Genomic DNA, 456,837 nt, shown 5'->3' with positions numbered 1-456,837 from the left:
TGATCCGGATCAGGGACAGTGTCTGATGGGTAGTTTAACTGGGGCGGTTGCCTCCTAAAGAGTAACGGAGGCGCCCAAAGGTTCCCTCAGCCTGGTTGGCAATCAGGTGTTGAGTGTAAGTGCACAAGGGAGCTTGACTGTGAGACCGACGGGTCGAGCAGGGACGAAAGTCGGGACTAGTGATCCGGCAGTGGCTTGTGGAAGCGCTGTCGCTCAACGGATAAAAGGTACCCCGGGGATAACAGGCTGATCTTCCCCAAGAGTCCATATCGACGGGATGGTTTGGCACCTCGATGTCGGCTCGTCGCATCCTGGGGCTGGAGTCGGTCCCAAGGGTTGGGCTGTTCGCCCATTAAAGCGGTACGCGAGCTGGGTTTAGAACGTCGTGAGACAGTTCGGTCCCTATCCTCTGCGCGCGTAGGAATATTGAGAAGGGCTGTCCCTAGTACGAGAGGACCGGGACGGACGAACCTCTGGTGTGCCAGTTGTCCTGCCAAGGGCATGGCTGGTTGGCTACGTTCGGAAAGGATAACCGCTGAAAGCATCTAAGCGGGAAGCCTGCTTCGAGATGAGTGTTCCCTCCCCCTTTGAGGGGTTAAGGCTCCCAGTAGACGACTGGGTTGATAGGCCAGATGTGGAAGCCCGGTAACGGGTGGAGCTGACTGGTACTAATAGGCCGAGGGCTTGTCCTCAGTTGCTCGCGTCCACTGTGTTAGTTCTGAAATAACGAACGACCGTGTTGTATCCGGTGTTGGTTAATTTCATAGTGTTTCGGTGGTCATTGCGTTAGGGAAACGCCCGGTTACATTCCGAACCCGGAAGCTAAGCCTTTCAGCGCCGATGGTACTGCAGGGGGGACCCTGTGGGAGAGTAGGACGCCGCCGAACAATTTTTAGCCTCAGCCCCGGACCGTTATGGTCCGGGGCTGAGGCATTTTTGCGTTTATGGTCAGGGTATGCGCTACGACCTGGTCATCTTCGACAACGACGGCGTCCTTGTGGACAGTGAGCCGATCTCCAACACCATCCTCGCGGGGTACCTGACCGAGCTGGGGCACCCCACCTCGTACGACGAGTCCCTCCGTGACTACATGGGTGCCGCCGTGCACCGGGTGCACGACACCATCCGGGAGCGGAGCGGACAGCAGCTCCCCGACGACTTCGACGAGACCCTGCACAGCCGGATCTTCGCCGCCTACGAGACCGAGCTCCAGCCGGTCGCCGGTGTCGGCGACGTCCTCGGGGAACTGGTCGCCCAGGGTGTCCCGTACTGCGTCGCCTCCTCCGGTACCCACGAACGGATCCGGGTGAGCCAGCGGGTCACCGGTCTCGACGAGTGGTTCGAGGACGAGTGGATCTTCAGCTCGCAGGACGTCGGCCGGGGCAAGCCGGCGCCGGACCTCTTCCTCCACGCCGCCCAGCAGATGGGCGTGGCCGCCGAGCGGTGCGTCGTCATCGAGGACAGCCCCCTCGGGGTGGCGGCCGCCCATGCGGCCGGGATGGATGTGTACGGGTTTACGGCGATGACTCCCGCCGAGCGGCTCGCCGGGGCGAACGGTTTCTTCTCGAATATGTCGCAGCTGCCCCAACTCCTTGCCTGATCCATCTACCCACCGGTAGGCGAGGGGCCTACTGTGCCGCCATGACGACAGATGTTCGCCTGCGGCACGGCCGGGCCTCTCTGGGGCTCAGCTTCTTCGCGCAGGGCGCCGCGTTCGCTCTCCTGGTGACGCGGATCCCCGCCGTCCAGGACCGTTACGGGATATCCGACGGCCTGCTTCCCGTCTTCCTCGCCGCGGTTCCGGTGCTCGCCGGCCTCAGCAGCGTCGGCACCGAGCAGCTGGTGAAGCGGGTGCGGCCCTCGGCCGTGCTGCGCTGGGCGCAGCCCGTGGTGCTGCTGGCGCTCCTCGGTGCCGCCGCCGGTACCGAGCTCTGGCAGGCGGCTGTCTCACTCGGGGTGTTCGGGCTCGGGGTGGGGGCGCTGGACGCCTCGATGAACATGCTGGGGGTGAGCCTCCAGCGGGCCTATGGGCGCAGCATCATGCTCGGGTTCCACGCCGCGTACAGCCTCGGCGGGATCGCCGGTGCCTCACTGGCGTGGGCCGGGGCGCACTGGCATCTGTCGCTGCTGACGTTGTACTGGCCGGTGGCCGTGGTGCTGCTGCCCGTCTGTCTGGTGGCGAGCCGCTGGTACGCGGATGCCCGGGATGGGGATGTTCCGGCGGCCGGGGCAGGAGCAGGAGCCGGGGCCGGAGGGGGTGCTGAGGCGGCCGGTGGTGGGGCCGGCGGTGCGGCCGGTGGTGCCGGGGGCTCGGTCGTCTTCAGGATGCTGCTGCCGCTCTGCCTTGTGATGGCCTTCGCCTACATCGGTGACTCGACCGTCTCCAACTGGAGCGCCAAATACCTTCAGGACGTACTGGGCAGCTCCGAGCAGCTCTCCACGGTCCCGTACAACGTCTATATGGTCACCACGCTGCTGGGCCGCGCGGTCGGGGACTTCGGGGTGCGGCGCTTCGGGGCGGTGGCCGTGGTGCGGTTCGGGTCGGTCGTCGCGGCTGTCGGGTTCGGGGTGGTGGCCGGTGCGACCGGGCCCTGGGTGGGGATGCTCGGGTTCACGCTGCTGGGCTTCGGGCTCTGTGTGATCGTGCCGCAGACCTTCGCCGCCGCCGGGCGGCTGTTCCCGCACGCGTCCGACGCGGCCATCGCCCGGCTCAACATCTTCAACTACGTGGGGTTCCTGGTCGGCTCGCCGCTGGTGGGCGCCATCGGCGACGCGTGGAACTACCGGGGCGCGATGCTCGTACCGATGGTGCTTGTGCTGGCGACCCTCGTGTACGCCCGCTCGTTCGGCCAGGGGGATGCCCGATACGGTGTCGGGCATGAGCGGCCGCGGACTGTTGATGTGGGACGAAGCAGTAACGAAGTATGACTTCGGGCCCGGCCATCCGATGGATCCGGTGCGGCTCGCACTGACCATGGGGCTGGTCCGGGCGTACGGGCTGGACGGCGCGGTCGATGTCGTCGCCGCCAGACCGGCCGGGGAGTCGACCCTGCGCCTGGTGCACCGGGCGGACTATCTGGACGCGGTGCGGGCGGCGTCGGTGGATCCGGCGGCGGCGGACCTCTCGTACGGGCTGGGGACCCCCGACGATCCGGCCTTCGCCGGGATGCACGAGGTCTCCGCGCTGATCGCCGGCCAGTCCGTCGGTGCGGCTGAGGCGGTGTGGCGCGGCGACACGGACCACGCGGTGAACTTCACGGGCGGGCTGCACCACGCGATGCCGGGTGCGGCCTCCGGGTTCTGCATCTACAACGACGCCGCGCTGGCCATCGCCCGGCTGCTCGAACTGGGGGCGGAGCGGGTCGCGTACGTCGATGTGGACGTGCACCACGGGGACGGGGTGCAGGAGGCGTTCCGGGACGATCCGCGGGTGCTGACCGTCTCGCTGCACGAGCATCCCCGCACGCTCTTTCCCGGTACGGGGTTTCCGACCGAGACGGGCGAGGGCGCGGGGGAGGGGACGGCGGTGAATCTGCCGCTGCCGGCCGGGACCGGTGACGCGGGGTGGCTGCGGGCGTTCCACGCGGTGGTGCCCGAGCTGCTGGCCGACTTCCGGCCGCAGGTGCTGGTGTCGCAGCACGGCGCCGATACGCACTTCGAGGACCCGCTGGCCCATCTGGCGGTCTCGCTGGACGCGCAGCGTGCGGTGCAGGTCGCCTGCCATGAGCTGGCGCACGAGTACGCGGACGGCGGGCGGTGGGTGGCGCTCGGCGGGGGCGGGTACGCGGTGGCCGACGTCGTACCGCGGTCGTGGACGCATCTGGTGGGGATCGCCGGGCATGCCGAGATCGATCCGGAGTCGGTGATCCCGCCGTCCTGGCGGGACGACGTGTATGCGCGGACCCGGGGGGTGGGGCCCGCGCGGATGACCGATGGGCGGTGGCCTGTGGGGTGGCGGTCCTGGGACGAGGGGTACGACCCTGCTGATCGGCTTGATCAGGCTGTGCTTGCTACTCGGCGGGCTGTGTTTCCTCTGCGGGGGTTGTTGGCTTAGGGGGTGGGGTGCGGGGGGTTGTGCGGGTGGGGTTGTGCTGTCGGTCGCCTGGTGCGGGTGGGGCGCCTGCGGCGGGCTTGTCCCCTCCCCGCCCCTTCCCGAAACCGGGGGGCCAGCCCCCGGGCCCCCTTGTGTCCTCAATCGTCGGACGGGCTTGGGTTGCCGGCTGGGCCTGGGGTGCCGGGTGCGCTTGGAGTTGTCGTGCTGGGGCTGGCGTTGCCTGTTGGGTGGTCGCGTTACGCCAACTGTGCCGGATATCCCCGGTTTCGGCCCGGGGGCCGCGTCATTGCGGCACGATCGGCAGGGTGTTGACCACCGGCGCCCTCCGTGCGCATCTGTTGGCGGCCCGGCTGGCCGGGCCCGTGGCCACCCCGCGGGAAGTGAGTCTGCGCAGTTACCGGCTCTTCGCCGCGCGCGATCCGCGGGTGACCCTCGGCATTCATCCCGAACAGGTGTGGGGCGAGCCGGAGTTGCTGCGTCTGATGGCCGAGCGGTGCGGGGTTTCCGGTGATCCGGGGCAGGTGTCGGGGCCCGATGTCATCGACCCGGAGCGGACGCTGGCCGGGCTCGACGCGTTCGCCGTGCGGCTCGGGGAGGCCGCGGCGCGTGGTGCCAGTGTGCTGTTCGGGACCGGGCACCCGCATCGGCTGCTCGGTTTCTACGCCGCGCTGGCAGACGCCCTGTCGGCGGCCGGATGTACTGTCCTCACCCCCGCGCAGGGCCGAAGTGTCGACATAACGACCCGGTTCGGCGTACGCACCCACCTCCTGGAGTACGTACGGGGAGTCGCGCTGATGCGCGAACCCGGCGTGCGGCAGCCGGGAAGTGAGCCCGGCGCACACACCCATTCCCCGCTGCCCGTCCGGGTCGCGCTGGAAGCCGCCGCGGGGGATGCGTACGGCCTGCCGGGGCTGGTCGTCGGCGACCACGGATGGGTCTGCGGGGCAGGTCAGCTGGGGGTCGAGGCGATCGGCCTCGCGGACACCGACGACCCCGCGCTGTTCGTCGGCGAGGCCGAGGGGCGGGTCTCCGTGGCCGTTCCGCTCGACGACGCGGTGCGCCCCCACTACTACCGGCCGCTCATTCGCTATGTACTCAATCGGGCGCTTCTGCCCCAGTAGGGAAGGGGCTGTTGCTCCTCTTCCCCACTCGCACCACCCGCACCTAGTCTGGTGAGTGAGCGCGCCACGACGAAGAGTCACCGGAAGGGGAAGCCGGTGCCCCGTCGGGTGCGGAAGGTTCAGGTGGGTCATGGCTGCTGGGAGTGAGCGACCTCTCAATGAGGTCAGGTTCCTGACCGTGGCGGAAGTCGCCTCGGTGATGCGAGTGTCCAAGATGACCGTGTACCGGCTGGTGCACAGCGGTCATCTGCCGGCGATCCGGGTGGGCAGGTCCTTCCGGGTCCCGGAGCAAGCAGTGCACGCATACCTCCGCGAGTCCTTCGTGGGGGTCCAGACCGCCTAGATGAGCCCGGGGGTTTCCCTCGGATTACGTCCCTCACTCGGCGGCAGGTAGGCTAGGCCGACGTAGGTCGTGTGGGCCCAGACGCCCCGCACCGAGTGAAGAGAAGTGAGCGAGGGTAGTCGTGGGCTCTGTTATCAAGAAGCGGCGCAAGCGGATGGCTAAGAAGAAGCACCGCAAGCTGCTCAAGCGCACCCGCGTTCAGCGTCGCAACAAGAAGTAAGCGGCAGCTGTACGTGGTTCTGAGGCCCTCCCACCAGCATGGTGGGAGGGCCTCTGCGCGTTCCTGCGGGTAGATTTCCGATGACTTCACGCAGCGCATCACCAGTACAGCGCGACAACGAGCCGCTACCGTGGCCCGTACGGGAGTCCGAATGGGAAGGCGCTGATCTTGGGCAAGGTCGTGCTCGTCACCGGAGTGGCCCGGCAGCTCGGAGGCCGGCTCGTGCGCCGCATACTGCGGGACGCCGAGGTGGACCGGGTGATCGCGGTGGACATCGTGGAGCCCGCACACGGGCTGGGTGACGCCGTCTTCGTACGGGCGGACATCCGCCAGCCCGCCATCGCCCGGGTGCTCGCCGAGCACGACGTCGACACGGTCGTGCACATGGACGTGACCGGCACCCCGCTGGGCAGCGGCGGCCGGACGGCGGTCAAGGAGACCAACGTCATCGGCACCATGCAGCTGCTCGGTGCCTGCCAGAAGTCGCCGACCGTCCAGCGCCTGGTGGTCAAGTCCAGCACCAATGTGTACGGGTCGGCGCCCCGCGACCCGGCCGTCTTCACCGAGACGACGCCCCCCAAGTCCCTGCCCAGCGGCGGCTTCGCGAAGGACGCGGTCGAGGTCGAGGGCTATGTACGGGGCTTCGCCCGGCGCAGGCCCGATGTGGCGGTCTGTGTGCTGCGCTTCGCGAACATCCTGGGGCCGAGCACGGACTATCCGCTCGCCGAGTATCTGTCGCTGCCGGTGCTGCCGACCGTGTTCGGCTACGACCCGCGGCTCCAGTTCGTCCATGAGGACGACGTCATCGACGTACTCCGGCTGGCGCTGGGCGAACCGCCGCGCGGGACGCTCAACAGCGGCACCTTCAACATCGCGGGCGACGGGGTGCTGCTGCTCTCGCAGTGCTCGCGGCGGCTGGGCCGGCCGACGGTCCCGGTGCTGCTGCCGGCCGTGAACTGGGTCGGCTCCGCGCTGCGGACCGTGGGCGTCACCGACTTCTCGCCGGAGCAGATCCGGCTGCTCACCCATGGCCGGGTCGTCAGTACGGTGCAGATGCGCGAGACACTGGGGTTCGTGCCGAGGTATTCCACGGCCGGGGCCTTCGAGGACTTCGCGCTCAGCCGCGGCGACGGGCTGCTGCCGCCGCGGGCGCTGGCGCGGGCCGTCGACCGGGTCGCCGCCTTCGCCGAGTCCGTAGGTCCGGCAGGACCCTCCGCTGCCGCCGGTGCCGCCCGACCCGTGATTCCCGCCCACTCCGTCAGCAAGGAGCGCATCTGACATGGCCGATGCCAAGGTCATCCCCTTCGGCGACGAGCCGCGAGCGAGGCGGAACAGGAGCGGCGGCAAGGCCGCCAAGCGGTCCGGGACGCGCGGCAGGGCCGCCACGGGACCGCTCGCGCCCGTGCCGGAGCAGCAGTCGGGGCCCGAACCGTCCGAGGGGACCGAGCCGGCCGAGGCGTCCGGGCGTACGGAGCCCCCGGCGCAGGGCGCCGCCGTGAGGGACCGGGCGGACCGCGCGGAGACCGGCGGCGACTGGGACCGGCGGATCGCCGGCGGGCTGGCCTTTCTGCGGCGCCGGATCACTGGTGAGTACGACGTCGACGAGTTCGGGTACGACAAGGAGCTCACCGACCAGGTGCTGATGTCGGCGGTGCGGCCGCTGTACGAGAAGTACTTCCGTGTCGAGGTGAAGGGCATCGAGAACATCCCGTCGGACGGCGGGGCGCTCGTCGTCGCCAACCACTCGGGGACGCTGCCGCTCGACGGGCTGATGCTCCAGGTCGCCGTCCACGACCAGCACCCGGCGGAGCGCCATCTGCGGCTGCTCGCCGCGGATCTGGTCTTCATGCTGCCGGTCGTCAACGAGCTGGCCAGGAAGGCCGGGCACACGCTGGCGTGTGCGGAGGACGCGGAGCGGCTGCTGCAGCGCGGTGAGGTCGTCGGGGTGATGCCCGAGGGGTTCAAGGGCATCGGGAAGCCGTTCTCCGACCGGTACAAGCTCCAGCGGTTCGGGCGGGGCGGCTTCGTGTCGACCGCGCTGCGGGCCGGGGTGCCGATCGTGCCGTGCTCGATCGTCGGCGCCGAGGAGATCTACCCGATGATCGGGAACGCGAAGACGGTGGCGCGGCTGCTGGGCTTCCCGTATTTCCCGGTCACGCCGACGTTTCCGTGGCTGGGGCCGCTGGGCCTGGTGCCGCTGCCGACGAAGTGGACCATCCAGTTCGGTGAGCCGATTCCGACGGACGGGTTCCCCGAGGAGGCCGCGGAGGATCCGATGCTGATGTTCAACCTGACGGACCAGGTGCGGGAGCAGATCCAGCACACGCTGTACAAGCTGCTCGTACAGCGCCGGTCGGTCTTCTTCTGACCGGCTCTCTCCGGACGAACGGAAAGGTGCGGGGCCCGTGATCTTCCGGGCCCCGCACCTTCCTTTTGGTACGGGTACTGCTGGTCGCTCCGTGCTACGGGGCGTCCTCGCCGCTGATGCCCAGGCCCGGGAGCAGGCCGGGGAGCAGCGGGGGGAGGGTGACGTCCGGTGCGGGCTTGCTGCCTTCGCCGGACTTGCCGGTGCCTTCGGACGAGGACGAGCCGCTGCTCTTCGGCGGGTCGAGCAGACCGCCCGTGTTGCCGCCGATCAGGCCCTGGTCGGCCTTGCCGCTCTCGGAGCCGGACGGCTGCGGCCTGGTGTCGTCCTTGCCGCTGTGGTGCGGGGCGGCCGATGTGGGGCCGGGGCGGCCGGTGCCGGGGGTGGCCGGCTTCGTCGTGCCCGGGTGCCCTGGGGTGCGGGCGGTGGTGCCTGGGGTCTGCGGCAGCTGGGACTGGAGCGGACCGACCTCCTGGTCTATGGCGTCGAAGACCGAGTTGACCTGGTTTCCGACGTCGTGGAGCTGGACGGGCAGCCGGCCCCGGAGCTTGCTCCAGGTCTCCCGGTGCGAGCGGGAGAACGAGGAGAGGGTCTGGATCGGGCCGAGTGTCCCGTTCCTCGCGTACGCCTCGTGCAGCAGCCGGTGACCTTCTCCGGCGTCGTGGTTCATTCCGTTCAACGCGCGTCTGACTTCGCCCAGTTGCTCGTGGTCGAGCCGGCCCGCCCGGTCGCGCTCCAGGAGGCGGCGTGCCTCCTGGAGACGGGTGGAAGCCTGGTCGAGGTAGATCTCACCGCGGGCGGCGTCGTCGTTCGCCATTCCCAGCTTGAGATCTTCCATGCCGCGCTTCAGCCCGTACAGCGAATCACCGGGGAGGGCGTCGGAGCTGGCAGCCGCGACGCCGCTGAAGGCTCCGGCCGCGACGCCGACGGTGAGTCCGCCCGCAGCGAGGCCCTTCGACCAGCGGGAGCGGGGGCGCAATTTCCGGAGCGGGGACGCCCGGTGGGCGCCTCGGCCGGTCCGCTGTTCGGGCACCTGAGGGCCCTCGGACACACCTCCCCCCGCGAGCATCGTCTCCATGGCCGCGACGAGCTGGGCTCGTTGCACCACTTTGACCTCAGGATCCAGCTGTGGTTTCGGTAGCTCTTCGAGCCCGGTCACCAGGGCCAGCAACTGCCCCTGTGTACTCGGTTCGGTGGGAGCTTCGGGCTGGTCGGCCGCCGAGCCCTGGAGTGTCTGCTCCTCCAGGGCCTGGGCGAAGGCGTTCGCCCGCCGGTGTGCCGAAACTTGTCCGATCACTGGCGGCACCTCCTCTCGTCATGACGATCGACTCCCCTCGGGGTCCGGAAGGTTGCCCACCTTGAGTGCTTCCACTCGATCGGGTGAGTACCTGCGGGCGTGGCTTGACCACAGGGAGCCTGCATCCGACACAACGAGCCGCACAGCACTTGGGTTACGGACGAAAGATGATCGGACCGCAGTGTCATGAGGCCATGACTGACGGTGAGTTGTGATCAGCGTGCGTCATCGGGGAGGAGTCGCGCCAGGGTGCGCACGGCCCGGTACTGGAGCGTCTTGATGGCGCCCTCGTTCTTGCCCATGGCCCGGGCGGTCTCGGCCACGGAGAGCCCTTGCAGGAAGCGCAGGGTCACGCACTCCTGTTGCTGGGGATTGAGCTTCCGTACGGCCTCGAGCAGGGCGGCGTTGGAGAGGGACTCCAGGACGGAGTCCTCGGGACTGCGCTCGACCTCGTTGGCGTCGAGCATTTCGCCCGTGGTCACTTCGAGCCGGAATCGGCTCGACTTGAAGTGGTCGGCGACCAGGTTCCGGGCGATCGTGACCAGCCAGGCGCCGAAGTCGCGCCCTTGCCAGGTGAAGGTGGAGATACGGCGCAGAGCGCGCAGGAAGGTCTCGCTGGTGAGATCCTCCGCCGTCGCCTTCCCGCCGACGCGGTAGTAGATGTAGCGGTAGACCGTGTCGCTGTACTGGTCGTAGAGCCGCCCGAAGGCGTCGGCCTCGCCGGCCTGAGCGCGTTCGACGAGGTCCATCATGCGTGCGCTGTCGCTGTCGGCCGCAGGCCGACGGGCGGTGGACGTGCCGGTGCCGCCGCGGCTGCGTCTGCCGACCGCCGCACCGCCATCGGCGAGGGCATAGCAGGGGCCGGCAGGCGCGGCTGTGGCAAATGCGGGGACGGCGTACGCGGTGGGGACAAAGCCGCGCAGCTGGTCAAGGACCGTTGTGCGCAGCGTAGCCAGGCCCGAGGCGTCAACCCCGACGTGTGGGTACACGGGACTCCCAGAGGCAGAGCTTCCATCACGTGCAGTGCTGGATGATTCACTCGACGTGATGGCGAGTGAGGTCCGGTATGCGTCTGAGGAGAATAACGCTTCGTACAGGCAGTGCTACACCCAGTTGCTCAAATCATCGATTACGTCGCTTCTGTTACGTCTACACGTCGGATCAAGTAGCACTTCGTGACCGTTTATTGATCGGATAGCCTCACGATCCGTTTGATTGCGGGGTCACTTGTGCGCGAGCGGCCGCAACGGGACTGGCGGCGGGTGCAGGGGGGTAAGAAGTTCGATTCGCCCGCGCTCTCGGGAGTGGCGCGGGCGCGGAGAGCTGTTGACGTTCCGGTCAGCGACGGCTGACGCACGGACGGCCGGGCCGCCCGGGGGCGGTGGCTCGGTGGCGGCTCAGGTGAGCGGACCGGCGGGGGCGCTCGGTGGCTGCGGTGGCTCGCCGGGACGGCTCAGTGGCGGCGGCGGTGCAGGGCGACCGCGGCGGCGGTGCCGCCCGCGAGCGCGCCGACCCCGGCCGCGGCCGGGATGCCGACCTTGGCCGCCTTGCGTCCGGTGCGGTAGTCGCGCAGCCGCCACTCGCGCTCGCGGGCGTAACGGGCCAGCTTCGCGTCGGGGTTGATCGCGTACGGGTGGCCGACGAGCGAGAGCATCGGGATGTCGTTGTGCGAGTCGCTGTACGCGGCGCAGCGCGTCAGGTCGAGGCCCTCGGCGGCGGCGAGCGCCCGTACCGCCTCGGCCTTCGCCGGGCCGTGCAGCGGTTCGCCCACGAGGCGCCCGGTGTAGACGCCGTCCATCGACTCCGCGACCGTGCCGAGCGCCCCGGTCAGGCCGAGGCGGCGGGCGATGATCGTCGCGGTCTCCACGGGTGCGGCCGTGACCAGCCAGACCTTCTGGCCCGCGTCCAGGTGGGCCTGGGCGAGGGCGCGGGTGCCCGGCCAGATGCGGTCGGCCATGTACTCGTCGTAGATCTCCTCGCCGATGGACATCAGCTCGGAGACGCGGTGGCCCTTGACGATGGACAGGGCGCTCTCGCGGGCGTCCTGCATATGGTCGGGGTCCTCGACGCCCGCCAGCCGGAACCACGCCTGCTGCCAGGCGAACCTGGCCAGCTCGCGGCGCTGGAAGAACTTCCGCTTGTACAGGCCGCGGCCGAAGTGGAAGATCGCGGCGCCCTGCATCACGGTGTTGTCGAGGTCGAAGAAGGCCGCGGCCAGACTGTCGCCCGCGACGGGGAACTCGGGCTCCGGGGTTGCCTCTTCGGCGGATTCCCCGGGTGCGCCGGACGTGTCGGTCCCGGTCGCCGCCGGTTCCTGCGAGGACTTCCGGGCTGCTTCGGCTGCGGCCTCGCCTGCCAGCACACTGCGTGCTGTCGCCGAGCGCCTGCGGGGGGTGAGCCATCCCAGTGCGGCCATGGTGCGAGCATAGCCAGTTCGGTGGAGCGTTCCTCACCTGACGGAATGCGGGGGAGTGAACTCTGGGCCGCGAATGTACGCGGATGTACTCCGTTACCGGTCCGTGGACCCGACGGTGGTGGGGCGTGTCCGTGCGGGCGGCGGAGAATGGGGGGTATGAGTCCTCTGTTCCGCCGCAGCGCCGGTCAAGGAAATCCCGCCGAGCGGGTCGTCACTCTGGTCGGGAAGCCCGGGTGCCATCTCTGTGACGACGCACGTGCCGTGGTGTCCGCGGTGTGCGCGGAGACCGGTGCGGGGTGGGAGGAGAAGGACATCACCCAGGACGCGGCGCTCAACGACGCGTACTGGGAACAGATTCCGGTCGTACTCGTCGACGGGGAGCAGCACACCTTCTGGCGGGTCGACCCCGACCGGCTGCGCCGCGCGCTGCGTTCCTGACCGCGGCGGAGGGGCGGGGGGCCGGCCGGCGCGGAGCTTCGTACGCGAAATACAGCTACCATCGTGGGCGATTTGAGCGGTCTCGGGGGCGTAGGCGTGAGGAGTGTGTGCGGTTTTGTCCCCTTTGGGATCTCAACGCATTGGATCAGCCCGCGGTTCCGTCAATGCGCCGCCGAAGTGCGTGACCCCGGTCACTTTGCACGGACAAAACGGACACTATCTTTGTGCACGCGTTCACAAAGACATAGCCTGCATTCGACGGGGCGGTCCTGCTGGATGTGGCCGCCTGCAGCCTCGCTCATCCCGCAGGAGCACCGTGGCAACTGGCCGAACTCACCGACCGGCGACCCGTAGCCGAGGAATCCCCGAGGCCACCGTCGCCCGACTCCCGCTGTACCTCCGCGCCCTCACCGGTCTGTCGGAGCGCTCCGTGCCCACGGTCTCGTCCGAGGAGCTCGCCGCGGCGGCCGGGGTCAACTCGGCGAAGCTGCGCAAGGACTTCTCCTACCTGGGTTCGTACGGGACCAGGGGCGTCGGTTACGACGTCGAATATCTCGTATACCAGATCTCGCGTGAGCTGGGTCTCACCCAGGACTGGCCGGTCGTCATCGTCGGAATCGGTAACCTCGGCGCCGCGCTCGCCAACTACGGCGGGTTCGCCTCGCGTGGATTCCGGGTCGCCGCGCTGATCGACGCCGATCCGGCCATGGCCGGGAAGCCGGTGGCCGGGATCCCGGTCCAGCACAGCGACGACCTCGAGAAGATCATCTCGGACAACGGCGTCTCCATCGGCGTCATCGCCACCCCCGCGGGTGCGGCGCAGCCGGTGTGTGAGCGGCTCGTCGCCGCGGGTGTCACCTCGATCCTGAACTTCGCGCCCACCGTGCTCTCGGTGCCCGAAGGTGTCGACGTACGCAAGGTCGACCTCTCCATCGAGCTGCAGATCCTGGCCTTCCACGAGCAGCGGAAGGCCGGTGAGGGCGCGCCCGCGGGCCCGGACGCCGACGCACCTCCGGTCCGGGGCGCCGCACACGCGGCGGCCGCCGCCGCGCACACCGTGAACGCACGTACCGCCCACACCGACCGGAAGGGACCCGACGGGGATATGCCCGCCGTGATGCCGGCATGAGTCTTCTGGTCGTCGGAGTCAGCCACCGCAGCGCGCCCGTCAGCGTGCTGGAGCGGGCGGCGCTCTCCGCTGATGCGCAGGCCAAGCTGTTGCAGGACACGCTGGCCGCCGAGCCCGCCGCCGAGGCGGCGACGCTCGCCACCTGCAACCGCATCGAGCTGTACGCCGACGTGGACAAGTTCCACGCGGGCGTCGCCGAGCTGTCCACGCTGCTCGCACAGCACTGCGGTGTCGGGCTCGAAGAGCTCACTCCTTATCTCTATGTGCACTACGAGGACCGGGCCGTCCACCACCTCTTCTCGGTGGCGTGCGGGCTGGACTCCATGGTCGTGGGCGAGGGCCAGATCCTCGGCCAGATCAAGGACGCGCTCGCGCTCGGCCAGGAACTGCACACCGCGGGGCGGCTGTTGAACGATCTGTTCCAGCAGGCTCTGCGGGTCGGCAAGCGCGCGCACAGCGAGACCGGCATCGACCGGGCCGGGCAGTCGGTGGTCACCTTCGGCCTCGAACAGCTCGCCGGCGGCGCGGATGTGGCCGGCTGGGCCCGGGGCAAGCGCGCCCTGGTGATCGGCGCGGGCTCGATGTCCTCGCTGGCCGCCGCGACGCTGGCCCGCGCGGGCGCCGGGGAGATCGTCGTCGCCAACCGGACGCAGGCGCGTGCGGAGCGGCTCGCGGAGATCCTCGGCGGCGCCGGGGTGACCGCTTCGGCCGTCCCCATGGACGCCGTCGACGGGGAGCTGGCCCGTGCCGACCTCGTCGTCTCCTGTACGGGGGCGACCGGTCTCGTACTGACGGCGGAGTCCGTGGCCCGCGCGCTCGGCGAGGAGTTCACCCCCGCGGAGCCCGCCGCCGAACCCGTCCCCGATGTGCCCGCCGACGCCACGGCCGCCACCGCAGCCGCGCGCGCGGTCGACGCGCTCGAACAGCACGGCGCCTGGGCCGGCACCGCCGGATCCGCCGCCCCGCGCCCCGTGCGCAGGCTCGCGGCCGGCCCCGCCGACGGTGGGGTTCCGCCGCGCCTGGCCCTGCTCGACCTGGCCATGCCGCGTGACATCGACGCGGCGGTCCACCGCATCAGCGGTGCCCGCCTGGTCGACATCGAGTCGCTGGCCGACGCGTCGGCCGACGCCCCGATGGCCGCCGATGTCGACGCCGTACGCACCATCGTCTCGGACGAGGTCGCCGCGTTCGGCGCGGCCCAGCGGGCCGCCCACATCACTCCGACCGTCGTGGCCCTGCGCACCATGGCCGCCGGCGTCGTCGCCGGTGAGATCGCGCGGCTCGACGGACGCCTCCCCGACCTGGACGACAAGGAGCGCGCCGAGATCTCGCAGACCGTGCGCCGTGTCGTCGACAAGCTCCTGCACGCGCCCACCGTGCGGGTCAAGCAGCTCGCGAGCGAGCCCGGCGGCGCCGGGTACGCGGACGCGCTGCGGGAACTCTTCGACCTCGACCCACTGACGGTCGCGGCCGTCAGCAGGGCCGATCTGACCGACCTGAGCAACACAGACGTCAAGAACCGAGGGCGGGCATGACCGATGCCTTGAGGCTGGGGACCAGGCGCAGCAAGCTCGCCATGGCGCAGTCAGGACAAATCGCCGAGGCGGTGCGGCAGATCACGGGTCGCCCCGTGGAACTCGTCGAGATCACCACGTACGGGGACACCTCCCGTGAGCATCTGTCGCAGATCGGGGGGACCGGTGTGTTCGTCACCGCCCTGCGTGACGCGCTGGTGAGCGGCGAGGTCGACTTCGCCGTGCACTCGCTGAAGGATCTGCCGACGGCGGAGCCGGACGGCCTGGTGCTGGCCGCGATCCCGGTCCGTGAGGACCCCAGGGATGTGCTGATCTCGCGGGACGGGCTGACGTTCGAGCAGCTGCCGGACGGCGCCCGGATCGGGACCGGTGCGGCGCGCAGGACGGCGCAGCTCAACGCGTACGCCCGTAACCACGGGATGCGCATCGAGACCGTGCCGATCCGCGGCAACATCGACACCCGGATCGACTTCGTCCGCAAGGGGGAGCTGGACGCGGTGGTTCTCGCCGCGGCCGGGCTGCACCGTGCCGGGCGGGCCGCCGAAGTGACCGAGTACCTCCCGGTCGACATCATCTTGCCTTCCCCCGGCCAGGGGGCCCTGGCGGTCGAGTGCGTGGCATCCCGCGCTGATCTCGTCGCCCAGCTCGCCGAGCTCGACGACCCGTACACCCGGGCCGCCGTGACCGCCGAGCGATCCCTGCTCGCCGCCCTGGAGGCCGGTTGCAGTGCGCCTGTTGGCGCACTGGCCGACGTCCTGGCCGACGGGCAGGTTGTCACCGAGATGCGCCTGCGCGGTGTCGTCGGTTCGCCCGACGGTTCCTCGCTGGTGCAGTTGTCCACCACCGGTCCCGTACCCACGTCGCACGAAGGCACCGAGGCGCTCGGACGCGAACTCGCGTCCGAGATGCTGGCCAAGGGTGCGGCCGGTCTTATGGGGGAGCGAGCACGATGAACCCCACCTCGAACCTGCCAGCCGCCCTTCCCGCACACGGGCACGTCACCTTCCTCGGTGCCGGACCCGGGGATCCGGGACTTCTCACACTGCGCGCCGTCGAAGCGCTCGCGAGTGCGGATGTACTGATCGCCGAGCCACAGGTGCTCGATGTCGTACGCAGCCATGCGCGGGCGACCGTAAGCACGCCTCAGCTGACGGTTGTTGACGAAGCGTCAACAGCCGCCGGGATCCCGGCCATCCGAGATGCGGGCAATCTTGTCATGGAGGCCGCACGGGGTGGCAGGCGGGTCGTCCGTGCTGTCACCGGGGATCCCGGACTCGACGGCAACTCCAGTGAGGAGATGCTGGCCTGCGCCTCCGCGGGCATCCCGTTCGAGGTCGTCCCCGGTGTCTCGACCGCGGTGGGTGTCTCCGCGTACGCCGGGGTGCCGCTGCGTGACGCGCAGGGCACCGACGTCCGTTTCGTCGACGCCCGTACGGCGTCCGACCGCTGCTGGAGCGAGGTCGGCGCGAGCGATGCGACCGCCGTCGTCTCCACGACGCTCGACACGGTCGGCGCCGCCGCCGGTGAACTGGTCGCGGCGGGCCGTAAGCCCGACACCCCGATGTCCGTCACCGTCGCCGGTACGACCACCCGCCAGCGCACCTGGTCCGCGACGCTGGGCACGGTCGCCCAGGTGCTCAAGCAGGCCAAGGTGCTGCCGTCGCCCGATGGGCACCAGCCGGTCATAGCCGTGGTCGGCGAGCACAGCTCGGCCGCCAGGCGCGACCAGTTGTCGTGGTTCGAGTCGAAGCCGCTCTTCGGGTGGCGGGTGCTCGTTCCGCGTACGAAGGAGCAGGCGGCCTCGCTCTCCGACCAGCTGCGTTCCTACGGCGCTGTGCCGCACGAGGTCCCCACCATCGCCGTCGAACCGCCGCGCACCCCGCAGCAGATGGAGCGCGCGGTCAAGGGCCTCGTCACGGGGCGCTACGAGTGGATCGCCTTCACCAGCGTGAACGCCGTCAAGGCGGTCCGGGAGAAGTTCGAGGAGTACGGGCTCGACGCCCGTGCCTTCGCGGGGATCAAGGTCGCCGCCGTCGGCGAGCAGACCGCGGCCTCGCTGGTCGAGTTCGGCGTCAAGCCCGATCTCGTACCGAGCGGCGAGCAGTCGGCTGCCGGTCTGCTGGAGGACTGGCCGCCGTACGACCCGGTCTTCGACCCGATCGACCGGGTGTTCCTGCCGCGCGCCGACATCGCCACCGAGACCCTGGTGGCCGGGCTGATCGAGCTGGGCTGGGAGGTCGACGACGTCACCGCCTACCGCACGGTGCGTGCGTCGCCGCCGCCGGCCGACACCCGTGAGGCGATCAAGGGCGGCGGTTTCGACGCGGTCCTCTTCACCTCTTCGAGCACGGTCCGCAACCTGGTGGGGATCGCGGGCAAGCCGCACAACGTCACGGTCATCGCCTGCATCGGTCCCGCCACGGCCAAGACGGCCGAGGAGCACGGGCTGCGGGTGGACGTGCTCTCGCCCGAGCCCTCGGTGCACAGACTCGCGGAGGCGCTCGCCGAGTTCGGCGCGCAGCGCCGTGAGGCGGCCCGGGAGGCGGGCGAGGCGGTCACCCGCCCCAGCGAGCGCCGTCCGGGCGGCCGCAGGCGTCGCACCACCTGAGGCGGGGCAGCCGGCCCGGAGAGTTCGAGGAGCCGGGACGGTTCGAAGAGTTCGCTGAGTTCGCAGAGTTCGAAGAGGTAACTGAGGATGACTGTGTACGGATCTTTCCCGGGCGCCCGTCCGCGCCGGCTGCGCACCACCCCGGCGATGCGCCGCATGGTGGCCGAGACGCGGCTGCACCCGGCCGATCTGATCCTGCCCGCCTTCGTGCGGGAGGGGATCGGGGAGCCGGTGCCGATCACGGCGATGCCGGGCGTGGTCCAGCACACCCGCGACACCTTGCGGAAGGCGGCCGTCGACGCCGTGTCCGCCGGGGTCGCCGGGATCATGCTCTTCGGTGTTCCCGTGGACGCGAAGAAGGACGCCATCGGCACGGCGGGCACCGACCCGGAGGGCATTCTCCAGGTGGCCCTGCGCGATGTGCGCGCCGAGGTCGGCGACGACCTGGTGATCATGTCGGACCTCTGTCTCGACGAGACCACCGACCACGGCCACTGCGGGGTCCTGGACGAGTCGGGCCGGGTCGACAACGACGCGACCCTTGAGCGGTACGCGGAGATGGCGCAGGTCCAGGCCGACGCGGGCGCCCATGTGGTGGCCCCCAGCGGCATGATGGACGGCCAGGTCGGCGTGATCCGCGACGCGCTGGACACCATCGACAAGGAGGACGTGTCGATCCTCGCCTACACGGTGAAGTACTCGTCCGCCTTCTACGGTCCGTTCCGCGAGGCCGTCGGCTCCTCGCTGCAGGGCGACCGCAAGACGTACCAGCAGGACCCGGCGAACGCCCGGGAGTCGCTGCGTGAGCTGGAGCTGGACCTCGCCGAGGGCGCCGACATGGTGATGGTCAAGCCGGCCGGGCCGTACCTGGACATCCTCGCGAAGGTCGCGGAGTCGGTGTCCGTGCCGGTGGCCGCGTACCAGATCAGCGGTGAGTACGCGATGATCGAGGCGGCCGCGGAGAAGGGCTGGATCGACCGGGACAAGGCGATCATGGAGTCCCTGACCGGCATCAAGCGGGCGGGCGCGAACATGATCCTCACGTACTGGGCGACGGAGGTCGCGCGGCAGCTCTGAGCCGACGCCCCGGCCCCCGTGCCCGCCCCGGCCTTGTGCGGGGGTCCGGTCAGCCGCCGTGTGCGGTGAGGGTGTAGCCCTCCGGGCCCTCGAAGGAGAACATCGGCCCGAAGGGGCTGTCCGCCATCGGCGTGAGGATCTTGACGCCGGCGGCGTCGAGCTGCTCGTGAAGCGCGTGGGCGTCCGGGGTACGGAACCAGATCACCACGCCGAGGCCAGGCCGCGCGGTGTCGGTGAGGCTGACTCCCGGCAGCAGCGCGCGGACGGCGAACGGGGTCGGCCGGGTGTCGAACACGACCGCGTGCGGGGGCGAGACCGCGGCCCGGCGCAGCCCCAGATGCTTCTCGCAGAAGACCGCGGCGGCCTCCACGTCGTGGACCTGGAGGGCGACGAAGTCGGGACCATCGATGGCAACAGGCATGGGTTTCCCTCGCTCTTCTATGTCAGGACTTTGACATAGAAGAGGCTAGGTTCCGGGGATTGCTATGTCAAAATATTGACATGTATGAGCCCGGCAAGGAGGAGACTGTGCCGACGGACCCGTTCCGCCCCGAGGGTGACGACGTCACCCGCCACCTGGGGTATCTGCTCAAACGCGCCCAGGCCGCCCTGCGCGGAGCCATGGACAAGGTCCTGCGTGAGCAGGGGCTGACCGTGCCGCAGTACTCCACGCTCGAACTGCTCGCCCTGCACCCCGGCATGTCGAACGCCGACCTCGCCCGTGCGACCTTCGTGACCCGGCAGTCGGGCAACGTCGTCCTGCGCGGCCTCCAGGAAGCGGGGCTCATCACCCGCCCCGACGCCGCCGATCACGGCCGGGCCCGCCCCGCCCGGCTCACCGAAGCGGGCCGGGCGCGCCTCGCCGCGGTCCAGGCCGCCGTGTACGCCGTCGAGCAGCGCATGGCCCGGACGATCCCGCCGCGTCGCGTCGCGGCGCTCGTCGCCGACCTCGACCGCATCGCGACAGAGCTGGAGGACTGAGGGGGCCCGGCCGGACGGGCCGGCGGCGCACTCCCGGTGTCAGAGCGCGTCCGAGAGCCGGATGAACCGGTGCCCCGACGCGAGGAGTTGGGGCACCGCCGTGGCGATGCCCTCGGCCGTGCCGCCCTCCGGCTGGTTCAGGTGGCCGATCACGATCGACCCGGGCCGGGCGGCCACGACAGCGGTGTGGACCTGCTCGGGTGTGAAGGTCGCGCCGCCGTCGCCGTTGACGGTGAAACTCACCGGGCGCTCGCCCAGCGCGTCCACGATGCGCGACGCGACATCGTCGTAGTACGCCGTCCCCGACCGGAAGAAGCGGGGCGGCCGGCCCAGCAGCCGGGTGAGTCTGCCGTGGTTGCCCGCGACCTCGTCGTAGACCTCACCCGCGTCGCGCGTCCCGGGGATGCCGTACGCGGAGCGGCCCGAGACCGACAGGGGGCGGTGCCGGGTCCCGTGGTTGGCGATCTCGAAGAGCGGGTCGGCGGCCAGGGTGCGGAAGACCGCCGGATGGGCGTCGATCCAGCGGGAGTTGATGAAGAGCGTCGCCGGTACCTTCCTCGACCGGAGGAAGCCGATCAGGTCCTTGTCGTACGCGCTGCCCCCGGGGCCACCGCACGCGTCGAAGGTCAGCGCGACGGCCCGCTGCGCCGCGGGCAGGGCGGTCAGGACGCCCGGTGCGTCGAAGCCCCAGTCCGACGGCCGCGCCGAGCCGTACCTGGCAACCGCCGCGGCGCGCGTCACCTCGGGTGCGGCCGCGCGGGCCGTGGCGGCCGCACGGCCGGCACGCGGTGTACGGCTCGGCGGTTCGATGTCGGACTGAGTGCTCCGCGTCGCCAGGGACGCCCCCGGGGAACCGGACCGGCCGGCGCATCCCGCAAGCCCGGTGGCCGCCACGGCGGCGAGTACAGCCCGACGAGTCAATGACATGTGCCTGCCCTGCCCCTCCAGTTCACACCACGACACGGAGCTCAGAATGAGAGTCGGATCATGCTATGAATCCTGGACGTATCGGACGCCGACACTCCGGGGTTGGGTGGAGTCCACCCGTACTGGCGCCCCGGTGAGGGGGGCGAGCACGATCCCGGCCCGGAACCCCCTCCCTGCCGCCGGGTCTTCACCCACGGCGCCGCGCCGAGCCCTTCAGGAACTCATCCGGACCGTCTGCGCGCTGTCGGCGGTGTTGGCGCATGCCATGAAGGGGTCGATGCCGCCTTGCTGCTCCTGGCACAGCCACGCCACGCCGGCGACGGTGACAGTGACCGGGGACTTGCCGCCCGCGCCGCTGTCCTTCGCATAGGCGTTGGCGACCGCGCGGGCCGTGGCACAGCTGGTGGCGGTGGTCGAACTCGGGACGATCACCTCCAGACCCGTCTGGTCGGGCCCGCAGTCCTGCTGGGCGTGCCGGGTGCCCTTCGACGGTTCCGGCGCCGCGCCCTGCGTCGTGGACGGGTCGGCGGAGGCCGGCGGCGGTGCGTCGGTGGAGCCCTGGCCGCCCTTGTCGGTCGGTGCGGCGCTGGACTGTGCGGAACTCGCGGGGGCGGACGAACCGGCGGACGAACCGGCGGAGGATCCGGAGGCGGACGTCGCGTCGCCGGATCCGCACGCGGTCAGCGCCAGCCCTGCGGCGACGAGCGCAGCGGTCGACAGGCCGTAACGCGCACTCCTGATAGGCATGGGTGTCCCTCTCTCGCTTTCGGCAAAGTCCCCCGGCGCCGATGGCGATGAGTTCCGTCCCGCCCCGGGTCCGGCACAAACACCGGTCGATTGAAGCAAGTTCGGCCTGCGCATCGGCGAAGTCGGAGGATCTTACAACGCGATGATTCTCCCTCAAGTGGGTTTCGAGACCGCCCGGGTCCCTGGGGGCTCGACGCGCCGCCGCACTGACACAGATCGTCAACTGATTGATTCTCACAGGTCTGGTCGCTGTCCCGGTCCTGCGAAAGGGTTCTCGCGAAAGGGTTCCAAGAAGGCGGCAGTGCGGCATGTGCGCACTCGATCTGTTGCCGCGCCGAGTGTTCAGGCACCTTTACGAGAGAAGGAAACACACCCCTATGCGCGCCCTTGTGGTCGATCACAGTGACGCCGGACCCATCCGGTTCGCCGATGTCGATGAGCCCGTACCGTCCGCTGGTGAGGCGCTGGTGGAGATACGGCACATCGGTCTCAACTTCGGAGAGCTGAATTACGTGCACCAGTGGCCGGCCGGCGCTGTGCACGGTCACGACGCGGCCGGCATCGTGGTGCGCGCCGCATCCGACGGCTCGGGGCCGCCCGAAGGCACGCGCGTCGCAGTGGGAATGGCTCCCCACGCGTGGGCGGAGCGGGTGGCAGTCAGCCCCGCCTCGCTCGGCACCGTCCCCGAGGGCGTGGACCTGGCCGACGCCGCCGCGCTGGGGATCGCCGGTGTCACCCCGTTCCGGGTGCTGCGTACACGGTCCCTGCTGGCGCGCGACGTTCTGATCACCGGCGCCAGCGGAGGCGTGGGGCACTTCGCCGTCCAGCTGGCGGCGCTGGCGGGCGCCCGGGTGACGGCACTCGTCGGTTCGCCGGAGCGGGCCGCCGGACTCCGTGAACTCGGCGCCGACAAGGTCCTGACCGACCTGGCCGGGACCGGGGGCCGGTTCGACCTCGTCCTGGACACGGTCGGCGGGCCACTGGTGGCCCAGGCGTGGAGTTCCCTCGCCGAGGGCGGCACCCTCCACCTGGTCGGCTACTCCTCCGGGCAGGAAACCACGTTCCCGTCAGGGGCCTTGTTCGGCTTCGGCGAGCCCCGCAGCATCGCCACCTACGGCGACATGACGCCCACCGGCGGGGAGTTGACGGACCTGCTGGGCCTCATGGCCGCCGGGAGGCTCTCGGCACCGGTCGGACTGCGAGGCGACTGGCGGGGCGTGGACGACGCCGTCCAGGCGCTGTTCGCGCGGAAGGTGCACGGAAAGGTCGTTCTTGACGTGGCCTGACGCTGTGGACGAGGACACCTGCTCCTCGCCCGCCGGTGTGCGGTTCGCCGTGGTGGACGAGAATGGACCCGTGGATGTGCTGGCGGAGGTCTTGCGTGTTTCGGGTGCGCGTGGGGCGCTCGGGGTCGTGCTGAAGGCCGGAGGAACCTGGGGCCTGTGGCTGGACTCCTCTCCGGGAGCGGCACTGCACGTGGTGTCCCGCGGCACCATGTGGCTCCACGTCACAGGCGGGAAACCTCTTCAGGTGCAGGCCGGAGACGCCGTCCTGGTGCCGCCGGGCACCGCACACGGGATAGCCGGCGCCGCCGGCGTGACGATGGGTTCCTGCGACCGCGAGGCGGCGGCCCGGTCTTTTCGCGATGGCCGGGCCCTGCGTCTGGGCTCGGCGCCGGTACAGACGGAAGTGATCGTGCTGCACTACGAGCAGGACCCGGAGGTGCGCACACCGGTGCTTACCTCGCTCGCTCGGCCGATGCACGTCACGGCCCGGGAGAACGCGCAGCTCGGAAGGACCGTCGAACTTCTCGCCGCGGAGCTCGCACAGCCGCAGATCGGCACCACCGCCGCCGTCAACAGCATCGTCGACCTTCTGCTCGTCCAGTTCGTGCGCGCCTTGCTGGCCCGCCACCCGCAGGAACAGTCCGGCTCATGGCTGGGAGCGATGCGCGATCCGGTCGTGCGCGACGCTCTGGCATGCGTCCACGCCCAACCGGAACACCCCTGGACCACGGAGACCCTGGCCGCTGCGACGGGCGTCTCCCGGGCGACGCTGTCCAGGCGCTTCCGGTCCGCCCTCGGACAGACGCCGGGCGCGTACGTGACGCAGTGGCGCATCGACCTGGCGTCTGTCCGGCTCCGCGATACCGACGAGCCGGTCGAGTCGATCTCCGGCGCGGTCGGATACGGCTCTCCGCACGCTTTCAGCCGTGCCTTCAGACGCGCCCGAGGCACGGCCCCTGGCGAGTACCGTTCTCGCCTTCGCAAGTGATCCGGCCTCGGAACATGCCCGGCCCCGGTCTGAGCCGGAACTCTGACGACAGGCCCTGGCTAGGCGGCCGGGCCCGAGCCGGTCTCGCGTACGACCGCGAACACGGCGCGTACCTTCGTGCCGTCCGGGAGCGGCAGGTTCCCCGTGACGCGGCCCAGGTCCTGGGGGGTGGCGGACTGGCCGGGGCGGACCACGCGGTTGATGTGGAGCGTCAGCCCGGGGCCCGTGGTGTTGGCCGTCTGCACGCGTACGTCGGTGCCGTCCTCGTCGTCGGCCACCGATGCGACTCCGGTAGCCACCGGGTGTTCCGTACCGGTGAAGTGGCCCTCGACGGTCGGGTCGGGGGTGTTGCTGATGCTCTGCTCCTGCGGCAGGGCCGCACCGGCCATCGCGGCGACCAGCTGGGCGACGAGCACCGGGTCGTGGGCGCCGTCGTACACCCAGCGCTCACCGAGCACCCCGTGCTGGGTGGTGCCGATGAGCGCCTCGTCACCGGCGCCTTCGAGCGGCGCTCCCCGGTAGGTGAGCGGCACCTGGTACGTGACGGGCTCGGCCCCGGACACGTCGGTGGCCAGCATGAACTCGATCCCGACCGCACCGGTCGGGTCGTCGAGCCGGAAGCCGCCCGCCTTGGCCAGGTCGGGCTTGGCGTCCGCGCCGCCGAGGTACCAGGGCTGGGCGGGCAGCCAGGCGGTCAGCAGTTCCAGCTTGGTGGGGGTCAGCGTGGTGCGGTGGATGACAGACATGTCTTCGGTCCCTCTCCCGTCGGCGTGCTGTCATCCTGCCACTGGTGTGGGGCGGATCAGGCGGTTCCGGTGGCGGTGGCGAACCTGGCGAAGGCGGACCAGGCGGCGGGGGTGAGGGTGAGGGCGGGGCCGGTGGGGTTCTTGGAGTCCCGGATGTGGATGGCGGCGGGGTGCGCGGCGACTTCCAGGCAGTCGCCGCCCTGCTCACTGCTGTAGCTCGACTTGCGCCAGGTGTACGCGGCTTCGAGGCACTGGCCGCCTTCGCTTCCGCTGTAGCTGGACTTGAACCAGTGCAGTGTTGTGCCGCTCATTGCTCTCCCAGGAGACGGTCCAGTAGGCCCACGGTGTCCTCTGGACTGAGGGCTTGAGCTCGCAGCATTGCATATTTCTGGGCCAGGATGCTGACCTCATTTGGGTCGGAGACGAGCTGACTCCCGCGCTGCGTCTCGGAGTAGGCGACGTGTTGATGGTCTGCCGTCTCCAACAGTGTGAAAGGGCCATCCAGTCCAGCGTGGTTCCTGCAACGAACCGGCAGGATCTGCAGGCAGATGCCTGGGAGGTTTGCACAAACACGCAAGTGCCGCAGCTGCTCCAAGTGTTCTGTCACCTGCAGGAGTTGGAGATTCAACACTGGCTCCCAGACGACGAAACTGATGGTCGGCGGAGTTTCGCGTTGCAGGATGGCCTGTCGGTCCAGACGGCCGGCCGTTTGGACCATGACCTCTTGTTCGTTGAAGGCCGGTACCCGATTCCGGAAGACCGCCTGGGCGTACTTTTCGGTCTGTAGAAGCCCCGGCACGACTTGGTTGTCGTACCAGGACAGCGCAAGCGCATCCTGCTCCAGGTCGATGTACTGCTCCGCCCACGCCGGGATCAGGTCGATCTCCGGCATGTTCTCCACCGCGACCGACAACGCCCCCTTCGTGTCCAGTACGCGGTCGAGGATCTCCGCGTAGTCCGGTTTCAGGGGACGCCGCCCCTGCTCGATCGAGGCGATGGTCTCGCAGTCCAGACCCACGCGTTGGGCCAGCGCGTTCTGGGTCAGGTGGGCGCTGGTGCGGAACTGGGCCAGCACGGCGCCCACCAGTCGCATGGCCGACGCGTTCTTCCTCGGGCGTTTCCTGGGGTGCATGATGACGAACTCCCCCCGTCGCTCAGCTCGTTATGCGCGCGCGACCCGTACGGGAAATCTGTACGGGTCGCGCGCGAAGCTGATCCAGGGCGTGCCGACCTCAGACGCCGACCGGGCTGACGAAGGTGCCGGGGTGGGTGGCGCCGGACTGGTCCAGGATGGCGCCGCCGTACGGCCAGTCGAGGGTGACGTGGGTGGTCTCGTTGGGCGGGGTGATCAGGACCTTGCTCGGGACGAACGGCTTGGTGTCCTTGGAGTCGGCGGGGATGGCCAGCAGCATGATGTTGATCGAGGCCGTGCTCTCGCCCGGGTGCAGGGTCATGGTGCTCGGGGTGTCCGACGAGCGGCGCAGGTCCCATGTCTCACCGGTCTTGCTGACGAGCTGGACGCCCGGGAAGCCGTGCAGGGTGCAGGTGCTGTCGCCGCGGTTCGTGAGCTTGATCGAGGCGACCTGCTGGTCGGTCGCGTCCTTCATGTCCGGGGCGCCACCGTGCGGGCCGCCCCAGTCGTAGCCCAGGTCGATGGTGTGGCAGCGGCTGCTCTCGCTGGAGGAGGCGGCGGCGGGAGGGACGGGGTTCACGGCGTCGGTCCGCGAGCCCTTCGCGGCCATCGCCTTCACCTTGTGCTGGGCGGCGCCGTCGGCGGAGCTTCCGGAGCCGCTGGTGTCGCTGGCGCCGCTCTGGGCCTTGTCCTGCGATCCGCCCTGCGCCGTCGTGGAGGACGAGTCCTGGCCGGTGCTGGACTGGGCGCTGGTCTTGGAGGGGGCCGATCCGGAGGACGAGTCGCACGCGGCGGCGCCGGCGCCGACAGCGATGACGGCCATCACGGCGGCGGCACAGCGGGCGACTCGGTTCAGCTTGGCGGTCATGGTTCCCCTTTTCCAGCGCCGGTGTCGGTCCCGGCGTCCTCCGTGGCGAGTGCGTCTTACGGAAAGTGAGATGTGCCGGGCGGCGAGGGAAGTTCTCGCGAGACTGTCCGGAAGCTGTAACGCCGTGTAACAGCCGACGGGCCCCTCGCCGCCCCTCTTCTCCCTCTCCCTGTCCTCCCCTCTCCTCCTACTGCGGGGCGAACGCCATGAGCTGTTCGTCGACCGGTGCGCCGGTCAGCCGGTTGGCGAAGGTCGAGAGGGTGTACGTACCGATGCCCAGGACCACCTCCAGGGCGTTCCGGCCGGTGTACCCCTGGGCCAGGAACGCCTGGAGCCCCGGCTCCGTGACCGCGCCGGCGGTGGCCAGTACCTCCAGCGTGAAGGCCCGCAGCGCCTCCAACCTGCTGTCCGTGAGCGGCTGTTGGGCGCGCAGGGCCTCGATGAGGCCGGGGTCCGCGCCCATCGCGGTGAGCTTCGCCGTGTGCATGGCCACGCAGACGTGGCAGTCGTTGCGGGTGGCGATCGTGAGGATGAGGACCTCGCGGTCCAGCTGCGGGAGGGTCGTCGACTCGAAGATCCCGCTGAGCTTCAGGAAACCGTCGAGGGTCTGCGGGGAGGTCGCCATGCGGGCCACGGCGGACGGGAGGTAGCCCAGGCGGTCGCCGGTGGCCCGCAGGGCGGGGCGGGCCGCGGCGGGGGCGGAGTCGACGGTGTGGGCGGGGAAGGCGGTGGGGTCGGGGGAGGTGCTGTGGCTGGGGGAGGCGGTGATGGTCATGGCGGGGCCTTCGCTCTAAACTCGACAATGTGATTGACGAAAACGTAAACCAGGTTGTCGAGTTTTGCAACGGTGGGCCGCGCCATGACTGATGGGTGTGAGCGTGGGCGTGAGCGCGGGCAGGGGTACGAGCTGCCGATGCTGCTCTTCGCCGGGTTCCGTGCGGCCATCGACGAACTGCACGCGCGCCTCGCCGATGAGGGGCACCCGGACGTGCGCCCGGCGTACGGCTTCGCGCTCCAGGCGATCGGCGAGCGGGGCGCGACCGCGAGCGAGGTGGGGCGGCGGCTCGGGGTCTCCAAACAGGCGGCGGGCAAGACCGTGGAGCGCCTGGAGGAGCTGGGGTACGCCGAGCGCGCCGCCGACCCCGCCGACGGGCGCCGCAAGCTGGTGCTGCTCACCCCACGCGGGGTGGAGGTGCTGGTGCGGTCGGGCGAGATCTTCGACGAGCTGTACGCGCAGTGGGAGCGGGTGCTGGGCGCGGAGCGGCTCGCCGGGCTCGAATCCGACCTCCGGGCCATCGTGCCGGGGGCGGCGCCGGGCGCCGGCTTCCGGGTGGACGTGGCGGGGTGGTTCGGCGGGTGAGCCGTCGCGCCGGGTGGCCTCCCGGGCCCCAGCCGGCAGGCCCGTGCGTCCGGCACACGTGGGTGCGTAGGGCAGAACGCCCCGGTCTCCGGGGGAGGAGAGCCAGGGCGTTCCGGTCGTGACGGGGTGGCGGGCCGGGGGCCCGCCGGGCAACTCCTAGTAGCCCAGGGCGAGTGCCGAGGTGGACTGCCAGTACGTGACCTGGGCCGAGTCGTCGATGCGGGTGCCCTTCGGGAGGGTCGACGTGCTGAGCGAGCCGATGCCTTCACCCGCGCGGTTGGCGAAGCCGACGCCCAGCTTCTTCGCCGTACGCAGGTGGCCGCCGCCACCCGACGTACGGACGCTCGCATAGGCGGTCTGGCCCGGGTCGAGGGTCACGACGGCCTGCGGGGTGCTGTCCCAGTTGATCTGCGTGGCGGCCTGGTCCTGGTCGAAGCGGAGGGTCGGCGCCATGTAGGCGTAGCAGGGCGTCTTGCCCTTGTTGGTGGCCTTGATCAGCAGGTGGTTCACCGGGCGGCTCACCTTGGAGACGGCGACCTTGGTGTTGGAGTCGGTGCAGGTGACGATCTTCGTTGCCTTCGCCTTGGCCGGGGCCGCGGTGGCGGCGCCGGTCGCGATGCCGGTGAGGGCGAGGGCGGCCACGAGGGTGGAGGCTGCGGCGGTGGCGATGCGGGTGCGGCGGATGTTCACGGCGGTACTCCCCGTAGGTCTGTGAAGGTTCTGTGTGAGCTGTGCGTGGGCCGAGTCGGCTGTGGCGGCCCGAAAGTTCAGAGGCGGTTGATGAGCAAGGTGACCGTGGCGGTCGACGTGGCCAGTACGACCAGCGCAACCACGTCCACAACGCTCGGACGGAAGCCGCGCCGGAGTCGGTTGAACACGAACTCAGCTTGTTCGGTGGCCGGTTCCTGCTGCAATCGTTCCCGGACCATTGGGGACGCTGGAACGGCTGCGCGTACTCTGACCTGGGGAGACGGGACCTCCCTGGAACGCCTTCCTGGAACGCGTATCGGGTGCCCGGGACATGGAACAAGGGGATGGTGGCCGTGGGCTCCGAGACCGAGGAATTCGCCGCGCTGCTCAGAGAGCTGAAAGCCCGTTCGGGGCGCAGCTACGGAGTGCTCGCGGGGAAGCTCCATATGAGTACGTCGACGGTGCACCGGTACTGCAACGGCGACGCCGTGCCGACCGATTACGCGCCCGTCGAGCGGTTCGCGCGGCTGTGCGGGGCGACCCCGGAGGAACTGATCGCGCTGCACCGGCGGTGGCTGCTGGCCGACGCGGTACGGCGACGGCCGAAGGACGCGGTGCCGGAAGCCGGTGCCGCTGGTCCTCCTTCTCTTTCGCCTTCTCCCGAAGCCGAAGCCGAAGCCGAAGCCGAAGCCGAAGCCGAAGACCAAGCCGAAGGCGCTCCCGAGCCGGTGCCCTCGCCGGTCCCTTCGCCGACGCCCGCTTCCGCGCCCGCGCCCGGTCCCCTCGCGCCCGATTCCCCCACGCCCGACTCCGTCTCCGCGCCCGTCTCCGCGCCCGGACCCGCCCCCCGTAACAAGGCCAGGCGGCTCTGGATGGCCGGGGCCGCCGTGGTGGCCGTCGCGGTCGCCGTGCCGGTGGCGGTGGCCGTCGGGAACGCGGGATCCGCGTCCCCCGAGCACCGTTCCGCAGCCGCCGCCGACGTGTCAGCCGGCGCGGATGCCGCGCCGTCCGCGGGCGCAGGTACCGCGGGGGCCAAGGCGAAGGACCACAAGAAGCCGTCCGCGAGCCCCTCCGCCTCGCCTTCCGTCACACCGTCCCCGTCCGGCAGCCACCAGGCGCGGGGCGGGGGCGATCTGGGCCCGGACGGCCGCAGCGTCCCCGCCGTACCACTGACCGTGAACGTCCGGCCGTACGTCTGGGACGACCAGTGCAGTCAGTCGTATCTGGTCGACCGGCCCGCCGACCGGGTGCCGCCGCCCCCGCCCGAGCCGGACGCCGCGAGCTGGGCCGCCGCGCTGGGCGGGGTCTCCAGCGACCATGCGCGGATCGAGCTGTCCGTGCAGGGCAAGACGTCGGACACGGTGGTGCTCCAGGCCCTGCATGTGCGGATCGTGGGCCGTCGGGCGCCGCTCGCCTGGTCCTCGTACGCGATGGGCGACGGCTGCGGTGGCGGGCTCACCCCGGCCGGCTTCGATGTGAACCTGGACACCGGGAACCCGCTGGCGAAGCCGGCCGCCGGGGTGCAGGGCGACCGCAAGGTCCCGGCCACCGACTTCCCGTACCGGGTGTCCACCACCGACCCACAGGTGCTGGAGATCAACGCCCACACCGACGCGCACGACGTCAGCTGGTACCTGGAGCTCCAGTGGAGCAGCGGCTCCCGGCACGGGACGGTCCGTATCGACGACCACGGCAAGCCGTTCCGCGCCAGCAGCACGAAGGGGCGGCCCCGGTATGTGCATCCGAACGGCTCGGATGCCTGGGAACCGCCCCTCCAGTAGCTCTGCCTACAGCCGCTCGGGCGTCCGGATGCCCAGCAGCTGGAGCCCCTGGTGCAGGGTGCGGGCGGTCAGCTCGCACAGGAACAGCCGGTTCTCCACCTGCTCCGGGGTCGCGGCCTTGAGGACCGGGCACTCGGCGTAGAACGTCGTGTAGTGCGAGGCCAGCTGGTAGAGGTACGCGGCCAGCTTGTGCGGCTCGTACGCGGACGCGACCTCGGCGAGGACCTCGGCGAACTGGTCCAGGTGCAGCCCCAGCGCACGCTCGGCCGGTGCCAGCTCCAGCTCCGGGTGCGCGGCCGGCTTCGCCTCGCCCGACAGCCGCAGGATCGACTGGATACGGGCGTACGCGTACTGGATGTACACGCTGGTGTCGCCGTTCAGGGACACCATCTGGTCCAGGTCGAACTTGTAGTCGCGGGCCGCCGACGTGGACAGGTCCGCGTACTTGACCGCGCCGATGCCGATCTGCGCGCCGTTCTCGACGATCTCGGCCTCGGTGAGCCCGACCTTGTCGTTGTTCTTCTCCCGCACCACGGCCGTCGCGCGCTCGACCGCCTCGTCCAGGAGGTCCACCAGCCGCACCGACTCGCCCGCCCGGGTCTTGAACGGCTTGCCGTCCTTGCCGAGCACCGTGCCGAACGCCAGCTGTACGGGCTTCGCCTCACCGGCGCCCGTGTCCAGCCAGCCCGCCCGGCGGGCCGTCTCGAAGACCATCTTGAAGTGCAGCGACTGGCGGACGTCCACCACGTACAGCAGGGCGTTCGCCTTGAGGTCCTGCACCCGGTTACGGATCGCCGAGAGGTCGGTGGCCGCGTAGCCGTAGCCGCCGTTCGTCTTCTTCACGATGAGCGGGACCTGGTTGCCGTCCGGGCCCTTCACATCGTCGAAGAACACACAGAGCGCGCCCTCGGACCTGACCGCGACACCCGACTCCTCCAGGAGCCGGCAGGTCTCCTCCAGCATGTCGTTGTAACCGGACTCGCCGACGATGTCCGCGTCCTCGATCTCCATGTCCAGCTTGTTGAAGACCGAGTAGAAGTAGATCTTCGACTCGTCCACGAACCGCTGCCAGTGCGCCAGCGTCTCCGGGTCCCCGGCCTGCAGAGCGACCACCCGGTCCCGGGCGCGCGCCTTGAACTCCTCGTCGGAGTCGAAGACCGCGCGCGACGCCTTGTACAGCCGGTCGAGCGAGGACATGGCGGCCTCGCCGTCCTCCTCGCCGCCCTCGTGGTCCAGCTCGTGCGGGTGCTCGATCAGATACTGGATGAGCATCCCGTACTGGGTGCCCCAGTCCCCGATGTGGTGGCGCCGGACCACCGTCTCGCCGCCGAACTCCATGATCTTCGCCATCGCGTCGCCGATCACGGCCGACCGCAGATGCCCGACGTGCATCTCCTTCGCCACATTCGGCTGGGCGTAGTCGATGACCGTCGTGCCCGCCTGCGCGGCGTACGGCACACCGAGCCGCGCGTCGGCGGCGCGCGCCGCGAGGGTCTCGGTGATCGCCCGGTCGGTCAGCGTGATGTTCAGGAAGCCGGGGCCCGAGACCTCGATCTCCTTGATCAGGTCATTGGCCGGGAGCGCCGCCGTGACCGTGGCCGCAAGGTCGCGCGGATTGCCCTTCAGCTTCTTCGCCAGGGCCAGGATCCCGTTGGCCTGGAAGTCGGCCCGGTCGCTTCGGCGCAGCAGCGGGTCCGCGGCACCGGCATCGGGCAGAGCTGCCGTCAGGGCGTCCGAGAGGTGCTGCTGAAGCGTCGAAGCGAGGGAATTGACCGAGACTGGCTCAGGCATGGGGCCGCTGCCGTTTCCATAGAGGTACAAGGGATCGGATCAAGTATCCCATGGCCGTCACGCCGTACGGAAAGCCGTTTTCGCTCTCCCGGAGGGACCTGGGAGAATGACAGTCGCCCTTGTTCGAAGGCGTACGAGAAAGAAGGACGTGCCGATCGTGGCTCAGAGCACCGAGACCGACTGGGTCTCCCGTTTCGCGGACGATGTCATCGCCGAATCGGAGCGCCGTGCCGCGGGCGCGAAACACTCTGGCGCGGACGCACCGGTGGTCGTCGTCGCCTCCGGTCTCTCCCCGTCGGGCCCGATCCACCTGGGCAACCTGCGCGAGGTGATGACCCCGCACCTGGTCGCCGACGAGATCAGGCGCCGCGGGTACACGGTGCGCCACCTCATCTCCTGGGACGACTACGACCGGTACCGCAAGGTGCCGAACGGCGTCCCCGGCATCGACGCGTCCTGGGCCGAGCACATCGGCAAGCCCCTCACATCGGTGCCGGCCCCGGCCGGGTCCGCGTACCCGAACTGGGCCGAGCACTTCAAGGCCGCCATGGTCGAGGCGCTGGCCGAGCTGGGCGTGGAGTACGACCCGATCAGCCAGACCGAGCAGTATCTGGCGGGCACCTACCGCGAGCAGATCCTGCACGCCATGAAGCACCGCGCCGACATCGACGCGATCCTCGACCGGTACCGCACCAAGAAGGACCCGGCGAAGCAGGGCCCCGCGGGCGGCAAGCAGAAGCAGGGCCAGAAGCAGGGCCAGAAGCCGCTCGACGAGGCCGAGATCGAGGCCGCCGAGGGATCCGGCGCCGCCGACGAGGACGACGGCAGCAGCAGCGCCACCGGTTACTACCCCTACAAGCCCTACTGCGGCGCGTGCGAGAAGGACCTCACCACGGCCACCTCCTACGACGACGAGACGACCGAGCTGGCCTACACCTGCACCGCGTGCGGACACGCCGAGACCGTCCGGCTCAGCGAGTTCAACCGCGGAAAGCTGGTCTGGAAGGTCGACTGGCCGATGCGCTGGGCCTACGAGGGCGTCGTCTTCGAGCCCAGCGGCGTCGACCACTCCTCGCCCGGCTCCTCGTTCGTCGTCGGCGGACAGATCGTCCGCGAGATCTTCGACGGCGTGCAGCCGATCGGCCCGATGTACGCCTTCGTCGGCATCAGCGGCATGGCCAAGATGTCGTCGTCCAAGGGCGGCGTGCCCACCCCGGCCGACGCGCTGAAGATCATGGAGGCCCCGCTGCTGCGCTGGCTGTACGCACGGCGCAGGCCCAACCAGTCGTTCAAGATCGCCTTCGACCAGGAGATCCAGCGGCTCTACGACGAGTGGGACAAGCTGGAGTCCAAGGTCGCCGACGGCTCGGCGCTGCCCGCCGACGCCGCCGCGCACACCCGCGCCGCCCGCACGGCGGAGCGTGAACTCCCGCGCACCCCGCGCCCGTTGCCGTACCGCACGCTGGCATCCGTCGCGGACATCACGGCCGGGGCCGAGGACCAGACACTGCGCATCCTCAGCGAACTGGACCCGGAGAACCCGATCACCTCGCTCGACGAGGTGCGCCCCCGGCTCGACCGCGCCGAGAACTGGATCACCACCCAGGTCCCGGCCGAACAGCGCACCCTGGTGCGGGCCGAGCCGGACACCGAGACCCTGGCCGCCCTCGGCGACCAGGACCGCGAGTCACTGCGGCTGCTCATCGAAGGGCTCGACACGCACTGGTCGCTCGACGGCCTGACGACGCTCGTCTATGGCGTACCGAAGGTCCAGGCCGGCTTCGCGCCGGACGCCAAGCCCACCCCGGAGCTGAAGGTCGCCCAGCGCACCTTCTTCGCCCTGCTCTACCAGCTGCTGGTCGGCCGCGACACCGGGCCGCGGCTGCCCACGCTGCTGCTCGCCGTCGGCGCCGACCGGGTACGGAAGCTGCTCGCGGCCTGACCGGCCGCGGCCGGTACGGGTCAGGGCCGCTGCCCCGGGATTTCCCGGGGCAGCGGCCCTTCCGCTGTGTCGGCTGTCTTCTGTGTCCTCTGTGCTCTCTGGTCTCCCGGCCGGTTACGCGATGTGCTCCGCGTCCAGTTCCTCGGCGTACCGCTGCTGGAAGCGGGCCAGGTACGGGCGGAGCGAACTGTCGCTCAGGGTCTCGCTGTTGCGGCCCGTGACGCCGTACAGATCCTTCAGATAACGGCCGAACTGGCGCACCGTCGGGACCTCGTTGTTCTCGCTGATGAACTTCCGGTAGGCCCCGAAGTACGCGTCCTCACGGGGCACGTCGTCCGGCAGGCCCTGCACCTCCGGGCTGTCCGCACCGGCGGCGTCGGCGCTCTCGGCGTTCTCGGCGTCCGCGTTGCTCTCGCCGGTCCGGTCGAAGGGCTGCTCAGCGGTGCGCGGCGCGGGGATCACACCGCCGAGGGGGCGCGAGCCGCCCGCTCCGGTGGGGACCATGACCTGCGGGGCGTGCGGTTCGTCGTACCGCGAGTCCTCATAACCCTGCTGGTACTCCTGCTGGTACTCCGGCTCGTATCCCTGCTCGTACTCCTGCTCCGGCGGGTACGGGCCGGCGTACTGCTGCTCGTACTGCTGCTGTTCGTACTGCTGTTGCTCGTACGTGGGCTCGTACGCCGGGTCGTAAGTGCCCGTGTACGCCTCCTGCGAGACCTGCGGCGCGGCGAACCAGGGGGACTCGTGCGTGGGCGGGGGCTCCTGCGGCTGTTCCTGGCGCTGCTCCTGGGCCCGGGCCTGCTCGTTCACCCGCGTCTGCTCCTGGCCGGCGGGCCCCACGGCCCCGGTCCCCGCTTCCAGGGCCGGCACCGGAGGCAGCAGGACCGGCTCGATACCGGCCGCCGCCAGCCCGGACGGGGCCGTCTCCGCGAGCGGCACCCCGTACCGCGCGAGCCGCAGCGGCATCAGCGACTCGATGGGCGCCTTGCGCCGCCACGCGCGGCCGAACCTGGCCTGGAGCCGCGCCTGGTAGATCAGCCGGTCCTGTTCGAGCTTGATGACCTCGTCGTATCTGCGCAGCTCCCACAGCTTCATCCGGCGCCACAGCAGAAAGGTCGGCACCGGCGAGAGCAGCCAGCGGGTGAGGCGCACGCCCTCCATGTGCTTGTCGGCCGTGATGTCGGCGATCCGGCCCACCGCGTGGCGCGCCGCCTCGACGCAGACCACGAACAGCACCGGGATCACCGCGTGCATCCCGGTGCCCAGCGGGTCGGGCCAGGCGGCGGCGCCGTTGAAGGCGATCGTCGCGGCCGTCAGCAGCCACGCCGTCTGGCGCAGCAGCGGGAACGGGATACGGATCCACGTCAGCAGCAGATCCAGTGCCAGCAGCACACAGATCCCCGCGTCGATACCGATCGGGAAGACCGTCGAGAAGGAGCCGAAGCCCTTCTCCAGGGCGAGTTCGCGCACGGCCGCGTAGGAACCCACGAAACCGATCCCGGCGATGATCACCGCGCCCGCCACCACGAGCGCGATGAGTATCCGGTGCGTGCGTGTCAGCTGCATCGCGGCCACCCGCGGACCCTCCTGAATTCGACATCCGGCGGGCACAGCCTGGCACATGTGTACGGACGGCGTTGCGCGGGTACGCCCGGAGCCCGGCCCCGAGGGGGGACCGGGCTCCGGAGGCGGGCGCGCGAAGGGGCCTGCGGGGGCGGCCCGTTGAAGCCGCCGGCCGTGCTCGTTACTTGTGGTTGGCGGTGGCCACCGAGGCCACGGCCGCCTTGGCCGCGGTCTGCGCGCCCTTCGTCATGTCGGCGGCCGACGGGGACTTGAGGCCCTCGTAGCCCGCGCCGTTGTGGTTGACGGTGGTGATGACGTTCTCCGAACGCGTGATGACCACGGCGTAGACGAAGTCCGCGTCGGTCTTGCGCTGTTCGTAGGTGACCGTCGTCGCCTCGTTGCCGATGCCCGGTGTGGTCACCGTCTTGACGCTCTTCGCGCCGTCCGTCGCCTTCGCGTCGGCCACGGCCTTGGTGTACTGGTCCTGGGCGCGCTTCTGGCCGCTGCCGAGGACGCTGTCGGAGCCGAACCGCAGATACGACACGGAGAGCCAGCGGTACTGGGAGCCCTTGGTGCCCTTGCTCTCCAGACCGTTCCAGGAACAGCCGGCGCGGGCCGACAGGTCGGTCGACTTCACCTCGGTGCCCGACTTGTCCTTCGCCTTGGGGACCAGGTCCGAGACGGTCTTCGCCGGGACCGACTTGCAGGCGTCGGGCAGCTTGGCGTACACCGCCTTCGCGACGGTCGGGGACGCCGACGCGCTGGGCGCGGAGGAGCTCGAACTCTTCTTGCCGCCGGAGCCGGAGTCGGACGAGCAGCCGGCGACGACGAGCATCACGGGGACGGCTGCACAGGCGAGAAGGCGGGTGAGTCGCGGGGCTGATCGGTGCATGGTTCCTTCGCTCATCTGTCGTACGGGTCGTACGGTCCGGGCCGCCACGGTACGCCGGGGGCGCCGGACGGTGGACTATTCACCGATCTGGTCGGCGAGTTTGTGGGCCATGGCCTGCGTCCTGTCCTGCAGGCTCTTGGTGTCGGGGGGAGTGCCCGCCTCGGCGGGCTCCTCGCTGTACTCCACGGTCACGAGCACGTTCGATGCGCGGAAGACTACCCGGACGGTGTGCTGCGACGACGCGGAGCCTGCCTTGGCCGGGACGTCGGCGAGGAAGGCGGCGCTGCCGAGGCCGCTGAGGGTCCGCGACTGGAGGTCGGCCGAGGGCTGCCCGGCGCCGGAGTCGCTCTTCCCGCCGTCCTGCGCGCCGCTGTCATTGCCGCCGTCCTGTCCCTCGTCCTGTCCGCCGTTCTGCCCTTCGTCCTGTCCGCCGGCCGGTGTGTCGCCCGGCCCGGGGGACCGGGTGGTGCCGTCGTCCGCGCTGGAGCTCGGGGTCGTGGAGGGTGAGTCGTCGGCGGGCAGACCGGCGGCGGTCAGCTTCTGGGCGTACAGGGTCTTGGCCTGGTCGTCGTCGCTGACAGTGGTGTCGTAACTCACGACGCGTTCCATCCGGATACGCAGCCGGTGCGCGTCCGCGGGCGAGTCGGCCTTCCACAGGCAGCCCACCTGGCGGTCGGTGTCGAAGGTGGCCTCGGGCGTGCCCGCGTACGCCTGCTCCTGCTGGTCCTTCGGCAGGTCGGCGATCTCCGGGAACATGTCCTTCAGTACGCCCTGATCGGCGGCGCGGCAGGGCTCCGGCAGGGTGGAGTACTTGCCGGGCGCCGCGGCGGGAGTGGTCTCGCCGGGCTTCGCGTCGGCGGTGGAACCATCGGTCCCGGAGCCGGTCGTGCAGCCGGTGACGAGCGCTGCGAGCAGCACCAAGCCGGGAACGTAAGCCCTTCGCTGCACTGTCCGAGGCTCCCTTCGGAACGGAAAACGGATACCGCCTGCTGACGGTGACCGGACACAATGTCTATCGCACGCACTGGTGTACATGCCGGTCCGCTGTCGTTTTTGCGGATCCTGATGCGTGTTTTTCTTATTCAGGCTGTTCGGGGGAATAGAGGAGCTATGTCGTATGTAGAGGTGCCGGGTGCGAAGGTCCCCATCCGGATGTGGGCCGACCCGGCGTCGGTCGAGGACGGCGCGATGCAGCAGCTGCGGAATGTCGCCACGCTGCCCTGGATCAAGGGCCTCGCCGTCATGCCGGACGTGCACTACGGCAAGGGCGCGACGGTCGGCTCGGTGATCGCGATGCACGGGGCGGTCTGCCCGGCGGCGGTCGGCGTGGACATCGGCTGCGGAATGTCGGCGGTGAGGACGTCACTGACGGCGAACGACCTGCCGGGTGATCTGTCGCGGCTGCGCTCCAGGATCGAAGCGGCGATTCCGGTGGGCCGGGGGATGCACGACGACCCGGTGGAGCCTGGCCGTATGCACGGCTTCCCGACGGCGGGGTGGGACGACTTCTGGGCACGGTTCGACGGGGTCGCCGAAGCGGTCAAATTCCGTCAGGGCCGGGCTGCAAAGCAGATGGGTTCGCTCGGATCCGGGAATCACTTCATCGAGTTCTGTCTCGATGAGTCGGATTCGGTCTGGCTGATGCTGCACTCGGGCTCCAGGAACATCGGCAAGGAGCTGGCGGACCACCACATCGGCGTCGCGCAGAAGCTCCCGCACAATCAGGGCCTGGTGGACCGGGACCTGGCGGTGTTCATCGCCGACACCCCGCAGATGGGGGCGTACCGGAACGACCTGTTCTGGGCGCAGGAGTACGCGAAGTACAACCGGGCCATCATGATGAGCCTCTTCCAGGACGTGGTCCGGAAGGAGTTCAAGAAGGCCCGGGTGACCTTCGACCCGGTCATCAGCTGCCATCACAACTACGTGTCCGAGGAGCGGTACGAGGGCATGGACCTGCTGGTCACCAGGAAGGGCGCCATCCGCGCCGGATCCGGTGACTACGGGATCATCCCCGGCTCGATGGGCACGGGTTCGTACATCGTGAAGGGCCTCGGCAACGAGAAGGCGTTCAACTCCGCCTCGCACGGTGCAGGGCGGAAGATGAGCCGGAGCGCGGCGAAGCGCCGCTTCAGCACCCGGGACCTCGAGGAGCAGACGCAGGGGGTGGAGTGCCGGAAGGACTCCGGTGTCGTGGACGAGATCCCCGGCGCGTACAAGCCGATCGAGCAGGTCATCGACCGGCAGCGCGATCTGGTCGAGGTCGTGGCCAAGCTCAAGCAGGTCGTGTGTGTGAAGGGCTGACCCGCGAACGGGCCGGCCCGGGTCACAGCTCCCGGTGGACCTTGGTGTTGGACGCCTGGGCTCGGGGGCGGACCACCAGGAGGTCGATGTTGACGTGGCTGGGGCGGGTCACCGTCCAGGTGATCGCCTCCGCCACGTCGTCCGCGACCAGAGGGTCGGCCACGCCCGCGTAGACCTTGGCGGCCTTCTCCTCGTCGCCGCCGAAGCGGGTCGTGGCGAACTCCTCGGTCTTGACCATGCCGGGGGCGATCTCGATCACCCGCACCGGCCGGCCGACGATCTCCAGACGGAGCGTCTCGGCCAGGACGCGGGCGCCGTTCTTCGCGGCCACATAGCCACCGCCGCCCTCGTACGCCCCGTGGCCCGCCGTGGACGAGACGATCACGACCGTGCCGTCGCCGCTCGCGATCAGGGCGGGGAGCAGGGTCTGGGTGAGGTTGAGCGTGCCGATGACGTTGGTCTCGTACATCTGGCGCCAGTCCGCCGGGTCGCCGGTGGCGACCGGGTCCGCGCCGAGTGCGCCGCCCGCGTTGTTGACCAGGACGCCGATGGTGGGGAACGCGGTGGCGAACTCCTCGACGGCCGCGCGGTCGGTGACGTCCAGGGCGTACGCCGTGGCCTGGTGGCCCGCCGCGTTGATCTCCGCCGCCACCGCCTCAATGCGGTCCTTGCGACGTGCGGTGAGCACGACCCGGTAGCCGGCCGCCGCGAGCTGCCGTGCGGTGGCTGCGCCGATGCCGCTGCTCGCTCCGGTGACGACGGCGATGCGGTTGGTGGCGGCGGGCGCGGCGGTCATGACGGGCTCCTCGGGGGGCGGCCGGGTGGCCGTGGTGGCGGCTCGGCCGGCTTGGCCAGTTCGGTCGGGTCGGTCTGCGCGGTCGGGTCGGTCCCGTGCGGTCTGTGCGTTCAGTACGTTCGGTACGGGGTGCTGCCAGGATATGCCCGGGCTCAGTGCCCCCGTGGTGCGTACATGATCACGGCCATCCCGGCCAGACAGATCAGTGCGCCGGTCACATCCCAGCGGTCCGGCCGGTAGCCGTCGGCGACCATGCCCCAGATGATCGATCCGGCGACGAAGACCCCGCCGTACGCGGCGAGGATCCTGCCGAACTGGCCGTCGGGCTGCAGCGTCGCGACGAAGCCGTAGATGCCGAGCGCGATGACGCCGCCGCCGATCCAGATCCAGCCCTTGTTCTCCCGTACGCCCTGCCAGACGAGCCACGCGCCGCCGATCTCGAAGAGCGCGGCGAGGACGAAGAGGGCGGCGGAGCGGACGATCAGCATGGGGACAGCCTGGCACGGCCGGGCCCGCCGCCTCTCGGTGCGGCGGCGGGTCAGCCGTCCGTGGGCCGGGGTGCCGGGCTGAACTCGCGCAGCGCGTCCGCGACGATCGCCTCGAGCCGGTGGTGGTGCGCGCCGCGCCAGTACACCCGCTCGCACGCCACGCACTGGGCGAAGACGTCGTGGGTGCGCTCGGTGCCGTCCTCGATCCGGCCGCGCACGCTCTCCTTGGTGGCGGGGACCAGCTCACCGTTGCACGCGCTGCACCGGGTCCACGGCGCGAGGTCGGGGGCGAACCTGCCCAGTACGTCGCGGAGTTGCTCGTCGGGCCGGTCGCTGTAGACGTACGCCCCGGCCCAGAGCTCGCGCCGCCGTAGCAGCCCCCGGTCCCTGGACAGCAGGACACGCCGGTGTTCCGCCGAGTACGTGGCGAGCGCGGGATCCCCGATGTCCTCGCTGAAGTACGCGGTGTCCACGCCGAGCAGCCGCAACCGCCGTGCCAGCGTGCCGAGATGGACGTCGAGCAGGAAACGGAGCGGGGCGCCCGGCACCCGTTGGGGGCGGTCCACCGCGTACACCTCGACGGTCTCGCCCGCGCGCGGGATGTGCGAGGGCGCCGCGGGCCTGCCGTCCACGACCAGCCGGCCGGCCTCGGTGAGCGGGACACCGGCCGACTCGACGACATGGCCGAGCGTCGACGAGCCGTCGGTGGCCAGGGCGGTGCGCCCCTGGCGGCGCTCGGGCGGGAGGAAGAGGCGCAGCTCGGGGGCGACTTCGAGGTGGATCTCCGGTCCGTTCACGGTGTCAGGATGCCATCGGGCCCGGGGCCAGTCGGGGCGATCCGCCGCCGGGGGCGTGCCTTCAGGCGGTTCCGCGCGTTACTCCGATCATGAACGTACGTCGAATTCTCACCACCGCAGCCGCCGGATCCGCCCTGCTCGCCGCTTTCGCTCCGGCCGCCCAGGCCAGCGACCTCGGGGGCACGCTCAGCAACGCGGCCCAGACCACGGCCGCCGTCGGCGAGCAGGCCAAGCCCATCGCCCAGGGTGTCGTCGGGAACAGCGTCGGCAAGAAGGTGCACGCCGTGAAGGGAGCGGCCAAGGCAGGCGGTGACGCGCTGAAGGCGGGCAACGAGCTCCTCAGCAGCTGAACGGCCGGGCTCCCGGGGGCGTCTGCTTCCGGGAGCCACCCGACCCGCCCGAGTTATTTCCCGGCACCTCAGAAGATGAGCTCCACCCGCCAGTTGTTGCAGCGCATGGCCCGGCCCGGCGGGTACTCGAAGTCGCAGGCGCCCAGGAGCGAGAAGCCCGCCTTTCTGCACACCGCGTTCGACGGAGGGTTGTCGACGGACGGGAAGGCGTGCACGAACCGATGCCTCCGTTCCCGCCCGGCCCGTTCCAGCACCGCGCGTACGGCGGCGGTGGCCAGCCCCCGCCCCTGGTGTTCCGCCAGCACACCCCACCCGGCCTCGTAGATCATTTCCCCGTCCCGGCTGTGCTCCCAGTACCCGACGGTCCCGACGGCCTCACCCGTGGCGGCGGCCACCACCCGGAACATCGTGCCCGTGCCGTCCGTCCCCGCGCTCATGGCGACGTACCGCTCATGCCGGACGAGCAGTTGGTCCTCCGTCTCGGGGCCGCCCAGGTGGTTCATCAGCTCCGGCGCGTTCATCCGGCGCAGCAGCGGCAGGTCGCTCTCCGACCACGGCTCGATCCGTACTGCGTCTCGCATGGATCCGACTGTAGGCCGCGACACCGACAACCGGGTCGAGGCGCCGTAAGCCGCCGGGACGACGCCGATCGTCGCGGTGAAGTCGCGTGTGAGATGGGCCTGGTCGCTGTAGCCCAGTTCGGCGGCGAGGGCGGCCCAGTCGACCGCCGCGTCCGTCTCGGCACGCTCCAGGGCCTCATGGATCCGGTAGCGCAGGATCACCCACTTGGGGCTCACACCGACGTACGAGGCGAAGAGCCGTTGCAGGGACCGCGCCGATACGCCTTCGCCGGCGGCCAGTTCCTCGACCCGGCGCACCGTGCGGTCGGTCCGTACCCGGTCGGCCAGGGCCATCGCCCGGGCGGCCTGCGGGTCGGGCTCGGGAGCCAGTGACAGCAGGAAGCGGTCCAGGGCGGCCACCCGTACGTCCTCGTCGGACGGCGTGAGGATGTCCGCCGGCCGGGCGGCGGAATCCGGGAGTACAGCGGGCAGCCGGACCCGGCGTCCGGTCCAGTCCGACACCGGGTGATCCGGTACGAACGGACGGAATCCGCCGGGCCGGAACTGGATACCGCACACCACCCCCGCCCCGGCCAGCTTCTGGGTGAACAGGCCCAGGCCGACCCCCGCGACCTCGCCGAAGGCGGGCGAGCCGCCGAAGCGCTGGAAGACGATGTTCACCGACGGGTGCGGCACGACATGGGAGACATGCGGCTCGTCCAGATCCCAGTCGATGAGCCAGTAGTGCTCCAGATACGGACGGAGCGCGGGCGCGGGCCTGCGGCGACGGAAGCGGACGCGGGCGAAGAGCTCGGGGGCGTCGACGATGCCTCGGGTGTCGCGCCGTGGTCCGGACGAAGGACCGGGCAGCCGGCCGGGCAGCGGATCTGACATGCCGGCGATCGTATGTCGCGTTTCTTCAAGAAGCCGCCGACCGGCCGTGCCTAACGTCGGAACCATGAACGAGAACGAGAACGAGAACGAGAACGAGAACGAGAACGGAAACGAGAACGGGAACAACAACGGGAACTCCGGCGGAGCCCCGGTTACGGCCCCGGTCAGTGAGCTGCTCGAAGCCGCCGGCAGACAGGCGCTCCCCGTGGTCCGGGGGATCGGGGACGCCCAGCTGGCGGACCGTACGCCGTGCGCCGAGTACGACGTACGCGCACTGGTCAACCACCTCATCCACGTCCTGGTCAACTTCCAGGCGCTGGCCGTGCGCAAGGACGCGGACTTCAGTACCGCGCCGGAGTACGTGGTGGGCGACTGGCGGCGCAGGTTCGGTGAGGAGACCGCGGCTCTGGTCGCCGCGTGGGCCGCGCCCGGTGCGGAGGAGGGCACGGCGGGCCGGCTGAATCTGCCCGCCAGGACGGTCGGCCACATGGTGCTCGGTGACCTGACCGTGCACGCCTGGGACCTGGCCCGTGCGACCGGTCAGGATTTCGCGCCGGAGCCGGCCGTGGTCGATGAGGTCTTGCCCGCGTTCGCGGACATGGCGCCCATGGCCCGTGCGGGGGGAGTCTTCGGTGAGCCGGTGCCTGTGGCGGCCGGGGCGTCCGCGTTGGACCAGCTGCTGGCCGTCACCGGTCGTGATCCGTTCTGGAGCCGGTAGCCCGCGTAGCCCCCGTCGCCCCAGTGGCCCCCGTGGCCGACGGCCGCGCCCGGCGCCGGCGGGCCGTGTTGAGCAGGGCCGTGAGCGCGGAGGCGGCGAACAGCCCCGCGGTGATCAGCAGCCAGCGGTCGAGGTAGACGCTGTCCGAGAGCCCGGTGTCCTGGTGGTACGGGGCCGACCTGCGCAGGATCAGCGGGAACCAGACCAGCAGCAGGAGCAGGGACAGGACCACCGGGGCGCGCAGATGGTTGAGCAGGCGGCGGCCGGCCGAAGGGGGCGTGCGCGGGGGGAGTGCGGCGGCCTGCGCGGTGCGGTCCGCGGCGCTGTAGAGCGGCACCAGGACCAGATCGTGCAGGAGCGCCGCACCGATGAACCAGACGGCGACGGCGACGGGGCGGCCCACGAGGAGCCGTACCGCGGCGTACCCGGCGACCGTGAAGCAGCAGGCCATGACGAGCAGATGGAAGGGCCTGCCGCCGTAGCGGCGGGAGAAGAGGCTCATGGTCACGTCCGGAAGGTGAGGCGGCGGACCCATTTGGTGTTGTTCACGCCGGGGTTGGCGGGCACGATGACGCGGGCGGGGTAGCCGTGATCGGCGGAGAGCGGTGCTCCGTTGACGTGCAGGGCGAGCAGCGAGAGCGGGTCGTGGATCTGGTTCCCGGCCAGGAGCACGCTGCGGAAGGCGCCCCGGCGCTGTACGGACTCGACCAGCACGCTGCGGGCGTGCGGGGTCCCGGCGAGTGCGGCCAGGTCGGAGAGGCGTAGCCCCGACCAGCTCTGGTCGTCGGTGGACCAGCCCTCCACGCAGGCGATCGGCAGCGCCGCCGGGTACTGCCGCAGGGCGAGCAACTGGGCGCGGGTGAAGGTGAGCCGCCGCTGCTCGCCGTGGATCTCCAGGCGCCAGCGGGGGCCGATGTCGGATGCCCTGATGCCGACGGCGGCCGCGCTCTTGTTGATCTGGAAGCCGTTGGGGCCGGGACGGGGGTCGCGGTTGTGCGGGGCGAGCAGCGCGGTGCGGCGCAGGGAGCCGCCGATGCTCTGGCCCGCGGTGACGACGAGCAGGGCCAGCGATCCGGCGCCGACGAGCCCGAGCGCGCCGCGTCTGCTGACGGTCGGGCGGGCCGGTGCGGGCGCCACGAGGCCGTAGGGATCGGGTGGTTCCGGTGTGGTGTGTGCGGTGTCGGTGGCCAGGACGGAGCGCAGGGTGCGGGAGCGTACCGCCCGCCACATCCGTCCCAGCCGCAGCACCACATGGGCGGCGAAGGCGGCCATGAACACCCAGGCGCCGTAGAAGTGCAGGGTGTAGAAGGAGCCGGGGAAGACGTAGTCGAGCTGGATGTTGAGCACACCGGTGGCGAACTCGAAGAGGACGCCGCCGACCAGCAGGATCAGCGAGAGCCGTTCCAGGGCGTGGGCGGGGCTGACCGCGGGCGGCCAGGTGAAGAGCTTCGGGACGACCGACCACAGCTTGGCGAGCAGCACCGGGATGAGCACGATCCCGAGGGTGACGTGGACGCCCTGGGTGAGGCGGTAGAGCCAGGCGGGGCGGGTGGGCCAGGTGAAGAGATAGAAGCCCAGCAGCCCTTTGTCCGGTGTCTTGTCGTTGAGCGCTCCCAGGCCGGGGTTGTAGGCGGCGTACGACAGCAGTCCGGTGACGAAGATGAGGGTGACGCCGAACAGCAGGACCAGGCCGAGGACCGCCGTCAGCCAGGGGCCGCGGATCGGGCTGCGCCAGAACGCGGGCCGGAAGGGACCGGGCGGCGGCGCACCGGCCAGGACCCGCACCCGGCCGGGCAGCCGACCACCGGGCGCGGGCCGGCGAGGCGCGGGGTGGGAGCCGGTCGCCGCGGGGGCGGGCCGGCGTCGCACGGGGTGGGAGCCGGTCGCCGCCGGGGCGGGCCGTGGGGTGCGCCGGCTGTGGCCCTGGCCCTGGCCGTCGCCGGTCTCCGCCGGTGCGGATCGCGGGCTGCGCTCGTCGCCGGGGTCGCCGCCGTTGCCATTGCCGTGGCCGCCACCGCCACCGCCGCCGCCACCGCCGCCGCCACGGTCACTGTCGCGGGCCACGGCGCCCACCCGCCCGTACGGTCGCCGGGCCGGTGGCCGCTGAAGCTGTCACTGCCGGCCGGTTCGCCGGTTCCGCTGTCCTGAGATGCCTGGCCATCCGCCGATCCTCCGGCGGGACGCGGCACGGACGCGGTGTACGCGGTCGACCCGGGGCCGTACATCAGCCGCTCGGCGCAGTGGCGGGCCGGGAGCGATCCGGACAGAAGGCCCCGAGAGACCTGACGCGGGAGAAGAGGAGGTGCGGCCGGTCAGGGCCACACCAGGCAGTAAGCCTGATGCCCCGCGTCGTGCAGCCGGTGGGAGAAGTCCTGCCATTCGTGCAGCAGTTGGTAGGCGTTGTACGCGTCCCGGGGGCCGCCGCGGTCCGGGACCGTCGACCAGATGAAGGCGGCGGCGCCGACCGATTCCTCGCCGACTCCGCGCAGTGGGTCGATGACCGTCATGGGGAGCTTCACCACCGCGTAGTCGGGGTGCAGCACGACCAGTTCCAGCGGGGGCACCTTGCCCAGAGGTATGCCCTGGATGCCGGTGAGGACCATGGCGGCCATCGTCTCCGGCTTTATCTTCGTGAACATGCCGCCCATGCCGAGCTCATCGCCGCCCAGCTCCTCCGGCCGCATGGTCACCGGCACCCGGGCCGCCGTCGCCCCGTCGGGCGCGCCGAAGTACTTGTAGGTCACGCCCACAAGCCCACCGCTCCTGCTTCCCGTACTCCGTGCCTTTGCCCGTGCCTCTGCCTCTCGTCGGTGCTTTCCCCTCCGGGCAGGCTCGGGACCCAGGTCATCGGTCCCCTCGCCCAGTCCGCCACCGCGATGCATATCTCCACCCGACCACTCGCGGCCGCCGCCGCGCAACCCGATCATCGTGTCAGAGACCTCCCCCACGGATGTGCGGTGAAACACCTCTCCGCAATACCGTCTGCGCCTCTGACACCATGGCTTGTGTGAGCTATCCGTACGAATACGATGCCCCAGTTTCGCAGACGCTCTTCGACCGTGCGTCCCTTGTGACACCCGGCGGGGTGAACTCTCCGGTTCGCGCCTTCCGTGCCGTGGGCGGTTCGCCCCGGTTCATGGTGTCCGGTACCGGTCCCTATCTGACCGACGCCGACGGACGTGAGTACGTCGACCTTGTGTGCTCGTGGGGTCCGATGATCCTCGGGCACTCGCACCCCGAGGTCGTCGCCGCCGTGCAGGCCGCCGTCGCGCGCGGCACCTCCTTCGGTACGCCGGGGGAGGGTGAGGTCGCACTCGCCGAGGAGATCGTCGCCCGTGTCGGGCCCGTCGAGCAGGTGCGCCTGGTGTCGTCGGGCACCGAGGCGACCATGTCGGCCATCCGGCTCGCCCGCGGTTTCACCGGCCGCGCCAAGGTGGTGAAGTTCGCCGGCTGCTACCACGGACATGTGGACGCGCTGCTGGCCGCCGCCGGGTCGGGGGTCGCCACCCTCGGCCTCCCCGACACCCCGGGGGTGACCGGCGCGCAGACCGGCGACACCATCGTCCTGCCGTACAACGACCTCGAAGCCGTACGCCGGGCCTTCGCCGCGCACCCCGGTGAGATCGCCTGCGTCATCACCGAGGCTTCCGCGGGGAACATGGGCGTGGTGCCGCCCGTCGAGGGGTTCAACGCCGGGCTCAAGGAGCTCTGCGCCGCCGACGGCGCGCTGTACATCTCGGACGAGGTGATGACCGGCTTCCGTACCTCGAAGGCCGGCTGGTACGGCGTCGACGGGGTCCGCCCCGACCTGATGACCTTCGGCAAGGTCATGGGTGGCGGCTTCCCGGCCGCCGCGTTCGGCGGGCGGGCGGACGTCATGGCGTATCTGGCGCCCGTCGGCCCCGTCTACCAGGCGGGCACGCTGTCCGGGAACCCGGTCGCCACCGCCGCCGGGCTCGCCCAGCTGCGGCTGCTCGACGACGCGGCGTACGAGAAGGTCGACGCGGTCTCCCTGGAGATCCAGGGCCTGGTCGCCGCTGCGCTCAGCAAGGAGGGCGTCGCGCACACCATCCAGGCGGCGAGCAACATGTTCTCCGTCTTCTTCAGCGACAGCCCGGTCCGTGACTACGAGGACGCCAAGGCGCAGGAAGCTTTCCGCTTCACTCCCTTCTTCCACTCGATGCTGGCGCAGGGTGTCTATCTCCCGCCGTCGGCCTTCGAGTCCTGGTTCGTTTCGACCACGCACGACGAGCGGGCGGTCGAGCGCATCGCGGCCGCGCTGCCCGCCGCCGCCCGAGCCGCCGCCGAGGTGTCCGCATGAGCAGCGACAGCAGCGACAGAAGCAACGAGATCACCGTCGTGCACCTGATGCGCCACGGTGAGGTGCACAACCCGGACGGCGTGCTGTACGGGCGCAGGCCCGGCTACCACCTCTCCGGGCTCGGCCGCGAGATGGCCGACCGGGTCGCCGAGCACCTCGCGGGCCGGGACATCACGCATGTCGTGGCGTCCCCGCTGGAGCGTGCGCAGGAGACCGCGACCCCGGTCGCCGCGTCGCACGGCCTCGATCTGGCCACCGACGGGCGGCTCATCGAGGCCGAGAACATCTTCGAGGGCAAGACGTTCGGCGTCGGTGACGGCGCCCTGTCCAGGCCCGCGAACTGGAAGTACCTCACCAACCCGTTCCGCCCGTCCTGGGGCGAGCCGTACGTGGACCAGGTCGTCCGGATGATGGGCGCGTTGAACGCCGCACGGGACGCCGCGCGCGGGCACGAGGCGGTCTGTGTCAGCCATCAGCTGCCGATCTGGACCGTGCGCAGCTTCGTCGAGCGGCGGCGGCTGTGGCACGACCCGCGCAAGCGGCAGTGCACGCTCGCCTCGCTGACGACCTTCACGTACCAGGGGGACCGGATCGTCTCCGTCGGTTACACGGAACCGGCGAGGGATCTGGTGCCGTCCCATCTCCTGTCCGGTGCAAAGCCTGTCAAAGGAAAAGCAAAGGCGTTCGGCGCCTAGAGTGAAAAATCGTACCGGTTCGTCGGAACCGTCACGTTAATCCCATCATCTGACCGGTTGCCCGCTTGTATGGGCCGCCGGACGACGAACAGATGGGTGACGCGATGCGAAACATGAGCAGGAGGGGCCTGCTGGGACTGGGGGCCGGGGCTGCGGCCGCGGCCGGACTGGCGGGCTGCGGTGCCGGCGGACAGGCCACAGTGGGCAGCAAGGAAAAGGGCAGCCAGGGTTCAGGGGCGGCCGAGGCGAAAAAGGGTCCTGTCCGGCTGATCGGGGACGGGTCGACCGCCGACACCGGTCCCCAGCCGAATCAGCCGGACAAGCCGGTCAGGATGGAGCCCGGAGAGACTCCGCCGCAGTTCGTGATTTTCTCCTGGGACGGCGCGGGCGAGGTCGGCAACGGCCTTTTCCCGCGATTCCTGAAACTCGCCCAGGAGCACGAGGCGAAGATGACGTTCTTCCTCTCCGGGCTCTATCTGCTGCCCGAGTCGAAGAAATCGCTCTACCGCCCGCCGAACAACCCGGTCGGTGCGTCCGCCATCGGTTATCTCAACGATGACCACATCAAGGCCACCATGAAGTACACCCGGCAGGCATGGCTCGACGGCCACGAGATCGGGACACACTTCAACGGGCATTTCTGCGGCACCACTTCGGGCTCGGTCGCGCACTGGACCCCCGAACAGTGGCAGAGCGAGATCGACCAGGCCGTTTCCTTCGTCACCGAATGGCGGACGAACACCGGCTGGACCGACGAGCCCCCGCTGCCTTTCGACTACCGCAAGGAACTCGTCGGCAGCCGCACCCCCTGCCTGCTCGGCCAGGACAATCTGCTGCCGACGGCGAAGAAGCTCGGCTGGCGCTACGACGCCAGTTCGCCCGGCGGCATGCAGACCTGGCCGGTCAAGCGCGGCGGACTCTGGGACCTCCCGCTGCAGCAGATCCCGTTCCCCGGGCACACCTTCGAGGTGCTCTCGATGGACTACAACATGCTCGCCAACCAGTCGAAGAATTCGACAAAGGGCATGACGTCGCAGTATCCGTACTGGCGCAAGCAGGCGGCGGCCTCGTATTTGGCCGGATTCAAGCGGACGTACGAATCGAACCGCGCGCCGATGTACATCGGCAACCACTTCGAGGAGTGGAACGGCGGCCTCTACATGGACGCCGTCGAGGAAGCAATGAAGAACATCGCGGGCCGTCCCGACGTACGGCTCGTCTCCTTCCGGCAGTTCTGCGACTGGCTCGATGTGCAGGACCCCGCGGTGCTCGACAAGCTGCGTACTCTCGAAGTCGGACAGCGGCCGACCGGCGGCTGGAACAGTTTCCTTAAGGCCGCTTGACATCGGGCTTTCCGGGCAGTGAGGGGGGTGCGCAAGATCCGGGAAACGGCCATGCGAAACTTTTCACATGGCTCTTACGCGCCCTCTCCGCCGCCGCACCGACGTCCGCCGCGCCGCCCAGCTGGGCGCAGTGGTCGCGGTCTCCGCGCTCGCTCTGTCGGCGTGCGGATCCGGTGCCAAGGTCAGCAGTTCGCAGGGCTCCCGCTATGTGACCAGCAGCAGCGGCATCGTCACCGCCGCGAAGAGCGGGCGCCAGACCGCGCCCGAACTGTCCGGCAAGACCATCGAGGGCAAGACGCTCGATGTGAACAGCGCCTACAAGGGCAAGATCGTGGTGCTGAACGTCTGGGGTTCCTGGTGTCCGCCGTGCCGTGCCGAGGCCGGGAACCTGGCGAAGGTCTCCAGGGACCTGAAGTCCAAGGGCGTGGAGTTCGTCGGGATCAACACCCGTGACACCTCCACCGGTCCGGCCAAGGCGTTCGAGAAGAGCTACGACGTCCCGTACCCGAGCCTCTACGACCCGACCGGCAAGCTGCTGCTCCGCTTCCCGTCGGGCAGCCTGAACCCGCAGGCCATCCCCTCCACGGTCGTCATCGACCGCGACGGCAGGATCGCGGCCCGAAAGGCGGGCGGGGTCGAAGAGGACACGCTGCGCAAGATGATCGACCCACTGATCACGGAGAAGTGATCCGGTGAGCACGCTCGTCACCGCGGCCGCCGAATCCGGGATCGGCGGCACCGTTCAGAACGGTGCCCTGCTGGTCGCCCTGCCCATCGCCGTACTCGGCGGCCTGGTCTCCTTCTTCTCGCCCTGCGTCCTGCCGCTGGTCCCCGGCTATCTGAGTTACGTCACCGGAGTCAGCGGTTCGGACCTCGCGCAGGCCAGACGCGGCCGGATGGCGGCCGGCGCCGCGCTGTTCGTCGTCGGCTTCACCGCCGTCTTCGTCTCCGGCGGCGCGCTCTTCGGCTATTTCGGGCACCGGCTCCAGGAGCACCAGAGCCTGATCAGCAGGATCCTCGGGGTGCTGATGATCCTGCTCGGGATCTTCTTCATGGGCATGATGCCCTGGCTCACCCAGCGCGAATTCCGCTTCCACAAGCGGCCGGTGACCGGCCTGGTCGGAGCCCCGCTGCTGGGGGCGTTCTTCGGTATCGGCTGGACCCCGTGTCTGGGACCGACACTCGCGTCGGTGCAGGGCCTCGCCTTCGAGCAGGCGACCGCCGGACGCGGCGCCATACTGACCGTCGCGTACTGCCTCGGTCTCGGAGTGCCGTTCGTGCTCGCGGCCGTGGCCTTCCGCAAGGCGCTCGGCGCCTTCGGCTGGGTCAAGAAGCACTACGCCTGGGTGATGCGCATCGGCGGGATCATGATGATCGTGACCGGACTGCTGCTCGTGACCGGCGCCTGGGACCGCATCATCCAGGAGATGCAGGTCTGGTCATCCGGCTACACGGTGGGGATCTGAGTTCCACATGAGCAAGACGACTGACACGACGGACACCACGCGGCCGGGCCCGGCCGCCGATGGGGCCGCGAACGAGACCGAACTCGGCGCCGCCGGGGCACAGCTCTCCACGGCACCCAAGGAGGAGTCGGTCTCCACCCTCCCCGCCATGGGGGTCATCGGCTGGATCCGCTGGTTCTGGCGGCAGCTGACCTCGATGCGGGTCGCGCTGCTCCTGCTGCTCCTGCTGTCGCTGGGCGCCATCCCCGGCTCGCTGATCCCGCAGACGAGCATCGACGAGCTGAAGGTCACCGACTTCAAGGCCAAGCACGACGTGCTCGCGCCCGTCTACGACAAGCTGGGACTGTTCCACGTCTACAGCTCGGTCTGGTTCTCGGCGATCTACATCCTGCTGTTCATCTCGCTCATCGGCTGCATCGTGCCCCGCACCTGGCAGTTCGTCGGACAGCTGCGCGGCCGCCCGCCGGGCGCGCCCAAGCGGCTGACCCGGCTGCCCGCGTACACGACCTGGCGTACGGAGTCCGAGCCCGAGGCCGTCCGGGACGCCGCGCTCGCGATGCTGAAGAAGCGCCGCTTCCGCGCGCACTCCCCGCGCGACGGCGAGGTGGCCTCCGAGAAGGGCTTCCTCCGCGAGACCGGGAACCTGCTCTTCCACATCGCCCTGATCGTGCTGCTGGTCTCCTTCGCCAGCGGCCAGCTGTGGAAGTCCGAGGGCGGCAAGCTGGTCGTCGACGGCGACGGCTTCTCCAACACCCTCACGCAGTACGACGACTTCAAGGCCGGCACGCTCTTCGACGCCAACAAGCTGGCACCGTTCAGCTTCACGCTGGACAAGTTCATCGGGACGTACGAGAAGAACGGGCCCAACCGCGGCACGCCCCGCAAGTACGAAGCGCATGTGACGTACTCCGAGGGCGCGAACGGCAAGGACAAGAAGGGCGTCATCAAGGTCAACACGCCTCTTGAGGTCGACGGCTCGAAGGTCTATCTGGTCTCGCACGGCTACGCCCCGGTCGTCTCGGTCAAGGACCCCAAGGGCAAGGAGATCTACCGCGACGCGGTGCCGCTCCTGCCGCTCGACTCCAACGCCACGTCGACCGGCGCCATCAAGGTGATGGACGGCTACCGCAACGCCGCGGGCAAGAAGGAACAGCTCGGCTTCCAGACCATGTTCGTGCCCACCTACGCGGGCAAGGGCAAGGGCTCGATGTTCTCCACCTACCCGGGGCTCGACTTCCCGGTGATGGCGATCTCCGGCTTCCACGGCGACCTCGGGGTGAACTCGGGGCTGCCGCAGAGCGTGTACCAGCTCGATTCCAAGCACATGACGCAGTACAAGGACAGCAAGGGCAACAAGCTCGCCAAGCTGCTGCTGCCCGGCGAGACCATGAAGCTGCCGCACGGCGAGGGCTCGATCCAGTTCGTCGGCATCAAGCAGTGGGCCAGCTTCAAGATCTCGCACCAGCCCGGCACCCCCTTCGCGCTGGCCGGAGCACTGGCGGCCATCGCGGGCCTCGCCGGCTCGCTGTTCATCCAGCGCCGCCGCGTCTGGGTCCGTGCCGTACGGGGAGAGGACGGCGTGACCGTCGTGGAGATGGCCGGCCTCGGCCGGAGCGAATCCGCGAAGCTCCCCGAGGAGCTGGCCGACCTGGCCGCAACGCTCCATTCAGTGGCGCCGTCGGCGCCTGACTCCGCTGCATCCGCAGAGACTCCCGAAGGGGCCGAGAAGTGAATCTCGCCGCCGCAACCAATGAGAACCTGGCGCACATCAGCAATGTGCTCATCTATTCGTCGATGGCCGTGTACACCCTGGCCTTCTTCGCGCACATCGCGGAGTGGACGTTCGGCGCCCGCAGCAAGGTGGGCCGTACGGCCGCCGCGCTGACCGAGACGGCCACCGCCGCCGCCCCCGCGGTGCAGGTCAAGAAGCAGGGCGGCGGCACCGCTGTACTGGACCGGCCGAAGATCGTCACCCGGTCCGCGGCCGGCTCCCGTGATGTCCCGGACGGCCTCGGCGCCGCCGGCGGCACCGTGAAGGGCGACCTGTACGGGCGGATGGCGATCTCGCTGACCGTCCTCGGGTTCCTCGTGGAGGCGGGCGGTGTGGTGGCCCGCGCCATGTCGGTGCAGCGGGCCCCGTGGGGCAACATGTACGAGTTCTCGATCACCTTCTCCTCGGTGGCCGTCGCCGCGTACCTGATCCTGCTCGTCGTCAAGAAGAACATCCGCTGGCTGGGGCTCGCCCTGGTCACCACGGTCCTGCTCGACCTCGGTGTGGCCACCACGGTGCTCTACACCAAGAGCGACCAGCTCGTCCCGGCGCTGCACTCGTACTGGCTGTGGATCCACGTCTCGACCGCGATCATCTGCGGCGCGATGTTCTACATGGGCTTCGTCGGCACCGCGCTCTACCTCTTCCGGGACCGCTACGAGGCGAAGGTGGCGCGGGGCGAGCAGCCGGGCGCCTTCGCCGAGTCGGTGCTCTCGCGGCTGCCGTCGGCCGCATCCCTGGACAAGTTCGCGTACCGCATCAACGCCGCGGTCTTCCCGCTCTGGACGTTCACGATCATCGCGGGCGCCATCTGGGCCGGTGACGCCTGGGGCACCTACTGGGGCTGGGACCCCAAGGAGACCTGGTCGTTCATCACCTGGGTCGTCTACGCCTGCTATCTGCACGCCCGCGCCACCGCGGGGTGGAAGGGCCGCAAGGCCGCCTATCTGGCGCTCTTCGCCTTCGCCTGCTGGATCTGGAACTACTACGGCGTGAACATTTTCATCAACGGCATGCACTCCTACGCCGGAGTCTGAGCAGCCGAAAGACATCAGGAGGGAGGGCCGGTTCCCGACACGCGTCGGTGAACCGGCCCTCTTCCGGTGTGGAACCCGCCTCCCGGGGCGAGGCTTGCACCATGACGGAGGCGATCGCACACGGCACCAGCAGCAGCCACGGGGACACCCACACCCTGCGGTTCGCCCTCTTCCTGCCGTACGCGGCGGCCAGGGTGTGGGGCGAGGTGGCCACCCCGGTGGGGCTGGGACAGTGGCTCGCCACCGCCGACGTCTTCGAGTCACGGCTCGGCGGCCGGGTCACCCTGCGCGGCTCCGGCGGGCCGGTGGCCGCCGGGACCGTCACCGCCTGGGACGGCGAGCGGGTCGCCGAGTACACCTTCGGCGGGCGCGGCCGCATCAGGTTCCATCTGGAATCCGTGGGCGCCGAGGCGACCGTGGTGCGCTTCACCCATGAGTTCACCGGCGCCGCCGACCGCCGGCCGGAGGCACTGGCTTGCTGGCACGAGCACTTCGAGCTGCTCCACGAAGTCCTCGAAGGCCGCCCCGGGCTCCGGCCGGGCGAACCGGCCGGGAACCGCGAGCGGCGCCGGCAGCTGCGCTCCGCCTACTCGCCGCGCGGCGGCAGACACTCCTGAGCCGGCGGCTTCTTCGTCTTCGCCGGCCAGGCCAGCTTCACGAACTCCTGAGTCCCGGTCTGCGTCAACTGCACGATGGCCACGGCCTTGTCGTACGGGTTCCCGAAGTTGTCCAGGCAGATCCAGCCGCTCGCGCCGTTCACCCGCAGCGGTCCCTGCAGCTTCGACCAGACCGCCGCGACGTCCTCGATGTCCGGCAGGGCGCTGCTGCTCGCCCTGGCCCTGCGGATCCCGGTCACCGCGGTCGCCATTCCGTCGTACGCGATGATCGCCTGCCCGTCCGCGAGCGAGGTGGCGTCCATCGGCCCGATCGGCCCGACACCCTTGCCCGAAGCCACGGCCACCGCGTTCGTGAAGGCCGAGTAGGCGGCCGGGCTGCCGCCGGTCGACGGCATCTGCGGGTCGGTCGCCTTCGACCACGAGCCGGGGTGCGCGAGCGCCGCGTACTGCACGACGACCGGCTCCGCGCCCTTCTTGGGCTTCAGCGCCTGCTTGTTCAGCTTGGTGTCGTAGCCGAGGTAGGAACCCTCGTCACCGGTGAGGATGGTGAACTTCGTGCGGACGCAGATCCGGTTGCCCAGCGCGTTCACGAACTGCCGCAGCTGGGTGTGGCGGCCGGCGAAGAGGATCGTGTTCACCTGGTGGGCCGAGCAGATCGCGTCGGTGATCTGCGCGAAGGTGTTGGCGGTCGAGCCGTCCTCGGACTGGTCGGGCGGCGATGTGTACACCCGGTCCTCGTACGGCGCGCCCGCCAGCATCCCGTTGAAGGCGGCCCGCAAGGTCTCCGTGTAGTGGTCGCCGGGGTGCGTGTCGCGCACCAGGAGCGTCTTCTTCGGGTCGATGTCGGCGAAGTTCTTCAGCGCGTCGGCCTCGTCCTTGTTCGTCGGCGAGACCCGGGCGAGCCCAGGGAAGGGGATGTTCTTGGGGCCGTTGGAGATGTCGTCGGCGGTGATGGTGGTGCCGATCACCGGAATGTGACTGCCGGTCAGCTCGGTCACCGCGTCACGGGTGGCGTCGCTGCTGGTCGCCACGCCGGAGACGGCGCGCAGATGGTCCGGGGCGCCGGTCATGGTCTTGAGCCTCTGGACCGTCTTCTTCCACTGGCCGCTGCCGGTACCGGTGTTGGCGAGGACCAGCCGGATCTTCGGCACCTGGTCGTTGTCGTCGTGGTTGGCGCGGTACTGCTCGACGAACGCGCCCTGCGCCTCGTGCAGCACCTTGTTCGCCATGTCGCCGTCCGTCGAGGTCAGCGGCAGCAGCAGGGCCACCGTCGCGTACTGGTCCTTCTTCAGCGTCCTGTTCTCACGGGCGATGGCCTGCGCCACCTCGCGCAGCGCCGGGCGCCCGAAGTCGTAACCGTCGCCGTTGACCCCTATGCACTCCGCCCCCTTCTCGGGCCGGTCGACGCCCTTCGCGCAGTGCAGATCCGGGGTGTAGACGGCGTACGCGGCGATGCCCGCACCGGCGAGCAGGACCAGGACCACCACCGAGGTGAGGATGCGCCGCAGACCCGTGTACCAGAAGAACTCGCGGAACCTGTTGCTCACGGCGTATTGCCCCCTGGGTCGATGGCGGTACGGTCCGGGCTGCGCCACTCACGGACCGCCGAAGGCCAGGTCCTGGAGGCGTGCCAGAGCACTTCGTTGCCGGTCGGATGCAGCGCCGAGAGCTGGGCCAGCTCGTCGCCCATCTTCTCCGTGAGACCTTCGTCGGGCAGCGCCAGCAGATCGGTCAGCTGCCAGACGCAGTAGAGCAGCCGGCGCACGCGCAGATGGAACACCCGGTCGGTGCCGGCCGGCGGCTGCTGCTCGGCGTCGGTCCGCCCCAGGGCCACCGCCCGCCGTACGTCGTGCTCCGCGAAGTGCGGGGCCGACGCGATGAAGCGCAGCTCGTCGAGCCAGACGGCGGCGTCGGCCTCACGGAAGGTGTCCCGCAGATGCGCGACGGCGTTCCCGGTGCTGCCCAGCGCCAGTTCGTGGTGGAGGCGGCGCGGGGCCAGCTCCGCGCAGTGGTCGCGCATCGTCTCCTGGACCTCGCGCCACAGCTCCGACGAGGACGAGGGCTCCCCGGTGGGATGGCGCAGCCGGTGCAGCAGCAGGGTGCGCAGGAACGGGTCGCCGACGAAGTGGTCGGGCGCGGCCGGCCAGCACTCGTCGGCCAGCAGATCGCGCATCGGCAGCACACCGGCCCGGCCGCCGTCGTGGTCGAGCCGGGCGGCGGCGAGCACTTCGGCGTCGGCCGTGCTGTGGGCAGCGGCCAGCACGGCGAGCCGGTCGAGCCTGGCCGGGGGCACCAGCTGCTGGAGCAGCTCGGTCGCGGTCGGGCGGCCCGGTTCGTCCTCGCGCAGCGCGACGGGCAGCGAGAGCAGCACACCTGGGGTGAGGCCGTCGGCGCCGTCGTCGGGCGGCGCCGCGGCCCCGGCCGGCCGGACGGCCTGCCCGGCGGCCTTCGTCAGCAGCGCCACCCCGAGCGGGCGCCCGCCGGTCAGCCGGTGGATGGAGCGGGCCAGCAGCGGCGGGGTGCGCATCGCCGGGTCCTCGCGGTCGAGGAGCTGGCTCACATGCTCGGGGGCCAGCTCCGTCAGCTCCACGGTGAGCGCACCCGAAGCGACCTCGGTGCCCCGGGTCCAGGGCGTGGAGTGGGTGACCTCGGGCAGCACACACCGCGGGGCCGAGTGCAGCGCCGGATGGTCGTCGCCGCGCAGCGCGGCGACGAAGACGACCTGGTCGAGCCGGCCCGCCGCGCGGTCGCGCAGCACCGGTTCCAGCAGCCTGCGGCCCAGCGGAGCCTGGACGTTGTCGAGCAGCACCAGGGGCCTGCCGACCCGGCGCAGCCGCCCGAGCCCCTGGTAGGCGGCGCGCAGATCGGCGCGGAGCGCGCCCACGAGATGCCGCTCGGCGAGGGCGCGGGCATCGCTGTCGCGGTCGCGGTGGAACTGCAGCGCCAGCAGATTCAGCCCCCGCTTCGCCTGGCCGCCCGCGCCCGGGTAGTCCCCGTACCAGTTGGCAGCGGCGCGCTGGCCCCGGTCGAAGAGGTCTTCGAGCAGCGACTCGACGGTGGTCTCCACGATGACGTCGAGGCCGGGCGGCGCACCCGTCCACAGCGCGGCGAACTTCGCCGTGATCTTGACGAGCCAGCCCTTGCCCAGACCCTTGAGGCGCGCCCCGGACTCGACGAGCATGCCGAGCCGCAGCGCCTCGTCGTGCACCTGCTGGCTGTTGTTCGGGTCCCACCCGGTGGAGGCGATGGCCACCAGACCGGCGGCCAGCCGCGGGAACTCGATCGCCCCGGCGCCCCGCACGGCCGGGCCGAGCTGCTCCCCGAGCACGGAGAGCGCCTCGGTGACCGGCGACCAGTAGGGGGCGCGCCGGTGGCCTGCCGGGAGCGCGGCGAAGTCCTGGTGCTCGCAGTCGATGAGGGCGACGGGGGTGCGGCCTCGGTAGTTGGTGCGGAGCTGTTTGAGTACGACGGTCTTGCCCATGCCGCGCCCGCCCGTCAGGACGGTGACCGGCAGATCGTCGCGGCTGCCCGCGAACGCCTCGACGGGGGCCTGCTGGAACCCCTGCGGTGGCAGGCCGACCAGCCGTGGTGCGAGACCGTGGAGGAGACCGCCCCGTGCGTACAACTCCCTTTCCACAGCACCTCCCGCGCCGGCGTGCGCAGATGTCACTGCGTCAACATCAGCTTACCGAGGGAGGGTTGGGAGGGGCATAGGCTTTCGGGCGTCCGGAAGCGGAGGCCGGGCCTCACTCCTCGCCGGGGCCGGGCTCACTCCTCGCCGATGTCTTCGTTCCAGAGCGCCGGGTTCTCCGCGATGAAGTCCCGCATCAGCGCGGTGCATTCGGCGTCGTCGAGGACGGTGACCCGCACCCCGTGCGCGGCGAGCCAGTCGTGGCCGCCGTGGAAGGTGGCGGCCTCGCCGACCACCAGCCGGGAGATCCCGAACTGCCTGACCAGGCCGCTGCAGTACCAGCAGGGGGAGAGCGTGGTGACCATGGTCGTGCCCCGGTACGACCGCTGGCGTCCCGCGGCGCGGAAGGCGGAGGTCTCGGCGTGCGTCGACGGATCGCCGTCCTGGACACGCCTGTTGTGCCCGCGGCCCAGCAGCGCGCCGTCCGCCCCGTACAGCGCGGCCCCGATCGGGATGCCGCCCTCGGCGAGGCCGGCCCGTGCCTCGGCGACCGCGGTGGCCAGCCACCGCTGCGCCAGTGCGCGGTCCACAGCCGTTCCGTCCCCGTCGATGTCCCTGCCGATGTCCCTGCCGATGTCCCTGTCCATGTCGATGCTCCGCTCCGGCCCGTCCGTCCGCTCCACGCTGTCCGTCCCCGCTCCGCCCGTCCCTCAGACCGCGTCCCCGCCGCTCTCGCGGCGGCGCAGTTCGTCCTCGCGGCGGCGCAGGTCGGCCTCCCAGTCCTTGAGCAGTTCCTCGTCCTTCCTGTTCTCCGCGCGCAGGCTGTCGAGGAACTCCGGGTTGTCGTCGGGCGCCGTCCAGGCGGCCCGTCCGCCGCGCCGCGGGCCGGCGGGGGAGGCTCCGGCGCCGCCGGGCCCGCGCCGGTTCCGGCCCGCCACGACCCAGGCGACCGGGCCGACGAGCACCTCGCCGAAGAGCAGGATGATGAGGACCCACACGACCTTGGGCAGGCCGCGTACCTCCTCCTCCGGGGTGTTCAGGCAGTCGATGAACGCGTAGATCCACACCGCGAGGACCAGCAGAAGGGGCAGATACCTGAGCATGGCCGAGCGTTCCCCCCGGGAATGGCTGAGAGACGTCCGCAACGTCCCGATGACGGCCACAGGGTAGCGGCCGGGCACCGTCCCGCGCTGAGCCGAGACCGTCCGGCACATGGCGGACACCGGGTTCACCGCCGGGGATGACAGACTGGACCGCATGGCTTACGACGATCTTCGCTCGCTGCTCAGGGCGCTGGAGCGCGACGGCGACCTCAAGCGCATCAAGGTCGAGGTCGACCCCCATCTGGAGGTCGGGGAGATCGTCGACCGCGTCAACAAGGCGGGCGGCCCGGCCCTGCTCTTCGAGAACGTCAAGGGCGCGTCGATGCCCCTGGCGATGAACGTCTTCGGCACCGACCGGCGGCTGCTCAAGGCGCTCGGCCTCAGCTCGTACGACGAGATCAGTGACCGGATCGGCGGGCTGCTCAGGCCGGAGCTGCCGCAGGGCTTCGTCGGCGTACGGGAAGCCTTCGGCAAGCTGGGCACGATGGTCCACGTACCGCCGAAGAAGGTGAAGCCGGAGGCCGCGCCCGTCCAGGAAGTGGTGCTCACCGGGGACGATGTGGACCTCGACCGGCTCCCGGCGCTCTTCACCTGGCCCGAGGACGGCGGCTCCTTCTTCAACCTGGGGCTCACCCACACCAAGCACCCCGAGACCGGCATCCGCAACCTCGGGCTCTACCGTCTCCAGCGCCACGACAAGCGCACCATCGGGATGCACTGGCAGATCCACAAGGACAGCCGCAACCACTACGCGGTGGCGGCCAGGAAGGGCGAGCGGCTGCCCGTCGCCATCGCGTTCGGCGCGCCGCCCGCGGTGACGTACGCCTCCACGGCCCCGCTCCCCGAGGACATCGACGAGTACCTCTTCGCCGGCTTCGTGCAGGGCAAGCGGATCGAGATGGTCGACTGCAGGACGGTCCCGCTCCAGGTCCCCGCCCAGGCCGAAGTCGTCCTGGAGGGCTGGCTGGAGCCCGGCGAGACGCTGCCCGAGGGGCCGTTCGGCGACCACACCGGCTTCTACACCCCGCAGGAACCGTTCCCCGCACTGACGATCGACTGCGTCACGATGCGCCGCCGTCCGCTGCTCCAGTCGATCGTCGTCGGCCGCCCGCCGACCGAGGACGGCCCGCTGGGCCGCGCGACGGAACGCTTCTTCCTGCCGCTGCTCAAGATCATCATCCCGGACATCGTGGACTACCACCTGCCCGAGTCGGGCGGCTTCCACAACTGCGCGATCGTCTCGATCGACAAGAAGTACCCGAAGCACGCCCAGAAGGTGATGCACGCCGTCTGGGGCGCACACATGATGTCGCTCACCAAACTCATCGTCGTGGTGGACGCCGACTGCGATGTGCACGATCTGCACGAGGTGTCCTGGCGGGCCCTCGGCAACACGGACTACGCACGTGACCTGACCGTGGCAGAAGGCCCGGTCGACCATCTCGACCACGCCTCCTACCAGCAGTTCTGGGGTGGCAAGGCGGGTATCGACGCCACCCGGAAGTGGCCCGAGGAGGGCTACACGCGCGACGGCGGCTGGCCCGAGATGGTGCGGTCCGACCCTGCTGTCGCCGACCGGGTGACCAAGCGCTGGAAGGAGTACGGACTGTGAGCGCATCCGCCGCCGCGCTGCCGCAACCGGGCAGGACCAAGGCGTTCCTGCGTCTGGTGATGATCGAGCACTCGGTCTTCGCGCTGCCCTTCGCGTACATCGCCGCGCTGACCGCGATGTACCGTCTCGACGGCAACATCCACTGGGGGCGGCTGCTCCTGGTGACCGTCGCGATGGTCGGTCTGCGTACCTTCGCGATGGCCTGCAACCGCATCATCGACCGGGAGATCGACGCCAGGAACCCGCGCACCGCGTCCCGTGAACTCGTCACCGGCGCGGTCTCGGTGCGGTCGGCCTGGACGGGCGCGCTGGTCGCGGTCGTCGTCTTCCTCGGCGCCGCCGCCGCGCTGAACCCGCTCTGTCTGGCGCTGGCGCCCATCGCGGTCATCCCGATGGTGGTCTATCCGTACGGGAAGCGCTTCACCAACTTCCCGCACGCCATCCTCGGTCTGGCCCAGGCCATCGGCCCGGTCGGCGCCTGGCTGGCGGTCACCGGGCAGTGGTCCTGGGACGCGGTCGTCCTGGGCCTCGCGGTCGGTATCTGGATCGGCGGCTTCGACCTGATCTTCGGCTGCCAGGACGTCCAGGCGGACCGCGCCCACGGTGTGAAGTCGGTGCCCGCCCGCTTCGGCATCCCGGCCGCGCTGTACGGCGCCCGCGCCTGCCACGCGGTGACGACGGCCCTGCTGGTCTGGTACGCGGTGGCGACGGACGCCGGGGCGTTCTTCTGGGCCGGTCTGGTGATCGTCGCGGTGGCCTTCGTCTACGAGCACAACGTGGTGAAGCCGCACGACCTGTCCCGGCTGAACCGGGCCTTCTTCTCGGTCAACGGCTTCATCGGGATCGCCCTGTTCGTGTGCGCCCTGATAGATCTGCTGGTGCGGGGCCTGACCGTCTGACCGCGGTCCTGGCCGCCCGCCCGTCCCCCGACCCGCCTCCCCTTTCCGGCGGGCCGGACGGGCCCGGATAGGCTCGGATACGTGGAGCACGTGAATGTACACAGTCAGCAGCCGCGGCGGCCGTGGATCGTCGGAGTCTCCGGGGCGTCGGGTACGCCCTACGCGGCGGCCGTGCTCCGCGGGCTGCTCGACGCGGGCGAGGCCGTGGATCTGGTGGTCAGCCGCTCGTCGCGGCTGACGCTGCTCGACGAGACCGGGATCGCCTTCCGCGACGCCCACTGGCAGGAGGACCTGCGGACCTGGCTGGCCAGGGGCGCGGACGGGAAGCCGGACACGTTCGCGGTGGACCCGGGCCTCTTTGCGGACGGAACCGGAGCCGCCGGGACCGGAGTTGGTGACGGGACCCGAGCCGCTGGGGCCGAGGCTACCGCCGCCGTACGGCACTGGGCCGCCGGGGATCTGGCCGCCGGGCCGTCCTCCGGCTCGTACCCCGTCAAGGGAATGATCGTCGTCCCGGCGTCCACCGCCTGTGTGGCCGGGATCGCGCTCGGGCTTTCGAAGGATCTGCTCCAGCGGGCGGCGAGCGTGACGCTCAAGGAGCGGCGCCCGCTGGTGGTCGCCGTACGGGAGACCCCGCTGAGCGGCCAGACGCTGCGCCACCTGGTGACCCTGGACGAGGCGGGCGCCGTGGTGCTGCCCGCCTCTCCGGCGTTCTACGCGGGGGCGACGCACATCCAGGATCTGGTCGACTTCGTCGCGGGGCGCGCGCTCGACGCGGCAGGGGTGCCGCACCGGCTCTACCGCCGCTGGGAGGGAGAGCTCGGTGGCTCCCGCAAGGACTAGCTGCGTCGCGCCGGGGCCGGCCCGGCGCGCGGTCAGCGCTTCTTGGTGTGCCGCTTCGTACGGCGGGCCGGGGCCGCGGCGGCGATCCGGTGGTCACGCGAACGGTTGGCCTGGTCCTGCAGCTCGCGCATGCGGGCGTAGGCCATCTCGATCGTGTACACGGTGAACATCACTCCTGATGGAAGATTCGCAGGGCGTTTTCCCTGCACGCCTTAGATTCTAGACGTAAACTCGCGATATTGCTGAACAATGGAAGGCTTCAACAGTATGGACGCGGTGGACAGGCAGCTCATTCAGGCGCTGCGGGAGAACGGCAGGGCCTCCTACGCCGAGCTCGGGCGGCTCGTCGGGCTCTCCGGGCCCAGCGTCACCGACCGCATCAACCGTCTTGAGGCGGCCGGCGTGATCACCGGTTACCGTGCCACCGTCGACGCCAAGTCCCTCGGGCTCGGGGTGACCGCCCTCATCGGCATCTCGCTCTCGGACGCCGCCGACCACGAGGACGTCGCCCACCGGCTCAAGGACCTGGCCGAGATCGAGGACGCCTGGTTCATCGCGGGCGACGACTCGTACATGCTCAAGGTCAGGGTCGACGACGTGGACGGTCTCGAGCGCACGATCCGCCGGCTCAGCGGCACCCGCGGCGTCTCCCGCACCCGCACCACGATCGTGCTCTCCACCAAGTGGGAGAACCGCGTCGGAGAGCTGCCCGAGCCGAGCTGACCCGGCCCCCGAGCCCGCCGGGCCCGGCCTCCGGCGGCGAGTGCCAGCCGGGTCCCGGCGCCGTGCGGGCGGGGGAGTACGGTTGGCTGGTTGTTTACGTACGCATATGGGAGGCGGCCGCACGTGACTGCGTCGATCAATGATGTTGGCCTCAAGCGCGAGATCGAGGCGAAGGTCCGGGCGGGAGAGCGGCTGACCCGTGAGGACGGCGTCGCGCTCTACGAGACGGACGACCTGGCCTGGCTCGGCGGCCTCGCCCACGAGGTGCGTACCCGCAAGAACGGCGACGTTGTCCACTTCAACGTCAACCGGCACCTCAACATGACCAATGTCTGCACCGCCTCGTGCGCCTACTGCTCGTTCCAGCGCAAGCCGGGCGAGAAGGACGCGTACACGATGCGTATCGAGGAGGCCGTCCGCCTCGCCAAGGCGATGGAGGGCGACAACCTCACCGAGCTGCACATCGTCAACGGCCTGCACCCGACGCTGCCCTGGCGGTACTACCCGCGCTCGCTCAGCGCGCTCAAGGAAGCCCTTCCGCAGGTCGCGCTCAAGGCGTTCACCGCCACCGAGATCCACCACTTCGAGACGATCTCCGGGCTCTCCGCATCGGAGATCCTGGACGAGCTGATCGAGGCCGGCCTCGAATCGCTGACCGGTGGCGGCGCCGAGATCTTCGACTGGGAGGTCCGGCAGCACATCGTCGACCACGCCACCCACTGGGAGGACTGGTCGCGCATCCACCGCCTCGCCCACGAGAAGGGGCTCAAGACCCCGGCGACGATGCTGTACGGCCACATCGAGGAGCCGCGCCACCGCGTGGACCACGTCCTGCGGCTGCGTGAACTCCAGGACGAGACCGGCGGTTTCCAGGTCTTCATCCCGCTGCGCTACCAGCACGACTTCGTGGACATGAAGGACGGCAAGGTCCGTAACAAGCTCCAGGTGCGGACCACGATGGCGACCGGCGCCGAGGCGCTCAAGACCTTCGCGGTCTCCCGGCTGCTCTTCGACAACGTCCCGCACGTGAAGGTCTTCTGGCCCATGCACGGCGTCCAGACCTCGCAGCTCGCGCTGCAGCACGGCGCCGACGACATGGACGGCTCGGTGGTCGAGTACAAGATCACCCACGACGCCGACAACTACGGCACGCCGAACAAGCTCGGCCGTGAGGACCTGCTCGAACTGATCAGGGACGCGGGCTTCCGTCCGGTCGAGCGCAACACGCAGTACGAGATCGTCCGCGAGTTCGACGGCCCGGACCCGGCCCGCCGGGACGCCCCGCAGCCGATGCGCTTCTGAACCGGGCGCGCGTTCGCATCGGAACCCCGGCCGCGGCCGGGGTTCCGTGCTTTCCTACGCTGGACGTATGAGCCTCACGTTTGAACTGGACCCGCGGATGGACGCCACACTGCGGGACGAAGTGGTCGCGCTCTGGACGGATGTGTCGAACGCCGGCGGCGCCGTCGGTTTCGTCCCCCCGGTCACGTCCGACGACGTCCGCCCGGAACTGATCAAGCACCTGACCGCGATGACCGAGGGCCGCGTCCGGCTGCTGGTCGGCCGTGAGGAGAGCGGGCGGGTCGCCGCCACCGCGTTCCTCACGCTCAACACGCACCGTCTGATGCGCCACTGGGTCTGGCTCTACACCGTGATGCTCCACCCCTCGCTCCAGGGCAAGGGGTACGGACGCGACCTGATGGCCGCGGCCGCCGACGCCGCCCGCGACATCGGCGGCATCGAGGGGATCAGGCTCACCTGCCGGGGCGGCGCCGGAGTGGACCGGTTCTACGCGTCCTGCGGCTACAAGGAAGTGGGCCGGGCGCCCGGCGCGATCCGGGTCGCGCCCGGCGACGACCGCGACGACATCATGATGTACCTGCCGCTGCTCTGACCCGGCGCGTGCCGCCGCTTCGCCCGGCACGCCGGACCCGTACCCCGGCCGGGGTGATCGCAAGTGGGACGTGCTTCACTTGTCGGGCAGGATCGGCAGGACCAGCTGCCACCGGAAGCATTGCAACGGTACGAAGAGAGAGGCCCCAGCCGTGTCTGTAGCCAACCCGGGCGCCACGATCCGCTACACCGCGATGCGGATCGTCATCTTCATGGCATCCCTGGTCTTCTGCGCGATCCTCGTCCACTTCGGCATCGTTCCCAAGGGGCTCGGCGGCTCCAACTTCATCTGGACGATCCTGCTGGCGCTGGTCATCTCCGCGCCGCTCAGCTTCGTCCTGCTGCGCAGGCAGCGCGACAAGATGTCCGAGCAGCTGATCAACAGGGTCGAGCGGACCAAGGCCAAGCTGGAGGCCAACCGTACGCAGGAGGACGGCCTCACCCAGTAGGCACCGTCCGCCGAGTGCGCCGGGCAGGCCGCGCGGCTGTCCCAAGGCGCGGGCAAGCGCCGTAAGTTACGTCACACACGCCGGGAACCCCGGGCCGGAGCGAGCTGCTCCGGCCCGGGGTTCCCGGCGTTTTCGCGTACTACCGCACCCCTGCCCCAAAGAACGGCTTTGAGGCACTCAAAGTTCAAGTGTTAACGTGTTCGACATGAAGACAGCCGTGCGCCCGCATCCCAAGAGCACTGCGCTCGTGGAGCGCCTGCATGTCGATCTCTGCCGCTGCATGTCCGCGGCCTGTCGCCGCGTCTGATCGGCCTCATGCGGCGGCGCCCCTAGTGATGGGCGCCGTGTCCCCGTCCCCCCGTGCTCCGTACCGAGCACACAGCCGCGTCCTCACCGGAGTGTCCTCATGTCCGCAGGTCCCGCGAGCTCAGCGAATTCCGCGAGTTCCCCCGCGAATGCCACCGGCAGTGCCGGTACCGGCCCCGCGAAGAAGTCCCGAATATCCGACAAGTTCCCGTTCTGGGCGCAGATCATCGCCGGTCTGCTCCTGGGTGTCCTGCTCGGCTGGCTGGCCCGCAGCCAGGACATCAGCTGGCTCAAGTCCACGCTGGAGCACGTCGGCGGGATCTTCATCCAGCTGCTGAAGCTGGCGGTCGCCCCGCTCGTCTTCTTCGCGATCCTGGTGTCGATCACCAACCTGCGCAAGGTCAACAACGCCGCCAGGCTGGCCACCCGTACCGTGATGTGGTTCATGATCACCTCGCTGATCGCGGTCGTCATCGGCCTCGCGATCGGCCTGATCACCAACCCCGGCGCGGGCACCGGCCTCACGCCCAAGGACGGCAAGGCGCCCGACGGCTCCGGCTCCTGGATCGACTTCCTGACCGGCATCGTGCCGACGGACGTCGTCACCCCCTTCACCCAGCTGAACGTCCTCCAGATCGTCTTCATGGCCGCCGTCGCCGGTATCGCCGCGCTCCAGCTCGGTGAGAAGGCGGAGCCGATCCTCAAGATCAGCGAGTCCGTCCTCGAACTGCTCCAGAAGGCCCTGTGGTGGGTCATCCGCCTCGCGCCGCTGGGCACCATCGGCCTGATCGGCTTCGCCATCGCCGACTACGGCTGGGACCTGATCGGCAAGTACGCGACCTTCACCGCCGACATCTACGTCGGCTGCGCCCTGGTGCTGTTCGTCGTCTACCCGGTGCTGCTCGCGACGGTCGCCAAGGTCAACCCGCTGCAGTTCTTCAAGGGCGCCTGGCCCGCCATCCAGCTGGGCTTCGTCTCCCGCTCGTCGGTCGGCACCATGCCGGTCACCCAGCGGGTCACCGAGCGCCTCGGTGTGCCCAAGGAGTACGCCTCGTTCGCGGTGCCGTTCGGCTCGACCACCAAGATGGACGGCTGCGCCTCGATCTACCCGGCGATCGCCGCGATCTTCATCGCGCAGATCTTCGACGTGCACCTCGGCGTCCAGGACTACCTGCTGATCGCCTTCGTCTCGGTCATCGGCTCGGCGGCCACCGCCGGACTGACCGGTGCGACCGTGATGCTGACGCTGACCCTCTCCACGCTGGGGCTCCCGCTGGAGGGTGTGGGTCTGCTGATGGCGATCGACCCGATCCTGGACATGATGCGCACCGCGACCAACGTCGCCGGCCAGGCGCTGATCCCGGTCATCGTCTCGGCCCGGGAGAAGATCCTCGACCTCGACGCGTTCAACTCCGCTTCGTCGTCCCCGGTCGACGAGCCCGAGGTGCACGCTGCGGACGCCGAGCAGAAGCCGTCGGTTCCGGTCGCTGCCTGACCGTTTTCCGACCGGATTGCGCCTGCCCGGTCGTTGCTTGATCGTTTACTTCACGCCACCCGGCCCCTCCTCCGTACGACGGGGAGGGGCCGGAGCCGTACCCTTGCCAGGTGCGGACCAACTGGCTGGAGGGGCTCTGAGGTGAGTGCGGTCAAGGCGGCCAAGGCCAAGCGGATGCCGAGGGCGGTGCGCGAGCAGCAGATGATGGACGCTGCCGTGCGGACGTTCGGGCAGCGCGGGTACCGGGCCGCCTCGATGGACGAGATCGCCGAGCTTGCGGGAGTGTCCAAGCCGCTGGTCTATCTCTATCTGAACTCCAAGGAAGAGCTCTTCACCGCGTGCATCCGCCGGGAGGCCCAGGCCCTGGTCGCCGCGGTACGGGCCGCTGTGGACCCGGCCGACCCCGCGGACCGGCAGCTGTGGCACGGCGTCGGCGCCTTCTTCGAGCACACCGCCGGCCACCCGGACGGCTGGAACGTCCTGCACCACCAGGCCCGTACGCACGGGGAGCCGTTCGCCGCCGAAGTCACCGCGATGCGTGACGAGATCGCCAGCTTCGTGACGGGCCTGATCGGCGCGGCGGCGCGTGAGGCGCACCGCGACCCGGCGCTGCCCGACCGCGATGTGGCGGGCCTCGCCCAGGCGTTGGTGGGCGCGGCGGAATCCCTGGCCGGCTGGGCGAACGCGACACCCGGAGTCTCCGCCAAGGAGGCCGCGTCGACGCTGATGAACTTCGCCTGGGCGGGCCTGGAGAACCTTATGAACGGGGAGCGCTGGGCGCCGTCACCACGCCCGTGAGGTGGACCCGTTCCACCGCGTCCGGGCCCCGGCCCCGGCTCCGTACCGCGAAGTGACCGTCCCCGGCCGCGAACGTGACGGTCCCGGGCAGCAGCACCGGCGCCCTGAACTCGATCCGTACGTGGACGGCGTCCGGGGTCCCGGCCTCCGCCAGACAGCGGGCGGCCGTCCACATGCCGTGGGCGATGGCGCGCGGAAAGCCGAAGAGCTTCGCGGTCAGCGGGGACAGATGGATCGGGTTGCGGTCCCCCGAAGCGGCACCGTAACGACGCCCGAGCCCGGCGGGAAGCTCCCAGGTGGCGGTGGCGGTGGCGGCGGCGGTGGCGGTGGCGGTCGCCGCGTCGACGCTGTTGGCGGTGCGGTCGTGATCGTCCGTACGGGCCACCGATCCGTCCGGCGCCGTCGGATGCCGGGCCAGATACGTACTCCGCGACTCCCAGACCAGCTCACCCGCGAGCCGCGCCTCGGTCACCATGACGACCTCGGTCCCGCGCCGGTGCGGCCTGAGCTCCTGTGCGTACACGGTCAGTTCAGGGCGGCAGTCCAGGGGCAGGGCGCGCCACTGGGTGATCTCGATGCCGGTGTGGACGAGCCCGAGAACCGGCAGGGGGAAGGCCCGTGCGGTCATCAGCCGCATGGCCAGCGGAAAGCCGAGGACGTGCGGATAGGTGAGGGGAAGCGATCCGGCCTGCCCGAACCCGCAGACCCGGGCGTACGAACGCAGCCGCCCCGGCTCGATCCGGGCCCCTGGCCGCACCAGCCGGTCAGCGGGCAGTGGCGCACCGGCGGACACGGCCCGTTTGAAGGGCGACCCCAGCGCACCGCGCACCATGGAGGGCAGCAGGCCGGGGGAGTGCGGGCGACGGTCACTCATGGTCCGGGCTCCCTGATGCGTCTGGTGGGTCTGATCCGTACGGTATTTACTCCTCAGTAAGGTTACCTGTGGGTCAGGTCTTGGTCGAGGCGGTGGACCCCGTGGATCTCTCGATTCTTCCAAGTCCGCCTGGAGTGCGGGATGTTAGCCTGACCAGCCGCTCTGGGAGGTCTGCGGCAAGGGGGATGCACTGTGGCACGACCGGACGATCCGGCTGAGGAAACGCCGGCGCAGCTGAAGAAACGCGCGGGCGATCTGCGGGCCTGCGCCCGCAAGGCCCGCGCGCTCGCCAAGAGGCTCGGGCCCCATCTCGACGGTGCGGCGAAGAAGGCCCGGCAGACCGATCCGCCGGTCTGGCACGGACCGTTCGCCGCCCGGTCGACGCGGCAGATCACGGACCGCAAGGGCACCCTGGGGGAGATGGCGTCCGCGCTCATGCACGACGCAGGCCGCTGGGACACCGAGGCCGACCGGCTCGACGACCAGGCGAAGACCGCATCGGCCAAGCAGAAGACGGGGCCGGGGCATTGACCGAATTCCGCGGCTTCGACAGCACCGAGATACGCGCCCTCGCCTCCAGCCTGCGCAAGCTGGGCGGCGACGCACGCGGTCTGCACCGGGACGTGGCCTCCGTCCTCACCGAGGCGGCCCAGCTCCTGAAGGGCAAGCCGGCCACCACCGATCCGCTGCTGCGGCCCCTGGTCGGCCAGGTCTTTCTCCTGCCGTCGTTCTTCGGCGGGCCCACACAGATGCCCGGGGTGCTCGACGGCGAACTCGGCGACATGGCCGACTCGATGGACCGCCGCAGCAAACAGCTCGACGAGTGCAAGGTCCTCATCGGCCACGGCTACGCGGTCGACCCGGCGCTCCTCTTCGCGGACGAGGCCCCGGCCGACGAGCAGCACATCAAGGACGCGCTGAAACAGCTGAAGGACCTCGACGGCAAGGACTTCGGCACCAACGGCAACCGCGACGACCTGAAGAAGGTCGAGAGCATGCTGGACGGGATGACCTCCGCCGAACTGGACGCCTTCTTCGACCGCGTTCCCGAGGCCGACCTGAAGCGCTACAACGACCTGATCAACAACACGGACGACAGCGGCTGGAAGTGGTGGGACGAGAACGGCCTGCCCGAGGGCGAGCGCCGTGACCACCTCAGCGGGATCCTGGCGAAGCTCGGCCCCGAGCACTGGGCCAAGGCGCAGGCGGCCTTCCCCGGTATGCAGCCGGGTTTCGACACGACGGACGCCTATCTCGACGGCAAGAACTCCCAGTCCGGCATGGACGCCAAGGGAATGCACTGGGGCACCCCGGCCGACCCGCTCTTCGCCCCCGGCTCCAACGGCCAGGACATCAATGCCGCCGACATCAATCAGGGCCGGTTCGGCGACTGCTGGTACATCGCGTCGCTCACCTCGACCGCCCAGGTGAACCCGCAGTTCATCCGTGACGGGATCAAGCAGAACGCCAACGGCACCATCAACGTCCGCATCTGGGACAAGGACGGCAACCAGCGCTGGGTGACCGTCACCCCGGACCTGCCGCTGGACAAGGACGGCACGCCCATGACCGCCCACGCCCAGGGAGCCATGTGGCCCGCCTACTACGAGAAGGCTTTCGCGCTCGTCTACGGTGGCGACGACGGCGGCGCGCCCGACGACCACCAGGGCGACAAGCGCTACGACCGTACGGAACACGGCACGTACGGGGCGATCGAGTGGGACTACAACGAGAAGGCCCCGCCCTATGTCACCGGCCACGACTCCAAGGGCATCGACAACAACGTCGACGCGGTGCGGACGAGCTTCGACTCCGGGCACCCGGTGATCGTCAGTACCGGCAGCGGGGACGACCTGAACAAGAAGGGCCAGGACAAATGGGGAACGACGTTCTCCACCCGGCACGTTTACTACGTCAAGGGATTCAAGGACGGCAAGATCGTGCTCGGTAACCCGTGGGGCCCGCCCTACCAGGACATCGAGGCCACCCCCGACGAGTACAAGCAGTTCTTCGGGGATCCGCAGGCTCTGGAGGTACCCACGTCATGAAGGCAGTCCGATCCGCCGCGGCCTGCGGCTGTGTACTGCTCGCCGTGGGCTGCGGCTCCTCCGGGGAACACGACGTGTCCTCGCCGTCCCCCGGCGCATCGGCTACGAGCCCCGCGCCGCCCGCCGACAAGGGCCCGGTGTGCGACGGGGATCCGGCCGCGAAGGGGTTCCATGTGCTGCGCGGCGGGTCCGTCCGGCTGCCCGGTGGGGCCGGGTCCGTCTCGTACCAGGAGGCGCGGGCGGACGGCTCGGGCCGTACGGCGGTGCTGGGCACCGGGACGGGCGCCGGCACCGGCACGGCGGGCACCGGCACGGCGGGCGCCGGTCCCCGGGGCCGGACCGTGAAGCCGGGGCAGGCCGTCACCCTGGGCGGTGCCCCGTACACGGTCGCGCAGATCTGCACCTACCGAGTCGTCCTCACACCGAAGGGCCAGAAGAACGTGACCGAGTCACCGCAGCCCAGCTCCGCGGCCGGCTGGCCGTCCCTGACCGACGGGCGTTTCCGCCTCAGGTGGCATGTGCCGAACAACGAGTACAGCGGGCAGTACAGCGCCGTCGTGACGGAGATCAACCCGGGCCCGCGCGCCGACATCGGCATCACCGGCCGGGACGGCGGGAGCGCCGCCTACCGGGACGCCCGCGTGGGCGACACCCTGGAGTTCGCCGGCCGGCTGTGGAAGGTGGCGGCCATCGGGACCGGTGACGGCAGCCCCGCCGAGAGCAACCCGCACTCCGGGTATGTGGACCTGGAGCTGGTCGGACCGGCGGGCGGCTGACGCTCTCCTCCCGGTCCCGTCAGGCTCCCAGCAGGCTCTGGCCGCAGACCCGTACGACCTGGCCGGTCACCCCGTCCGACGCGGGGTGGGCGAACCACGCCGTCGTCTCGGCCACGTCGACCGGGAGGCCGCCCTGGCCCAGGGAGTTCATCCGGCGGCCCGCCTCGCGGATGAAGAGCGGGACCGCCGCGGTCATCTTCGTCTCGATGAAGCCGGGCGCCACCGCGTTCAGCGTGATGCCCTGTCCGGCGAGGCGGGGAGCCAGCGTCCGGACCAGGCCGATGATGCCCGCCTTGCTCGCCGCGTAGTTGGTCTGGCCGGTGTTGCCCGCGATCCCGGCGATCGACGCCGTCGCCACGATCCGGCCGCCCGCCCGCAGCGTGCCCGATGTGAGCAGGGCGTCCGTCGTCCGGAGCACGCTGTCCAGGTTCACGTCGAGCACGCTCGCCCAGCGGTCGGGCGCCATGTTGGCGAGCCGGCGGTCGCGGGTGATGCCCGCGTTGTGGACCAGGATGTCCAGGCCGTCGGGGAGCGCGGCGGCGATCCGGTCGGCCGCGTCGGAGGCGGTGATGTCCAGGGGCAGGGCGGTGCCGCCCAGCGAGTTCGCCGTACGCTCCAAGTCGGCCTGTGCCTGCGGGACATCGAGGCAGACGACTTTCGCCCCGTCGCGGGCGAGCGTCGCGGCGACCGAAGCGCCGATGCCGCGCGCGGAGCCGGTGACCAGCGCGGTGCGCCCGGCGAGCGGCAGGTCCCAGCTCTCCGGAGCGTTGCTGCCGGTGTCAGGGCCGACGGCACCGCCGGTCTCGATGACCTGCCCGCTCACATACGCGGACTTCGGCGACAGCAGGAACCGCAGCGTCGATTCGGCCGCGGGCGCCGACACCGTCCTGACCAGCTGGACCGTGCGGCCCCTGCCGATCTCCTTGCCCAGCGACCGTACGAAACCCTCCAGCGCCTGCTGCGCCGCCGCCTGGTGGTGGTCGTCGGCGGACAGCGGGGAGCCGGCCACCACGACCCGGCCGCCCGGGGCCAGCGAGCGTACGACGGGGTGCAGCGCGCCGTGCACCTCCGCGAGACCCGCCACCGTGGTGACACCGGTCGCGTCCAGCACCACGCCCGCGAGCCGGCCGCCCTCCGCCGGGGCGCCGACGACCGTGAGGCCGGTGCGTGCGAGGACTCCGGCCAGGCCGGGCAGGGGCGTCCCGCCGGCCGTCAGATGCAGCAAGGAGCCTTCGAGGCACGGGTGTTCGGCCGACCAGCGGCGCAGCTGCGCCGGCTGCGGCAGCCCGAGCCTGCCTGTCAGGAATCGGCCGGGTGCTGTGCCGGTGAAGTGCAGATAGCGATCGGCCATTGTCCGGACTCCTTGTGGCGTCGTAGATTTACTCTTGAGTAAGGTTACTCATGAGTCAGGAGCTGGTCGAGATGGTGTGGGTCGGAACAGGGACCTTCGGGACAGAGACCTTCGGTACAGGGGCCTTCGGCGCAGGTCCCCTCGGAACGGGGCCCCGATGATGCCCCTCAAGGTCGCCGTACTCGGCGGCAGCCGCATCCCGTTCGCCCGCTCGGACGGCCCGTACGCCACCGTGTCCAACCAGACCATGCTGACGGCGGCCCTGGACGGACTGGTCGAGCGGTTCGGCCTGGAGGGCGAGCGGATCGGCGAGTTCGTCGGGGGCGCGGTCCTCAAGCACAGCCGCGACTTCAACCTCGCCCGCGAGACCGTGCTCGGCTCGCGTCTCGACCCGCGCACACCGGCGTACGACATCCAGCAGGCGTGCGGTACGGGCCTCCAGGCCGTCATCGCCACCGCCAACAAGATCGCGCTCGGTGCGATCGACTCGGCCGTCGCGGGCGGCTCCGACACCGCGAGCGACGCCCCGCTCGGCGTCAACGACCAGCTGCGGAAGATCCTCCTCGAAGCGCGCCGGGCCACATCGGTGAGCGGCCGGCTCAGGGCGCTCGCCCGCGTACGCCCCGGGCACCTCGTCCCCGACATCCCGCGCAACGCCGAGCCCCGCACCGGGCTTTCGATGGGCGAGCACGCGGCGCGCACCGCCCGCGAGTGGGACATCGGCCGCGCCGAGCAGGACGCGCTGGCCGCCACCAGCCACCAGCGGCTGGCCGCCGCCTACGAACGCGGCTTCTTCCAGGACCTGGTGACGCCCTTCCACGGGCTGGCCCGGGACCAGAACCTGCGGCCCGGCTCCACCGTGGAGAAACTCGCCACGCTGAAACCGGTGTTCGGCGCCGGAGAGCCCGGCGCGACCATGACGGCGGGCAACTCGACGCCGCTCACCGACGGCGCCGCGACCGTCCTGCTGGCGAGCGAGGAGTGGGCGCGCGAGCGTGGACTCGAACCGCTGGCGTATCTGACGCTGTACGAGACGGCGGCCGTCGACTACGTCAACGGCCCCGACGGGCTGCTGATGGCGCCCGCGTACGCCGTCCCGCGGATGCTGGAGCGCGCCGGTCTCACCCTGGAGGACTTCGACCTCTTCGAGGTGCACGAGGCGTTCGCTTCCCAGGTGCTGGCCACGCTCGCCGCCTGGGAGAAGCAGGGACTCGCCCCGGTCGACCGGGCGAAGCTCAACGTCGCCGGCTCCTCGCTCGCGACCGGCCACCCCTTCGCGGCGACCGGCGCCCGCATCGTCGCCACCCTGGCCAAGCTGCTCGCGGAGCGGGAGGCTCCTGGGCGGGGGCTGATCTCGATCTGCGCGGCGGGCGGCCAGGGCGTGACGGCGGTGCTCGAACGCCCCTGACCGTACCGGCGTGGGGCGTGGCCGGGACCGGCGGGACCGTACCGGGGCGGCCGTACCGGCGGGACCGGACCTGCGGGACCGGACCTGCGCGGCCGGACCTGTGCGGCCGTACCGGCGGGACCGGACCTGCGCGGCCGGACCTGCGTGGCCGGACCCGCCCCGACCGGGCCTGTCCTGCCTCTCCGGTCTGTCCGATCCGATCCGGCCCGCCTGATCCCACCCGCCTGATCCCGCCCGCCCGAACCGGCCTGCCCGATCCGGCCCGACCGACCTGATGTACCACGACATGAGGAGCCGCAAGTGTCCGTGTCCGTGTCAGTGCAGCCGATGGAACCGCACAAACGGCGCGTGGACGGGGTGGTGCGGGAGGTCTCCGTACCACCGCTGGTCCGGCCCGTCGAGCGCGGTTCGCTCGCCGACATCCCCTTCGACAACGCCCACCAGGCACCCGACGATCCGGTCCTCAGCAGAAAGCGGCCCGACGGCCACTGGGCCGACGTCTCCTCCATGGAGTTCGCCGTCGAGGTGCAGGCCGTCGCCAAGGGGCTGATCGCGGCGGGCCTGGCGGCCGGCGACCGTATCGCGATCATGGCCAGGACCACCTACGAGTGGACCCTCCTGGACTTCGCCGCCTGGGCGGCCGGACTGGTCACCGTCCCCGTCTACCCGACGTCGTCCGCCTTCCAGGCCCGCTGGATCCTCCAGGACTCCGGCGCCGTCGCCTGCGCCGTCGAGAACAAGGAGCAGGCCAGGCTGATCAGCGTGGAGCGCCGGCAGCTGCCCGCCCTGGCGCACCTCTGGGAGTTCGACACCGGCGCGATCGGCGTCCTGAAGGACCTGGGCCGGGACGTACCCGACGCCGCGGTGGCCGAACGCCGGGCCGGGCGCTCGCCGTCGTCCGTCGCCACCCTGATCTACACATCGGGCACCACGGGCCGCCCCAAGGGCTGCGTCCTCACCCACGCCAACTTCTTCGCCGAGGTGGACAACGCGGTCGAGCTGCTCCACCCCGTCTTCAAGTCGGTGAGCAAGGATCCGGCGTCGACGCTGCTCTTCCTGCCGCTCTCCCACGTCTTCGGCCGGATGGTGGCGATCGGCTGTCTGCGCGCCCGCGTACGCCTCGGGCACGCGCCCAGCATCAGTACGGAGGACCTGCTGGCGGACCTCGCCGGGTTCCGCCCGACGTTCCTGCTGGCGATCCCGTACGTCCTGGAGAAGGTCTACAACACCGGCCGCGCCACCGCCGAGAAGATGGGCCGGGCCGCGTCCTTCGACCGTGCGGCGCGGATCGCGCAGCGGTACGGGGAGGCGCTGGAGGCCGTCGAGCACGGCACGGGCCCCGGGCCGGGGCTCGGACTGCGGCTGGCGCACGCCGTGTACGACCCGCTGGTCTACCGGCGGATACGGGCGGCGCTCGGCGGCCAAGTGAAGTACGCGATCTGCGGCGGCTCACCGCTCGGCCACCGGCTCGCGGCGTTCTACGCGGGCGCCGGGATCCAGATCTTCGAGGGGTACGGCCTGACGGAGACGACCGCGGCGGCGACGGTCACCCCGCCGCTGCGACCCCGCCTCGGCACGGTCGGCTGGCCGCTGCCCGGCACGGCGGTCAGGATCGCGGACGACGGCGAGGTACTGCTCAGCGGCGGCCAGGTCTTCGGCGGCTACTGGGACGGGGAGCGAGGTGAGCCGGCCGGCGCGGGCTCCGGCTCCGGCTCCGCTCCTGGCTCTTCCCCCGGCTCCGGCCAGTGGTTCGCGACGGGCGACGTGGGCGCGCTGGACGAGGACGGCTACCTCACGATCACCGGCCGCAAGAAGGACCTCATCATCACCTCGGGCGGCAAGAACGTGGCGCCCGCGCCCCTGGAGGACTGGCTCCGGGCGCACCCGCTGGTCGGCCAGTGCATGGTCGTCGGCGACAACCGCAGCTATGTCACAGCGCTGATCACGCTGGAGCCGGACGGCCTCGCGCACTGGCGCCGGATGCGGAAGAAGACGGGCGTCCCGATGCGGGAGCTGGTCCAGGACGAGGAGCTGCGGGGAGCCCTGCAGCGGGCGGTCGACGAGGCGAACCGGCTGGTGTCGCGCGCCGAGTCGATCCGGAAGTTCGCGGTCCTCCCGGTGGACTTCACGGAGGAGAACGGGCATCTCACGCCGTCGCTGAAGCTGAAGCGGGCGGCGATAGCCGAGGACTTCGCCGACGAGATCGAGAAGCTGTACCGGCGGTGACACAGGCAGGAGCCCCCTCCCGTACGCGAACGTACGGGAGGGGGCTCCTTGGGTGGTGCTATCCCGACCGCGATCCGATCGGCCCGGGCAACTAGGCCGGGGTGACGTTCTCCGCCTGCGGACCCTTCGGGCCCTGCGTGACGTCGAAGTTCACGAGCTGGTTCTCCTCAAGCGAGCGGAAACCAGACGCGTTGATCGCGGAATAGTGGACGAAGACATCCGGGCCGCCGCCGTCCTGGGCGATGAAGCCGAAGCCCTTTTCAGCGTTGAACCACTTGACGGTTCCGGTAGCCATAAGCCCTCCTTGGGCCAAAGGGTTGCCCTGCTCCAGAACCTGCTAAGAAGTCTGAAAACTACAAAAGCCTGCGGGTCACATGCTCCGCAGGCTCTGTACTGCAAGGGAAACCAAACTGCAACTTGCGGCGAGCCTAGCACGCGCCCGCGCGCCCGCGGTAGAGGTGAAGATCACTTCACCCGGAGGTTTGACCGCGGTGCGTCAGGCTGACGGACTACCCTGCCTTCTCCAGCGTACAACGCGGGTCTAGCCTCACGATGTGGACAATTCATACGCCGAACAGGCCACCGCACCCGTCACAGGAAACACCCCAGGACACGCCCCCGGGGACGCCTCCGAAGCCGACCACCGTCGCAGCAGGCCCCGCGTCGGGCACATCCAGTTCCTGAACTGCCTCCCGCTCTACTGGGGGCTGGCACGCACCGGCACCCTGCTCGACCTGGAGCTGACCAAGGACACCCCCGAGAAGCTCAGCGAGCAGCTGGTCAGGGGGGACCTCGACATCGCGCCCGTCACCCTCGTCGAGTTCCTGAAGAACGCCGACGAGCTCGTGGCCTTCCCCGACCTGGCCGTCGGCTGCGACGGCCCCGTGATGTCCTGCGTGATCGTCTCCAAGAAGCCGCTGGAGCAGCTCGACGGGGCACGGGTGGCGCTCGGCTCCACCTCGCGCACCTCCGTACGGCTGGCGCAGCTGCTGCTGGCCGAGCGGTACGAGGTCACGCCCGACTACTACCGCTGCCCGCCCGACCTCGGCGTGATGATGCAGGAGGCCGACGCGGCCGTCCTCATCGGTGACGCCGCGCTGCGTGCCGCACTGCACGACGCACCCAAGCTCGGTCTGCAGGTCCACGACCTCGGCCAGATGTGGAAGGAGTGGACGGGCCTGCCGTTCGTCTTCGCGGTCTGGGCCGCCCGCAAGGACTACGCGGCGCGTGAGCCCGAGGTCGTGAAGGCGGTCCACGAGGCGTTCCTGTCCTCGCGTGACGTCTCGCTGGAAGAGGTCACCAAGGTCGCCGAGCAGGCGGCGCACTGGGAAGTCTTCGACGCGGAGCTGCTGGAGCGCTACTTCACGACGCTGGACTTCCGCTTCGGGCCCGACCAGCTGGAAGGCGTCACGGAGTTCGCACGACGGGTCGGCGCCACGACGGGCTTCCCGTCGGACGTACACGTCGAACTGCTCGGTTCCTGACGGCGGTTCCCCGGACCGTGGGCGCCGCCTCCGGGCGCCCACGACCGCCCCTGACCGCTTCCGGCCGCGCCTGACCGCTTCACGCTGCGGTCTGCGGTCTGCGGTCTGGGTTCTGCTGCCTTCGGCCTTCGACCGCACCCGCTCATCCGCCGCCGAGTGTTCCCGGTCCGTGCCGCGGCCCCTGGCGAACGTTCCAGGCGACCATTCCAGCCACGGGGCGTTCCCGCAGCTCAGAGGCGGTTTCAGCGTTCCGGTGTCCCTCCTTTCCGGTAGATCGTTGCGGGTACGCCCGGCTCCCACGAAGCTCGTTGATGTCGGCAGGGCGCGAGCCTGGCGCCGCGTCCGGCTGAAGCAGTCAGATCCCTGCTGAAGCAGTCCGATCACCTACGGGGGAGTCCACCCATGCGTAAGAACCTCATCCGCACATCCACCCTGGCCGCCGTGGCGGCGGCCGCCGTTCTGTCGCTGACCGCCTGCGGGGGCGGGTCCGACTCGGCCGGCGCCGCGTCGTCGTCCGGCGCGGCACAGTCCGCGGACCAGGGCCAGGACACCGCGGGCAAGGCCGGGGCCCCGGGCACCAAGGACGTCACGGCGGAGGCGGAGAAGGGCAAGTCCACGGACGGATCCACGTCCGGCAGCGGCAGCAGCGCATCGGGCAGGAGCGGCACCTCGTCGAACGGCGCCGCAGCCAAGAGCAAGAGCGGTGGCAGCGGAGGCAAGGGCGGCTACGGGCAGACCTGCGGCGCCAACGACCTGAAGTGGAGCGCCAAGTCCGAGACGCAGGCCGGCGGCTACATCCTCATCTCGGTGCGGGCGAACCCCGGTATCACCTGCGTACTCCCGTCCGCGCTCCCGATGGTGGCGTTCGGCTCCGACGGTACGGAAGCGGGACCGGCCGAGCAGTCCGTCGGCGACCAGGTGAAGCTGAGCGGCGCCACCACCGCCTACGCCGGGGTCAACCCCAAGACCACCAACACCGACGACGGCAAGGAACTGACCGAGATCATCACCGCGGTGAGCCAGGACGACCACACCGACCCCGTCAGCCTGCCCACCGGCAAGATCACCGTCGACAAGCCGATCGTCACCAACTGGCACCTGTCGCCCCGGAGCGCGGTCCCCGGCAGCGGCCTGGACAGCAACTGACGACCGGACGACGCCGCTGAGCGGAGTAAGGCGGCCGCGCCCGCAGTGGTCCACCCACCGAGGCCGACGACGTGACGATGTCCCGTAATTCCTGAGCCCTCAGGGATTACGGGACAATTGCGTTGTGCGCCTACGGCCGACCCTGGCGGGATTCCCGCCCGTTCACCGATTCACCGACCCTTCGGCGTACGACGTCGCGCGGCACTCTCTAAGGTGTCGGAGGCATCGCGCTTGACGAGCAGACACCCTAAGGATCGCTGACATGGACCCGTTGCAGCCGGATGACCCCCGAATACTGGGCACCTACCGGCTGTTGGGCCGACTCGGTGCGGGCGGTATGGGCCGGGTGTATCTGGCCCGCTCACCCGGTGGGCGCACCGTCGCGGTGAAGGTGGTGCGTCAGGACCTCGCCGCGGACCCGGCGTTCAGACAGCGCTTCCGCCACGAAGTGGACGTGGCCCAGCGGGTCTCGGGCCGGTACACGGCCCCCGTGGTGGACGCCGCCCCCGACGAGCCACTGCCCTGGCTGGCGACGGCGTACGTACTCGGCCCGGACCTCACGGACGTCGTCGAGGCCCACGGGGCCCTGCCGGAGCACACCGTACGGGCCCTGGGCACCGGCCTCGCCGCAGCGCTCCAGGAGATCCACGCGGCCGGCCTGATACACCGTGACCTCAAGCCGTCCAACGTGCTGCTCGCCGCCGACGGCCCGCGTGTCATCGACTTCGGCATCGCGCGCGCGGTGGACGGAAACCGTATGACCCAGACCGGAGTTGTGGTCGGCTCGCCCGGCTTCATGCCACCGGAGCAGGCGCTGGGGCAGGACGTGGGCACGGCCGGGGACGTGTTCTCGCTGGGCGTGGTCCTCGCCTTCGCGGCGACCGGCCGCAATGTGTTCGGCGACGCGATCGCCCCGGCCGCGATGCTCTACCAGGTGGTGCACGCCCAGCCGGATCTGACGGGCGTCCCCCGGATGCTGACCGGCCTGATCCGCGCCTGCCTGTCCAAGGAACCGGCGCAGCGCCCCACCCCGGCGGAAATCCTCCACTCGCTCGACCCGGGAAACACGGGCGAGGTCTTCACGGACTGGCTCCCCTCGGCGGTCTCGTCGACGATCGCCACCCACGCCTCACACATCCTGGACCTCGAAACCCCGGCGGGGGGAAACACGCCGCTGCCGGAGAGCGCGGGGGCCGCGGCGGCCCCTGGCGCCGCCGCGGGCTTCCCGACCGCTACGGCTGTCCCGGCCCCGGCCCCGCAGGGCTTCGGACCGGTGCCGACCCTGGCGAACAGCCCGGCCGGCACCACCGCGACCGCAGCCCCGAGCCGCCGCCGGTTCTTCCGTATAGCGGCGGGCGGTGTGGCCGGCGTCGCGGTGGTGGGCGCCGGCGGAGCCTGGCTGGCCACCCGCGGGGGCGGTACGACTCCCGATGTGAAGCCGACGGACAAGCCCGAGGCCTTCACGACCCCGCCGAACGGGGTCGCCCCACAGCCCCTCTGGCACAAGACTCCGGGCAACGACAACCTCAATTACGACATCCCGCCGCACGCCATCGGAGACGTCGTGGTCATCAGTGGCGACGCGATGCAGGGGTTCGACGTGAAGTCCGGTGCCCGCCGTTGGAAGACCGGGGAGCTGGAGACCACAGCCAGCGCCGGGAAGATCGTCGCCTCGGGCGGGATGTTCTTCTGCGGCAGCGGAGATTACGACGGCACACTCGTCGGTATCGACGCGAAGACCGGCAAGGAGGCGTGGCGGACCCGCCTCGGAGGGAATCTGAGCGCGAAAGCCCCCATCGGCGCTGATGACAAGCGGATCTACGGCATCGCGGAGATCCAGAACAACGACATCAAGAAGAGCCTCACCGCGATCGTCGCCATCGACATCAAGACCCGCAAACTGGCCTGGCAGAAGCCGCGGGACGAGGGCACGGAAGACTTCGGATTTGCGCTGACAGTGGCCCAGGGCTGTCTCGTCTATACGGACGGAAAGAAAAACCTGACCGTACGCGACAGTGCCAGCGGCAGGCAGTTGTGGAGCAAGAAGGTCGGCGACGGTTCCACCGCGAACGCGGTCGCGGTGCACGGGAATACCGTGATGGTCAGCGGAAAGACAATGCGCGCTTTCGGCCTCAGGTCGGGAGATCCTCTCTGGACGCTTCCTCCTAATGGGCGCCGCGGCTTCGAGCCTCCGTTCGTCTTCGGCAACGTGGCGTATGCCTTCGACTACGACAGTGGAATCTGGGCCATCGACCCGAAGGCGGGCAAGAAGATATGGATGAGCCCCGACCTCGCCCGTAAGCCCTTCTCGGACAATCTGGTGAAGGTCGGCGACACCCTGTACGCGGGCTCGTTCTTCGAGAGCGGCGGCATCTATGCCATCGACGCGAAGACGGGGCGTCTGCGCTGGACGTACAACGACGGCCGCAGCCTTGACGACCGCTATCGTGTCGCGGCGGCGGGGCCTCGGCTGATGGCCGCACACGGCGACGAGTTGTACGCACTTCCAGCGGTGTAGCCGCTGTGGCCCGGCACACGGCGCGGTGGCCACGCCTTCCGCACGAGTGCCACACCGGCATGCGTCCTGCTTCTCGATGTCCCGGCCGGTGCCACCGATGGCCAGGGCCCCGCTCCCGCGCCCGGCGCCGTACGGGACGTGTGTTCCTGCCCGCGTTCGTAAGCATTAGCCTCAGTGAACCTATATGACAAGCGCGCCACCCACGGCCGGCAGGCCACCGAGGGCCGGCAGGGAGGAAGACGACCATGCGAGTGCTGGTGACAGTCGTACGGGAGGGGGAGGAGCCGCAGGATGTCCTGGTCAACACGGACGACGGGGCCACCGCCGGCGACATGGCGGACGTACTCGCGGCGTCACGGGGAGCGCAGCAGCGGACCGCACACGAAGGGGTCCCCTCCGTCGTCGTCCCCATGCCGGGAACGACCCTCGACCCCCGCTTCGGCTACGCGGGCCAGACGCCGGCCGCCCCCACCCTCTGGGCCGACGGCCACCGCTGTGATCCGCGTACCCCGGTGGGATCCGTGCTGCGCGACGGCATGCGGATCTCCGTCGACGACTCGATCGGGCCGCTGCTGCGCAGGGGCGAGCCCGTGGGGCGTTACGAAGTGCGGGTCGCGGCCGGCGCCGCCTCCGGCCGGGTGGTCCGGCTGGCCGCCGGGTCCGCCACCATAGGCTCGGCCCCCACCTGCACTCTGGCCGTCGCCGACGCGCAACTCCCGCCCTTCGCGGCCCGGTTGGCCATCGACGTACAGGGCAGAGCGACCCTCACGCCCCAGCCCGGTGTGCCGGTCCAGCTGGACGACGCACCCGTCACGGGTGAACAGCTCTGGCCGCTGGGCGGAGTCGTCCGCATGGGGGACTCGCTCCTCGTACTCGACGAGGTCGGCGAACCCGACGCACATCTCTCCGACACCGGCGAAGGCGGCCTCGCCTACAACCGGCCCCCGCGCCTCTCGCCCCTCAGGCCCCGCGCCCGGATCGTCGTCCCCACACCGCCGACCAAGGGCGAACGCGCGCGCTTCCAGCTGATCGCGGCGATCATGCCGCTGTTCTTCGGCCTCGGCATGTACTTCGTCACCAAGCAGATCTACATGCTGATGTTCTGCCTGATGAGCCCGGTGATGATGCTCGGGCAGTGGATCAGCGAGAACCGCGAGGGCAAGAAGAAGAACAAGACATCGGCCAAGCAGTACAAGAAGGACGTCGCCGCCTACGAGGCCGAACTGGTCAGGGCGGGCAAGGACGAACAGAGCAGACTGCGCGCGCAGAACCCCGACCCGGCCGAGATCCTGCTCTTCGCCACCGGCCCGCGCCGGCGGCTCTGGGAGCGCAGGCTCACCGACCCCGACGTCCTCAAGCTGCGGATCGGCGTCGGCACCGCGGTGGCCGACATCGAACTCGTCACGGGGAGCACCGACCCCCAGGACGAGGGCCCCGAACTGCCCCGCATCCCCGACGTACCGATCACCCTGCCCTTCCCCGAGCTGAGTGTCGTCGGCATCGCGGGCGACCGCGGGCGTGCCCTGTCATCGGCGCGCTGGCTCGCCGTCCAGGCGGCGGTGCTGCACAGCCCGCGTGAACTCTCCCTGGTCGTCCTGTCATCGGCGCCCGACGCGGCCACCGAGTGGAACTGGGCACACTGGATCCCGCACACCGCACCCCAGCAGGGCCAGGACTGTGTGGCCCTCATCGGATCGGACTCCGAGGCCGTCGCCCGGCGGGTCAACGAACTGCTCAACGAACTCGGCCGCCGCAAGGCCGTACGCGAGAACGCCGGCGGCATGGCAGGAGCCCTCGGGAGCGACCCGCACATCCTGCTCGTACTCGACGGCGCCCGGCTGCTGCGCCGGATGGCCGGGGTGCCCCAGCTCCTCCAGGAGGGCCCCGGCCTCGGGATCTTCGCGCTCTGCGTCGACGAGGACGAGCGGCTGCTCCCCGAGGAGTGCCGGGCCGTGGTGTCCTGGACCCCTGACTCCGCGGCGCACGTCAGGCTGCGCGGCTCGGGACTCGAACTGGCCGGTGAGGTACTGGCCGACCAGGTGGCACCCGACTGGTGCGAGCTGCTGGCCCGTTCCCTCGCACCGGTACGCGACGTCAGCCGTGACGACGCCGACAGCGCCCTGCCCACCGCGGCCAGGCTGCTCCACCTCATCGGCATGCCCGACCCGACCGGCGACGACATCGAACGGGTCTGGCAGGCCGGCGGTTCGACGACAGCGGCCCCGATCGGAGTGGCGGCGGACGGCCCCTTCGTCCTGGACATCCGGCGCGACGGACCGCACGCGCTCGTGGCGGGGACGACCGGTGCAGGTAAGTCCGAACTGCTCCAGACCATCATCGCCTCGCTCGCGGTGGCCAACCGGCCGGACGCCCTCAACTACGTCCTCATCGACTACAAGGGCGGCAGCGCCTTCATGGACTGCGCCCGCCTGCCGCACACCGTCGGCATGGTCAGCGACCTCGACGCGCATCTGACCGAGCGGGCCCTGGCCTCGCTCGCCGCCGAACTGCACCGCCGCGAGACGATCCTCTTCGACACCGGCACCAAGGACATCGAGGACTACAACGACACCCGCAAGCTCCGCCCGGAGCTCGAACCGATGCCCCGACTCGTGCTGGTCATCGACGAGTTCGCCTCCCTGGTCGCCGAGCTTCCCGACTTCATCGCGGGACTGGTCGACATCGCCAGGCGAGGCCGTTCGCTCGGTGTGCACCTGATCCTCGCGACCCAGCGCCCGGCCGGTGTGGTCAGTGCCGACATCCGGGCCAACACCAACCTCAGGATCGCCCTGCGGGTGACGGACGGCTCCGAGTCGCAGGACGTCATCGACGCCGCGGACGCCGGCGCCATCGCCAAGTCCACACCGGGCCGTGCCTATGTGCGCTCCGGCGCACAGTCCCTCGTCGGCGTGCAGTCGGCCCGTATCGGTGGCCGCCGTCCCGCCACCGGAGGCAGCGGCCCCAAGGCCACCCTCGCCCCCCTCACCTGGCCGATGTACAGCCGCCCCGCACCCAGGGGGGCGGCCGGCGCCGAGGACGACGGCACGATGGTCACGGACCTCGCCGTACTGGTCGACGCGGTCCGGTCCGGCTCGGAGAAAATGGGCTTCCCCGCCCCGCGCAGCCCGTGGCTGCCGCCGCTCGCCGAACACGTCACGGTTGACGAACTGGCCGAGTTCCGGAGCCCGTCGGCGGCACACGATCCATCGGTGACACCGGATCCGTCAGCGGTGTACGAGGACGTTCCTCCGATCGGCTACGGCCTCACCGACCTGCCCGCCCAGCAGGCCCGCAAGCCGGTCGCCGTCGACCTCGTCCACGGGGAGCACACGCTGCTCGTCGGCGGCGCCAGGTCGGGCCGGTCCACGGCGCTGCGGACCCTGGGCGGAGTCATCGGCCGGCAGACATCCCCGTACGACGTCCATGTGTACGCCATCGACTGCGGCTCCAACGCGCTGCTGCCCCTGGTGCGGATGCCGCATGTCGGGGCCGTCGTCAACCGCGACGAACCCGAACGCGTACGGCGGCTGATCGACCGGCTGCTCGGCGAGATCGCCCGGCGCCAGCAGATGCTCGCGATGGAGGGTGCGTCCAGCGCCGCCGAACAGCGGGCCGGTGCGGCGCCCGATGACCGGCTGCCGTGGATGGTGCTGCTGCTCGACAGCTGGGAAGGCTTCGTCTCCACCTTCGAGAACTACAACTACGGCCAGCTGATCGAGCAGGTCCAGCGCATCTTCCGCGAAGGCTCGGCGGCGGGAATCAAGGTGGTCATGACCGCCGACCGCACGGGCCTCAGCGGCAACGTCGCATCAGCCTTCGTGGACCGTCTCGTCATGCGCTTCGCCGACCCGAACGACTACGGCATGGCGGGCCTCCACGCGCGCGAGGTCCCGAAGAACATGCCGCCCGGGCGCGCTCTGCGCATCACGGACACCGGCGTCGAAGAGACCCAGATCGGTCTGCTCGACGCCGACCCCGCGGGCCAGGCGCAGGTCCGCAAGCTGCGGGAGATCGCCGAGGCCGTACAGGGGCAGTACGGCAGGCTCCCGGCCGGCCGCGGTCCGATGCGGGTGGACGCCCTGCCCGCGCGGATCACCGCGGAGCAGGCGCTGGCCCTCAGCCCGGAAGCGGTCCCGCAGTCGCCCCTGTGGGCGCTGCTCTGTGTGGGCGGGGACGAGCTGCGGCCCATGGGCGTCGACCTGGTGGAGTCGGGTCCCGGCTTCATCATCGCGGGCCCGCCGAAGTCGGGTCGCTCCAACATCCTCATGTGTGCCGCGGAGTCCCTGCTGGCCAAGGGCACTCCGCTCGTCCTCATCACCCCGCGGCGCTCACCGCTGCGGGAGCTGGAGGGGCGGCCGGGTGTGCTGGGGCTCCTCAACGGGGAGCACCGTGAGGACGATCTGGAGGAGCTGTTGGAGCAAGCCGAGGGACGGCCGTACGTGGTGGTCGTCGACGACGCGGAACTGCTCTACGACGCCAGCCTGGACGAGGCTCTGGAGACGGTCGTCAAGAAGGGGGCGGACGGTGACCACGGGCTGATCGCCGCGGGTGCCACGGACTCGCTGTCCTCGCAGTACCGGGGCTTCGCCACGGAGGCCCGCAAGAACCGCAACGGGCTGCTGCTGACACCGCAGAACCCGCAGGAGGGCGAGCTCTTCAGCGTCCGTCTGCCGTCGAACGCGGGCGCAGGGCCGGTGGGCAGCGGCCTGCTGGTGACCGGCGGGACCGTGACGCCGGTCCAGGGTGTGATGCGGGGCTGAGCCCGGGGTCCGGACAACAACACGACGCTGGGGCGGCCACCTGATCAGGTGGCCGCCCCAGCGTCGTGCGTACAGCCAACCGTGATCAGGTGGCGCGCTCGATGTTGTTGGCGCTGGTGTTGGCCGAGTTGTGGGCCTCGGTCAGCGTGTGGACCCACTTCTCGAAGGTGGGACGAACGCTCTCCCAGTCACTGCGGAAGTTGTCGGCCTTGGGACCCTTCCAGTAGCCCGAGCTACCGGACGTCGCCGTGTTCAGGTGCTTGATGAGGGTGTGGAGATCCCCCGAGCTGTGCTGGAACTTCTTGGCCAAGTCCCGGAGTTGGCTGAGATCTGCACCGCGGTCCATCGCGATCCTCCCCGTTGTCACTGAGGTAAACGGACTATCCGTTTGCAACAGTGGACGCTACCGCACGGCAGGCAGTTCCCGTAAAGACCCTTCGGGCCTCGGATTGGGCGCAGTTGGGGGAGTGCCGCATGGCGCACGGGATGAGTTGTTTGTCCTGATTGGCTTGCATTGGGGTGGGTGTTGGGGTGGGTGTTGGGGTCGGTGTTGGCGCGGGCGAACACCGGGCAGTCCGGACCCGTCCGGCCTGCCCCCTAGGTACCTCCGGCCCCGGCCTTGCCGGTGTTCCCCACCCAATGGATTCCAAAGGAGCCATGAATAGAGGGATTCGAGAGAACGGCACAGGCAGACGGGCGGCACCGTATCGGGAGATCGTCGCAAGGGATACGGGGGCGGCCCGTCCGGCGCAAATCGAAGCAGGGGCGCGCGATGCGCTTCCGTACGCCCGGTTGTGCGCGGCCTTGAACTGCGCTTTGCCGACTGTTGAAGTCCGTCTATGCTTGACGGACGTCTGTATGACAGCGGGGGAGGCTGCTATGGGTAATCCGGACATCCAGGAACTAAATTCGCGCGCCGCGTCTCTGAGGTCGCTGGCCGACCACATCGATTCGCTGGTCGACTCGCCGCACACCCAGAGCACCACCGCGATGAAGACATGGTCGGGTCCGAACGCCGATCATGTACGGGGAAAGCTGAAGAGCTGGCGGACCACGTGCACCACGGTCGCCAAGTCGTTGCGCGAAGAGGCTCACAAGGCATCCGAGTCCGCCAAGGACCTGCAGCATCCCAAGAAGTGAGCCGTGCGGCCGTCAGGCCCTGGGGAGGAACGAGTAAAGATGCCTTCGTACGACAGTTCCCGAGGCCGCCTGCGCCTGGCCGACCGCCACATCGGCGTTTTCGCGCACCTGCTGGACGGCGAGACCCCGCCGGACGAGCTGTGGCCGTCGCTGGTGGAGCTCCAGCAGATCGGCCTGGTCGGCGAAGAGGGTGAACTCGCGCCGCTGATGCGGGACTTGCTGGGTGCGCTGGCCGACCCGATGGTGATGATCACGGTCGAGGTCACGGGCGAACACGGCCCGGTCAACCACGGAGTCATCGTGGGCCAGGACGCCGTCATCTCCCATGACGGCTGGCCGGGCGACGAGGAGTCCGAGTACGTACCGCTGGAGCCGAGCACCCTGGTCTGGGAGCTGGCCAGAAAGGTCAATCTCCGCAGCGGCGACAGCGAGACGCCGGCCGTCGACCGGATAGAGACGTCGATGGGCGCCCTGGACGCGGCATTCGTGGCCCTGGGAGAGGGCGACGGAGTCGACGAGGACGCGACACGCGACCTGGTACGCAAGGCGGTGGTGGAGGCCGACAGCGACCTCAAGGACCCGGACCTGGCGCAGTTCGTGAACCTGGTTCTGGCGATGAACGCCACGTGGCGCGTCACCACGGCCTGGGACGGCAAGCACGAGGGCGAACGCTCCGCGATGCTCCGCGCCTTGGCGGTCTGGGACTGCGGCCCCCGGGGCTACTGGATCCGTGAAAAGCCGGAAGAGCCGATCCTGCCGGGCCAGGTGACCCCGGAGAGCACGCTGGTACTGGCCCGCTCGAGCGCGGGAGAGATCTGGGAGAAGCTCGCGGACCTGCTTCCGGACAAGGCGGATCTGATCGACGAGGCGTGAAGAGCGTGTAGGAGGGGTGGGCACGGGCGGCCGCAGGAAGCCGCCCACCCGAAAAGACCGATTCAGCATGCCCATCGCCGGACCAATGAGGTTGAGACCTGAAAGCCGGCGGGTAGGCGGGGAATCCCCTGGGCTCCCAGTGGCTGCCGGCCCGGCAGATCAAGACCCTGAACTGGTCAGGGCATTGCAGCGTAAACGTGCGGCGATGCTACGCATGACGCCAATAGCTCAGAACGGTTCGTGCCTGTGTGGATGCGAAAGCCTCTTCAGGCCAATTTCGCCCGGAACTCGGACATCATTGCAGAATGCGATCCCACTCACCTCTGCTGGTGCAGCATGATGGCGCCATATCATGCCTGCCGAATACGACAGCGGGCCAGGATTCTGGGTATAGAGAGCTGAGCGCATGAGGACTGTCAATCCGGACGACTTGGAGCATCTCGCTCGGCTGCTGGACGGTCGCGGTGGAGTCAAGGACAGAGTTGACGAGGCTTTCGCCCGCGCGGCCAGGCTTGGAGTATCCAGCCATCTGAGCGCTCTCAAGCCGATGCGGCCGTGGGTGAACGAAACTGGCCCCGATCTGCGCAGGCGTGCTGCTGTGGCACGTCTCGAAAGTGGTGACCCCGACGCCGGGATCAAATGGGCTGGATTCAATTCCGGGGAGATCGTCAAGGCAGGGCTGATTTTCAAGGCTCCTGATGTCCTGCTGCTTGCCGAGGCTATGGCGTTGAGTGGCACCAACAAAGCGGACGTATTTCGGCGGAAGTCGAACGAATCCCTGGATCACTGGGTGGACCGGATCCGGGCTCACGCCTTGGCCTCGATCCCAGGTTTCGGGCCGCACGAGGGAGAGATTGCCGAGATTCTCGGTGATGTCGGCGACGTTATGGGGGTGCTCTCCCATACTGGAGTCGCACTTTATCGAAGCCATGTGGTCACAAAAACTCTGGTGGGGAATTCAGTTGCCCGCGGATGGATTAAGTCGGCAAGTCTCCGGGTGTCCAGAGGGCTTGTGAACCTGCCGCAGCGCTTCACGTGGGTTCCATCCCAGGTGGGAGGCTGGGGTCGGCGACTGCGGCTCTGGGAGCCAACCGTTCGTTCATTGGCTTACCCGGGAAGCTGGCTCCCCAGTCAACTCAGTGCGTTGGGTTCGGGCAGTAGGGCGTACACCGATGCCAACAGGATTCCATTCGTCAGCAGTTTCATTGGAGACCAGATCGGAACGGGAGTGAACCGTTTCAGGCGAAGCCAGGCAATGGTTTCGCCTATTGTTTTTGGTGTAACGGGAAATAAGGTGATTGACTTCCTGGTGGGGTCGGATCGGCTTGCGGCCATGTATGGCGGGGTAACCCATTCTGGAGTAATTCCGGGAAGGGCTGCTCAGGCGAGCCTCTTGAAAATTACCGGGAATGTCTACGGAGAAGCCCGCACCCTCTCGCGTGGTCGTTTGGCATCACTGGGAGAGGGGCTCAAAGTAGCAGGTAAGGCTGGAGGCTTCTTGCGTGCAACTGGAGTGTTGGGCGGTGTATATTCCACGGCTTACAGTGCCGTCAATGTGTATAAGCAGGGGGACCCGCGTGCGCACTTCGACAGTAGGGAGCGTGGAGCCTCCTACGTCGCAGATTGCGCAGAGTTTGGCTTCAATGCGTCCTCGACCTGGGCCATGGTCACGCCGAATCAGTACACGATCGGTGCTACTGCGGTAACGGGTGCTGTCTGGTCAGGAGCCAAGGTGGTTGAGCATTGGGGCGATATCAAAAGAAGTGCTCACGTTACCCGTGACTGGGTTAAGGAAAAGACCCCTGGAATGGTGTCAAAAATTGCCCATGGGGCAAAGATCTTGTCGGGCAAAGAGAACGTATTCAATCTGCTTTAGGGGTGTGGCGTGAGTGGCTTCGTGTTCGAGCTTGAACCCGTAGATAATGACCGTGGTTATGGGTACCGTGGCCGGGTGGGAGGGTTTGGAGAGGTGGACGTTTTTCATGATGTCACGCCACTTCGCCATGAATCGAGCAGACAGGTCGAACTCTATGGCCCGCAGTTCCCGGACGCATTGTTCAGCGGAGGAGCTGGAGGTGTCCCGTCATTGGACGGTGGGTGGCTACGCGTAGACGGCACCCTTGTTGACTTGAACTTGAAGATCAACGGTGTGGGTAAAGGTTCCAGATGGTTGGAGATGAAGCACGGTGAGCGTGGCTACACGTACAGGATCGCCAAGAAGGCGGTAGAGCTTCGTAGAGGCGACCGTTCAATTTCCATTGGGCACGGCAAATTTGTGTCCGGGGTCGGGCGTATGAGGGTCGGACGTGTACAAGGCGAAGTCGATGCGACGGACCTCGCGATCGCCATCATCATGGAAACAGTCGACACATCAGCTCTCTCGACACTCGGCGCGTTGTTCGCAGCCCCCGCAGCCTTTCTCTTCAGGCCCCGACGGGACGGCGGGACACCGTGCTAGGCGCGACAGGACCCATTGGTACCGGACCCCTTGGTGCAGATCACGCTGATGTTGCAACGCAGCCGTCTGCCCGCTCAAGGCGCCGGCCCGGGACCGTCGGTGCCATGGTGCTCGGGCCGCTCGTCATTGCCGGCTGCGGCTGGCTGGCCCAGCGGCAAGGCACATGGACGATGCTGCTCTCGGCGCTTCTCGTGATGATCGCCCTCTGTACCGCCTGGGCCATGTGCGGCGCCGGACCCGGTGCGTGCGTTGCCGCACTCGGCTTCGCCCTGATGCTCTTCCTCGGCCCCGCCCTGAACGACTACGTCATGGAACATCGCGGAGTCCGCCATGAAGCGGTTCTCTCGGATGTCGACAGCTACTACCGCAAGCATGGTGGCGACGGCCATACGTGCGAAGTGAAGAGCACCGACGTGGCGCGGTCCGCGGTCTATTCCGTGGGCGACGACAGCGGCTGCTCCAGGAAAAGCCGCCCCGGGCAGCGCGTCACCCTGGTCGAGGACCCGGCCGGGTGGCTGAACCCCCGCCTGGCCAGTTCGGTCGACGGGCCCTCCACCGGGTCGGTGTGGACCTGCGCGGGCCTTCTCGTCGCCATGGAGGCGTTCATGCTGTACGGGAGAGTGCGCCGCCGGGACTGAGGAGGCGGACGGACAGCGGAGGCAAGCGGAGCTTCACCGCCTTGCTGAGCCAGGCCGCGCCACGCCAGTCACGCGCCGTCTGCCAGTGCCGAGCCGCGCCTCGCCAGGCACGCGCCATCTGCCAGTGCTGCGCCGCGCCATGTCTCAGGCACACGCCGTCTGCCAGTGCCGCGCCGCGGCAAGCCACGCGCCGTCCGTCGTGCCACGCAGGCCCACGCGCCGGCCGTGCACGATCAAGCCGAGTCGCCCGTCAGAACCAGCTCATCGGATTCGCATGTTTGGCGAGGCTCTTCGCACCGTTCGCGATGCCGGATCCGACCTTCTTCGCCTTGTCCCCGACCCAGCCCGCAGCCTTTCCTGCGCCCTTCTTGATGTCGTCCCAGTGCTCGACGACCTTGGCGCCGCCGTAGATCAGTCCGGTTCCGACGGCGAGGCCGATGGTGATCGGGTTCGGGGCGATCATGGCCGCCGTCATGGAGGCGTTGAAGCCCACCTCGGCGACATCCGCGACGTAACCCGCGCCCTTCTTCTTGAAGGCCGTGACCGGATTTCCCTGCGCAATCACATTCGCCGCACTGAACACGGTCGAAGCCGCGCTCCCCGCGATGCCCAGGCCGCGCATGGCACCGGTGACCTTGCTGGCGGCCCCGAGGCCCTTGGTCAGTGACGCGGTGCGGCCGAGGTTGGCGAGCCGGCCGTCCTTGAAGGCGTTGGCCCCGACCCGGAGCAGGTTGGCGTTGCCGGCCCGCGTGACCGCCTGACCGGCGTGGGTGAGACCGCCATACTTGGCGGCCAACTCATCCGAACCCACCAGGAAGTTGATGGCCTTGTTGACCGTCACGCCCTTCCAGATGGGCGAGTTCATGAAGTTCAGCCCACGCGCGGCGTCGTAGCCCGCGCCGGTCCAGTCGCCCACCATGCCCCTCGTACCGGGGATCTTCTGGGCGAACTGGCTGAGCTTGCTGGGGAACCAGCTGCCGGGAGCGCCGAGTGACCTGATTTTCGGCGCGTAGTTGATGATCTTGTTGCCGGACCACTTCAGCAGACTGTTGTTGCGGCCCGCGAGAACCGTGCCGATACGGTTCTTCCAGGGCACGAGGACCCCGGATTTCAGCGAGTTGCCGACCAGCACCTTGGTGAGGGCCGCGCCCTGCATCGTGACCGTGGCCGTGGTGCCGCCGACCGACTTCCAGTCGCCGTACAGATCGAGAATGCTGACGATGGTCGCCGCATGAGGCGACAGCCCGGGTATCTGCTCCAGGGCGTGCGTCTTTATGCGGCTGATCCAGTCGTTCAGGGATTCGTCGTGCTGCCTCTTGAACGCGTCGGCTTTTGGATCGTCGCTCGCCGCTACGGAGTTGGCCAGCAGGATCTCGTCGGGGCTGAGCCCTTTCCCGTTGTGTTCTTTGAGGTACTTGGCCAGTTCCTTGGGGGAAAAGCCGGCCCACCGCGCCCCGGCCTCGGGATCACCGCTTTCGAGGCGGGCGATGGAAGCGCGCTTACGGAGATCGGGGCCGGTGTCCTTGGCCCAGGAGCGCAAGGGCTTGAGGGTCGTCAGATGACTGGATACACCGAGCTTCGAGGCTCTGGTGAACGCCTCGTCAAGCTTGTCCTGTACGCCGCCTTTGCCGTCAATGAGCTTGGCAAGATGGTCAAGGTCATCCGGATTGGCCATCCTCATGGCTTCTGTCCCCCTCAGAACACTCAGCTGTACGCCCCGGAACTGCCCATGTCCGGGCAGCCAGGATATCCGCGCGGCCGCTCACCGCATCCGACGCCGACGGAACGTCCACGGTTCCTGACCGAATGCTTATTGCCCTGTTCCGGGCCTACTTGTCGCCCACGAGGGCAAATGCGAAGGCCAGTCGCCGGTCGATCCAGTCCGCCTCCACCGTCACCTCGTTGCTCCCCTGGGAGACCATCACCACGTCGTCGCCGGCCCGCCACTCCAGGGTGCGGGGCCTCATGGGCTGATCGCTGCCGTCGCCACCACCGTCGAGGACGGAGGTCACCAGTCCCAGTGTCGCCTTGATGGCCACACGTGCCACGCGCTCCGTCGCGGAATCGCCGCCGGCCAGCTCGTTGCGGCCGATGATCTCCGGATGCCCGGGCTGGTCGAGACGCCAGGTGTGCCGGAACGGCTTCTTCGGAGGGATACGCCGCAGGGTGCCGATCACCTGGCCCCGGCTGTCCCGCACCACGTGGTGTCGCTCTTCGCCCACCTGCTGGGGGGCGTCGACCGAGCAGAGCAGCCGCTGGTTCTCCGGGTCCTCGTACAGGGTGTGATCGCCCGCCGCGGACTCCGTACCGAACTGGGCGGAGCGTGCCAGGTACGCGCAGGGGGCGTTGACCGGGAAGTCGGCTCCGCCCTGGGGCACACGGAGTGCGCGCGGGCCGCTGACGGCCTTCTTCCGTTTGTGTGTCACGGGACGCTCGACGACCCCGACGACGAACTTCCCGACGGTCGCCCACTCGACGGGCTCCACCGCAGGCTCCTCGGCCTTTCTGCCCTTGCCGAACGCCACCACTACCTCCTGGACCGAACTGACGGGCGAGACGGTCCGACCCTAGCGGCTGGGAGCGGGCGACGAGGTGGCGGTCAGGAGCACCGTCGCGGGAGGCCCGAGCGGCATACCACTCGGGTCGCGACGGCTCCGCAGTCGGTAGGGCCCGGTCCGCAATCCCGGTCCATCAGGAGCGGGCGGCCCCGGCTGTCCCGCCGGCCAGCGCGGTGAGGAATGCGGTCCGGTCCCGGGTGGCGATCAGCAGCGATTCGCCCCGGCGGGTGGAGATCGTCACGCTGTCCATGCCCATCGGAACGGCCCAGCCGCCGCCGACAAGGCGGGGCCCACCGCGATCGGCGGCCCGCAGTCCCGGTGCCGGGGCATCGATCGCGGCCGCCGAAGCCGCGTAACGCTCCACGGGCGTCGGAGTGGTGCCCTGCAGTGCGGCCTGGACCGATGCCGGGTCCACTTCGGAGAGGGGGAGGCGCTCGCGGCCCACCCGGAGGATTTCCCCGTCGATCCGGATGCGCTGGTAGACGGCCTTGGAGATGGGGACGGCCAGGCAGGGCAGCAGGACGACGAGAAACAGCGCCGAAAGCCCCAGCCACAGGCCGATTTCGTCTGGAATGGTGTCGACGCCCAGATAGGCGATCCCGGCCAGATAGAGGGCGATACAGATCGCCGACCAGGTCTTGGGGGACTTTTCCAGGTACATGATTCTCGGGTCTGCCTCAGCGGTTGACGACATCGGAATGTGCCGGGGCGGACACCCGGGCCGGGCGCGTGGTGCCCTGTCGCACCGGCTCCAGCCGTACGACGCTACCCACTGGGGCTCCTGATCCGCCAGCGTGGGCGGGGCGGCCGGAAGCAGAGCTTGGTGGAGGGGTGTTGGCGCGTCCGCCCGCCGCGATCTCGGCGTAGCCGGTTCGGGCGGGCTGACGGGCGGTGCTGTCGGCGGTCAGCGGTTGATGGCCTGGATCTCGTCGACTGTGACGTCCTGGGTGGTGCCGAAACTGCCGTCAGGAAGTGTGCCGCCAGGAACGCCCGTGCCCGTCCATGTGATCTTCCAGGTAATGGTGGCTTTCAGCTGGAACGGTCCGTTGCTGCCTGAAGCGCGAAGGTAGGTGACTCCGCAGGGTGGGGTCTTGTTGGCGTCGCCCTTGGCGTAGGGCGTGCCGATGGAGTCGTTCACGAGTGGGCACACGCCAGACGAAGGAAACATCTCGGCGTCGGATGTTCCTGGTTCGAGCTTGAGGGACTGAGGGGTGGCCGTCACGGTCGACGAAATGTGGTAATTCGCCAAAGTCGCCGTCACGGATACGGGTTTGAAGTCTGCCTTGTTGAGCCACGCCCAGGTTGGGAGGTTGACCTTCGTCGCACCGCTCGGTGCCAGGGTGACCTTGGTGTCCGGGACATGGACGAACCCGTAGGCAATATGGGCGAGGTCCTCAGGCGTTGCTGCTGCCTGACCCGCCGCTACGGGAGGCGTCTTGCCGGTGTCCACCCAGAAGGTCTCCTTGTTGCAGGAGTCCCATCCTGGAGGGAAGCTGCGGTTGACGTCGGAAGTCCACCAGAAGCCTTTGCCCGCTTTGGCCTTGTTGAAGTCCTTATATGGCTTCCCGTCGGCGTACTTGCTCCGTTGTTCGGCGTCCCACTGATATCCAGTGGACTCGAGTGACCAGGTATGTTCCTCGATTTTCTTGAACTGGGCAGGTGAGTACGTAGGTGCGTACCAGCAGGCCGGCGGCTTCCAATTACTGACTGGTGCCAATGGTCCAGCGGATGGCCCCTTGGCGTTGTTGTCAGTGTTGATCTTGACTGCTACGCCGAGATTCTGCCCATCGGAGTTGGCGGAGGAGTCCTTGTCTGGCGAGCTGTCCTGGGCACCACCTCCGCCGTATCCGTTATTGGCGGATGCGGGGCTGCTCGTCCACAACACCGCTCCGGCGACGAGCGCAGTGAGGACGGCCGTGTGTCTCCGGCTCAGGGCTGGCACTTGGAGCTACCCCTCTGGGAGTAGAGCTTGGTGGTAACCCAGATACCCTTGGCATTCTTGTGGAGTGCTGCGTTGTAGAGCACGTAACTGTCGCTACTTACGGGCGTCTTGTTGACTTTCCCGGTTTTGATGTCCATGTCGAACCCCTTGCCTTGATCCTGGCAATAGGAAAGAGTGGCAGATCCTCGGCCGCCGATTACTACATTGTCCTCGTAGTAGCGGTACGAACCAGTGGTTCTGGCCTTGTGCTTGACGTAATCCTGTACGTACTCCTGGGTCGACGCGGACATTTCCCCCTCCGTGTAGAAGCGGTATGCCTCATTGAGGGGATCCTGCTTCGCAATGGCCATGTCTCTGGACCTGATGAACTCTTTGCTGTCGGACAGGACGGCATCCTTGTCCTTGTCGCCAGTCTTTGGCCAGTCGAAGGTGTTCTTGATGTCTGCCGGAAGTTCGATCTCCGGCCGTCCGGGAGACGCAGAAGCCGATGCCGACGCGCTGGGCGAAGCCGACTTGGATGTTCCGTCGTCGGCCCCGGCGATCTTGTCCGGCTTCTTCGACTTGTTGTCGTCACCTCCGCCGCACGCGGTCAGCAGAAGGGCCGCCGCCGTCATTAGGGCGGCGGCAGCGGGCAGAGTGCGGCGGTTCACGGGCGACTCCCGGTCGGGTGGGTGTGGGCTTGCGGTCGTCGACGCTAGCCGGGCGGCCCTTGGTTTCACCAGAGCGAATTCGCCACATCGCCGGGATAGTTGGGGTGTTCCGGTGTTAATCGTCCAACCGTGCGGGGATTCGTGAGATCTCGGTGGCATGGGAGGTTTCCGGGGCTGCGAGGGCCGTGGAGGGCTGTGGGCGTGTGCGGGGGCTCTGAGGTCTGCGGGCATCGGGCTTCGGCCCCGGTCGCCACCCCCTGGATCCCCGGTCGCCACCCTGCTGGGCCCCCGGCCGAACCGCCGCCCCCAGCGGAAGATGTCGGCCCGGCTTCATCGCCCTCCCCGGCCCCGAATGTGATGGCCGTGCACACATCCGTAACCACCCCCGGTTTGCTGTCGCACCCATCACGTGGGGCCTCTTCGCGGTCTGGAGGGGCTCGATCCGGCGTGTCCCTCGAAAGCTTGGCGGATGCAACCGCCACCCCCCGGCCCCCCAGCCCCGAAGGGGAAATCTCGTGAAACTTTGGCCCGCCCGAGAGGCGAGCCGTTTCTGACCGGTTTGGACCGATCCTGGCGAAGCGCGTGAAGTTCGCGATCCTTATCTCGTCTTGAGGCGCTTATGTGCTGCTGCTACGGTGCGATGACTTGACAGCCTCCGGTGGCCTGGGGATCGGAACCGGATAAATGGCGGCGAAGCCGACTCGCTTAAGTCGTCCATGTCGTCGTAGAGATCCAGACGCAACAGTCGCAGAGAAACATTCGGGGAGAAGCGGCGTGAAGGTCCAGGAGCGCACGGGTGCAGGCAACCACAGGGTTCCCTCACCCGCCCAGTCGGCCGGAGAGCGGCTTCCCACGGTCGCCCGTGAACGCAAACCCGCTCTTGCCGCGCTCGCCGTTCTGCTGATCCTCGTCGGTGCGCTGGGAGCCACCGTGCTGGTGCTGCGCGCGGGCGACCGGGTCGAGGTCGCCAAGCTGACGCACGACGTCGAGGCCGGTGCGCCGATCACGACCAGCGACGTCACGTCCGTGATGGTCGCCGACGACGACTCGATCCACTACATCAAGTGGGACCAGCTCGGCACGGTCGAGAAGACCCTCACCGCCAAGAGCGCCCTCTACTCCGGGTCTCTCCTCGTGGGCGAGATGTTCACCGGTGAGAAGGGCACCCCCGCGGGCAAGGCCGTCGTCGGACTCTCCCTCAAGGACGGTCAGTACCCCGTCGGTATCAAGGACGGCGACACCGTCGCCATCTACCGGGTGGGCGACCGCAGCGGCTCCAGCGGCTCGAGCTCCAGCAGCGGCAGTCAGTCCGGCACTTCGGGCTCGTCCGGTTCGTCCGGCGGCAGCGTCATCGTCGCGCGGGCCACCGTCAGCCACGCCGCCACGCCCAACGCCTCCACCATCAGCAGCGGCAATCTCGCCGTCACCGTCCTGGTCGACGCCGACGAGGCCGCAGCCCTCTCGCAGGCCGCATCCGCGGGGGAAGCCGCCATCGTCGCGGTGCCCTCCCACAACGGCTGACCGACGGACCCCAGAGGAACGCAGAGGAACGCAGAAAACATGGCGCTCATCGCCCTCGCCGCAGACAAGGGTTCGCCCGGAGTCACCACGGCCGCCCTCGCTCTCGCCGCCGTCTGGCCCCGGCGGGCGCTGCTCGCCGAAGCCGACCCGGCCGGCGGGGACCTCGTCTACCGCACCACCGCGTCCAACGGCGGGCCGCTCAACCCGAACACCGGTCTGCTCTCCATCGCCGCGGCCGCCCGCCGCGGGCTCGCCGCCGATCAGCTCTGGGACCACGCCCAGCCCATGGCCGGCGGCCTCGAACTCCTCGTCGGGATCGGCTCGGCCGAGCAGGCCGCCGGGCTCGCCGGTGTCTGGCCCACCCTCGGACACGCCTTCTCCACCCTCGGCGACTCACCGCACGCGCCCGCCGACGTGATAGCCGACTGCGGCCGGATCGCCGGGGGTTCGCCCGCGATCGACCTGCTGCCGCACGCCAGTCTCGTCCTGCTCGTCGCCCGTACGGAACCGGAGCACATCGCCCGCGTACGGGACCGGGCCGCCGCACTCGCCGCCCAGCTCCACGGCGGCGGGCAGCGCGGGATGTCGCAGCTCGCGACCCCGCTCATCGGGGTCCTCCTTGTCGTCGAGTCGAGCGCGTCCGGCAAGATCGCCCACCAGGTCAACGACATGCTCGTCGCCGCGCAGACCGGTGCCCGCGTCATCGGCACCCTCGCGCACGACACATCGGGCGCGGCGCTGCTCTCCGGGCGCGGCCGCGGCCGGCTCGACAAGTCGCTGCTGATCCGCAGCGCCCGCAAGGTCGCCGCCGACGTCCACCAGCAGTTCGGCGCGGCCTGGTCGCAGCCGGGCGCCGGGGCCGGTCGATGAGCGACGTCGTCGACCACAGCCTGGTCAAGCGGTACCGGCAGGAGGCCGGCGACCGGATCGCTGAGCAGCGCCGTATCGATCAGGTCAGCAACACACCGCCGATGTCGGGGGAGGACGAGCGGCAGTACGCGCGCGCCGTCATCGCCCAGATACTCGAGGAGTACGCGCGCGCGGAGATCAACGCCGGGCGTACCCCCTTCGACGCGGAGACCGAGGAGCAGTACGCGGCGGCCGTGCACGCGGCGCTCTTCGGAGTCGGGCGCCTCCAGCCGCTGCTCGACGACCCCGAGGTTGAGAACATCGACATCAACGGCTGCGACCAGGTCTTCGTCGGATACGCCGACGGGCGCGAGGCCCGCGTCGACCCGGTGGCCGACACCGACGAGGAACTCGTCGAACTCATCCAGGTGCTCGGCGCCTACTCGGGGCTCTCCTCCCGCCCCTTCGACTCCGCCAATCCCCAGCTCGACCTGCGGCTCCCCGACGGCTCACGACTCTCCGCCGTGATGGAGGTCGCCCGCAGGCCCGCCCTCTCCATCCGTCGCGCCCGGATGGGCAAGGTCTTCATGGCGGACCTCGTCGGCAACGGCACGCTCACCCCCGAACTGGCCCACTTCCTCGCCTGCGCGGTCCGCGCCCGTAAGAACATCATGATCGCGGGCGCCACCAACGCCGGCAAGACCACGCTCCTGCGGGCCCTCGCCAACGAGATCCCGCCGGTCGAGCGGCTCGTCACGGTGGAGCGCGCGCTGGAGCTCGGGCTCGACCAGTTCCCCGAACTGCACCCCAACGTCGTGGCGTTCGAGGAGCGGCTGCCCAACTCCGAGGGCCTCGGCCAGATCTCGATGGGCGAGCTGGTGCGCAGGTCGCTCCGTATGAACCCCTCGCGCGTCATCGTCGGTGAGGTGCTCGGCGACGAGATCGTCACCATGCTCAACGCGATGTCGCAGGGCAACGACGGCTCGCTCTCCACGATCCACGCCAACAGCTCCAGCGAAGTCTTCAACCGTATTTCCACCTACGCGCTCCAGGCCAACGAGCGACTGCCCATCGAGGCCAGCCAGATGCTCATCGCGGGAGCCGTCAACTTCGTCGTCTTCGTACAGCGCCGCAACAACTTCGAGAGCGGCGGTCGCCTGCAGCGTGCCGTCACCTCGGTCCGCGAGGTCAACGGCGTCGACGGCCGCGTCCTCTCCAGTGAGGTCTTCGCCGAGACGCCCGACGGGCGGGTTCTGCCGCACGCCCCCGTGGCGTGCCTCGACGACCTCGCCGTACACGGCTACCGCCCCTCAGGGGCCTGGGGGTGAAGGAGACCGTATGAATGGCATCTCCTCGTTGGGCGGGTTCTTCGATCCGCAGCTGCTGTACGCACTGGGGTGCGGGATCGCGGCGGGCGGCGGTCTCGCGCTGCTGATCCTCGCGATCCGCGGCTTCGAGCCCAAGCCCGGCCATGTACAGGCCGAGCGCGGCGAACGCGCCCGCGAACTCGTCCAGTTCATCGGCCGGCGGGGCTCCATCGCCGTCGGCGTCGGACTCGTCGTGCTGCTGCTGACCCGCTGGACCGTGGCCGGTGTCGCCGCCGGGCTGCTCGTCTTCTTCTGGGACCGTCTCTTCGGCGGCGCCGCCCAGGAGAAGGCCGCCATGCGCCGGGTGGAGGCGCTCGCCGGCTGGACCGAGTCGCTCCGTGACACCATCGCGGGCGCGGTCGGCCTCGAACAGGCCATCCCGGCCTCCGCACGTGCCGCGGCCCCCGCCCTGCGCCCGCACCTCGACTCGCTGGTCGACCGGCTCCGCGCCCGGATGCCGCTGCCGGAGGCCCTCCAGTACCTCGCCGACGAGATCAACGACGCGTCCGCCGACATCATCGTGGCCGCGCTCATCCTCAACGCCAAGCTGCGCGGCCCCGGCCTGCGCCAGGTGCTCGGCGCGCTGTCGAAGTCGGCGCGCGAGGAGATCGACATGCGGCACCGGGTGATGGCGCAGCGCTCGTCGACCCGGCGCAGTGTGCAGATCGTGGTCGTGGTCTCGGTGGCGTTCGTGCTCGGACTCGCCGTGTTCAACCGGGACTTCGTCTCGCCGTACGGTTCGCCGATGGGCCAGCTGGTGCTGGCCGGGGTGTGCGGTCTGTTCGCGCTCGGCTTCTGGTGGCTGCGGAAGCTGTCGGTGATCGAGACGCCCGAGCGGTTCCTGGTACGTGCCGAGCCCGAGGTCCGGTTCGTACGCCCGGACGCGGGCAAGCAGCAGGGCGGGCAGGGCGGGCAGCAGGCGCCGGTCGGCCACCAGCAGGCATCGGTCGGCCACCAGCAGACGCCCGTCGGCCAGCAGCAGGCGCCGGCCGGCCAGCAGGGCGGTGGTCCGTACGCGGGAGGCCAGCACTCCGGTGGCCAGCAGCCCGGTGGGCAGTATTCCGGCGGTCAGCAGCCCGGTGGCCAGTACTCCGGTGGCCAGCAGCCCGGTGGCCAGCAGCAGCCTCCGCAGGGCTCGCCGTTCAACCATGGCCAGGGGGCGCCGCGATGATCGACATTCTCACCGCACCGGTACTGATCGGTGCCGTACTCGGCCTCGGCGTCTTCGTCCTCGTACGGGCCCTGTCGCGCACGAAGCGCTCCGCGGTCTCGCAGGTGCAGCGCATCGACGCGCTGCGGGCGGCCGGTTCCGGGTACGAGCGGCCGGGCGAGCACGAGTCCCACGACGGCCGGCTCGGCTCGCTGCGGGCCCGGGTGGGGGTGCGGATCGCCGATCTCTACCTCCAGCAGGGCTGGGAGCAGCGCTCGCTCCGCTCCGACCTGGCGGTGCTCGACCGCGGCTGGGAAGGGTTCCTGGCGACCAAGGTGCTGCTCGGTGTGGTCGGCCTGATCTTCGGGCCGATGCTCTTCGCCATCGTCGTGGTGATCGGCTTCAGCAAGAGCCCGATCATCCCGGTCTGGCTCGCGCTGGTCTGCGGTCTGCTCTTCTTCTTCCTGCCGGATCTGGAAGTGCGCCGCGACGCGGCGGACAAGCGCAAGGACCTGCGCCGCGTCATCGGGGCGTATCTGGACCTCGTCTCGATGAACCTGGCGGGCGGGCGCGGTCTGCCCGAGGCGCTGATGGCCGCCGCCGAGGTGAGCGACGGCTGGGCGCTGCGCCGGATCCGTAACGCACTCGCCGACGCCCGGATCACCGGCACCAGCCAGTGGCTCGCGCTCGGCAGGCTCGGCGAGGATCTGGGTATTGAGGAACTGAAGGACTTGTCGTCGTCGCTGGCGCTCGTCGCCGATGACGGGGCGAAGGTACGAGAGTCGCTGGCCTCGAGGGCCGAGACGATGCGCCACCGCGAAATGGCCGAGATCGAGGGGGCGGCGGGTGAGAAGTCGCAGTCGATGCTTGTCGCCCAGCTGCTCCTCTGTGCCGGGTTCCTGGTCTTCCTCATCTACCCGGCCGCGATGCGCGTCTTCCAGGTCTGATCCCGCTTCCCCTTCTCTTGAGAGGATTTCATCCCATGTTCGGACGCCGCTTCAGTCACCCGACTGTCGACTTCCTGATCACGTTTCTGCAGGCACGCGTCGAGCGCGCCCGCTCCGAGGACACCGACCGCGGCGCGTCCGCCGTGGAGTGGGTCATCATCTCGGCGGTCGTCGTGGCGATCGTCGGTGTGGTCGCCGCGATCATCAACTCCGCGCTGAGTGACGGCGCCAACAAGGTCGGCAACTGCATCAAGGGAGCCAGCGCGAGCGGCACCTGCTGAGGGGTGTGCCTGGCCCACGGGGACCTTCCGTCGGGCTGACTGTCCCCTTCCGGTCAATTCCGAGCCATTCCGGGCTATTTCGAGTCCGATCGATCGAGTCGAGTCACTGAGTCGGTGCTGGTGCGTCAGAGGATCAGAGCGTTCGTACGCCGCAGGGTGGAGGCAGCCTCCGCCCGCGGTGACTCCGGCATGACCGCGATCGAGTTCGTCTTCCTGACCCCGGTCCTGTTCTTCATGATCTTCGCGACGGTGCAGTTCGCGCTGTACTTCTTCGCCGACCATGTGGCGCAGGCGGCCGCGCAGGCGGGTGCGCGGAAGGCGCGTGCCGAGGCGGACGAGAACCCCGGGGGCTGGCGGGGCGACGCGGGTGACGTCGTACAGAGCTATATCCAGCAGCTCGGCTCGAAGCTGGTGCTGGGCCCGAACGTGACGATGCTCCAGCCGGACCAGGACACGGTCGGCGTGGAGATCACCGCCAAGGTCCCGAATGTCTTCCCCGGCCTGGGCCTCACGGTGCACGCGCAGTCGCGGGGGCCGGTCGAGCGGTTCGTGCGGGACTGATGAGAGGCCAACGGGTGGCGGGGTGCAGGGTGTTCGCGGGTGCGTTTACCCGTGTGGGTGCGGGTGCGGGTGCGGGTGTGAGGCGTGGGACGGGGGCTGTACGAACGCGGCTCGGCCGCGCGGGCGCGAGGGCCGACCGTGGCCTGTCCACCATCGAAGTGGTCATCCTCGCCCCCATCATGATCCTCTTCATTCTCGTCCTGGTCGGCTTCGGACAACTGGTCGAGGGACGCGGGGCGGTGGACAGCGCCGCGCGTGACGCCGCCCGCGCGGGCTCGATCCAGAAGGACGGCGGTGTCGCGATGGCCGAGGCCCGGAGGGCCGCCGAGGCGGATCTGACCGACGTCTGTTCCGGCCCGGTGTCCGTCACGGCCAAGGGGTTCGTCAGGGGCGGCTTCTTCACCGTCGACGTGAGCTGCCAGATCCGGGGTCTCGCCATGCTCGGCCTGGACATCCCCACCACTCTGAGCGGGCACTCGACCTCGCCGATCGACCCGTACCGGAGGACGCAGTGAACGCGCTCACCGGATGGATCGAATCCCGCAGGTCCCGGCTGGACGACCGGGGATCGGGCGCCGCTGCGGTCATCATCTTCGCGTTCCTGTTCCTGGCGCTGGCCGCGTTCGTGGTGGACGGCGGTCTGTCCATCTCACAGCGGGAACGGGCCGCGGACATCGCCGAGCAGGCCGCACGGTACGCGGCGCAGGACATAGACCGGGAGTCCCTGTACGGCAACCAGGGCGGGCCCGCGCCCATCAACTACCAGAACTGCAACGCCCGGGTGCACGCCTTCGCGGTCGAGATGGGGATGTCCGGCCAGGACATCGGAGCGTCGCACTGCACGGCGGCCAACACGCGGCGGGTCGAGGTGACGGTGCAGCTGACGTACCAGCCGGTGCTGACGGGCCTGTTCTACAGCCACTCGATCACCGTCCACGGCTCCTCGGTCGCCGAGTCGGTCACGGGCTGACGGCGATCCGCTCCGCAAGGCCCGCTTCAAGCCGGTCTCGGTGACCGCCTCGCTGCCTGGCACAGGGCTCTCCGCGACAGGGTGCCGATCGGCTGGTCCGCGTCGAGCGGGCAGTCGCTGCTCGCCGGATGGGCCTCCGCACGGGCGAGGGCGACAGACTGCCCGATGGAACCTGATGGAACCTACGGGGACACGAAAGACGTCATTGTGCAGGAGATCCAGTCGGTCAACCGCTGAACCCGCTGTGCTGACTGAGGAGAGAAGCCATGGATGTCGGGTACCCGGTTCCCGGCCCTGTTAGCTTGACGTGACGGGTACATGGCTTGAAAGCCACACGAACGGACACCATCGGGCACGGGGGATTCATCGATGAACGACTATGTGGGCGTCGATCCGGCGCGGATACGCAAACTCGCCGACCGCCTCAAGGACCTGGAGTCGGCGCTCTCCAAGCACGGCGCGACCATCCGGAAGAACTTCAAGGAATGGGACGGCAGCCTTGACCTGTCGCTCATCGCCCAGCAGCTCCACGCCGTCGGTGACGACGGCCGCGACATGTCCAAGCGGGCAGACCTGGCCCGCAATCTGGAGGAGCACGGCGGCATCGGGATGTGCACTCCGGACGGGAACGTTCTCGACATCCCGTGGGACATGGCGGGCGTGCGGAAGGAGAGCGCCAAGGAGGCCAAGGAGGAGGCCCAGACCCTCAAGAAGGCACTCGACGACCCCAAGGCCGACGGTTCCCGTGACGACATCAAGGCCATCGCTCAGTCCCTTGCCGACCACCAGGACGACCCCGCCTACCTCACCGCCTTCGCAGCGGCGGGCGGCATCGCGGATGCGGCCCGCGTCGGCAGCGCGTTTCACCAGGAGGACGGCACCCACGGCGGGAAGGTGCTCAGCGACGACTCGACCAAGGTGATCGGGCAGTACGCCACGGGCATCAACCGGATCTTCGCCCTCCAGAAGAGCGGAAAGATCCCGCCGAACCCTGACTACGCGAAGGCGCTCAGCGACCCGCCCGGCGGAGACATGTGGTCCGTCGGGATGCTGTTCAAGTACGGCCCCAAGGGCGATCAATGGGACCCGAAGGTGCTGTCCCAGGTCGGTGGCGCCATGCTGGACTGGCGTGACAAACAGAAGGCCATGCGGCCCGGCTACGCCTCGGCCAGCCCTCCGTACTCCGCCGGAGGCTACGTCGGCAAGGACGACGGCGGCTGGTACCACTCCATCGGTCTTGACCCCGACTACCTCTCCAAGGGCGCCGACGACAACAATCAGATCGTGGACGGGATCCGGGCCAATGACCCGGTGCTCGCGGTCATCTCCCGTATCGGTGAGAGCCCGGACGCATCGCGTGACCTGCTGGGCCACGACAACGACGCCAGCAAGCGGTACGCGAAGGACCTGGTCGATTTCAAGTGGCAGACGCCGGGTGACCCTCCGCGGGACGACTCCGACGGCCCGCGCCGCGTTCTCACGCTCGCTTCCACCGATCGCAGCCCCGCTCACATGGACCAGTCCGGATGGGCGGCGGCCAACGTCTTCGCGGCGGCCAAGGACCAGAAGGACATCTTCGACGGCCGGAACGGCTTCGAGAAGGACGAGTACGCGGCGTATCCCAAGGGCACCGCAGTGGCGCTGGCCGGGATCACAGCCACCTGGGCCGATCAGATCGGCGGGTCCGGCCTGCAGAACGACCAAGCGCTCGGCTACGACGCCGTCCATCACGTTCAGGTGGCGAACAAGAAGGACATGGTCAAGGTCATGCAGCTCTTCGCCAAGGGCAACCCGGGCGCGGCCGCCATGTTCGACGTCACGCTGCATCAGCAGGTGGCGGCAGCCATCAGCGGCGAACACCCCGACGACACGCTCACGGCGCTCGGAAATACGGCGGGGATGTTCACCAACGCCAAGGTCGGAATCAAGTACACCGAGGCGCAGCAAGTCGATGAGAAGCACAAGTTCAATCTCGCCGTCCTGAACACCGCAGGTACCTTGTTCGGCTTCATCCCCGGCCCGAAGGAAGCTGTAGGCGTCGCGAAGGTGGCGGAAAAGGGTCTCAAGTACTCACAGAACCTGGCACTTGTGGGGAGGACCATCGTCGCGCCGCAGACCGACCCCTTCTCCTTGGACAACGCTGACAAGCAAGAGGCCCTGGGTAAGGAGGAGGCGGAACAGCAGTACGACTCGTTCGCCCCGTCGATCGCCGAAGGACTGATTCGCGCGGGGAAGCTGCCCGTCCCGACAGAGGGTGATTCTTCCTGGTACGACGCACAGACAGGGACCGTCTCACCAGCTGCCATGAATCAGAAGGAGTTCCAGGGCTGGTGGACCAGGCAGGTCCGCGGACACCCTTACCTGCACAGCTTTGAAGTTGGATTCGACCACTCGGAGAAGTCACCCGATGGCAAGTAACGCGCGCTCGCGGGCCGTCCCCGCTCTCGTCCTGTCCGCCGCGCTCGCGCTGTCCGTCGCCGGGTGCTCGGGCGGCGGAGGGCACCACAATCCCGGTATCCCCGAGCCGAAGCCCGGCAAGGTGGCTCCTTTCTCCCTGGCCAAGCTCAATACGAAATACGACGTCGGCCACGCAGCCAGTGGCGCCAGCAGCAGCTTCGTGGCCGGCGACCGCTCCGGGGACGTCTACGCGATGAACACTGTCGGGGGTTCGCCGGTCGACGTACTGCGTATGACACCGGGCGGGACGGTCAGTCGTTTCGCGCGGGTCGACCTCGAGGACAAGGAGGTCACCGGGATGAACACCGCGCCGGACGGCGGCCTCCTGATCGGCCGGGCCGGGGGCCTCATCCAGGTCGACCAGCACGGCGGGGCCGAAGCCCTGCCAACGGCGCACCGTTTTCGCCGACCGGTTCCGGTCGGGGCCCGTCCGGACGGGTCTGCCGTCATCGTGGACCAGGACGCCGTCTGGTCTCTGAAGGACGGTCGCGCGACGAAGCTCCATTCCCTTCCCAAGGCCAAGGACCCGGTTGCTTACACCGGCTCGGTCGACGCCCATGGAACCGTCTATGTGCAGACAGGCGCGATCACGAACCTGCTTGTACTCGAACCAGGACAGAAGCCACGGACCTTGGCCCTGCACGGCCGAGTCCCCGGATCCGGGCCGCTCTCGTCGCTCACGGCGTTCAGTATGAATCCGGCACGCGGTGGTGGGTTCTATGCGCAACTGGGCCCGAACCCGGGCTCCGCGGTGGGGAACACCGAGGCCGGTGCCCTGGTGCATGTGGCACCTTCCGGCTCCCTCACCGTCCTGGCCGGCGGGACCGCGCAGAAGGCGGGCCCCGCATCTTGTGCGCCCGGAAAGCAGTACCCCGCCGTCAACACCCCCTGTGTCCTTCCCTGGTTCGTCGTACAGAGCGGCAACCGGGTATTGGCCATCGGCTCGGCGGTTCCCTCACCTGACTCCCCGCTGCTCGCGCTCGCGCTCCGGGCCGATTCCGAGTAACGGACGGGGAGCGCCGCCGGGCAGCCGGGTTCACGTAGCTGTCACCAACTGCAGGAGAGTTCCATGGGCATTCCCAATGAGGACCGGCTCGAGTATCTGTGCCGCCAGGACATGAACGCTGTCGAGACAGCGGTGAAGGCCATCAAGGACGCCATGGGGAAGGTGGACGACATGATGCCCCACACCTGGATCGGCAAGAAGGCCGACACCTGGCGGACCGATCACGACGGGCGTATGAAGCGGCTGAAGACTCTGTTCGAGTCGTTCCCGGCGGAGGAGAACCGGCTGGTGGAGAAGGCCAGGAAGAAGCAGTCGGAGCAGGACAAGAAGATGCACGGGGCGCATTAGCCCGGCGTCTCAGCCAGGGGGAGCGGTGACCGGCTGCCGTGCCGTCAGCGCCCCGTCCGGGCCCCCGCCTGTTCCAGCGCCGCCCGGAGCTTCTCGGGGTGGCGGGTGGGGGCCGACCAGACGGGATGGAACGTGAACTGCTGTGGGGCCGATGTTTTGAACCAGTACCGCTTCGTGTCGGGGGGCTGGAACTCGGGAACAGCAGCCGCGGACAGATCGACGGCGAAGACGAGAGCGGCGCGCATGTACGGGGCCGTCAGCGGGCCCACCAGGACCCTTCCGATAGCGGCCGAGGACCGGTTCGCCCCCACGCTTCTGCCCAGCTTGGCGAGCTTCCGGATTTCCTGCCGCTCCGTGACCACTTCGACCTGCTTGATCGCGTGCCAGGGACAGAAGTACACCTGTCGCCGCCGCGCTCTGACGCGAGGCAACTTGCCTTCCTGCTCGCGGCCTTCCGCGTGTTCCGGCGTCCGCCGACGCGCGGCCTGACTGAGGCCGCCGATCCAGATGCCTGCCTCATCGACGCGGATGCCGATCGGCCAGACCTGGCCCAGGTACAGTCCGCCGAGAGCCACGGATCCGAACCACCCCAGGATCACTCCGGGGATGTACACCGAGGGATTGTCAGTCAGTAGCAAGGCAACGAACGAGCCGATCAGCAGCAGGGGCCAGAAGAAGCCGTGGAACACCAGCAGTGGGCGGACCGCGGAGCGCTGCTCGGTGTAGAAGGCAGGCTCATGCATCACAGGCAGGTTCATGCGGTGCGTCCAGCGAACAGATCGGCCAAGAGGCGGCCGAGGGCCTTTTCGTCGCAGTCGGTCGTTGTTGGCGCTGTGCCGACCCCTTCGTGCTCCACGTGCAGCCCGGATGAGTCAACCCGTACTTCGATACGGTCGCGTGCGGGACCCGAGCCCTTGTCCGGCTGGTACACATCGATCACCTTGGGCAGGCGACGCCCGAGTTTGCGAGCCGGGGCTCTGTCGACCCAGCGCAGCAGGGAACTTACGGCTTCCTCGGGGCTGACCAGGGCGTACTCGTAAGCCGGGCCGAATCGCGACACGTGATTTCCGGTGGCCACCTCGGCCAGCAGGGCCCGCAGCCCACGGCCCTCCTCGGCAATGCCGTACAGGCGCATACGTTCGGGTTCGCCCTTCGGGCCCTCGCGGCGGAGGACGACGAACGAGGGCCGGCCCCGGCCGGCCAAAATCATTGCGAGCAGCGGACGTACCGGAAGATCCACGTTCTCGCCGAGGGGACTGTCAGCAGTGCCGGGCGCCGGCTCATCGAGCAGACCGCGGTGGATCAGGAACTTCAGCGCCATGGCCGAGAGCCCGCTCCGTTCCGCTTCCAGCATTCCGGACCACCAGGAGAGGGCGTCGGCATCGACGAGCGTGGCCTGCATCGCCCCCAGTACGCAGAGCTCGGCCGTCGACAGCGCGGGCAGTTGCACCGCGCCGTCCCGCTCGACCTGGTCCAGCAACGCCTGCGACGCTTCGACATCTGCTTGTCGGGGGTCACCCGTCATGTTGTGCTGCCTCCATCGGCTGCTCAGAGAAAACTGGTGACCGCGTGCCAGGTGCTCTTGGCTGCCGATGCCACGGCGTGGCCGGTGGCGTTGCACACGTTCTTGAACGGTTTCCAGTGGTGGTAGAGGTACGTGCCGCCCAGATACAGGCCGGTGCCGACCATGACGGCTTCGCCCACGACGGGTACGCCGTCCACCAGCTGGAGAGCGGCGAGCGTGTCCCAGGTGGCGAGTCCGGCGTTGACACCGGCCGCGCCACGGTCCACCCAGCCCATCGCTCCCTTGTCCTCGGGCTTCCACATGGTGTAGAGGTCGCCCACGATGGCCAGCCCGTTCAGCCCCACGGTCGCCCCGCGCAACCACGGAAGCCTCGCCGCCTCCCCTAGGTTGGCGAGCTTCGTGCCCTCGTTCCACTTGCCGATCGCGTCCCAGTCCTTGGCGAAGTCCTCGATCGCCTGGGCGAGATCCGCTTCACTGGCCGCGCCGCTGCTCATGGCGTTCATGATCGGGCGGGCCATCTTCGGGAAGTCGGCCTCCATCAGTTCGGGAATGCGTGCTGCGAACTCCTCCGCGGTCTTGACGCTCTCCTCCGCGCCCTCCGCGCCGCTCATCAGGTTCAGCAACACCATGTCGGCGTACGGGGCCGGCACGGCGTGCAGGCGCTCGTCCCACTTCCGGAGCTCGCCCTCGGGGCCGAAGAGTTTCTCCCACAGCCCCGGGTTCTCTTCCTTGAGCTCTTCGCCCGCCTTGGCCACCTGCGCTTTCAGCTGCTTGGCCGACAGGGTGTCCAGGCACGTCTTGCCGAGCGTCGTCTGCGCGTTGCTGAGCGCGGTGGCGCACGTGTGCGCTGCGCGGTTCAGATCGGAATTCGCGTCGCTGACCTTCTGACCGAGTGCCTTGGGGGACTGGCCGGGCGGGGTGGACGGCTGGTGCGAGCCAGAGGGGTGCGAGCCAGAGGAGTGCGAGCCCTGGGCGTGCTTGTCGGCGGTGGTGTTGGCGCCCTTCACGGCCTTCTGGGCGGTCTCCAGCGCACCGGCGTAGGTGTGCAGCGCCGAGTAGGCGGCGCCCGCCGCCACATGGACCGCCTTGAAGCGCGGGTACACACCTTCGGCTGCTGTCCTGTACTGCTTGGCCACCGGCCCCGACCAGCCCTTGAGTACGGTTTCGACATGCCGCTGGAAGGTTGTCAGCAGCGTGGAGTGGTCATGGGCCAGTGACTTGAACCGGCCGGCGGCGGTCCGCAGCGTTTCGGGGTTCCCGGCCGGGACGGTGTAGCTGGGAGGCGTCATTTGCCGCCTCCGCCTGCCTTCTTGAGGTTGGCGGCGGTCGTCCGGGCGACGTCACCGAGATCACTGACGGAGGTGCCGGTGTCCCCGGCCGCCTTCGCGATCGCACCGGCCAGCGCGGTGATGGCCGACGCCACCCGGTGGTCCCCGGCGGCGCCCGATGCCTGTTTGCCGGCCGCCGTTCCGGTCTTGGAATGACCGTTGGCCGAGGTAACAACTGATTTCATGGCTGAAGCCGACGCATGTATGTGCTCGGCGTCACCGCCCCGGTAACCCACTGCTCCTGCACCCCGTTTTCAGTACCCGGGCCCGGCTGATCCCTCGCAGCCCCGGCCTCCGCCTCAGACGGTGCTCGGCCGGGCCGGGCGCAGTCAACGCCGGAAGGGGTGCATCAACCACTCTTGGCCGGGCAGTGAGCGGAACTTTGCAATCGTGTGGCCTGGCGAAAAGACTGCGGCCGGGGCTTCGCGCCCGGCGCCCGCCCTCCGTGGCGAGGGCCGGGCCCTTCGAGGTTGCCCAGTGCCGGACAGCGGGTGCCGGTACTCGGAAGCCGTCGTGCGCTTCACTGGCGGGACCGCTTGCCGGCGTGGAGGATTCCGTAGGAACCCCACTCGTCACTGCGGCCGAAGAACCCGGTGATGCCGGTGGGGGACGGCCATCAGAGGCCCTGTCCGGTTGTTCGTCGGCTCGGTGGTGGCTGCGCGACGGGCTTGCCCGGGTGTCACGTTCACCAGTCGGCCTGGGCGGCCAGTGTCTCGGTGAGAGCCTTCATCTTGTCCGCACCGATGTGTGTGTGGGCGTCCTTCCCCTCGCCGACCACCAGGGCGATGTCACCGGCGCCGTCCACCGAAAGCCGGACGGCGCCGACGCTTCCGCTCGGGGTGACTGTGGCCGTGCCCCGCTTGGCCTTCTGAGCCGTGGGCAGCCATTTCTGCAGCGCGCTGGACGTCATTTGCGCATCAGAGGCGATCTGGGGGGCCATCAACCCCAATGCGTAATCCGGGCGGCGGGTGCCGACCGTGTACACGGTGATCTTGTCTGCGGCGATCCCGAAGGCGCAGCTCACCACTGCGCCACCGGCGTCGGCGAGCGGTGAGCCGGGTCCCGCGGTCTTGTCGGTTTCGGCGCTCACCGTCCCCTTGCCGTGCTCCGGCCCGGCCTGGCCGCTCACGCCAATCCGCTTCGCTGCTTTGCCGATGTCGTAGCTGATCGGGCAGGGTCCGGCATCGCCGTGAGTGGCACGTGCCTTTTTCACGAACGGGGACACGTTCAACGGCCCGCCGGCGGCCGTCCGATGGGACTGGCCCGTGCACCCGGACACCGCCCCTGCCAGTAGCAGTGCGACTGTCGCCGATGCCGCGGCATGCTCCCACCGTGACCGTGGATGCCTTCCCATCTGTCTTCCCCCTGAAGTTGGTTGGGGCGCCCACGGCCCCGGCCTGATCGTATGGTGCGAGTACTCCCGGGCGACGGCGGTGACCCAGGGGCTCCCTCCGGAACGGCTGCTGCCCTCGGCAGCGACCGCGTGGCGGCGTGTGTCAGGGCGCGATGTGACAGCTGGGGCACCGAACTGTGCCCGTTCGCGGCCCGGCCCTTTACCAGCCTTTGTCAGCGGTTGATCGTCTGGATCTCCTGGACGTTCATGTCCTGGGTGGTCTGGAAGGTTCCGTCGGGCAGGTCGCCGCCTGCGCCGTCCGTGCCCTTCCAGCTGATTTTCCAGGTGATCGACGCCTTGAGCTGGTACGGATTTCCGTCGGTGGCGTGGAGATAGTTGATGCCGCAGGGCGGGTTCTGGCTGGCGTCACCCGACTTGTACGGGGTGCCGATGGAGCCGTCCTTGTTGAAGGTGCAGGTGCCGGAGGCGGGGAAGGTGTCCGCGTCATCCGTGCCCGGGTCCAGGTGCAGGCTCACGGGCTTCGCGGTGGTCTCGGCCCAGAGCCCGGTGTTGGGGAGTTCGGCGCGGACGGCGACGTCCTTGAACGTGCCCTTGTCCAGCCAGACCCAGGTGGGCAGGTTCACGGTGGACTTGGTCTGCGGCTTCAGTTCGATCTTGGTCTCGGGGACCTTGACCTTGTTGTACGCGTACTCGGCGAGCATCTTCGGCGTGGGCGCGTGCGGAATCTTCGGGACCTGACCGGCCGGCTGCCAGAACATGATGCGGCCGCACTGCCAGGAGTCGGGGTCCGATTCGTCCGGCGCTACGCTCCGCCAGAAGTATCCGCCCTTGCCGATGTTGTAGTTCTTGTAGCCATCGGCCTTGGAGTTCGAGTCGTCGAAGTTGTCCTCGGGCTTGCCGTCCTTGTAGTGGTCGGTCCAAAGGCCCTTGCCGTACCACGACTCGTGGATGCCGACATCGCCCTCGCCATCCGTTTCGTCGACGAATGACTTGAGCCCCTCCGGCGTGAACACGGGCTCGTACCAGCACGCCGGCGGCTTCCAGTTGGGGTCGACCGCTCCCAGGTTGCCCCTTTTGCCGCTTCCGCCGCCTCCCTTGGGGTAGCTGAGCCGGATCTGGGAGTGGGTGGCGGATGCGTTGAGGTTCCGGCCGTTCGAGCCGCCGTTCGAGCCGCCCTTCGTGCCGCCGTCTCCGACGGCGTGGGCCGGGCCCGAAGCGAGGGCGACCGTTATGAGTGAGGCCACGGTGAGAGCTGTCATCCTGCGCCGAGGGTTCACGACGGGCACCCACCCCTCTTGGAGTTGGTGGACACGGTCTGCCAAACGCCTTGTGAGCTCTTCTGCAGCGTGGCCGTGTAATACACCTTGGGATCCGTGCCTGCCGGGTTTCCCTTGACTTCGCCCGTCTTACGGCCCTTTGTGTACGCCTTGCTCTCGTCCATGCAGTAGTTGAGGACCGCTCGTGTCTTATTGCTGCCGAGCATGCTCGCCTTGGCGTCATAGACCGGCGCCTTGCCGATGAGTGTCAGATCCTTGCCCGTGTAGGTCTTGATCCACTCCTGGTCCTGGGAGAGGCCGGCCGCCGTGTCGTAGAACTTCAGGTACGCGGCATCAGGAGCCTTGGCCATGATGGCCGCGTACCCGGCGCGAACCTGCTCCTTGCCGTCGTTGAGAACGGCCTGCTCGTCGGGGTCGCTGCTGTTCCAGCCCTGGAAATTCAACTGGAAGGAGTGGGGGATCGTAATCTCCGGCCGTGCTGCGCCCGGGTCCGCGGAGGTGGATGTCGAAGCAGACGGGCTCTTCGTCCCCTCGTCGGCGCCCTGGATCTTGTCCTTGGAGGCGTCGTTGCTACTGCCTCCGCATGCGGTCAGTAGCAGGGCCGCACTGACAGCTAGTGCGGCGGCGATGGCTGGAGTGCGGCGGGCCACGAGTGTTCTCCCCCGGTTGGCGGCAGCGGTCCGGCAGAACCGGACTGCAAACGTTCAGGGCATTCGAAGCTACCAGCCGCATGTAAAGGGCAGCAGAGGGCCGTCGGGGGATTCCGTGCCATGTGCGGGAGGTGTGACCTGGTCGTGACGAATCCGTCGCGGGCGAGGTGTTTTGTGCGCCGCCCGGTGGCCGTGTGCACGTGCGATGGAGTGGCGGCGGCGCACTTTGATGCCCCGGACGAGCGGCTTCGTCGGGGCCCGTGAACGGCGTCCCGGCCCCGCGGGCCCGGGGCCGGGTTGGGGCTGGGGGAGACTTCTGGGTATGACCAAGGTTCTGATCACCGGCGGTGCCGGGTTCATCGGCAGTACCGTCGCTTCCGCCCTCATCGATCAGGGGATCACCCCGGTCATCCTCGATGATCTCTCCAAGGGGCGGCGCGAATTCGTCCGCGACCGGATCTTCTACCAGGGCGATATCGCCGACCAGGCGCTGCTGGACCGGGTGTTCGCCGAGCATCCCGATATCTACGCGGTCCTGCACTGCGCTGCCAAGATTGTCGTGCCCGAGTCGGTCGGTCGGCCGTTGCACTACTACCGGGAGAACGTCGCCAAGACCGTCGACCTCCTCGAAGCACTCCAGCGCAATGGGTGCGAGCGCGTCGTCTTCAGCAGCTCCGCCTCCATCTACGCGCCGACCGCCGACGCCCGTGCCGACGAGACCTCCCCGGTGGCCGCCGAAAGTCCGTACGCGCGTACCAAGCAGATGATGGAGCAGGTCCTCCAGGACTGGACCGTCGCGGCGCCCGTCCGTGTCATCGCCCTGCGTTACTTCAACCCGATCGGGGCCGATCCCCAGCTGCGTACGGGGCTGCAGGACCCGACCCCGACCCATGCGCTGGGCAAGCTCATCGAAGCGCACACCGAGGGCACGCCGTTCACCGTCACCGGGATGGACTGGGCGACCCGCGACGGCAGCGGTATCCGGGACTACATCCATGTCTGGGACCTCGCCCGCGCGCATGTCGCGGCCCTCACACGCTTCGACGCGGTCGTCGAACCCTCGGCCGGCGACCGGTACCGCGTCATCAACGTCGGCACCGGACAGGGCACCACTGTGCGTGAACTCGTCACGGCCTTCGAGGCTGCCGTGGGCGAGAGCCTCGATGTCCGCGAGGCCGGACGGCGCCCGGGGGATGTGATCGGGTGTTACGCCTCCGGTGACCTGGCGGGCGAACTCCTCGGCTGGAGCGCACAGAAGAGCCTGGTGGACGGCGTACGCGACGCACTGGCCTGGCGTGAGAAATGGACCGCGCAGTTGGCCGGTTGAGGGAGGCTGCGCAGCGCAGTGCTGCGGGGTGCATTGCCGCGCAGGCGTGTTGTGCAGCGCAGGGGCGGATCGACGTGCGACTCGGGGGAGCAGTGACGTGAAGGACACCGACACCGTGGCGAAAGCCGGCGCATCGGACGCAGGTACCTGGACACTCGGCGACCGGAGCGTGAACCGGATCGGCTTCGGAGCGATGCGTCTGACCGGCAGCGCCGCGTTCGACCTTGGCGAGCCGGGTGACCGGGACACACCGGTCAGGGTTCTCCGCCGCGCCGTCGAGCTCGGCGTCCATCACATCGACACCGCTTCCTTCTACTTCTCCCGGCTCCGCTCGGCCAACGAGCTGATCAACACGGCGCTCGCCCCGTACCCGGAAGACCTCGTCATCGTCACCAAGGTCGGTCCCGGCCGGGACCCTTCGGGCGACTGGTACACGGCCACGCCCGAACAGCTGCGTGGCCAGGTGGAGGAGAACCTGCGCCAGCTGGGCCGTGACCACCTCGACGTGGTGAACCTCCGCCGGATGTCCCAGGACTCGATCTCCGAGCACTTCGGCGCTCTCGCCGACCTCCGCGACGCCGGGCTGATCCGGCACCTGGGCGTGTCCGACGTCAGGGCGGAGCATGTGGCGGAGGCGCGGGCCATCGCGCCGGTGGTCTGTGTGCAGAACCAGTACAGCCTCGACGTCCGGGGGAGCGGCGAACTGCTGACGTACTGCGGGGAGCAGGGCATCGCCTTCGTGCCGTTCTTCGCGATCGCCGGTGAGGGCCGGGACGAGGGCGCCGGGGCCGGTGGAGGGGGGAGCGCGCGGGTACGGGCCGTCGCCGAGGCCCACGGGGTGTCCCCGGCCCAGGTCCGCCTGGCCTGGACGCTGCACCAGGGCCGGCACGTCCTGGCGATCCCGGGGACCGGCAACCCCGCCCACCTGGAGGAGAACGTGGCGGCCGGGGCGCTTCGTCTCACCGGAGAGGACATGGAGCTGCTGGGCGTCACCGAGCGCGTCACCGGACGCGTCCCACGGGCCCCTCGATCAGCTCGATGAACGGCGGACCGCCTGTGGTGAACGCGATTCGGTAGTCCCACTCGCCCAGTTGTTCCGAAGCGGGCTCACTCCACTCGACCCCGGCCGAGCGCCGGAAGTCCGCCATGGCGTGCTCGATGTCCTGGACGGCGAAGCACACGTGAGAGGAGGCAGTCATCCATCCATGATCGAACGAGCCGTCACGGCTGACCAGTGACGGCTGACCAGTGACGGGTGACCGGTGACCAGTGGCCAACGGACACAGGACGCCGCCCTCCGGCCGTTCACGCGCGGATCGTGTGACCCGGTCGTGACGAATCCGTCGTGGGTGCGCGGGATTCCCGCGTGCCGGGGGCCGTTCCGTCACCGTGGCACCGTCCGGCCTCCGGTGCGTAATCCGGGCAAGCGTCAACAGCCCCGTCATATCGGACGCGTTGTGTCCGTCCGCCCCTGTCTGTCTTTCGAAACCGTCCGTACCATCTCGGTAGGCTCAGTCCACCCCCGATGTCCGACCGGCCCCGACGGCCAACAGCCGACGACCGACACCCGGCTGCCGACACCCGCCGACCGGTGGCCGGCAGGCCGACGGCCCCACCACTCCACACTCCACCGCCCCCGACGATCCCGAACCCGCTCCCTCTCCCTCCACAGGACACCCGCCATGGCGCGCAATACTCCCGGTTCGACGGGCCCGACCAACCGGACGCCTCAGCCCCTGCCCCGGCAACGGACCGCGGGGGACTTCGCCAAGGCGTTCTTCGCGTTTCTCGCGCTCGCGGGGCTGCTGCTCGCCGTGCCGCTCGCCCTCTCCACGCAGGGCTGGCCGCTGCCGCACGGTATGCCGTCCTTCGACATGGTGCAGCAGCAGATCACCGTCGACACGTTCGTGAACATCCTGATCTGCGTCGTCTGGCTGGCCTGGGCGCAGTTCGCCGCCTGCGTCATCGTGGAGATCAAGGCCGCCGTCTCCGGTGTCGGGATGCCCTCGCACATTCCCGGTGCGGGGCCGAGCCAGATGCTGGCCCGGCAGCTCATCGCCGCACTGCTCCTGGTCAGCGCCACCGCGGCGAGCTTCGCGCCCGGGATCGCGCAGTTCGGGCAGTCCCTGGAGTCGACGCACAAGCCGACGGTCGCCGCCGCGCAGCAGGCCCCCGGGATCGGGGTCGCGCAGCAGGCCCAGGCGGCCGTCGCCTCGCAGGCCGACGCACAGGCGCACGCCGAGCAGGCCAACGCGAAGACCGGGGCCGAGGGTGCGACGAAGTTCTACCGGATCAGCCCGCCCGAGGGCCGCCACCACGACTCGCTGTGGGAGATAGCCCAGCGCCACCTCGGCGACGGCCGCAGGTACAAGGAGATCTACCAGCTCAACAAGGACCGGATGCAGCCGGACGGTACGAAGCTGTCCGAGGCGAGTCTGATCAGGCCCGGCTGGATCATGGAGATGCCGGCCGACGCCCACGGCGGCGAGCTGGTCGAGATGCCCGACCAGGCGCCCAGCGTCTCCGAGCAGGTGCGCCACCAGATCGACGAGTACGCCAAGTCCGGGAACCACCAGGAGCAGCCGGCGCAGCACCAGGGCGGCGGCCGCGTCGACAGCCCGACGGCGCAGATCTCCGTACCCGAGCAGCGCCTCCCGAACGCGCCGAGCACCGGAGCAGGAGCCGGGTCGGGCGCGGGATCGGGTGCTGTCGCCGAGGCCCCGTCGCAGAGCTCGGGATCCGGGCTCGGCCTCTCCACCGCCCTCATCGGCGCCCCGCTGCTCGCCGCCGGGGTGCTCGGCGCGCTGGGCCGCCGCCGCCGGATGGCGCTGTGGCAGTCGGCGATGACCGCGGTGGCCGGCCGGCGCGGGATGGAACCGCCGGTTCCCACCGGCGACGAGGCCGACGCGCACGACGCGCTGCTGGTCGGCGCCGACCCCGACGCCGTCCGCTTCCTCGACCTGGCGCTGCGCGGGCTCTCCTCCTCGCTCGGCCAGGACGGCCGCCCGCTGCCCGTCGTGTACGCGGCGTGGCTCACCGACGAGGACCTGCACCTCCAGCTCGCCCAGCCGTCGGGTACGCCGCCGGCGCCGTGGCAGCAGGGGCAGGACCAGACGTTCTGGCGCCTTGAGCGGTCGGCCGTCGCGGCGTACGAGGGGATCGCACCGGACACCGCGGCCGCCCCCTACCCGGGGCTCGTCAGCCTCGGCACCCGTGACGACGCGCGGCTGCTGCTGAACCTGGAGGCCGTGCCCGGTCTCGTCGCGCTCACCGGGGCCGAGCCCGACCGCGCCGCCGTCCTCTCGTCCGTCGCCGCCGAACTGGCCACCAACGGCTGGTCGGACCGGATGACCGTCACGGTCGTGGGATTCGGCGCGGAGCTCAGCCCGCTGGCGCCGACGCGGCTGCGCCACCTCAGCTCCGTCGACGAGCTGATCGAGATGCTCGGCGCGGAGATCGGCCAGCGCCGCAGCGCACTCGGCGCCGCCGGCCACGACTCGGTCCTCACCGGAAGGACCGGCCCGGCGCAGCAGACCCGCTGGGCGCCGCATCTGGTGCTCGTCGCCGACGAACCCACCGCCGAGGAGGCCGCCGCGCTCGCCGAACTGACCACCGACTCCGGGCGGCTGGGCATCGGCTGCCTGATCGGCGCCGGTACGGCCGGTCAACTCCAGGGCGCCACCTGGGACTTGGAGATCACCGGCGAGGGCAGGCTGCTCGCGCCGCTGCTGGGCCTCGAACTGGAGGCGCAGCTGCTGCCGCAGGCGCAGCACGAAGCGGTCGTACGGCTCTTCGCGGACGCCGACCCGGAGGGCGAAGGCCCCGAACCGGCCCGCCCGTTCCTGGTCGACATCACCGAGCAGGGCCGCCCCGCGGTGTACGCACGGCTGGTCGGCCCGTACGAGATCATCGGCCTCGACACCCCGGACAGCGAACGCAGCGCCCTGCTGCACGAAGCGCTGGCGCTGCTCCTGCTGCACCGTGAGGGCGTCCACCCGCGGGTGCTCGCCTCGGCCATGTGGCCGCGCGGCGTCACCCCCGAGGTGTGCGACGCGCTCATCGAGCGGCTGCGGCTGTGGCTGGGCACCGACGAGGACGGCTCGGCCCGGCTCCGTACGGACAGCACCGGGCGGCTCACGCTCGCCCCGTCCGTGGTCTCCGACCTGGACGTGCTCCGCTCGCTCCACCACGAGGCCACCGAGGGCCGGGGGGCGCGCCGCGCTTCGGTGCGCGAGCGGCTGCTCACGGACGCGCTCGGGCTGGTACGGGGGCCGCTGCTCGCCGACCGTACGGAGGGCCGCTACACCTGGCTGACCCACGAGATCATCGACACGCAGCTGCCGCTCCTGGTGGCCGATGTGGCGCTGGCCCTGTCGGCGCACCACCTGGAGCAGGGGCAGCCGGAGAAGGCGATCGCCGCGCTCCGGGCGGCGGTCTCCGGGTCGTCGGCGGACGAACGGCTCTGGAACGAGCTGCTGCGGGCGACCCATGCGACGGGCGACGAGGCGCGGCTGCGTGAGCTGGCGGCGGATCTGACCGTACAGAGCGGGGAGCGGGGGCTGCCGTCGCGCACGGAGGCGCTGCTGGACGAGCTGCTTCCGGGGTGGCGCGGGGGTGTTGCTGCGGCGGGGTGACGGTACGCGTGGCGGGGGTGCGGGGTGCTGTGGCGCGGGGCCCTTCGGGGCTCTGCCCCGGACCCCGGTCCTCAATCGCCGGACGGGCTGGGAAATTCCTCCCGGGAAAACCCGACAAAGGGGGCGCAATCTTTCGTCGTGGGGGCTGGCGTAGGCTGGATCGGTCGTCAGTAGCCCCTTGGGAAGGACCCGCCCGGTGACCGAGAACGCCGACCTTACGTCTGTAAATGTCGCAGCCGTCCTCGACCGTGCCGCCGCAGGCGGGCGCATCACTCCCGAGGAAGCGGTCGTCCTGTACCGCGACGCCCCGCTGCACGCGCTGGGCGCGGCCGCCGATGCCGTGCGCCGGCGGCGGTACGCCGGGACCGAGCACATCGCCACGTACATCATCGAGCGCAACATCAACTACACGAACCTGTGCGTCACGGCGTGCAAGTTCTGTGCCTTCTACGCGGCCCCGAAGGACACCGAGAAGGGCTGGACCCGCGACCTCGACGACATCCTGCGCCGCTGTGCCGAGACCATCGAGCTCGGCGGTACGCAGATCATGTTCCAGGGCGGGCACCACCCGGACTTCGGTGTGGAGTACTACGAGGAGCACTTCTCGGCCATCAAGAAGGCGTACCCGGAGCTGGTCATCCACTCCCTCGGCGCCTCCGAGGTCGAGCACATGGCGCGGATCTCCAAGGTGTCGGTCGAAGAGGCCGTCTCGCGGATCCACGCGGCCGGGCTCGACTCCTTCGCGGGTGCGGGCGCCGAGCTGCTGCCCGCGCGGCCGCGTACGGCCATCGCGCCGCTCAAGGAGTCCGGCGAGCGGTGGCTGGAAATCATGGAGACGGCGCACGGCCTGGGCGTCGAGTCCACGTCGACCATGCTGATGGGCACCGGCGAGACCAACGCCGAGCGCATCGAGCACCTGCGGATGATCCGCGACGTGCAGGACCGGACGGGCGGCTTCCGCGCCTTCATCCCGTACACGTACCAGCCCGAGAACAACCACCTGAAGGGCCGCACGCAGGCGACCCTCTTCGAGTACCTGCGGATCATCGCCATCGCCCGGCTGTTCCTCGACAACGTCGCCCACATCCAGGGCTCCTGGCTGACGACCGGCAAGGAGGTCGGCCAGCTGTCCCTGCACTACGGCGCCGACGACCTCGGCTCGATCATGCTGGAGGAGAACGTGGTCTCGTCGGCCGGTGCCAAGCACCGGTCGAACCGGATGGAGATCATCGACCTCATCCGCAAGGCCGGCCGTGTCCCCGCGCAGCGCGCGACGACGTACGAGCACCTCGTCGTGCACGACGACCCGGCGAACGACCCGGTCGACGACCGCGTCGTCTCGCACATCTCGTCCACGGCGATCGAGGGCGGCACGGCCCACCCCGAGCTGAAGCTCCTCGACGCCAACTGAGGCTCCGTTGCTGACGCTTCACCGGGCGCGCGCGGACGCGGTCGTCGTCGACGGCGACCGCGTCGCGGCGCTCGGCCCGTACGAGGACCTGCACACGGCGTACGGGGACCGGGCCCGGCTGCGCGACTGGGACGGGACGCTCACGCCCGGCCGCCACGAGCCGGACGCACCCGCGCTCCTCGAAGCGGCCTACTGGCCCGACCCCCGCGAGGACTTGGGCTCCGCCTCGCTGACCGGCGAGGCGTTGGCCGCGCTCGGTATGACGGAGGTCCGCTGGGGCGCGAGCGCCAGGCGCGGCCTGCAACGACTGCTCGCGGCGGGCACGACGTCGCTCGCCGGACCGTTCACCCGCCCACCCGTCCGCACGGCGGTCGACCGCTCGGGCATCAGGGTGTCCGCCGGGGGCGGCCCCCCGGAGCCCCGCCCCCTCACGGTGTCCGGCCGGGCCGACTTCGCGGTGTACGACGACGAGGGCACCTGCCTGGTGACCTGCATCGCGGGCCGCATGGTGCACCGGGCGCGGTGACCGTCGGTGGACCGGATCAGCAGGCAGCCAGGCGTCGGTCACTCGACACGAGCGGCGACGGTCCGCGCGCATTCCATTGACTCGCGGTGCGTCGTGTCCACCTCCAGGTCATAGCTCACGCCTCGGTGAACCACCTCTGCCTGTGTGGTGGCCATACCGGTGACCCGGTTGCCTCGTGCGACCTCGCGGCCCGCGGCGACTGAGCTCTCGCACCGGACCCCCACCCAGAGCACCCGCAGTCCGCCAAGAGCCTGCTGCCACCGCCGCTGGGATGCCGCTCCACCGAGGAACACTTCATCAACGATGACTCGGGCGCCCGCGTGCGCCATCGCGGCAATGCCCTGGATATACGCCGCCTCCAGCGTCCGGAACTCCGGCCCTACGACCACCTCGCCGTTCGCGCCGAACTCGATCCCTGCATCCGATGCCCGCATTGACGGGGGCATCGCCTGGACCAGTGTGTCGACGCCGAAGGCCAGCCAGGGATCCCGGAGAACGGACTGCAGGCACCGGACGATCCCGGACTTCCCCGAACTGGACCCACCGTTGAGAACGATCATCTGAGTCATCACGGCGCCACCGTAGAGGCACCGAGGCGATGAGCGAGACGCTTTTCGGTCGGCGCGGGGCATTTCTCCAAACTGCCGCAGCCCGCCTAAATTCCAAGCGGGCAAAGGCAGTTCGCGTTACGGTCCGGCGATGGACAGTACGGGTGACACGGGCGACACGGGCGACACGGGTGACACGGGCGAGGACGGGTACTTCGGGGAGAGTGTCGCTGCCGGGTACGACGACTCTTCGGGCAGTGAGGAATTCCGGCCCGACGTCGTGGACGCCACCGCCCGTGTGCTGGCCGAGCTTGCCGGTGGTGGGCGCGCCCTTGAGCTGGGCATCGGTACGGGGCGTATCGCACTGCCGCTGGCGGCGCGTGGGGTTCCGGTCCATGGCATCGATATGTCACGGGCGATGGTCGCCCGGCTGCGCGCCAAGCCGGGCGGTGACGCGATCGGCGTGACCATCGGGGACTTCGCGCAGACCCGGGTGGAGGGGGCCTTCTCCCTCGCGTACCTCGTCTTCAACACCATCATGAATCTGACGACGCAGGAAGCCCAGGTGGCCTGCTTCCGCAACGCCGCCGCTCATCTGGAGCCCGGTGGCTGTTTCGTCATCGAGGTCGCTGTCCCGGAGCTGCGGAAGCTCCCGGCCGGGCAGTCAGCCGTGCCGTTCCGGGCGGGGCCGACGCGCTGGGCGTTCGACCTGTACGACGTCGCCACCCAGGGGATGAGTTCGAACTACGTCGAGGTCGTCGACGGCCGTGGTGAGTACCGGTCGATCCCGTTCCGGTACGTGTGGCCGGCGGAACTCGATCTGATGGCCCAGCTCGCCGGGCTGCGGCTGCGTGAGCGGTGGGACGGGTGGGGCCGGGCGCCCTTCACCAGTGAGAGCGGGCGGCACGTCTCCGTCTGGGAGAAGCCTGTGGCCTGACCGTGCGGGGCGGGGCAGCGGACGGGCACGGAACGGCCGGGCGGGGTGTGGGAGAGGGGCTCGGGCCGCTCGTGGGTCTGATGCCCGCGTCCAGGGTCTGGGTGAGCGTCCAGCCGCCCACCACCAGAACTCGCCACACCCGTTTGATCGGCCTGATCGTAAGGGAGGGCGCGGTGCGGCGCCCGGCCCGTCCCGTCCCGTGCCACGCGGGCCGCCCCCCTGTGGCCCGGCTCCGGTGGGGTGCACGACACAATGGGCGGGTGACCCGAGCATCCCTGGACAAGCAGCCGCACGAAGTCGCCTCGATGTTCGACGACGTGGCGGCGAACTACGACCTGACCAATGACGTGCTCTCCCTCGGGCAGGCGCGGCTGTGGCGCAAGGAGGTGGCCAAGGCCGTCGGTGCGCGCCCCGCGCAGAAGATCCTCGACCTGGCCGCCGGGACCGCGACGTCCTCGCTGCCGTTCGCGCAGACCGGCGCGTACGTCGTGCCCTGCGACTTCTCGATCGGCATGCTCCAGGTCGGCAAGCAGCGCCATCCGTACCTCCCGCTGACCGCGGGCGACGCGACGAAACTGCCCTTCCGCGACAGTGTCTTCGACGCCGTGACGATCTCCTTCGGGCTGCGCAACGTCCAGGAGACGGACGCCGCGCTGCGGGAGCTGTACCGGGTCACCAAGCCCGGCGGCCGGGTCGTCATCTGCGAGTTCTCGCAGCCGACCTGGGCCCCCTTCCGTACCGTCTACACCGAGTACCTGATGCGCGCGCTGCCCCCGGTCGCCACCGCCGTCTCGTCCAACCCGGACGCGTACGTCTACCTCGCCGAGTCGATCCGCGCCTGGCCCGACCAGCCCGCGCTCGCCGCCCGCCTCCAGCAGGCCGGATGGGCCGACGTCGCCTGGCGGAATCTGACCGGTGGCATCGTGGCCCTGCACCGCGGGTTCAAGCCGACGGACTGAGCCGACGGACTGAGCCGACGGACTGAGCCGGGAGCCGGGAGCCGGGAGCCGGGAGCGGAGGGCATCTCTCTGACCTGCCCTCCCCTCCTTGCTGCTCCTTCTGCTCAGGCCGTCGTCCCCTCCTCCAGGTCCAGGCGGAAGCAGTGGCCCCTGCGCTTCGACACCGGGGTCATGAAGGTCTCGTGCAGCTCCATCCCGAGCCGCCGCGTCACCGCGATCGACCGGGCGTTCCCCGCGTCGACCATCGCGTACACCTCGCCGACGCCGGCCGCCCGTACCCGCTCCAGCGCCATGCGGGCGGCCGTCGTGACATAGCCGTGGCCCCAGTACTTCCGCCCGAGCCGCCAGCCGATCTCGATCTTGCCGACCGGCCCGAAGTTCTCCTGCGGCCAGGGCTGCGCGCCGGTGAATCCCATCACCTCGCCGTCCTCGTCGAGCATGGTCCAGAAGCAGAAACCGTGCTCGGCGTCATGTCTGCGCTGCCGGGCGGTCAACTCCTCGTACGCCGACAACTCCTTCGACGCACCACCATGGAATTCCATGACGTCCGGGTCGTCGAACACCCGGTGCCAGGCGAGGGCGTCCTCCTCGGTGGGGACGCGCAGCCGGACGACCGGCGCAGGCTCGTTCACTTCGGCCAACCCTTCAGCTGATCGATCAGGAGGTCCCCATAGACTGCACCTGTCCAGTGCCCCGTGGCACGCGAAATCGAGTCTTCCGGAGTTCCCGCCGTGACCGAGCCCCTCTCCGAGCACACCGCAGATGTGATCGTCGTCGGGGCAGGCCCTGCCGGCTCCACGACCGCGTACTACCTGGCCAAGGCCGGACTCGACGTCCTGCTCCTGGAGAAGACGGCCTTCCCGCGCGAGAAGGTCTGTGGTGACGGGCTGACCCCGCGCGCCACCAAGCAGCTGGTCTCCATGGGCATCGACATCTCCGAGGAAGCGGGCTGGCTCCGCAACAAGGGCCTGCGGATCATCGGCGGCGGCGTGCGCCTCCAGCTGGACTGGCCGGACCTCGCCTCGTACCCGGACTACGGCCTGGTCCGCAAGCGCGACGACTTCGACGAGCAGCTGGCCCGTCAGGCGCAGAAGGCGGGCGCCCGGCTGCACGAGCGCTGCAACGTCGGCGCCCCGATCACCGACCCGCGCACCGGCCGGATCACCGGCGTCAACGCCAAGATGGGCGAGGAGAAGACCCCGGTCACCTTCCACGCCCCGCTGGTCGTCGCCGCCGACGGCAACTCCACCCGGCTCTCCATCGGCATGGGTCTGCACCGCCGCGACGACCGGCCGATGGGCATCGCGGTCCGTACGTACTTCACCTCGCCGCGCCACGACGACGACTACCTGGAGTCCTGGCTCGAACTGTGGGACCGCCGCGGTCCGCAGGACCGGCTGCTCCCGGGGTACGGCTGGATCTTCGGCATGGGCGACGGCACCTCCAACGTCGGCCTCGGCATCCTCGACTCGTCGGCCGCCTACAAGGAGCTGGACTGGCGTGAGGTCCTGAAGTCGTGGTGCGCGTCGATGCCGGAGGACTGGGGTTACGTCCCCGACAACATGACGATGCCGATCCGCGGCGCCGCCCTGCCGATGGCGTTCAACCGCCAGCCGCACTACACCAAGGGCCTGCTGCTCGTGGGTGACGCGGGCGGCATGGTCAACCCGTTCAACGGTGAGGGCATCGCGTACGCCATGGAGTCCGGCCAGATCGCGGCCGACGTGATCGTCCAGGCGGCGGCCCGTGCGACGCCCGCGCAGCGCGAGATGGCGCTGCACAACTACCCGAAGATCCTCAAGGACACCTACGGGGGCTACTACACGCTGGGCCGCGCGTTCGTGAAGCTGATCGGCAACCCGAAGGTGATGAAGCTCATCACCGAGCGCGGTCTGACGCACCCGGTGCTGATGAAGTTCACGCTCAAGATGCTGGCGAACCTGACCGACCCGACGGGCGGGGACGCGATGGACCGGATCATCAACGGGCTGTCGAAGGTGGCACCGAACTCCTGAAGTGGAGGCCGTCCCGGCGCCGGAGCGGCCGGGACGGCTTACGCACGGGGGTCCGTCAGCCCACGGCCTTCCAGTGGTCGTACGCGCTGACCATCTGATAGGTGCGGTCGGGGCAGTAGAAGGAACCGGCCGGTGAGTCATAGGTGGTGTCGGAGTTGTCCGGCGATGCCGGGGTCCAACTGCCGTTGATCCGGACGGTTATGTTGCTGGACTCGAAGGTCTGGCCCGCCATGGCGTCGCAGGCGGCGGACCGGCCCGAGGTGCCGACCTGGGAGTACAGCTCGTTGATGTCCCAGCCGGTGTTGCGGCCCGACTGGTTCTGGCCCGACTGGGTGAAGAGGGTGTCCCAGGAGCCGGTCCGGTAGTTGTAGAGCCCCGCGGTCCAGGAGTTGGTGGCGGCGTCGGTCTTGACGACCCGGCCCGTGTACGCGCTGGACGTGCCGTCCGTGTAGGTGCTCAGGAAGGCGCTGTCGATGGGCACCGACGCCTCGAAGGCGACGCTGTCGCACCAGTCCCAGGCGGAGACCGAGCGGCCGGACTGCGTGTAGACGGTGACCAGCTCGATGCATGAGCCGCCCGCCGGGTACATCGTGGGGGTGTAGATCGTGGTGGAGCTGTCCTGGACGGTCAGCTGTGCGGACACCGACTGGGTGGCGCAGGAGCCGTCGCTGCCGCTGATCTCCTTGAAGGACGTGCCCTGCGCCGGGTGGATGTCCGTCAGCAGCCCGCGGCCGGGGGCGCCGTCCCGCAGCGGACCCTTGTCGGGCAGGCCGGACGCGGAGTAGCCGCGGGCCTCGCGGTGCGGCGCGGTCAGGGCCGAGAGCTGGTGGTGGACCTGGTCGCGGGAGAGTGCCCCGTGGACCGTACGGCCGGAGTCGGCGCCGGCGGACGCACAGACGTCGGCGGCCTGTTGGCGTGCGGTGGCGGCGGTGGTGGGGGTGGCGGCTGTGGAGCTGGAGGTGGCGGCTGTGGCCGTGTGGCCGTGGGCGGGTGCCGCGGATGCGGTGGCGGCGGTGCCGAGACCGCAGGCCAGGAGCAGAGCGGCGGTGGAGCCGAGCGCGGCTGCCGTGGATTTCATACGTCCCATACGTCTCACGGGATGCGTTCCTCTCAGAGGTGGGGGCTGAGGAGTACGCAGAAACCATGCTCATGTCAGATCAGGGAGTCAATCAAAACGAACATCCTTGTACAGCTCTTGTCCGATTCGCTTCAGCCCGCAGCGCTCCGGGCCGGTTCCGGTGACGGTTCCGGTTCCGACTGGGCTGACGGGCTGCGGCGCGGCAGCAGGAGCGGGGTGGCCAGGAGCAGCAGTCCGGCGATCCCGATCGCCGTACGGGGGCCGGTGGCCGTGGCCAGCAGGCCCCACAGGGCGGTGAAGGCCGCGATGCCGGCCTTGCTGGTGACCGACCACGCGGAGAGGGTGCGGGCGATCCGGTCCGGCGCGGTCTGCTCCAGCCGGCAGGTGGCGAGCACCGGGTTGTACACGCCCGAGCAGGTGGTCAGCCCCAGCTCGACGGCCATGACGAGCGCCAGCCCGGCGATCCCGGGACCGACGAAGGCCAGCCCGATCGACCAGCACGCCCGCAGCGTCCCGGCGGCGAGCAGCACCTTGTGCTGCCCGTATCGCGTGACGAGGGGGCGTGCCACCCGTGAGCCGATCAGACCGCCGACGCAGGGCACCGCGAAGGCGATGCAGTACTGCCAGGGGGCGAAGCCGAGGTGGCTGAGCATGAGCACGGCCAGCAGCGGTGATACCGCCATGATCAGGCCGTTGTTCAGGACCGAGTTGAAGAACAGCCGGCGCAGCGTCGGGTGTGTGAGGATGTACCGCCACCCGTCGAGGAGATCACCGGCGCGCGGACGACCAGTGTGTGGACGACCGGTGCGTGGATCACCGGTGCGTGGCTCACCGGCGGGCGGCTGTGGCCGGGCCGGCCGTTCGGGGTGCGGCTCCTCGCCGCCGATCGCCCGGATGCCCGCGGCGGACAGCAGATAGCTGACCGCGTTGGCGAGCACGGTCAGCACCGGACCGAACATCCCGATCGCCGCCCCGCCGAGCGGCGGCCCGAGCATGGTGGCGGTCCAGGTCGTGGACTCGAACCGGCCGTTCGCGACGAGCAGGTCCTCCTGCCGTACGAGCGATTTCATACAGGCACCGCTCGCGGCCGTGAAGGCGATGTCCGCCGCGCCGACCACCACGGACACGACCAGCAGCTGGGCGAAGCTGAGCAGGCCGAACGCGTAGGCGGCGGGGATGGTCATCAGCGCGGCGAACCGGATCAGGTCCATCGCGACCATCACCGGCCGCTTGCGGCGGAACTCCACCCAGGGCCCGAGTGGCACCGCCACCACGGCGCCGACCGCCAGCCCGGCGGCGGCCAGCAGCGACACCTGGGTCGTCCCGGCGTGCAGGGCGAGGATCGCGATCAGGGAGAACGAGTCGAAGGCGAGCCAGGTGCCGAGCGTGCTCACCGCGTACGCCGCCCAGAGCCACCCGAACTGCCGCCCCAGCGACCGCCTGGACACCATGCTCGGCGCACCTCCCGCTCTCTCCGCCCGCCCGCCGGAACAGGCTGACGCTGACCCCGAGATCAAAGCGAGCAGCACACCCGCAGGTCAAACAACCGACCCGGCCGCAGCGACAACCGCACGTTGTGTGCCGGGCAGGAGAGGCCGAGTGCCGGGCCGGACGGCCGAGAACGGCACGGAGGCCAGATCGGAACCGCAGGCGTCGGAGACCGCAGGTGTCGGAACCGCAGGTGTCGGAAGCGCAGGCGTGGGAGACCGCAGGTGTCGGAGACCAGGCGTGGGAGACCGCAGGCGTCAGAGACCAGGCGTGGGAGACCGCAGGCTCTAGAGTCGGGCGGCGTGGATCTCGATGCCGTACGTACCTTCGTCGCCGTGGTGGACACGGGCCAGTTCCAGCAGGCTGCCGCAGCCCTGTCGGTCACCCAGCAGGCGGTTTCCAGACGCGTCGCCACGCTGGAGAAGGAGCTCGGTGTGCGGCTCCTCACCCGCACGGCGCGCGGGGCCCGGCTCACCGTCGACGGGCAGGCGTTCCTGCCCCACGCCCGCGATCTTCTGCAGGCCGAGGAACGGGCGGCCGCCTCCGTGCGGCCCGGTCGGCGCGCGCTGCGCGTCGATGTGGTCGGCCGGCGGTTCGGGCCGGCCGGTCTGCTGCGTGACTTCCACCGCGCACACCCCGGCGCGGAACTCGACATCGTCACGCACTACGACGCGGACTCGGCGATCGCGGCCGTCCGGTCCGGCACCATCGACGCGACGATCCGGGCGCTCACCCTGCCCGTACGGCAGCTGCCCGACGGCATCGAAGCGGTCAGGGTCCTCGACGAGCCCGTCCAGCTCCTGGTCGGCCCGGCCCACGAGTTCGCCGACGCCGGCACGGTCGCCCCGGGCCGGCTCGCCGGGCGGCGGATCTGGATGCCCGACATGGCCCCGGGGACCGAATGGGCCGTGTACTACAGCGATCTCGCCGCCGCTTTCGGCTTCACCATCGACTCCGGCGGCCCCAGCTTCGGCACCGAACCGCTGCTGGACGCGATGGCCGAATCCCCGGCCCTGACCACCTTCATCGGCGAGCGGACCCGGTTCGTCTGGCCCGCCGACCGCGGGCTGCGGCGCATCGCCCTGCACGACCCGGTGCCGGTCTACCCGCACTCCCTGATCTGGCGCAGCGACAGCCCGCACCCCACCCTCGCGGCGTTCCGCGCCCACCTCGACCTGTCGCGGGCCGCCCACCACCCCGGTACGGGAGTCTGGCTGCCGGACTGGGCGCGGTGACCCGAGCCCGCGGGGATGGGGGGCAGCCCTGCGGTGCCGGCTGTACAGGTTGGCGGTTGCGGAGTGAGTGCCGTGCTGTCGGGCTCACTTGGCTGTCGGGCTCACTTGCCGGAGCCGGTGTGGTAGCCGACCGGGTCGACGTAGACGTCGGGGGCGTTGCCGCTGGAGGGGGAGACGGTGATGGCCAGCTTGTTCAGGTTCACGATCTCCGAGACGCGCTCGTTGGGCGGGGTGACGGAGAGCCTGGTGTAGGTCTTGCCGGAGCCGCTGGTGTCCGGGATGTAGTGGAGCAGGAAGCGGGTCTCCTCGCCGTGCGCGATGGTCATCGTGGAGCCCGAGGTGTCGGTGCGGGCGGCGTCGGGGCCGGTGTCGCCGAGGCCGTCGGGGCCGATCAGCTGGACGCCCGGGAAGCCGTGCATGCTGCAGGAGCTGGGGCCGGTGTTCTTCATGTTGATGACGATCTGGTTCTTGACCCCGGCGGAGGTGGCGCTGAGGGCGAGATTGTCGGCCTCGCACGTGGAACTCGACGCGCCTGACTGGGTCTTGGCGGTGACCTTGCCGTTCGCGGCTGAGCCCTTGCCGTCGGCGGACGAGCCGGACGCGGAGGAGCCGGACGCGGTGGAGGAGCTGGACGCCGAGGAGTCCGACGCCGAGGAGGAGTTGGACGCCGACGAGTCGGATGCCGAGCCCTTGTCGCCGGTGGAGCTGTTCGCGCCGGTGGAGCTGCCCGCGGCGGTGGACGTGCCGGTGTTGGCGGACGCGCTCGATCCGTCGCTGCTGCCGCACGCGGTCAGCGAGAGGCCGGCAGCGGCGACGACGAGGGCGAGTGCGGAGATCTTCTTGGCGCGCATCGGTACTCCTGAGGACGGTGTTGTCTCGTGCGCTTGCTCCGGCTGAGCAGGCGTTGTTGTTCTGTGGGATTCCGGCCCCCGGGTGAGTTGTTCTGGCCGGAGTCCGATCAAGACGCCCCTGTGACACACGGGTCGATACGCCGTTACGGGAAGGCGGATGAACCGGGACAGTCCGGGTGCTGATCTCGGCCTGCCCGGAGCTGAGCCCTGCCTCAGGGAAGCCGATCCCCGCCTCCCGGGAGCCGATCCCCGCCTCAGGGAAGCCGATCTCGCCCCCGGCCCCGCCCCGGCGCCGGTTGTCGTCCCGCACGCCGTCCCGTAGCCCCGTCCCGCACGCCGCCCCGTCCCGCACGCCGTCCCGTAATCACTCGCACCGCGGCCACCCGTCCGGATACCGTCACTTCCATGTCCTGCCCCGAGTCCGACAGACCGAGGCCACCGGCGATCCGCCGGTGGCCGAGTTCCTGCTGACCGAGGCCGCCTGACCCGCAGAGCAGGGTCAAGGGCACCCCTTCGCATGGCTCCGTCGCCGCCGCATCCCCGTACACGGCCTGTCTGTCCACGACGGTTCTCGTACCGAGGGGTCTGTCTCCCATGCCATTCGCTGTCTACGTCCTCGGGCTCGCGGTCTTCGCCCAGGGCACATCCGAGTTCATGCTGTCCGGGCTCATCTCGGACATCGCCACCGACCTGAATGTCTCGCTGGCCGCCGCCGGTCTGCTGACCTCGGCCTTCGCCGTCGGGATGGTGATCGGCGCGCCCCTCATGGCGCTCTTCGGCCGCACCTGGCCCCGGCGGCGTGCGCTGCTGCTGTTCCTCTCCGTGTTCGTCGCCGTGCATGTACTGGGGGCGCTCACCCCCAGTTACGGGGTGCTCCTCGCGACCCGTTTCGCCGGCGCGGTCGCCAATGCGGGCTTCTGGGCCGTGGCCCTGACGACCGCGTCCGCCCTGGTGCCGGAGCAGTTGAGGGCGCGGGCCACGGCCGTCGTGGTCGGCGGGGTCACCGTCGCCTGCGTGGTCGGGGTGCCGGCCGGGGCGGTGCTGGGGGAGCGGTGGGGGTGGCGGTCGGCGTTCTGGGCCGTCGCCCTCGTCTCCGTACCGGCGGTCCTGGCCGTCGTCCGGAGCATCCCGGCCGGCCGGCCCGGCGCCGAACCGGTCCCCGTACGCACCGAACTGCGCGCCCTGACCCGCCCCCGCCTCCGGCGGACCCTGCTCACCATGGCCCTGGTCCAGGGCGCGACCTTCTGCACGTTCTCGTATCTGGAGCCGCTCCTCACGCGGGAGACCGGGCTGAGCGCCGGCTGGGTGCCGGCCGCCCTCGCTCTCTTCGGCGTGGGCTCGTTCCTCGGTGTCACCGTCGCGGGCCGGTTCGCGGGTCTCCGCCCCACGGCCCTCATCGCGTCCGGCATGGCCGCTCTCACCCTGGGCTGGAGCGCCCTCGCGCTGACGGCGGGCAGCGCCCCGGTGGCCCTCGCGCTGATCCTGGTCCAGGGGGCGTTCGCATTCGGAACGGGTACGGCGCTGATCGCCCGCGTCCTGGGCCTGGCCCCCGGGGCCCCGACGCTCGCGGGAGCCTTCTGCACGGCCGCCTTCAACCTGGGCGCCACGCTCGGCCCTTGGGCGGGCGGCCTGGCCCTGGACGCCGGATGCGGCTACCGGGCGCCGGCCTGGGTGAGCGGTGCGCTGATGGCCTGTGCGCTGATCGCGGCCGGGGCTGCGCGGCGGGTGCGAGTGCGAGCCCGGATGCGGATGCGGATGCGGGGCAAGAAGTCCATGTATTAACCACTGACAATTTCTGACTTTTCGCCTGAAGTCGTGGAGGACTGCCAAGTCCTGTTTCGCGAGCATCTGCCCGTCCTTCCTTGTCAGGGGCTTGTAACAAGGGCCTTGGGGGCTTTGGGGTGCGTGGTGCCTGTGTGTTGCACTGGCGAATGTCCGAGGGTTCTTCGGGCGCGACATCGACCTGGCTCGGGTGAACGGGCCAGGTCCTGCCCCTTGCTTGAGGAGAGATGTATGAAGTCGTGGCGTAAGCGAATGACCTACGGTGCCGCTGTTGCCGCCGCCCTGGTCGCGATTCCGCTGGCCGCTGGTTCCGCCTCGGCCGCGAGCTGGCACGACCTCGCCGGTGGTCCCGAGATGTACCCCAACATGGCGGCGTGCAAGGCGGACATCCCCCGTGCGAAGAAGCAGTACCAGGACGCCACCTGTGTCGACGTCAAGGGGCGTATCTCCCTCTGGGTGCTGTACTGACGGCACAGCACAGCCGCCGGACGCGCGCACGGCCCCGCCGCCCACCGTCAACCGGTGGCGGTGGGGCCGCCGTTCGTGAGCGGGCGCCGCGCTGCCACCCTGAACCGCAGACCGGCGCGCAGCAGCCGCGCCCGCAGGACCGGCCCCATGGCGACGGCGGGCGTGAGCTGGCCCGCCAGGGCGGGGAGTTCGTCGAAGGCGAGGCAGAGAGCGGACTCGCCGAGGATCTTGGCGGTCTCGTCGTAGCCCGGGTCCCCGCCCGACACCTCGGTGCAGACGCGCTGCCCTCCGCCCTCGCCGACGAACCTGACGCTGAACCAGCTGCGGTCCCTGCGTTCCCTGGACGGGCCGTCGCCCGGCGCGAGCCGGCCGGAGATCCAGCGCCGGGCCGCGGGCAGCTGGGCGACGGCCGCCATCCCGGCCACCCCCGCCACCGCGCCGAGGGCGACCGGCAGCCGGCGGACCGCAGCGTAGTGGCGGTAGCGGAAGTCCGGGCCGTAGGAGTCGAGCGCGGCGGCCGAACGCGCCACCACCTGGGGGTCGATGGTGGGCAGCGGAAGCGCCCAGGCGCCGACCTCGGCAGCGAACCTCGCCCCGACCGGGGTGGAGATACGACGGTCCGAAGGCCAGGGCTCGACCGTACGGCGGTCGCGCGCCGCACGGATCGTCTGCCGCCCCCGGGACAGCGCGGTGAGGGTGGAGGCGAGCGTGCCGCCGGACGGAGCGGCGTTGGTGCGTACGAAACCGTCGATGCGCAGCGGTACGCCCTCCGGCAGTTGCTCGACGGTGAACTGGACGCCGAGGTCATGCGGTACGGAGTCGAACCCGCAGGCGTGCACCAGCCGCGCCCCGGTCTCCAGCGCGCGGGTCTGGTGCCGGACGTACGCGGTGTCGACGAACTCCGGCTCGCCCGTGAGGTCCACGTAGTCGGTTCCGGCGTCGGCGCAGGCGGCGACGACACCGAGGCCGTGCCGGACGTAGGGGCCGACCGTCGTGGCGAGGACCCGGGTGGAGCGGGCGGCTTCCCGCACGGTGGCGGGGTCGTGCACGTCGACGTGGAGCAGGGGGACGTCGGCGGCCGACGGTACGCTCTCCGCGAGCTGGCTCCGCAGCGCGCGCAGGCCCTCGTCGTTCCGTCCGGCCAGCGCCCAGCGGCACCCGTCGGGGACGTGGCGGGCCAGGTAGTCGGCGGTCAGGGCCCCGACGAAGCCGGTCGCACCGACGAGGACGATGTCGTACGTACGGTCCATGGTCTCGCACTCTCCTCAGCTGGCGGTTACCCAACGGTAAGTACGGTGCGCCGACGCGACAAGCGAGTGCCGTCGGGGAGAGGGCTCCGTCAGCCGTGCACCTGGCGCACGGCTCCGGACGCGCGTACTTCGGCGAGCGCTTGCCGTGCCAGCGGGCCGAAGTCCTCGCTGTTGTCGGTGTCGATCCACCGGTCGAAGGCGATCCCCCAGACGAGCATGCCCAGTTTCGCGGCCACGTGCGCGGTCAGGCTCGGGACTCCGCGGCGGCTGAGAGCCTCGGTCGCCGAGGCGGTGAGGTCGATCCTTTTCAGGGCTTCGCGTTCACGCAGTTCCGTATGGGCGTTCAGCACGGCCTGGCGGCGGCCGCTGAACTCGCGGTGGTCGACGGTGAAGAACGCTTGGCCGAGCGCGTCGAGGGCGTTCGCCACCGCGTCGAGCGGGCCTGCCGCCGGCGGCGCCGAGGCGATCCCTTCGACGAGCAGACCGGTCACCGTGCCGCTGCCGAAGAGCACCTCGCGCTTGTCAGGGAAGTGCCGGAAGAACGTGCTCCTGGTGAGCCCCGCGCGCTCCGCGATCTCGATCACGGTCGTGTTCTCGTAGCCGTTCTCCTCGAAGAGGTCGAGGGCGGCGGCGCCGAGTCGTCCTGGTGCGTCGGGTTGCCAGCGAGCCATGGGAGCAGTGTACGGGACTTCGTCCCATCGCTGGTGTACGGTCCATGAGACTGAGTCCCATCACTGGCCAGGAGAGGTCACCGATGAGTAGAGCTGTCCGTTACGGGCGATTTGGCGGTCCCGAAGTGCTCGAACTGCAGGAGATACCCGAGCCGCACGCCGCACCGGACGAGGTGCGCGTCCGGGTCACGGCCGCCGGGCTGAATCCGATGGATTGGCAGATCGCCGCACAGCCCGACATGGCGGCGCGGTTCGGCATCACCTTGCCGGCCGGGTTCGGCAGCGACTTCGCCGGTGTGGTGGACGAGGTGGGTGCCGAAGCCACGGGATTCGCGACCGGCGACCGGGTGTACGGGGCTGCGATTGGCCGGTCCGTCGCCGATTTCGTACGGGTCAAGACACCCGCGGCGCACCTGTGGGTCACCCCGGACGGCATCGCGGACGAGGTGGCGGGCACGCTTCCGGTGTCCGGTCTGACGGCCTCCGCCGCGCTCGCCGCGATCGGGCTCCGCACCGGGGACACCGTCCTGATCGGTGGGGCGGCCGGGGGTGTGGGCATCTTCGCCGTGCAACTGGCGAGGCTTGCGGGTGCCCGGGTGCTCGGCACCGCCTCCGAGGGCACGTTCGGATTCCTGCGTGGCCTCGGCGCCGAACCCGTGGCGTACGGCCCCGGCCTCGCGGACCGGGTGCGGGCCCTGGCGCCCGAGGGGATCACCGCTGCGACCGACCTGTTCGGAAGGGAGGCGGCCGAGACCGCGCTCAAGCTCGGCGTGGCACCCGAGCGGATCTCCGTCGTGGCCGACGGCCCAGCCCCGCCGCCCGGCGTGCGGAAGACGGGCGCCCTCGACGCGGGTCCTGGCGCCCTGGAGCGGATAGCCGACGCGATCCATTCCGGCGACATCATGGTGCCGATCGCGGCGACCTTCCCGGTCGAGCGGATTCGCGAAGCCGTGACGACGCAGGCCGATAGGCATGTGCACGGCAAAATCGTGATCGCACCGAGCTGAAGTCGTGGTTCAGCCCGCAGACTTACGAGGTCACGTGTGGTGGGTGCGGTGCATCGATGCCGTGATCGTTGACCGTGGCCTGTGGTGGGGTTCCGGTCTCGCGCGGCGATCACCCGAGGTCAAAGTGATGGCGCAACGGCCGGCACACGCCCGAACAGCGGGAAGCCTCCGATCCACAGAGCGGCTTCAGCTTCTGCCGGCCCGGCCAGGTACCTGCGCGAAGATTCCCCCCAACGTAGCGATCACCTCAACATCCGGCCTCCGGGGACGCGATGGCTTTCGATGAGGTGGGATTCAGGGCGGCGCCACTGGCGAGGGCCCTTGGTGAGGGGCCTCATCGGTGTGCCGGGGTGAGCGCCAGGTAATGCACGGGGCGCACGGTCCATTCGAGGTGGCGTCCCTTGCGGAGCAGCAGTACGAATCCGCAGGGCTCGCCGCGGTGCAGCGCGGCGAGCGCGGGCAGCCAGCCGCCGTGTTCGGACCAGCGCTGGGCGCGGACCTCCTCGCGGGGTGGCAGGCCGAGGACACGGCTGGTCCGCAGCTGGGCGCGGACCGTGCGGACGGCTTCGCGCGGGGTGGCGACGATTCGCAGGTCGACGGGCTCGGGCCGGAATCCGGTCGCGGGCCCGTACCGCAGCACCTCCAACCGGAAGCCGTACTCGACACGGGCCTCGACGCGGGTGGGGGTGAAGGGGGTGTGGCGTGACGTACGCATGGCCGACCGTCCGATCGCAGCGTCGGGGAGTCCGGGAGGCCCGCCTCAACTGTGGTGAGGGCAGGCGGAGTTACGCGGTCCCAGGCGCGGCTCGGTTACTGCTGCGGCCGTGGTGGCGACGTACGGTGACGGTAGCGTCACCGGTGCATGCGGCGCAACAGTGTGACGTCCCTACGTTGTGCCTCCGCATGGGGAACGCCCCCGACCTGCCTGGTGGGGGGCGTCTTGATCGCTGGTCAGATCAGGTGGTCGAACTCCCCGGCCTTCACGCCGAGCACGAAGGCGCGCAGCTTCTCGACACTGGTCGTCACCACTACTGCGGGGTCGTCGCTCTCGCGCATCTTGATCGAGCCGTCAACGGGTGCCAGCTCGATGCAGCTCTGATTGTTGTCTGCTCCCGAAAATGAGGACTTTTGCCAGTTGATTGCGTCGGTCATGCCGGTTGACTCACATTTCCTGTGCGATGCGGTGGATGAATTGGGCCGACTTCTTCGGGCTGAGCGAGATCGATTCGATGGAATCAAGCAGCTCTCGGTACCTGGCGAGTTGAGCCTCGGCGTCCAGGAAGCCCGCGTCGAAGGCGCTGTCGATCTGGACCGTGTCGAGCGCCGGGATGGTGGCCCCGGCGTAAACCATCGAGTGCACCGACCCGGTGATCCGCTCGGTGAACGGGATGACGCGAATCGTCACGGACGGCCAGGTGGAGACCGTCCGCAGGAAGTCGAGTTGGTCTCTCATCGTGCTGGTGTCGCTGTACCTCATGCGGAGGGCGGCTTCGTGGATGAACGCCTCGAACGGGGTCGGAGTGGGCCGGTCGAAAATATCGCGTCGCCGCACTCGGTGCTCGACGCGGGCGCTCAGTTCAGCGGTCGGGAGATCGGAAACGCCGCTCTGGATCAGATCTCGCGCATACATCTCCGTCTGGAAGATGCCGGGAATATTCAGCATCTGGATGGAGCGAATGTAGGTCGCCCGATGTTCCAGCTCCGCCAGGTCCAGGAAGCCGGGTGACAGTATTCCGCGGTACTCGTCCCACCACCCTTTGGTGCGCTCCTCGGCCATGTTCGCCAGCGCATCGACGAGGTGCTTGTCGTTCGCCGAGTAGTGGGCGGCGAGTCGGCGGACGCGCTGGTCGCTCACTCCGTACCGGCCCGATTCGATGTGACTGATCTGGGCCCGCTCGCCGCCGAGGTACGCGGCTGCCTCGCTCCCGGACATGCCTGCGCGCTCGCGCAGTTTGCGAAGTTCTGCGCCCAGGCGCTTCTGCCTGGCGGTCGGGTAGCTCCTTGGCGGCATCGACCCCTCCTGTTCGTGCGGTACGAGTGTGCCGCCTCACTGTGCCACTGGTCCACTCATATGGGTGCTACGGCCGTCCCACTGTTGTGCCGTCGCATTGTTGTGCCCTAGCGTCCTGAACGTCGCACGAAGCGTCGCAGGCCCGAAGTGCAGTCATCCGCATGCCAGTTGGCGGCATGAAAGGTGGCCGATGCCACGGGTACGGATGGCGATGCGCGCTGCGGCCGAGACCGGATCACGTAAGGGAGACCACCAGATGACCCCGGCAACCGCCCGACCCGTACCCCGTCCGCCCCTTCCGTGGCGCGGGGCCCGGTACCGGCTGATCGCGCCCAACAGCCCGACCGCGCCCGGCATCGTGCGCGAATTCCTTGGCACGCTGCTGCGGGCCACCGGTCATCCCGGCCTCGTGGAGGACGGGCGCCTCTGCGTGAGCGAGGTCGTCACCAATGCGTACTGCCACACCCGTTCACCGCTCGTCCGGGTGGACGTCACGGTCAACCCGAGGCGGGTGACGGTGTACGTGACGGACGACGAGCCGGCGGCGCTGCCCTGGCGCGCGCACACCGAACACGTCCCCTGCGGCGAACACGGCCGCGGCCTGGTCCTGGTGGAAGCCCTCGCGGCCCGCTGGGGAACCAGAGCCAACGGCGACCCCGTGCCGCGGTCCAAGTCCGTGTGGTTCACGCTCGAAACGGCCCCGTGAACCACAGAAGCACAACACGCCCCAGCGGGCGCCGGTTCAGTACAGCGGGCCGCCGCCGAAAGCCGCACGGTGGGAGGCGGGGCGTCGGCCGTCGGGCTCGGTCACTCCGTACTCATCGGCGAGTTCGGCGACGACATAGGTGTGCCCGCTGCGCTCCGGCAGCCGGCTGTCGTCCGCGAGGCGGGCGATGACGGAACCGACCAGCTCGGGTGATTCGGCGTCCGCCAGGCGGAACCCGGCCACCTCCGTCACCCCGGCCTCGACCAGCCCGTCCGTACGCACCAGGCCGGGCCAGAGGGAGAGCGCCGACACCCCCGTCGCGCGCAGTTCGTGCGCCATGTCGGCGGCCATCTTGTCCAGACCCGCCTTGGAGATGCCGTACAGCACCGAGTGCAGCGGGGCGCGGGCACCGAACGAGGAGATGTTGACGATGAGACCGCTGCCGCGGGCCACCATGTGGCGGGCCGCGTGCACCGAGGCGACGTAGTGGGCGCGCAGCCCGATGCCGACCAGCGGTTCCCAGTCGGAGACGGGCCGGGTCCAGAACGGCTCGTCGAGCCCGGCCATGCCGTCGGGCGCCGCCCATACGTTGTTGACCAGCAGGTCGAGCCGGCCCCGCTCGCCCGTGATCCGCTCGATCAGTGCCTCGACCTGTGAGTCGTCGCGGTGGTCGCAGCGCAGGCCGATGCCCTCGCCGCCGGCCGCTGTGACCCGGCGGGCGGTCTCCGCCTGCGGGCTGCCGGGGCCCGGCTCGCCCCGGCCGGTGACGTGGACGGTCCAGCCGTGCGCGCCGAGCGCGGTGGCGATGCCCCGGCCGACGCCCCGGCCGGTGCCGGTGACCAGCGCGACGCGGGTGGGGGTCCCGGTCACCGCAGCCCTCCCTGGTCGACGGCGTACCCCTGGGGCAGCGGTCGGCTCAGTGACCACAGGGTGCGGAAGTGGTGCTTGGCCAGACGCCAAGCGCCGTCCTCGACGACGTAACGGTCGTCGTACTCACCGCACATCACCCGCTCGGTCTCATCGGCGAGGTTGAGCTGCCGGAAGCGCAGCGTCCAGCGGCCGGTGGCCTCGGTGGGGGAGCGGAAGGCGATCTGCGGGTGCAGGCCGTGGTGCATGTCCAGGACGATGTGGCCCGCACCGCCGCGGGCCAGCGCGATCCGGCTGAAGAGGGTGACGAGCTCGTCGACGGTGGCGAAGGCGCCCAGTTCCCCGTAGTCGATGTCGGCGCCCTCACGGATGAAACAGGCGCGGAACTCCTCGGGGTCCTTGTGGTCGCAGGCGCGCAGATACCGGTACTTCAGCTCTTCGATCTCCTGCCGGGCCTCCAGCCGGGCAACACGCTCGGCAAGGCTCGGGCTCGGCGGGGCGGCGGACGGTGACGGCATCGCTGGCTCCTCTCGGCGTACGGATGGGCGGGCCGCGACAGTATGCGGCGGGTACGGGCGGAGGACACGGCGGATTCCCTGTCAGTGGGAGAAGCGGGAGCGGATGTCCCGCCGGCGGTCACCCGGTGGTCTCCGGGTCCGTGGTGAGGGACGCGCCGACGGGCAGCTGGTGGTAGCGGGCGCCGAGACCGGGGCCGTTGTCGCCGAGGAAGCCGCCGACCATCGCGGTGCCGACGTCGTTGAGTGCGCCGTCATGGATGGCGCAGACCTGCCGCGGGCCCACCTCGCGTACGTAGTCGATCAGTTGCCCGGTGCTGGACCACGGGCCGTGGACCGGCAGCAGCAGGGTGTCGACGGCGGTCTCCGGCACGGTGAGGGCGTCTCCGGGGTGGAAGAGCGCCTCGTCGATGAGGAATCCGACGTTGCCGACGCGCGGGATGTCGGGGTGGATGACCGCGTGCCACGTGCCGAGTACGGCCACGTCGAAGCCGGCCGCCGTGAACGCCGCTCCCTCTCCGACGGCGGTGACCCTCCCGCCGAGGCCGTCCAGCCGCTCGGCGACCGCGGTGTTGGCCCAGATGCGCAGGGCCGGATTGTCCTGGGCGGCCCTGCGGAGCACCTCCTCGGAGAAGTGGTCGAAGTGTTCGTGGGTGACCAGGACGGCGTCGGCGCCTTCGAGTGCTTCCGGTCCGGTCAGACCTCCGGGGTCGACGGTCAGGCGGCGGCCGTCCTTCTCGATACGGACGCAGGCGTGGCCGAACTTGGTGAGCTGCATACGGGCCTCCTCAGGCATCCCCGAAACTGTACAACCTGGTTGTACAGATTAATTGTACAGATTGGTTGCACAGTTTCGGCTAGGATGGGGGCCATGGAAGACGACGCGCTGGCCGAAGACCTGCGACGGGCGATCGGGGAACTGGTCCGCGCCGTGCGGACCGTTGACACCATGCCCCCGGGAGAGGCCGCCGTCCTGGGTCATCTCGACCGGAGCGGCCCGCAGACCACGGCCGAACTCGCGCACCGGCGCGGAGTGACGCATCAGTCCGCCGCCAAGTCCGTCAAGGAACTCATCGCCGGCGGCTCGGTGCGCGCCGAACCGCACGCCGACGACGGGCGCAAGCTCCTGCTGCACCTCACCGACACCGGCCGCACCCGCCTCCAGCAGGAGCGCACCCGCCGGGCCACCTGGCTCAACACCGCTATCCGCGAGGCACTCGACGGCGACGAGCGGGGTCAACTGCGGGACTGCGTGCCCCTGCTGGACCGCGTCACCGCCCGCATCAACGGGGCGTGACCCAGGGGGCGGCGGAGCCCGGCTGTCCTATGTCCTAGTACCGCAGTGACGCGAACCAGTCGCCCCGGCCCCGGGGGGTGAGGTCGAGGAGGTGCCATACCGGGCTGAGCAGGTCGATGCCCCGCTGGTCGATGTCGTCGGCCATCCGTGGGTGGGCCGGGCCCTCCTGGAACACGTAGTCGTCGACGACAGGGCCCGGCGGCAGCGCCCGGCGCAGGGCTGCGACGCGCTCGCGGTGGCGCATCAGCTCGATCTCGGCCTGCCGCAGCTCCTCGCGGGCGCCGACGTAGCCGGCCGATTCCCCGGTGAGATTGGTCTGACGCATCGCTACCTCCGGCTGAGCCGCTGTCCGGTGGCCACCATCTGCCCCGGCCCAGCAGCGTATGCCCGCGCCACGGCCGCGCCGGGCAGCGAAACGACGGGACCACCGCGCCGCCCACGACGAAGGGCCGCCACCCCCGAGCGGGGGAGTGGCGGCCCTTCGGCCGGAGCTTCACGCACGGCCGGGGACGGCCGTGCGCGGTGGTTCAGAAGGTGCGGCTGCTCAGAGGACGCGGACCGCGCCGGTCGGCTGGTCGTAGTCCAGCGGGCGCTCGACCACACCGGTGCTCGGGTTCTGCGCGCCGACGAACTGGCCGCCGCCGACGTAGATGGCCACGTGGTACGCGCTGCCCGCGCTGCCCCAGTAGAGGATGTCGCCGGGCTGCAGGTTGCTCAGCGAGACCTGGGTGCCCGCGGTCGACTGGCCCTGGGAGACGCGGGGGAGGTCGACACCCACGTTCTTGTACGCGGCCTGGACCAGACCCGAGCAGTCCCAGGAGCTGGAGCCGGTGCCGCCCATGACGTACGCGTCGCCGATGTGGGACTTCACGAAGCTCACGATGGACGCGACGGAGCCCGAGCCCACCGAGGAGCTGGAGGACGTGCTCGCGGCGGTGGTGACGGCGTGCAGGGCCGTACGGGAGGACGAACGCGAGGCGCGCGCGGCTTCGGCGGCGTCAGCCTTCGCCTTGGCCTCGGCCTTGGCCTTCGCTTCGGCCTTCTTCTTGGCCTCCGCCTTGTGCACGGCCTCCGCGTGGGCCTTCTTGGCCGCCTTGGCGGCGTCCTGGGCCGCGGTGTCCTGCTGGGCCTGCTGCTGCAGGTCGGCGGCGACCTGCTCCGTGACGTCGGCGACCTGGGCCGCGCTGAGGGTGGGCATCTGGATGGTGCTCTCGTTCACCGGCTCGGCCGCGTTCGCCGAACCAGCTGCACCCGCCACTGCGATGGTGCTGAGAACGCCACCGGCAACTCCGGCGCGGAGCGCGGTCTTGGCTGCGCTGCTGCGGCGGGGCTTCCGGTGGCTGGGTATGTGAGCGGTGTGGGACATGAGCACTACCGCTATCAGTCATTCCGGGGTGGCTTCAACAAACGTGTGTTGCGCCACAGTTACGACTGGAACAGTTCATTCCGGTTGCCTGCGGCCTTTATTGACGCCGAAACGGGCAATACGGGCACCCGCGATCAAGGGCGTGATCATGGGCTTTCTGCAATACGCCCGAATTGCCCGACGCCTACCATCCGTTCACGAGGTTGGCCAAGCCCTGTTTCTCCGGTACCCGACCCGGGTGAGGCAGGTCACATGGGCGCCGCGAACCGGAGGGCGCCGGTGCTGCGTCCGCGACCGCGGTGATGAGTCCCCCTCCTCCCCGGAGCTCCGGGGCGACTTCCGGCGGAACTTCCGGAGGGATTCCGGACGGCTCCCGGGGAAGCTCGTGAACGCGTGCACGCGCCTCCCGCGGCCGCCGGGGCCGCTCCCCGGAGAGCCGGAAGGGCGATATCACCCATCCGTGTCCATCGCCAATTTGCATGTAGAGGCCACCACTTGATAGTGGCGCACCCTCTCGACCAGCGGTAACTCAGTGAGATGTCACGTCTCGTGACCACTCGGGCGCTTCACGTATGAAGATCACCGGTCATCCGACTTGATGATCCTTCGTCAGGTGGTGGAGATCACAAAGGCGTTGTCGTACCCCGTGTCGCAGATCACAGACCGGCGGGCATAGGATGCGGGGCAGTCGGGCTTGTGACCTGCTTCACATATTCGCGATCTTCGTCAGGACGGCGGGGGAGCGAGGCGGACGAGCCGGCCCGATGCGGTCCAACGGTCAAGGACGACTGGAAGGAGCGAGGAGCGTGAATGCCTACGCGCCCATCCTCGTGCTCGGCGCCCTCGGGGCAGGGTTTGCGATCTTCTCCGTGGTCATGGCCACGTTTACCGGTCCCAAGCGCTACAACCGGGCGAAGCTCGAGGCGTACGAGTGCGGTATCGAACCGACACCCACGCCGGCCGGAGGCGGCCGTTTCCCCATCAAGTACTACCTGACGGCGATGCTCTTCATCGTCTTCGACATCGAGATCGTCTTCCTCTACCCCTGGGCGGTCACCTTCGACTCCCTGGGGCTTTTCGGGCTCGTCGAGATGCTGCTCTTCGTGCTCACCGTCTTCGTCGCCTACGCGTATGTGTGGCGGCGTGGCGGTCTGGAATGGGACTGAGGGGCTGAGGAGCACACCATGGGACTCGAAGAGAAGCTGCCGAGCGGATTTCTGCTGACCACCGTCGAACAGGCCGCCGGCTGGGTGCGGAAGTCCTCCGTCTTCCCGGCCACCTTCGGCCTCGCCTGTTGCGCCATCGAAATGATGACGACGGGTGCGGGCCGCTACGACCTCGCGCGGTTCGGCATGGAGGTCTTCCGCGGTTCGCCGCGGCAGGCGGACCTGATGATCGTGGCAGGGCGGGTGAGCCAGAAGATGGCGCCCGTCCTGCGGCAGGTCTACGACCAGATGCCCAACCCCAAGTGGGTTATTTCCATGGGGGTTTGTGCGTCTTCAGGCGGTATGTTCAATAATTACGCAATTGTTCAGGGTGTAGATCATATCGTCCCGGTTGATATCTATTTGCCCGGTTGCCCACCGCGTCCCGAGATGCTGATGGACGCCATCCTCAAGCTTCACCAGAAGATCCAGGGCACCAAGCTCGGGGTCAACCAGGAGGAAGCGGCCCGCGAGGCGGAGGAGGCGGCCCTCAAGGCGCTCCCGACGATCGAGATGAAGGGGCTGCTGCGGTGAGCGGCGACGAAGAGCAGCGCGAGCAGAACGGCGCGGCGCCCGCCCCGCGCGACGAGACCGGTGAGGTCATCGGCGTACGCAAGGGGATGTTCGGCGCCCGCAACGGCGGCGACACCAGCGGATACGGCGGTCTCGTACGGACGGTGGCCCTGCCCGGCGCCACCAACCGCCCCTACGGCGGCTGGTTCGACGAGGTCGCCGACGAACTGGAGGGCGCCCTGGAGGAACTGGGGCTCGTCCCGGAGAACGCCATCGAGAAGACGGTCGTCGACCGGGACGAACTCACCTTCCACATCGACCGCGAGCACCTGGTGACCGTGGCGCGGACGCTGCGCGACGACCCGGCCCTGCGCTTCGAGCTGTGCACCGGCGTCAGCGCCGTGCACTTCCCCGGCGACAAGGGCCGCGAACTGCACGCGGTCTACCACCTGCGCTCGGTCACCCACGGCCGGCTGATCCGCCTGGAGGTCAGCGCGCCGGACGCGGACCCGCACATCCCGTCGCTGGTCACCGTCTACCCGACGAACGACTGGCACGAGCGCGAGGTCTACGACTTCTTCGGCCTGGAATTCGACGGCCACCCCGCCCTCACCCGGATCATGATGCCGGACGACTGGCAGGGCTTCCCGCAGCGCAAGGACTACCCCCTGGGCGGGATCGCCATCGAGTACAAGGGCGCCCAGATTCCTGCTCCGGACCAGCGGAGGTCGTACACCTGATGACCACTTCCAGCGAAGCTCCCCGCGCCTCGGCCGCATCGGCCCGCGAGACGACCGAGGGGACTGTATATACAGTCACCGGCGGCGACTGGGACGAGGTCGTCCAGTCCGCGGCCAAGACCGACGACGAGCGCATCGTCGTCAACATGGGGCCGCAGCACCCGTCCACCCACGGTGTGCTCCGGCTCATCCTGGAGATCGACGGCGAGACCGTCACCGAGGCCCGCTGCGGCATCGGCTATCTGCACACCGGTATCGAGAAGAACCTCGAATACCGGACCTGGACGCAGGGCACCACCTTCGTCACGCGCATGGACTATCTGACGCCGTTCTTCAACGAGACGGCATACTGCCTCGGCGTCGAGAAGCTGCTCGGCATCGAGGAGCAGATCCCCGACCGCGCCTCGGTCATCCGGGTCCTGCTGATGGAACTCAACCGGCTCTCCTCGCACCTGGTGGCCATCGCCACCGGCGGCATGGAGCTGGGCGCGACGACGATCATGATCTACGGCTTCCGGGACCGTGAACTCGTCCTCGACATCTTCGAGCTGATCACCGGACTGCGGATGAACCACGCGTTCGTCCGGCCCGGCGGACTGGCCCAGGACCTGCCGCCCGGCACCGTGGACCAACTGCGCGAGTTCCTCAAGACGATGCGCAAGAACCTGCCGGAGTACGACAAGCTCGCCACCGGCAACCCGATCTTCAAGGCGCGTATGCAGGACGTCGGCTATCTCGACCTGGCCGGCTGCATGGCGCTCGGCGCGACCGGGCCGATCGTGCGCGCCGCCGGCCTCCCGCACGACCTGCGCAAGTCCGACCCGTACTGCGGCTACGAGAACTACGAGTTCGACGTGCCGACCGCGGACACCTGCGACTCGTACGGCCGCTTCCTGGTCCGCCTCGAAGAGATGCGCCAGTCGCTGCGGATCGTCGAGCAGTGCCTGGACCGGCTGGAGCCGGGCCCGGTCATGGTCGCCGACAAGAAGATCGCCTGGCCCGCGCAGCTCGCGCTCGGCCCGGACGGACTCGGCAACTCGCTCGACCACATCAAGAACATCATGGGCACCTCCATGGAGGCCCTGATCCACCACTTCAAGCTGGTGACCGAGGGCTTCCGGGTCCCGGCCGGACAGGCGTACACCGCTGTCGAGTCGCCCAAGGGCGAACTGGGCGTCCACATGGTCTCGGACGGCGGCACCCGCCCCTACCGGGTCCACTTCCGCGACCCGTCCTTCACCAATCTCCAGGCGATGGCGGCGATGTGCGAGGGCGGCCAGGTTGCCGACGTCATCGTGGCCGTCGCGTCCATCGACCCCGTGATGGGAGGCGTCGACCGATGACGGAAGCGCATTCGGCGGCTCCGGCGGCATCGGCCGCCCCGACGAGCCTGGGCATGCCCCAGCTCCCCGCCCCCGATTACCCGGCCGACGTACGCGCCAGGCTCGACGCGGACGCCAAGGAGATCATCGCCCGCTACCCGGGCAGCAGGTCGGCGCTGCTGCCGCTGCTGCACCTGGTGCAGGCGGAGGAGGGGTACGTCACCCGTACCGGCGTCCGGTTCTGCGCCGAGGCGCTGGACCTCACCACCGCCGAGGTCACCGCGGTCTCCACCTTCTACTCGATGTACCGGCGCAAGCCGAGCGGCGACTACCAGGTGGGCGTCTGCACCAACACGCTCTGCGCGGTGATGGGCGGCGACGCCATCTACTCGGCGCTGCGTGAGCACCTCGACGTCGGCGACGGCGAGACCACCGAGGACGGCAAGGTCACGCTGGAGCACATCGAGTGCAACGCGGCCTGCGACTTCGCACCGGTCCTGATGGTCAACTGGGAGTTCTTCGACAACCAGACCGTCGAGTCCGCGAAGCGCCTCGTCGACGACCTCCGCGACGGACAGCAGGTCACCCCGACCCGGGGCGCGCCGCTCTGCACCTACCAGGAGACCTCCCGGATCCTGGCCGGCTTCCCCGACGCGCGGGACGGCGCGGTCGAGTCGACGGGCGGCGCCGGACACGCGTCGCTGGTGGGCCTGCGGCTCGCCAAGGGCGAGGCACCGCAGCCGCGCGTGGTCTCCCCGCGCGGCGGCTCCCCGAAGGCCCCGGCCCAGCCCGGCTCCGAGCACCTCAGCTCGCACGACGCACCACAGAAGACCTCGGCGTCCGACCCGGAGCACCCGGCAGGCCCCGTGACCGAGGAGGGGGAGTGATGAGCGTGGCAACCGAGCTCAACGGCAGCGGAAACGGCGAGGGCGAGGGCGAGACCAGCCCCGAGAAGCTGCTCACCCCGGTCCTCTCGGCCTTCTGGGACCAGCCGGAATCCTGGACCCTGGAGACGTACAAACGGCACGACGGGTACGAGGGGCTGAAGAAGGCCCTCGCCATGGCGCCCGACGACCTCATCGCCTACGTCAAGGACTCGGGCCTGCGCGGCCGCGGCGGCGCGGGCTTCCCCACCGGGATGAAGTGGCAGTTCATCCCGCAGGGCGACGGCAAGCCGCACTACCTGGTCGTCAACGCCGACGAGTCGGAGCCCGGGACCTGCAAGGACATCCCGCTCCTCTTCGCCAACCCGCACTCCCTCATCGAGGGCATCGTGATCGCCTGCTACGCGATCAGGTCGTCGCACGCCTTCATCTATCTGCGCGGCGAAGTCGTCCCCGTACTGCGGCGGCTGCACGAAGCCGTCCGTGAGGCGTACGAGGCGGGCTACCTCGGCAAGGACATCCTCGGCAGCGGAATCGACCTCGACGTCACCGTGCACGCGGGGGCGGGCGCGTACATCTGTGGTGAGGAGACCGCGCTCCTCGACTCCCTGGAGGGCCGCCGCGGCCAGCCCAGGCTCCGGCCTCCTTTCCCCGCTGTCGCCGGGCTCTACGCATGTCCCACTGTGGTGAACAACGTCGAGTCCATCGCGTCGGTTCCCGCGATCCTGAACCGGGGCAAGGACTGGTTCAAGTCGATGGGCACCGAGAAGTCCGCCGGGTTCACGCTGTATTCGCTCAGCGGGCACGTCACCAGCCCCGGACAGTACGAGGCCCCGCTCGGCATCACCCTGCGCCAGCTGCTCGACATGAGCGGCGGGATCAGGCACGGCCACCGGCTCAAGTTCTGGACACCGGGCGGCTCCTCGACCCCGATGTTCACCGACGAGCACCTCGACGTCCCGCTGGACTACGAGGGGGTGGGCGCGGCCGGATCGATGCTCGGCACCAAGGCGCTCCAGTGCTTCGACGAGACGACCTGCGTGGTGCGGGCCGTCACCCGGTGGACCGAGTTCTACGCGCACGAGTCCTGCGGCAAGTGCACGCCCTGCCGTGAAGGGACCTACTGGCTCGTCCAGTTGCTCCGCGACATCGAGGCCGGGAAGGGCGAGATGGCCGACCTCGACAAGATCAACGACATCGCCGACAACGTCAACGGCAAGTCGTTCTGCGCGCTCGGCGACGGCGCCGCTTCGCCGATCTTCTCCTCGCTCAAGTACTTCCGCGAGGAGTACGAGCAGCACATCACCGGCAAGGGCTGCCCGCTCGACCCGGAACTGTCGACCGTCTGGGCCGACGAGCCCCGCCACACCTCGGAGGTGAACGCATGACAGTGACCACGAACAGCGCTCCCTCCGGGGGCGGTGAGGCGGCGGTACCGCCCGAGGATCTGGTGTCGCTGACCATCGACGGCATCGCGATCTCCGTCCCCAAGGGGACCCTGGTCATCCGCGCCGCCGAACAGCTCGGCATCGAGATCCCGCGCTTCTGCGACCACCCGCTCCTCGACCCCGCGGGCGCCTGCCGCCAGTGCATCGTCGAGGTCGAGGGCCAGCGCAAGCCGATGGCCTCCTGCACCATCACCTGCACCGACGGCATGGTCGTCAAGTCGCACCTCACCTCACCGGTCGCCGAGAAGGCCCAGCACGGTGTGATGGAGCTGCTGCTCATCAACCACCCGCTGGACTGCCCGGTCTGCGACAAGGGCGGCGAGTGCCCCCTGCAGAACCAGGCGATGTCGCACGGCAACGCGGACTCCCGGTTCGACGGCAAGAAGCGGACCTTCGAGAAGCCCGTACCGATCTCCACCCAGGTGCTCCTCGACCGTGAGCGGTGCGTGCTCTGCGCCCGCTGCACCCGCTTCTCCAACCAGATCGCCGGCGACCCGATGATCGACCTGATCGAGCGCGGCGCGCTCCAGCAGGTCGGCATCGGTGAGGGCGACCCGTTCGAGTCGTACTTCTCCGGCAACACCATCCAGATCTGCCCGGTCGGCGCACTGACGTCGGCGGCCTACCGGTTCCGCTCCCGCCCCTTCGACCTGGTGTCGTCGCCCTCGGTGTGCGAACACTGCGCGGGCGGCTGCGCGACCCGCACCGACCACCGGCGCGGCAAGGTCATGCGGCGGCTCGCCGCCAATGACCCCGAGGTCAACGAGGAGTGGCTCTGCGACAAGGGCCGCTTCGGCTTCCGCTACGCCCAGCGCCCCGACCGGCTCACCACCCCGCTGGTACGGAACGAGGACGGTGTCCTGGAACCGGCGAGCTGGCCCGAGGCGCTGGAGCGCGCCGCGAACGGCCTGGCGGCGGCGCGCGGCCGGGCCGGTGTGCTGACCGGTGGCCGCCTCACCGTCGAGGACGCGTACGCCTACGCCAAGTTCGCCCGCGTCGCCCTCGACACCAACGACGTCGACTTCCGCGCCCGGGTGCACTCCGCCGAGGAGGCCGACTTCCTGGCCGCCCGGGTCGCCGGCCGCGGCCGGGACCTGGGGGGCACCTCCCTGTCCGAGCGAAGCCGAGAACTTGGGGGAGGAAGCGGTGTCACCAACACCTCGCTGGAGAAGGCCCCCGCGGTCCTGCTCGCCGGATTCGAGTCCGAGGAGGAGGCGCCCGGCGTCTTCCTGCGGCTGCGCAAGGCACACCGCAAGCATGGGCAGCGCACCTTCTCCCTCGCCACCCACGCCACCCGCGGACTCGCGAAAGCGGGCGGCACACTGCTGCCCGCCGCACCCGGCACCGAGACCGAGTGGCTGGACGCCATCGCGGGCGGGGTCGGCCTGGACGCCGACGGGCAGCGGGCCGCCGAAGCGCTCCGCGAGCAAGGCGCGGTGATCGTCGTCGGCGAACGGCTCGCCGCCGTACCGGGCGCGCTCACCGCCGCCGTCCGCACCGCCACCGCCACCGGCGCCGCCCTGGTCTGGGTGCCCCGCAGGGCCGGGGAGCGCGGCGCCGTCGAAGCGGGCGCGCTCGCCGCGCTGCTGCCCGGCGGCCGCCCCGCCACCGATCCGCGGGCCCGCGACGAGGTGGCGGCGGTCTGGGGCGTACGCGAACTCCCGCACCACTTCGGCCGGGACACCGGGCAGATCATCGAAGCGGCCGCCACCGGCGAACTGGGCGCGCTGCTCGTCGCGGGTGTCGAGACCGCTGACCTCCCCGACCCGGCACGCGCCGAAGAGGCCCTCGACAAGGTCGGGTTCCTGGTCTCGCTGGAACTGCGCCCCAGCGCGGTCACCGACCGGGCCGACGTGGTCCTCCCGGTCGCGGCGGCCGCCGAGAAGGCGGGCACCTTCCTCAACTGGGAGGGCAGGGCGCGGCTCTTCGAGGCGTCGCTCAAGCCCGAGCAGATGACCCGCACCCTGGCCCCGGCCGACTCACGGGTGCTGCACATGCTGGCCGACGCTCTTGACGTCCATTTCGCGCTGCCGGACATCAAGTCCGTACGCGACGAGATGGACCGGCTCGGCGCCTGGACCGGACAGCACGCGGGCGACCCGGCCGGCACGGCCGGCGCGCTGCCCCGCCCGTCCGACGGCGAGGCCGTACTCGCCGGGCACCGGCTGCTGCTCGACCAGGGGCTGCTCCAGCAGGGCGACGACGCGCTGGCCGGCACCCGGCACGCGGCGGTCGCCCGGCTGTCGGCCACGACCGCCGGTGAGACCGGCGTCAAGGACGGCGACCTCCTCGCCGTCACCGGGCCCGCGGGCGACGTACAACTGCCGCTCCAGGTCACCGAGATGCCCGACCGGGTGGTCTGGCTGCCGCTGAACTCGACGGGCGGCGGCGTCCTGCGCGACACCGGCGCCCGCCCCGGCGAACTGGTGCGGATCTCCGCCGCACCGCCCGCACCCGCCGCACCCGCGGCCACGACGGAGGTGGAGGCGTGACGAACTACTACCTCGCGGCGACCGAGGACCTGTCGATGTTCGGCCGGGACCCCTGGTGGCTCGTTGTCATCAAGGCCGTGTTCTGCTTCGCCTTCCTGATGATCACTGTGCTCTTCTCCATCGTGTGGGAGCGCAAGGTCGTCGCCTGGATGCAGCTGCGCATCGGCCCCAACCGGCACGGCCCCTGGGGCATGCTCCAGTCGCTCGCCGACGGCATCAAACTGATGCTCAAGGAAGACCTGATCGTCAAACGGGCCGACAAGTTCGTCTACGTCCTCGCGCCGGTCGTCGCCGCCGTACCCGCCTTCATGGCGATCGCGGTGATCCCCTTCGGCCCCGCGGACAACGAGGTGTCGATCTTCGGCCACCGTACGACGATGCAGCTCACCGACCTGCCGATCGCGATGCTCTACATCCTCGCGGTCGCCTCGGTCGGCATCTACGGCATCGTGCTGGCCGGCTGGTCGTCCGGGTCGACGTACCCGCTGCTCGGCGGGCTCCGCTCCTGCGCGCAGATGATCAGCTACGAGATCGCGATGGGCGCCGCGTTCGCCTCGGTCTTCCTCTACTCGGGGTCGATGTCGACGTCGGCGATCGTGGACGCTCAGAAGGACCGCTGGTTCATCGTGCTGCTGCCGGTCTCCTTCATCATCTACATCGTCACGATGATCGGTGAGACCAACCGCGCCCCGTTCGACATGCCGGAGTCCGAGGGCGACCTGGTCGGCGGCTTCAACACCGAGTACTCGTCCATCAAGTTCGCGATGTTCATGCTGGCCGAGTACGTCAACATGGTCACCGTCTCGGCGGTCTCCGCGACGCTCTTCCTGGGCGGCTGGCGGGCCCCGTGGCCGATCTCCACCTTCTGGGAGGGCGCGAACCAGGGCTGGTGGCCGATGCTCTGGTTCGTCATCAAGGTCCAGCTGCTCCTCTTCTTCTTCATCTGGCTCCGCGGCACGCTGCCACGCGTGCGCTACGACCAGCTGATGAAGCTCGGCTGGAAGGTCCTCATCCCGGTCTCCGTCGTCTGGCTGATGCTGGTCGCGACCGTACGGGCCCTGCGCAACGACAACTACGACTACTCCCGGATCGTGCTCTACGGAGCCGGGGCCGTCGTGGCGATCCTGCTGCTCTCCTTCGTCTACGACATCTTCCGCGACAAGCAGGAGAAGCAGGAGCGGGCCGCCGAGGAAGCCGCGGGCCCGGGCCCGGCCTTCGACCCGATGGCGGGCGGCTATCCGGTGCCGCCCCTGCCCGGACAGACCCTTCCACCCGTACCCAGGCGGCCTTCGCGCTCGGGGCGGGAGCTGATTGTCAGTGGTGGCGTGGACACTGTGAGTGACGGAAAGGAGGCCGGCGATGCCTGACCGCTCTACTGAGGGTTCCGGGGACGACACCCCGAAGGACAAGACTCCTTGGCAGAACCCGGTGGCCGGCTTCGGCGTGACCTTCAAGGCCATGTTCAAGAAGCGGCTGACCGAGCAGTACCCGGAGCAGGAGAAGACGACGGCGCCGCGCTTCCACGGGCGGCACCAGCTCAACCGGCATCCGGACGGGCTGGAGAAGTGCATCGGGTGCGAGCTGTGCGCCTGGGCCTGTCCGGCCGACGCGATCTATGTGGAGGGCGCGGACAACACCGAGGAGGAGCGCTACTCCCCGGGCGAGCGGTACGGCCGCGTCTACCAGATCAACTACGCCCGCTGCATCCTGTGCGGACTCTGCATCGAGGCGTGCCCCACCAGGGCGCTGACGATGACCAACGAGTTCGAGCTCGCCGACAGCAGCCGCGCCAACCTGATCTACACCAAGGAGCAGCTGCTCGCCGGTCTGGACGAGGGCATGGTCGAATCGCCGCACTCGATCTTCCCCGGCACCGACGAACAGGACTACTACCGCGGCCTGGTGACCGAGGCCGCCCCCGGCACGGTCCGCCAGGTCGCCGTGTCCAAGGGCGAGACGGCGGCCGCCGCCGACGACCCCGCCCCGAACGAGGGGGCCCAGGCGTGAACTACCTGACCTCCACCGGTGAGGCCGTCCAGTTCTGGGTGCTGGGTACGGTCGCGGTGATCGGCGCCCTCTCGACCGTACTGATGCGACGTGCCGTGCACAGTGCGCTGAGCCTCGCCGGGACCATGATCGTCCTCGCGGTCTTCTACCTCGCCAACGGCGCGTATTTCCTCGGCATCGTCCAGATCGTCGTCTACACCGGCGCGATCATGATGCTCTTCCTCTTCGTGGTCATGCTGGTCGGCGTCACCGCGGCCGACTCGCTCAAGGAGACCATCAAGGGGCAGCGCTGGCTGGCCGTGCTCTGCGGGCTCGGCTTCGGCGTCCTGCTGATCGCGGGCATCGCCAACGCCTCGCTCAAGAGCTTCACTGGCCTGGGCAAGGCGAACGCCAACGGCAATGTGCAGGGCCTCGCCGCCCTCATCTTCACCAAGTACGTCTTCGCCTTCGAGATCACCGGCGCGCTGCTCATCACCGCGGCCGTCGGCGCGATGGTGCTCACCCACCGGGAGCGCACCGAACAGGCGAAAACCCAGCGCCAGTTGTCCGAGGACCGGGTGCGCAGCAAGCAGCTGCCGCCGCTGCCCGCCCCCGGTGTCTACGCCCGGCACAACGCGGTGGACGTCGCGGGCCTGCTCCCGGACGGGACCCCGTCCGAGCTCACCGTCATGCAGACCCTGCGCCAGCGCGGCCAGATCCGCGATGTGTCGAGCGAGGCCATGGCGGACCTCAGGGCGCTGGAGCAGCGCTCCGAGGAGCGGCTCGGCCGGATGTCGGGCCACGGCCACGACGCCGGGATCGCCGACGACCGCGACCAGCGCGATCGCGAAGAGGAGGAGGCGAAGTGAATCCGGTCAACTATCTGTATCTCGCCTCGCTGTTGTTCACCATCGGCGCGGCCGGGGTGCTGATCAGGCGCAACGCCATCGTGGTCTTCATGTGCGTGGAGCTGATGCTCAACGCCTGCAACCTCGCGTTCGTCGCCTTCTCCCGTATGCACGGAAACCTGGACGGCCAGATCATCGCCTTCTTCACGATGGTCGTTGCCGCCGCGGAGGTCGTGGTCGGGCTCGCGATCATCGTGTCGCTCTTCCGTTCCCGCCACTCGGCCTCGGTCGACGACGCCAGCCTGATGAAGCTGTAAGGGGTCGCTGAACAGTGGAGAACTTGATTGCGCTGCTGATCGCAGCGCCTTTGCTCGGAGCGGCGGTACTGCTCTGCGGTGGACGCCGGTTCGACCGTGCCGGCCACTGGCTGGGCACGGTGCTCGCCGGCGCGTCCTTCGTGCTGGCGGCCGTCCTCTTCGTGAACATGCTGGGCAAGGGCGCGGACCACCGCACCCTGCACCAGCACCTGTTCAGCTGGATCCCGGTGGCCGGCTTCAAGGCCGACGCCGCCTTCCAGCTCGACCAGCTGTCGATGACCTTCGTCCTGCTGATCTCCGGTGTGGGCACGCTGATCCACATCTACTCGATCGGCTACATGGAGCACGACGAGCGGCGCCGCCGCTTCTTCGGCTATCTGAATCTCTTCCTCGCGGCGATGCTGCTGCTGGTCCTCGCCGACAACTACCTCCTGCTGTACGTCGGCTGGGAGGGCGTCGGTCTCGCCTCGTACCTGCTGATCGGCTTCTGGCAGCACAAGCCGTCCGCGGCGACGGCGGCCAAGAAGGCGTTCATCGTCAACCGCGTCGGCGACATGGGCCTGTCGATCGCGATCATGCTGATGTTCACCACCTTCGGGACCTTCGCCTTCGGCCCGGTCCTGCACTCCGTGGGGGGCGCGTCCCAGGGCAAGCTCACCGCCATCGGCCTGATGCTGCTGCTCGCCGCCTGCGGCAAGTCGGCGCAGGTGCCGCTGCAGTCCTGGCTCGGTGACGCGATGGAGGGCCCGACCCCGGTCTCGGCCCTGATCCACGCGGCGACGATGGTGACCGCGGGCGTCTACCTCATCACCCGCTCCGGGGCGATCTTCAACGCCGCACCCACCGCGCAGCTCGCCGTCGTGGTGGTCGGGGCGGTGACACTGCTCTTCGGGGCGATCGTCGGTTGCGCGAAGGACGACATCAAGAAGGCCCTCGCGGGCTCGACCATGTCGCAGATCGGCTACATGATCATGGCGGCGGGTCTCGGCCCGATCGGATACGCCTTCGCGATCATGCACCTCGTCACCCACGGCTTCTTCAAGGCCGGGCTCTTCCTCGGCGCCGGATCGGTCATGCACGGCATGAACGACGAGGTGGACATGCGGAAGTACGGCGGCCTGCGGAAATACATGCCGGTAACGTTCGTGACCTTCGGCCTCGGCTATCTCGCCATCATCGGCTTCCCCGGCCTCTCCGGCTTCTTCTCCAAGGACAAGATCATCGAAGCGGCCTTCGCGAAGGGCGGCACCGAAGGCTGGATCCTCGGCGGCGCGGCCCTGCTGGGCGCCGGCATCACCGCGTTCTACATGACCCGGGTCATGCTGATGACGTTCTTCGGCGAGAAGCGCTGGGTGCCGGACGCGGAGGGCCACGAGCCGCACCCGCACGAGTCGCCCAGGTCGATGACCATCCCCATGATCATCCTTGCGTTCGGCTCGGTCTTCGCCGGTGCGTTCTTCGGCATCGGGAACCGCTTCCTGCACTGGCTTGAGCCCATCACCGGCCACTCCGAGGGCAATTCACCGGTCAGTGCGGGCGCCGTCACCGCCGGGACGATGGTGGTCCTGGTCATCGGCGTCGCCATCGCCTGGCTCGTCTACGGACGCAGGCCCGTGCCCGCGGTCGCCCCCAAGGGCTCGCTGCTCACCCGCGCCGCCCGGCGCGACCTGCTCCAGGACGACTTCAACCATGTGGTCCTGGTCCGCGGCGGCGAGCACCTCACCAGGTCGCTGGTCTACCTGGACCACTCCCTGGTGGACGGCGTCGTCAACGGCACGGCCGCGTCGGTCGGCGGAATCTCGGGCCGGCTGCGCAGACTGCAGAACGGCTACGCCCGCTCGTACGCGGCCTCGATGTTCGGCGGCGCAGTGATCCTCGTCGCCGCGACCCTGCTGATGAGGGCGGTCTGATCACCATGTCCTTTCCCCTCCTGACGGCGACCGCCGCGCTCCCGGCGGTCGGTGCGATCGCCACCGCCGCGGTCCCGGCCGCCCGGCGCACCGCGGCGAAGTGGCTCGCGCTCCTCTTCTCGCTCGGCACCCTCGCCCTGGGAGCCGTGCAGCTCGTCCGCTTCGACCCAGGCGGCGCCCGCTACCAGCTCACCGAATCGCACGCCTGGATCAAGGACTTCGGCGTCCGGTACGAGCTGGGGGTGGACGGCATCGGGCTTGTGATGCTCGCCCTGACCGCGCTGCTCATCCCGTTCGTCATCCTGGCCGGCTGGCACGACGCCGACCCCCTGGAGACGCACAGCTCGCGCTGGCGGCCCACCCAGGGATTCTTCGCCCTGATCCTGGCCGTCGAGGCGATGGTGATCCTCTCCTTCGAGGCCACCGACGTCTTCCTCTTCTACATCCTCTTCGAAGCCATGCTCATCCCGATGTACTTCCTCATCGGCGGCTTCGGGGACCGGGCGCACGCGGGCGGCGACGAGGCGGCGGCGACCCAACGCTCGTACGCTGCGGTCAAGTTCCTCCTCTACAACCTGGTCGGCGGCCTGCTCATGCTGGCCGCGGTCATCGGCCTCTACGTGGTCGCGGGGAACTTCTCCCTCCAGGAGATCGCCGCCGCCCGGGCCAACGGCTCGCTGCACATGGCGACCGGCACCGAGCGCTGGCTCTTCCTCGGCTTCTTCTTCGCGTTCGCGGTGAAGGCGCCGCTCTGGCCGCTGCACACCTGGCTGCCCAACGCCATGGGCGAGGCGACCGCCCCGGTCGCCGTGCTGATCACCGCCGTGGTCGACAAGGTCGGCACGTTCGCGATGCTGCGCTTCTGCCTCCAGCTCTTCCCTGAGGCCAGCAAGTGGGCCACCCCGGTGATCCTGGTGCTCGCGCTGATCAGCATCGTCTACGGCGCGCTGCTCGCGGTCGGCCAGCGCGACATCAAGCGGCTGATCGCCTACGCCTCCGTCTCGCACTTCGGCTTCATCATCCTGGGCATCTTCGCGATGACCACCCAGGGCCAGTCGGGCGCGACGCTCTACATGGTCAACCACGGGATCTCCACGGCCGCCCTGATGCTGGTGGCCGGCTTCCTGATCTCGCGGCGCGGCTCGCGGCTCATCGCCGACTACGGCGGGGTGCAGAAGGTGGCCCCGGTCCTCGCCGGGACCTTCCTGATCGGCGGCCTGGCCACGCTGTCGCTGCCCGGCCTCTCCCCGTTCGTCAGTGAATTCCTGGTCCTGGTCGGCACGTTCAGCGCCTACCCGGCCGCCGGGATCATCGCGACGGTCGGCATCGTGCTGGCCGCGCTGTACGTCCTCGTGCTCTACCAGCGCACGATGACAGGGCCGGTCAAGGCGACGGTGCAGGGCATGGCGGACCTGAAGGTCCGGGAACTCGTCGTCGTGCTGCCGCTGATCGCGCTGCTGCTCTTCCTCGGCGTCTATCCGAAGCCGCTGACGCAGATCGTCGACCCGGCCGTGAAGCACACCATGTCCGACGTCCAGAAGAAGGACCCCCAGCCCACAGTGGAGGCCGCGAAGTGAGCGCAACAGCTGTCCACAGCCTGTGGACAACGGGGGCGAGCCCCATCGGCAAGATCCCGACCCCGCACATCGAGTACGCACAGCTCACCCCCGTGCTGATCATCCTCGGTGCGGCCATGCTGGGCGTCCTCGTCGAAGCGTTCGTACCGCGCAAGGGCCGCTACTACGCCCAGGTGTTCCTCACCGTCGTCGCGGTCGTCGCCTCCTTCGCGGCGGTCGTCGCGCTGGCGGCCGGCGGATACGGCTCGACCAAGGCGCACATCGCGGCGATGGGCGCGATCGCCGTCGACGGACCCGCGCTCTTCCTCCAGGGCACCATCCTGCTGGCATCCCTGGTGGCGGTCTTCACCTTCGCCGAGCGCAGGCTCGACCCGGAGGTGCACGGCAACCGCACGGACTCCTTCGCCGCGCAGGCCGCGTCCGTACCGGGCAGCGACAGCGAGAAGGAAGCCGTCAAGGCCGGGTTCACCACCACCGAGGTCTTCCCGCTCGCCCTGTTCGCCATCGGCGGCATGCTCGTCTTCCCCGCCGCCAACGATCTGCTGACGCTCTTCGTGGCGCTGGAGGTCTTCTCCCTGCCGCTCTACCTGCTCTGCGCCGTCGCCCGCCGCAAGCGGCTGATGTCGCAGGAAGCGGCCGTGAAGTACTTCCTGCTCGGGGCGTTCTCCTCGGCCTTCCTGCTCTTCGGGATCGCCCTGCTCTACGGGTACGCGGGCTCCGTCTCGTACGCCCGGATCGCCGACGTGGTCGACGGCACCGTGCAGAACGTCGACCCGGCGCTCGCCAACACCATGGGCAACGACGCGCTGCTGCTCATCGGCGGCGCGATGATCCTGCTCGGGCTGCTCTTCAAGGTCGGCGCCGTGCCGTTCCACATGTGGACCCCGGACGTCTACCAGGGCGCGCCGACCCCGGTCACGGGCTTCATGGCGGCAGCCACCAAGGTCGCCGCGTTCGGCGCGCTGCTGCGGCTGCTGTACGTGGTGCTGCCGGGGATGCGCTGGGACTGGCGGCCGGTCATGTGGGCCGTCGCGATCATCACCATGCTGGGCGGTGCGATTGTCGCGATCACCCAGACCGACATCAAGCGGATGCTGGCGTACTCGTCCATCGCGCACGCCGGGTTCATCCTGGCCGGTGTCATCGCCACCACCCCTGAGGGCATCAGCTCGGTCCTCTTCTATCTGGTGACGTACTCGTTCGTGACGATCGGCGCCTTCGCCGTGGTCACGCTGGTGCGGGACGCGGGCGGCGAGGCCACCCACCTCTCCAAGTGGGCCGGGCTCGGGCGGCGTTCACCGCTGGTGGCCGCGGTCTTCGCCATCTTCCTGCTGGCCTTCGCGGGTATCCCGCTGACCAGCGGGTTCAGCGGGAAGTTCGCCGTGTTCAAGGCGGCGGCCGACGGCGGGGCCGGCGGTCTTGTCGTGGTCGGTGTGATCTCGTCCGCCATCGCCGCGTTCTTCTACATCCGGGTCATCGTGCTGATGTTCTTCAGCGAGCCGAAGGCGGACGGCCCGACCGTCGCCGTGCCGTCGCCGCTGACGATGACGACGATCGCCGTGGGTGTCGCGGTCACGCTGGTCCTGGGGCTCGCCCCGCAGTACTTCCTGGACCTGGCAGGACAGGCGGGGGCCTTCGCCCGGTAGCCGCCGGGCCGTTCTCCCCACGATCTCCGCCGTCGGGCGGGCCGGGCGTCCCCGGCCCGCCCGACGGCTTTCGTACGGGGTGACCGGGGCGGGCGCACCCCGTGGTGGACCGCTGTGTCCGGGGATGTCGGTGCGGGACCCTATCGTGGCAGGAGTGACCGGCAGGATGGACGGGACCAGCGCGACGGGGGACGGAACGATGGAACGCGGAACAGGACGCGGGACAGAGCGCGGGGCGGAACGATGAGCGGGAGTGGCGAGGCAGTGGCCGAGCGTACGGAGCAGGCAGAGCGGACCACGCACGCGCGGGGCGCGGAGAGCGAGGCGCTCAGCACCCTGCACCGGGTCTTCGGGTACGACGCGTTCCGCGGCGAGCAGGAAGAGATCATCGGGCAGGTGGTGGACGGCGGGGACGCCGTCGTGCTGATGCCGACCGGTGGCGGAAAGTCCCTCTGCTACCAGATCCCCGCCCTGGTCAGACCAGGTACGGGCGTGGTGATCTCACCGCTGATCGCACTGATGCAGGACCAGGTGGACGCGCTGCGCGCCCTCGGTGTGCGGGCCGGCTTCATGAACTCCACGCAGGACTTCGACGAGCGCCGCACCGTGGAGGCCGAGCTGCTCGCCGGAGAGCTCGACCTGCTCTATCTGGCGCCCGAGCGGCTGCGGGTCGAGGCCACGCTCTCCCTGCTGAGCCGCGCGAAGATCTCCGTGTTCGCGATCGACGAAGCGCACTGCGTCGCCAGCTGGGGACACGACTTCCGCCCCGACTATCTGGCGCTCTCGCTGCTCGGCGAGCGCTGGCCCGACGTCCCGCGCATCGCCCTGACGGCCACCGCCACCCGCGCCACCCACCAGGAGATCACCGAGCGGCTCGGCATGCCCGAAGCCCGGCACTTCGTTGCGGGCTTCGACCGGCCCAACATCCAGTACCGCATCGTCCCCAAGAACGACCCCAAGAAGCAGCTGCTCGCCTTCCTCAAGGAGGAGCACGCGGGGGACGCCGGCATCGTCTACTGCCTCTCCCGCGCCTCCGTCGAGCGGACCGCCGAGTACCTCTGCAAGAACGGCGTGGAGGCCGTGCCGTACCACGCGGGGCTCGACGCGGGCACCCGCGCCGTCCACCAGTCACGCTTCCTGCGGGAGGACGGCCTCGTCGTGGTCGCGACGATCGCCTTCGGGATGGGGATCGACAAGCCGGACGTCCGGTTCGTCGCCCACCTCGACCTCCCCAAGTCGGTGGAGGGGTACTACCAGGAGACCGGGCGCGCCGGGCGGGACGGGCTGCCGTCCACGGCGTGGATGACGTACGGCCTGCAGGACGTCGTGCAGCAGCGGAAGATGATCCAGAGCGGTGACGGCGGTGAGGTGTTCCGCCGCCGGGCCGCGGCCCACCTCGACGCGATGCTCGCGCTCTGCGAGACGGCCGGCTGCCGCCGCGCCCAGCTCCTCCAGTACTTCGGCCAGGAGGCGGAGGCCCCCGCCTGCGGCAACTGCGACACCTGCCTCAGCCCGCCCGAGACCTGGGACGGGACGGTGGCGGCGCAGAAGGTGCTGTCGACGGTGGTACGGCTGGAGCGCGAACGCCGGCAGAAGTTCGGCGCCGGCCAGATCATCGACATCCTGCTCGGCCGCAGGACGGCCAAGGTCATCCAGTTCGACCACGACCAGCTCTCCGTCTTCGGTATCGGCGATGACGTGCCGGAGGCCCAGTGGCGTGGTGTGGTGCGGCAGTTGCTGGCGCAGGGGCTGCTGGCGGTCGAGGGGGAGTACGGCACGCTGGTCCTGACCGGCACCAGTGGCTCGGTGCTCTCGGGAGAGACCGAGGTCCGGCTGCGCAAGGAGCCGGAGAAGGCTGTGGTGGCCCGGGCTGCCAAGGGCGAGAAGAAGGCCAGGGCGGCAGTCGCGGCGGCCGACCTCCCGGCGGATGCGGTGCCGGTCTTCGAGGCGCTGCGGACCTGGCGCGGCAAGCAGGCCAAGGAGCAGGGCGTCCCGGCGTATGTGGTCTTCCATGACGCGACGCTGCGGGAGATCGCCACGGTGCGCCCCGCCACGCTCGGTGAGCTGGGCGGGATCGGCGGCCTCGGCGAGAAGAAGCTCGCGACGTACGGGGAGGGCGTGCTCGGGGTGCTGGCCGAGCTGGCCGGCCCGGCGACCACCACACCGGACCCGGCTGCCACACCGGACCCGGCTGCCGCGGCGGCCCGCCCCGGGGCGGACGCGACCGCGCCGGACCAGCCGTCCGGCCAGGCGGCCCAGCCCGCCCGGGCCGGGGCCCCTGCCTCTGCCCGGGTGCCCGCGCAGAGCGAGCCGGACGACCCGGGAGCCTGGGAGGAGCCGGACTTCTCCGACTACCCGGACGACCCGGAGGGGTAAGGCGGCGGCAACAAGGCGGAGCAAGGGGAGCGAGGCGCCAGTAAGGCTGCCCAGGCCCCAGGCCCGAAGCCAAGGTCCGAGCCCCAGGCTCTGCCCCCAGGTCCGCGGCCCAGGCCCAGAGGGTAGCCCCGAGACCAGGGGGCGGCAGGCCCGGCCCTCAGCCTCCGCCGCCGCTCCGTCTCGCCCGGTCGCGTTGGATGGTGCGGTGCACCGCGTGCGCCGGCCACTCCTCCTTGATCAGGGTCCGCATCGCCGAGCGGGACTTCCAGCCCTCCCGTGCGACGATCCGCGACAGGCCCACCGCCGAGACGAGCGCCGCCAGCGCCCGGCTGCGCGGGTCGGGGAAGTCCGCCGCCTCCGCCGTCAGGAAGCGGTCGCGGGCCGGAGCCGACCAGTCGCGCGGGCCCGCCGGATGCCGGTAGTAGGGCAGCAGCCCCGCGAACCGGCGCGTCTCACGGGTCAGGACGTCCTCGTCCACCAGGTGGTCCAGATACAGGCCCTCCACCGTGCGGCCGTTCCGGCGGATCCAGTAGCGGGCGCCGACGCCCCCGGCGGACTTCCTCGTGTCGGTGGCCGGCAGCAGCTCCAGCACCCGCGCGAGGACCGGGTCGTGCGGCAGCAGCGGCCGCTCCACCGTCACCTTCCCGTGCGACTCGGAGATCCGGCCCTGCAGCTCCAGTTCGGCCAGGGCCGCACCGGCCATCCCGAACTCCAGATAGCGGTTCCTGCAGAACGGTCTGCCCCGGCCCGGGTCCAGTGCGAGCAGCAGCAGTTCCTCGGGGAGTGTCGGCGCCTCCTGGCTCATGGTGCGGGCACGATCCTTCCGGTCACTTCGCCGAGGCCGACCCGGGTCCCGTCCGGCCCCGGCGCCCAGGCGGTCAGCGTCACCTCGTCGCCGTCCTCCAGGAACGTCCGCTTGCCGCCGCCGACTTCGAGGGGCCGGCTGCCGTTCCAGGTGATTTCGAGCAGCGAGCCGCACTGTCCGGCCGACGGCCCGCTGACCGTCCCCGAGCCGAAGAGGTCCCCGGTGCGGAGCGAGGCGCCGTTGACCGTCGTATGGGCCAGCATCTGGGCGGCCGTCCAGTACATCCCGGCGAACGGCGGCTCGGAGACCGGCTGCCCGTTGATGGCCACCGTGATCCGCAGATCGAGGCCGCCCGGCTCCTCGGCCGACGCGTCGTCGAGGTAGGGCAGCAGGGGCAGTTCGCGGGCGGGCGGCGCGGTCCGTGCCGCGTCCAGCGCTTCCAGCGGTGTCACCCAGGCCGAGACCGACGTGGCGAAGGACTTGCCGAGGAAGGGGCCCAGCGGCACGTACTCCCACGCCTGGATGTCGCGCGCCGACCAGTCGTTGAGCAGCTGGACGCCGAAGACATGGTCCCGGTACCCCGACAGCGGCACGGGCTCGCCCCGCCCGGACGGGACGCCGACGACGAAGCCGACCTCCGCCTCGATGTCGAGCTTGACCGAAGGCCCGAAGACCGGCGCCGGGTCCGACGGCGCCTTCCGCTGCCCCGCGGGACGTACGACATCGGTGCCCGACACGACGACCGTGCCCGAACGGCCGTGGTAACCGATCGGCAGATGCTTCCAGTTGGGCGTCAGCGGCGCGGAGTCGGGCCGGAAGATGCTGCCGACGTTCGTCGCGTGGTGCTCGCTCGCGTAGAAGTCGACGTAGTCGGCGACCTCGTACGGCAGGTGCATCGTGACATCCGCGACCGGATGCAGCAGCGGCTCTATGACCTGGCGGTGCGCCGGCACGGTCACCCAGGCCGTCAGCGCGCGCCGCACATCGCGCCACGCCGTACGGCCCGCCGCGAGCAGCGGGTTGAGCGTGGGGTGGGCGAGCAGCGTGCCGTACGGGGAGCCGAGGGCGGTCGCCGCCGCCCCCGCGTCCAGTACATGGCCGCCGATCCGTACCCCCACCCGGCGCCGGTCGGGATCCTCGGGGGTGGAGAAGACTCCGTACGGCAGGTTGTGCGGGCCGAAGGGGTCGCCTTCGGGAAGGTCGAGCGGACTCTGCTCGGGCATGGGGTGCTGCCTCGCTTTCAGGTCTGTGGACAGACCCACGGTACGGGGGCGAGGCGTGCCGCGTCAGCTGGTGAAACGTTCGCGGTGCCCCGCCCCGCCGTACCCGGCGCGCTACCCCGCCGTGCGCGGGATCCGCTTCTCCCAGCTCCGCCGGAAGACCACCTCGTCGCCCTCCTGGCACACCACTTCGCTCGACGTGATGAAGTCCCGGGCGTCGCAGGTGATCTCGGACCTGGTCCGCACCCGGGCGTCCCAGCCCGTCTCGGGGCGGTGCAGCCGGATCGACCAGTCCGAGCGGGTGTGCGCCGTCAGCGGGTCCGCCTCGTTGATCGTGTACGTCTCCAGCGCGTCCTCGCTGAACTCCAGGCCGTCCGGGTAGATCCGGGTGCCCCCGTAGCGGGGGTCCACCTCCAGACGCCAGTCGCCCTTCGCCACATCGCGTACGACGAGACGCTCCGGGCGCTCGTCCGGATTATCCGGATACTCCACCGCGAGCGGCTCCGACTGCTCCGGCTCGTCGAAGGTGATGTGGTCCTCGGTGTGCGCGCGGACCGGGAGTTCCATCGTCGAGGCCGCCGGGTCAAGGGTCCAGCCGTGCGCCGAGTCGGGCTGCGGCCAGATCCACGGCCAGTACGCCGACGACACCGACAGGCGGATGCGGTGACCGGGCGGGAAGGTGTGGCCGACGCCGTTCAGCTCGAAGGTGAGCGACTCGGTGGCGCCCGGCTCCCAGGGGTCCACACGGTCCCGTCCGTGGCGCGCCGAGAAGTTGAGCGCGCCCCGGGTGACCAGAGTGGACGAGCCGTCAGGCGCGACATCGCAGAGCCGGGCGACGACCTGCCCCGTGGGGACGTCGGAGCGCACCGACAGGTGCACCTTGGCGCGGCCCAGGATCTCGATGGGGGCCTGACGGACCGGGAATTCGAAACAGACGGACTTCGCGTCCTCGTCCCGCTGGTCGGGAGGCAGGTCCGAGTCATTGCCGAACGGGAAGAACCGCCCGGCGTCCAGACCGGTCTGCATCGGCGACCTGACCTCCATCGGGTCGCCCTGGAGCGCGTACGACACGGGGGTGACATGCGGCGAAGGCCAGGCGGTGTCCGCGACCCAGCGGCCGGGCAGCTCCGGGTAGACCGTGGCCGGCGGGTGCGACTCACTGATCCACGAGCGCAGCAGCGGCTCGTCCATCACCCCGTTGTCCTCGCCCTTCAGATGGTGGTCCCACCAGCGCAGGGTCTCCTGGAGGAAGCCGATCGCCGGGCCCGGCGGCAGCCCGCGGTCCGGATACTGGTGCGACCACGGGCCGATCAGCCCCCGCACCCGCGACGGGTCCAGATTCCCGACCAGCCGCAGCGCGGTGTCCCGGTACGGGTCGTGCCAGCCGCCGACGGTCAGTACGGCCGCCTTGATCGCCGAGTAGTCCTCGCAGACGCTGCCGTGCTTCCAGTAGTCGTCGCGCGTCTGATGGGCGAGCCAGGTGTGGATGAAGGGCTCGACGGCCTCCAGACGGCTCAGCCACATGTCCCGCCAGACCGAGCCGACCTGCGCCGGGTCCGGCGGCCGTGACACGAAGGCGAGCATGGTGGCCGCCCAGGCGTGCATGTCCACGGCGAGCACCGAGCCGCCCATGTAGTGGACGTCGTTGTCGTAGCGGTCGTCGGCGGAGCAGACCGTGACGATCGCCTTGAGCGGCTCGGGGGCGATGGCCGCGATCTGGAGCGAGTTGAAGCCGCCCCACGAGATGCCGAACATCCCGACCTTGCCGGTGCACCAGTCCTGTTCGGCCAGCCAGTTCACCACCGCGACCCCGTCGGCCAGCTCCTGGGCGTCGTACTCGTCACCCGGCATACCGGTCGAGTTGCCGTGGCCGCGCACATCCACCCGGACGGAGGCGTAGCCGTGGCCCGCGTACCAGGGGTGCCGCTGCCAGTCCCGCGGCGCCGTCCAGTCGCTCAGCCGGTACGGAAGGTATTCGAGCAGGGCGGGGACCGGCCCGTCGGCGTTGACCGGGCGCCAGATCCTGGCGTACAGCTGCGTGCCGTCCGGGAGCGGGATCCAGACGTCCTCGCGGCGGGTCTCGTACGGGAATTCGGTGCGGATTCGAGCCACGGCAGGCGCTCCTCAGTGGACGGGGTGCATGGTGCGTTTGAGCCAGGGGGCGGCGGCGACGACCGCGAGCCCGGCGACGACGGCGATGGCGCCGTTGACACCGAAGTACGCCGGGTCGGAGACCTCGCCGTACAACTTCACGATCTGCGCCTGGATGCCGTTGGCGAGGGCGAGCGACAGGAACCAGAGGGCCATCGTCTGGCTGGCGAAGGCGGCCGGCGCGAGCTTGGTGGTGGCGGACATGCCCGAGGTCTCGACCAGGATGTCGCCGAGCCCCAGCAGCGCGTACGAGCCGACGATCCACCAGACGGACATCAGCCAGTCGGTGCCCGTGCGGCCCGATGTGGCGGGGACCATGATCAGGAAGGAGAGCCCGCCGAGGATGGTGCCGATCGCGATCTTGTTGGACGCGTGCGGCTGGCGCTTGCCCATCCGGACCCACAGAGCGGCGACCACGGGCGCCAGGGCCACCTCGAAGGCGCCGAGCGCCGACGCGTACCAGCTGGCCGGGAAGTGGTAGCCGAAGATCTCCGTCTTGGCGTTGGTCGACGCGAGCAGGATCATCGTCGAGTACGCCTGGAAGAGGATGAAGTTGAAGACCACCGAGGCCAGGAACAGCACGATGTACGGGCGGAGATGGCCGCGCTCGGCCTTCGTCACCCGCGGGCTGCGGAACATCACGGCGAAGAAGACGACCGGCGCGGCCACCGAGATGATGGTCAGCGCGTCGACGGTGCGGTCCAGCGTCAGCCAGCCGGAGAGCCCCAGGATCACGGCGATCACCGCGACCGCCAGCGCCCCGCCGACGATCATCCGGACGGCGCGGCGCATCGCCGCGGGCGGCAGCGCCTGCTCGGCGGCGTCGGTGCGGCCCGCGATGGTGCGGCGCCCCAGGACGTACTGGATCAGACCCAGCGTCATCCCGACGGCGGCGGCCGAGAAGCCCCAGTGCCAGCCCTTGTGGTCACCGAGCCAGCCGGTGATCAGCGGGCCGAGGAAGGCACCGATGTTGATGCACATGTAGTAGAGGGCGAAGCCGGCGTCGCGGCGCTGGTCCTCGGTCCGGTAGAGCTTGCCGACCAGGGTCGCCACGTTCGGCTTCAGCAGCCCCGTACCGATCGAGATGAGCCCCAGGCCCACCCAGGTCATACCGGCCGTCGGGACCGCCATGGAGTAGTGGCCGAGCGCGATGAGGATGCCGCCGCCGAGGACCGCGCGGTAGGAACCGAGAATGCGGTCGGCCAGCCAGCCGCCCGCCACCGAGACCAGATAGACCAGCGTGCCGTACGCGGCGGAGATGGACGCCGCCGCCCCCGGCGACATGCCGAGACCGTCCTGGTTGACCGCGGCCGTGAAGTAGAGGACGAGGATGGCCTGCATCCCGAGGAACGAGAACCGCTCCCAGATCTCCAGTCCCGACAGCGTCGCCAGGCCGCGCGGCTGACCGAAGAACGAGTGGTCGTCGCCCGGCTCCGGCGGGGGCTGGGACGGTGGTGCCTGTCCCGGCTGCGGCTCTGTTCCGGACAAAGGTACTGCTCCCATTCGAATCGACTTGTTTTGAACATACCGGTCACGCTCGGTATGTGCTCGGGGTGGGCGGGCAGGCGCTCATGGTGATCGAAAGAGGACCGGATACGCTGACTTGAGTGCGGACAGCGACACATCGACAATCCGTGTGATCGTCAGCAGACAGGAGATCCCCTCGTGACCGTCGTCGAGCCATTCGGGCTGAACGTGCGGGACCAGGCACTTGAGGCCGATGTCCAGGCCGGATTGGCAGCTGTCGAGGCCGGGCTGCTCGATGCCACCAAGAGCGAGGTCCCTTTCATCACGGAGGCCGCGCAGCATCTTGTGCGAGCCGGGGGTAAGCGCTTTCGTCCGCTTCTTGTGATGCTCGCTGCCCAGTTCGGTGACCCTTATGCACCCGGAGTCGTGCCTTCGGCCGTAGTGGTCGAATTGACACATCTGGCGACGCTTTACCACGACGACGTGATGGACGAGGCGGAAGTGCGCCGCGGGGTGGACAGCGCCAACGCGCGCTGGGACAACTCGGTCGCGGTCCTGACCGGCGACTTCCTCTTCGCGCGCGCTTCGCACATCCTGGCCGACCTGGGCCCGGAGGCCGTACGCATCCAGGCCGAGGCGTTCGAACGCCTCGTCACCGGCCAGATCCTGGAGACCGCGGGCCCGCGCGACGGCCGCGACCCGGTCGGCCACTACCTCGACGTCATCGCGGGCAAGACGGGCTCCCTGATCGCCGTCTCCGGACGGTTCGGCGCGATGATGTCCGGCGCCGACGAGAGCGTGGTGAACATCCTCACGCAGTACGGCGAGCGGCTCGGCACCGCGTTCCAGCTGGCCGACGACGTCCTGGACATCGCGAGCGACAGCCACGAGTCCGGCAAGACACCGGGGACCGACCTGCGTGAGGGCATCCCCACCCTGCCGGTCCTGCGGCTGCGCGCCCAGGCCGCCGAGTACGGCCGCCCGGACGATCTCGCCCTGGTCGAGCTGCTGTCGGGCGATCTGACGGACGACGCCCGGCATGCCGAGGCGCTGCGGCTGATGCGGGCGCACCCGGCCCTGGAGCAGGTACGCCAGGACACCGTGCGGTACGCGGAGGAGGCCAGGGCCTCACTGGCGCCGCTGCCCGAGTGCTTCGCGAAGACCGCTCTCGAGGAGCTGTGCGGCGCGGTGGTGCACCGCGTCGGGTAGGACGTGCCGGGGCGGCGGTGACGTGCCGCTGGTTGGTCCGGGTGTATGTGCCGCCGGTTGGTCCGGGTGTACATGCCGATGGTTGGTCCGGGTGTACGTGCCGCCGTTCGGACAGGGTGTGTGCCGGGCCCGTGCCGCGTATCCGCGGGCGGGCCCTTCGTCGTCCGTTGGGCCGGTCGCACCGGGCGGGTCCTTCGGACGGGTGGGCCTCTCTCCCCGGCCGGCCGCTTCCCCTACGGGGCGGGGCGCGTTGCCGGCGCCGTCTGTCATACCGCAGCACTAGGCGCAGTTGCTCCCGGGGGCTGACGCGTACGGCCCGGGAATTTGGTGAGATGGACTGCACCACACCCCACCAATTCGGGTGAGAATGGCGGCGCGGGGTGGACGAGCGCAACCGTACGGATCGCCGCCGATCACGGAGGTAGGGCACACATGGCACCGAACGACACTGCACAGGGCACCGGAGAGGCCGGGACTTCCGCCGCGGCCCGCCGGAAGGCGGCGCGTTATCTCGTCCCGGTCGGAGTCGCGGGGGTGGCCGCGGTGACGATCGGCCTCGTGCCGGCGCTCGCCAGCTCGGGCGACCCCAGCCTTCCGAAGATCTCGGCGCAGCAGCTCATCGAGAAGATGGCCGCATCGGACACCCAGCAGCTCTCCGGCACGGTGAAGGCCGAATCGGACCTGGGCATCCCGTCGCTGGGCGGACTGGCCGGCAGCATCGGCGGGGGCGCGGTCAGCGGTGGCGGTGACAAGGGCGGGTCGAGCGCGTCGCCCGAATCCAAGCTGATGGAGCTGGCCTCGGGCACGCACACCCTGCGGGTGGCCGCCGACGGCCCCGACAAGCAGCGGGTGTCCATCATGGACAGCGCCGCCGAGTACAGCCTGATCCACAACGGGGGTCAGGTCTGGGCGTACGACAGCAAGTCGAACGAGGTCTACCACGCGAGGACCGGCGCACCGGCGGACGGCCGGAAGGGCGGCAGCGGCCACACCGACAAGCTCCCGGCCACTCCGAAGGACCTCGCCGAGCAGACGCTGAAGGCCGTCGGACCGACGACATCGGTGAGTGTCGACGGCACGGCGCAGGTGGCGGGCCATGACGCGTACCAGCTGCTCATCAAGCCGAAGCAGTCCGGTTCCACGATCGGTTCGGTCCGTATCGCGGTGGACGCGAAGACCGGCACCCCGCTGAAGTTCACCCTCACGCCGAGCGGCGGCGGCAAGGCGGCGATCGATGTGGGCTTCACGAAGGTCGACTTCGGGAAGCCCGCGGCCTCCACGTTCACCTTCACTCCGCCGAAGGGCGCGAAGGTGACGGAGGGCGCCGCTCCGAAGGCCGGTACGAAGGCCGCTCCGAAGGCCGGTACGCACGGGGTGCCCCAGGGCAGCCCGAAGGACCTGAAGTCGGGCTCGCCGGAGGACTTCAAGGGCCTGAACATCATCGGCAAGGGCTGGACGTCGGTGGCCAGGATCGACACCGGCAGCGGCAAGGGCATCGGTGCGCCGGGCGGCTCCGCGCAGAAGAGCGGCGTCCCGGCGGACGCGCAGAAGTTCCTCAGCTCGCTGGGGGACAGGGTGACCGGCTCGTTCGGCTCGGGCACGGTCTTCCACACCCGGCTGGTGAACGCGCTGATGACGGATGACGGAAAGGTCTTCGTCGGCACCGTCGACAAGGCCGGACTGGTCAAGGCGGCCGACGCGGCCAAGTAGGCCCGGCGACGGATCCGGCCGGGTCCTGGTGGGTCCGGCTGGGTCCGCGCTCGGCGGGGTCTTGGTGGTCCGGCTGGATCTGTGCTCGGCCGGGCCCTGGTGGGTCCGGCTGGGTCCGCGCTCGGCGGGGTCTTGGTGGTCCGGCTGGATCTGTGCTCGGCCGGGCCCTGGTGGCCCGGCTGGGTCCGTGCTCGGCGGGGCCCCGGTGGCCCGGCCGGGGCCGGGCGGCTGTTCCCGTTAGCCTGGTCCGCAGGTGCGCCGAACCGACGGGACCATCGCCATGCCTGAAGCCGTCATCGAAACCCATGCCCTCACCAAACGCTTCCGCGGCGGCCAACTCGCCGTGAACCGCCTGGACCTCACCGTCCCGCGCGGCAGCGTCTTCGGCTTCCTCGGGCCCAACGGCTCCGGCAAGACCACCACGATCCGGATGCTCCTCGGCCTCATCGCCCCGACCTCCGGCACCGCCAGCCTGCTCGGGCGGCCGATGCCCGGCGCCGCCCGCAGCGTCCTGCCCGAGGTCGGCGCCCTCATCGAGGGCCCCGCGCTGTACGGGTTCCTCTCCGGGCGCGACAATCTGCTGCGCTACGACTCCGCCGACCCGCAGGCCGACCCCCGCACCCGGCGCACCCGCGTCGACGCCGCTCTCGAACGGGTCGGGCTCGCCCACGCGTCGGCCAAGAAGGCCAAGGCGTACTCGCTCGGTATGAAGCAGCGGCTCGGTCTCGCCGCCGCGCTGCTCCAGCCGCGCGGACTGCTCGTCCTGGACGAGCCGACGAACGGGCTCGATCCGCAGGGCATGCGGGAGATCAGGACCCTGGTGAGGGAACTGGCCGAGGACGGCACCACCGTCTTCCTCTCCTCCCACCTCCTGGACGAGATCGAACAGGTCTGCACCCACGCGGCCGTGATGGCCAGGGGCACCCTGCTCGCCCAGGGCCCCGTCGCCGATCTCGCGACCCGCGGCCGCCTCGCCGTCGGCACACCCGACCCCGACGTGGCCGCCCGCGTACTGGGGGAGCGGGGAGTCACCGGCGTGGAGGTGGCGGGGGACCGGGTGACCGGTGACATCCCGTCGGCCGGGACGGATGTGGCGGACCTCAACGCCGCTCTCGTACGGGAAGGCGTCCGCGTCAGGTCCTTCGGCGTCGAACGGGCCTCTCTGGAGGACGCCTTCGTCGCACTCACCGGAGAGGGTTTCGATGTCGCAGGCTGAGGCGTCCAGGCAGGAGCCGCAACAGGGCCCTGGGGACGGGAGGCCCGGGGACGGCGGGCCCGGGGACGGCGAGCCTCGGGGCGACCGGCCCGGAGACGACCGGCCCGGAGACGACCGGCCCGGAGACGACCGGCCCGGAGACGACCGGCCCGGAAACGACCGGCCCGAGGGCGCCAGCCCCGGAACCGCCAGCCCCGGAAGCACCAGCCCCAGAAGCACCAGCCCCGGTCCCGGTGGGCCCGGGGCGTCGCGCGCCGGCTCGTATCCGCGCCGGCAGCTCGGGCTCTTCGCCTCCGAGCTGACCGTCACCTTCCGCCGCTGGCGCACCCTCGCGCTGCTCGCCGTGCTGGCCGCGGTCCCGGTCCTCATCGGGATCGCCGTCAAGCTGGAGTCGGACCATGGCTCGACGGCCCGCGACCCCAGCGGCAACGGCCCCGCCTTCCTCACGGACATCACCAACAACGGCCTGTTCCTGGTCTTCGCGGCGCTCGCCGCGACCCTGCCGGTGTTCCTGCCGATGGCGATCGGTGTCATCGCGGGGGATTCCGTGGCGGGGGAGGCCAGCGCCGGGACGCTGCGCTATCTGCTGGTCGCCCCGGCCGGCCGGACCCGGCTGCTGCTCGCCAAGTCCGTCTGCGCCGTGGCCTTCTGTCTGGCCGCGACCCTGGTCGTGGCGGCCTCCGCGCTTGCGGTGGGGGCGCTGCTCTTCCCGCTCGGTGATGTCACGACGATCTCGGGGACCCAGATCTCCTTCGCCGACGGCCTCGGCCGGGCGGCGCTGATCTCGGCCGTCGTCGCCGCCTCACTGGTCGGGGTCGCGGCCGTCGGCCTGTTCGTCTCCACCCTCACCAGCAGCGGAATCGCCGCGATGGCGACGACGGTCGGTCTGGTGATCACGGTGCAGATCCTGGACGGGATCCCCCAGCTGCACGCGCTCCAGCCGTATCTGTTCCCGCACTACTGGCTGTCCTTCGCCGACCTGCTGCGGGCACCGGTCTACTGGGACGAGATCGTCAAGAACCTCGGCCTGCAGGGGCTGTACGCCGTGGTGTTCGGCTCGGCGGCCTGGGCGCGGTTCACCACGAAGGACATCGCGGCCTGACCGGGGAAGCGAGAAAGGGAGGGCACGTGCCGTACCGAGAAGCCGTCCCCCGACGCGGCTCGACACGACACGTACCGTTTCCCCGGCCATATTCTCGGACGTACACCTTCCGCTGTCAAGACGCTACGTATCGTCCCCGTCCCTGACCGGTGAATAGACTCAAGCGGTGAACCTCACGCCCAACCCCGCACGCCGCAGTGAGAAATCACAGCAGGCGATCCTCGCGGCCGCCCTCGTGCTCTGTATCGAGCGGGGGTACGCCCGCGTCACCATCGAGGCGATCGCCGCCCGTGCCGGTGTGAGCAAGAAGACGATCTACCGCTGGTGGCCGTCGAAGGGCGCGCTGGTGCTCGAAGCGCTGGACGACGCGGTCATCAAGACCCGCCCCTTCCCCGACACCGGCGACCTCGCCGCCGACCTCCACTCCCAGATGAGCGGAGTGGTGCGGCTCCTCGCCCATCCGCCGCTCGGGCCCGCGTACGCCGGGATCCTCACCGAGATCCAGTACGACGACGACCTGGCCAGGACCGTGCAGGAGCAGTTCATCGATCCCCGGGTCAGGGGCGCGACAGGCCGGCTGCGCAGCGCCCAGGAGCAGGGCGAACTCCCCGAGGACGCCGATGTCCAGCTGGGGGTGGAGCTGCTCTACGGCCCGCTCTACTACCGGCACAGCCTGCGCAGGCCCCCGTACGACGCGGAGGAGATCACCCGGCTGATCGCCCATGTTCTGAAGGCGCTGGGCGGCTGACAGCCCGGGGCGGCTCCTGCGCCTGCTCCCGTACTGCCCCCGGTTCCTGCGTCCGGTCCTGCTCCCGCTCCCGCGCCTCGGCCGTCAGCTGAGCGGCCCGTGCCCGCGTCCGGTGCGCGTTCCGCAGGGCGTCCCAGGTCAGGACCGTCAGCGCCAGCCACACCAGCGCGAACCCGGCCCACCGCTCCGGCGGCATCGCCTCATGGAAGTACAGGGTGCCCAGGCCGAACTGGAAGACCGGCGTCAGGTACTGGAGCAGTCCCAGGGTCGAGAGCGGTACGCGGATCGCCGCCGCGCCGAACAGGATCAGCGGGATCGCGGTGACCAGCCCCGTGGAGGCCAGGAGCACCCCGTGCGCGGGCGGGCCGAAGGTGGACTCGCCGCGCCCGGCGAGGAACAGCAGATACGCCAGCGCCGGCAGGAACTGCAGCGCCGTCTCCGCCGTGAGCGACTCCAGCCCGCCGAGATTCACCTTCTTCTTGACCAGCCCGTACGTCGCGAAGGAGAAGGCCAGCATCAGCGAGATCCAGGGCGGCTTGCCGTAACCGACGGCCAGCACCACGACGGCCGTGGCGCCGGTGGCGACGGCGGCCCACTGGGCGGGGCGCAGCCGTTCGCCCAGGAGCAGGACGCCCATCGCGATGGTGACCAGCGGGTTGATGAAGTAGCCGAGCGAGGCTTCGACGACCTGACCGTCGTTCACGGCCCAGATGTAGCCGCCCCAGTTGACGCTGATGGCCACCGCGGCGATGGCCACCAGGCCCAGCTTGCGGGGCGCGCGGACCAGCTCGCCGATCCAGGTCCAGCGCCGCATCACGAGCAGGGCGATCAGGACGACGCCGAGCGACCACACCATGCGGTGGGCCAGGATCTCCATGGCGCCCGACGGCTTGAGCAGCGGCCAGAACATCGGGACGAGCCCCCACAGCACGTACGCGGCAACGCCGTTCAGGAACCCTGCCCGCTGCTCACTGGTGCCCTTCACGGGCCCTCCCCTGAGTTCGTCCGGCATGCGTCGAAGGCACGAGGCGCACGGATTCGAAGGTACGGGAGGAGGGCCCGGCTGTCATGCCCGTTTCGTCATACGCTCATGACAGGCGGCACCGCCGTACGAAAGGCGGCACCGCTGTACGGCCGCCGCACGGTGTCACGCCAGTGCGGCCGCGATCGACGTGGCGATCGGGGTGGTGGGGCGTCCGGTCAGCCGGGCCAGGTCGCCGCTCGTGGTGGCCAGCAGGCCGCGCTCGATGGCCGTCCCCACGTCCGCGAGGATCGCCGCCATCGCCTCGGGGACACCGGCACCGGTCAGGATCTCCTGGTGGGTGGCCGCCGGGACGTTGCGGTACACGATCTCCTTGCCCGTGGCCTTCGCGACCTCCGCCGCGTACTCCGCGAAGGACCAGGCGGTGTCGCCGCTCAGCTCGTGGACCCGGCCCAGGTGGCCGTCCGACACGAGGACGGTGGCGGCGGCCGCCGCGTAGTCGGCGCGGGCGGCCGACGCGACCCGGCCGTCGCCCGCGTTGGTGACGACCGCGCCGTGCTCCAGGACCGGCGCGAGGTTCTCGGTGTAGTTCTCGTTGTACCAGCCGTTGCGCAGGAAGGTGTACGGCAGCCCGGAGTCCAGGATCAGCTGCTCGGTCACCTTGTGCTCGTCGGCCAGCTGGAAGTCGGCGTCGGGGCCGCCCAGGATGCCCGTGTACGCGAGCTGGGCGACGCCCGCCGCCTTCGCCGCCTCGATGACCGCGGTGTGCTGCGGCACCCGCCGGCCGACCTCGCTCCCGGAGATGAGCAGCACCCGGTCGCCGGAGCGGAACGCCCCGTCGAGGCTCGCCGGGTCGCTGTAGTCGGCGATGCGCAGCTCGACGCCGCGCGCCGCCAGGCCCGCGGCCTTCTCCTTGTTGCGTACGACGGCTGCGACCTGGTCCGCGGGGACCCTGGCGAGCAGCTCGTCGATGACGAGGCGGCCGAGTGCCCCGGTGGCTCCGGTGACGACGATGCTCATGAGGTGGTGCTCCCTGTGGGTCGGGGGTCGGGTGGGGCGTGGGGTACGCCCTCTGGCACTCACCCTACGAGGGGTACTAACCAGGGGAAAGTACCCACTTTGAAGTAAGGTACTGGTATGGACGTAAGCGAAGTGCTGGGAAGAGCGGCGACCGGGTCCGGGCCCGACGTCAACCAGGCGATGTGCCCCTCGCGGCTGATCCTGGAACATGTCACCAGCCGCTGGGGCGTGCTCGTGCTCGCCGCGCTGCTGGACCGCTCGTACCGCTTCAGCGAGCTCCGCCGGCGGGTGGGCGGGGTCAGCGAGAAAATGCTCGCCCAGACGCTGCAGACGCTGGAGCGGGACGGCTTCGTCGACCGCGACGCCAAGCCGGTCATCCCGCCGCGCGTGGACTACTCGCTCACGCCGCTCGGCAGGGAGGCCGCCGAGCAGGTGTGGGCGCTCGCCCGGTGGACCGAGCGGCAGGTCGACACGGTGCTGACGGCGCGCGAGGCATACGACGGGGCCCGGTCCTGACGGAGCAGAACCGGGCCCGGGGCGGCGCTCACCGGCACCTGAGGTGTACTCAGCCCGCGACGGTCCAGGTGTCGTTGCCGGCGAGGAGGGTGGCGAGGTCGCCCTTGCCGTGTTGTTCGACGGCGGTTTCGAGCTGGGTGTTCATGAGGGTGTCGTAGACGGGCCGCTGGACGTCGCGGAGCACGCCGATGGGGGTGTGGTGGAGGGTGTCGGCGTCGGCGAGGCGGGAGAGGGCGAAGGCGGTGGTCGGTGACGTGGAGTGTGCGTCGTGGACCAGGACGTCGGCTTCGTTCTGCGGGGTGACGTCGACGACTTCGAGGTCGCCGGTGGTGTGGTCGCGGATGACGCCCTTGGGTGCTTCGGGGGTGCCGAAGCGGATGGGCTGGCCGTGTTCGAGGCGGATGACCGCTTCCTGGGCCTGTTCGCGGTCCTTGAGGGCTTCGAAGGCTCCGTCGTTGAAGATGTTGCAGTTCTGGTAGATCTCGACGAGGGCTGTGCCGGGGTGGTCGGCGGCCGCGCGCAGCACGCTGGTGAGGTGTTTGCGGTCGGAGTCGACGGTGCGGGCGACGAAGGACGCCTCGGCGCCGATGGCCAGCGAGACCGGGTTGAAGGGGGAGTCGAGCGAGCCCATCGGGGTGGACTTGGTGATCTTGCCGACTTCGGAGGTCGGTGAGTACTGGCCCTTGGTCAGCCCGTAGATCCGGTTGTTGAAGAGGAGGATCTTGAGGTTGACGTTGCGGCGCAGGGCGTGGATGAGGTGGTTGCCGCCGATGGACAGGGCGTCGCCGTCGCCGGTGACGACCCAGACGGACAGGTCGCGGCGTGAGGTGGCGAGGCCGGTGGCGATGGCGGGGGCGCGGCCGTGGATGGAGTGCATCCCGTAGGTGTTCATGTAGTACGGGAAGCGGGACGAGCAGCCGATGCCGGAGACGAAGACGATGTTTTCCTTGGCGAGGCCGAGGTCGGGCATGAAGCCCTGGACGGCGGCGAGGACGGCGTAGTCGCCGCAGCCGGGGCACCAGCGGACTTCCTGGTCGGATTTGAAGTCCTTCATGGACTGTTCGGCCTCGGCCTTGGGCACCAGGTTCAGGAGTTCGTTGGTGTCAGGCATCGATGGCCTCCTTGAGTGCCGTCGCGAGCTGTTCCGCCTTGAAGGGCATGCCGTTGACCTGGTTGTAGGAGACGGCGTCGACCAGGTATTTGGCCCGGATGAGGAGGGCGAGCTGGCCGAGGTTCATCTCCGGGACGACGACCTTGTCGTAACGGTGGAGGGTCTCGCCGAGGTTGGCGGGGAAGGGGTTGAGGTGGCGCAGGTGGGCCTGGGCGATGGGGACGCCGTCCTTGCGGAGCCTGCGGACGGCTGCGGTGATGGGGCCGTAGGTGGAGCCCCAGCCGAGGACGAGGGTGCGGGCCTGGTCGGGGTCGTCGGTGTGCAGGTCCGGGACGTCGATGCCGTCGATCTTGGCCTGGCGGGTGCGGACCATGAAGTCGTGGTTGGCCGGGTCGTAGGAGATGTTCCCGGTGCCGTCCTGTTTCTCGATGCCGCCGATGCGGTGTTCGAGGCCGGGGGTGCCGGGGACCGCCCAGGGGCGGGCCAGGGTCTGCGGGTCGCGCTTGTAGGGCCAGAACACCTCGGTGCCGTCCGCGAGTTCGTGGTTGGGCGCGGTCGCGAACCGGGGGCGCAGGTCGGGCAGTTCGCCGGTCTCGGGGATGCGCCAGGGCTCGGAGCCGTTGGCGAGGTAGCCGTCGGAGAGCAGGAAGACCGGGGTGCGGTAGGTGACGGCGATCCGGGCGGCGTCCAGGGCGGCGTCGAAGCAGTCCGCGGGGGTCCTGGGCGCGATGACCGGGACGGGGGCTTCGCCGTTGCGGCCGAACATGGCCTGGAGCAGGTCGGCCTGTTCGGTCTTGGTGGGCAGTCCGGTGGAGGGCCCGCCGCGCTGGATCGCGATGACCAGGAGGGGCAGTTCGAGGGAGACGGCCAGGCCGATCGTCTCTGACTTGAGCGCGACTCCGGGGCCCGAGGTGGTGGTCACGGCGAGGGAGCCGCCGAAAGCGGCGCCCAGGGCGGCGCCGATGGCGGCGATCTCGTCCTCGGCCTGGAAGGTCCGCACGCCGAAGTTCTTGTGCCGGGACAGCTCGTGCAGGATGTCGGAGGCCGGGGTGATCGGATACGAGCCGAGGTAGAGCGGCAGGTCCGCCTGCCGGCCCGCGGCGACCAGCCCGTACGACAGGGCCAGGTTCCCGCTGATGTTGCGGTAGGTGCCGGCGGGGAACGCGGTGGCGGCCGGCTCGACCTCGTACGAGACGGCGAAGTCCTCCGTCGTCTCACCGAAGTTCCACCCCGCGCGGAACGCGGCGACGTTCGCCTCCGCGATCTGCGGCTTCTTCGCGAACTTGGCCCGCAGGAACTGTTCGGTGTTCTCCGTCGGCCGGTGGTACATCCACGACAGCAGCCCGAGCGCGAACATGTTCTTGCTGCGCTCGGCCTCCTTGCGGGAGAGCCCGAACTCCTTGAGTGCCTCGATCGTCAGCGTCGTCAGCGGCACCGGGTGGACCTGGTAGGCGTCCAGGGAGCCGTCCTCCAGCGGGGACGCCGGGTAACCGACCTTCGCCATCGGCCGCTTCGTGAACTCGTCGGTGTTCACGATGATGTCCGCGCCCCGCGGCACATCGGCGATGTTCGCCTTCAGCGCGGCCGGGTTCATCGCGACGAGGACGTTCGGCGCGTCGCCGGGAGTGAGGATGTCGTGATCGGCGAAGTGCAGCTGGAACGAGGAAACACCCGGCAGAGTGCCCGCGGGCGCCCGGATCTCGGCCGGGAAGTTCGGCAGGGTCGAGAGGTCGTTCCCGAACGACGCGGTCTCCGAGGTGAACCGGTCACCCGTGAGCTGCATCCCGTCACCCGAATCCCCCGCGAACCGGATGATCACCCGACTCAGCCGACGCACCTCTTTGGGGCCGGGGCCGGGGCTGCTGGGGCCGGTGGCGGTGCCGGGGGCCGCGTCCGTGCCGGTGGCGGTGCCGGGTGCCGTGTCCGCTGTGGCGCCGCGCTCACCGGCCCTGCCGTCTCCGGTGCTGCCCTCTTCGACCGTGCCCTCTTCGACCGTGCCCTCTTCGACCCTGCCCTCTTCGTCGATCAGAAGGGCGCGTTGTTCCCCGACGACGGCCTCATCGGATCCGTCGGCCTGCTCGGCTGGGCTACTGACCTGGCTGGTCACTGAACTGGACCTCCCTCGGGCGGCTGCTCGGATGCGCCCGGCTGCCCGGGCACACCGGAACCCACCCTACGACGGTAAGGGTGGCCTTCCCTGGAAGGCTCATGAAGTGGACGCCTTTTTGAGACGCCGAATTGCCCGGAATTGCGGTCATTGGAACCGCCCCTCCTGCCCTTCGGTGTCATCGGGCGCTCGCGCTGGGTGTTCATCCTTTGGATCTAGGACCTGCCCGGGGCCTCTCTCGCGATACGGCCCCGACCTCGCTATCTGACAGAGTGTCAGGTAATTACGAGTTCAGATAGGTCAGCACGGCGAGGACCCGACGGTGATCCCCGTCACTCGGCGAGAGCCCGAGCTTCAGGAAGATATTGCTGACGTGCTTCTCCACCGCCCCGTCGCTGACCACCAGCTGCTTGGCCACCGCCGAGTTCGTCCGCCCCTCGGCCATCAGCCCCAGCACCTCGCGCTCACGCGGCGTCAGCCCGGCCAGCACGTCCTGCTTGCGGCTGCGGCCCAGCAGCTGCGCCACGACCTCGGGGTCCAGCGCCGTCCCGCCCTGCGCCACCCGCACCACGGCGTCCACGAACTCCCTGACCTCGGCGACCCGGTCCTTCAGCAGATAGCCGACACCCCGGCTCGACCCGGCCAGCAGCTCGGTGGCGTACTGCTCCTCGACGTACTGCGAGAGGACCAGCACCCCGACCCCCGGGTAGTCCTTGCGCAGCCGTACGGCCGCCCGTACCCCCTCATCGGTGTGCGTGGGCGGCATCCGTACGTCCGCGACCACCACATCCGGCAGCAGCTCCTGGGCCGCCAGGTCCCCGACCGTCTTGATCAGCGCCTCCGCGTCCCCGACACCCGCGACCACGTCATGACCGAGGTCGGTCAGCAACCGGGTCAGGCCCTCCCGCAGCAGCACTGAATCCTCGGCGATGACCACTCGCACTCTGTCCTCCACGACGCTGAAGCCCCCCACTTGTGTCCATTCCTGCCCTGCGCCCACCAGCATCCCAGCATCGGGGGCCGAACGGGCGGGAGCCTGGACTATCGGGTGCCGCAGGACGCGGCGGAGCGGGGGGCTCGAACCGGCGTCGGGGAGCGGGGGCTCGAACCGGCGTAGGGCTCGAACCGGCGTAGCGGCAGGGGAGAGGGAACGAGGGCGCGGCCGGGGTGGTCAGTCGCGCCAGGGCAGTTCGGCGGTGACCGTCGTCGGGCCGCCGGCCGGCGAGTCCACGACCAGCAGTCCGTCGACCGCGCCGAGCCGCTCCGCGAGCCCCGCGAGACCGCCGCCCGCCGCGCCCGCCGTGAGGTCGCCGCCGGGGCCGGTGGCGCCGCCCGTGCCGTTGTCGGCCACCTGCAGCATGATCCGGTTCTCCACCCGCCAGACGTCCACACTCGCCCGGGTGGCCCGCGCGTGCTTGCTGACGTTCTGCAGCAGCTCCGAGACCGTGAAGTACGCGATGCCCTCGATGGCGGCGGCCGGCCTGGCCGGCAGATCCACCTCCACCTGCACCGGCACCGTGCAGCGCGAGGCGACGGAGGAGAGCGCGGCGTCGAGACCGCGGTCCGTCAGAACGGCCGGGTGGATCCCGCGGGCCAGATCCCGCAGCTCCTGCAGGGCGATCTTGACCTCGCCGTGCGCCTCGTCGACCATCCGGGCCGCCGCCTCCGGGTCCGCCGTCAGCTTCTCCTTCGCCAGACCGAGGTCCATGGCGAGGGACACCAGCCGGGCCTGCGCGCCGTCGTGCAGATCCCGCTCGATACGGCGCAGATCGGCCGCCGCCGTGTCCACGACGACCCCGCGGTCCGACTCCAGCTCGGTGACCCGGGTGTCGAGCTGCGACGGGCCGAGCAGCCCGAGCACCATCATCCGGTCGACCCCGGCCAGCCCGCGGATCACCCAGGGGGTGGCGAGGACGAAGGCCAGACCGCTCAGGCTGGTCAGCGTGATCTCGAAGGGGCTGTCGAGATAGACGCTGTGCGTCGCGTCGCCGTACAGCTGGATGCCGCTCGTGTCCGAGTAGGCGGGGAACACCCACTGCCACAGCGGGTACGCGAGCATCGCCCAGGCGTACGTCCACAGCACCACCGACACACAGAACGCGAAGACGGCCCAGGGGAAGTGCAGCAGCGAGTAGAGCAGATGGCGCCAGGACGCCCCGCTCTTCAGCACGGCCCCCGCCCACGACATCAAGCCGCCGGTCCTGCCGCGTACCGGCGCGGGATCCGCGATGTCCACCCGCAGCAGAGCCCGCGCCCTGGCCCGCTCCATCGCCCCGAAGCCCCGGCACACGGCCAGGCCCACGGCGAGCAGCGGGATCCCGAGGAAGGTCACCAGCAGGCCCGCGCTCAGCGAGAACATCGTGATCCCGAAGACGAAGAGCACGATGCTGATCGGCAGCGAGAGCATCAGATACCCGAACTCGCGCCAGGTGCGGCCCTCGAACGGCGCACGCAGCACCGCCGGCACTCGGTGGTCCCGGGTTCTGATGCCGTGATCCGTGGCCATGGCGGTGTCCGTTTCTCTCGGTCGTCCGGTCGTCCGGTTGTTTCTCGCGCTGCTCTTCTTGAGCTGTTCTTCTCGCGCTGCTCTGTCCGGTGTCCATGCTTCCGTCCGCGGAGGCCCCGGACCATGAGGAAGGGCACCGTCTTCGACCGGGGGTTTTCCCCACCCCCGGCCTGTAGACGGTGCCCCTGCCGGGCCGCGGACGGGTCAGCCGCGGTCCCGCCAGGGCAGTTCCGCCGTCACCGTGGTCGGCCCGCCGACCGGCGAATCCAGTACGAAGAGGCCGTCGACCGCGCCCAGCCGGTCGGCGAGCCCCGCCATGCCCGTACCGCCGTCGAGCCGCGCCCCGCCGCGCCCGTCGTCCTCGACGCGGATCAGCAGCCGGTCGGCCGCGCGCCACACCTCCACCGAGGCGGAGCGCGCGCGGGCGTGCTTGCTGACGTTCTGCAGCAGCTCCGAGACCGTGAAGTACGCGATGCCCTCGATCGCCTCGGCCGGACGCTCGGTCAGATCGACATGGACCGTCACCGGCGCCGTGCACCGGGTGGCGATCGAGGAGAGCGCGGCGTCGAGCCCGCGGTCCGTCAGGACGGCCGGGTGGATCCCGCGGGCCAGATCCCGCAGCTCCTGCAGGGCCAGTTTGACCTCGCCGTGCGCCTCGCCGACCATCACGGCCGCCGCGTCCGGATCCTCCAGGAGCTTCTCCTTGGCCAGCCCCAGACCCATGGCCAGCGCCACCAGCCGGGCCTGCGCCCCGTCGTGCAGATCCCGCTCGATACGGCGCAGGTCCGCGGCCGCCGTGTCCACGACGACCCCGCGGTCCGACTCCAGCTCGGCGATCCGGCGCTCCAGCTCGTCGGACGGCGACAGCAGCCCGCGGACCATGGCCCGGTCGACGTTGGTCAGCCCGCGCGCGATGAACGGCAGCACCGGCCAGAGCACGAACAGACTGGGCAGCACGAGCGTGAAGGTCAGCACGCCCCACGGCAGCCGGATGAATCCGTACAGCATCGTCCGCCAGCCCACCGGGTCCCTCAGGCTCATCCACAGCCTGGTGAAGAAGCCGCCGCCGCTCTTCACGAACAGCGGGCTCGGCTCCTCCATCCGGACACCCAGCAGCTTCCGCGCCCTGGCCCGCTCCACCCGGCCGAGCTGCCGCGCCCCGAGCAGCCCCAGCGCGAGCAGGGGCAGACCCACCACGGTGACGGCCAGGCCGCCGCCCATGGCAATCATGAACAGGACGTAAACAAAGCCGACGATCGCGGCCGGCAGGTTCATCAGGAGATGGGCGATCTCCTTCCACGTGAACCGGTCGAACGCGAAGCGCGCGGGCGGCGGCCGGTCGGAGTCGAGCCGAGGGGAGTTGATCGCGGTCATGCGCCAAGAGTGCCGGGCCCCCGGAGCGGATGCCATGGGGCGGCTGGGTGGGATGAAGTAGGGATAACCCCACCATGCCCCACCGCGACCCCACCGCCACCTCGCCGTGCGGCGGGGCCGGTGCCGGGCGCCGGACCGGATCCGGCTGCTTACCGAGTCTTTATCAGGGCCTAGACTCCCGTGCGTACGGATCGTCGAACGTGGCGAGTGTGACGGACGAGGCGACGAAAAGGGCGCAGGGAGCGAGGGCGGGACGTGCCGGGAGGGACCGTTGCCGCGACGGACCAAGCGGTTCTCGCCGCGGGCCACACGGGCCGGCTGACTCAGACCGGTCACGTGGGGCACATGGCGCAGGTGGAGCACATCGCCCAGGCGGGTCACATGGCTCAGGCGGGTCACATGGCTCAGGCCGCGGGGCCGGGCTACACCGGGTACTTCCACATGTACGCGGTCGTCGGCGTCATCGCGGTCGTCGGTGTGCTCTTCGTCGCCGTGGCCTTCAGCGCCGGGCGCCTGCTGCGGCCCGTGGTCCCGACCCCGGAGAAGCTGCTGACGTACGAGTGCGGTGTCGACCCCGTCGGCGAGGGCTGGGCGCACACCCAGGTCCGCTACTACGTCTACGGCTTCCTCTACGTGATCTTCGCGGTGGACTCGATCTTCCTCTTCCCGTGGGCGACGGTCTTCGCGGCCGACGGATACGGGGCGGCGACGCTGGTGGAGATGTTCATCTTCCTCGGCTTCCTGGCCGTGGGACTGCTCTACGCATGGAAGAAGGGCGTCCTCGAATGGACGTGACGAACCCCGTCGATCTGCCGGACCCGCAGCTGCCGGACCCGCACGTGTCTGCTCCGCAGCCGCCGGAAGCCGCCGGCCCGCAACGGCTCGGTGTGCTCTCCCGGCTGGCCCCCGAACCCATGAAGGTGGTCCTCAACTGGGGCCGCCGCTACAGCCTGTGGGTCTTCAACTTCGGCCTCGCCTGCTGCGCCATCGAGTTCATCGCGGCCTCGATGGCCCGGCACGACTTCATCCGGCTCGGCGTGATCCCGTTCGCGCCCGGCCCCCGCCAGGCCGACCTGATGATCGTCTCCGGCACGGTCACGGACAAGATGGCCCCCGCGGTCAAGCGGCTGTACGAGCAGATGCCCGAGCCGAAGTACGTCATCTCCTTCGGCGCCTGCTCCAACTGCGGCGGCCCGTACTGGGACTCGTACTCGGTGACCAAGGGCGTCGACCAGATCATCCCCGTCGACGTATACGTACCCGGCTGCCCGCCGCGCCCCGAAGCACTCCTGCAGGGCATCCTGAAACTCCAGGAGAAGATCGCCAGGGAGTCGCTCGGCGAGCGCTACTCCGGTCCGTCGACCGCCCAGTTGACCAGCGGCCTCATCACCCCGCCGCCGGCGCCGGGAGCGGGACAGTGACGCATCCGTACGACCGGCTCCCCGAAGCCGTCACCGAACTCTTCGGTGAGGAAGCCACCGCGGCCCACAGCTACGACCTGCTCACCGTCGACGTACCCGCCGCCTCCTGGCTCACCGCCCTGGAGACCGCCAGGGACCGGCTCGGCTGCACCTACTTCGACTGGCTGAGCGCCGTCGACGAACCGGACACCGGCTTCCGGGTCTGCGCGCACGTCGTGGCGATCGAAGGCCGTACGGTACGCCGGCTGCTCGTACGCACCACGGTCCCGCACACCGCACCGGCCCTGCCGTCCGCCGTGGAGCTCTACGCGGGCGCGAGCTGGCACGAACGCGAGACGCACGAGATGTTCGGCGTCACCTTCACCGACCACCCGCACCTGGTGCCGCTCCTGCTCCCCGAGGGCTTCGAAGGGCACCCGCTGCGCAAGGACTTCGTCCTCGCGGCCCGTGTCGCGAAGGCATGGCCGGGAGCGAAGGAGCCGGGCGAGTCCTCGGCGGGGCACGGAGCGGGGGCCGGTGGTGCGAAGCGCCGCCAGATGCTGCCGCCCGGGGTACCCGACCCCAACGAGTGGGGCCCGCAGAAGGGCCGGCTGCCCCCGGCACCGGCCCGCCCGGCGCGCGGTGCACGGGCGGCGGGCGAGCGCCCGGCCCGGCGCGCGCGCAGCGTGAACGAGGGCTCAGCGAGCCAGACACCGGGCCAGGCCGAGGGGACACCTGCCGCCGAGGGGGCACCTGCCGCCGAGGGGGCACCCACCGGGAGCACTCCCACCGGGAGCACACCCGCCGGGAGTACGGCTACTGGGAGCACACCCGCCGGTCCTCGGCGCAGCCGCAGCGTGTCCGAGGGGTCAACATCCCAGCGGGCGGCCGACAGCGCGGCACCCCCGGCGGCCTCACCCGCCCCGGCGGGCAGCGACGACGCACCCTGGCGCAACGCCCGCCCCGCCTTCGAACAGCCACAGAAACCGCCCACCGGTGAGGGAACGGGCGAGGGAACGGGCGAGGGTGCAGACAACGCCCCGGCCCCCGCCCCCACCACCGAGCCGGAAACCGAAAAAGGCGCCGAGCCCGACACCGGCTCGGGGACCAGTACCGACACCGGCTCGGGCACCGGTCCCGATACCCCCGACGGAGGCGATACCGCGTGAACGACGTACTCGACGTCGCCATCCGGCTGGTCATCGTCTTTGTCGCCTTCCTCGTCCTCCCGCTGCTCGTGGGGCAGGCCGAGCACAAGGTCATGGCCCATATGCAGGGCCGCCTCGGCCCCATGTACGCGGGCGGATTCCACGGCTGGGCCCAGCTCGTCGCCGACGGAGTGAAGTTCGCGCAGAAGGAAGACGTCGTCCCGGCCGACGCCGACCGGCGGGTCTTCCAGCTCGCCCCCGCCGTCGCCCTGCTCCCGTACCTCCTCGTCCTGCTGGCCATTCCGATCGGGCCCGGCGAGGGCGCCGTCGGCCAGGTCGTCGACGCGGGGATCTTCTTCGTGCTGGCCGTGATGGGCGTCGGCGTGCTCGGCTCGCTCATGGCGGGCTGGGCATCGGCCAACAAGTTCTCGCTGCTCGGCGGACTCCGTACCGCCGCGCAACTCCTCGCCTACGAACTGCCGATGCTGCTCACCGCGGCCTCCGTCGCGATGGCGGCCGGCACGGTCTCGCTGCCCGGCATCCTGGACGCGTTCGCGTGGTGGTGGATCCCGTGGCAGATCGTCGGCGGCCTGGTCTTCTTCACGGCGGGACTGGCCGAACTCCAGCGCCCGCCCTTCGACATGCCCGTCGCCGACTCGGAGATCATCTTCGGCGCTTACACCGAGTACACGGGCCTGCGCTTCGCGCTCTTCCTGCTCGCCGAGTACGCGGGCATCGTGATCCTCTGCGGACTCACCGCTGTGCTCTTCCTCGGCGGCTGGCACGGCCCCTGGGGGAGCGACGGACTCGGCTGGGTCTGGATGCTCCTCAAGACGGGCGTCCTGGCCTTCGGTGTGATCTGGCTCCGTGTGACCTATCCGCGGCTCCGTGAGGACCAGCTCCAGAAGCTGGCCTGGACCGTACTCATCCCGCTCGCCCTCGCGCAGATCGCGCTCACCGGCATTGTGAAGGTGGCGATCAGCTGATGCCCCCCGTTCCCGGCTCGGGTCTGGCCAAGGGCCTGGCCGTGACGCTCCGCACCATGACCAGGAAGACGGTCACCGCGCAGTACCCGGACGTCCAGCCCGAACTCCCGCCCCGCTCCCGCGGTGTCATCGGGCTGTTCGAGGAGAACTGCACCGTCTGCATGCTCTGCGCCCGCGAGTGCCCCGACTGGTGCATCTACATCGACTCCCACAAGGAGACGCTCCCGGCCGCCGCGCCGGGCGGGCGCGAGCGCAGCCGCAATGTCCTCGACCGTTTCGCGATCGACTTCGCCCTCTGCATGTACTGCGGTATCTGCATCGAGGTGTGCCCGTTCGATGCGCTCTTCTGGTCACCTGAGTTCGAGTACGCGGAAACGGACATCCACGAACTCACCCACGAGCGCGACAAGCTCCGCGAGTGGATGTGGACGGTGCCCGCGCCGCCCGCGCTCGACCCGGCGGCCGAAGAGCCCAAGGAGGTCGCCGCCGCACGCAAGGCGGCGGACAAACTCGAAGCCGCCGAGCAGGCCGAGCAGGAACAGGCGGCCCAGCAGGGGCAGCCGGAGCAGCAGGAACGGCCGCCGGAGCAGCCGGAGCAGGAGGGGGAGGCGTGAGCCACGCAGCAGACTCGGTTGCCGTGGCAGCCGCCGCAGCCCACCCCGGGTTCCTGTCCCCGACCGGCGTCGAGATCGCGTTCCTCCTTGTAGGGATCGCCACCTTCGGCGCGGCGGTCATCACCGTCACCACCAAGCAGCTGGTGCACGCCGCGCTCTGGCTGATCGTGGCGCTCGGCGGTCTGGCCGTCGAATACCTGCTGCTGACGGCCGAGTTCATCGCCTGGGTGCAGGTGCTGATCTACGTCGGCTCCGTCGTCGTCCTCCTGCTCTTCGGGCTGATGCTCACCAAGGCTCCCATCGGCCGCTCCCCGGACGCCGATTCGGAGAACCGCTGGGTGGCACTCGCGGTGGCCGTCGCCGCGGCCGCCGCACTCGTCTGGGTGGTCGTCGACGCGTTCCGCACGACCTGGATCAACCTCCACGGCCCCGTCCAGGGCTCCACCAAGGTCTCCGGCCAGGTCCTCTTCCGTAACTGGGTACTGCCCTTCGAGGCGCTCTCCGTCCTCCTGCTGGCCGCCCTGGTCGGGGCGATCGTCCTGTCCCGCAGGAACAGCGCGGCAGCGAACAGCCCCGCCGGGACCAGCCCCGCCGGGACCAGCCCCGCCGGGACCAGCCCCGCCGGGACCAGCCCCACCGGGACCAGCCCCGCCGGGCAGAGCGGGGAGCAGCGCTGATGCACCTCGTCTATCCGGCCGTGCTCGCGGCCCTCCTCTTCTGCACCGGGCTGTACGGAGTCCTCGCCCGCCGCAACGTCATCCTGATCCTGATGTCCGTCGAGCTGATGCTCAACGCCGTCAACCTCAACCTCGTCGCCTTCGACGTCTGGCTGCGCGACAAGCTCCACTCCGGGCAGGCCCTGACCCTCTTCACGATCGCCATCGCCGCAGCTGAGATCGGTATCGGCCTGGCGATCGTCCTCGCTGTCCACCGGAACCGGGGTACGACGGACATCGACAAGCTCCGCGACACCGCCGAACCCCCGAACCCGGACGACGACCCGCACGACCCGCATGACGGGCACGACCTGGACAGCCAGGGCAACCCCGACGGACCCGACGGACCCGAAGACCGCGAGGAGAAGGCAGAGGCTGCCGCGTGACCACGACGACCCTCGCCGTCCTCGTTCCCCTCGTCCCCTTCATCGGGGCCGTGGCCGGACTCCTGCTCGGCCGTATCGCGCCCGGATTCGTCCGCCCGCTCGCCATCCTCCCGACACTCGTCGCGGCCGCACTGGCGATCACCGTGGCCGTCCGGCAGAGCGGCGGCCAGGCCATCGACGCGGCCACCCGGCTCACCCCCACCGGCTCCGTCCCCATCGACCTGTCCCTGCACATCGACGGCTTCGCCGCCCTCGTCGCCGTCCTGGTCGTGACCGTCGCCGCATGCGTGCAGATCTACTCGACCGCCTATCTGCGCGACGACCCGCGCTACCCCTCGTACGCGGCGATCGTCTCGCTCTTCACCGCCGCGATGCTGCTCGTCGTCTACTCCGGCGACCTGATGGTGCTGCTCGTCGGCTGGGAGGTCATGGGCATCTGCTCGTACTTCCTCGTCGGCCACTACTGGGAGACACCCGAGGCCCGCTCCGCCTCCCTCAAAGCCTTCCTGGTCACCAAACTCGGTGATGTCCCCTTCCTGATCGGCCTGTTCGCGCTCGCCACCGACGCCGGAACGTTCCGCATCACCGGCATCCTGCGCACCGTCTCCGACGGCGGACTCCACCACCCCACCCTCGTCGCGCTGCTGCTGCTCGCGGGCGTCGCCGGGAAGTCCGCGCAGTTCCCGCTGCACACCTGGCTGCCCGACGCGATGGCAGGCCCCACCCCCGTCTCCGCCCTGATCCACGCGGCCACCATGGTCGCCGCCGGGATCTACTTCGTGGCCCGGCTGCTGCCGGTCTTCGCGGCATCCGCGGCCGCCATGACCGTCCTCGCCGTCATGGCCGCCGTCACCATGATCGGATCGGCACTCGCCGCCCTCGCGCAGGACGACATCAAACGCGTCCTCGCCTACTCGACCATCGGGCAACTCGGCTATATGTCGGGCGCCCTGGCCGCCGGCGACCGCGGTGCCGCCGTCTTCCACCTCCTCTCGCACGGCGCGTTCAAAGCACTCCTCTTCCTCGGCGCCGGTGTCGTCATCCACGCCGCGGGCACCAACTCGCTGGCCGCGATGAGCCGTATGGACAACCTGCCGAAGCGCGTTCCCGACGCCTTCTGGACGATGACCATCGCCCTGCTCGCCCTCGCGGCGATCCCGCCCTTCGCCGGATTCTTCTCCAAGGAATCCGTCCTCGGCGCCGCGGAGAACACCGCCCTCGGCAACAGCGTCATCGCCCCCGCGGGCGCCGGCTGGACCGTGCTGATCGCAGGACTTGTCACCGCCCTGCTGACCGCCGCCTACGCCACCCGGCTCTGGCTCCTCGCCTTCCGCGGCAAGGGCAGCGAAGCCCCCGACCACGGCAAGCAGCCCCTCGCCATGAACGGTGTGCTCTGGCTCCTCGCCATCCCCACCATCGGCTTCGGTCTCACCGCGGGCCGCCTCACCGGCTGGTTCGACGGCAACAGCCTCACCCCGACCCTCACCACCTCCGTCCTCGGCACCGGTGTCGCCCTCGTCGGCGGCCTCGTCACCTACGGCACCTGGCGCCACACCACAGCCATGGCCCAACAGCCCCCCATCGGCGCCGTCACAGCCCACCCGGACGCGGACCCCGGCACCGTCGAGGCCGAGGCCATCGCGACCCACCGGTCGGTCTACGGCAGCATCGCCTCGGCCCCCGACCCGCTCGACCCCGGCAGGCTGCTCCTCGGCCCGCTCCACCGCCACGCGGTGACCGGCTTCCACCTGGACGCCCTCTACACCGCCGCGTTCGTACGCCCCGTGCTCGCCGCTGCCCAACTGGTCCGCTTCCTGGACCGCGAGGTCATCGACACCTACGTACGCGGTGCGAGCGCCCTGCCCCGTCTGCTGGGGGCCGCGTTCCGCCGGGCCCAGACCGGCAATCTGCAGACCTACCTCAGCGCCCTGCTCGCCGGATCCGTCGTCCTGGTGATCGCCGCCGTCGCCCTTGCCAACGCCTACGCCGGATCGTGAGCCGTGACCGATATCAGCGCATCCGTGATGCAGTTCCTCCTGGCGTTCATCATCGCCGCGCCGGTCATCGGTGCCGTCGCCGCGCTGCTGCCCGCACCGCCCGGGCTGCGGGGCAGGTCACCCCAGCAGGCCGTACTCCGCCACGGAGTGATCGTCACCGGCACCGTGCTCATCGCCGCGATCGTCCTCGCGCTCGGCTTCGACCGTGACCACCCGTCGACGATGCAGGCCACCACCGACATCAGCTGGATCCCGGCGCTCCACGTCCGCATCCACCTCGGCACCGACGGCATCTCGCTCCCCCTTCTCGTACTGACCGCGCTGCTGACCTTCCTCTGCGCGCTCTACTCCTGCTTCAAGCTCCCCCCGGGCCCGTCCCCCAAGGCGTTCGTCGCGCTCGTCCTCCTCCTCGAATCGGGGACGCTCGCCACCTTCGCCGCCCTCGACCTGGTGCTCTTCTTCCTGGCCTTCGAGATGGTCCTCATCCCGATGTACTTCCTCATCGCCCGCTGGGGCGGCGCCGAACGCACCGCCGCCGCCTGGAAGTTCATCCTCTACACCGTGCTCGGCTCCGTCGTCATGCTGCTCGGCCTCCTCCTCATCGGCGTGAAAAGCGGCACACTCGACATGGTGGCACTCGCCACTGACAACGGCCGCGGCCTCACCCACACCACCCAGGTCATCGCGGTCCTCGCCATCGCCGCCGGCCTCGCCGTGAAGACCCCGATGTGGCCCCTGCACAGCTGGCTCCCCGACGCCCACACCGCCGCACCCACCGCGGGCTCGGTGCTCCTCGCGGGAGTCATGCTCAAGATGGGCACGTACGGATTCGTCCGCATCGCCCTGCCCATCGCCCCCGAGGGCATGCACACCTTCGCCCCCTACCTCGCGGCCTTCGCCGTCGCCGGCATCATCTACGGATCGCTCGCCTGCCTCTCGCTGGTCCGGCGCGGCAACAGGGGCGACCTCAAGCGGCTCATCGCCTACTCGTCCGTCGGCCACATGGGCTTCGTACTCCTCGGCATCGCGTCGATGACCCCCACCGGTGTCAACGGCGCGCTCTTCGCCAACATCGCCCACGGCCTCATCACCGGACTGCTCTTCTTCCTCGTCGGCGCGCTGAAGGACCGGTACGGCACCGCCGACCTCGACACGCTCGCCGGAGCCACCGGCGCAGCGCTCTACGGCCGCGCCCCCCGGCTCGGCGGCCTCGTCGCCTTCGCCGCGGTCGCCTCGCTCGGCCTGCCGGGGCTGGCCGGGTTCTGGGGCGAGATGCTCACCATGTTCGGCGCCTTCGACCCGGCCCGGGGACTCAGCCGCCCCGCCTTCCTCACCTTCATGTCGCTCGCCGCCCTCGGCACGCTGCTCACGGCCGCGTACCTCCTCCTCGTCGTACGCCGCGTCTGCATGGGCAGCACACCGCAGACGACACCCGAGGCGCACGCGTCACCCGGGGCACGTAAGACGCACGAATCACCCAAGTCACGTGAGGCGCACGCGGCACCCGAAGCGCCCGAGTCACCCGCGCCCCCGCAGACACCGGAAGCACCCCGCGCCCCCGCCCCCGCGACCGCCACAGGCATCCAGGACGTCCAGGACCTCCAGGGTTACGAGCTGGCCACCTGGAGCCCGCTCGTCGTCCTCACCGTCCTCGCCGGCCTGTGGCCCGCCGCCCTCCTCGGCCTCACCGACCCGGCCGTGCAGAAGCTCCTCGCAGGAGGCAAGGCATGAGCTCCCTCGTCCAGTCCGTCGACTGGCTCGCGATCGCGCCGCCCGTCATCGTCGCCGCGACCGCGCTGATCGTCCTTGTCGCCGACCTCTTCGTGCCCGACCACCGCAAGCAGCTCATCGGCTGGGGCGCCGTCGCCGGACTCGCCGCCGCCGTCCTCATGCTCCTGCCGCTGCGCCACGGCAACCGCTCCACCTTCTGCCTCACCACCGACCACGGGGCCTGCAGCTACACCGCGGACCACTTCACCCTCGCCATCCAGCTGCTCGTACTCGGCGGCGCCCTGCTCACCGCGCTGCTCTCGATGAGCGAGACCGGCGGCGACCGGCTCCCCGCGGGCGAGTACTGGTTCCTGCTCCTGGCCTCCGCCTCCGGAGCCACGCTGCTGCCCGCCTCACGGGACCTCGCCACCCTCGTCGTCGCCCTCGAAGTGGCCTCGCTGCCCGCCTTCGCCCTCGTCGGCCTCAAGCGCGGCAACCGCCTCTCCTCCGAAGCGGCCCTCAAGTTCTTCCTCTCCTCGGTCACCGCGACCGCCGTCACCCTGCTCGGCGTCAGCTTCGTCTACGCGGCCACCGGCACCCTGCATCTCGGCCGCATCGCCACCGCCCAGGTCGACCCGCAGCTCAACACCCTCGCCGAGGCCGGAGTCGTCCTCACCCTCGTCGGCTTCGCGTTCAAGACGGCCGCCGCGCCCTTCCACTTCTGGGTCCCCGACACCTACACCGGCGCGCCCCTGCCCATCGCCGCCTACCTCTCCGTCATCGGCAAGGCCGTCGGCTTCTCCGGGCTGATCCTCGTGACCGTCGTCGCCTTCCCCGGGTACTCCGACATCTGGGGCCCGGCCATCGCCGTACTCGCCGCGCTCACCATGACCGTCGGCAACACGGCAGCCCTGCGCCAGCGGGCCACCCGCGCCCACAGCGCCGTACGGCTGCTGGCCTGGTCCTCCATCGGCCAGGCCGGGTACCTCCTGGTGCCGATCGCCGCAGCCGGATACACCTCGGACCGCGAGATCGGCTCGACCGTCGCGTACGCCCTCATGTACGCCGTCGTGAACCTCGGCGCATTCGCCACCGTGGCCCTCGTCGCCCGCTCCCGCCCAGGCAGCCGCCTCACCGACCACCGCGGGCTCTACGCCAGGCGGCCGCTCACCGCCCTCGCGCTCGCCTTCTTCCTGCTCTGCCTGGCCGGGCTGCCCCCGGGGATCATCGGCCTGTTCGCCAAAGTCACCGTCTTCCAGAGCGCGGTCGACGCGGGCCTCGGCTGGCTGGCCGCCGTCATGGCCGTCAACGTCGCCATCGCCCTGTACTACTACCTCCGCTGGACAGCTGTGCTGTTCCGCACACCCCAGGAAACGGCCGCGGCCGCCACCCCCGCGGCCGCCACCGGATCCACGACCGGCGAAACCCGCACAGGGCCCCGCATTCCCGTCCCGCTCACCCTCACCATCGCCCTCGCCGCCGCCGCGGGAGCCGTGCTCTCCGTCGCCCCCCAGCTGGTCCTGCACTTCGCGTCCGGCAGCCTCTTCTGAGTTTTGCTACGGTCTTCCGCCGGGCGCACACCACGGACGGCGCCCCGGCGCACACTCCGGGGCACAGGCACCACGCCGGAGAACAGCGCCGGAGAACAGCGCCGGAGAGCCACCGCCCCACGGCCCGCCCAGGAGCTGTACGCAGGGACCACCGAACAAGGAGCAAGCAGTGCTGAGCGGGTTCAAAGACTTCATCCTCCGCGGGAACGTCATCTCACTGGCCATCGGCCTCGCCGTGGGGTCCGCCTTCACGGCAGTCGTCACCGCACTCAGCAGCGCCTTCATCACCCCCCTCATCGGCCTCGCCACCAGCTCCGCCATGGGCGACTTCAGCAAGGCCGAGTTCACCGTCGACGGCGCGCACTTCCGCTACGGCCTCCTCATCAACGCCGGCGTCGCCTTCCTCGTGACCGCCGCGGTCCTCTACTTCTGCGTCGTCGTCCCGCTGGCCAAGATCCAGGACCGCTTCACCGCCGACAAGCCCGTCGACATCAAGGCGGCCCTGCGCGACTGCCCGTACTGCTACACCGAGATCCCGGCGATCGCCTCCCGCTGCGCCCACTGCACCAGCCAGATCGAGCCCGTACCCGAGGCCCTGGAACTGGCGAAGGTCCCCGCACAGGGCTGACCCACCCGTACGGCGCACACCACGGGCCGCGCGCACAAGGGAACTAGCCTCCCTCGCCTGGCGTTGACCAGTGAGGGAGGGTCCACTGGACAGTGGACTGAGGACAGTGGACTGACTCACTGAGCGAAGGTTCCCCTGCCGCACGATTTGGAGGGCGTACCGTGCACCGCCGGCACAACGGGCTGAGGACCGCCGTCCTCCTCGGGGGGCTGTCAGCCCTCCTCATCGTCATCGGCAGCTTCTTCGGCCGTACGGGCCTGATCGTCGCGCTCGTCGTCGCCCTCGGCACCAACGCGTACGCCTACTGGAACAGCGACAAGCTCGCCCTGCGCGCCATGCGGGCCAGGCCCGTCAGCGAATTCGAGGCCCCGGCGCTCTACCGCATCGTCCGCGAGCTCTCCACCGCGGCCCGCCAGCCCATGCCCCGGCTCTACATCTCGCCGACCCAGGCGCCGAACGCTTTCGCCACCGGGCGCAACCCGCGCAACGCCGCGGTCTGCTGCACCGAAGGCATCCTCCAGATCCTCGACGAACGCGAACTGCGCGGGGTCCTCGGCCATGAGCTCAGCCATGTCTACAACCGCGACATCCTGATCTCATCCGTCGCCGGCGCCCTGGCCTCCGTCGTCATGTTCCTCGTCAACTTCGCCTGGCTCATCCCCGTGGGCCGCTCCGACGACGACGAGGGCCCCGGCCTCATCGGTATGCTGCTGATCATGATCCTGGGCCCGCTGGCCGCGTCCCTCATCCAACTGGCCGTCAGCCGCTCACGCGAGTACGAGGCCGACGCGTCGGGCGCCCAGCTCACCGGCGACCCGCTCGCCCTCGCAGGCGCGCTGCGCAAGCTCGACGCCGGTACGAAGCAGCTGCCGCTGCCGCCCGAGCCCCGGATCGAGACCGCGAGCCACATGATGATCGCGAACCCTTTCCGTCCCGGCCAGGGACTGTCCAAGATGTTCTCCACACACCCGCCCATGGCGGAGCGCATCACCCGACTCGAACAGATGGCAGGCCCCCGCTCATGAAGACCATCCTCAACGTCATCTGGCTCATCCTCTGCGGCTTCTGGATGTTCCTCGGCTACGTTCTCGCGGGCGCGCTGCTCTGCATCACCATCATCGGCATCCCCTTCGGGATCGCCGCGTTCCGTATCGGTGTCTACGCGCTCTGGCCCTTCGGCTACATGGCGGTGGACCGCTCCGACGCCGGAGCCCCCTCCTGCGTGGGCAACGTCCTGTGGCTGGTCCTCGCCGGCTGGTGGCTCGCACTCGGCCACATCTTCACCGGCATCGCCCTGTGCGTCACGATCATCGGCATCCCCCTCGGCATCGCGAACTTCAAGCTGATCCCGGTGTCCCTGATGCCCCTGGGCAAGGAGATCGTCCCGACGGACCAGCCCTTCGCGGCCCGCTGAGCCTGAAGCCGAGCCGCCCGCCGATCCGCACGGGACAACCGCTCGCCACCGCCCGCATCTCACCACCCACGCGGACCGGTCACCACCACGACCAGCTACGCAACCAGCCAAGCCGCCTCGGCGTCCCTGTTTAAGACACCGAACGTAAGGCAGGCTCTGCTCATGGGAATTATCAGTTGGATCATCCTCGGACTGCTCGCAGGGACCATCGCCAAGATCCTGCTCCCCGGCCGTGACCCCGGGGGCATCGTCGGCACCATCCTCATAGGAATCGTGGGAGCCTTCGTCGGCGGATGGGGCGCCTCCCACTTCTTCCACCACCCGGTGTCGAAGCACTTCTACGACGGCGCGACCTGGATCTCCGCCATCGCGGGCGCCCTGGTCCTGCTGATCGTCTACCGGCTGCTCTTCGGCAACTCCAGGTCACGCCGCTGACCGCGCACGCCAGCCGTCAGCGCTGATCATCCGCGGCCCGCCGGCCGGCCCCGAGCCCCGTCTCGCGCAGCGTGATGTTCAACCGCCCGCCCAGCAGCCCCACCGCCGGATCAGCCGTCTCCGGAAGGACCTTCGGGACACCGTGGTACGCGAACCGCGAAGGTCCTCCGAAGACAAACAGATCCCCCGACGCCAGCCGCACATCGGTAGAGGGCCGCCCCCGCCCCTCCGGGTTCCCGAAGCGGAAGACGCACGTATCACCGAGGCTCAGTGACACCACCGGAGCAGCGCACCGCTCCTCCTTGTCCTGGTGCATCCCCATCCGCGCGTCACCGTCGTAGAAGTTCACCAGCGCCGCATCGGGCGCGTACACCGCGCCGGCGCCCCCGTCCCCGGAACCCCCGTCGCCCCCGTACGCCTCCGTCACCGCCGAGCGCCCCAACTCCGCCAGCCAGCCGGGGAATTCCGCCACCCGCGCGCCATTCACATCGTCCGCGGTACGCGCATACCGGTACGGCTGCCAGTGCCACCCCAGACACACCGTCCGTACGGACATCACGCCACCGCCCGGCAACCGCGTGTGCCGCAGCGGCACAGGCCCCCGCGCCCACTCCCGGCACGCGGCGACCAGCTCCCGCTGGCGCTCCACCGACAGCCACTCCGGCACATGGACGGCTCCGGGCGCGACCTCCACCCGGTCCCGCGGAAACAGCCCGGTCATACGGCCGCACCCGCCCCGTGGCCCCGGCACCCACCGTGCGCCGTCACGATGCCGGCGCCCCCTCAAGACCCAGCAGCCACTGCTTGCGCTCCAGCCCGCCCGCGTAACCGCGCAGCGCCCCGTCGGCCCCGATCACCCGGTGACACGGCCGTACGACCAGCAGGGGATTACGCCCGATCGCGGTACCCACGGCGCGCACTCCGGCGCCCGACAGTCCGATGCGCCCCGCGAGCTCCCCGTACGAGACGGTGCTGCCGTACGGGAGGCTGTCCAGCTCGGCCCACACCCGCTGCTGGAAGTCGGTTCCACCTCTCGCGTAGTCGATCTCGATCCGGGTCGACTCACCGGCGAAATAGGCCCGCAGCTGCTCGGTGATCCAGGCGAACGCAGCCGGATCCCGGCGCCACCCCGCCCCGGCGGCGTCCTCGACGGTCACCCCGCCCTTCTGGCCCGGCACCGACAGCGAGACCAGCGCCACACCGCCCCGCGCCTCCGCCGATTCCTCACCCACCAGCAGCAGCTCACCGAGCGGGCTGCCAGCCGTTGCCCAGACCGTTGCGCAGACCGTCATCGGTCGCTCCCTTCCTCGCAGCGCCCCGACGGCCGTTCCACCGGGACACCTACGAGTCTGCGGCACCCGAACCGTCCGGACCGGCGGATTTCGGACGCCACATGCCGCGTCACATGCCACGCCACACGCCATGTCGGACGCCGCGCCACACGCCACGCACGCGCATCCCTTGAAGAGCCCCGGCGTTCGGCGTTCTGCCTGCACCTCACAGAGGTACCTTCACCAGGGCGCTGGTTGGGCCGGGCGCAGCATCGCATCGTGATCGGCATGACAGACGCAACGCAACGATCGCTCGGCACTCGCGGGTGGCTGGTCCTGCTCACCCTGTGCGGCGCCACCTTCATGACCGGCCTCGACTACTCGATCATCACCGTGGCACTGCCGGAGATCGGCCGGGACCTCGGCTTCGCCACCCCCGCCGCCCTGCAGTGGGTGGTCACCGCCTGCCTGCTGCCCACCGCCGCACTGATGCCGCTGTTCGGGCGGCTGTCCGACCTGACCGGCCGGCGGCGGCTGTTCCTCGCCGGGGTGGCGGCCTTCGCCGGCTTCTCGCTCCTGGCCGGGCTGGCCGCAGGACCCGGCCTGCTGGTCGCCGCCCGGGCCGGGCAGGGGATCGCGGCGGCGGCAATCGGCCCGACCGCGCTGGCCCTGATGACCTCGGCGTTCCCCGAAGGACCGCAGCGCACCCGGGCGCTGGGCGTCAACGGCGCACTGCTGTCACTGGGTTTCGTGATCGGCACCATCGGCGGTGGGCTCGTCACCAGCGGACCGAACTGGCGCTGGACGATGCTCATCCTCGTCGGCATCGGCCTGCTCGTCCTCCTCGGCGGCCTCACCGTGGTCCGGGAACGACGTGAGAACCGCCGTGCCAGGCTCGACATCCCCGGCGCGATCCTGGCCAGCGGCGGCCTGTTCACCCTCGTCTACGGAATCACCACCGGCGGCGATGCCGGCTGGACCAGTTGGCCGACTCTGGCCGCGCTGGGCGGCTCGGCCGTCCTGCTCGCCGGCTTCCTCGCGGTCGAGGCGCGGCACCGGGCGCCGCTGGTGCCACTGCGGCTGCTGCGCCGTACGACGGTGAAGTGGGGCATGACCATCGGCCTGGTCACCTTCGGCATGTGCGGTGGGGCGACGCTGCTGCTGAGCATCTACATGCAGCAGGTCGTCGGCTGGAACGCGCTCCAGACCGGCCTGGGCTTCACGGCCGAGGGCGTCGCCGCCCTGGCCGCCGGCACCATCACCGCCCGGCTGATCAGCGCCCGGGGCGCCACCACCGCCCTGACCATCGGCCTGACGGTGCAGGCTGTGGGCACCGCGGCGATGGTGCTGCTCCCCGCCTCCGGCCAACTCGCCCTCCTGCTGGGCACTTCGGCGGCGATGGGCTTCGGGCACGTGCTGACCGTGGTGGCCGTCATCACCACCATCACCTCCGGCCTGGACGAGACCGACCAGGGCATCGCCGGGAGCCTGGCGCAGATGCCCACCTTCGTCGGCGCCATCGGCGTCGCCGGACTCAGCGCCATCGTCGCCGCCCGCACCGAGACGCTGGCGCCGACCACCACCGGGACACTGGCCACCCTGGGCGGGCTGCACACCGCCTTCCTCGTGGCCGGCGCGGTCGCACTCGCCGGCGCGTTCGCGGGCCGGGTACTGCTGCGCAACAGCAAGGTCGGGCGCCGGGAGCACGTCATGGCTGCCTGAGCCGCCTACCCGCCCGGTGGCGCATGGCCGCCTGCCCGGCCTCCTGCCCGGTGCCGCCCCCTCGGCCGAAGGGGGGCGGCACCGGGCAGGAGGCCGCGGGTCGGTGACAGGATCCGGCGCTATCCGGCGGTGGTACTCACCAGCTCGGCCAGCCGCCCCAGCCGTTCCTGGGAGACCGAGCCCGCCGGTGCCTGGAAGAGCGTCACGGCCTGGCCTTCGTCGTCCGGGGTGCGCAGCAGCTCGGTGGTCAGCTCCATGTCGCCGACCTCCGGGTGCCGGTACACGCGGCTGACGCTCGCACAGTTACTGACCGGGTGCTCGGCCCACATCCGGCGGAACTCGCCGCTGAGTTCCCTCAGTTCGCCGATCAGCGCCATCAATCCCTCGTCCCCGGGGAACTTGCCCACCGACACCTGCAGATACGCGATGTCGTCACGGGCTTTGGCCTCCCAGTCGGGATACAGCCGGCGGGCGAAGTCCGGCTCCAGGAAGTCCAGGCGGGCGAAGTTGGGCCGCCGCCCCGACGGCTCGTACGGCCAGTGCGGTGCGATCAGCGCGTGCGCGAGCGGATTCCAGGCGAGGATGTCCGCCCGTCGGCCGACCGCGATGGCCGGTACGTCGGTGAGCGCCTCGACCATGCGCCGGACGCCTGAACGCAGCTCCTCGGGCTTCGCCTCGCCGCGCGCGTGCATGAGATCCGGGCCAGCCGGTTCAGGTGGCGGCGCTCCTCGTCGTCCAGCCGCAGCGCACGGGCGAGGGCGTGCAGAACCTCGTCGGACACGTTCGGTGCCTGGCCCTGCTCCAGCCGGATGTAGTACCCCACGCTCACCCCGGCCAGCGGCGCCAACTCCTCCCGCCGCAGCCCGGCCACCCGGCGCCGCTTCACGCCGCCGGGCAACCCCACTTCCTCCGGCCGCAGCCGAGCCCGACGGGACCGCAGGAACTCACCCAGCGCAGAAGATGGATACACCCACCCACCGTGCCACGCCCGAACTCCCCAGTCGACCACGGCGATCGCCGGCCGCCGGCCCCGCTCGGCACGACCCCGCACTGTGACCCGAAGACGCAGTGGCCCGACGGGGAGGACACAACGCGGGCCGCCGTCGAGGCGGCCCCGGCGATGTGCCCCGCCGTGCTCCGTGAGACCGGCCCGGCGGCGTCGCGTACGGGCCGGGCCCGCCCTGCTTACCGGTAGTTCACGAACTGCAGCGCGAAGTCGAAGTCCTTGCCCTTCACCAGCGCCTGCACCGCCTGCAGGTCGTCCCGGCTCTTGGAGCTGACCCGCAGTTCATCGCCCTGGACCTGCGCCTTGACGCCCTTGGGGCCCTCGTCGCGGATGACCTTCGCGACCTTCTTGGCGTTGTCCTGCGAGATGCCCTCCTCGATGGAGGCGAAGATCTTGTACTCCTTGCCGGACAGCTGCGGCTCGCCCGCGTCCAGCGCCTTGAGCGAGATCCCGCGCTTGATCAGCTTGGTCTGGAAGACGTCGAGGATCGCGGTGACCCGCTCCTCGGTGTTCGCCTGCATCAGGATCTTCTCGCCCGACCAGTCGATGGAGGCGCCGACGTTCTTGAAGTCGTAACGCTGCGAGATCTCCTTGGCGGCCTGGTTGAGGGCGTTGTCGACCTCTTGCCGCTCGACCTTCGAGACGATGTCGAAACTGGAGTCGGCCATGTCCTGTGGCTCCTTGTATCGGGTGTGGTGAGGGGTACGACCGGTGTCCCGGCCTGTTGCGCGCAAGCCTAAGGGCTGCACCGGGGCCGCCCCCGACCGTCCCCGGTCAATCGGGTGGCGAAGCACCCCGTGTCATCAGGTATCGTTTACGTCGTTGCCACGGAGTCCGCAGCACAGCGGTTCCGCAGCGACACATCCCAGGCGGTGTGCCCGAGTGGCCAAAGGGAGCAGACTGTAAATCTGCCGGCTCAGCCTACCCAGGTTCGAACCCTGGCGCCGCCACTGGAATCAGCCTCTGACCAGCATTTCTGGTCAGAGGCTTTCTGGTTTTCCGGGGCTGTCCGGCTCTCCGGCCGCCCGAGGGCATCGCCGCCGCCACGGGCCGCTCCTGCGGCGGGCGCTACCGCTGCGGGCCGGGGTCCGCGAGCCGGAACGCCAGCTCCGTCTCCCACTTGGACCTGTCCGGCTCCTCCCGCGGATCCGTCTTGTAGATCTCCAGCCGGCAGCCCCACTCCTCGACCACGTCGGCCTTCACCATGTCCCACTCCATACCGCGCGCCGCGGCCCATTCCAGCAGGCCGGCGGTGACTCCCAACAGCTCGTCAGGATGCCCGATATGGGTGACCGTCAGATACCGGCCGGCAGGCAGGGTGCCGGTGAAGACCTCGCCCGCGTCGGCGGCCGCCTCACCGCCCGCGCCCTGCGGTGGACCCGCCACCGGCACGCCCGCCTCGACCTCCATACCGCGCTCCACGTCGATGACGCCGTACCGGAAGAAGGGCGCCCCCGCGGGCTCGGTCCCGTGCTGGGCGAGCCAGTCGAACACCTCCGCCAGCCGGTCGGCGACCACCGGGAACGTGTCCATGGTGACGGCCTCCCTGATCGCCGCGTACGGCTGCGCCGCCCGCTCGACAACCACCGGTGGGTTCTGCATCAGTTGCCCGCCACATCCTTCACGGCGACCGAAACCGGCACCGACCCGCCGATCAGCTCCAGGGTCAGGCCCGCGGTCGCCGGGGTCTCGATCAGCTCGGCGAGCACCGCGGCCACGTCGTCGCGGGGGACCCGCCCGCGGCCGGTCCTGGCCTCCAGGCGCACCTGTCCGGTGCCCGCGTCGTCGGTCAGCGAGCCGGGGCGCAGCACCGTCCAGTCGAGGGTCCTGCGGTCCCGTACGGCGGCGTCCGCAGCGCCCTTGGCGCGGAGGTAGACGTCGAAGACCTCGTCGCCCTTGTGAGTGGTGTCGGCGCCCATGGCCGAGACCATGAGGTAGCGGCGTACACCGGCCTTTTCTGCGGCGTCGGCGAGTTTCACCGCCGCGTCCCGGTCCACGCTGTCCTTGCGTTCGACGGTGCTGCCGGGGCCCGCACCCGCCGCGAAGACCACCGCGTCGGCGCCCGACAGGGCCTGGGCGACCTGGTCCACGGTGGCCGATTCCAGGTCGAGGACGACCGGCTCGGCACCCGCGGATCTCAGGTCGTCGGCCTGTCCCGCTGCGCGGATGATGCCCGCGACCTCGTCACCGCGCGCGGCGAGCAGCCGCTCCAGCCGCAGCGCGATCTGACCGTGTCCACCTGCGATGACAATGCGCATGTTTCCGACGGTACGCTCCGGCGGCCGCACTCGCTCAGGAATGCCCGTGGCCGGCGGGGAAGATCCCCCGGAGGTGCGGCGCCGGGCCCGGGCACCGGGCGGGCGCGGCGCTCAGGGGCCGGGGTCGACCCGTCCCTGCCGCGGCAGTTCGAGCGCGCCGGGGGCGGTCGAGTCGCAGTACTCGCGTACCGCGTTGGTCCGCGCGACGACCCGGCCGCGGTGGATGACGATCCTGCTGTACGCGAGGGACAGCACCCCGGAGAGCTGCTCCCCGCGCACCGCGAGCAGCTCGGCGGGGAAGCCCGCCTCCACCCGCACCTCGGGCAGGCCCATGGCGTCGCGCGGGGCCGAACTGACCGCGCTGTACGCGTCGTCGGGCCGCAGACCGCTCTGCGACGCCAGCAGATACGCGGCCTCCAGAGGGTCTCCGCGGCCGACCGGGTTCGCCAGGTCGCGCAGCGCGCCGCTGCCCGCGGCGACGCGCACCCCGGCCGAGCGCAGCAGCCGTACCGGCGCGGTCCCGCGGCTCTCGACACCGCCGCAGCCGCCCTGGGGCTGGCAGATGACGGTGACGCCCGCGGCGGCGAGCCGGCCGGCGGCGCGGGCGGCCGTGTCGTGCGGGAGCAGGGAGAGCCCGCCGCAGGGGCCGATGGCGACGCCGGGGCGCAGTCCGCCGGACATGGCGGCGAGCCGGGCGAGCCTGGCCGGGTCGTCACCCTCGGTGTGCAGATCGACGGCGCAGCCGTGCTCGGCGGCGACTTCGAGTACGGCCTCGGTGTATCCGGTCGGATCGGGGTCGAGGTCCGGGCAGCCGCCGACGACGGTGGCGCCCATCTTCACGGCGTCGCGCAGCATGGCGAGCCCGTCGGCGCCGGCGACGCCGGTGAGCAGCCGGGGCACGGCGACGGTGGTGAGGTCGGTGAGCCCGCGCAGCGACCGCCGGGCCTGGAGCACGGCCTCCATCGCGCCGAGGCCCTGGACGTCGCCGATGCGGATGTGCGAGCGCAGGGCGGTGGCGCCGTGCCCGAGCTGGAGCAGGGCGGCTTCGGTGGCGCGCCGCTGGACGTCGGGGGCCGGGCCTGTGGTGGCGGGGCCTGGGCCGGCGTCGGCGGTCAGCGCGGTGTCGCTGTGGGCGTGGGGTTCGGCCGGGGCGGGAAGCAGCAGATAGCCGTCGAGCTCGATGCGCGATGCGGCCGCGGCGCGGGAGCCGGGCGCGGTGAGGCTGCCGGCGGTGCCGACGGCTTCGATGCGTCCGCCGCTGACGCTGACGTCCACCGTGCGTCCGTCGGCCAGGCGGGCCCCGCGGAGCAGGAGCGCGGTGGTGTCTGCGGTGGCTCCTTCGGGAGGCCGCGGCTGGCTGTCGGGCATCGCGCTCCTGGGTACTGGGCCGGGCGTGACCGGGTGCTGGGCCGGGCATGACGTACGACGTCACGCAGCGTGAAGCGAGCCTATGGGGAAGGCGGCTCCCGCTTCGAGGAGGGGCGGATTAGTCGTACCGGGAGTGACTCCTGTGGCCGATGGGTGGTGTGGGCCGAACGGCGGCAGGAGGGGCTGGTGGGAGCCCGGGCGAGGGGGCGCGAGTGCGGGGCGGCGAGAGGGGCGGAGAGGGGTCTTCATAAGGATTTGGGCGACGGCGGAGGACCGTGTAATGTCTTCATCGCTCGCCCCAATAGCTCAGTCGGTAGAGCGTCTCCATGGTAAGGAGAAGGTCTACGGTTCGATTCCGTATTGGGGCTCTGGTGCGGGAGCCCTCACCTTCGGGTGAGGGATTCCGTAGCAAAGCGGTGTAGCTCAGTCGGTAGAGCAAGCGGCTCATAATCGCTGTGTCACCGGTTCAAGTCCGGTCACCGCTACACACGGTAGCCGATGGTGGGCTCGGTCCTTCGATCGGCTACTCTTTTATGCGTTCATCCGTCCATCCGTCCAAGGAGCACTCACGTGGCTGCCACCGACGTCCGCCCGAAGATCACGCTGGCCTGCGTGGAGTGCAAGGAGCGGAACTACATCACCAAGAAGAACCGGCGTAACAACCCGGACCGTCTTGAGATGAAGAAGCACTGCCCGCGCTGCAACTCGCACACCGCACACCGCGAAACCCGCTGACGCAGGCTGTTCTTTCCACCAGCACAGCTCTTCACAGGCACAGGCGCGAGGTCGTCCCCATAGTGGGGGCGGCCTCGCGTCATTTCTGCGGTTACTCGCGGTTATTGTGATTCTTTCCGATTCCCGGCACTCCACCAGGAGGTAGTGAGCCATGGCGCTCGACCAGTCCTTCGTGGGGCGGACCTATCCGCCCTCCGCGCCGTACGAGGTGGGCCGGGAGAAGATCCGCGAGTTCGCCGAAGCGGTGGGCGACCCGAATCCCGCGTACACGGATACCGAAGCCGCGAAAGCGCTCGGGCACGCCGATGTCATCGCTCCGCCGACGTTCGTCTTTTCGATCACCTTCAATGCCGCGGGCGTTGTCGTGCAGGACCCGCAGCTGGGCCTCGACTATACGCGCGTGGTGCACGGTGATCAGAAGTTCGCCTACCGGCGCCCGGTCAGGGCGGGGGACCGGCTGACGGTCACCTCGACGATCGAGGCGATCAAGTCCCTTGCCGGGAACGACATCATTGATATCCGCGGTGAGGTCCACGAGGAGTCCGGCGAGCATGTCGCGACGGCGTGGACGAAGCTGGTCGCGCGCGCGGCCGGGGAGGCATGACGGTGGCAGCGAAGATCTCCTACGAGAGCGTCGAGGTCGGCACGGAGCTGCCGGCGCGGTCCTTCCCGGTGTCACGGGCGACGCTGGTGCAGTACGCGGGCGCGTCCGGCGACTTCAACCCGATCCACTGGAACGAGAAGTTCGCCCTGGAGGTCGGGCTCCCCGACGTCATCGCGCACGGGATGTTCACCATGGCCGAGGCGATCCGGGTGGTGACCGACTGGGTCGGCGACCCGGGCGCGGTCGTGGAGTACGGCGTCAGGTTCACCAAGCCGGTGATCGTCCCGAACGACTCCGACGGGGCGCTGATCGAGGTCAGCGCCAAGGTCGCGGCCGTCGTGGGCGAGCCGGAGGACCGGACGGTGCGGGTGGACCTCACCGCGATGAGCGACGGCAAGAAGGTGCTGGGCATGTCCCGCGCGGTGGTGCGCCTCGCCTGAGGTGGTGCGGTTATGTCGGCAGGGGGCGTTCGCGCAGGCGGGCGCCCCTTGTCCGTACCCGGACGGCTACCGGTGTCCGTACCCGAGCGGATAACGGAGGGGCCCGCGTGCTCGTACGCCTCCTCGTGCACCCCTTGACTTGGTTAGTAATTGACCACTAACTTACTGGCATGGTCAGGATGAGCGCAGAGGAGCGGCGTGAGAGCGTCATCCGCGCGGCGATGATCGAATTCGCCCGCGGCGGCTATCACGGCACCTCCACCGAGGTGATCGCCAAGCGGGTGGGGGTCTCCCAGCCGTATCTCTTCCGCCTCTTCCCGAACAAGGAGGCCATCTTCCTCGCGGCGGCCGAGCGCTGCGTCGCGGACACCACGGCGGTCTTCGAGGTGGCGGCCGAGGGGCTGCGGGGCGAAGAGGCCCTCCACGCCATGGCGCGGGCGTACCAGTCGCTCATCGCCGACGACCCGGACAAGCTCCTGATGCAGATGCAGGTCTATGTCGCGGTGGCGTCCGCGGCGGCGTCGGGGGACATGGAGTTCGGGCAGGCGGTGCGTGCCATGTGGATGCGGCTGTACGACGCGGTCCATCTGGCCCTGGGCGCGGACGTCGACGAGACGACGACGTTCCTGGCGTACGGAATGCTGGTCAACACGCTGGTCTCGCTGGGCTTCGCCCCTGAGCACCGGGTGTGGACCGGCTTCTACGACTCGGCGCAGCCCGGCAAGTGAGCGGCTGCCGGGGGTGCGCCTGGCTTGCTCATGGGCACGAAAGTTAGTCATCAATTACTAAGTAACTGGTCGAACCGAACAGACAGCAGCCGGTCGAACCAGAACCCAACCGACAGCAGGGGGAGCAGTGAACGAGCACACGGCCCGGCGCGGAGGCGCCACCTGGGCCCTGATCATCACCAGCGTCGCCGGATTCATGGCGGCTCTCGACAACCTCGTCGTCACCACGGCGCTGCCCTCGATCCGCGCGGATCTCGGCGGTGCGCTGGAGGACCTTCAGTGGACGGTCAACGCCTACACGCTCACCTTCGCCGTCCTGCTCATGTTCGGTGCCGCACTCGGTGACCGGTTCGGCCGGCGCAGGCTCTTCGTCGCCGGCCTCACGGTCTTCACCGGTGCCTCGGCCGCTGCCGCCCTCGCCTCGGGGGTCGCCCCGCTCATCGCCGCCCGCGCCGTGCAGGGTGTCGGCGCCGCGATCATGATGCCGCTCACCCTGACCCTGCTCACCGCGGCCGTACCCGCCGCGCGCCGGGGTGCGGCCCTCGGGATCTTCAGCGCCGTCACCGGCCTCGCCGTGGCCAGCGGTCCGCTCATCGGCGGCGCCCTCACCGAGCACCTGTCCTGGCAGTGGATCTTCTGGCTGAACGTGCCCATCGGCCTTCTGCTGCTCCCGCTCGCCCGACTGCGCCTCGCCGAGTCCCGCGGGCCCGGCGCCCGGCTCGACATCCCCGGCACCCTCCTGGTCAGCGGCGGCCTCTTCGGTGTCGTCTACGCCCTCGTCAACGGCCAGACGGACGGCTGGTCCAGCGCCCCGATCCTCACCGGCCTCATCGCCGGGGCCGCACTGCTGGCCGCATTCGTCCACCACGGCTTCCGCGACGACCGCGCCATGCTCCCCATGCGGCTCTTCCGCAACCGCGCCTTCGCCGGCATCAACGGGGCGTCCCTGCTGATGTTCCTCGGGATGTTCGGCTCGATATTCCTGCTGAGCCAGTTCTTCCAGGGCGTCCTCGGCTACTCGCCCACCCAGGCCGGGCTGCGGATGCTGCCCTGGACCGGGATGCCGCTGATCATCGCGCCGTTCGCGGGGATCCTCTCGGACCGGATCGGCGGCCGGCCCGTCGTCGCCGCCGGCCTCGCCCTCCAGGCCGCCGGGCTCGCGCTCTTCGCCCTGCTCATCGGCCCCGACGTGTCGTACCCGACGATGCTCCCGGCCCTGGTGCTCGGCGGAGCCGGGATGGCGCTCTACTTCGCCCCCGCGTCCAGCGTGGTCATGTCCAGCGTCCGCCCCTCCGAACAGGGCATCGCCTCCGGCGCGAACAACGCGCTGCGCGAGGTCGGCGGCGCGCTCGGTATCGCGGTCCTGGGCGCGGTGTTCGCCGCCCACGGCGGGTACGAGTCGCCCCGCGCCTTCACCGACGGCACCGTCCCCGCGCTGTGGATCGGCGCCGCCGCGGTCGCGGTCGCCGCGCTCGTCGCCCTGCTGATCCCGCGGCGCGGCACGCCGGTGCCCGCCGACCCGGCGCCGGCGGCCGGGGCGGACCGCGAGACGGCCGCCGCCTGAGCGGCCGTACGGGGACGGCCTTCCGCAAGGGAACGTAAGGAAACGGAAGCGAACGGAAGGCAACGTACGGGAACGTACGGGAACGTACGGGAACGGCCCCGCCCGTCCGGTGGGGCCGTTCTCGTACGCTTGGCCCGTGCAGGAACTCCTTGAAGCCCCACTCGCCCCCCTGACCACCTTCCGTCTCGGCGGCCCCGCGGCCCGCCTGGTCACGGCGGAGACCGACGCCGAAGTGATCGCGGCCGTCCGGGAGGCCGACGCGAACGGCACCCCGCTGCTCGTCATCGGCGGCGGCTCCAACCTGGTCATCGGCGACAAGGGGTTCGCCGGCACCGCCCTGCGGATCGCGACCCGCGGATTCGCGCTCTCCGGCACCGCGCTCGAACTCGCGGCCGGTGAGGTCTGGAGCGACGCGGTGGCCCGTACCGTCGAGGCCGGACTCGCGGGCATCGAGTGCCTCGCCGGGATCCCCGGATCCGCCGGCGCCACCCCGATCCAGAACGTCGGGGCGTACGGCCAGGAGGTCTCGTCGACCCTCACCGAGGTCGTCGCGTACGACCGGACCACGGGCGAGACGGTCACCCTCTCGAACGCCGAGTGCCGGTTCTCGTACCGGCACAGTCGCTTCAAGGCCGAACCCGACCGCTATCTGGTGCTCCGGGTCCGTTTCGAGCTGGAGGACGCCGGCGGTCTCTCGGCGCCCGTGAAGTATCCCGAGACGGCCCGCGTCCTCGGCGTCGAGGCGGGCGACCGGGTGCCGGCGGCGACGGTCCGGGAGACCGTACTCAAGCTGCGCGCGGGCAAGGGCATGGTCCTGGACGCCGACGACCACGACACCTGGTCGGCCGGCTCGTTCTTCACCAACCCGATCCTCGACGACGCGCAGTTCGCGGCGTTCCGCGCGCGGGTACGGGAGCGGCTCGGCGCGGAGGCGGCGGCGCCCGCGTTCCCGGCGGGGGAGGGGCTGACCAAGACATCGGCGGCCTGGCTCATCGACAAGGCCGGCTTCACCAAGGGATACGGCACGGGCCCGGCCCGAATCTCCACCAAGCACACCCTGGCCCTCACCAACCGGGGCCTGGCCACCACCGACGACCTGCTCGCACTCGCCCGCGAGGTCGTGGCCGGAGTCCACGAGGCGTTCGGCGTCACCCTGGTCAACGAGCCGGTGACGGTCGGCGTCAGCCTGTGACGACGGGCGTCGGCCCGTGACTGCTTGCGTCGGCCTGTGATGGCGGGCGCCGGCCTGTAACGACGGGCGTCGGCCCGTGACTGCTTGCGTCGGCCTGTGATGGCGGGCGCCGGCCTGTAACGACGGGTGTCGGCCCCTGATCGCCGGTGTCGGCCCGCCACCGGCCGACACCGGAGCGTCCGCCCGTCCGTCAGTACGCGACCCCGACGCCCTGCTTCACCGTCGCCCGGTCGTCGATCATCGCCAGCATCGCGTGCGCCACATCGGCGCGCGAGATGCTCCGGCCGCCGCGCGGATTGCCCCCGACGACGGTTCGGTACTCGCCGGTCACCGGCTTGTCCGTCAGCTTCGGCGGTCGTACCACCGTCCAGTCCGTGGCGCTCCGCGCCACCTCGGCCTCCATGACCCGCAGGTCCTCGTAGACCGCCTTCAGGATCACGCCGATCACCCCGAGCGCGGCGCGGTCCGCGAACGACCGGTCCCCCGGCGGTGCCAGCGGCGCCGCGCTCACCACGAGCAGCCGCCGCACCCCCTCCGCCTCCATGGCCGCGAGCACCGGCCGGGTCAGCACCTGCGTGATGCCCGCGTCCTTACGGCTGCGCGCGCCCAGCCCGGAGAGCACCGCGTCCCGCCCGGCCACCGCCGCCCGCAGCGGCTCCGGGTCACCGAGATCCGAGCGGACCACGTCGAGCCCCTCCCCGGTCACCGTGAGCCGTGCCGGATCGCGGACCACGGCCGTGACCTGATGCCCGGCGGCCAGTGCCTGCCGGACGATCTGTCCGCCGATACCGCCGGTCGCCCCGAACACTGTGAGCCTCATCGCACACCCTCCCAAGGTGGTCGGCCGAGACGGCCGGTAGAGGTGTCCCGCGTAGTGGGTAAGTATTCACTCACCTCTAGAGTGGGCAGTCACTCACCCCTCCGTCAAGCCAGGTAGGAGCACCCGTGCAGCCCCCCGTGCAGCAGAAGCCCGCCCGCGGCCGGATCGTCGACGCCGCACACAGCCTCATGCTGACCATCGGCCTGGCCCGGACCACCACCAAGGAGATCGCCAGAGCGGCCGGCTGTTCGGAAGCGGCGCTCTACAAGCACTTCGCGAGCAAGGAAGAGCTGTTCGTGACCGTTCTCAGGGAACGGCTGCCCAGGCTGACCCCGCTCCTCGACGAACTGACCGCCGAGCCCCAGCGCCACAGCGTCGAGGAGAACCTCACCGAGATCGCCCGCAGAGCCGCCCTCTTCTACGAACAGAGCTTCCCGATCGCCGCCTCGCTCTACGCCGACCCCCCGCTCAAACGCCGCCACGAAGCGGCCATGCGCGAACTCGGCACCGGCCCGCACATGCCCATCCGCGGCGTCGACGCCTATCTGCGCGCCGAGCGGGACGCGGGCCGGATCGACAGCGGCACCGACACCTACGCCGCCGCCTCCCTGCTGCTCGGTGCCTGCGCCCAGCGCGCCTTCGCGTACGACATGACCGAGGACGGCAGGCCCCCGCAGCCGCTCGACGCGTTCGCCGCCGGGATCGCGCGGACCCTGCTGCGGGGGGTCGTGCGAGGGCTCAGCCGGTGAGCCAGTCGTCGATGCCGGCGAGCAGCTTCCGCCGGACGTCGGCCGGCGCCGCCGAGCCGCGCACCGACTGCCGTGCCAGCTCGGCCAGTTCACCGTCGTCGAACCCCTGGGCCCGCGCCAGCTCGTACTGGGCCGCCAGCCGCGACCCGAACAGCAGCGGGTCGTCCGCACCGAGCGCCATCGGCACCCCGGCGTCGAACAACTTTCGCAGGGGTACGTCCTCGGCCTTCTCGTAGACACCCAGCGCCACATTCGACGCCGGGCAGACCTCACAGGTCACTCCGCGCTCGGCCAGCCGCCGCAGCAGCAGCGGATCCTCGGCGGCCCGCACCCCGTGCCCGATCCGGGCCGCGTGCAGATCGTCCAGGCAGTCCCGGACCGACGAGGGCCCGCTCAGCTCCCCGCCGTGCGGCGCCGCCAGCAGACCGCCCTCCCTGGCGATGGCGAACGCGCGGTCGAAGTCCCGCGCCATCCCGCGCCGTTCGTCGTTGGAGAGCCCGAAGCCGATCACCCCACGGTCCGCGTACCGCACCGCGAGGCGCGCCAGGGTCCGCGCGTCCAGCGGATGCTTCATCCGGTTCGCCGCGACCACCACACGTATCCCGAGCCCGGTGTCGCGCGAAGCGGCGTCCACCGCGTCCAGGATGACCTCCAGCGCCGGGATCAGCCCGCCGAGGAACGGGGCGTACGACGTGGGGTCGACCTGGATCTCCAGCCACCCCGAACCGTCCGCGACATCCTCCTGCGCGGCCTCCCGCACCAGCCGCTGGATGTCCTCGGGGGTGCGCAGACAGGACCGCGCGATGTCGTACAGCCGCTGGAAACGGAACCAGCCGCGCTCGTCGGTGGCCCGCAGCTTCGGCGGCTCACCGCCGGTCAGCGCCTCAGGCAGGTGCACGCCGTATCTGCCGGCCAGTTCAAGCAGCGTCGTGGGCCGCATCGACCCGGTGAAGTGCAGGTGCAGATGGGCCTTGGGCAGCAGCCGGATGTCACGTACTCGCTCCATCCGAGGATCCTGCCGTACGGAGCGGTCGCACCGGTAGCCGCTTTCCCCCAACGAGGAGACGACCGAACGAAGAAACGGGCCCCCGGTGAGAACCGGAGGCCCGTCCCTTGGCAGTCGGCCCGGGTCAGTCCGTCGCCTCGGCCAGCAGCTTCTGGACCCGGGAGACGCCCTCGACCAGGTCGTCGTCGCCGAGCGCGTACGACAGACGCAGGTACCCGGGGGTGCCGAACGCCTCACCGGGCACCACGGCGACCTCGACCTCGTCCAGGATCAGCGCGGCCAGCTCCACCGAGCTCTGCGGGCGCTTGCCGCGGATCTGCTTGCCGATGAGCGCCTTCACCGAGGGGTACGCATAGAACGCGCCCTCCGGCTCCGGGCAGAGCACACCGTCGATCTCGTTGAGCATCCGCACGATGGTCCTGCGGCGCCGGTCGAAGGCCGTGCGCATCTCGTCGACCGCGTCCAGGTTCCCCGACACCGCGGCGAGCGCGGCCGCCTGCGAGACGTTGGAGACGTTGGAGGTGGCGTGCGACTGGAGGTTCGTCGCGGCCTTCACGACGTCCTTCGGGCCCACGATCCACCCCACGCGCCAGCCGGTCATGGCGTACGTCTTGGCCACGCCGTTGACCACGATGCACTTGTCGCGCAGCTCGGGCACCACGGCGGGCAGCGAGGTGAACTCGGCGTCCCCGTAGATCAGGTGCTCGTAGATCTCGTCCGTCAGCACCCACAGACCGTGCTCGACGGCCCAGCGGCCGATGGCCTCGGTGTCGGCGCGGCTGTAGACGGCGCCCGTCGGGTTGGACGGCGAGACGAAGAGGACGACCTTGGTCCGCTCCGTGCGGGCGGCCTCCAGCTGCTCGACCGAGACCCGGTAGCCGGTGGTCTCGTCGGCGACGACCTCGACCGGGACACCGCCCGCGAGCCGGATCGACTCGGGGTACGTGGTCCAGTACGGAGCCGGGACGATGACCTCGTCGCCCGGGTCGAGGATCGCGGCGAACGCCTGGTAGATCGCCTGCTTGCCGCCGTTGGTGACGAGCACCTGGGACGCCTCGACCTCGTAACCGGAGTCGCGCAGGGTCTTCGCGGCGATGGCGGCCTTGAGCTCGGGGAGCCCGCCGGCCGGCGTGTAGCGGTGGTACTTCGGATTGCTGCAGGCCGCGATCGCGGCCTCGACGATGTAGCCGGGCGTGGGGAAGTCGGGCTCACCGGCACCGAAGCCGATCACCGGACGCCCGGCGGCCTTCAGGGCCTTCGCCTTGGCGTCGACGGCGAGAGTGGCGGACTCGGAGATGGCACCGATGCGGGCGGAGACCCTGCGCTCGGTCGGAGGAGTTGCGGCGCTCATGGGGCCCATGGTCCCAGACCGCAAACGGACTCGGCACACAGGTTTCGAAGGGCGGACACCGGGTCCGGCAACAGCCGTACGCCGAGCGGGAACCGGGCCTGTGCCGGGCTCGCGCGGGCCCGGCACCCGAGGACAAGCGGAAAGACAGGGGCCCGGTGCGGGCCGCCCCGGCCGAAGCTGTTCGACGTCAGGCCCCCGACCACGTACACTCACTCGTCGTTGGCCTTCACCAGCCGTCCTGCCGAGCGCACTCCGTGCACCCGGTCGGATGCGGTAGGTTGGGGGAACCACAAAGGGTCGTAGCTCAATTGGTAGAGCACTGGTCTCCAAAACCAGCGGTTGGGGGTTCAAGTCCCTCCGGCCCTGCTACACACACCTTCGCCAGGCTGTGTGCGCATGTACGTACATCTATGCACCGCCGTGCGGCTCCACCGGGCGCGGCACGGCCACGACCCGGAATCAGGTGAGAGATCGTGACGGACGCCGTCGGCTCCATCGACGTGCCTGATGCGCAGGATGAAGCGCCGGAGTCGAAGAAGGCGCGCAAGGGCGGGAAGCGCGGCAAGAAGGGCCCCTTCGGCCGCCTCGCGCTCTTCTACCGCCAGATCGTCGCGGAACTGCGCAAGGTCGTCTGGCCGACTCGTAGCCAGCTCTCGACCTACACCACCGTGGTGATCGTTTTCGTCGTCATCATGATCGGCATCGTGACCGTGATTGACTATGGCTTCAACCAGGCCGCCAAGTACGTCTTTGGCTGATCCGCGAAAGACGCCGGGAGCGGCGTCTTTTTCGCATGTTCCACCCGATTTGTATCCAGGAAGAAGCAGCCACCGTGTCTGACCCGAACCTGAACGAGGCCGTCGAGCCGGGCGAGAGCGTCGCGTCCGCAGAGGACGAGCTCGACATCGTCGAGGCGGCAGACGCTGTGGAGCCGGACCAGGCCGAAGCTGCCGACGCCGCCGCCGGTGAGCCCGCCGAAGAGTCCGCTGTGCACGCCGACGACGAGGCCGTGGCCGTGGCGGAGTCCGACGCCGACGCCGAAGCCGCCGCCGACGTGGAGGCAGCCGCCGAAGAGGCCGAGGACGAAGAGGCCGCCGAGGAAGCCGCCGACGTTCCCCCGGTCGACCCGGTCGAGGCCCTGCGCCAGGAGCTCCGCGGTCTGCCCGGCGAGTGGTACGTCATCCACACGTACGCCGGTTACGAGAAGCGTGTGAAGGCCAACCTGGAGCAGCGTGCCGTCTCGCTGAACGTCGAGGAGTTCATCTACCAGGCCGAAGTGCCCGAGGAAGAGATCGTCCAGATCAAGAACGGCGAGCGCAAGAACGTCCGCCAGAACAAGCTTCCCGGTTACGTCCTGGTCCGTATGGACCTCACCAACGAGTCCTGGGGCGTTGTCCGCAACACCCCCGGAGTCACCGGCTTCGTCGGCAACGCCTACGACCCCTACCCGCTGACCCTGGACGAGATCGTCAAGATGCTCGCCCCCGAGGCCGAGGAGAAGGCCGCCCGCGAGGCCGCGGAGGCCGAGGGCAAGCCGGCTCCGGCCCGCAAGGTCGAGGTCCAGGTGCTCGACTTCGAGGTCGGCGACTCGGTCACCGTCACCGACGGCCCGTTCGCGACGCTCCAGGCGACGATCAACGAGATCAACGCCGACTCGAAGAAGGTCAAGGGCCTCGTCGAGATCTTCGGCCGCGAGACCCCGGTCGAGCTCAGCTTCGACCAGATCCAGAAGAACTAGCGGCCCCCGGCCGTACGGCTTCTGGCACACACGCCTTCCAAGCAGGTCAGACCGGCTCACCAGCCGTCTGACCTGCTTGGTTTTTGGTCGCGCAGCTATACCCGTTATCGTTGCGCGGTATGCCTCCGTCCGGATGAACCGGAATGGCGGCGAAACACTCTCACTAGGACCCGGAGAGAGCAATGCCTCCCAAGAAGAAGAAGGTCACGGGGCTTATCAAGCTCCAGATCAAGGCCGGCGCGGCCAACCCGGCTCCGCCGGTCGGCCCCGCGCTGGGCCAGCACGGCGTCAACATCATGGAGTTCTGCAAGGCCTACAACGCCGCGACCGAGTCGCAGCGTGGCATGGTCGTGCCGGTGGAGATCACGGTCTATGAGGACCGCTCCTTCACCTTCATCACCAAGACTCCGCCGGCCGCGAAGCTGATCCTCAAGGCCGCGGGTGTGGAGAAGGGCTCCGGCGAGCCGCACAAGACCAAGGTCGCCAAGCTCACCGGCGAGCAGGTCCGCGAGATCGCCACGACCAAGATGCCCGACCTGAACGCCAACGACATCGAGGCCGCGGCCAAGATCATCGCCGGCACCGCCCGTTCCATGGGCGTCACGGTCGAGGGCTGATCAAGCCCCCCTCCGCACCACAGTGGTAGGGCCAGCGCCGGCCCGCACCACGACTCCCACTCCCCATCTAGGAGCAGAAGTGAAGCGCAGCAAGACTCTCCGCGCTGCGGACGCCAAGGTCGACGCGGACAAGCTGTACGCCCCGCTCGAAGCCGTCCGCCTCGCCAAGGACACCTCCGCGACCAAGTTCGACGGCACCGTCGAGGTCGCCATGCGTCTGGGTGTCGACCCGCGCAAGGCCGACCAGATGGTCCGCGGCACCGTGAACCTGCCGCACGGCACCGGCAAGACCGCCCGGGTCCTGGTCTTCGCGACCGGTGACCGTGCTGCGGCCGCGGAGGCCGCGGGCGCCGACATCGTCGGCGCCGACGAGCTCATCGACGAGGTGGCGAAGGGCCGTCTGGACTTCGACGCCGTCGTCGCCACCCCGGACCTCATGGGCAAGGTCGGCCGCCTCGGCCGCGTGCTCGGTCCGCGTGGGCTCATGCCGAACCCGAAGACCGGAACGGTCACCCCTGACGTGACGAAGGCTGTCACGGACATCAAGGGCGGCAAGATCGAGTTCCGTGTCGACAAGCACTCGAACCTGCACTTCATCATCGGCAAGGTCTCCTTCGACGAGACGAAGCTGGTCGAGAACTACGCCGCGGCACTGGAGGAAGTCCTCCGTCTGAAGCCGTCGGCCGCCAAGGGCCGCTACATCAAGAAGGCCACGCTGGCCACCACGATGGGCCCCGGCATCCCGCTGGACGCCAACCGCACCCGCAACCTCCTCGTCGAGGAGGACCCGGCCGCCGTCTGATCCCCGGATCGGCAGGCAGCCGCGGGACACGCGTGCTGTGAGCCGGGCCCCGCACCTCTCCGGAGGTGCGGGGCCCGGCTTCTGCGTTGGCCCCTGGTCTCTCCTGCGTTGCCGCTCTGCTGGGGCGGCACAGGCGGGGCACAGGAGGCACCGGCGGCGGTACGGGCGGCCGCTGCCCGCCGGATCCCTGGCGCAGGGCGTACGGCGCGCTGCGGGCCCGTACGCCCCCGACCACGGCACGGCGGTACGGGGCGGCACGCCAGCGGCCGGACACTGACCGGGAGCCGACCGGGGGCGTGCCGGCCCGGTGAAGTCCCGCCCTCTACCCCCGCGTTCGGGCGCTCAATCAGCTGACCGGGAACGGATTTGCTCGGCGTGCCCCCGTTCGCGTACTCTTCCGACGAAGCCAAAGACCGCTGGTCGTTGCCGTGTGCTCGTAAGAGGGCGCGGTGGCCGAAGGATCCGCTGGAAGCGGGCGACTCGCGCAGGTGATCGTGGAAGTGCTCCCGGATCCGTCCGGTCGAGCTCGCGCCCCGTGCACCTGTGCCGGGGCGTTTCGTCTGTCCAGCCCCTTCTGAGCGGTCCTCATCACCCGGAAGGAGGCCGACGCTCTATGGCAAGGCCCGACAAGGCTGCCGCGGTAGCCGAGCTGGCGGACAAGTTCCGCAGCTCGAACGCCGCTGTGCTGACCGAGTACCGGGGTCTCACCGTGGCCCAGCTCAAGCAGCTGCGCCGTTCGCTCGGTGAGAACGCCCAGTACGCCGTGGTGAAGAACACGCTGACCAAGATCGCGGCCAACGAGGCCGGGATCAACACGCTGGACGACCTGTTCGCAGGTCCGACGGCGGTTGCCTTCGTCACCGGTGACCCGGTGGAGTCGGCGAAGGGTCTTCGTGACTTCGCCAAGGAGAACCCCAACCTCGTCATCAAGGGCGGTGTCCTTGATGGTAAGGCGCTGTCCGCGGATGAGTTCAAGAAGCTCGCGGACCTCGAGTCCCGCGAGGTTCTGCTCGCCAAGGTGGCCGGTGGAATCAAGGCGTCGATGGCCAAGGCCGCGGCGACTTTCCAGGCCCCGCTGTCGGAGTTCGTCCGCACCGCGGACGCCCTTCGCGCCAAGGTCGAGCAGGGCGGTGCCGGTACGCCGGCTCCCGCCGAGGCCGACGCCGAGTAATTCGGCTTCGCGTCGCAGCGGGCCCGTACGCCCGCCGTCATATACACCCGGCACCTGCCGAAAAAGTGGAAGGACGCCATCATGGCGAAGCTGTCCCAGGACGAGCTGCTCGAGCAGTTCGAGACCCTGACCCTCATCGAGCTCTCCGAGTTCGTCAAGGCCTTCGAGGAGAAGTTCGACGTCAAGGCTGCCGCCCCGGTCGCCGTTGCCGCCGCCGGTGGCGCCGCCGCCACCCCCGAGGCCGCTGAGGAGCAGGACGAGTTCGACGTCATCCTCACCGGTGCCGGCGACAAGAAGATCCAGGTCATCAAGGTCGTGCGTGAGCTGACCTCGCTGGGCCTCAAGGAGGCCAAGGACCTCGTGGACGGCGCCCCGAAGCCCGTCCTCGAGAAGGTCGCCAAGGAGGCCGCCGAGAAGGCTGCCGAGTCCCTCAAGGGCGCCGGCGCCTCGGTCGAGGTCAAGTAATTCCGGGAGTCTCCGGACTCCCTCGTACGCCCTCGGCGTACATCTGCACAGCGAAGGGCGATCACCCATCCGGGTGGTCGCCCTTTCGCGTGCCTGACGCCCCTCCTGCCTGCCTTGCTCTTCCCGCCGTGACGAGTATGGTGATCTTCGTTGCGCGCCGGGCCTGGTGCCCTCTCTCGCTCCCGCAGCGTGGCCGACGGCGACCCCCGAGGGGTGGGGGGCCTTGACGAACCGCACGGAGCGCGCAATTCTCAGGACGCGTCGTCACATCGATCCGTATCCGAGGCATGGATCGGCGACGAAGAGGGAAGCTTTGACGCAGGTGTTGAGAAGAAGAATGAGGGTCTCCCAGAACCCGCTCTGGACATCAGTGAGCCTTATGGCTACACTGACCCTTTGCGCTGCCTGTTAGCTGCCTCCTGCCCGTCACCAGGGGCATGCCCACGCTTGAGCATCGAAGACTGCCCTCCCTGACCTGGGATGTCTCTCTCTGTGCCCCGCTTGGGACCGGTACGCGCGTAGTGAGTCCGAGCCCTCGGAAGGACCCCCTCTTGGCCGCCTCGCGCAACGCCTCGACCTCCAATACGAACAACGGCGCCAGCACCGCCCCGCTGCGCATCTCCTTTGCAAAGATCAGGGAGCCCCTCGAGGTTCCGAACCTCCTTGCGCTGCAGACCGAAAGCTTTGACTGGCTGCTCGGTAATGCCGCTTGGAAGGGTCGCGTCGAGGCCGCTCTCGAGAGCGGACAGGACGTTCCCACCAAGTCCGGTCTGGAAGAGATCTTCGAAGAGATCTCGCCGATCGAGGACTTCTCGGGGTCGATGTCGCTGACGTTCCGCGACCACCGTTTCGAGCCCCCGAAGAACTCGATCGACGAGTGCAAGGACCGCGACTTCACGTTCGCTGCGCCGCTCTTCGTCACGGCCGAGTTCACCAACAACGAGACCGGTGAGATCAAGTCTCAGACGGTCTTCATGGGCGACTTCCCGCTCATGACCAACAAGGGCACGTTCGTCATCAACGGCACCGAGCGTGTCGTGGTGTCGCAGCTGGTCCGTTCGCCCGGTGTCTACTTCGACTCCTCCATCGACAAGACGTCCGACAAGGACATCTTCTCGGCCAAGATCATCCCGTCCCGGGGTGCCTGGCTCGAGATGGAGATCGACAAGCGCGACATGGTCGGTGTCCGCATCGACCGCAAGCGCAAGCAGTCCGTCACCGTCCTCCTCAAGGCTCTCGGCTGGACCACTGAGCAGATCCTTGAAGAGTTCGGCGAGTACGAGTCGATGCGCGCCACCCTGGAGAAGGACCACACCCAGGGCCAGGACGACGCGCTGCTCGACATCTACCGCAAGCTGCGTCCGGGCGAGCCGCCCACGCGCGAGGCTGCTCAGACGCTGCTCGAGAACCTCTACTTCAACCCGAAGCGCTACGACCTCGCGAAGGTCGGCCGCTACAAGGTGAACAAGAAGCTCGGCGCCGACGAGCCGCTCGACGCCGGTGTGCTCACCAGCGACGACGTCATCGCCACCATCAAGTACCTGGTCAAGCTGCACGCCGGCGAGACCGAGACGGTGGGCGAGTCCGGCCGTCAGATCGTCGTCGAGACCGACGACATCGACCACTTCGGCAACCGCCGTCTGCGCAACGTCGGCGAGCTCATCCAGAACCAGGTCCGTACCGGCCTGGCCCGGATGGAGCGCGTCGTGCGTGAGCGCATGACGACCCAGGACGTCGAGGCGATCACGCCGCAGACCCTGATCAACATCCGGCCCGTCGTCGCCTCCATCAAGGAGTTCTTCGGCACCAGCCAGCTGTCCCAGTTCATGGACCAGAACAACCCGCTGTCGGGTCTCACCCACAAGCGCCGCCTGTCGGCTCTTGGCCCGGGTGGTCTCTCCCGTGAGCGGGCCGGCTTCGAGGTCCGTGACGTGCACCCGTCCCACTACGGACGTATGTGCCCGATCGAGACGCCCGAAGGCCCGAACATCGGTCTGATCGGTTCGCTCGCCTCCTACGGCCGGGTCAACGCGTTCGGCTTCGTCGAGACGCCGTACCGCAAGGTCGTCGAAGGTGTCGTCACCGACGACGTCGACTACCTCACGGCCGACGAGGAAGACCGCTTCGTCATCGCCCAGGCCAACGCGACGCTCTCCGAGGACATGCGGTTCACCGAACCGCGCGTCCTGGTCCGCCGTCGTGGCGGCGAGGTCGACTACATCCCCGGCGACGACGTCGACTACATGGACGTCTCGCCGCGCCAGATGGTGTCGGTCGCGACCGCGATGATCCCGTTCCTGGAGCACGACGACGCCAACCGTGCCCTCATGGGCGCGAACATGATGCGTCAGGCCGTGCCGCTCATCCAGTCCGAGGCGCCGCTGGTCGGCACCGGCATGGAGTACCGCTGCGCGGTCGACGCCGGTGACGTCCTCAAGGCGGAGAAGGACGGTGTGGTCCAGGAGGTATCCGCGGACTACGTCACCATCGCCAACGACGACGGCACGTACTCGACGTACCGCATCGCCAAGTTCTCCCGCTCGAACCAGGGCACATCGGTCAACCAGAAGGTCGTCGTCAACGAGGGCGACCGGGTGATCGAGAGCCAGGTGCTGGCCGACGGCCCGGCGACCGAGAACGGCGAGATGGCGCTCGGCAAGAACCTCCTCGTCGCCTTCATGCCGTGGGAAGGTCACAACTACGAGGACGCGATCATCCTGTCGCAGCGCCTCGTGCAGGACGACGTCCTCTCCTCGATCCACATCGAGGAGCACGAGGTCGACGCCCGTGACACCAAGCTCGGCCCGGAGGAGATCACCCGGGACATCCCGAACGTCTCCGAAGAGGTCCTCGCCGACCTCGACGAGCGCGGCATCATCCGTATCGGTGCCGACGTCGTCGCCGGCGACATCCTGGTCGGCAAGGTCACGCCCAAGGGCGAGACCGAGCTCACCCCGGAGGAGCGCCTGCTCCGTGCGATCTTCGGTGAGAAGGCGCGCGAGGTGCGCGACACCTCGCTGAAGGTGCCGCACGGCGAGATCGGCAAGGTCATCGGCGTCCGCGTCTTCGACCGCGAAGAGGGCGACGAGCTGCCGCCCGGCGTGAACCAGCTGGTCCGCGTCTACGTCGCGCAGAAGCGCAAGATCACCGACGGTGACAAGCTCGCCGGCCGTCACGGCAACAAGGGCGTCATCTCGAAGATCCTGCCGATCGAGGACATGCCGTTCCTGGAGGACGGCACCCCGGTCGACATCATCCTCAACCCGCTGGGTGTCCCGTCCCGGATGAACCCGGGCCAGGTCCTGGAGATCCACCTCGGCTGGCTCGCCAGCCAGGGCTGGAAGGTCGAGGGCAACGAGGAGTGGATGGAGCGCCTCAAGTCCATCGGCGCCGACGACGTGGCCGCCGGCACCAACGTCGCCACCCCGGTCTTCGACGGTGCGCGCGAGGACGAGATCTCCGGTCTCTTCGAGTCCACCATCCCGAACCGTGACGGTGACCGCATGGTCCTCCCGTCCGGCAAGGCCCGGATGTTCGACGGCCGCTCCGGCGAGCCGTTCCCGGACCCGGTCTCGGTCGGGTACATGTACATCCTCAAGCTCCACCACCTGGTCGACGACAAGCTGCACGCCCGTTCGACCGGCCCGTACTCGATGATCACCCAGCAGCCGCTGGGTGGTAAGGCTCAGTTCGGTGGACAGCGCTTCGGTGAGATGGAGGTGTGGGCGCTGGAGGCTTATGGCGCCGCTTACGCCCTCCAGGAGCTGCTGACGATCAAGTCCGACGACGTGACCGGCCGCGTGAAGGTCTACGAGGCCATCGTCAAGGGCGAGAACATCCCCGAGCCCGGCATTCCCGAGTCCTTCAAGGTGCTCATCAAGGAGATGCAGTCGCTCTGCCTCAACGTGGAGGTGCTGTCTTCGGACGGCATGTCCATCGAGATGCGCGACACGGACGAGGACGTCTTCCGTGCAGCGGAGGAGCTCGGTATCGACCTGTCCCGGCGAGAGCCGAGCAGCGTCGAAGAGGTCTGACGGGTTGTCCGGCCGCCTCGCTCTGAGGCGGCCGGCTCTCCCCGGACCCGTTCAGACCATTGCTGAAGTGCCCATTTTTCTCGCTGACGCGAGGGGCTCGAACCCCCGAAAGAGGGATTGACGACAAGTGCTCGACGTCAACTTCTTCGACGAGCTGCGGATTGGCCTCGCCACCGCGGACGACATCCGGACCTGGTCCCACGGCGAAGTGAAGAAGCCGGAGACCATCAACTACCGCACCCTCAAGCCCGAGAAGGACGGACTCTTCTGCGAGAAGATCTTCGGCCCCACCCGGGACTGGGAGTGCTACTGCGGCAAGTACAAGCGTGTCCGCTTCAAGGGCATCATCTGTGAGCGCTGCGGCGTCGAGGTCACTCGCGCCAAGGTGCGCCGTGAGCGGATGGGCCACATTGAGCTGGCCGCTCCCGTCACCCACATCTGGTACTTCAAGGGTGTCCCTTCGCGTCTGGGCTACCTGCTCGACCTCGCGCCGAAGGACCTCGAAAAGGTCATCTACTTCGCCGCGTACATGATCACCTTTGTGGACGAGGAGCGCCGGACGCGCGACCTGCCCTCGCTGGAGGCTCACGTCTCCGTCGAGCGCCAGCAGGTCGAGAACCGCCGCGACTCCGACCTGGAGGCCCGCGCCAAGAAGCTCGAGACCGACCTGGCCGAGCTGGAGGCCGAGGGCGCCAAGGCCGACGTGCGCCGCAAGGTGCGCGAAGGCGCCGAGCGCGAGATGAAGCAGCTGCGTGACCGTGCGCAGCGCGAGATCGACCGTCTCGACGAGGTGTGGAGCCGCTTCAAGAGCCTCAAGGTCCAGGACCTGGAGGGCGACGAGCTGCTCTACCGCGAGCTGCGTGACCGCTTCGGCACGTACTTCGACGGCTGCATGGGTGCTGCCGCCCTGCAGAAGCGCCTTGAGTCCTTCGACCTCGACGAGGAGGCCGAGCGCCTCCGCGAGATCATCCGTACCGGCAAGGGCCAGAAGAAGACCCGTGCGCTCAAGCGCCTCAAGGTCGTCTCCGCGTTCCTGCAGACCAGCAACAAGCCCAAGGGCATGGTGCTGGACTGCGTACCGGTCATCCCGCCGGACCTGCGTCCGATGGTGCAACTGGACGGTGGCCGCTTCGCGACCTCCGACCTGAACGACCTGTACCGCCGTGTGATCAACCGCAACAACCGCCTCAAGCGTCTCCTCGACCTCGGTGCCCCCGAGATCATCGTGAACAACGAGAAGCGGATGCTGCAGGAGGCCGTCGACGCGCTGTTCGACAACGGCCGCCGCGGTCGCCCGGTCACCGGTCCCGGCAACCGTCCCCTGAAGTCCCTGAGCGACATGCTCAAGGGCAAGCAGGGCCGGTTCCGTCAGAACCTCCTCGGCAAGCGTGTGGACTACTCCGCGCGTTCCGTGATCGTCGTCGGCCCGCAGCTCAAGCTGCACCAGTGCGGTCTGCCGAAGGCCATGGCGCTGGAGCTCTTCAAGCCGTTCGTGATGAAGCGCCTGGTGGACCTGAACCACGCGCAGAACATCAAGTCGGCCAAGCGCATGGTCGAGCGCGGCCGCACCGTGGTGTACGACGTCCTCGAAGAGGTCATCGCCGAGCACCCGGTGCTGCTGAACCGTGCGCCGACCCTGCACCGCCTGGGTATCCAGGCGTTCGAGCCGCAGCTGGTCGAGGGCAAGGCCATCCAGATCCACCCGCTCGTCTGCACCGCGTTCAACGCGGACTTCGACGGTGACCAGATGGCCGTCCACCTGCCGCTGTCGGCAGAGGCGCAGGCCGAGGCCCGCATCCTGATGCTGTCCTCGAACAACATCCTGAAGCCGGCCGACGGCCGTCCCGTCACCATGCCGACCCAGGACATGGTGCTCGGACTGTTCTTCCTCACGACCGACGAGGCGGAGCGCAAGGTCATCGGCGAGGGCCGGAACTTCGGTTCCGCGGCCGAGGCGATCATGGCCTTCGACAACCGCGAGCTGTCGCTGCAGGCGAAGGTCGACATCCGCTTCCCGGTGGGCACCATCCCGCCGCGTGGCTGGGTGCCGCCGGTCGCCGAGCCGGGCGAGCCCGAGTACCAGCCGGGCGACACCTTCCGGCTGCGTACGACCCTGGGCCGCGCGCTCTTCAATGAGCTGCTGCCCGAGGACTACCCGTTCGTCGACTACTCGGTGGGCAAGAAGCAGCTCTCCGAGATCGTCAACGACCTGGCCGAGCGCTACCCCAAGGTCATCGTGGCGGCGACGCTCGACAACCTGAAGGCTGCGGGCTTCCACTGGGCGACCCGTTCCGGCGTCACCGTCGCCGTTTCGGACATCGTCGTCCCGGAGGCCAAGAAGGCCATCGTCCAGGGTTACGAGGCCCAGGACGAGAAGGTCCAGAAGCAGTACGAGCGCGGTCTGATCACCAAGGACGAGCGCACGCAGGAGCTCATCGCGATCTGGACCAAGGCGACCAACGAGGTCGCCGAGGCGATGAACGCGAACTTCCCCAAGACGAACCCCATCTTCATGATGGTTGACTCGGGTGCCCGAGGAAACATGATGCAGATGCGGCAGATCGCCGGTATGCGTGGTCTGGTGTCGAACGCGAAGAACGAGACCATCCCGCGTCCCATCAAGGCGTCGTTCCGTGAGGGTCTCTCCGTACTGGAGTACTTCATCTCCACCCACGGTGCCCGTAAGGGCCTCGCGGACACCGCCCTGCGTACCGCCGACTCGGGTTACCTGACCCGTCGTCTGGTGGACGTCTCGCAGGACGTGATCATCCGCGAGGAGGACTGCGGCACCGAGCGCGGTCTGAAGCTCAAGATCGCGGTCAAGGGCGAGGACGGTGTGCTCCGCAAGACGGAGGACGTCGAGACCTCGGTCTACGCCCGCATGCTCGCCGAGGACGTCGTCATCGACGGCAAGGTCATCGCGCCGGCCAATGTCGACCTCGGCGACGTCCTGATCGACGCCCTGGTGGGCGCCGGTGTCGAGGAGGTCAAGACCCGCTCGGTCCTGACCTGTGAGTCCGCGGTCGGCACCTGTGCCTTCTGCTACGGACGCTCGCTGGCCACCGGCAAGCTGGTCGACATCGGTGAGGCGGTCGGCATCATCGCCGCCCAGTCCATCGGTGAGCCCGGCACCCAGCTGACGATGCGTACCTTCCACACCGGTGGTGTGGCCGGTGACGACATCACGCAGGGTCTGCCGCGTGTCGTCGAGCTCTTCGAGGCCCGTACGCCCAAGGGTGTCGCGCCGATCTCCGAGGCCGCGGGCTCCGTCCGCATCGAGGAGACCGAGAAGACGAAGAAGCTCGTCGTCACCCCGGACGACGGCAGCGAGGAGACGCCCTTCCCGATCTCCAAGCGGGCCCGTCTGCTCGTGGGCGAGGGCGACCGCGTCGAGGTGGGCCAGAAGCTCACCGTGGGTGCCACCAACCCGCACGACGTGCTGCGCATCCTCGGCCAGCGTGCGGTCCAGGTCCACCTGGTCGGCGAAGTCCAGAAGGTCTACAACTCGCAGGGCGTGTCGATCCACGACAAGCACATCGAGATCATCATCCGGCAGATGCTGCGCCGGGTGACGATCATCGAGTCCGGCGACGCGGAGCTGCTGCCCGGCGAGCTCGTCGAGCGCTCGAAGTTCGAGACCGAGAACCGTCGTGTGGTCACGGAAGGCGGCCACCCGGCCTCCGGCCGTCCGCAGCTGATGGGTATCACCAAGGCGTCGCTGGCCACCGAGTCGTGGCTGTCGGCGGCGTCCTTCCAGGAGACGACCAGGGTCCTGACCGACGCGGCGATCAACGCCAAGTCGGACTCCCTGATCGGCCTCAAGGAGAACGTCATCATCGGTAAGCTCATCCCGGCCGGTACGGGCCTCGCCCGCTACCGCAACATCCGGGTGGAGCCCACCGAGGAGGCCAAGGCCGCGATGTACTCGGCCGTCGGCTACGACGACATCGACTACTCGCCGTTCGGCACCGGCTCCGGCCAGGCCGTCCCGCTGGAGGACTACGACTACGGTCCGTACAACCAGTAAGGCGCATGTCTGACGAAGGGCGGTCATCCTGCGGGGTGGCCGCCCTTCGGCGTACCCGCTCCTCGGCGCCCTCCGGCGTACCCTCTTCCGTACCGGGAGCGGCCCCGTACCGGCCCGCTCTGTGCCGGCCCAGGGCGGTCTGTCCGCCCGCGTGGGCATTTGTTTTGACCGCAGCCGATGCGGTAGGTACGCTCTGACCTTGTGCCTGGGGTGTGCCCTGGCTCCTGTGCGTGTCTTCAACCGCATGACGAGCTGTAAGTGACCACCGCAATCTGTGCCCTTCCCGCCACTTCGGCGGGGGTCTGCAGTATTCGACACACCCGACCGCGTGGGTCGGAGTGGTTCCAGGTTAGTTCTACACGGCACACAGAAACCGGAGAAGTAGTGCCTACGATCCAGCAGCTGGTCCGGAAGGGCCGGCAGGACAAGGTCGAGAAGAACAAGACTCCCGCGCTCGAGGGCTCGCCCCAGCGTCGTGGTGTCTGCACCCGTGTCTTCACGACCACCCCGAAGAAGCCCAACTCGGCGCTCCGCAAGGTCGCGCGTGTTCGTCTGACCTCCGGCATTGAGGTCACGGCCTACATCCCGGGTGAGGGACACAACCTGCAGGAGCACTCCATCGTGCTCGTGCGTGGTGGCCGTGTGAAGGACCTGCCCGGTGTTCGCTACAAGATCATCCGCGGTTCGCTCGACACCCAGGGTGTCAAGAACCGCAAGCAGGCCCGCAGCCGCTACGGCGCCAAGAAGGAGAAGTAAGAATGCCTCGTAAGGGCCCCGCCCCGAAGCGCCCGGTCATCATTGACCCGGTCTATGGTTCTCCTCTTGTCACCTCGCTGATCAACAAGATCCTGCTGAACGGCAAGCGTTCCACCGCCGAGCGGATCGTGTACGGCGCCATGGAGGGCCTTCGCGAGAAGACCGGCGCCGACCCGGTCATCACGCTGAAGCGCGCTCTTGAGAACGTCAAGCCGTCTCTCGAGGTCAAGTCCCGCCGTGTCGGTGGCGCCACCTACCAGGTGCCGATCGAGGTCAAGCCCGGTCGCGCCGCCACCCTCGCGCTGCGCTGGGTCGTCGGCTACTCCCGCGCCCGTCGCGAGAAGACGATGACCGAGCGGCTCACCAACGAGCTGCTCGACGCCTCGAACGGTCTTGGCGCTGCCGTCAAGAAGCGTGAGGACACCCACAAGATGGCCGAGTCCAACAAGGCCTTCGCGCACTACCGCTGGTAGTCGCTACCCACATCGAGACCGAGAGAAGATTGAGCCTTATGGCCACCACTTCGCTTGACCTGGCCAAGGTCCGCAACATTGGGATCATGGCCCACATCGACGCGGGCAAGACGACCACCACTGAGCGGATCCTCTTCTACACCGGTGTGAGCTACAAGATCGGTGAAGTCCACGACGGCGCAGCCACGATGGACTGGATGGAGCAGGAGCAGGAGCGCGGCATCACGATCACGTCGGCCGCGACGACCTGCCACTGGCCGCTCAACGATGTCGATCACACGATCAACATCATCGACACCCCGGGTCACGTCGACTTCACCGTCGAGGTGGAGCGTTCGCTCCGCGTCCTCGACGGCGCTGTCACCGTGTTCGACGGTGTCGCGGGCGTCGAGCCGCAGTCCGAGACCGTCTGGCGTCAGGCGGACCGCTACGGCGTGCCGCGTATCTGCTTCGTCAACAAGCTGGACCGTACCGGTGCCGAGTTCCACCGCTGCGTCGACATGATCGTCGACCGCCTCGGTGCGGTGCCGCTGGTCATGCAGCTCCCGATCGGCGCCGAGGCCGACTTCAAGGGTGTCGTCGACCTCGTCACCATGAAGGCGTTCGTCTGGTCCGCCGAGGCGTCCAAGGGCGAGATGTACGACACCGTCGACATCCCGGAGACGCACATCGAGGCGGCCGACGAGTGGCGCGGCAAGCTGCTCGAAGCCGTCTCGGAGAACGACGACGAGATGATGGAGCTGTACCTGGAGGGCCAGGAGCCCACCGAGGAGCAGCTGTACGCGGCCATCCGCCGGATCACCCTTGCTTCCAAGGGCTCCGCGGACTCCGTCACCGTCACTCCCGTCTTCTGCGGTACGGCCTTCAAGAACAAGGGCGTTCAGCCCCTGCTCGACGCGGTCGTCCGCTACCTGCCGTCCCCCCTGGACGTCGAGGCCATCGAGGGCCACGACGTCAAGGACCCCGAGACCGTCGTCAAGCGCCAGCCGTCCGACGACGAGCCGTTCTCCGGTCTTGCGTTCAAGATCGCGAGCGACCCGCACCTCGGCAAGCTCACCTTCGTCCGGATTTATTCGGGCCGCCTCGAGGCCGGCACCGCGGTGCTGAACTCGGTCAAGGGCAAGAAGGAGCGCATCGGCAAGATCTACCGCATGCACGCGAACAAGCGTGAGGAGATCGCGTCGGTGGGCGCGGGCGACATCATCGCCGTCATGGGGCTGAAGCAGACCACGACCGGTGAGACGCTCTGCGACGACAAGCAGCCGGTGATCCTGGAGTCCATGGACTTCCCGGCGCCGGTCATCGAGGTCGCCATCGAGCCCAAGTCCAAGGGTGACCAGGAGAAGCTGGGCGTCGCCATCCAGCGGCTCTCGGAGGAGGACCCCTCCTTCCAGGTCCACTCCGAGGAGGAGACCGGCCAGACCATCATCGGTGGTATGGGCGAGCTTCACCTCGAGGTGCTCGTCGACCGCATGAAGCGCGAGTTCCGCGTCGAGGCGAACGTCGGCAAGCCCCAGGTCGCGTACCGCGAGACGATCCGCAAGACCGTCGACCGTATCGACTACACGCACAAGAAGCAGACTGGTGGTACCGGCCAGTTCGCGAAGGTGCAGATCGCGATGGAGCCCATCGAGGGCGGCGACGCGAGCTACGAATTCGTGAACAAGGTCACCGGTGGCCGCATCCCCCGTGAGTACATCCCCTCGGTGGACGCGGGCGCGCAGGAAGCCATGAAGTTCGGCATCCTCGCCGGTTACGAGATGGTGGGTGTCCGCATCACCCTTCTCGACGGTGGCTACCACGAGGTGGACTCCTCGGAGCTCGCCTTCAAGATCGCCGGTTCGCAGGCGTTCAAGGAGGGTGCCCGCAAGGCGTCCCCCGTGCTCCTCGAGCCGATGATGGCCGTCGAGGTCACCACGCCCGAGGACTACATGGGCGATGTCATCGGCGACCTCAACTCCCGCCGTGGCCAGATCCAGGCCATGGAGGAGCGCAGCGGCGCTCGCGTCGTGAAGGGCCTCGTGCCCCTCTCGGAGATGTTCGGCTACGTCGGAGACCTCCGCAGCAAGACCTCGGGTCGCGCAAGCTACTCGATGCAGTTCGACTCCTACGCCGAGGTTCCGCGGAACGTCGCCGAGGAGATCATCGCGAAGGCCAAGGGCGAGTAACTCTTCCGAGTCCACGCTTTAGGCTTATCACCGGAGCCACTGGGGCATTCGACGCAGAGCGCAAGCAATGCGACGGGTGCCCCGGGCCCCGGCATCCCAGCAAAGATCACCTGGCGCCGATGAAGCAAGGCGTACAGAACCACTCCAGGAGGACCCAGTGGCGAAGGCGAAGTTCGAGCGGACTAAGCCGCACGTCAACATCGGCACCATCGGTCACATTGACCACGGTAAGACGACCCTCACGGCCGCCATTACCAAGGTGCTGCATGACGCGTACCCGGACCTGAACGAGGCCTCGGCCTTCGACCAGATCGACAAGGCTCCCGAGGAGCGCCAGCGCGGTATCACGATCTCGATCGCGCACGTCGAGTACCAGACGGAGCAGCGTCACTACGCGCACGTCGACTGCCCGGGTCACGCCGACTACATCAAGAACATGATCACGGGTGCGGCGCAGATGGACGGCGCCATCCTCGTGGTCGCGGCCACCGACGGCCCGATGCCGCAGACCAAGGAGCACGTGCTCCTGGCCCGCCAGGTTGGCGTTCCGTACATCGTTGTCGCGCTGAACAAGGCCGACATGGTGGACGACGAGGAGATCCTCGAGCTCGTCGAGCTCGAGGTCCGTGAGCTCCTCTCCGAGTACGAGTTCCCGGGCGACGACCTTCCGGTCGTCAAGGTCTCGGCGCTCAAGGCGCTCGAGGGCGACAAGGAGTGGGGCAACACCGTCCTCGACCTGATGAAGGCCGTCGACGAGTCGATCCCGCAGCCCGAGCGTGACGTCGAGAAGCCGTTCCTGATGCCGATCGAGGACGTCTTCACGATCACCGGTCGTGGCACCGTCGTCACCGGTCGTATCGAGCGTGGTGTCCTCAAGGTCAACGAGACCGTTGACATCGTGGGCATCAAGCAGGAGAAGACCACCACCACGGTCACCGGCATCGAGATGTTCCGCAAGCTGCTCGACGAGGGCCAGGCCGGTGAGAACGTCGGTCTGCTCCTCCGTGGCATCAAGCGCGAGGACGTCGAGCGCGGCCAGGTCATCATCAAGCCCGGTTCGGTCACGCCGCACACCGAGTTCGAGGGCCAGGCGTACATCCTGTCGAAGGACGAGGGTGGCCGTCACACCCCCTTCTTCAACAACTACCGCCCGCAGTTCTACTTCCGTACCACGGACGTAACGGGCGTTGTGACCCTTCCCGAGGGCACCGAGATGGTCATGCCGGGGGACAACACCCTCATGACCGTGTCGCTGATCCAGCCCGTCGCCATGGAAGAGGGCCTGAAGTTCGCCATCCGTGAGGGTGGCCGGACCGTGGGCGCCGGCCAGGTCACCAAGATCCTCAAGTAATCACTTGACGGTCTGACCTGGTCGCTCACACAGAGCACCTGGTAACAGCAGAGGGCCCCCGGCCCGCCGTTCGTCGGCGGACCGGGGGCCCTTCTGTGTCGCGCGTTCCGGCGCCTGCGCCGGGTGCGGTCATACGTCCCGGAAGCTATACGTCCCGGACCGGGCGCCACAGCCAGGGGAGCGCTCCGGGGCCGAGGCCGGCCACGGTGGGGCCGGGGGAGTCCCCGGTGGTGCGGGTGGTGGTGCGGGTGGTGCCGGCTGTTCCTGTGGTGCCGGTGGTGCCGGCTGTTCCTGTGGTGCCGGTGGTGCCGGCCGTTCCTGGGGTCCCGGTGGTGCCGGGTGTCTTCGTGGTGCCGGCGCTCTCGGTCAGCAGGGCGGCTCCCGCGAGCGGTACGACGCCGTCGGTACGCCGCAGCACCTTCCCGTTCAGCAGGAGCTGGACGCGGCCCCGGTCGTCCTGGCCGAGCAGGACGGGCCCCGCGGGCCGGGCGGGGGAGCGGCCACCGGATCCGGCGCCGGTACGGGATCCGGTGCCGGCGTCGGTGCCGCCCAGGTGCACATGGGTCGTCGCGGCCGTCGCGGGCCTGCGGTAGTACACGTCCACGCCGCCGTCCGCCGCTGCGACCGCTGCGGGGACGTCCCCCGGCAGCGGCAGAAGCGGGTCCGGGTGCAGCGCCAACGGCCCGCCCGCCTCGGTCTGGGCCCAGTGGTGCACGGTGTCCCGGCCCGAGGCGAAGACATGGACGCGGCCCGACGAGTCGACCGCGGCGGAGAGGCCGTCCTGGATCTGGCCGCCGCCCAGGTCCCGCCAGGGGGACCAGCCGCCCGCGGTGGAGCGGACCCGGGTGCTGATGCCCTGGGCCGCGTTGCGTACGAAGAGGTGCACCTGCCCCGCGCGGTCCGTGGCCGCGACGGGCACGCCGACGCGGCGGCCGCGGTCCGGGTCGCTCTCCGGGTTGCCGAGCCCTGTCCACGCCGCGAACTGCCCGCCGGGCGTGCGCTGTTGGAGCAGCACTATCTCGCGCGTATTGGTCGAACCGTGCCCGGCGATCGAGGAGAACCGCAGCCCGAACAGCAGCTGCCGGCCGTCCTCGAGCGCGGCCGCGCCGAGCGTGGGGGCCAGCGGCCCGCCGCCCAGGTCGCGCGGCGGCCCCCACTGCCCGCTGCCCGGCGCCGTCTCGCGCCAGCGCACCGCGCGCAGGCCGAGCACCCCGTACCCGACGAGGCGCCCGTCCTGCCCGGCGGCCAGCACGGGGCGCGGGCCCGGATAGCGGTAGTGGGTGGAGCGGACCCAGCCCTTCTTGTTGGTCAGCGGCCGGCCGATTCCCACGTTGTAGTCGCCGCAGCCGCCCGGATTCCCGCAGTTCCAGGCTTCGTTGCCGCCGTACGGGAGCAGGTTCGCGGCCTTCTGGGCGAGCACCTTCGGCGACAGGTTCTTCGGCCAGTGGCGGTTGTAGTAGCCCCGGTAGGCGGTGGCGACGAAGGCCGGCACCTCGCCCTTGCCCTGTGTCGCCTCCGCGACCCAGCGGATCATCGCCGCCCAGCTGAATGACGCGGTGGCGGTGTGGTCCGCGTGGTCGGAGTAGCCGACCTGCTCGCTGTCCTTGCGGCGGACCGCGTTCGGACTGTGCTGGATGTCCGGGTCGGGGTCGAGGGTGTGGATCACGGTCGGGCGGTACTGCGCCATCAGGCCGGTGAGCACGTCGACCAGCTGGTCGTACGTGTACGCGTCCGTCTCCTGGAGCGGGGAACCCTCGGCCACCACGGTCCGCAGGCTGAGCCCACGGTCGGTCCAGAGGGACGGCAGGCCCAGCCGCCCGTGGGAGGTGTGCATGGCCGTGTTCAGAAAGACCAGCTCGACCCGGCGGGTGCCCCGCACCAGGGTGTTGACCTCGGCACGGCGGCCGCCGCGCAGAGTGACGACGTCCTTCCGCCACTGCGTGAACGGCGGCAGGCCCAGCTGCACCGCGTACGCCTGGCGGAGCCCCTGGTGGCGGGCCGACGAATAGGCGGGCTTGTCGGGGACGGGGCGGGGCTGACCTGCGATGACGTTGATCCCGGTGGCCTCACCCGCGGTGACGTACACACAGACCAGGGGCGTACCGGAGTCCAGCATCCGCTGGGTGTCCGGGTTCATGAAGTACATGTCGTCGTCGGGATGGGCCAGTATCTGCATGAGCCGGTCGTGCCTGGCTATGGAGATCGCCTTGCCCGGCATCGGGTCGGCGGCACTGGTGGTGCGACGCGGCGACGCGGGTACGGAGCAGGCGCTGAGCGCGGCGGACGCGGCTGCCGTACCCAGCCCGGCGAGCACGAACCGACGGGAGGGGCTGGACTCTGCGGGCACGGGGCCGGACCCTGCGGGCACGGGACCGGGCCCCTGGTACACGGGGCCGGACCCCTCGGGTATCGGCCCCTGGGGTATCGCTCCGCTCTGTACCGGCCCGCTCGGAATCCGCCCGCCAGGTATCCGCCCGCTCGGTACCGGCCCCCGCGCTCTCCACCTCTGCGACATCCCCATGTCAGGCGCTCCGTCCGTTCCCCTGCACGGGCCCTCCCGTGCTCTCCCGGACTGCTTGACGGGGTTCTCCGACCGGAGGTTGCCTCCGGGGCCGGAAGCCGTTACGGGAGGTGAGGGCGGGTGGGCATGTTCACTCGCCCGACGGCTGAGCAAGTCGGCGGCTGAGCAACTCGACGGCCGAGCAAGCCGGCGGCCGAACAACCCGACGGACTCGACGACTGAGCAAACGGATCTGCGGGAAATGGATCGGACATACCTTTCGTCATCGCCCTCGGCCCGCCCCGGCCCGCACGCCCGGCGTCTCAATAACCGGACGGAATGGCACAGGCGTTCTCGTCGGGGCGATTGTCGAGGGGAGACACTGGGGCCGACGGCCGCCCGCCGCACACGGGCGGCCGCCGACTGCGCCCGACCTGAAGGGACACCTGTGACACCGCCAACCACGAGTTCTTCGAAGGACAAGCTCGCTGCGCTGCGCGCCGAGATCGAGCACCGCAACCCGGCCCAGCCGGAGTTCCACCAGGCAGTTCACGAAGTACTGGAGAGCCTGGCGCCGGTGCTGGCCGTGCGTGAGGACTACGCGCAGGCAAGCCTGGTGGAGCGTCTCTGCGAACCCGAGCGGCAGATCATCTTCCGCGTGCCCTGGCAGGACGACCGGGGGCGCGTCCACGTCAACCGCGGCTTCCGGGTCGAGTTCAACAGCGCCCTCGGCCCCTACAAGGGCGGCCTGCGCTTCCACTCGTCGGTGAACCTGGGCATCGTGAAGTTCCTGGGCTTCGAGCAGGTCTTCAAGAACGCGCTGACCGGTCTCGGCATCGGCGGCGGCAAGGGCGGCAGCGACTTCGACCCGCACGGCCGCTCCGACTCCGAGGTCATGCGCTTCTGCCAGTCCTTCATGACGGAACTGCACCGCCACATCGGCGCGCACACCGACGTGCCCGCCGGCGACATCGGCGTCGGCGGCCGGGAGATCGGCTATCTCTTCGGCCAGTACCGCCGCATCACCAACCGCTGGGAGTCCGGCGTCCTCACCGGCAAGGGCCCCTCCTGGGGCGGCTCGGCGATCCGCCCCGAGGCGACCGGGTACGGGAACGTCTACTTCGCCGCCGAGATGCTGCGCCGCCGCGGCGAGGACGTACAGGGCCAGACCGCCGTGGTCTCCGGCTCGGGCAACGTCGCGATCTACACGATCGAGAAGCTCAAGGCACTCGGGGCCAACGCCCTGACCTGCTCGGACTCCGGTGGCTACGTCATCGACGACAAGGGCATCGACGTCGAGCTCCTCAAGCAGGTCAAGGAGGTCGAGCGCCTGCGCATCAGCGAGTACGCGGAGCGCCGCGGCGCCTCCGCCCGCTACATCAGCGGCGGCAGCGTCTGGGACGTCCCCGCCGACATCGCCCTGCCCTCGGCCACCCAGAACGAACTCGACGCCGACGCGGCGGCGACCCTCGTACGCAACGGCGTCAAGGCCGTGTCCGAGGGCGCCAACATGCCCGCCACCCTGGAGGCCGTCGACGTCCTCCACGAAGCGGGGGTCGCCTTCGGTCCCGGCAAGGCGGCCAACGCGGGCGGAGTCGCGGTCAGCGCCCTGGAGATGCAGCAGAACGCGGCCCGCGACACCTGGACACCCGGGCGCGTCGAGGACGAACTCCTGCAGATCATGCGCGACATCCACCACACCTGCTACGAGACCGCCGAGCGCTACGGCGCCCCCGGCAACTACGTGACCGGCGCCAACATCGCCGGCTTCGAACGCGTCGCGGACGCCATGCTGGCCCAGGGCGTCATCTAGAGACCCGTTATCTAGAGACCCGCTGAAACCAGAGGACTGGCCCCGCTCCGGGTGGAGCGGGGCCAGTTCGCGTGAGGCGTAGCTGAGAGCGGGGCGATCAGTCCTCGGTGAAGAGGTCGTCCGCGGTGGTGGCGGTGAGAGCCCGGTCGAGCCAGTTCAGGAGGGTGTCAGGGTCGGCGCATGTGGTGATCCGGTCGATCACCGCCTGATCGGTCTCGATGCCCCGCCGGTCCAGGATCCTGAGGACGGATTTCGCTTCGCCCTGGGCTTCGCCCCTGGCTTCCCCTTCTGCGCGGCCTTCCGCCCGCAGACGCTGGGAGGTCTCCGAGCGGAAGAAGGAGAGGTCGGCAGCCATGAGGTTCCTCCAGATCGCGGCGGCCGGGTTGTTGCCCAGGCCGAGTTCGGTGAGTTCGGCGAGAATCGTCGCGGTGTCCGGGTCGACGGTCTTGAGCGCGGGTGCCAGCGCCTTCAGTATGGCAGCCGCGTACGGCTTCTTACCGTGTGTGATCGCCGAGAACACGGCGAGCGGGACATCACGGGCCGCGACCGACGCATCGGTCACGGCCGGGACGTTGTGAGGACCCAGCACCAGGGGCCGCACGGTGAGGGACGGCCATTCCGGCGGGCCGATACGGATCGGTCCGGTCGCCCACCGTGCGGTGGACTCGTCCTGGCAGACCACCAGCAGGACCGGACCCAGGCCGTACTTGGCGTGCAGATGGGCCAGGTAGTACGCCCAACTGCTGTGTTTGGCCGGGTCTTTCCTGCCTTGAGCCTCGACAGCCAGCAGGTAGCCGCCGCCTCCGGCCGTGTCCACCCGCAACAGCGTGTCGAGGCGGCGCTCCAGTGGCTTCGTCTCGGTGAGATCGGTGGGCAGCTGGGAGACGGCTACGGCGTCGGGGAACGGGATGCCCAGTGCACCGAAGGTCCGGGTGAAGATTCCCGGGTCCTCCTGGAAGATGCGGTGCATCGCCTCGTGCGATGAATTGACCATATGCGGGACGCTAGGACGAACCTGCCCCTGGCATATGTCAAACCGGACTCGTTCACTCATTGAGGTGATGTGGGGCAACCCCCCCCCGGACCGCCCCGCCCGCCCCACCCGGTGGCCCTCGTTCGGCCGTGGGAGGGCTGGGGTACAGTCTCCGGCCGCGATTGGCGTCCGTGGTGACCCGTATGGCAGACTATCGGGGTTGCTCGGTTGAGTGCCGATGCTGCGCGCCTCCCGTCGGGAGGACTGGAAGCAAGTCCCACAGTACTCGTCGCCCCAACTGCCGTAAGGCGGCGCTGAGGCGGACGTACGGGAATCTTCCGGGAAGCGTCAGCGGGGTGCCGACCAGGCGCCCGGTGGGTGTTCGTCCCCCGGCTCGCGGTCACTGGCCCGCACCCCTTGGTTGGGAAATCCTTCGGGAGATCTTCACAGAGGGAATGCGACACGCCCGACCGCGTGGGTCGGAGGCGGATGCAGGACCCGCCGGGTCCCAGAGCGTTACGAGAGACAGGACTACTGAGTAGCCATGGCGGGACAGAAGATCCGCATCCGGCTCAAGGCCTACGACCACGAGGTCATCGACTCTTCGGCAAAGAAGATCGTCGAGACGGTGACGCGAACTGGTGCGTCGGTCGCAGGCCCGGTGCCGCTGCCCACTGAGAAGAACGTGTACTGCGTCATCAAGTCGCCGCACAAGTACAAGGACTCGCGCGAGCACTTCGAGATGCGCACGCACAAGCGCCTCATCGACATTCTCGACCCCACGCCGAAGACGGTTGACTCGCTGATGCGTCTCGACCTGCCGGCGGGCGTCGACATCGAGATCAAGCTCTGAGGTGACGCGCGAGATGACTAAGAACATCAAGGGCGTCCTGGGCGAGAAGCTCGGCATGACCCAGGTCTGGGACGAGAACAACCGGGTTGTCCCGGTGACCGTCGTCAAGGCCGGGCCGTGCGTCGTGACGCAGGTCCGTACGAATGACAGCGACGGCTACGAGTCGGTCCAGATCGCCTTCGGCGAGATCGACCCTCGCAAGGTGAACAAGCCCCTCAAGGGTCACTTCGCCAAGGCCGACGTGACTCCGCGCCGCCACCTGGTGGAGCTCCGCACCCCTGACGCCAGCGAGTACACGCTGGGCCAGGAGATCACCGCCCAGGTGTTCGAGTCCGGCATCAAGGTCGATGTCACGGGCAAGAGCAAGGGCAAGGGCTTCGCCGGTGTCATGAAGCGCCACAACTTCAAGGGTGGCAAGGCTTCCCACGGTGCCCACCGCGTGCACCGTAAGCCTGGCTCCATCGGTGGCTGTGCCACCCCGGGCCGTGTCTTCAAGGGCATGCGCATGGCGGGCCGCATGGGCAACGAGCGGGTCACCACCCAGAACCTGACCGTCCACGCCGTTGACGCGGAGAAGGGTCTGCTGCTCATCAAGGGCGCGGTCCCCGGTCCGAACGGCGGCCTCGTCCTGGTCCGTACCGCGGCCAAGGGGGCTTGAGGAACCGATGAGCACCATTGACATCCTTTCGCCGGCAGGCGACAAGGCCGGGACCGTCGAACTCCCCTCGGAGATCTTCGACGCCAAGATCAGCATTCCGCTGATCCACCAGGTCGTTGTCGCACAGCTGGCCGCGGCCCGTCAGGGCACGCACAAGACCAAGCGTCGCGGCGAAGTCCGCGGTGGCGGTAAGAAGCCTTACCGCCAGAAGGGCACCGGCCGCGCGCGCCAGGGTTCGACCCGTGCGCCGCAGTTCGCCGGCGGTGGCGTCGTCCACGGCCCGCAGCCGCGTGACTACTCGCAGCGCACCCCGAAGAAGATGAAGGTCGCCGCCCTGCGCGGTGCCCTCACCGACCGGGCGCAGAACGCTCGCGTCCACGTCGTCTCCGGCGTGGTCGAGGGCGCTGCCTCCACGAAGGCCGCGAAGTCCCTGCTGGGCAAGGTCAGCGAGCGCAAGCACGTGCTCCTGGTCGCCGAGCGCTCGGACGAGGCCGCGTGGCTGTCCGCCCGCAACCTGCCCCAGGTGCACCTCCTGGAGCCGGGCCAGCTGAACACGTACGACGTGCTCGTATCCGATGACGTGGTCTTCACCAAGGCCGCCTTCGAGTCCTTCGTGTCTGGCCCCAAGGCCACCACTGAGACCGAAGGGAGCGACGTCTGATGGCTGAGACGACCGTTACCAGCAAGACCTTCACGGACCCGCGCGACGTCCTCGTCAAGCCGGTTGTTTCCGAGAAGAGCTACGCGCTGCTCGACGAGAACAAGTACACGTTCATCGTCGCGCCGGGCTCCAACAAGACCCAGATCAAGCAGGCCGTGGAAGCGGTCTTCTCGGTCAAGGTCACCGGAGTCAACACGATCAACCGCCAGGGCAAGCGCAAGCGCACCCGCACCGGGTTCGGAAAGCGCGCTGACACCAAGCGCGCCATTGTGACCCTTGCCGAGGGCGACCGTATCGACATCTTCGGCGGCCCGGTCTCCTAACGGAGTCCGAGTCGTCCGGAATCGGACGAGGACTGAGAAATGGGTATCCGCAAGTACAAGCCGACGACCCCGGGCCGTCGTGGCTCCAGCGTCGCCGACTTTGTCGAGATCACGCGGTCCACGCCGGAGAAGTCGCTGGTTCGCCCTCTGCACAGCAAGGGCGGCCGTAACAACACCGGCCGGATCACCGTTCGCCACCAGGGTGGCGGACACAAGCGCGCCTTCCGCGTGATCGACTTCCGTCGTCACGACAAGGACGGCGTGCCGGCCAAGGTCGCGCACATCGAGTACGACCCGAACCGCACCGCGCGCATCGCGCTGCTCCACTACGCGGACGGCGAGAAGCGCTACATCCTCGCCCCGGCCAAGCTGGGCCAGGGCGACCGGGTGGAGAACGGCGCAGGTGCCGACATCAAGCCGGGCAACAACCTGCCGCTGCGCAACATCCCGGTCGGTACGACCATCCACGCCATCGAGATGCGTCCCGGTGGCGGAGCGAAGATCGCCCGTTCCGCGGGTGCTTCGGTCCAGCTGCTCGCGAAGGAAGGCGCCATGGCGCACCTTCGTATGCCGTCGGGCGAGGTCCGCCTGGTCGACATCCGCTGCCGCGCCACCATCGGCGAGGTCGGCAATGCCGAGCAGTCGAACATCAACTGGGGCAAGGCCGGCCGTATGCGCTGGAAGGGCGTCCGCCCGTCCGTCCGCGGTGTCGCGATGAACCCGGTCGACCACCCGCACGGTGGTGGTGAGGGCAAGACCTCCGGTGGTCGCCACCCGGTCAGCCCGTGGGGTCAGAAGGAGGGTCGTACTCGCTCGCCGAAGAAGGCTTCGAGCAAGTACATCGTCCGCCGCCGCAAGACGAACAAGAAGCGCTAGGAGCGGGTTTAGATGCCGCGCAGTCTCAAGAAGGGGCCTTTCGTCGACGGACACCTTGTCAAGAAGGTGGACGTACAGAACGAAGCAGGCACCAAGAACGTCATCAAGACCTGGTCCCGGCGCTCGATGATCATCCCGGACATGCTGGGACACACCATCGCGGTGCACAACGGCAAGATCCACGTCCCGGTGTTCGTCACCGAGTCGATGGTCGGCCACAAGCTCGGCGAGTTTGCGCCGACCCGCACCTTCCGCGGCCACGTCAAGGACGACCGCAAGTCGAAGCGCCGCTAAGGCGGGGTGCGAAGACTATGAACGACACCGAAGGGACAACCATGGAAGCCAGGGCCCAGGCGCGGTACATCCGCGTCACGCCCATGAAGGCCCGCCGCGTGGTGGACCTTATCCGTGGCATGGATGCCACGGAGGCTCAGGCGGTCCTGCGTTTCGCCCCGCAGGCCGCGAGCGTGCCGGTTGGCAAGGTGCTTGACAGCGCCATCGCCAACGCTGCACACAATTACGACCACACCGACGCCGGCAGCCTCGTCATCTCCGAGGCGTACGTCGACGAGGGCCCGACCCTGAAGCGGTTCCGTCCGCGCGCCCAGGGCCGTGCCTACCGGATCCGCAAGCGGACCAGCCACATCACCGTGGTCGTCAGCAGCAAGGAAGGAACCCGGTAATGGGCCAGAAGGTTAACCCGCACGGGTTCCGACTCGGCATTACCACGGACTTCAAGTCCCGTTGGTACGCCGACAAGCTGTACAAGGACTACGTCAAGGAAGACGTCGCCATTCGTCGCATGATGACGAAGGGCATGGAGCGCGCCGGCATCTCGAAGGTTGAGATCGAGCGCACCCGCGACCGCGTCCGCGTCGACATCCACACCGCTCGTCCGGGCATCGTCATCGGCCGCCGCGGCGCCGAGGCCGACCGCATCCGCGGCGAGCTGGAGAAGCTGACCGGCAAGCAGGTCCAGCTCAACATCCTCGAGGTCAAGAACCCCGAGGTGGACGCTCAGCTGGTGGCCCAGGCCGTCGCCGAGCAGCTCTCCTCGCGTGTCTCCTTCCGTCGCGCCATGCGTAAGAGCATGCAGTCGACGATGAAGGCCGGCGCCAAGGGCATCAAGATCCAGTGCGGTGGCCGTCTCGGCGGCGCCGAGATGTCCCGTTCGGAGTTCTACCGCGAGGGCCGTGTGCCGCTGCACACGCTCCGCGCGAACGTGGACTACGGCTTCTTCGAGGCCAAGACGACCTTCGGCCGTATCGGCGTGAAGGTCTGGATCTACAAGGGCAATGTCAAGAACATCGCCGAGGTCCGTGCCGAGAACGCCGCGGCCCGTGCGGGTAACCGCCCGGCCCGTGGTGGCGGCAGTGACCGTCCGGCAGCCGGCGGCCGTGGTGGCCGTGGCGGCGAGCGTGGCGGCCGCGGCCGCAAGCCGCAGCAGACCGCGCCGGCAGCCGAGGCCCCCAAGGCCGAGGCTCCCAAGGCCGAGGCTGCTCCGGCTGAGAGCACTGGAACGGAGGCCTGACCGACATGCTGATCCCTCGTAGGGTCAAGCACCGCAAGCAGCACCACCCCAAGCGCAGTGGTATGGCGAAGGGTGGCACTGAGGTCGCATTCGGTGAGTACGGCATCCAGGCTCTGACGCCGGCGTACGTGACGAACCGCCAGATCGAGGCTGCTCGTATCGCGATGACCCGCCACATCAAGCGTGGCGGCAAGGTCTGGATCAACATCTACCCGGACCGTCCGCTCACCAAGAAGCCCGCTGAGACCCGCATGGGTTCCGGTAAGGGCTCCCCGGAGTGGTGGATCGCGAACGTCAAGCCCGGCCGGGTGATGTTCGAGCTGTCCTACCCGAACGAGAAGGTCGCTAAGGAGGCGCTGACCCGCGCCGCCCACAAGCTTCCGATGAAGTGCCGCATCGTGCGGCGCGAGGCAGGTGAGTCGTGATGGCGGCCGGTACCAAGGCGACCGAGCTGCGCGAGCTGAACGACGAGGACCTCGTCGCCAAGCTGCGTGAGGCCAAGGAAGAGCTGTTCAACCTCCGCTTCCAGGCGGCGACCGGACAGCTCGAGAACCACGGTCGGCTCAAGTCCGTCCGTAAGGACATCGCCCGGATCTACACCCTGATGCGTGAGCGCGAGCTGGGCATCGAGACGGTGGAGAGCGCCTGATGAGCGAGAAGAATGTGACTGAGACGACTGAGCAGCGCGGTTTCCGCAAGACCCGTGAGGGTCTCGTCGTCAGCGACAAGATGGACAAGACCGTCGTCGTCGCTGTCGAGGACCGCGTCAAGCACGCGCTGTACGGCAAGGTCATCCGCCGTACGAACAAGCTCAAGGCGCACGACGAGTCCAACGCCGCCGGTGTCGGCGACCGCGTCGTCATCATGGAGACGCGGCCGCTCTCGGCGACGAAGCGCTGGCGCATCGTCGAGATCCTCGAGAAGGCCAAGTAAGAATCCCTGAGCTCATCGCTCAGGTCAGTTCCGCCAGGCTCGGCGGGGGCTCCGTGTGCATGACGTACACGGCCCCCGCCGGGAACCGGCAGACGATCAGGAGACAGACGTGATCCAGCAGGAGTCGCGACTTCGTGTCGCCGACAACACGGGTGCGAAGGAAATTCTCACCATTCGTGTTCTCGGTGGCTCGGGTCGCCGCTACGCGGGTATCGGTGACGTAATCGTCGCCACCGTCAAGGACGCGATCCCCGGTGGCAACGTGAAGAAGGGTGACGTCGTCAAGGCCGTCATCGTTCGCACCGTCAAGGAGCGTCGTCGTCAGGACGGCTCGTACATCCGCTTCGACGAGAACGCCGCCGTCATTCTCAAGAACGACGGCGACCCCCGCGGCACCCGTATCTTCGGCCCGGTGGGCCGTGAGCTGCGCGAGAAGAAGTTCATGAAGATCATCTCGCTCGCGCCGGAGGTGCTGTAAGCATGAAGATCAAGAAGGGCGACCTGGTTCAGGTCATCACCGGTAAGGACCGCGGCAAGCAGGGCAAGGTCATCGTTGCCTACCCCACGCAGAACCGTGTCCTCGTCGAGGGTGTCAACCGGGTCAAGAAGCACACCAAGGCCGGCCAGACCGCTCGTGGTTCGCAGACCGGTGGCATCGTGACGACCGAAGCCCCTGTCCACGTCAGCAACGTTCAGCTGGTGGTGGAGAAGGACGGCAAGAAGGTCGTCACCCGCGTCGGCTACCGCTTTGACGACGAGGGCAACAAGATCCGCGTTGCCAAGCGGACCGGTGAGGACATCTGATGACTGCCACCACTGCGCCGCGTCTCAAGACGCGCTACCGCGAGGAAATCGCCGGCAAGCTGCGTGAGGAGTTCTCGTACGAGAACGTCATGCAGATCCCCGGTCTCGTCAAGATCGTGGTCAACATGGGTGTGGGCGACGCCGCCCGCGACTCCAAGCTGATCGACGGTGCCATCAAGGACCTCACCACGATCACCGGTCAGAAGCCGGCCGTCACCAAGGCCCGCAAGTCGATCGCGCAGTTCAAGCTGCGCGAGGGGCAGCCGATCGGCTGCCACGTCACCCTCCGCGGTGACCGGATGTGGGAGTTCCTGGACCGTACGCTGTCGCTCGCGCTTCCGCGTATCCGCGACTTCCGCGGTCTGTCGCCGAAGCAGTTCGACGGCCGTGGCAACTACACCTTCGGTCTCACGGAGCAGGTCATGTTCCACGAGATCGACCAGGACAAGATCGACCGGGTCCGGGGCATGGACATCACCGTGGTCACCACGGCGACCAATGACGACGAGGGTCGTGCCCTCCTTCGTCACCTCGGCTTCCCGTTCAAGGAGAACTGACCGTGGCGAAGAAGTCCCTGATCGCTAAGGCCGCCCGCAAGCCGAAGTTCGGCGTCCGCGGGTACACCCGCTGCCAGCGCTGCGGCCGGCCCCACTCCGTCTACCGCAAGTTCGGCCTGTGCCGTGTGTGCCTTCGTGAGATGGCCCACCGCGGCGAGCTGCCGGGCGTGACCAAGAGCTCCTGGTAATTCCCTTTCCGGGAATTATCCGAGGCTCTCGGTAAGCATCAGGTCGGCAGAAGCCCTCCTCCGTATGCCGTAGGCTTGCGGGGTTGGGCCTCTGCCGCCCGACCGCCCGCGGGCAAAGCCCGCTGACAAAACGCTTACTACGCCGTAGGTCCCCGCACCGCACCCGTCCCGCCACTGAGCGGGGAGAGGGATGGCGCATACAGGAAACCCCGGCGAGAGAGGCCGAAGGCCAATTCATGACCATGACTGATCCCATCGCAGACATGCTCACGCGTCTGCGTAACGCAAACTCGGCGTACCACGACTCCGTCGTGATGCCGCACAGCAAGATCAAGTCGCACATCGCGGAGATCCTCCAGCAGGAGGGCTTCATCACCGGCTGGAAGACCGAGGACGCCGAGGTCGGCAAGAACCTCGTTCTCGAGCTGAAGTTCGGCCCGAACCGCGAGCGCTCGATCGCCGGCATCAAGCGAATCTCGAAGCCGGGTCTGCGTGTTTACGCGAAGTCCACCAATCTGCCGAAGGTTCTCGGCGGCCTGGGCGTGGCGATCATCTCCACGTCCCACGGTCTCCTGACCGGCCAGCAGGCCAGCAAGAAGGGCGTAGGTGGGGAAGTCCTCGCCTACGTCTGGTAGTCGGGAACGGAGGAAAAGCTAATGTCGCGAATCGGCAAGCTCCCCATCCAGGTTCCCGCCGGTGTGGACGTCACCATCGATGGCCGCACGGTAGCGGTGAAGGGCCCCAAGGGTTCCCTCTCGCACACCGTCGCGTCGCCGATCGAGGTCACCAAGGGCGAGGACGGCGTGCTCAACGTCGTCCGTCCTAACGACGAGCGTCAGAACAAGGCCCTTCACGGCCTGTCCCGCACGCTGGTGGCGAACATGATCACCGGCGTGACCACGGGATACACCAAGGCGCTCGAAATCAGCGGTGTCGGTTACCGCGTCCAGGCGAAGGGCTCCAACCTGGAGTTCGCCCTGGGCTACAGCCACCCGATCGTCGTTGAGGCCCCCGAGGGCATCACCTTCAAGGTCGAGTCGCCCACGAAGCTCAGCGTCGAGGGCATCGACAAGCAGAAGGTCGGCGAGGTCGCCGCTAACATCCGCAAGCTGCGGAAGCCCGACCCGTACAAGGCCAAGGGCGTCAAGTACGCCGGCGAGGTTATCCGCCGCAAGGTCGGAAAGGCGGGTAAGTAAGCCATGGCATACGGTGTAAAGATCGCCAAGGGTGACGCGTACAAGCGCGCTGCCATCAAGCGCCGCCACGTCCGTGTCCGCAAGCACGTCTCCGGCACGCCGGAGCGTCCGCGCCTGGTCGTGACGCGCTCCAACCGCAACATCGTTGCGCAGGTCATCGACGACATCGCGGGCCACACGCTCGCTTCGGCGTCGACCCTGGACACCTCGATCCGCGGTGGCGAGGGCGACAAGAGCGCCCAGGCACAGCAGGTCGGCGCGCTCGTCGCCGAGCGTGCGAAGGCCGCGGGTGTCGAGGCTGTCGTGTTCGACCGTGGTGGCAACAGGTACGCCGGGCGCATTGCCGCTCTGGCTGACGCCGCCCGCGAAGCCGGGCTGAAGTTCTAAGCCCCGGTTCCGGGACTAACGGACGTAACAGAGAGAGGTAAATCCAATGGCTGGACCCCAGCGCCGCGGAAGCGGTGCCGGTGGCGGCGAGCGGCGGGACCGGAAGGGTCGCGACGGTGGCGCTGCCGCCGAGAAGACCGCTTACGTTGAGCGCGTAGTCGCGATCAACCGCGTTGCCAAGGTTGTCAAGGGTGGTCGTCGCTTCAGCTTCACCGCGCTCGTCGTGGTCGGAGACGGTGACGGCACCGTAGGTGTCGGATACGGCAAGGCCAAGGAAGTTCCCGCGGCCATCGCCAAGGGCGTCGAAGAGGCCAAGAAGAGCTTCTTCAAGGTCCCGCGTATCCAGGGCACGATCCCTCACCCGATCACGGGCGAGAAGGCCGCGGGCGTCGTCCTGCTCAAGCCTGCTTCCCCCGGTACCGGTGTTATCGCCGGTGGCCCGGTGCGCGCCGTTCTGGAGTGCGCCGGCGTCCACGACATCCTGTCGAAGTCGCTCGGCTCCGACAACGCGATCAACATCGTGCACGCGACCGTGGCGGCCCTTCAGGGCCTGCAGCGTCCCGAGGAGATCGCGGCTCGCCGTGGTCTGCCCCTCGAGGACGTCGCCCCCGCGGCTCTGCTCCGTGCGCGTGCGGGAGCGGGTGCGTAATGGCTCGCCTCAAGATCACGCAGACGAAGTCGTACATCGGCAGCAAGCAGAACCACCGCGACACCCTGCGTTCGCTCGGGCTCAAGCGCCTGCACGACGTGGTTGTCAAGGAGGACCGCCCCGAGTTCCGCGGAATGGCTAACACCGTCCGCCACCTCGTGACGGTTGAGGAGGTCGACTGACATGGCGGAGAACAACCCGCTGAAGGTCCACAACCTCCGGCCCGCCCCGGGCGCCAAGACCGCCAAGACCCGTGTGGGTCGTGGTGAGGCGTCCAAGGGTAAGACCGCAGGTCGTGGTACCAAGGGCACGAAGGCCCGTTACCAGGTTCCGGAGCGCTTCGAGGGCGGGCAGATGCCCCTCCACATGCGCCTCCCGAAGCTGAAGGGCTTCAAGAACCCGTTCCGCACCGAGTTCCAGGTCGTCAACCTGGACAAGCTCGGTGAGCTCTACCCGCAGGGTGGGGACGTCACGGTGGCCGACCTGGTCGCCAAGGGCGCGGTTCGCAAGAACAGCCTCGTCAAGGTCCTGGGCCAGGGCGAGATCTCGGTGGCGCTGACGGTTTCGGTTGACGCCGTCTCCGGCTCCGCCAAGGAGAAGATTGCCGCCGCGGGCGGCACCGTCACCGAGCTCGTCTGAGACGACTCGATGACGTGAACACCCAACCGGGGATGCCTTTTTGAAAGGGCATCCCCGGTTGGTCGTTCCTAGGCGGGCAGGGTCGCCGGTATGGTGGCGCTGCACTGTCTGTACTCAGCGTGGTGTGTCCGCGCGGGGCTATTGACCGATACGCATACCGTCCATCGTCGAATTCTCAAGACCGTCACCTCTACGCAGACGCGCGGGGGTCGCAGGAGGCACCGTGCTCACCGCGTTCGCCCGAGCGTTCAAGACGCCCGACCTGCGCAAGAAGCTGCTGTTCACACTCGCCATCATCGTGATCTACCGGCTCGGAACGCACATCCCGATCCCCGGGGTCAGCTACTCGAACGTCCAGCAGTGTCTGGACCAGACGAAGACCAACCAGGGTCTCTTCGGCCTGGTCAACATGTTCAGTGGTGGCGCACTGTTGCAGATCACCATCTTCGCGCTCGGCATCATGCCGTACATCACGGCGAGCATCATCCTGCAGCTGCTGACCGTGGTGATCCCGCGGCTGGAAGCCCTGAAGAAGGAGGGGCAGTCCGGTCAGGCGAAGGTCACGCAGTACACGCGTTATCTGACCGTGGCGCTCGCGATCCTCCAGGGCACCGGTCTGGTGGCGACCGCCAGGACCGGCGCGCTCTTCGGCAGCTGCCCCGTGGCCAACCAGATCGTGCCCGACCAGTCGATCTTCACCACCGTCGTCATGGTCATCTGCATGACGGCGGGCACCTGCATGGTCATGTGGCTCGGCGAGCTCGTCACCGACCGCGGTATCGGCAACGGCATGTCGATCCTGATGTTCGTCTCCATCGCGGCCGGCTTCCCCGGCGCGCTGTGGGCCGTCAAGCAGCAGGGCAAGCTGGCGGGCGGCTGGATCGAGTTCGGCGCGGTGATCCTGGTGGGTCTGGCCATGGTCGGACTCGTCGTCTTCGTGGAGCAGGCCCAGCGCCGCATCCCCGTCCAGTACGCGAAGCGCATGATCGGCAGGAAGTCCTACGGGGGTACGTCGACGTACATCCCGCTCAAGGTGAACCAGGCCGGTGTGATCCCGGTCATCTTCGCCTCCTCGCTGCTCTACATCCCCGGCCTCATCGTGCAGTTCAGCGGTTCGACGGCGGGCTGGGCGACATGGATCAAGGACAACCTGGTCAAGGGCGATCACCCGGCCTACATCGTCACGTACTTCCTGTTGATCGTGTTCTTCGCCTTCTTCTATGTGGCGATCTCGTTCAACCCCGAGGAAGTCGCCGACAACATGAAGAAGTATGGTGGCTTCATCCCGGGCATCCGGGCTGGCCGACCGACCGCTGAGTACCTGAGCTACGTGCTCAACCGGATCACCTGGCCGGGGTCGCTGTATCTGGGTGTGATCGCTCTTGTCCCAACGATGGCGTTGGTGGGCTTCGGCGCGAACCAGAACTTCCCGTTCGGCGGGACGAGCATCCTCATCATCGTGGGTGTGGGTCTGGAGACCGTGAAGCAGATCGAGAGCCAGCTCCAGCAGCGTAATTACGAAGGGTTCCTCCGCTGATGCGTATCGTCCTCGTCGGACCGCCCGGGGCGGGCAAGGGAACGCAGGCTGCGTACCTTGCCAAGGACCTGGTCATCCCGCACATCTCCACGGGCGACCTCTTCCGTGCCAATATCAGTCAGGGCACGGAGCTGGGCAAGCAGGCCAAGGCGCTGATGGACGCCGGCGAGCTGGTCCCGGACGAGGTCACCATCGGGATGGCGCAGGAGCGGATGTCCCAGCCGGACGCCGAGGGCGGTTTCCTCCTCGACGGCTTCCCGCGCAATGTCATCCAGGCCCAGGCACTCGACGAGTGGCTGAGCGCCGAGGGGCAGAAGCTGGACGCGGTGCTGGACCTCGAGGTCCCCGAGGACGAGGTCGTGAAGCGGATCGCCGGACGGCGTATCTGCCGCAACGACTCGAGCCATGTGTTCCACGTCGAGTACAGCCGGCCGAAGCAGGACGGCGTCTGCGACATCTGCGGCGGCGAGCTCTACCAGCGCGGTGACGACACCGAGGCGACGGTGCGTACCCGGCTGGAGGTCTACCACACGCAGACCGAGCCGATCATCGACTACTACAAGGCCCAGGGCCTGGTGGCGACGATCTCCGCGCTCGGCAAGGTCACCGAGGTGACCGAGCGGGCCATGGAGGCCCTGCAGACCGACAAGGTCTGACAGTCAGTACGTGTACGTACGGCCGCGGTGTCCCCGGGACGCCGCGGCCGTACTGTTGAGCAGACAGACACAGCGCAGACAGTTCACTGTTCAGCGGACAGATCCGGTTCGATGCGGAAGGCAATTTCGATGGTGGAGATCAAGACTCCCGAGCAGATCGCGAAGATGCGTGAGGCGGGGCTGGTCGTCGCCGCGATCCACGCCGCGACCCGTGAGGCCGCGGTACCCGGGGCCACCACGAACGACCTGGACCAGGTGGCCCGCAAGGTCCTCGCCGACCACAACGCGAAGCCGAACTTCCTGGGCTACGGCGGTTTCCCCGCCACGATCTGCACGTCGGTGAACGAGGTCGTCGTCCACGGCATCCCGGACGAGAAGACCGTCCTCAAGGACGGCGACATCATCTCGATCGACTGCGGCGCGATCATCGACGGCTGGCACGGTGACGCCGCCTACACCGCGTTCGTCGGCACCGGGCACGCTCCGGAGCTGGTCGAGCTCTCCCGGGTGACCGAGGAGTCGATGTGGGCCGGTATCGCCGCGATGAAGAAGGGCGCCAGGCTCGCCGAGGTGTCGAAGGCCATCGAGGGCTACATCCGCCGCCAGCCCCGGCCGTCGTCCGGCAAGTACGGGATCATCGAGGACTACGGCGGCCACGGCATCGGCTCCGAGATGCACATGGACCCGCATCTGCTGAACTACGTAGACAAGCGCCGTCTCATCGGCCGGCACAACCCGAAGCTGGTCCCGGGCTTCTGCCTGGCGATCGAGCCGATGGTCTCGCTGGGCACGCCCCGTACCCAGGTGCTGCAGGACGACTGGACGGTCATCACGACCGACGGGACCTGGTCCTCGCACTGGGAGCACTCGATCGCGCTGACCGACGAGGGGCTGATCGTGCTGACGGCGCCGGACGGCGGCAAGGCGAAGCTGGCGGAGCTGGGCGTGACGGTCGCCCCGGACCCGCTGGGCTGAGTGCGGGCCCGAGTACGGCCGAGTGGCTTAAGGATCTTGACAGCAGGGCATCCTTCCCGGATTCGTCTTTATGGATGCCCTGACGTAGACTGACTCGTCGGCTCGCGTATACCCGTATGTCTCCATGCATCTCAGGGCGACATACGTGCTGTACGGAGCCGATCAAGGTAGCCGATTCGAAGGGCGAAGCGTGGCCAAGAAGCAAGGTGCCATCGAAATCGAGGGCACCGTGATCGAGTCCCTCCCGAACGCAATGTTCAAGGTGGAACTTCAGAACGGTCACAAGGTCCTAGCGCACATCAGCGGCAAGATGCGGATGCACTACATCCGTATCCTTCCGGATGACCGGGTCGTCGTGGAGCTGTCTCCGTACGACCTGACGCGTGGTCGGATCGTCTACCGCTACAAGTAGATCTTGCCCGCACCCCGCTTCACGGCGTGGTGGTGGCACCGACCCGGAGAACCTGACATCCCATGAAGGTCAAGCCGAGCGTCAAGAAGATCTGCGACAAGTGCAAGGTGATCCGCCGTCACGGTCGGGTCATGGTCATCTGCGACAACCTGCGCCACAAGCAGCGCCAGGGCTGAAGCACGACCTGCACCTCGCAGTTCTTCGCGCGACGCACGTAAATACGTACATACGCAGGGCCCGCCCAGCTGACACAGCGGGCGACACCTCCGGCGGGGGCCGGGGACCCGGAAGAGTGCCTACGCATCTGTAGGCACTTTCGTCTGGGAGAGGCTCTGCGGAAGACCCCCGATATCAACAGGAGCCATTGAATGGCACGCGTTTCAGGTGTTGACATCCCGCGCGAAAAGCGCGTGGAGGTTGCCCTCACCTACGTCTTCGGCATCGGGCGCACCCGGTCCAAGGAGGCCCTGGCCGCCACCGGTGTTGACCCCAACACCCGCGTTCGTGATCTGGCCGAAGAGGACCTGGTCAAGATCCGCGAGTACGTGGACGCCAACCTCCGCACCGAGGGTGACCTCCGCCGCGAGATCCAGGCCGACATCCGCCGCAAGGTCGAGATCGGCTGCTACCAGGGTCTGCGTCACCGTCGTGGGCTTCCGGTCCACGGCCAGCGCACCAGCACGAACGCTCGTACCCGCAAGGGCCCGCGTCGCGCGATCGCCGGTAAGAAGAAGCCGGGCAAGAAGTAGTCCTCAGCTAGGGACGCTGTTCAGCGGTCTTCGCTGTAGGACCGATCACCTCCACTCCACCGGGAGTAAGACATGCCTCCTAAGGGCCGTCAGGGTGCTACCAAGAAGGTGCGCCGCAAGGAAAAGAAGAACGTCGCTCACGGGCATGCCCACATCAAGAGCACGTTCAACAACACCATCGTCTCGATCACGGACCCCTCGGGCAACGTGATCTCCTGGGCCTCCGCCGGCCACGTCGGCTTCAAGGGCTCGCGCAAGTCCACCCCCTTCGCCGCGCAGATGGCCGCCGAGTCGGCCGCCCGTCGCGCGCAGGAGCACGGCATGCGCAAGGTGGACGTCTTCGTCAAGGGTCCCGGCTCCGGCCGTGAGACCGCGATCCGCTCCCTCCAGGCCACCGGTCTCGAGGTCGGCTCGATCCAGGACGTCACCCCCACCCCGCACAACGGCTGCCGCCCCCCGAAGCGGCGTCGCGTCTGACGCTCCGGCGTCGGACTGTTCTCCAGGGTTATGCGGGCGGTACGGCCACTTTCCGGCGTACCGCCCGTACCCTTGTAGGACTCGTACTCTTGTAGTACGTGCAGCACGGTTCGGTCCGTGCACCACAGCAGCACCACAGCAGAACCTTGGGGGCGTCAAATAGTGGGCGCCCACGACTGAAGGATCACCGCATGCTTATCGCTCAGCGTCCGTCGCTGACCGAAGAGGTCGTCGACGAGTACCGCTCGCGGTTCGTGATCGAGCCGCTCGAGCCGGGCTTCGGCTACACCCTCGGCAACTCGCTCCGCCGCACGCTCCTCTCCTCGATCCCCGGCGCCGCTGTCACCAGCATCCGCGTCGACGGTGTCCTGCACGAGTTCACCACCGTGCCGGGCGTCAAGGAGGACGTGACCGACCTCATCCTCAACATCAAGCAGCTGGTCGTCTCCTCGGAGCACGACGAGCCGGTCGTGATGTACCTGCGCAAGCAGGGCCCCGGCCTGGTCACCGCTGCTGACATCGCCCCGCCGGCCGGTGTCGAGGTGCACAACCCCGACCTGGTCCTCGCCACGCTGAACGGCAAGGGCAAGCTGGAGATGGAGCTGACCGTCGAGCGCGGCCGCGGCTACGTCTCCGCCGTGCAGAACAAGCAGCTGGGCCAGGAGATCGGCCGTATCCCGGTCGACTCCATCTACTCCCCGGTGCTGAAGGTCACGTACAAGGTCGAGGCGACCCGTGTCGAGCAGCGCACCGACTTCGACAAGCTGATCGTCGACGTCGAGACCAAGCAGGCCATGCGTCCCCGTGACGCCATGGCGTCGGCCGGAAAGACCCTGGTCGAGCTGTTCGGTCTGGCCCGCGAACTCAACATCGACGCCGAGGGCATCGACATGGGCCCGTCGCCGACGGACGCCGCGCTCGCCGCCGATCTGGCCCTGCCGATCGAGGAGCTCGAGCTCACCGTCCGTTCGTACAACTGCCTCAAGCGCGAGGGCATCCACTCGGTGGGCGAGCTGGTGGCCCGCTCCGAGGCCGACCTGCTCGACATCCGCAACTTCGGTGCGAAGTCGATCGACGAGGTCAAGGCGAAGCTGGCCGGTATGGGCCTGGCGCTCAAGGACAGCCCGCCCGGATTCGACCCGACCGCCGCCGCCGACGCCTTCGGCGCCGACGACGACGCGGACGCCGGGTTCGTGGAGACCGAGCAGTACTGAGCAGTACCGCTCGCGCCGACTTCCGGCGGGCAGCAGCCCGTCGGTAACTGACACCGGTACCTGATACGGCCGGTGCAGATCACAAGGAGAAACACATGCCGAAGCCCGCCAAGGGTGCCCGTCTGGGCGGCGGCGCCGCGCACGAGCGTCTGCTTCTCGCGAACCTCGCGAAGTCGCTGTTCGAGCACGGCCGCATCACCACGACCGAGGCCAAGGCTCGCCGCCTGCGTCCGGTCGCGGAGCGTTTCATCACCAAGGCGAAGAAGGGCGACATCCACAACCGTCGCCTCGTGCTGAAGTCGATCACGGACAAGGGCGTCGTCCACACGCTCTTCACCGAGATCGCCCCCCGGTACGAGAACCGCCCCGGTGGCTACACCCGCATCACCAAGATCGGCAACCGTCGTGGCGACAACGCCCCGATGGCGGTCATCGAGCTGGTCGAGGCGCTGACCGTGGCCCAGGAGGCCACCGGTGAGGCCGAGGCCGCGACCAAGCGTGCCGCCAAGGACGCTGCCCCGAAGACCGAGGCCCCGGCCGAGGTCGTCGAGGACGCCAAGCCGGTCGAGGCGGAGTCCAAGGACGCCTGATCTTCTTCACGAAGACAGTGTTCTGAAGACAGCTGAACGGGCTCGTATCTCCCTCAGGGGCGGTGCGGGCCCGTTCTTCATGTGTGGTGGTCTCTGTGCGGTGCCGCGCGGCGCCGTGCGGACGGTGCGAGGCTGAGAGGATGCGCTGGTGAGTGACGAGGTGGAGCCCGGTTCGGTACGGGTACGGCTGGACCTTGCGTACGACGGCAGGGACTTCTCCGGCTGGGCGAAGCAGACCGAACGCCGCACGGTCCAGGGCGAGTTGGAGTCGGCCATCCGTACGGTGACCCGGTCGGCGACGACGTACGACCTGACGGTCGCCGGACGCACCGACGCCGGGGTGCACGCCCGCGGCCAGGTCGCGCAGGCCGACCTGCCCCGCGAGGTGTGGGAGGAGCACCGGGAGAAGCTGCTGCGGCGGCTGTCCGGGCGGCTGCCCCAGGACGTCCGGGTGTGGCGGGTGGCCGAGGCGCCCCCCGGGTTCAACGCCCGGTTCTCGGCGATCTGGCGCCGGTACGCCTACCGCGTGAGCGACCGGCCCGGCGGGGTCGACCCGCTGCTGCGCGGTCACGTCCTGTGGCACGACCGGGAGCTGGACCTCCCCGCGATGAACGCCGCCTCGCAGGCCCTCATCGGGGAGCACGACTTCGCCGCGTACTGCAAGAAGCGCGAGGGCGCGACCACGATCCGCACCCTCCAGCAGCTGATCTGGGAGCGCGGCACCGACGGCATCGTCACCGGCACCGTGCGGGCCGACGCCTTCTGCCACAACATGGTCCGCTCCCTGGTGGGGGCGCTCCTGGCGGTCGGCGACGGGCACCGGCCGGCGGAGTGGCCGGGGCAGGTGCTCGCCGCCGCGGTGCGCGACTCGTCCGTGCGTGTCGTGCGGCCACACGGGCTGACGCTGGAGGAAGTCGGCTACCCCGCCGACGAGTTGCTCGCGGCCAGGAGCCGCGAGGCACGTAATATGCGGACGCTGCCGGGGGCCGGCTGCTGCTGAGCCGGCTCGGCCGGCGGCCCGCCGGGAAGCAGAGACGCCCCCGACGTACGGAGATCCGATGCCCCAGCCCTCCGCGACCGGGCAGCTCCCCCAGGAGTGGGGCACGCTGCCGCTGACCGTGGTGATGCCGACGTACAACGAGGCGGCCAGCCTGCCGCGGACCGCCGAGGCCGTGCTGGCCCTGGGGCTGCCCGGCCTGCAGCTGAAGGTCGTGGACGACGCCAGCCCCGACGGCACGGGCCGGCTGGCGGATGAACTGGCCGCCGGATACAACGCCGACCGGCGGGACGAGGCGGGCGCCGACGGGGCGCGGCCGCGGATGACCGTGCTGCACCGCACCGGGAAGGACGGCCTGGGGCGCGCCTACGCGGCCGGGATGCTGGCCGCGCTGGACGAGGGCGCCGAGTACGTCGTACAGATGGACGCCGACGGCAGCCACCCCCCGCAGGTGGTGCCGCAGCTGCTGGGCACCGCGCTGGCGACCGGGGCGGGCTTCGTCGTCGGCAGCCGGTATGTCGACGGGGGCTCGCTGGACGAGGACTGGGGCGTGCACCGGAAGGCGCTGTCGCGCTTCGCCAACCAGTACGCGCGCACCATCCTGGACACCCGGATCCGCGACATCACCGCCGGGTTCAACCTGTGGCGGGCGCGGACCCTGCGCGCGGTGGACCTGACGACGCTGGGCAGCGCCGGATACAGCTTCCAGGTGGAGCTGAAGTTCCTGGCGACGCGCCTCGGCTTCAGCGGTGTGGAGATCCCGATCCGCTTCGAGGAGCGCACCGACGGGGTGTCGAAGATGAACCTCGCGACGCAGATCGAGTCGGCGCTGGTGCCGCTGCGACTGCGGCTGCGCCACCGGGGCGGCAGCGGGGGCGGCAACGGCAACGGCAGTGGCAGCGGCAGCGGCGGGAGCTGAGCCGGGCGCGCAGGTAGGGCAGGGGGCCGCAGCCGGGCGGGGGCCGCAGCCGGGCGGGTGCTGAGCGGGCACGCAGGCAGTAGGCAGGTGGGCGGGCAGGCAGGGCCCGGAGCCGGGCCGGTGGTTCAGCTCGCCGGTGCGCCGGCCGCCGCCGACGCCTGTGCCTGGCCGCGCGCCACGATCTGCCGGAAGGTGAACTCCGCCACGTCGTCACCGGCCGTGAAGACAGTGGCGTCGGACTGGGTGACGTTCTTGCCGCTGGTGAAACCGCCGACCGTGAAGTACGCGTAGCGGCCGTAGGCGTTGGCGGTCCTGCGGCAGACCGAGCCGTTGCGGCAGAAGGTGGGAACGCCCGCGCCGTTGAGCGACGCGACGCCCCCGGCCGACTGCTTCATCGCCTTCTGGGCCTGCGCCTCGGTGTCGAAGACGGCCACCCCGATGGTCACGGCGACACCGCCCTTGCTGAACGTCGCCCGGATGACCTGCCCACAGCCGTTGTTGACCAGCACGGACCCGAGCGCGCCCTGGGTGACGGAGGCGCAGGCCGTGGTGCGGTGGGTGGCGGCCTTCGCGTACGTGTGGTCGCCGACCGCGATCTTCGCGCCGGGGAAGAGGGTGGCGGCGCTGAGCGGCGCCTTGTCCTTCTTCGAGCTGGAGATGAAGTCCTTGGGGTTGGGCGGCGGAGCCGGGGCCTTCGGCGTGAAGGACGGCAGGGCCTCGCCGCTCTTGCTCGGCAGGGCCTCGGGGGAGGGGAGGTCCTTGCCCGATGTGTCGGATCCGTTGCCCGCGGCCACCACCACGGCGGCGACGAGCGCCCCCACCACGGCGGTGGCCAGCACCCCGCCGCCGATGAACAGCAGCTTCTTGCGCCGGCCGCGCGCCGCGCTCTCGTCGGCCAGTGCCGCCCAGTCCGGTGTCCCGCCGGACCCCTGGCCGTCCGGAGACTGCCACCGTCCGCCCGCGTTGTTGTTCCGCTGTGGATCCCCCGGCCCCCAGGAGGGCCCCCCTTGCCCGAAGCTCATGGCGCGCATACTAATCGTGCTCCGTATGCCCGGAGCCCGCAGGGCGCCGGAATCCGTTTGCCTTCCAGGGGCGTCCGTGGGCGACAATCCGGTGCATGGGACATCTTGAAGCGGGCCATCTCGAGTACTACTTGCCGGACGGGCGGGTGCTGCTCGGTGATGCCTCGTTCCGGGTGGGTGACGGCACCGTCGTGGCGCTGGTCGGTGCCAACGGCGCCGGCAAGACCACCCTGCTGCGGCTGATCGCCGGGGAGATACAGCCGCACGGCGGGACGGTGTCGGTGAGCGGCGGGCTCGGTGTGATGCGGCAGTTCGTCGGCTCGGTCCGCGACGACCGTACGGTCCGCGACCTGCTCGTCTCGGTCGCCCAGCCCCGGATCCGCGAAGCGGCCCGCGCCGTGGACGCCGCCGAGCACCTGATCATGACCGTGGACGACGAGTCCGCTCAGATGTCGTACGCGCAGGCCCTGAGCGACTGGGCCGAGGTGCAGGGGTACGAGGCCGAGACCGTCTGGGACATGTGCACCACGGCGGCGCTCGGCGTCCCGTACGACAAGGCGCAGTTCCGTCAGGTGCGGACACTCTCCGGGGGCGAGCAGAAACGCCTGGTCCTGGAGGCGCTGCTGCGCGGACCCGACGAGGTGCTGCTCCTCGACGAGCCGGACAACTATCTCGATGTGCCGGGCAAGCGCTGGCTGGAGGAGCGGCTCAAGGAGACCCGTAAGACGGTGCTCTTCGTCTCCCACGACCGGGAGCTGCTGTCGCGGGCCGCCGAGAAGATCGTGAGCGTGGAGCCCGGCCCGGCCGGCTCGGACGTGTGGGTGCACGGCGGCGGCTTCGACACGTACCACGCGGCCCGCAAGGAGCGCTTCGCACGGTTCGAGGAGCTCAAGCGACGCTGGGACGAGGAGCACGCCCGGCTGAAGGCCCTGGTGCTGCGGCTGCGCAACCAGGCGGCGAGCAGCCCCGACATGGCCTCGCGCTACCACGCCATGCAGACCCGCTTCCAGCGCTTCGAGGAGGCGGGCGCGCCGCCCGAGCCGCCGCGCGAGCAGGAGATCAGCATGCGGCTGCGCGGCGGCCGCACCGGCGTACGGGCCGTGACCTGCGAGAACCTTGAGCTGACCGGGCTGATGAAGCCCTTCTCGCTGGAGATCTTCTACGGCGAGCGGGTGGCGGTGCTCGGCTCCAACGGGTCCGGCAAGTCCCACTTCCTGCGGCTGCTGGCCGGCGGCGACGTCGCCCACACCGGCGAGTGGAGGACCGGCGCCCGCGTCGTACCGGGCCACTTCGCGCAGACCCACGCGCACCCGGAACTGCTGGGCCGCACACTCGTCGACATCCTGTGGACGGAGCACGCGAAGGCCCGGGGCGCGGCCATGGGCGTGCTGCGCCGTTACGAGATGGAACGCCAGGGCGACCAGCTCTTCGACCGGCTCTCGGGCGGCCAGCAGGCACGCTTCCAGATCCTGCTCCTGGAGCTGGCCGGCACGACCGCGCTGCTCCTGGACGAGCCGACGGACAACCTGGACCTGGAGTCGGCCGAGGCGCTCCAGGAGGGTCTTGAGGCGTACGAGGGGACGGTGGTCGCGGTCACCCACGACCGCTGGTTCGCGAAGTCCTTCGACCGGTATCTGGTCTTCGGCTCGGACGGTGTCGTACGGGAGACGCCCGAGCCGGTGTGGGACGAGCGGCGCGTGGTGCGCGCCAGATGACCCGGCCGGTACGTCCGGCGATCCCGCGCGAGCTCCGGGCGGACGCGGCCCGTCGGGCTCGAGGGCGGTCCGGCCGTGGTGCCGAGGCGTTTTGACCGGGGCGGCGCGGCGCGGGTACTCTCGGGTCTTGTTATACGTATTGGCTTCGTCGTTCTCACGCGAAGGGCCCTTACGTAGGTTCCCTGGAGCAGTTACCAGTGGTTCGCATACGGGCAGCGTCCCCGGCACTGTGAGCCCCAGCTGCACGATCGCTTCAGCGGTGCCATGTGTCTGGACCCCATCCACTGAAGAAGCGAAGGCTACGAAGTGCGTACGTACAGCCCTAAGCCCGGCGATGTCACTCGCCAGTGGCACATCATCGACGCCCAGGACATCGTCCTCGGCCGTCTGGCGACGACCGCCGCCACCCTCCTGCGGGGCAAGCACAAGGCGATCTACGCCCCGCACATGGACATGGGTGACTTCGTCATCATCATCAACGCCGACAAGGTTCACCTGTCCGGCAACAAGAAGACCCAGAAGATGGCGTACCGCCACTCCGGCTTCCCGGGTGGTCTGCGTTCGGTCCGTTACGACGAGCTGCTCGAGAAGAGCCCCGAGAAGGCCGTCGAGAAGGCCATCAAGGGCATGATCCCCAAGAACACCCTGGGCCGTCAGGTGCTCTCGAAGCTGAAGATCTACGCGGGAGACCAGCACCCGCACGCTGCCCAGCAGCCTGTCCCGTTCGAGATCACCCAGGTCGCGCAGTAGTTCCGGCCACCCCCTAAGACGTACAGAAAGATCTGAGGAGAATCGTGGCCGAGACCACTGCAGAGACGCCCACCGACGACGTGGCGGGCACCGAGGGCGAAGAGACCTTCGCCGAGGTGACCACCTTCGAGTCCGAGGTTCCCGTCGAGGGCGAGTACACCAGCGAGTCGCTCGCGGGCCGCTTCGGCGACCCGCAGCCGGCCGCCGGCCTTGGCCGTCGCAAGAACGCCATCGCCCGCGTCCGGATCGTTCCGGGCACCGGCAAGTGGAAGATCAACGGTCGCACCCTTGAGGACTACTTCCCCAACAAGGTGCACCAGCAGGAAGTCAACGAGCCCTTCAAGGTGCTCGAGCTCGACAACCGCTACGACGTCATCGCCCGCATCTCGGGTGGCGGCGTGTCCGGTCAGGCCGGTGCCCTGCGCCTCGGTGTGGCCCGCTCGCTGAACGAGGCGGACGTGGACAACAACCGCGCCACGCTGAAGAAGGCCGGCTTCCTCTCCCGCGACGACCGTGCGGTCGAGCGCAAGAAGGCCGGTCTCAAGAAGGCCCGTAAGGCCCCGCAGTACAGCAAGCGCTAATCACGGCTTGCAGGGCCGTATGCACGACCCTGTTCGTACGTTCGCCCCGGCGGCACCTTCTGTGCTGCCGGGGCGTTCGTTTATCAGGTCCTCCGGCGTATAACGGCACAAGACGTTCACAGCGCTCAGAGACCTGGGTATTCGGAATTTCGCGGAGCTTTTCGGAGGACAGCAGTGGGACGACTCTTCGGCACGGACGGTGTGCGCGGTGTCGCCAACGTGGACCTGACGGCGGAGCTCGCGCTCGGTCTCTCGGTCGCGGCGGCGCACGTACTCGCGGAAGCGGGCACGTTCGAGGGCCATCGGCCGAAAGCGGTGGTCGGACGCGATCCGCGTGCGTCCGGAGAGTTCCTGGAGGCCGCCGTCGTCGCGGGCCTCGCCAGCGCGGGCGTGGACGTCCTGCGCGTCGGTGTGCTGCCCACCCCCGCGGTGGCGTATCTCACCGGTGCGCTGGGCGCCGACTTCGGCGTGATGCTCTCCGCCAGCCACAACGCCATGCCGGACAACGGCATCAAGTTCTTCGCCCGCGGCGGCCACAAACTCGCCGACGAGCTGGAGGACCGCGTCGAGACGGTCTACGACCAGCACCGCACCGGCGAGCCGTGGGAGCGCCCGACGGGCGCGGGCGTCGGCCGGGTCCGCACGTACGACCAGGGCTTCGACCAGTACGTCGCCCATCTCATCGGTGTCCTGCCCAACCGGCTCGACGGCCTCAAGGTCGTCCTCGACGAGGCGCACGGCGCGGCGTCCCGTGTCTCGCCCGAGGCGTTCGCCCGGGCCGGCGCCGAGGTCGTCACCCTGGGCGCCGAGCCCGACGGGCTGAACATCAACGACGGCTGCGGCTCGACCCATCTGGCGCTGCTCAAGGCCGCCGTGGTCGAACACGGCGCCGACTTCGGCATCGCGCACGACGGCGACGCCGACCGCTGCCTCGCCGTGGACGCGGCAGGCGAAGAGGTCGACGGCGACCAGATCCTCGCCGTCCTGGCCCTCGCCATGCGCGAGGCGGGCACCCTGCGCGGGAACACCGTGGTGGGCACCGTGATGTCCAACCTGGGCTTCAAGATGGCCATGGAACGCGAGGGCATCGAGCTGGTCCAGACGGCCGTCGGTGACCGTTACGTCCTGGAGTCGATGAAGGAACACGGCTACGCGCTGGGCGGCGAGCAGTCCGGCCATGTCATCGTCCTCGACCACGCGACGACCGGCGACGGCACGCTCACCGGGCTGATGCTGGCCGCCCGGGTCGCGGCCACCGGCCGCACCCTCGCCGACCTGGCGGGTGTGATGGTGCGGCTGCCGCAGGTCCTGGTCAATGTGCCGGACGTGGACAGGTCACGGGTCGCGACATCGGCCGAGCTGCGGGCCGCGGTGACCGAGGCCGAGCGTGAGCTGGGCGCGACCGGCCGGGTACTGCTGCGCCCCTCGGGCACGGAGCCGCTGGTCCGGGTCATGGTCGAGGCCGCGGACATCGACCAGGCGAAGACGGTGGCGGCCCGCCTCGCCGACGTGGTCAAGTCGGCGCTGGGATAGAGCCCGTTGCCCGGTCGGCCTTTCGAGCCCGCCGCGGACCGTTCGACGTAGCCAGGTGCCAGGTGCCCGCCCGCGATGCTTGCGGGCGGGCACCTGTGTACGTACGCCTGTGTACGCAGAGGTCTGTCTCGTGCAGCGGACCGGCGGACCGGTGCTGGGCCAGGTGCGCCCTCAGGCGCGCCGTGCCGGTGCGCGGTGGCGGCGTACCGACAGCAGTCCCTTCTGGACCAGCAGCGTCAGGGTGCCCGCGACCACGATCCCGCCGAGGTTCGCCAGCAGCTGGCTGGCCGAACCCCAGGTCTGGCCGTAGTCGCCGTACGTGAACGCCACCGCGGCATTGGCGGCCGCCGGCACCGTCGTCACGGAGATGGCCACACCGATCAGCGCCCCCGACTTCGCCGACGTGAGCGACAGCGTCCCCGCGATCCCGGCGAGGAACGCCACCACGAAGGACATCCGGTCCGGCTGCCAGATGAACGACGTGTTGGGGCGGTCCGCCTCGACCATCCGCAGGGTGAAGAGCCCGAGGGCGTTCATCATCCAGGCGAACCCGGCCGTCAGCACCATCGCGATGGCGAACCCGCCGATCAGCGCCGTCAGCGACCGCCCCACCAGCCGCGGAGCCCGCTGCACCAGGGCCGTCGAGATCCCCGCCAGCGGCCCGAAATCGGGCCCGACGGCCATCGCCCCCACGATCAGGATCGCGTTGTCGAGCATCACACCGCAGGCGGCCAGCATCGTCGCGACGGTCATGAACGCCACATAGGTGACGCTGAACGTGGACTCCTCGTCGGTCGCCTGCGTCAGCTCCTCCCACAGCACCGCGTCCGAGCCCTCACCGGGCGCCTCGGCCTCGGCCTCGTCGGCGTGCGCGGAGAGTGTCAGGTCCATGTTCTCGGCCGTGATCGAGCCGGCCCTGTCGATGCCGAGCCCGCGCAGCGCGCCGATCAGGTCGTCGCCCGCCTCGCGCGCCACATCGCACATCACCAGGTCGCCCGGCGGATTGCGGGCCGCCCCCGGCAGCACCACGAGATGGGTGGAGCCCACGGTGCCGCCCAGCAGCCGCAGGACCTCGTCCGTACGGTCGGCGGGCACGATCAGGCGCAGATGCAGCACGCGGATACTCCAGGAGATCAGAGCTTGCGCAGCGAGAGACGCTGGACCTTGTGGTCGGGTCCCTTGCGCACGACGAGGGTGGCACGGCTGCGCGTCGGTGCCACATTCTCCACCAGGTTCGGCTTGTTGATGGTCCGCCACATGGTGCGCGCGTACTCCAGTGCCTCCTCCTCGGAGACCTGGGTGTACTTCCTGAAGTACGAGGAGGGGTCCTGGAAGGCGGTCGCGCGCAGCTTCCTGAACCGGTTGAGATACCAGCTCTCGATGTCCTCGGCGCGCGCGTCCACGTACACGGAGAAGTCGAAGTAGTCGGCGAGCCCGATGCGGGTGCGGCCGTCGCTGCCGGGGAGCGCGGGCTGCAGCACGTTCAGCCCCTCCACGATGAGGATGTCGGGGCGGCGTACGGTCAGCCGCTCGTCCGGCACGATGTCGTAGATCAGGTGCGAGTAGACGGGGGCGGTGACCTCGTCCCGGCCGGACTTCACGTCCGCGACGAACCGGGTGAGGGCGCGGCGGTCGTACGACTCGGGGAAACCCTTGCGGCCCATGAGCCCGCGCCGCTTCAACTCCTCCATCGGGTACAGGAATCCGTCGGTGGTGACCAGCTCGACGCGCGGGTGCTCGGGCCAGCGGGCGAGCAGCGCCTGCAGCAGGCGGGCGACGGTGGACTTGCCGACCGCGACGCTCCCGGCGACCCCTATGACGAAGGGGGTGCCGTGCTGGGTGCCGTGGCCGTTGCCTGCGTCACCCAGGAAGGTGTTGAGCGACCCGCGCAGCCCGTCCGACGCCTGGACGTACAGGTTGAGCAGCCGGGACAGCGGAAGGTAGATGTCGCGCACCTCGTCGAGGTCTATGACGTCCCCGAGCCCGCGGAGCCGCTCGACCTCGTCGGCGGTGAGCGGCAGCGGGGTCTTCTCGCGCAGGGCGCTCCACTCGGTACGGGTGAGGTCGACGTAGGGAGTCGCCTCCGGCCTGGGCCGGTGGGCGCTCCGCGGCGGCGGGGAGACCGGAGAGATCACCCGTTCATTGTGGCCGCTGTGCTGCGGCTGTGTTGCGGCGGTGGCGGGTGGGGTGCGTCACTCGGGGGTGTATGGCTGGGCGCTGAGTAGCTCGGGGCTGCGTGACTCGGGGCTGTGGGACTCGGGTCCGGGGCATCCCGGGGGTGGGCTGTTCGGGGTGGGCCGTTCGGGCCGCGCCACCCGGGCCGTCCGCTCCGGGACGGCCCGGGTGACCGCTGCGGGCCCGGTGAAGTCCGGTCCGTGGGCGGGTCCGCCGTAGGCTGCCGGGATGTGCGGAATCGTGGGGTACGTCGGCGGGCAGTCGGCGCTGGATGTTGTCATCGCGGGTCTCAAGCGGCTGGAGTACCGGGGCTACGACTCGGCGGGCGTGGCGGTGCTCGCCGACGGCGGGCTGGCGGCGGCGAAGAAGGCCGGGAAGCTCGCCAATCTGGAGAAGGAGCTGGTCGAGAGGCCGTTGCCGGCCGGGGTCACGGGGATCGGGCACACCCGCTGGGCCACGCACGGGGCGCCCAACGACGCGAACGCGCACCCGCACCTGGACGACGCGGGCCGGGTCGCCGTCGTCCACAACGGGATCATCGAGAACTTCGCCGCGCTCCGCGCCGAACTGGCCGGACGCGGGCACGACTTGGCGTCCGAGACCGACACGGAGGTCACGGCGCATCTGCTGGCCGAGGCGTACTCCTCGTGCGGGGACCTGGCGGAGGCGATGCGGCAGGTGTGCCGCCGGCTCGACGGGGCGTTCACCCTGGTCGCGGTGCACGCCGACGAACCGGATGTGGTGGTCGGCGCGCGGCGGAACTCGCCGCTGGTGGTGGGCGTTGGAGAGGGTGAGTCCTTCCTGGCGTCGGACGTGGCCGCGTTCATCGCCCATACGCGGTCCGCGATCGAGCTGGGGCAGGACCAGGTGGTGGAGCTCCGCCGGGACGGCGTGCTCGTCACCGACTTCGAGGGGGCGCCGGCCGACGTCCGTTCGTACCACGTCGACTGGGACGCCTCAGCGGCGGAAAAGGGGGGTTATGACTACTTCATGCTCAAGGAGATCGCCGAGCAGCCGAAGGCTGTCGCCGACACCCTGCTGGGGCGTATCGATACCGGCGGGCTGCTGACACTCGACGAGGTCCGGATTCCGGCCGCGGTGCTGCGCGAGATCAACAAGGTCGTCATCGTCGCCTGTGGGACCGCGTTCCACGCGGGGATGATCGCCAAGTACGCCATCGAGCACTGGACCCGGATCCCCTGCGAGACCGAACTCGCCAGCGAGTTCCGCTACCGGGACCCGATCCTCGACCAGCAGACGCTGGTGATCGCCATCTCGCAGTCCGGCGAGACCATGGACACCCTGATGGCGCTGCGTCATGCCCGCGAGCAGGGCGCCAAGGCGCTGGCCATCTGCAACACCAACGGGTCGACCATCCCGCGGGAGTCGGACGCGGTGCTCTACACGCACGCCGGACCCGAGGTGGCCGTCGCGTCGACCAAGGCTTTTCTGACGCAGTTGGTGGCCTGCTATCTCGTCGCGCTGTATCTGGGCCAGGTGCGCGGGACGAAGTGGGCGGACGAGATCCGGGCCGTCATCCGCGAGCTGTCGGCGATCTCCCGCCAGGTCGAGCGGGTGCTGGAAACGATGGAGCCGGTACGGGAGTTGGCGCGGTCGCTCGCCGGCAAGGACACCGTGCTGTTCCTGGGCCGACACGTCGGGTATCCGGTGGCGCTGGAAGGTGCGCTGAAGCTGAAGGAACTCGCCTATATGCACGCGGAGGGATTCGCCGCGGGCGAGCTCAAGCACGGCCCCATCGCGCTGATCGAGGAGGATCTGCCGGTGGTCGTCGTCGTGCCGTCGCCACGCGGGCGGTCCGTGCTGCACGGGAAGATGGTCTCGAACATCCAGGAGATCCGGGCGCGCGGTGCGCGGACCATCGTCATCGCGGAGGAGGGGGACGAGGCCGTCGTGCCGTACGCCGACCATCTGATCCGGATCCCGGCCACGCCCACCCTGCTGCAGCCCCTGGTCGCGGCCGTCCCGCTCCAGGTCTTCGCCTGCGAACTGGCGACGGCCCGCGGCAACGAGGTCGACCAGCCGCGCAACCTGGCGAAGTCGGTGACGGTCGAGTGACCGGGGGAGCGGCGGCTGCGTGAAGTACGTGAAGTGAGTGAAGCGGGGGAAATGCGTGAGGCAGGGGCAGTACGTGAAGCAGGGGCAGTACGTGAGGCACGTGAAGCGCGTGAGGCAGGGGCAGTACGTGAGGCAGGGGGTGGCCGGGTGATTGTCGGAGTCGGGATCGATGTCGCGGAGATCGAACGCTTCGCCGCGGCGCTGGAGCGGACCCCGGAAATGGCCCAACGGCTCTTCCTCCCGGAGGAGTTGCTGCTCCCGGGCGGCGAGCGGCGGGGCATCGCGTCGCTGGCCGCCCGCTTCGCGGCCAAGGAGGCGCTGGCCAAGGCGCTCGGCGCACCCGGGGGGCTGCGCTGGACGGACGCCGAGGTGTTCGTGGAGGACGGGGGGCGCCCCCGGCTGCGGGTGACCGGCACGGTAGCGGCGCGGGCCGCCGAACTGAGCGTGCAGTCGTGGCATGTCTCACTCAGCCATGACGCGGGGGTGGCCTCGGCCGTCGTGATCGCAGAGGGGTGAGGGCAGGGCCCGGTGGCGGGCGGCCTCGGGGGTCGGTACCTCGGCGCGGGCGGCCGGGTGAGGTCGGCGTGGCGTGGGTCGCGGGCGGTTGAGTGCGGCGGGACGACAGTGGAGGGTTGAGACATGCGTACTGCTTACAGCGTGGAAACCGTACGGACCGCCGAGCGCGAACTGATGGCGAGGCTGCCGGAGGGCACCCTCATGCAGCGGGCCGCGGCCGGACTCGCCGCGGCCTGCGCGGACCTGCTGGGGAAGGTGTACGGCGCACGGGTCGTGCTGCTCGTCGGCAGCGGGGACAACGGGGGAGACGCCCTGTACGCGGGCGCACGGCTGGCCCGGCGCGGCGCCGGCGTGGCGGCGGTGCTGCTGTCCCCCGACCGGGCCCACCAGGGCGGCCTGCGGGCGCTGCTCGCGGCGGGCGGCCGGGTCGACGACGTATCGGTGGTCGGCCGGGCCGACCTGGTGGTCGACGGCATCACCGGGATCGGCGGCCGGGGCGGACTGCGGCCCGACGCGGTGGCCGCGCTCTGGGCGGTGTCCGACGCGGTGCCGGTGGTCGCCGTCGACCTGCCGAGCGGGGTGTCCGCCGACACGGGCGAGGTCGTCGGTGAGGCGGTGCGGGCGGACGCGACCGTGACGTTCGGCGCGTACAAGCCGGCGCTGCTCATCGACCCGGCCGCCGAGTACGCGGGGGCCCTGCGCCTCGTGGACATCGGTCTCGACCTGCCCGTCGTACCGGACCTGGAGTCGCTGCAGTACGCGGACGTGGCGGAGCTGCTGCCGGAACCTTCGGCGGAGAGCGACAAGTACCGGCGGGGCGTCGTCGGCGTCGTCGCCGGGTCGGCGCGTTATCCGGGGGCGGCCGTGCTGGCCGTGGCGGGGGCGCTGCGCGGCGGGGCAGGGGCGGTGCGGTACGTGGGGCCCGCGGCCGACGCGGTGATCGCACGGTTCCCGGAGACCCTGGTGCACGCCGGGCCGCCGGCCAAGGCGGGACGCGTCCAGGCGTGGGTCGTGGGCCCCGGCCTCGGGGACGACACATCGGCGGTCGACGACGTACTGGCGTCCGACGTTCCGGTCCTGGTGGACGCGGACGGGCTGCGGCTGCTGGACGCGTCGGCCGTACGGGCCCGGTCGGCGGCCACGCTGCTCACCCCGCACGCGGGCGAGGCGGCCGCGCTGCTCGACGTGTCACGCGAGGAGGTCGAGGGGGCGCGGCTCGCTTCGGTGCGTGCGCTGGCCTCGCGTTACGGAGCGACCGTACTGCTCAAGGGCTCGACCACCCTCGTCGCGGCCCCTTCGGGCGACACGCCGGTCCGGGTGAACCCGACCGGTACGCCCTGGCTGGCCACGGCGGGCAGCGGCGACGTGCTGTCGGGCCTGGCGGGCTCGCTGCTCGCGGCCGGACTCGAGGCCCGGGACGCGGGCTCCGTGGCGGCCTATCTGCACGGCCTGGCGGCACGCCGGGCTTCGGGCGGGGCGGCCGTGGTCGCCCAGGACGTGGCGGACGGGATCGCGGGGGCCTGGCGGGACGTCCGCGGGTGAGGTGCTGGCTGTGGGTGCGCAGGGTGAGGTGCCTGTGGTGAGGGCGAGGGGGACGGGGGCGGACGGGGGCGATGACGGGCGGGTCTGTCCGGCCCCGTCGGGCGGGAGTCGGCTCCGAGGGGCAGGGGCCCGCGCTCTGAGAGACTGGGCGCGATGACGGGGACGGACAGATGACTGAGGCACGGACATGACCGGGGAACCCATGCGAGCGCGCGCCGAGATCGACCTCGGCGCGCTGCGCGCCAATGTGCGCGCGCTGCGCGCCCGCGCGCCCCGTGCCCAGCTCATGGCTGTGGTCAAGGCTGACGCGTACGGCCACGGCATGCTGCCCTGTGCCAGGGCCGCACTGGCGGCCGGAGCGGACTGGCTCGGCACCGCGACCCCGCAGGAAGCTCTCGCCCTGCGCGCGGCCGGTATCGGGGCCCGACTGCTCTGCTGGCTGTGGACGCCCGGCGGGCCGTGGCGCGAGGCGATCGAGGCCGATATCGACGTGTCCGTCGGCGGGATGTGGGCGCTCGACGAAGTGCGGGCCGCGGCCCGGGCGAGCGGTCGTACAGCCCGTATCCAGCTCAAGGCCGACACGGGCCTCGGCCGCGGCGGATGCCAGCCCGCCGACTGGCCGGAACTCGTCGGCGCCGCTGTCGCAGCCGAGGCCGAGGGGCTGGCCGTCGTCACCGGGATCTGGTCGCACTTCGCCTGCGCCGACGAGCCGGGCCATCCGTCCATCACCGCGCAGAAGGACCGCTTCGACGAGGCCATCGCGTACGCCGAGAAGGCGGGGCTCAGCCCCGAGGTCCGGCACATCGCCAACTCGCCGGCCGTGCTGACACTGCCCGATACGCAGTACGACCTGATCCGCCCGGGCGTCGCGCTCTACGGCATCTCGCCCGTACCGCAGCTCGGCAGCGCCGCCGACTTCGGCCTGCGCCCCGTCATGACGCTCAGCGCCCGCCTGGGCATGGTCAAGCACGTACCGGCGGGGCACGGCGTCAGCTACGGCCACCACTACGTCACCCCGTCAGAGACCACCCTCGGCCTGGTCCCTCTCGGCTACGCGGACGGTGTCCCGCGCCACGCTTCGGGGAAGGGCCCCGTGCTGGTCGGCGGCAGACTGCGGCGGGTCGCGGGACGGGTCGCCATGGACCAGTTCGTCGTGGACCTGGAGGGGGACGAACTCCCCGCGGGCGCGGAGGCCGTGCTGTTCGGGCCGGGCGACCGGGGCGAGCCGACCGCCGAGGACTGGGCCCGGGCCGCGGACACCATCGCGTACGAGATCGTCACCCGCATCGGGCCGCGGGTGGACCGTGTGTACGTGAATGGTGAATGAGGGGCCGGGGCCGGGGCCTGGGCCTGGGCCGGACGTGCAGTAGCCGTGCAGTAGCCGATGCGCCTGTGTTGCCCGTTGTCCCTACGTGGCCTGTTGTCCCTATGTTGAGGGATGTTGAGGGGCATTGGTTCAGTAGTCGGACGATCAGTTGGAGAGCGGCACGGTGAGCGAGAGCACCAGCGCGAATGTGGCCCAGGCCGTGGCGGGCGCCAACTGGCGCAGGGCCAGTGGCTTCGCCGGCGCGGCGATCGGCGTGCTCGCCGCCGGTGCGGCCGCGGGGGTGGCGGTCGAGCGGCTGACGGTCGGCCGCGGCATGCGCAAGAAGGCACGGCTCGCTCTCGACGCATCGGGTCCGTACGGCTCCCTGCGCGGCACACCGGGCCGGGCGGCCGCCGACGACGGCACCGGGATCTACTACGAGGTCGACGAAGCGGGTGACGGCGGGGCAGCCGGGCCGGCTGAGTCGGCGGGGTCAGCCGGGGCTGCGGGGGCTGCGGGGTCGGCCGGGGCGCGTAAACGGCGGTCCTCCCGGCGCGGGGCGGCGGCTCAGCCCGTCACGGTCGTCTTCTCGCACGGCTACTGCCTCAGCCAGGATTCCTGGCACTTCCAGCGCGCGGCGCTGCGTGGTGTCGTCCGTACCGTCCACTGGGACCAGCGCAGCCACGGCCGCTCGGAACGCGGCAGGGCGCAGGCCGACGGCGTACCGCTCACCATCGACCAGCTCGGCCGGGATCTGAAGGCCGTCATCGACGCTGCTGCGCCGGAGGGGCCTCTGGTGCTGGTGGGGCACTCGATGGGCGGCATGACGATGATGGCGCTCGGCGATCAGTTCCCCGACCTGGTCAGGGACCGCGTCGTGGGCGCCGCGTTCGTCGGCACCTCCTGCGGGAAGCTCGGCGAGGTCAGTTTCGGGCTGCCGGTGGCGGGCGTGAACGCGGTACGGCGTGTGCTCCCCGGCGTACTGAAGGCGCTCGGCTCCCAGACGGAGCTGGTGGAGCGGGGGAGGCGGGCCACGGCGGACCTGTTCGCGGGACTGGTCAAGCGGTACTCGTTCGGTTCGAAGGACGTCGACCCCGGTGTGGCCCGGTTCGCGGAGCGGCTGATCGAGGGGACGCCGATCGATGTGGTCGCGGAGTTCTATCCGGCCTTCACCGACCACGACAAGGCGGACGCGCTGGCCACGGTCTTCGGCGAGGTGCCCGCGCTCGTTCTGGCCGGCGAGAACGACCTGGTGACACCCAGCGCGCACAGCCAGATCATCGCCGATCTGCTGCGCGCGGCCGAACTGGTCCTCGTCCCCGACGCCGGGCACCTGGTCATGCTCGAACATCCCGGGATCGTGACGGGTCGGCTGGCCGAGCTGCTGGCGAGGACGGGCGCGCTGCCGGCAGACGCTAACGTTGGCCTGTATGGAAGCCCCGCACAGCCCGGCAGCTGACACGGCCGCCGCATTCGCCACCCGTCTGACCATCGACTCCCCCGACCGTATGCAGGAGTTGGGCCGTCGCCTCGCCGTACTGCTGCGCCCCGGCGATCTCGTGATGCTCTCCGGCGAACTCGGCGCGGGCAAGACCACCCTCACACGCGGCCTGGGCGAGGGCCTGGGCGTGCGCGGGGCGGTCACGTCCCCGACCTTCGTCATCGCCCGTGTCCATCCGCCGCTGGGCGCCGGTCCCGCGCTGGTGCACGTGGACGCGTACCGGCTGGGCGGCGGGCTCGACGAGATGGAGGATCTCGACCTGGACGTCTCGCTGCCCGACTCGGTGATCGTGGTCGAGTGGGGGGACGGGAAGGTCGAGGACCTGTCGGACGACCGGCTCCGGGTGGTCATCGAGCGTGGCGTGGGCGACACGGACGACGAACGCCGTGTGGTGACGGTCAGCGGGGTCGGCGCGCGCTGGGCGGAGGATACCCAGCGGGCGGGTCTCGACGGGCTCCGTGCGCTCGCGGAGGACTGATCGGGTCGGGAGGGCCCGAACGGGAGAGCGTTGAAACCGGCCGAAACCGGGGATGCGGAGCGGGCCGAGGGGCCGGGGGAGAAGGGCCGGGCGTCCTGCGGGCCTGAGGTTTTCGCGCACGCATGCGGAAATTCACCCCGTACTTTCCGACAAGCCGTCGGCAAGGTGTTGCACAGATCCCACCGGGCGTGGTCACATGGATACCAAGACCTGGTTAGGTCTACCTAACCATGCCTGACCGAGGAGGCAGCCATGTCCGCATCGGAGACCGAAGCGCAGTCGCCGTCCCCCATGTCGATGCGCGATCTGCTCGCCTCCTGCGAGGCGGCGAACGCCGTGTCCACACCGCCGCGCGCCCCCGAGCCGGAGCCCGCCTCCGTCACTGGGGAGCCCGAGGAGGAGCGCGACGCCGCGTAATCCGTTCGGGTTATAGGCCGGCAGCCGGCAGCGGCGGCGGGTGCGTGGGGCGAGCGGCATGCCCGTGGGTTTGTACGGCGGGCCGCAGGCTTGTGCCGGACCCCTCGAACCACCGCACGGAAAGCCCTCCGGACCCTCGCCGGGGCCTGCCGCCACGGCCAGTACGAGCCGGGCAGGCGGCCACGCGTCGACGCGTAGCCGCGGCTACGGCACCACGACGATCTTCGTGCCGTACGTCGCGAGCGGCCACATGGCGTTGCCGTCGGCGCGCTTCATCCGGATCCCGCCGGTCTTCTGCTCCGGATCGGGGCTCGACATCGAGTTGTCCGTAGCAGCGCTGAACCCGACGGTCACGCCCTTGACGCTCGCGAAGCGCACCACGTGCTCGATCGGCACCCCGTCGGAGCCCACCGTGCTGCCTGTGCGCGACGTCACCTGGTACGACCCCGGCCGTGGGCTGACCGCGCTCGGCATGACCTCGAAGGTCCGTACGCCGGTGCCGGTGTCGCTCACCAGCCACACCCGCTTCGCGCTGAGCGAGTACACGACACGGGAGCCGGTGCCCGAGTCCGGTGGCACCGCGTGGCTGTTCTGCTTTCCCGGCTTCGTCGGGGTGCCGGACGGGTTGGCAGGGGAGGACGCTGAGGACGAGGGCTTGGGGGACGAGAGATCGGCGGGGGCATTCGCCGATGCCTGGTAGGCGAGGAAGCCGACCGCGGCAAGAGCTGCCCCGGTGAGCCCGGCCACGATTCCCGAGCTGCTCCTTGACACCTGAGGCTCCCCATTTCTCGTACGTACGAATTCCCGGTGACGTTAGCAGCAGCGGGCTGACGGGACGGGGCGCCGTGCCCCCGTCGCGGGAGCCGTAGGCTGTTTGTGTGCTCCTGCTCGCCGTTGATACCGCCACGCCCGCCGTCACCGCTGCCCTCCACGACGGAACATCCGTGGTCGCCGAGTCCAGTCGGACCGACGCCCGCCGTCATGGAGAACTGCTGCTGCCCGCCGTCGACCATGTCCTGGCCGAAGCCGGGCTGAAACTGGACGCCGTCACGGGCATCGTCGTCGGCGTCGGGCCGGGACCTTACACCGGGCTGCGCGTCGGGCTGGTGACGGCCGCCACGTTCGGTTCGGCGCTGGGCGTACCCGTGTACGGGCTGTGCACGCTGGACGGCCTCGCCTACGCGTCCGGGCTCGACGGCCCCTTCGTCGTCGCGACGGACGCACGGCGCAAGGAGGTCTACTGGGCGCGGTACGACGGATTCCGTACCCGGCTGGGCGAGCCCGCCGTGGACCGGCCCGCGGACATTGCCGAACAGGTCGCGGGACTGCCCGCGGTGGGGGCTGGGGCCCTGCTCTATCCCGACACCTTCCCCGACGCCCGAGCTCCGGAAAACGTATCGGCTGGAGCCCTCGCGGCACTGGCGGCCGAGAAGCTGGCGGGGGGAAACAGCGTCGGCGGGGTTGGCGCGGGCGGAATCAGTGCCGATGGGATCGATGCCGGCGGGATCGATGCTGACGAGGGCGGTGCCGAGCGGGCCCGGGCGGGGCGGGGCGGTGTGGTGGTCGCTGAAGGTTTCCTTCCGGTCACACCGCTCTATCTGCGGCGACCTGACGCCCAGGTGCCCAAGAACTACAAGGTGGTCACCCCGCAGTGACAGCCGTACTGCGTGAGATGCGCTGGTGGGACATTGCCCCCGTGCTGGAGCTCGAACACGAACTGTTTCCCGATGACGCCTGGTCCGAGGGCATGTTCTGGTCCGAACTGGCCCACGCGCGAGGCGCGGACGCGACCCGCCGGTACGTGGTCGCGGAGACGGCCGAGCGGATCGTCGGCTACGCGGGGCTCGCGGCTGTCGGCGGCATGGGCGACGTACAGACGATCGCCTCGGCCAAGGACCAGTGGGGGACGGGGCTCGGCGCCGAGCTGCTCAGCGATCTCCTCAAACACGCCACCGCCTTCGAGTGCGCCGAGATCCTTCTCGAAGTGCGGGTCGACAACATCCGTGCCCAGAAACTCTACGAACGCTTCGGCTTCGAGCCCATCGGCTTCCGCCGCGGCTACTACCAGCCGGGCAATGTGGACGCGCTCGTCATGCGCCTCGAACTGCGCCCGGAAATGGGCCTTGCACAAGGAACAGAGATCCATGGCTGACGAACCTCTCGTACTCGGTATCGAGACCTCCTGCGACGAAACGGGGGTCGGGATCGTCCGTGGCACGACACTGCTCGCCGACGCTGTCGCATCGAGCGTCGACACGCACGCCCGCTTCGGCGGGGTCGTGCCTGAAATCGCTTCGCGGGCGCACCTGGAGGCGATGGTCCCGACCATCGAACGTGCGCTGAAGGACGCCGGGGTCGCTGCGAGGGACCTCGACGGCATCGCTGTGACGGCGGGCCCCGGCCTCGCGGGGGCGCTGCTGGTCGGTGTATCCGCTGCGAAGGCGTACGCATACGCGCTGGGCAAACCGCTGTACGGCGTCAACCATCTGGCCTCCCATATCTGTGTGGACCAGCTGGAGCACGGACCGCTGCCCGAGCCGACCATGGCGTTGCTCGTGTCGGGCGGTCATTCCTCGCTGTTGCTGGCGCCCGACATCACTTCGGATGTCCGGCCCCTGGGTGCGACGATCGACGACGCGGCCGGTGAAGCCTTCGACAAGATCGCGCGGGTGCTGGACCTCGGTTTTCCGGGTGGACCGGTCATCGACCGGCTGGCCAGGGAGGGTGACCCCAGAGCGATTGCGTTCCCGCGCGGGCTGACCGGGTCGCGTGACGCCGCGTACGACTTCTCGTTCTCTGGGCTCAAAACGTCTGTGGCGCGCTGGGTCGAGGCGAAGCGGGCGGCCGGCGAGGAGCTTCCGATAAGGGATGTTGCGGCGTCCTTCCAGGAGGCGGTCGTCGATGTGCTCACGCGTAAGGCGGTCCGTGCCTGTAAGGACGAGGGCGTCGACCATCTGATGATCGGTGGCGGTGTCGCCGCCAACTCCAGGCTCCGCGCCCTCGCCCAGGAGCGGTGCGAGCGGGCAGGCATCCGGTTGCGAGTGCCGCGCCCCGGGCTGTGTACGGACAATGGCGCAATGGTTGCGGCGCTCGGTGCGGAGATGGTGGCGCGCAACAGGGCCTCATCGGACTGGGACCTGTCCGCCGACTCCTCCTTGCCGGTGACGGACCCGCATGTGCCTGGGGTGGCCCGGGGCAACGGGGCAGGTGGTCCTGCACATGATCATGATCATGTCCACGAAATCAGCAAGGACAATCTCTACTCATGACCGTCGCGCTGATGTGGGAGGCCCGCGCGGCGGATGGCAGGGGCGCCGAACTGCTGGACTGGGTGCGGCGGGAGTCACAGGCACCGGCTCTCCGTGTGGGAGCGGGCGGAACGAGGGGGCCGCTGCGCCGTGAGTTTCTGCGTGCTCCTCAGGACCGGGTACTGGTCCTCACCTGGTGGGACGCACCTTACGATGCAGAGCTCCCCGAACTCCCCGAACCTGACGCCAGTTTGATCACCCGCGCGGTCCACCGCTGGCGCTTTGAATCAGTCGGGGTGGAGTAGGCCCGCTGTGGCTGTGGCTGTGGCTGTGGCTGTGGCTGTGGCTCTATGGCTTGGCTCTGTTGGCTGTTGCTGCTGCCACAGCGGGTCGGCTGTCGGTGTCAGTTGCCCTGTCGCCTTTGTTATTCCGCGTAGTTTCGCGGCGTGTTGAGGTAGATGTGGCCGGTCGGACTGACCCAGGTGGTGATTCCGGTGACCGAGTCCCGTGTGACGGTCCAGCTGCCGCGGTGCTTCATCAAGTGATGGCGACGGCAGATCGGGATGAGGTTCTCCGGGACTGTCTTACCGCCCGACTCGGGATGGTCGTGATCGAACTCCTTGATGTGGTCGAGGTCGCATCGCTGCGCGGGCATCCGGCAGGAGGGGAAGGCGCACTGCTGGTCCCGGGCGACGACATGGTGTTCGGCTTCGGCGGTGGGGCGGTAGGTGGTGGGGTCGGTCTTGATGAGCAATCCGGTCTTCGGGTGAGTGATCAGGCGGCGCCAGATCGTTCCCTCGGCGAAGGCGATAGTGCGGGCCTGCAGTGCGGTGATGGGGCCGTAGCCCTTCAGCTCCGCCGGGTCTTCGCTCGCACCGACCAGTACGTCGAGGGGCACGGTTACGTGCACGAGTGCGGTGGCGGCGGGAGGCCGGCCGGAGAGTCCTGCGGGTGTCTCGGCTTCCGTAGGAGTTTTGGAACTGCTCAGCAGAACCGGCCGGTTGAGGATGAGATCAGCCAGGGCATCCACTCGGCGCTGGCTGAGGGTGCGGTCGTCCACGACGAGCGTCGTGGCATGGGCGTCGACTGCCTGGTCGAAGCGCGCTCCGAGCTCTGCCGGCACCGTGGCGCCCCACGTGATCATGCCGTCATCCTGCGGATAGCGAACGATCTCCCGCTCCTTCGTCCGCAGTTCCAGCCGGCGCTGGTAGCCCTCGGGGTCTGCCTTGATCACTTGTCGGCGCAGCGCTCGGGAACTCTGGCCGGTGGCCTGGGTGGGCATCCTCGTCGCCATGGCTGACTCGACTCGGGCTGCCGCCTCGGGTTCCAGGACCCGGCAGGCGTTGGCCAGGTTCCTGGCCTGCATGTAGCAGATCTCTCCGCCCTCTAGCAGGCCGAGCGTGTTGGCGTACTGCCCGGCCAGTTCCTTGGCGATCTGCAGGCGCTCGGTGGCGGTCGCGTTACTGATACGCAGGGCGCACGCCACCTCTTCGACCGCGTAGTCACCGTGGTTGAGGAGCTGAGTGTCGATGTGACCGTCGTTGGAGGGCAGTGCGGTCTCGGCATGCGTGGCGATGTCTGCCAGCAGATGGACCTGCCGGGCAGCGAACCATGCAGCGTGGCGCTCCAGGACGGCCAGAGCATCGATACGTCCGCGTGGCGACAGCTTCTTCGGTTCCAGGGCACCGAGGAGCGCTGCAGTCTGGGCTGACGGAGTTGTCTCCCGTAGGTGGGCGGCCCAGTCGTCGGCTGTCTGAGGGTCGGCTGGCTTCGGTGGAGCTGATGATGCTGGAGGATTGTGGGGAGTTGAGGGAACTGGTGGATCGGGTTGGGTTTCGGGCGCACCGGGCAGTTCGAGCTGGAAGCTTTTATCCAGCCCGTCCAGCCCGTCCAGCCCGTCCAGCCCGTCCAGCCCGTCCAGCCCGTCCAGCCCGTCCAGCCCGTCCAGTCCGTCCAGTCCGTCCGGTTCGCTGGGCTCGTCCGGTCCGGCCGACATGCCAAGTGGGCCTGTAGAAGCAGTTGGTTCGGGCTTTGCTCTGTCCAGTACTGCGGTCTGGCTTGCGTGTGCCGACCGGGCGGCCCCGATCCGCGCCGCCCGGATGGTCCGTGTTGCGTGGACGGGCCGAATTGACCGGCTGGTCCCTGCCATTCGGTTCGTCTGATCCGTCTGGATGGTCATGGCCCACACCCCCGTGATTGGCCTCAACTCTCGCCACCTCTTGGGCGACTCACCCTCCTATCGTTGCTCACTCTCCGTAGTAATGCCAGTTCGTGAAGTGCTTTCACTCATTTGAATGGCAGATCCGGAACGTGGAACTCAACATCTCGACCCTCAGCCGCCGTGTGAGGGAGGCGCGATGCCATGCAGTTCTGTCGCTCTCGCCGGCCTGTGGGGCCCGGGGGTCGCACTGGACGAGTCGGTCCAGGGACCGACGTGCCTTACGCTGTGGCGCCATGTCTCCCGTGCCGCCCGCCATGGACCTCGACCCGGCCCGCCGGGATGCCTTCGCTCACGAGTTGCAGAGCGCGCTCGCGGCGCGGTGCGCCGGGTCGGTGGCGGCATTGCGCGGCTCGCTCGCCCGGGGTATGGCTGATCCGTACAGCGATATCGACCTTGCCTGGGCGGTGCCGTACGCGCAGTTCAGCGATTGTGTGGCCGCCGTCGGGCCCTGCCTGGGAGCGGTTCGTGACGTCGTCTCGCTGCGCAGTGACCCGGATACCCAAAAGTCGTGCGACCGAAGGCTGTTGTTTCTCACTTTCCGGGATATGCCGCTGTTCTGGCGGCTGGACCTGGAGATCACGGCAGTCTCCGACGGAGCGGTAGATCCAGCGGGGGCGGTAGGCCCGACGGGTAGTGGTCGGGCGCAGGACGGCTGCACTCCAGCCGTGGCGGAAGATCCCGAGTGGTCTCTCGCGGCCAGCGCGCTCGCCAACGCCGTGGCGGTCGTCAAGGCGGTGCTGCGCGGGCAGCCGGAGGTGGCAGAGGGCCTCCTGGAGCGCGGTCTGCGCCGGGTCGGCGCCGACGGGCGGGCCAGCGGCCGGTGGCGGACGGATGTCGTCCGGCTGGCCGACGCGGCCGCCCACCACGAGCCGGCGCAGCGCCCCCTCGCCGACCAGGTCAAACGTCTCGCGGCGGAGTTGCTGCAAGAGTGACACCGCCTGGGCGCGCGGCCGCGCGCCCGCGCCATGGAACGGCGTATACCAGTTCCCGCCTTTGAGGCACCTGCGCCCGCGCCCCCCAATGCCCCGTTTCCCTACCAGCCCCGTTATGTTTTCCGCGGCTCCGCAATGGGGCCGCTGGCCTCCGGGCCCGGCATGACTGTTGCCCCCTGTCGAAGGCATGACCTGGGGGGTGGTGTTCACCGGGCCCGAGAGGTGTCCGTCGGAGACGCTGATCAGAGGTCCGGCCACCGTCCGGCCCGGCGCAATGCCGGACAGTTCGCGGGCGGCAGGTCTGCATAACGTGGATGCGCGAGCACGACACCCAAGCCGAGGCCGGCACCGTCAACACCCCGGAAAGGGAACGATGTCCGAGATTGAAAATGTCGGCGTATTCCTGGGCCTGGACGTCGGCAAAAGTGCCCATCACGGTCACGGACTCACCCCGGCCGGGAAGAAGGTCTTCGACAAGCCCCTGCCCAACAGCGAACCCAGGCTGCGGGCCGTGTTCGACAAACTGGCCGCGAAGTTCGGCACCGTCCTCGTCGTTGTCGACCAGCCCGCTTCCATCGGCGCCCTGCCGCTGACCGTCGCGAGGGACGCGGGCTGCCGCGTCGCCTACCTGCCCGGCCTGGCCATGCGGCGGATCGCCGACCTCTACCCGGGCGAGGCGAAGACCGACGCGAAAGACGCCGCCGTGATCGCGGACGCGGCCCGCACCATGCCGCACACCCTGCGCTCGCTGGAGCTGACCGACGAGATCACCGCCGAACTCACGGTCCTTGTCGGCTTCGACCAGGACCTCGCCGCCGAGGCCACCCGCACGTCCAACCGGATACGCGGCCTGCTCACCCAGTTCCACCCCAGCCTGGAGCGCGTTCTGGGTCCCCGCCTCGACCACCAGGCCGTCACCTGGCTCCTGGAGCGCTACGGATCCCCGGCCGCCCTGCGCAACGCCGGCCGACGCAGACTCGTGGAACTGATCCGCCCCAAAGCCCCCGCATGGCACAGCGACTGATCGACGACGTCTTCGACGCCCTCGACGAACAGACCGTCGTGGTCCCCGGCACCGGCACCCTCGACATCGTCATCCCTTCTCTGGCCGCCTCCCTGACCGCCGTCCACACCCAGCGCCGGGCGATGGAAGCCCAGATCAACACCCTGCTGGAGGCTCACCCTCTTTCCCCGGTCCTGACGTCGATGCCCGGCGTCGGCGTCAGGACCGCCGCAGTCCTGCTGGTCACCGTCGGCGACGGCACCAGCTTCCCCACCGCCGCCCACCTCGCCTCCTACGCCGGACTCGCCCCCACCACCAAGCAGTCCGGCACCTCGATCCACGGCGAACACGCACCCCGAGGAGGCAACCGGCAACTCAAACGGGCGATGTTCCTGTCCGCCTTCGCCTGCATGAACGCCGATCCGGCTTCCCGCGCCTACTACGACAGGCAACGGGCCCGCGGCAAGACCCACACCCAGGCCCTCCTCCGCCTCGCCCGCCAACGCATCAGCGTCCTGTTCGCCATGCTCCGCGACGGCACCTTCTACGAATCCCGGACACCGAAGGGCGTCGAGCTCGCCGCATAACCTCAGCAACCCCGAACCACCCCAAACCCGGCAGGAGTGCCTTGACGAAAGACATAGAGGCACCCCCCGGGAGCCCCCGGGGGAAGCCCCTTCCCCTCAGGAGCAGCTGGTCCCGTACGCAGGCACCTTCCCGTCCAGCAGATACGCGTTCGCCGTGCCGTCGATGCACGCGCTGCCGTTCCCGTACGAGCAGTGGCCCTCGCCGCCCTTCCAGGTGACCAGCACCCCGACTCCCTTCCCGAGCCGCTGCGCCATCGCCTTCGCCCCGCCGTACGGGGTGGCGGGGTCACCCGTATTGCCGATGACCAGAATCGGCGGTGCGCCCTTCGCCCTGACCTCCATGTGCTTCATGGCCCCCTTGACCGGCCAGTACGTGCACTGGTTCAGCGCCCACGCGAACTGCGGGCCGAACAGCGGCGACGCCTTCCTGAAGGCAGGCAGCTGCCGCTCGATCTCTGTCTTCCCCACCGGAACGCCGAAGTCGGCGCAACTGGTCGCCGAGAAAACGTTGTTGCTGTTCGAGTAGTGCCCCTTCGCGTCCCGGCCCGTCATGCTGTCGGCCATCGAGAGCAGCGCCGCGGGGTTGTGGGTACGCAGATACACCGCGACCGCGCTCGCCATGCGCGGCCAGCCGGAATCCGGTGAGTACAGCGCGCCCTCGATCGCTGTCAGCGCGAGCGAGTCATTGAGCGTGCGGCCCCCCGCTGCGGCCGCCGGGTGCTTCTCCAGGCCGTCCACGAGCCCGGTCAGCACCTTCTCCACCCCCTCGGGAGTGGAGCGGTGCAGTGGACAGAGATACGTGGCGGCGACGCACGAGCGCGCGAAGTGGTCCAGGGCCAGCTGAAAGCCTTTCAGCTGGTAGAGGGCTCCCTGCGTGAAGTCCTTGTCCGGGTGCATGACGCCGTCGAGCACCGCACGGCCGACCTTCTGCGGGAAGAGGTGGGCGTAGGTCGCGCCCAGCTCCGTGCCGTACGAGAAGCCGTAGTAGTTCAGCTTCTTGTCGCCCACCGCCGCGCGGATCCGGTCCAGGTCCCTGGCCACATTGGTGGTCGTCAGATACGGCAGGAGCGGGCCGGACTTCTTCGTGCACTGCGCCGCGAAGTTCCGGGTCGCGTCCATCCACTGCCGGACCTCGGTGGGGGTGTCGGGCGTGGAGTCGACGGCGTTGAGAGCGTCGGTCTCCGGTCCGGTGAGACAGTTGACGGGTGCACTGTTGCCGACTCCGCGCGGATCGAAACTCACCAGGTCGTAGCGGGTGTTGAGCTTCGCGAACGTGGGTGTGAACGCGGGCAGTGTGTCGACGCCCGAGCCGCCGGGGCCGCCGAAGTTGTAGATCAGCGAGCCGATGCGCTTGCCGGGACCTGTCGCACGGTGCCGGATCAGCGCCAGCGGAATCGTCTTCCCGCCGGGCTTGGTGTAGTCGAGGGGGACATGCAGAGTGGCGCAGGTCCAGCCGGTCCCGGGGGCCTTGCCCCCGCCCTGCGCCTGGGAGGGCGCGGGGCACGTGGCCCACTTCAGCGGGTCCTGGTCCTTGGGCGCCGCGAGGGCGCCGGCAGCGGCCGACGGCGTGGCTGCGGGAGGTGCGGGGGCGGCGGCGAACGCGGGCCCGCCGAGCAGCAGAGAAGCGGCCGCGGCACACCCCACGACCCGCCCGGCGGCTTTACGGGACAGGCCGGCCCGCACCTGACGGAACGGCTTACGAGGCCGTGCGGCGATGGCCGGGCGGCCTGCCGCAGGAAGGGACGAGCGGAGCGACAAACGCGCCGACAGGCGCGACGGCTTACGAGGCGTCATGTTGATCATCCTCTGACGACCCGTCGGATACCGCCTGGCGCAAGGTCCGTACGGGGGACGGGCCGTCAGTCACCCCCAGGTCAGCCACCCCAGGCCACCTCCGGGCGCTCGCCCAGGCCACCCAGACCCGACCAGGCAAGGCCACGTCCCCCACCGCCCCCGCCCAGAGCTTCCCCGCCCAGACCCTTCGGCTCTCGGTGCTCGCACGGGTAACCTTGAAGGCCAGGACACGGGCCGGGGGGAAGGGGCCGCAAGTGAGCTGGCTCTGGTGGGTATTCATCTTCTTCATGGTCGGCGGATTCGGCTGGGTCGCCGATACGGGCCGTACTGCCCTGCGCACACGTCATGAGCGCCGGATGGAGCGGCTGGAGACGGCCGAGCGGGAACGCAGGGAGATCGAGGCGGCGCACAAACCGCCCGAGCCGGTCTGCGGCTGCACGCACCACCTCGCCAAGCACGACCGGCAAGGCAAGTGCCACGAGACCGTCGAGGTGCCGACGTCCTGGGACGAGAACAAGAAGCCGCTGAGTTTCGAGCCCGGGGTCTGCAACTGCCAGCAGTACGTGGGGCCGCAGCCGCTGTCCCAGGTGTACGCGGACGAGCTGACGGACCTGGCCTGACGAGGCGTCGGCAAACGTCCCCGGGCGGGGCGCCGGCGAGCCCCCCGACGAGACGCCGGCAAGCGTCCCCCGGCCCCTGACGAGGAGCGGGAAGTCTCAGGGCCCGGCGGCTCCGCCAGGGGGTTCGCAGGGCCCGGTGGCTCCGTCAGGGCTGCGCCGGGTGTCCGATCAGCATCGTCGGCGCGCCGGCGACGCGGGTGAGGATCACGGTGGCCGCGTTCGGCCCCTGCGGCTTGACCCTGCGTCGTACCTCTTCGGGCTCCACCGCCGAGCCGCGCTTCTTGACGGTGAGGTTCCCGACTTCCCGCTCGCGCAGCAGTGCCTTGAGCTTTTTCAGACCGAAGGGGAGCGCGTCCGTGATTTCGTACGCCGTCGCGCAGAGCGTCGGGCGCAGGTCGTCCGCGGTGATGTAGGCGATGGTCTCGTCGATGAGCCCGCCACCGAGTTCCTCGGCGACCTCGGCGACGAGATGGGCGCGGATGACGGCGCCGTCCGGTTCGTACAGATACCGGCCCAGTGCACGCACCTCGGGGTCGGGGAGTCCGCGGCCCGTGAGGGTGGTCCCTGACGGGAGCAGTGTGGCGCGGCGCAGGCCCGGTTCCGTGCCGAACCAGAGCACTGCTTCCTTGACGTCACCGTTGTCGGAGATCCACTCGGCCTCGGCTTCGGCGGGGATCAGCTCGTGCGGGATACCGGGAGCGATCTTGATCGCTCCCGGGGCCGGGCGGTCGGCCACCGCGCCCGTGGCCCAGGACAGCGGCGGTGAGTACGCCTCGGGGTTGAAGATCCGGCCGCGACCGCCACGCCGTGCCGGGTCGACGAAGACCGCGTCGTACGGGTCGGTGTCGATGTCCGCCACATCCGCGCACCGTACTTCGACCAGGCTGCTCAGCCCGAGGGCGTCCGCGTTGGCCCGTACGACTTCGGCTGTGAGCGGATCGCGGTCGACCGCCAGTACGGAGATCCCGGCGCGGGCGAGCGCCAGGGCGTCCCCGCCGATGCCGCAGCACAGGTCGGCGACGCTGCGTACGCCCAGCTCGGCGAAGCGCCGCGCGCGGTACTCGGCGACGGATCTACGAGTGGACTGCTCCACACCGTTGGGCGTGAAGAACATCCGGTACGCGTCGGCGGCGCCAAATTTCGGCACGGCCCGCTGGCGCAGCCGCGCCTGGGCGAGGGCGGCCGAGACCAGCTCAGTGGGGTACGTGCGGCGCAACCTGGTGGCGACGGCCAGTTCCTGGGCGGCGTCGTACTCCCGCAGCGATTCGAGCAGGGCGGCGCCCTCATCGGTGAACAGCGCGGTGAAGGCGTCGAGATCGGTCACCTGTCCATTGTGGGTGATCGGCTGCGGACGACCGGCCGCCCGCAGCCGCAGCCGCAGCCGCAGCCGCAGCTGATGGCGAGGCGGGCGCGAAACGCGAAGCGCTGAACCGAGCTGAACCGATGGGAAGGGACCGCGGCATTGCCTCCGGTCGGGACCGCCGCCCCGCATCAGGAACCCGACGACATGGCCGACCACATTGGCACTCCGCTTGACCGAGTGCTAACTGCCGTCCTAGTCTCAGTTCTGGCACTCCCCACGGGAGAGTGCCAAATATGGCGACGGGCCGGTCCGGCACCCGCGACGACGGATCCATCCGGTCGCCACTCAGACAGTTCACCCCGTGAGATCTCCGAAGGGGGAGACCGGATCGTGTCGACAACCAGCTCCAAGGTTGCCATTAAGCCGCTCGAGGACCGCATTGTGGTCCAGCCGCTCGACGCCGAGCAGACCACGGCCTCCGGCCTGGTCATTCCGGACACCGCCAAGGAGAAGCCCCAGGAGGGCGTCGTCCTGGCCGTGGGCCCGGGCCGCTTCGAGAACGGCGAGCGTCTTCCGCTTGACGTCAAGGCCGGCGATGTCGTGCTTTACAGCAAGTACGGCGGCACCGAGGTGAAGTACAACGGCGAGGAGTACCTCGTCCTCTCGGCTCGCGACGTTCTCGCGATCGTCGAGAAGTAATTCACCGACGTATTTCTTGATCTGCGCCCCTGGCCCCGCATCTGCTGTGTTCGCACAAGTGTGTTCGCACAACGAGTGACGGGCACTGGGGGCGCAGTTCGTTTTTGAGAGGACTGAATCAGCTCCATGGCGAAGATCCTGAAGTTCGACGAGGACGCCCGTCGCGCCCTTGAGCGCGGCGTCAACAAGCTTGCCGACACGGTCAAGGTGACGATCGGCCCCAAGGGCCGCAACGTCGTCATCGACAAGAAGTTCGGTGCCCCCACCATCACCAACGACGGTGTCACGATCGCCCGCGAGGTCGAGCTCGACGACCCGTACGAGAACCTCGGTGCGCAGCTGGTGAAGGAGGTGGCGACCAAGACCAACGACATCGCGGGTGACGGCACCACCACCGCCACCGTGCTGGCCCAGGCGCTGGTCCGGGAGGGCCTGCGCAACGTCGCCGCCGGCGCTTCGCCCGCCTCCCTGAAGAAGGGCATCGACGCCGCGGTCAAGGCCGTGTCCGAGGAGCTCCTCGCGACCGCCCGCCCGATCGATGACAAGTCCGACATCGCCGCTGTCGCCGGTCTCTCCGCGCAGGACAAGCAGGTCGGTGAGCTCATCGCCGAGGCGATGGACAAGGTCGGCAAGGACGGTGTCATCACCGTCGAGGAGTCCAACACCTTCGGGCTCGACCTGGACTTCACCGAGGGCATGGCCTTCGACAAGGGCTACCTCTCGCCGTACATGGTGACCGACCAGGAGCGTATGGAGGCCGTCCTCGACGACCCGTACATCCTGATCCACCAGGGCAAGATCGGTTCGATCCAGGACCTGCTGCCGCTCCTCGAGAAGGTCATCCAGGCGGGCAGCTCCAAGCCGCTGCTGATCATCGCCGAGGACGTCGAGGGCGAGGCCCTGTCGACCCTGGTCGTGAACAAGATCCGCGGCACCTTCAACGCGGTCGCGGTCAAGGCCCCCGGCTTCGGCGACCGCCGCAAGGCGATGCTCGGCGACATGGCCACCCTCACCGGTGCCACGGTCATCGCCGAGGAGGTCGGCCTCAAGCTCGACCAGGCCGGTCTCGACGTGCTGGGCACCGCCCGCCGCGTGACCATCACCAAGGACGACACCGTCATCGTCGACGGCGGTGGCAAGGCCGACGAGGTCCAGGGCCGCGTCAACCAGATCAAGGCCGAGATCGAGTCCACGGACTCCGACTGGGACCGCGAGAAGCTCCAGGAGCGCCTCGCGAAGCTGGCCGGTGGCGTGTGCGTGATCCGTGTCGGTGCCGCCACCGAGGTGGAGCTCAAGGAGAAGAAGCACCGTCTGGAGGACGCCATCTCCGCGACCCGCGCCGCGGTCGAGGAGGGCATCGTCTCCGGTGGTGGCTCCGCTCTGGTGCACGCCGTCAAGGTGCTCGAAGGCAACCTGGGCAAGACCGGCGACGAGGCCACCGGTGTCGCGGTCGTCCGCCGCGCCGCTGTCGAGCCGCTGCGCTGGATCGCCGAGAACGCCGGCCTCGAGGGCTACGTCATCACCTCGAAGGTCGCCGAGCTCGGCAAGGGCGACGGCTTCAACGCCGCGACCGGCGAGTACGGCGACCTGGTGAAGGCCGGCGTCATCGACCCGGTCAAGGTCACCCGCTCCGCGCTGGAGAACGCCGCGTCCATCGCTTCGCTGCTGCTCACGACCGAGACCCTGGTCGTCGAGAAGCCGGCGGAGGAGGAGCCCGAGGCGGCTCACGGCCACGGTCACTCGCACTGAGGCTGACCTGACGCACGCCTGAGGCCCGGCACCCCTTCGCTTCGAATTCGCTTCGAAGGGGTGCCGGGCCTCGGTGGTTATGGGAGTACGGGGTTATTACCGGGTGAGGCCCCGAAGGGCCGGGTCAGTGCCCGGCTAGGCCGAGCGCGTCAGGTCCGACGGGAGTACCGGGTCCGCGAACTCCTGCCCCGACGCATACCGTTCGAGTTCGTCCAGCGCCTGGTCCGCCATCCGGTGCAGCTCGCCGCCGAGCGATCCCGCGACATGCGGGGTGAGCAGGACGTTCGGCAGGTCGTAGAGCGGCGAATCCGGGTACGGGGTCTCGGGATCCGTCACATCCAGTACGGCGTGCAGCCGCCCGCTCGCCAGTTCCGGAACCAGCGCCTCCTCGTCGATCAGCGAGCCGCGGGCGGTGTTGATGAGCGTCGCCCCGTCCGGCATCGCGGCCAGCTGGCAGGCTCCGATCATGTGCCGGGTGGCCGGTAGCTGGGGGGCGTGCACGCTGACGACGTCGCTGTGGGCGCACAGGTCGTCCAGCGGTACCGGCTCCACGCCGAGCGCGGCGGCCTCGGCCGTATCGACGTACGGGTCGTACAGCAGGACCCGCAGGTCGAAGGGGCGCAGCAGCTCGATCACCCGGCGCCCGATCCGGGAGGCGCCGATGATGCCGACGGTGCGGCGGTAGTTGCCCGCGCCGTCCAGTTCGTCCCGCCAGTCGTGGTCACCGCGCATCGCGCGGTACCGGTACGCGGACTGCAGGACCCGCTTGTTGGCGAGCAGGATCGTGGCGAGGGTGTACTCGGCCACCGGCAGGGCGTTGGCCGCCGCGGCCGAGGCAACGGTGATGCCGCGCTCCCAGCATGCCTCGGTGATGTGGTGCTTGACCGAGCCGGCCGCGTGGACGACGGCGCGCAGCCGGGGTGCCGAGTCCAGGATCCGGGCGGTGAGCGGGGTCGCGCCCCAGCAGGTGAAGAGGACTTCGGCCTCGGCGAGCGCCGCGGCGACCTCGGCCGTGGGTCTCGCCAGGTCGTGAGCCACGAGTCGGCTGTCCGTACGCGCCAGGGCGGTCAGCCGGGTGTGATGGCGCTCGGCGAACAGGCGCTCCATGATGCCCGGACCCATCGCAAGCAGGACGCCCGGCCGATTGTCAGTGGCGTGGTGCATGGTGGTCCCAGTGCTCCTTCTTGGTTGCTCAGGGCGCAGCTCGGCAGGGGGCGGGGCGGCAGGGTCCGGCCCAGCGGGATGGGGCGAAGCAGGGGGCGGCACGGGGGGATGCGGCATGGCGGGGGCTGGTCCGGTAGGGGCCGGTCCGGCGGATGGCGGTCCCGTGGGGGCAGGCCCGGTCTGTGGGGGACCGGTCCGTGTCCGCCCGGTGGTGGTCATTTGACGCTGCCCGCGGTGAGGCCGGCCTTCCAGTGCCGCTGGAGGGAGACGAAGGCGACGATCAGGGGGATGACGGCGAGGAGTGATCCGGTGACCACGAGCGGATAGAAGCTCGGTTCGCCGTGGGTGTTGGTGTTCCACGAGTACAGGCCGAGACTCAAGGGGAAGAGATCGCGGTCCGAGAGCATGACCAGGGGGAGGAAGAAGTTGTTCCAGATCGCTGTGAACTGGAAGAGGAAGATCGTCACGAACCCGGGCATCATCATGGGCATACCGATGGACCAGAAGGTGCGCAGTTCACCGGCCCCGTCGATACGGGCTGCCTCCAGCGCCTCGTTCGGTATGTAGCCGGCGCTGAAGACCCGGGCGAGGTAGACGCCGAAGGGGTTGACCAGGACCGGGATCAGCACCGACCAGTAGGTGTTGACGATGCCGATCTTGCTGGCCAGCAGATACATCGGCAGCGCGAGTGCGGTGGTGGGAACCAGCACACCGAGCAGGACGAGCCCGAAGAGTTTCTCCTTGCCCCGGAACTCGTACTTGTCGAAGGCGTAACCGGCGGCGACGCAGATCAGTGAGCACAGGACGGCGCCCACACCCGCGTACAGCAGGCTGTTCCCGTACCAGCGGAAGTAGACGCCGCCCCCGTAGGAGGCCAGGTCGGAGAGGTTCTCGCCGAGGTTGAAGCCCTTGAAGGAGAAGGCGTTGCCGGAGAGCAGCCCGCCGGTGTCCTTGGTGGAGGCGGTGACCAGCCAGATGAGCGGGAAGAGCATGTAGACGACGGCGAGGACCAGTGCGCCGTTGACGGCGGTCTTCGACAGCCAGCGGTTCTTCGGTGCCGGGCGGGGGCTCATGCGTTCTTCCCCTTGCGGCCGGTGAAGCGGGTGACGAGGAACGACAGCAGTGCGGCCGTCAGCGCCAGGAGCACGGAGGCGGACGCCGCGAGCCCGTAGTCGTTGCGGGAGAAGGCGGCGGTGTACGCGTACATGTTCGGTGTCCAGGTGGAGGAGACGGCGGACCCGGCGCCGCTGTTGAGGATCAGCGGCTCGGTGAACAGCTGGAGTGAACCGATGATGGTGAACAGTGCGACCATCACGACGGAGGCGCGGATCAGCGGGAGTTTGATGCTGACGGCGGTGCGCCAGCCGCCGGCGCCGTCCACGGTGGCCGCTTCGAGGACCGAGCGGTCGATGGCCTGCAGGGCGGCGTAGAAGATCACCATGTTGTAGCCGAGCCATTCCCACAGCGCGATGTTGACGACGGAGGGGAGAGCACCGGACGAGGAGAAGAAGTTGAAGCCGATGCCACCCGAGTGCATCGCCGAGACCACCGGGCTCAGTCCGGGTGTGTAGAGGTAGACCCAGATCAGCGCCGCGATGATGCCGGGAACGGCGTGCGGCAGGAAGAGCGCGAGCTGGAAGAAGCGCTTGGCGCGGGCCAGCGCGGAGTCCAGCAGCAGTGCGAGTGCGAGGGCGCCGCAGACCATCAGGGGGATGTAGATGACGCAGTATCCGAGCAGTACGCCGAAGCCCTCGCGGAAGGCCCGGTCACCCAGCGCCGCCGCGTAGTTGTCGAGACCGGAGAACACGGACTCGGAGCCGCCGAACCCCAGTCCCGACTGCTTCTCGGTGAAGAGGCTGAGCCAGACCGCGTATCCGATCGGCACCAGCATCACAGCGGTGAACAGGACGAAGAACGGGGTCAGCAGGATCGCGGCGGCGCGGGTGCGGGCCTTCATACCGGTCAGCCCTCGACCTTCAGTCCGCGCTTCTTGAGTTCCTGGACGGTCGCGTCATGGCCGGCCTTGACCGACCCGCTGATCGTGGAGCCGCCACTGGCGACCTTGCCGAACTGGTCCTTGATCGCGGTGTTCGTGGTGCCGGTCGCCGGGCCCCAGGTCCAGCCCTGCTTGATGGAGGCGGCTGCGGTGCCGAACAGCTGGTAGATGTCCTGGCCGCCGTAGAACGAGGAGTCGAATGCCTTCTTCGCCGCGGGCAGCAGCTCGGTCGCGGCCGGGTAGGCGCTCGAAGTGCCCGAGGCGATGCGGGCCTTGATGCCGTCCTGAGTGGTCGACATCCACTTGGCGAACTCGACTGCCGCGTCGGCGTGCTTGCTGTCCTTGGTCACGGCCCAGGTGGAGCCACCGAGCATGCCGCTGGCGGCCTGCCCGTCCCAGGTCGGCATCGGGGCGATGGCCCACTTGCCCTTCTGCTCCGGCAGTGTGGACTTCAGGACTCCGGCTCCCCAGGCCGCGCCGAGGTAGCCGATGGTGCCGCCGTTCTTCAGGGAGTTCGTCCACTCCGGGCTGAAGGACGCCTGCGAGCGGATCAGATCGTTCTTGATCAGGCCCTGCCAGTAGCCGGCGACCTTGGTGGTGGCGGAGTCCGTGGTGTTGATCTTCCAGGTGTCCCCGTCCGCCTTGAACCACTGGGCGCCGGCCTGCCAGGCCATCGCCTCGAACGTGGTCGGGTCGTCAGGGAAGAAGGTGCCGATCCTGGCCTTCTTGTCGGCCTTCTTGATCTTCTCCGCGGCCTTGCGGAAGTCGTCCCAGGTCTTGGGTACGGCGACTCCGTACTTGCTGAACAGATCCTTGCGGTAGTAGAACGCCTGCGGCGACGCGTCGAACGGAACGGCCCAGTTCTTGCCGCCCAGCGTGGTCTGTTCGACGGCCTGCGGCAGGAACTTCTTCTTCACGTCGTCGGTCATGTACTTGCTGATGTCCTGGAGCGCGCCCTGGCTGACGTACTCCGGCAGCTGGGGGTACTCGATGGAGACCAGGTCGGGGGCGTTGCCCGCCTTGACCGCGTTGGAGATCTTGGCGTAGCCGCCGGCGTTGCCGGACGGGATCTCCTCGTACTTCACGTGGATGTTCTTGTGCGAGGCGTTGAACGCGTCCACGGTCTCCTTCGAGCCCTTGGCCCAGCCCCAGAACGTGATGGCCACGGGCTTGCCGTCCGTGCCCTTCGAGGAGTCGTCGCCGCTGCTGCCGCAGGCCGTGAGGACGGCCAGGGCAGTGGCGGCGCCGGCTATGGAAAGGGTCGTTCTGCTCCAACTGCGGCTCACAGCGAGACTCCTGAGCTAGCGGCGACATTGACGTTGGCCGTGATCCTTGGCCCCGCAATGACCGAAGTCAAGAGCGAAAGATTGAATGATCGAAAAAAGATCAGAGTGTTATCGAAATCCGGGCCGCGCGGAGTCACCACCGGGGCGGAGTTACTGCGGAGTCGGCGTCGCTACGGGGTCGGCGTCGCTACCGGGGCGCGGTCGCCCCACAGGAATCCCGTACGTGCAGCCTGGGCAGCAGCGCCAGATGCTGACCCGGTTCCTGCCGGCCCTGGTTCTCCCGGTCCTGCTGCTCCGGTGTCCTGCCGCGTGGCCCCGTGCTCAGCCGCTCGACCAGCATCCGGGTCCCGTACAGCCCGACCTGGCGTTTCGGTGGAGCCACCGCGGTGAGCGGAGTGTCCGCGAGGGCGGCCACCTCGTCGTCGTAGGCGACCAGGGCCAGATCCTCCGGCACGCGTACGCCCAACTCGGCCAGGCGCTGCACCAGATGGATGGCGTCCACGTCGTTGTGGACCAGTGCCGCCGTCACGCCGCCCGTGGTCACCGCGGTCTGCACAGCGCGTACGGCCTCCTCGAAGCGGCCCCGGTCGAGTTCGGCCGGCACCGAATCGATCACGGGGCGCGGCTGTTCCAGGCCGAGTGCGCCCAGTGCCTCGTCGTAACCGGCCCGTACCGCGAGCGCGGTCGGACTGTCCGCGCGGGCGACCAGCAGCGGTGCGCCGTGGCCGAGGCCGACCAGATGGCGCACGGCCAGCAGCACTCCGTGCCGGTGGTCGGAACACACCCGGTCCATGTCGTCGAGGGTGCTGCCCAGTGCGGGCTGCCGTTCCAGCAGCACGGCAGGCACCGGCAGCTCCGACATCCAGTCGCCGTAAGCCGCCTGGTCACCCGCGGCCTGCCAGCCCGGCGCGATCAGCAGTCCCTCCGCGCCCGCCGCCAGCAGGCCCTCGCTGCGGGCCTTGTCCTCCTTGGGGCGGTAGTCGGAGATGCGGAGGATCAGCCGCGCACCGGCCTGGGCGGCCGCGTCGTGCGCACCTCTGATCACCTCGGCGAAGTAGTACGTGGCCGACGGAGCCAGCAGCCCGAGGACCAGGCCGCCGCCTCCGGGCGCTGCTCCTGTTCCGGCCGCGGACGCCGCGGACCGCGGCCAGGAGACCGAACCGTGCACCCGGTCGAGCAGGCCGCGCTCCGCCAGCGTCTCGACGTCCCGCCGGACCGTGACGGGGGAGACGCCGAGCTGCCCCGCGAGATCGGAGACGCGGGCCGACCCCTGCTCCCGTACGAGCTCAAGCAGTCGGTCATGGCGTTCGTCGGCACTCTCGCGCACGGCGGCGGTCCCCCTCGCGGTCTGGTGGCCGGCTGTGTGGTGGCCGGCGGTGTGTGGGTGGCTGGGTGTAAGCGGCGGTGTGTGGGCGGCTGGGTGGTGGGTGTGGCCGGTCGGACAGGGGTGGATGCCACGGCCAGACCCTAATGCACTTTGATCGAACGATGGGAGTTTCGATCATTCGTCACTCTTCCATTGACGTTCGATCATCCGTGGGTTCAAGATTCCGGGCGACAGCGACGCCGAAGTCCGCCTCCAGGGAGCATCATGCTGAGCCCGAACTCGTCGAGCCGGCCCGGCCCGTCCGGCCCATGCGGCCGGCTCAGCTCGTACACCGGCTGGACCCGTGCCGACTGGGAGGCCGCGGCCGATGAACTGCTGCTGGCCGTGCGGCCCTACGCTTCGCCCCGTCATGGTCTGATCAATCTCCCTGGCCACCGGCCCAGTTGGTCGGGCCCGCGCTCCGACGGCCTCGAAGGGTACGCCCGCACCTGGCTCCTTGCCGCCTTCCGGGTCGCGGGCGCGGAGGGCCACGACCCGCACGGCTTCCTCCCGCGTTACGCCGAGGGCCTCGTCGCGGGCACGTCGCCCGGCCCGGATGGGGCAGCCCCGGGCCATACCGACCCCCGCGATACGGACTCCCGCGATACGGATCCCCGCTATACCGACCCCCGCGATGTGGCCCCCGAGGACGCGGACCCCGAGGACACGGACCCCGAGGACGCGGACCCCGGGGACGCGGATCGGTGGCCCCGGATCGCTGACACGCGGCAGGCCGTCGTGGAATCCGCATCGGTCGCGCTCGGACTGCGCCTCACGCGGCCCTGGCTCTGGGACACGCTCGACGTCCGCACACAGCAGCAGGTCGTCGACTGGCTGCTGCCGGCGCTCGGCCCGTCACCCGTCAACAACAACTGGTGGCTCTTCGGCCTCACCGTCGCCGGTTTCCTGCAGGACGCCGGGATCGAGACCGACCGCGCGCGGCAGACGATCGACCGTGCGTTGGAACGTATCGAGGAGTGGTGGCTCGGCGAGGGCTGGTACAGCGATGGCCCCAACCGTTCCTTCGACCACTACAACGCCTGGGCGATGCACTTCTACCCGGTCCTGCACGCCCATCTCAGCGGCGACCAGGAACTGCTCGCCCGGTACGGGCCCCGGCTGCACGCGCATCTCGACGCGTATACACGGATGTTCGGCGCGGACGGTGCCCCGATGCCGTACGGCCGCTCCCTCACCTACCGTTTCGCCGCCGCGGCCGCGCCCTGGCTCGGCGCCATGACCGGCCACACCCCGCTGACACCCGGCGCCACCCGCCGCCTGGCCTCCGGAACCCTGCGGTACTTCCTGGACGGGGATGTGGATCTGGATAGGGAAAAGGGCGAAGACGAGGACAGAGCCCTGCCGAATGGATCTGGGCAGCCGAATCGTTCTGGGCACGCGAGCCCGGCCCAGGCGGCCCCGGTCGACAAGACAGCCCCGGCAACTCCGGTAAGCCCGGCCGGCCCCAGCTCGTCGCCGCGCCGTCGCGCGACCGACGCACGCGGGCTGCTCACTCTGGGCTGGCACGGCCCGTACGAACCGATCATCCAGTCGTACTCGGGCCCCGCATCGCCCTACTGGGCGTCCAAGGGTTTCCTCGGGCTGCTGATGCCCGCGGGCCATCCGGTCTGGACCGCGGCGGAGGAGGCACTGCCGGCCGAGACGGCCGACGCCGTGACCGTGCTGGGCCCGCCCGCCATGCTGATCCAGTCCACTGCGGCGGACGGTCTCGTACGTCTCCACAACCACGGCAGCAACCACGTCGGTGAGGACGACGACCCGGGGTACTCCCGTTACGCGTACTCCACCCGCACCGGATTCACGGCCGCCGAAACGGCCGCCGACAAGGCCGGCGACAAGGCCGGCACTCGGCCAGGCGCCCCGCTCGCATCGCCCCGCGACAATCACTTCGCACTCATCGTCGACGGCGAGTGCACGCCTCGCGGCCCGGCCACGCCCCTTGCCTCCGGGCCCGGTTGGTTGGCGTCCATGACCGCACCGCTGTCCGGCGTACGAATCGTCTCCGCCACGGTGGCCCACGGCCGCGCGGAGATCCGCGTGCATCTGGTCGTCGGAGCAGACGCGGGCACCCCGGTACGCCAGACCGGTTGGGCGTGCACCCCCGGCCGTCGGACCGATGGGGCCCCCGAGCACCAGACCGGTAGGGCCTCCCAGTCGGCTGTCCAGCCGATCGCCCAGCTCCACCCCCTCCACGGTTACACCGGAACCGCCCGCCAACTCGCCGCAGGGTCAACCATGTTCGGCCCGAGCGCGCAGGTTCTCGCGCTCGACGGCGTCACCACCACACCCGAGTCACTCTTCGTCAGCCTCGCCTCGCTCACCGCCGAGCCGGACCCCGCGCCCGCCGCAGCCCTCGCGAACATCCATGTCAGCGATCCCCACACGATCCACGTGACCTGGCAGGACGGTACTTCCGCCGTACTGCAACTCCCGGAACTCCCGGAGGAACGATGAGACTTCGCCCTGCGCACACCCCTCTGACCCCGGCCTCCCTCACCACCCGTGCGACAACGCGCCGGGGAGCATCCGGACGGACAGCATCCGGACGCTCTGCGGCGACCAGTCTGGCAGCGACCGGGCTGGGAGCAGCGGGCATGGCGATCAGCGGACTGGCCATATCCGGACTGGTCATGACCGGACTCGCCACCCCCGCTCAGGCGGCGGCTCCCCACCCCGGAGCCACCTTCCACGTCGACTGCTCGGCCGCCCCCGCCGTCCCCGCCACACCCATACCCACACCCGCATCCCCGGCCCGGAGCGACGGCACGGCGCGCCACCCCTGGACCACCCTTGACCAGGCCAACGCCCACACCTACGCCCCCGGCGACCGTCTCCTCTTCAAACGAGGCACGACGTGCACAGGTTCCCTCGCCCCGAAGGGAGCCGGATCGGCCCGCGCCCCCTTCACCATCGCCCCCTACGGCCCCGGCAACGGCCGCGCCGCGATCGACGGTGCGGGCGCGCACGACGCCGTACTGCTCTCCAACACCCAGTACGTCCACCTGACCGGCCTGGAAATCACCAATGCCGCGGACCCCGGCAGCGAGCGCAACGCCGTCCGGCTCCGCCTCACCGACTACGGCACCGCTCACGGCTTCGAGATCGACCACCTCTACATCCACGATGTCCGAGGCGGGGACGCCAAGACCCTGACCGGTTCCAGCGCCATCCATATCGACGTCGAGGGCACGGCGAAGGCCAGCAGCTACGACGGCCTGGACATCCACCACAACCGTATCGAGGACGTCGACCGCGAGGGCATCTACTTCAAGTCGACCTTCTCCAAACGCGATCTGGTCGGCGAGCAGCAGGACCCCAGCGTCTACCCGGGCGCCTGGACCCCGTCCACCGGCGTCCGTGTCCACGACAACACCCTGAAGTCCATCGGCGGCGACGGGATGAAGCTGGACACCACCAGCGGCGCGGTCGTGGAGCGCAACCGGGTCGACGGATTCCAGCTGCGCTCGCCCTCCGCCAACGCGGGCATCTGGACGTTCAACACCGATGACACCCTGATTCAGCACAACGAGGTGTCGGGCGGCGGGAACAGCCACGACGGCATGTCCTTCGACGCGGACGGAGCCTCCAGCCACACCGTCTTCCAGTACAACTACAGCCACGACAACAAGGGCGGCTTCCTGCTGGTCTGCCCGTACAGCGGGGCGAAGACGGTCGACACGGTCGCCCGCTACAACATCAGCCACAACGACGGCACCCGGCTGCTCCAGAACTGCGCGGGCCCCATCCTCAACACCCAGATCTACAACAACTCCTTCTCCAACAAGGAGACCATCCCCGGATATCTGGTCCAGGACGACAACAGCAGCCCCGCCACCACCCAGCACGAGCAGCACATCCGCAACAACATCTTCGTGAGCGGCGGCACCGGCGGCTACGGCTTCTCCAACCCGACAGCCGGCCTGGCGCTCGACCACAACGCGTTCTACGGGATCGACGTGACCCGCCCCGACCCGGGCGGCATCACCTCCGACCCGCTGCTGCGCGGCGACTTCCGCCTGTCGAAGGGCTCACCCGCCATCGGCGCGGGAACGGCCGTCCCCGACAACGGCGGCAGGGACTACTTCGGCAACAGGCTGAAGCCGGGCGCACCCAACATCGGCGCCTACGCCGGGCCGGGCCTCACCCGCTGAGCAGGGCCTGGCCGACGGCCGAGGGAAAGCCGTTGCCGACGGCCGAGGGAAAGCCGTTGCCGGCGGTCGAGGAAAGCCGTTGCCGACGGCCCTCACCGCTGAGAGCCCTTGCCGCTGAAGGCGCTTACTACTGAGAACCCGGCCGCATGCCCGGAAACCGATACCCCGGAAGCCCTTACTGAGGACCGTACTTGCGGCCTGTCTTGGAGGTGACCCCTCCGAGCAGGCCGCGCGGCGCCAGCTTCACCGCGCCCATCATCGCCTTGTACCGGGGGTCGGGAATCGACAGCGACTTCCCGCGCGCGAGATCGGCGAGCGCCGCGGCCACCACCTTGTCGGCGTCCAGCCACATCCACCCCGGGATGTTGTCCGTCCCCATGCCCGCCCGCTCATGGAACTCCGTACGCACGAATCCCGGGCACAGCACCATCAGGCGTACGCCCGAGCCCGCCAGGTCCCTGGCCGCGCCCTGGGTGAACTGCACGACCCATGCCTTCGAAGCGCCGTACGTCCCGCGCGGCAGGAACGCCGCCACCGACGCCACGTTGACGATGCCGCCGCGGCCCCGCGCCCGCATCGCCGGCACCGCGGCGGAGGTCAGCCGCAGAACTGCCTCGCAGTGCACTTTGAGCATGGTCAGTTCCTCGGACATCGGGACATCGAGAAACTGGCCCTTGTTGCCGAATCCGGCGTTGTTGATCAGCAGGTCGATCGCGTTCCGGGAGTCCGCGAGACGCTTCTCGACGAGGGAGATGCCGTCATCGGTGCCGAGATCCGCCGTCAGCACCTCGGCCTCGATGCCGTGCCGGTCGTGCAGTTCGGTCGCCTGCTCCTGCAACCGTTCGGTATTGCGTGCCACCAGAACGAGGTTGTGGCCGTCCGTCGCCAGTCGCCGCGCGAAGGCGGCTCCGATTCCCGCTGTCGCGCCCGTGATCAGTGCTGTCGTCATGGGCGGAACGTTAGTCCGCCCGCCCGGTCCGCCACCGTGCCCCACCTCGGCGCACCTCGGCGCACCACCGTGACCCACCGCCCTGACCCACGGCCGTGCCCCACCGCCTCGGTCCACAGCCTTGTCCCGTACCTCGTCAGGCCGAACTCGCGTGCTTGTCCGCGTAGTCACGCGCCACACCCAGCAGCCCCGACTCCATCCACTCCGCCGCCACCAGCGTCCGGGGCAGCAGTTCGCGCTCGACCGTCGCCGCGCGGAAGAGCAGCGCCACGGTGATGTCGTGCTCCGGGCGGTGTACGACCTCGACCGGGTCGCCCGCGCTGAAAGCGCCCGGCCGGATCACCCGCAGCAGTGCTCCGGGCGCCCCGGCCAGAGTGAAGCGCTTGACCCACCCCGGCTCGCCCACATGCCCCTGGAACGTGCGGCAGGGAATGCGCCCACCGGTGACCTCGAGCACCACATCGGGGCCCACCCGCCACCGTTCACCGATGAGCGCGCCGCTCACATCGACACCGCAGGTGGTGAGGTTCTCGGCGAATGAGCCGTCGGCGAGCGGCCGCCCCAGCTCCTGCTCCCAGGTGTCCAGGTCCTCGCGCGCGAAGGCGTACACCGCACGGTCGTCGCCGCCGTGGAAACGCAGATCGCAGACCGCGTCACCCTCGACCCCACTGGCCCCCTCCCCCTTGGGGCCCGGCTGGAAGACCCGTACGGGACCCTCGACCGGCCGTTTGTCGACGCCGGTCCTGCCGCCCTCGGCGTCCGTGTACGCGGCGGTTCTGGCCCGCCCCACATTCACTGACAGAAGTCTCATGACAGGAGGCTAGAGGCTCGCCGGCCCAGGGCTCCTGCCGACCGGCTCGGCCAGGGCCCGCTCCGCGAACAAAAACACCGCCCCATGGCCACGGCGGTCATAGCCGGCCTGTGTCATAGCCGGTGCGCGGTAATCCGCATCGCCCCCAAGAATCGCTTATGCTTACCGCATGATCGAGGCCCGTCATCTCCGCGTCCTGCGAGCCGTCGCGACCACTGGATCCTTCTCCGCGGCCGCCCGCGAACTGGGCTGCACCCAGCCTGCGGTCAGCCAGCAGATGAAGGCCCTGGAGGCGTCATCGGGCACGACGCTGCTGATCCGCACGGGCCGCGAAATGCGCCTCACGCAGGCGGGCGAAGCGCTGGTCCGCCACGCCGGCGGCATCCTCGCCGGGCTCACGGCCGCCGAGGAAGAGGTCGCCGCCATCGCCGGGCTGCGCGCGGGCCGGGTGCGGCTGGTGTCGTTCCCCAGCGGCAGTTCGACCCTGGTGCCCACCGCTCTGGCGGCGCTGCGGGCCGCCCACCCCGGTACCCGGGTCTCGCTGGTCGAGGGGGAGCCGCCGCGCTCCGTCGAGATGGTGCGCGACGGGGACTGCGATGTGGCGCTCGCCTTCCGCTACGGGCCCGCCACGGACGAGTGGGACGACCTGGTCGTACGGCCGCTGCTCACCGACCGCATGGTCGGCCTGGTCCCGGCCGGGCACCGGCTGGCCGACGCGGACGCCATCACGGTGGGGGACCTGGCCGACGAGTCGTGGATCGCGGGGTGTCCGCGCTGCCGCCGGCAGCTGGTCGAGGTCTGCGAGAGTGCGGGCTTCACGCCCCGGATCGACTTCGCCACGGACGACTACCCGGCAGTGATCGGCCTGGTCGGCGCCGGGCTCGGGGTGGCGGTGCTGCCGGAGCTGGCGATCGAGTCGGTACGGCCCATGGGCGCGAGGACGGTATCGGTGGAACCGGCGGTCCAGCGCGAGATCGTCGCACTGACGCTTCCGGATCTGGCCCAGGTTCCCGCCGTCGCGGCGACTCTGGACCGGCTGGCCCGCGCCGCCGCGCGCTGAACCGCGCACCGCCGAAACGGGGCCGGGCGCCGACCCGGCCGGCCGGACGCGGCGTTCGAACGGATGCGGTGGAGCAGACGCAGACGTGGAGCAGACGTGGAGCAGACACGGCTGGCGTGTGAAAACGGGGCGGCCGTGTGAGAACAGGGCGTGCAGAAGCGGCACGCAGAAGCGGGCACACAGAAGCGGCCACACAGGAGCGAGCACGCAGAAGCGGACATGCGGCAAGGCATGCGGAGGCCGAGAGACCGGGAGGCCGTGTTCAGCAGACGGGTGCGCAGGAACGTTTCCCCTCAAGGCATCCTGCGCTGAACGCTAAGCGGGCCCGGACCCGTTCGGGGTCGCGGCGGTGATCAGTCGGTTGCGGGCGCGCCCCATCAGCTCCTCACGTTCGTCCTCGGTCAGGCCGCCCCACACCCCGTAGGGCTCGCGTACGGCAAGTGCGTGCGCCGCGCACTCGGCGCGGACCGGGCAGCGCATGCACACCTCTTTGGCCGAGGTCTCACGCGCGCTGCGCGCAGCGCCCCGTTCGCCCTCCGGGTGGAAGAAGAGCGAGCTGTCCACCCCGCGGCAGGCCGCGAGGAGCTGCCAGTCCCATAGGTCGGCATTGGGTCCGGGAAGGCGGGAAAAATCTGCCATTGCTTGTCCCCTTGAAGCCGTTGCTGAGGCGGGGGCGGTGATGTCGACCGCACCCGCGACCGTCCATCCACGATGTAAGTAGATGTAAATATGACTCATTACGAATCTAGCCATAGACACCAGCAAAATGGAAGAAAAGCAGCTGAACGGGTCATTACCTTTCAAACTAGACAATTGGGGTGTGGGACTCTGCTCCGCGACCGAGTCCTCACGTAGAGTGTCGAAGGCGGCCGTCCGGCCCGTAACTCTTTCGAGTGACCATCGTTGAGAGTGCGTGGGCGGTTGAAACAAGAAGCGCTCGGGCACATGTCCGAGAGGCGTCGACCGCACAGGTGACGATTAGTACCCAGCCTGGAGGCTCAAGGTGACGCGCATCAGCTGCGGAGGGCGGTCATGACATCCGTCCTCGTCTGCGACGATTCCCCGCTTGCCCGAGAAGCGCTCCGTCGAGCGGTCGCGACCGTGCCCGGCGTCGAGCGTGTGACGACGGCGGCCAACGGCGAGGAAGTCCTCCGCCGCTGGGGAGCCGACCGTTCGGACCTGATTCTGATGGACGTACGCATGCCCGGTCTGGGTGGTGTGGAGACGGTGCGCCGGCTCCTCTCGGCAGACCCCGGTGCCCGGATCATCATGCTGACGGTCGCCGAGGATCTGGACGGTGTCGCGCTGGCGGTCGCCGCCGGTGCCCGCGGCTATCTGCACAAGGACGCCTCGCGCGCCGAGCTGCGTGCGACGGTCACGCAGGCGCTCGCCGATCCGACCTGGCGGCTCGCTCCCCGACGGCTCCGTTCGGCCGAAATGGGCGCGGCTCCCACGCTCACTGCGCGTGAGATCCAGGTGCTCGAAGGGATGAGTCACGGCCGGTCGAACGCGGAGATCGGCCGGGAGCTCTTCCTCTCCGAGGACACGGTGAAGACGCACGCCAGGCGGCTGTTCAAGAAGCTCGGCGCCTCGGACCGTGCGCATGCCGTGGCGCTCGGTTTCCGGTGGGGCCTGGTTCGTTAGACGGTGACCGGCAGTACCCCCGTCCGCTCGGTGGCGGACGGGGTGGCGGACGCCCCAACTCTGTTTCCCGCGCGATGCCGCATCCTTGAGGTGTGGAGTTCCTCGGGGACGAGTCGTTCGAGCGGGAGGGGAGGGCGCAGCGGATGAGTTCCGGCGCACCTGCTCATAACGCTTCAGTGCACAACTACGAGCGCGGTGAAGCGGATGGTTCGGTGCCAAGGCACCATGGACCGATGCGCGACGACGAGGCTGCGAACGGCCAGGGAACCATCGGCGCGCTCGTCCATCTCGCTGTCGACGGAGACCAGCAGGCCACGCACGACCTGCTGGCGCACGTCCACCCGCTGGCCCTGCGCTACTGCCGTACGCGGCTGAACCGGCTGCCGGGCGATGCCCGCCATTTCGTGGAGGACCTCGCGCAGGAGGTCTGTGTCGCCGTTCTGATGGCGCTGCCGCGCTACAAGGACACCGGCAGGCCCTTCGAAGCTTTCGTTTTCGCCATCGCCACCCACAAGGTCGCCGACCTTCAGCGGGCGGCCATGCGCCATCCCGGGTCGACGGCCGTGCCGTCGGACGAGATGCCCGAGCGGCCGGACGATTCGCTCGGCCCCGAGGAGCGTGCGCTGCTCAGCAGCGATGCCGCCTGGGCCAGGAAACTGCTGGCCAACCTCCCGGAGAACCAGCGCGAGCTGCTGGTGCTGCGGGTCGCCGTGGGGCTGACCGCCGAGGAGACCGGGCAGATGCTGGGGATGTCGCCGGGGGCCGTGCGGGTAGCTCAGCACCGTGCGCTGAGCCGGTTGCGGGCGCTGGCCGAGCAGTAGCGGGTACGTCGCCGAGCAGCAGGCGGCAGGTGGCAGGCGCGGGGCCGGTCGCCAGGACATTCGTCACAGCTGCCGGTCACCGGTGATCAGCTCGGGCTGCCGGAAGCCGGCGGCAAGCACCGGTGGCCCCTTCCGTTCGCCCCGCGCAGCCACCGGCAGACACCAGCAGTCGCCCCTGCCCACCGGCAGGCCGGGCACCTCTCGGCACCCCGGGGCGCTCCGGTCGGTAGAAACCTCCAAGGATTCCGGATCGGGCTGATCGTGGAATGAGACGCCCCTCGGGCCCGTTAGCATGGACATCCGCACCGATCAAGGCCATTTGGGGAAGGTGTCATGACTGCAAACGTCGACGGAGTGCCCGAGAAATTCGCGACGCTCGGGCTGACATACGACGACGTGCTGCTGCTGCCGGGCGCATCGGAAGTGCTCCCGAACGCTGTCGACACCTCGTCCAGGATCTCGCGGAACGTCACCGTGAACATCCCGCTGCTGTCCGCCGCGATGGACAAGGTCACCGAGGCCCGGATGGCCATCGCCATGGCCCGGCAGGGCGGCGTCGGTGTGCTGCACCGCAATCTTTCGATCGAGGACCAGGCCAACCAGGTCGATCTGGTCAAGCGCTCCGAGTCCGGCATGGTCACCGACCCGATCACGGTGCACCCCGACGCGACGCTGCGCGAGGCCGATGAGCTGTGCGCCAAGTTCCGTATCAGCGGCGTCCCGGTGACCGACCCGGCGGGCAAGCTCCTCGGTATCGTCACCAACCGCGACATGGCGTTCGAGTCGGACCGCAACCGCCAGGTGCGTGAGGTCATGACGCCGATGCCGCTGGTGACCGGCAAGGTCGGCATCTCCGGCGCCGACGCCATGCAGCTGCTGCGCCGCCACAAGATCGAGAAGCTTCCGCTGGTCAACGACGCGGGCATCCTCAAGGGCCTGATCACGGTCAAGGACTTCGTCAAGGCCGAGAAGTACCCGAACGCGGCGAAGGACGCCGAGGGCAGGCTCCTCGTCGGCGCGGCCGTCGGTGCGAGCCCGGAGGCGCTGGACCGCGCCCAGGCGCTCGCCGAGGCCGGAGCCGACTTCCTGATCGTCGACACCTCGCACGGTCACAACAGCAACGCGCTCAACTGGATGGCGAAGATCAAGTCGGGCGTCTCCGTGGACGTCATCGGCGGGAACGTCGCCACCCGTGACGGCGCCCAGGCGCTGGTCGACGCGGGTGTGGACGGCGTCAAGGTCGGTGTCGGACCCGGCTCGATCTGCACCACCCGTGTGGTCGCCGGTATCGGAGTCCCGCAGGTCACCGCGATCTACGAGGCCGCGCTCGCCGCGCGTGCCGCCGGCGTCCCGGTGATCGGTGACGGCGGCCTCCAGTACTCAGGAGACATCGGCAAGGCGCTCGCCGCCGGCGCCGACAGCGTGATGCTGGGCAGCCTGCTCGCCGGGTGCGAGGAGTCGCCGGGTGAGCTGCTGTTCATCAACGGCAAGCAGTTCAAGTCGTACCGGGGCATGGGCTCGCTCGGCGCGATGCAGACCCGCGGCCAGGCCCGCTCGTACTCCAAGGACCGCTACTTCCAGGCCGACGTGTCGTCCGACGACAAGCTCGTGCCCGAGGGCATCGAGGGCCAGGTGCCCTACCGGGGCCCGCTGGGCAATGTCCTGCACCAGCTCGTCGGCGGTCTGCGCCAGACGATGGGCTATGTGGGCGCGGCCAGCGTCGACCAGATGGAGAGCAAGGGCCGGTTCGTCCGGATCACGTCGGCTGGGCTCAAGGAGAGCCACCCGCACGACATCCAGATGACCGTCGAGGCGCCGAACTACGCACGGCGCTGAGGCGTACGTACCACCGCGGAAGCCCGCGGGCCGGACGGCCCGCGGGCTTCCGCGCGCGCGTCGGGGATACTGGAACGGCATACGTAGAGGGAAAGGCCACACATCGTGACTGAGATCGAGATCGGGCGCGGCAAGCGCGGCCGCAGGGCGTACGCGTTCGACGACATCGCCATCGTGCCGAGCCGGCGCACCCGGGACCCGAAGGAGGTCTCGATCGCCTGGCAGATCGATGCCTACCGGTTCGAGCTGCCGTTCCTGGCCGCTCCGATGGACTCGGTCGTGTCCCCGCAGACCGCCATCCGCATCGGTGAGATGGGCGGCCTCGGGGTGCTGAACCTCGAAGGTCTGTGGACGCGGTACGAGGACCCGCAGCCGCTGCTCGACGAGATCGCCGGACTCGACGAGGAGACCGCGACGCGGCGGCTCCAGGAGATCTACGCGGCTCCGATCCAGGAGGACCTGATCGGCCTGCGGATCAAGGAGGTGCGCGACTCGGGTGTGGTCACCGCGGCCGCGCTCTCCCCGCAGCGCACCGCCCAGTTCTCGAAGGCGGTCGTGGACGCGGGGGTCGACATCTTCGTCATCCGCGGTACGACGGTCTCCGCCGAGCATGTCTCGGGCGCCGCCGAGCCGCTGAACCTGAAGCAGTTCATCTACGAGCTGGACGTCCCGGTCATCGTGGGCGGCTGTGCGACGTACACGGCCGCGCTGCACCTGATGCGTACCGGAGCGGCCGGGGTGCTCGTCGGCTTCGGCGGCGGCGCCGCGCACACCACGCGCAATGTGCTGGGGATCCAGGTCCCGATGGCGACCGCGGTCGCCGATGTGGCGGCGGCCCGCCGCGACTACATGGACGAGTCCGGCGGCCGCTATGTGCACGTCATCGCGGACGGTGGCGTCGGCTGGTCGGGCGACCTGCCGAAGGCCATCGCCTGCGGTGCTGACTCGGTCATGATCGGCTCGCCGCTGGCCCGCGCGTCGGACGCGCCCGGCAAGGGGCACCACTGGGGCATGGAGGCCGTCCACGAGGACGTGCCGCGTGGCAAGCTGGTGGACCTGGGCATGGTCGGCACGACCGAGGAGGTCCTCGCCGGGCCCTCGCACATCCCGGACGGTTCGATGAACTTCTTCGGGGCGCTGCGCCGCTCGATGGCGACCACCGGGTACAGCGAGCTGAAGGAGTTCCAGCGCGTCGAGGTGACGGTGGCGGACGCCCAGCACAAGCGCTGAGCCGGCGGGGCGGTACCGGCCCGGTACCGCCTGCGTCGTGCTGTGTACAGGCCCGGACCGCGGCTGCGGTCCGGGCTTCGTGCTGGGTGCGCGGGTGCGGGCGGTAGGTGTGTGGCTCAGAGGGCTCGCTTCATACCGGCGAAGGACGCCCCGGCGGCGATCGCGATGAAGAGGTAGCTGAGGAAGTCCGCGTCGGCCCGCCAGGCGTCGTTGAGCAGGCCGAAGTGCTGGAAGAACAGCTCCGGGACGGAGACCGGGAGCTCCTTGGACGCGACGATCGCCTCGCCGAACAGCTGCCCGAAGTAGACGGACGCCAGGGAGAGTACGGCGCCGACGGCCGCGAGTCCCACATGGTCGCCGCCGACCTTGCCGGTGGCGAAGCCGATGAGGAACCCCACGGCGACCGCCGCGTAGCCGAACTCGTGCTTGGTGGCGCCGAGGATGCCTCCGTACGCCGCGCCCACGACCAGGGCGGTGATCACGGCGACGACGATGCCGCCCGCGATGTTGACCTTCGGCGGGGCGGCCTGCGGGGCCATCGGGAAGCCGAAGGCCGGCGGCTGTTGCCCCGGCGGTTGGTACCCGGGCGGTTGGTGCGAGGACGGCTCCGGCGAATGGGGCGGTGGCGCGGGCTGGGTCATGACGTGGTCCCCCTGGATGCATGCGTACGGGTGTGCGAGAAGTGAACGTCGCACGCTAGCAGTCCCGACCGACATCCACACATGACATTCACATACGCCTTTACGCATGCCTTCACGTGCGCCTTTACGCATGCCTTTACGTATGCCTTCACGTGCGCGTTCGCGTGCGCATCTACATGCGCGTTCGCGTGTGTTGTCACGTTTGCCGTCCCGTACCGCGGTCACAGGCGGTGGGCGGCTCCCACCGGGGTGGCTCCTCTGGTGTCGAGCAGGAGCTGGGCCTTCACGGCGAGGCCCTGCAGGTCGTACGTGCGGTGGTGTTGGAGCAGCACGGTCAGATCCGCGCCCGCCGCCGCTTCGTAGAGGGAGTCCGCGCGGGGGACCGGCACGTCGCGGATGCGCCAGTCGGGGACGTACGGGTCGTGGTAGCTCACCGATGCGCCCAGGTCCATCAGCCTGCGGGCGATCTCGCAGGCCGGGGAGTTCTGCTGGTCGGCGAGGTCGGGCTTGTAGGTGACGCCGAGGAGCAGCACACGGGCGCCGCGCGCCGACTTGCCGTGCTCGTTGAGGAGGGTGGCGCAGCGCTGGATGACGTACTGCGGCATCCGGTCGTTGACCTGCTGGGCGAGTTCGACCATGCGCAGCGGGCGGACGGTGTGCGGGGGGCCCGCGGTGTCGACGGGGACGCCGTGGCCGCCGACGCCGGGGCCCGGCCGGAACGGCTGGAAGCCGAAGGGCTTGGTTTCGGCGCAGCGGATGACGTCCCAGAGGTCGACGCCCAGCTCGTGGCAGAGCACGGCCATCTCGTTGACGAGGGCGATGTTGACGTGCCGGTAGTTGGTTTCGAGCAGTTTGGTCATTTCGGCCTCGCGGGGGCCGCGTGCCCTGACGACCTTGTCACTCAACCGGCCGTAGAAGGCGGCCGCGGATTCGGTGCAGGCGGGGGTCAGGCCGCCGATGACCTTGGGTGTCGCCGCGTAGGGGTGGGTCCGGTTGCCGGGGTCGAGGCGGCTGGGGGAGTACGCGAGGTGGAAGTCCCGGCCGGCCCGCAGTCCTGAGCCCTCTTCCAGGAGGGGGCGCAGGATTTCCTCCGTGGTGCCCGGGTAGACGGCCGATTCGACGATGACCGTGGTGTGCGGGCGGAGCCTGGCGGCGAGTGCGCGGGTGGCTTCGGTGACGGGGGCCAGGTCGAGTGCCCGGTCCTCGCCCAGGGGGGTGGGCGCGCAGATGACGGCGGTTCGCACCCGGCCCAGTTCGGCCGGATCGGTGACGGGCCGGAAGCCCCCCGAGAGCATCCGGCGGATGTCGGCCGCGCTGAGGGAGCCGTCGACGGGGGTGTGGCCGGCGGCGAGTTGCAGCAGGCGGCGCGGGTCGGTGTCGTAACCGATGGTTTCGAGACCGGTGGCGACGGCGGCCTGGGCGAGCGGCAGGCCGAGGTGGCCGAGTCCGATCACGGCGAGATCTGCGGGCATGGGTGATCCGTCCTTCCCAATAGCCGGAGGGGGACGAGTGCGCAACTCCTGTGGACAGCGCAATGTCAGGTTAGGAGTAAATATGACCGATTTGCGGTATTGGGCGGGCCTGGGTGTCCGTGTGTTGTCCACAGGCGGTGGCTGAAGTGGGAGATCGCGGACAGAATCGAGGGTGCACCGGACACCGCTTCGGCGGCCTGATCAACGGGAGGCAGCAGTGAGGACAGCGACACTGGGGCCCGAGGAGCGCGCACAGGCGCTCGCCGGGATGGCCGAGCGTGAACTGGACGTACTGGTCGTGGGGGGCGGTGTGGTCGGTACGGGGACGGCGCTGGACGCCGCGACCCGCGGGCTGGCGACCGGCCTGGTCGAAGCGAGGGACTGGGCCTCGGGCACATCGAGCCGGTCGAGCAAGCTCATCCACGGCGGTCTGCGCTATCTGGAGATGCTCGACTTCGCACTTGTCAGGGAGGCGCTGAAGGAGCGCGGGCTGCTCCTGGAGCGGCTGGCACCTCATCTGGTGAAGCCGGTGCCCTTCCTCTATCCGCTGCAGCACAAGGGCTGGGAGCGCTGGTACGCGGGCTCGGGCGTCGCGCTGTACGACGCCATGTCGGTCTCGTCGGGGCACGGCCGCGGGCTGCCGCTGCACCGGCATCTGACCCGTAAGCACGCACTGCAGGTGGCACCGGCCCTGAAGAAGGACGCGCTGGTCGGCGCCCTGCAGTACTACGACGCGCAGATGGACGATGCGCGCTATGTGGCGACGCTGGCGCGGACGGCCGCGAGTTACGGCGCACTGGTGGCGAACCGGGCCAAGGTGACCGGCTTCCTGCGGGAGGGCGAGCGCGTCGTGGGCGCGCGCGTGCAGGACGCCGAGGGCGGCGGGGAGTACGAGATCCGAGCCAAACAGGTCGTCAACGCCACCGGGGTGTGGACGGACGACACCCAGGGGCTGATCGCCGAGCGCGGGCAGTTCCACGTACGGGCGTCGAAGGGGATCCACCTGGTCGTCCCGAAGGACCGGATCCACTCGACGACCGGGCTCATCCTGCGGACCGAGAAGTCGGTGCTGTTCGTGATCCCGTGGGGACGCCACTGGATCGTGGGGACCACGGACACGGACTGGGACCTCGACAAGGCGCATCCGGCCGCATCCAGCGCCGACATCGACTACCTGCTCGAACACGTCAACTCGGTGCTCGCCGTACCGCTGACGCGTGACGACGTGCAGGGGGTGTACGCCGGCCTGCGGCCGCTGCTGGCCGGGGAGTCCGACGCGACCAGCAAGCTCTCCCGTGAGCACACGGTGGCACACCCGGTGCCTGGCCTTGTGGTCGTCGCGGGCGGGAAGTACACGACGTACCGGGTGATGGCGAAGGACGCGGTGGACGAGGCGGTGCACGGGCTGGACCAGCGGGTCGCCGAGTGCGTCACGGAGAACGTGCCGCTGATCGGCGCCGAGGGATACAACGCCCTGTGGAACGCGCGGGCGCGCGTCGCGAAGCGGACGGGGCTGCATGTGGCCCGGGTGGAACACCTGCTGAACCGCTTCGGAGCGATGACCCAGGAGGTCCTCGACCTGATCACCGACGACCCTTCGCTGGGCGAGCCGCTGGGCGGTGCGGACGACTATCTGCGGGCGGAGGTCGTCTACGCGGCCTCGCACGAAGGGGCCAGGCATCTGGACGATGTGCTGACCAGGCGCACGCGTATCTCGATCGAGACGTTCGACCGGGGCACGCGCAGCGCACGGGAGGCGGCCGCGCTGATGGCCCCGGTGCTGGGCTGGGACAAGAACCGTGTCGAGGCGGAGGTCGAGCACTACGAGAAGCGGGTAGAGGCGGAGCGGGAGTCGCAACGCCAGCCGGACGACCTGACGGCGGACGCGGCCCGGCTGGGGGCGCCGGACATCGTGCCGTTGGAGTGAGCGTGCGGCTGTACAGCTGTGTGGCCACCTGGCTATGTGGCTGTGCGCCTGGGTGAGTGAGCGAGGGGGCTGTTTGTCGGCCGATGGATGGGCCGGTCGGCCGGGCAGTCGGCCGGGCAGTCGGTCGGCCGGTCGGTGGAACTCCTCGCCGGGCGACGCCGTTTCAGGGGGTGAGGCTGGGGCAGGGGGCCTGGAGCGGGTGGGGCGGCGCGGTGTGGCCGACGGGTTGGGTTGAGGCGGGCCGGGAGAGCGGGCCAGGGCGCGCGGGCCGGGTGCTCGGGCCGAAGTGGTGGCCGGGCTGCGCGGGCCGGAAATGACGGCTGGGGTGTGCGGGCCGGGAAGCGATGGCTGGGGTGCGCGGGCCGGAAGTGATGGACGGGGCGGGCTGAGTCAGGTCGAGTCGGGCTGTGGTGGGCCGAGTCGGACTGTGTCGGGCTGAGTCGGGGTGGCTCCCGGTGGGGGCCGGGGCTGGTGGTGTGAGGGGTGGGCGGGCGCTGTGGGCCCGCTTGACCTCGGGTTATCCGGGCAGGGACTGGGCGGTGCTGCCGGGTGGTACCGGGATCCGGCGCGGTGGCGGGCGGCGGGTGCGGCACAGGCGTGGCGGGAAACGTCTCCCGTATGGCCCATGATGGTCGCCCACGGACCCGGCACCATCTTCGGTGCCGGAGTGAGAGACAATGAACGCTCTGCCAGGGCGGGTTGAATGCAGAGGGGACGCATGTCGGAGGCGGAGCAGGCGAAGGACACCGAGGGGCGCCTCCTGGCTGGGCGGTACCGGCTCGGGGGTGTGCTCGGCAAGGGCGGCATGGGCACCGTGTGGCGGGCGGTGGACGAGACGCTCGGCCGCACCGTGGCGGTGAAGGAGCTGCGTTTCCCCTCGGCGATCGACGAGGACGAGAAGCGCAGACTCGTGACGCGTACGCTGCGCGAGGCCAAGGCGATTGCGCGGATCCGTAACAACGGAGCCGTCACGGTCTACGACGTGGTGGACGAGGACGACCGGCCCTGGATCGTCATGGAGCTCGTCGAGGGCTGCTCGCTGGCCGAGTTGGTACGGGAAAAGGGCGTCCTCACACCGGTGCGCGCGGCCGAGGTGGGCCTCGCGATTCTCGACGTGCTGCGCCTCGCGCACCGTGAGGGCATCCTGCACCGCGATGTGAAGCCGTCCAATGTGCTGATCGCCGAGGACGGCCGGGTCGTACTGACCGACTTCGGTATCGCGCAGGTCGAGGGCGACCCGTCGGTGACCTCGACCGGAATGCTGGTCGGCGCCCCCTCGTACATCTCGCCCGAGCGGGCCCGCGGGCACAAGCCAGGCCCGCCCGCCGACCTGTGGTCACTGGGCGGACTGCTGTACGCGAGCACCGAGGGGGTGCCGCCGTACGACAAGGGGTCGGCCATCGCGACCTTGACCGCGGTGATGACCGAACCGCTGGACCCGCCGAAGAACGCGGGCGCCCTGTCGGAGGTCATCTACGGGCTGCTCGCCAAGGACCCGGCCCAGCGTCTCGACGACGCGGGTGCGCGTCGCCTGCTGAACGACGTGATCCACGCCCCCGCCGTACCGGAAGCCGAAGCCGAGCCGGTCGCGGCGGACGCGACGCGGGTCGTGCCGCTGCCGCCGGTGCCCGATGAGGCCAAGGACGCGGGGGAGTCCAGACCCGCGAAGCCCGCCAAGGCGCCCAGGCTCGTCAAGGACCCGAAGCCCGCGAAGGAACCCAGGCCGCAGAAGACCAGGGACACCGCGGCCGCGGCGGACCGGGTGCGCAGTGCGCTGAACTCCGTACGGAACGCCAGGTCCGAGCCCGCCCCGGCCAAGCCGGCCTCCGCGCCGGCCGGGCCGCCCGCGCGGGTCAGGGCGCCGCTCACCGATGTCGTGCCGCGCCGCACCCTGGTGATAATCGCGGCCGTCGTCGCACTCGCGGTGCTCGGCACGGTCCTCGCCTTCGCTCTCAACGGGGGCAATGACGAGGGCAATCAGAGCAAGTCCAAGGACGACAAGAGCGCTTCGAGTGGCGCGACGGCCGGGAGCGACGGCAAGAACGACAGCAAGGGCACGGACAAGGGCAAGACGGACGACCAGGGCAAGGGCGGCGATCAGGGCAAGGGCCAGAGCGGTGGCACCGCTTCGGCCTCTCCCGGCGGCAAGGCGTCGGCGCCGCCTGCCGGTGACGCGTTGCCCAGCGGGTACCAGAAGGTCACGGACGACCGGTTCCGTTTCACCATGGCCATGCCTGCCGGGTTCCACCGCACGGCCATAGCGGGGGTGAGCTCGGGCGGCATCTACAACAAGTCCAGGGGCGGGTTCCCGCGCGTCCAGATCGACTTCAACGACTCGCCCAAGGACGACGCGGCCGCAGCCTGGCAGGCAGCGGTCGGAGGTCTGTCGGCCAGCGTCGGTGGTTACAAGCACCTCGGGATACACAAGGTCGAGTACAACGGCTATCCGACGGTCGCCGACTGGTCGTTCGAGCGTGACCAGAACGGCCAGCGGGTCCGGGTGCTGAACCGGGGATTCAAGGTGGATGCCAAGCGTGGTTACTCCATCATGATCAGCTGCAAGGCGAGCGACTGGGACGGCGGCGAGTGCACCACGCTGCGTAATACGGCGTTCAAGACATTCGCTCCCAAGAAGTGACCCCGGCCACGTATTGTGAGAGGACGCGGACCGTACGCAGCCGCAATGGGCCGGTAATCGACCGTATTTGACGGATTGATAGGGATCGGTGCGGATTAACGTGGCCCCTGAGACCAGGGAACAGCGCGCTCCGGGGAGGCGTCGTGGACGAGTACGCGGGAAGGGTCCTTGCCGACCGTTACCGTCTTCCGCTGCTGCCCGGTGACGAGTTCGAGCCTGCGGAGATCCGCGCGTTCGACACCTACAGCGGACAGGAAGTCCTCGTCCGGCAGGTGCCGCTGCCGGAGGTCGTGGACGCGGAGATGCTCGACGAGGACGGCGGCGGGGCTGCTGTCGGGCTGGGTGGCGGGTCGGCCGCCGGGTTCTCCGAGGCGCGGCGTGCGTCGGCCCGTACCACGCGCAGACCCGCCGACCCTGCCGTACGGCGGGCCATGGAGGCGGCGCAGTCCGCGGCGCAGATTCCCGACCACCCGCGGCTGGACCAGGTCTTCGACGTCTTCGCCGAGGGCGGATCGCTCTGGGTGGTGAGCGAACTGGTCGAGGCCACACCGCTGGCCGCGATGCTCGCGGAGCGCCCCCTGAACCCGTACCGCGCCGCGGAGATCGCCTCCGATGTACTCACCGCGCTGCGCGTGCTGCACGCCCATGGCTGGACCCATCGCAATATCACCGCCCGTACGGTGCTGGTCTGTGACGACGGGCGGGTGGTCCTGACCGGGCTGGCGGCCGGAGCGGCGGAGGAGGCACTGTGCGGTTACGACCCGGTGCCGCCCGCGGAGTTGGAGTTATCGCCGCCCGGAAGTGGAGAGGGCGGGGGGCTGCGCGGGCCCGATTCTCCCGCTGCGTCAGGAACTGATGGGGCGTACGGGGCGGATGGGGCGGATGCGTCCGGGGGCGTGGATGTGGACGGCCCGGTCGGTGGGGATGTGGAGTCGGCCGTTGACCGGCCGTTCCCCTGGGAGCAGGGGCCGTCCGGTACGCCCGTGTTTCCGGCCGGACCGGCGCTGCCGCCCGGTTACACCCAGGACCAGCGGCGTGGGCAGCTGGGTGGGCGGATGTACGACCAGCTCCAGGACCCGCCGCGGGACTCGGGGCAGGGGGGAGGGCCGTCTGCTTCTGGAGTGGTGGCTCCTGGAGCGGCTTCCCCTGGAACGGCTTCCCCTGGAACGGCTTCCCCTGGACCCGTTGCCTCTGGAGCGGACGCTCCCGGAGCGTCCGCTCCTGGAATAGCCGACTCCGGTACGGCCGGCTCCGGTCTGCCTACAGCCAGGGATGGCGGGGGCGCTGTTACGGCGGGGGACGTCCGTGCTGCGCGGGCCGGTGCCATAGCCGCCTACCGTGCGGGTGCACGGGCTGCCGCACGTGTCAGCGGGGACGAGTCGGGGGGCGACACCGGGTCGTTCGCCCGCCCGCGCCCCGCGTCCGGACCTTCGCAGCAGCCCGGCGCTTCGCAGGCAGGGGGTCAGGTCCAGGCGGGGGCCGCCGTGCCCGCGCCGCGGGGGCCCCGGACGCCGCTTGCCGCCGAGCGGGCCCGGCAGGCGCGTATCACCGTCGTGGGCGCCGTCACCGAACGGTGGGCGCCCGAGCAGGCCGGCCCCGTGCACGGCAACTGGCAGCTCGCCGCCCCGGTCGGGCCCGCCACCGATCTGTGGGCGCTGGGGGCGCTGCTCTTCCGGGCGGTGCAGGGCCACGCCCCGTACCCGGAGGAGAGCGCCGCCGAACTCGTTCAGCTGGTCTGCGCCGAGCCGCCCGCGTTCGCCGAGGAGTGCGGTCCGCTGCGGCCCGTCGTCGAGTCGCTGCTGCGTCAGGACCCCACGGAGCGGCCCGACATAGAGGAACTGCGCGGCTGGCTGCGCTCGCTGGTGCGGTCGGCGCCCGAGCCCGACGCCGGGCAGGGCATCGTGCCGGTCCCGCCGGCCGACGCCACACGGCTGCCGATCGTACGGCGCAGGGGCGAGCTCGTCCGGCGCCGCCGCCGTCGCAACTCCGGCGGGGACGGTGTGCACGGCCGCCACCGCCAGCAGCGCAGAAGCGGCCGCCGCAGGGAGCAGGGCCCGGCCGGATCCGCGCGCCCGGTGTACCCCGCACAGCCGATGAACTCCGTCGCTGCGGCCCCCTCCGAGCGGTCCGCGCCGGCGGAACGGCAGCCGGGGCCGGACGCCAAGCCGCGCTCCCTCGGCCGGACTCTGCTCGTCGTCATCCTGGTCGTGCTGGTCGCCGCCCTCGTGTACGCGCTGAAGTTCATGCCGAAGGCCGGTGACTCGGGGCACGACAACACCGGTGCGCCCGCCGCCGTACCGACGGGATCCGCGTCCGGGCAGCCCAACTCCCCGCAGCCCGGCGGGTCCGGCCGTTCCCAGCGGTCCGGGTCGGCCGGTGCGCCCGAGTCGCCGCAGGGCACGGAGGCGGACAGCGGTGGGCCGGCGGCCGGTTACGCCGTCCGCAAGGATCCCGAAGGGTTCCAGGTGGCGGTGGCCAAGGACTGGGAGCGCCGTCCCGTCAACGACGTCGGCCAGGTGCGTTTCCTCGGCGGCGACTTCGAGCTGGTCGTCGTCCCCGGCCGCGACAGCGTCAAGGACGAGGGCGCCGACCCCATGGCGTACCAGCGCAACAAGGAACGTGAACTCAAACCGTTCCGTGACTCCACGTGGTCGTCCGCCTCTGGGCTGCGCCGGATAGACGTCGGCAAGCAGGCCATGGCCGAGGGGCAGTTCACGTGGCAGGACAGCAGCGGACGCGAGGTGTACGTCCGCAATGTGGCCATGATTATCGCAGGCCGCTACCACATCGTGCAGGTGATCGGCCCCGAAGCGCAGCGGGACAAGGTCACCGAAATCTATGAACAGGCCGTCGCCACCTACCGAACGGTGCAGTGAGCGGAGCGGGCGATTCCCGTCACAGTGCGGTATCACGGCGCGCCCCGAGGTTCCAAGACCGAATGTCCGTCCGTAACCTGGCAGTCGAGGGAACGGACAGGGGCACGTGGAACACACTCACAGCGCGGACTTGGTGCTCGCCGGCCGCTATCGGCTGGGCGAACTCATCGGTCGTGGCGGCATGGGCAAGGTCTGGCGGGCTCACGACGAGGTGCTGCACCGGACGGTCGCCGTCAAGGAACTGACGGCCGGTCTGTATGTCTCGGAGGCCGACCGGGCCGTACTGCACGCCAGAACGCAGAAGGAGGCGCGGGCGGCCGCGCGCATCAACCATCCCGGGGTCGTCACGGTTCATGACGTCATCGAGTTCGACGACCGGCCGTGGATCGTCATGGAGTACGTCGACGGTCCCTCACTTGCCGATGTGGTCAAGGAGTCCGGCGCGCTCGACCCGCGCGAGGCCGCCCGGGTGGGGCTGCACGTACTGGGAGCGTTGCGGGCCGCACACGCGGCGGGGGTGCTCCACCGCGATGTGAAGCCGGGCAACGTGCTGCTCGCCCACGACAGCCGGGTCCTCATCACCGACTTCGGTATCGCCGCGATCGAGGGCGACTCGGAGATCACCAGGACCGGCGAGATCGTCGGTTCCATCGACTACCTCGCCCCCGAGCGGGTGTACGGGGAGGAGCCGGGCCCGGCGTCCGACCTCTGGTCGCTGGGCGCCACGCTCTTCACCGCCGTCGAGGAGCGCTCGCCCTTCCGGCGCACGTCGCCGATCTCCACGCTCCAGGCCGTCGTGAACGACGAGCCGCCGAAGCTCACCCGGGCCGGGCCGCTCACGCCCGTCATCACCGGACTGCTGCGCAAGGACCCCGACGAACGGCCGGGACCCGCCGAGGCGGAGCGCATGCTGCTCGACGCCATGGAGGGGCGCAAGCCCCGGCAGGCGGAGGCGTACGTCCCGACGCAGCTGGTCTCCGAGGGGATGCTCCAGGACGCGACGCCCACGAGCCGGATCAGCTCACCCGGTACGTCTGTGACGCAGGCCGCCGCGCCGGGGCAGGAGGAGCTGTCGGCGCGGACGGGCGAGCAGATACCTGCGTATGGATCTGCGCAGATACCGGAGCAGGCAGCGGCGCAGATACCCGCGCAGGGAGCGGCTCCGCTGCCGGCGCCGGCGCCCGTACCGGCTTCCGTGCCCGCACCGGGACCGGGCGTGGACGGAACGGTCCCCCACGCACCCGAGGGGCCGGAGAGTCCCAGGAGCCCGAAGGGGTCCAGAGGGCGGAAGCGTCGGCGTGTACGGACCGGGGCCCTCATCCTGGCCCTCGCCGTGCTGGTCGGTGCCGGGGTCGGCTTCGGCGTCATGAAGTACGAGAACCGGCAGGGTTCCGGTGGCGGTACGGCGGCGGGTTCCGGCGGAACGGACGCGGGCGGAACGGACGGCGGCGTGAAGAACAAGCCGCACGGAGGCATACCGGCCGGCTGGCACCGGGTGAACGAGCCCGAAGGTTTCAGCCTGGTCCTGCCCAACGGGTGGAAGCGCCAGATGGACGGCTCCAACGAGATCGACTACACCCCGGACGACGGCAACCACTTCATCCGGATAAGTATCGACAAGGACCCGGACTACTCCACCCCGTATCTGCATCAGCTCGCTCTCGAACCGCAGCTCAAACGACTCCCCGACTACCGGCGGATCACGCTGCACGTGAACAACTTCCGCGACGAGGACGCCGCGCTCTGGGAGTTCACCTGGACCGAGACCAAGGGGCACCCGGGTCGGCGCCGCGCCATCGACCAGATGTACAACGTGAACCACGGTCAGGCCGAGTACGCGATCTACATGGGCGGCCCGGCCCGCGACTGGGACCGCAGCCGCTTCGACACGATCCTGCGCTACTGGCAGCCGCCGGCCTGAACCATCCGTCCTCCCGTCCGCCCCCCCCATTCACCCCCCGCCCCGTGCCGAAGGGCAGCTCATGGCGGTCAACCCGCCTGATCAGGGCTTATGTCGCCAGCGATCACTGGCGGTATATGTGGGTACCGTGAAAAGGCGTTACTCATGGGTACCGAAACTCTTCGCCGGGGCATAACCTCCCCTCATGACGGACTCGCAGGCTCCCACCGCCACGGCCCCCCACGGCACGAACCCGATCGCCCCCACCCCCTCAGGTGTGCGTACCGCGGCCGATGTGGTCACTCCCGAGGTGGTGGCCCAGCTGACCCGCGGCGTGGTGGGTTCCGGACGGACGGCCAACCACACCCCGTTCACCGGCGAGAAGCTGGCCGACCTGCCCGAGTCGACCCCCGCGGACGTCGCGACCGCCTTCGAGCGGGCCCGCGAGGCCCAGACCGCGTGGGCCGCGACCCCCGCCAGGGCCAGGGCCGCCGTCCTGCTGCGCTTCCACGACCTGGTGCTCGCCCGGCAGGCCGAGGTCCTCGACCTCATCCAGCTGGAGACCGGCAAGGCCAGGCTGCACGCCCACGAAGAGGTCCAGGCCGTCGCGGTCGCGGCGCGCCACTACGGCCGGAAGGCTCCCTCGTACCTCAAGCCCAAGGGCCACACCGGGGCGATCCCGACGCTGACCAAGGTCACCGAGGTGCGCCAGCCGCGCGGTGTGGTGGGCCAGATCGCCCCCTGGAACTACCCCTTCGAGCTGTCCATCGGCGACGCGCTGCCCGCCCTCGTCTCCGGCAACGCGCTGGTGATGAAGCCCGACACCGAGACCGCTCTGACCGCGCTCTGGGCCCGCGACCTGATCATCGAGGCCGGGCTGCCCGCCGAGGTCTTCCAGGTGGTCATCGGGGAAGGCCCGGTCGTCGGCCCCGAGCTTGTCAAGCACGCCGACTTCGTCTCCTTCACCGGCTCGACCCGCACCGGCCGCGAGGTCGCCAGGGGCGCGGCCGACCGCCTGGTGGGCGTCTCCCTCGAACTCGGCGGCAAGAACGCCATGCTGGTCCTGGAGGACGCGGACATCGAGAAGGCGGCCTCGGGCGCGGTCCGCGCCTGCTTCTCGTCGGCCGGCCAGCTCTGCATCTCCATCGAGCGGCTGTATGTGCACGAGTCGGTCGCCGACGCGTTCCTCGAACGCTTCGCCGCGCGCACGAGGGCGATGCGCCTCGGCAGCTCCCTCGCGTACGGCGCCGACATGGGCTCCCTCGCCGGTGAACGGCAGCTGGAGGCCGTGCGGCGGCATGTGGAGGAGGCCGTCGCGAAGGGCGCCACCCTGGTCGCGGGCGGCGCACACCGTACGGACATCGGCCCGCTCTTCTACGAGCCCACCATCCTGGACGGCGTCGAGGCGCCGATGGCCGTCTGCACCGAGGAGACCTTCGGCCCGGTCGTCTCGGTCTACCGCTTCAAGGACGAGGACGAGGCGGTCACCGCCGCCAACGCCACGCCCTACGGCCTCAACGCGAGCGTCTGGACCAGGAGCGGCAGCCGCGGCCACGCCGTCGCCGCCCGGCTGCGGACCGGCACCGTCAACATCAACGAGGGGTACGCGCCCGCGTACGGCAGTGTGCAGTCGCCGATGGGCGGAATGAAGGACTCGGGCCTCGGCCGCAGGCACGGCTCCGAGGGCATCCTCAAGTACACCGAGGCGCAGACCGTGGCGCACCAGCGGGTGATGCCGATGGCGCCTTCCTTCGGGATGGACGACGAGAAGTACGCCGCTTTCATGAGCCGCAGCCTCAAGGCGATGAAGGCTCTGCGCCTGCGCTGATCCGCCGCCTCCCGCGCATTTTCCAAGAGGAGAGTCAATGTCACAGGAGAACTCTGTCCGCGGTGCGGGACCGGCCGGCGGCGACCCTGACGCGCCGTACGACTACGACGTCCTGGTGGTCGGCTCCGGCTTCGGCGGCTCGGTCACCGCGCTGCGGCTCACCGAGAAGGGGTACCGGGTCGGTGTCCTGGAGGCGGGCCGCCGCTTCACCCCTGGCACCCTCCCCAAGAACTCCTGGGACATCAAGAACTACCTCTGGGCCCCGGCGCTCGGCCTCTACGGCATCCAGCGCGTCCACCTCCTCGGCAACGTCATGGTGCTGGCGGGCGCGGGTGTCGGCGGCGGCTCCCTCAACTACGCCAACACGCTGTACGTCCCCCCGGCGCCGTTCTTCCAGGACCGGCAGTGGGCGTCCATCACCGACTGGCAGGCCGAACTGGCCCCGTACTACGACCAGGCGCAGCGCATGCTCGGTGTGCGGCTCAACCCGACGATGACACCGTCGGACGTCCATCTGAAGGCGTCCGCCGATGCGATGGGTGTGGGGGACTCCTTCCACATGGCGCCCGTCGGGGTCTTCTTCGGTGACGGGGAGGACTCGGACGGCACGGCGAGGGCCGAGCCGGGCAAGGCCGTCGACGACCCGTACTTCGGCGGGGCGGGCCCCTCTCGCAAGGCGTGCACCGAGTGCGGCGAGTGCATGACGGGCTGCCGCCACGGCGCGAAGAACACCCTCACCGAGAACTACCTCTATCTCGCCGAGCGGGCGGGCGCCGTCATCCACCCGCTGACCTCGGTCACCGCGATCGCGGAGGACGGCGAGGGCGGGCACCGGGTCACCACCGTCACGACCAACGCCCGCAAGGGGGCGCCGCGGGTGCTGCGCGCCCGGCAGGTGGTGGTCGCGGCCGGGACGTACGGCACGCAGACCCTGCTGCACACCATGAAGGACCAGGGGCTGCTGCCCCGTATCTCGGCGAAGCTCGGGGAGCTGACCCGTACCAACTCCGAGGCACTGGTGGGCTCACAGACCACCGACCGCCGCTACCGCAGGAAACACGGCGCCCCGAAGGCCGACTTCACCCAGGGCGTCGCGATCACCTCGTCGATCCACCCGGACGCGGACACCCACATCGAGCCGGTGCGGTACGGCAAGAAGTCCAATGCGATGGGCGCGATGTCCATCATCCAGGTGCCTTACGGGTCCCGGCGGGTTCTCGGCTGGTTCGGGAACGTCGCCAAGCACCCCTGGCTGACGGTCCGTTCACTGTCCAACAGGCGCTGGTCCGAGCGGACCATCATCGGTCTGGTGATGCAGTCGCTGGACAACTCCCTGACGACGTACCGCAAGCCGGGTGGGATCGGCAAGGGCCTGCTGACGGCCAGACAGGGCCACGGCGCGCCCAACCCGAAGCAGATCGCCGAGGGCACCCGGGCCGCGACGCTGATCGCCGAGGAGATCAACGGGTTCCCCGGGTCGAATGTCGGTGAGCTGATGGGGACCCCGCTGACCGCCCACTTCCTGGGGGGCTGTGCGATCGGCGCGTCCGCGGAGGAGGGGGTGATCGACCCGTACCACCGGCTGTACGGGCATCCGGGCATCTCGGTGGTCGACGGCTCGGCGGTGTCGGCGAACCTCGGCGTCAACCCTTCGCTGACCATCACCGCGCAGGCGGAGCGCGCGATGTCGTACTGGCCCAACAAGGGCGAAGCGGACCCGCGCCCCGAGCAGGGGCAGCCCTACGAGCGTCTCGCCGCCGTCGAGCCGAGCTCTCCGGCCGTGCCGGCGGCCGCCTTCGGGGCGCTGAGGCTGCCGTTCCTGGGGATGCCGGAGGTCCCGCCGCGGAAATAGCCCCGTCCGCGGACCCGTACACGGCGGGAGGGCTGCACCCCCCTCCGAGTGCAGCCCTCCCGAGTCGGTGCCGACCGGGCCCCGTTGTGTGACTCGTGCACACGGGTGGGGCCACTGGTGGGTACGCATGGATGACTGACCGGGCCGGTGAATGGTTGCTTCCGGGGCACCGGAATCCCGGTGTGAGCTGCGTCACGGGTGCGTCGCGGGTGTGTGTCCGGGGTGCATGTCCCGGGTGCGTCGCGGGTGTCGTACGACGAAGCCAGGGGCCCGCGGAAGTGATGCCGCGGGCCCCTGGCTCTTCGGCACCGGCGTCAGGGCAGCACCGGTGCCGGGTGGCGGCGCCGGAGGGGGTGCGCCGCGGAGGAATACGGGATTACGGGACTGCGGGGGATTGCGGGCGGGGGCCTGGCGCCGGAACTGTGCGCCGGGGCCGGGCTCTGTGCTGTGCCGGGGCTGCCGGTTCCGGGCGTCCCCGGAACCGACTGCCTCGGGTGACCGGGCCGCTGTCCCCTGCCGCCCGGTCACACGTGCTGAGACGTGGTCCCACGACGCACCTGCAGTACGTCACACGCCCCAGCGAAGCCACGCGTGGTTTCCTCTTTCCAACAGGCCGCCCCTGGCTGACACGGACGCCTGGACCAACGAAGGGCGGCCGGGACCGGTCACGCGCCGTACGGGTGAGGGCGGGCCCGAACTCAGATACGGGCTGTCCCCGGCGGCCTCAGATCCGCCCCCGGCACAGTTCGAGCACGGTCATCGCCAGCCCCGTGCCAGGCTTGCCGAGCGCCTCGCTGTAGTGGCCCAGGACCTCCATCTCGCGGGAGAGGTTCACCCGGCGCCCGCCCGATGTCATCCGGGCGTCCTGGATGACGGCGGACACCGCCATCCGTTCCTGGATCAGGCCGATGATCCGGTCGTCGAGGCTGTCGATGCGCTCACGCGCGCCGGTGATGACGCCCGCCGCCTCACCGGTGTGCGCGCCGGTGCTGTGCAGATCTGTGCTGTGCAGCTCAGTGCTGTGCAGCTCAGTGCCGTGCGTCTGGGGGCTGGGGTGGGTGCTGGTGCTCATGTGTCCGGAACTCCTTGCGGGGGTGCGGCCCCCGGAGCGGCATCGTCCGGAATGCACAGGCGCCCCGGACCTTGCCGGTCCGGGGCGCCTGGGGAAGTGCTTGTCAGTGGAGGATCAAGCAGCACGACCATGGCAGCCGGACGGGCCGGTGCCATAGGTAAAGACGAAGGTCAGCTGCTGATGCATGGGGCCATTATGGACGGCCTCCGGAGGGAGAGACAAGCCGGTTCCCGCGGCCCCGTTAGAATCGACATACAAGCCCCTGATACAAGACACCCTCCTTTCCGCCGGAAGGCCGCCCCGTGCCAGCAGCACCCCCCGCCGCCGCCCCCGAGGTCGTCCTCGTAGTCGACTTCGGCGCGCAGTACGCCCAGCTCATCGCCCGTCGCGTCCGTGAGGCGCGGGTCTACAGCGAGATCGTGCCGTCCACCATGCCGGTGGCCGAGATGCTGGCGAAGAACCCGAGGGCGATCATCCTCTCCGGTGGCCCGTCGTCCGTGTACGCGCCTGGCGCGCCCACCCTCGACCGGGCGCTCTTCGAGGCCGGGGTCCCCATCTTCGGCATGTGCTACGGCTTCCAGCTCATGGCGACCACCCTCGGCGGCACGGTCGACGACAACGGCGCCCGGGAGTACGGCCGGACCGCCCTCACCGTCTCCAAGTCCGCTTCGACCCTCTTCGAGGGCACCCCGGCCGAGCAGCCCGTGTGGATGTCGCACGGCGACGCCTGCTCGGCCGCCCCCGAGGGGTTCACGGTCACCGCGTCCACCGACGTCGTACCGGTCGCGGCCTTCGAGAACGACGAGAAGAAGCTGTACGGCGTCCAGTACCACCCCGAGGTGCTGCACTCCACCCACGGCCAGCAGGTCCTGGAGCACTTCCTCTACCGGGGCGCGGGCATCGAGCCGACCTGGACCACGACGAACGTCGTCGATGAGCAGGTCGCCCTGATCCGTGAGCAGGTCGGCACCAAGCGCGCCATCTGCGGGCTCTCCGGCGGTGTCGACTCCGCCGTCGCGGCCGCCCTGGTGCAGAAGGCCATCGGCTCCCAGCTGACCTGCGTGTACGTCGACCACGGGCTGATGCGCAAGGGCGAGACCGAGCAGGTCGAGAAGGACTTCGTCGCCGCCACGGGTGTCCAGCTCAAGGTGGTCGACGCCGAGGACCGCTTCCTGACCGCGCTCAAGGGTGTCTCCGACCCCGAGGAGAAGCGGAAGATCATCGGGCGTGAGTTCATCCGGGTCTTCGAGCAGGCCCAGGCGGAGATCATCGCCGACGCCGGCGAGGACGTCGCGTTCCTGGTGCAGGGCACGCTCTACCCGGACGTGGTCGAGTCCGGCGGCGGCACCGGCACCGCCAACATCAAGTCCCACCACAACGTGGGCGGGCTGCCCGACGACATCGAGTTCGAGCTCGTCGAGCCGTTGCGCCAGCTCTTCAAGGACGAGGTCCGGATGGTCGGCCAGGAGCTCGGCCTGCCGGACGAGATCGTCCAGCGCCAGCCCTTCCCTGGCCCCGGCCTCGGGATCCGCATCGTCGGAGAGGTCACCAAGGAGCGGCTCGACCTGCTGCGCGAGGCCGACGCCATCGCCCGTGAGGAGCTGACGGCGGCCGGTCTCGACCGCGAGATCTGGCAGTGCCCCGTGGTGCTGCTCGCGGACGTCCGCTCGGTCGGCGTCCAGGGCGACGGCCGCACCTACGGCCACCCGATCGTGCTGCGGCCCGTCTCGTCCGAGGACGCCATGACAGCGGACTGGACGCGCCTGCCGTACGAGGTGCTGGGCAGGATCTCGACGCGTATCACCAACGAGGTCTCCGATGTGAACCGTGTGGTGCTCGATGTGACGAGCAAGCCGCCGGGCACCATCGAGTGGGAGTGACCCGCGACCGGCCGAACCGAATGACGAGCGCCGCCGCACCGGACATCCGGTACGGCGGCGCTTCGCCGTTGTGCGAGGAGAGTTGTGCAGCGAGAGCGGTGCATGACGTTGTTCCCAGTACGACTCTGTTCTCTGCATGACTCTGTTCACCTGCGGTAACGCGCGGTAGCTTCCGGCCATGACTGAGATGCCAGCCCCGATACCGGCCTCCGCCCCCGGCTCCGCGCCCGCCCCCGTCCCCTCCCCGCACGCGCCCGCCGCCGCGCCCGCGCCCGTCCCGGTGGACCAGCTCCGGTTCGCGATGCCGCCGGTCCACGAGACGCTGGCCGAGGAGCGGCAGTACCGCAAGACGAGGCTCGCGGGGGCGCTGCGGCTGTTCGCGCGGTACGGGTACGAGGACGGCGTCTCGGGCCACATCACCGCCCGCGACCCGGGCTACCCCGACTGTTTCTGGGTGAACCCCTTCGGGGCGCCGCTCGCTGAGCTGGGGGAGTGCGATCTGATCCTGGCCAACGGCGACGGGCAGGTTGTCGAGGGCCGTCACCACGTCAACCAGGCCGCCTTCGCGGTGCACGCCCAGGTGCACCGGGCCAGGCCCGCGGTCGTCGCCGTCGCACACAGCCACTCGCTGCACGGGCGGGCGCTGTCCGCGCTGGGCGAGCTGCTCGACCCCATCACCCAGGAAGCCTGTGCGTTCTACGAGGACCACGCCCTCTACGACTCGTACACGGGCGTCGTCGTGGACGAGGAGGAGGGCCGCAGCATCGCCGCCGCGCTCGGCGAGCGCAAGGCGATCATCCTGCGCAACCACGGGCTGCTGACCGTGGGCGACTCGGTGGACGCGGCGGCCTGGTGGTTCCTCACCATGGAGCGCTCCTGCCAGGTCCAGCTCGCCGCGCGGGCCGCCGGGAAGCCCGTACTGATCGACCGCAGGAACGCGGTCGCCACCCGTGAGCAGCTGGGCAGCGATCTGGTGGCGTGGATCAACTACCAGCCGCTGTGGCGGCAGATCAGCGGAACCGGACCCGACGCGGGGGCGTGAACCGCTCCCGTACGGGCGCGTGGGCCTTCCGTACGGGCGCGCCCCCGCAGATGCCCGTCAACCTGACGTGCTGTCAATCACCCTGTCTGACCTGACCTGCTGCCGGTGCGGCCCCTTGAGTGCGGCACAATCCCCTTGAGTTGCAAGGAAGTTCAACGGTGTGCGGGAAGCGCACGGGGCGGGAAGAGGGCGGCGTTCTGCGTGGCGGTACAGGAAGCAAGACAGGGCGAAGGCCCGCACGCCGGGGCGCACGGCGGCGGGTGCACCTGCCCGGACTGCCCGCACGGCGCGCGTGAGGGGCACCGGCGCGCTGTTGCCGCGTTCCTCGCCCAGCGGGACGGACTGGCCGCCGGTGAGGGGCTGCCCGCCGGAGTCGCCCACTCGGCCGGGGCGTCGCGGCAGTGGGTGTCCGACGAACTGACGGAGTCGGCCCACGCGGTGGCCGATCGCGCCAGGGAGGCCGGTGAGGCGTGGTTCCAGCAGGTCTGGGTGCGCACGCTGCTGGTGGTGTGGGGGAGCGTGGTGGTCCTGGTGCTCGCCGAGGCGGTGACCGCGATCGGCGCGGGCTGGAGCACGGCCCGTACGGCGGGGCTGATCGCCGCCCTGCTCACCGCGGCCCTGCTGACCGGCGCGGCCCGCACGCACCGGGCGCGCGGTGGTCTGCTGGCCCCGGTGATCGGTGAGGACAACAGGCTCTCCACCTCCCGGGCGGTCGCCGTCGTGTGGGTGCTGTTCGCCGTCTTCTCCGTCCTGGTGCTCTCGCTCCAGCTCGCGGGGGCGTCGGGGCACGGCAGGCGCGACGCTCTGATCGCCGGACTCGGTCTGGCCCGCGGCGCCGGGCTGGTGACGGTGCTCGCGCTGGTCTGCGCCGTCGCCGTGGTGGTACGGCGGGTGGTCGCGCTGCGGGTGCTGGCCCAGAAGCTCCAGAAGGTGCGGGCCGACCGCCCGCGCGCCGCCGATCTCCTCACCGACGACTCCGGGCGCGGCAGCTTCGCGGATGTGCAGTACGTCCTGGTCAGCGCGGCCGCGGTGCTGTTCGCCGCGGTACGTCTGGCCCGCCGCCCCGATCAGCTGCCCGACCTCCCGTGGGGGCCGGCGCTCCTGGTGGTGGTCTCGGCCGTGACGTACTTCGCGGGCAAGTACGCGGAGGGCGGCAGGCCCGTGGTGCTCTCGGTGGTGAGGTCGCGGGAGGCCGGGGACCTGGACGCCCCGATCCGTACCGGCGACGACATCGAGATCCGCGGTGCGGGCTTCGTGCCGCCGGGGGCCGGGACCCCGGACCTGCTGGCCAGGATGGTGGTGCGGATCGGCACGGTGCACGTCCATGTGCCGCTGGTCCCGGTGCCGGGCGGTTTCGCCAATCCGTCGGACACGGCGCTCACGGTGCCCGTGCCGGTGGAGGTCGAGCCGGGCCGGGTCGAGGTACGCGTGGTGACGGCGGCCGGGGTGGAGACCGCGGCCTGCGAGATCGACGTGACGGACTGACGGACTGACGGACTGACGGACTGACGGACTGACGAGCTGCCGGACTGACGAGCTGCCGGGCTGGACGTGACGGGTTCGTTTTTTCGGCTCGTCAGCGGGTGAACTTCTCGATGGCCGCCGGGGTGACCGGGGTGAAGAAGTTGACGAGGTTGCCGTCGGGGTCGCGGAAGAGCAGCGACCGGTTGCCCCACGGCATCGTGGTGGGCCCGCTGACGAAGTCGGACACCAGGCCGTCCAGATCGCGGTGCACGCGGTCCACGTCATCGACGAGGAACTCGATGATCACGCTGTGGTTGTCCGCGGGCCGGGCGGAACCCGGCGCGAACAGCGGGACCGTGCGCGTACTGGCGATCGCCAGGGTGGCATGAGGGGTGCTGAGCTCGGCGAAGTCCTCGGTGGCCCAGGCCGCCCGCACCCCGGTGGCCTTCTCGTAGAACCCGACGAGGCGTGCCACGTCGCCGGTGATGATGCGAACCGAGACGAAATCCATGGTGTTCTCCCTGAACGTGGTGGTTGGTGGGGCCTGTGTTGTGCAGCCTAGGACGAATAGAGGACAGAATCGGTCCTGTATGAGCGTTAGGCTGCGGATATGTCCCGACCGACCGCACGTGTGCTGACTCTTCTGGAGCTGTTGCAGTCGGGCGGCATCCGGACCGTGGCCGAACTCGCCGACCGGCTCGGCGTCGAGGGACGGACCGTGCGGCGGTACGTGGACCAGCTGCTCGACCTCGATGTGCCGGTGGAGACGGTGCGGGGCCGCTACGGCGGATACCGCCTCGCCCCCGGATACCGGCTGCCGCCGCTCATGTTCAGCGACGACGAGGCGCTCGCCGTGCTGCTCGGCCTGGTCGCCGGCCGCCGGGCGGGGCTGATGACGGCGGCGGACACGGCGACCGAGACGGCGGCGGCCAAGATCCGCCGGGTCCTCCCCGCGCGTGTGGCCCGCAGGCTCGAAACGGTCCTGGAATCCCTGGCGTTCACGGCGCCGCCCGGCGAGTCCGCCGCGCCGGACTCCGATGTCCTGCTCACGATCGCCGACGCGGTACGCCACCGGCGCCCGGTCTCGGTCCGCTACACCGACCGTGAGGGCCGGCGCAGCGAGCGCCCGCTGCACCCGTACGGGATCGTCGCCCATTCCGGCCGGTGGTACGTCACCGGCGCAGACCCCTCGATCGGCGAGGACCGGACCTTCCGGCTCGACCGCATCGCGGCCGCGCGGGCCCTGCCCGGCTCGTTCGACGAACCTGCCGGAGCCGGGCCCGCCCAGCGCGTGCTGTCGGGGTTCGCCACGGCCGGGTACCGGTACGAGGTGGTCCTGCGGATCCGCGGCACGGCCGCCCAGATCCGCACCCGCCTGCCGGCCTCGGTGGCGACCGTCGAGGAGCCCGCGCCCGCGGGGCCGTCGGGCGACGGCGACGGCGACGACGGCGGACATGGCGGCGACGGTGACGGCCATGGCGGCCATGGCTACGACCGGGGGGATGGTGACAGCGACAGGGATGGCGACGGCGACGGCCATGGCGACGGTGATGGCCAAGGCGACGGCGACGGCTGGCTGTGCGTCACGCTGCGGGTGGAGAGCCTGGACTGGCTGCCGCCGGTGCTCGCCTCGCTCGACCTGCCGTTCGTCATCGAGCGCCCCGACGAGCTGCGCGGCCTCGTCATCGCACTCGCCGACCGCCTCGCGTCCCACGCCCGGCGCGCCTGACGCATCCGACGTACCTGACGCACGGGGCCCGAGCCCCTCGACGGGCACCCCGTCGGCAGGGCGCGACGGCACGGGACGCAAAATCAAGACTGCGTCTCGCCACACCGGCACGCGCTACGGAGCCATCACGGGGCAATCGGAGAGGCAGGACCGGACCATGGTTCAGGGATACCGGACGGGCACACCCATCGGGCTCGGCGGGAGTGTGCGCGGCCGGAACGGCCGCTGGAAGGAGACCGCCAGGCGGTACTCGCTGCTCCCGCTGCGGATCTTCCTCGGCGTCACCTTCCTGTACGCGGGTATCGACAAGCTCACCGACTCGGCCTTCCTGCACGCGACGGGCACCGGTTCCCTCGGCGAGCTCCTGCACTCCGTACGCGGCTCGGCGGCCGTCCCGGCGCTCGTGGACCTCGCCCTGAAGAGCCCGGCCGGTTTCGGCTACGCCATCGCCATCGGTGAAATCGCCGTCGGGATCGGCACCTTGCTCGGGCTGTACGGCCGGGTCGCGGCGCTCGGCGGCGCCCTGATCTCGCTGACCCTGTGGCTGACCGTGAGCTGGCAGTCCACGCCGTACTACTACGGCAACGACCTCGCCTACCTCATGGCCTGGCTGCCGCTCCTGCTCGCCGGGTCACCACTGCTCTCGGCCGACGCCCTTCTGGCCGCCCGTCGCCGAATGCCGTAACCGACCGTGCTGGCGATCCCGGCCAGCACCAGGCCGGCCGCGAGCATCGGCAGCGCGGCTACGGGCGGGATCCGCCAGAGGCCATCCGCGTCGCCGAGGTACACGGCCGCGATGCCCAGCAGCACCAGCCCCGCGACGGCCTTCCCCGGCCGGAACTCGTGCCGGAACTCCCGCCGCGGCCGACCGGGCCGCGACCCCGGCCTCGGCCCCGGCCCCGCCCCGTCCGTCCCTGCTCCGTCACCGTGCACGGGTCACCTCCGCCTGTCCCATGCCGACCTTCAGATGGAGGTCGACCGTGCCTCCCGCCCTGCCGCCGCTCTGCGGTGCCAGCGTCACCGTCCTGTCCCGGGCGGGGGAGATGTCGATGTCCTGCTGGTTCTCACCGGGCAACTGGATGTCGCCCAGCCCCACCTCCGCATGGAGCCGCACGGTCACATTCTTCGGTACGACGACCGCCGCCCGGCCCGCGCCGACCTCCACACGCGTACGGACGGACGTGCCCGGCGGGACGCTCAGCCGGCCGAGGTTCAGCGTGCCGACCCCCGAACCCACCTGGTACCCGGGGTGCACCGCCGACACCGAAGCGGGCCGCCAGTTCGTACGCATCCAGTGCGTGGTGACGGTCTTCGGCAGGGCGCTCACGCCCGCCAGCAGCGCCGTCGTGACCACCACGAGGAAGAGCGTGCCGGACCCCGTACGCCCGACGAACGAGCTGAGCAGCATGCCCAGGCCGAAGACGCCGAGCGCGCACGCAAGACCGATCTGCATGCTCGTGGTGACCGGAAAGCCGTCCCGGGAGACGCCGGTGCCGAGTGCGGCCGCGACCAGCGCGAACAGGAACAGCCGGCCGCCGATACCGCGCGGACCCCGGTTCGCGGCCGGGGCCGACCTGGCCGATCCGGCCGACCCGCGGGACAGCGGCGGGCCCGGTGCGATGTCCGAAGGGCCCCACAGATAGCCGGAACCGACCGGTCCCGTGGTGCCGTCCTTGATGATCGGGTCCCGCCACCAGGACGGGCCGGCCGGCGTCGGCGGTGCCTTCGTCTCCGGTGGCGCGTCCGGCACCTTCTGCCCGGCCGTCCGCTGGCCCGCCGGCTTCTGCCCCGGCGCCCGCTGCCCGGCGGCCGGTTCGGGTGCCTCCGGGGCGGTGAGCCCGCGCCGCTCCGACCAGACCGCGGAGCCCGCGGTGGCCAGCGACAGCAGGGCCGCGAAGACCAGCACCGTCACGTAGTGCAGCATCGACAGGAACAGCCCGCAGCCGATCAGCGCGAAGAGCACCGCGGCCATGGACGCGCCCTCGACCCGGCCGGTCAGCAGTCTGCGCGCCTCGTTCTCGTCCTCGTCGTCCAGCGGGATCAGCAGCCAGGCGAAACCGTAGAAGATCAGCCCGACCCCGCCGGTCGCCGCCAGCACACCGAGAACGACGCGGAAGATCACCGGATCCAGGTCGAAGTGCCGGCCGAGCCCGCCGCAGACCCCGGCGACCACCTTGTTGCTCCGGTGGCGCCGCAGCTGCGGTCGCGGCTCGTCCTGCTGCTGCGGCGGGGTGGTCGGCGGCGGGGTCGTCATACCCCCATGGTGACGGTCGTTCCCCGCGGGCGGGGCCCGCGACGACCCTGGCCGATCCCTGATTTCGTCCCCCCGAACCAGGGGGTTTTCCCTGATGCCCGCGGTGGCCCGTCCATGTGACGATCGAACCATGCCAGTCGCCCCGCCCCGCGCCGCGGGTGCCGCAGCCGAAGCCCCGGACGAGCCCGCGCCGCGCAAGCTGTACCGCAGTGCCGAAGGGCGGATGCTGGGCGGCGTCGCGCGCGGGCTCGCCGGACATCTGGGCGTGCCGGTCTCCTGGGTACGGGCCGCGTTCATCGTGCTGTTCGCTCTGGAGGGACTGGGGGCGCTGCTGTACGCCGCGTTCTGGTTCGTCGTGCCGCTCGGCGCCGGCGGGGTCGAGCAGCGCGGTGTGCCGTCGGCGTTCGAGGAGTCCCAGGACGGCCGCCGCCGGCTGCGCAAGCCCGACCGGGGCCAGATCGTCGCCCTCATCGCGCTGATCATCGGCGTGGCGGCCTTCGTCGGGAACGTGGACATCGGGGGCGCCGCCAGCCCGTACATCTGGCCCGTGCTGCTCATCGGCGCCGGTGTCGTCCTCGTCTGGCGCCAGGCGGACAACACCCGCCGTGCGCACTGGGCCGAGGTCGGCCGCAGCAGCAGGCTGCTTCCGCTGGGCCGCGCGCTGGCCGGTGTGGTGCTGGTCGGCGCCGGGCTCGCCGCCTTCATCGTGATCCGCGGCTCGTCGGCGCAGCTCGGCAATGTCCTGACCGCCGCACTGGCCGTGGTCGCCGGGATCGCGCTGCTCGCCGGGCCGTGGCTGATCCGGATGACCCAGGACCTCTCCCAGGAGCGGCTGATGCGGATCCGCGCCCAGGAGCGCGCGGAGGTCGCGGCCCACGTCCACGACTCGGTGCTGCACACGCTCACCCTGATCCAGCGCAACGCGGAGCAGCCGGGCGAGGTCCGCAGGCTGGCCCGTGCGCAGGAGCGGGAACTGCGCGCCTGGCTCTACCGCCCCGAGGGCACGGGCAAGGACAAGGACGACGAACCCGAGACCCTCGCCGACGCCGTCAAGCAGTCCGCCGCCGAGGTCGAGGACAAGCACGGGGTGCCGCTGGAAGTGGTGGTCGTCGGGGACTGCCCGCTGGACGAGAAGCTGTCGGCCCAGATGCAGGCGGCACGCGAGGCCATGGTCAACGCGGCCAAGTACGGTGGCGAGGGCGGTGCCGTACAGGTGTACGCGGAAGTCGAGGGCCGTACCGTCTTCGTGTCGGTACGCGACCGGGGGCCCGGCTTCGATCTCGACGCGGTGCCCGGCGACCGGATGGGCGTAAGAGAATCGATCATCGGCCGTATGCAGCGCAACGGCGGTACGGCAAGCCTGCGTTCCGCTCCCGACGGCGGCACCGTAGTGGAACTGGAGATGGAGCGAGCATGACCGACCCCACCGACCGAACCGACACCACCGACCGCGCGGACAGCCCGGACGCCACCGGCAGTCCCGACGTCACCGGCAGCCCCGACGCCACCGGCACGGCCCACCCGGCCGGGGGCCCGGCGCCCCGCAGGGTCCGGGTCGTTCTCGTGGACGACCACCGGATGTTCCGCACGGGGGTGCAGGCGGAGATCGGCAGGACCGAGTCGACAGGTGTCGAGGTCGTCGGTGAGGCGGCCGATGTCGACCAGGCGGTCAGCGTCATCAAGGCGACCCGCCCCGAGGTCGTCCTCCTCGACGTCCATCTGCCGGGCGGCGGCGGCGTCGAAGTGCTGCGCCGCTCCGCCGCGCTGATGTCCGACCCGGAGAACCCGGTCCGCTTCCTCGCCCTGTCCGTGTCGGACGCGGCGGAGGACGTGATCGGTGTCATCAGGGGCGGCGCCCGCGGCTACGTCACCAAGACGATCACCGGGACCGACCTGGTCGATTCGGTCTTCCGGGTCCAGGACGGCGACGCGGTCTTCTCCCCGCGCCTCGCCGGGTTCGTCCTCGACGCGTTCGCGTCCACGGACGCACCGCCGGTCGACGAGGACATGGACCGGCTGACGCAGCGCGAGCGGGAGGTGCTGCGTCTCATCGCGCGCGGATACGCGTACAAGGAGATCGCCAAGCAGCTGTTCATCTCGGTGAAGACGGTCGAGTCGCATGTCTCGGCGGTGCTGCGCAAGCTCCAGCTGTCGAACCGCCACGAACTGACCCGCTGGGCGACCGCGCGCCGGCTGATCTGACCGGCGGCAGCGGTCGTCGCCGGCTGATCCGACCGGCAGGGGCGTAGGCGGCAGACGGCCGGCAGTCGGCGGGCCGGCCGCCGGCCCTCATGGGCGGGGCGGGTCCGGGTTCGGTGGCCTGCCGCGGCGGGGGAGCGCGCCCGCGTCGCGCGGCAGGCGGCCGGCGTCGGAGAGGGCTTTGCGGAGCAGGAACTCGATCTGGGCGTTGGCGCTGCGGAGTTCGTCCGCCGCCCAGCGTGCCAGGGCGTCGTGCACCGACGGGTCCAGCCGCAGCAGCACCTGTTTGCGCGGCCTGGCGGCGCGCCGCGGCGCCGGACCCGAGGGTTCCGCGGCGTCGGCGCTCTCCTCGCTCACTGGTAGAGGGAACCGGTGTTCAGGACCGGCTGGACCGCACGGTCGCCGCACAGCACCACCATCAAGTTGCTGACCATGGTGGCCTTCCGCTCCTCGTCCAGGTCCACGATGCCCTGTTCGCTGATCCGGACCAGGGCCTGCTCGACCATACCGACCGCGCCCTCGACGATCTGCTGACGGGCCGCGACGACCGCCCCGGCCTGCTGGCGCTGGAGCATCGCGGAGGCGATCTCGGGCGCGTACGCGAGGTGGCTGAACCGGGACTCGATGATCCGGACCCCCGCGGCCCTGACCCGGGCCGTCAGCTCCAGCGACAGCTTCTCGGTGATCTCGTCCGCGTTGCCGCGCAGGGACAGCGCGTCCTCGTCGTGGGCGTCGTAGGGGTACTCGATGGCGATGTGGCGGACCGCCGACTCGGTCTGGGTCGCGATGAACTTGCGGTAGTCGTCCACCTCGAACAGCGCCTGCGCGGTGTCCTCGACCTTCCACACGACGACCGCCGCCAGCTCGATCGGGTTGCCGTAGGCGTCGTTGACCTTCATGACCGAGGTCTCGTTGTTCCGCACCCGGGTGGAGATCTTCTGCGCACTGGTCAGCGGATTCACCCAGCGCAGCCCGTCCTGCCGGAGCGTGCCCACGTACCGCCCGAACAGCTGGATGACGCGGGCCTCGCCTGGGGCGACCATCTTCACGCCGGTCATGCAGAACAGCGAGCCGAGCAGGACGACGATGCCCACCACGATCAGGGCCGCCCGTGTGCCGCCGCTGTCCGTGACGCCGCCGCCGATGAGAAGCCCGAGCCCCACCACCACGCCGAGCAGGGTCAGCAGCAGCGCCGCACCGCCGGCGATGCCGTGCGCCTGGGTCTCGTGCACATGCGGGGCCGGCATGTCGGGGGCGTCCGCCTCCAGCCCGGCCGCGGTGGTCGTGGTCCTGCTCGGCGTGGTCCCGTCGGGCGTGGGCCGGCCAGCGGGTGTCGGGTCCTGTCCGGATGTTCCAGTCATGGTGTGCTCCCTCGTTGGGTTTCGGCCTCGGGGGCGGTCGGCCCCTCACCCAGTCGTGATGACTACGGATAATCAAAGTGATATCTAATTTAAGCACGGTGCCGCGGACTGCGACACCCCGGAGTCACGGGTGTACGGGTATGGGCAGGTACGGGCAGAGATGGCCAGCGCCGCGCAGGGAACGGGCGTATACCGTACGTGTTGCGTCATCGCCGTACGTGACCACGTAAAAAGGGTGCAAAACAGGTAACCTCCAACCCCAATAGGGCATCTTTCCCCACGTGATGAGCCTGACGGGAACCCCGTTCTTCCTCACCGCGATCGCCATGATGGGCGTCGCGGTGCTGCTGCCCCTGCTGCTGTGGGGGCGCGTCGCCGGCCCCGCGGCCGTACGCGGTGCGGCCCGGCTGGTGATGGTGTTGTTCGCGCAGGCGACCGCGGTGCTGGTCGTCTTCGTCGCGGTGAACAACAGCAACGGCCTGTACGACAACTGGGCCGACCTGCTCGGCACCGGCAACCACGTGGTCGCCGCACCCGACCTCGGCGCCGACGGCCTCGGCGGACGGCAGCTGGCATCAGAACCGCACCAGCGGGCCGTGTTCAAGCCGGTGAACGACCCGCGCATGGGGCACGGAGTGCGCCGCACGGTGATGACCGGGCAGGTGTCGGGGGTGCGCGGCGAGGTGTACGTCTGGCTGCCGCCCGAGTACAACGAACCCGCCTACCGCCACCACTCCTTCCCGGTGGTCGAGCTGCTCTCCGGGTTCCCCGGCACGGCGAAGGCGTGGTTCTCCAGCCTCGGCGCGGAGAAGCAGCTGGCGCCGATGATGGAGCGCGGTGTGGTCGCCCCCTTCATCCTGGTGTCGCCGCGCACCTCGCTCCTGGGCAGCCAGGACACCGGCTGCGCCAATGTGAGCGGGGTGATCAACGCGGACACCTGGCTGAGTGTCGACGTGCCGAGAATGGTGACCGACACCTTCCGGGCGAAGCGCGGGGCGGCCGGCTGGGCGGTCGCCGGTTACTCGGCGGGGGCGCACTGCGCCGTGAAGCTGGCGCTGGCGCACCCCGACCGCTACCACGCGGCGGCCGGGCTCTCCGGGTACAACGACCCCGCGGCCGAGCGCGCCTCCATCACCGCCAAGGACCCGGCGCTGCGGCGTACGAACAATCCGCTGTGGATCCTGCGGCACGCCAAGAAACCGCCGCGCGTCTCCCTCTTCATCTCCGGTGCGCCCCACGACGGTTACCGGGACGGCCTGGCCCTGCGCGCCGCGGCCAAGCGGCCCACGTCGGTCGAGGTCGTCCCGGTGACGGGCGGGCACAGCCTGGCGGTCTGGCGCAAGCAGGTGCCTGATGTCTTCACCTGGCTGAGCGCGCAGTTCACACCGGGGGCCCGTACGGGCGCACCGATCGGTCAGGTGCCCGCGACCGGCCGTGTCGCGCCCGCGAAGGGCATCTGACCGATCGGCGCGAGCCGTACGGGTGCGCCGGGGTGCGGGGCGTGGATCATCCGGCCGTTGCCCACATAGATGCCGACGTGGCTGATGCCCGAGTAGAAGAACACCAGGTCGCCGGGGGCCAGTTCGGAGCGGCTCACCCGCTGCCCGGAGTTGATCTGGGTGTACGTGGTGCGCGGGAGCGACACCCCCGCCGAGCGGTACGCGGCCTGGGTCAGCCCCGAACAGTCGAAGGACGAGGGCCCGGTGGCCCCCCAGACGTACGGCTTGCCGAGCGCGCTGTAGGCGAAGGCGACCGCCCGCGCCGCCCGTGAGCCGGGGGCGGCGACCGGGCCGCGCACGGCCGACCGGTCGGCGGCCTGCGCGGCTGCGGACCTGTCGGCGCCCAGGGACCCGGACTGCGCCCCGGACCGGGACCCGCCCTGCGACTCGTACTGCGAGCGCTCGGACGCCGACAGCCGGGAGAGCAGTGCCTCGGCCGCGCGGATCTTGCTCTGCACGGTGGTCTTCTGCTTCTTCAGGCCGGCCTGCTGGGTCCGCAGCCTGCTGAGGGTGGAGTCCGCCTCGGAGTGCAGCTGGGCGAGCTGCCCGATCTGCCGCCGCACCCCGGTGACCTCGGCGGCCTGCTGGTCGCCCACGCGCTCCACATAGGCGGCCCGGTCCAGGTACTGCGCCGGGTCGGAGGAGAGGAAGACCTGCAGCGACGGGTCGATGGCGCCGGCGCGGTACTGGGCCGATGCCGTCGAACCGAGCGCTGAGCGCGCCGTGTTGAGCTGCTCCGTGCGGCGGGCGGCCTGGTCGCGCAGCGAGCGCAGGGACTTCTCCGACGCCGCGGTCTTCTCCTTCGCCCCGTCGTACTTCTCGGTGGCGGTCTCCGCCTCCTGGTACAGCTTGTCGACCTGGGCCTTGACCTGCGCGGGGGTCAGGCGTGGTGCCGCCTGACCGACGCCCTGGAAGGCGGTGGCGGACGCGGCTCCCGCGAGGGTGAGAGTCGCGGCGGTCCGGGCCGCGGGGCCGGTGAGCGGGCGCTGCCTGGGCTTTCGGTGAGCGGCCACGGGGGCGGTCACGTCCTTCCGTACGTCCTTGCCGGATCTCTCGGCGGTGGGGCCGGACCGCCGCCCGGCCATGGGGCGGTGGGGGAGTCCGGTCACCTGGGCAAGAACGCTAAACCTGGGGTTATGGGAACGAGACCTCATGGGACATAGTGGTCGAATCTTGCCGCTGTGTTGCCTTATGCGGCCGCCGATGACCGGATGGGACCGGTCCTGGGGGCGGACGGTGAGGACCAGTGGGGGACCACCGGTGGGAGGGGCCCGGGAGGCGGTGGCTAAGGTCGAATCCCATGGACGTACTCATCAATGCCTTCGTCGGCCTGCACATCATCGGTATCGCCGCGCTGCTCGGCGGTTTCCTGACCCAGATGAAGTCGATGCGCACGGGCGAGGCCCGGTTCGGCCCGGCGATGCTGCACGGCGCGCTGACGATGCTGGTGACCGGGGTGGCGCTGGTCGGCCTGAACCAGGCCCAGGGGAACACCATCAACACCGTCAAGATCGGGATCAAGCTGGCGGTCCTGGTGGTGATCCTGGGCCTCGTCTATGTGAAGCGCGACGAGGAGCGGATCGAGAAGGGCCTCTTCGGCGCGGTCGGCGGTCTGACGATCGTCAACATCTTCATCGCGGTGCTCTGGACCTGAGCGGGCCCTGCATCGTCCTCCCCCCCAAGGCTTGCTACCCCTGTGCGGCCGACAGCTCGCGCACCGTCGCCATGTCGCTGAACGGGATCAGCCGGCCGCCGACGATCTGGTACGGCTCGCTGCCCTTCCCCGCGACCAGCACGATGTCCGCCGGCCCCGCGGCGGACAGGGCGAAGGCGATCGCGTCACGCCGGTCGGCGATCCGCTCGAACGGGGCACCGGTGGCCGTCAGCCCCGGAGTGATCTGGTCCATGATCGCCTCGGGGTCCTCGTCACGGGGGTTGTCCGATGTGAGCACGCACAGATCGGAGTGCGACCCGGCGATCTCGCCCATCCGGGCCCGCTTGGTGACGTCACGGTCGCCGCCGCAGCCGAAGACCGTGATGACACGGGCACCGGCGAAGTCCCTGATGGCGGCGAGCACCTTGTCCAGGGAGTCCGGCGAGTGCGCGTAGTCCACGATCACGGACGTGCCCCGCGGAGCCTCGAACCGCTCCAGCCGCCCGGGAACCGGCGGCATCCGGTCGAGCGCCGCCACCAGACCGCCCAGGTCATGGCCCAGTACGTGGCACGCGGCCACGGTGGCCAGCGCGTTGGCGACCGAGAACCTGCCGGGCACCGGGATCGCCGCCGGATACTTACGCCCGTCGTGGTGGAGCGTGAACCGGGTGCCGAAGGCGTCCATGTCCAGATCGGTCGCCCGGTAGTCCGCTTCGGCGTCCAGGGCGTACGTACGGACCAGACCCGGCATCAGCGCCGGAACCAGCGCGCCGACCGGGTCGTCCGCGTTCACCACCGCGCGCCGGCAGAGCCCTCCGAAGAGCCGGAGCTTGGCGTCCCGGTAGTGCTCCATCGTGCCGTGGTCGTCCAGGTGGTCCTGGGTGAGGTTGGTGAAGATGCCCACGTCGATGAAGGAATGGTCGACCCGGTGGTTCAGCAGGCCCATGGAGGTGGCCTCCAGGACCACGGTGCCCACCCCGTGATCGCGCATGTGCCCCAGCAGATACTGGAAGTCCGGTGACTCCGGGGTGGTCAGCACCGAGTGCGGCATCGGGATCAGCTCGTCCCCGATCCGGTTCCCGCCCGTCCCGATGACACCCACCTTCGCGCCCTCGGCGATCCGCAGCACGGACTCCACCATGTACGAGACGGACGTCTTCCCGTTGGTGCCGGTGACGGCCACCATGTCCATCGCCCGGCCGGGGTCCCCGTAGTACCGCGAGGTGATCAGCGCGGCGGCCTTACGGGTGTCGGCCACCCGTACGACACACGCGCCGTCCGCCGACAGCCGTACCGCTGCGGGGAGTCCGGGCCCGGGAAGCCCGGGTGCCGGCTCCTCGACCAGCACCGCCACAGCGCCCCGCGCCAGTGCGGAACCGATCGCCTCGGGGCCGCCCTCGCGGTGCCCGGGTACCGCGATGAAGAGCGAACCGGGCGAGACGCGGTGGGCGTCGAAGCACGCTCCCGCGGTGACCCTCGTCCCCGGATCACCCAGCAGTACGTCGTGGTCGTGCCCGGCCAGCAGCTCGCTCAACTTCACAGAGGTCCTCTCAGGGTGCGGCCGGCCCGCCGGCGGTCGCGGGAAGCGACACCGGCGTACGCCCGGGGGCGCGGGGCCGCGGGGAGTGGTGCGGGGATAGTGCGCGTACGGCAGAGACGGGTTGCGCGGGAGCCCGCCGCGGGGGCGGGAGAGGCCCGGGACGCGGCGGCTGTGCCGTCGGTCTGCTTCCGGCGGGCGCTATGGCCGGGCAGGAAGGGACAGGCGGGAAGTGACGGGAAGTGAAGGGGGGAAGGGGAGGGGGAAGGACTGGCGGAAGGCGCAGGCGGGAGAGCCGGACACGCGGGCCCGTGGCGAAAGTTGCTAGCCGTGGCCGTGCAGCGCACGGCAGCGCGCCCGGGGCGCGACGGGACCCGGCGCGCGCGGGGCCCGGACCGGGCACTCCGTCACCGCATGTGTATGTCCCATACGGAGAGTGTACGCGCCCGCAGCGCCCGGCCCGGCGGGAACGGAGCGGCCCTGAACCACTCCGCCCCCGCTGACCTGCAGCTATCCGGGCCGAACACTGCCGTAGATCGGCATGTAGTAGATCGACTCCTCGCGCACGTACGCGCCCGGCTTGGGGGCGTGGATCATCATCCCGTTGCCGATGTACATCCCGACATGGCTGATGTCGTCGTAGAAGAACACCAGATCACCGGGGCGCAGATCCTTCGTCGCGACCCGGGTGCCGGTCTTCACCTGGTCCCAGGTGGTCCGCGGCAGGTTGACGCCCGCGGCCTTCCAGGCGGCCTGGGTGAGCCCCGAGCAGTCGTAGGAGCTGGGACCGGTGGCGCCCCAGACGTACGGCTTGCCGATCTGGGCGCGGGCGAACGCGAGGGCCGTGGCGGCCTTGCTCGACGACGTACCGGAGCCGGAGCCGGAACCCGAGCTGCCGCTGCCCGTGCTGCTGCCCGTCCCCGAGCTGCCGCCCTTGGCCTGCTCCGACGCCTTGCGTTTCTTCGCCGCCGCTGCCTGCTCCTGCGCCAGCTTCTCCGCCTTGCGCCTGGCCTCGGCTTCCTTCTTCTTCTCCAGCGCCGCGAGCCGCGCCTTCTCCTCGGTGGTCAGCTTCGACAGCAGCCGGCGCGCGTCGGCGAGCTTCGACTGGACGGACTGCTTGCTCGCCTTCAGCGCGGCCTGCGACTCGGTCAGACTCTCCAGGCTGCGCGCCGCCTCGCCGCGCTTGCGGGCCGCCGAGCGCTGCTCGGCCTGGTAGTCGGCGACGGCCTTCTCCTGGCGGTCGCCCAGCCGCTTCATCAGCTGGTCCTGGTCGAAGTACGACTGGGGGTTGTCGGCGAGCAGCAGGGTGGCGGTGGTGGAGAGGGTGCCTTCGCGGTACTGGGCGGCGGCGTAGTTGCCGAGGGTGCGGCGGGAGTCGTTGACCTTCGCGGTGCGCTCGGCGACCTGGTCGAGGAGGGAGTCGACCGTCTTGCGCTGCGCGGTCGTGGCCTCCTGGGCCTGGTTGTACTGCTGGGTCGCGGTTCCGGCCTGGCGGTAGAGCCCGTCGACCTTCTTCTGGACCTCTTCTATGCCGGGCTTCGGCGCCGGCTTCGCGCCGGGTGCCGGTGCGGCGCCGGCGGTCTGGGCGAACAGGGAGACCGAGGCGAGGGCCGCGGTGGTGATGCCCAGGGCGGGAGCGGTACTGCGTACGCGGGAACGCGGTTTGCGGTGCGTTGCCAAGACAGGCAATTCCTTCCGTGGACCGCCTACCGGGTTGGCGGTGGGGGTACCTCCCAGGCCGTTCAGGCTCTGGGGGAGGGTCCGGGCTCGTCCGGAAGGTCGCCCTACGGTCCTCGGTAATGCTGGGTCGTGCGTGGTGCGGACCGATTCACCCCGGTGGTGCTTGGTGGGTCCCCGGCTCCACCTGCCGTGCGTCGTACGTCACACATCGCGGCGCACGCGGTACGGCAGAACGGACTCGGCGCGGACCGCTCGCTCCGGCGCGGTTCGCCGGGAGGGGCACGTGCGGTCCTGAGCGAGCAAGATAGCCAACTCCTGTGACAGGTGGGAAGGCTGATGTTCGATATGCCCGATACATTTTCGTGACCTAGCGACGGGACGGCCGGGCCGGCGGCGATCCGGGTGGTCATCCGGGTGGTCAGCGGTCCGGTCCGGCGTCAGGCCGGCGCACGGTCCGGCGCACGGCCCGGCGTCAGGTCGGCGTCCGGTCCTGAGTGCGGCCCCTGACTGTCACTGGCTCGGCCTAGACTCGGTAGACGATGAGCAGCCTCTTTGACGACAGCTTCCTGGCGAACCTCCAGCCCCCGGAGGAAGAGCCCCCGCCGCCCGCCGAGGACCCCGCCGGTGGCCACGCCGGAGGGGACCACCCTCCGGAGGAGGTTCCGCACGACCTGTTCGCCGGTGCGTGGCCCGCAGGGGAAGGGGCGGCGCCCCGGCGTGACGCGTACTACCGCGACGGCGCTCCGCGCCCCGCCGTGGACCCCGCCGCCCTGCTCGAAGGGCTGAACGCCGAGCAGCGCGCCGCCGTCGTGCACGCCGGTTCGCCGCTGCTCATCGTGGCGGGCGCCGGGTCCGGCAAGACCCGGGTGCTGACCCACCGGATCGGGCATCTGCTCGGCTCACGCGGGGTGCACCCCGGCCAGATCCTCGCGATCACCTTCACCAACAAGGCCGCGGGCGAGATGAAGGAGCGCGTCGAGGAGCTGGTCGGCCCGCGCGCGCAGGCCATGTGGGTCATGACCTTCCACAGCGCGTGCGTACGGATCCTGCGCCGCGAGTCGAAGAAGCTCGGCTTCACCTCGTCGTTCTCGATCTATGACGCCGCCGACTCGAAGCGGCTGATGGCGCTCGTCTGCCGCGATCTGGACCTGGACCCGAAGAAGTTCCCGCCGAAGTCCTTCAGCGCCAAGATCTCGAACCTGAAGAACGAACTGATCGACGAGGAGACCTTCGCGGGGCAGGCGGCTGGGGGCACCTCCCAGACGGAGTCCGGGGGAGGTTTCGAGAAGACCCTCGCCGAGGCGTACGCGCTCTACCAGGCGCGGCTGCGCGAGGCCAACGCGCTGGACTTCGACGACATCATCATGACGACGGTCCATCTGCTCCAGGCGTTCCCGGACGTCGCCGAGCACTACCGGATGCGCTTCCGGCACGTCCTGGTCGACGAGTACCAGGACACCAACCACGCCCAGTACACGCTGGTACGCGAACTGGTCGGCCCGTCCGGCGAGGGCAGGGCGCCGGGCGAGCTGTGCGTCGTGGGTGACGCGGACCAGTCCATCTACGCGTTCCGCGGGGCCACGATCCGCAACATCCTCCAGTTCGAGGAGGACTACCCGGACGCGACCACGATCCTCCTGGAGCAGAACTACCGCTCCACCCAGACGATCCTCTCCGCCGCCAACGCGGTGATCGAGCGCAACGAGAACCGCCGCGCCAAGAACCTCTGGACCGAGGCCGGCGAGGGCGCGAAGATCATCGGCTATGTCGCCGACACCGAGCACGACGAAGCGCAGTTCGTCGCCGACGAGATCGACCGGCTGACCGACGCGGGAGACGCGAAGGCCGGCGACGTCGCCGTCTTCTACCGGACGAACGCGCAGTCCCGTGTCTTCGAGGAGATCTTCATCCGGGTCGGCCTTCCGTACAAGGTCGTCGGCGGGGTGCGGTTCTACGAGCGCAAGGAGGTCCGCGATGTGCTGGCCTATCTGCGCGTCCTGGCCAACCCCGAGGACACCGTCCCGCTCCGCCGCATCCTCAATGTGCCCAAGCGCGGTATCGGCGACCGCGCGGAGGCCATGATCGACGCACTCGCGCAGCGCGAGAAGGTCAGCTTCCCGCAGGCACTGCGCCGGGTCGACGAGGCGTACGGCATGGCGGCCCGCTCGGCCAACGCCGTGAAGCGGTTCAACGTCCTGATGGAGGAGCTCCGTACGATCGTCGAGTCGGGTGCGGGGCCCGCCGTGGTGCTGGAGGCGGTCTTCGAACGGACCGGCTATCTGGCCGAGTTGCAGGCGTCCACCGACCCGCAGGACGAGACCCGCATCGAGAACCTCCAGGAACTGGCCGCTGTCGCGCTGGAGTTCGAGCAGGAGCGCGGCGACGAGGAGGGCGCGGGCACGCTCGCCGAATTCCTGGAGAAGGTCGCCCTGGTCGCCGACTCGGACCAGATCCCCGACGAGGACGAGGACGGCTCCGGAGTCATCACGCTGATGACGCTCCACACGGCCAAGGGGCTCGAATTCCCCGTGGTGTTCCTGACCGGCATGGAGGACGGCGTCTTCCCGCACATGCGCGCGCTGGGGCAGGTCAAGGAGCTGGAGGAGGAGCGGCGGCTGGCGTACGTGGGGATCACGCGCGCCCGCGAGCGGCTGTATCTGACGCGCTCGACCCTGCGCAGCGCGTGGGGCCAGCCGTCGTACAACCCGGCCTCGCGCTTCCTCGAGGAGATCCCGGCGCAGCATCTGGAGTGGAAGCGGCTGGGTGCGATGTCGGCCCCGGCGGGACCGACGTCGGGGATCACCTCGTCGCTGTCGTCCTCGCTGTCCTCGTCGCGTGCGCGCGGAGGATCCGGCGGCTCTTCGGGCTTCGCGACGCGGCGGGCCGGCGACAAGCCGGTGATCACGCTGAACGTGGGGGACCGGGTGACGCACGACCAGTTCGGCCTGGGCACGGTGATGCAGGTGACCGGGTCGGGCGCGGACGCCCAGGTCACGGTGGACTTCGGCGACGAGCGCCCGAAGAAGCTGCTGCTGCGCTACGCGCCGGTCGAGAAGCTGTAGGCCGCGCCCTCGCCCGGCGGGGCGGTGGCCCGGGGGCGCGGGGTTCTCGGAGAGCCGGGTTCCCGAAGAGCCGGGTTTTCGAAGGGGCCGGGGCGGCTACGGGCTTGGGTTCCGGGCGGGGGTTACTGGCGTGGGTTACGTCGGGTCGAGGCCGTGGCTGCGGAGCCACGGCAGCGGATCGATCGCCGCGCCGCTGTGGGGCCGTACCTCGAAGTGCATGTGCGGCCCGGTCGAGTTCCCGGAGTTCCCCGAGTACGCGATGACCTCGCCCGCCTTGACGGAGCCCGAGCGGATCTTGGTGCTGCTGAGGTGGCAGTACCAGGTCTCGGTGCCGTCGGGTGATGTGACCATGGCCATGTTGCCGTAGGCGCTGTTCCACTGGGTACGGACGGTGCCGTCGGTCGCGGCCATGACGGGAGTCCCGTAGGAGACGGGGAAGTCGATACCGGTGTGCACGGACATCCAGTTGACCCCGGCCTGGCCGAAGTAGGCGCTGAGCCCCTTCTGTTTCACCGGCAGGACGAACTTCGGCCGGGCCGCTTCCTTGCGCGCGGCTTCCTCCTCGGCCTTCTTCTTCGCCGTGGCCTGCCGCTGCTTCAGATCGATGCGCTCCTGCGTACGGCTGGCGCGGTCGGCGAAGTCATCGGCCTCGTGGCTGAGATCGGCGAGCTGGCTGTCCAGTTTGCTGTTGGCGGCCACCGGTTTGACGGACGACGGGTCGGCGGCGGCCTGCGTACCGGTGCCGCTGTCCTTGCCGCTCTCCCCGATCCCGCCGACGGTCGCGGCGGCGACTCCGGCGACCCCCATCACACAGGCGGAGGGGACCGCGATGGTCAGCAGCGCGGAACGCTTGGCAGGCGTACGGCGACGGCCACCCCTGCCACCTGGTGCGCGGCGGGCGCCGGGGGGAGAGGGAAGGCGGGACGAGAGAGGTGCTGCCGGGTGGGAAGCGGGTGGTGAGTCGTCGTCCGCCGGGGGGTCCGCCGGGTGGAGGGAGCTGTCCGGGAGTTCGGGATCGCTGAACCCGGACGGCCCGTCGTGGCCGGCGAACGCCGCGAATTCGGCGGTCTGTTCGGGCCCGACGGCGTCCGGGAGACCGACGGCGGCGAACTGCTGCGTCGCGTGCGGGGCCGTCGCGCCGACGGAGTTCCAGGCGGTGGCGTCGTGGGCGCCCGTGTCGTAGGTGCCGGTGCCGGTGCCTGTGTCGTACGAATCAGCGCCGTGGGCGGCCGTTCCGTAGGTACCGGTTCCGTAGGTGCTGGTGGCGCTGGTGGTGTACGCGCCGGTGTCCCACTGGCCCGTCGTGTCGTACCCGCCCGTGTCCTGACCGGCGAAGGCGTGCGTCGGATGCCCGTAACTCTGCGACTGGGGCTGCGTATACGGCTGCTGGTACAACGCGTCGTATCCGAGAGTCTCCCGCGCACCCGTGTCCCACTGCGTGGTGTCGTACTCACCGCTGTGACCGGCCCGGTAGGGATCGTGCCCTGCGGTCGGGTATTCACCCGGCATATCGCCGAAGAGCGGATCGACGGCGAAAGAACCGGTGGGGCTGCCGGCGGAGTAACCGTCGTCTCCGACGTACCCGGCGTGGGTTTGCTGGTCGTTCACCAACGTCTCTCTCGCCTCGGCAGCAGGGGCCCTGCGTTCGGGGGCACCCCCGGTGGAAGCAGTGGCGCGACTGTACCCGGCGGTACATGGCGGCGACAATCTTCGGCAGGTATCGGACGCGTGGGAAACGGGCATTCGGCCGTCTTTCGAGGGGCTATGTGCACAGCCTTGGCCCGGCGTTCGGGAAGCGTTCGACGTATCAATGCCTTTCGACCGTTCGTACCCCTTTCTTTCGCTCGTTCTCCACGGCGTTTTCCGGCCCCTGTTCAGGCGACCGAGATGACGCTTTCCCGGGGGCCGGCGGCCGCGTCACCGGGTGAGTCGAGGGCCTGCCTGATGGCGGCGGCCACGGCCGGATGCACCGGCAGGGCGAGATGGCCGATGCCGCTGACCCTGACATTCGTCGTGATCAGGTCGGGGTGGTCGATACACCCGGCCTCGACCGGGATCATCAGACGGTCGAGTTCGCTCCAGAAACTCACGAACCGGGTGCGGCAACCGGCTGCGGGCTCGCGCAATTCCTCGATCACATCCGAGTGGGGCAGCATCTGCCGTACGAGTGGATGGGCGCTCATCAATTGAGCGATCTGGGTCCCCTCGTGCGGCGTGCCGAGCGTGACGAGCGTGTGCACCTTTCTGTCACCGCCCAGTCGCTGTACGTAGTACCGGGCGATCAGGCCGCCCAGGCTGTGCCCGACGATGTCGACGTCCTTGTGCCCCGTGCGGGCGCAGATCTCGTCGATGTGGTCTCCCAGCAGCTCGGCCGCGGCCCGGATGTCGCAGGTCAGCAGCGAGTAGTTGAGCGACTCCGGGTGCTGCCAGCCGTGCCGCAGCAGGGAGCGGCGCAGCAGGACGAACACGGAGCGGTTGTCCACGAAGCCGTGGAGCAGTACGACGGGGCGATGTCCCTGGTTGGAAGGGGGGAGCTGCCCGACTGCGGCCTCTCCGGCGCGGGGCTGCCGGAGGGCGCCCCCGCGCGGGCCGCGCAGCGGGCTGCCGAGGGTTTCACCGGCAGGCGGCCCTGCGGGTCCTGGGGTGCGTCCGCGGGCGCTCCGTGTGCCGGTGGGGCCGCCGGGCGGTGCGCTCAGCGGCACGTCGATCCGGCGCTCGTCCGTGATCCCGGACGGGTAGAGGAGCATATGCCCGGCCAGAACCGCGAGGTCGAGGGCCGTGGCGCGCAGTGGCACGGAGGACAGCTGGAGCTGGTGCAGCAGCCATTGGGGGGAGAGGAAATCCGGCAGCACCTTCATGGGGCGACCTCCCGAACGGCGTATGGGGACCACCTTGTCCCCACGCGCACTCATGGGTGCCACGGAAGAGTTCCTGGCTGACACCACCGACATGTCAGCTTCCGTGTCATCCACCGTGTACCCGATGGTACGGGTGATACGGCGCTCTCGCCTGCGGCTCCCGTCGAGCGCCACCCCGGTACGTCCGACACCGGGGATGCGGCCGGAGGCCCGGCCCGGCGCGGGGAGTGACGCGTAGTGAATGTGTCCCAGGTGTGATTTCCCCCTCCCTGACCACCGCGAAACGGCAGCTTGCGGGATGCTGTCGATAACGTTCGTTCACGTTCGTTCGCATCGTGCATGGAGGCAGTGATGGGTGTGGTCGGTCCGATCCGCGTAGTGGTCGCCAAGCCGGGGCTCGACGGACACGATCGCGGGGCGAAGGTCATCGCGCGTGCGCTGCGGGATGCCGGTATGGAGGTCATCTACACCGGCCTCCACCAGACGCCCGAGCAGATCGTGGGCACCGCCATTCAGGAGGATGCCGACGCCATCGGTCTGTCCATCCTGTCGGGCGCCCACAACACGCTCTTCGCGAAGGTGCTCGAGCTGTTGAAGGAGCGGGACGCGGAAGACATCAAGGTGTTCGGCGGCGGGATCATCCCGGAAGCGGACATCGCACCCCTGAAGCAGCTGGGTGTCGCGGAGATCTTCACACCGGGCGCCACGACGACGTCCATCGTGGACTGGGTCAACGCGAACGTACGCCAGCCCGCAGGCGCCTGACGACACAATTCGCTGGGCTGGGCTGGGCTGGGCTGGGCTGGGCTGGGCTGGGCGAGCCTGGGCCTGGTGCTGAACCGAGGCTGGGTCTGGGCCTGGTGCTGAACCGAGGCTGGGTCTGGGCCTGGTGTTGAACCGAGGCTGGGCCTGACTGCGCCGGGACGGGCCTGCCGCCCGCTAAGGCTGGGTCCGGCATCGCATGGGGCTGGGTGACCCTGGCCCTGGTACCGCGCCCCACCTGCTGTGAAGAGGCACTCGGCACCACGCGAGCAGTTCCGCCGCTCCGGCCGGTGTCCGCGTCCCCCCCCCGCTGGTTCCCGCCGGTCATCCCGCGCCCAGGTCACCCGCCTTCAATCGCCCCGTCATTCCCCCTCGTCAGCCCCCCGCCAGTCCCCGTCAATCCCCGCGAATCCCCGCCTTCTCCCGCCAGCTCCGCGGCCATGGCGGCCCGCAGTCGCAGTGTCGACCCCAGTCGCTGGAACGCCTCCGACCAGTAGCTGCCTGCCCCCGGTGATGCTCCCTCCGTTTCGTCCGGTATCGCGGTGAGGATCTCAAGTCGCGGTGCTTCCGCGGGGTCCAGGCACCGTTCGGCCAGTCCCATGACACCGCTGAAGCTCCACGGGTAGCTGCCCGCATCCCGCGCGATCTCCAGGGCGTCCACCACGGCCCGGCCCAGCGGCTCCGCCCAGGGCACATCGCAGACGGCAAGCAGCTGAAACGCCTCCGACAGCCCATGCCCGGCGATGAACTCGGCCACCCAGCAGGCCCGTTCACCGTCCGGCAACGCGGCGAGCAGCTTGGCCCGCTCCGCGAGCGACGCGGTACCGGGACCCGACAGCAGCGCACGTGACCACTCGGTGTCCCGCTGCCGCACCGCCGCCCTGCACCACGCGGCGTGCAGTTCCTCCTCCCAGCCGTCCGCCACCGGCAACGCGACGATCCGGCCGGGCGAGCGGCCGCCCAGCCTGGCGGCCCAGACCCCGAGCGGAGCCGCCTCCACCAGCTGGCCCAGCCACCAGGACCGCTCACCCCGTCCCGTCGGCGGGACTGCGGATACCCCGTCGCGCTGCATCGCCGCATCGCACTCGTGCGGCGCTTCGACCGATATCCGGGCCTGCTCCCCGGACAGGTCCAGACTGACGCAGGTCATCGCGCGTTCGGCCATCCGCCCGGCCAGTGCGGAAGCGGGCAGCGCGGAGAGCAGTTCGGCCGCGGTGGACCGGACGTTGCGGCTGCGGTCGGCCAGGGCGCCTTCCAGGAAGGGCTCGTCGTCGTCCGTGAGCCCGGTGCGCAACGAGTCGAGGAACATCAGACGGTCCTCGGCCCGCTCCGTGGACCAGGTCGTGGCGAGCAGGTCGATCCCGGCGGCCGGCGCGTCCAGCCGTACGGTGGTGAGGAGCGCCACACGCTCGGCGAACAGCCCTTCTTCCCAGAGGCGTTGGACGGCGGCCGTGTCCGCGGACGCGGGCAGGACCGCGCCGCTTGACGTGCTGCGCAGCGCGAACTTCCAGTCAGGGTTGAGCCGGGCGAGCCACAACCCGCGCGCCCCGGCGAAGGCGAGGGCCTGCGGACGCAGATCCGTACGCGCCCGCGCGGCGTCGAGCAGGGCGTCCAGCTGCGCGGCCGGTGCGCGGTAACCATGCCGCAGCGCCGCCGCGAGCCACTGGGGCAGCAACTCGGTGAGGTCCGGTGCGGCGCCGCGCCGTCCCCCCGAGCCCGGCGGCCCGGCCCGGTCCGCCAGCAGCTGGGCCAGTCTCCGCCTAGCCGGCTCCGGAGGCTCGGGCCGGGGGTCGTCCGGGGCGGGGGAGGGCGGCACGGCTGCGGCAGCGGGAAGCAGCCCTGCTCTTCGCCGCACGGTGTGCAGTGCGGCCGCGTCCAGCAACGAACACTCCCCAGGCGGTACCGGCCTGCGGTCGGTACCGAGCAGAGCCGAGGTGACGAGTTCTTCCCAGGCGGTGGTGGTGTGGGTACTGGTCATCGGTTCCCTCCATGGGTACGAGCGCGAGCACGGGTGTGAATACGTACGCCTACGTGAACCGCGTAGGTGAACGCGGACATGAATGGGGGCGATGGGGCTGCCCTTCGCTTCCTCTGTGCTACCCCGTGCCTCCCCGGTGGCGGTCGGGCCTCGTCAGGTCAGCGGTACGGCTTCGGCTGTCCCCGGGGCCCAGGCCGTGAGCGGTGTGAAGCCTCGGTGGCCGCACTCACCGAACACGGTGACCGGTCCGCCACCGGAGAGCGCGGTGAGCTTCCACAGCCCGGTCCTGGCCGAAGAGCCCGGGGCGATGGGCAGCGCTGACCCACCCTCGGCGTCGGCCAGTTGCCAGCCGTCGGCGGTGCCGCTGCGGCTGCCGCCGACTCCATCGGCCCCGGGCACCGGTATGACGGACGAGAGGGTCGCCGGCCAGGAACCCAGCCAGGGATCGTCGCGCAGGGCCACCCCGTACGCCCTGAGGGCGGCGCCGGTCGATATCCCCTCGGGCGGCCCGGCTGCCCGTTTCGGAGGGCCGAAACGCTCGCCCAGCGCGGCACGCAGCTGACCGGTCCCTGGATACGGCACCAGATCCGCATCCAGCGTCAGGCCCACAGGCAGTGCCGTTCCCGGTGCTCTGCCCGCCGCACCGAAGTCCAGCAGCTGAGCCGTACGCCCCGACCGGCTGCCGTACAGCCAGATGCGGCGGGTGGTGAGCTTCCCGTCGGTCGAGTCCTGCTGGGAGAGGACCAGCCACTGGTCCCGGACCGGTGGACCTTCGGCTGATACGGGCAGCCCGACGCGAGTACGCACTGTCGTGGCCAGTGCCTCCGGCAGCAGTTCACGTCCGAGCCAGGCCCTGTCCAGCAGATGCAGCATCGCGCACTCCTCGAGCAGCCGCACCGGCCAGCCCTGGCCTGACGACGGTATGGCGCCCAACTCCCTCACACGGGCGGCCAGTCCGGGAGCCTGGGCGTCGACCATGCGGGCTGCGGTCTCCTCCCAGAGCGCGTATCCCGACTGCTCGGCTCCGGCCAGACCGCTCCGCAGCAGGTCGTCGAGGCGCTGTTCCAGCTCGGTGGCGCCCGCGCTGACCCGCTCGGCCCGGCGCGCCGCCCGGCGGCCGGCCGCCTCCGGATCCGCCGGTTTCCCGGGCACCGGAGCAGGACCGTCCGCTGAACTGCCCTTTGGCCGGGCCGCCCTGCGGGTTTCGAGCCACTGGGCCGCCCACTCCGGCGGAGCCGCTGTTTCCTTCACGGCGCCGTCCGCAGCCGCCCAGAGCAACAGCAGCCCCAGTGCGTGCTTGCACGGAAACTTCCGGCTGGGGCAACTGCACTTGTAGGCCACCCCCGATGTGTCCACGACCGTCCGGTACGGCGTGCTGCCGCTTCCGCTGCACAGCCCCCACACGGCCCCCGAGCCGTCCGCCCACCCCGCTTCCGACCACGACCCGGACGAGCCGCCGAGCCTGCTCCCCGCCTTGCGTGACGCGGCGTCAGGAGCCAGTGCCAGCACCTGGTCGGCCGACCAGCGCGCCCCCTGCCCGAACCCCTGCCCAACCACCTGCCGAACCCCCTGCTGATTCATGGCTCCGAAGGTACGTGCCGCCACTGACAATGGGCTCTGAGCTGCGGAAACGGTCGATTGTCAGTGCCATGGTGCACGGTGGGAACCACATCCGGTCGAACGATCTGGAGGGGGATCCATGACCACGCCCGAAAACACCGCCGCAGAGGTTCTGAGGCCGCATGCGGAGGACGCATTCGGCCATGAACTGCAGGCACTTGCGGCTGCGGACGACCGTCCGCGCCCCGAGCGCTGGAAGCTCTCGCCCTGGGCCGTGGCCACGTATCTCCAGGGCGGCACGCTCCCGGACGGCACGGTGATCACACCCAAGTACGTCGGACCGCGCCGCATCGTCGAAGTCGCCGTCACCACCCTCGCCACTGACCGGGCCCTGCTGCTGCTCGGTGTTCCCGGCACCGCGAAGACCTGGGTCTCCGAGCACCTCGCAGCGGCCGTGAGCGGTGATTCCACGCTGCTCGTCCAGGGCACGGCCGGGACGCCCGAGGAAGCGATCAGATACGGCTGGAACTACGCACAGCTGCTGGCCCACGGACCCAGCCGTGACGCCCTGGTGCCCAGCCCCGTCATGCGGGCCATGGCGGACGGGATGACCGCACGCGTCGAGGAGTTGACGCGGATCCCCGCTGACGTGCAGGACTCTCTGATCACGATCCTGTCGGAGAAGACACTGCCCATTCCGGAGCTGGGCCAGGAGACGCAGGCGGTCCGCGGATTCAACGTGATCGCCACGGCCAACGACCGGGACCGCGGGGTCAACGAGCTGTCCAGCGCACTGCGCCGGCGCTTCAACACCGTGGTCCTGCCGCTGCCTTCCACCGCCGACGCCGAGGTCGACATCGTCTCCCGGCGAGTCGACCAGATCGGCCGGTCGCTCGATCTGCCCGCCGCGCCCGAAGGCATGGACGAGATCCGTCGGGTGGTGACCGTCTTCCGGGAGTTGCGCGGCGGGGTCACCGGGGACGGGCGGACCAAGGTCAAGTCCCCGTCGGGCACCCTCTCCACGGCCGAAGCGATCTCCGTCGTCACCAACGGGCTGGCGCTCGCCGCGCACTTCGGCGACGGGGTGCTCCGGTCGTCCGATGTCGCGGCGGGCCTGCTGGGCGCGGTCGTCCGCGATCCAGCGGCCGACCGGGTTGTCTGGCAGGAGTACCTGGAGACCGTGGTCCGGGAGCGGGACGGCTGGAAGGACTTCTACCGGGCCTGCCGGGAGGTCTCGGTATGACCGGGCGCATGGCTTCCGCCGCTCCTCTGCTGCTCGGCGTGCGGCACCACGGTCCCGGCTCGGCCCGAGCGGTGCTGGCCGCGCTGGACGCCGTGGTGCCCGAGGCTGTGCTGATCGAGGGGCCACCGGAGGGTGACGCCCTGCTGGCGCTCGCCGGTGACGCGGGGATGAGGCCACCGGTCGCGCTGCTTGCCCATGTGGTGGGCGACCCGGGCCGTGCCGCGTTCTGGCCCATGGCGGAGTTCTCGCCCGAGTGGGGGGCGATCCGCTGGGCGCAGCGCCATGAAGTCCCGGTCCGGTTCATGGATCTGCCGGCGGCGCACTCCCTCGCCATGCCGGAGGAGGATCCCGAGGAGCGAGCTGCGGAGGAATCCGCCGCCGTGCGGATCGACCCGATCGGCGTGCTGGCCGAAACCGCGGGGTACGACGACGCCGAGCGCTGGTGGGAGGACGTCGTGGAGCACCGCGGCTCCGGCGCGGGGGAAGGAGACCCGCTCGCGCCGTTCGCCGCGCTCGCCGAAGCGATGGAGGCTCTCCGGGAGACGTACGGCGACGCGGCGTTCCCCCGGGACCGGATCCGCGAGGCGTATATGCGGATCCAACTGCGCTCCGCCCGGAAGGAATTCGAGGGGCCGGTGGCGGTCGTCTGCGGCGCCTGGCACGTTCCCGCCCTTGCTGTGAAAACCACGGTCGCGGCCGATCGCGCCCTGCTCAAGGCGCTGCCCAAGGTGAAGGCCGAGATGACCTGGGTGCCCTGGACGCACCGGAGGCTCGCCCGGCACAGCGGATACGGCGCCGGTATCGAGTCGCCCGGCTGGTACGGACACCTGTTCAGTGCCGACGACCGTCCGGTCGAACGCTGGATGACCAAGGTCGCACGGCTGCTGCGGGACGAGGACCGGATGGTCTCCTCGGCACACGTCATCGAAGCGGTGCGGCTCGCGGCGACACTCGCGGCTCTGCGCGGGCGCCCGCTGCCCGGGCTGACGGAGACGACCGATGCGGTGAGGGCGGTGATGTGCGAAGGCTCCGACGTACCGCTCCTGCTCGTCCGGGACCGGCTGGTCGTCGGCGAGGTGCTCGGTGAGGTCCCGGACGCCGCCCCCGCCGTACCGCTCCAACGCGATCTGACCCGCACCCAGCGCACTCTGCGGCTCCGGCCGGAAGCGGTCGAACGCGATCTTGACCTCGATCTGCGCAAGGAGACCGACGCCGCGCGGTCGCGGCTCCTGCACCGGTTGCGGCTTCTCGGGGTCGAGTGGGGTGAGCCCGCCCGGGGCCGGGCCAGTACGGGCACCTTCCGGGAGAGCTGGCGGCTGCGCTGGGAGCCGGAGCTGTCCCTGCGGGTCGCGGAGGCGGGGATGTGGGGGACGACCGTGCTCTCCGCCGCCACCGCCAGAGCCGCGTCGCAGGCCGTGTCAGCGACCGCGCTCGCCGCTGTCACCGGGCTCGCCGAACAGTGCCTGCTGGCCGAACTGCCCGACGCGCTCCCGGTGGTGATGCGCGCTCTCGCCGACCGGGCCGCGCTCGACACGGATGTGGGCCATCTCGCCGGTGCACTGCCCGCGCTGGCCCGTTCCCTGCGGTACGGAACTGTGCGCTCCACCGGTACGGCCGCACTCGGCGAAGTGGCGGTGGGCCTGGCCGAGCGGATCTGCGTCGGACTGCCACCGGCCTGTACGGGGCTGGACGCGGAGGGTGCGAGTGAGATGCGGGCCCATGTGGAGGGCGTCCACACCGCGATCGGACTGCTGCCGGACACCACTGGACTGCGTGAGCGTTGGAGCGAGGTGCTGCGCAGACTGTCCGGACGCGACTCCGTCGCCGGGCTGATACGCGGACGGGCCGTCCGCCTTCTGCTGGACGACGGGCGGCTCGCCGAGGACGAGACAGCACAGCTCATGGGGCTCGCGCTGTCGCCGGCCGCGCTGCCCGCCGACGCGGCCGCCTGGATCGAGGGCTTCGTGGGCGGGGCCTCCGGAGCGGGAACGCTCCTGGTCCACGACGAGCGGCTGCTCGGCCTGGTCGACGCATGGCTGGCGGGGGTGCAGACGGAGGCGTTCACCGATGTACTGCCCTTGCTGCGCCGTACGTTCTCGGCGTACGAGCCGGGGGTACGCCGCACGCTCGGCGAGCTCGTACGGCGCGGGCCCGGGGACGGCGTGACCGACGGCGCGAGAGGAGACAGCGGGGCGTCGCACCCGGCCGAGGGGGCGGCGCCCGGGTTCGGGGCAGGGCTGGACCTGGAGCGTGCTGACGCGGTTCTCCCCGTGGTGCGGCTGCTCCTCGGCAGCGGCATTGGCGGCAGCGGCAGCGGCAGCGGCAGCGGCAGCGGCGCTGGGTCGGGTGACGGCCGGGCGGTCAACGATCTGATGGGGGCAGTCGGATGAGCACGGTGGACGAACGGCTACGGCGCTGGCGGCTCGTTCTCGGAGGCGATGCGGCAGAGAGCACGGGGGTCTCGCTCGGCGGCCGGGACGCGGCGATGGACGGTGCACTCAGCGCGTTGTACGGCAACGGAAAGAAAGGAGAGGGGAAGAAAGGAGGCGGACGCGGCGGTGACCGGTCGGCGGGGCTCGGGGCATCCGCACCGTCCATGGCTCGATGGCTGGGCGATATCCGTGCGTACTTTCCGAGTTCGGTCGTCCAGGTGATGCAGCGGGACGCCATCGAACGGATCGGTCTGTCGGCGCTGTTGCTGGAGCCGGAGATGCTGGAGGCCGTCGAGGCGGATGTGCACCTGGTCGGGACGCTGCTCTCGCTCAACAAAGCGATGCCCGAAACAACCAGGGAGACCGCCCGCGCCGTCGTCCGCAAGGTGGTCGATGAGCTGGAGAAACGGCTGGCGGCGCGAACGCGGACCACGGTCACCGGCGCACTGGACCGTTCAGCGAGGATCACCCGGCCACGCCACCGGGACATCGACTGGGACCGCACCGTCCGCGCCAACCTGAAGAACTATCTGCCGGAGTACGGCACGGTCGTTCCTGAGCGGCTCATCGGGTACGGTCACGCCGCCCGGTCGGTGAAGAAGGATGTCATCCTCTGCATCGACCAGTCGGGCTCAATGGCCGCCTCGGTGGTCTACGCGTCGGTGTTCGGCGCGGTCCTCGCCTCGATGCGCTCCATCTCCACCCGCCTCGTCGTCTTCGACACGGCCGTCGTGGATCTGACGGAACAGCTCGACGATCCCGTCGATGTCCTCTTCGGCACCCAACTCGGCGGTGGCACCGACATCAACAGGGCACTGGCGTACTGCCAGTCGCAGATCACCCGGCCGACGGACACGGTCGTCGTGCTGATCAGCGACCTCTACGAGGGAGGGATACGGGACGACATGCTGAAGCGGGTGGCGGCGATGAAGGCATCGGGCACCCAGTTCGTCACATTGCTCGCTCTCTCCGACGAAGGAGCGCCGGCCTACGACCATGCCCACGCGGAGGCACTGGCCGCGCTGGGAGCCCCCGCTTTCGCCTGTACGCCCGACCTGTTCCCGGACGTCATGGCAGCGGCCATAGAGAGGAGGCCCCTCCCCATACCGGACAGGGCGGTGGATCAGTAACAGGGGGCTTGCGCAACCCCCTGATGCTCGTGCAAACATCGCCCCGTCGCCCGTGGAGGGCTGCGTTCCGGCTGTGCGGATCCGCCCGAACGAGAACGCACTGCCAGGTACGTCTGCACAAGCGAAGGCCGTTGTTCACCCTGAATTCCGCCGCTGCTCCGGTTACTGCCGCTCCGCGCACTGTGCGCGCCGTGGCGGGACGGCGTGCGGTCCAGGTGCTGCTGTTCCTCGGCGGTCTGCTGGCACTCGGCTTCCTGTACGGGAGCCAGGCGCACGCGTCCGGCCTGCCCGGAGGCACTACGCACCTGGCACGGGGTGGGTCAGCTGACAGTTCCCCGGCGGCGGCCGCGTCAACTGTGTCTGGTGTGCGGGCCGGTGAGAGCTCGCCCATTGCTGACGGCCAGCGCGCCGCCCATCAAGCCCAAGCCAAGGCCCAGACCCAGACTTCGGCCCCCGGGTCTGGGGCGGCCGTGGCTGATGCGGGGCGGGTCGTGCAGCGGGTCGCGCGGCCGGTCCGTGAGCTGCCCAAGGACCTCTCGTCCGTCGTTCCGGTGCGCACGGGGCAGCGTCCACCGGCGGCCACGAGTCCGGAGCCGTCCAGGCACACGGGCCCCGGGCGGAAGGCTGCCGCAGAGCATGCGGTCGTTCACCGGAGTGCGGCCGCAGAGCGGCGCACCGAAGGCGGAGCCGGGCGGCGTGTGGCGGTCGCGGGTCCGTTCCGGGGGCCGGTCGCTGCGACGTACTCGTACCGCGAGGTCAGGAAGCCGGGGTCCGGGGCGCGTTGTGGGGACCTGCCCGGGCAGCAGCCCTGCGGGCCCCCTGCTCCCCACGGCATGACCGGACCGGAAAAACGGACCGCTGAGGGCTCCGGGCCGGGCAGCGGTGCGCCCTGTGCGGTCCCCGTCGACGGGGGCGGCGCCAAGTTCGCGCTGCTGCGTGGGGCAGGGCTGCCCGACGTCGGTGCGCCGACCCGTGAGAGAGCACGCGACATCCTCGAATTCCCCGGATAGGGCAGGCCGTTCCCGCCTCGACCTGCCGCGCGGGGGCAGAGCAGGTCTGCCCGCCAGCCCGGAGACCTCCGGTTTCCGGACCGTCGAATTCGAAGGATCTGACACCAGCATGAACAAGAACATCCGCCGTTCCATAGCTGTCGCTGCCACCGCGTCCGGGGTATGGGCGTTGGGCACAGCGGCTGCCGGGGCGGCCGAACTGCCCGTATCCGTACCGCACTCGACGCCTGACACCGCCGCCGACACCGCTGCCGAGACCGTCGACGGCATCGGCACCGGCGTTCAGGGCGTCGAAGGCACAGCCGGTCACGCCGCCGGTCACATCACCGGCCACGCCGTCGGTCACGTCAAGGACATCGCCCACGCGACTCACGCGACCGGCGCGACCCGCGTGGGACACGTGGCCCACGTGGCCGGCATCGGCCACGCCGCTCACACCCTCACCACCGGCCAGGTTCAGCACGAGGTCCAGCACCACGTCCAGCAGAGGGTCCAGCACGAGGTCCGCCACCAGGTCGAGCACCGGATCCTTCCCGCCGTCAACGGGACCGACGCGACCGACGGGACCGACGCGACCCCCTCGATCGAGGGGGTCAAGGGTGTGGACGTGATCGACTACCTCTTCGGTCCGATCGACCAGATCCCCGGCTACTCCCAGGCGGCCGGCCAGGCCGTCGCCCGGACCACCGACGCCACCGGCGCATCCCTCGGCACCACGACCCTCGGCGACTTCACCCACGTCACTCCCCACGTCACTCCCCACGGCGCAGCGGCACCGATGGGCGGGGTGACCGGGGTGACCGGGGCGGCTGCCGACTCCGTTCTGCCGCCTGTCGCGGGTACCGCCGTGGACGGGGTGCTTCCGGTGGCCGGGCAGGCCGTCGGTGATGTCGGCGGCGTCGCGGGCGGTGCGGTCTCCGACGTCCAGCCGGCCGTGCAGGGTGCGGTCGCGCAGGTGCGGCCGCTGGCCGAGGGCGTCGTCTCGGCGGCACAGCCGGCCGTCCACAGGGTGGCGGCGCAGGTGAAGCCGCTGGCCCAGGGGCTCGGTGCCACCGTGGCCCGGCACGCGTGTCCGACCGTCGGACACGCTGTTTCCGGCGCTTCGTCCGCTGTGGAATCGGTCACTCCCGGCAGTGTCACGGACGCGCTCCGCTCCGGCGGTTCGCTGCCTTCCTGACCGCTCTCCGGGCGCGTCGGCACTGCTCACCGGGCGGTTCCCCCGTACAGGGGGGCCGCCCGGTCCCGCCCGGCGGGCTGTGACCGTAATCACCGCGCAGGTGTGATCTGCGATTTAGGGACCCGGCGCCCACGGGGATAACCTGCGAGACGGACATGCCGCGTACTCGGACACCGTCTACGCCTCCCTTGTGACAGCGCAGTCACGTTGCCCTTCGCGGCACGCCCACGCAGACAAGTAACCGCGATCACTACTGCGACGACGATTAAGCAAAGGGAGACGGACGCGCGTGGACCTGTTCGAGTACCAGGCGAGGGACCTCTTCGCCAAGCACGGTGTACCGGTGCTGGCCGGTGAAGTCATCGACACGCCTGAGGCGGCGCGCAAGGCCACTGAGAGCATGGGCGGCAAGTCCGTCGTCAAGGCTCAGGTGAAGGTCGGCGGCCGTGGCAAGGCCGGCGGCGTGAAGCTGGCCGCGACCCCGGACGAGGCGGTCGCTCGCGCGACGGACATCCTCGGCATGGACATCAAGGGCCACACGGTCCACAAGGTGATGATCGCCGAGCTGTCCCCGGAGATCGAGGCCGAGTACTACGTCTCGTACCTCCTCGACCGCACCAACCGCACCTTCCTGGCCATGGCCTCGGTGCAGGGCGGCATGGAGATCGAGGAGGTCGCGGAGAAGACCCCCGAGGCCCTCGCGAAGGTCCCGGTCAACGCCGTCGACGGCGTCGACATCGTCAAGGCCCGTGAGATCGTGGCCCAGGCGAAGTTCCCGGCCGATGTGGCCGAGGGTGTCGCCGAGGCCATGGTGACCCTCTGGGACACCTTCGTCGCCGAGGACGCCCTCCTCGTCGAGGTCAACCCGCTGGTGAAGACCAAGGACGGCCGGATCCTGGCCCTGGACGGCAAGGTCTCGCTCGACGAGAACGCCGAGTTCCGCCAGCCCGACCACGAGGCGCTCGAGGACAAGGCAGCAGCCAACCCGCTCGAGGCTGCTGCCAAGGCCAAGAACCTCAACTACGTCAAGCTCGACGGTGAGGTCGGCATCATCGGCAACGGCGCGGGGCTCGTCATGAGCACCCTCGACGTCGTCGCGTACGCCGGTGAGAAGCACAGCAACGTCAAGCCCGCCAACTTCCTCGACATCGGTGGCGGCGCCTCCGCCGAGGTCATGGCGAACGGCCTGGAGATCATCCTCGGCGACCCGGACGTCAAGTCCGTGTTCGTCAACGTCTTCGGCGGCATCACCGCGTGCGACGAGGTCGCCAACGGCATCGTCCAGGCGCTCGAGCTCCTCAAGTCGAAGGGCGAGGCGGTCACCAAGCCGCTGGTCGTCCGTCTCGACGGCAACAACGCGGAGCTGGGTCGCAAGATCCTGTCGGACGCCAACCACCCGCTCGTGCAGCGCGTGGACACCATGGACGGCGCGGCCGACAAGGCCGCCGAGCTCGCGGCTGCGAAGTAAGGGAACAGGTCACCAACACCATGGCTATTTTCCTGACCAAGGAAAGCAAGGTCATCGTCCAGGGGATGACCGGTGCCACCGGCATGAAGCACACCAAGCTCATGCTCGCTGACGGCACCAACATCGTCGGCGGCGTGAACCCCCGCAAGGCCGGCACCTCCGTCGACTTCGACGGCACCGACGTCCCCGTGTTCGGCACGGTCGCCGAGGCCATCGAGAAGACCGGCGCCGACGTCTCGGTGCTCTTCGTGCCGCCGGCCTTCTCGAAGGCCGCCGTCGTCGAGGCGATCGACGCCGAGATCCCCCTCGCCGTCGTCATCACCGAGGGCATCGCCGTCCACGACTCGGCCGCGTTCTACGCGTACGCCAAGTCGAAGGGCGACAAGACCCGGATCATCGGCCCGAACTGCCCCGGCCTGATCACCCCCGGCCAGTCCAACGCCGGCATCATCCCGGGCGACATCACCAAGCCCGGCCGTATCGGTCTCGTGTCCAAGTCGGGCACGCTGACCTACCAGATGATGTACGAGCTGCGCGACATCGGCTTCTCGTCGGCCGTCGGCATCGGTGGCGACCCGGTCATCGGTACGACGCACATCGACGCCCTCGCGGCGTTCGAGGCGGACCCGGAGACCGACCTCATCGTGATGATCGGTGAGATCGGCGGCGACGCCGAGGAGCGTGCGGCCGACTACATCGCGAAGAACGTGACGAAGCCGGTCGTCGGCTATGTCGCGGGCTTCACGGCGCCCGAGGGCAAGACCATGGGCCACGCCGGCGCCATCGTCTCCGGCTCCTCCGGCACCGCCCAGGCGAAGAAGGAAGCGCTTGAGGCCGCGGGCGTCAAGGTCGGCAAGACGCCGACCGAGACGGCCAAGCTGGCCCGTGCGATCCTCGCCGGCTCGTAACGGACCCCGGTCTTCCGGACAGTCCCAGCACTGCGGAGCGGGCCCGTGCCCCCTGGTTTCCAGGGGGTGCGGGCCCGCTCTTGTGTGGTGCGGCTGGGCTGCCGACTGTGCCGGTGCGGCGGTCAGCGCAACTGCGGTACCAGGCGTTCCGGGCCGTTCGCCGGGACCGCGCGGAGTTTCTGGTGCAGTTTCTTGTCCTCGGCGGTCAGCCGCTGCGGGCCGCCGCGCGGCGGTACCCCCTCCACCCGGTGCGGCGGTCCGGTCGGCCGTGAGTAGTGGGTGGGGGCCGTGACCAGTGTGAACACCGTCAGGGCCGTCAGCAGGACGACACAGCCGATGGTGAGCCGTGTCCAGAACCGGGTCCGGCGCTCGCTCCTCGTCCGTACGGAACGGGGCTCCGGCAGGGCGGCCTCGGGGCCCGTTCGGGTGAGGGCGGCCAGCTGCTCCTGGAGCAGCTGGGGCTCCTCCAGACCGGGCACGGCCCTGGCCACGGCGGACCGCGCGTACAGCAGCCTGTTCGCGGCCGCCGGTGTGCTCGCCTCCGTCTCGGCCGCGGTGTCGGGGAGGTCGAGCCCGAGCCCGTCGTAGAGCAGCAGGGTGCGCCGGTAGGCGGGGGGCAGACGGAGTACGGCGTCCCGCAGCGGCACCTGTGCGGGATCCGCCGTCTTCCTGTCGGGCAGCTCGCGCTTGTGGATCGTCCGGCTCTTGCGGCGCCACGGCGACATCGCGTACTCGTAGGCCGCCGCGCGTACCCAGCCGACCGGGTCGCGGTCCGTCGCGACCTCGGGCCAGCTCTGCCAGGCCAGGTGGAACGCGCGCTCGACCGACTCTCTGGCGAGGTGGTGGCGGCCGGTGAGCAGATACGTCTGGTGGACGAGACCGGACGCGGCTCGGGCATAGAGCAGGTCGAAGGCTTCGGCGGGGGTGAGTTCGGAGGCGCCGGGCGGCTGCTCCGGGTCGTCGGGTGTGGCCTGCGGGGCTGCTGCTGCTCCGGGGGGCTGGGGTGCGGGTGTTTCCCCGGGCGCCCCGGGTTTCCCCGCTTCCGCTGTGATTGCCGCGCCGTCCGCGTCCACTGCGTCCACTGCGTCCACTGAGTCCGCTGAGTCCGCTGAGTCGACCGCGACCTGCGCTTGCCGCGGGTCCAGTTCCAGTGTGGCCGTCGTTTCCGACAGCGCCGCTGCCACGAGTGCCGCTTCCGATTCCGCGAGGGCCGTTTCTGCCGGCGCTGTTTCCGGCAGTGCCGCTTCTGGAAGCGCTGCCGTGCGCTGGTCCTCCGCCGGCTGCCCGGCGCCCGGTGACTTCGCCTTGCGCGGCCGGCGCCGTTTCTTCGGGGAGCGCAGTTCCGTCATGAGGTGCCCCCGGCGCTGCTCACGGCGCTGCTCACGGCGGGACGCCAGTCCGAAAAGTGCATAACCGTATATTGAGTGACACGACCGGCCTTTGCCTGTTACGCGCCGAAAGCGCGTGTCGTTGGCAGCATGGCCCGCGTGACCCAGATGACCGACCGCAGCCCGTCGCTCGCCCCTGTGCGGAGCCGATCCGCCGCGCTGGCCGACTGCGTGCTGCGAGGCGGGCTCGCGGCGGCGCTCGGACTCGGCTCGCTCACCGTGCTGGTGATGCTCCTGTGGATCAGTTCGCCCTACCCCGACAGCGGGCCGGGCGGCGCGCTGCACGTCACCGCCGCGCTCTGGCTGCTCGCCCATGGCACGGAGCTGACCAGGCACGACACCGCGTCCGGTGTGCCCGCCCCGTTGGGTCTTGTGCCGATGCTGCTGGTCGTGCTGCCCTTCTGGCTGGTCCAGCGTGCGGCGCGGGCCGCGCTCGACCCGGCGAACGGCCGCCCGGGGCCGACGGTGCACGGTGCCCTGTGCGCGGTGACCGGTGGCTATCTGCTGGTGGCGTCGGCTGTGACGTTGTACGCGTCGAGCGGGCCCTTGTCCGTCGTACCGCTGAGCGCGCTGTGGCATCTGCCGCTCGTCGCCGGTACCGCCGCCGGGGTGGGTGTGTGGCGGGGGCGTGTTTTTCCGCGCGAGCCGTTCAGCGGCTGGGGGCGCCCGCCGTACGCCGGTGGCAGGGCGCTTCCCGCCGGCGTACGGCAGGTGGTCCGTAGCCCCCGGATGCCGGCCGCGCTACGGGCCGGGGCCGCCGGAGCCGCCGTGCTGGCAGGCGGGGGCGCGTTGCTGGTCGCCGGGTCGCTGGTGTGGCACGGGGGCGCCGCGCAGGAGTCGTTCCTGCGGCTGACCGGCGCCGTGTCGGGCCGGTTCGCGGTCCTGCTGCTGGCCGCCGCGCTCGTACCGAACGCGGCGCTGTGGGGTGCTTCGTACGCGCTCGGTCCCGGTTTCACTCTCGGGACCGGTTCGGCGGTGACGCCGCTCATGGTGACCGGCAACGCCGCGCTTCCCTACTTCCCGCTGCTGGCGGCCTTGCCGGGGCCCGGCAAGGGTTCGCCGGTGAACTGGGCGGTGGCGGCTGTGCCGGTGGCCGCTGGTGCGGTGGTCGGCTGGTTCGTGACGCGAGTGCGGGGTGGGGGCCGGGACAAGGGCGGGGTCGAGGCCGCCGGCGTGACCGCGCTCATGGCGCTGTCGGCCGCTGTTGTCTGTGCGGCGGCGATGGCCGTCCTGGCTGCCCTGGCCGGCGGCCCGCTCGGGACCGGAAGGCTGACGTCCTTCGGTCCCGTGTGGTGGCAGACGAGCGTGGCCACCCTGGTGTGGACCGCGGGGACGGCTCTTCCTGTGGCACTGTTCCGGCGCTGGTGGGCGCTGCGGAGCAGCAGGGCGGGGGCGGCGGAGCCCGCGGTGGACGCGGCGGCGGTGGCACGCGTGGGAGTGCCGGCTGCGGTGGCTGCCACGACGGCCGTGGCCGAAGCTCCGGCCGTTACGGGACCGGAAGCGCGCCACCGAGGCGAGGACAGCAGTGAGAACGGCGGTGGGAGCGGCGGCGAGGACAGTGAGGACGGCAGCGGGCGGGACGACGACGCCGGTCGGGAGGGGCGGTGGGCCGCGCTGAAGGGGCTTTCCGGGAGGCTGCTGGCGAAGTTCCCGCTCACGGATGCACAGGACGGGTTCTCGCCCGCCGAGCCCGCAGCACCCTCTGAGCCTTCTGAGCCTTCCGAGCCCGCTGAGTCCGCTGAGCCTGCCGTACGGAGCGAGTCTCCCGTGGTTCCCGCCCCCACCTCGCTCCCGCCCGAGGATGCGGGAGAGGCCAACTCTGCCGTCGAGTCAGGAGCCGTCGAATTAGGCGCGGCTGAACCAGGCGTTGCCGAACCAGCCGCCGCTGCCAAGCCCACCGTCGACCGGAGCGGCCTCGCCTCACCGGGGTCCGCCGGTGGTCCGGACATCTGGCCGCCGATGCCCTACGCCGACGAGGACTGAGGCCGCCGCCCGCCCGCGTCTTCGTGCCTACCTCTTCGTGCCTATCTCTGCGTGCCTACTTCTTTGTGCCGAGCACCGGCACCAGCGAGTGCGGCAGCTTCGTGTTGCAGGCGATCTGGCCCTGCTTCGTCAGCGCGTCGTCCACGCACGTGTAGTAGTCCCGGTACACGAGCTGCGCCGAGAACGTCAGGATCACGATGAGCAGTGCGAGCCCGGCGGTCACCAGGCCGCTCACCGCAGCGGTGATCTGCTGCTTCGACGAGGTGGCCGTCGCCCCGGCGTACGGGCCCGCGTACGGGCCGGGAGCCGGCGGCGCCGTCGGTGCCGGCGGCACCCCCGGACCCGGCGGCGGCCCATCGGTCGGGGAAGTCGGAGAGGTCGGGGAAGCCTGGGAGTCCGGAGAAGTCGGGGCGGCCGGTGGGTTCGCTGTCCCGGATGCGGTGGCGCCCTTGGCCGCGCCCGAATCCGGCTGCGGCTTGGCGCGCAGGGCGCTGACGCCCCAGTACACCGCGAGCGCCCCCAGGAGCAGGCCGATCTCCGGCAGGTTGAAGAGGGCGAAGAAGAACGCCCACATTCCGGCGAGCAGCGCATAGCGCGCCCTGCGCTGCGCCGGGTCCTTCGGGTCCCAGCGCAGGGTCGGGCCGGGGCCGCCCTGGCCGCCGTTCCGCCCGTTTCCCGGATCGTTCGGGCCGCCCGCCGGCCGCTGCGGGCCCGCGCCGAACCCGCCGTCGTGGCGCCCTGGCTGGACCGGGCTCCACTGGCTCCCCCGGCCGGGGGACGAGCCGTCGCCTTCGCCCCCGTCACCGCTCCCGTCGCCCTCGCCGCTGCCTTCGCCGCCCGCCGGGTGCTGCGGGTGCCGGGGCTGCCACGGCTGCTCGGGACGGTCCGCGGGCGGCGGCGCGAACGGGTTGTCGTCGTCCGGCTCCGTCGAAGAGGGCCGGCGTTCCCGCAGCAGAAGTGAACCCTGCCCGTACGGCTGGGTGCGGAGAGTCGCGCGGTGGCGTCGGTCCTGCATCTGGTGAACGTCTTCCCCTCATTCGGTTCCTGCCCGGGAGACAGGTCCTGTCCCCAGACGCTACCTCTCGGCCGTGCCCCCGTCCCGTGGGGGCCGTTCCGTGTGCCGGTATCGTTGCCGACGGTCGGCGCGTTCGTAGAGTTCCCCGTATCGGGGGATGCGATCTATTCGTACGACCGCACAAGTCGTATCCAGAAAGGGCCCCGCCGTGGCCTCCCCGTCCTCCCCTGCCCGCCTGGTCGTGCTGGTTTCCGGTTCCGGAACCAATCTGCAGGCCCTGCTCGACGCGATCGCCGGCGATCCCGCCTATGGAGCCGAAATCGTCGCGGTCGGCGCTGACCGCGACGGCATCGCCGGGCTCGACCGCGCCCGCAGCGCGGGGCTGCCGACCTTCGTCTGCAAGGTGAAGGAGTACGCGGACCGCGACGCGTGGGACGCGGCGCTGGCCGAGGCCACCGCCGCCTACGCGCCGGACCTGGTGGTGTCGGCCGGTTTCATGAAGATCGTGGGGAAGAGGTTCCTCGCGGCCTTCGGGGGCCGGTTCGTCAATACGCATCCGGCACTGCTGCCCGCGTTCCCCGGCGCCCACGGAGTGCGCGACGCGCTCGCGTACGGGGCCAGGGTCACCGGCTGCACCGTCCACTTCGTCGACGACGGCGTCGACACCGGACCGATCATCGCGCAGGGTGTGGTCGAGATCCGGGAGCAGGACGACGAAAGCGCTCTTCATGAGCGCATCAAGGAAGTCGAGCGGAAGCTGCTCGTCGATGTCGTGGGGCGTCTGGCCCGTAACGGCTACCGCATTGAGGGACGAAAGGTTCAGGTCGGTGCACACCGAGAACACGGACACCGTTAAGCCCATCCGGCGCGCGCTCGTCAGCGTCTACGACAAGTCGGGTCTGGAGGAGCTGGCCCTCGGGCTGCACGAGGCGGGCGTCACGCTCGTCTCCACCGGATCCACCGCGGCGAAGATCGCCGCTGCCGGTGTGCCGGTCACCAAGGTCGAGGAGCTGACCGGTTTCCCGGAGTGCCTCGACGGCCGGGTCAAGACGCTGCACCCGCGGGTGCACGCCGGGATCCTCGCCGATCTGCGCCTCGAGGACCACCGCAGGCAGCTCGCCGAGCTGGAGGTGGAGCCCTTCGACCTGGTCGTGGTGAACCTCTACCCGTTCTCCGAGACCGTCGCGTCCGGTGCCACGCCGGACGAGTGCGTCGAGCAGATCGACATCGGCGGCCCGTCCATGGTCAGGGCCGCGGCCAAGAACCACCCGTCGGTCGCCGTCGTCACCAGCCCCGGCCGGTACGCGGACGTCCTGACCGCTGTCCGGGGCGGGGGCTTCGACCTGACCGCGCGCAAGCGGCTCGCCGCGGAGGCGTTCCGGCACACCGCCGCCTACGACGTGGCGGTCGCCGGCTGGTTCGCCGATGACTACGCGGCGGCCGACGACAGTGGCTTCCCCGAGTTCATCGGCGCGACGTACGAGCGCGGAAACGTCCTGCGCTACGGCGAGAACCCGCACCAGGGCGCCGCGTTGTACGTCTCGGGTACGGGCGGCCTCGCCCAGGCCGAGCAGCTGCACGGCAAGGAGATGTCGTACAACAACTACACGGACACCGACGCCGCGCGCCGGGCCGCGTACGACCACGCCGAGCCCTGTGTGGCGATCATCAAGCACGCCAACCCGTGCGGTATCGCGATCGGTGAGGACCTGGCCGAGGCGCACGGCAAGGCGCACGCCTGCGACCCGGTCTCCGCGTACGGCGGTGTGATCGCCGTCAACCGTCCGGTGACCGTGGCGCTCGCCGAGCAGATCGCCCCGATCTTCACCGAGGTCGTCGTCGCTCCGGCGTACGAGGACGGCGCGGTCGACGTGCTGGCGCGCAAGAAGAACATCCGGGTGCTGCGCTGTCCCGACGCCCCGTCGGCCGCGGCCGAGGTCAAGCAGATCGACGGCGGCGCGCTGCTGCAGGTCGCCGACCGGCTGCAGGCCGAAGGCGACGACCTGGCGAACTGGACGCTCGCGTCAGGTGACGCGCTCGACGCGGCGGAGCTGGCCGAGCTGTCGTTCGCCTGGAAGGCGTGCCGCGCGGTGAAGTCCAACGCGATCCTGCTCGCCAAGGGCGGTGCGTCGGTCGGCGTCGGGATGGGTCAGGTCAACCGGGTCGACTCCGCGAAGCTCGCCGTCGAGCGTGCGGGCGAGGAGCGGGCGCGGGGGGCGTACGCCGCTTCGGACGCGTTCTTCCCGTTCCCGGACGGCTTCGAGATCCTGGCGAACGCCGGGGTCAGGGCCGTGGTGCAGCCGGGCGGTTCGGTCCGTGACGAGCTGGTCGTGGAGGCCGCCGAGAAGGCGGGCGTGACGATGTACTTCACGGGTACGCGGCACTTCTTCCACTGAGCTGCCGCGGTGCTCGTACCCGTACCTCGGTACGGGTACGAGCACCGGACTTGGCGCCCGACAGGGCGCCGGATACGGCTGAGGGCCGTAACTACCGGCAATACGCACAGGAGTTACGGCCCTCGGGGCTCAGCCCGGGTCCAGCAGGACGCGGGTCAGCCGACCTTGACGACCACGGTCGAGCAGATCTTGTCCGCGAACGTCTGCTTCTTGGCGTCCCACGCCGGCCACAGCCAGCCCAGGTAGCAGGCGAGGCTGTCCACGAAGTGGGCGAGGTAGCGGACGAACGCCATGCCGAAGCCCAGCGGCCGGCCGTCGGCCTCGCGCAGCAGGCTGATGCCGAGGGCCTTCTTGCCGATGAACTGGCCGGTCGTGCCCTCCTTGTAGAGCTTGAAGAGGCCGAGCCCGATGCCGACGAGGATGCCGATCACGGCGATAGCGGAACCCGCGCCGCCACCGATGCCGCCGCCGATACCGACGATGATGCCGTACGGGATGCCGATGACCAGACCGTCGAGCAGCAGGGCGGCGAACCGGCGCCACCAGCCGGCGAACGGCGGCTGGCCGCCGTAGCCGCCGGGCTGCTGGGGGTAGCCGCCGCCGTAGTTCTGCTGGACCGGCGGTGCCTGCGGGTAGCCGTAACCGGGCTGCTGCGGCACACCCTGCGGGGCCTGCTGCGGGTATCCGTACCCCGGCTGCGGCGGCTGCTGGGGCTGGCCCTGCGGCTGCCCCGGCGGCGGGCCGTAGGGGTTGTTGGGGTTCGGTTCGCCGAAGCTCATGACTGAATTCCTCCGTTGGTTCCTGCGGGGACGGTGCGGTTCGAGCGGAGGATTGGTGAGAGAAACGACTGAGCGGTCTGCCCCCCCGACACTGGCCGCGGCACTGCGTCCCACATGGTTCTCAATGCCGCGTAAGTTTGTCCAGTCGCAGTCCCTATGTGTTGTGCAAGTGCAACTTGGGCGATCATTCCGCCCCCTGAAAGAATGGCTCGTATGACAGCCCAGATTCTCGATGGCAAGGCCACCGCGGCCGCGATCAAGTCCGATCTGACCGTCCGCGTGGCGGCCCTCAAGGAGAAGGGAGTGGCTCCCGGTCTCGGCACCCTGCTCGTCGGTGACGACCCCGGCAGCCGGTGGTACGTCAACGGCAAGCACCGCGACTGCGCGGAGGTCGGTATCGGGTCGATCCAGCGCGAACTCCCCGACACCGCAACGCAGGAGGACATCGAGGCGGTCGTCAGGGAGCTCAACGAGAACCCCGAGTGCACCGGCTACATCGTGCAGTTGCCGCTCCCCAAGGGCATCGACACCAACCGCGTCCTGGGGCTGATGGATCCGGCCAAGGACGCCGACGGGCTGCACCCGACCAGCCTCGGCAAGCTGGTGCTGAACGAGGAGGGGCCGCTGCCCTGCACCCCGTACGGCATCATCCAGCTGCTCCGTCACCACGGTGTGGAGATCGACGGGGCGCATGTCGTGGTCGTCGGCCGCGGTATCACCGTCGGCCGTTCGATCCCGCTGCTGCTGACCCGTAAGTCCGAGAACGCGACCGTCACGCAGTGCCACACCGGCACCCGCGACCTGCCCGCGATGCTCAAGCAGGCGGACATCATCGTGTCCGCGGCCGGTGTCCGGCACATCATCAACCCCGAGGACGTCAAGCCGGGGGCCGCTGTCCTCGACGTCGGCGTCAGCCGGGACGAGAACGGCAAGATCGCGGGAGACGTGCACCCCGGTGTCGCGGAAGTGGCCGGCTGGGTCTCGCCGAACCCGGGTGGTGTGGGCCCGATGACCCGCGCGCAGCTGCTGGTGAACGTCGTGGAGGCGGCGGAGCGCAGTGTCGGCTGAGCCGTCGGAACCCGCGGCGGGCACGAAGTCCGGGGACCCCGAGTCCGGGAAGCCCCAGGGCACTGACGGTACGAGCGCTGAATCCCAGGGCGCTGCGTCTGCGGGTGCTGAACCGGAGGGCGTTGAACCGCAGGGCACTGGACCGCAGGGCACTGGACCTCAGGGCGCTGAATCCCAGGGCGCTGCATCTGCGGGTGCTGAACCGCAGGGCGTTGAACGCACGGGTGCTCATCCCGCGGGTGCCGGAGCCGAGGAGCCCGAAGGGGACGAGAACGCGGGGGAGCAGCCGGAGGGGAGCGAGGGGGAGGACGCCGTCAGCGCGCCCGGTCCGGACGGTGAGCCGGTCCGCACCACCCGGCGCTTTCCCCGCGTGACCCGGGACACCGCGCGCCCCGAGGGCGGCGGCCGGGCGGCCGCCGGTGACGCGCCCGCCCCCGCCAGACAGTGGCCACTGCTCACGGTGCTCGTCACGATCGGCGTCGGGCTGCTGCTCGTGGCGTTCGACGTGACACGGGTGGGGCTGCTGCTCGTCGGGATCGCTCTGCTCGGTGGCGCGGTGATGCGCTGGTGCGTGCGTTCCGTCGGCATGCTCGCGGTGCGTTCGCGCTTCACCGACATGCTCACGTACGGCGTGCTGGGGTTCCTCATCACGCTGCTCGCGCTGATGGTGCAGCCCGATCCGTGGCTGAAGTTGCCGTTCCTGGAAGGGCTGATGCATTTCACCGTCCGGTGAGGCGGTGAGGCGGTGAGGCGGTGAGGCGGTGCTCCTGTGTCGGGTGGAACTCCCTTGTTTCTCCAGGTCGCTGACTGCCCGTATGCCCAGGGGAAGGCCGTCAGTGCCGTCTGAAAAATAAATGAGAATCCGGGGGAGTGGCCCGCGATTCCCGGGGCAAGCGGTTGGTATCCCCCCACGGGTGCTTGCACCCGGCGGTGGCCGCCCGCGCCTCTCCCCCCCCCCTGGCGCGGACGGCCACCGCCGCTGCAACGCGCGCTCCCGCACAGGGGGTACGAAGGCGGTGTGCGGCGTGCCACACGGGGGTGGGAACCGGGCGCGCGCGGGTTCCGATAGCCTGACGTCGGAAGTCTCTTCACATCAAGATTCAGTTCATGGTGTGAGTTTCCGGGATTTCCCGCACCAGGGGCAGGGACCCCCACCGCCAGCTGTCTTACGGAGAACGCCATGACCCGCACTCCTGTGAATGTCACCGTCACCGGCGCGGCCGGCCAGATCGGCTACGCGCTGCTCTTCCGCATCGCTTCGGGCCACCTGCTCGGCTCGGACGTGCCGGTCAAGCTGCGTCTCCTGGAGATCCCGCAGGGGCTGAAGGCCGCCGAGGGCACCGCGATGGAGCTCGACGACTGCGCCTTCCCGCTGCTTCAGGGCATCGAGATCACGGACGACCCGAACGTCGCCTTCGCCGGGGCCAACGTCGCGCTCCTGGTCGGCGCCCGCCCGCGCACCAAGGGCATGGAGCGCGGTGACCTGCTCGCGGCCAACGGTGGCATCTTCGGCCCGCAGGGCAAGGCCATCAACGACAACGCCGCGGACGACATCAAGGTCCTCGTCGTGGGGAACCCGGCCAACACCAACGCGCTCATCGCGCAGGCATCGGCCCCGGACGTCCCGGCCGACCGCTTCACCGCGATGACCCGTCTGGACCACAACCGGGCCATCTCGCAGCTCTCGCAGAAGACCGGCGTCCCGGTCTCCGAGATCCGCCGTCTCACCATCTGGGGCAACCACTCCGCCACGCAGTACCCGGACATCTTCCACGCCGAGGTCGCGGGCAAGAACGCCGCCGAGACCGTCAACGACGAGAAGTGGCTGGCCGACACCTTCATCCCGACCGTCGCCAAGCGCGGCGCGGCGATCATCGAGGCGCGTGGCGCGTCCTCGGCCGCCTCCGCCGCGAACGCCGCCATCGACCACGTGCACACCTGGGTCAACGGCACGGCGGACGGCGACTGGACCTCGATGGGTATTCCGTCGGACGGCTCCTACGGTGTCCCCGAGGGCCTCATCTCGTCCTTCCCGGTCACCACCAAGGGCGGCAAGTACGAGATCGTCCAGGGCCTGGAGATCAACGACTTCTCGCGTGCCCGCATCGACGCTTCGGTGAAGGAGCTCACCGAGGAGCGCGACGCGGTTCGCGAGCTCGGCCTCATCTGAGCCGAACGCACGGAAACGCCCCCGGCGACCACCTGGTCGCCGGGGGCGTTTCCGTATATCGGGATACGGGATACGGGATACCGGGGCCGGTCCATCGGCCAGGCCGGTCAGCCCGTCAGGCAGTCAGCCCGCCGTCAGCCCGTCAGCCCGTCAGCCCGTCAGCCCGTCAGCCCGGGCCGTCGGGCTGTCAGTGCTTCAGCGCGTTCGCGTCCTGGCGCAGCCGCTCCATCGACTGGCTGTGCAGGCCGCCGCCGAACGTGATGCGGGTGGCACCCAGCGTGCCCAGCTCCTGCGGTGACGGACCCCGGGGCCGGAAGAGCGCGTTGAGCGGTGCCCCGACCGCGGACGCCAGGCCGGGCAGCTGGTCCGGCGGCGCTGTGATCGGGTAGACGCAGTCGGCGCCCGCCGCCACATAGCGGACGGCGCGGTCGATGGCGGGCGCCGGATCCCGTACGCCACGGATGTACGTGTCCACGCGGGCGTTGATGAACAGCGCGGCTCCGGCCGCCGCGCGGAACGCCGCGAGCCGGTCCGCGTTCTCCTGCGGGTCGCGGAGCACTCCATCGGAGGAGTCCTCCAGATTGCAGCCCACCGCGCCGGTGTCGAGTAGCCGCCCGGCCAGTTCATCCGGCGGCAGCCCGTACCCGTCCTCGATGTCCGCCGAAACGGCCACGCCGAAGCCCTCGACCGCCCGGACGATCCGGCCGATCGCGGCGAACATCTCGGCGGCCGGGGTGTCCCCGTCCGCGTAACCGAGCGCGGCCGCCACTCCGGCGCTCGGGGTGGCGAGCGCCGGGAAGCCTGCTTCCGCGAAGACGCGGGCGCTGGCCGCGTCCCATGGGCAGGGCAGCACCAGCGGATCACCGGGTGACCGGCCCAGGTGGAGACTGCGGAAGTCCGTCATGGAGGGACCTTTCGGCGGAGGTGGAGCGGGGAGGAGGAAGCCGGGCCCAGCTGGTGTGGCGCCCAGTGGCGGCCGGGCTCTGGGCCCTGCACGCTCAGTGACGTGCCCGCTCAGGGGGGCCCAGTGGCGGCCGGGCTCAGTGGCGGTGGGCGAGGGAGCCCGGCGTGTAGTGGCCGGGCACCAGGCGGGCGGTGACGGAGAACCGGTTCCAGGCGTTGATCACGGTGATCGCCGCGATCAGCTGGGCCAGCTCGGTCTCGTCGAAGTGCTCGGCGGCGTGTGCGTACACCTCGTCCGGCACGAATCCGTCCGTCAGCACGGTGATGGCCTCGGTCAGCTCGATCGCCGCGATCTCCTTCGCGGTGTAGAAGTGCTTCGACTCCTCCCAGCCGCTCAGCTGCACGATCCGCTCGACCGACTCGCCCGCGGCGAGGGCGTCCTTGGCGTGCATGTCGATGCAGAAGGCGCAGTGGTTGATCTGGGATGCCCGGATCTTGACCAGTTCGAGCAGGGTCGGGTCGACGCCCTTCTTGGCCGCCGCGTCCAGGGCGATCATGGCCTTGTAGACCTCGGGGGCGAGCTTCCCCACATTGAGGCGGGGGGTGTGCTCGGGGAGGTAGTCCGTCATGGCTCTTCTGCCCTTCGTGCGTTGACCGTCATGCTTCGTCGTGCCTCGACCGTCGTGTGCCTAGGACGCTACGGGGCAGATGGCGCAGGGGTATGGTCCATTTCTGTGACAGATCCTTGGGCCACTTTCGGCGTAGACCTGCATCTGGAGCTGACCGGTCCCGGGCTGCGGGTCGGCCTCACGGACGCGCTGCGCCGGGCCGTCCGTACCGGTCGGCTGGCGCCGGGGACCCGGCTGCCCTCCTCGCGTACGCTCGCCGCCGACCTGGGCGTGGCCCGTAACACGGTCGCCGACGCCTACGCCGAGCTGGTCGCCGAGGGCTGGCTGACCGCCCGGCAGGGTTCGGGGACCCGGGTGGCCCAGCGGACCGTGCCGCGCGGGGTGCCGAGGCCCGCCGCCGCCCGGCCGCCGCAGCGGAGCGGACCCGAGTACAGCCTCCGGCCCGGCGTTCCCGACCTCGCCTCCTTTCCGCGTACGGAGTGGCTCAGGGCGTCGAGGAAGGCGCTGACCGCCGCGCCGCACGAGGCGTTCGGCTACGGCGACCCGCGGGGGCGGGCCGAGCTGCGTACCGTGCTCGCCGGCTATCTGGCGCGCGCCCGCGGTGTCCACGCCGACCCGGACCGCATCGTGGTGTGTGCCGGTTTCGCCCACGCGATGATGCTGATGGGGAAGGTGCTGCGGGGGAGACGGGTGCGGGAGGTGGCCGTCGAGTCGTACGGGCTCGATCTGCACTGGAACCTGCTGGTCGATGCCGGGCTGCGCACCCGGGCCCTGCCGCTGGACGGATTCGGCTCGCGCACCGGTGAACTGGGGCGCGAGGGCGCGGTGCTGATGACACCCGGGCACCAGTTCCCGACGGGTGTCCCGCTCCACCCGGACCGGCGCACCGCCGCCGTCGACTGGGCCAGGAGCACGGACGGGGTGATCCTGGAGGACGACTACGACGGGGAGTTCCGTTACGACCGCCAGCCGGTCGGGGCGCTCCAGGGGCTGGATCCCGAGCGGGTCGTCTACTGCGGGACCGCCAGCAAGTCCATCGCTCCCGGGCTGCGGCTCGGCTGGCTGGTGCTGCCCGATGCGATGGTGTCCGAGGCCGCGCAGGCGAAGGGGAACTCCGACTGGATGTCCAGTTCGCTGGAGCAGCTGACCCTGGCGGAGTTCATCGCCTCCGGTGCGTACGACCGGCATGTCCGCGCGATGCGGCTGCGCTACCGGCGGCGGCGCGACCAGTTGGTGGCGGCGCTGGCCGAACGGGCGCCCGGCATCAGGGTGTCCGGGATCGCCGCCGGGCTGCACGCCGTACTGGAACTGCCCCGGGGCACCGAGCGGTCGGTGGTCCAGGCGGCTGCCCGGCAGGGACTTGAGCTGTACGGCGGTGCCCAGTTCCGGCACGCGGATGTGCGGGACGGGCGCGACATGCTGGTCGTCGGGTACGGAACGCCGTCGGACAGCGCGTGGACGGGCGCGCTGGACGCGCTGTGCCGGGTGCTGCCTTAGGGGCAGGCCGGGGCGGGGGAGGCCAGAGGACGTGCGTCAGGAGGGCAGGTCGGAGGTAGGCCGACGACAGGCCGGGGCGGGCCAGGGTGGCGGGCCAGGGGGGGGGATGGCCGGCCAGGCCGGTGGTGTGGTCTCAGGTTTCGGCCGGGTGCGGGGTGGCCGGGGCCTCGCCGAATCGGGCCAGTGCGAGTGCTCCCGCGACGGCCACCGCGAACCCCGCGACCGCCAGCGGGGCCAGCCCCTCCCGCGTACGGTCCCCGAGCCAGACCACCCCGACCAGAGCGGGGCCGATGGTCTCGCCGATGACCATGCCCGCCGTGGCCGTGGTCACCGAACCGCGCTGCAGCGCCGAGGTGAGCAGCAGGAAGGCCGAACCGCCGCCGACCAGCAGCGCGTACAGCGCCGGGTTGGTGAAGTCGGCCGAGTCGATGAGGCGTACCGACACTTCGACCACCCCGAAACCCACCCCGGAACCGAGGCCGAGCACCAGGGCCCGCGCCTTGCCCTTGAGGTGGCCGGCCGCCGTGCCCACCAGGAGCACCGCGAGTGCGACGCCGAGCATCGACCACCGCAGCGCGGACGACCCCGCCGTGTGCCCCTCGTTCCCGGAGGCGAGGCCGAGCATTCCGAGGCCCGCGCAGACGACGGCCACCGCGCCCCATTCGGTACCGGAGAGCCGGACGCCGAGGATGCGGGAGGCGACCACGGCGGTGACCGCGAGACTCGCGGCGAGTGCGGCGCCGACCGCGTAGATGGGGAGCGTCCGCAGGGCGACGATCTGGAGTACGAAACCGAGCCCGTCGAGGCCGAGTCCGGCGATGTAACGCCACTGGCGCAGGGCGCGCAGGAGCAGCGCGGCGTCCACGCCCGAGCCGGTTCCCGGTGCGGAGGCGCGGGCCGCGGCGGCCTGGAGCACGGAGGCCGTACCGAAGCAGACCGCTGAACCGAGGGCACAGATCATTCCGATGAGCACGAAAGGACTCTAGTTGGGCGGAGACGGGCCCAGCACCGACCACCCATGCGCACCGCACCCGGGCGGTATCTAGTCTGTACACCGACAGACGCAACAGCAGCGCCGGCGGACGCAGCAGCGGAGCCGGCGGAGTTCGTACGACGGGGGAGCGGGGCGCATGCGCAAGATGAGGTCGGGTGCTGTGGTGCTCGGAGGGATGGGGATGCTGGCGGCAACGCTCGCGGCCTGCGGCTCCGACGTGGACAAGCGGTGCGTCGATCCGAATACGCACAAGCAGCTGCCGACGTACGAGTGCACCAACGGCACCGGCCACGGCACGTACTACTACGGCGGCTCGTCCAAGCACGGCAAGCTCTCCGGCGGCAGCTTCAGCAAGCCCTCGGTGCACCGCGGCGGCTTCGGCGGCGGGTCGCACTCCGGTGGCGGTTTCCACTCCAGCGGCGGCTGACGGGACATGCGGCGGCACACCATCGAACCGCGTCCCGGCTGGCAGCAGATCGTCGAGGAGCAGGGGCTGATCTATCCGCTGACCCGCTACCCGGACGACTCCCTGCGCCCGTACTGGGACGAGAGCGCGTACTACTCGTTCTCCCTCCCCGAGGTCGAGGCGCTGGAGGAGGTGGTCGAGGAGCTGCACGCGATGTGTCTTGCCGCGGCCGCCCACATCGTCGAGCGCGACCGGTTCGCGGAGCTGGGCATCACCGATCCCCGGCTGGCCCGGCTCGTCGGCGAATCCTGGCGACGGCGCGATGAACTCCCCTCTGTCTACGCCCGGTTCGACCTCCGGTACGACGGCACCGGTCCGGCGAAAATGCTGGAGTACAACGCCGACACCCCTACCTCCCTGGTGGAGGCGGCCGGCCCGCAGTGGTTCTGGATGGAGGACCGCTTCCCCGGCGCCGACCAGTGGAACTCCCTGCACGAACGGCTGGTCGCCGCCTGGAAGCGGCAGGCCCCGCTGCTGCCCCCGGGGCCGCTGCACTTCGCGCACTCCGAGGCCGACGAACTCGGCGAGGACCTGATGACGGCCGCCTATCTGCGGGAGACCGCCCAGCAGGCCGGGATCGACACCGAGGCGCTCTCGATGGAACGGATCGGCTGGGACCCGCTGTCCGGCCGGTTCGTCGACGAGGGGATGCGCTTCATCCGCAGCTGTTTCAAGCTCTACCCGTGGGAGTGGCTGACGACGGACAGCTTCGGTCCGCAGGTCCTGGACACGCTCGACAACGGCGGTTCCACCGGCTCCACCTGCTGGATCGAGCCCGCGTGGAAGATGCTGCTCTCCAACAAGGCCCTGCTTGCCGTGCTCTGGGAGCTGTATCCCGGCCATCCGAATCTCCTTCCCGCCTATCTGGACGGGCCGCGCGAACTCGCCCTGTCGAAGGGGTACGTCTCCAAGCCGCTGCTCGGCCGCGAAGGCGCGGGCGTCGAGCTTCACGAGCCGGGTGCCGGTGCCGACGCCGACGCCGGTGGTGGTGCTGGTGCCGGTGGCTCTGCCGGTTCTGTCGGTGTACCGGCGCGGGTGCGGGCCGACGAGGCGTGCTGTTACCAGGAGTTGGCGCCGCTGCCGGACTTCGACGGCAACCGTGTGGTGCTCGGTGCGTGGGTCGTCGAGGACGAAGCGGCGGGGCTCGGAATCCGGGAGTCGGCGGGGCCGGTGACGGACGAGTACGCCCGCTTCCTGCCCCACGTCATCCTCTGAGGGCCGGCTCGGCCCCTCAGCCGCCCAACTGCCCCAGCTGTCCGGCCGTCTCAGCTGCCCGGCCGACCAGCCGCCCAACTGCCTCACACGTTCAGCACGCTCCGGAGCTGGGTGAGCCCCCAGTCCAGGTCCTCCTTACTGATCACCAGGGGCGGGGCGATCCGGATGGTGGAGCCATGGGTGTCCTTCACCAGCACCCCGAGATCCATCAGCTTCTCCGAGATCTCCCGGCCGGTGCCGTGCGCCGGGGCGATGTCCACGCCGGCCCACAGCCCTCGTCCGCGTACCGCCTCCACCGCGCCACCGCCCACCAGCAGCCCCAGTTCACGGTGGAGATGGTCGCCCAGCTCGGCCGCCCGCTGCTGGTACTCACCGGTCCGCAGCATCGCGATGACTTCCAGGGCGACGGCACACGCCAGCGGGTTCCCACCGAAGGTCGATCCGTGTTCGCCGGGGTGGAAGACGCCCAGCACCTCCGCCGACGAGACCACGGCCGACACCGGCACCACCCCGCCGCCGAGTGCCTTGCCCAGGATGTACATGTCGGGCACGACGCCCTCGTGCTCACAGGCGAAGGTCTTCCCTGTCCTGCCCAGGCCGGACTGGATCTCGTCGGCGATGAACAGCACGTTCCTGGCGCGCGTCAGTTCCCGTACGCCCGGCAGATAGCCCGCCGGTGGCACCAGCACCCCGGCCTCGCCCTGGATGGGTTCAAGCAGCACGGCCACGGTGTTGGCGTCGACGGCCGCTTCCAGGGCGGCCAGATCCCCGTACGGCACGATCTCGAAGCCGGGGGTGTAGGGGCCGAAGTCCGCTCGGGCCTCGGCGTCCGTCGAGAAGCTGACGATCGTGGTCGTCCGGCCGTGGAAGTTGTTCTCGGCGACGACGATCTTCGCCTGTCCGTCCGGTACGCCCTTGACTCTGTATCCCCACTTACGGGCCGTCTTCACCGCCGTCTCGACCGCCTCGGCCCCCGTGTTCATCGGCAGCACCATCTCCATGCCGCACAGCTCGGCGAGCTGGGTGGAGAAGTCGGCGAACCGGTCGTGGTGGAAGGCCCGGGAGGTGAGTGTGACGCGCTCCAGCTGGGCCTTGGCGGCGTCGATCAACCGGCGGTTGCCGTGGCCGAAGTTGAGCGCCGAGTAACCGGCGAGCATGTCGAGGTAGCGGCGCCCCTCGACGTCGGTCATCCACGCGCCGTCCGCCGACGCGACGACCACGGGCAGCGGGTGGTAGTTGTGCGCACTGTGCGCCTCGGCTGAGGAGATCGAGGTTTCCGTAACTGACACGACTTCTCCGTTCTTACGGCGTACGGCTTTACTGCGTAAGGCTTTTACTGCATACGGGCCGTACAGGCGCGGGTCCTACGGTGTTCGGCTCATTGTGTGCTCATTCCTATCGTCGGCCACGGCGGGCAGGAAGAAACCTTGTGGACCGGCGCGCCGGGCGGCCATGCGGTGCAGGGGCGTACCGCACATCGATCCCTTCGGGGCCCGTGTCGCCCGCGCCCCCCGCGCCGCCCGGGCCCTCGAACCAGTCGAGCCGGCTGCGTGCCCAGGCGCGGGCCCGCTCGAAGCGGCCCGGCTCCGGAAGCCGGGCCGGGTCCGGGCCGGGTGCCTGGGCCCCCTCGGCCACGATCCGCGCCAGCACCCGCTCGGCCATCGACTGCCCCGGCTCCGGCCCGCCCGGACTGCCCGGCCCAGCCGGCTCGCCCAGCGCGCCTCCCGGAGGCTGCCCTTCTCCAAGACCTGGCTGTCTGCCCGCCCCCGACTCGCCGTGTTCACCGAGTTCACCGTGTTCACCGAGTTCACCGAGTTCACCGTGTTCGCCGTGTTCCCCGTGTCCGTCCTGCTCCCCGCCCCGGCCCCGGTCGCCGAGTGTGCGGCCCAGGGCCCGGAGCTCCGAGGGGAGCCGTGGATCCGGATCACGCCGTCCGTACTCGCCCCTACCTCGCATGTCCCGCGTCACCTCTCCCATTTCCCGCCTCACCTTTCCGCCACCCACCTTCACGCTCACCGCTCGCGCACGCCCACTCCCCGCGCACGCCCACTTCTCACACACGCCCACCCCTCACGTTCACCCCTCGCACGGACTCGTCCTCTTCGTCCGGTGGTTGGCTGCCGTCCGGTGGGGGCAGCAGCTTGCTCAGCTTCTTCAGGGCTCGGTTCAGCCGTGACTTCACGGTGCCGCGCGGCCAGCCCAGTGCCTGTGCCGTCTCCGCCTCGTCCATCTCCAGCAGATAGCGGTACGTCACAGCGAGCCGCTGTTCGGTGCTCAGCCGGTCCAGTGCCGTCAGCAGCAGTGCCCGGCGCTCCTCCCGCAGCGCGGCCACCGCTGGATCCGCCGACTCCGGTATCAGTGGCTCCGCCTCCGCCAGCGCTGCCTCGCGTCCCGCCGCGGATCGCTGCCGGTGCGCCGAGCGCACTGTGTTCCGCGTCTCGTTCATGACGATCCGCAGCAGCCAGGGGCGGAACGACGCGCCCGGCTTGAAGTGGCCCAGCGCCCGGTATGCCTTGAAGAAGGCCGACTGCACCACGTCCTCCGCGTCCGCACCGGCCCCGAAGGCGGCCGCCGCGCGCAGTGCGATTCCGGTGTAGGCGCGCACCAGCTCCGCGTACGCCTGGGTGTCCCCGGCCCGCACGCGTGCGATCACCCCGGCCTCGTCCGCTCCGGGTGTGGCTCCGGCCGTGGCCCTGGGCCCGGCTCTCTCTGTGGCCACGTCGGCAACGGCGACGTGGCTCCCCTCCCGCGTTCTCACATCTTTCATACACCGCGCGGCGGAGATCGGTTCCGCACCTGAGAGAATGCTGTACATGGCCTCAGACCGTCCCCGGGTGCTCTCCGGGATCCAGCCCACGTCAGGCTCGTTCCACCTCGGCAACTACCTCGGCGCCGTGCGCCAGTGGGTAGCCCTGCAGGAGTCGCACGACGCGTACTACATGGTCGTCGATCTGCACGCGATCACCGTCCCGCAGGACCCCGCCGAGCTGCGCGCCAACACCCGGCTCGCGGCGGCCCAGCTGCTCGCGTCCGGCATCGACCCCGAGCGCTGCACGCTCTTCGTGCAGAGCCATGTTCCCGAGCACGCCCAGCTCGGCTGGGTCATGAACTGCCTGGCCGGGTTCGGTGAGGCCAGCCGGATGACCCAGTTCAAGGACAAGTCGGCCAGGCAGGGCGCCGACCGTGCGACCGTCGGCCTCTTCACGTACCCGATCCTCCAGGTCGCCGACATCCTGCTCTACCAGGCCAATCAGGTCCCCGTCGGCGAGGACCAGCGCCAGCACGTCGAGCTGACCCGGGACCTCGCCGACCGGTTCAACAGCCGGTTCGGCGCGACCTTCACGGTCCCGGAGCCGTACATCCTCAAGGAGACGGCGAAGATCTACGACCTCCAGGACCCGACGGCCAAGATGAGCAAGTCGGCGGCCTCGCCCAAGGGCCTCATCAGCCTGCTCGACGAGCCGAAGGTCTCGGTGAAGAAGGTCAAGAGCGCGGTGACCGACACCGACACGGTGATCCGCTACGACCCGGTGGCGAAGCCCGGCGTGTCGAACCTGCTGACCATCAACTCGACGCTCACCGGCACGAGCATCGCCGACCTGGAACAGCAGTACGAGGGCAAGATGTACGGCGCGCTCAAGACCGACCTCGCCGAGATCGTCGCCGACTTCGTCACACCGTTCAGGACCCGCACCCAGGAGTATCTGGACGACCCGGAGTCGCTGGACTCCCTGCTCGCCAAGGGCGCGGAGAAGGCCCGTACGGTCGCCGCCGAGACCCTGGCCCAGGCGTACGAGCGGCTGGGGTTCCTGCCGGCCAAGCACTGACCCGGGGCCTGTGACCTTGGACTCTGGCCAGGCGGACGGGGGGCCGCCACACTGCTCGCATAATGGTCGGGCAGGCATCCGGAAGCATCCGACAGCGGAGGAGAACGACGTGGGGACCGTAACGCTCGGCGTTTCGATCGCGGTCCCGGAGCCGTACGGCAGCCTGCTCCAGAAGCAGCGCGCGGGCTTCGGGGACTCTGCCGCGCACGGCATCCCGACCCACGTCACGCTCGTCCCGCCCACGGAGGCCGACGCCGCTTCGCTGCCCGCCATCGAGGCCCATCTGGCCTCGGTCGCGGCCGCGAACCGGGCCTTCCCGATGCGGCTGTACGGCACGGGGACGTTCCGGCCGCTCTCGCCCGTCGTCTTCGTCCAGGTGGTGACGGGCGGTTCGGCCTGTTCCTGGCTCCAGCAGCAGATCAGGGACGCGTCGGGCCCGCTGGTGCGCGAGCTCCAGTTCCCGTACCACCCGCATGTGACGGTCGCGCACGCCATCTCGGACGAGGAGATGGACCGGGCGTACGAGGCGCTCGCCGCCTTCGAGGCGACCTGGACCTGTGGCTCCTTCGCCCTGTACGAGCAGGGGGCGGACGGCGTGTGGCGGAAGCTGCGCGAGTACGCGTTCGGCGGCGGGGGCGGCGTCGTCCCCGGCCCGAGCGTGTCCAGGGAAGCGCCCGCCGCGCCGTCGCTGCCGTCCCTGCCCTAAGTCCTTCCCCAGGCCCTCCCCCCAGGCCCTTCCTCTTCTCTCTTCTTCTCCGGAGCCTCAGACCGGAAGCCGCCTGAACAGCGGCCTCGGGACGTGCCGGAGGGCCGACATCACCACCCGCAGGGTGCCCGGCACCCAGACGGTCTCCGACCGGCGCCGCAGTCCCGTCTCGATGGCCAGCGCCACCGCCTCCGGCGTGGTGGCCAGCGGCGCCTCGTCGAGCCCCGCCGTCATCTTCGAGCGGACGAAGCCGGGGCGCACCACCATCACCTGGACGCCGGTCCCGTGCAGGGCGTCGCCGAGTCCCTGGGCGAACGCGTCGAGGCCGGCCTTGCTCGACCCGTAGATGAAGTTGGCCCGGCGGGCCCGCTCGCCTGCCACCGACGAGAGCACCACCAGCGAGCCGTGGCCCTGTCCCTGGAGTGCCTTGGCGCAGATCAGGCCGGCGGAGACCGCCCCGGTGTAGTTGGTCTGCGCGACCCGGACCGCGGACAGCGGGGCGCTCTCGTCGCGGGCCTGATCGCCCAGCAGGCCGAAGGCCAGCAGCACCATGTCGATGTCGCCCTCCGCGAACACCTTGCCCAGCGTCTCCTCGTGGGAGGCCGGGTCCAGTGCGTCGAAGTCGGCCGTACGGACATCCGCGCCCAGGGTGCGCAGATGGGCTGCGGCCGCGTCCAGGGCGGGGGAGGGGCGTCCGGCGAGCCAGACCGTCCGGGTGCGGCGGATCACCAGGCGGCGGGCCGTGGCCAGGGCGATCTCGGACGTACCGCCGAGGATCAGCAGGGACTGGGGGGCACCGAAAGCGTCTTTCATGGCTGTTTCCTCGGAGTCGGGATCGGGTTTCGGGATCGGGTTTCGGGTTCGGGTTCGGGTTCCGGGTTCGGAGGCGACGTCGGGTTCAGGCGCCGGGTTCAGGCGTCGGGTCGCTTCGGGTCGCGTCGCGTCGGGCTGGTCGGAATCGGAATCGGAATCGGAATCGGATTCGGAAGTGGCGGGGAGAGCGAAGGGGCCGTGCACTCCTGCGGCCGGGTGTCGTCCCGTCAGAGGCCGAGGCGGCGTGACAGGTCCGACGTGAACACCGCGCCCGGGTCCAGCTCGGCGCGCAGCGCCCGGAAGTCGGCGAGCCGCGGGTACATCGCGGCCAGCAGATCGGGGCGCAGCCGGGAGTCCTTCGCCAGGTAGACCCGGCCGCCGGCCGCCGCCACCTCCTCGTCGAGGGTGTCGAGGAACGCCCCGAGTCCGCCGAGGTTCGCCGGGATGTCCAGGGCGAGCGTCCACCCCGGCACCGGGAACGAGAGCCAGCCCGGGTCGGCGTCGCCGAAGCGCTTCAGCACCGCGAGGAACGAGGGGCAGCCGCGCCGGGCGATGCGCCCGACGATCCGGCGCAGGGTCTCCTCCTGCCCGTACCCGACGACGAACTGGTACTGGACGAAGCCGCCGCGCCCGTAGATCCGGTTCCAGTGCGGGACCCCGTCGAGCGGATGGAAGAACGTGGCGAGCCGCTGGATCTGGCCGGTCCGCAGCCGGGGCGCCTTGCGGTACCAGAGTTCGTTGAAGAGGGAGACGGAGGTGCGGCCCAGCAGCCCCTCCGGGATGAAGGACGGGGGCGCGGGGAGTGTCGCCGGGCGGAAGGCCAGCGGTGCGCGCCGCAGGCGTGCCGGGAGCGCGTCCAGCGGGGCGTGGTCGCCGCGGGTCAGCACCGAGCGTCCGGTGGCGGCGCCCCGCGCCAGCAGGTCGATCCAGGCCACCGAGTAGCGGTAGCGGTGGTCGGTGGCGGTGAGACGGGCCATCAGGTCGTCGAGGTCGGTGGCCCGCTCGGTGTCCACCGACATCAGGGACGTGTGCACCGGCAGGAGCTGGACCGTCGCGGTGAGGATGACGCCGGTCAGGCCCATCCCGCCCGCTGTGGCGTCGAAGAGCGCGGTGCCGGGGACGGTCGTATGCACGGTGCCGTCCGCCGTGAGCAGGTCCAGCGCGCGCACATGACGGGTGAAGGAGCCCGAGCCGTGGTGGTTCTTGCCGTGGATGTCGGCGCCGATCGCGCCGCCCACCGTCACATATCTGGTGCCCGGGGTCACCGGCACGAACCAGCCGAGCGGCAGCAGCACCTGCATCAGCCGGTGCAGGCTCACCCCCGCGTCGCAGACCACGACGCCGGCGTCCGCGTCGACGGAGTGGATCCGGTCGAGGCCGGTCATGTCGATGACCGCGCCGCCCGCGTTCTGCGCGGCGTCGCCGTAGGCCCTGCCCAGGCCGCGGGGGATCGAGCCGCGCGCCCCGCAGCCGAGCACCGCTGCCGCCGCCTCCTCGTGCGTACGCGGGCGGACCAGCAGCGATGTCGACGGTGCGGTGCGGCCCCAGCCCGTCACCGAGCCCACGGAACTCATGGCACGCAGGGAGCGGACCGGGCTCGCGGAGCGCACCGGAGTGGCGGGGCCCGCCGTGCTCACGGGCGTGGTGCCGCGCAGTGACGCGGTGGTTTCGGCAGACATGGAGTAGACCGTATCGCCCAGATACGCGGGGAAATGGGTGATTGAGGGAGTGTCAACCAGTATGGCCGTGATTATCGGGCAATGTCATATAAGAGCCTTCCCGCCGCGGAGAGGGCCGTGCGGAGAGCAGTGGAGAGGAGTGAGGCAGTGCGGTCCATAGAAACCGAGCGCCGGCTTCTGTCGGCGATACGCGACTGCGGTACGGATCCACGGGTGGGCGGCGCCGCGCGCGCCCTCTCCCTCAGCGGTGAACACGGCGCCCTCTGGCTCGCCGCCGGGCTCACCGGCGCGGTCGCCGACCGTGAACGGCGCGCCGCCTGGCTGCGGGCCACCGCGCTGATCGGCACGGCCCATCTCGTGAGCATGGGCATCAAGCGGGTGGTGCGCCGCCCCCGCCCCCGGCTCGACGCCGGACCGCCTCTCGTACGCACCGCGGGGCGGCACTCCTTCCCCAGCTCGCACGCCTCGTCGGCGGCCGCGGCCGCCGTCGCCTTCGGTGTGCTGCGCCCGGCGGGCCGCCTGCTCGTACCGCCGCTCGCCGCCGCGATGTGTGTGTCCCGGCTGGTCGTCGGCGTCCACTACCCGACCGATGTCGCCGCAGGCGCCCTGCTCGGCGGGGTCACCGCCGGGCTCGGCGCGAAATGGATGCGAGGCGCCCATGTCCGACCTCTCTGATGTCTCCCGGATCACTCCGCTCCCCGCGCTCCCCGAGCGCGGTCCCGTCACCCAGGGCCCGCCGAGACCCCCGCCGCTCGCGGTTCCCGGCCGGGAGCCCGGCGGCGCACATGGGCCACTGGCGCTGCCACTGGGGCTGCTCAGGACCGCACGCCCCCGCCAGTGGGTCAAGAACGTCCTGGTCGGCGCGGCGCCCGCGGCCGCCGGTGAGCCCCTGTCACGGGGCGGCTTCGCCCAACTGGGGCTCATATTCGTGCTGTTCACGGCCGCCGCGTCCGCCGTGTACCTCGTCAACGACGCCCGGGACGCCGAGGCCGACCGGGCCCATCCGGTCAAGTGCCGGCGCCCGGTGGCCGCGGGGCAGGTGCCCGTACCCGTCGCGTACGCCGCGGGCGCGCTGCTCGCCGTGGCGACCACCTTCGCCGCCGCTGTCCTGTGCAACGGCCTGACGGCCGCGCTGCTCTGCGCGTACATCGTGATGCAACTCGCCTACTGCGTCAGCCTGAAGCACGTCCTGGTCGTCGACCTGACCGTGGTGACCACCGGGTTCCTGATGCGCGCCATGATCGGCGGGGTGGCGCTGGACATTCCGCTCTCCCGCTGGTTCCTGATCACCGCGGGCTTCGGGGCGCTCTTCATGGTCGGCGCCAAGCGCTACTCGGAGGCCGTCCAGATGGAGGGCGACGGACGGACCCGCGCCCTGCTCTCCGAGTACACCACCGGATATCTGCGCTTCGTCTGGCAGCTCGCCGCCGGTGTCGCCGTACTCGCCTACTGCCTGTGGGCCATGGAGAACAGCGGGCCGCCCGACACCGGTCTGCTGCCCTGGCGCCAGCTGTCGATGGTCCCCTTCATCCTGTCGATCCTGCGGTACGCCGTGTTCGCCGACCGCGGGACCGCCGGGGCCCCGGAGGACGTCATCCTGGGCGACCGCGCGCTCGCCGTGATCGGTGTCGGCTGGATCGCGATGTACGGCCTGGCGGTCGCCCAGCTGTGAGGTACCGGACGAGCCTGCCGTACGCACGAGGGAGGGCGACGCGTGACGGATGACAGCCGATACGGGAGGGGAGAGGGCCGTGGCCATCAGCCGCCGTGAGATAGCGGGCTTCGCGCTCTCCGGGATCTGCGCGTACGCCGCCGACCTGGGCCTCTTCGTCTGGCTGCGGGGCGGCGCCGGCTGGGACCCGGTCACCGCCAAATCGGTGTCCTTCCTGGCCGGCTGCACGGTCGCGTATCTCGGCAACGCGTTCGGCACGTACCGGGGGCGGCGGGTCGGCTGGCGCGAGTACACCGTCTTCTTCGGGGTGAACCTCTCGGGCGCCGCCGTCCAGCTGCTCTGTCTGGCGGTATCGCACTACGGCCTCGGGCTGACGTCGGCCCGCGCGGACACCGTGTCCGGGGCGGTCGTCGGGATGGGACTCGCCACCTGCCTGCGCTTTTGGGGGACAAGGACGCTGGTCTTCGGCGGCGAGGGTAGGCGTGCACCATGGACTGGCTGACGAAGCTCCCCGTAATCGGCCCCTGGCTGGCCCGGCTGATGCGTACGCACGCCTGGCGCTCGTACGAGACCCTCGGCCGGGTGCACTGGACCAGGCTCGCGGCCGCGATCACCTTCACCAGCTTCCTGGCGCTCTTCCCGCTGATCACCGTCGCCGCCGCGATCGGCGCCGCCCTGCTCACGCCCTCCCGGCTGCACTCCATGCAGGACGCGCTCGCCCGGCAGGTGCCCGGTATCTCGGACCAGCTGGACCTCAACACGCTGGTGCAGAACGCGGGCACGGTCGGGGTCGTCGCCGGTGCGGCGCTGCTCTTCACCGGTATCGGCTGGGTCGGCTCGATGCGCGACTGTCTGCGTGCCGTGTGGGAACTCGACAACACCGACGACGGCAACGCCCTCGTGCGCAAGCTCAAGGACGGCGGGATCCTGCTCGGGACGGGCGGCGCCGTGCTCGTCTCGTTCGGCGCGTCCGCCGTCGGTTCGAGCGCGGTCAGCTGGACGGCCAAGCAGATCGGTATCGCGGACACCGGCTGGGGCAGCGCGCTCCTGCAGGGTGTGGCCTTCGCGCTGGCCGTCCTCGCCGACTTCCTGGTGCTGCTGTACGTACTGACCCTGCTGCCCGGCGTCGAGCCTCCCCGCCGCAGGCTGATCACCGCCGGGCTGATCGGCGCGCTGGGCTTCGAACTGCTCAAGCTGCTGCTCAGCGGCTATATGCGGGGCGTCGCATCGAAGAGCATGTACGGCGCCTTCGGCGTCCCCATCGCGCTGCTGCTGTGGATCAGCTTCACCGTGAAGCTGCTCCTCTTCTGCGCGGCCTGGACCGCGACGGGGCACGCCGACGACGAGGAGATCAGCGACGTGGAAAACGTCGTACCAGATCCGGCAGCGGCCAACGGCGGTTCACCAGGAACGCCCCGGCCGCCAACAGGAGCAACGCCCCTGCACTGATCGCCAGGGCCGTGCCCACCCCGCTGGAGCCGCCCTGCCGCGCCGCGGCGGCCGGTGCCGGCGTGGCGCCCTTGCCCTTCCCGGTGGCCTGGGCGCCGCCCTTGCCGTCCTGCGCCGCTCCGCCGCTCTTCGCGGCCCCGCCGGAGCCGGAGCTGCCCGCGGCGGAACTGGCCGGGGCCACCAGATCGCCGACCGGTGTCACCTTGCCCTCCGACGCGAAGCCCCAGTCGAGCAGCCGCGCCGCCTCCTTGTACACCGCCTGGCTCTCCGTCGAGCTCGGTTTCATGACGGTGACCAGGAGCACATGGCCGTTCCGCTCGGCGACCGCGGTGTAGGTGGCGCCCGCGTGCGTGGTGTTGCCGTTCTTGACGCCCGCTATCCCCTTGTACTGGGAGACGCCGTCGGCGCCGGTCAGCAGGCGGTTGGTGTTCTGGATCCCGAAGGTCTCGCGCTTCTTGCCCTTCTTCTGCGCGCCGGGGAACTGCGCGGTCGCCGTCGAGCAGTACGCGCGGAAGTCCTTCTTCTGCAGGCCGCTGCGGGCGAAGAGCGTCAGGTCGTACGCGCTGGAGACCTGGCCCGGGGCGTCGTACCCGTCGGGCGACACCACATGGGTGTCCAGGGCCTGGAGGTCGTCCGCGTGCGCCTGCATGTCGCGGACGGTCTTCGGTATGCCGTGGTTCATCGCGGCCAGCACATGCACCGCGTCGTTGCCCGAGCGCAGGAAGACCCCGAGCCACAGGTCGCGGACCGTGTAGGTGAGGTTCTCCTTGATGCCGACCAGGCTGCTGCCCTCGCCCATGCCCGCCAGGTCGGACGGCAGCACCTTGTGGGTCTCGGTCGCCGGGAATCTCGGCAGGAGCGTGTCGGCGAACAGCATCTTGAGGGTGGACGCCGGGGCCAGCCTCCGGTGCGCGTCGTGCGAGGCGAGGACATCACCGGACTCGGCGTCGGCCACGATCCAGGACTCTCCGGAGAGGTCCTTCGGCAGCACCGGTGCGCCGTCGCCGAGCTGCACCTGGGTGCCGGTCCTGGCGAGACGCGCGCCGCCGATCTGCGACCGTGCGGTCTTCGCGGTCTTCGAGGTCTTCGGCGCGGGGCTCTTCGGCGACTCGGCCGCGGAGGGTTTCGGCGGCCCCTTCGTGACCGCGGCCGACGCGGGCACGGCGCAGAGGGCGGGCAGCAACGCGGCGGCTATGACCGTCAGTACGGTCCTTCTCGCGGTCTTCTCAACGGCAGGCACGCTGGTGAAAGTACAGGCAGACCACGGCGGACCGGTACCGCGGGTGGCCCGCGGGGCTGATCTATCCGGCTGCGCGCCGGTGGGCCCGTACGCCCCGCAGACCCAGCACGCCGATGACCGTGCCCAGGATGAACGAGACGATGGCCAGCGCCAGGTGGATCCACAGATACGCGGTCGGTTTTCCGTCGTCGAAGGCGAGGCCGCTCGCGTCCTTGAACAGGTTCTTCGCGAAGGTCACCCAGACCACCCACGACCACACGCCGAACGCCGTGAGGAACCAGGAGGCGGTGCGGTTGAGTTTCATGGGGCGTCGTCCTTCGGGGGCGGTGGGGGGTGTTCCTGCCAGTATGTGACCCCTCCCGCGCGGCCCGCCGACGGGGGTGCGCCGAGGGGTGCGCCAGAGGAGACGCAGCGCCGTCGCCGGCCGAGGACGTGCAGGCCGGAGGCGTGCGAGGCCCCTTATGAAGGTTGCCTAACAACTTGGCCGGCGTGAAGATTTTCTCTTCCACTTGTGAATTTCGTGTGGTTGGGTGGGCGCCGACTCGGGTCTGACGCGCGCCGGTCCGCGCGTCCACAAGGTGGGTTGAGGGGAACAGCACAATGCGTTCGATCCGGATGCGGATTCTGGCGATATGCGTCGTTCTGGCGTGTGCCGGTATCGGCGCTTGGCAGTTGCTGCCCGACGACGGCGGGAAGAAGTCCCCGATCGTCATCGGAACCACCGACGTCGTCTCGTCCCTGGACCCGGCCGAGGCGTACGACGCCGGCTCCTGGGCCCTCTACAGCTCGCTCTACCAGTCGCTGATGTCCTTCAACGTCGGTTCCTCCACCCCGGTCCCGGACGCGGCGAGCAGCTGTGAGTTCACCGATGACGCGCTGCGCACCTTCAGCTGCACCATGCGCGACGACCTGACCTTCTCGAACGGTCACAAGGTCACGGCCGAGGACGCGGCTTTCTCCTTCAACCGCGTCCTGCGGATGAAGGGCAACGGCCCCGCCCCGCTGTACCCCACGCTCAAGAACGTCGACACCTCGGGCAACAAGGTCATCTTCCACCTCAAGTCCCGTGACGCCACCTTCGCCTCCAAGATCGCGACGGGCGGCGGAGCCATCGTCGACCACACCGCGTACCCGGCGGACAAGGGACGCAAGGGCAGTACGGTCGTGGGCTCGGGGCCGTACGTGCTGAAGTCCTACAAGAGCGGCGTCAGCGCGGTGCTGGAGCCGAACCCGAAGTACAAGGGCCTCGTCAAGAAGACCGGCGTACCGATCGAGGTCCGCTACTTCAAGGAGCCCGCCCAGCTCGACGCCGCCTGGAAGCACAAGGACATCGACGTCGCGCACCGGGTGATGACACCCGCGACGCTGGCCACGCTCTCGCCGAGCGACCCGGACGCGCACGTCAACGAGAACACCGGCAGCGAGATCCGCAACCTGGTCTTCAACGTCCGCAAGAGCTCCGCGCTCGCGGACACCAAGGTGCGCCGGGCGGCGGCCGAACTCATCGACCGCGCGCAGCTGTCCGAGAAGGTCTACAACGGCACGGTCGAACCGCTCTACTCGCTGATCCCGCAAGGCTTCACCGGTCACAACACCGCCTTCTTCGACGCCTACCCGAAGGTCGACGAGGCGGCCGCCAGGCAGCTCCTCCAGCAGGCCGGTGTGCAGACCCCGGTGACCTTCACCTACGCGTACTCCCGCACGAGCGTCACCGACGACGAGGCCCGCACGCTGAAGGCCCAGCTGGAGAAGGGCGGCCTCTTCAAGGTGAAGCTCAAGGGGATGACGGACTGGACGAAGTTCCAGGACGACTACCGGCTGGGCAAGTTCGACGCGTACGCCGTCGGCTGGATCGCGGACTACCCGGACGCCGACAACTACACGCAGCCGCTGGTCGGCACCGGCAACAGCCTCTTCAACGGCTACAGCAGCGCGGACGTCGACAAGCTGATCACCCGCACCCAGCAGTACACCGACCGCGGCCGTACCGCAGGCGACTTCAAGGCGCTGCAGGAGGACATCGCCGACGATGTGCCGCTGATCCCGCTCTGGCAGCGCAAGGACTATGTGCTGTCCAGCGACGACGTGTCGGGCGGGCAGTACCTGTCCGACGGCACGGGCGTCTGGCGCATCTGGGAACTGGGCTGGCTGTAGAGGGACCGGCCCCTCCGGCCGCGGTCAGGACCGTTTGCGGGCCGTCGCCGTCTCCGCCATTCCCGGCAGGAAGTCCGTGAACAGCTCGTGCACCTCGTGGACCAGCGGACGCAGCGCCCGGAAGCGGGCCAGCGCGATGCCCCGGGTGGTGAGCCGCGCCCCGCGCGCGGCGAGCCGCCTGCTCCGCTCCCGCTCGGGCGACCGGTCGAAGACCCAGTACAGGACCAGCCCCATCTGCGACAGCCACATCAACTCCGGCAGTACGTCGGCCAGTTCGCCGGGGACCTTCGCCCTGGCGCCCGCCAGCACCTCCCGGTGGATCGCGATGGCCGCCTCCCGGGCGGACTCCGACTCCGCGGAGAAGGGGCTGAGCGGGCTCTCCGGGTCGGCGGCGTTCTTGAAGAACTGAGCGGCGAACTCGTGGTAGGGCGCGGCCACATCGAGCCACGCCGTCAGCACCCCCGTGAGCCGCTTCTCCAGATCGGTCTCGTGGTCGAGCACCTGGCGCACCGCCGCCCGGTGCTCGGCCCCGATACGGTCGTAGAACCCCTGGATCAGGTGTTCCTTGCCGGAGAAGTAGTAGTACGCGTTGCCGACGGACACCCCGGCCTCCCGGGCGATGACCCGCATCGTCGTCCTGTCGTAACCGCGCTCCTGGAAGAGCCGGAGCGCGGTTTCGAGGATGAGCGTCCGGGTCTGCTCGCTCTTGGGGGGCTTCGCATCAGTCACGGTGCCCGAGCCTAACCGGGGACCGCGCACCGTTCGCCGCAGGGCGGCGCTGTGACGTCGCGGTACTTGGCCGCGGTGAGCACGGCGACCCGGACGAAGGGCGCGCCCGCCGGGGTGGCCAGCCAGTGGGCCTTGGGCCGGTGGGCGGCGAGCGCCCAGAGGCAGACGATCCAGGCGGCCGGCCCGCGGTAGACCTGGCCCCGGTCGCCGACCACGGTGATCTCCTCCAGGGTGCTCGTGTGGTCGAGACCGGGGAAGCGGGCCACGGCCTCGGCGGACGCGGCGGGCACCAGGTCGAGCGGTACGAGCTGGCGCTGGCCCCGCAGCCAGTGCCGCAGATGGACGCAGAGCGGGCACTGTGCGTCGTACAGCACGGTCAGGCCCTTGACGGAGGTGTCGCTGCTCATCGCGGTTCAGATCCCGGGGGTCGGCGTGACCCAGCCCTGCGGCGGCACCGGCGGAGTCTGCTCGCGCTCCATGATTCCGCGCCGGCGGAACTTGTTGAGTGCGTAGACGTTGCCGAGGTGCATCCCGCCCAGGACGAGCAGCACCACCCCGAGCTTCGTCGACAGCGCCTCGAAGATCCCGCGGGCGTCGGTGACGGTGCTGCCGTCCTGGAGGTACAGGGCGACGAATCCCAGGTTCACCAGGTAGAAGCCCACCACCAGCAGGTGGTTGACGGCCTCGGCGAGCTTCTCGTTCCCCTTGAGCACATCGGCGAGGAAGACCCGCCCGTGATGGCTGAGCGTCCGGGCCACCCAGACGGTCAGCCCGAGACTGATCGCCAGGTAGATGACGTACGCGACAACTGTGAGGTCCATGCCCCACCCTCCTTTGAACGCGTTCAAAAGCTGATGTCATGGACTGTAGACCCCCTTTTGAACATGTTCAACACCGGGTGGGTGCGCCGAACTCCCGCCGCTGGGAGGGAACATGGCAAGGCCGCCCGGGCGAGCCGGGCGGCCTTGGGTGGTACGGCGGTGGTCCCGCGGGCGGCACAGGGGCGCCGCCCGGCGCTCTACAGGGCGCTCAGCGACCGCGCGTAGTTGAGCTGGCCCATCACCTGCGGGAACGTCTGCGGGCCGGTGGCCGGGATCATGGTGGCGTGGTGCCGGCCACCGCTCGTCACGGTCACCTGGATGAAGCCGGTTGTCCTCTTCTCCTTCATCAGCAGGAAGAGGAGGCCGATCAGACAGAGCAGCGCGAAGACGATCGCCAGCACGATGGCGACCGGCGGGATCCGCTCCTCGGTACGGGACATGTCCGTCGCGTTCCAGACGGCACCCCGCAGCGGCAGGGTGCCCGCCGGGGTGACGATGCCGTCCTGGACGACGGTGATGTCACCGATCGACACCAGCGGGGCGCCGCCGCCGGCCGGAACGGGGAAGCCCGGCTGCTGCGGGTAGCTGTAGCCGGGCGCCTGCGCCGGATAGCCGTAGCCAGGGGCGGAGTTGGGGTAGCCGTACCCCGGCGGGGGAGGGCCGGGCGGCTGCATCGGGCCCCACTCGTAGCCGCCGTCCGACGACGCGTACGGATTCTGGTCACTCATCCCGCTCCCCGTTTCTCTCCCTGTACGACACCCAGATCCTGGCACAGCGGAAAGCGCGAGGGCCCCGCCGCCCGGAAGCCGGGTGACGGGGCCCTCGTGAAGTGGCCGCAAAGGGGGCCGGGAAGGTCAGAAGCGGCGGGTGATGAGTGCGCGCTTCACTTCCTGGATCGCCTTGGTGACCTCGATACCGCGCGGGCAGGCGTCCGTGCAGTTGAACGTCGTGCGGCAACGCCACACGCCGTCCTTGTCGTTGAGGATCTCCAGGCGCTGCTCGCCGCCCTCGTCACGCGAGTCGAAGATGAAACGGTGCGCGTTGACGATCGCGGCCGGGCCGAAGTACTGGCCGTCGTTCCAGAACACCGGGCAGGACGACGTGCACGCGGCGCAGAGGATGCACTTCGTGGTGTCGTCGAAGCGCTCGCGGTCCTCGGCAGACTGCAGACGCTCACGCGTCGGCTCGTTGCCGCTGGTGATGAGGAAGGGCATCACATCGCGGTACGCCTGGAAGAACGGGTCCATGTCGACCACGAGGTCCTTGAGGACCGTGAGGCCCTTGATGGCCTCGATCAGGATCGGCTTCTCCGGGTTGATGTCCTTGATCAGCGTCTTGCAGGCGAGCCTGTTCTTGCCGTTGATCCGCATCGCGTCCGAACCGCAGACCCCGTGCGCGCAGGAGCGGCGGAAGGTCAGCGTGCCGTCGAGCTCCCACTTGATCTTGTGGAGGGCGTCGAGCACACGCTCCTTCGGGTCGATCTCGACCGCGAAGTCCTGCCACTGCGCCTCGTCCGAGATCTCCGGGTTGAACCGGCGGATCCGGAAAGTGGCCGTGATGAACGGGGTGTCGGCGAAGCCCGCCTCGGGCTTGCCGGCCGCTTCGGCCTTGTCCATGGTCGGGGTAGCCATCAGTACTTACGCTCCATCGGCTGGTAGCGGGTCTGGACGACCGGCTTGTAGTCGAGCCGGATCGACTCGGAGCCGTCGTCGCCCACCTCGCGGTACGCCATGGTGTGGCGCATGAAATTGACGTCGTCGCGGGTCGGGAAGTCCTCGCGGTAGTGACCGCCGCGGGACTCCTTGCGCGCCAGGGCGGACGTCGCCATGACCTCGGCGAGATCCAGCAGGTTGCCCAGCTCGATCGCTTCGAGGAGGTCGGTGTTGAACCGGCGGCCCTTGTCCTGCACCGACACGTTCAGATAGCGCTCGCGCAGCTCGGCGATCTTCTCGACCGCCGTCTTGATCGTCTGCTCGGTGCGGAACACCATGACGTTGGCGTCCATGCACTCCTGGAGCTCCGTACGCAGCACGGAGACCCGCTCGGTGCCCGTGGCGTCGCGCAGCCGCTCGACCTGGGCCTCGACCAGCCCGGCCGGGTCCTCGGGCAGCTCGGCGAAGTCGTGCTTCGCCGCGTACTCGGCGGCCGCGATGCCCGACCTGCGCCCGAAGACGTTGATGTCGAGCAGCGAGTTGGTGCCCAGCCGGTTGGCGCCGTGCACCGAGACGCAGGCGACCTCGCCGGCCGCGTACAGGCCGGGCACGACCGTGGTGTTGTCCGCGAGGACCTCACCCTGGACGTTGGTCGGGATGCCGCCCATGGCGTAGTGCGCGGTGGGCTGGATCGGGATCGGGTCGGTGTACGGCTCGATGCCCAGGTACGTCCGCGCGAACTCCGTGATGTCCGGGAGCTTGGCGTCCAGCTGCTCCGGCGGGAGGTGCGTCAGGTCCAGGTACACGTGGTCACCGGCGGGACCGCAACCGCGGCCCTCCCGGATCTCCGTGTAGATGGAGCGGGAGACGACGTCACGGGACGCGAGGTCCTTCATGACCGGCGCGTACTTCTCCATGAAGCGCTCGCCGTCCTTGTTGCGGAGGATGCCGCCCTCACCGCGGGCGCCCTCCGTCAGCAGGATGCCCATGCGCCAGATGCCCGTCGGGTGGAACTGGAAGAACTCCATGTCCTCCAGGGGCAGTCCGCGGCGGTAGCAGGCGGCCTGGCCGTCACCGGTCAGGGTGTGCGCGTTCGATGTGACCTTGAAGAACTTGCCGGTGCCGCCGGACGCGTAGATCACGGACTTCGACTGGAAGACGTGGATCTCGCCGGTCGCCAGCTCGTAGGCCACGACACCCGCGGAGGTCTTGACGCCGTCCACCTCGACCAGCAGCTGGTCCAGGACGTAGAACTCGTTGAAGAACTCCACACCCTCCTTGACGCAGTTCTGGTAGAGGGTCTGGAGGATCATGTGGCCGGTGCGGTCAGCGGCGTAGCACGCGCGGCGGACCGGGGCCTCACCGTGGTTGCGCGAGTGACCGCCGAAGCGGCGCTGGTCGATCTCCCCGGCGGGCGTCCGGTTGAACGGCAGGCCCATCTTCTCCAGGTCGAGGACCGCGTCGATGGCCTCCTTCGCCAGGATCTCGGCGGCGTCCTGGTCGACCAGGTAGTCGCCGCCCTTGATCGTGTCGAAGGTGTGCCACTCCCAGTTGTCCTCCTCGACATTGGCGAGGGCCGCGGCCATGCCGCCCTGGGCGGCACCGGTGTGGGAGCGGGTCGGGTAGAGCTTCGTCAGCACGGCGGTGCGGCTGCGCTTCGTCGACTCGATGGCCGCGCGCATACCGGCTCCGCCGGCGCCGACGATGACGGTGTCGTACTTGTGGATCTTCATGATGAAAGCGCCTCGGTCCCGGGCTTCTAGGAGATGTTCGGGTCGAAGGTGAAGATCACCAGCGTGCCCAGCAGGATGGTGAACACCGTGGCGGTGTACAGCAGGCCCTTGAGCCACAGGCGCGTGCCGACGCGCTCCGCGTAGTCATTGATGACGGTACGGAGGCCGTTGGCGCCGTGAAGCATCGCCAGCCACAGCATCAGCAGGTCCCAGCCCTGCCAGAACGGCGAGGCCCAGCGGCCCGCCACGAAGGCGAAGCCGATCTTGGTCACACCGCCGTCGAGCACCAGCTGGATCAGCAGGTGGCCGAGGACCAGGACGACCAGGACGATCCCGGAGAGGCGCATGAAGAGCCACGCGTACATCTCGAAGTTGCCGCGAGTGGTCTTCGGCGTCTTCTTGGTGCGTGCGCGGGGGGCCTCGATGAGCGGCGCGGGGTGGTCGGCGTCGAAGAGGGAGACGCCCTCGACGGGGCCGACAGCGGAAGAGGTCTCAGCAGACATTCAGTCCTCAGCTCCCGAACAGTTCGCGTGCGGCGTGGCCGAGCACGGGGTAGATCGCCCCGATCATCAGCAGGACCCAGATGCCCACGACGGACCACAGCATCTGCTTCTGGTGGCGCGGGCCCTTGGACCAGAAGTCCACGGCGATGATGCGCAGGCCGTTCAGAGCGTGGAAGAGGATCGCTGCGACAAGGCCGTACTCAAGGACGCCCACGATCGGCGTCTTGTAAGTAGCGATGACCTTGTCGTAGTCCTCGGGAGAAATACGGACGAGAGCAGTGTCCAGGACGTGTACGAACAGGAAGAAGAAGATGAGGACGCCGGTGACTCGATGAGCCACCCAGGACCACATACCTTCCCGGCCGCGGTACAGCGTTCCAGCCGGCACGGAAAAACCCTCCGGGAGCGGGGGACGGGGGTCATGCCGCCAGCCTCTCCGGCTGGGAGAAGCTGTGTCGGTCTGGCCCGGCCGGGTACGGTCCACCGGCCCCGGCCATCGTAGCGACGACTTGTCGGTTCCTCCGCGCGGGGGGTTGCGGTGTGATCAAACAGGCAATCAAACAGCCACGGACGGGCTACCGGCATGGCCCGTATCCGCCACAAGCCGGACGATTCGCCCCCGGGCGAGTCGGCGCAGCTCGTCGGCTGCGACCGAACGCTCCTCGTCCGGCTCGTGCGAGAGCCGGGTACGGATGCTCACAAGTACCTGGTCGAGGTGCTCGGACGGGCGGACGTCGTCGAGGCAGATCACGAACGTGTGTCCGAAGCGGCTCTCGTACGCGGTGTGCGCGGCGCTCAGCGCGGTGTGGGCGGCGCGCGGCGCACGGCCGTGCGGCAGCCGCGACACCGGTTCGCCCGCCAGGGCCTGGGCCAGCTCGGCCGGTGACAGGTCGTAACTCGCCTCGTCACAGGCGGCGAGCAGCGCCGTCAGGTCGGGATAGGGGCGGTGTGCGGCCAGCCGCCGGGCCCACCGGGGGCTGGCGCAGCACCCGAGAAGGGCACTCTCGGCGCTGCCTGCGGGTGCAGAGTTGAACCGGTGGAGACCGGAGGGGCCGCGCTTCTGCGCCGGTATGGCTGGGCGTGCCGGGCCGTCCGTTCTGTGGTGGAGTGACGGCGGTCGCATCGGAGGGCCGGCGTGGGACTCGCTGGACAGCGTGAGCTCCTCGAACACGACTGGAGGGTCGGATGACGGCGGTGAATGAGCCGCAACGCTATCGATGCGGAGACTTGAGTGTCCGACGGATGCGCGATTTTCACCCGGAAGGGAGAGTTTCAAGGCGCGTGATGGACGAATTGGCTGGCATGTCCCCCTCGCTCAGCCGTGCACGGGAGGTTTCGGACTGATGAAAAAACTCAACGCACCGGTCCCCATCGCCGTGGGCCTGACCGTCACGGCTGCCGCCGTCGCGCTCGCCGTCACGGTGTGGCCGGACGACGACACGTACGGCGGAAGCGGCCCGGCGGGCCACGGCTCGGCGGTGACCGCCCCCTCGTCCGACCCGTCGGCGAAGAACTACCCGCTCTCGGCTGCGCCCCGCGCCATCCCGGCGGTACGTGAACACGGCCCGGCGCGCGGCCCCGGCTGGCACCCGGTGAAGGGCTCCCGGGTCCTGGTCGACAAGGGCAGCAAGGGCCTCACCGACGAGGGCAGGCTCCTCTCGCACGAGCTGAAGATCGGCTACGCGTACGGGGGCACCGCGCACGCGGGCGACATCGAGCTGGCCCTGAAGCCGGACAAGAAGGCGCCGCGCGAGTCGTACACCCTCAGCGCCCGCGAGAGCCGGGTCCTGATCACCGGGCCCGACGAGGCCGGGGTCTTCTACGGCACCCGGACCCTCAAGCAGTCCGTGCAGGCCGACGGGAAGGTGCCCGAGGGGGTCGTGCACGACAAGCCGGCGACCGCGCAGCGGCGGTTCAACCTGGACATCGCGCGCAAACCGTTCGACGCCGCCTGGATCGAGGACCGGCTGCACGAGATGGCCGACCTCAAGCTGAACCAGCTGGGGCTGCACTTCTCGGACGACCAGGGCTTCCGTATCGCCTCCACGTCGCACCCCGAGGTGGTCTCGCCCGACCACCTCACCACCGCCCAGGTCCACAAGATCGTCTCGCTCGCCACCAGCCTGCACATCACGGTCGTCCCCGAGATCGACTCGCCGGGACACCTGGGCGCGGTCATCAAGGCGCACCCGGACCTCCAGCTGAAGACGGCCGACGGCACCCCCGTCAAGGGCGCGGTCGACGTGTCGAACCCGAAGGCCGCGAAGATCGTGGACTCGCTGCTGCGCGAGTACATGAAGCTCTTCCCCGGCACGTACTGGAACGTCGGCGGTGACGAGTACCAGGCGCTGACGGTGAAGAACCCGGAGGCGTCCTTCCCGCAGCTGGCCGCCCTCGCCCGGAAGAAGTACGGCGCGAAGGGCACGGTCCAGGATCTGGCGGTGGCCTGGCTGAACGACCGGGCCGCGGTCATCAGGAAGGCGGGCCGGACACCGCAGGCGTGGAACGACGGGTTCTTCCGCGGCGGAGTGGCCAAGGCCGACAAGAACATCCAGGTGGAGTACTGGACGGGCAAGGAGTTCGGGGCCCGGCCGCCCGAGGAGTATCTGAGCGAGGGGCGCCAGGTGGTGAACCTCAACGACGAGTACCTGTACTACGTGCTCGGCCAGCCCAACAACTTCACGTACCCCACCGGCAAGCGGATCTACGAGCAGTGGACCCCGCTGGTGGTGCGCGGCACCAAGGCCGTCCCCGCCAAGTACGCGCACCTGATCGTGGGCGGCGGCTTCGCCGTCTGGGGCGACTTCCCGAACGCGCAGACCCCGGAGCAGGTCGCCGCGGGCATCAAGATGCCGCTGCGGGCGACGGCCCAGAAGCTCTGGGACCCGGGCAAGCCGAAGCTGACGTGGACGCAGTTCACGGCGCTGTCGGCGAAGCTGAACTGACCGGCGCCGGTACTGGACTGACCGGCCCCGGTGTACGGCTCGCGGCCCCTGGATCCTTCCGGGGGCCGCAGCCGTGCCCGCGTCCGGTCCTCCTGGCCCGGAGGGGCGCTCCCTCCAACGGATGCATCAGGGCGGCTCCGGAAAGGCCGGGAGACGTGCAGGTCAGAGCGGGTCGGGCCGGGCACCGTCGGCCACGTCGGGTGACCCAGCGATTGCGCGCTGTATTCAGGCGTTTGCACGGTGGCGTTGCGTACTTCCCGCACCGGTGAGTACCTCCCGCACCTCCGAAAGGAACGCTTTCCATGCGCATGTCCCCGAAGGCCGGCCTCCTCGTCTCGTCCGCCGTCTGCGGCGCTCTCGCCCTCGGCATAGCGGGCCCGGAGGCTTACGCGGCGGCTCCCCCGGCCCGCCCCGCGAGTGGCCCGGCGGCCCCGGTGCCGGGAGCCGACAAGCTCGCGAGCCAGACCGCACTGCTGAGCGACGCCGGCGGTGTCCTGACCCCGGTGACGGACCTGATCACCGCCGTACTGAAGGCTCCGGACGGCAAGCTGTCCGCCGCCGACGCCACCAAGCTGGCCGACCCGGTCAAGGCCGCCCTCGCGAAGGTCACGGCAGCAGCCCCCGCGGCGCCCGCGGCCCCCGGCATCCCCGGCGGCGTGACCGGAGTGTCCGGTGCGCCCGCAGCGCCCGACCCGGGTGCCGCGCTCAAGGCGAAGGCGGCGGCCGACCTCCAGGCCAAGGTCGACACTCTCGTCAAGACGGTCACGACCGGCAGCCCCACCAAGGTGGCCGCGTCGGCCCAGGCCGTGCTCACCGCCCAGGTGAACGTCCTCACGGCCATCCTGGTCGGCGGCGGCCTCCCGGCCACGAACCTGCCGGGCCTCCCGGCGCTGCCGACCGTGCCGGGCGTTCCCCAGCTCCCGGCCACGCCGGGGGCCTGATTCGGGCTGAGTCCTGCTGAGTCCGAGTCCCTGAGTCCCTGAGTCCTGCTGAGAGAGGCCCGCGGCGCGTTGCGAAGGTGCGGCGGGCCTCTCGGGTGCTGTGGCGTGCAGGGCGTGCGTGTGGTGGGGGTCCGCCGCAGCGCAGGGCCGGGGTGCAGGTCCGGGGTGGAGTCCGGGTGGGGTTCGGCCCTCCGCGGGCGGTGGCGCCCCGGGGGCCGTAGCGTCCAGGGATGGACTTCAACATCACCGCGCAGGAAGAGGCGCTGCTCCTGCGGATCCGCGAGGACCTGCACGCGGGCAGCACACCCCGCGAGGACGACCTCGCGGCCGAGCTCGGCGACGAGGTGCGGGGACAGGTGCGCAGCCTGGGCGCGCGCGGCTGGCTCGTCGTACGGCCGGCGCCGGACGGCACGGTCTACGTCGAGGGGCTCTCGTCCCTGGCGGAGTCGGCGCTGTCGAACCGGCGGGACGTGGGCGACCAGTAGGCCGCGCCCGGCGGCGGGCGCGGACATCCCGGCAGGCGGACGTCCCCGTAGGCGGATATCCCGGCAGGCGGATATCCCGGCAGGCGGGCAGGCGGGCAGGTGCCCAGGCGTCCCGGCGCCCCAGCCGTCCGCTGTCAGACGAGCAGCCGCAGCAGATGCGCGCAGGCGTCCGTCTCGGTGTCGTACCGGCCGATGACCTCCGAGAGGCCGCGTTCGTACGCACCGGTCTCCCACGCCCGGCCGTCCTCGGTCCGCTTCAGATAGAGGAAGTCGGTGGGCGTGGGGGCCGGTTCATGGACCCCCTCGATCCGGTAGTAGCCGTCGGGTACTCCGGCGTCGCGCAGCGCGGCACGCAGTTCGTGGCGGTCCATGGGGCGCTACTCGCCGGCCGGGGTGGCCTGGGTGAGGTAGTGGTGGTCGAGCAGCCACTTGACGTTCAGCCGCTGGCCCTCGCCCGGGTTCAGGAACACCGGGTCGAGCTTGATCTGCTGCCCGTTGCCGGGCTGCTCGAACCACGGCGCGATACCGCCCTGCCACACCCAGAACGGCTTGGCCACCCGGTAGACGTGGTAGTCGCAGGGCACCGCCGCATCACGGGTGTTGAGGCTCTGCGGGGGCAGCGCGCGCTTGGCGTACGAGTCGCCCGCCGGCGCCAGATAGCCGCCGTACTCGGAGCCGAAGCGGTCCAGGCGCTCACCGGTGCGCAGCTTCTCGGGCTCCTTGTCCACCTGCCCGTTGACCTCCTTGAACCCGTCGTTCGGCGGGTACTTCCAGCCGCCCGAATCCGCGGGCCCCTCCCAGTACTTCTTCAGGAAGTCCCCTGCCGACAGCTTCCCGGTCCTGTGGTAGCCCTTGAGCAGCGGGCCCACCGGCTTCTCGTGCTTCGACGGGAGCCACTGCGGTCCGAGCCTGGCGTCGCCGTCGAACTCTCCCGAACAGGGGGCGTGCTGCGGCCCGGAGGCCGCCGTCCGGCCCGGGTGCTGCTGCGGAGCGGTGCTCGCGGCGGCGGGCGCCGCCGCCGTCGCCGCGGTGACGGTCAGCGCGGCGAGAACGGTGCGAATACGGTTCACTCAAGGTCCCCTTGTGTCCTGAGGCCCGACTGGGCTGTATCACGCACGGTAGCGGATCGGTCACCGTGTGCGCGGCGAGACCGTGGAGTTGGTCCGCCGTGCGGCGACGGGGCGAGGTCGGGGCCCGTGCGTCACTCCGGTCGCGTACGGGCCGCGTCGGGGGCGCGTTGTCGGCGGGGTGCGCGCGGGGGCGTATGCGCCGGATGATCTGACGGTGTGTGTTTTGTCCGGTTTCGGTAAAGTCGCGAAGGTTCTCCGGACATCGGAATCGGCTCGGTTCAGAGTGTGGTTGTCCGGCACAGAGCCGGAAGTTCATCTGCACCATGCGTGGGCCGACCGGCGCGCGCATGCCCTGATCTGGGGGTTCCATGTCGTCTTTGTCTTCGGGTTCCCGTCTCGCCGCAGCTGTGCTGGCCTCCGGGGCCCTGCTGGCCGCCGCCTTCCCGGCGGCGGCCGCCGGCCACCACCCCGCCCCGCGCCCTGAGCGCTCGGCCGTGGTGGTGGGCGCCGTTCACCACGTCGACAGCCACGGCCGCGGGCACCACCGCGGCAACCGGGTTGACGCGGAGTGGATCACCGTCACCAACAACTCCCGCCGGGCGGTGGAACTGCGCGGCTGGACGCTGACCGACGCGCAGCACCACTCCTACCGCTTCCCGGCGCTGCGGCTCGGCGCGCACAAGTCGGTCAAGGTCCACACCGGCCACGGCCGCAACAGCTGGAGCGACGTCTACCAGAACCGGCGCGCGCCGATCTGGGACCGCGTCGACACCGCGACCCTGCGCAACGCGCGCGGTCGCGTCGTGGACGTCGAGCGTCTGGGGCACCGTCACGGCTGATGCCTGACGGCTGAGGTGACATCAGGTGCGCCGCGAGTGGGCCCGCTCGCGGCGCACCGCTGTGTCTGCCGCTGTCTGCCGCCGGTCTGCCGCCGGTCCGCCGCTGTGCGCGCGGCCGGTGGCGGGCCCTCAGGCCCGGAGGTCGACGACGACCTTCACGTCGTCGCTGCCCTTGTGCAGCGCGTCGGCGAACCCGCTCATCGGGACCCGGCGGGTGATGAGGCGGTCCAGCCAGCTCGGGTCGGCCTGGGCGAGAGCGGCCGCGGCCTGTTCGTAGTGGCGGCGGCCGGCGTTGACGGAGCCGAAGACGACGCCGTTCCTCAGCACCATCTCCCGGGCGGTCGCGTCCAGGTCCACGGTGACCTTCCGGCCGCCGGACGAGATACCGGTCAGACAGATGACGGCGCCGGGCCCCACCACGTCCGTCAGGGCGTGGACGAGCGAGCCGACGCCGGTGCACTCGATGACGACGTCGGGTGCGAGACCGGTGTCCCGGACGTCGCCGGTGTGGAACGTCCCGCCGAGGTCGGCGACGAGCTGCGGTTTGGGGCCGCTGCTGTCGAGGTCGAGTACGTGTACGTCCAGGCCGCGTTGGGTGCCGAGCATGGCCGCGAACAGGCCGATCGGCCCGGCGCCGGTGATGAGGGCGACCCTGGGCTTCCAGGAGGACCGGCTCAGGATGTGCTCGGTCTGTTCCCACGCTTTCGCGAGTACCGATACGGGTTCCAGCAGCACCCCGCGGTCGCCGAGAGCCGGGTCGAGCTTCACCGCGTACTGCGGTTCACTGCGCCACCGCTGCGACCCGAAGCCGTGCAGCTCCTTGATGCCGCGTTCGGTGTAGAGGCCGTTGCGGCAGAAGTCCCACTCGCCCACCGAGCACGGCCCGCAGGGTACGGGGTCGGGCCGCCGCACGATACCGGCGACCAGGTCGCCCGGTGCGAACCCGCTGCCCATCGGGGCCTCCAGCACCTGCCCGAGGGATTCGTGCCCGACGATCAGACGTTCCTGGCCGGGCGGCGGCGCACCGTAACCCTCCTCGGTGATGTCGAGGTCCGTGCCGCAGATGCCGATGAGCCGGCCTTCGACGAGCAACGAGCCGTGCTCCGGGCCCGGTTCGCCGACGTCACGGATCTCCACCTGGTCGGGTTTGCCGGGTACGAGGGTGATGGCCTTCATGTCCATGTCCTCCCTGCCGAGCATGGGCGAACCGCGATGACCGCGATGACCGCGATGCCGCGATGACGGCGACCCCGGACTCGGTCCTGGGCTCGGTCCCGGTTTCACGCTAGCGCCGTTCCGCCGGGCTGTCGCGAGCAGAGAGGAGGGCGGCGGTCCGGGAAGGGAGGGAGGGGTGCGGGTCCCGGTCAGTGCAGCGACGCGCTCGCCGTACGGAGCTCGTCCAGGGCTGCCAGGGTGTACTCGGAGAGGTCGTCCTGGGTGTCGGGTGCGCCGTCGGACCACACGGCGTACCCCCGCTTGAAGGCGAGGACGCCCAGCTCGCCCGCGAGGGCCGCGGTCGGTTCAGGTACGCCGCGGGCCACCAGGGCGGTGGTGACCGCTGCGGCGAGGCTGACGCTCTTGAGGGCGTCGCGCTCCTGGAGTTCGGTGCTGGCGGTGACGGCCGCCTTCAGGCGTGGGGCGAGCTCGCGGTTCATGGGGCCCATCGCGCTCGACGCGCGTACCAGGCCTGCGGCGACCGCATCCAGCGGGCCGGCGTCGGCGGGAGCCTCGGCGATCCCCTCGGACAGCAGCCGGCTCAGCGTCTCCTGTCCGGCCACCAGCAGCTCGCGCTTGTCGGGGAAGTGCCGGAAGAAGGTGCTCTTGGTGACTCCGGCGCGCTCGGCGATCTGCGTGACCGTGGTGGCGTCGTACCCCTGCTCGGTGAACAGGTCGACGGCAGCCACGACGAGGCGTTCGCGTGCACCCGGTTCCCATCGGCCCATGGATCCATCGTAAGTGCATCGCGCGTCACGGGACTCTTGTCCCATTACTTTGCTAGGGTGATGAGACAAGGTCTCATCACTCACGGGTCCACGGCTTACGGTCCATGACTTACAGGTCCACGGCTTACGGGCCAATCATGCAAGGGAGAGTCTTATGCGTGTATTTGTCACCGGTGGTACCGGTCTGATCGGCTCCGCCGTCGTCGCGGAACTGCTCGGCAAGGGCCACTCCGTGCTCGCGCTCGCCCGCTCCGACGCCTCCGCGCAGGCCGTCGAGGCGGCCGGAGCGGAGCCGCTCAGGGGAGGTCTCGCCGATCTGGATGTCCTGCGCGCCGGCGCGGGTCGGTCCGACGGGGTGATCCACCTGGCGTTCAGCAACGACTTCAGCAGCCCCGAAGCCCTGGCGCACGCGGTCACGGAGGAGAGCGCCGCCCTCGCGGCCCTCGGTGAGGCACTCGTCGGCACCGACCGCCCCTTCGTCACCGTGTCCGGCACTCCGGCTGTGCCGGGCCGCGCCTCCACCGAGGCCGACCCGCTGCCGACCGACGGGCCGGTCGGTGGCCGCAGCCGCACGGTCACGGAGGTGCTGGACCTGGCCTCGCGCGGGGTCCGGAGCTCGGCCGTACGGATGCCCCGCACGGTGCACAAGGACGGCGCGGGCGGCTTCGCCGGAATGCTGACCGGTATCGCCCGTACGACCGGAGTGTCCGGCTACCCCGGCGACGGCACCCAGCGCTGGCCTGCCGTGCACGCGCTCGACGCGGCCGTGCTCTTCCGGCTCGCCCTGGAGCAGGCGCCGGCCGGCAGCGCCTGGCACGCCGTGGCCGACGAGGGGGACCAGGTGCGTGACATCGCCGCGGTCATCGGCCGGCGGCTGAACCTGCCGGTCGAGCAGGTACCGGCCGAGACGTACGGGCCTCTCGGCCCGATCTTCGCGACCGACCAGCCCTCGTCCGGCGCCCACACCCGGCAGGCGCTCGGCTGGGAGCCGAAGCACCCCGGCCTCCTGGCGGACCTGGAGAACATCCAGCCCTGAGGGCGGCGGAAGGGGGGAGTGGGAGTGCGGCCGTGGGCCGTAACTGTGGCCGGTGGCCCGTAGCCGCAGCCCCCGGCGTCCCCGGTTTCCCGGGCGGGACATGCGTCAGACGGCGGCAGCGGCCGGTGCGGGTTCCCCGGCGGTCGTGCGCGCCGGCTCCTGGCGGGCGATGCCGAAACCGGTGTAGCCGCAGATCACGGCGATGATCACGCCGAAGTAGTTGAGGAACGCGTACGGCGCGTACGCCATGGTCGCGACGCCCAGGGTCGTGGACATGTAGGTGGCGGCCTCGGTCCACGGCACCAGGGGCACGAAGACCGTGCCGGAGTCCTCCAGCGTGCGCGACAGGTTCTTCGGGGCGAGCCCGCGCTCGGGATAGATGTCCCGGAACGCCTGGCCCGGCACGATGATCGTCAGGTACGAGACCCCCATCGCGAGCGCGGTGCCCACGGAGGTCAGCGCGGTGGCGAGGATGATCCCGCCCGTCCTGCGGACCTTGGCGAGCAGCCGGTGCATCAGGACGTCCAAGCAGCCGGTCTCGGTCAGGATGCCCGCGAAGGCGAAGCCGGCGAGGCCGATCAGCATGGTCGACGCCATCGATGCCATGCCGCCGCGGTTGAGGAGGGTGCCGGCCGCGGCGGACAGATGGTGGGGGTCGATGCCGCCGTGGCCGCTCAGCATCGACACGGTGAAGCCGGTCGACGCGGAGGAGCCGATCTGCTGGAGGGAGAAGCCCTGGAAGATGCCGCCCAGGATCCCCGCGACCGCCGACGAGACGACGATGGTCGGCAGCGGCGGCTTCTTCATGACCGCGCCCACGAGGATCACCGCCGGCGGCAGCAGGAGCAGCAGGTTGAAGTGGAATCCGTGCTCCAGTACGGCCCGCAGGTCGGCGGTGCGCTGGGCGGCGTGTCCGTCGGCGTGCTGGCCGTGGCCCAGGAAGAGGTACACGACACAGGAGAGGACCGCAGCGGGGCCCGTCGTGTAGAGGAGGTGCCGGATGTGCTCGAAGAGGGTCGAACCGGCCACGGCGGGAGCCAGGTTGGTGGTGTCCGACATCGGGGACATCTTGTCGCCGAAGTAGGCGCCCGAGATGATGGCGCCCGCCGTCAGCGGCAGGGACACCCCGAGTCCGCCCGCCACGCCGATCAGGGCGACACCGACGGTGCCGACGGAGCCCCAGGACGTACCGGTCACCGTCGAGACGACCATGGTGATCAGGAACGACAGCACCACGATCCACGACGGCTGGATGGCCTTGAGCCCCCAGTCGACGATCATGGGGATCGTGCCGCTCAGCGTCCAGGTGCCGATGAGCATGCCGATGGAGATCAGGATCAGCAGCGCAGGCATCGCGTCGTCGATCTTCGACCGTATGCCGGTGAGCATCTCGTCCCAGGTCACGCCGAGCCACCGGGCGATGACGCCGGTGACGGCGCAGGCCGTGACGAGAAGGACCACGGGGTCGAGGCCGAGCCAGACGGTGCCCGCGATCATCACGATCAGCATCAGCACCACGGGCAGTGCGGCGACGAGCAGTCCGGGGGTGCGGCGCTCGCGCGGGGGCGCCGCTGCGGAGGAGTCGGTCATGTCGGGTACTCCAGTGGCCCGGCGGGCCGGGCGGTCGGGCGGGGCGGGGGAGGGACGGGTCCGGCCGCCGGTTGGACGGGGCCGGGGGCACGTACACACGCAGGCGCACGTGCGTGTGTACGTACGCACGGCACGGGGCCGGAACCGGTGGGGCAGGGGCAACTGGCCGGGCAGTCGGGGGAGTTGGCGAGCCGGAGGGGCTGGCCGGTCGGGCGGGGTCGAACGGACCCGGTGAGGCCGGCCGAAGGAGCGCCGGCCGATCGGGCAGGGGCATCCGGCGAGGTCGGCCGGGAGGCGGGGCATGGGGTCGGCGGGGTCAGCCGATCGTCAGGGGCGCCCGGTCGGCAGGGTCAGCCGGTAGAGCCGGCCCACCGGCTCAGGCGGCCCCACCGACTCAGGCGGGGTCAGCGAGCCGGACGGGGTCAGCCGTTCGTGGAACCCGTCATGTGGGCCCGTACCCGGCCGAGATGGAGATCCATGAGCGCCGCGGCCCGCTCGCCGTCACCGTCCGCGACGGCGGCGGCGATCTCCTCGTGGTCGTCCAGGGAGTCGGCCGTGTGGGCCGCCGGGACGTCCAGCGGGCTGCGCAGCAGGATGATCTGCTGCTGCACCCGCCACAACTGTTCCGCGACGCGCGGACTTCGCGCGGTGTCCGTCAGGGTCCGGTGGAAGTCCAGGTCGAGCCGGTGCACGAAGCGCCGCCCGCCCTGGATGGTCTTCCGCGCCCGGGCGCAGGCCGAGCGCAGTGCGGCGATGTCCTTCTCGTCACGGCGCTCCGCGGCCAGCCGGGCGGACGCTGTCTCCAGCGCCGTGCGGAGCTCGAACAGGGCTCTCACGTCGTCCGGTTCGGCCGTGAAGACCGTGGCGCCGCGGTTGGGGCTGTGCACGAGCAGGCCCTCGCTGACGAGTTGCCGTACGGCCTCGCGCAACGGCCCCCGGCTGATGTCGAGTTCCCGGGCGAGCACCACCTCGTTGATCCGGGTCCCCGGTCGCAGGTCGCCGCCGAGCAGTCGTTCGCGCAGCACCTCGGCGACCTGGACGGCGAGGCCGCGCTGCAGTGTCTCACTCACGGATGACGCCTCCTCTGGACCGGCAAGGTGTTGACAGTTGCCAGTTGACAGGCGTGATTCCGCAGGTGTCAAGAGGTGCCGGTGAAATCGCCCGCACATTCGACAGGCTCGCCGCCAAGTGGTAACTGTCAACAGTTGACTCGAACTGGAGAGGCGGACATAACTGATGCACAGCGTGGTGGCCGAGGTCTGGCGTGGGGATTTCCTGGAGTCCGTACACCACGGGACGGTCCTCGCGACCGGCCCGGACGGTTCGGATGTCCTGCGGATCGGGGACGTCGACGCTCCGATGTACCCGCGCTCGTCGAACAAGCCCCTCCAGGCGCTCGGCATGCTCCGCGCCGGGCTCGGGCTCGACGGCGAACTCCTGGCGCTGGGCTGCGCCAGCCACTCCGGCGAGTCCATCCACCTGGAGGGGGTGCGGGCGATACTCGGCTCGGCCGGGCTCGGCACGGACGCGCTGCGCTGCACGGCCGCCCTCCCGATCGGTGAGGGCGCGCTGCGCGCCTACCTGGCCGGCGGCGGCCTGCCCACCCCCCTGACGATGAACTGCTCGGGCAAGCACGCGGCCATGCTGGCGACCTGCGTCGTGAACGGCTGGGACACCGCCACCTACCTCGACCCGGAGCACCCGCTCCAGGTGGTGCTGCGCGAGACCCTGGAGGAACTCGCGGGCGAGAGGATCGCGGCCACGGGCATCGACGGCTGCGGCGCACCCCTGTTCGCCATCAGCCTGCGCGGGCTGACCCGGGCGTTCGGCCGCCTGGCCTCGGCCCCCGAAGGCAGCCTCGAACACCGCGTGGCCCGCGCGATGAACACCCACCCGCAGTACGTCGGCGGCACCGGCAGGGACGTGACGCGGATCATGGGTGCTCTGCCGGGGGCCGTCGCCAAGGACGGCGCCGAGGGCGTGTACGCGCTCGGCCTGCCGGACGGGTCGGCGGTATCGCTCAAGATCGCGGACGGCTCCCAGCGGTCCCGCCCGGTGGTGATGGTCGCCGCGCTGCGCCGCCTCGGAGTGGACGTGGACGGCGACGCAACGCTCAGCGCACTCGCCACAGCGCCGGTACTCGGCCACGGCGAGCCGGTCGGGGCGGTCCGCCCCACGTTCTGACCGATGCGGCCACGGTGACGGGGGCCGGGCCCTGCTGTCCCGCCGTTTCCGGTCCGGAGAGGCGTGTCCGGAGAAGTGTGTCCGGGGAGGTGTGTCCGGGGAGGTGCGCCCGGGGAACGGCGGGAGGGCGACCGGGGCCGCCACCCCTGTTCCGACGGGACCGGGCCACTGACGTGGTCCGCGTACTGAGCAGGGCTGGAGGCCGTGGTGCGGCACAAGGTGTGTCGCACCACAGCCTTCCGCGTATGGGGGCCCGGCGACACGGTCCGGTGCCATGCCCCCACGACACCTCACCAGCTGCGAGCCAGCTCCCACCCACGACGAGCAGAGTCACGCCGGTACGCCGGTACGCCGTTGCACCAGGTGCGGTTGCGAAACCGGACGCACCCTAGTGGAGCAGCACCGGCATCGCCGCCGGCTCCTCCCCCGGCGGGAAGTACTTGGCCAGCTCAAGGCGCCCGCTGATCCGTAACTTCCGGTAGGAATGGGTCAGATGGGACTCGACGTTCCGCAGGCTCACCTTGAGCAGACGCGCGATGTCACGGTTGCTCATCCCGCGCGCGGCCAGCCCCGAGACCTGCCGTTCGGTCGGGGTGAGCAGCGACTCCGCGGAGTCCTTGCGCGGATCGGGCCGCCCGCCCGCGTACCGCAGCTCCCGCTGCACCGCCTCGACCAAACCGTCGGCGCCGAGCGAAATCCCCACCTCGTTGGCGCGGTGCAGCAGTTCGCGGGTGCGCCGGACCTTGCCGATCTGCCGGTGGGCCCGCCCCGCCTCGTACAGGGCATGGGCGAACAGCAGCGGCGCGGGGGCCGGTTCGAGGATCTCCAGAGCCTGGCAGGCGAGTTGTGCCGCATCGCGCCCCGAGCTCGCCGAGGCCTGCGCGACCAGGGCCCGGCCCAGGGCGAACGGGGCGCCCCAGCGCCGGGCGAGCTCGGTCTCCTGCCGGGCGGTCCGGCGGGCCGCGAGCACGTTGCGCTGTCCCAGCAGGAGAGCGGAGCGCGTGGAACGCCAGGGCAGGAGCGCCGGGTTGACGACGCCCCGGCGAGCCGCCTCCTCCTCGCAGTGGGCGATCAGGGCGAGCCCGCGCTGCGCCTGACCGAGCCGGCCCAGGGCGCGGCCGGCGCTGTCCAGGAGGTGCAGCCGCCACCAAGTGACGGGCCGGTCGCCGGGCAGCAGCGGAGCCTCGTCGAGCAGGGCGCCGGCCGCCGCGATGTCGTCCTTCTCCAGGGCCACGTCGATGAGGACGCTCCGGGCCAGCGCACCCACGTGATAGGAGGCGGCGCCGATCCTGGTGAGCAGATCGAGCGCCTGACGGGCGTCGTCGTCGGCGTCCGCGAGCGGTCCGCGGTGCAGCTGCACCAGAGCGCGTACGGCGAGGGCCTCGGCGATCCGGGTCACAGTGCCCTGGGCACGGGCCAGCCGCACCTCCGTGTCCAGGTGCCGCCGGGCCTCGTCCATGTCGCCGGCCCAGAGCAGTGCGAGCACCGCGTGGTACCAGGGCGGGGAGCCGTACGGGGCACGGGGCAGGGCCAGGAACCGGTCGGCGATCCGGCGTACCGCCTGCGCCGAGCGGCCCGCGGCGGTGCGCAGAAGCAGGACCTGCTCAAGACGGTCCTCGCCCTCGTCCCCCGGGCTGTAGGTGCCCTCGTGGAGCCGGATGTCGATGAGCCGCTCGCGCAGCCGGCCGGCCGCCGCGGCGTCCAGCACGCCGGCCTCCGCACGGATGTCCTCCAACACCTCGCGGGCGCAGGCGGATTCGTCGAGCCGAAGCAGGATCTCGGACAGCCGCAGCGCCTCGTGGAGCCGCTCGTCGGGCCCCAGGAGGCCGGCGGCGTGCACCGTGAGCGCCCGGGCGGAGGTCGGCAGGTCGAGGGCGGTGAGTGCCTGGATCCACAACCCCTCGGCGCGGGCGGCCAGTTCCTCGGGTGCGCCGTGCAGCGTGGTCTTCTCGATCAGCTGCCGGGCCCCCGCGGGGTCCCGGCCGACCATGCCCTGGGCGACATCGAGCAGCAGCCGCGCCATCCACGGCTCGTCGAGCCGGTGCGATCGCAGCAGGTGGGCGGCGACGTCCTCGCACGGCGCGCTGCGGCGCCACATGGACCGGGCGGCGAGCCGGTGGAGTTCGGCCCGCTCCGCGCACGGGATGTCCTGGTACAGCAGTCTGGCCAGGAGGGGGTGCCGGAATATCATGGCGTGCGGGCACACCAGCCCCGACTCGGTGAGCCGCGAGAGGCTGCGGCAGGCGTCCTCCGTCGGCACGCCGCACAAGTCGGCGAGGATGGCAGGGTCCAGCGGCGAGCCGAGGATGCTGGCCGCCCTGGCGACCTCCAGGCCGAATGGGTCGAGCCGCCTGAGCATGCACAGGATGCGCTCCTTGACCGCGCGCAGCTGCATCAGTTCGGCCGGTGGATCCAGCGTGCGGCCGACGAGGGCGTCCGGGGTACGCCCGGTCCCGCCGGGGAACGCGGGCACGCTCCGTATCTGCTCGGTCAGCAGATAGGGGTTGCCGCCCGTGTCGGCGATCAGCACATCCACGGACTCGTGGTCGTGGCCGCACAGTGCGGCGGCCAGGTCCAGGGCGGCGGCCGGGCTCAGGTCGTGCAGATGGATATGGCGGTCGGGCCGGATGCCTTCCTTGAACTCGACCAGCAGGTGCTGGTCGCTCACCGGCTCGCCGCGGCGCTTGGTGGCGAGCAGTACGACGGGGAGGTCGTCGAGCCGGCGGCTGAGGAAGCCCAGCCACAGCAGGGACTCCAGGTCGGCGTGCTGGACGGAGTCGACCGTGAGGAGGAGCGGGGTGCACCGCGCGGTCCGCCCCACGCCCGCGCACAGCTCTGCGAGCAGCGGGTAGTCGGGCTCGGCCGGCCCGCCGTCGGTGGCCCCCACGCTCGCCGCGAAGGTACGCGTCCATCCCTGTGCCGTCTCGGGCAGCCCGCCGAGCAGTTGGTGCACCACCCCCAAGGAGAAGGGCTGTTCGGCGGGGGACGCCGTGGCAGAGAGCACGACCATGCCCTGTTCACGGGCGATTCCTTCGGCCCAGCGCAAGAGTGAGGTCTTGCCTGTGCCGATGATTCCCTCCACCAGCGCGGCCGCGCCCTCTCCCGCTCTCGCGGACTCGAGCATCTGGATGATGATCTTGGATTCTTCGCCTCTGCCGAACAGTTCCTGGGGCACTTCCCTGAACCTCCTGCGAACCAGCGCTGCCAAGGACACGGTCTCGTGGTCAAGCCGTCGCCGCCCTGACGGAAAGGGTGTTTTGCAGACAGGTCAGAGAGAAATCGAGCCACCCATCGATCCCCCATCGATCCCCCGACCGCCGGTGAACGGCGTACACCCGCGAATGTAGCCCGCTGCTAGCACAACCCCCACTGGAATTATGCAAATGCTTCCACCTGATGGAATCGACACGTGTTCATTCGGCCACTGTTTCGGTCCCACCGTATTGATGAGCGCGGGTACCGCATGGGTACGGTCTGCACGGCATTGCGGTGGTGACCGGCGAGCCACACGGAAAGCGTTCCCCTGGAACCTGGCATATTCACCGCGACCTAATGGCGAAATCCTGATGGAAGGATCGGTGATCACGTGAGCGCCTCAAGTGAGGAGCTCTGCCCGATATGGGCCCTCCGCCCGGCCTTGCCGCCGCTGTCGGTCCCGGCCCCGCCCGAGAGCGGCCGCACCGAGCAGTTCGTGCTGTCCCTGACCAGCCTCCTGCCGCTGGTGTACGAGCAGGCCTGGCAGGCCGTGCTCGGCTCCGGCTTCCGTCTCCAGGTCGTCGACTGGCGGGCCACCCGTACAGAGGTGCAGGACGCCTGCCTCGCCGAGCGGCTGGCTCGGGAGTCCGCCGGCGGACTGCCCCTCGACCAGGGCCCGTCCACGCGCGCCACCCTCATCCGGCGCGACGACCGCACCTGGACCTTCGCCTGGCGGTACGCGAGCGAGCTGAGGAGCCGGAGGGCGGGGCTCCGCCTCGTCCACATGGCCACCGAGGCGTACGACACCCTGCTGCGCGGCGGAACTCCGAGGTGCCAACCCGGCGCCGACGACCTGCTCGTGGGGCCGGTGAGCCGATGACCGGCGACACCTCGGTGCGGCTTTTCTGTCTCCCGTTCGAGGGCGTCTCGGCCGGCGTGTACCTGCCGTGGGCCGAGGCCATCGGCCCTCTGGTGGTCGTCACCCCCGTGGAGCTGCCCGGCCGAGGCCGCCATCCGCGCACCCGCCCGTGCGGCAGCCTGGAGCCGCTGCTGGCTGAGATCATGCCGTACGTGGCCCGCATGTGTGACCGCCCGTTCGCGTTCTACGGGCACGGCTTCGGTGCTCTCCTCGCGTACGAGATGGCCGCCCGGCTCGAGTGGGAGCACGACGCGGTCGCCGAGCGGCTCTACGTGTCGGGCTCCGGACTGCCGCACCGGACCGCGCCGGAGCACGCCGTCAGCCACCTGCCGGACGCGGCGATGATCCGCAGGCTCCGTGACCGCGGCCGGATGCCCCCGGTCGGCCGGGACCCGCGGCGCGCGGACCGGGTGCTGCCCGCGCTGCGTGCGGACGTGGCTGTGATGGAGTCCTACCGCCGCGACCCGCGCCATGTCGTGCACTGCCCGGTCACCGTGATGCGCGGTCTCCAGGACCACAGCGTCACGAGGGCGGACCTGGCCGGCTGGCGCCGGTGCACCCGGCGCGCCCTGCGCATGGAGACGTTCCCGGGCGGCCACTACTTCCTGCTGACCGCCCAACGGGAGCTCCTGGACACCTGCGCACGGGACCTGATCCGCCCGGCGAGTGCGCGTCGCCTGCGGGCGGCGGCCGCCGCGTACTGAACCGAATCGCGCACCGGTTCCGGATTCGGCAACAAGAATTGCCCAGAACCCCCGGCGTCTCCATCCTGAACGCCGGAGGTGACCGTATGACATCTGCACACCGCGCCCCGGTCTTCGACGGCGAGGCCCCCGGAGAGGCCCCCGGCGCCGAGCCGGAGCAAGAGACGGAACTCCACTCCGGCTTCCTGACGGACGCGGCGCGCTGGTTGGGGAGCCTGCTCGGGCCCGCCGGCCGGGACACGGCGGCGGTCCGCCGAATCCTCGACATCGGCAGCGGGCCCGGAGTGGCTTCCTGCGTCCTGGCCCAGGTCTTCCCGCAGTCGGCCGTCGTGGCCGTGGACCGGTCGGCCACGCTCCTCGCCCGGGCCGAGGACCGCGCAGCGGAGCGCGGGCTGACCGAGCGGATCGTCACCCGACGGGCCGAACTGCCCGAAGAGTTCGGCCTGCTCGGACCGGCCGACCTGATCTGGACCGGCAACGTCTGCCGCCACTTGGGCGACCAGCAGGCGGCGCTGCGGAGCCTGGCTTCCGCTTTGCAGCCCGGCGGCATGCTCGCCGTCGCCGAACGCGGGCTGCCGCCGCGCTTCCTGCCCCGCGACATCGGCATCGGCAAACCCGGCCTCCAGGCGCGTCTGGACGCGGCCATCGAGGAGCGGTTCGCAGCCGGACGCGCCCGGCTGCCGGGCGCCACATCCGTGGTCGAGGACTGGCCGTGCCTGCTGGCGTCCGCGGGGCTTGTACCCACCGGCAGCCGCACCTTCCTGATCGACTTCCCCGCCCCCCTGGACCTGGGTGCGCGCCGGCATCTGCACACCCGCCTGCGCCTCCTGCTCGACGAACACGGTGAGCACCTCGACCTCGTCGACCGGCTGACCGTGGAGCAACTCCTGGACAGGGACGACTGCACGGGCATCCTGTGGCGCCCCGACGCCTTCTACCTCACGGCGGTCACCGTGCACACGGCCCGCCTGTGCCGGCCCCGGGCCTGACCCTTCCCGTCCGACCGTGGTGCCCGTGGCGGCGGGCATCGGAATATCTCGACGGAATCGTCGACGGCCATTCAATTCCGGTCTGCCCCCGGATCTCCCGGGGTTCACTCGTCGTCCGGCACGCCTGCGGGTGTTTCTTCGGCCTGCCCGGATTCTGTTTGTGCTCCTGAGCGCCTTCCCCCTGCATTGTCACCCCCGTAGTTCGGACGGCCTGCGGCATTCCCGCCGCAGGCCGCCCACGCATGCCCGCGTGATTGCCGGACGGCTAAGGCCACAGATTCTTCGGTCAGCCCTACGGTCCCACCGTATTGAGGGCTTCACCCCCGCACTTCTATGTTCCTTCCCAGAGCGGTCGCCCCGGCGGAACAGGGAAGCCGGACGGGTCACATGCGAGTTACGGAGGACGCGTGAAGATACGGATTCTCGGTCCGCTGGAGGCCGAGACGGACGGTGTCCCGGTCGTGCCTACGGCGGCGAAGGAGCGGCAGATCCTGACACTCCTCGCGCTCCACTCGGGACAGCTCGTCCCGGCATCGGTCCTGCGGGAGGAACTGTGGGGGCCGACGCCACCGCGCAGCTCGCACACCACCTTCCAGACATACGTCCTGCGCCTGCGCCGCGTCCTGGCCGCCGCCCTCGGCGGGCCCGACGGGCCGGCCCGGGCCCGGCAACTCCTCGCCACCGGACCGAGGGGCTATCTCCTGCGGGTCGCCGAGAAGGACGTGGACGCCTTCGCGTTCCAGCGAGCGACCCGCGACGGCCTCGCGGCTTTCGCGGACGGAGACAACGAGCTGGCGTCCCGGCTGCTCCGCCAGGCCCTGGCACTGTGGCGAGGGCCGGCGCTCGTCGACGTACGGGCCGGGAAGGCGCTGCGGATCCACGCGGCCGCCCTGGAGGAGAGCCGGCTGCTCGCCACCGAGCGGCGCATCGACGCCGAGCTGCGCCTCGGCATGCACACCGAACTCCTCGCGGAACTCATCGAACTGACGGGGAGAAACCCCTCCCACGAGCGGCTCTACGCCCAGGCCATGGTCGCGTTCTACCGCTCCGGGCGGCAGTCCGCAGCCCTCGGCCTCTACCGCAGGCTGCGCCGGCGGCTGATAGAGGACATGGGTCTGGAGCCCGCTCCGCAACTTCAGCGACTGCACCAACTGATGCTCGCGGTCGACCCCCGGCTCGTCACCGGCGCCCAGAGCGGCCCGCCGACCCCGACCTTCGACCTGTACGCGGCCTGAGCGCGCCCCACCACCACCGAGCACCACAGAAGAGGTGACACAGTGACGGACCAGACTCCCACCCTGTACGAATGGGCCGGTGGCGCCGAGGCGCTGGAAAGGCTCACGGAGGAGTTCTACCGGCGCGTCCGCAAGGACGAGCTCCTCGCTCCGCTCTTCAAGCACATGGACGACGACCACCCACAGCACGTCGCGACCTTCCTCGGCGAGGTCCTCGGCGGCCCCGAGCGCTACACCGAGGACCACGGCGGATACCCGCGCATGGTCTCCCGGCACCGCGGCCGCTCCATCACGCCCGAGCAGCGTGCGCGGTGGGTGGAGCTGATGCTGGAGGCCATGGACGTCGTGGGCATTCCCGAGGACGCGGAGTTCCGCTCGGCGTTCGTCGGCTACATCGAGTTCGGCTCGCGCCGGGCGATGGCCAACTCGCAGCCGGGCACCGGGCCTTCGGGACGTACCACCATCAAGAAGTGGGGCTGGGGTGAGGCCCTCCCCGGTGATGACTGACCCGGTGGCCGGGCCCTGGAACCGGTCCCGCCGGACGGCGCCCGCGCGTCCCGGTCTCGGCAACAAATATTGTCATTCCGCGACGCACGGTTCCAGCATGGGGACTGGCAGTGATCACCGTGATCAAACGGATCGCCGAGATGCCCGCGCCACTCGGGCGGCCGTCTCACGGGTCCGGCGGCGCCGTTCTGCGCACGCCGGCCGGGCCGGCATGCACCCGCCCTGATCCGTCCGCCCGAACCGTCCCGACAAGGAGTTCTCCCCATGTGTCCGACCACCCCCCGTACGCTCGGCGGTTGCCGATGAGCGTTCAGACCGATGCCCACGATGCGGCCGCGCGCAAGGCCCATGACCGGTTGCCGTTCGCGGTCTACCTGCTCGCGTTCAGCCTGTTCGCCATGGGCAGTGCCGAGTTCCTGCTTGCCGGGGTCCTCCCGGACATCGCCGACGACCTGCACATCTCGCTCTCCTCCGCCGGTGCGCTGATCTCCGCGTTCGCCATCGGCGTCGTCATCGGCGGCCCACCGCTCGCCGTCCTGACACTGCGCTGGCCGCGACGCACCACACTGGTGATCTCGCAGGTCGCGTTCGCCGTCTTCGTGGCGATCGGCCTGGTGACCGACAACTTCACCGTGCTGATCGTCACCCGTTTCCTGTGCGGTCTGGCCTATGCCGGGTTCTGGGCGGTCGCCGCGGTCACCGCGATCGGACTCGTCGCCCCCGAACGCACCGCACGGGCCTCCGGCGTCGTCGTCAGCGGACTCAGCATCGCCATGGTCGGCGGTGGCCCCGCCGGTGCGTTCCTCAGCCACTTCACCGGCTGGCAGGGCGGGTTCTGGGCGGTGGTCGCCCTGACCGTCCTCGGTGCGGTCTCGACGGCCACCGCCGTCCCCGCGACCAAGGCGGCGCAGGAACCCAGCGTGAGCCGCGAGTTGCGCACCATGCGGCAGCCGCAACTGTGGGTGGTGTACGTCGCGACGCTGCTGAGTACCGCCGCGTACATGATCTCGTACAACTACCTTGCGGCGCTCCTCAGGGACGTCACTGGCGTCGGCTCCGTGTGGGTGCCCCCGATCCTCGTCCTGTTCGGCGTCGGTGCGTTCTTCGGTCTGTTCATCGGCGGCCGGATCGCCGACGGGCGTCCCCACCACGCACTCCTCATCGGCGCGGGCGGCATCCTCGTCACGTCGGTGCTGCTGGCCCTTCTCGCCGACTACGCCCCCGCGGTCATCATCTTGGTACTGCTGCTGGGAATCGCCGGATTCGTGCTCAACCCGGCTGTCTACGGCCGGGTGTTCACCGTGGCGGCCGACGCGCCGACGCTCGCCGGAGCCACCGCCGTCTCCATGTTCCAGCTCGGCATCAGTCTCGTCCCCGTCCTCGCGGGTGTCGCCCTCGGTGCCGGAGCCGGACTGACCTCCATCCCCTGGATCGGCGCAGGTCTTGCCGTACTCACCGTCCCCGTCGTCCTGATCGACCGGACGCTGGCCCGCGGCCGGGCAGGGGGCCCGCAGACGAGCGAGAGCTGACCTCGCCCTTCCGATCCCGGGTCCGCGCTCGACGCAGCACCTTCCGGCGGCCGTTCCCCGCCCGCCGGCAGCAACCCATCGCCGGGAGCCCCGGAGCAGGACAGGATTTCTCCGGCGGCTCCCCTGAGTGGAGGACCCCATGGACAACAAGCTCGGTTACGAACTCGGGAACTGGGTGGTGTCGCAGATCCAGAACCCGGACCGTCCGGCCCGGACGACGTTCACGCTCCTCGACCAGGAGTGGGAACTGCTCCCCGAGGTGTTCCCGCCCTACACGGACCCGGGCCCGGAACTGTTCGCCTCCTGGGTGCCGTACGGAAAGGGCATCCGCTTCCTGGAGATGGGCTGCGGCGCGGGCCTCGCCTCGGTGCTCGCCGCCCAGCGCGGCAGTGAGCGCGTGGTCGCCCTGGACATCAACCCGGCCGCGGCGGAGAACACCCACCGCAACGCCGCCCGGCACGGGGTGTCCGACCGGGTCACGGCACTGACCAGCAATCTGTTCGACGCACTGGAGCCCGCCGAACCGTTCGACCTGGTCTTCTGGAACACCCCGTTCATCGAGGCTCCGGAGAGCCGCTCCTGCGCGGGCCGGATCGAGCGCGCGGTCTTCGACCCCGGCTACGAGATGGTGCGTCGGTTCTTCCAGGACGTGGTACCCCACCTGACCCCGGCCGGCCGGATCTACCTGGGCACCAGCGAGGCCATGGGCAACAAGAACAAGATGCTGCGGGCGGCCGCCGACGCCGGCTTCGATGGCCGCCGCTACCGCAGCGAGACCGTCGAACTGCCCGCGGCGGACTTCCCGGAATCCCCGGTGGTCGCGGCCCACACCAACGAGCGCGGAATCGTGGACATGGACTTCACGATGTACGAGTTCCTGCGTCACTGACCCCACATATCCGGCCCGGCCGGAATGCCCCGTGCCAAGTCACGAGCATCAGTTCAGACGAATGCGAATTCACAGCAGGGCGACAGGACCTGCCCCTGAGGATTGGAATGCCATGAGCGCCAACGGGAACGCGGACGGTACGGGCTTCGATGTCGTCATCGCCGGCAACGGAGTCCTAGGATTATCGCTCGCCTGGGTCCTGGCACAGCGGGGACAGCGTGTCGCCGTACTCGGCCGGCCACACCGGCCCTGGGCCGGATCAGCCGCGGCCGGAGCCATGCTCGGCTGTTTCGCCGAGGTCACCACCTCGCTGCTCGCGACCGAGCACGGCCGGGCCAAGCTCGAACTCGGCATCCAGGCGACCAAGCTGTGGCCGCAGTGGCTGGCCGGACTCGAGGCGAGCACCGAGGGCGCCCCCATCAAGACCGCCGACGGCACCACCGTCATCCTCAACACCATCGGCACGGCCGAGATCGACGACGCCAACTACAACGCCATCCGTACCGAGCTCGCCCGCTACGACGAGCCCTTCGAGGACGTCGAGCCCGCCGACCTCGACTGGGTGGACGCCGAGCCGATCTCCCGGCCGCTGAAGGCCTTCCACATACCCGGTGAGCACGCCGTCAACGCTGCCGCACTTCTGGAGCGGCTCGAACAGGCGGCTGTCCAGGCAGGCGCCACCCTCGTCCCCGAGCCCGCCACCCGCGTCGTGCACCAGGGGGAGCGGGTGACCGGAGTGGTCACCGCCTCCGGGCGGACGATCAGCGCCGACCAGGTGACGCTGGCCGCCGGCGCACGCAGCCAGGAGCTCCTGGACAGTCTGCCCATCGGCTCCCGCGTCCCCCGCCTCGTCAGCGGTTACGGCGTCTCCTCCCTGATCAGGACCGCGGACGGCACCAGCCCGGACAGCGTCGTCCGCACCCCGAACCGTTCCTTCGCCTGTGGCCTCCACGTCGTCCCACGCGGCGACGGGCACGTCTACCTCGGCGCCACCAACGTCATCTCCGTGGAACCGCGTGACACCGCCGAGATGCGCGACCTGGTCTTCCTCCTGCAGTGCGCCCACCGCCAGGTCCGCCGCAACCTCTGGAACAGCGACGTCGCCAAGATCCAGGTGGGCAACCGCCCGGTGTCCATGGACGGCTTCCCGCTGCTCGGCCACGGCGGCATGCAGGGGCTGTGGATCATGACCGGTACCTACCGCGACGGCCTGCACCTCTCCCCTCTCCTGGCCCAGGACTTCGCCGCCCGGATCCTGGGCGAGGAGCCGGAGGCCGACCTGGACCGCTTTGCCCCGCTGAGGCAGCCCCTCAAGACCGGCACCCGCGAGGAGATCGTCGACGTCCTCATCGACCACCAGATGGGCATCGGCTACGAGCAGGACTGGACGATACCCGTCGAGTGGCACCAGTGGATCGAGATGGATCTGCGCCCCGCCACGCTCGCCTGGGCGAACGAGCTGGACCCGGAGTTCACCCCGCCGGCCGAACTGCTCTTCGCGTCCCGCTTCGATCCCGAGCTGGTCAGCCTGGTGCGCAAGTACTACGCGACCTGCCGCGAGAACAGCTGACCCACGCTCTCCCTCCTCCCTCCGTGCACCACAACAACCACCCGCCGCGGGCAGGGGCAACCACCCCTGCCCGCAGGGCACTTCGAGAAAGGACAGTGCAATGGCAGTCGAGGCCCTCGACCCCCCCGACCTCCCCAAGCCCTACGGATGGCGGCAGCTGGCCGTCGGTACCGGTAACCGAGTGGTCTTCCTGAGCGGCCAGACACCGCGCACCGCCGACGGTGAGCCGGTGGGCATGGGCGACCTCGCGGCCCAGACCGAGCAGGTCTACCTCAACGTCGCGACCGGCCTCAAGGCGGCCGGCGCCACCTTCGACGACGTGCTGCGCCTGACGATCTACGTCGTGGACTGGTCACTCGACAAGTGGGAGGCCATCACTGCGGGCGCCGAGCGTGCGGCGGCCAAGCTGGGCGCGGACGTCATCCGGCCCACCACTCTGGTCGGGGTCGCCACTCTCGCCGAGCCCGACTTCCTCATCGAGATCGAGGCGACCGCCATCGCCGCCTGAGCCGACCCCGCACAGGTGAGGCCCCGCCGGACCGGCGGGGCCTCACCTGTGCGGAGGGCGGGGTCAGCGCGCTTTGGCGAGAAGGTCCTCCACCACCGCGGCCACCGTCTCGGGCGAGGGCAGCGCGGGATGACGGCTTACGGTGCCCGTGGTCGGGTCGAAACCGTTGTGCCACTCCGGCTCGTTGACGATCCCGCCGTCCTCGCGGATCTGCGCGATGTTCCGCCCGACGGCCGGCTTGTGCCACATCGTGGCGCCCATCACCGGGAAGTAGACGACGGGGTAGTCGACCGACAACGCCACCGTCATCAGCCGATTGGGCGCGGCCCCGCCCGCCGCGGTGGCGAGCGTGTGCGCGGTAGCGGGCAGGACCGCGAGAATGTCGTGGTCGCCGGCGATCCGGGACGGCTTGTCGGTCGGCCAGTCCGCCGGGGACTCCCCGTACACCACTCGCTCGGCGAACAGCGCGACGCTCTCGGGCGAAATGAACGACCCCGCGGTGCGGGTGAGCAGGACCGTGAACGTGCTGCCCTCGATCTGGCGGCGCATCGCCTCGATATATGACGGAAGTCCGGTCACCGCAATAGATCCTGTTGCCCCGACGAGTATGCGTTTCCCGGCCGATCCCGGGGATTTCAGAATGTCCATGCACCGATGATGTCGCCGGGCTCCCGTCGTGGGTCAATGGTGAAGTCCGTTCTGTGGCCGGGGAGTCCGGCGCGGGTCAAGCGATAGTCGAGCGCCGGTGAAATCCTACGGTCACCCTTACGGTCGGACCGTATTGAAGACGTTTACGCCCCCCTCCTAACCTCCATTTTCGTATAGGAATTCGAAAGCCCACCTGGGCATCCGACAGCCTGGGCATCCGACAAAAAAAGGGGGCGGACCTCGATGGAGGATCTTTTCGCGGAGCTGCGCTGCGGGGCCGAACACACCCGCCCGGACGACGCCCGGCTGCCCGGCCTCAAGCCACAGCCGGAGCGCCGTCACGAGCCGTTCCCGCTCACCGACATCCAGCAGGCCTACTTGATCGGCCGCCACAAGGGCCTGGAACTCGGCGGCATCTCCAGCCAGTACTACCTGGAGTTCGACTGTCCCGGTCTCGACGTGGACCGTCTGGCCGAGGCCCTGCGGAAGGTCATCGACCGGCACGACGCCTTGCGCACGGTGGCCGGCCAGGACCAGACGCAGCGGGTTCTCGCCGCGGACGAGGTGGAGCCTTACGTCATACGCAGCACCGATCTGCGGAGCCGTGGCGCTGAGGAACAGATCGCCGAAGTCGAGAGGATACGCGCCGAGTTGACGGAGCAGGTGCTTCCGGTGGACCGGGCGCCGCTGTTCGACGTCCGTGCCTCACTGCTCGACAACGACCGGGTCCGGCTCCACATGGCCGTGGATCTGCTCTTCGTCGACATGCGGGGCCTGCGCAGGCTCCTCGACGAGTGGCGCCTCTTCTACGACGAGCCCGGCCGGCACCCGGAGCCGCTGGAGCTGTCGTTCCGCGACTATGTGCTCGCGCAGGAGGAACTGCGCGGCGCCGCCCTGGGCCAGGAGGACGCCGCGTACTGGGCGGACCGCCTCGACACCTTGCCGCCCGCGCCGGAGCTGCCGCTCGCCGTGGCGCCCGAGCAGCTCGGCACCCCCCGCTTCGTACGGCACCGTGCGGTGCTGGCGCCGCAACGTTGGGAGGCACTGCGTGCGGCGGCCGCCCGGCACGGGCTCACCCCGTCGGGTGTGCTGCTCGCGGCCTACGCGGAGGTGGTGCGGACCTGGTCGCGGCGGCAGGAGTTCACCCTGACCGTCACCCAGTTCCACCGGCTCGGGCTGCACCCGCAGCTCGATGCCGTCATGGGCGACTTCCTGACCCCGAGCCTGCTCGCCGTCGGCGGCCGGGCCGAGGAGACCTTCGAGCAGCGTGCGCGGGGCGTTCAGGCCCAGGCCCTGGAGGACTTGGCGCACTCCACGCGCGGCGGAATCCGGGTCCTGCGCGACCTGGCCCGCCGCAGGGACGACAGCCGGGCCTCGATGCCCGTGGTCTTCTCCAGCATGCTCGGCGCCGGCGACGGCAAGACGGACGCGGGGCGCCTTGAGGCCTTCGGCGAGTTGGTCCACGACCACAGCCGAACTCCCCAGGTCTGGCTGGAGAATCAGATCCTCGAGCTGGACGAACGGCTCTCCATCAACTGGAACGCGGTCGCCGGCCTGTTCCCCGAGAACACCGTCGAGGCCATGTTCGATGCGTATGTGACCCTGCTCGACCGTCTGGTCGACGACGCTTCCGTGTGGGACGCCACCCGCGGGATCGTGCCGCTGCCGGACACACAGACCGAGGAGCGGGTGCGAGCCAACGCCACGGCCGAGGACATCCCGCCGGCGCTGCTGCACGAGCTGGTCTCCGAGGCGGCCGTGCGCCGCCCCGACGCCATCGCGGTCGTGACGCCCGGCGCAGAGACCACGTACCGCGGGCTCACCGAGGACGCGCACCGGATAGCGCACCGGCTCCTGGACGGCCCGGGCGCCGAGCCGAACGAGATCGTCGCCGTGTCGATGCGGCCGGGTGCCGCCCAGTTCTCGGCGCTGCTCGGCGTGCTGCACGCCGGCGCCGCGTACGTGGCCATCGACCCGGAACTGCCTGAGGAGCGCCGCCTGAAACTGCTGGCCCGATGTTCCGTGCGGGCCGTCATCACCGATCCCGACCTGCGGGACACACTGGCCTGGCCGGAGGGCGCGACGGTCCTGACTCCACAGGACCGGGCCACCCTGAAGTGCCCCACCGAGCGCCCCGAGCGCCGCCAGGGCCACGACGACCTGGCCTACGTCATCTTCACCTCGGGCTCCACCGGTGAGCCCAAGGGTGTGATGATCACCCACCGCAGCGCCGCCAACACGGTGCAGGACATCAACCGGCGCTTCGGTATCGGTGCGGACGACCGGACGATGGCGCTCGCCCCGACCGGCTTCGACCTGTCGGTGTACGACCTCTTCGGCGTCCTCGGCGCGGGTGGTGCCGTCGTCGTGCCCGACCCGGCGCGCGGCAACGACATCGCCCACTGGTCGCAGCTCATCAGCCGCTACGGCGTCACCATCTGGAACAGTGTGCCCGCGCCGATGCGCATGTGGATCGACTCGCTCGGTGACGGGGGAGTCCCGCGCGGCTGCCGACTGCGGCTCGCCCTGCTGAGCGGCGACTGGATCCCGGTCGACCTGCCGAACCGGATACGGGAGGCGATCCCCGCGATGCGGGTGATCAGCCTCGGCGGCGCCACCGAGGGCTCGATCTGGTCGATCCACCACCCGATCGAGGCCGTCCGGCCCGAATGGGCGAGCATCCCGTACGGCAAGCCGCTGGCCAACCAGACCATGCACGTTTTCAACCAGTGGCTGGAGCCATCCCCTGTCGGAGTCACCGGCGAGATCCACATCGGCGGCGTCGGCGTGGCCCTCGGATATCTCGGCGACCCCGAGCGCACCGCCGAACGCTTCCTGGTCCACCCGGTCACCGGGGAGCGCCTCTACCGCACCGGCGACCTCGGACGCTACCTGGACGGCGGCGATATCGAGATCCTGGGCCGCGAGGACTTTCAGGTGAAGATCAACGGCTACCGGGTCGAGCTGGGCGAGATCGAGGCCGCTTTGCTGCGCCGGCCCGAGGTGCGCAGCACGCTCGTCACCGCGCCCGCACACGCCCGTACCGGGCAGCGGCAGATAGCCGCGTACGTGGTGCCCGAGCCCGGGAAGGACCCGGACCCGGCCGTGCTGCGTGAGGCGCTGACGGCTCTGCTGCCCGGCTACATGGTGCCCAGCCGTTTCCTGACCCTGGACGCCCTGCCCCTGACGACGAACGGCAAGATCGACCACAAGGCGCTGCCGGCGCCGTGGAACGACGATCCCGAAGGCGCCTCCGCGCGGGTGGCGCCGCGCAGCCGGGTCGAGGAGCGGCTCTTCGAGCTCTGGACCCAGCAGCTCGGCCACGGCGACTTCGGTGTGGAGGAGGGCTTCTTCGACATCGGCGGCGACTCCCTGCACGCCGTCGGCCTGCTCGCGCTGCTGCGCACCGAGTTCGGCATCGAGGCCGACATGGAGCAGGAGATGGTCGAGGGGCTGTTCATGAACGCGTCGATCGCGTCCTTCACCGAACTGATCACAACCGTCCAGGGGTCCGCAACGTGACCGCCCACCGCGATCCCGCCGCGGGGGTACGCGAGTGGGAGTACGTGATTGTCGGAGCCGGCTCCGCGGGAGCCGTGACCGCCGCCCGGCTTGCCGCGCGGGACTCCGGGAACGTCCTGCTCATCGAGGCCGGTGGGGACCAGCCCCGGCCCCGCCCCCGGGCCCACCCGCTGGCCGACGCCGGACGTCTCGTCCTGGCCGGCCACAACTGGGACTACCGGGCCAACCTGCGTACCAGCAACCGCTTGGAGGAGCTGATCCAGGGCAGCACCGGGGCACCGGGGGCCGCGCCGGCCACCGGCGGCCGGGCGGCAGCCCGTGCCCTCTGGGAACGCTTCCCCTACCAGCTCGGCAAGGTCGTCGGCGGCGGCTCCGCCGTCAACGGCGCCATAGCCCTGCGAGGGCTGCCCCGCGACTTCGCCGCCTGGGCGGCCGCCGGCAACCCGGACTGGTCGTGGGAGCGTGTGCTGCCCTTCTACAAGGACATCGAGAACGACGCCGACTTCCCCGGACGGCTGCACGGCGACAGCGGACCGCTGCCGATCCGGCGCACCCCTCGCGATCAGGTGCACCCGTTGGACGCGGCGTTCTGGGAGGAGTGCAACCGGCAGGGCGTCACCGACCTCATGGACCTCAATGCCGGTGGCGAGGGCGGCGTCGGCCCGATCCCCGGCAACGCCGTGGACGGCGAACGCATCGATGCCTCCACCGCCTTCCTCGCCGGCGTCCGAGACCTGCCCAACCTCCATCTGCGCACCGGCCTCCGGGTCACCCGGGTGCTGTTCGAGAAGAACCGGGCGGTCGGTGTGGAGGCCGAACTCGACGGCACGCTCGCCACGTTCCGGGCGCGACACGTTGTGCTCAGCTCGGGGGCCGTCGGCACCCCCGCGATCCTGCAGCGCTCGGGCGTGGGCGGCGCCGGACTGCTCAGGGCCCTCGGTATCGCGCCCGTGGCGGACCTGCCCGGGGTGGGCCGCGGCCTGGTGGACCACCCCTCGGTCGTCATCTGGTCCAGGCCGGCCGACGGGGTGTGCACGCCGGGGCTGCCCTGGCGACAGGTCGCGGCCAGGGTGAGCAGCGGCTTCGACGACGACGTGGACATCCAGATGGGGTTGCTCAACAACGTGGAGAGCCACACCATCCCCGGCTTCGTCGACCGGCTCGGCTGGCCTCTGGTCGTCGGCATGTCGGTGATGCTGATGCGCCCGCGTTCCCGAGGCCGGGTCTTCCTCGACAGCGCCGACCCGTACGCGGCGCCCGTCATCGAACTGGGCATCGCCACCGACCCCGAGGACGTGGAACGGCTGTGCTGCGGCGTGCGCCGGGCCTGGAGCTTCCTGCGGTCCCCGGGCCTGTCGGGCCGGCTGACCAGGACACAGTTCTGGAGCGACCGGATGGTCGCCAACGACGGCGTGGTGCGCAGCGGTGTCCGCCATATAGCGAACCCCGGCTGGCACGCGGCCGGTTCATGCCGGATGGGGCCGGAGACCGACCCATGGGCGGTCTCCGACCAGGAGGGCCGGGTGTACGGCACCGAGAACCTGCGGATCGCCGATGCCTCGCTCTTCCCTGCCCTCCCCAGCGCGCCCACCAATCTGACCACCCTGATGCTGGCCGAGAAGCTGGCCCGGAGCACGAAGGAGTGACCGTGCGACCCGTATCAAGGCCTCCGGTACGGCTCTACTGCTTTCCCCACGCGGGGGCGACCTCGCTGGTCTACCGGGGCTGGCAGCCGCTCGGCGAGCCGCACCTGTTGGTCCGGGGTGTGGACGCCCCGGGCCGCGGGACCCGCCGTCAGGAGCGGAAGGCCGCCGGCTTCCACGCCCTCGTGCGCTGTATGGCCGAGCAGGTGGTGGCCGATCTGCTGACCGAGCGGGAGCGGACGCCAGGTCTGCGCTGGGCGACTTTCGGGCACAGCTTCGGCGCGACCATGAGCCTCGCGGTGGCCGCGGAGGCGGCCCGGCAGGCCGGCGTCGCGCCGGAGAGGGCCGTACTGTCCGGGGCGGTCCCGCCCGGACTCCAGCGGCCCGGGGCGCTGCTCGACTCCGTACCCGACGAGGAACTGCTCGCCAGGACCGCCGCCGACGGAGGGACCCCGTCCGCCGTACTCGCCGACCCGACGATGGGCCGCATCCTGCTGGGGATGCTCCGGGAGGACGACGCCGTCCGGGCCGAGTTCGCCCAGGAGGCGCGCGGGCTGCGGGTGGACTTCCCGCTCACCCTGATCGCCGCCCGGGAGGACGTCCACGCTCCGCCGGAGAAGGTCTGGCAGTGGACCGCGCACAGCACGGTCCCCGCCCGCCGGGTCGGGATCGACGGCGGCCACTTCGCTGCCGTCCGGCGTCCCGAGGACACCCTGGCCACCATCGTCGACGACACCGACCCCGGAGAGGGGTGACTGCATGGCACGCAGCAGGTATGAGGCCGAGCACGAGCAGTTCCGGGTCACCTGCCGGGAGTTCCTCCACCGTGAGGTACTTCCGCACCACGCCCGGTGGGAGCGGGACGGCATCGTCGACCGCGAGGTGTGGCGCAAGGCCGGGCAGGCGGGGCTCCTCGGCATCGGAGTGGACCCGGCGTACGGCGGGGGCGGCGAGCCTGACTACCGTTTCCCGGTGGTCTTCTCGCAGGAGATCATGTGGGCCCGGGCGACGGCGCCCGGCTTCGTGGCCCACAACGACGTGATCGCCACCTATCTGACCGGGCAGACCACCGAGGAGCAGCGCAAGCGGTGGCTGCCCGGGCTCTGTTCGGGCGAGCTCATCGCGGCGATCGCGATGAGCGAGCCCGACGCCGGTTCCCACGTCGCCGACATCCGCACCACGGCGGTCCGCGACGGCGATTCCTACGTCCTCAATGGCCAGAAGACGTTCATCACCAACGGCGAGAACGCCGATGTCGTCGTGGTCGCCGCCAAGACCGCCCCCGAGCGCGGCGCCCAGGGCATCAGCCTGCTGGTGGTGGAACGTGGCACAGCCGGCTTCACCCGTGGGCGGCGCATGGAGAAGCTGGGCTGGCACGCCAGCGACACCTGCGAGCTGTTCTTCGACGACTGCCGGGTGCCTGACGACAACCTGATCGGTAAGGAGAACGCCGGTCTCGCCTACATGATGGCCGGACTGCCCCGGGAGCGGCTGAGCATCGCCACCGTGGCCGTGAGCGCGGTCGAGCGGATGCTGGCGGACACCCTGGAATACGCCAAGAGCCGCGAGATCTTCGGCCATACCGTCGGAAGCTTCCAGCACAACCGCTTCCAACTCGCCACCATGGAGACCGAGCTGACGATCGCCCAGGTCTTCCTCGACCACTGCGTCGCCGGGCTCAACGCCGGGCAGCTCTCGGTGACGGACGCGGCCAAAGTGAAATGGTGGACGACGGAACTTCAGGTCGACATCGCGAGCCGTTGTCTCCAGATCCACGGCGGCTACGGCTATCTGAAGGAGAGCGCGATCTCCCGGGAGTGGGCCAACAGCCGGGTGCAGACGATCTACGGCGGGACGACAGAGGTGATGAAGGAGCTGATCGGGAGGTCCCTCGGCCTCTGAATCCCCCGCGCCCCGCCGCGGTCATCCGCACCGGAGGCGGGGTGCGTGTACCACCAAAACAGCATTTACAGTTGCCATTTTGGGAACGCGTCGGTCTAATGGCGGCATGGAGCAGTCACCGACGATCACCCGGGCCCTGTCCGCTGTCGGTCCCCGGCTCAAGCGGGTGCGCACTACCCGGGGTGTCACCCTCGCCGCGCTTTCGGAGGCCACCGGCATCTCCAAGAGCACGTTGTCGCGTCTCGAAGCGGGACAGCGTCGCCCCAGCCTCGAACTGCTGTTGCCCATCGCCCAGGCCCACCAGGTCCCCCTCGACGAACTGGTCGGCGCCCCGGAGGTGGGCGATCCGCGCGTCCGGGTCAAGCCCCACACGGTGAACGGCAACACGGTGCTGCCGCTGACGCGTCAGCCCGGCCCGCTGCAGAGCTACAAGATGGTCCTGCCGGCGAGCCGTGACACCCCGGAGCTGTGCACCCACGAGGGGTACGAGTGGCTGTACGTGCTCTCCGGGCGGCTGCGGCTCATCCTGGCCGACCACGACCTGGTCCTCGGCCCCGGTGAGGTGGCCGAGTTCGAGACCCGGCTGCCGCACTGGTTCGGCAGCACGGGGAAGGGGCCGGTGGAGGTCCTCAGCGTCTTCGGCCGCCAGGGCGAGCGGATGCACGTACGCGCCCGCCCGACAGGACGAACGCCCGCCTCCGGAACATGATCCGGAGGCGGGCGTTCGGGGCCGGAGGCGACGCCATGGCCGTCGCGCGTCCGCTCAGCACATGGGGACGGATGCCCCGGAGCGGCCTGCGGCGGCGCGGTGCGCCGCCAGATCACGCTCGATCTCCTCGTCCACCAGGTCGTGGTTGAGGGCGAAGGCGGCCGCGGCGCCCATGCCGGCGGCGGTGACGGCCTGGGCGCGCGAGTCCGTCACGTTGCCGACGGCCCACAGGCCCGGGCGGCTGGTGCGGCCCGACCGGTCGGTGACCAGCCAGCCCTGTTCGTCCTTCTCGCAGCCGAGACCGTCGAAGGCCCCGTCGTTCGGCGTCATCGCCGGGAAGAGGAAGACTCCGGCGCATTCCACCGTCCGCCCGTCGGCGAGTTCCACCGTGTGCAGCCGGCCGTCCTTGCTCAGCAGGGTGGACACCGGCCCCTCCACCACCTCGACCCCGCGTGCGTCCATGCGTTCGCGCTCCTCGTCGGTGAGCGGGCGGCTGTGCGGGGCGTACACGATGTGCGGCGACCACTGGCGCAGCAGCAGGGCCTGCCCGGGCGAGGCCGGGTGCACACCGAGTACGACGATGGGCCGGTCGCGGACTTCGTAGCCGTGGCAGTAGGGGCAGAAGTGCACGTCCTCGCCCCACATCGCCCGCACCCCCGGGATCTCGGGCAGCTCGTCGCGCAGGCCCGTGGCGAGCACGACGTGCCGGGCGTCCAGGGTCGCGCCGCCCTCCAGGCGGACCACGTACCCTCCGGCCTCCGCGGCCTCGACCTGGTCCGCCCGGCCATCGATGCGGACGACGCCGTAGCGCGAGATCTCCGCACGGCCGGCTTCGAGCACGGTGAGCGGGGGGACGCCGTCACGTGAGAGGAAACTGTGCATGTGGGCAGAGGGGGCGTTGCGGGGCTCCCCGGAGTCGACGACGGCCACGGTGCGACGGGCCCTGGCGAGCACGAGCGCGGCGTTGAGCCCTCCGGCCCCGCCGCCTATCACGATGACGTCGTACGAGGGTTGGTTACTGGTGTCGATATTGGCGCCAGTCATGGCGATCACCTCCTCCGGAAGAGTGCGGTGCGCGGCTGAACCGGGCAATCTTTGTTGCCGTTTCCGGGACCGGATCCCCGGGGGCTGATCATCAGAAGCACCTTGTCGTGGCCGAGTGTCCTGGAGCTGCCCGAGGCATGCTGTTTGCTGTAATGGCAACAGGGGTTGTCGGACCAGGTAGGGGCGTCGCAGCCTGAGTCCGGCCGAAGTCATCGATAACCGGGAGGCTGCACAGTGACTACCCAGGAAGGCGCCGGAGCCGCGCCGGGAGCTGGTGGCAACGCACGCGCGCTGAACAACCGCGTCCACCATGTTCGATCCGGCGAGTTGGACGGCCACGCCGCCATCAGCGGCGGCACGGTCCATTCGAAGAAGCTCTGGATGGGTCTGGTGGAGAACCCGCCCTTGAGCGCGACGGACAACCACCATCACGGTGAATCCGAGGCAGGGATCTACGTGGTCAGCGGCCACCCCGTGTTCGTCTACCACGACGGCACGGAGGAGGTGCGGCTCGCCGCCGGTCCCGGTGACTTCTTCCTCGTCCCGCCGTTCGTCCCGCACCGGGAGGAGAACCCGGACCCGGACGAGCCGGCGGTCGTCGTGATCGCCCGGACCACGCAAGAGCCGATCAAGGTCTCCGTGCCTGAGCTGTACCACCTCGAAGAGACAGCCGCACCGTAGAGGGACGCTGCCGAGGCAGCAGAAGACGGGAGGACGACCAGGGCCGGCGCCCTTGGCCCTGACGAGTCATAAGGCTCCTGAGCAGGCGCTTGGTGGCCCGGGCCGAGTTCTGGCTTCCCGCCCGGGCCGGCCTCTGTCCAGGTGTTCCCGGCGGCTGTTGGTCACGCGTCGGCCGTGCATCCCGGAGGCCGGTGTGGCCGTGCGGGCTGTTCGGCTGGAGACCCGTATGCCGCCGGTGGGCATCAGCTGCGGAACCTGCCGTCCCGCACGCGGCGCTCGACTTCCGCGCTCACTGGGCCGGCTCCAGCCCTTCGAAGCGCACCGTCCAGCGCCGGTCCGCCGGAAAGCCCGGCGCGTGCCGGTCGGGTGCGCCGTCCCAGCCCGCTGCCATGAACGCGATGGCGTACAGCAGCGCGCCGTTGCTCGGGAAGTACGGGAACGGCCCGCCGGTTGCCAGACCTGCGTCGTCGAACTGGAAACCGGCGGCTGGGTGCAGCAGGAAGTCCACGGCGTCGTCGGGGCGTCCGAGTCGCGCCGCGCACATGGCGAGCATCGGGAAGTCCCATCCCCAGGTCCGGTCGAACTGCCAGCCGGTGAAGACCTTCTCGGCGGTGCGGGCCATCGTCGGGACGTCGACGCCGTCGCCCGGCAGCCAGCCGTACGGTCCGATCAGGGCCGGGTGCTCGTAGTTCCACTGTGTCCACATGTCCTGGACGCCTTCGTGCAGAACATACGTACCGTCCTGCACCGGCAGCGGCGCGAGCCCGTCGTGGACACGCTGCCACCTCGGATCGCGGCCCAGGCCGAGCCGTTCACGCCACTGCTGCGCGACCCGCAGGCCGAAGCGCCAGTAGGCGAGCTCGAACGCCGGGTTCCGTGTGGTCTTCGGGTCGGTGTTCTCCGAGACGATGTACAGGGGCGGGCCGAGGATGTAGCGGCGCGCGTCTTCGTCCCAGAAGGCCCAGGAGGAGAGGAAGTCGGCGGTGTCGAAGACGATGTCGCGCCACTTGCGCAACGTGCTCTCGTGGGGATGCGCCCGGTAGTCCATCTCGGCGAGGAAGACCGGGTGCGGCTGCTGCCACACCAGCAGGGCGTGGATGGCGTGCGGTGACTCGCGCCCGTCGGCCGTCGTGCACTTCGGCCAGCGCGCTCCGCGGAAGCCCTGGGACTCCGCGCGTTCGCGCGCCGACCGGTGGAAGCGTTCATAGACGCCCAGGCTGCGGTCGAGCATCGGCCAACGGTTCCACAGTGCCCAGTGCGCACCGTGCCACCAGTACATCTCCATGTGGAACTTGCCGTTCCAGCCGTTGTTGACGAGCCCGGATTCCTGCGGCGGCAGCGAGCCGGCCTCGTTCGCGCGCAGCAGGTACTGGGAGAGCACCACACGCCGCTCCAGTTCCGTCCAGCGCGGATCGGTGCTCGCGGAGAGGTCGATCGCTCCGCCGGAGAGCCAGTACTGCCGCCAGGCCCGTGTGCTCGCCGCGAAGGTCGCGCTCGACGTCGGCGCCGACCCGGACGGCTGGGGCGCGAACGTACAGGTGAACCGCAGCCGGTCGGCTCGGCGGCCGCCGGCGAGACGGTAGCGGTGCCGGTCGGCCGCTGTTCCTATCGAGAGGTTCTGGTCGTCGGGGACGACGATGTCGTGGTCCTGGCCCGCGTACGTGTAGCCGAGCTCCAGGCGCTTGGCCAGGCCGGGCGCCGGGTCGCCGAGGGTCGAGTGGTTGACGAGGAGGATCAGCGAATTGTCCGCGACCAGGTGCGCGAGCTTGCCGGTGACGTCGGCCCAGTGACCGTCGGTTCCGTACCGCGCGGTGCGGATGACGAGTTTTCCGGCGGCAGGGCCCGGGCCGGTGAACACCCCGTGGCCTTCCCAGGCGAGCGAGGCGTGGTACTCGGTGGAGTCCAGGCGGTGCGTGATGTCGGCGTGGTTGTGCCCGTGTGCCGTGGTCGTCGTCTCGTGGGCGTCGGGGGCGGCGTAGGTGCCGACATACGCGGCGAACTCCTGCTGATCGGCGTAGGGGAAGTCGAGGAAGACCGCCAGCCGCTCGGCAGCGACGAGCGGCGAGTCGATTTCCACGGCGACCGTGTCGTGATCGGGGTGGCAGCAGGTGCGGACGTGCACTGATTCACCGGCGATCTCGAACCGGCTGTCGACGACGCCGGTCCACAGGTCGAGTTCCTGGTGGATTCCCGCGATGTCGTCGGCGACGGCCGCACGGCCGCCGGGCATGGTCAGCTCAAGACCGATACGCCCGAGGTTGATGCGGGCCGGGTTGGCGTAGAGCCAGGACGACAGGTCGGGCTGGTCCGGATTCGGGATGGGGTACTCGACCGGGCGGCCGTGCGTGTCCCAGGTCTGGCCGCGGAAGTCCGACGGCTTCTGGCCCGGCGGCAGCGGGAAACTGTGCCATCCCCAGTCGGACATGGTGTTGAAGGGGACGAACGTCTGCAGTCCGGTGACATCGACACCGAAGGCGAACCCGCCGTTGCCGACCTGCAGCGGGCTCTGGGTGTCGAGTTTCCGGCGCACGACTCGATGGCGGGCCACGACGGCTTGCCGGTCGATCGGACGCACCGGGTGGGCACCGGCCGGTGTCCGGGCCGCGGCGGCGGGCTGCGAGGTGACGCCCACCACCGCCGCGGCCGCCGAGCCGGACAGGAACGTTCTACGCGTGACCATACGTGCTTCCTGACCTGAGAGTTGGCGTGGCCACCCGTCTCGGCCCATGGGGGCGGGCGAGGTACCGGCGGTTGTCTCTGCGCTCATCACGGGGCCTGATGCGACATCGAGGGACGGGCGGAGTGTCCGGTCCGCGCCTCACGCGCCTGGCAAGGGACTGGCCGGCCAGTCGGCCGATCAGTGCTCGTCATGCTCCTTCACCGGCATCGAACGCTGGACAGCCCAAGGAGACGACGATGCCGTTTGATTCGTTTGATTCGTTTCAAACTGGCGACAGGTTAAGCCAGTTGTCCCGGTTCGGGCAACGCACAGGAAGCAAGTCATCCGTGCCGCCCTTCGGCGTGCGGCCTCACCCGGCGCCGGGGAATGCTGCCGTCTCTCCTTCGCTCCTCCGCTCCGATGGTGCGGACGGTCCGGCACGCCCCAACAGCGGCGGACCTGGGCGAGATTCCTGCTCCGTGTCCCGTGACTGACGGGCGCGCCCCCCCCATCCGGCCTGCTGGTTTGCATTCTGCCGGGGCTTGCCGCGTCCATGACCGTCGGCTGCGGACGTGGCTGCTGGACGGCCCGGCCTTTCCTCCATCCGCCGGGGACGAGGCCGGGGTTCCGCGTACGGGCGACCCCGGGCAGGGCGTGGCGGGCACCGGCAGCTCCGAGGCCGGCAGTCGCGGAGGCGCTTCCCGGTCTTCGTGGGTGGTGTGCGGTGAAACGATTCCGGTGCAGTCTGTTTACAGGCTCCGCCCCGACCGGTAAGCCAGCACCAGCACTGTTCGAAGTCGTCCGGTGCTGTTGGTAGTTGGTCGGTTCCGATACGGAGGACTGGATGAGACGGCGATACCTACGTGCCGGCCCCATGGCGCTGATGGCTGCGGCGGTCACCGCCGCACTGGCCCTGGGTCCGGCCAATCCGGCGAGCGCCTTGTCTGACAACGTTGTCAGTGCGTATTCCGGCCCTGCGGCCACGTCATGGACCGTGCAGCGCGGCGGGCCCACCGCAGTCGTCACCCTGAACCGGGCCGACGGCTCGCTCGACGTCTCCGTCCGGCGGAACGGACGGACGATCCTCGAACCGGCGCCCGTCGGTGTCGTCACCGATCAGGCGGATCTGACCTCGGGACTCCACCTGCTGCACCGTGACAACCGGGCGGTCGACGAGAAGTACACGACGACCGTCGGCAAGCAGCTCCATCGGTCCGTCCACATGAACGAGTCGCGGTTCGCCTTCGGGGGAAAGGGCGGTGCACGCATCGATCTGGTGGTCCGGGCCGCCGATGACGGCGTGGCATACCGCTATGTGCTTCCCGGCAAGGACGGCGTAACCATCGAGCACGAGGCATCCGCCTTCCAGCCCCCGGCGTCATCGGCGGCCTGGCTCAGCACCTACTCCGCCCCGCACGAGCAGCCCTACGACCGGAGCACCGCGGCCTCCGCGGGCAGCGGCGAGTACGGCTACCCGGCACTCTTCCAGGTGGGCGACCAGAACGTCGTACTCGCCGAGTCGGACCTCGACGGCCGGTATTCCGGCAGCCGTCTCGTGCACGAACAGGGCACCGCACGCTACGAGGTGGCGCTGGCCGACAAGGAGGTCCACTCGGACGGACCGCTCACCACCCCGTGGCGCACCGCCGTCATCGGCGATCTCGCGACCGTCACCGAGTCCACCCTCATCGACGACCTGGCGCCGCCGTCCCGGATCCGCGACACCTCCTGGATCAAACCCGGGAAGGTCGCCTGGTCATGGCTGGCCGGGTTCAACGAGGCCCAGCGCAGCCTGGCGACGCAGGAGAAGTTCGTGGACTACGCCGCGGCGCACGGGTGGCAGTACGCCCTCGTCGACGACGGCTGGAAGACCACGGACTGGATGCCGCAGCTCATGGACTACGCGCACCGGCGCGGAGTGAAGATCCTGCTGTGGATGGCCTGGACGGACCTCGACACGCCCGCCAAGCGTGACGCGCAGCTGAACACGGTCAAGAAGTGGGGTGCCGCCGGCCTCAAGATCGACTTCATGGACTCCGACACCCGTGAGCGTTATCAGTGGTACGACGACATACTCAAAGCCACGGCAGCGCGCAGACTCATCGTCGACTTCCACGGCTCCACGATCCCGAACGGCATCCAGCGCACCTGGCCACAGGTGATGTCGATGGAGGCGGTGCACGGCGCGGAGCAGGGGGACGTCCGGGCCGACAACATCGCGACGCTGCCGTTCACCCGTAACGTGGTCGGTTCGATGGACTTCACCCCGATGGGTTTCCAGTTCGGTCAGCGCAACACATCCGATGCGGCGGAACTGGCCCTGTCCGTCATATTCGAGTCGGGTCTGCAGAACTTCGCGGGCAGCATCGAGGAGTACCGGGCCCGTCCCGAACTGGCCCGCTTCCTGGAGCAGGTACCGACGGTCTGGGACGAGACGAAGCTGCTGAAGGGCAGCGCGCCCGGCCGGAGCGCCGGGTTCGCACGGCGCAGTGGCGCCCGATGGTTCCTGGGTGAGATGGCCGCGGGCGCGGCTCGTACCCACCGGGTGCCGCTGGACTTCCTGAGCGGCGGGAAGTGGCGTGTCGATGTGGTCCGCGACGGCTCGGACGGTCTGGTCCGGGAGAGCCGGGTGCTCACCCGCCACGACACCCTGGAGGTGCCGGGTGTCGAGAACGGTGGATTCGCCGCGATCGTCTGCCGCGCTGTGCCCGGCCGGACCAGTTGCGACCTGCCCGTACGCCATGTCCCCTCCAGCACGCTCACGGTGAATACGCGCCGGACCGCGGCGCATCCGGGCACGGTGGTGAAGCTCGACGGCAGCTTCGCGATCGACGAGTTCGGCCCGGTCACCGATGTCACGCTCAGCGCGAGGACCCCGGCGGGCTGGAGCGTCGAGGGGGCGGGCGCGACCGCGGCCGAGCTGGCCACCGGTCAGCCGCTGACCGCGGACTGGCGGATCACGGTGCCGGAGAAACCCGCCTACGGCTGGACGGAGATTCCGGTCACCGCCACCTACCGGGACCCGGCCGCGGGCGCAACAGCCCCGGAACTGAGTGTGCGGAGGCAAGCCCGTGTCTTCGTGTCACCGCCCGGCACCGACTACGTCAGCGATCTCCCCTTCTCGGCGGAGAGCAACGGCTGGGGCCCGGTCGAGCGGGACATGTCCAACGGCGAGGAGGCCAAGGGCGACGGAGGTCCGCTGCGGATCGGCGACCGGACCTACGACAAGGGGCTCGGCGCACACGCGCCCTCCGAGGTGACGGTCGGCCTGGGCGGCACCTATGACCGTTTCAGTACCGATGTCGGCATCGACAAGGAGGTGTCGGACAAGGGGTCCAAGGGTTCTGTGGTCTTCGACGTCATCGGTGACGGGAAGGTGCTGGGCACGAGCGGGGTCATGGACTCGGGTGACGCCGCCCATGCCTTCGATATCGACGTCACCGGCGTGCAGCAGCTGACCCTGCGCGTGACGGACGGCGGCGACGGCAACGACTCGGACCACGCGGACTGGGCCGACGCCCGGCTGCACATCGCCGCCGGCACCGCCCGCGGGTAACCGGACCGGGCCCGGCGAACGTCCGGCGAACGTCCCTTCCGTGGGCCGCGGGGAACATCCGCGGCCCACGGAAGCGCCACCGAGAGGCTCGCGGTCAGTCCACGCCGCGCGGAAGCACTGGACGGCACGCCGACGGCTCAAGCGGCCGGAGCAGGTGAAACAGGGGAGGGTGACCGGGGTCGCCGCCCGTGGCCCGATGGAGTCAGAAGCCGGCTGCCACGTTGACGCTCATGGTGTCCATCGGATCACCCTGGTCTCTGGATCATCACGCAGGTCCTGCCTTGCGGTGCTTGTGCCCGGCCTGCGGGGTGTCAACCGCGCGGCCGCCGGCTGTGGCACGTGTCCTGAGCGGCGATCCGCACAGCCCCAGGCGGTGCGGCAGTGGCATGCGCGGCGTCGAGGCCGACAATCTCCCCACACGGGTTCCGGAAATCTATGTCGGCCGGAGTAGACATTGGGCGGTGGTGTGGTTATGGTTTCTCTCGTAGCCCAGAGAGACAGCAGGGCCCGGCAGAGACGAACTGCCGGGCAGCAGTATCCGCAGTTGCAGTTCGCAGGACGGTGCGGTGGTGGAGTTTCGAAGCCAGGGTTGTTGCAGACGGCGACGGGACTGACGACCGGACCGGGTGGCCCGCAGTGATCAGGGGCCGCCGTGAGCAGTACCGCAGTTCACGCACTAGCAGTACCCGCAAGTGCAGTACCCAGCAGTGAAGTTGAGTGAGTAGCACCTCGGTGAAGGCGTCGGCTGCGGACGCGCGCACCGGGAGGTTCGGCAGCGGGGTTCTAAGCCGTAGCAGACGCAGGACGGGCGACGGGGCTGGCTGTCGAAGAGTGGCGCTGTCACAGGCCACAGAGCAGCAGTATCAGCAGTAGGTAAGTGATTGTTTCCAGAGGGAAGAACGGAGGAGCAGGCGCCATCAGGATCGCCCGGGCAGAGCGTTGAGCCCGGGTACCGCAGGACATCGATAGTGAGGTGGTCTCCGGTCAAGCAACCGCGATCCCCGCAACCCACGCCCTCTCCCGGGCGTGCACGCGGAAACAGAAGGTCGGCGCAGTACCAGGGCCGGCGGATGGTGTAGCAGTTCCTTCGGGGCCCGGGTGCCATGCGGCACTCGGGCCCCTCGATGCGTTCCACAGAGAGGTGCAAATGACAGCAGACGACTCGTTCGGCCGTCTCGACGACGATGACTATCCCGCCTACACGATGGGCCGGGCGGCCGAGATGCTCGGTACCACGCAGGGCTTTCTCCGCGCTGTCGGTGAAGCCCGCCTCATCACCCCGCTGCGTTCCGAGGGCGGCCACCGTCGCTACTCCCGCTACCAGCTGCGTATCGCCGCCCGAGCACGAGAACTCGTCGACCAGGGCACCCCCATCGAGGCCGCCTGCCGCATCGTCATCCTCGAAGACCAGCTCGAAGAAGCCCAGCGCATCAACGCCGAATACCGTCGCGCCTCCGAGTCGGAGAACCCGACGACCGCAGGCTGAGGCGCAAGGTACTCACCACCCCCGCCCGACCATCACGGCCCGTACTTTTGGGCGTGCAGCTGCCCCGGCAGGCTGTTCTTCGACTGGTTCGCCACGAACGGTGGGCGTCGGCCGTCAGGCGATGGCGGTGGGCTCTGGGTACTTGCGACAGGCCGCGCAGCAGCAGCGCTGCGCGGCCCTGCCCACGTCGGGACCGGCATTACGGGCTGATGGGCGGCGGTCCGGACAGGAGGACGCCACTGCGGCAGTTGTGCCCTCCGAGCCGTGATGTACGAGCGCTCTTGCTGGAATGTTGCGTTGCGGGTGGGGCAATACCTATGACCGCGAGGCGAGAGTTAAATATGCCGCGCGGACAGTGTGTTTACCGCAGTGAACCGAATGGATTTGTTAATCGTACGCAGGTCGCTACCGCATGCTACTGTCAATCCTAGTTGCAGTCGTGGTTCCCAAGAACTTCAACGCTTTCGTCGGTATTTTAAGCCGCGGGAAGCGTTTTATATTTCCGGTTATTCTTCGGGCGGGGCATCATCTCGGCGACCCGGTATCCGTGATTGCGGGTCCCGGCGTACTGCCCCACAAGGAGATATGACATGGCGTCCGGCACTGTGAAGTGGTTCAACGCGGCCAAGGGTTTTGGGTTCATCGAGCAGGACGGTGGCGGCGACGACGTTTTCGCCCACTTTTCGAACATCGCCGCCCAAGGCTTCCGTGAGCTGATCGAAGGCCAGAAGGTGACCTTCGACATCGCGGCGGGCCAGAAGGGCCCTACGGCCGAGAACATCGTTCCCGTCTGACGCCGACGCGCACTTCGTAGCTGGGGCCCGCATCCTTCGGGGTGCGGGCCCCAGCTACGGGCATTTCCCGAGGCTTCGCCTGCGGGGCAAAGGTGCCCGCGAATCCCTACTCAAAAATGCGGACCTCTCTGTAACCGCACCCGTAGACGTCCCGCATTTTCTGCCAGCCTGATACGTCACCCATTGTGTCGCCTGCGCTCACGCCGGATTCGCCGCAGGCTTGATCTGATTTCACATTTCTTTCGGTCCGTTCTTGTGATTCCCCGCGCTGTTGTTCTGCTGCGAGAATTCCTCGATACGCGCCGTGTCAAGGAAGGTTCCAATGAACCCCTCACGTACGAACAACCGCTCCTCCCGCCGTCGTGCCGGCGGCCCCGCTGTTGGCTCCGATACCGGTTCGCACCGGAGCGACCGCTCCGGCTCGCCGGCCCCGCGGCGTTCCGCAGGGCCGAGCCGCCAGGGCGGCCATGGCCGGCGGCCCTCGGCGGCCTCGGGTGAGTTCGCTCTGCCGAAGACGATCACTCCTGCGCTGCCCGCCGTCGAGGCGTTCGCTGATCTGGACATGCCCGAGCGGCTGCTGGCATCGCTGACCGCGCAAGGCATGCGAGTCCCGTTCCCGATCCAGGGCGCGACCCTGCCCAACACCCTCGCGGGCCGCGACGTCCTCGGTCGAGGACGCACCGGTTCAGGCAAGACCCTCGCCTTCGGCCTGGCCCTGCTGGCCCGCACCGCCGGACAGCGCGCCGAACCCTGCCAGCCGCTGGCCCTGGTCCTCGTGCCGACGCGTGAGCTGGCACAGCAGGTGACCGACGCACTTACTCCCTACGCCCGCTCGGTCAGGCTGCGTCTGGCCACGGTGGTCGGCGGAATGCCGATCAGCAGGCAGGTCAGCGCACTGCGCCGTGGAGCCGAAGTCGTCGTCGCGACGCCCGGACGTCTCAAGGACCTCATCGACCGGGGTGACTGCCGGCTGAACCAGATCGCGATCACCGTCCTGGACGAGGCCGACCAGATGGCCGACATGGGCTTCATGCCCCAGGTCACCGCGCTTCTGGACCAGGTACGCCCCGAGGGCCAGCGCATGCTGTTCTCCGCCACCCTCGACCGCAACGTCGACCTCCTGGTCCGCCGCTACCTCACCGACCCCGTGGTCCACTCCGTCGACCCGTCCGCAGGCGCGGTCACCACGATGGAGCACCATGTCCTGCACGTCCACGGCGCCGACAAGCACCGTACGACCACGGAGATCGCCGCGCGCGAAGGCCGGGTGATCATGTTCCTGGACACCAAGCATGCCGTCGACCGGCTCACCCAGGACCTGCTCAACAGCGGGGTACGGGCCGCGGCCCTGCACGGCGGGAAGTCGCAGCCGCAGCGCACCCGGACCCTGGCCCAGTTCAAGACCGGGCATGTCACTGTGCTCGTCGCGACGAACGTCGCGGCGCGCGGTATCCACGTCGACAACCTCGACCTCGTCGTCAACGTCGACCCCCCGACCGACCACAAGGACTACCTCCACCGTGGCGGCCGCACCGCGCGGGCCGGCGAGTCCGGCCGTGTCGTCACCCTGGTCACCCCCAGCCAGCGCCGCGACATGACCCGCCTCATGGCAGCCGCAGGCATCGTCCCCCAGACCACCCCGGTCCGCTCCGGGGAAGAGGCACTCAGCCGGATCACCGGCGCCCAGACACCCTCGGGCATTCCCGTGACGATCACTGCGCCGGTGGCCGCACGGCGTGAGCGCACCCGCAACACGGCCTCCCGCGGCCGTCGCAGCCCCGCATCAGCTGCCCGGCGTGTCACCGTGCGTCAGTCCTCCTTCGACGCGGCGGCCTAGAGCCCTTGATCAGGAAACTGGCCCATCTCTGCAGGAGGCACATTTTGGCACTGGTTCAGATGGAGCCCCGCCCTGCGAGCGCCGCAACCGTGCACGGGACGGTGGCCGACGCCACGGACACCGCTGGACTGCAGGTCTGTGACGACATGACCATCGAGGTGGCCCTGTCGGTCATGGCCAGTGCCCGCGCCGGGCACCTGCTCGTCTGCGACAACGACGGCCTGTGCACGCAACTGGTCACCCAGGCCCAGCTCGCTGCGGTCCGTGACTGCTCCGCGTACACGGACCGGGTCCAGCTACGCGACATGCTCGAACACCGCGGGCCGTTCACCTCACCCGTGACCACGATCGCCGAAGCCAAGCACGCAGTGGGCGGCCGCCGGCTCGGTGCCCTGCCGGTTGTCGACGGGCAGGGCGTCCTCGTCCTCGCTCGCTGAACCGCCTCACCGCGGCAGAACCATCCCCTTCCTCTCCCTGTGAGGCATCATGCGCTGTGTCATCGCCCGGTTCCCGTTCGACCTCACCAAGAGCGGCGTCCTGGAATCCATGAAGGGCGTCAAGCCCGAACAGGTCATCGGCGAGTCCGTGATCATCGGCCGCCGCACCTACCCGATCAAGCAGGTCGGACAGGTCATCACCTGCCAGGACCGCCGCGATTTCAGCGCCGGTGAAATCATCCGGGCCATGACCCGGCTCGGTTTCACCTGCCCCGGCCTCCCCCACACCGCCACGCCCAAGCGCGCCCTCAGCCCGTTCCAGCAGGCTTCCGCGACGCTCGGCGCCCCTGCCGCCGTCTGACCGAGGGGCAGGCGCGAGCCGTCACCAGAACACCAGTGAGGGCCCGACCAGCAGGCACCGGTCGGGCCCTCACCACATACCGAGGGGCTTGTCAGCGCGCAGCGGTGTATTCAGGTCGGAGCAGCTGAAGGCGCCCATGGCCGTCTGTGATGACGGCACCACCGGCGACCACCGTCAGAGTCATCTGACTGCTGTGCCCGGACTCCACCAGGGCAGCGACCTCAACAAGGTCCATCAGGCTTCGGCATGAGCGAGGGTTCTCACCTCGCGCTGTCACGGGGCGAGCTGTCCGCCTGGTGATCAAGGAAGTGGAAAGTGCCTCTGACCAGCGAGAGCGAGGATTGCTGAGGCCCTGTTCCCACCGCCGGAGGCGCTTTCCAGGTGAGGAAGCGATCGGGTCCTACCCGCGCGTCAGCGTCGAGGACGGCGGCGTCGCGGCCGTCTCACAGGCTGGGGCCGCGCTGCTGGTGCAGGCGGTCCGCAAGAGCGGCCTGGGCACGGCGATATCGCCGACGCCATCCACCAGGCTGCGCTGAAGGTCCCGGCTACCGCCTGGACGCCGGCCGTCGAGCCCGGCGGCGAGGTCCGCGACGGCGCCTGGGTGGCCGAGACCGGCGGAGACTGCCTGAAGGCGTCATCGAACAGACGGCGCGGCGCGTCGGTTTGGGGAGGCTCACACGAACCGGCTGGCGCGTTGGTCACGCCGTTGGTCGCATGGGCGCTATCTGCACGACATAATCGCAGGTCAAGGCGGCAAAGGACGGGAGGGCGACCGGGGCCGCCACCCCCCACAGGAGAGGCCCCGGTCGCCGTCTGCGGGAGCCGCAGAACGGCCCCGTACCTCTCTCAGCGCCGGGCGTGCGTTTTCTGTCACACCGCGCAGAGTCAGCGCGTTGTCGCAGGTGGTACAAGACATGGACGTGGGCCGGGCACAGGCCGTAGCGTGACGGATTGCGCACAGCAGCGCGGCAGTGGCGACCAGGCCGCACGGCGGGGGAGCCGTGCAGCAGGACAGGTTGAGGAAGTGCTGGGGGACGACGCGGAGCTGACCACCGCGGTGCTCGCGGCGCAGGACGGGGACGAGGACGCCTTCCGGACTGTGTACCGCGCGGTGCACCCGCGACTGCTCGGGTATGTACGGACGTTGGTCGGCGATCCGGACGCGGAGGACGTCACGTCCGAGGCGTGGCTGCAGATCGCCCGCGATCTCCAGCGGTTCAGCGGCGATGCCGACCGGTTCCGCGGCTGGGCGGCCCGGATAGCCCGTAACCGTGCGCTCGACCACATACGGATGCGCGGCAGGCGTCCCGCGGGCGGCGGTGACGAGTCCGAACTCGCGGCCGAGCCGGGCGACTCGGACACCGCGGGCGAAGCCATCGAAGCGCTGGCCACCGGACGCACGATGCGGCTCATCGCCCAGCTCCCGCAGGACCAGGCCGAAGCGGTGGTGCTGCGGGTCGTCGTGGGGCTCGACGCGAAGAGTGCCGCCAGGACGCTCGGCAAGCGGCCCGGCGCGGTACGGACCGCCGCGCACCGCGGCCTGAAGAAACTCGCCGAACTGCTCGGCCCCGACGCGGGCCCGCACGGACTCGATGCCGTCCCGTCGCAGCGCTCCGCACGCGAGGGTACGAAATCCGCGGTCGGTGTGACGGATTCGCGCCCGTGGACGCAGAAGGACATGTGATGGCCGACGAGCGGTGCGAATGGCTTGACAAGGACACAGCGGAGCGGTTGCTGAGCGGTGGGCCTGTCGGTGCCGTCGACGATCACGCGAGGGCGCAGGCCGCACGGCTGCACGCCGCACTGAACGGGGCGGCCGGGTCGGCCGCCCGGTCCGAGATCGACGAACTCCCCGGCGAGAAGGCTGCCGTGGAGGCGTTCCGGCTGGCCAGGGAAGGCGCCGCGGATCCGCGGCCCGCACCGGTGGGCCGTACGTGGGTCCGTACCCCGTGGACGGTGTCCGCCGCCGGACGGTGGGGCCGGCCGGTGCGGTTCAGCATCGCCGCCGTGGTGGCGGGCTGTGCGCTGAGCGGGGTGGCGGTCGCCGCCGGGGCCGGCATGCTGCCTTCGCCCTTCGGCCGCAGCGAACCGATGCCCGCCTCGTCCGTTTCGTCGGCCGCGACCCCGCGCCCGCTCCTCTCCGAAACCCCCTCCGGTGCGGCCACCAGCGCCTCCCCGGGGCCGGACAGCGCCACGCCCTCCGGCGAAACCCCCGGACCCGAGGAGCGCGGCCCCCGGCCCTCGCCGCCCGCAGGTGAGGCCGGCGGCGACGCCAGCGACCGGGGGCGGAGCGACCGGGGCGCGGACCCGACAGCGGGCACCGGCCGCGCGTCCGGTACCGGGAGCCAGAACCGGCCGACCCCGTCCGACGGCGGTCAGCACTCGGGCGACGAGGTGTTCCGCAAGGTGGCCGCCGCCTGCCGTGACTACCGGGCGGGCCGGGTCGAGGGCGAGCGCAGACGGAGCCTGGAGGCGAAGGCGGGCGGCGCGAAGAACATCGAGAAGTTCTGCGGCCGGGTGCTGGGCACCGGTGGCTCCGGTGGCTCCGGTGGCCACCGCATCTCGTTCACCCCCTCGTCCCCGCTCGCCCCGGCCACCCCTGCGACATCCCCCACGCCGACGCCCTCACCTTCCCTGTCGGCCAGTGCCTCACCGTCGCCGTCGGCGACGCTCAACTTCCCCGCGTCGCCTTCCCCCAGCGTGTAGAAGAACGGGCGAGGCCAGGGGCCTCACTCCCCGCCCCGCACTCCTCGCCCCCGCCTTTCCCGCTCACCTATGCCGCTGCTCGCACCGGTCACGGCCACGGTCCTGATGCTCTCCGCGGGTGTGACGCCTTCCGCGGTGTGACATTTTCCGGGGGTCCGGCGCAGTAGAGAGTGAGCCGACTGGTCATCGGCCGCGCGTGAGCCGGGGTTCCCCCCGTACCTTCGGCTCCGCGCAATCGGCGCGGGTGGGTTTCGTTCCCCCGGACCCACCCGCGCCCCCTTACCTCCCCGGTGCTTACCTCTCCGTTGCTCACCTCTCCGGTGGGGGAGCACCTCCCCGGTGAGGGGGAGCACCTCTCCGGTGGGTGCCGGGTCTCATCCTCCGTAGACGACGACCTTGTCGCCGGTCCGCGCCTGGTCGAAGAGCGCGGCGATCTTCGTCTTGTCCCGTACGTTGACGCAGCCGTGCGAGGCGCCGTTGTAGCCGCGGGCCGCGAAGTCCGACGAGTAGTGCACCGCCTGGCCCCCGCTGAAGAACATCGCGTACGGCATGGCCGTGTGGTAGATCGTCGACACATGGTCGCGGCTCTTGAAGTCGATGTGGAAGGTGCCTTCGCGGGTCGGTGTGTACTGCGAGCCGAACCGCACATCCATCGTCGAGAGCACCTTGCCGTCCCTGACCCAGCGCAGTGTGCGGCTCGTCTTGCTGATGCAGAGCACCCGGCCGGTGAGGCAGCGCGGGTCGAGCTTGTCCGGGGAGTTGCCGCCCGCCGTGCCGTTCAGCTCGTCACGGGTCGGGGTCTTCGTCATGGCGAGCAGCCGCTGCCAGGTGACGGTGTCCGTCGTGCCGGTACGGGCCAGCCCTCGCTTGCCCTGGAACCCCTTGACGGCGGCGACGGTCACCGGGCCGTACGTCCCGGTGGGTGTGGCGCCGAACCAGGCGATCTGCCGCAGCCTGGCCTGGAGTTCACGTACCTGCTTGCCGGTGGCGCCGCTCGCCATCAGGGTCCGGCCGGGCGCCGGCGCCGAGGTCTGCCCCGGGGGATCAGCGGGCTTCTCCGTGGCGGAGTGGGTGCCGGACGGGGTCGGCCGGTGCGCGGGCCCCGGGGTGGCGCCGCCGTCCCGCGCACCGGCCGTCGCGTGGTGGCTCGCCCCGCCGCCCGGCTTCGCGTCGTCCGCCGCGGTCCGCTCGGTGGTCTGCACCGAACAGCCCGCTGCCACGGCGACCGCGGTGGCGGCGATCAGCGCTCTGCACATCAGGGTCTTCCGCATGCGTCCCCCTCGTTCCTCTCGGCCGTTCCTCTCGGCCCGGTCCGGCGTACTTCCGCCGCCTCGCCCCGGGTGATTCCCGTCCGGGTGATTCCCCGTCCGGGCGCTGCGGAAGCCTTGGCCTACCGGGCCGGTCCGGGGCCGGTCCGGGGGCGGCTCGGGTCCGGTCCGGTGCGGCTCCGGGCCGATTCCGGGGCGTCGAGGGCGGGGTGGTGAGGGTCACGCCGGGACTGTCGTACCCGCGTGCGAGACTCGGTCCATGCTCGGTGTCACGGATCTCCCGACCTACCTCGCCGGCCTCGCGCTGATCATTCTGCTGCCGGGCCCCAACTCGCTGTATGTGCTCTCGGTTGCCGCCCGGCGCGGCGTGCGTACGGGATATACGGCGGCCGCCGGGGTGTTCTGCGGGGACACCGTGCTGATGACGCTGTCCGCCGCGGGAGTCGCCTCGCTGCTCCAGGCGAACCCGCTGCTGTTCGGCCTGGTGAAGTACGCGGGCGCCGGGTATCTCACGTATCTGGCGTTCGGCATGGTCCGCACGGCCCGCGCGCTCTGGCGCGACCGGAGCGACCGGGCCGCGGAGACGGGCGGGACTCCCGGGACGGCCGGGGCCACCGAAGCGGCGGCCGGGACCAACGGGTCGGCGGCCGGGACCAACGGGCCCGCCCAGGCCGCCCGTACCGCCGACGAGCAGTCGTCCGCGCCGGAGCGGCCCTACCGCAGGGCGCTGGTGGTCAGCCTGTTCAACCCGAAGGCGATCCTCTTCTTCATCTCCTTCTTCGTGCAGTTCGTCGACCCGCACTACGCCTACCCGGCGCTCTCCTTCGTGGTGCTCGGCGGCCTGGCGCAGCTGGCGAGCTTCCTCTACCTGACCCTGCTGATATTCGGCGGCACCCGCCTCGCCGCCGCCTTCCGCCGCCGCAGGCGTCTCTCGGCCGGGGTGACCTCGGCGGCGGGCGCGCTCTTCCTGGGTTTCGCGGTGAAGCTCTCGCTCAGCAGCGTGTGAGGTAGCCGGCCAGCCCGGTGGCGTCGTCCCCCGCCCAGCCGATGTACCCGTCGGGCCGGACGAGGAACAGCCCCTTGCCGTACGCCTCACAGGCATCGAGCCGGTGGACGTGCACCAGGGAGGCGTCCAGCGGCGGCAGTTCCGCGTCGGTGCCCACCGCGATGAGGGTGAAGTGCGGGCCGCGGAAGGCGTCGAAGAGCCGCCCTCCGTCCAGCGGTCCGTCGGGTGCGCGGTCGCCCGACTCCAGCGCGCCCGCGGCCCCCTCGGAGAGCGGCCCGCCGCGGTAGCCGATGCCCAGCTGCTGGGTGGCGGCCCCGCGCCGCTGCTCGCCGCGGTGGACCCGGGTGGAAAGGCCCAGCATCTCGGCCGCGTTGGGCCGCCGTTCCTCCTCGTACGAGTCGAGCAGTGCCGCGGGAGCCCCGCCCCGCAGTACCCGGCCGAGTTTCCACCCCAGGTTGTACGCGTCCTGGACGCTGGTGTTGAGGCCCTGGCCGCCGGCCGGTGAGTGGACATGCGCGGCGTCGCCCGCCAGGAAGATCCGGCCGTCGCGGAACCGGTCGGCGAGGGCCGCGCGCGGACGGAAGTCCGAGGCCCAGAGCACCTCGGTGACATCGGCCGCGTCCAGATGGGTACGGGCGGCGATCAGGCCGCGTACGCCGTCGGACGAGAGGTCGGGGCGTTCTCCGTCCGGGAAACGCGCGGCCAGCTGGAAGTCCTCGGTGCCGGGCAGCGGGCAGAGCACCAGGACCCCGGCGTCGACGGGGAAGACATGCCAGTTCAGCCGGTCGAGGGCCGGGATCCGTACATCGGCGACCAGCATCGACGACGGGTCGACGGACTCGCCGGTCATCGCGATGGAGAGCGCGGCGCGGACCGTGCTGCGGCCGCCGTCGGCCGCGACCACGTAGGCCGCGCGGACGGTGGTACCGGTGGAGAGCACCGCGCTGACCCCGGACGCGTCCTGCGCGAGGGACGTCAGGGCGCTGCCGAAGGAGACCTCGCCGCCCAGCCCGGTCAGCCGCTCGTACAGGATCTCCTGGGTGCGCCACTGCGGCAGAATGCGCGGCGTTCCCGCGTACGGCGCCGCCGGCGTCGGCTCCACCGGGTCGAACATATGGTGCTCGCCCTGCCGCTCGCCGTCCTTCCAGATCATCTGCACCGGGGCGGGCCCGCTCGAAGCCAGCACATCGCCGATCACGCCGAGGTCGTCGAAGACTTCGAGCGTACGGGGCTGAAGGCCCTTGCCCCGGGAGCCGGGAAAGAGCCGGTCGGCCTTCTCGGCCACGGTCGTGCGCACTCCGCGCCTGGCCAGATCCACGGCCAGCGCGAGCCCGGTGGGGCCCGCGCCGACGATCAGTACATCAGTTTCCTTAACACCGTTAAGCTCCATGGTTCCGAGCGTGCCCTTAACACTGTTAAATTGTCAAGGTGGGAACAACGAAGATCGACCGGGCGCGCGTCGCCGAGACCGCGCTGCGACTGCTGAACGAGGTCGGGTTCGACGGGCTGTCGCTGCGCGCCATCGCCAGGGAGCTGGACGTCAAAGCCCCCGCGCTCTACTGGCACTTCAAGGACAAACAGTCCTTGCTGGACGAGATGGCGACGCTGATGTACCGGCGGATGATCGCCGACGATCTGCCGGAGAAGGACCGTGAACAGAGCGGCGGAGGCTGGCAGGACGGGCTGATCGTCTACAACCGCGCGCTGCGCGCCATGCTGCTGCGCCACCGGGACGGCGCCAGGGTCTACAGCGGCGCCCGGTTCACCGGCACCGACCACGCGGAGTCGCTGGAGAAGCAGTTGGGCGAGATGACCTCACGGGGGTTCGGCCTGGCACAGGCGGTCCAGGCCGGCACCACGGCGTACTCGTTCACGGTGGGCTTCGTCATCGAGGAGCAGGGCGTCCAGCCGATGCCGGACGAGCGCCGCGAGGGGTACGGGATCGAGGAGCGCGCCCGGCGGCTCGCCGACTACCCGCTCACGGCGGCGGCCGGCCGGGAGATCTTCACCGACTACGACCGGCGCTTCGAGGAAGGGCTGCGGCTGATCGTCGCCGGGATCGAGGCGGCGTACCGGCCGCGCGACGCGTGACGGGCCGGGCCCGCAGATCCCGTTCCCGGCGCTGTACGTGGCCGGCCCTGGCTCGTCATCCGTGACCCGTGCCCCGTGCCCCGTGACCCGCGGTCCGCGACCCGCGACCCGCGACCCGCCATCCGTGATCTGTCAGCGGCCCGCCGTCGAAGCCGGAGCGACCTCTCCGGACAGGCTCTTCCTGGACAGAGCGCCGCGCAGCAGTGGCGTCAGCCTGTTCTCGACGTAACGGTTGAGCAGCCAGGCCAGCCCCAGCATCAGTGCGACGGTCAGGACGAGCGTCCCGTACGAGGGGATGCCCAGCTTCCGGTGGAGTACGGCCACCACCACCCAGCCCAGGTGTTCGTGCACCAGGTAGAAGGGGTACGTCAGCGCCCCGGCGACCGTCAGCCAGCGCCAGTCGGCCCAGCGGAAGAAGCCGAGTGCCACGGCGCCGACGAGCACGAAGCCCAGCGTGATCACGGCGACGATCACGGAGGTGTGCCGGTAGGAGAAGAACGCCGGATCGGCCCGGTGCCACAGCCCGGCGACCGCGTAGTGCTGGCCGAGCGCCCAGCTCACGCCGACCACGCCCCAGGCGATGACGTCACGGCGGTCGCGGTGCAGCAGATAGAGCCCGATCCCGCCGATGAAGAACGGCGCGTACTCCGGCATCAGCACCATGTCCAGCATCGGCTGGTGCACCGCGTCGGTGATCGCGGCGGCCAGGGTCCACACCCCGCAGAACACCAGCACGCGCTGCCGGTTGGCGCCCGGCAGCACCACACAGAGCGCGAAGAGCGCGTAGAAGCGCAGCTCGGCCCAGAGGGTCCAGCACACCCCGAGCACCCGCTCGGCGCCGACCGGCTGCTGGAGCATGGTGAGGTTGACCAGCGCGTCGCTGGGCGAGACCGTCCGGTACGCGACCCAGGGCAGCGCGAACGTCGCCGTGACGATGACGATCGCCGCCCAGTACGCCGGGTAGAGACGGGAGACCCGGGAGGCGAAGAAGGAACGCAGCGGCCGTCCCCAGCCGCTCATGCAGATCACGAACCCGCTGATGACGAAGAAGATCTGCACACCGAGGCAGCCGTAGGCGAACCACTCGGAGAGCGTCGGGAACTGGTGGCGGGGCGAGCTGCCCCACCCCTTGCTGATGTCGCCGTCCCGGCCGCCGTAGTGGTACGCGGCGACCATCAGGGCGGCGACCAGCCGCAGGCCGTCGAGGGCACGCAGCCGCCCGCCCGCGCGCACGGGCCGTCCGGGGCTGCCCGTGCGCGCGGGGGATATCGGCAGCGGAGCGTCGCCGGGACCCGAGCCGGTCCCGGACTCGGTCCCGGACTCGGTCCCGGACTCGGGGGAGCCCCCGGAGCCCTGGCCCTTGGCCTGGTCCGGCGCCGGTGCGGAGACAGCCGCGGGAAGTGGCACGGAGGCCGGGGTCGTGGTCATCCCAGGGCAACTCTCTTGAGGGAGCGGGCCCGCCTGGCCACCCGTCGTACCGTCGCGTTGCGCGGGATGAAGGCGAGCTGAGCGGGCATCGCGCCCGGCAGGCCCAGCACGGTCAGCCGGCGGCGTTTGAAGTAGCGCCAGGTGTGGGCGTCCAGATGGCGGCTCAGATACGCCTCGGCCGCCGGGCGCAGATCGGGCCGCAGCTGCGGCTGCATCGCGAAGCCGACGGCGGCGACGAGCCCCGGCAGATCATCGGCGGGCGCGGCCCCGGCGTCCTCAAGATCGGGCAGCAGCGCGTCGACGATCGTCACCGGGACCCGGTTGCTGTTCTGGTACGGGGCCAGCCGGGCGAGCAGCAGCTCCGTACCGGTGCGGGCGACGGGGATCCCGTAGAAGGCGCTCGCCGTCAGCAGCGCGGTGGAGAAGCAGCCGACCACCAGCGCCGGGCGCACCCGTTCGTACAGGGTCTCGGCGAGCAACGGCTCGTCGATCACGGTCAGTTCGGCGCCGAGCTGCTCCGCCTCCCGTTCCAGCAGCCGCGACCAGCGCGCCGGGGCCGTCGGGTGCGGCTTGAACACGACGGTGCGGTGGCCGAGGGCGACCGCACCGCGCAGCATCCGCACATGGAGGTCCTCCTCCTGCTGCGGGGTGAGGATCTCCAGGGCCGAGAGGTACTGGCCCAGCAGCAGCGCCGGAGGCTCCGCGCACTCGGGCAGGCCCGGCGCGGCGAGGGCCACCTCGGCCAGGACCTTGCGGAAGGCGGCATCCGGCACGATCTCCGGCTCGACCCCGAACTCGGCGAGCAGCAGGGGCTTCAGCCCCGGCACCAGATCCAGATGGAGCAGCCGCCGGATCCGGGTGCCGATCAGCGGGTCGATCTTGTTGCGCGTCGGGCCGTACGACATCAGGCCGTCCGCGTACACGGTGACCGGCGCGTCCTGGAAGAGCAGGGCGAGCGCCTGCGCCGGGTTGACCTGTACGGACTCGACGGCCAGCTCGATCCGGTCGTCGCCGAGGTCCCAGAGCAGCCGCAACTGCCGTTCCCACAGCGGGATGTCGTCGGTGCGCGGCGACCAGCCGCCCGGGTGCAGCGGGGCGATGGTCCCGTTCCACGAGAGCACCCCGTCGAACCGGTCCCGCAGCCGCTCGAAGCCGGGCATCGCGTCCAGCGCGGGGGTGGTCTCCGGGATCGCCGCGTTGTTGCTGACCAGCAGCAGGCGCCGGTCGGCGGCGCCGAAGCAGCCGCTGTCGATCGCGGCGGCAAGGGTGGCGGCCCCGTACAGCGTGGAGGCGTAGAAGATCTGCGTCGTACGGACAGAGGCCGTAGCGGCGGGCGGTGTCACGCTGCGGCCTCCGTCGTCAGCGGGGCCGGACGGCGGCGCAACCGCCGCAGCCGCGAGGCGCGCGGGGTGTCCATCGAGTCGAGCGCGTCGCTCAGCAGATCCTGCGGCATCCGTTTCAGGGCGGCCGCGCTGAGCGTCCGCAATTTACGTGCCACGGCTGGTTCGAACCTTTCGATGGAGCCCAAGTGGTGCGAAATAATGGCGCAATAGGTGCGCACGGCCTTGGGAAGAAGGAGATCGGCTTCCGGGTCTTTCGATGTGTCGTCGATTACCTGGTCGAAAGCGCGGATGAAATCGAGCTGGCGTACATCGCCGATCTGCGTGAGGGACGAAGCGACACCGCGCCGGTAGAAAACACCGAGCAGCCCGAGAACGGCGAATGACTCCGCCTCTCTGTGCAGCCGCCAGATCCACGGGCGGTCCTCGGCGGTGCGCAGCCCGTGGGTGAAGTGCAGCAGCCCGCGGTCCAGCAGTCTGCGGTGGTACATACCGGCCCAGGCGTACGCGTAGTCGACCGGGGTGGAGCGGTCCGCGGGCAGAATCACCTCGCGCGGGCGGGTCACCTCGCCCCTTCTGCCGTACGGGACCCGGTGGACCGTCCGGGTGCTGCCCGTGCACTGCACATGGTCGGTGCGCACGAAGTCGCAGCCCAGCGCCTCCGTGCCGGCGAGCAGCCGCTCGTAGTGGCCGGGGGCGAGCCAGTCGTCGCCGTCCAGGAAGGTGATGTATTCGCCGCTGGCCGCGTCGAGCCCGGTGTTGCGGGCGGTGGCGAGTCCTCCGTTCTCCCGGTGTCTCAGCAGGACGGCCCCCGGAAGCTCGCGTTCCGCACGTTCGAGGATCTCCGGGGTCCCGTCCGTCGAACAGTCGTCGACGAGCAGGAACTCGAAGTCGTCGCGTGCGTTCGCGCGCAGGCTTCGGAGGGTGTCGGGGGCGTAGGTCTGCACGTTGAAGAACGGCACGATGACGGAGAGCTTAACCACCTGCGTGACGCTAAGAGGCCCCCCGGCATTCGCCCTGAAGCCCGGTGGGATGACAGGTGAACTGAATATGGCGGAACAGTGAACCGGCCCGCCCCGCTCGCCGTTTCTCTCGCTGTCGGCCCGCTGTTAACCCTTTGTTGCGGCTGAGTTGGGCCGCCGAACCGAATGCCTTTCTACCTTCATCGGTGTGCAAGCAAGTACAAGCGATGTTCTCCGCGTTGCCGTGATCGCCGATTCCGACACCCGTTGGAAATGGGGCGCGCTCACCGCACGCCGCCTCTCCGTGGGGGACGCACGGCTCAGCGGCTTTCTGCTGCGCGGCCGGGCCACGCCCACGCCGCGCCAGCTCGCCGAGGTCGGGGCCGGTGTGGACACGGCCGACGTACGGGAGGTGACGGGGGCCGAATTCCTCCGCGCCGTCGAGGACGACGGCTATGACGTGGTCGTCCTCGCGCTCGTCGGCGGCGCCGTCCAGGCCATGCTGCACGGCCTCGCCGCGCTCACCACCTCCGCGGTCACCACCCCCGTGGTCTCCACCTCCGCGCGGCGGCGGCCCGTGGTCGTCACCGGCTACGTCGGTGTCGTCTACGAGAAGCTGGCCGACGGCCTGCTGCTGCGGCACGGCGCCGACGTGGTGCTCGCCAACTCGCCGCACGACGCGGCACGGTTCCGCGCGGTGTACGAGGGGGTGGGCGCCGACGCGTCCGCGGTGACCTGCACCGCGCTGCCCTTCCTCGGCGGGGCGCCGTACACGGGGGACACGCTGAAGACCGTCGTCTTCGCCGCCCAGCCCTCGGTGCCGGCCTCCCGCGCGGACCGTACCTATCTGCTGCGCAGGCTGGCCGAGCACGCCCGGCTGCACCCGGACCGCGAGGTGCTGCTCAAGCTGCGCTCCCAGCCGGGCGAGCACACCACACACATCGAGGAACTGCCGTACCAGAAGCTGGCGGAGAAGCTGCCCGGCGGGCTGCCCGCCAACTTCCGCCTGGTGTACGGGCACATGGGCGAGGTGCTGGACCGCACGGACCTGCTGGTGACGGTCTCGTCGACGGCGGCTCTCGAATCCCTGCACCGGCGCATCCCCACGGCCGTACTCACCGACCTCGGCATCCGCGAGGCGCTCGGCAACCACCACTTCCTCGGCTCCGGCTGCCTCGCCTCCTGGGACCAGCTGGACTCCGGCACGAGCCCGGAGGCCGACCCCGCGTGGCTGGCCGCCCAGGGGGTGGCCGCTGACGGCAGCGGGGAAGTCCCCGAGGGGGGAGCGCCCCGCGGCGGAGCCCCGTACGACACGGCCTTCGACGCCGCACGCGAGCGGGTCGCCCGGCTGCTCCTGGAGCCCGAACTCCCCCCGATCCAGCCCTACTACACCCTCGCCACCGCGCCCGGATACCTCCCCGGCATCCTCGCCCGCTACCGGCTGGACGCCGCCCCCGACACCGGGACCGGCGGCGTACGGCGAGTGGTGCGCGACGCCGTACGGGACGCGGCGCGCGGGGCGTACCGCCACGGCGTCCAGCGCGTGGCACCCGTCATCCGCCGCATGGGAGAACTGTGATGCCCACCGAAGCCACCGAAGCCACCGAGGCTGTCGAAGCCTTCGCAGCCGCTGATCCGGCCGGGCTGCCCCCGACCGCCAGGTCCGTACAGCCCGCGGCACCGGCCGCACCCGCGAGATCCCCCCGGGTCCTGGCCGTGATCCCGGCGCGTGGCGGGTCCAAGGGCGTACCGGCCAAGAATCTCGAAGCGGTCGGCGGTGTACCGCTCGTGGCCCGTGCCGTACGGGCCTGCCTGGGCGCCCGCCGCGTCACCGACATCGCCGTGTCGACGGACGACGAGCGGATCGCGACGGCGGCCCGCGAGGCCGGCGCCGATGTGGTGCTGCGCCCCGCCGAGATCGCCGGTGACACGGCGACCAGCGAGGCCGCCGTGCTGCACGCGCTCGACGCGTACCAGGGAACGGATGTCGTGCTGCTCGTGCAGTGCACCAGCCCCTTCCTCACCAGCGAGGAGATCGACGGCGTGACCGCCGCGGTCACCGACGGCGGCGCGGACACCGCGCTGACCGTCGCCCCCACGCACGGCTTCGTCTGGCGCGAGGAACACCGCACCGACGGGATCGGCACGGACAAGTCCGGTACGGACAAGGCCGGTTCGGACAAGGTCCGCACGGAGACCGTCGGGGTCAACCACGACAAGGCGTTCCGCCCCCGCCGTCAGGACCGCCCGCAGGACTACCTGGAGACCGGCGCGGCCTACGCGATGGACGCCGCGGGGTTCCGTACCGCCCGGCACCGGTTCTTCGGCGAGACCGCGCTGGTCCGTACCGACCCGGCCAGGGCGCTGGAGATCGACGACCCGCACGACCTGGCGCGCGCCCGCGCCCTCGCGCCGCTGCTCGACGTCCGTACGCTGCCTGGCCGCGACGACATCGACGCCGTCGTCCTGGACTTCGACGGCACCCAGACCGACGACCGGGTGCTCATCGACTCGGACGGCCACGAGATCGTCGCCGTCCACCGGGGCGACGGCCTCGGTATCGCGGCGCTCCGCGACACCACGGACCTCAAGCTCCTGATCCTCTCCACCGAACAGAACCCGGTCGTCGCGGCGCGCGCCCGCAAGCTGCGGGTGCCCGTGCTGCACGGCATCGACCGCAAGGACCTCGCACTCAAGCAGTGGTGCGAAGAACAGGGTGTCGCGCCCGAGCGCGTGCTCTACGTCGGCAACGACGTGAACGACCTGCCGTGCTTCGGCCTCGTCGGGTGGCCCGTCGCGGTCGCCCAGGCCCACGACGCCGTACGCGGCGCCGCACGCGCGGTCACCACCACCCCCGGCGGCGAAGGAGCGATCCGCGAGATCGCCGCCTGGCTCCTGGGCCCCACCCTCAACAAGTAAGGAACCCCCTCATGAGCACCACCCGCCTCCGTACCCTCGGCGCCAAGACCGCGGGCCCCGGCAACCCCGTCTACATCACGGGCGAGATCGGCATCAACCACAACGGCGAGCTCGACAACGCCCTCGCCCTGATCGACATCGCCGCCGAAGCCGGCTGCGACGCGGTCAAGTTCCAGAAGCGCACCCCGGAGATCTGCACCCCGCGCGACCAGTGGGACATCGAGCGCGACACCCCGTGGGGCCGTATGACGTACATCGACTACCGGCACCGCGTCGAGTTCGGCGAGGACGAGTACCGCGCGATCAGCGAGCACTGCGCCGAGCGCGGCATCGACTGGTTCGCGTCGCCGTGGGACACCGAGGCCGTCGCGTTCCTGGAGAAGTTCGACGTACCGGCGCACAAGGTCGCCTCCGCGTCGCTCACCGACGACGAGCTGCTGCGCGCGCTGCGGGCCACCGGCCGTACGGTGATCCTGTCCACCGGCATGTCCACCCCGAAGCAGATCAGGCACGCGGTCGAGGTGCTCGGCAGCGACAACATCCTGCTCTGCCACGCCACTTCGACGTACCCGGCGAAGGCCGAGGAGCTGAACCTCCGGGTCATCAACACGCTCCAGGGCGAGTACCCGAACGTCCCGATCGGCTACAGCGGTCACGAGACCGGCCTCCAGACCACGCTGGCCGCCGTCGCGCTCGGCGCGGCCTTCGTCGAGCGGCACATCACGCTGGACCGCGCCATGTGGGGCTCCGACCAGGCGGCGTCCGTCGAGCCGCAGGGGCTGCAGCGGCTGGTGCGTGACATCCGCACCATCGAGGCGTCGCTCGGTGACGGCGTCAAGAAGGTCTACGAGTCGGAGCTGGCCCCGATGAAGAAGCTGCGCCGGGTCGCGGGCGTCGTCGCCGAGGGCGCGGACCGCGAGCCCGCGTCGGTCTGAGACCGGCCGCCCAGGCCGGAGAGGCCGGCCAGGAGAACCGGAACCGGCTCCTGGGACCGGCCCTGAGAACCGGGACCGGGCCTGAGACCGGCCCCCGAGCCCGGAGACCCGAGACCGGAGAACCGCCACTGTGAAGAGCGCCCCCGCCACGCTCGCCTTCGTGGAGAGCCCCGTCCAGCTGCTCAACCTGCTGGAGTGGGCCCACACGACGACCAGGGACCTGACCGTGGTCGTCCTCTCACCGCTCGACCCCATGTCCCGGGGCCAGCTCCGCCGGATGGCCGAACTGGCCCGGGGCGAGGGGATCACGGTGCGCTGGGAGGAGGCGCGTGGCGGAGTGGCGGCGCCGTTCCAGACCATCGGCGGGCTGGCACCCCTGCTGCGCGGGGCCGGCCGGATCGTCATCGGTGACCCGTTCTCGCGGTACGTGCAGCTCCTCCTCGCACTGACCGGCGCCAGGGACCTGACAGTGGTGGACGACGGTACGGCGACCATGGAGTTCATCGCCCAACTCGCCGCGGGGGAGCCCCTGGTCCGCTGGCACAGACGCGGCCGCCGCGGCCCCCGCGACCTGCTCTTCGCCCCGATGGCGTCGGCGGCCCGCCGCCGCCTCACCCCGTCCGGCCGGCGCGCGGTCGAGGTCTTCAGCTCGATGCCGGTGGCGGAGGCACCGCCCGGCCTGACGGTCACGGCCAACGACTTCGCCTGGACACGCTCCCGCTTCGGCCCGCCGAGGATCACCCGTACATCGGACCTGGTGGGCACCTCGCTCGTGGAGACCGGGGTGGTGGACGAGGACCGCTACCTCGCGGCGGTGACGGGGCTTGCCCGTACGCACCAGGTGACGCGGTACTTCGCCCACCGGCGCGAATCCACCGAGAAGCTGCACCGGCTGCACGCGGAGACGGGCCTGGAGATCGTCCGCCCCGATCTCCCGCTGGAACTGATCGCCCGCCGCGGTCCGATCGGCCGCACGATCGTGAGCTTCCCGTCCACGGTGGTCCACACCCTCCCGCTCGCCCTGGCAGGCACGGAGGTCCGCGTGGCGGTCTGCGACATCGACCCCGCGTGGCTCACGGACACGGCGTCCCCCAGGGCAGAGGGATTCCTGGCGGGGGTGACGGGGACGGCACGCGACGTACAGCGGCTGGCGCCGGGGGTGTGAGTTGCCTTGAAGGTCACACGAACCTGGCTGCTCCCCAGCGCGGCGGCCCGCCGTACAGGGCGTCGAGATCCACCAGCGCTACATCTTTTCGCTGTCCGGCGGTCCGGACCAGGTCGGGGAAGAAGCCGTTCAGGGAGAACAGCGCCAGAACCGTTCCCTCTGTGTTGTAGCCCTGTGAGGCCAGAAGGCTCCGGATGTGTTCCAGCCGGGCGAGATCGTGCGGGCTCCGGCGTTCGATGGTCGCCTTGGCTTCACCGAGCAGATGAATACGTGCGCCGGGCTGTTGCGGCCGGCTGTCCAGATCGAGCGCGACGACGTCGACCTCGTGCGCGGTCTTTGCCCTGGGGTCGGAAACCACGGTTGTACCGATCGCTCCCAACTCCAGTCCGGGCAGCAGCTCGTGGGCGTAGTGCCCGGTCCACTGACGGGCCAGATCTTCGAAATGCGGCCCGAGGATCTTCGACTGGAATGTGGCAGCGGACGCCCGCCACGCCTGATCGGCACGCCCGCGATCGATGAGATCGGCTCGGGGAACCGCGATCAGCTGATTGAAGCGGATCACGGGATCCGCGAGCTTGATGCTGGTGTTGCGGCCTCGGAGGACGTCAGCCTCCTTCACCACGTACCCGGAGCTGGCCAGCACGTCCAGCGGGTGGGCCAGAGCAGTGCGTTCCCTGCCGACCAGGCCACCGATCTTCGTGGGGGACGATGCCCCGCGTGCAATCGCCGTCAGCACGTCGTAGTAGAGCGTACGGCGGGTGATGCGGGGGTCCTCACGCAGCAGATGCTCGGTCTCGGTGCGGGTGAAGACACCGATGTCCGGGCTCAGAAGGTTGTCCATGACCCAGGTGTCGAACGTGTCCACGGAGCCGGGTGTGCCGGTGGCGACCAATTGCCGGTAGCCAGGTGCCCCGCCGAGGACGGCATGCAGCCGGAGTGCCACATCCGGGTCGTCGACCGACCAGAGCTCTCTCGCGGTCCGGTAGTCGAAGGCCGTGAGCCGCATGTCCAGGGCGGCTCGGCCTCGCAATGGCTGGGTGCCCGAAAGCAATTCGTGCATGACGCTCATCGCTGAACCGCAGAGGATGATCCGGCCCCGGACGGGGGCGCCGGGGCCGGTCCGCGAGTCGTCGTAGAGCTTCTGCAGGATGCCCGGGATCTCCGGCGAGTGCTCCAGCAGGTAGGGCAACTCGTCAATCACGAGCAGAGGCAGCGCCGCCTGCCGTGCGACCTGGTCGAGCGCCGTCGTCAGTATCCGCTCCCAGTCACCGATCCGGACTTCGGCTTCCGGGAGACCGGCGTATGCGGCGACAGCGGCAGTGGCGCGTTCAAGGGCGGCGATGCGGCCCTCTTCCCGTACGGCGCTCAGGTACAGACCTCCAGCCTGTTCCGTCAGCGCACGAAGGAGGAAC

418 protein-coding genes, 4 tRNA genes, 2 rRNA genes and 4 pseudogenes (2 of these 428 only partly in view) are annotated in these 456,837 nt (G+C 70.0%); 276 read left to right on the top strand and 152 right to left on the bottom strand.

Going from position 1 to position 456,837, the window contains the following annotated elements:
* From OG510_RS15895 to OG510_RS15850, 10 genes are all read left to right on the top strand, one after another.
* A 23S ribosomal RNA gene (locus OG510_RS15895) occupies positions 1 to 692 on the top strand (it extends 2,432 nt beyond the left edge of the window).
* Positions 693 to 770: 78 nt separating this feature from the next.
* Positions 771 to 887: ribosomal RNA gene (gene rrf, locus OG510_RS15890) — 5S ribosomal RNA — on the top strand.
* A 68-nt stretch (positions 888 to 955) separates the two neighbouring features.
* Complete coding sequence (locus OG510_RS15885) at positions 956 to 1,600, top strand: HAD family hydrolase (RefSeq protein WP_406137512.1); 645 nt, start codon at positions 956 to 958, stop codon at positions 1,598 to 1,600.
* Positions 1,601 to 1,641: 41 nt separating this feature from the next.
* The gene (locus OG510_RS15880; RefSeq protein WP_406137511.1) at positions 1,642 to 2,928 is read left to right on the top strand and encodes an MFS transporter; all 1,287 of its coding nucleotides are present in this window, start codon (positions 1,642 to 1,644) and stop codon (positions 2,926 to 2,928) included.
* Positions 2,879 to 4,054, top strand: coding sequence for an acetoin utilization protein AcuC (locus OG510_RS15875; RefSeq protein WP_406137509.1), 1,176 nt, complete (start codon positions 2,879 to 2,881; stop codon positions 4,052 to 4,054). The genes OG510_RS15880 and OG510_RS15875 overlap by 50 nt, the downstream gene beginning before the upstream one ends.
* 305 nt (positions 4,055 to 4,359) lie before the next feature.
* Positions 4,360 to 5,175, top strand: coding sequence for a phosphatase (locus tag OG510_RS15870; RefSeq protein ID WP_406137507.1), 816 nt, complete (start codon positions 4,360 to 4,362; stop codon positions 5,173 to 5,175).
* A 130-nt stretch (positions 5,176 to 5,305) separates the two neighbouring features.
* Positions 5,306 to 5,518, top strand: coding sequence for a helix-turn-helix domain-containing protein (locus tag OG510_RS15865; protein WP_164266407.1), 213 nt, complete (start codon positions 5,306 to 5,308; stop codon positions 5,516 to 5,518).
* 121 nt (positions 5,519 to 5,639) lie between these two features.
* Positions 5,640 to 5,738 carry a 30S ribosomal protein bS22 gene (locus tag OG510_RS15860; RefSeq protein ID WP_003948845.1) on the top strand — a complete coding sequence of 33 codons (99 nt, stop codon included), beginning with the start codon at positions 5,640 to 5,642 and terminating at the stop codon, positions 5,736 to 5,738.
* Between the two features lie 168 nt (positions 5,739 to 5,906).
* On the top strand, positions 5,907 to 7,016 hold the full coding sequence (locus OG510_RS15855; RefSeq protein ID WP_406137505.1) for an NAD-dependent epimerase/dehydratase family protein: 1,110 nt from the start codon (positions 5,907 to 5,909) through the stop codon (positions 7,014 to 7,016).
* A gap of 1 nt (position 7,017) precedes the next feature.
* Entirely contained in the window at positions 7,018 to 8,106 is a 1,089-nt protein-coding gene (locus OG510_RS15850; RefSeq protein ID WP_406137501.1) for a lysophospholipid acyltransferase family protein, read from the top strand.
* A gap of 94 nt (positions 8,107 to 8,200) precedes the next feature.
* On the opposite strand, the gene OG510_RS15845 is transcribed toward OG510_RS15850, so the two are convergent.
* From OG510_RS15845 to OG510_RS15835, 3 genes are all read right to left on the bottom strand, one after another.
* Positions 8,201 to 9,400: a DUF5667 domain-containing protein gene (locus tag OG510_RS15845; RefSeq protein ID WP_406137500.1), complete on the bottom strand. Its 1,200-nt coding sequence runs from the start codon at positions 9,398 to 9,400 to the stop codon at positions 8,201 to 8,203.
* Positions 9,401 to 9,615: 215 nt separating this feature from the next.
* Entirely contained in the window at positions 9,616 to 10,389 is a 774-nt protein-coding gene (locus tag OG510_RS15840) for an ECF subfamily RNA polymerase sigma factor, BldN family (protein ID WP_164266411.1), read from the bottom strand.
* 464 nt (positions 10,390 to 10,853) lie between these two features.
* The gene (locus OG510_RS15835) at positions 10,854 to 11,816 is read right to left on the bottom strand and encodes an HAD family hydrolase (RefSeq protein WP_406137498.1); all 963 of its coding nucleotides are present in this window, start codon (positions 11,814 to 11,816) and stop codon (positions 10,854 to 10,856) included.
* A 156-nt stretch (positions 11,817 to 11,972) separates the two neighbouring features.
* Here OG510_RS15835 and OG510_RS15830 point away from each other — a divergent pair, with 156 nt between their 5' ends.
* The 6 genes from OG510_RS15830 (at position 11,973) to hemB (ending at position 18,603) form a co-directional block, all read left to right on the top strand.
* On the top strand, positions 11,973 to 12,254 hold the full coding sequence (locus OG510_RS15830; RefSeq protein WP_406137497.1) for a glutaredoxin family protein: 282 nt from the start codon (positions 11,973 to 11,975) through the stop codon (positions 12,252 to 12,254).
* Between the two features lie 316 nt (positions 12,255 to 12,570).
* Entirely contained in the window at positions 12,571 to 13,383 is an 813-nt protein-coding gene (locus OG510_RS15825; RefSeq protein WP_406137496.1) for a redox-sensing transcriptional repressor Rex, read from the top strand.
* Positions 13,380 to 14,918, top strand: a complete 1,539-nt coding sequence (locus tag OG510_RS15820; RefSeq protein WP_406137494.1) for a glutamyl-tRNA reductase — start codon at positions 13,380 to 13,382, stop codon at positions 14,916 to 14,918. The genes OG510_RS15825 and OG510_RS15820 overlap by 4 nt, the downstream gene beginning before the upstream one ends.
* Positions 14,915 to 15,871, top strand: a complete 957-nt coding sequence (gene hemC, locus OG510_RS15815; RefSeq protein WP_406137492.1) for a hydroxymethylbilane synthase — start codon at positions 14,915 to 14,917, stop codon at positions 15,869 to 15,871. The genes OG510_RS15820 and hemC overlap by 4 nt, the downstream gene beginning before the upstream one ends.
* Positions 15,868 to 17,526, top strand: coding sequence for a bifunctional uroporphyrinogen-III C-methyltransferase/uroporphyrinogen-III synthase (locus tag OG510_RS15810; protein WP_164264194.1), 1,659 nt, complete (start codon positions 15,868 to 15,870; stop codon positions 17,524 to 17,526). The genes hemC and OG510_RS15810 overlap by 4 nt, the downstream gene beginning before the upstream one ends.
* An 87-nt stretch (positions 17,527 to 17,613) precedes the next feature.
* Positions 17,614 to 18,603, top strand: coding sequence for a porphobilinogen synthase (hemB, locus tag OG510_RS15805; RefSeq protein ID WP_406137491.1), 990 nt, complete (start codon positions 17,614 to 17,616; stop codon positions 18,601 to 18,603).
* Positions 18,604 to 18,652: 49 nt separating this feature from the next.
* Here the strand turns inward: hemB and OG510_RS15800 are convergent, their stop codons facing one another.
* Entirely contained in the window at positions 18,653 to 19,024 is a 372-nt protein-coding gene (locus OG510_RS15800; RefSeq protein WP_406137489.1) for a VOC family protein, read from the bottom strand.
* Between the two features lie 80 nt (positions 19,025 to 19,104).
* On the opposite strand from OG510_RS15800, the gene OG510_RS15795 reads away from it, so the two are divergent.
* Positions 19,105 to 19,584: a MarR family winged helix-turn-helix transcriptional regulator gene (locus tag OG510_RS15795; RefSeq protein WP_406137487.1), complete on the top strand. Its 480-nt coding sequence runs from the start codon at positions 19,105 to 19,107 to the stop codon at positions 19,582 to 19,584.
* A 39-nt stretch (positions 19,585 to 19,623) separates the two neighbouring features.
* On the opposite strand, the gene OG510_RS15790 is transcribed toward OG510_RS15795, so the two are convergent.
* On the bottom strand, positions 19,624 to 20,511 hold the full coding sequence (locus OG510_RS15790; RefSeq protein ID WP_406137485.1) for a polysaccharide deacetylase family protein: 888 nt from the start codon (positions 20,509 to 20,511) through the stop codon (positions 19,624 to 19,626).
* 213 nt (positions 20,512 to 20,724) lie between these two features.
* Positions 20,725 to 21,258 carry a hypothetical protein gene (locus OG510_RS15785; protein WP_406137483.1) on the bottom strand — a complete coding sequence of 178 codons (534 nt, stop codon included), beginning with the start codon at positions 21,256 to 21,258 and terminating at the stop codon, positions 20,725 to 20,727.
* Positions 21,259 to 21,635: 377 nt separating this feature from the next.
* On the opposite strand from OG510_RS15785, the gene OG510_RS15780 reads away from it, so the two are divergent.
* Complete coding sequence (locus OG510_RS15780) at positions 21,636 to 22,544, top strand: zinc-binding dehydrogenase (RefSeq protein ID WP_406137482.1); 909 nt, start codon at positions 21,636 to 21,638, stop codon at positions 22,542 to 22,544.
* 70 nt (positions 22,545 to 22,614) lie between these two features.
* On the top strand, positions 22,615 to 23,532 hold the full coding sequence (locus OG510_RS15775; protein WP_406142415.1) for a cupin domain-containing protein: 918 nt from the start codon (positions 22,615 to 22,617) through the stop codon (positions 23,530 to 23,532).
* Between the two features lie 59 nt (positions 23,533 to 23,591).
* On the opposite strand, the gene OG510_RS15770 is transcribed toward OG510_RS15775, so the two are convergent.
* From OG510_RS15770 to OG510_RS15750, 5 genes are all read right to left on the bottom strand, one after another.
* Positions 23,592 to 24,278, bottom strand: coding sequence for a maltokinase N-terminal cap-like domain-containing protein (locus tag OG510_RS15770; protein ID WP_406137480.1), 687 nt, complete (start codon positions 24,276 to 24,278; stop codon positions 23,592 to 23,594).
* 56 nt (positions 24,279 to 24,334) lie between these two features.
* Positions 24,335 to 24,589, bottom strand: a complete 255-nt coding sequence (locus tag OG510_RS15765) for a DUF397 domain-containing protein (RefSeq protein ID WP_406137478.1) — start codon at positions 24,587 to 24,589, stop codon at positions 24,335 to 24,337.
* On the bottom strand, positions 24,586 to 25,371 hold the full coding sequence (locus OG510_RS15760; RefSeq protein ID WP_406137477.1) for a Scr1 family TA system antitoxin-like transcriptional regulator: 786 nt from the start codon (positions 25,369 to 25,371) through the stop codon (positions 24,586 to 24,588). The genes OG510_RS15765 and OG510_RS15760 overlap by 4 nt, the downstream gene beginning before the upstream one ends.
* Before the next feature lie 139 nt (positions 25,372 to 25,510).
* Positions 25,511 to 26,278 (bottom strand): DUF4232 domain-containing protein, encoded by a 768-nt coding sequence (locus tag OG510_RS15755; RefSeq protein WP_406137475.1) that lies wholly within the window; start codon positions 26,276 to 26,278, stop codon positions 25,511 to 25,513.
* A 187-nt stretch (positions 26,279 to 26,465) separates the two neighbouring features.
* Complete coding sequence (locus tag OG510_RS15750; RefSeq protein WP_406137474.1) at positions 26,466 to 27,053, bottom strand: carboxymuconolactone decarboxylase family protein; 588 nt, start codon at positions 27,051 to 27,053, stop codon at positions 26,466 to 26,468.
* Between the two features lie 84 nt (positions 27,054 to 27,137).
* On the opposite strand from OG510_RS15750, the gene OG510_RS15745 reads away from it, so the two are divergent.
* Entirely contained in the window at positions 27,138 to 27,638 is a 501-nt protein-coding gene (locus OG510_RS15745; RefSeq protein ID WP_406137473.1) for a MarR family winged helix-turn-helix transcriptional regulator, read from the top strand.
* 156 nt (positions 27,639 to 27,794) lie between these two features.
* Here the strand turns inward: OG510_RS15745 and OG510_RS15740 are convergent, their stop codons facing one another.
* Entirely contained in the window at positions 27,795 to 28,328 is a 534-nt protein-coding gene (locus OG510_RS15740) for a DUF4232 domain-containing protein (RefSeq protein WP_406137471.1), read from the bottom strand.
* 344 nt (positions 28,329 to 28,672) lie between these two features.
* Here OG510_RS15740 and OG510_RS15735 point away from each other — a divergent pair, with 344 nt between their 5' ends.
* Positions 28,673 to 30,109 (top strand): helix-turn-helix domain-containing protein, encoded by a 1,437-nt coding sequence (locus OG510_RS15735; protein ID WP_406137469.1) that lies wholly within the window; start codon positions 28,673 to 28,675, stop codon positions 30,107 to 30,109.
* Between the two features lie 6 nt (positions 30,110 to 30,115).
* Here OG510_RS15735 and argS read toward each other — a convergent pair whose 3' ends face one another.
* The gene (gene argS / locus OG510_RS15730) at positions 30,116 to 31,900 is read right to left on the bottom strand and encodes an arginine--tRNA ligase (protein ID WP_406137468.1); all 1,785 of its coding nucleotides are present in this window, start codon (positions 31,898 to 31,900) and stop codon (positions 30,116 to 30,118) included.
* Positions 31,901 to 32,006: 106 nt separating this feature from the next.
* Here argS and lysS point away from each other — a divergent pair, with 106 nt between their 5' ends.
* Entirely contained in the window at positions 32,007 to 33,842 is a 1,836-nt protein-coding gene (gene lysS, locus OG510_RS15725) for a lysine--tRNA ligase (protein WP_406137467.1), read from the top strand.
* 114 nt (positions 33,843 to 33,956) lie between these two features.
* Here the strand turns inward: lysS and OG510_RS15720 are convergent, their stop codons facing one another.
* The 3 genes from OG510_RS15720 to OG510_RS15710 all read right to left on the bottom strand — a co-directional run bounded on the left by OG510_RS15720 (position 33,957) and on the right by OG510_RS15710 (position 37,215).
* Entirely contained in the window at positions 33,957 to 35,408 is a 1,452-nt protein-coding gene (locus OG510_RS15720) for a DUF2637 domain-containing protein (protein WP_406137466.1), read from the bottom strand.
* Between the two features lie 178 nt (positions 35,409 to 35,586).
* Positions 35,587 to 36,297, bottom strand: coding sequence for a DUF3558 domain-containing protein (locus tag OG510_RS15715; protein ID WP_406137465.1), 711 nt, complete (start codon positions 36,295 to 36,297; stop codon positions 35,587 to 35,589).
* 75 nt (positions 36,298 to 36,372) lie between these two features.
* Positions 36,373 to 37,215: a DUF3558 domain-containing protein gene (locus OG510_RS15710; protein ID WP_406142414.1), complete on the bottom strand. Its 843-nt coding sequence runs from the start codon at positions 37,213 to 37,215 to the stop codon at positions 36,373 to 36,375.
* A gap of 192 nt (positions 37,216 to 37,407) precedes the next feature.
* Here OG510_RS15710 and OG510_RS15705 point away from each other — a divergent pair, with 192 nt between their 5' ends.
* On the top strand, positions 37,408 to 38,601 hold the full coding sequence (locus OG510_RS15705; RefSeq protein WP_406137464.1) for an RtcB family protein: 1,194 nt from the start codon (positions 37,408 to 37,410) through the stop codon (positions 38,599 to 38,601).
* 22 nt (positions 38,602 to 38,623) lie between these two features.
* On the opposite strand, the gene OG510_RS15700 is transcribed toward OG510_RS15705, so the two are convergent.
* From OG510_RS15700 to OG510_RS15690, 3 genes are all read right to left on the bottom strand, one after another.
* Complete coding sequence (locus OG510_RS15700) at positions 38,624 to 39,397, bottom strand: SDR family NAD(P)-dependent oxidoreductase (protein WP_406137462.1); 774 nt, start codon at positions 39,395 to 39,397, stop codon at positions 38,624 to 38,626.
* A gap of 152 nt (positions 39,398 to 39,549) precedes the next feature.
* Complete coding sequence (locus OG510_RS15695) at positions 39,550 to 39,885, bottom strand: YnfA family protein (protein ID WP_406137460.1); 336 nt, start codon at positions 39,883 to 39,885, stop codon at positions 39,550 to 39,552.
* A gap of 50 nt (positions 39,886 to 39,935) precedes the next feature.
* Positions 39,936 to 40,682 (bottom strand): Mut7-C RNAse domain-containing protein, encoded by a 747-nt coding sequence (locus tag OG510_RS15690; RefSeq protein WP_406137458.1) that lies wholly within the window; start codon positions 40,680 to 40,682, stop codon positions 39,936 to 39,938.
* An 89-nt stretch (positions 40,683 to 40,771) separates the two neighbouring features.
* On the opposite strand from OG510_RS15690, the gene OG510_RS15685 reads away from it, so the two are divergent.
* Positions 40,772 to 41,032 carry a hypothetical protein gene (locus tag OG510_RS15685; protein WP_164264219.1) on the top strand — a complete coding sequence of 87 codons (261 nt, stop codon included), beginning with the start codon at positions 40,772 to 40,774 and terminating at the stop codon, positions 41,030 to 41,032.
* Between the two features lie 68 nt (positions 41,033 to 41,100).
* Here the strand turns inward: OG510_RS15685 and OG510_RS15680 are convergent, their stop codons facing one another.
* The gene (locus OG510_RS15680; RefSeq protein ID WP_406142413.1) at positions 41,101 to 41,613 is read right to left on the bottom strand and encodes a GNAT family N-acetyltransferase; all 513 of its coding nucleotides are present in this window, start codon (positions 41,611 to 41,613) and stop codon (positions 41,101 to 41,103) included.
* 39 nt (positions 41,614 to 41,652) lie between these two features.
* Positions 41,653 to 42,486: pseudogene (locus OG510_RS15675) on the bottom strand (DUF6597 domain-containing transcriptional factor); the annotation flags it as partial.
* A gap of 64 nt (positions 42,487 to 42,550) precedes the next feature.
* On the opposite strand from OG510_RS15675, the gene OG510_RS15670 reads away from it, so the two are divergent.
* Positions 42,551 to 43,204: a TIGR03086 family metal-binding protein gene (locus tag OG510_RS15670; protein WP_406137457.1), complete on the top strand. Its 654-nt coding sequence runs from the start codon at positions 42,551 to 42,553 to the stop codon at positions 43,202 to 43,204.
* Here the strand turns inward: OG510_RS15670 and OG510_RS15665 are convergent.
* The 3 genes from OG510_RS15665 to OG510_RS15655 all read right to left on the bottom strand — a co-directional run bounded on the left by OG510_RS15665 (position 43,173) and on the right by OG510_RS15655 (position 46,086).
* Complete coding sequence (locus OG510_RS15665; RefSeq protein WP_406142412.1) at positions 43,173 to 43,706, bottom strand: hypothetical protein; 534 nt, start codon at positions 43,704 to 43,706, stop codon at positions 43,173 to 43,175. The two genes, OG510_RS15670 and OG510_RS15665, sit on opposite strands and share 32 nt — an antisense overlap.
* Before the next feature lie 2 nt (positions 43,707 to 43,708).
* Positions 43,709 to 45,073: a molybdopterin-dependent oxidoreductase gene (locus OG510_RS15660; RefSeq protein ID WP_406142411.1), complete on the bottom strand. Its 1,365-nt coding sequence runs from the start codon at positions 45,071 to 45,073 to the stop codon at positions 43,709 to 43,711.
* 443 nt (positions 45,074 to 45,516) lie between these two features.
* On the bottom strand, positions 45,517 to 46,086 hold the full coding sequence (locus tag OG510_RS15655; RefSeq protein WP_203600540.1) for a hypothetical protein: 570 nt from the start codon (positions 46,084 to 46,086) through the stop codon (positions 45,517 to 45,519).
* 116 nt (positions 46,087 to 46,202) lie between these two features.
* Here OG510_RS15655 and hemL point away from each other — a divergent pair, with 116 nt between their 5' ends.
* The 8 genes from hemL to OG510_RS15615 all read left to right on the top strand — a co-directional run bounded on the left by hemL (position 46,203) and on the right by OG510_RS15615 (position 54,454).
* The gene (gene hemL / locus OG510_RS15650) at positions 46,203 to 47,525 is read left to right on the top strand and encodes a glutamate-1-semialdehyde 2,1-aminomutase (RefSeq protein WP_406137455.1); all 1,323 of its coding nucleotides are present in this window, start codon (positions 46,203 to 46,205) and stop codon (positions 47,523 to 47,525) included.
* Positions 47,522 to 48,220, top strand: coding sequence for a histidine phosphatase family protein (locus OG510_RS15645; protein ID WP_406137453.1), 699 nt, complete (start codon positions 47,522 to 47,524; stop codon positions 48,218 to 48,220). The genes hemL and OG510_RS15645 overlap by 4 nt, the downstream gene beginning before the upstream one ends.
* Before the next feature lie 104 nt (positions 48,221 to 48,324).
* Positions 48,325 to 49,563 (top strand): hypothetical protein, encoded by a 1,239-nt coding sequence (locus OG510_RS15640; RefSeq protein ID WP_406137452.1) that lies wholly within the window; start codon positions 48,325 to 48,327, stop codon positions 49,561 to 49,563.
* 67 nt (positions 49,564 to 49,630) lie between these two features.
* Positions 49,631 to 50,251: a TlpA family protein disulfide reductase gene (locus OG510_RS15635; protein ID WP_406137451.1), complete on the top strand. Its 621-nt coding sequence runs from the start codon at positions 49,631 to 49,633 to the stop codon at positions 50,249 to 50,251.
* Positions 50,252 to 50,255: 4 nt separating this feature from the next.
* Positions 50,256 to 51,029 (top strand): cytochrome c biogenesis protein CcdA, encoded by a 774-nt coding sequence (locus OG510_RS15630; protein WP_164266733.1) that lies wholly within the window; start codon positions 50,256 to 50,258, stop codon positions 51,027 to 51,029.
* A gap of 7 nt (positions 51,030 to 51,036) precedes the next feature.
* A complete protein-coding gene (locus tag OG510_RS15625; RefSeq protein WP_406137449.1) occupies positions 51,037 to 52,761 on the top strand; it encodes a cytochrome c biogenesis protein ResB in 1,725 nt (574 codons plus the stop codon).
* Positions 52,758 to 53,837, top strand: a complete 1,080-nt coding sequence (ccsB, locus tag OG510_RS15620) for a c-type cytochrome biogenesis protein CcsB (protein ID WP_406137448.1) — start codon at positions 52,758 to 52,760, stop codon at positions 53,835 to 53,837. The genes OG510_RS15625 and ccsB overlap by 4 nt, the downstream gene beginning before the upstream one ends.
* A gap of 101 nt (positions 53,838 to 53,938) precedes the next feature.
* Positions 53,939 to 54,454, top strand: coding sequence for an SRPBCC domain-containing protein (locus OG510_RS15615; protein ID WP_406137447.1), 516 nt, complete (start codon positions 53,939 to 53,941; stop codon positions 54,452 to 54,454).
* Here the strand turns inward: OG510_RS15615 and OG510_RS15610 are convergent.
* From OG510_RS15610 to OG510_RS15595, 4 genes are all read right to left on the bottom strand, one after another.
* Positions 54,424 to 56,001: a hypothetical protein gene (locus OG510_RS15610; RefSeq protein WP_406137446.1), complete on the bottom strand. Its 1,578-nt coding sequence runs from the start codon at positions 55,999 to 56,001 to the stop codon at positions 54,424 to 54,426. The two genes, OG510_RS15615 and OG510_RS15610, sit on opposite strands and share 31 nt — an antisense overlap.
* Positions 55,998 to 58,091 carry a hypothetical protein gene (locus OG510_RS15605; protein WP_406137444.1) on the bottom strand — a complete coding sequence of 698 codons (2,094 nt, stop codon included), beginning with the start codon at positions 58,089 to 58,091 and terminating at the stop codon, positions 55,998 to 56,000. The genes OG510_RS15610 and OG510_RS15605 overlap by 4 nt, the downstream gene beginning before the upstream one ends.
* A gap of 131 nt (positions 58,092 to 58,222) precedes the next feature.
* A complete protein-coding gene (locus OG510_RS15600) occupies positions 58,223 to 58,732 on the bottom strand; it encodes a nucleoside deaminase (RefSeq protein WP_406142410.1) in 510 nt (169 codons plus the stop codon).
* Between the two features lie 63 nt (positions 58,733 to 58,795).
* Positions 58,796 to 59,188, bottom strand: a complete 393-nt coding sequence (locus OG510_RS15595; RefSeq protein WP_406137442.1) for a PLDc N-terminal domain-containing protein — start codon at positions 59,186 to 59,188, stop codon at positions 58,796 to 58,798.
* A gap of 154 nt (positions 59,189 to 59,342) precedes the next feature.
* Here OG510_RS15595 and OG510_RS15590 point away from each other — a divergent pair, with 154 nt between their 5' ends.
* The 3 genes from OG510_RS15590 (at position 59,343) to OG510_RS15580 (ending at position 62,542) form a co-directional block, all read left to right on the top strand.
* Positions 59,343 to 60,800 carry a menaquinone biosynthesis decarboxylase gene (locus OG510_RS15590; RefSeq protein ID WP_406137441.1) on the top strand — a complete coding sequence of 486 codons (1,458 nt, stop codon included), beginning with the start codon at positions 59,343 to 59,345 and terminating at the stop codon, positions 60,798 to 60,800.
* Positions 60,797 to 61,699 carry a menaquinone biosynthesis prenyltransferase MqnP gene (gene mqnP / locus OG510_RS15585; protein WP_406137439.1) on the top strand — a complete coding sequence of 301 codons (903 nt, stop codon included), beginning with the start codon at positions 60,797 to 60,799 and terminating at the stop codon, positions 61,697 to 61,699. Before OG510_RS15590 ends, mqnP begins: the two co-directional genes overlap by 4 nt.
* An 81-nt stretch (positions 61,700 to 61,780) precedes the next feature.
* Positions 61,781 to 62,542 (top strand): UbiX family flavin prenyltransferase, encoded by a 762-nt coding sequence (locus OG510_RS15580; protein ID WP_406137438.1) that lies wholly within the window; start codon positions 61,781 to 61,783, stop codon positions 62,540 to 62,542.
* Positions 62,543 to 62,574: 32 nt separating this feature from the next.
* On the opposite strand, the gene OG510_RS15575 is transcribed toward OG510_RS15580, so the two are convergent.
* Complete coding sequence (locus OG510_RS15575; protein ID WP_164259267.1) at positions 62,575 to 62,712, bottom strand: hypothetical protein; 138 nt, start codon at positions 62,710 to 62,712, stop codon at positions 62,575 to 62,577.
* Positions 62,713 to 62,809: 97 nt separating this feature from the next.
* Between OG510_RS15575 and OG510_RS15570 the strand changes: the two genes are divergently transcribed.
* The 6 genes from OG510_RS15570 (at position 62,810) to OG510_RS15545 (ending at position 68,206) form a co-directional block, all read left to right on the top strand.
* Positions 62,810 to 63,265, top strand: coding sequence for an Lrp/AsnC family transcriptional regulator (locus OG510_RS15570; RefSeq protein ID WP_164259277.1), 456 nt, complete (start codon positions 62,810 to 62,812; stop codon positions 63,263 to 63,265).
* Positions 63,266 to 63,388: 123 nt separating this feature from the next.
* The gene (mqnE, locus tag OG510_RS15565) at positions 63,389 to 64,567 is read left to right on the top strand and encodes an aminofutalosine synthase MqnE (protein WP_266854516.1); all 1,179 of its coding nucleotides are present in this window, start codon (positions 63,389 to 63,391) and stop codon (positions 64,565 to 64,567) included.
* 67 nt (positions 64,568 to 64,634) lie between these two features.
* The gene (locus OG510_RS15560) at positions 64,635 to 65,159 is read left to right on the top strand and encodes a GNAT family N-acetyltransferase (protein ID WP_406137436.1); all 525 of its coding nucleotides are present in this window, start codon (positions 64,635 to 64,637) and stop codon (positions 65,157 to 65,159) included.
* A gap of 151 nt (positions 65,160 to 65,310) precedes the next feature.
* Positions 65,311 to 65,607, top strand: a complete 297-nt coding sequence (locus OG510_RS15555; RefSeq protein WP_406137434.1) for a DUF4229 domain-containing protein — start codon at positions 65,311 to 65,313, stop codon at positions 65,605 to 65,607.
* A gap of 406 nt (positions 65,608 to 66,013) precedes the next feature.
* The gene (locus tag OG510_RS15550; RefSeq protein ID WP_164259283.1) at positions 66,014 to 67,408 is read left to right on the top strand and encodes a dicarboxylate/amino acid:cation symporter; all 1,395 of its coding nucleotides are present in this window, start codon (positions 66,014 to 66,016) and stop codon (positions 67,406 to 67,408) included.
* Positions 67,409 to 67,582: 174 nt separating this feature from the next.
* Positions 67,583 to 68,206, top strand: a complete 624-nt coding sequence (locus OG510_RS15545; RefSeq protein WP_406142409.1) for a TetR/AcrR family transcriptional regulator — start codon at positions 67,583 to 67,585, stop codon at positions 68,204 to 68,206.
* Here OG510_RS15545 and OG510_RS15540 read toward each other — a convergent pair.
* The gene (locus OG510_RS15540; protein ID WP_406137432.1) at positions 68,166 to 69,080 is read right to left on the bottom strand and encodes a MaoC family dehydratase; all 915 of its coding nucleotides are present in this window, start codon (positions 69,078 to 69,080) and stop codon (positions 68,166 to 68,168) included. The two genes, OG510_RS15545 and OG510_RS15540, sit on opposite strands and share 41 nt — an antisense overlap.
* A 192-nt stretch (positions 69,081 to 69,272) precedes the next feature.
* On the opposite strand from OG510_RS15540, the gene OG510_RS15535 reads away from it, so the two are divergent.
* The 3 genes from OG510_RS15535 to OG510_RS15525 are packed head-to-tail and all read left to right on the top strand — an operon-like array spanning position 69,273 to position 71,904.
* Entirely contained in the window at positions 69,273 to 69,611 is a 339-nt protein-coding gene (locus OG510_RS15535) for a hypothetical protein (protein ID WP_406137430.1), read from the top strand.
* Entirely contained in the window at positions 69,608 to 71,128 is a 1,521-nt protein-coding gene (locus OG510_RS15530) for a C2 family cysteine protease (RefSeq protein WP_406137429.1), read from the top strand. The genes OG510_RS15535 and OG510_RS15530 overlap by 4 nt, the downstream gene beginning before the upstream one ends.
* Complete coding sequence (locus tag OG510_RS15525) at positions 71,125 to 71,904, top strand: hypothetical protein (RefSeq protein WP_406137427.1); 780 nt, start codon at positions 71,125 to 71,127, stop codon at positions 71,902 to 71,904. The genes OG510_RS15530 and OG510_RS15525 overlap by 4 nt, the downstream gene beginning before the upstream one ends.
* Before the next feature lie 19 nt (positions 71,905 to 71,923).
* Here OG510_RS15525 and OG510_RS15520 read toward each other — a convergent pair whose 3' ends face one another.
* Positions 71,924 to 73,255 (bottom strand): 3-oxoacyl-ACP reductase, encoded by a 1,332-nt coding sequence (locus OG510_RS15520; protein ID WP_406137425.1) that lies wholly within the window; start codon positions 73,253 to 73,255, stop codon positions 71,924 to 71,926.
* 157 nt (positions 73,256 to 73,412) lie between these two features.
* Here OG510_RS15520 and OG510_RS15515 point away from each other — a divergent pair, with 157 nt between their 5' ends.
* Positions 73,413 to 74,663: an acetyl-CoA C-acetyltransferase gene (locus OG510_RS15515; RefSeq protein ID WP_406137424.1), complete on the top strand. Its 1,251-nt coding sequence runs from the start codon at positions 73,413 to 73,415 to the stop codon at positions 74,661 to 74,663.
* Positions 74,664 to 74,990: 327 nt separating this feature from the next.
* Complete coding sequence (locus tag OG510_RS15510; protein ID WP_406142408.1) at positions 74,991 to 76,889, top strand: AMP-dependent synthetase/ligase; 1,899 nt, start codon at positions 74,991 to 74,993, stop codon at positions 76,887 to 76,889.
* Between the two features lie 91 nt (positions 76,890 to 76,980).
* Here the strand turns inward: OG510_RS15510 and OG510_RS15505 are convergent, their stop codons facing one another.
* Positions 76,981 to 77,184, bottom strand: coding sequence for a cold-shock protein (locus tag OG510_RS15505; RefSeq protein ID WP_008738468.1), 204 nt, complete (start codon positions 77,182 to 77,184; stop codon positions 76,981 to 76,983).
* A gap of 376 nt (positions 77,185 to 77,560) precedes the next feature.
* On the opposite strand from OG510_RS15505, the gene OG510_RS15500 reads away from it, so the two are divergent.
* From OG510_RS15500 to OG510_RS15485, 4 genes are all read left to right on the top strand, one after another.
* On the top strand, positions 77,561 to 78,373 hold the full coding sequence (locus tag OG510_RS15500) for a menaquinone biosynthetic enzyme MqnA/MqnD family protein (protein WP_406142407.1): 813 nt from the start codon (positions 77,561 to 77,563) through the stop codon (positions 78,371 to 78,373).
* 402 nt (positions 78,374 to 78,775) lie between these two features.
* Positions 78,776 to 79,519: a DUF4232 domain-containing protein gene (locus OG510_RS15495; RefSeq protein ID WP_406137422.1), complete on the top strand. Its 744-nt coding sequence runs from the start codon at positions 78,776 to 78,778 to the stop codon at positions 79,517 to 79,519.
* Positions 79,520 to 79,781: 262 nt separating this feature from the next.
* Entirely contained in the window at positions 79,782 to 82,037 is a 2,256-nt protein-coding gene (locus OG510_RS15490; protein WP_406137421.1) for a serine/threonine-protein kinase, read from the top strand.
* 245 nt (positions 82,038 to 82,282) lie between these two features.
* Positions 82,283 to 86,797 carry an FtsK/SpoIIIE domain-containing protein gene (locus tag OG510_RS15485; RefSeq protein WP_406137419.1) on the top strand — a complete coding sequence of 1,505 codons (4,515 nt, stop codon included), beginning with the start codon at positions 82,283 to 82,285 and terminating at the stop codon, positions 86,795 to 86,797.
* Positions 86,798 to 86,882: 85 nt separating this feature from the next.
* Here OG510_RS15485 and OG510_RS15480 read toward each other — a convergent pair whose 3' ends face one another.
* On the bottom strand, positions 86,883 to 87,143 hold the full coding sequence (locus OG510_RS15480; protein ID WP_406137417.1) for a WXG100 family type VII secretion target: 261 nt from the start codon (positions 87,141 to 87,143) through the stop codon (positions 86,883 to 86,885).
* A 533-nt stretch (positions 87,144 to 87,676) separates the two neighbouring features.
* Between OG510_RS15480 and OG510_RS15475 the strand changes: the two genes are divergently transcribed.
* From OG510_RS15475 to OG510_RS15455, 5 genes are all read left to right on the top strand, one after another.
* Positions 87,677 to 87,937, top strand: coding sequence for a WXG100 family type VII secretion target (locus OG510_RS15475; protein ID WP_406137416.1), 261 nt, complete (start codon positions 87,677 to 87,679; stop codon positions 87,935 to 87,937).
* 39 nt (positions 87,938 to 87,976) lie between these two features.
* Complete coding sequence (locus OG510_RS15470; RefSeq protein WP_406137414.1) at positions 87,977 to 88,810, top strand: hypothetical protein; 834 nt, start codon at positions 87,977 to 87,979, stop codon at positions 88,808 to 88,810.
* A 406-nt stretch (positions 88,811 to 89,216) separates the two neighbouring features.
* Entirely contained in the window at positions 89,217 to 90,686 is a 1,470-nt protein-coding gene (locus OG510_RS15465; protein WP_406137412.1) for a PE-PGRS family protein, read from the top strand.
* Between the two features lie 9 nt (positions 90,687 to 90,695).
* Positions 90,696 to 91,268: a hypothetical protein gene (locus OG510_RS15460; RefSeq protein WP_406137411.1), complete on the top strand. Its 573-nt coding sequence runs from the start codon at positions 90,696 to 90,698 to the stop codon at positions 91,266 to 91,268.
* Between the two features lie 104 nt (positions 91,269 to 91,372).
* On the top strand, positions 91,373 to 91,906 hold the full coding sequence (locus tag OG510_RS15455; RefSeq protein WP_406137409.1) for a hypothetical protein: 534 nt from the start codon (positions 91,373 to 91,375) through the stop codon (positions 91,904 to 91,906).
* A gap of 250 nt (positions 91,907 to 92,156) precedes the next feature.
* Here the strand turns inward: OG510_RS15455 and OG510_RS15450 are convergent, their stop codons facing one another.
* The 5 genes from OG510_RS15450 to OG510_RS15430 form a co-directional block, all read right to left on the bottom strand.
* Entirely contained in the window at positions 92,157 to 93,587 is a 1,431-nt protein-coding gene (locus OG510_RS15450; protein WP_406137408.1) for a PE-PGRS family protein, read from the bottom strand.
* 148 nt (positions 93,588 to 93,735) lie between these two features.
* Entirely contained in the window at positions 93,736 to 94,431 is a 696-nt protein-coding gene (locus OG510_RS15445; RefSeq protein ID WP_406137407.1) for a hypothetical protein, read from the bottom strand.
* Between the two features lie 166 nt (positions 94,432 to 94,597).
* Entirely contained in the window at positions 94,598 to 95,125 is a 528-nt protein-coding gene (locus OG510_RS15440; RefSeq protein WP_406137405.1) for a hypothetical protein, read from the bottom strand.
* Between the two features lie 243 nt (positions 95,126 to 95,368).
* Positions 95,369 to 96,406 (bottom strand): hypothetical protein, encoded by a 1,038-nt coding sequence (locus tag OG510_RS15435; protein WP_406137403.1) that lies wholly within the window; start codon positions 96,404 to 96,406, stop codon positions 95,369 to 95,371.
* The gene (locus tag OG510_RS15430; protein WP_406137401.1) at positions 96,394 to 97,056 is read right to left on the bottom strand and encodes a hypothetical protein; all 663 of its coding nucleotides are present in this window, start codon (positions 97,054 to 97,056) and stop codon (positions 96,394 to 96,396) included. The genes OG510_RS15435 and OG510_RS15430 overlap by 13 nt, the downstream gene beginning before the upstream one ends.
* 774 nt (positions 97,057 to 97,830) lie before the next feature.
* Here OG510_RS15430 and OG510_RS15425 point away from each other — a divergent pair.
* The 12 genes and pseudogenes from OG510_RS15425 (at position 97,831) to OG510_RS15370 (ending at position 108,513) form a co-directional block, all read left to right on the top strand.
* Positions 97,831 to 98,577: a hypothetical protein gene (locus OG510_RS15425; protein WP_406137400.1), complete on the top strand. Its 747-nt coding sequence runs from the start codon at positions 97,831 to 97,833 to the stop codon at positions 98,575 to 98,577.
* A gap of 39 nt (positions 98,578 to 98,616) precedes the next feature.
* Positions 98,617 to 99,447, top strand: coding sequence for a hypothetical protein (locus tag OG510_RS15420; RefSeq protein WP_164259314.1), 831 nt, complete (start codon positions 98,617 to 98,619; stop codon positions 99,445 to 99,447).
* Positions 99,444 to 100,754 (top strand): CpaF family protein, encoded by a 1,311-nt coding sequence (locus OG510_RS15415; protein ID WP_164259316.1) that lies wholly within the window; start codon positions 99,444 to 99,446, stop codon positions 100,752 to 100,754. The genes OG510_RS15420 and OG510_RS15415 overlap by 4 nt, the downstream gene beginning before the upstream one ends.
* Before the next feature lie 10 nt (positions 100,755 to 100,764).
* Positions 100,765 to 101,721 (top strand): annotated as a pseudogene (locus OG510_RS15410) (type II secretion system F family protein); the annotation flags it as partial.
* A gap of 239 nt (positions 101,722 to 101,960) precedes the next feature.
* Positions 101,961 to 102,890, top strand: coding sequence for a type II secretion system F family protein (locus OG510_RS15405; RefSeq protein WP_406137398.1), 930 nt, complete (start codon positions 101,961 to 101,963; stop codon positions 102,888 to 102,890).
* A 35-nt stretch (positions 102,891 to 102,925) separates the two neighbouring features.
* Positions 102,926 to 103,171 (top strand): hypothetical protein, encoded by a 246-nt coding sequence (locus tag OG510_RS15400; RefSeq protein ID WP_164259321.1) that lies wholly within the window; start codon positions 102,926 to 102,928, stop codon positions 103,169 to 103,171.
* Positions 103,172 to 103,360: 189 nt separating this feature from the next.
* A complete protein-coding gene (locus OG510_RS15395) occupies positions 103,361 to 103,732 on the top strand; it encodes a TadE family protein (protein WP_406137396.1) in 372 nt (123 codons plus the stop codon).
* Between the two features lie 77 nt (positions 103,733 to 103,809).
* Positions 103,810 to 104,247 carry a TadE/TadG family type IV pilus assembly protein gene (locus tag OG510_RS15390; protein ID WP_406137395.1) on the top strand — a complete coding sequence of 146 codons (438 nt, stop codon included), beginning with the start codon at positions 103,810 to 103,812 and terminating at the stop codon, positions 104,245 to 104,247.
* The gene (locus OG510_RS15385; protein ID WP_406137394.1) at positions 104,244 to 104,702 is read left to right on the top strand and encodes a pilus assembly protein TadG-related protein; all 459 of its coding nucleotides are present in this window, start codon (positions 104,244 to 104,246) and stop codon (positions 104,700 to 104,702) included. Before OG510_RS15390 ends, OG510_RS15385 begins: the two co-directional genes overlap by 4 nt.
* Positions 104,703 to 105,071: 369 nt before the next feature.
* Entirely contained in the window at positions 105,072 to 107,120 is a 2,049-nt protein-coding gene (locus tag OG510_RS15380; RefSeq protein ID WP_406137393.1) for a hypothetical protein, read from the top strand.
* Complete coding sequence (locus tag OG510_RS15375; protein WP_406137392.1) at positions 107,110 to 108,165, top strand: hypothetical protein; 1,056 nt, start codon at positions 107,110 to 107,112, stop codon at positions 108,163 to 108,165. The genes OG510_RS15380 and OG510_RS15375 overlap by 11 nt, the downstream gene beginning before the upstream one ends.
* Positions 108,166 to 108,228: 63 nt before the next feature.
* A complete protein-coding gene (locus tag OG510_RS15370; protein WP_406137391.1) occupies positions 108,229 to 108,513 on the top strand; it encodes a hypothetical protein in 285 nt (94 codons plus the stop codon).
* A 44-nt stretch (positions 108,514 to 108,557) separates the two neighbouring features.
* On the opposite strand, the gene OG510_RS15365 is transcribed toward OG510_RS15370, so the two are convergent.
* From OG510_RS15365 to OG510_RS15335, 7 genes are all read right to left on the bottom strand, one after another.
* Positions 108,558 to 109,256, bottom strand: coding sequence for a hypothetical protein (locus OG510_RS15365; protein WP_406137390.1), 699 nt, complete (start codon positions 109,254 to 109,256; stop codon positions 108,558 to 108,560).
* 11 nt (positions 109,257 to 109,267) lie between these two features.
* Positions 109,268 to 110,038, bottom strand: coding sequence for a hypothetical protein (locus OG510_RS15360; protein ID WP_406137388.1), 771 nt, complete (start codon positions 110,036 to 110,038; stop codon positions 109,268 to 109,270).
* Between the two features lie 23 nt (positions 110,039 to 110,061).
* A complete protein-coding gene (locus OG510_RS15355) occupies positions 110,062 to 111,327 on the bottom strand; it encodes a WXG100 family type VII secretion target (protein WP_406137387.1) in 1,266 nt (421 codons plus the stop codon).
* Positions 111,324 to 111,551, bottom strand: a complete 228-nt coding sequence (locus OG510_RS15350) for a hypothetical protein (protein ID WP_406137385.1) — start codon at positions 111,549 to 111,551, stop codon at positions 111,324 to 111,326. The genes OG510_RS15355 and OG510_RS15350 overlap by 4 nt, the downstream gene beginning before the upstream one ends.
* A 500-nt stretch (positions 111,552 to 112,051) precedes the next feature.
* The gene (locus OG510_RS15345) at positions 112,052 to 112,591 is read right to left on the bottom strand and encodes a hypothetical protein (protein ID WP_406137383.1); all 540 of its coding nucleotides are present in this window, start codon (positions 112,589 to 112,591) and stop codon (positions 112,052 to 112,054) included.
* Between the two features lie 341 nt (positions 112,592 to 112,932).
* Entirely contained in the window at positions 112,933 to 113,979 is a 1,047-nt protein-coding gene (locus OG510_RS15340; RefSeq protein WP_406137381.1) for a hypothetical protein, read from the bottom strand.
* 14 nt (positions 113,980 to 113,993) lie between these two features.
* Entirely contained in the window at positions 113,994 to 114,647 is a 654-nt protein-coding gene (locus OG510_RS15335; protein WP_406137379.1) for a hypothetical protein, read from the bottom strand.
* Between the two features lie 322 nt (positions 114,648 to 114,969).
* On the opposite strand from OG510_RS15335, the gene galE reads away from it, so the two are divergent.
* Positions 114,970 to 115,974, top strand: a complete 1,005-nt coding sequence (gene galE / locus OG510_RS15330; RefSeq protein WP_406137377.1) for a UDP-glucose 4-epimerase GalE — start codon at positions 114,970 to 114,972, stop codon at positions 115,972 to 115,974.
* A 97-nt stretch (positions 115,975 to 116,071) separates the two neighbouring features.
* Positions 116,072 to 117,016, top strand: coding sequence for an aldo/keto reductase (locus OG510_RS15325; RefSeq protein WP_406137376.1), 945 nt, complete (start codon positions 116,072 to 116,074; stop codon positions 117,014 to 117,016).
* Here the strand turns inward: OG510_RS15325 and OG510_RS15320 are convergent.
* Complete coding sequence (locus tag OG510_RS15320) at positions 116,976 to 117,173, bottom strand: hypothetical protein (RefSeq protein ID WP_406137375.1); 198 nt, start codon at positions 117,171 to 117,173, stop codon at positions 116,976 to 116,978. The genes OG510_RS15325 and OG510_RS15320 overlap by 41 nt on opposite strands.
* Before the next feature lie 483 nt (positions 117,174 to 117,656).
* Between OG510_RS15320 and OG510_RS15315 the strand changes: the two genes are divergently transcribed.
* From OG510_RS15315 to OG510_RS15305, 3 genes are all read left to right on the top strand, one after another.
* On the top strand, positions 117,657 to 120,608 hold the full coding sequence (locus tag OG510_RS15315) for a BTAD domain-containing putative transcriptional regulator (RefSeq protein WP_406137373.1): 2,952 nt from the start codon (positions 117,657 to 117,659) through the stop codon (positions 120,606 to 120,608).
* Between the two features lie 196 nt (positions 120,609 to 120,804).
* Entirely contained in the window at positions 120,805 to 122,019 is a 1,215-nt protein-coding gene (gene mqnC, locus OG510_RS15310; RefSeq protein ID WP_164259349.1) for a cyclic dehypoxanthinyl futalosine synthase, read from the top strand.
* A gap of 7 nt (positions 122,020 to 122,026) precedes the next feature.
* Positions 122,027 to 122,545, top strand: a complete 519-nt coding sequence (locus OG510_RS15305) for an imidazolonepropionase-like domain-containing protein (protein ID WP_406137371.1) — start codon at positions 122,027 to 122,029, stop codon at positions 122,543 to 122,545.
* Positions 122,546 to 122,583: 38 nt separating this feature from the next.
* On the opposite strand, the gene cpt is transcribed toward OG510_RS15305, so the two are convergent.
* Positions 122,584 to 123,105 (bottom strand): chloramphenicol phosphotransferase CPT, encoded by a 522-nt coding sequence (cpt, locus tag OG510_RS15300; protein WP_406142406.1) that lies wholly within the window; start codon positions 123,103 to 123,105, stop codon positions 122,584 to 122,586.
* A gap of 139 nt (positions 123,106 to 123,244) precedes the next feature.
* Here cpt and OG510_RS15295 point away from each other — a divergent pair, with 139 nt between their 5' ends.
* Both OG510_RS15295 and OG510_RS15290 read left to right on the top strand, forming a co-directional pair.
* Entirely contained in the window at positions 123,245 to 124,030 is a 786-nt protein-coding gene (locus OG510_RS15295) for a class I SAM-dependent DNA methyltransferase (protein WP_406137370.1), read from the top strand.
* 260 nt (positions 124,031 to 124,290) lie between these two features.
* Complete coding sequence (locus OG510_RS15290) at positions 124,291 to 124,989, top strand: demethylmenaquinone methyltransferase (protein WP_406137369.1); 699 nt, start codon at positions 124,291 to 124,293, stop codon at positions 124,987 to 124,989.
* Between the two features lie 104 nt (positions 124,990 to 125,093).
* Here the strand turns inward: OG510_RS15290 and OG510_RS15285 are convergent, their stop codons facing one another.
* The gene (locus tag OG510_RS15285; protein WP_406137368.1) at positions 125,094 to 125,621 is read right to left on the bottom strand and encodes a GNAT family N-acetyltransferase; all 528 of its coding nucleotides are present in this window, start codon (positions 125,619 to 125,621) and stop codon (positions 125,094 to 125,096) included.
* A gap of 99 nt (positions 125,622 to 125,720) precedes the next feature.
* On the opposite strand from OG510_RS15285, the gene OG510_RS15280 reads away from it, so the two are divergent.
* Positions 125,721 to 127,004 (top strand): geranylgeranyl reductase family protein, encoded by a 1,284-nt coding sequence (locus tag OG510_RS15280; protein ID WP_406137367.1) that lies wholly within the window; start codon positions 125,721 to 125,723, stop codon positions 127,002 to 127,004.
* Positions 127,005 to 127,059: 55 nt separating this feature from the next.
* On the opposite strand, the gene OG510_RS15275 is transcribed toward OG510_RS15280, so the two are convergent.
* Together OG510_RS15275 and OG510_RS15270 are read right to left on the bottom strand one after the other, a co-directional pair.
* Positions 127,060 to 128,082: a hypothetical protein gene (locus OG510_RS15275; RefSeq protein ID WP_406137365.1), complete on the bottom strand. Its 1,023-nt coding sequence runs from the start codon at positions 128,080 to 128,082 to the stop codon at positions 127,060 to 127,062.
* 131 nt (positions 128,083 to 128,213) lie between these two features.
* Positions 128,214 to 129,533: an MFS transporter gene (locus OG510_RS15270; protein ID WP_406137364.1), complete on the bottom strand. Its 1,320-nt coding sequence runs from the start codon at positions 129,531 to 129,533 to the stop codon at positions 128,214 to 128,216.
* A gap of 339 nt (positions 129,534 to 129,872) precedes the next feature.
* Here OG510_RS15270 and OG510_RS15265 point away from each other — a divergent pair, with 339 nt between their 5' ends.
* Positions 129,873 to 130,805: a LysR family transcriptional regulator gene (locus OG510_RS15265; protein ID WP_406137363.1), complete on the top strand. Its 933-nt coding sequence runs from the start codon at positions 129,873 to 129,875 to the stop codon at positions 130,803 to 130,805.
* 101 nt (positions 130,806 to 130,906) lie between these two features.
* On the opposite strand, the gene OG510_RS15260 is transcribed toward OG510_RS15265, so the two are convergent.
* Complete coding sequence (locus tag OG510_RS15260) at positions 130,907 to 131,656, bottom strand: DUF4232 domain-containing protein (protein ID WP_406137362.1); 750 nt, start codon at positions 131,654 to 131,656, stop codon at positions 130,907 to 130,909.
* Between the two features lie 594 nt (positions 131,657 to 132,250).
* On the opposite strand from OG510_RS15260, the gene OG510_RS15255 reads away from it, so the two are divergent.
* Together OG510_RS15255 and OG510_RS15250 are read left to right on the top strand one after the other, a co-directional pair.
* Positions 132,251 to 133,438 carry a Cmx/CmrA family chloramphenicol efflux MFS transporter gene (locus OG510_RS15255; RefSeq protein ID WP_406137361.1) on the top strand — a complete coding sequence of 396 codons (1,188 nt, stop codon included), beginning with the start codon at positions 132,251 to 132,253 and terminating at the stop codon, positions 133,436 to 133,438.
* Between the two features lie 231 nt (positions 133,439 to 133,669).
* Positions 133,670 to 133,906 (top strand): hypothetical protein, encoded by a 237-nt coding sequence (locus OG510_RS15250; RefSeq protein WP_406137360.1) that lies wholly within the window; start codon positions 133,670 to 133,672, stop codon positions 133,904 to 133,906.
* A 47-nt stretch (positions 133,907 to 133,953) separates the two neighbouring features.
* Here the strand turns inward: OG510_RS15250 and OG510_RS15245 are convergent, their stop codons facing one another.
* Positions 133,954 to 135,156 carry a saccharopine dehydrogenase family protein gene (locus OG510_RS15245; RefSeq protein WP_406137359.1) on the bottom strand — a complete coding sequence of 401 codons (1,203 nt, stop codon included), beginning with the start codon at positions 135,154 to 135,156 and terminating at the stop codon, positions 133,954 to 133,956.
* An 89-nt stretch (positions 135,157 to 135,245) separates the two neighbouring features.
* Positions 135,246 to 135,827: a TetR/AcrR family transcriptional regulator gene (locus OG510_RS15240; RefSeq protein ID WP_406137357.1), complete on the bottom strand. Its 582-nt coding sequence runs from the start codon at positions 135,825 to 135,827 to the stop codon at positions 135,246 to 135,248.
* A gap of 83 nt (positions 135,828 to 135,910) precedes the next feature.
* Here OG510_RS15240 and OG510_RS15235 point away from each other — a divergent pair, with 83 nt between their 5' ends.
* Positions 135,911 to 136,834, top strand: coding sequence for an NADP-dependent oxidoreductase (locus OG510_RS15235; protein ID WP_406137355.1), 924 nt, complete (start codon positions 135,911 to 135,913; stop codon positions 136,832 to 136,834).
* A 334-nt stretch (positions 136,835 to 137,168) separates the two neighbouring features.
* On the opposite strand, the gene OG510_RS15230 is transcribed toward OG510_RS15235, so the two are convergent.
* From OG510_RS15230 to OG510_RS15220, 3 genes are all read right to left on the bottom strand, one after another.
* A complete protein-coding gene (locus OG510_RS15230) occupies positions 137,169 to 137,549 on the bottom strand; it encodes a hypothetical protein (protein WP_406137353.1) in 381 nt (126 codons plus the stop codon).
* A gap of 236 nt (positions 137,550 to 137,785) precedes the next feature.
* A complete protein-coding gene (locus OG510_RS15225; RefSeq protein WP_328330032.1) occupies positions 137,786 to 137,986 on the bottom strand; it encodes a DUF397 domain-containing protein in 201 nt (66 codons plus the stop codon).
* A gap of 10 nt (positions 137,987 to 137,996) precedes the next feature.
* Positions 137,997 to 138,845 carry a helix-turn-helix domain-containing protein gene (locus OG510_RS15220; protein ID WP_406137351.1) on the bottom strand — a complete coding sequence of 283 codons (849 nt, stop codon included), beginning with the start codon at positions 138,843 to 138,845 and terminating at the stop codon, positions 137,997 to 137,999.
* Between the two features lie 256 nt (positions 138,846 to 139,101).
* Between OG510_RS15220 and OG510_RS15215 the strand changes: the two genes are divergently transcribed.
* The gene (locus OG510_RS15215) at positions 139,102 to 139,551 is read left to right on the top strand and encodes an ATP-binding protein (protein ID WP_406137350.1); all 450 of its coding nucleotides are present in this window, start codon (positions 139,102 to 139,104) and stop codon (positions 139,549 to 139,551) included.
* A 36-nt stretch (positions 139,552 to 139,587) separates the two neighbouring features.
* Here the strand turns inward: OG510_RS15215 and OG510_RS15210 are convergent, their stop codons facing one another.
* The 3 genes from OG510_RS15210 to OG510_RS15200 all read right to left on the bottom strand — a co-directional run bounded on the left by OG510_RS15210 (position 139,588) and on the right by OG510_RS15200 (position 141,711).
* Positions 139,588 to 140,421 carry an SDR family NAD(P)-dependent oxidoreductase gene (locus tag OG510_RS15210; protein ID WP_406137349.1) on the bottom strand — a complete coding sequence of 278 codons (834 nt, stop codon included), beginning with the start codon at positions 140,419 to 140,421 and terminating at the stop codon, positions 139,588 to 139,590.
* On the bottom strand, positions 140,418 to 140,936 hold the full coding sequence (locus OG510_RS15205) for a nuclear transport factor 2 family protein (protein WP_406137347.1): 519 nt from the start codon (positions 140,934 to 140,936) through the stop codon (positions 140,418 to 140,420). Before OG510_RS15205 ends, OG510_RS15210 begins: the two co-directional genes overlap by 4 nt.
* A 118-nt stretch (positions 140,937 to 141,054) precedes the next feature.
* On the bottom strand, positions 141,055 to 141,711 hold the full coding sequence (locus OG510_RS15200; RefSeq protein WP_406142405.1) for an MBL fold metallo-hydrolase: 657 nt from the start codon (positions 141,709 to 141,711) through the stop codon (positions 141,055 to 141,057).
* A gap of 93 nt (positions 141,712 to 141,804) precedes the next feature.
* On the opposite strand from OG510_RS15200, the gene OG510_RS15195 reads away from it, so the two are divergent.
* Positions 141,805 to 142,230 carry a MarR family winged helix-turn-helix transcriptional regulator gene (locus tag OG510_RS15195; protein WP_406137345.1) on the top strand — a complete coding sequence of 142 codons (426 nt, stop codon included), beginning with the start codon at positions 141,805 to 141,807 and terminating at the stop codon, positions 142,228 to 142,230.
* Positions 142,231 to 142,264: 34 nt separating this feature from the next.
* On the opposite strand, the gene OG510_RS15190 is transcribed toward OG510_RS15195, so the two are convergent.
* Both OG510_RS15190 and OG510_RS15185 read right to left on the bottom strand, forming a co-directional pair.
* Positions 142,265 to 142,555 (bottom strand): DUF899 family protein, encoded by a 291-nt coding sequence (locus OG510_RS15190; protein ID WP_406137344.1) that lies wholly within the window; start codon positions 142,553 to 142,555, stop codon positions 142,265 to 142,267.
* A gap of 219 nt (positions 142,556 to 142,774) precedes the next feature.
* Positions 142,775 to 143,596 (bottom strand): C40 family peptidase, encoded by an 822-nt coding sequence (locus tag OG510_RS15185; RefSeq protein ID WP_406137342.1) that lies wholly within the window; start codon positions 143,594 to 143,596, stop codon positions 142,775 to 142,777.
* An 806-nt stretch (positions 143,597 to 144,402) separates the two neighbouring features.
* Between OG510_RS15185 and OG510_RS15180 the strand changes: the two genes are divergently transcribed.
* The 15 genes from OG510_RS15180 (at position 144,403) to recQ (ending at position 162,860) form a co-directional block, all read left to right on the top strand.
* Positions 144,403 to 144,762: an NADH-quinone oxidoreductase subunit A gene (locus OG510_RS15180; protein WP_164266437.1), complete on the top strand. Its 360-nt coding sequence runs from the start codon at positions 144,403 to 144,405 to the stop codon at positions 144,760 to 144,762.
* A gap of 18 nt (positions 144,763 to 144,780) precedes the next feature.
* Positions 144,781 to 145,335, top strand: coding sequence for an NADH-quinone oxidoreductase subunit B family protein (locus OG510_RS15175; protein WP_164266438.1), 555 nt, complete (start codon positions 144,781 to 144,783; stop codon positions 145,333 to 145,335).
* On the top strand, positions 145,332 to 146,054 hold the full coding sequence (locus OG510_RS15170; RefSeq protein WP_406137340.1) for an NADH-quinone oxidoreductase subunit C: 723 nt from the start codon (positions 145,332 to 145,334) through the stop codon (positions 146,052 to 146,054). The genes OG510_RS15175 and OG510_RS15170 overlap by 4 nt, the downstream gene beginning before the upstream one ends.
* Positions 146,054 to 147,397 carry an NADH-quinone oxidoreductase subunit D gene (locus OG510_RS15165; protein WP_406137338.1) on the top strand — a complete coding sequence of 448 codons (1,344 nt, stop codon included), beginning with the start codon at positions 146,054 to 146,056 and terminating at the stop codon, positions 147,395 to 147,397. Before OG510_RS15170 ends, OG510_RS15165 begins: the two co-directional genes overlap by 1 nt.
* Positions 147,398 to 147,450: 53 nt before the next feature.
* A complete protein-coding gene (gene nuoE, locus OG510_RS15160) occupies positions 147,451 to 148,263 on the top strand; it encodes an NADH-quinone oxidoreductase subunit NuoE (RefSeq protein WP_406142404.1) in 813 nt (270 codons plus the stop codon).
* On the top strand, positions 148,263 to 149,648 hold the full coding sequence (gene nuoF, locus OG510_RS15155) for an NADH-quinone oxidoreductase subunit NuoF (protein ID WP_406137336.1): 1,386 nt from the start codon (positions 148,263 to 148,265) through the stop codon (positions 149,646 to 149,648). Before nuoE ends, nuoF begins: the two co-directional genes overlap by 1 nt.
* Positions 149,645 to 152,200: an NADH-quinone oxidoreductase subunit G gene (locus tag OG510_RS15150; protein WP_406137335.1), complete on the top strand. Its 2,556-nt coding sequence runs from the start codon at positions 149,645 to 149,647 to the stop codon at positions 152,198 to 152,200. The genes nuoF and OG510_RS15150 overlap by 4 nt, the downstream gene beginning before the upstream one ends.
* A 35-nt stretch (positions 152,201 to 152,235) precedes the next feature.
* The gene (gene nuoH / locus OG510_RS15145) at positions 152,236 to 153,567 is read left to right on the top strand and encodes an NADH-quinone oxidoreductase subunit NuoH (protein WP_406142403.1); all 1,332 of its coding nucleotides are present in this window, start codon (positions 152,236 to 152,238) and stop codon (positions 153,565 to 153,567) included.
* Positions 153,560 to 154,207, top strand: a complete 648-nt coding sequence (nuoI, locus tag OG510_RS15140; protein ID WP_406137333.1) for an NADH-quinone oxidoreductase subunit NuoI — start codon at positions 153,560 to 153,562, stop codon at positions 154,205 to 154,207. Before nuoH ends, nuoI begins: the two co-directional genes overlap by 8 nt.
* Positions 154,204 to 155,055 carry an NADH-quinone oxidoreductase subunit J gene (locus OG510_RS15135; RefSeq protein WP_406137331.1) on the top strand — a complete coding sequence of 284 codons (852 nt, stop codon included), beginning with the start codon at positions 154,204 to 154,206 and terminating at the stop codon, positions 155,053 to 155,055. Before nuoI ends, OG510_RS15135 begins: the two co-directional genes overlap by 4 nt.
* Complete coding sequence (gene nuoK, locus OG510_RS15130) at positions 155,052 to 155,351, top strand: NADH-quinone oxidoreductase subunit NuoK (protein ID WP_129773108.1); 300 nt, start codon at positions 155,052 to 155,054, stop codon at positions 155,349 to 155,351. The genes OG510_RS15135 and nuoK (OG510_RS15130) overlap by 4 nt, the downstream gene beginning before the upstream one ends.
* A 14-nt stretch (positions 155,352 to 155,365) precedes the next feature.
* Positions 155,366 to 157,261: an NADH-quinone oxidoreductase subunit L gene (gene nuoL / locus OG510_RS15125; protein WP_406137329.1), complete on the top strand. Its 1,896-nt coding sequence runs from the start codon at positions 155,366 to 155,368 to the stop codon at positions 157,259 to 157,261.
* A 5-nt stretch (positions 157,262 to 157,266) separates the two neighbouring features.
* Positions 157,267 to 158,838 (top strand): NADH-quinone oxidoreductase subunit M, encoded by a 1,572-nt coding sequence (locus OG510_RS15120; protein ID WP_406137327.1) that lies wholly within the window; start codon positions 157,267 to 157,269, stop codon positions 158,836 to 158,838.
* On the top strand, positions 158,835 to 160,484 hold the full coding sequence (nuoN, locus tag OG510_RS15115) for an NADH-quinone oxidoreductase subunit NuoN (protein WP_406137325.1): 1,650 nt from the start codon (positions 158,835 to 158,837) through the stop codon (positions 160,482 to 160,484). Before OG510_RS15120 ends, nuoN begins: the two co-directional genes overlap by 4 nt.
* A gap of 243 nt (positions 160,485 to 160,727) precedes the next feature.
* Positions 160,728 to 162,860, top strand: coding sequence for a DNA helicase RecQ (recQ, locus tag OG510_RS15110; RefSeq protein WP_406137323.1), 2,133 nt, complete (start codon positions 160,728 to 160,730; stop codon positions 162,858 to 162,860).
* Positions 162,861 to 163,017: 157 nt separating this feature from the next.
* On the opposite strand, the gene OG510_RS15105 is transcribed toward recQ, so the two are convergent.
* The 4 genes from OG510_RS15105 to OG510_RS15090 all read right to left on the bottom strand — a co-directional run bounded on the left by OG510_RS15105 (position 163,018) and on the right by OG510_RS15090 (position 168,524).
* Positions 163,018 to 163,665: a GPP34 family phosphoprotein gene (locus OG510_RS15105; protein WP_406137321.1), complete on the bottom strand. Its 648-nt coding sequence runs from the start codon at positions 163,663 to 163,665 to the stop codon at positions 163,018 to 163,020.
* The gene (fahA, locus tag OG510_RS15100; protein WP_406137319.1) at positions 163,662 to 164,888 is read right to left on the bottom strand and encodes a fumarylacetoacetase; all 1,227 of its coding nucleotides are present in this window, start codon (positions 164,886 to 164,888) and stop codon (positions 163,662 to 163,664) included. The genes OG510_RS15105 and fahA overlap by 4 nt, the downstream gene beginning before the upstream one ends.
* A 111-nt stretch (positions 164,889 to 164,999) precedes the next feature.
* Entirely contained in the window at positions 165,000 to 166,997 is a 1,998-nt protein-coding gene (locus OG510_RS15095) for a CocE/NonD family hydrolase (protein ID WP_406137318.1), read from the bottom strand.
* 12 nt (positions 166,998 to 167,009) lie between these two features.
* Complete coding sequence (locus OG510_RS15090; RefSeq protein ID WP_406137316.1) at positions 167,010 to 168,524, bottom strand: peptide MFS transporter; 1,515 nt, start codon at positions 168,522 to 168,524, stop codon at positions 167,010 to 167,012.
* Between the two features lie 177 nt (positions 168,525 to 168,701).
* Between OG510_RS15090 and OG510_RS15085 the strand changes: the two genes are divergently transcribed.
* The 5 genes from OG510_RS15085 to OG510_RS15065 all read left to right on the top strand — a co-directional run bounded on the left by OG510_RS15085 (position 168,702) and on the right by OG510_RS15065 (position 174,488).
* Positions 168,702 to 169,712, top strand: a complete 1,011-nt coding sequence (locus OG510_RS15085) for a polyprenyl synthetase family protein (protein ID WP_406137314.1) — start codon at positions 168,702 to 168,704, stop codon at positions 169,710 to 169,712.
* A 432-nt stretch (positions 169,713 to 170,144) separates the two neighbouring features.
* On the top strand, positions 170,145 to 171,422 hold the full coding sequence (locus OG510_RS15080) for a LolA family protein (RefSeq protein WP_406137312.1): 1,278 nt from the start codon (positions 170,145 to 170,147) through the stop codon (positions 171,420 to 171,422).
* Positions 171,423 to 171,702: 280 nt separating this feature from the next.
* The gene (locus OG510_RS15075; RefSeq protein WP_406142402.1) at positions 171,703 to 172,638 is read left to right on the top strand and encodes an ATP-binding cassette domain-containing protein; all 936 of its coding nucleotides are present in this window, start codon (positions 171,703 to 171,705) and stop codon (positions 172,636 to 172,638) included.
* Entirely contained in the window at positions 172,625 to 173,740 is a 1,116-nt protein-coding gene (locus OG510_RS15070) for an ABC transporter permease subunit (protein WP_406137310.1), read from the top strand. Before OG510_RS15075 ends, OG510_RS15070 begins: the two co-directional genes overlap by 14 nt.
* A 166-nt stretch (positions 173,741 to 173,906) precedes the next feature.
* Entirely contained in the window at positions 173,907 to 174,488 is a 582-nt protein-coding gene (locus OG510_RS15065) for a TetR/AcrR family transcriptional regulator (protein ID WP_406137308.1), read from the top strand.
* Here OG510_RS15065 and rarD read toward each other — a convergent pair.
* Entirely contained in the window at positions 174,445 to 175,473 is a 1,029-nt protein-coding gene (gene rarD, locus OG510_RS15060; protein ID WP_406137306.1) for an EamA family transporter RarD, read from the bottom strand. The genes OG510_RS15065 and rarD overlap by 44 nt on opposite strands.
* Positions 175,474 to 175,635: 162 nt before the next feature.
* Positions 175,636 to 176,490 (bottom strand): SDR family oxidoreductase, encoded by an 855-nt coding sequence (locus tag OG510_RS15055; protein ID WP_406137305.1) that lies wholly within the window; start codon positions 176,488 to 176,490, stop codon positions 175,636 to 175,638.
* Positions 176,491 to 176,607: 117 nt separating this feature from the next.
* On the opposite strand from OG510_RS15055, the gene OG510_RS15050 reads away from it, so the two are divergent.
* Positions 176,608 to 177,006 (top strand): winged helix-turn-helix transcriptional regulator, encoded by a 399-nt coding sequence (locus tag OG510_RS15050; protein WP_406137304.1) that lies wholly within the window; start codon positions 176,608 to 176,610, stop codon positions 177,004 to 177,006.
* 49 nt (positions 177,007 to 177,055) lie between these two features.
* Here the strand turns inward: OG510_RS15050 and OG510_RS15045 are convergent, their stop codons facing one another.
* The 5 genes from OG510_RS15045 to OG510_RS15025 form a co-directional block, all read right to left on the bottom strand.
* On the bottom strand, positions 177,056 to 178,117 hold the full coding sequence (locus OG510_RS15045) for a 2-oxoacid:ferredoxin oxidoreductase subunit beta (protein ID WP_406137302.1): 1,062 nt from the start codon (positions 178,115 to 178,117) through the stop codon (positions 177,056 to 177,058).
* The gene (locus tag OG510_RS15040; RefSeq protein WP_406137300.1) at positions 178,110 to 180,224 is read right to left on the bottom strand and encodes a 2-oxoacid:acceptor oxidoreductase subunit alpha; all 2,115 of its coding nucleotides are present in this window, start codon (positions 180,222 to 180,224) and stop codon (positions 178,110 to 178,112) included. The genes OG510_RS15045 and OG510_RS15040 overlap by 8 nt, the downstream gene beginning before the upstream one ends.
* A gap of 283 nt (positions 180,225 to 180,507) precedes the next feature.
* Entirely contained in the window at positions 180,508 to 181,167 is a 660-nt protein-coding gene (locus OG510_RS15035; RefSeq protein ID WP_164261102.1) for a response regulator transcription factor, read from the bottom strand.
* Positions 181,168 to 181,395: 228 nt separating this feature from the next.
* Positions 181,396 to 182,730 carry a sensor histidine kinase gene (locus OG510_RS15030; protein WP_406137298.1) on the bottom strand — a complete coding sequence of 445 codons (1,335 nt, stop codon included), beginning with the start codon at positions 182,728 to 182,730 and terminating at the stop codon, positions 181,396 to 181,398.
* 204 nt (positions 182,731 to 182,934) lie between these two features.
* Positions 182,935 to 184,104, bottom strand: coding sequence for a sensor histidine kinase (locus tag OG510_RS15025; protein WP_406137297.1), 1,170 nt, complete (start codon positions 184,102 to 184,104; stop codon positions 182,935 to 182,937).
* Between the two features lie 399 nt (positions 184,105 to 184,503).
* On the opposite strand from OG510_RS15025, the gene OG510_RS15020 reads away from it, so the two are divergent.
* The 14 genes from OG510_RS15020 to OG510_RS14955 all read left to right on the top strand — a co-directional run bounded on the left by OG510_RS15020 (position 184,504) and on the right by OG510_RS14955 (position 197,088).
* Positions 184,504 to 184,899, top strand: a complete 396-nt coding sequence (locus OG510_RS15020; RefSeq protein WP_406142401.1) for an NADH-quinone oxidoreductase subunit A — start codon at positions 184,504 to 184,506, stop codon at positions 184,897 to 184,899.
* Positions 184,890 to 185,525 (top strand): NADH-quinone oxidoreductase subunit B, encoded by a 636-nt coding sequence (locus OG510_RS15015; RefSeq protein WP_406137296.1) that lies wholly within the window; start codon positions 184,890 to 184,892, stop codon positions 185,523 to 185,525. The genes OG510_RS15020 and OG510_RS15015 overlap by 10 nt, the downstream gene beginning before the upstream one ends.
* A complete protein-coding gene (locus OG510_RS15010) occupies positions 185,522 to 186,673 on the top strand; it encodes an NADH-quinone oxidoreductase subunit C (RefSeq protein ID WP_406137294.1) in 1,152 nt (383 codons plus the stop codon). Before OG510_RS15015 ends, OG510_RS15010 begins: the two co-directional genes overlap by 4 nt.
* Positions 186,670 to 187,638 (top strand): NADH-quinone oxidoreductase subunit H, encoded by a 969-nt coding sequence (locus OG510_RS15005; protein WP_406137293.1) that lies wholly within the window; start codon positions 186,670 to 186,672, stop codon positions 187,636 to 187,638. The genes OG510_RS15010 and OG510_RS15005 overlap by 4 nt, the downstream gene beginning before the upstream one ends.
* Positions 187,638 to 188,252: a NuoI/complex I 23 kDa subunit family protein gene (locus OG510_RS15000; protein ID WP_406137291.1), complete on the top strand. Its 615-nt coding sequence runs from the start codon at positions 187,638 to 187,640 to the stop codon at positions 188,250 to 188,252. Before OG510_RS15005 ends, OG510_RS15000 begins: the two co-directional genes overlap by 1 nt.
* Complete coding sequence (locus OG510_RS14995) at positions 188,249 to 188,929, top strand: NADH-quinone oxidoreductase subunit J (RefSeq protein ID WP_406137290.1); 681 nt, start codon at positions 188,249 to 188,251, stop codon at positions 188,927 to 188,929. Before OG510_RS15000 ends, OG510_RS14995 begins: the two co-directional genes overlap by 4 nt.
* The gene (gene nuoK, locus OG510_RS14990; RefSeq protein ID WP_406137289.1) at positions 188,929 to 189,354 is read left to right on the top strand and encodes an NADH-quinone oxidoreductase subunit NuoK; all 426 of its coding nucleotides are present in this window, start codon (positions 188,929 to 188,931) and stop codon (positions 189,352 to 189,354) included. The genes OG510_RS14995 and nuoK (OG510_RS14990) overlap by 1 nt, the downstream gene beginning before the upstream one ends.
* Positions 189,351 to 191,351, top strand: coding sequence for an NADH-quinone oxidoreductase subunit L (locus tag OG510_RS14985; protein WP_406137287.1), 2,001 nt, complete (start codon positions 189,351 to 189,353; stop codon positions 191,349 to 191,351). The genes nuoK (OG510_RS14990) and OG510_RS14985 overlap by 4 nt, the downstream gene beginning before the upstream one ends.
* A gap of 27 nt (positions 191,352 to 191,378) precedes the next feature.
* Positions 191,379 to 193,082, top strand: coding sequence for a NuoM family protein (locus OG510_RS14980; RefSeq protein WP_406142400.1), 1,704 nt, complete (start codon positions 191,379 to 191,381; stop codon positions 193,080 to 193,082).
* Positions 193,079 to 194,611 (top strand): NADH-quinone oxidoreductase subunit N, encoded by a 1,533-nt coding sequence (locus tag OG510_RS14975; protein ID WP_406137286.1) that lies wholly within the window; start codon positions 193,079 to 193,081, stop codon positions 194,609 to 194,611. The genes OG510_RS14980 and OG510_RS14975 overlap by 4 nt, the downstream gene beginning before the upstream one ends.
* A 169-nt stretch (positions 194,612 to 194,780) precedes the next feature.
* Positions 194,781 to 195,239, top strand: a complete 459-nt coding sequence (locus OG510_RS14970; protein WP_406137284.1) for an MscL family protein — start codon at positions 194,781 to 194,783, stop codon at positions 195,237 to 195,239.
* Between the two features lie 161 nt (positions 195,240 to 195,400).
* A complete protein-coding gene (gene htpX / locus OG510_RS14965; RefSeq protein ID WP_164266180.1) occupies positions 195,401 to 196,264 on the top strand; it encodes a zinc metalloprotease HtpX in 864 nt (287 codons plus the stop codon).
* The gene (locus OG510_RS14960; protein WP_406137282.1) at positions 196,261 to 196,653 is read left to right on the top strand and encodes a YccF domain-containing protein; all 393 of its coding nucleotides are present in this window, start codon (positions 196,261 to 196,263) and stop codon (positions 196,651 to 196,653) included. Before htpX ends, OG510_RS14960 begins: the two co-directional genes overlap by 4 nt.
* Positions 196,654 to 196,815: 162 nt before the next feature.
* Complete coding sequence (locus OG510_RS14955) at positions 196,816 to 197,088, top strand: GlsB/YeaQ/YmgE family stress response membrane protein (RefSeq protein ID WP_406137281.1); 273 nt, start codon at positions 196,816 to 196,818, stop codon at positions 197,086 to 197,088.
* Positions 197,089 to 197,104: 16 nt separating this feature from the next.
* Here OG510_RS14955 and OG510_RS14950 read toward each other — a convergent pair whose 3' ends face one another.
* The gene (locus OG510_RS14950) at positions 197,105 to 197,809 is read right to left on the bottom strand and encodes an alpha-ketoglutarate-dependent dioxygenase AlkB family protein (protein WP_406137280.1); all 705 of its coding nucleotides are present in this window, start codon (positions 197,807 to 197,809) and stop codon (positions 197,105 to 197,107) included.
* A 43-nt stretch (positions 197,810 to 197,852) separates the two neighbouring features.
* Complete coding sequence (locus OG510_RS14945; RefSeq protein WP_406137278.1) at positions 197,853 to 198,380, bottom strand: methylated-DNA--[protein]-cysteine S-methyltransferase; 528 nt, start codon at positions 198,378 to 198,380, stop codon at positions 197,853 to 197,855.
* Between the two features lie 267 nt (positions 198,381 to 198,647).
* On the opposite strand from OG510_RS14945, the gene OG510_RS14940 reads away from it, so the two are divergent.
* Positions 198,648 to 200,081, top strand: a complete 1,434-nt coding sequence (locus OG510_RS14940; protein WP_406137276.1) for an MFS transporter — start codon at positions 198,648 to 198,650, stop codon at positions 200,079 to 200,081.
* 119 nt (positions 200,082 to 200,200) lie between these two features.
* Here the strand turns inward: OG510_RS14940 and OG510_RS14935 are convergent, their stop codons facing one another.
* The 3 genes and pseudogenes from OG510_RS14935 to OG510_RS14925 form a co-directional block, all read right to left on the bottom strand.
* Complete coding sequence (locus OG510_RS14935) at positions 200,201 to 200,773, bottom strand: hypothetical protein (RefSeq protein WP_406137275.1); 573 nt, start codon at positions 200,771 to 200,773, stop codon at positions 200,201 to 200,203.
* Positions 200,774 to 200,853: 80 nt separating this feature from the next.
* Positions 200,854 to 200,985: pseudogene (locus OG510_RS14930) on the bottom strand (helix-turn-helix domain-containing protein); the annotation flags it as partial.
* A 281-nt stretch (positions 200,986 to 201,266) separates the two neighbouring features.
* Entirely contained in the window at positions 201,267 to 201,755 is a 489-nt protein-coding gene (locus OG510_RS14925) for a YajQ family cyclic di-GMP-binding protein (protein WP_385029290.1), read from the bottom strand.
* A gap of 200 nt (positions 201,756 to 201,955) precedes the next feature.
* Here OG510_RS14925 and OG510_RS14920 point away from each other — a divergent pair.
* A tRNA-Tyr gene (locus OG510_RS14920) sits at positions 201,956 to 202,037 on the top strand.
* Positions 202,038 to 202,155: 118 nt separating this feature from the next.
* Here OG510_RS14920 and OG510_RS14915 read toward each other — a convergent pair.
* From OG510_RS14915 to OG510_RS14905, 3 genes are all read right to left on the bottom strand, one after another.
* Complete coding sequence (locus tag OG510_RS14915; RefSeq protein ID WP_406137273.1) at positions 202,156 to 202,689, bottom strand: GyrI-like domain-containing protein; 534 nt, start codon at positions 202,687 to 202,689, stop codon at positions 202,156 to 202,158.
* A complete protein-coding gene (locus tag OG510_RS14910; RefSeq protein ID WP_406137271.1) occupies positions 202,689 to 203,345 on the bottom strand; it encodes an SDR family oxidoreductase in 657 nt (218 codons plus the stop codon). Before OG510_RS14910 ends, OG510_RS14915 begins: the two co-directional genes overlap by 1 nt.
* 111 nt (positions 203,346 to 203,456) lie before the next feature.
* Positions 203,457 to 204,713 carry an amidohydrolase family protein gene (locus tag OG510_RS14905; protein WP_406137269.1) on the bottom strand — a complete coding sequence of 419 codons (1,257 nt, stop codon included), beginning with the start codon at positions 204,711 to 204,713 and terminating at the stop codon, positions 203,457 to 203,459.
* A gap of 295 nt (positions 204,714 to 205,008) precedes the next feature.
* Here OG510_RS14905 and OG510_RS14900 point away from each other — a divergent pair.
* The 8 genes from OG510_RS14900 (at position 205,009) to OG510_RS14865 (ending at position 209,976) form a co-directional block, all read left to right on the top strand.
* A tRNA-Thr gene (locus tag OG510_RS14900) sits at positions 205,009 to 205,081 on the top strand.
* Positions 205,082 to 205,125: 44 nt separating this feature from the next.
* A tRNA-Met gene (locus OG510_RS14895) sits at positions 205,126 to 205,198 on the top strand.
* A gap of 85 nt (positions 205,199 to 205,283) precedes the next feature.
* A complete protein-coding gene (gene rpmG, locus OG510_RS14890) occupies positions 205,284 to 205,448 on the top strand; it encodes a 50S ribosomal protein L33 (protein ID WP_003956487.1) in 165 nt (54 codons plus the stop codon).
* A 151-nt stretch (positions 205,449 to 205,599) separates the two neighbouring features.
* The gene (locus OG510_RS14885; protein ID WP_406137268.1) at positions 205,600 to 206,052 is read left to right on the top strand and encodes a MaoC family dehydratase N-terminal domain-containing protein; all 453 of its coding nucleotides are present in this window, start codon (positions 205,600 to 205,602) and stop codon (positions 206,050 to 206,052) included.
* 2 nt (positions 206,053 to 206,054) lie between these two features.
* Positions 206,055 to 206,492: a MaoC family dehydratase gene (locus tag OG510_RS14880; RefSeq protein ID WP_406142399.1), complete on the top strand. Its 438-nt coding sequence runs from the start codon at positions 206,055 to 206,057 to the stop codon at positions 206,490 to 206,492.
* A 170-nt stretch (positions 206,493 to 206,662) separates the two neighbouring features.
* Positions 206,663 to 207,220, top strand: a complete 558-nt coding sequence (locus OG510_RS14875; protein WP_406137266.1) for a TetR/AcrR family transcriptional regulator — start codon at positions 206,663 to 206,665, stop codon at positions 207,218 to 207,220.
* Between the two features lie 127 nt (positions 207,221 to 207,347).
* Complete coding sequence (locus OG510_RS14870; RefSeq protein ID WP_406137265.1) at positions 207,348 to 208,784, top strand: MFS transporter; 1,437 nt, start codon at positions 207,348 to 207,350, stop codon at positions 208,782 to 208,784.
* Between the two features lie 136 nt (positions 208,785 to 208,920).
* Positions 208,921 to 209,976 (top strand): UDP-N-acetylmuramate dehydrogenase, encoded by a 1,056-nt coding sequence (locus tag OG510_RS14865; protein WP_406137263.1) that lies wholly within the window; start codon positions 208,921 to 208,923, stop codon positions 209,974 to 209,976.
* 190 nt (positions 209,977 to 210,166) lie between these two features.
* On the opposite strand, the gene OG510_RS14860 is transcribed toward OG510_RS14865, so the two are convergent.
* A complete protein-coding gene (locus OG510_RS14860) occupies positions 210,167 to 210,796 on the bottom strand; it encodes an NAD(P)-dependent oxidoreductase (RefSeq protein ID WP_406137262.1) in 630 nt (209 codons plus the stop codon).
* Positions 210,797 to 210,933: 137 nt separating this feature from the next.
* Between OG510_RS14860 and OG510_RS14855 the strand changes: the two genes are divergently transcribed.
* On the top strand, positions 210,934 to 211,545 hold the full coding sequence (locus tag OG510_RS14855) for a TetR/AcrR family transcriptional regulator (protein ID WP_164264076.1): 612 nt from the start codon (positions 210,934 to 210,936) through the stop codon (positions 211,543 to 211,545).
* Here OG510_RS14855 and OG510_RS14850 read toward each other — a convergent pair.
* Together OG510_RS14850 and OG510_RS14845 are read right to left on the bottom strand one after the other, a co-directional pair.
* Positions 211,535 to 212,551: an adenosine deaminase gene (locus OG510_RS14850; RefSeq protein WP_406137261.1), complete on the bottom strand. Its 1,017-nt coding sequence runs from the start codon at positions 212,549 to 212,551 to the stop codon at positions 211,535 to 211,537. The two genes, OG510_RS14855 and OG510_RS14850, sit on opposite strands and share 11 nt — an antisense overlap.
* Before the next feature lie 124 nt (positions 212,552 to 212,675).
* Complete coding sequence (locus tag OG510_RS14845) at positions 212,676 to 213,902, bottom strand: pyridoxal phosphate-dependent aminotransferase (RefSeq protein ID WP_164264059.1); 1,227 nt, start codon at positions 213,900 to 213,902, stop codon at positions 212,676 to 212,678.
* Between the two features lie 293 nt (positions 213,903 to 214,195).
* Here OG510_RS14845 and OG510_RS14840 point away from each other — a divergent pair.
* From OG510_RS14840 to tuf, 13 genes are all read left to right on the top strand, one after another.
* A tRNA-Trp gene (locus tag OG510_RS14840) sits at positions 214,196 to 214,268 on the top strand.
* Positions 214,269 to 214,375: 107 nt separating this feature from the next.
* Positions 214,376 to 214,660: a preprotein translocase subunit SecE gene (gene secE, locus OG510_RS14835; protein WP_164264060.1), complete on the top strand. Its 285-nt coding sequence runs from the start codon at positions 214,376 to 214,378 to the stop codon at positions 214,658 to 214,660.
* 74 nt (positions 214,661 to 214,734) lie between these two features.
* On the top strand, positions 214,735 to 215,640 hold the full coding sequence (gene nusG / locus OG510_RS14830; protein WP_406137259.1) for a transcription termination/antitermination protein NusG: 906 nt from the start codon (positions 214,735 to 214,737) through the stop codon (positions 215,638 to 215,640).
* Between the two features lie 182 nt (positions 215,641 to 215,822).
* A complete protein-coding gene (rplK, locus tag OG510_RS14825) occupies positions 215,823 to 216,257 on the top strand; it encodes a 50S ribosomal protein L11 (protein WP_164264062.1) in 435 nt (144 codons plus the stop codon).
* Between the two features lie 79 nt (positions 216,258 to 216,336).
* The gene (rplA, locus tag OG510_RS14820) at positions 216,337 to 217,059 is read left to right on the top strand and encodes a 50S ribosomal protein L1 (RefSeq protein WP_164264063.1); all 723 of its coding nucleotides are present in this window, start codon (positions 216,337 to 216,339) and stop codon (positions 217,057 to 217,059) included.
* A gap of 613 nt (positions 217,060 to 217,672) precedes the next feature.
* Positions 217,673 to 218,230, top strand: a complete 558-nt coding sequence (gene rplJ, locus OG510_RS14815; protein WP_164264064.1) for a 50S ribosomal protein L10 — start codon at positions 217,673 to 217,675, stop codon at positions 218,228 to 218,230.
* Between the two features lie 81 nt (positions 218,231 to 218,311).
* Positions 218,312 to 218,695 carry a 50S ribosomal protein L7/L12 gene (rplL, locus tag OG510_RS14810; protein ID WP_164264065.1) on the top strand — a complete coding sequence of 128 codons (384 nt, stop codon included), beginning with the start codon at positions 218,312 to 218,314 and terminating at the stop codon, positions 218,693 to 218,695.
* 551 nt (positions 218,696 to 219,246) lie between these two features.
* Positions 219,247 to 222,729: a DNA-directed RNA polymerase subunit beta gene (gene rpoB, locus OG510_RS14805; RefSeq protein WP_164264066.1), complete on the top strand. Its 3,483-nt coding sequence runs from the start codon at positions 219,247 to 219,249 to the stop codon at positions 222,727 to 222,729.
* Between the two features lie 127 nt (positions 222,730 to 222,856).
* Positions 222,857 to 226,756, top strand: coding sequence for a DNA-directed RNA polymerase subunit beta' (locus OG510_RS14800; protein WP_406137257.1), 3,900 nt, complete (start codon positions 222,857 to 222,859; stop codon positions 226,754 to 226,756).
* A 384-nt stretch (positions 226,757 to 227,140) separates the two neighbouring features.
* Positions 227,141 to 227,512 (top strand): 30S ribosomal protein S12, encoded by a 372-nt coding sequence (rpsL, locus tag OG510_RS14795; RefSeq protein ID WP_003948652.1) that lies wholly within the window; start codon positions 227,141 to 227,143, stop codon positions 227,510 to 227,512.
* 2 nt (positions 227,513 to 227,514) lie between these two features.
* On the top strand, positions 227,515 to 227,985 hold the full coding sequence (gene rpsG, locus OG510_RS14790; RefSeq protein ID WP_164264073.1) for a 30S ribosomal protein S7: 471 nt from the start codon (positions 227,515 to 227,517) through the stop codon (positions 227,983 to 227,985).
* Between the two features lie 38 nt (positions 227,986 to 228,023).
* Entirely contained in the window at positions 228,024 to 230,153 is a 2,130-nt protein-coding gene (fusA, locus tag OG510_RS14785; protein WP_164264074.1) for an elongation factor G, read from the top strand.
* Positions 230,154 to 230,310: 157 nt separating this feature from the next.
* Positions 230,311 to 231,504, top strand: a complete 1,194-nt coding sequence (gene tuf / locus OG510_RS14780) for an elongation factor Tu (protein WP_406137255.1) — start codon at positions 230,311 to 230,313, stop codon at positions 231,502 to 231,504.
* Between the two features lie 145 nt (positions 231,505 to 231,649).
* Here the strand turns inward: tuf and OG510_RS14775 are convergent, their stop codons facing one another.
* Positions 231,650 to 233,722, bottom strand: a complete 2,073-nt coding sequence (locus OG510_RS14775; protein ID WP_406142398.1) for a PIG-L family deacetylase — start codon at positions 233,720 to 233,722, stop codon at positions 231,650 to 231,652.
* A 730-nt stretch (positions 233,723 to 234,452) separates the two neighbouring features.
* Here OG510_RS14775 and gdhA point away from each other — a divergent pair.
* Complete coding sequence (gene gdhA, locus OG510_RS14770; RefSeq protein ID WP_406137253.1) at positions 234,453 to 235,817, top strand: NADP-specific glutamate dehydrogenase; 1,365 nt, start codon at positions 234,453 to 234,455, stop codon at positions 235,815 to 235,817.
* A 97-nt stretch (positions 235,818 to 235,914) separates the two neighbouring features.
* On the opposite strand, the gene OG510_RS14765 is transcribed toward gdhA, so the two are convergent.
* Entirely contained in the window at positions 235,915 to 236,811 is an 897-nt protein-coding gene (locus OG510_RS14765) for a hypothetical protein (protein WP_406137251.1), read from the bottom strand.
* A gap of 523 nt (positions 236,812 to 237,334) precedes the next feature.
* Here OG510_RS14765 and rpsJ point away from each other — a divergent pair.
* From rpsJ to OG510_RS14605, 32 genes are all read left to right on the top strand, one after another.
* Positions 237,335 to 237,643, top strand: coding sequence for a 30S ribosomal protein S10 (gene rpsJ, locus OG510_RS14760; RefSeq protein ID WP_003948644.1), 309 nt, complete (start codon positions 237,335 to 237,337; stop codon positions 237,641 to 237,643).
* Positions 237,644 to 237,656: 13 nt separating this feature from the next.
* The gene (rplC, locus tag OG510_RS14755; protein ID WP_164264442.1) at positions 237,657 to 238,301 is read left to right on the top strand and encodes a 50S ribosomal protein L3; all 645 of its coding nucleotides are present in this window, start codon (positions 237,657 to 237,659) and stop codon (positions 238,299 to 238,301) included.
* A gap of 7 nt (positions 238,302 to 238,308) precedes the next feature.
* Positions 238,309 to 238,962: a 50S ribosomal protein L4 gene (rplD, locus tag OG510_RS14750; protein ID WP_164264443.1), complete on the top strand. Its 654-nt coding sequence runs from the start codon at positions 238,309 to 238,311 to the stop codon at positions 238,960 to 238,962.
* Positions 238,962 to 239,285 carry a 50S ribosomal protein L23 gene (rplW, locus tag OG510_RS14745; protein ID WP_164264444.1) on the top strand — a complete coding sequence of 108 codons (324 nt, stop codon included), beginning with the start codon at positions 238,962 to 238,964 and terminating at the stop codon, positions 239,283 to 239,285. The genes rplD and rplW overlap by 1 nt, the downstream gene beginning before the upstream one ends.
* A 39-nt stretch (positions 239,286 to 239,324) precedes the next feature.
* Complete coding sequence (rplB, locus tag OG510_RS14740; RefSeq protein ID WP_164264445.1) at positions 239,325 to 240,161, top strand: 50S ribosomal protein L2; 837 nt, start codon at positions 239,325 to 239,327, stop codon at positions 240,159 to 240,161.
* Positions 240,162 to 240,173: 12 nt separating this feature from the next.
* Positions 240,174 to 240,455: a 30S ribosomal protein S19 gene (gene rpsS, locus OG510_RS14735; protein WP_164264446.1), complete on the top strand. Its 282-nt coding sequence runs from the start codon at positions 240,174 to 240,176 to the stop codon at positions 240,453 to 240,455.
* Positions 240,456 to 240,496: 41 nt separating this feature from the next.
* The gene (gene rplV / locus OG510_RS14730; RefSeq protein WP_006604878.1) at positions 240,497 to 240,844 is read left to right on the top strand and encodes a 50S ribosomal protein L22; all 348 of its coding nucleotides are present in this window, start codon (positions 240,497 to 240,499) and stop codon (positions 240,842 to 240,844) included.
* Entirely contained in the window at positions 240,844 to 241,692 is an 849-nt protein-coding gene (gene rpsC, locus OG510_RS14725) for a 30S ribosomal protein S3 (RefSeq protein ID WP_406137249.1), read from the top strand. Before rplV ends, rpsC begins: the two co-directional genes overlap by 1 nt.
* Positions 241,693 to 241,697: 5 nt before the next feature.
* On the top strand, positions 241,698 to 242,117 hold the full coding sequence (rplP, locus tag OG510_RS14720; RefSeq protein ID WP_164264448.1) for a 50S ribosomal protein L16: 420 nt from the start codon (positions 241,698 to 241,700) through the stop codon (positions 242,115 to 242,117).
* Entirely contained in the window at positions 242,117 to 242,341 is a 225-nt protein-coding gene (gene rpmC / locus OG510_RS14715) for a 50S ribosomal protein L29 (protein ID WP_028812369.1), read from the top strand. The genes rplP and rpmC overlap by 1 nt, the downstream gene beginning before the upstream one ends.
* Positions 242,341 to 242,625, top strand: coding sequence for a 30S ribosomal protein S17 (rpsQ, locus tag OG510_RS14710; protein ID WP_164264449.1), 285 nt, complete (start codon positions 242,341 to 242,343; stop codon positions 242,623 to 242,625). Before rpmC ends, rpsQ begins: the two co-directional genes overlap by 1 nt.
* A gap of 109 nt (positions 242,626 to 242,734) precedes the next feature.
* Entirely contained in the window at positions 242,735 to 243,103 is a 369-nt protein-coding gene (gene rplN / locus OG510_RS14705) for a 50S ribosomal protein L14 (protein WP_003966950.1), read from the top strand.
* A gap of 2 nt (positions 243,104 to 243,105) precedes the next feature.
* Positions 243,106 to 243,429: a 50S ribosomal protein L24 gene (rplX, locus tag OG510_RS14700; RefSeq protein WP_164264450.1), complete on the top strand. Its 324-nt coding sequence runs from the start codon at positions 243,106 to 243,108 to the stop codon at positions 243,427 to 243,429.
* Entirely contained in the window at positions 243,429 to 243,986 is a 558-nt protein-coding gene (gene rplE / locus OG510_RS14695) for a 50S ribosomal protein L5 (protein ID WP_164264451.1), read from the top strand. The genes rplX and rplE overlap by 1 nt, the downstream gene beginning before the upstream one ends.
* Before the next feature lie 2 nt (positions 243,987 to 243,988).
* The gene (locus OG510_RS14690) at positions 243,989 to 244,174 is read left to right on the top strand and encodes a type Z 30S ribosomal protein S14 (protein WP_024491590.1); all 186 of its coding nucleotides are present in this window, start codon (positions 243,989 to 243,991) and stop codon (positions 244,172 to 244,174) included.
* Between the two features lie 236 nt (positions 244,175 to 244,410).
* The gene (gene rpsH / locus OG510_RS14685; protein ID WP_164264452.1) at positions 244,411 to 244,809 is read left to right on the top strand and encodes a 30S ribosomal protein S8; all 399 of its coding nucleotides are present in this window, start codon (positions 244,411 to 244,413) and stop codon (positions 244,807 to 244,809) included.
* A 21-nt stretch (positions 244,810 to 244,830) separates the two neighbouring features.
* The gene (rplF, locus tag OG510_RS14680) at positions 244,831 to 245,370 is read left to right on the top strand and encodes a 50S ribosomal protein L6 (RefSeq protein WP_164264453.1); all 540 of its coding nucleotides are present in this window, start codon (positions 244,831 to 244,833) and stop codon (positions 245,368 to 245,370) included.
* Between the two features lie 3 nt (positions 245,371 to 245,373).
* Complete coding sequence (rplR, locus tag OG510_RS14675) at positions 245,374 to 245,757, top strand: 50S ribosomal protein L18 (protein ID WP_164264454.1); 384 nt, start codon at positions 245,374 to 245,376, stop codon at positions 245,755 to 245,757.
* A gap of 46 nt (positions 245,758 to 245,803) precedes the next feature.
* A complete protein-coding gene (gene rpsE / locus OG510_RS14670; protein WP_164264455.1) occupies positions 245,804 to 246,406 on the top strand; it encodes a 30S ribosomal protein S5 in 603 nt (200 codons plus the stop codon).
* Complete coding sequence (gene rpmD / locus OG510_RS14665) at positions 246,406 to 246,588, top strand: 50S ribosomal protein L30 (protein WP_024491595.1); 183 nt, start codon at positions 246,406 to 246,408, stop codon at positions 246,586 to 246,588. Before rpsE ends, rpmD begins: the two co-directional genes overlap by 1 nt.
* Before the next feature lies 1 nt (position 246,589).
* Entirely contained in the window at positions 246,590 to 247,045 is a 456-nt protein-coding gene (rplO, locus tag OG510_RS14660) for a 50S ribosomal protein L15 (protein ID WP_164264456.1), read from the top strand.
* A gap of 223 nt (positions 247,046 to 247,268) precedes the next feature.
* Entirely contained in the window at positions 247,269 to 248,582 is a 1,314-nt protein-coding gene (gene secY / locus OG510_RS14655) for a preprotein translocase subunit SecY (protein ID WP_164264457.1), read from the top strand.
* The gene (locus OG510_RS14650; RefSeq protein WP_406137247.1) at positions 248,582 to 249,238 is read left to right on the top strand and encodes an adenylate kinase; all 657 of its coding nucleotides are present in this window, start codon (positions 248,582 to 248,584) and stop codon (positions 249,236 to 249,238) included. The genes secY and OG510_RS14650 overlap by 1 nt, the downstream gene beginning before the upstream one ends.
* A 129-nt stretch (positions 249,239 to 249,367) precedes the next feature.
* On the top strand, positions 249,368 to 250,213 hold the full coding sequence (gene map, locus OG510_RS14645; protein WP_164264464.1) for a type I methionyl aminopeptidase: 846 nt from the start codon (positions 249,368 to 249,370) through the stop codon (positions 250,211 to 250,213).
* 190 nt (positions 250,214 to 250,403) lie between these two features.
* Entirely contained in the window at positions 250,404 to 250,625 is a 222-nt protein-coding gene (gene infA / locus OG510_RS14640; protein ID WP_003956442.1) for a translation initiation factor IF-1, read from the top strand.
* Between the two features lie 62 nt (positions 250,626 to 250,687).
* The gene (rpmJ, locus tag OG510_RS14635) at positions 250,688 to 250,801 is read left to right on the top strand and encodes a 50S ribosomal protein L36 (protein WP_003956441.1); all 114 of its coding nucleotides are present in this window, start codon (positions 250,688 to 250,690) and stop codon (positions 250,799 to 250,801) included.
* A gap of 192 nt (positions 250,802 to 250,993) precedes the next feature.
* Positions 250,994 to 251,374, top strand: coding sequence for a 30S ribosomal protein S13 (gene rpsM, locus OG510_RS14630; protein ID WP_164264459.1), 381 nt, complete (start codon positions 250,994 to 250,996; stop codon positions 251,372 to 251,374).
* A gap of 72 nt (positions 251,375 to 251,446) precedes the next feature.
* Positions 251,447 to 251,851, top strand: a complete 405-nt coding sequence (rpsK, locus tag OG510_RS14625; RefSeq protein ID WP_125496499.1) for a 30S ribosomal protein S11 — start codon at positions 251,447 to 251,449, stop codon at positions 251,849 to 251,851.
* 191 nt (positions 251,852 to 252,042) lie between these two features.
* Positions 252,043 to 253,065, top strand: a complete 1,023-nt coding sequence (locus OG510_RS14620; RefSeq protein WP_164264460.1) for a DNA-directed RNA polymerase subunit alpha — start codon at positions 252,043 to 252,045, stop codon at positions 253,063 to 253,065.
* Between the two features lie 95 nt (positions 253,066 to 253,160).
* On the top strand, positions 253,161 to 253,655 hold the full coding sequence (gene rplQ, locus OG510_RS14615) for a 50S ribosomal protein L17 (protein WP_164264461.1): 495 nt from the start codon (positions 253,161 to 253,163) through the stop codon (positions 253,653 to 253,655).
* 148 nt (positions 253,656 to 253,803) lie between these two features.
* Complete coding sequence (truA, locus tag OG510_RS14610) at positions 253,804 to 254,655, top strand: tRNA pseudouridine(38-40) synthase TruA (protein WP_406137246.1); 852 nt, start codon at positions 253,804 to 253,806, stop codon at positions 254,653 to 254,655.
* 58 nt (positions 254,656 to 254,713) lie between these two features.
* Positions 254,714 to 255,571, top strand: a complete 858-nt coding sequence (locus tag OG510_RS14605) for a polyprenol monophosphomannose synthase (RefSeq protein WP_406137244.1) — start codon at positions 254,714 to 254,716, stop codon at positions 255,569 to 255,571.
* A 125-nt stretch (positions 255,572 to 255,696) separates the two neighbouring features.
* On the opposite strand, the gene OG510_RS14600 is transcribed toward OG510_RS14605, so the two are convergent.
* Entirely contained in the window at positions 255,697 to 256,593 is an 897-nt protein-coding gene (locus tag OG510_RS14600) for a hypothetical protein (RefSeq protein WP_406137242.1), read from the bottom strand.
* Between the two features lie 95 nt (positions 256,594 to 256,688).
* On the opposite strand from OG510_RS14600, the gene OG510_RS14595 reads away from it, so the two are divergent.
* From OG510_RS14595 to glmM, 4 genes are all read left to right on the top strand, one after another.
* Positions 256,689 to 258,308 (top strand): ABC-F family ATP-binding cassette domain-containing protein, encoded by a 1,620-nt coding sequence (locus OG510_RS14595; RefSeq protein WP_406137240.1) that lies wholly within the window; start codon positions 256,689 to 256,691, stop codon positions 258,306 to 258,308.
* Between the two features lie 306 nt (positions 258,309 to 258,614).
* On the top strand, positions 258,615 to 259,058 hold the full coding sequence (gene rplM / locus OG510_RS14590; protein WP_164266869.1) for a 50S ribosomal protein L13: 444 nt from the start codon (positions 258,615 to 258,617) through the stop codon (positions 259,056 to 259,058).
* A 44-nt stretch (positions 259,059 to 259,102) separates the two neighbouring features.
* Positions 259,103 to 259,639 carry a 30S ribosomal protein S9 gene (gene rpsI, locus OG510_RS14585; protein WP_371535952.1) on the top strand — a complete coding sequence of 179 codons (537 nt, stop codon included), beginning with the start codon at positions 259,103 to 259,105 and terminating at the stop codon, positions 259,637 to 259,639.
* A 174-nt stretch (positions 259,640 to 259,813) separates the two neighbouring features.
* Positions 259,814 to 261,172: a phosphoglucosamine mutase gene (gene glmM, locus OG510_RS14580; protein WP_406137238.1), complete on the top strand. Its 1,359-nt coding sequence runs from the start codon at positions 259,814 to 259,816 to the stop codon at positions 261,170 to 261,172.
* Between the two features lie 171 nt (positions 261,173 to 261,343).
* Here the strand turns inward: glmM and OG510_RS14575 are convergent, their stop codons facing one another.
* A complete protein-coding gene (locus OG510_RS14575; RefSeq protein WP_406137236.1) occupies positions 261,344 to 262,288 on the bottom strand; it encodes a DUF389 domain-containing protein in 945 nt (314 codons plus the stop codon).
* Between the two features lie 17 nt (positions 262,289 to 262,305).
* On the bottom strand, positions 262,306 to 263,307 hold the full coding sequence (gene coaA, locus OG510_RS14570) for a type I pantothenate kinase (protein ID WP_406137234.1): 1,002 nt from the start codon (positions 263,305 to 263,307) through the stop codon (positions 262,306 to 262,308).
* Positions 263,308 to 263,575: 268 nt separating this feature from the next.
* On the opposite strand from coaA, the gene glmS reads away from it, so the two are divergent.
* The 7 genes from glmS to OG510_RS14535 all read left to right on the top strand — a co-directional run bounded on the left by glmS (position 263,576) and on the right by OG510_RS14535 (position 271,183).
* A complete protein-coding gene (gene glmS / locus OG510_RS14565) occupies positions 263,576 to 265,423 on the top strand; it encodes a glutamine--fructose-6-phosphate transaminase (isomerizing) (RefSeq protein WP_406137232.1) in 1,848 nt (615 codons plus the stop codon).
* 147 nt (positions 265,424 to 265,570) lie between these two features.
* Positions 265,571 to 265,939, top strand: a complete 369-nt coding sequence (locus OG510_RS14560; RefSeq protein WP_406137230.1) for a holo-ACP synthase — start codon at positions 265,571 to 265,573, stop codon at positions 265,937 to 265,939.
* A gap of 123 nt (positions 265,940 to 266,062) precedes the next feature.
* Complete coding sequence (locus tag OG510_RS14555; RefSeq protein ID WP_406137228.1) at positions 266,063 to 267,481, top strand: NAD(P)H-hydrate dehydratase; 1,419 nt, start codon at positions 266,063 to 266,065, stop codon at positions 267,479 to 267,481.
* Between the two features lie 187 nt (positions 267,482 to 267,668).
* Positions 267,669 to 268,808 carry an alanine racemase gene (gene alr, locus OG510_RS14550; RefSeq protein ID WP_406137226.1) on the top strand — a complete coding sequence of 380 codons (1,140 nt, stop codon included), beginning with the start codon at positions 267,669 to 267,671 and terminating at the stop codon, positions 268,806 to 268,808.
* A gap of 163 nt (positions 268,809 to 268,971) precedes the next feature.
* Positions 268,972 to 270,246 (top strand): alpha/beta fold hydrolase, encoded by a 1,275-nt coding sequence (locus OG510_RS14545; RefSeq protein ID WP_406137223.1) that lies wholly within the window; start codon positions 268,972 to 268,974, stop codon positions 270,244 to 270,246.
* The gene (tsaE, locus tag OG510_RS14540) at positions 270,218 to 270,766 is read left to right on the top strand and encodes a tRNA (adenosine(37)-N6)-threonylcarbamoyltransferase complex ATPase subunit type 1 TsaE (protein ID WP_406137221.1); all 549 of its coding nucleotides are present in this window, start codon (positions 270,218 to 270,220) and stop codon (positions 270,764 to 270,766) included. The genes OG510_RS14545 and tsaE overlap by 29 nt, the downstream gene beginning before the upstream one ends.
* A gap of 252 nt (positions 270,767 to 271,018) precedes the next feature.
* The gene (locus tag OG510_RS14535; protein WP_203599421.1) at positions 271,019 to 271,183 is read left to right on the top strand and encodes a hypothetical protein; all 165 of its coding nucleotides are present in this window, start codon (positions 271,019 to 271,021) and stop codon (positions 271,181 to 271,183) included.
* Positions 271,184 to 271,387: 204 nt separating this feature from the next.
* Here OG510_RS14535 and OG510_RS14530 read toward each other — a convergent pair whose 3' ends face one another.
* Positions 271,388 to 271,954 (bottom strand): hypothetical protein, encoded by a 567-nt coding sequence (locus OG510_RS14530; RefSeq protein WP_406137219.1) that lies wholly within the window; start codon positions 271,952 to 271,954, stop codon positions 271,388 to 271,390.
* A 107-nt stretch (positions 271,955 to 272,061) separates the two neighbouring features.
* On the opposite strand from OG510_RS14530, the gene tsaB reads away from it, so the two are divergent.
* Genes tsaB through OG510_RS14510 form a run of 4 tightly spaced genes read left to right on the top strand, consistent with a single transcriptional unit; the run spans position 272,062 to position 274,736 of the window.
* Entirely contained in the window at positions 272,062 to 272,838 is a 777-nt protein-coding gene (gene tsaB / locus OG510_RS14525) for a tRNA (adenosine(37)-N6)-threonylcarbamoyltransferase complex dimerization subunit type 1 TsaB (RefSeq protein ID WP_406137218.1), read from the top strand.
* 17 nt (positions 272,839 to 272,855) lie between these two features.
* Positions 272,856 to 273,335 carry a ribosomal protein S18-alanine N-acetyltransferase gene (gene rimI / locus OG510_RS14520; protein WP_406142397.1) on the top strand — a complete coding sequence of 160 codons (480 nt, stop codon included), beginning with the start codon at positions 272,856 to 272,858 and terminating at the stop codon, positions 273,333 to 273,335.
* A complete protein-coding gene (gene tsaD, locus OG510_RS14515; RefSeq protein ID WP_406137216.1) occupies positions 273,328 to 274,452 on the top strand; it encodes a tRNA (adenosine(37)-N6)-threonylcarbamoyltransferase complex transferase subunit TsaD in 1,125 nt (374 codons plus the stop codon). Before rimI ends, tsaD begins: the two co-directional genes overlap by 8 nt.
* Positions 274,449 to 274,736, top strand: a complete 288-nt coding sequence (locus OG510_RS14510) for a hypothetical protein (protein WP_406137214.1) — start codon at positions 274,449 to 274,451, stop codon at positions 274,734 to 274,736. The genes tsaD and OG510_RS14510 overlap by 4 nt, the downstream gene beginning before the upstream one ends.
* A gap of 119 nt (positions 274,737 to 274,855) precedes the next feature.
* On the opposite strand, the gene OG510_RS14505 is transcribed toward OG510_RS14510, so the two are convergent.
* Complete coding sequence (locus OG510_RS14505) at positions 274,856 to 276,427, bottom strand: DUF222 domain-containing protein (protein WP_406137212.1); 1,572 nt, start codon at positions 276,425 to 276,427, stop codon at positions 274,856 to 274,858.
* A gap of 458 nt (positions 276,428 to 276,885) precedes the next feature.
* Here OG510_RS14505 and OG510_RS14500 point away from each other — a divergent pair, with 458 nt between their 5' ends.
* Positions 276,886 to 277,584, top strand: coding sequence for a hypothetical protein (locus OG510_RS14500; RefSeq protein WP_406137210.1), 699 nt, complete (start codon positions 276,886 to 276,888; stop codon positions 277,582 to 277,584).
* Between the two features lie 373 nt (positions 277,585 to 277,957).
* A pseudogene (locus OG510_RS14495) lies at positions 277,958 to 279,174 on the top strand (IS110 family transposase).
* Between the two features lie 96 nt (positions 279,175 to 279,270).
* Here OG510_RS14495 and OG510_RS14490 read toward each other — a convergent pair.
* Positions 279,271 to 280,968, bottom strand: coding sequence for an alpha/beta hydrolase (locus tag OG510_RS14490; RefSeq protein ID WP_406137208.1), 1,698 nt, complete (start codon positions 280,966 to 280,968; stop codon positions 279,271 to 279,273).
* Positions 280,969 to 281,222: 254 nt separating this feature from the next.
* Here OG510_RS14490 and OG510_RS14485 point away from each other — a divergent pair, with 254 nt between their 5' ends.
* Positions 281,223 to 281,588: a hypothetical protein gene (locus OG510_RS14485; RefSeq protein ID WP_406137206.1), complete on the top strand. Its 366-nt coding sequence runs from the start codon at positions 281,223 to 281,225 to the stop codon at positions 281,586 to 281,588.
* 145 nt (positions 281,589 to 281,733) lie between these two features.
* Here the strand turns inward: OG510_RS14485 and OG510_RS14480 are convergent, their stop codons facing one another.
* Positions 281,734 to 282,912, bottom strand: coding sequence for a THUMP-like domain-containing protein (locus OG510_RS14480; RefSeq protein ID WP_406137204.1), 1,179 nt, complete (start codon positions 282,910 to 282,912; stop codon positions 281,734 to 281,736).
* A gap of 369 nt (positions 282,913 to 283,281) precedes the next feature.
* Here OG510_RS14480 and groES point away from each other — a divergent pair, with 369 nt between their 5' ends.
* Both groES and groL read left to right on the top strand, forming a co-directional pair.
* Positions 283,282 to 283,590, top strand: coding sequence for a co-chaperone GroES (gene groES / locus OG510_RS14475; protein WP_164262571.1), 309 nt, complete (start codon positions 283,282 to 283,284; stop codon positions 283,588 to 283,590).
* Between the two features lie 126 nt (positions 283,591 to 283,716).
* Complete coding sequence (gene groL / locus OG510_RS14470; protein WP_164262573.1) at positions 283,717 to 285,339, top strand: chaperonin GroEL; 1,623 nt, start codon at positions 283,717 to 283,719, stop codon at positions 285,337 to 285,339.
* Between the two features lie 135 nt (positions 285,340 to 285,474).
* Here groL and OG510_RS14465 read toward each other — a convergent pair whose 3' ends face one another.
* From OG510_RS14465 to OG510_RS14445, 5 genes are all read right to left on the bottom strand, one after another.
* Entirely contained in the window at positions 285,475 to 286,503 is a 1,029-nt protein-coding gene (locus OG510_RS14465) for a hydroxyacid dehydrogenase (RefSeq protein WP_406137201.1), read from the bottom strand.
* A 215-nt stretch (positions 286,504 to 286,718) separates the two neighbouring features.
* A complete protein-coding gene (locus tag OG510_RS14460; protein ID WP_406137199.1) occupies positions 286,719 to 287,576 on the bottom strand; it encodes a carbohydrate ABC transporter permease in 858 nt (285 codons plus the stop codon).
* Positions 287,573 to 288,460 carry a carbohydrate ABC transporter permease gene (locus tag OG510_RS14455; protein ID WP_406137197.1) on the bottom strand — a complete coding sequence of 296 codons (888 nt, stop codon included), beginning with the start codon at positions 288,458 to 288,460 and terminating at the stop codon, positions 287,573 to 287,575. Before OG510_RS14455 ends, OG510_RS14460 begins: the two co-directional genes overlap by 4 nt.
* A gap of 5 nt (positions 288,461 to 288,465) precedes the next feature.
* Complete coding sequence (locus tag OG510_RS14450) at positions 288,466 to 289,785, bottom strand: ABC transporter substrate-binding protein (RefSeq protein ID WP_406137195.1); 1,320 nt, start codon at positions 289,783 to 289,785, stop codon at positions 288,466 to 288,468.
* A gap of 187 nt (positions 289,786 to 289,972) precedes the next feature.
* Positions 289,973 to 291,112 carry a substrate-binding domain-containing protein gene (locus OG510_RS14445; protein ID WP_406137193.1) on the bottom strand — a complete coding sequence of 380 codons (1,140 nt, stop codon included), beginning with the start codon at positions 291,110 to 291,112 and terminating at the stop codon, positions 289,973 to 289,975.
* 264 nt (positions 291,113 to 291,376) lie between these two features.
* Here OG510_RS14445 and OG510_RS14440 point away from each other — a divergent pair, with 264 nt between their 5' ends.
* Both OG510_RS14440 and OG510_RS14435 read left to right on the top strand, forming a co-directional pair.
* Positions 291,377 to 293,626 (top strand): DUF2264 domain-containing protein, encoded by a 2,250-nt coding sequence (locus OG510_RS14440; RefSeq protein ID WP_406137191.1) that lies wholly within the window; start codon positions 291,377 to 291,379, stop codon positions 293,624 to 293,626.
* Positions 293,627 to 293,766: 140 nt separating this feature from the next.
* The gene (locus OG510_RS14435) at positions 293,767 to 295,323 is read left to right on the top strand and encodes a right-handed parallel beta-helix repeat-containing protein (protein ID WP_406137189.1); all 1,557 of its coding nucleotides are present in this window, start codon (positions 293,767 to 293,769) and stop codon (positions 295,321 to 295,323) included.
* Positions 295,324 to 295,498: 175 nt separating this feature from the next.
* On the opposite strand, the gene OG510_RS14430 is transcribed toward OG510_RS14435, so the two are convergent.
* Positions 295,499 to 296,272 carry an SDR family NAD(P)-dependent oxidoreductase gene (locus OG510_RS14430; RefSeq protein ID WP_406137187.1) on the bottom strand — a complete coding sequence of 258 codons (774 nt, stop codon included), beginning with the start codon at positions 296,270 to 296,272 and terminating at the stop codon, positions 295,499 to 295,501.
* Between the two features lie 136 nt (positions 296,273 to 296,408).
* On the bottom strand, positions 296,409 to 297,083 hold the full coding sequence (locus OG510_RS14425; protein ID WP_406137185.1) for an MOSC domain-containing protein: 675 nt from the start codon (positions 297,081 to 297,083) through the stop codon (positions 296,409 to 296,411).
* 169 nt (positions 297,084 to 297,252) lie between these two features.
* Here OG510_RS14425 and OG510_RS14420 point away from each other — a divergent pair, with 169 nt between their 5' ends.
* Positions 297,253 to 298,143, top strand: coding sequence for a LysR family transcriptional regulator (locus OG510_RS14420; protein WP_406137183.1), 891 nt, complete (start codon positions 297,253 to 297,255; stop codon positions 298,141 to 298,143).
* 315 nt (positions 298,144 to 298,458) lie between these two features.
* Here OG510_RS14420 and OG510_RS14415 read toward each other — a convergent pair whose 3' ends face one another.
* Positions 298,459 to 298,782: a WhiB family transcriptional regulator gene (locus OG510_RS14415; RefSeq protein ID WP_164262592.1), complete on the bottom strand. Its 324-nt coding sequence runs from the start codon at positions 298,780 to 298,782 to the stop codon at positions 298,459 to 298,461.
* A gap of 393 nt (positions 298,783 to 299,175) precedes the next feature.
* On the opposite strand from OG510_RS14415, the gene OG510_RS14410 reads away from it, so the two are divergent.
* From OG510_RS14410 to OG510_RS14395, 4 genes are all read left to right on the top strand, one after another.
* The gene (locus OG510_RS14410) at positions 299,176 to 299,787 is read left to right on the top strand and encodes a response regulator transcription factor (RefSeq protein WP_003948568.1); all 612 of its coding nucleotides are present in this window, start codon (positions 299,176 to 299,178) and stop codon (positions 299,785 to 299,787) included.
* A 233-nt stretch (positions 299,788 to 300,020) separates the two neighbouring features.
* Positions 300,021 to 300,608 (top strand): sigma-70 family RNA polymerase sigma factor, encoded by a 588-nt coding sequence (locus tag OG510_RS14405; protein WP_164262594.1) that lies wholly within the window; start codon positions 300,021 to 300,023, stop codon positions 300,606 to 300,608.
* Between the two features lie 333 nt (positions 300,609 to 300,941).
* Positions 300,942 to 302,444: an IMP dehydrogenase gene (gene guaB / locus OG510_RS14400; RefSeq protein WP_164262596.1), complete on the top strand. Its 1,503-nt coding sequence runs from the start codon at positions 300,942 to 300,944 to the stop codon at positions 302,442 to 302,444.
* Between the two features lie 105 nt (positions 302,445 to 302,549).
* Positions 302,550 to 303,674, top strand: coding sequence for a GuaB3 family IMP dehydrogenase-related protein (locus tag OG510_RS14395; protein WP_164262598.1), 1,125 nt, complete (start codon positions 302,550 to 302,552; stop codon positions 303,672 to 303,674).
* Between the two features lie 116 nt (positions 303,675 to 303,790).
* On the opposite strand, the gene OG510_RS14390 is transcribed toward OG510_RS14395, so the two are convergent.
* Both OG510_RS14390 and OG510_RS14385 read right to left on the bottom strand, forming a co-directional pair.
* On the bottom strand, positions 303,791 to 304,315 hold the full coding sequence (locus tag OG510_RS14390; RefSeq protein ID WP_406137180.1) for a hypothetical protein: 525 nt from the start codon (positions 304,313 to 304,315) through the stop codon (positions 303,791 to 303,793).
* 221 nt (positions 304,316 to 304,536) lie between these two features.
* A complete protein-coding gene (locus OG510_RS14385; RefSeq protein ID WP_406137178.1) occupies positions 304,537 to 305,787 on the bottom strand; it encodes a nucleotide sugar dehydrogenase in 1,251 nt (416 codons plus the stop codon).
* Positions 305,788 to 306,004: 217 nt separating this feature from the next.
* Here OG510_RS14385 and OG510_RS14380 point away from each other — a divergent pair, with 217 nt between their 5' ends.
* The 6 genes from OG510_RS14380 to OG510_RS14355 all read left to right on the top strand — a co-directional run bounded on the left by OG510_RS14380 (position 306,005) and on the right by OG510_RS14355 (position 318,808).
* Positions 306,005 to 307,714: a glycerol-3-phosphate dehydrogenase/oxidase gene (locus OG510_RS14380; RefSeq protein ID WP_406137176.1), complete on the top strand. Its 1,710-nt coding sequence runs from the start codon at positions 306,005 to 306,007 to the stop codon at positions 307,712 to 307,714.
* A 718-nt stretch (positions 307,715 to 308,432) separates the two neighbouring features.
* Entirely contained in the window at positions 308,433 to 310,352 is a 1,920-nt protein-coding gene (locus OG510_RS14375) for a protein kinase domain-containing protein (protein WP_406137174.1), read from the top strand.
* Positions 310,353 to 310,495: 143 nt separating this feature from the next.
* Complete coding sequence (locus OG510_RS14370) at positions 310,496 to 313,228, top strand: protein kinase (RefSeq protein WP_406137172.1); 2,733 nt, start codon at positions 310,496 to 310,498, stop codon at positions 313,226 to 313,228.
* 106 nt (positions 313,229 to 313,334) lie between these two features.
* Complete coding sequence (locus OG510_RS14365) at positions 313,335 to 315,149, top strand: serine/threonine-protein kinase (RefSeq protein WP_406137170.1); 1,815 nt, start codon at positions 313,335 to 313,337, stop codon at positions 315,147 to 315,149.
* Positions 315,150 to 315,333: 184 nt separating this feature from the next.
* Entirely contained in the window at positions 315,334 to 316,956 is a 1,623-nt protein-coding gene (locus OG510_RS14360; RefSeq protein ID WP_406137168.1) for a succinic semialdehyde dehydrogenase, read from the top strand.
* Positions 316,957 to 316,993: 37 nt separating this feature from the next.
* On the top strand, positions 316,994 to 318,808 hold the full coding sequence (locus OG510_RS14355; RefSeq protein WP_406137167.1) for a GMC oxidoreductase: 1,815 nt from the start codon (positions 316,994 to 316,996) through the stop codon (positions 318,806 to 318,808).
* 724 nt (positions 318,809 to 319,532) lie between these two features.
* Here OG510_RS14355 and OG510_RS14350 read toward each other — a convergent pair.
* A complete protein-coding gene (locus tag OG510_RS14350; RefSeq protein ID WP_406137165.1) occupies positions 319,533 to 319,880 on the bottom strand; it encodes a chorismate mutase in 348 nt (115 codons plus the stop codon).
* Between the two features lie 302 nt (positions 319,881 to 320,182).
* Here OG510_RS14350 and guaA point away from each other — a divergent pair, with 302 nt between their 5' ends.
* The 3 genes from guaA (at position 320,183) to OG510_RS14335 (ending at position 324,287) form a co-directional block, all read left to right on the top strand.
* Positions 320,183 to 321,760 (top strand): glutamine-hydrolyzing GMP synthase, encoded by a 1,578-nt coding sequence (gene guaA / locus OG510_RS14345; RefSeq protein ID WP_406137163.1) that lies wholly within the window; start codon positions 320,183 to 320,185, stop codon positions 321,758 to 321,760.
* A 187-nt stretch (positions 321,761 to 321,947) separates the two neighbouring features.
* Positions 321,948 to 322,802 carry a class II aldolase/adducin family protein gene (locus OG510_RS14340; protein ID WP_406142396.1) on the top strand — a complete coding sequence of 285 codons (855 nt, stop codon included), beginning with the start codon at positions 321,948 to 321,950 and terminating at the stop codon, positions 322,800 to 322,802.
* A gap of 201 nt (positions 322,803 to 323,003) precedes the next feature.
* Positions 323,004 to 324,287, top strand: coding sequence for a hypothetical protein (locus OG510_RS14335; RefSeq protein ID WP_406137161.1), 1,284 nt, complete (start codon positions 323,004 to 323,006; stop codon positions 324,285 to 324,287).
* Between the two features lie 91 nt (positions 324,288 to 324,378).
* Here the strand turns inward: OG510_RS14335 and OG510_RS14330 are convergent, their stop codons facing one another.
* The gene (locus OG510_RS14330) at positions 324,379 to 324,777 is read right to left on the bottom strand and encodes a VOC family protein (RefSeq protein ID WP_406137159.1); all 399 of its coding nucleotides are present in this window, start codon (positions 324,775 to 324,777) and stop codon (positions 324,379 to 324,381) included.
* Between the two features lie 99 nt (positions 324,778 to 324,876).
* Between OG510_RS14330 and OG510_RS14325 the strand changes: the two genes are divergently transcribed.
* Complete coding sequence (locus OG510_RS14325) at positions 324,877 to 325,995, top strand: helix-turn-helix transcriptional regulator (RefSeq protein ID WP_406137157.1); 1,119 nt, start codon at positions 324,877 to 324,879, stop codon at positions 325,993 to 325,995.
* Positions 325,996 to 326,152: 157 nt separating this feature from the next.
* The gene (locus tag OG510_RS14320) at positions 326,153 to 326,680 is read left to right on the top strand and encodes a DoxX family protein (protein ID WP_406137155.1); all 528 of its coding nucleotides are present in this window, start codon (positions 326,153 to 326,155) and stop codon (positions 326,678 to 326,680) included.
* A 237-nt stretch (positions 326,681 to 326,917) separates the two neighbouring features.
* Here the strand turns inward: OG510_RS14320 and OG510_RS14315 are convergent, their stop codons facing one another.
* Positions 326,918 to 328,249, bottom strand: coding sequence for a PspC domain-containing protein (locus OG510_RS14315; RefSeq protein ID WP_406137153.1), 1,332 nt, complete (start codon positions 328,247 to 328,249; stop codon positions 326,918 to 326,920).
* 130 nt (positions 328,250 to 328,379) lie between these two features.
* Between OG510_RS14315 and OG510_RS14310 the strand changes: the two genes are divergently transcribed.
* A complete protein-coding gene (locus tag OG510_RS14310) occupies positions 328,380 to 329,666 on the top strand; it encodes a PspC domain-containing protein (protein ID WP_406137151.1) in 1,287 nt (428 codons plus the stop codon).
* Entirely contained in the window at positions 329,663 to 330,451 is a 789-nt protein-coding gene (locus OG510_RS14305; RefSeq protein ID WP_406137149.1) for a LuxR C-terminal-related transcriptional regulator, read from the top strand. The genes OG510_RS14310 and OG510_RS14305 overlap by 4 nt, the downstream gene beginning before the upstream one ends.
* A gap of 87 nt (positions 330,452 to 330,538) precedes the next feature.
* Here OG510_RS14305 and OG510_RS14300 read toward each other — a convergent pair whose 3' ends face one another.
* On the bottom strand, positions 330,539 to 330,805 hold the full coding sequence (locus tag OG510_RS14300) for a hypothetical protein (RefSeq protein ID WP_406137147.1): 267 nt from the start codon (positions 330,803 to 330,805) through the stop codon (positions 330,539 to 330,541).
* Complete coding sequence (locus OG510_RS14295) at positions 330,802 to 331,695, bottom strand: SPFH domain-containing protein (RefSeq protein WP_406142395.1); 894 nt, start codon at positions 331,693 to 331,695, stop codon at positions 330,802 to 330,804. Before OG510_RS14295 ends, OG510_RS14300 begins: the two co-directional genes overlap by 4 nt.
* A 398-nt stretch (positions 331,696 to 332,093) precedes the next feature.
* Between OG510_RS14295 and OG510_RS14290 the strand changes: the two genes are divergently transcribed.
* Entirely contained in the window at positions 332,094 to 333,269 is a 1,176-nt protein-coding gene (locus tag OG510_RS14290) for an alpha/beta hydrolase (protein WP_406137145.1), read from the top strand.
* Here the strand turns inward: OG510_RS14290 and OG510_RS14285 are convergent.
* Positions 333,224 to 334,321 carry an NlpC/P60 family protein gene (locus OG510_RS14285; protein ID WP_406142394.1) on the bottom strand — a complete coding sequence of 366 codons (1,098 nt, stop codon included), beginning with the start codon at positions 334,319 to 334,321 and terminating at the stop codon, positions 333,224 to 333,226. The genes OG510_RS14290 and OG510_RS14285 overlap by 46 nt on opposite strands.
* Positions 334,322 to 334,608: 287 nt before the next feature.
* Here OG510_RS14285 and OG510_RS14280 point away from each other — a divergent pair, with 287 nt between their 5' ends.
* Positions 334,609 to 334,962 carry a hypothetical protein gene (locus tag OG510_RS14280; protein ID WP_164265003.1) on the top strand — a complete coding sequence of 118 codons (354 nt, stop codon included), beginning with the start codon at positions 334,609 to 334,611 and terminating at the stop codon, positions 334,960 to 334,962.
* A 34-nt stretch (positions 334,963 to 334,996) separates the two neighbouring features.
* Here OG510_RS14280 and OG510_RS14275 read toward each other — a convergent pair whose 3' ends face one another.
* Together OG510_RS14275 and OG510_RS14270 are read right to left on the bottom strand one after the other, a co-directional pair.
* Entirely contained in the window at positions 334,997 to 336,502 is a 1,506-nt protein-coding gene (locus tag OG510_RS14275; RefSeq protein ID WP_406137142.1) for a UDP-N-acetylmuramoyl-L-alanyl-D-glutamate--2,6-diaminopimelate ligase, read from the bottom strand.
* Between the two features lie 507 nt (positions 336,503 to 337,009).
* Positions 337,010 to 338,179 carry an NlpC/P60 family protein gene (locus OG510_RS14270; protein ID WP_406137140.1) on the bottom strand — a complete coding sequence of 390 codons (1,170 nt, stop codon included), beginning with the start codon at positions 338,177 to 338,179 and terminating at the stop codon, positions 337,010 to 337,012.
* 539 nt (positions 338,180 to 338,718) lie between these two features.
* Between OG510_RS14270 and pcrA the strand changes: the two genes are divergently transcribed.
* Positions 338,719 to 341,241 (top strand): DNA helicase PcrA, encoded by a 2,523-nt coding sequence (gene pcrA, locus OG510_RS14265; RefSeq protein WP_406137138.1) that lies wholly within the window; start codon positions 338,719 to 338,721, stop codon positions 341,239 to 341,241.
* A gap of 135 nt (positions 341,242 to 341,376) precedes the next feature.
* Here the strand turns inward: pcrA and OG510_RS14260 are convergent, their stop codons facing one another.
* Positions 341,377 to 342,849 (bottom strand): M23 family metallopeptidase, encoded by a 1,473-nt coding sequence (locus OG510_RS14260; protein WP_406137136.1) that lies wholly within the window; start codon positions 342,847 to 342,849, stop codon positions 341,377 to 341,379.
* Positions 342,850 to 343,115: 266 nt separating this feature from the next.
* Positions 343,116 to 344,099 carry an esterase/lipase family protein gene (locus OG510_RS14255; protein WP_406137134.1) on the bottom strand — a complete coding sequence of 328 codons (984 nt, stop codon included), beginning with the start codon at positions 344,097 to 344,099 and terminating at the stop codon, positions 343,116 to 343,118.
* A gap of 351 nt (positions 344,100 to 344,450) precedes the next feature.
* Between OG510_RS14255 and OG510_RS14250 the strand changes: the two genes are divergently transcribed.
* Positions 344,451 to 344,864 (top strand): cobalamin B12-binding domain-containing protein, encoded by a 414-nt coding sequence (locus OG510_RS14250; RefSeq protein ID WP_328319185.1) that lies wholly within the window; start codon positions 344,451 to 344,453, stop codon positions 344,862 to 344,864.
* A gap of 337 nt (positions 344,865 to 345,201) precedes the next feature.
* On the opposite strand, the gene OG510_RS14245 is transcribed toward OG510_RS14250, so the two are convergent.
* Positions 345,202 to 346,839 carry a DUF5691 domain-containing protein gene (locus OG510_RS14245; protein WP_406137132.1) on the bottom strand — a complete coding sequence of 546 codons (1,638 nt, stop codon included), beginning with the start codon at positions 346,837 to 346,839 and terminating at the stop codon, positions 345,202 to 345,204.
* 153 nt (positions 346,840 to 346,992) lie between these two features.
* Complete coding sequence (locus OG510_RS14240) at positions 346,993 to 348,420, bottom strand: SWIM zinc finger family protein (RefSeq protein WP_406137130.1); 1,428 nt, start codon at positions 348,418 to 348,420, stop codon at positions 346,993 to 346,995.
* Positions 348,421 to 348,538: 118 nt separating this feature from the next.
* Between OG510_RS14240 and OG510_RS14235 the strand changes: the two genes are divergently transcribed.
* From OG510_RS14235 to sucD, 7 genes are all read left to right on the top strand, one after another.
* Positions 348,539 to 349,642 carry an AAA family ATPase gene (locus OG510_RS14235; protein ID WP_406137128.1) on the top strand — a complete coding sequence of 368 codons (1,104 nt, stop codon included), beginning with the start codon at positions 348,539 to 348,541 and terminating at the stop codon, positions 349,640 to 349,642.
* Positions 349,639 to 352,032, top strand: coding sequence for a DUF5682 family protein (locus tag OG510_RS14230; protein ID WP_406137126.1), 2,394 nt, complete (start codon positions 349,639 to 349,641; stop codon positions 352,030 to 352,032). The genes OG510_RS14235 and OG510_RS14230 overlap by 4 nt, the downstream gene beginning before the upstream one ends.
* Positions 352,029 to 353,204, top strand: coding sequence for a VWA domain-containing protein (locus OG510_RS14225; protein ID WP_406137124.1), 1,176 nt, complete (start codon positions 352,029 to 352,031; stop codon positions 353,202 to 353,204). The genes OG510_RS14230 and OG510_RS14225 overlap by 4 nt, the downstream gene beginning before the upstream one ends.
* An 833-nt stretch (positions 353,205 to 354,037) precedes the next feature.
* On the top strand, positions 354,038 to 354,214 hold the full coding sequence (locus tag OG510_RS14220; protein WP_406137122.1) for a hypothetical protein: 177 nt from the start codon (positions 354,038 to 354,040) through the stop codon (positions 354,212 to 354,214).
* 109 nt (positions 354,215 to 354,323) lie between these two features.
* On the top strand, positions 354,324 to 355,391 hold the full coding sequence (locus tag OG510_RS14215; protein WP_406137121.1) for a hypothetical protein: 1,068 nt from the start codon (positions 354,324 to 354,326) through the stop codon (positions 355,389 to 355,391).
* 289 nt (positions 355,392 to 355,680) lie between these two features.
* Entirely contained in the window at positions 355,681 to 356,859 is a 1,179-nt protein-coding gene (sucC, locus tag OG510_RS14210; protein WP_164264582.1) for an ADP-forming succinate--CoA ligase subunit beta, read from the top strand.
* Between the two features lie 20 nt (positions 356,860 to 356,879).
* Positions 356,880 to 357,767, top strand: a complete 888-nt coding sequence (gene sucD / locus OG510_RS14205; RefSeq protein ID WP_405777977.1) for a succinate--CoA ligase subunit alpha — start codon at positions 356,880 to 356,882, stop codon at positions 357,765 to 357,767.
* Positions 357,768 to 357,889: 122 nt separating this feature from the next.
* Here the strand turns inward: sucD and OG510_RS14200 are convergent, their stop codons facing one another.
* Positions 357,890 to 358,849 (bottom strand): RNA polymerase subunit sigma-24, encoded by a 960-nt coding sequence (locus tag OG510_RS14200; RefSeq protein ID WP_406137120.1) that lies wholly within the window; start codon positions 358,847 to 358,849, stop codon positions 357,890 to 357,892.
* 396 nt (positions 358,850 to 359,245) lie between these two features.
* Between OG510_RS14200 and OG510_RS14195 the strand changes: the two genes are divergently transcribed.
* Entirely contained in the window at positions 359,246 to 361,138 is a 1,893-nt protein-coding gene (locus OG510_RS14195; protein ID WP_406137119.1) for a DUF6350 family protein, read from the top strand.
* Between the two features lie 55 nt (positions 361,139 to 361,193).
* Here the strand turns inward: OG510_RS14195 and OG510_RS14190 are convergent, their stop codons facing one another.
* Positions 361,194 to 362,153, bottom strand: coding sequence for a hypothetical protein (locus OG510_RS14190; RefSeq protein ID WP_406137118.1), 960 nt, complete (start codon positions 362,151 to 362,153; stop codon positions 361,194 to 361,196).
* A 157-nt stretch (positions 362,154 to 362,310) separates the two neighbouring features.
* Between OG510_RS14190 and purN the strand changes: the two genes are divergently transcribed.
* The gene (gene purN, locus OG510_RS14185) at positions 362,311 to 363,009 is read left to right on the top strand and encodes a phosphoribosylglycinamide formyltransferase (RefSeq protein ID WP_406137117.1); all 699 of its coding nucleotides are present in this window, start codon (positions 362,311 to 362,313) and stop codon (positions 363,007 to 363,009) included.
* Positions 362,921 to 364,549 carry a bifunctional phosphoribosylaminoimidazolecarboxamide formyltransferase/IMP cyclohydrolase gene (gene purH / locus OG510_RS14180; protein WP_406142393.1) on the top strand — a complete coding sequence of 543 codons (1,629 nt, stop codon included), beginning with the start codon at positions 362,921 to 362,923 and terminating at the stop codon, positions 364,547 to 364,549. Before purN ends, purH begins: the two co-directional genes overlap by 89 nt.
* Positions 364,550 to 364,704: 155 nt before the next feature.
* Here the strand turns inward: purH and OG510_RS14175 are convergent, their stop codons facing one another.
* A complete protein-coding gene (locus OG510_RS14175; protein ID WP_406137116.1) occupies positions 364,705 to 365,328 on the bottom strand; it encodes an RDD family protein in 624 nt (207 codons plus the stop codon).
* A 213-nt stretch (positions 365,329 to 365,541) separates the two neighbouring features.
* Between OG510_RS14175 and OG510_RS14170 the strand changes: the two genes are divergently transcribed.
* From OG510_RS14170 to OG510_RS14160, 3 genes are all read left to right on the top strand, one after another.
* Positions 365,542 to 366,396, top strand: coding sequence for a bifunctional methylenetetrahydrofolate dehydrogenase/methenyltetrahydrofolate cyclohydrolase (locus OG510_RS14170; protein WP_406137115.1), 855 nt, complete (start codon positions 365,542 to 365,544; stop codon positions 366,394 to 366,396).
* Positions 366,386 to 367,129: a DUF3017 domain-containing protein gene (locus tag OG510_RS14165; RefSeq protein WP_406137114.1), complete on the top strand. Its 744-nt coding sequence runs from the start codon at positions 366,386 to 366,388 to the stop codon at positions 367,127 to 367,129. Before OG510_RS14170 ends, OG510_RS14165 begins: the two co-directional genes overlap by 11 nt.
* A gap of 447 nt (positions 367,130 to 367,576) precedes the next feature.
* Positions 367,577 to 368,566 (top strand): malate dehydrogenase, encoded by a 990-nt coding sequence (locus OG510_RS14160; RefSeq protein ID WP_406137113.1) that lies wholly within the window; start codon positions 367,577 to 367,579, stop codon positions 368,564 to 368,566.
* A 187-nt stretch (positions 368,567 to 368,753) separates the two neighbouring features.
* Here the strand turns inward: OG510_RS14160 and OG510_RS14155 are convergent, their stop codons facing one another.
* Together OG510_RS14155 and OG510_RS14150 are read right to left on the bottom strand one after the other, a co-directional pair.
* Positions 368,754 to 369,470 (bottom strand): isocitrate lyase/phosphoenolpyruvate mutase family protein, encoded by a 717-nt coding sequence (locus OG510_RS14155; RefSeq protein ID WP_406137112.1) that lies wholly within the window; start codon positions 369,468 to 369,470, stop codon positions 368,754 to 368,756.
* A gap of 136 nt (positions 369,471 to 369,606) precedes the next feature.
* Positions 369,607 to 370,098 carry a carboxymuconolactone decarboxylase family protein gene (locus tag OG510_RS14150; protein ID WP_406137111.1) on the bottom strand — a complete coding sequence of 164 codons (492 nt, stop codon included), beginning with the start codon at positions 370,096 to 370,098 and terminating at the stop codon, positions 369,607 to 369,609.
* A gap of 105 nt (positions 370,099 to 370,203) precedes the next feature.
* On the opposite strand from OG510_RS14150, the gene OG510_RS14145 reads away from it, so the two are divergent.
* Complete coding sequence (locus OG510_RS14145) at positions 370,204 to 371,595, top strand: PLP-dependent aminotransferase family protein (RefSeq protein ID WP_406137110.1); 1,392 nt, start codon at positions 370,204 to 370,206, stop codon at positions 371,593 to 371,595.
* Positions 371,596 to 371,728: 133 nt separating this feature from the next.
* Here OG510_RS14145 and OG510_RS14140 read toward each other — a convergent pair whose 3' ends face one another.
* Entirely contained in the window at positions 371,729 to 372,556 is an 828-nt protein-coding gene (locus OG510_RS14140; RefSeq protein ID WP_406142392.1) for a hypothetical protein, read from the bottom strand.
* 169 nt (positions 372,557 to 372,725) lie between these two features.
* On the opposite strand from OG510_RS14140, the gene OG510_RS14135 reads away from it, so the two are divergent.
* On the top strand, positions 372,726 to 373,016 hold the full coding sequence (locus tag OG510_RS14135) for a hypothetical protein (RefSeq protein WP_406137109.1): 291 nt from the start codon (positions 372,726 to 372,728) through the stop codon (positions 373,014 to 373,016).
* A 6-nt stretch (positions 373,017 to 373,022) separates the two neighbouring features.
* Positions 373,023 to 374,270, top strand: a complete 1,248-nt coding sequence (locus OG510_RS14130) for a glutathionylspermidine synthase family protein (protein ID WP_406137108.1) — start codon at positions 373,023 to 373,025, stop codon at positions 374,268 to 374,270.
* An 83-nt stretch (positions 374,271 to 374,353) separates the two neighbouring features.
* Here the strand turns inward: OG510_RS14130 and rocD are convergent, their stop codons facing one another.
* From rocD to OG510_RS14115, 3 genes are all read right to left on the bottom strand, one after another.
* Positions 374,354 to 375,559: an ornithine--oxo-acid transaminase gene (gene rocD / locus OG510_RS14125; protein ID WP_406137107.1), complete on the bottom strand. Its 1,206-nt coding sequence runs from the start codon at positions 375,557 to 375,559 to the stop codon at positions 374,354 to 374,356.
* A gap of 106 nt (positions 375,560 to 375,665) precedes the next feature.
* On the bottom strand, positions 375,666 to 376,226 hold the full coding sequence (locus OG510_RS14120) for a hypothetical protein (protein WP_406137106.1): 561 nt from the start codon (positions 376,224 to 376,226) through the stop codon (positions 375,666 to 375,668).
* A 97-nt stretch (positions 376,227 to 376,323) separates the two neighbouring features.
* Positions 376,324 to 376,923 (bottom strand): RNA polymerase sigma factor, encoded by a 600-nt coding sequence (locus OG510_RS14115; protein ID WP_406142391.1) that lies wholly within the window; start codon positions 376,921 to 376,923, stop codon positions 376,324 to 376,326.
* A 160-nt stretch (positions 376,924 to 377,083) separates the two neighbouring features.
* Here OG510_RS14115 and trpS point away from each other — a divergent pair, with 160 nt between their 5' ends.
* Positions 377,084 to 378,097: a tryptophan--tRNA ligase gene (gene trpS / locus OG510_RS14110; protein WP_406137105.1), complete on the top strand. Its 1,014-nt coding sequence runs from the start codon at positions 377,084 to 377,086 to the stop codon at positions 378,095 to 378,097.
* 109 nt (positions 378,098 to 378,206) lie between these two features.
* On the top strand, positions 378,207 to 378,803 hold the full coding sequence (locus OG510_RS14105; protein WP_164258589.1) for a 2'-5' RNA ligase family protein: 597 nt from the start codon (positions 378,207 to 378,209) through the stop codon (positions 378,801 to 378,803).
* A gap of 57 nt (positions 378,804 to 378,860) precedes the next feature.
* Here OG510_RS14105 and OG510_RS14100 read toward each other — a convergent pair whose 3' ends face one another.
* Positions 378,861 to 379,616, bottom strand: coding sequence for a decaprenylphospho-beta-D-erythro-pentofuranosid-2-ulose 2-reductase (locus OG510_RS14100; protein WP_406137104.1), 756 nt, complete (start codon positions 379,614 to 379,616; stop codon positions 378,861 to 378,863).
* A 227-nt stretch (positions 379,617 to 379,843) separates the two neighbouring features.
* The gene (locus OG510_RS14095; RefSeq protein ID WP_406142390.1) at positions 379,844 to 381,190 is read right to left on the bottom strand and encodes an FAD-binding protein; all 1,347 of its coding nucleotides are present in this window, start codon (positions 381,188 to 381,190) and stop codon (positions 379,844 to 379,846) included.
* 252 nt (positions 381,191 to 381,442) lie between these two features.
* Between OG510_RS14095 and OG510_RS14090 the strand changes: the two genes are divergently transcribed.
* The 4 genes from OG510_RS14090 to OG510_RS14075 all read left to right on the top strand — a co-directional run bounded on the left by OG510_RS14090 (position 381,443) and on the right by OG510_RS14075 (position 384,416).
* Complete coding sequence (locus OG510_RS14090) at positions 381,443 to 381,970, top strand: phosphatase PAP2 family protein (protein WP_406137103.1); 528 nt, start codon at positions 381,443 to 381,445, stop codon at positions 381,968 to 381,970.
* A complete protein-coding gene (locus OG510_RS14085) occupies positions 381,954 to 382,967 on the top strand; it encodes a decaprenyl-phosphate phosphoribosyltransferase (RefSeq protein WP_406137102.1) in 1,014 nt (337 codons plus the stop codon). Before OG510_RS14090 ends, OG510_RS14085 begins: the two co-directional genes overlap by 17 nt.
* 79 nt (positions 382,968 to 383,046) lie before the next feature.
* The gene (locus OG510_RS14080) at positions 383,047 to 383,469 is read left to right on the top strand and encodes a GtrA family protein (RefSeq protein WP_406137101.1); all 423 of its coding nucleotides are present in this window, start codon (positions 383,047 to 383,049) and stop codon (positions 383,467 to 383,469) included.
* On the top strand, positions 383,457 to 384,416 hold the full coding sequence (locus OG510_RS14075) for a YihY/virulence factor BrkB family protein (RefSeq protein WP_406137100.1): 960 nt from the start codon (positions 383,457 to 383,459) through the stop codon (positions 384,414 to 384,416). The genes OG510_RS14080 and OG510_RS14075 overlap by 13 nt, the downstream gene beginning before the upstream one ends.
* Here the strand turns inward: OG510_RS14075 and OG510_RS14070 are convergent.
* Positions 384,319 to 385,656, bottom strand: a complete 1,338-nt coding sequence (locus tag OG510_RS14070) for a D-alanyl-D-alanine carboxypeptidase family protein (protein ID WP_406137099.1) — start codon at positions 385,654 to 385,656, stop codon at positions 384,319 to 384,321. The two genes, OG510_RS14075 and OG510_RS14070, sit on opposite strands and share 98 nt — an antisense overlap.
* A 61-nt stretch (positions 385,657 to 385,717) precedes the next feature.
* Positions 385,718 to 385,960 (bottom strand): SCO4848 family membrane protein, encoded by a 243-nt coding sequence (locus tag OG510_RS14065; protein ID WP_406137098.1) that lies wholly within the window; start codon positions 385,958 to 385,960, stop codon positions 385,718 to 385,720.
* Between the two features lie 296 nt (positions 385,961 to 386,256).
* Between OG510_RS14065 and OG510_RS14060 the strand changes: the two genes are divergently transcribed.
* Complete coding sequence (locus OG510_RS14060; protein ID WP_406137097.1) at positions 386,257 to 387,810, top strand: ABC transporter substrate-binding protein; 1,554 nt, start codon at positions 386,257 to 386,259, stop codon at positions 387,808 to 387,810.
* A 24-nt stretch (positions 387,811 to 387,834) separates the two neighbouring features.
* On the opposite strand, the gene OG510_RS14055 is transcribed toward OG510_RS14060, so the two are convergent.
* The 9 genes from OG510_RS14055 to OG510_RS14015 all read right to left on the bottom strand — a co-directional run bounded on the left by OG510_RS14055 (position 387,835) and on the right by OG510_RS14015 (position 394,371).
* Positions 387,835 to 388,539, bottom strand: a complete 705-nt coding sequence (locus OG510_RS14055) for a TetR family transcriptional regulator (RefSeq protein ID WP_164258573.1) — start codon at positions 388,537 to 388,539, stop codon at positions 387,835 to 387,837.
* An 11-nt stretch (positions 388,540 to 388,550) separates the two neighbouring features.
* Positions 388,551 to 388,946 carry a thiol-disulfide oxidoreductase DCC family protein gene (locus tag OG510_RS14050; protein WP_406137096.1) on the bottom strand — a complete coding sequence of 132 codons (396 nt, stop codon included), beginning with the start codon at positions 388,944 to 388,946 and terminating at the stop codon, positions 388,551 to 388,553.
* 6 nt (positions 388,947 to 388,952) lie between these two features.
* A complete protein-coding gene (locus tag OG510_RS14045) occupies positions 388,953 to 389,360 on the bottom strand; it encodes a hypothetical protein (protein ID WP_406137095.1) in 408 nt (135 codons plus the stop codon).
* A gap of 197 nt (positions 389,361 to 389,557) precedes the next feature.
* Complete coding sequence (locus OG510_RS14040; protein WP_406137094.1) at positions 389,558 to 390,088, bottom strand: hypothetical protein; 531 nt, start codon at positions 390,086 to 390,088, stop codon at positions 389,558 to 389,560.
* 126 nt (positions 390,089 to 390,214) lie between these two features.
* Entirely contained in the window at positions 390,215 to 390,991 is a 777-nt protein-coding gene (locus tag OG510_RS14035) for a succinate dehydrogenase iron-sulfur subunit (RefSeq protein ID WP_164258566.1), read from the bottom strand.
* The gene (gene sdhA / locus OG510_RS14030; RefSeq protein WP_406137093.1) at positions 390,991 to 392,745 is read right to left on the bottom strand and encodes a succinate dehydrogenase flavoprotein subunit; all 1,755 of its coding nucleotides are present in this window, start codon (positions 392,743 to 392,745) and stop codon (positions 390,991 to 390,993) included. Before sdhA ends, OG510_RS14035 begins: the two co-directional genes overlap by 1 nt.
* Before the next feature lie 26 nt (positions 392,746 to 392,771).
* A complete protein-coding gene (locus tag OG510_RS14025; protein WP_164258561.1) occupies positions 392,772 to 393,248 on the bottom strand; it encodes a succinate dehydrogenase hydrophobic membrane anchor subunit in 477 nt (158 codons plus the stop codon).
* 7 nt (positions 393,249 to 393,255) lie between these two features.
* Entirely contained in the window at positions 393,256 to 393,636 is a 381-nt protein-coding gene (gene sdhC / locus OG510_RS14020; RefSeq protein WP_164258559.1) for a succinate dehydrogenase, cytochrome b556 subunit, read from the bottom strand.
* 168 nt (positions 393,637 to 393,804) lie between these two features.
* Positions 393,805 to 394,371, bottom strand: a complete 567-nt coding sequence (locus OG510_RS14015) for a 2-oxo-4-hydroxy-4-carboxy-5-ureidoimidazoline decarboxylase (RefSeq protein ID WP_406142389.1) — start codon at positions 394,369 to 394,371, stop codon at positions 393,805 to 393,807.
* 220 nt (positions 394,372 to 394,591) lie between these two features.
* Between OG510_RS14015 and OG510_RS14010 the strand changes: the two genes are divergently transcribed.
* The 3 genes from OG510_RS14010 to OG510_RS14000 all read left to right on the top strand — a co-directional run bounded on the left by OG510_RS14010 (position 394,592) and on the right by OG510_RS14000 (position 397,619).
* On the top strand, positions 394,592 to 396,193 hold the full coding sequence (locus OG510_RS14010) for a beta-N-acetylhexosaminidase (RefSeq protein WP_406137092.1): 1,602 nt from the start codon (positions 394,592 to 394,594) through the stop codon (positions 396,191 to 396,193).
* A 302-nt stretch (positions 396,194 to 396,495) separates the two neighbouring features.
* Positions 396,496 to 397,134, top strand: a complete 639-nt coding sequence (locus OG510_RS14005) for a hypothetical protein (protein WP_406137091.1) — start codon at positions 396,496 to 396,498, stop codon at positions 397,132 to 397,134.
* 230 nt (positions 397,135 to 397,364) lie between these two features.
* A complete protein-coding gene (locus OG510_RS14000) occupies positions 397,365 to 397,619 on the top strand; it encodes a hypothetical protein (protein WP_406137090.1) in 255 nt (84 codons plus the stop codon).
* A gap of 134 nt (positions 397,620 to 397,753) precedes the next feature.
* Here OG510_RS14000 and OG510_RS13995 read toward each other — a convergent pair whose 3' ends face one another.
* Positions 397,754 to 397,990: a hypothetical protein gene (locus OG510_RS13995; RefSeq protein ID WP_406137089.1), complete on the bottom strand. Its 237-nt coding sequence runs from the start codon at positions 397,988 to 397,990 to the stop codon at positions 397,754 to 397,756.
* Between the two features lie 6 nt (positions 397,991 to 397,996).
* Positions 397,997 to 398,689 (bottom strand): TNT domain-containing protein, encoded by a 693-nt coding sequence (locus OG510_RS13990; protein WP_406137088.1) that lies wholly within the window; start codon positions 398,687 to 398,689, stop codon positions 397,997 to 397,999.
* Between the two features lie 368 nt (positions 398,690 to 399,057).
* Here OG510_RS13990 and OG510_RS13985 point away from each other — a divergent pair, with 368 nt between their 5' ends.
* Positions 399,058 to 399,528: a lamin tail domain-containing protein gene (locus OG510_RS13985; RefSeq protein ID WP_406137087.1), complete on the top strand. Its 471-nt coding sequence runs from the start codon at positions 399,058 to 399,060 to the stop codon at positions 399,526 to 399,528.
* A gap of 129 nt (positions 399,529 to 399,657) precedes the next feature.
* On the opposite strand, the gene OG510_RS13980 is transcribed toward OG510_RS13985, so the two are convergent.
* Positions 399,658 to 400,704 carry a glucose 1-dehydrogenase gene (locus OG510_RS13980; protein WP_406137086.1) on the bottom strand — a complete coding sequence of 349 codons (1,047 nt, stop codon included), beginning with the start codon at positions 400,702 to 400,704 and terminating at the stop codon, positions 399,658 to 399,660.
* A gap of 188 nt (positions 400,705 to 400,892) precedes the next feature.
* Positions 400,893 to 401,471: a TetR/AcrR family transcriptional regulator gene (locus tag OG510_RS13975; protein WP_406137085.1), complete on the bottom strand. Its 579-nt coding sequence runs from the start codon at positions 401,469 to 401,471 to the stop codon at positions 400,893 to 400,895.
* 154 nt (positions 401,472 to 401,625) lie between these two features.
* Here OG510_RS13975 and OG510_RS13970 point away from each other — a divergent pair, with 154 nt between their 5' ends.
* Positions 401,626 to 402,507: an SDR family oxidoreductase gene (locus OG510_RS13970; RefSeq protein ID WP_406137084.1), complete on the top strand. Its 882-nt coding sequence runs from the start codon at positions 401,626 to 401,628 to the stop codon at positions 402,505 to 402,507.
* Between the two features lie 105 nt (positions 402,508 to 402,612).
* On the opposite strand, the gene nhaC is transcribed toward OG510_RS13970, so the two are convergent.
* Positions 402,613 to 404,097 carry a Na+/H+ antiporter NhaC gene (gene nhaC, locus OG510_RS13965; protein ID WP_406137083.1) on the bottom strand — a complete coding sequence of 495 codons (1,485 nt, stop codon included), beginning with the start codon at positions 404,095 to 404,097 and terminating at the stop codon, positions 402,613 to 402,615.
* A 422-nt stretch (positions 404,098 to 404,519) separates the two neighbouring features.
* Entirely contained in the window at positions 404,520 to 405,167 is a 648-nt protein-coding gene (locus tag OG510_RS13960) for a GntR family transcriptional regulator (RefSeq protein WP_406137082.1), read from the bottom strand.
* Between the two features lie 166 nt (positions 405,168 to 405,333).
* Here OG510_RS13960 and OG510_RS13955 point away from each other — a divergent pair, with 166 nt between their 5' ends.
* The gene (locus tag OG510_RS13955; RefSeq protein WP_406137081.1) at positions 405,334 to 406,281 is read left to right on the top strand and encodes an asparaginase; all 948 of its coding nucleotides are present in this window, start codon (positions 405,334 to 405,336) and stop codon (positions 406,279 to 406,281) included.
* A 388-nt stretch (positions 406,282 to 406,669) separates the two neighbouring features.
* Here OG510_RS13955 and OG510_RS13950 read toward each other — a convergent pair whose 3' ends face one another.
* Complete coding sequence (locus OG510_RS13950; RefSeq protein ID WP_406137080.1) at positions 406,670 to 409,456, bottom strand: BREX system ATP-binding domain-containing protein; 2,787 nt, start codon at positions 409,454 to 409,456, stop codon at positions 406,670 to 406,672.
* A 411-nt stretch (positions 409,457 to 409,867) separates the two neighbouring features.
* Here OG510_RS13950 and OG510_RS13945 point away from each other — a divergent pair, with 411 nt between their 5' ends.
* From OG510_RS13945 to OG510_RS13905, 9 genes are all read left to right on the top strand, one after another.
* Positions 409,868 to 410,356 (top strand): hypothetical protein, encoded by a 489-nt coding sequence (locus OG510_RS13945; RefSeq protein ID WP_406137079.1) that lies wholly within the window; start codon positions 409,868 to 409,870, stop codon positions 410,354 to 410,356.
* On the top strand, positions 410,353 to 411,099 hold the full coding sequence (locus OG510_RS13940; RefSeq protein WP_406137078.1) for a thioesterase II family protein: 747 nt from the start codon (positions 410,353 to 410,355) through the stop codon (positions 411,097 to 411,099). The genes OG510_RS13945 and OG510_RS13940 overlap by 4 nt, the downstream gene beginning before the upstream one ends.
* An 86-nt stretch (positions 411,100 to 411,185) precedes the next feature.
* On the top strand, positions 411,186 to 412,088 hold the full coding sequence (locus OG510_RS13935; protein ID WP_406137077.1) for a class I SAM-dependent methyltransferase: 903 nt from the start codon (positions 411,186 to 411,188) through the stop codon (positions 412,086 to 412,088).
* A gap of 407 nt (positions 412,089 to 412,495) precedes the next feature.
* Positions 412,496 to 413,323, top strand: coding sequence for an AfsR/SARP family transcriptional regulator (locus OG510_RS13930; protein ID WP_164258523.1), 828 nt, complete (start codon positions 412,496 to 412,498; stop codon positions 413,321 to 413,323).
* 42 nt (positions 413,324 to 413,365) lie between these two features.
* Entirely contained in the window at positions 413,366 to 413,830 is a 465-nt protein-coding gene (locus tag OG510_RS13925; RefSeq protein WP_164258521.1) for a group II truncated hemoglobin, read from the top strand.
* Positions 413,831 to 414,132: 302 nt separating this feature from the next.
* Complete coding sequence (locus tag OG510_RS13920; RefSeq protein WP_164258519.1) at positions 414,133 to 415,359, top strand: Cmx/CmrA family chloramphenicol efflux MFS transporter; 1,227 nt, start codon at positions 414,133 to 414,135, stop codon at positions 415,357 to 415,359.
* 139 nt (positions 415,360 to 415,498) lie between these two features.
* A complete protein-coding gene (locus tag OG510_RS13915; protein ID WP_164258517.1) occupies positions 415,499 to 416,248 on the top strand; it encodes a methyltransferase in 750 nt (249 codons plus the stop codon).
* A 112-nt stretch (positions 416,249 to 416,360) separates the two neighbouring features.
* On the top strand, positions 416,361 to 417,818 hold the full coding sequence (locus OG510_RS13910) for an NAD(P)/FAD-dependent oxidoreductase (RefSeq protein ID WP_406137076.1): 1,458 nt from the start codon (positions 416,361 to 416,363) through the stop codon (positions 417,816 to 417,818).
* A 100-nt stretch (positions 417,819 to 417,918) separates the two neighbouring features.
* Positions 417,919 to 418,326, top strand: a complete 408-nt coding sequence (locus OG510_RS13905; RefSeq protein WP_164258513.1) for a RidA family protein — start codon at positions 417,919 to 417,921, stop codon at positions 418,324 to 418,326.
* A gap of 63 nt (positions 418,327 to 418,389) precedes the next feature.
* On the opposite strand, the gene OG510_RS13900 is transcribed toward OG510_RS13905, so the two are convergent.
* Positions 418,390 to 418,974, bottom strand: coding sequence for a flavoprotein (locus tag OG510_RS13900; RefSeq protein ID WP_239073883.1), 585 nt, complete (start codon positions 418,972 to 418,974; stop codon positions 418,390 to 418,392).
* Between the two features lie 243 nt (positions 418,975 to 419,217).
* On the opposite strand from OG510_RS13900, the gene OG510_RS13895 reads away from it, so the two are divergent.
* The 5 genes from OG510_RS13895 to OG510_RS13875 all read left to right on the top strand — a co-directional run bounded on the left by OG510_RS13895 (position 419,218) and on the right by OG510_RS13875 (position 426,750).
* Positions 419,218 to 422,496: a non-ribosomal peptide synthetase gene (locus OG510_RS13895; RefSeq protein WP_406137075.1), complete on the top strand. Its 3,279-nt coding sequence runs from the start codon at positions 419,218 to 419,220 to the stop codon at positions 422,494 to 422,496.
* Positions 422,493 to 424,142: a GMC family oxidoreductase gene (locus OG510_RS13890; protein WP_406137074.1), complete on the top strand. Its 1,650-nt coding sequence runs from the start codon at positions 422,493 to 422,495 to the stop codon at positions 424,140 to 424,142. The genes OG510_RS13895 and OG510_RS13890 overlap by 4 nt, the downstream gene beginning before the upstream one ends.
* On the top strand, positions 424,139 to 424,894 hold the full coding sequence (locus OG510_RS13885; protein WP_406137073.1) for a thioesterase II family protein: 756 nt from the start codon (positions 424,139 to 424,141) through the stop codon (positions 424,892 to 424,894). The genes OG510_RS13890 and OG510_RS13885 overlap by 4 nt, the downstream gene beginning before the upstream one ends.
* A 4-nt stretch (positions 424,895 to 424,898) precedes the next feature.
* Positions 424,899 to 426,041 (top strand): acyl-CoA dehydrogenase family protein, encoded by a 1,143-nt coding sequence (locus OG510_RS13880; RefSeq protein WP_406137072.1) that lies wholly within the window; start codon positions 424,899 to 424,901, stop codon positions 426,039 to 426,041.
* Between the two features lie 106 nt (positions 426,042 to 426,147).
* Positions 426,148 to 426,750, top strand: coding sequence for a helix-turn-helix domain-containing protein (locus OG510_RS13875; RefSeq protein WP_164258503.1), 603 nt, complete (start codon positions 426,148 to 426,150; stop codon positions 426,748 to 426,750).
* 54 nt (positions 426,751 to 426,804) lie between these two features.
* Here OG510_RS13875 and OG510_RS13870 read toward each other — a convergent pair whose 3' ends face one another.
* Complete coding sequence (locus OG510_RS13870) at positions 426,805 to 427,794, bottom strand: NAD(P)/FAD-dependent oxidoreductase (RefSeq protein WP_406137071.1); 990 nt, start codon at positions 427,792 to 427,794, stop codon at positions 426,805 to 426,807.
* 234 nt (positions 427,795 to 428,028) lie between these two features.
* On the opposite strand from OG510_RS13870, the gene OG510_RS13865 reads away from it, so the two are divergent.
* Positions 428,029 to 428,475: a cupin domain-containing protein gene (locus tag OG510_RS13865; RefSeq protein WP_406137070.1), complete on the top strand. Its 447-nt coding sequence runs from the start codon at positions 428,029 to 428,031 to the stop codon at positions 428,473 to 428,475.
* Between the two features lie 289 nt (positions 428,476 to 428,764).
* Here the strand turns inward: OG510_RS13865 and OG510_RS13860 are convergent, their stop codons facing one another.
* Positions 428,765 to 431,155 carry a DNAJC11 domain-containing protein gene (locus OG510_RS13860; RefSeq protein WP_406137069.1) on the bottom strand — a complete coding sequence of 797 codons (2,391 nt, stop codon included), beginning with the start codon at positions 431,153 to 431,155 and terminating at the stop codon, positions 428,765 to 428,767.
* Between the two features lie 823 nt (positions 431,156 to 431,978).
* Between OG510_RS13860 and OG510_RS13855 the strand changes: the two genes are divergently transcribed.
* From OG510_RS13855 to OG510_RS13820, 8 genes are all read left to right on the top strand, one after another.
* The gene (locus OG510_RS13855) at positions 431,979 to 434,690 is read left to right on the top strand and encodes a glycoside hydrolase family 97 catalytic domain-containing protein (protein WP_406137068.1); all 2,712 of its coding nucleotides are present in this window, start codon (positions 431,979 to 431,981) and stop codon (positions 434,688 to 434,690) included.
* Between the two features lie 1,147 nt (positions 434,691 to 435,837).
* A complete protein-coding gene (locus OG510_RS13850) occupies positions 435,838 to 436,176 on the top strand; it encodes a MerR family transcriptional regulator (protein WP_328378348.1) in 339 nt (112 codons plus the stop codon).
* Between the two features lie 590 nt (positions 436,177 to 436,766).
* Positions 436,767 to 436,970, top strand: coding sequence for a cold-shock protein (locus tag OG510_RS13845; RefSeq protein WP_164258489.1), 204 nt, complete (start codon positions 436,767 to 436,769; stop codon positions 436,968 to 436,970).
* A gap of 322 nt (positions 436,971 to 437,292) precedes the next feature.
* Positions 437,293 to 438,807, top strand: coding sequence for a DEAD/DEAH box helicase (locus OG510_RS13840; RefSeq protein ID WP_406137067.1), 1,515 nt, complete (start codon positions 437,293 to 437,295; stop codon positions 438,805 to 438,807).
* 44 nt (positions 438,808 to 438,851) lie between these two features.
* A complete protein-coding gene (locus tag OG510_RS13835) occupies positions 438,852 to 439,244 on the top strand; it encodes a hypothetical protein (protein WP_406137066.1) in 393 nt (130 codons plus the stop codon).
* 49 nt (positions 439,245 to 439,293) lie between these two features.
* On the top strand, positions 439,294 to 439,605 hold the full coding sequence (locus OG510_RS13830) for an SCO5918 family protein (protein WP_406137065.1): 312 nt from the start codon (positions 439,294 to 439,296) through the stop codon (positions 439,603 to 439,605).
* 1,024 nt (positions 439,606 to 440,629) lie between these two features.
* Positions 440,630 to 441,289 (top strand): RNA polymerase sigma factor, encoded by a 660-nt coding sequence (locus tag OG510_RS13825; protein ID WP_406142388.1) that lies wholly within the window; start codon positions 440,630 to 440,632, stop codon positions 441,287 to 441,289.
* Positions 441,268 to 442,311: a hypothetical protein gene (locus OG510_RS13820; protein WP_406137064.1), complete on the top strand. Its 1,044-nt coding sequence runs from the start codon at positions 441,268 to 441,270 to the stop codon at positions 442,309 to 442,311. Before OG510_RS13825 ends, OG510_RS13820 begins: the two co-directional genes overlap by 22 nt.
* Positions 442,312 to 442,685: 374 nt before the next feature.
* Here the strand turns inward: OG510_RS13820 and OG510_RS13815 are convergent, their stop codons facing one another.
* Complete coding sequence (locus OG510_RS13815; RefSeq protein ID WP_406137063.1) at positions 442,686 to 443,582, bottom strand: L,D-transpeptidase family protein; 897 nt, start codon at positions 443,580 to 443,582, stop codon at positions 442,686 to 442,688.
* 256 nt (positions 443,583 to 443,838) lie between these two features.
* Between OG510_RS13815 and leuE the strand changes: the two genes are divergently transcribed.
* On the top strand, positions 443,839 to 444,585 hold the full coding sequence (gene leuE / locus OG510_RS13810) for a leucine efflux protein LeuE (RefSeq protein WP_406137062.1): 747 nt from the start codon (positions 443,839 to 443,841) through the stop codon (positions 444,583 to 444,585).
* Here leuE and OG510_RS13805 read toward each other — a convergent pair.
* Positions 444,572 to 445,975 (bottom strand): FAD-dependent oxidoreductase, encoded by a 1,404-nt coding sequence (locus OG510_RS13805; RefSeq protein ID WP_406137061.1) that lies wholly within the window; start codon positions 445,973 to 445,975, stop codon positions 444,572 to 444,574. The genes leuE and OG510_RS13805 overlap by 14 nt on opposite strands.
* Positions 445,976 to 446,013: 38 nt before the next feature.
* Between OG510_RS13805 and OG510_RS13800 the strand changes: the two genes are divergently transcribed.
* On the top strand, positions 446,014 to 446,676 hold the full coding sequence (locus OG510_RS13800; protein WP_406137060.1) for a TetR/AcrR family transcriptional regulator: 663 nt from the start codon (positions 446,014 to 446,016) through the stop codon (positions 446,674 to 446,676).
* A 132-nt stretch (positions 446,677 to 446,808) separates the two neighbouring features.
* Here OG510_RS13800 and OG510_RS13795 read toward each other — a convergent pair whose 3' ends face one another.
* Genes OG510_RS13795 through OG510_RS13785 form a run of 3 tightly spaced genes read right to left on the bottom strand, consistent with a single transcriptional unit; the run spans position 446,809 to position 450,427 of the window.
* The gene (locus OG510_RS13795) at positions 446,809 to 448,104 is read right to left on the bottom strand and encodes an acyltransferase family protein (RefSeq protein WP_406137059.1); all 1,296 of its coding nucleotides are present in this window, start codon (positions 448,102 to 448,104) and stop codon (positions 446,809 to 446,811) included.
* On the bottom strand, positions 448,101 to 449,447 hold the full coding sequence (locus OG510_RS13790) for an alpha-2,8-polysialyltransferase family protein (protein WP_406137058.1): 1,347 nt from the start codon (positions 449,445 to 449,447) through the stop codon (positions 448,101 to 448,103). The genes OG510_RS13795 and OG510_RS13790 overlap by 4 nt, the downstream gene beginning before the upstream one ends.
* Positions 449,444 to 450,427, bottom strand: a complete 984-nt coding sequence (locus OG510_RS13785) for a glycosyltransferase family 2 protein (RefSeq protein ID WP_406137057.1) — start codon at positions 450,425 to 450,427, stop codon at positions 449,444 to 449,446. Before OG510_RS13785 ends, OG510_RS13790 begins: the two co-directional genes overlap by 4 nt.
* A gap of 187 nt (positions 450,428 to 450,614) precedes the next feature.
* Here OG510_RS13785 and OG510_RS13780 point away from each other — a divergent pair, with 187 nt between their 5' ends.
* The 4 genes from OG510_RS13780 (at position 450,615) to OG510_RS13765 (ending at position 455,425) form a co-directional block, all read left to right on the top strand.
* Entirely contained in the window at positions 450,615 to 451,985 is a 1,371-nt protein-coding gene (locus OG510_RS13780) for a DUF6716 putative glycosyltransferase (RefSeq protein ID WP_406137056.1), read from the top strand.
* On the top strand, positions 451,985 to 453,325 hold the full coding sequence (locus OG510_RS13775) for a cytidylyltransferase domain-containing protein (protein WP_406137055.1): 1,341 nt from the start codon (positions 451,985 to 451,987) through the stop codon (positions 453,323 to 453,325). Before OG510_RS13780 ends, OG510_RS13775 begins: the two co-directional genes overlap by 1 nt.
* Positions 453,326 to 453,336: 11 nt before the next feature.
* Positions 453,337 to 454,260 carry an N-acetylneuraminate synthase family protein gene (locus OG510_RS13770; protein ID WP_406137054.1) on the top strand — a complete coding sequence of 308 codons (924 nt, stop codon included), beginning with the start codon at positions 453,337 to 453,339 and terminating at the stop codon, positions 454,258 to 454,260.
* Between the two features lie 130 nt (positions 454,261 to 454,390).
* Positions 454,391 to 455,425: a hypothetical protein gene (locus OG510_RS13765; protein ID WP_406137053.1), complete on the top strand. Its 1,035-nt coding sequence runs from the start codon at positions 454,391 to 454,393 to the stop codon at positions 455,423 to 455,425.
* Between the two features lie 13 nt (positions 455,426 to 455,438).
* On the opposite strand, the gene OG510_RS13760 is transcribed toward OG510_RS13765, so the two are convergent.
* A protein-coding gene (locus tag OG510_RS13760; RefSeq protein WP_406137052.1) for an ATP-binding protein crosses the window boundary here: on the bottom strand, positions 455,439 to 456,837 show its 3' portion. It continues 128 nt past the right edge of the window; 1,399 of the gene's 1,527 nt are visible here — the last part of the coding sequence; its start codon lies off the right edge, out of view; its stop codon occupies positions 455,439 to 455,441.

This window comes from Streptomyces sp. NBC_01089 (assembly GCF_045162975.1).
In the GTDB taxonomy this organism is placed as follows: Bacteria; Actinomycetota; Actinomycetes; order Streptomycetales; family Streptomycetaceae; genus Streptomyces.
The sequence above is the reverse complement of the archived record's forward strand: the minus strand, read 5'-3'. Positions and strand labels throughout refer to the sequence as shown.

Bases quoted from the DNA above. Each gene is read 5' to 3' on its own strand.
- OG510_RS15885 (WP_406137512.1), top strand. From the start codon at position 956: ATGCGCTACGACCTGGTCATCTTCGACAACGACGGCGTCCTTGTGGAC.
- OG510_RS15880 (WP_406137511.1), top strand. From the start codon at position 1,642: ATGACGACAGATGTTCGCCTGCGGCACGGCCGGGCCTCTCTGGGGCTC.
- OG510_RS15875 (WP_406137509.1), top strand. From the start codon at position 2,879: ATGAGCGGCCGCGGACTGTTGATGTGGGACGAAGCAGTAACGAAGTAT.
- OG510_RS15865 (WP_164266407.1), top strand. From the start codon at position 5,306: ATGGCTGCTGGGAGTGAGCGACCTCTCAATGAGGTCAGGTTCCTGACC.
- OG510_RS15850 (WP_406137501.1), top strand. From the start codon at position 7,018: ATGGCCGATGCCAAGGTCATCCCCTTCGGCGACGAGCCGCGAGCGAGG.
- OG510_RS15835 (WP_406137498.1), bottom strand. From the start codon at position 11,816: ATGGCCGCACTGGGATGGCTCACCCCCCGCAGGCGCTCGGCGACAGCA.
- OG510_RS15830 (WP_406137497.1), top strand. From the start codon at position 11,973: ATGAGTCCTCTGTTCCGCCGCAGCGCCGGTCAAGGAAATCCCGCCGAG.
- OG510_RS15820 (WP_406137494.1), top strand. From the start codon at position 13,380: ATGAGTCTTCTGGTCGTCGGAGTCAGCCACCGCAGCGCGCCCGTCAGC.
- hemC (WP_406137492.1), top strand. From the start codon at position 14,915: ATGACCGATGCCTTGAGGCTGGGGACCAGGCGCAGCAAGCTCGCCATG.
- OG510_RS15810 (WP_164264194.1), top strand. From the start codon at position 15,868: ATGAACCCCACCTCGAACCTGCCAGCCGCCCTTCCCGCACACGGGCAC.
- hemB (WP_406137491.1), top strand. From the start codon at position 17,614: ATGACTGTGTACGGATCTTTCCCGGGCGCCCGTCCGCGCCGGCTGCGC.
- OG510_RS15800 (WP_406137489.1), bottom strand. From the start codon at position 19,024: ATGCCTGTTGCCATCGATGGTCCCGACTTCGTCGCCCTCCAGGTCCAC.
- OG510_RS15795 (WP_406137487.1), top strand. From the start codon at position 19,105: ATGTATGAGCCCGGCAAGGAGGAGACTGTGCCGACGGACCCGTTCCGC.
- OG510_RS15790 (WP_406137485.1), bottom strand. From the start codon at position 20,511: ATGTCATTGACTCGTCGGGCTGTACTCGCCGCCGTGGCGGCCACCGGG.
- OG510_RS15785 (WP_406137483.1), bottom strand. From the start codon at position 21,258: ATGCCTATCAGGAGTGCGCGTTACGGCCTGTCGACCGCTGCGCTCGTC.
- OG510_RS15780 (WP_406137482.1), top strand. From the start codon at position 21,636: ATGCGCGCCCTTGTGGTCGATCACAGTGACGCCGGACCCATCCGGTTC.
- OG510_RS15770 (WP_406137480.1), bottom strand. From the start codon at position 24,278: ATGTCTGTCATCCACCGCACCACGCTGACCCCCACCAAGCTGGAACTG.
- OG510_RS15765 (WP_406137478.1), bottom strand. From the start codon at position 24,589: ATGAGCGGCACAACACTGCACTGGTTCAAGTCCAGCTACAGCGGAAGC.
- OG510_RS15760 (WP_406137477.1), bottom strand. From the start codon at position 25,371: ATGCGACTGGTGGGCGCCGTGCTGGCCCAGTTCCGCACCAGCGCCCAC.
- OG510_RS15755 (WP_406137475.1), bottom strand. From the start codon at position 26,278: ATGACCGCCAAGCTGAACCGAGTCGCCCGCTGTGCCGCCGCCGTGATG.
- OG510_RS15750 (WP_406137474.1), bottom strand. From the start codon at position 27,053: ATGACCATCACCGCCTCCCCCAGCCACAGCACCTCCCCCGACCCCACC.
- OG510_RS15745 (WP_406137473.1), top strand. From the start codon at position 27,138: ATGACTGATGGGTGTGAGCGTGGGCGTGAGCGCGGGCAGGGGTACGAG.
- OG510_RS15735 (WP_406137469.1), top strand. From the start codon at position 28,673: ATGGTGGCCGTGGGCTCCGAGACCGAGGAATTCGCCGCGCTGCTCAGA.
- argS (WP_406137468.1), bottom strand. From the start codon at position 31,900: ATGCCTGAGCCAGTCTCGGTCAATTCCCTCGCTTCGACGCTTCAGCAG.
- lysS (WP_406137467.1), top strand. From the start codon at position 32,007: ATGACAGTCGCCCTTGTTCGAAGGCGTACGAGAAAGAAGGACGTGCCG.
- OG510_RS15720 (WP_406137466.1), bottom strand. From the start codon at position 35,408: ATGCAGCTGACACGCACGCACCGGATACTCATCGCGCTCGTGGTGGCG.
- OG510_RS15715 (WP_406137465.1), bottom strand. From the start codon at position 36,297: ATGCACCGATCAGCCCCGCGACTCACCCGCCTTCTCGCCTGTGCAGCC.
- OG510_RS15705 (WP_406137464.1), top strand. From the start codon at position 37,408: ATGTCGTATGTAGAGGTGCCGGGTGCGAAGGTCCCCATCCGGATGTGG.
- OG510_RS15700 (WP_406137462.1), bottom strand. From the start codon at position 39,397: ATGACCGCCGCGCCCGCCGCCACCAACCGCATCGCCGTCGTCACCGGA.
- OG510_RS15695 (WP_406137460.1), bottom strand. From the start codon at position 39,885: ATGCTGATCGTCCGCTCCGCCGCCCTCTTCGTCCTCGCCGCGCTCTTC.
- OG510_RS15685 (WP_164264219.1), top strand. From the start codon at position 40,772: ATGAACGTACGTCGAATTCTCACCACCGCAGCCGCCGGATCCGCCCTG.
- OG510_RS15680 (WP_406142413.1), bottom strand. From the start codon at position 41,613: ATGCGAGACGCAGTACGGATCGAGCCGTGGTCGGAGAGCGACCTGCCG.
- OG510_RS15670 (WP_406137457.1), top strand. From the start codon at position 42,551: ATGAACGAGAACGAGAACGAGAACGAGAACGAGAACGAGAACGGAAAC.
- OG510_RS15665 (WP_406142412.1), bottom strand. From the start codon at position 43,706: ATGAGCCTCTTCTCCCGCCGCTACGGCGGCAGGCCCTTCCATCTGCTC.
- OG510_RS15655 (WP_203600540.1), bottom strand. From the start codon at position 46,086: ATGCATCGCGGTGGCGGACTGGGCGAGGGGACCGATGACCTGGGTCCC.
- hemL (WP_406137455.1), top strand. From the start codon at position 46,203: ATGGCTTGTGTGAGCTATCCGTACGAATACGATGCCCCAGTTTCGCAG.
- OG510_RS15645 (WP_406137453.1), top strand. From the start codon at position 47,522: ATGAGCAGCGACAGCAGCGACAGAAGCAACGAGATCACCGTCGTGCAC.
- OG510_RS15640 (WP_406137452.1), top strand. From the start codon at position 48,325: ATGCGAAACATGAGCAGGAGGGGCCTGCTGGGACTGGGGGCCGGGGCT.
- OG510_RS15635 (WP_406137451.1), top strand. From the start codon at position 49,631: ATGGCTCTTACGCGCCCTCTCCGCCGCCGCACCGACGTCCGCCGCGCC.
- OG510_RS15625 (WP_406137449.1), top strand. From the start codon at position 51,037: ATGAGCAAGACGACTGACACGACGGACACCACGCGGCCGGGCCCGGCC.
- OG510_RS15615 (WP_406137447.1), top strand. From the start codon at position 53,939: ATGACGGAGGCGATCGCACACGGCACCAGCAGCAGCCACGGGGACACC.
- OG510_RS15600 (WP_406142410.1), bottom strand. From the start codon at position 58,732: ATGGACAGGGACATCGGCAGGGACATCGGCAGGGACATCGACGGGGAC.
- OG510_RS15595 (WP_406137442.1), bottom strand. From the start codon at position 59,188: ATGCTCAGGTATCTGCCCCTTCTGCTGGTCCTCGCGGTGTGGATCTAC.
- OG510_RS15590 (WP_406137441.1), top strand. From the start codon at position 59,343: ATGGCTTACGACGATCTTCGCTCGCTGCTCAGGGCGCTGGAGCGCGAC.
- OG510_RS15575 (WP_164259267.1), bottom strand. From the start codon at position 62,712: ATGTTCACCGTGTACACGATCGAGATGGCCTACGCCCGCATGCGCGAG.
- OG510_RS15570 (WP_164259277.1), top strand. From the start codon at position 62,810: ATGGACGCGGTGGACAGGCAGCTCATTCAGGCGCTGCGGGAGAACGGC.
- OG510_RS15560 (WP_406137436.1), top strand. From the start codon at position 64,635: ATGAGCCTCACGTTTGAACTGGACCCGCGGATGGACGCCACACTGCGG.
- OG510_RS15550 (WP_164259283.1), top strand. From the start codon at position 66,014: ATGTCCGCAGGTCCCGCGAGCTCAGCGAATTCCGCGAGTTCCCCCGCG.
- OG510_RS15545 (WP_406142409.1), top strand. From the start codon at position 67,583: ATGCCGAGGGCGGTGCGCGAGCAGCAGATGATGGACGCTGCCGTGCGG.
- OG510_RS15540 (WP_406137432.1), bottom strand. From the start codon at position 69,080: ATGAGTGACCGTCGCCCGCACTCCCCCGGCCTGCTGCCCTCCATGGTG.
- OG510_RS15525 (WP_406137427.1), top strand. From the start codon at position 71,125: ATGAAGGCAGTCCGATCCGCCGCGGCCTGCGGCTGTGTACTGCTCGCC.
- OG510_RS15520 (WP_406137425.1), bottom strand. From the start codon at position 73,255: ATGGCCGATCGCTATCTGCACTTCACCGGCACAGCACCCGGCCGATTC.
- OG510_RS15515 (WP_406137424.1), top strand. From the start codon at position 73,413: ATGATGCCCCTCAAGGTCGCCGTACTCGGCGGCAGCCGCATCCCGTTC.
- OG510_RS15510 (WP_406142408.1), top strand. From the start codon at position 74,991: ATGGAACCGCACAAACGGCGCGTGGACGGGGTGGTGCGGGAGGTCTCC.
- OG510_RS15505 (WP_008738468.1), bottom strand. From the start codon at position 77,184: ATGGCTACCGGAACCGTCAAGTGGTTCAACGCTGAAAAGGGCTTCGGC.
- OG510_RS15495 (WP_406137422.1), top strand. From the start codon at position 78,776: ATGCGTAAGAACCTCATCCGCACATCCACCCTGGCCGCCGTGGCGGCG.
- OG510_RS15490 (WP_406137421.1), top strand. From the start codon at position 79,782: ATGGACCCGTTGCAGCCGGATGACCCCCGAATACTGGGCACCTACCGG.
- OG510_RS15485 (WP_406137419.1), top strand. From the start codon at position 82,283: ATGCGAGTGCTGGTGACAGTCGTACGGGAGGGGGAGGAGCCGCAGGAT.
- OG510_RS15480 (WP_406137417.1), bottom strand. From the start codon at position 87,143: ATGGACCGCGGTGCAGATCTCAGCCAACTCCGGGACTTGGCCAAGAAG.
- OG510_RS15475 (WP_406137416.1), top strand. From the start codon at position 87,677: ATGGGTAATCCGGACATCCAGGAACTAAATTCGCGCGCCGCGTCTCTG.
- OG510_RS15470 (WP_406137414.1), top strand. From the start codon at position 87,977: ATGCCTTCGTACGACAGTTCCCGAGGCCGCCTGCGCCTGGCCGACCGC.
- OG510_RS15465 (WP_406137412.1), top strand. From the start codon at position 89,217: ATGAGGACTGTCAATCCGGACGACTTGGAGCATCTCGCTCGGCTGCTG.
- OG510_RS15455 (WP_406137409.1), top strand. From the start codon at position 91,373: ATGGTGCTCGGGCCGCTCGTCATTGCCGGCTGCGGCTGGCTGGCCCAG.
- OG510_RS15450 (WP_406137408.1), bottom strand. From the start codon at position 93,587: ATGAGGATGGCCAATCCGGATGACCTTGACCATCTTGCCAAGCTCATT.
- OG510_RS15440 (WP_406137405.1), bottom strand. From the start codon at position 95,125: ATGTACCTGGAAAAGTCCCCCAAGACCTGGTCGGCGATCTGTATCGCC.
- OG510_RS15420 (WP_164259314.1), top strand. From the start codon at position 98,617: ATGGCGCTCATCGCCCTCGCCGCAGACAAGGGTTCGCCCGGAGTCACC.
- OG510_RS15415 (WP_164259316.1), top strand. From the start codon at position 99,444: ATGAGCGACGTCGTCGACCACAGCCTGGTCAAGCGGTACCGGCAGGAG.
- OG510_RS15405 (WP_406137398.1), top strand. From the start codon at position 101,961: ATGATCGACATTCTCACCGCACCGGTACTGATCGGTGCCGTACTCGGC.
- OG510_RS15400 (WP_164259321.1), top strand. From the start codon at position 102,926: ATGTTCGGACGCCGCTTCAGTCACCCGACTGTCGACTTCCTGATCACG.
- OG510_RS15395 (WP_406137396.1), top strand. From the start codon at position 103,361: ATGACCGCGATCGAGTTCGTCTTCCTGACCCCGGTCCTGTTCTTCATG.
- OG510_RS15380 (WP_406137393.1), top strand. From the start codon at position 105,072: ATGAACGACTATGTGGGCGTCGATCCGGCGCGGATACGCAAACTCGCC.
- OG510_RS15375 (WP_406137392.1), top strand. From the start codon at position 107,110: ATGGCAAGTAACGCGCGCTCGCGGGCCGTCCCCGCTCTCGTCCTGTCC.
- OG510_RS15370 (WP_406137391.1), top strand. From the start codon at position 108,229: ATGGGCATTCCCAATGAGGACCGGCTCGAGTATCTGTGCCGCCAGGAC.
- OG510_RS15365 (WP_406137390.1), bottom strand. From the start codon at position 109,256: ATGCATGAGCCTGCCTTCTACACCGAGCAGCGCTCCGCGGTCCGCCCA.
- OG510_RS15360 (WP_406137388.1), bottom strand. From the start codon at position 110,038: ATGACGGGTGACCCCCGACAAGCAGATGTCGAAGCGTCGCAGGCGTTG.
- OG510_RS15355 (WP_406137387.1), bottom strand. From the start codon at position 111,327: ATGACGCCTCCCAGCTACACCGTCCCGGCCGGGAACCCCGAAACGCTG.
- OG510_RS15350 (WP_406137385.1), bottom strand. From the start codon at position 111,551: ATGAAATCAGTTGTTACCTCGGCCAACGGTCATTCCAAGACCGGAACG.
- OG510_RS15340 (WP_406137381.1), bottom strand. From the start codon at position 113,979: ATGACAGCTCTCACCGTGGCCTCACTCATAACGGTCGCCCTCGCTTCG.
- galE (WP_406137377.1), top strand. From the start codon at position 114,970: ATGACCAAGGTTCTGATCACCGGCGGTGCCGGGTTCATCGGCAGTACC.
- OG510_RS15320 (WP_406137375.1), bottom strand. From the start codon at position 117,173: ATGACTGCCTCCTCTCACGTGTGCTTCGCCGTCCAGGACATCGAGCAC.
- OG510_RS15315 (WP_406137373.1), top strand. From the start codon at position 117,657: ATGGCGCGCAATACTCCCGGTTCGACGGGCCCGACCAACCGGACGCCT.
- cpt (WP_406142406.1), bottom strand. From the start codon at position 123,105: ATGATCGTTCTCAACGGTGGGTCCAGTTCGGGGAAGTCCGGGATCGTC.
- OG510_RS15295 (WP_406137370.1), top strand. From the start codon at position 123,245: ATGGACAGTACGGGTGACACGGGCGACACGGGCGACACGGGTGACACG.
- OG510_RS15275 (WP_406137365.1), bottom strand. From the start codon at position 128,082: ATGAAATCCACGGCAGCCGCGCTCGGCTCCACCGCCGCTCTGCTCCTG.
- OG510_RS15270 (WP_406137364.1), bottom strand. From the start codon at position 129,533: ATGGTGTCCAGGCGGTCGCTGGGGCGGCAGTTCGGGTGGCTCTGGGCG.
- OG510_RS15260 (WP_406137362.1), bottom strand. From the start codon at position 131,656: ATGCGCGCCAAGAAGATCTCCGCACTCGCCCTCGTCGTCGCCGCTGCC.
- OG510_RS15255 (WP_406137361.1), top strand. From the start codon at position 132,251: ATGCCATTCGCTGTCTACGTCCTCGGGCTCGCGGTCTTCGCCCAGGGC.
- OG510_RS15250 (WP_406137360.1), top strand. From the start codon at position 133,670: ATGAAGTCGTGGCGTAAGCGAATGACCTACGGTGCCGCTGTTGCCGCC.
- OG510_RS15245 (WP_406137359.1), bottom strand. From the start codon at position 135,156: ATGGACCGTACGTACGACATCGTCCTCGTCGGTGCGACCGGCTTCGTC.
- OG510_RS15240 (WP_406137357.1), bottom strand. From the start codon at position 135,827: ATGGCTCGCTGGCAACCCGACGCACCAGGACGACTCGGCGCCGCCGCC.
- OG510_RS15235 (WP_406137355.1), top strand. From the start codon at position 135,911: ATGAGTAGAGCTGTCCGTTACGGGCGATTTGGCGGTCCCGAAGTGCTC.
- OG510_RS15230 (WP_406137353.1), bottom strand. From the start codon at position 137,549: ATGCGTACGTCACGCCACACCCCCTTCACCCCCACCCGCGTCGAGGCC.
- OG510_RS15225 (WP_328330032.1), bottom strand. From the start codon at position 137,986: ATGACCGACGCAATCAACTGGCAAAAGTCCTCATTTTCGGGAGCAGAC.
- OG510_RS15220 (WP_406137351.1), bottom strand. From the start codon at position 138,845: ATGCCGCCAAGGAGCTACCCGACCGCCAGGCAGAAGCGCCTGGGCGCA.
- OG510_RS15215 (WP_406137350.1), top strand. From the start codon at position 139,102: ATGACCCCGGCAACCGCCCGACCCGTACCCCGTCCGCCCCTTCCGTGG.
- OG510_RS15205 (WP_406137347.1), bottom strand. From the start codon at position 140,936: ATGCCGTCACCGTCCGCCGCCCCGCCGAGCCCGAGCCTTGCCGAGCGT.
- OG510_RS15200 (WP_406142405.1), bottom strand. From the start codon at position 141,711: ATGCAGCTCACCAAGTTCGGCCACGCCTGCGTCCGTATCGAGAAGGAC.
- OG510_RS15195 (WP_406137345.1), top strand. From the start codon at position 141,805: ATGGAAGACGACGCGCTGGCCGAAGACCTGCGACGGGCGATCGGGGAA.
- OG510_RS15190 (WP_406137344.1), bottom strand. From the start codon at position 142,555: ATGCGTCAGACCAATCTCACCGGGGAATCGGCCGGCTACGTCGGCGCC.
- OG510_RS15185 (WP_406137342.1), bottom strand. From the start codon at position 143,596: ATGTCCCACACCGCTCACATACCCAGCCACCGGAAGCCCCGCCGCAGC.
- OG510_RS15175 (WP_164266438.1), top strand. From the start codon at position 144,781: ATGGGACTCGAAGAGAAGCTGCCGAGCGGATTTCTGCTGACCACCGTC.
- OG510_RS15165 (WP_406137338.1), top strand. From the start codon at position 146,054: ATGACCACTTCCAGCGAAGCTCCCCGCGCCTCGGCCGCATCGGCCCGC.
- nuoE (WP_406142404.1), top strand. From the start codon at position 147,451: ATGCCCCAGCTCCCCGCCCCCGATTACCCGGCCGACGTACGCGCCAGG.
- nuoF (WP_406137336.1), top strand. From the start codon at position 148,263: ATGAGCGTGGCAACCGAGCTCAACGGCAGCGGAAACGGCGAGGGCGAG.
- OG510_RS15150 (WP_406137335.1), top strand. From the start codon at position 149,645: ATGACAGTGACCACGAACAGCGCTCCCTCCGGGGGCGGTGAGGCGGCG.
- nuoH (WP_406142403.1), top strand. From the start codon at position 152,236: ATGTTCGGCCGGGACCCCTGGTGGCTCGTTGTCATCAAGGCCGTGTTC.
- nuoI (WP_406137333.1), top strand. From the start codon at position 153,560: ATGCCTGACCGCTCTACTGAGGGTTCCGGGGACGACACCCCGAAGGAC.
- OG510_RS15120 (WP_406137327.1), top strand. From the start codon at position 157,267: ATGTCCTTTCCCCTCCTGACGGCGACCGCCGCGCTCCCGGCGGTCGGT.
- recQ (WP_406137323.1), top strand. From the start codon at position 160,728: ATGAGCGGGAGTGGCGAGGCAGTGGCCGAGCGTACGGAGCAGGCAGAG.
- OG510_RS15105 (WP_406137321.1), bottom strand. From the start codon at position 163,665: ATGAGCCAGGAGGCGCCGACACTCCCCGAGGAACTGCTGCTGCTCGCA.
- fahA (WP_406137319.1), bottom strand. From the start codon at position 164,888: ATGCCCGAGCAGAGTCCGCTCGACCTTCCCGAAGGCGACCCCTTCGGC.
- OG510_RS15080 (WP_406137312.1), top strand. From the start codon at position 170,145: ATGGCACCGAACGACACTGCACAGGGCACCGGAGAGGCCGGGACTTCC.
- OG510_RS15075 (WP_406142402.1), top strand. From the start codon at position 171,703: ATGCCTGAAGCCGTCATCGAAACCCATGCCCTCACCAAACGCTTCCGC.
- OG510_RS15070 (WP_406137310.1), top strand. From the start codon at position 172,625: ATGTCGCAGGCTGAGGCGTCCAGGCAGGAGCCGCAACAGGGCCCTGGG.
- OG510_RS15055 (WP_406137305.1), bottom strand. From the start codon at position 176,490: ATGAGCATCGTCGTCACCGGAGCCACCGGGGCACTCGGCCGCCTCGTC.
- OG510_RS15050 (WP_406137304.1), top strand. From the start codon at position 176,608: ATGGACGTAAGCGAAGTGCTGGGAAGAGCGGCGACCGGGTCCGGGCCC.
- OG510_RS15045 (WP_406137302.1), bottom strand. From the start codon at position 178,117: ATGCCTGACACCAACGAACTCCTGAACCTGGTGCCCAAGGCCGAGGCC.
- OG510_RS15030 (WP_406137298.1), bottom strand. From the start codon at position 182,730: ATGGCCACGGATCACGGCATCAGAACCCGGGACCACCGAGTGCCGGCG.
- OG510_RS15025 (WP_406137297.1), bottom strand. From the start codon at position 184,104: ATGACCGCGATCAACTCCCCTCGGCTCGACTCCGACCGGCCGCCGCCC.
- OG510_RS15020 (WP_406142401.1), top strand. From the start codon at position 184,504: ATGGCTCAGGCCGCGGGGCCGGGCTACACCGGGTACTTCCACATGTAC.
- OG510_RS15015 (WP_406137296.1), top strand. From the start codon at position 184,890: ATGGACGTGACGAACCCCGTCGATCTGCCGGACCCGCAGCTGCCGGAC.
- OG510_RS15000 (WP_406137291.1), top strand. From the start codon at position 187,638: ATGCCCCCCGTTCCCGGCTCGGGTCTGGCCAAGGGCCTGGCCGTGACG.
- nuoK (WP_406137289.1), top strand. From the start codon at position 188,929: ATGCACCTCGTCTATCCGGCCGTGCTCGCGGCCCTCCTCTTCTGCACC.
- OG510_RS14980 (WP_406142400.1), top strand. From the start codon at position 191,379: ATGCAGTTCCTCCTGGCGTTCATCATCGCCGCGCCGGTCATCGGTGCC.
- OG510_RS14975 (WP_406137286.1), top strand. From the start codon at position 193,079: ATGAGCTCCCTCGTCCAGTCCGTCGACTGGCTCGCGATCGCGCCGCCC.
- OG510_RS14960 (WP_406137282.1), top strand. From the start codon at position 196,261: ATGAAGACCATCCTCAACGTCATCTGGCTCATCCTCTGCGGCTTCTGG.
- OG510_RS14955 (WP_406137281.1), top strand. From the start codon at position 196,816: ATGGGAATTATCAGTTGGATCATCCTCGGACTGCTCGCAGGGACCATC.
- OG510_RS14950 (WP_406137280.1), bottom strand. From the start codon at position 197,809: ATGACCGGGCTGTTTCCGCGGGACCGGGTGGAGGTCGCGCCCGGAGCC.
- OG510_RS14945 (WP_406137278.1), bottom strand. From the start codon at position 198,380: ATGACGGTCTGCGCAACGGTCTGGGCAACGGCTGGCAGCCCGCTCGGT.
- OG510_RS14940 (WP_406137276.1), top strand. From the start codon at position 198,648: ATGACAGACGCAACGCAACGATCGCTCGGCACTCGCGGGTGGCTGGTC.
- OG510_RS14935 (WP_406137275.1), bottom strand. From the start codon at position 200,773: ATGCACGCGCGCGGCGAGGCGAAGCCCGAGGAGCTGCGTTCAGGCGTC.
- OG510_RS14925 (WP_385029290.1), bottom strand. From the start codon at position 201,755: ATGGCCGACTCCAGTTTCGACATCGTCTCGAAGGTCGAGCGGCAAGAG.
- OG510_RS14915 (WP_406137273.1), bottom strand. From the start codon at position 202,689: ATGCAGAACCCACCGGTGGTTGTCGAGCGGGCGGCGCAGCCGTACGCG.
- OG510_RS14910 (WP_406137271.1), bottom strand. From the start codon at position 203,345: ATGCGCATTGTCATCGCAGGTGGACACGGTCAGATCGCGCTGCGGCTG.
- OG510_RS14905 (WP_406137269.1), bottom strand. From the start codon at position 204,713: ATGCCCGACAGCCAGCCGCGGCCTCCCGAAGGAGCCACCGCAGACACC.
- OG510_RS14885 (WP_406137268.1), top strand. From the start codon at position 205,600: ATGGCGCTCGACCAGTCCTTCGTGGGGCGGACCTATCCGCCCTCCGCG.
- OG510_RS14875 (WP_406137266.1), top strand. From the start codon at position 206,663: ATGGTCAGGATGAGCGCAGAGGAGCGGCGTGAGAGCGTCATCCGCGCG.
- OG510_RS14860 (WP_406137262.1), bottom strand. From the start codon at position 210,796: ATGAGGCTCACAGTGTTCGGGGCGACCGGCGGTATCGGCGGACAGATC.
- OG510_RS14850 (WP_406137261.1), bottom strand. From the start codon at position 212,551: ATGGAGCGAGTACGTGACATCCGGCTGCTGCCCAAGGCCCATCTGCAC.
- OG510_RS14845 (WP_164264059.1), bottom strand. From the start codon at position 213,902: ATGAGCGCCGCAACTCCTCCGACCGAGCGCAGGGTCTCCGCCCGCATC.
- rplK (WP_164264062.1), top strand. From the start codon at position 215,823: ATGCCTCCCAAGAAGAAGAAGGTCACGGGGCTTATCAAGCTCCAGATC.
- rplJ (WP_164264064.1), top strand. From the start codon at position 217,673: ATGGCAAGGCCCGACAAGGCTGCCGCGGTAGCCGAGCTGGCGGACAAG.
- rplL (WP_164264065.1), top strand. From the start codon at position 218,312: ATGGCGAAGCTGTCCCAGGACGAGCTGCTCGAGCAGTTCGAGACCCTG.
- rpsG (WP_164264073.1), top strand. From the start codon at position 227,515: ATGCCTCGTAAGGGCCCCGCCCCGAAGCGCCCGGTCATCATTGACCCG.
- fusA (WP_164264074.1), top strand. From the start codon at position 228,024: ATGGCCACCACTTCGCTTGACCTGGCCAAGGTCCGCAACATTGGGATC.
- OG510_RS14775 (WP_406142398.1), bottom strand. From the start codon at position 233,722: ATGCCGGGCAAGGCGATCTCCATAGCCAGGCACGACCGGCTCATGCAG.
- OG510_RS14765 (WP_406137251.1), bottom strand. From the start codon at position 236,811: ATGGTCAATTCATCGCACGAGGCGATGCACCGCATCTTCCAGGAGGAC.
- rpsJ (WP_003948644.1), top strand. From the start codon at position 237,335: ATGGCGGGACAGAAGATCCGCATCCGGCTCAAGGCCTACGACCACGAG.
- rplC (WP_164264442.1), top strand. From the start codon at position 237,657: ATGACTAAGAACATCAAGGGCGTCCTGGGCGAGAAGCTCGGCATGACC.
- rplD (WP_164264443.1), top strand. From the start codon at position 238,309: ATGAGCACCATTGACATCCTTTCGCCGGCAGGCGACAAGGCCGGGACC.
- rplW (WP_164264444.1), top strand. From the start codon at position 238,962: ATGGCTGAGACGACCGTTACCAGCAAGACCTTCACGGACCCGCGCGAC.
- rplB (WP_164264445.1), top strand. From the start codon at position 239,325: ATGGGTATCCGCAAGTACAAGCCGACGACCCCGGGCCGTCGTGGCTCC.
- rpsS (WP_164264446.1), top strand. From the start codon at position 240,174: ATGCCGCGCAGTCTCAAGAAGGGGCCTTTCGTCGACGGACACCTTGTC.
- rplV (WP_006604878.1), top strand. From the start codon at position 240,497: ATGGAAGCCAGGGCCCAGGCGCGGTACATCCGCGTCACGCCCATGAAG.
- rpsC (WP_406137249.1), top strand. From the start codon at position 240,844: ATGGGCCAGAAGGTTAACCCGCACGGGTTCCGACTCGGCATTACCACG.
- rplP (WP_164264448.1), top strand. From the start codon at position 241,698: ATGCTGATCCCTCGTAGGGTCAAGCACCGCAAGCAGCACCACCCCAAG.
- rpmC (WP_028812369.1), top strand. From the start codon at position 242,117: ATGGCGGCCGGTACCAAGGCGACCGAGCTGCGCGAGCTGAACGACGAG.
- rpsQ (WP_164264449.1), top strand. From the start codon at position 242,341: ATGAGCGAGAAGAATGTGACTGAGACGACTGAGCAGCGCGGTTTCCGC.
- rplX (WP_164264450.1), top strand. From the start codon at position 243,106: ATGAAGATCAAGAAGGGCGACCTGGTTCAGGTCATCACCGGTAAGGAC.
- rplE (WP_164264451.1), top strand. From the start codon at position 243,429: ATGACTGCCACCACTGCGCCGCGTCTCAAGACGCGCTACCGCGAGGAA.
- rpsH (WP_164264452.1), top strand. From the start codon at position 244,411: ATGACCATGACTGATCCCATCGCAGACATGCTCACGCGTCTGCGTAAC.
- rplF (WP_164264453.1), top strand. From the start codon at position 244,831: ATGTCGCGAATCGGCAAGCTCCCCATCCAGGTTCCCGCCGGTGTGGAC.
- rplR (WP_164264454.1), top strand. From the start codon at position 245,374: ATGGCATACGGTGTAAAGATCGCCAAGGGTGACGCGTACAAGCGCGCT.
- rpsE (WP_164264455.1), top strand. From the start codon at position 245,804: ATGGCTGGACCCCAGCGCCGCGGAAGCGGTGCCGGTGGCGGCGAGCGG.
- rpmD (WP_024491595.1), top strand. From the start codon at position 246,406: ATGGCTCGCCTCAAGATCACGCAGACGAAGTCGTACATCGGCAGCAAG.
- rplO (WP_164264456.1), top strand. From the start codon at position 246,590: ATGGCGGAGAACAACCCGCTGAAGGTCCACAACCTCCGGCCCGCCCCG.
- OG510_RS14650 (WP_406137247.1), top strand. From the start codon at position 248,582: ATGCGTATCGTCCTCGTCGGACCGCCCGGGGCGGGCAAGGGAACGCAG.
- map (WP_164264464.1), top strand. From the start codon at position 249,368: ATGGTGGAGATCAAGACTCCCGAGCAGATCGCGAAGATGCGTGAGGCG.
- rpmJ (WP_003956441.1), top strand. From the start codon at position 250,688: ATGAAGGTCAAGCCGAGCGTCAAGAAGATCTGCGACAAGTGCAAGGTG.
- rpsM (WP_164264459.1), top strand. From the start codon at position 250,994: ATGGCACGCGTTTCAGGTGTTGACATCCCGCGCGAAAAGCGCGTGGAG.
- rpsK (WP_125496499.1), top strand. From the start codon at position 251,447: ATGCCTCCTAAGGGCCGTCAGGGTGCTACCAAGAAGGTGCGCCGCAAG.
- OG510_RS14620 (WP_164264460.1), top strand. From the start codon at position 252,043: ATGCTTATCGCTCAGCGTCCGTCGCTGACCGAAGAGGTCGTCGACGAG.
- rplQ (WP_164264461.1), top strand. From the start codon at position 253,161: ATGCCGAAGCCCGCCAAGGGTGCCCGTCTGGGCGGCGGCGCCGCGCAC.
- OG510_RS14605 (WP_406137244.1), top strand. From the start codon at position 254,714: ATGCCCCAGCCCTCCGCGACCGGGCAGCTCCCCCAGGAGTGGGGCACG.
- OG510_RS14600 (WP_406137242.1), bottom strand. From the start codon at position 256,593: ATGAGCTTCGGGCAAGGGGGGCCCTCCTGGGGGCCGGGGGATCCACAG.
- OG510_RS14595 (WP_406137240.1), top strand. From the start codon at position 256,689: ATGGGACATCTTGAAGCGGGCCATCTCGAGTACTACTTGCCGGACGGG.
- glmS (WP_406137232.1), top strand. From the start codon at position 263,576: ATGTGCGGAATCGTGGGGTACGTCGGCGGGCAGTCGGCGCTGGATGTT.
- OG510_RS14555 (WP_406137228.1), top strand. From the start codon at position 266,063: ATGCGTACTGCTTACAGCGTGGAAACCGTACGGACCGCCGAGCGCGAA.
- alr (WP_406137226.1), top strand. From the start codon at position 267,669: ATGACCGGGGAACCCATGCGAGCGCGCGCCGAGATCGACCTCGGCGCG.
- tsaE (WP_406137221.1), top strand. From the start codon at position 270,218: ATGGAAGCCCCGCACAGCCCGGCAGCTGACACGGCCGCCGCATTCGCC.
- OG510_RS14535 (WP_203599421.1), top strand. From the start codon at position 271,019: ATGTCCGCATCGGAGACCGAAGCGCAGTCGCCGTCCCCCATGTCGATG.
- rimI (WP_406142397.1), top strand. From the start codon at position 272,856: ATGCGCTGGTGGGACATTGCCCCCGTGCTGGAGCTCGAACACGAACTG.
- tsaD (WP_406137216.1), top strand. From the start codon at position 273,328: ATGGCTGACGAACCTCTCGTACTCGGTATCGAGACCTCCTGCGACGAA.
- OG510_RS14510 (WP_406137214.1), top strand. From the start codon at position 274,449: ATGACCGTCGCGCTGATGTGGGAGGCCCGCGCGGCGGATGGCAGGGGC.
- OG510_RS14505 (WP_406137212.1), bottom strand. From the start codon at position 276,427: ATGTCGGCCGGACCGGACGAGCCCAGCGAACCGGACGGACTGGACGGA.
- OG510_RS14500 (WP_406137210.1), top strand. From the start codon at position 276,886: ATGTCTCCCGTGCCGCCCGCCATGGACCTCGACCCGGCCCGCCGGGAT.
- OG510_RS14490 (WP_406137208.1), bottom strand. From the start codon at position 280,968: ATGACGCCTCGTAAGCCGTCGCGCCTGTCGGCGCGTTTGTCGCTCCGC.
- groL (WP_164262573.1), top strand. From the start codon at position 283,717: ATGGCGAAGATCCTGAAGTTCGACGAGGACGCCCGTCGCGCCCTTGAG.
- OG510_RS14465 (WP_406137201.1), bottom strand. From the start codon at position 286,503: ATGCACCACGCCACTGACAATCGGCCGGGCGTCCTGCTTGCGATGGGT.
- OG510_RS14460 (WP_406137199.1), bottom strand. From the start codon at position 287,576: ATGAGCCCCCGCCCGGCACCGAAGAACCGCTGGCTGTCGAAGACCGCC.
- OG510_RS14455 (WP_406137197.1), bottom strand. From the start codon at position 288,460: ATGAAGGCCCGCACCCGCGCCGCCGCGATCCTGCTGACCCCGTTCTTC.
- OG510_RS14440 (WP_406137191.1), top strand. From the start codon at position 291,377: ATGCTGAGCCCGAACTCGTCGAGCCGGCCCGGCCCGTCCGGCCCATGC.
- OG510_RS14435 (WP_406137189.1), top strand. From the start codon at position 293,767: ATGGCGATCAGCGGACTGGCCATATCCGGACTGGTCATGACCGGACTC.
- OG510_RS14430 (WP_406137187.1), bottom strand. From the start codon at position 296,272: ATGACGACAGCACTGATCACGGGCGCGACAGCGGGAATCGGAGCCGCC.
- OG510_RS14425 (WP_406137185.1), bottom strand. From the start codon at position 297,083: ATGAGACTTCTGTCAGTGAATGTGGGGCGGGCCAGAACCGCCGCGTAC.
- OG510_RS14420 (WP_406137183.1), top strand. From the start codon at position 297,253: ATGATCGAGGCCCGTCATCTCCGCGTCCTGCGAGCCGTCGCGACCACT.
- OG510_RS14415 (WP_164262592.1), bottom strand. From the start codon at position 298,782: ATGGCAGATTTTTCCCGCCTTCCCGGACCCAATGCCGACCTATGGGAC.
- OG510_RS14410 (WP_003948568.1), top strand. From the start codon at position 299,176: ATGACATCCGTCCTCGTCTGCGACGATTCCCCGCTTGCCCGAGAAGCG.
- OG510_RS14405 (WP_164262594.1), top strand. From the start codon at position 300,021: ATGCGCGACGACGAGGCTGCGAACGGCCAGGGAACCATCGGCGCGCTC.
- guaB (WP_164262596.1), top strand. From the start codon at position 300,942: ATGACTGCAAACGTCGACGGAGTGCCCGAGAAATTCGCGACGCTCGGG.
- OG510_RS14390 (WP_406137180.1), bottom strand. From the start codon at position 304,315: ATGACCCAGCCCGCGCCACCGCCCCATTCGCCGGAGCCGTCCTCGCAC.
- OG510_RS14385 (WP_406137178.1), bottom strand. From the start codon at position 305,787: ATGCCCGCAGATCTCGCCGTGATCGGACTCGGCCACCTCGGCCTGCCG.
- OG510_RS14375 (WP_406137174.1), top strand. From the start codon at position 308,433: ATGTCGGAGGCGGAGCAGGCGAAGGACACCGAGGGGCGCCTCCTGGCT.
- OG510_RS14360 (WP_406137168.1), top strand. From the start codon at position 315,334: ATGACGGACTCGCAGGCTCCCACCGCCACGGCCCCCCACGGCACGAAC.
- OG510_RS14355 (WP_406137167.1), top strand. From the start codon at position 316,994: ATGTCACAGGAGAACTCTGTCCGCGGTGCGGGACCGGCCGGCGGCGAC.
- OG510_RS14350 (WP_406137165.1), bottom strand. From the start codon at position 319,880: ATGAGCACCAGCACCCACCCCAGCCCCCAGACGCACGGCACTGAGCTG.
- OG510_RS14340 (WP_406142396.1), top strand. From the start codon at position 321,948: ATGCCAGCCCCGATACCGGCCTCCGCCCCCGGCTCCGCGCCCGCCCCC.
- OG510_RS14330 (WP_406137159.1), bottom strand. From the start codon at position 324,777: ATGGATTTCGTCTCGGTTCGCATCATCACCGGCGACGTGGCACGCCTC.
- OG510_RS14325 (WP_406137157.1), top strand. From the start codon at position 324,877: ATGTCCCGACCGACCGCACGTGTGCTGACTCTTCTGGAGCTGTTGCAG.
- OG510_RS14320 (WP_406137155.1), top strand. From the start codon at position 326,153: ATGGTTCAGGGATACCGGACGGGCACACCCATCGGGCTCGGCGGGAGT.
- OG510_RS14315 (WP_406137153.1), bottom strand. From the start codon at position 328,249: ATGACGACCCCGCCGCCGACCACCCCGCCGCAGCAGCAGGACGAGCCG.
- OG510_RS14310 (WP_406137151.1), top strand. From the start codon at position 328,380: ATGCCAGTCGCCCCGCCCCGCGCCGCGGGTGCCGCAGCCGAAGCCCCG.
- OG510_RS14305 (WP_406137149.1), top strand. From the start codon at position 329,663: ATGACCGACCCCACCGACCGAACCGACACCACCGACCGCGCGGACAGC.
- OG510_RS14295 (WP_406142395.1), bottom strand. From the start codon at position 331,695: ATGCCGGCCCCGCATGTGCACGAGACCCAGGCGCACGGCATCGCCGGC.
- OG510_RS14290 (WP_406137145.1), top strand. From the start codon at position 332,094: ATGAGCCTGACGGGAACCCCGTTCTTCCTCACCGCGATCGCCATGATG.
- OG510_RS14280 (WP_164265003.1), top strand. From the start codon at position 334,609: ATGGACGTACTCATCAATGCCTTCGTCGGCCTGCACATCATCGGTATC.
- pcrA (WP_406137138.1), top strand. From the start codon at position 338,719: ATGAGCAGCCTCTTTGACGACAGCTTCCTGGCGAACCTCCAGCCCCCG.
- OG510_RS14255 (WP_406137134.1), bottom strand. From the start codon at position 344,099: ATGAAGGTGCTGCCGGATTTCCTCTCCCCCCAATGGCTGCTGCACCAG.
- OG510_RS14250 (WP_328319185.1), top strand. From the start codon at position 344,451: ATGGGTGTGGTCGGTCCGATCCGCGTAGTGGTCGCCAAGCCGGGGCTC.
- OG510_RS14245 (WP_406137132.1), bottom strand. From the start codon at position 346,839: ATGACCAGTACCCACACCACCACCGCCTGGGAAGAACTCGTCACCTCG.
- OG510_RS14240 (WP_406137130.1), bottom strand. From the start codon at position 348,420: ATGAATCAGCAGGGGGTTCGGCAGGTGGTTGGGCAGGGGTTCGGGCAG.
- OG510_RS14235 (WP_406137128.1), top strand. From the start codon at position 348,539: ATGACCACGCCCGAAAACACCGCCGCAGAGGTTCTGAGGCCGCATGCG.
- OG510_RS14230 (WP_406137126.1), top strand. From the start codon at position 349,639: ATGACCGGGCGCATGGCTTCCGCCGCTCCTCTGCTGCTCGGCGTGCGG.
- OG510_RS14225 (WP_406137124.1), top strand. From the start codon at position 352,029: ATGAGCACGGTGGACGAACGGCTACGGCGCTGGCGGCTCGTTCTCGGA.
- OG510_RS14220 (WP_406137122.1), top strand. From the start codon at position 354,038: ATGACCGGACCGGAAAAACGGACCGCTGAGGGCTCCGGGCCGGGCAGC.
- OG510_RS14215 (WP_406137121.1), top strand. From the start codon at position 354,324: ATGAACAAGAACATCCGCCGTTCCATAGCTGTCGCTGCCACCGCGTCC.
- sucD (WP_405777977.1), top strand. From the start codon at position 356,880: ATGGCTATTTTCCTGACCAAGGAAAGCAAGGTCATCGTCCAGGGGATG.
- OG510_RS14195 (WP_406137119.1), top strand. From the start codon at position 359,246: ATGGCCCGCGTGACCCAGATGACCGACCGCAGCCCGTCGCTCGCCCCT.
- OG510_RS14190 (WP_406137118.1), bottom strand. From the start codon at position 362,153: ATGCAGGACCGACGCCACCGCGCGACTCTCCGCACCCAGCCGTACGGG.
- purN (WP_406137117.1), top strand. From the start codon at position 362,311: ATGCGATCTATTCGTACGACCGCACAAGTCGTATCCAGAAAGGGCCCC.
- purH (WP_406142393.1), top strand. From the start codon at position 362,921: ATGTCGTGGGGCGTCTGGCCCGTAACGGCTACCGCATTGAGGGACGAA.
- OG510_RS14175 (WP_406137116.1), bottom strand. From the start codon at position 365,328: ATGAGCTTCGGCGAACCGAACCCCAACAACCCCTACGGCCCGCCGCCG.
- OG510_RS14170 (WP_406137115.1), top strand. From the start codon at position 365,542: ATGACAGCCCAGATTCTCGATGGCAAGGCCACCGCGGCCGCGATCAAG.
- OG510_RS14160 (WP_406137113.1), top strand. From the start codon at position 367,577: ATGACCCGCACTCCTGTGAATGTCACCGTCACCGGCGCGGCCGGCCAG.
- OG510_RS14155 (WP_406137112.1), bottom strand. From the start codon at position 369,470: ATGACGGACTTCCGCAGTCTCCACCTGGGCCGGTCACCCGGTGATCCG.
- OG510_RS14150 (WP_406137111.1), bottom strand. From the start codon at position 370,098: ATGACGGACTACCTCCCCGAGCACACCCCCCGCCTCAATGTGGGGAAG.
- OG510_RS14140 (WP_406142392.1), bottom strand. From the start codon at position 372,556: ATGATCTGTGCCCTCGGTTCAGCGGTCTGCTTCGGTACGGCCTCCGTG.
- OG510_RS14135 (WP_406137109.1), top strand. From the start codon at position 372,726: ATGCGCAAGATGAGGTCGGGTGCTGTGGTGCTCGGAGGGATGGGGATG.
- OG510_RS14130 (WP_406137108.1), top strand. From the start codon at position 373,023: ATGCGGCGGCACACCATCGAACCGCGTCCCGGCTGGCAGCAGATCGTC.
- OG510_RS14120 (WP_406137106.1), bottom strand. From the start codon at position 376,226: ATGCGAGGTAGGGGCGAGTACGGACGGCGTGATCCGGATCCACGGCTC.
- trpS (WP_406137105.1), top strand. From the start codon at position 377,084: ATGGCCTCAGACCGTCCCCGGGTGCTCTCCGGGATCCAGCCCACGTCA.
- OG510_RS14100 (WP_406137104.1), bottom strand. From the start codon at position 379,616: ATGAAAGACGCTTTCGGTGCCCCCCAGTCCCTGCTGATCCTCGGCGGT.
- OG510_RS14095 (WP_406142390.1), bottom strand. From the start codon at position 381,190: ATGAGTTCCGTGGGCTCGGTGACGGGCTGGGGCCGCACCGCACCGTCG.
- OG510_RS14085 (WP_406137102.1), top strand. From the start codon at position 381,954: ATGTCCGACCTCTCTGATGTCTCCCGGATCACTCCGCTCCCCGCGCTC.
- OG510_RS14075 (WP_406137100.1), top strand. From the start codon at position 383,457: ATGGACTGGCTGACGAAGCTCCCCGTAATCGGCCCCTGGCTGGCCCGG.
- OG510_RS14065 (WP_406137098.1), bottom strand. From the start codon at position 385,960: ATGAAACTCAACCGCACCGCCTCCTGGTTCCTCACGGCGTTCGGCGTG.
- OG510_RS14060 (WP_406137097.1), top strand. From the start codon at position 386,257: ATGCGTTCGATCCGGATGCGGATTCTGGCGATATGCGTCGTTCTGGCG.
- OG510_RS14050 (WP_406137096.1), bottom strand. From the start codon at position 388,946: ATGAGCAGCGACACCTCCGTCAAGGGCCTGACCGTGCTGTACGACGCA.
- OG510_RS14045 (WP_406137095.1), bottom strand. From the start codon at position 389,360: ATGGACCTCACAGTTGTCGCGTACGTCATCTACCTGGCGATCAGTCTC.
- OG510_RS14040 (WP_406137094.1), bottom strand. From the start codon at position 390,088: ATGAGTGACCAGAATCCGTACGCGTCGTCGGACGGCGGCTACGAGTGG.
- OG510_RS14035 (WP_164258566.1), bottom strand. From the start codon at position 390,991: ATGGCTACCCCGACCATGGACAAGGCCGAAGCGGCCGGCAAGCCCGAG.
- sdhA (WP_406137093.1), bottom strand. From the start codon at position 392,745: ATGAAGATCCACAAGTACGACACCGTCATCGTCGGCGCCGGCGGAGCC.
- OG510_RS14025 (WP_164258561.1), bottom strand. From the start codon at position 393,248: ATGTCTGCTGAGACCTCTTCCGCTGTCGGCCCCGTCGAGGGCGTCTCC.
- OG510_RS14015 (WP_406142389.1), bottom strand. From the start codon at position 394,371: ATGCGACCGCCGTCACTCCACCACAGAACGGACGGCCCGGCACGCCCA.
- OG510_RS14010 (WP_406137092.1), top strand. From the start codon at position 394,592: ATGAAAAAACTCAACGCACCGGTCCCCATCGCCGTGGGCCTGACCGTC.
- OG510_RS14005 (WP_406137091.1), top strand. From the start codon at position 396,496: ATGCGCATGTCCCCGAAGGCCGGCCTCCTCGTCTCGTCCGCCGTCTGC.
- OG510_RS14000 (WP_406137090.1), top strand. From the start codon at position 397,365: ATGGACTTCAACATCACCGCGCAGGAAGAGGCGCTGCTCCTGCGGATC.
- OG510_RS13995 (WP_406137089.1), bottom strand. From the start codon at position 397,990: ATGGACCGCCACGAACTGCGTGCCGCGCTGCGCGACGCCGGAGTACCC.
- OG510_RS13985 (WP_406137087.1), top strand. From the start codon at position 399,058: ATGTCGTCTTTGTCTTCGGGTTCCCGTCTCGCCGCAGCTGTGCTGGCC.
- OG510_RS13980 (WP_406137086.1), bottom strand. From the start codon at position 400,704: ATGAAGGCCATCACCCTCGTACCCGGCAAACCCGACCAGGTGGAGATC.
- OG510_RS13975 (WP_406137085.1), bottom strand. From the start codon at position 401,471: ATGGGCCGATGGGAACCGGGTGCACGCGAACGCCTCGTCGTGGCTGCC.
- OG510_RS13970 (WP_406137084.1), top strand. From the start codon at position 401,626: ATGCGTGTATTTGTCACCGGTGGTACCGGTCTGATCGGCTCCGCCGTC.
- nhaC (WP_406137083.1), bottom strand. From the start codon at position 404,097: ATGACCGACTCCTCCGCAGCGGCGCCCCCGCGCGAGCGCCGCACCCCC.
- OG510_RS13955 (WP_406137081.1), top strand. From the start codon at position 405,334: ATGCACAGCGTGGTGGCCGAGGTCTGGCGTGGGGATTTCCTGGAGTCC.
- OG510_RS13940 (WP_406137078.1), top strand. From the start codon at position 410,353: ATGACCGGCGACACCTCGGTGCGGCTTTTCTGTCTCCCGTTCGAGGGC.
- OG510_RS13935 (WP_406137077.1), top strand. From the start codon at position 411,186: ATGACATCTGCACACCGCGCCCCGGTCTTCGACGGCGAGGCCCCCGGA.
- OG510_RS13920 (WP_164258519.1), top strand. From the start codon at position 414,133: ATGAGCGTTCAGACCGATGCCCACGATGCGGCCGCGCGCAAGGCCCAT.
- OG510_RS13915 (WP_164258517.1), top strand. From the start codon at position 415,499: ATGGACAACAAGCTCGGTTACGAACTCGGGAACTGGGTGGTGTCGCAG.
- OG510_RS13910 (WP_406137076.1), top strand. From the start codon at position 416,361: ATGAGCGCCAACGGGAACGCGGACGGTACGGGCTTCGATGTCGTCATC.
- OG510_RS13905 (WP_164258513.1), top strand. From the start codon at position 417,919: ATGGCAGTCGAGGCCCTCGACCCCCCCGACCTCCCCAAGCCCTACGGA.
- OG510_RS13900 (WP_239073883.1), bottom strand. From the start codon at position 418,974: ATGGACATTCTGAAATCCCCGGGATCGGCCGGGAAACGCATACTCGTC.
- OG510_RS13895 (WP_406137075.1), top strand. From the start codon at position 419,218: ATGGAGGATCTTTTCGCGGAGCTGCGCTGCGGGGCCGAACACACCCGC.
- OG510_RS13880 (WP_406137072.1), top strand. From the start codon at position 424,899: ATGGCACGCAGCAGGTATGAGGCCGAGCACGAGCAGTTCCGGGTCACC.
- OG510_RS13875 (WP_164258503.1), top strand. From the start codon at position 426,148: ATGGAGCAGTCACCGACGATCACCCGGGCCCTGTCCGCTGTCGGTCCC.
- OG510_RS13870 (WP_406137071.1), bottom strand. From the start codon at position 427,794: ATGACTGGCGCCAATATCGACACCAGTAACCAACCCTCGTACGACGTC.
- OG510_RS13860 (WP_406137069.1), bottom strand. From the start codon at position 431,155: ATGGTCACGCGTAGAACGTTCCTGTCCGGCTCGGCGGCCGCGGCGGTG.
- OG510_RS13855 (WP_406137068.1), top strand. From the start codon at position 431,979: ATGAGACGGCGATACCTACGTGCCGGCCCCATGGCGCTGATGGCTGCG.
- OG510_RS13850 (WP_328378348.1), top strand. From the start codon at position 435,838: ATGACAGCAGACGACTCGTTCGGCCGTCTCGACGACGATGACTATCCC.
- OG510_RS13845 (WP_164258489.1), top strand. From the start codon at position 436,767: ATGGCGTCCGGCACTGTGAAGTGGTTCAACGCGGCCAAGGGTTTTGGG.
- OG510_RS13840 (WP_406137067.1), top strand. From the start codon at position 437,293: ATGAACCCCTCACGTACGAACAACCGCTCCTCCCGCCGTCGTGCCGGC.
- OG510_RS13830 (WP_406137065.1), top strand. From the start codon at position 439,294: ATGCGCTGTGTCATCGCCCGGTTCCCGTTCGACCTCACCAAGAGCGGC.
- OG510_RS13815 (WP_406137063.1), bottom strand. From the start codon at position 443,582: ATGCGGAAGACCCTGATGTGCAGAGCGCTGATCGCCGCCACCGCGGTC.
- leuE (WP_406137062.1), top strand. From the start codon at position 443,839: ATGCTCGGTGTCACGGATCTCCCGACCTACCTCGCCGGCCTCGCGCTG.
- OG510_RS13805 (WP_406137061.1), bottom strand. From the start codon at position 445,975: ATGGAGCTTAACGGTGTTAAGGAAACTGATGTACTGATCGTCGGCGCG.
- OG510_RS13795 (WP_406137059.1), bottom strand. From the start codon at position 448,104: ATGACCACGACCCCGGCCTCCGTGCCACTTCCCGCGGCTGTCTCCGCA.
- OG510_RS13775 (WP_406137055.1), top strand. From the start codon at position 451,985: ATGCCCACCGAAGCCACCGAAGCCACCGAGGCTGTCGAAGCCTTCGCA.
- OG510_RS13770 (WP_406137054.1), top strand. From the start codon at position 453,337: ATGAGCACCACCCGCCTCCGTACCCTCGGCGCCAAGACCGCGGGCCCC.